The organism is Aquabacterium sp., from assembly GCF_016195855.1.
Lineage (GTDB): Bacteria > Pseudomonadota > Gammaproteobacteria > Burkholderiales > Burkholderiaceae_C > Aquabacterium.
The window spans coordinates 57,672-516,716 of the sequence record NZ_JACPYU010000003.1 but is presented as its reverse complement, the minus strand read 5'-3'; the positions used below and the strand labels follow the sequence as shown (position 1 = coordinate 516,716).

Here is a 459,045-nt window from a genome sequence, read left to right as displayed (position 1 = left end):
GGTTGTCGATGGCCTTGAAGCCGTCAAAAGACACGGTGAGGTCTTCGATGTAGAGAACGAACTCTTTGGCTTTGGTGGGGGCTGCACTCATGAGGTGGCTCCTTCGTCAATGGCTGGATGATTCAGGCTTGCTGGCTGCTGATGCCGGGCGGCATGCCGTTGCCCTTGCTGGGTGGAAGCGCATTGGGGTAGGCGGCGTGCGCAGCCTTGATGCGCTCGGCCTGCGCGGCGCGATCAGCCTGCCGCCTGGTCCACCAGGGCTTGAGCTTTTGCTCCACCAGGCCGGCCAGGCCATCGGGGAAGGCCATGGTCACGCCGATGAACAGGCCCGACATCAGGAACAGCCACAGATCAGGTGCGCTCTCCGAGAAGTAGGTCTTGCCAAAGTTCACCAGCAGGGCGCCGTAGATCGCGCCCACCAGGCTCATGCGGCCGCCCACTGCGGCAAAGATCACCATCTCGATGGATGGCACGATGCCCACGAAAGACGGCGACATGAAGCCCACCTGCAAGGTGAACATGGCGCCACCGATGGCCGACAACATGGCAGCCAGGCAGAAGGCGAAGACCTTGAACATGGCCACGTCGTAGCCAGAGAAGCGCACGCGGTCTTCCTTGTCGCGCATGGCCAGCAAGAGCGTGCCCAGCTTGGACGACTGCACCCAGCGGCACAGGAACACGGCCGCCAGCAACAGGCCCACGCACACGTAGTACAGGATGTACTTGGCATGGTCGGTGCGAATGTCCCAGCCCAGCATGGTCTTCAGATCGGTGATGCCGTTCACCCCGCCGGTGTAGCCCTGCTGGCCGATGATCAGCACGGTCAGGATCAAGGCCACGGCCTGCGTGATGATGGCGAAGTACACGCCCCCCACACGCCGCTTGAACATCGCGTAGCTGATGATGAAGGCCAGCAGCGTGGGCACCACGAGCACGGCAATCAAGGCCAGCGGCAGGCTCTTGAAGGGCACCCACCAGGAGGGCAGGGCCGTGAGCTGGTTCCAGTCCATGAAGTCCGGGATGCCCGGTGTGGACTGGATCTTGGTGGCGATGGGGTCAGACGCCTCCAGCTTGAGGAACATGGCCATCATGTAGCCACCCAGGCCGAAGAACACGCCCTGGCCCAGGCTGAGGATGCCGGCATGGCCCCACAGCATGACCAGGCCGAGCGCCACGAAGGCGTAGGTCAGGTACTTGCCGATCAGGTTGAGTCGGAAGATGTCCAGCGTGAGGGGGAAGACGACGATCAGCAGCAGGGCCAGCAGCGCGATGCTGCCCAGCTTTGGGGCGCGTGACAGAAAGGGAAACGGGGTCATAGGCATACTCCGGCGGGATGAACGAGCTTGCATGTGCTCAGGTTATGGGGTGGACCCGCGTGCCTCAATACGTTGAATGACGTAGCATCGGGCTTCGCCTAAGTCACCATGCCCGCAACAGGCTCAAGGAGCGCCCCATGAAGAAATCAAGGTGGTTGTCTGTGGCTGCAGGCAGCGCGCTTGCGCTGGCCTTCACTGCGTCTGAGGCTTTCGAGTTGCGTTTCAGCGCGAACGACGCACAAAGGCATGTCATTTTTGGGCTGGTCAATGTGGTGCCGCTGGCAACGCAGGCCACCGACACCGTGGTGCAGGATGACGGGGTCAGCTGGCGCCGGTTCACGGGGCAGGCCGAGGGCTTGTTGGGCTGGGTGGTCGAGCAGCGTGATGGCCTGACCTTGGTCTGGGGCACCCAGCAGCCACAAGACTTTGTGGTGGACAACTACCTCTTCCCCAACGGTGCCAGCCGAACGGTTTTGCGTATGCGAGGCCGCATCGACTACAGCGATGTGCAGAGGGATGTCGGCACGATCGATCTGACCTACAGCTGCGCCTGCAGTGATCTGTTCTTGCCGCAAGGCACCGAGCTTGTCGAGAAGGCTTTCGAGCGGCGGGACAGCATCGCAGGGCTGGCCGCGATCGAGAAGCAGGCTCTGGTGTGGGTGCCTGAACAGCCCGGCGACGGGGGGCATGCCGAGTGGCGCATCACCGAGCGGCAGGAGATCGCTTTCGGCACCGCGGTGCCCGAGCCGGCTGCATGGGCCATGGGTGTCGCTGGTGCGGCGGTGCTGGCGATGCGGGGCGGGCTGCGGCGCAGAAAGGCCTGATGGTCTTGCCCGCCCTCAGTCACCGACGCACCTTCGAGGGGAACAGGCCTTGCGGGCGCAGCATCAGGATGGTCACCACCGTGAGCAGCGTGAGCACCTTGGCGTTCGAGCCCGTCATGAAGAATTCGCTGATCGACTGCGTCTGGGCGATGCCAAAGGCCGATGCCACCGTGCCCAGCAAGCTGCCGGCGCCGCCGAAGGTCACGACCAGGAAGGAGTCGACGATGTAGAGCGAGCCGCTGGTGGGGCCCGTGGAGCCGATGGTGGTGAAGGCCGCGCCTGCCACACCGGCGATGCCGCAGCCAATCGCAAAGGTCAGGCGGTCGGTCTGCTTCGTGTTGATGCCAATCGCATTGGCCATCACGCGGTTGCTCACGGTGGCGCGCACACGCAAGCCCCAACGGGCCTTGTACAGCGCGATCATCAGCAGCACGGTGACCAGGGCGGTCAGGCCCATCACGAACATGCCGTTGATGGGGATGTCCAGGCCTTCATGTGGTGACCACGAGCCCATCAACCAGTCAGGCAGCGTGGGGCTGACCTCCTTGGGGCCGATGGCCGTGCGGAACACCTGTTGCAAACCCAGGCTCAGGCCCCAGGTGGCCAGCAAGGTGTCCAGCGGGCGTTTGTAGAGGTGGCGGATCAAGGCCCACTCGGTCAGCCAGCCCACACCAAAGGCAATCACAAAGGCCGCCACGATGGCAAACGGGAAGTAGGCCTGCACCAGATTCGGTGCGTATTTCTCCGTCAGCGTCGAGCCCATGTACACGGTGTAGGCACCAATGGTCATGAACTCGCCATGGGCCATGTTGATCACACCCATCTGGCCAAAGATCACGGCCAGACCCAGGCCCATGAGCAGCAGGACAGAGAACAGGCTCAAGCCTGCAAAGCCCTGCATCAGGCCGATGTTCATCATTTCAGCAAAGGACATAACTCTCCCCCTACGGCCTCCGGCCGCCCCCTCAAGGGGGCACCACCAGCGGACCGGCAAAGCCGGCTCCGCGGTGTTTGCTGGATTGGGTTGTGCGACTACGTGACTGGCTTCGCCTTGGGTGGCGTTTATTGATAGCCTTTAGGGAAGGGGTTGGGTTCGATCAAGTCCTTGGACTCGGCCACGACCTTGAACGTCCCGTCTGGCTGCCCCTGTGCAATGCGTGCCCGGCTCCACAAGTGGTGGTTGTCGTGCAGCTTCACGTAGCCCTCGGGCGCGGTCTTGAGCTCGATGCCCGGTGAGGCCGCCACGACCTTGTCCACATCGAAGCTGCCGGCCTTCTCGACCGCGGCCTTCCACAACCAGGGGCCCAGGTAGCCGGCCTGCGTCACGTCGCCGATCACCGACTTGGGCCCATAAGCCTTCTTGAAGGCTTCAACGAACTTCTTGTTGTTGTCGTTGGGCAGGGACTGGAAGTACTTCATCGACGAGTAGAAGCCGGCGAAGTTCTCGCCGCCCACGCCCAGCATTTCGTCCTCGGTCACGGACAGGGTCAGCAGGAACTGCTTGGCGCCGGTGATGCCCGCTGCCTTGAGCTGCTTGTAGAACGCCACGTTGGAGCCCCCCACCACGGCGGCGAAGATGCAGTCGGGTTTGGCCACCTTGATCTTGTTGATCAGGGAGTTGAAGTTGGTGTTGCCCAGCGGGTAGTACTCTTCACCCACCACGCTGCCCAGCTTGCCCACACTCTCAATGTGCTTGCGGGCGATCTTCATCGAGGTGCGCGGCCAGATGTAGTCCGAACCCACGAGGAAGAAAGTCTTGGCTTTCTTCTCCTTGGCGCCCCAGTCCAGGCCCCAGATGATCTGCTGCGTGGCTTCCTGGCCGGTGTAGATCACGTTCTTGGACTGCTCCAGGCCTTCATAGAAGGTGGGGTAGTACAGCAGGCCGTTTTCCTTTTCGAAGATGGGCAGCACGGCCTTGCGCGAGGCCGATGTCCAGCAGCCGAACACGCAGGCCACCTTGTCGTTGACCAGCAGCTTCTTGGACTTCTCGGCAAACGTCGGCCAGTCGGATGCGCCGTCTTCCTTGATCACCTTGATCTTGCGGCCCAGCACACCGCCCATGGCGTTGATCTGGTCAATGGCCAGTTGCTCGGCCTGGATCGAGCCGGTTTCCGAAATGGCCATGGTGCCGGTGGCCGAATGCAGCTGACCCACGATGACCTCGGTATCGGTCACGGCCAGCTTGGTCGTGTTGACGACCGAGGTGGCCGGTGGCGCACCATAGCTCAGGCCGGTGACGCCCATCAGCGGGACGGCACCCAGGCCTTGCAGGACGCGACGGCGGTTGAGGGACAGATCTTTTTCGGTCTTCGACATGAAAGGACTCCTTGCACAAAAACGGGTTGCCGATGCCGCGCTTTGGTGCAAGGTCCTTTGGATACTGCGGGAACCCGGCACCGCTTGTTGCGGCCTTGGGTGCAACAGTACGGACGAGCGGGTTTTCCATGAATACGTCAATTAACGTAGTTGGCGTACTCAGGCCTCGTGCAACGCGCATGGATCGCTTCTTGCAAGGTCACAGGCTGTCCTGTCATTCGGAGCCAGTTCGTGTCCGTCGCCCGGCAAAAGATCTTTCGCATTCGCCGTGAATACAACTCCTGGGTGGCCAATGAAACCCTGGAGGACTACGCCCTGCGCTACACGCCGCGCACCTTCCGCAAGTGGAGCGAGCTGCGTGTGGCCAATACGGCCTTTGGCGCCGTGTCCTTCCTGGCGCTGGAGGCCATCGGCGGCGCCATTGCGCTGAACTACGGCTTCACGAATGCCCTGTGGGCCATCCTGGTGGTGGGGCTGATCACTTTTCTCACCGGCCTGCCGATCAGCTACTACGCTGCCAAGTACGGCGTGGACATGGACCTGCTCACGCGCGGCGCAGGGTTTGGCTACCTGGGCTCGACACTGACCTCGCTGATCTACGCCAGCTTCACCTTCATTTTTTTTGCGCTGGAGGCGGCCATCATGGCGCTGGCCATCCAGATGGTGTTCAGCTGGCCCTTGCCGCTTTGTTATGTGGTGTCCTCGCTGGTGATCATTCCCCTGGTCACGCACGGCGTCACGCTGATCTCGCGCTTGCAGATGTGGACGCAGCCCGTGTGGTTGTCGCTGTGGATCTGCCCCTTCCTGTTCGTGGCCTTCAAGAACCCCGAGGCCTATGTCGCCTTCACGGGCCTGACTGGGCGCAGCACGGGGCACAACGGTTTTGACATGACGGCCTTTGGCCTGGCCTCGACCGTGGCCTTTGCCTTGATCGTGCAGATCGGCGAGCAGGTGGACTTCCTGCGCTTCCTGCCCGAAAAGACCCAGGAGAACCGCGTGCGCTGGTGGACCGCCGTGCTGGTGGCCGGGCCAGGCTGGGTGGTGCCTGGCATGCTCAAGATGCTGGCCGGTGCTTTCCTGGCCTTTCTGGCCTTGCAGCACGAGGTGCCGGTGGACAAGGCCATCGAGCCCACGCAGATGTACCTCGCCGGCTTTGGCGAGGTGTTCTCTTCACCTGGATGGGTGCTGGGTGCCACGGTCCTGTTCGTGATCGTGTCGCAGGTCAAGATCAATGTGACCAATGCCTATGCGGGCTCGCTGGCCTGGTCCAACTTCTTTGCGCGGCTCACGCACAGCCACCCCGGGCGCGTGGTGTGGCTGGTCTTCAATGTGCTGATCGCCGTGTTGCTGATGACGCTGGGTGTGTTCAGCGCACTGGAGCGCGTGCTGGGCCTCTACAGCAATGTGGCCATCGCCTGGGTGGGCGCGCTGGTGGCCGACCTGATGGTCAACAAGCCCATGGGCTGGTCACCCAAAGGCATCGAGTTCAAACGCGCCCATCTGTATGACCTCAACCCCGTGGGCCTGGGCGCCACCTTGTCTGCGGCGCTGGTGGCCGTGTCGGCCCATGCGGGCTTGCTGGGTGAGGCGCTGGTGGCCTGGTCCTCGTTCATCGCGCTGGGCATTGCGCTGCTCGTGTCGCCCTTGCTGGCCTGGGCCACGCAGGGGCGCTACTACCTGGCACGCGCGCCGCACACGCCTTGGAAGCCCGGCCAGCTGGTGCGTTGCTCGGTGTGCGAGAACCACTTCGAGGCCGAGGACATGGCCACCTGCCCGGCCTACGATGCACCCATCTGTTCCTTGTGCTGCACGCTGGAATCGCGCTGCCACGACCGTTGCAAGACCCGCTCGCGAGCGGCCGAGCAGGTCTCTGATGGCCTGATGGCCGTGCTGCCGACGCAACTGTCGCGGCGCATCAACTTCCGCGTGGGCCACTACCTCGTGGTCTTCCTGTCGATTGCGGCCCTGCTGGCCTTTGTGCTGGGTGTGGTCTATTACCAGGAGGGTGTGGTGCGGCCCAGCCTGGTGGACGGCAGCCTGGTGCCCGGCGGGCTGGACGGCCCCTTCATCAAGGTCTATGCGCTCATGCTGCTGGCCGCGGCTGTCTGTGCCTGGTGGGTGGTGCTGGCCTCCGAGAGCCGGCGCATGGCGCAGGACGACTCCAACCGGCACAACCAGTTGCTGCAACTGGAGATCGACGCCCACCGCCGCACCGATGCGGCCTTGCAGCAGGCCAAGGAGCTGGCCGAGGCGGCCAACCAGGCCAAGACGCGTTATGTGGCCGGCATGACGCACGAGCTGCGTACCCCGCTCAACAGCATCCTGGGCTATGCGCAGATCCTGCTCAAGGACGCGCCAGTGGTGGGCAAGAAGCGCGCGGCGCTCAACACCATCCAGCGCAGTGGCGAGCACCTGATGGGCCTGATCGATGGCCTGCTGGACCTGGCCCGCATCGAGGCAGGCCGTTTGCGGCTAGAGTCCGCTCCGGTGCCCTTGCGCGAGTTCCTGGATGACGTGGTCAGCATGGTGCAGCCACAGGCCGAGGCCAAAGGCCTGGGCTTCAAGTTGCACACCAAGGGGCGCGTGCCCGCATGGGTGCAGGCCGATGCCAAGCGCTTGCGCCAGATCCTGCTCAACCTCTTGAGCAACGCCGTGCGCTTCACGGAGAAGGGCCGCATCACGCTGCTGCTGGACGCGCGTCGCGAGGTGCTGCGCTTCGAGGTGCTGGACACGGGCATTGGCATTGCGCCGCAGGATCTGGAACGCATCTTCCTGCCCTTCGAGCGCGGCAGTGGTGGCCGACGCAGCAGCGAGCCCGGCACGGGCCTGGGCCTGACCATCACCCACTTGCTGACCGAGCTGATGGGCGGCGAGCTCAGCGTGCAAAGCGTGATGGGGCAGGGCAGCACCTTCAGCGTGCGCCTTTATCTGCGCGAGATCGCGGCGCCGCCGGAGGCGCGCGCGCTGGAGTCTGGCGTGCGTGCGGCGCGCTTGCTGCACCACCCGGTCACGGGCTATCTGGGGCCACGCAAGACCCTGCTGGTGGTGGACGACCAGCCCATCCAGCGCCAGATGCTGGCGGGCATGCTCTTGCCGCTGGGCTTTGACATCCGAGAAGCGGCCAGCGGGCAGGAGGGGCTGGAGAGCGTGAAAGAGCGCTGCCCTGATGCCGTGCTGCTGGACATCACCATGGACGACATGGATGGCTGGCGCACGGCCCGTGCCATCCGGCAGGCGGGTTTGAAGGACGTGCCCATCATCATGGTCTCGGCCAATGTGTTCGAGAACCGGCCCGAGAACCTCGCGGCCGCACAGTGCCAGGCCTTTGTGGCCAAGCCGGTGATGGAGTCCGAGCTGCTGGACACGCTGTCTGCCCAGTTGGGCCTGAGCTGGGTCACGGCCCATCCGGCCTCGCCGGGCGCCGAGCACAACGCTGAGAACAGCGCACCAGACGCCGTGCCGCAGCTGGACCTGTTTGCACAGCCCGCCTCGCCCGTGTCTGCCGATGCAGCCTGGGAGCTCGACCGCCTGGCGCGCAAGGGCCATATCCAGGGCCTGCACGATGCCCTGGACGAATGGACCCGCGCCGCACCCGATCAACTCACCCATTGGCGCACGCTGCGCGGGCTGCTGGAGCAGTTCGAGCTGGACGCCATGGTTTCGTATCTCGCCCCTTATCTTGCAGAGGACACACTCGATGAACCCCAAGCTTGAACCAAGCCAGGGCACGGTCCTGGTGGTGGACGACGCGCCCGATACCTTGCGCATGTTGTGTGACGCGCTGGCCGATGAAGGCTACGCGGTGCTCGTTGCGCGCGATGGCCAGCAGGCCCTGGCACGCCTGGACGTGGTCACGCCCGATGCCATCCTCATGGACGGCGTCATGCCCGGTCTCACCGGCTTTGAGACCTGCCAGCGCATCAAGAACCACGCGGCCTGGTCGGCGATCCCCGTGATCTTCATGACGGGCCTGTCCGAGACGTCGGATGTGGTGGCGGGCTTCGAGGCCGGTGGCGTGGACTATGTGGTCAAGCCCGTGCGCATCGAAGAGGTGCTGGCCAGGCTGGCCACGCATGTGCGCAATGCGCGTGCGGCGCGTGAGGCCATTCATGTCATGCAGCATGGCAAGGCCCTGCGCACAGGCCTTGTGCCCGACCACAGCCGCCTGAGCGAAGCGGCCTTGACCCCGCGCGAAACCGAGGTGCTGGGCTGGCTGGCCAAGGGCAAGACCAACCGCGACATTGCCGACATCCTGGGCATGAGCCACCGCACGGTCAACAAGCACCTGGAGCACATCTTCGAGAAGCTGGGTGTGGAAACCCGCGCTGCCGCGGCGGCCCTGGCCACGCGCGCCATCTCCGTATGAGCTTGTTATCTCGCAAACCCTCATCAGACAAAAGGGAGAGAAGGCGTCAGCTTGAGTTAGTCTTGCGCTTTGTGTCAGCAGACACCAGTTGATGAGGCCACAGGAGTAGTACATGGCATCACCACCTCCAGCGCAATGGGCCGCTGGCTGGGTCAAATACCGGCGTTTCAGCGAATTGATTCTGGTGTCCGCGGCCGGGCACTTCGTGTTCGCGCTGGCCTATGGTTTGTATATGGGGCAGTGGGCCATCGCCGCTGTGCTGGGTTTGCCCGCCACCCTGGTCTTGGCGCTGTACCCACTGTTCAAGTCCAGGCTGGCGCCGGCCCGTATCCGCTGGTGCAGCCACCTCATGCTGCTGGGCAACCTGGCCGGGCTGGTGGTGGCCTTGATGTGGATGGGCTTGTCGGCCAGTACCGCCGTGTGGTGGCTGGTGTGGTGGCCCATGTTCGTGGCGCACGTCATGGGGGTGGTGGATGGCCTGATCTGGTTGGTCATTGCCATGGTCGCTGCCGTGCTGCTCTGGCAGAACCAGCAGGTCCATTGGGTGGCACCGCTGATGCGGCACGAAGACAACCCCATGTTCCTCATGCAGGCCTGCTTCCTGTTGATCGGTGGTGGGGTGAGTGTGGTGGTGCGCCGCGCCTACGACCGCTTTGGTGAAGAGATCGACGCCAACCAGCGCATGATCGACAGCCAGAACCTGTCGCTGGAGCGGCGTGCCGTCAGACTGGAGGCCATGCTGCAGGCCGTGCAGCAATCCAGTCTGGACCGCACCCGCCTGTTCGCGCAGATCAGCCACGAGGTGCGCACACCGCTGAACGGCATCCTGGGTTTCACGACCTTGCTCAAGCGCACGGAACTCAATGTGCAGCAAGGCACGTATACCGAGCAGATCGACCGATGCGGCAACACCTTGCTGCAGATCATCAACGACGTGCTGGACTTCTCCCGCCTTGAAGCGCAGCCGACAAAGCTGGATCAGCAGCGCTTCAACGCCGTGCAACTGGCGCATGAAGCGGTGGACATGGTCTCGTCCATCGCCGAGCAAAAGGGCGTTGCCCTGGTGCGCGACTTCCCCGAAGGCGAAATCGAAGCCGTGGGTGACCCGCTGCGCGTCAAGCAGGTGCTGCTCAATCTGCTGGCCAACGCGGTCAAGTTCACGGCGCAAGGCGAGGTGGCCGTGCGCTGTTGCGCCTTGCTGCGCGACGATGGGCAGCAAGCCCTGCACGTCGAGGTGCAGGACTCGGGCATCGGCATCCCCGACGAGGCCCTGTGCCACTTGTTCCTGCCCTTCAACAAGGCCAGCGACAGCACCATCCGTCAGTACGGTGGCTCCGGCCTGGGCCTGGCCATCTGCAAGCGCCTGGTCGACATGATGAACGGCCGCATCGGCGTGGACAGCCAGCCCGGTAGCGGCAGCCTCTTCTGGTTCGAGGTGCCGATCAGCGCCACCAACTGAGGCGCTGGCTGCAAGCCACCCTCATCGAACCAGGGCCAGCATCTCGTGCACGTCGTGCGTCATCACCGCCAGAAAAGCCAGCAGGCCGATGTAGGCCGTGGCGTAGGTCAGGCGGGTTTCGGCCGAGGCCACGTAGTAGCCCGCATGCGCCGGGTCATCCGCTTTGAAACGCCAGGCCTTCATCACCTGCGGGATGGCCATGATGGCGATCAAGATCAGCACCGGGTTGAGCGGGTTGCGCCACAGCAGAAAGCCCATCACGGGCACACCCAGCAGCCACAGGCGCGGTGACAGTACCGCCGTGATGCGCCCACCGTCCAGCGGCGACAGCGGGATCAGGTTGAACAGATTGAGGAAGAAGCCCGCGTAGGCCACGGCCAGCAGCCATTTGCCGCTGTGGTCCATGTCGCGCGCCAGGAAGTAGCAGGCCAGCGCCCCCAGCGTGCCCAGCAGCGGGCCGCCCAGGCCCACATAGGCCTCGGTCTCGGCGTCGTGCGGCATGTCTTTCATCTCGATCCAGGCCCCCAGGAAGGGGATGAAGGTGGGCGCACCCACGTTCAGGCCGCGCTGGCGGGCCGCGATGAAGTGGCCCATCTCATGCACGAAGAGCAGGGCGATGAAGCCGGCCGCGTACTTCCAGCCATAGATGAAGGCATACACGACCAGCGAGATCAGCATGGTGCCGCCCGTGGTGAGCAGCTTGCCGAACTTCAGGCCACTGAACAGCAGAAACAGGATCTTGAGCATGGGGTGAGCCGCCTTCGGGGATCAGGCCTTGTCGCGCTTGAAGAACTTGCCGACGGCGGCGGCCACACCGGCACCAGCCAGCAGGATCACCTTGGCAAACTTGGCGAAGAAACCCGCGGCCAGGGCAAACATGCCCAGCTTCTTGGCCGCCAGCCCGCCCACCAGCGCGGCCAGGCCGTACTCGGCCACCTTGTCGGTGGACTGATTGAAGTCTGCATACCGCTTGCCTTCATTGAAGTTCAAGGCGGCCAGCAGGGTCTGGGCGTGGCCCTTGTCCTGCGGGATGGCTTGCAGGTTCGTGATCAGGTTGAGCGTGATGTAGCCTTCGCGGCCCAGCGCGTAGGTGTTGTAGTTGATGCTGCTAGGCGCATCGGCCGGCGCACCCTTGTGGCGGGCCGACATGGACCACACCAGGCGGTGCGAGGCCTCCGTGTAGGTGGGCTTTTCTACCCAGCCCAGGATGTCCAGCTCGGGGTAGCCACTCTTGCGGCGCTCCTCGTTGGCGGCCTCTGTGCCTTCCTTGAGGCTCTTGAACATGTCGTCCACATTCCAGTTCTTGGCGTCGTCGTCCTTGATGTAGCCGGCGGCCTCGTACTCGGCCACGACCATCCAGTCCTGATTTTCCGCTTCAGGAAAGATGAGGCCCAGCTCGCGCTCGTCGGGGCGGTTGCCCACGGCCTTCATGAACTGGCCCGCGGCGGGCTCCGGCACCCAGACATAGCCCGCGGGCAGCTTGAGCACAGCCTGGTCACGCAGCTTGATGTCAGCCGGCCCCTTGATCTGGGCGGCCTGCATGGTCTTGACCGCCTCTTCGACGGCGGCGCGGTGGGCTTGTTCCTGCTGGGACAAGGTGGGCGCGTCGTCGGCCCAGGCCATGGACACGGCGGCACCCATGACCGCCAGCGCAGTCAGCCCGTTGCCAATCCAGTGTTTCATCTTCATTTGTTCTCCCTTCCCCTGTACGACGTGTACGAGCGTCATCAAAGCCGCCAAGGTTATCAGGAGAGGGGCGCCGGCTTCGCTTAGTCGCCGATCAGCAGCTGCGTGGTGCCCTGTTTGTGCATGACGCGGTTCTGGTCCAGCGTCAACGCGTCTTCCACGAACCAGCGCACGGCACGCGGGTAGATCACGTGCTCCTGCTTGAGCACGCGGGCCGACAGGCTGGTTTCGGTGTCATTAGCCAGCACGGGCACGGCAGCCTGGGCGACGATGGGGCCGTGGTCCAGATCCGGTGTGACGAAGTGCACCGTGGCACCCGCCAGCTTGCAGCCTGCCTCGATGGCGCGCTGGTGCGTGTGCAGGCCGGGGAAGGCCGGCAGCAGGGAGGGGTGGATGTTGAGCATGCGCCCCTCGAAATGGCGCACGAAGCCTTCGGTCAGGATGCGCATGAAGCCGGCCAGTACCACCAGGTCGGGCTGGTAGCCATCGATCACGCGGGCCAGCTCGGCGTCAAACGCTTCGCGGGTGTCGAAGGCCTTGTGGTCCACCACGGCGGTGGGGATGCCACGCGAGGCCGCAAACTGCAGGCCACCGGCCGAAGCCTTGTTGCTGATCACGGCCGCGATGCGGGCAGGCCATTGCTCGCTGGCACAGGTGTCCACGATGGCTTCCATATTGGAGCCGCGCCCGGAGATCAGGATGACGATGTTTTTCATGCGGCCCAGAGTGTAATCGGGCCCATCCTGGCCGCTGCCCCTACTCGGCCTCGGAAAAAGGGGCCTGCACCTACAATTCGGCACTTTCCCCGTCTGTTTTCCCGTCCGATCTCCACCCGAGCCAGCCATGACCGAACGCGTTCTCACCGGTATCACCACCACCGGCACCCCCCACCTGGGCAATTACGTGGGCGCCATCCGCCCGGCCATTGCCGCCAGCCGCGAGGACGGGGTCGAGAGCTTTTTCTTCCTGGCCGACTACCACGCGCTGATCAAGTGCGACGACCCGGATCGCATTGAGCGTTCACGCCTTGAAATCGCCGCCACCTGGCTGGCCGCGGGCCTGGACACCGAGCGCGTGACCTTCTACCGCCAGAGCGACATCCCCGAGGTGACCGAGCTGAACTGGCTGTTGACCTGCGTGACGGCCAAGGGGCAGATGAACCGTGCGCACGCCTACAAGGCCGCGGTGGACGCCAACGGCGTCCAGGCCGAGGACCCGGACGCGGGCATCACCATGGGCCTGTTCTGCTACCCCATCCTGATGGCCGCCGACATCCTGCTGTTCAACGCGCACCGTGTACCCGTGGGCCGCGACCAGGTGCAGCACATCGAGATGGCACGTGACGTGGCCCAGCGCTTCAACCACACCTTCGGCAAGGGCCGCGAGCTGTTCGTGCTGCCGCAAGCCGAGATCGAAGAGAGTGTGGCCACCTTGCCGGGCCTGGATGGCCGCAAGATGAGCAAGAGCTACGACAACACCGTGCCCTTGTTCGACGGTGGCGCCAAGGCCCTGAAGGACGCGATCGCGCGCATCGTGACCGACTCGCGCCTGCCCGGTGAGCCCAAGGACCCGGACAGCGCCCACCTGGTCACCATCCACGACGCCTTTGCCGATGCGGCCACGCGCGAGGCCTTTCGCGCCGATCTGCGCGCAGGCCTGGGCTGGGGTGACGCCAAGCAACGCGTGGTGCAGCTGATCGATGCCCATGTGGGCCCCATGCGCGAGCGTTATGCTGACCTGATGGCCCACCCCGAGCACATTGAAGACATCCTGCAGGCCGGTGCCGCCAAGGCCCGCGCCGTGGCCACGCCCTTGCTGGCCGAGTTGCGCCATGCCGTGGGCCTGCGCCCCATGCTGGCTGTGCCCCAGGCCAAGGCCGCCAAGGCGCAGGCCAGCAAGTCTGACTTGCCCGTGTTCAAGCAATACCGTGAGGCCGACGGCCAGTTCTACTTCAAGCTCACCACGGCTGATGGCGCCTTGCTGCTGCAAAGCCAGGCCTTCGCCGAAGGCCGTGAGGCGGGGGGCTGGGTCAAGCGCTTCAAGACCGACAGCGCCGTGGTGCTGGGTGATGCCCCGGTTAGCCTGGCCGAAGGTGTGGCGCGGGAGGCCGTGGAAGCGGCCCTGGCCGCGCTGCAGGCCCATGAAGCCGAGCAGGGCAGCAAGCCGGCCAAAGGCTGAGCGAGCGGGCGGGTAGACGCATGGCTGGCATCCACATCACCGACATCGAGTCGGCCATCAATTGGTGGCGCGAGCAGCGCCCATCGCCCGATGGCATCAGCCTGTGCGCCGAGGTGCAAAAGCTCGCCGAGGTCTATGCGCTTATGGTCTATTACCGCGAGAGCGAGTGCGACGAGGCCAGCATGCCGCAGGCGGCCCGCGAAGCCTGGCTGGCCTGGTACGGCACCACGCCCGACACGCCCTGCATCGCGATCTGCTCGACCAGCCAGGGCGATGACCTGTGCAAGGGCTGTGGCCGCACGTTCGACGAGGTGCAGTTGTGGCCCGAGATGAGCCCGGCCGAGAAGCGCGCCACCTGGCGCCGCATCACGCTGGACAACACCGCCTGGCGTTTCAACCGCTATGCCGAACGGGCCCGTGAGGGTGTGAGCAAGCCGCCTGACCCAGCGCCCGCAGAACAGGGCGCCACCCAGGATGCAGGACGGGATTCAGGCCAAAACGCCGCCTGATCCTGCGGGCTTCAGGCGCGGCGCGCCTGTGCTTCGGCCTGGGCCGTGCCCACCTGGGGCGCCGCCTTCTTGCCAAACAGCGACTTCCACAGGAAGGGCCAGATGACGGACAGGAAGGTCTTGAGGTCGGCCAGGGCGATGCAGGGCAGCTCGGTGCCGCGCTGCCAGCTCGGGTTGCACTGCTCGAAGAAGGCGATGTCCGGATCGGCCGCGCGCATCTCTGGTGTGATGGCGGCCACGTGGTCCTTCAGGCAATTGGCGTTGTCACCGAAGTCCAGCAACATGCTGTCGTGGTCGAGCTTGCCGGGGAACATGGCTTCACAGTACTCGGTGACCATGTCCTTGAGCTTGGGTTTGGCGCCGCCGCGCTGGGGATAGAAGTCTGGGAAGTTGCGCGCCAGCAGCAGGTAGGTCTTGTAGCCCTTGGAGATCAGCAGCCAGTACTGCGGTGTCAGGGGGGACTTGAGCGCCTCCCAGAACAGCTTGAGCGCAAAGGCGTTCTGCAGCGAGCGCGACCCCCAGTAGTTGCGGTCGATGATGGTGTCGCCGCTGAACAGGCCCTTGGCTTTCTTGCCGCCCAGCTCGAAGGTGTAGATGCCCAGCGTCGAAAACCCCACGATCTCCTGGGTGGACTTCTTGCGCACGATGAAGGCGCCGTCCTTCTTTTCCAGGTCGTCGATGAAGGTCGACAGCGGGCTGTACGCGTAGTTCTCTTCGAACAGGGCGTGCATGCGGGCGATGTCCACGACACTCAGCGTGTTGACCTTCTGGTAGCGGGTGGTGAGCATGGGCGACTGCTTTCTGGCGATGTGTTGCGACTGCTGTGGGCCCGATTGTTGAAGTCGGCCAGTCGCTCGCCCGAGAGGGTCAACCCTGTTATTTAACGAATACCCCTGAATGAGGGGTGTTTGAAACGGTGATATTTCCCTAGCAAATATGGTGAAACGCTTGTTTGAAATCAAGTTTTTGGGGGCATGCCCTTCAGCGTTGATTCAACTCAAGGCTGGCGGGATCGGCTTGAGCGGCCCCTTGAAGTTCTCCTTGGCCAGCTTGCCCGGGAGTGGGGCAAAGTCGATCCATTGGTCAGGCACCGCGTAGTCGGGCAGCTGGTCCAGCAGGTGGCGGATCAGGGTCAGGCGGCCCAGGCGCTGGTCATTGAAGTCCACCAGGGTCCAGGGGGCGTGTTTGGTGTGGGTGGCCTCCAGCATGGCGTCGCGGGCCTTGCCGTACTCCTCGTACTTCTGGCGTGCCATCAGGTCGATGGGCGAGAGTTTCCAGCGTTTGAACGGGTCATCGCGGCGCTCGGCAAAACGGCGTTCCTGCTCGGTCTGGTCCACCGTCAGCCAGTATTTGAACAAGAGGATGCCGTCGTCGACCAGCAGCTTTTCGAACACGGGCGTCTGCTTGAGGAAGCGCTGGTACTGCTCGTCACTGCAGTAACCCATGACTTTTTCCACGCCGGCGCGGTTGTACCAGCTGCGGTCGAACAGCGAGACATGGCCGCCTGCCGGCAGGTGGGGCACATAGCGCTGGAAATACCACTGCGTGCTTTCGTCTTCGGACGGCTTGGGCAGGGCCACGATCTGGTACTGGCGCGGGTTCAGGCACGCGGAGATCGCGTTGATCACCCCGGTCTTGCCGGCCGTGTCGCGGCCCTCGAACAGGATCAGGACGCGCTTGCCCGTGTGTTGCAGCCAACGGGCCATCTGGTTGAGCGCCAGTTGCAGGGGCTCCAGGCGCTCCTCGTACTCTTTTTTGCTCAAACGGTCGTCATGCTTGTGGTTGTTCGACATGGATGCGAGATTTCTGGCTGATATGTGAGCCACCTTATACCCAAGCGGCCGTGCGGGCCAGTCCCCTCGATAGAATCGGGGCATGAACGCGCCTACAGACGACAACACCCCCGCCAAACCCAGCAATTTCCTGCGCGGCATCATTGACCGCGACCTGGAGCAGGGCACCTACGCCAGCCGCCGTTGGGCCGGCTCGCCCGGCGACGCCGCTCACCACGAGCAGGGGCAGCCTGACCCCGCCAAGATCCGCACCCGTTTCCCGCCGGAGCCCAATGGCTACCTGCATGTGGGCCACGCCAAGAGCATCTGCCTGAACTTCGGCCTCGCGCGTGACTACGGTGGCGTCTGCCACATGCGCTTTGACGACACCAACCCGGAGAAGGAAGAGCAGGAGTACGTTGACGCCATCCTGGACGCCGTCAAGTGGCTGGGCTTTGGCTGGGGCTCCAACTTCAATGGCCAGGCACAGAGCCACCTCTACTACGCCAGCAACTACTTCGACCACATGTACCGCGCCGCCGAGTACCTGATCGAAGCCGGCCTGGCCTATGTGGACGAGCAGACGCCCGAAGAGATGCGCGCCAACCGCGGTGACTTCTCCACGCCCGGCAAGGACAGCCCTTTCCGCAGCCGCACGCCGCAAGAAAACCTGGCGCGCTTCCGCGAAATGCGTGACGGCCAGCACCCGGACGGCAGCATGGTGCTGCGCGCCAAGATCGACATGGCCGCGCCCAACATCAACATGCGCGATCCGGCCATCTACCGCATCCGCCGCGCAACCCACCACAACACGGGCGACAAGTGGTGCATCTACCCGATGTACACCTTTGCGCACCCCATCGAAGACGCGCTGGAGCAGATCACGCATTCGATCTGCACGCTCGAATTCGAAGACCAGCGCCCCTTCTACGACTGGCTGGTGGACCGCCTGGCCGAAGGCGGCCTGCTCAAGCAGCCCACGCCGCGCCAGCACGAATTCGCGCGCCTGAACCTGACGTACGTGATCACCTCCAAGCGCAAGCTCAAGCAACTGGTGGACGAGAAGGTGGTGGAAGGATGGGATGACCCGCGCATGCCCACCATCGTGGGCCTGCGCCGCCGTGGCTACACGCCCGAGGCCATCCAGCTGTTCTGCGAGCGCATCGGTGTGAGCAAGTCCGACAGCTGGATCGACTACAGCACGCTGGACATCGCCCTGCGTGACGACCTGGAGCACAAGGCCCACCGCGGCATGGCCGTGCTGGACCCGGTCAAGCTGGTGCTGAGCAATTGGGACGAGGTGATGGGCGCCGGCCATCTAGAGCCCTGCTCGCTGCCGGCACTGCCGCATCCGCCAGAAGGCATGCCCGAGCCCGCACACCGTGCGTTCACCATCGGCAAGGAAGTGTGGATCGAGCGCGAGGACTTTGAAGAGGTGCCTCCCAAGGGCTACAAGCGCCTGTTCCCGGGCAACAAGGTGCGTCTCAAGGGCGGCTATGTGATCGAGTGCACCGGCTGCGTCAAGGATGCGGAAGGCAAGGTCACCGAGGTGCTGGCCACCGTGGTGCCTGACACCAAGAGCGGCACGCCCGGCGCAGACAGCGTCAAGGTCAAGGCGGCGATCACCTGGGTGGGCGTGGCCGATGGCGTTGCGGCTGAAGTGCGCCTGTATGACCGCTTGTTCACCGACGCGCAGCCCGATGCGGGCGGCAAGGACTTCCTGGCCAGCCTCAACCCGGACAGCAAGAAGGTGGTCACGGCCTATGTCGAGCCGTCGCTGGCCCAGGCTCAGCCGGATCAGAAGTTCCAGTTCGAGCGCTTTGGCTACTTCGTGGCAGACCGCAAGGACCACACGTCGGTCAAACCTGTGTTCAACAAGATCACGGGCTTGAAGGACGGCAACTGGGCGAAGTAAGCACCTGCTGAGGCCTGGCCGGCTGCGCACATGCATCGCCCCTTCATCCGCTACGCGCTGATCCTGGCGGGTTGGGTGTCGCTGGCCTTGGCGGTGCTGGGCGCCATCCTGCCGGGCCTGCCCACCACGCCTTTCGTGTTGCTGGCGGCGGCGTGCTTTGCCAAGGGCTCGCCGCGTTGGCATGCCTGGTTGTTGTCCAACCGCTGGCTGGGCCCGATGGTGCGGGACTGGGAGGCGCACCACGCGCTGCCCCTGAAAGTGAAATGGCTGGCCAGCGGGATGATGACCGTGATGGTGGGCCTGTCGGCCTGGCGACTGGCTGGCCGGCCCGGTTTGCAGGTGCTGATCTTGAGTCTGGCCCTGATCGGGTTGATCGTGGTCTGGCGCATCCCGACGCGGCGTTGAAACGCCCCGCCGGGATCTGATCAGCCGATCAGGCCTTGCGGCTCAATGGCACGGCCGGGAAGTCCACCGGCACCGCAAACGCCACGTTCACGTAGTTGGTGAACAGGTTGAGGGCCACATGGGCCAGGATCTCGGCGATGTGCTCGTTGTGAAAGCCCGCATCGCGCAGAGCCTGCACATCCTGGGCCGTGACCTGGCCGCGCTCATGCACCAGCTTGATGGCAAAGCGCAGTGCCGCAGCGGTGCGTGGGTTGGCGGACTCGCCTTGTTGCGCGGCACGCATCTCCTCGGCGGAGGCGCCGGCCTTGCGGCCCAGCGCGGTGTGCGCGGCCAGGCAGTACTCACAGGCATTGCGGTCGGCCACGGCCACGGCGATCTGTTCACCCAGTTGGGCCTCGATCGTGCCTTTGCCCAGGGCGCCGAAGAAGCCCCACATGGCCTGCAAGGCGGCAGGTGAGTTGGCCACGGCCTTGAACATATTGGGGGTGGCGCCAAAGGCTTGCTGGATCTGTTGCAGCAGGGGCTGGCTGGCGGTGGGTGCTTGTTCAGCGGTCAGAAGAGGAATGCGGTTCATGGTCTTGTCTTTCCTTGGTTGAATGCCCGGTGATGCGGTCATGCGTCATGCGGTGAGGCATTGGCGGGCGGAAGGCACATCGCTGTGCACAAGGCCAGTTTCTGGTTTATGGTTGCACTGTTGGGTGCATTTCATCCATGAAATCAACCTAATCGTCCGAAACTGAGCGTCCGCAACCGAGCATCCACAGCTGAGCCGCCATGCATGAAGCCCCCGCCGCCCCCGAGTTGGATCGCCTGTCGTCGCTGCTGGAGCGCTTCAGCGTGCAGGCCCACATGTTCCACAACGGGCCGCTGTGCGGTGTGACGCACTTTGCCGCGCAGCCCGGCCTGGGCTTTCTGCATGTGATGCGGCGCGGCACGATGACGGTGACGCACAAGGCGCGAAGCGGTGCGGCCCGCAAGCTGGAAGTGACCGAGCCCAGCCTGCTGTTTTACCCACGGCCCTTGGCGCATGACTTCCACAACGCACCTGCGGACGGGGCGGACTTCACCTGCGCCACGCTGGCTTTTGATGGCGGTGACATGCACCCCCTGGTGCGCTCCCTGCCGTCGCTGATCGTGTTGCCGCTGTCTCGTGTCAGCGATGTGACCCAGACCTTGTCGCTGTTGTTTGGCGAGGCCGAGCGGGTGCGTTGTGGCCAGCGCCTGGTGGCCGATCGCCTGTTTGAAGTCTTGCTGCTGCAGGTGCTGCGCTGGCTGCTGGACCACCCTGAAGAGGGCGGCGTGCAGGCGGGCCTGCTCCATGGCTTGTCGGACCCGCGCCTGGCCAAGGTGCTGGTGGCCATGCAGGAACGGCCCGGCGAGCCCTGGAGCCTGCCGAGCATGGCCGAATGCGCCGGCATGTCGCGCAGTGCCTTTGCCGCGCTGTTCAGGCAGGCCGTGGGCGACACGCCTGCCGACTACCTGATCCAGTGGCGCCTGAGCCTGGCGCAAGCCCAGTTGCGCAGCGGCCGCTCGCTCAAGCAGGTGGCCGACGAGCTGGGCTATGCCAACGCCTCGGCCTTGTCCCGGGTGTTCACGCAACGCATGGGCGTCTCACCCAGGGCCTGGCTCAAAAGCCTGTGACGTTGAAGCGGCTGTAGTCGCCGCCGTCAATGCCGCCCTTGACCATGGCGTCGTAACGCGTGTCTTCATCGAGGAAGCGCTTGAGCCAGGCAATGGCGGACTTGGCCACGGTCGTCTGGTACTCGGCCTTGGCCAGGCTCAGCGGGCAGAGGTGGTCCGCACCCTTGACCTCGATCTCGCCGCGCGGCAGCGCCGTGTTCAGGCTGGCATAGAAGGGGTCCGAGTGCTGCTTGTTCGGCGCGATGGCGTCTTTCTCGCAGGCCACGATCAGCGTGGGCACGGTGTCAGCCGCAAAGCTCTTGGTCGTGTGCCAGGGCGTGATGGGCACGGCGGCCTTGAGCGTGCCATCAGCCACAGCCGCAGCCAGCGTGCCGCCACCACCCATCGAGTGCCCCATCACCGCGCGGCGGCTGCTGTCCAGCATGGCGGCATAAGGGGCCTTGCCAGCCTGGGCCAGCTCGATCACCTGCTTGAGCGCACCGGCCATTTCCTTGGCCCGCAGATCAGGCAGGTCGAAGATGGTGTTGGTGTCCAGGTTGACGACGATGAACCCGTGCGAGGCCACGCGCTTGGCCAACGGTTCATAGACCAGCTGGAAGCCCGTGAAGCCCGGTGTCAATGAGACCACGCCAAAGGTCTGCGTGCCGCTTTGCGGGTAGAACACCGTGGCGCCGCCATAGTTGTAGGCCTTGGCATCTGCGCGGCTGATCTTGAACGAGGCCACGGTGAAGGGGCCTGCGGCTTCCAGTGCCGCCTTGGTGGGCTCCGGGCCGCGTTCGTAGCCGGCGGCGAACGCAGGCAGGGCCGCACTGAGGGTGAGGAACAGCGCGGCCACGCTCAACTTCAGACGGGCCTTCAGCAGATGGTGGGTCATGGGTGTCCTTGGCTTGTGTTGTGAGGTGTCAATCGCCAGGACATTAATGGTGTGCATTCGGTGACATTTGGGTGTTTTCCCGCGGCGCCACCGATTGCAGGTGCGGGTGAGCCCGCGTCACCCGAACGGGTGCGGGCACCCGCATCAGGCGCTTACAGGCCCTTGAGCTTCAGGCGCGCGGCCTGCTGCACATAAAAGGCCACGGGGTCAGGCGCACCCTTGCCGACCAGGCCCAGCACATGGTTGATCTCGTCGAGGTGGTTCCAGGGGTAGTCGTCACGCAGCACCTTGCCCCAGTGCGCCGCGCAGACGGGCACCAGGCCATCGGTGGCCACGCCCGGTGTGCTGGCGGCGGCCTGGGCCAGCACCGCATCGGAGATGTCCCAGCTGTTGGTCTCGGTCTGGTTGCCGGCGATCGAATAGAACAAGGTGTTGCCCACCTTCTCGGCGCCTTCGCCGCAATAGCTGCTGGGCTTGCCGGCAGGGAAGCGTGTGTTGAAGGCGGCGGTGTTGGCGGCCCAGGCCTGCAGGGCGATGGGGTCTTGCGGCAGCTTGGAGTTGCCCGAAGCCCAGCCGATCACGCTGCCGAAAGCTGACACGACCTTGCTGTAGTTGGTCAGCAGGTCGCCCAGGGCGTTGTTGGCCTGCATGGCCGACAGGTCATGCGGCGAGCCGATCGAGGTGATGCTGGCCACCATGTCGGGCGCCACGCCATGCACATAGCGGGCGGTGGGGCCACCCTGGCTGTGGGCGATCAGGTTGAAGCGGGTGTAGCCCTTGGCGGCGGCCCACTCCTTCATCTGCTTGAGCAACTGCTCGCCGCGCACGTCGTTGTCATTGAAGGAAGACACCGAGGCGACATAGACCGTGGCGCCATTGCGGCGCAGTTCGGCGGGCACCTGGTAGAAGTAGTCGATGCCCAGGATCGAATCGAAGCCGGCCATGCCATGCACCAGCACGATGGGGTAGCGGGTCTTGGCTGTGGTGCTGGTGGCGGCATAGCAGCCGCTGCTCAATGCGGCGGCACCGACCAGCGCGGCGCCCAGGATGAGCCGCTTGAGCAGGGTGGAGGCGAGGGAGCTTGTCATGGTCACGGTCCTTTCAGCTTGAATCGCGAGGCTGCAGCGCCCGGTGGGGTGTTGCAGGTTAATTGTTATGTTGCATAACAATATGCGCGAATGAAGCACGCCGCGACATCAGGGCTTCCACGGGGAGGCCCTGGGACAAGGGGATGCTGTTGAGGGCGGACCGGGGGGGCGGGCCACCGCGGTGCGGGGCCCGTGTCGGATCAGTTCACGTCAGTTGAGGCTGATGAGGTGGTGAGGCTCACTCGGCACTTTGCTTGGCGGCAGGCTTGCGCGGGCGGCGAGGGCGTGAGGCCGCCTTCTTGGCTGCGGGCTTGTCGGTGGCGGCGGCCTGTTCAGCCGGGGCAGGAGCCGGCGCTGGGGCTGGGGCGGACGGCGGTGCATCAGCCTGTGTGGCCCGACCGCGCCGGTCTTGCCTTTCCTTCGGGGCCTTGGGTGCCGCAGGTGCGGCTTCGCTGGTGCTCAGGGCCTCCGCGTTGGTCGGTGACGGGGCCGATGAGGCGGCCGAAGCCTCACCACGCTGCCTGCCGCCACGCCCACGCTGGCCGCTCTTCTTGGCGGCGGGCTTGCGGTCGCCTCGCTGGCGGCCTCGGCCTTTCTCGCCGTGATCGCCTGCGGCCTCATCCGATGCGGGGTGTTGCACCTCGATGGCATCCTCCACTTCGCCAGTGGGCACCACATGGTGAACGGGCATGGCGCTGTCTTCCACGATGACTTCCGCCACCACCACTTCTTCCATCACCGGTGAGGCCACAGGTTCCACGCGCTGCGCGGCCTGGCCGCTGCCGCGCGACACATAGGCACCGGATTTCTCATCACGACCAAACTCCAGCAGGCCGCGCTGTTGCGCCTCTTCCAGCAGGTTGCCGAAGGTGCGGAAGCCGTAGTAGTTCTCGTTGAAGCCGGGGTTGCGGCGCTTGATGGCCTCTTTGAGCACCGAGGCCCACACGCGCCCACCCTCGTCGCGGTCGGTGACCAGCGCTTCGTAGGTTTCGGCCGCCATCTCGACGGCCTTGGTGCGGCGCTTGTCCATCTCCTCGCGGCGGCGGCGGTCTTCTTCGGGCGAGCGGCGTTGTTGCGGCTGGTCGCGGCTGCCCTGGCGGGCGGCCTGGCGCTGGCTTTCGCGCACCAGGTCGTCATAGAAGATGAACTCGTCGCAGTTGGCGATCAGCAAGTCGGAGGTGGAGTTCTTCACGCCCACGCCGATCACGTACTTGGCGTTCTCGCGCAGCTTGGACACCAGCGGCGAGAAGTCCGAGTCACCCGAGATGATGACGAAGGTGTTGACGTGCGACTTGGTGTAGCAAAGGTCCAGCGCATCGACCACCAGGCGGATGTCGGCCGAGTTCTTGCCGGACTGGCGCACGTGCGGGATCTCGATCAGCTCGAAGTTGGCCTCGTGCATGGCGGCCTTGAAGCCCTTGTAGCGCTCCCAGTCGCAATAGGCCTTCTTGACGACGATGCTGCCCTTGAGCAGCAGGCGCTCCAGCACACGCTTGATGTCGAACTTGTCGTAGTTGGCGTCGCGCACGCCGAGTGCGACGTTCTCGAAGTCGCAAAACAGCGCCATGCTGATGTTGTCTTGGGGGAGGGCCATGTTGTTCTTTCTTGTGTTGGGTGGCTCGGGGGATGAGGCTCAGAGCAGGCCGGCATCGACGAGGTACTGACTGGGGCGGCGGCGCTCACACAGGAGAGTGAGGCGCTGGCGGGCACGCGTCATGCCCACATAAAGCAGGTTGCGATTGTCGGTGGTATTGCCGCCGATGGCGAATTCGCCTTTGTTGAGGCCCGGCATGATCACGTGGTCGAACTCCAGGCCCTTGGCGGCCTCGATGCTCGACAGCACCACGCAGTCCTTGCCGCGCATGCCTTGCTGGCGGATCTCGCGCTCGTTCATGGCGCGAAAGAAGGAGGCCACGTTGTCGAAGGTGGCCGCCGAGGCGATCAGGCCCTGGATGTTTGCACTGACCTGCTCGATGTCGCTGGTCTGCACCATCACGCGGGCGGCCAGGGTTTGGGGTGACAAGGCCTGCACGAAGCGCTCCAGCAGCACCTCGGTGGTGTTGACGCTGGCGATGCCGATGGCCGCTTCGATGCGGTGACGTACCTGGGCGCTGGCATTGCGCAGGATCTGGTTGTTGAGGAACACGCCGACCAGCTCGGGGGTGTGGGCCACGCTCTTGATGGCCTCCAGCTGGGCCTTGAGGCGGTCTTCCGGCGTGTCCTGGTCGCTCTCCACAAAGGAGCCCGCGAACATCAGCATCGCCTGCAGGATGCGCACTCGGGTGTCGATCTGCTCGATGCCGGCAAAGCTGTCTTGTGCACAGGCGATCAGGCCCCGCACGAACAGCACCTCCGGGCGCATCAGGTAGGTGTCGAAGCCGCTGGTGCGGTAGTCCACGCCCTTGTCGAGCAGGTGGTTCTCCAGCGCCACGGACTGGTGCGGCTGGCGCAGCAGGATGGCGACCTCCGACAGCGTGGACTGGGGTGCCAGGCCGACGCGTTGCCGGATGAGCTCCACGATGTGCCAGTTGGCCTCCTTGGGCTCGTCATGGGCGATCAGCTGGACATCGGTCTGGATGCTGCTGAGCGACTCGTACACCTTGTGGGACAGGCGGCTGACAGACGCGGCCAGCGTCGGCCCGAAGCGGTAGGAGGCGGTCAGTGGCAGGCGCTCGGCCGGGCCGATCTCGCGCTCGAAGGTGTCGGCCATGAAGCCGGCATCGGCACCGGCCACGGCATGGATCACCTGATCGCGGTCGCCCACGCCCACAAAGGCGGTCTGCGGGTTCTGGGCCAGCAGGTGCTGCAGCACCGTGAACATGGCGCGGTTGGTGTCGTGCATCTCGTCGACCAGCACCAGGTGCAGGCCCAAGGCCAGGGGCGGTGTCAGGTCGACAAAGGCATCCTCGCCGAGCAGCAGGTTGGCCAGGTCGTAGGTGGCGTCATGCGGGGCGCGGAAGGTGGGGTGGTCCGGGTGGCCGCCACGGCGGATGCCTTCGTAAGCCCAGAAGACACGCAGCGTGAGGTAGTCGTGGCCCAGCTCATCGGCCACGGTGGGTGTCAGCACCTTGTCGGCCGCTTCCATATTCCATTGCAGCGTGCCTTTGAGGCGGGCAAAGGCGTTGAGCAGGCTCTCGACCATGACCTCGCCATTGCCCTCCACCGCGAACTCGTCCGAGTGGCGCTCATCGGGGTTGAGCATCACGCGCTCGATGGCCTGCAGCACATAGGGCTTGAGCTGCTCGGGCTTGTCGTGGTGGTGCACATTGCCGCCTTCGATGTGCTGCAGGCGTGCGCGGCAGAAGTCATCGAAGGTGCGGATCTTGAGTCGATTGCGAACGGCCGTGGCCACGCCGATGCGCTCCAGCGCCTTCTTCATGGCCAGCACGGCCGCGTCGGTGTAGGTCAGGGCCAGGATGCGGTCAGGGTCGGCACCACGCGCCAGGGCCTGGGCCAGACGCAGCGCCAGGGTGGTGGTCTTGGCCGCACCCGCATTGGCCTCGACGATGACACGCTTGTGCCGCCCCAGCTGGATGGCCCGTTGCTCGGCAGTGGGCACGATGCCCTTGGGGGTGAAGCCTTGTTCGTCGCTCATCGGTGTGGGCCTGTACGGCGCGCCTCAGTCGGCCTGCTCGGCGGCGGCATCGTCGTCGGCGCGGCGCCCGCTGCCCTTCTTGTTGCGGGCAGCCTTCTTGCGCTGGCGCTCGGCTTCGGCTTCGGCGGCCACCGCGGCCCATTGCTCGAATGCTTCAGGGGTCTCCAGCGTGATGCGGCCCAGGATGGCGCTGCGGAAATCGTTGAGCACGATCTCGGCGGCCTTTTGCAGGTTGACGCGCCCGCCCGTCATCACGGCACCGCGCTTGCGGCCAATCTCGGTCAGCAGCTCTTCATCGTGCAGGGTGGGTATCTGGTCTACGTTGTCGAGCTTGTAGCGTGCTGCCAGCAGCTGCGGGTAAGGGCCTTTGATGCTGGTCAGCAACTCCAGCGCCACCTCTTCTTCGTCATAGGCGTTGCGGCCCACGGCGCCACTGGCTGCGAGGTGGTAGCCGCCTTTTTCGATCGTGATCTTGGGCCACAGCATGCCGGGCGTGTCAAACAAGTAGAAGTCGTTGGCCAGGTTGATGCGCTGCTCGATCTTGGTGATGCCGGCCTCGTCGCCCGTCTTGGCGGCCTTCTTGCCCACCAGGGTGTTCATCAAGGTGGACTTGCCCACATTGGGGATGCCGCAGATCAGCACGCGCAGGGGCTTGTCCATGCCGTGGCGGTTGGGGGCGAGCTCGCGGCAGGCCTTGATCAGGCGCTGGGCCGGGGCCGTGTCGCCCGCGTCCAGCGCGATGGCCTGCGTGCCTTCCTGGGCGTTGTACCAGGCCAGCCAGGTGGCGGTGCGTTCGGGGTCGGCCACGTCCTGCTTGTTGAGGACCTTGAGCTTCTTGCGCGTGCCGGTCAGCTCGGCCAGCATGGGGTTGGCGCTGGAGCCCGGCAGCCGCGCATCGAGCATCTCGATGACGACGTCGATCTCCTTCATGCGTTCGATGATGGCTTTCTTGGTCACGTTCATGTGACCGGGGAACCATTGGATGGCCATCGGCTTGTTCTCTTTCTGGTGCGAAATGGGGCGGCGCAGGTGCGAGGGTCAATTGTCCTTTGAATTGGGCTTGGATTTACGTCTGCTTCCTCGGGTGAATGAGCACCGGCCCGCGCGCGCCGTGATGTCAGAATCAGCGGCACGCACCAATCAGCCCCCATCAGGAGTCCAGTTTGAAGCCCCAGCGCCTTGTGCCTACACGCTCACCCATGTTGTTCAACGCACCGTTGACTGCACTGTTGGCCGCGCTGTCTTGCGCGCTATGGGCCGCCACCGCCCACGCCGAAGAAAAGCCCAAGTGGGAGCTGGGCCTGGGCGCCACCGGCCTGAGCCTGCCCGACTACCGCGGGTCGGACGAGTCGCATGTCTACGCCTTTCCCATCCCCTATGTGGTGTACCGGGGCGAGGTGCTCAAGGCCGACCGCGAGGGCGCCCGTGCCGAGCTGATCGACTTTGGCGACCAGGCCCACGTGGACCTGGGGCTCAATGGCAGCATCCCTGTGTCCAGCACGAAGAACACGGCGCGGCGGGGCATGCCCAGCCTGTCAGGCGCCATCGAAATCGGGCCGGCGCTGGAGGTGCATTTCTATCGGTCCGACAGCGATCAGGTGCGCCTGAAGATGCGCGTGCCCGTGACCTATGGCATCACGTTTGGCAGCAATGTGGGCACCGACGGTTGGCAGGCCAGCCCCAATTTGAACCTCGACATCCGCAGCGTGCTGGGTTTTCAGGGCTGGAACCTCACCATGCTGGGCGGGCCGATCTATGCGACCCGCCAGCGACACGCTTATTTTTATGACGTGGCCTCGCAGTACGCCACGGCGGAGCGCCCGGCCTACCGCGCCACGGCGGGCTACTCGGGCGCCCAGTTCGTGGCCGGCCTGAGCAAGCGCTTTGACCGCATGTGGGTGGGCGCCTTCATGCGCTATGACAACCTCAATGGCGCTGTCTTCCGCGACAGCCCCTTGGTCAAGACGCGCAGCTACCTGGCCGGTGGGCTGGCCGTGGCCTGGGTGCTGGGGCAGTCCTCGGACATGGTCACGGTGGACTGAAAGCCTTCGGTCCAGGCGCGCACGATGGCGTCCACCTGGCGCGAATCCGTCAGGGTGCGGATCTGCGCAAATGCCTGTTCGGCTTCAGGATGACGCCGCCGCAGGTAGTGGAGCCACTGCTTCATGCGGCCGGCACGTGCACGCGGTTCGATTTGATCGAGCACGGTCTGCCAGAACACGGCCAGCAGCGGCAACAACTCGGCCCAGCCGGGGTCGCACAGGCCGGCAACCGGCCGCCCCTGGTCTGCCAGGATGGCCAGCGCCAGGCCCGGGTCGGCCACGATGCCGCGCCCCAGCATCAGGTCATCGCAGCCCGAGGCCTCGCGGCAACGGCGGGCATCGTCGACCGACCAGATCTCGCCATTGGCCACGATGGGAATGGACACCGCCGCACGCACGTCGGCGATGCGGTCCCAGTAGGCGGGCGGCCTGTAGCCATGGGCCTTGGTGCGCGCATGCACCACGAGCTCGTCCGCGCCGGCTGACGCGATGGCGCGGGCGCAATCCTCGGTCAGGCTGTCATCGTTGAAGCCCAGCCGCATCTTGGCCGACACCGGCATGCCGGCCGGCACGGCGCGGCGCACGGCGCGCACGATGCGGTGCACCAGCTCGGGCTCCTGCAGCAGCGCCGCGCCACCCCCGTGGCGGTTGACCACCCGGGCAGGGCAGCCGAAGTTCAGGTCGATGCCGGCAGGGCCCAGCTCGGCCAGCCGCGCGGCGTTCTCGGCCAGGCAGACAGGATCAGAGCCCAGCAATTGCGCGCGCACAGGCACCCCTGCTGGCGTGCGGCTGCCATGCCGCAGCTCCGGCACCACGCGCATGAAGGCGCGTGCCGGCAACAAGGTGTCGGTCACGCGGATGAACTCGGAGACGCAACGATCAATGCCGCCCACGCGGGTCAGGACATCGCGCAGCGCGAAGTCCAGCAAACCCTCCATGGGGGCCAGCAAGATGGCCATGTGGTTAATTAGGGAACAACCGGGGCGCCAGTGTACGGATTTGTTCGGCGCGGCGTTCACAATGCGCGATCACGGAACGCCAACCGCTTCACGAAAGACCTCGATGAGCACGACCGCGCCAGCCCGCAGCCCCATCCAGTCCGCCACGCGCAAATGGGAAGACCTGCCGGGCCCCAAGCCTTTGCCCTTCGTGGGCAGCGCCTTGCAACTCAAGCTCGATCAGATCCACCTCGATCTGGAGCGCTGGGCGCAGCAATATGGGCCGGTCTTCAAGGTGCGCCTGGGGGCCGTCGATGTGCTGGTGCTGCGCGATCACGAGGTCATCAACGCCGTGATGCGGGACCGACCGGAAGGCTTTCGCCGGCCCGCCAAGCTCGGTGAAATCGCGCGCGAAATGGGGCTCAAGCCTGGCGTCTTCAACGCAGAAGGCGCGCAGTGGTATGCCCAGCGCCGCATGGTGATGGCGGCGTTTTCGCCCAGCCATGTGCGGGCTTACTTCCCGCTGCTGCTGTCGGTGGCGCAGCGTCTGCAAGGGCGTTGGCAGAAGGCCGCCGCGGCCCACCTGCCCATCGACCTGCAGGCCGACCTGATGCGCTTCACGGTGGACGCCATCGCGGGCCTGGCCTTCGGCGCCGAGACCAACACGCTGGAGTCTGACGAAGACATCATTCAGCACCACCTGGACAAGATCTTTCCGGCCCTGTTTCGGCGCGTCAATTCATTGCTGCCTTACTGGCGCTGGTTCAAGCTGGCGCGCGACCGGGATCTGGAGCGCAGCATCGAAGTGGTCAGCCAGGCCATTGATGGGTTCATCGCGCAGGCCCGTGCCCACATCCAGCAAGACCCCGCGCGTGTGGCGCAACCGACCAACCTGCTGGAGGCCATGATCGTGGCCGCCGACCAGCCCGACAGCGGCGTGAACGACGCCGATGTGGCGGGCAATGTGATGACCATGTTGCTGGCTGGCGAGGACACCACGGCCAACACCCTGGCCTGGGCCATCCACCTCTTGCACCGCAACCCCGACACCCTGCGCCAGGCGCAAGAGGAGGCGCGGGCGGTGGTGGGGCCAGATCTGTCCCAGCTGACCATGGACCACATGGCGCAATTGCCTTACCTGGAGGCGGTGTGCCACGAAACCATGCGCCTCAAGCCCGTGGCGCCATTTCGTGTGGTGCAAGCCCTGCAGGACACCGTGGTGGCCGAGGTGGCCGTGCCGAAAGACACCATCGTCTGGGGCGTGTCCCGCCACGATGCGCTGGACGCAGCCCATTTCCCGGAGCCTGAAAAATTCCTGCCCGAGCGCTGGCTGCAGGCCGACGCGGCGGCGGCGAGCCATGCCAAGCGCGTGTCCACGCCTTTTGGGGCCGGCCCGCGCGTTTGCCCGGGGCGCTACCTGGCCCTGGTCGAGATGAAGTTGGCGCTGGCTACGCTGCTGAGCCAGTTCCGCATTGACGACGTGGCCACACCCGATGGCCAGGAGGCGCGCGAGCTCATGTCCTTCACCATGACGCCGGTGGGTCTGACCCTGAATTTGTCACCAAATTCACCCTGATCCGGGTCTCAAGAAGCGGGCGACGGGACCGATAAAAACCCATCCGCTTCCGAGTCCCTCGCCATGACGACCGCCACAGAGCCCAACAGCATTGACGACATCCTCAGGGAACTGGACAGGGCCAGAAAAAACGGGCCGCTGCACGACATCCTGATCCCCCCTTGTCCTCATCTGCTGACCCGGCTGCAACATGCCATGGCGCAGGCCGAGCCGGATCTCAACGAGGTGGCGCACATTGCCACCAGCGACGTGGCCATGTCGGCCGCCTTGCTGCGCACAGCCAACAGCCCCTTGTATGCCGTGGGCCAGCCCGCCCAGACCATCGGCCAGGCCATGAACCGCCTTGGCCTGGAGCAAACCGCGGCCGTGATGACCGGCTTTCTGGCGCAACGCGCCATCAAGGTCAGCTCCAAACAGTTGATGCGCTTCTGGGAGCGCTGCACCAAGCGTGCGTTGGCCATGTCCTTCATGGCTGGCAAGTTGCCGGGCGTGTCGGCCGATCTGGCGCACACCTATGGCCTGTTCTGCCATGTGGGCATGGCGGTGATGGCGCAAAGCCTGCGGGGCTACCTGAGCACCCTGGTCGAGGCCCATGCCCGCATCGACCGCTCCTTTGTCGAAACCGAGAACGCCAACCACCGGACCGACCATGCCGTGGTGGGCGCACTGGTGTCGCGCGTGTGGCGCCTGTCGCCCACGGTGACGGCGGCCATCCGGCTGCACCACGATCTGGAAGTCCTGGATGAAAGCCGTTCGCAGTCCGAGGTCAACACCCTGATTGCCATGGGACTGGTGGCGGACTACTTCATGCACCGCCACGAGGGCCTGGAGCACGATGTGGACTGGAAGAGCCACAGCGTGGCGTCCATGGCGTGGCTGCAGATCAGTGGCGATGAACTGCTCGCCTGGGAAGAAGAGCTGCGAGAGATCTTCGAAGCGGCCTGATGGCGACCTGATTGGTCTGCGCGCCCCTGGGCTGACGCAACCCTTAACATTCACGCCTCGGCAAACGCCATTTCGGCAGTGAATCAAAGGGAGCCCCCACATGGCCGTATCCAGCTTGCTGGTACTGTTGGACGACATCACGCTCGTCCTGGATGACGTATCGGCCATGGCCAAAGTGGCCGCCAAGAAGACGGCCGGTGTGCTGGGCGATGACCTGGCCCTCAATGCACAGCAGGTATCGGGCATCCGCGCCGAACGCGAACTGCCCGTCGTGTGGGCCGTGGCCAAGGGCTCGGTGCGCAACAAGGTGATCCTGGTGCCCGCTGCCCTGGCCATCAGCGCCCTGGCGCCATGGGCCGTCACGCCCTTGTTGATGGCCGGCGGGGCCTATCTGTGTTTCGAGGGCGTCGAAAAGCTGGTGCACCCCTTCCTGCACAGCGACGACCACGAAGAGGAGGTCCACCGCGAGGCGCTGGCGCATGCCCTGGCCGATGCCGAGGTCGACATGGTGGCCTTCGAGAAGGACAAGATCGAAGGCGCCGTGCGCACCGACTTCATCCTGTCTGCCGAGATCGTGACGATCACCCTGGGCACGGTGGCCGAGGCCTCGCTGCTCAACCAGGTCGTGGTGCTCAGTGGCGTCTCACTGGTGGTGACGGTGGGTGTGTATGGCCTGGTGGCCGCCATCGTGAAGATGGATGACGTGGGCCTGTACCTCAGCCAGCAAGGCGGCCAAGGTGGCCTGGCGGCATCGCGCCGTCAACTGGGCCTGGGGTTGCTGGCCGCTGCGCCCGTGATGATGCGGACCTTGTCTGTCGTGGGCACGGCCGCGATGTTCCTGGTGGGCGGTGGCATCTTGCTGCATGGCCTGCCCGGCGCCCACGGGCTCATGGACGCAGCCGAGCATGCCGCGCAGGGCGTGCCCATGGTGGGCGGGGTGCTGGCAAGCGTGGTGCCGGTGCTGCTCGATGGGCTTGTCGGTATCGCAGCTGGCGCCATCGTGCTGGCCGTGGTGAGCTTGGGGCAAAAGATCATGGGCCTTTTCAGGCGCGGTTGAGCAAGGGTGTCTGGAACGGAGTACAACGCGGCCACCCACTCGGTCACAACCGAGATCACAACCGAGATTCACAAAGAGGAAGCATCATGAGCCTGACCATGTACTCGGCCTTCATCCCCGTGGCCATTCGCACCCTTCACAACCTCTCGGCCATCCTGGCCAAAGGCGCGGCCCACTGCGAGGCCCGCAAGATTGATCCCCATGCCTTCCTGACGTCGCGCCTGTACCCGGACATGTTCCCGCTGGCCCGTCAGGTTCAGATCGTCAGCGACACGGCCAAGGGCGCGGCGGCGCGCCTGGCGGGCATCGAGATCCCTCGGTACGAAGACAACGAGACCACGTTTGCCGAACTGCAAGCCCGTCTGGACAAGACCGTGGCCTTCCTGCAGACCATCCAGCCCGCACAGATTGACGGCAAGGAAGACGCCGACATCGTGCTGAGCTTCCCCACGCGCACCTTCGAGTTCAAGGGCCAGGCTTACTTGACCGGCTGGGTGCTGCCCAATCTGTACTTCCACACCACGACCGCGTACAACCTGCTGCGCCACGGCGGGGTGGAGTTGGGCAAAGCTGACTACCTGGGCGGCGCTTGAGGCGCTTGACTTACTGGCCGTTCGTTTCTGAAGCGGTGGTGGTCGTGACGGGCAGCCACTTGCTCAGCGTGAGCGCCAGGGCATGCCGGTCAAACGGCTTGGTGAGGTAGTCGTCCATGCCGCGTGCCAGGCAGGCCTCGCGGTCGCCTGTCAGGGCGTGGGCGGTCAAGGCCACCACCGGGGTGCGTGCGCGGGCTGTCTCTTCGGCCTCGATGGCCCGCATCAGTCCCACGGCTTCGTAGCCGTCCATCACGGGCATTTCACAGTCCATGAGGACCACGTCGAAGGTGTGCGCCTTGAACAGTTCCACGGCCACCTCGCCGTTGCGGGCCAGCTGGCAGGTCACGCCCAGGCTTTCCAGCGTCATCGAGGCAATGAAGGCATTGACCTCGTTGTCTTCGACCAGCAGCACCTCGCCGCTCAGCTGGAAGCCGGCATCATGCGGGGGCAGGGTGTCATGAAAGCCGCTGTCCTGGCCGCTGGCATCGGTGGGCGACAGGGCTTCGCGGCTGAAGGGTAAGGTCAACTCGATCTGGAAGGACGTGCCCACACCGATCACGCTGTTGACCTGGATGCGCCCGCCCATTTCGTCGATGATCTGCTTGCAGATGGCCAGCCCCAGCCCCGTGCCACCAAAACTGCGCTTGCTGCCTGACTCCACCTGGTAGAAGGGCTGGAACAGGCTGCTCAGTGCGTCATCCGGGATGCCCATGCCCGTGTCGGATACATCGATGGTCAGCCGGGCCATCTCGGCATCCAGCGGCCGGACCGTGGCGCTCACCACCACATCACCTTGCTGGGTGAACTTGACGGCGTTGCTGACCAGATTGAGCAGCACCTGCCGCAACTTGCCTTCATCGGCCGACAAGGTCCGGACGTCATCGGGGATGTCGACCACATGGCCGCGGATGCCGATGCCTTTTTGCTCGGCCGTGGCCTGGAAGGCCTGACAGGCGCTGACGATGGTGTCGCGCGGGTCGAAAGGCGCGGGCGTCAGGCGGATCTTCTGGGCGTCGAGCTTGGCAAAGTCCAGAATTTCGTTGAGGACCTGCAGCAGGTTCTTGGCCGAATCCCTTGCTGACTTGATGAACAGCCGATCCCGCTGGGACAGGGTTTCATCATTGAGCATGCTCAAGGCGCCGATGACCCCGTTCATCGGTGTGCGGATTTCGTGGCTCATATTGGCCAGGAAAGCCGATTTGGCGCGGTTGGCTGCTTCGGCCTGGTTCTTCATCTGCCGCAACTCGGCAATGTGGTTCTTGCGCTTGGATTGCAGAAACAGTTTGCGCTCGCGCAGCAGGGAGAAGCGGTAAAGCAGGAAACCCAGGGCATTGGCCGCGGTGATGTGCACGATCATCCGCTGGTAGGCCGGCAAATCGAGCCGGGTCTGCGCGCCAAAAGCCAGGGCGCCGGCGCCAATACCCACAGCCAGCAATACCGTGGCCACCGCGCCCATGCGGGCAAAACCATATGTCAGGAAGGTGCCGAATACGGCCGAGGATGTCAGGCTCCAGTAAACCGCCATGGGTTGGTTGGCGACATGCCCTTGAAAGGCAATGAAGTCATTGAGCAGCATGACAGAGCCAACCACCAGGGCATAGCTGACCGAATAGTGATCCTTGAAAAAGCGCTTGAAATAATGGGCTGAGATCCCGAATATCAACAGGAATCCGGAAACACCCAGGCGTGCCATTTGAACCACATGATCAAGCGCACGCGCGCCAGAAATGAGGTCAACCAGAACGAACACCAGAAAGTAAATGGCGCTGACGAGCGAGGCCACAAACAGGAAACTGACACCATAGGAGCGGTACGCTGCCATGAAATCAGCTTCGAGGCTTTGATTGGCAAAGCCTCTGTTTCCCAGAGATCTCGAGATGCGCTGCATGAAGTGATCACTCAAAGTCAAACTGCCAGAAGACTTGAAGCCAGGAAAGGCCAGCTATTGTTGACCACGATTAACCTGGGCGACGCACAAGCGGCAATTTATGTTTTAGCGACCTTGGATGTCAAGCATTTAATAACCCTGTAACCAACGCCTTATCCGGTTTTTGGCAAGGGGCAGCGATTCGAGAAACAGGGGTGATAAGGCGCCGGGAAACCGATCGGCAATCTGTCAGACCGCCCGGTGCGTCTGCGCATCGGTTTGGCACAGATGCTGGTAGGCCATCTCGAAATCAATGCCGATATCGGGGTGCCAGATCTTGGCCAGGAAAGGATAGAAGGGCCAGTTCACGGCGCGCCAGGTACTGTCGGCCGTGGCAACCTCCATGAAATACAGTTTGTGCGGCACGTTGTTGACGTCTGGCAGCAAAAGCTCCTTGCCATTGAGCGCATCCTGGAATTGCATGGCCCTGTACATCCGGTCGACAGGGTGGCGGGCCGTGATCAGGACGATATCCATGCCGCAGTGAAAGCTCACCTCGTATATGGCCTTGATCAGTGCCGGGGTGGTCATGCGGCCCTCCGGGCCATTGCAAACTGTCAGCCGGCGAGCTTCCAGCAAATACCGGTTGCGAAAGGGCTCCGGCAATTTGGTTTCATGTTCGATGCTCAAGGCCCTGGCCACATTGGTGACCAGTCGAATGGAACCCAGTAAATGCCCCGTGCTCTTGCTTTCTGCGATGAGCAGGAGGGCGTCGTCCCGCAGGTCGTCGGGTTCGGCTTGCTCCAGCTTTTTGGCCATTTCCGGCAAATGCCGACCATATGCGCGCGATCGCAGCTCCAGTATGCGATCCAAGTCTTCGTGTGGGTTCGCGATGCGCACCCGAAACGGCAGCTCTTCGCATTTTTCAAATGCGACGCCGTAAGGGTGGCTTATGCGTGCTGTCGGTTTAGGCATATCCAACACCTGTCCACTTCCAATGACAACTGAACCCGCTCCACCGATACAGCAAGGGTGGATACGTGGTCTCATGGGACGGAATCAAGACACTGACAGCCGGTGTCCGGACGGGTGCTCAGGCTGTGAACCCTGGCCTCCATACTGATCCCACGAGTGTGGAAAGCATGAAGGATTCAAGTGAAAAAGGCCACCTCGTTTGAAGCGCGAGATGGCCCGTTCCCCTTATTCAGGTGTGGTAAGAAAGTGAAACAAACGCGGGGTGTTTAAGGGCTTGTCTCAACCCTGCAAGGCGTCGTGCAAGGCCACCATTTCCTGGGTCAGTTTGTGGCGCTGGTCCAGGTGGATCATGGGCTTGGCCTGCTGGTGAGACTCCTTGATCTTGACCGATGCGCTGAGGTAGGGCTGCAAGACGGGCAGGCCTTCATCGATCAATTCCTGCACCAGTTTCTGGGGCAGGGATGCACGCGGCTGGAACTGGTTGACCACGATGCCCGAGACCTTGAGGTCCTCGTTGTGATCGGCCTGGATCTCCTGCACGTTGTCCAGCAGGTTGTAGAGCGCGCGGCGCGAGAAGTCGTCGCAGTCAAAGGGGATCAGGCAGCCTTGCGCGGCGATCAGGGCCGAGCGCGTGTAGAAGTTCAGCGCGGGCGGGGTATCGATGTAGATGCGGTCGAACTCGTCGGCCAGATCGGCCAGGGCATCGCGCAGCTTGTAGATCTTGTAGCGCGATTCCAGCTTGGCGTGGAGCTCGTCCAGGCTGGGGTGCGAGGGCATCAGGCGCAGGTTTTCCCAAGGGGTCTCGACCGTGTATTCATCGGCGCGTTTGGGGCGTGCGCTGAACTTCAGGGTCTGGTCGAAGAACTCGGCGGCGCTGATGTCGGCGTCTTCTTGCGGGCCACCCAGCAGGTAGTGCGTGGAGTTGCCTTGCGGGTCCAGATCAACGACCAGGGTGCGCAGACCCTGGCTGGCGCTGATGGCCGCGAGGTTGCAGGTGATGGTGGACTTGCCGACGCCACCTTTCTGGTTGAACACGACATAGCGCATGGCTGTGGACCTTCCTTGGACGCGTTGATGATGGCGACACGGGTGCCGCCTTGGCGTCTATTGTGCACCGCAACAATGCTGGTTCGCGCTTGACCCCGCCTGTGCTCAACGATGTCGGCTGGCGCGTTTGCTGCCTTCGTCGATTTGCTGGACTTCCAGCAACACCGGCAGATCGTGGCGTGTGCCGTCGGCGAGCACCACCGTGCCTTCGACGTGGTGCAGTTTGTCGGACGAGCGTGGCAGTTTGTCGTCGGACAGCAGTTGCAATTCGTGGACGCGGCGCGGGCGCGGCCTCATGTTGACGTCATCGGGCAGCATCACGCACAGGGGCTTGCGCAGCTTGAGGATGACCACAGTTTGTGTCTTGCCGCGTGGGGTGCGCCAGTCGTCGCTGGCCGGGCTTTTGCGCCGCTGGCGGTGGACCTCACCCGCAACGGCGACCGGGTCGCGCTCATAGACGCATTGCTCGGCTCGCTCGGCATGGGCCTGCGTGGCCGCCAGCAGGTTGAGCAGCAAGCAGGCTGCCAGCGGGGCAGCCGCAACGATGTATGGCCTCACGGCGTGACTCCCGTTATTGAATGATGAACATTCAAGTCTAGGAGCCGGTGCCTGTGAGGGCATCCCCCTGTGAAGGGGTGATGTGGCGGATCAGCGACCGGCTTCGGGCAACTCGATCTTGACTTCGAGCACTTCGAGGTTGTCCTGGCGCTCCATCGACACCTTGATGTCATCTGGATTGATGGACACGTACTTCGAAATGACCGCGACCAGTTCGCGTTGCAGATCGGGCAGGTAGTTGGGGCTGGGGTTGCGACCCGAGCGCTCGTGCGCCAGGATCAGTTGCAGCCGCTCCTTGGCCACCGTGGCGGTCTGCTTCTTTTCGCCGAGGAAGAAGGACAGGAATCCCATGGTCTTACTTGCCTCCGAACAGGCGCTTGAAGAATCCAGGCTTTTCAGCTTCGATGAAGCGCAGCGGTTTGTCCTGGCCCAGGAAACGGTCGATCACATCCGAGTAGGCCTCGGCCACGTCGGTGCCCTTCATGTGGATCGCGGGGATGCCCTGGTTGGAGGCGTTCAGCACGGTCTCCGATTCGGGGATCACGCCGATCAGCTTGACGCGCAGGATCTCGTGCACGTCGTCCAGCGACAGCATCTGGCCGCCTTCGACGCGATTGGGGTTGTAGCGCGTGATCAGCAGGTGCTCCTTGATCGGGTCGGCACCGTCTTGCGCGCGCTTGGTCTTGCTGTTGAGCATGCCCAGGATGCGGTCGGAGTCACGCACCGAGGAGACTTCGGGGTTGGTCACCACGATGGCCTCGTCGGCAAAGTGCATGGCCATCAGCGCGCCGGTTTCGATGCCGGCCGGCGAGTCGCACACGATGAACTCGAAGCCCATCTCGCCCAGGTCCTTGAGGACCTTCTCGACGCCTTCTTGCGTCAGGGCTTCCTTGTCACGCGTTTGCGAGGCGGCCAGCACGTACAGGTTCTCGCACTGCTTGTCCTTGATCAGGGCCTGATTGAGGTTGGCCTCACCGTGGATCACGTTGATCAGGTCATAGACCACGCGGCGCTCGCAGCCCATGATCAGGTCGAGGTTGCGCAGGCCGACGTCGAAGTCGATGACGGCCGTCTTGTGGCCGCGAAGGGCCAGGCCGGAAGCGAAGCTGGCGCTGGTGGTCGTCTTGCCGACGCCCCCTTTGCCGGAGGTCACCACGATGATCTTGGCCATGGATGGCGGTCCTTTCAAGTCAGTCTTGTTCAAATGTCGATGGGGTCGAAAACCAGGCGCTCGCCGTCAAGCCGGATCTGGGCCGGCTTGCCTTTGATGTTGGCGGGCAGCGGGTTTTCGGTGGTGCGGTAGGTGCCTGCGATGGACAGCAACTCGGGCTCCATGCAGGTCGAGAAAATGCGGGCCTGGGTGTTGCCCTTGGCGCCGGCAATCGCCTTGCCGCGCAGGGGCGCATAGACGTGGATGTTGCCGTCGGCAATCACTTCGGCGCCGTGGTTGACCACGGCCATGACGATGAGGTCGCCACCCTTGGCGTAGATCTGCTGGCCCGAGCGCAGAGGCTTGTCGATGACCATGGTGGTGGCCGACACCGGCACTTCCACGCGGACCTCGATGGGCACTTCACGTACGACTTCCTTGATGACTTCCTGCACCACGGTCTTGGTGACCGTTTCGGCGCGGGCCGGGGCGGCGTGGCTGTCGGGGGCCTCGCCCAGGCCGGCCTCTTGGGCGGCAGCCGTCTGCTTGACGGTGCCACCGCGCACGGCCACTGGCTTGAGCTTGAAGCTGGTCAGCAGCGTGATCAGGGCGTCGAAGTTGACGGACGCGTCCAGGCTGGCCAGGTGGGTCAGGTCGATCACCACCGGGTCCTGGCTGAAGAAGTCGGGCGTGTCGCCAAAGCGTTCTGCCATGGCCTGGCCCAGAGCCTGGATGTTCCCGGTCTTGAGCACGAAGGCAACCAGGGTGAGCGAGGCGCTCTTGAGGTCGAACAGGGCAGAGGCGTTCGCGGGTGATGCGGCGGACATGGACGACAGGCGCTGAAAAGCCCAGAGTTTAAGGCAAGGGCGGGGCACTTCTGCCTGGGCAAGCCGCGATCTGATCGGGCCAAACCCCGATGGCGGGCCATACTGAGCGCGTCTGCAATGGTTTTGAGGTGCGCGTGGATCGGTTTTTGTCGTCGGATCAGATGGGCCTGGCGGTGGCGCTGGGCGCCGGTTTGCTCATCGGCCTGGAGCGCGAGCGGCGCAAAGGGCAGGGCGACGATCGCCAGGCGGCGGGCCTGCGCACCTTCATGGTGGCGGCGCTGGCCGGCGCGATGGCGCAGATCGTCTCGGTGGCACTGGCCACGGTGGTGCTGGCGGGCGTGGCCTTGCTGGCGGCCTTGGCCTATTGGCGCAGCCGTTCGCGTGATCCGGGCATGACCACCGAGCTGGCGCTGCTGGCCACCACCTTGATCGGCATGCTGTCCGTGTCGCAGCCAGCGCTGGCTGCCGGCTGCGCCGTGCTGCTGGCGGCGGTGCTGGCCGCGCGGGAGCGCCTGCACCATTTCGCCACCGAGTGGCTGAGCGAGCAGGAGCTGCACGACGGCCTGCTGCTGTCGGCCCTGGTGCTGGTGCTGTTGCCGCTTTTGCCGTCTACCCCCTTGAGCTGGCTGGGGCAGCTGTCACCGCAGCGCGTGCTGATGCTGGTGATCATGATCTTGCTGATGCAGGCGGTGGGCCATGTGGCGCAGCGCTTGCTCGGCACGCGTGCGGGCCTGGCCGTGTCGGGCCTGCTGGGCGGATTCGTGTCGAGCACGGCCACGATCAGTGCGATGGGCAGCATGGCCCGGCGCGGCGATGCGCCCATGCGCCTGAGCTGGTGCGCGGCCGTGTTGTCGATGGTCGCCACCTGGGTGCTGATGTTGATGATGGCCTCGGTAGTGTCCCCCCATGTGTTGCAACGGCTGTGGCCGCTGGCCGCGGTGGGGGTGTCCGTGCCCTTGGGGCTGGGCATCTTGCTGTGGCGCCAAGGGGGGCGCGGTGCCCGCCTGGCGCGAGCCGCATACGGTGCTGCGCGTGCGGGAGGCGGCGCTGGTGGCCGGGCTGCTCCTGGGTGGTGCAGTGCTGGTCAGCTTGGCGCGCCAGCACGGCATGGCAGGCCTGATGCTGGGTACCGCGCTGGCGGCCGTGGCCGATGCGCACGCACCCATGGCCACGCTGATGTCGCTGTTTGGTGCCGGCCAATTGAGCGCCACCAACCTGATGGTTGGCTTGCTGGTGGCGCTCAGCGTCAATGGCGTCACGCGCTCAGCGGCGGCCGTGCTGGCAGGGGGCTGGCGCTTCGGGCTGGTCGTGGCCCTGGTGCTGGCGCTCAATATGGCCGTGGCCTGGGCCTTTGTGTTGATGGGCTGATGCGCCTCAGTGCAGGCCCATGCCGCGCTTGAACTGCGCCAGGGTGTCGTTGATGACCACGTCTTCGTTGCTCACCATGTTGTCGTAGCCCTGGCCCGTGGTGAACAGGCGTTCACGGGTTTCGAAGTCGTACACCGTCAGCGCAAACAGGCTGAAGCGGTACCACATGTCCCATTTGCTGATGTAGTTCAGGCGCACGACGATCTTGTTGGCGCGGTCGCCTTCCACCGTGGAGATGCCCGCAATGATCTTGGCCACGGCCGGGCCGGCTTTTTCCAGCCCGCCGGCCTTGTCAAAGCGCACGGCCTTGTAGGCTGGCTCGCTGGCGCCTTTCACGAAGTCCAGCACATGGCTGTGCTTGATCGAGAAGTTGATGTTCTGCGGCAGCGCGCCACCCGTGGCCTGGGCCACCGCGAAGGGGTTGATGGTCTGCTGGATGACGCCGATGATCTGGCCGTCCTTGTCGAGCAAGGGGCCGCCGCTGTTGCCGGGCTGGATCTCGGCCGAGACCTGCACTTGTTTGGGGTCGTCGCGCAGGCCGGTGGCGGCGCTCAAGAGGCCCTTGGTCATGCGGGCGCTGTTGCCCAGCAGGCTGCTCAAGGGGTAGCCGATGGTGAAGACGTCTTCACCCATGTGGTAGTCCTTGTTGACGCTGCGAAAGCTCAGCGAGGTCACGGCCGGGTTGGGCTTGTCGCGTGTCTTGAGCAGGGCCAGGTCGGCGTCCTTGTCAGCCTTGACGACGTCGGCGAAATAGCGGTTGCCATTGAGCGTCACGGTGGCGGTCTTTTCTTCACCCAGCACGTGCGCGCAGGTGAGGATGAAGCCATCGTCGCCGATCAGGAAGCCCGTGCCTTGCGCCCCTTCAATGGACTTGCCCGGCGGGTACACCGTGACCTTGTAGCCCATCTGCTCGAACGCCGTGGCCAGGCGCGGCATGACGTTGCGCGGGTCGGTGTCCGGCGGCAGGAGGTAGAGCTCCTTGTAGTTCGCGTAGTTCTTGGCCTTGAGCGTGGACGACTGGTTCGGGTTGGCCACCAGGCGCGTGGCCGAGGAGCAGCCCGTCAGGTTGAGGCCGGTTGCCACCACCGTGCCCAGGGCAAGCAGGCGCAGCGCCCTGGAGGACATGGCGGACATGGCACCGGCCATGACACGAGAGACAACGGGCGACAAATTCATAGGGCTCCCTGCTGAGACAGTCAAGTTTTGTATCACGCTCACGCGGTCATGTTACAGCGCCTTGACAGGCTCCAGGGGGCTTGGGGGCGGGGCCAGACGCGCAGATCTGGCCCCGCCCAGTGAGCATCAGGCCGTGCTCAGTTCAGTGCCTCCAGCACCGTGGCAATGCCCTGGCCCCCGCCGATGCACTGGGTGGCCAGCGCGAAGCGGGCGTGCTCCCGCTTCAGCAGCGAGGCGGCCTTGCCGGTGATGCGCGCGCCGGTGGCGCCCAGGGGGTGGCCCAGGGACAGCGCGCCGCCATCGAGGTTCACCTTGGCTGGGTCCAGGCCCAGCTCGCGTGCGCAGGCCAGGGCTTGCGAGGAGAAGGCCTCGTTGATCTCGACGAGGTCGATGTCGGCCACTTGCAGGCCCGCGCGGGCCAGTGCCTTGCGGGTGGCGGGCACGGGGCCCATGCCCATTTCGGTCGGGTCGCAGCCCACGGTGGCAAAGGCGCGGATGCGGGCCATGGGCGCCAGGCCGTGTTGCCGCGCGAAGGCCTCGCTGGTGACCAGCACCGCCGCGGCGCCGTCGGTCAGGGGCGACGAGGTGCCCGCCGTGACCACGCCGTCGGCGCGAAAGGCCGGTTTGAGCGCGGCCAGCGCCTCCAGCGTGGTTTGCGGGCGGATGCAGCCATCGCTGCTGATGCGCTGGCCATCGCGGTCGACGATGGGGACGATCTCGTCCTGCAAGCGACCCTGATCACGTGCGGCCGCAGCCTTCTGATGGGACAGCAGGGCCAGCTCCTCCTGATCACGGCGGGCGACCTGGTAGCGCTGGGCCACGTTCTCGGCGGTTTCGCCCATGGTGATGTAGGCCTGCGGGTAGCGCGCCAGCAAGTCCGGGCTGGGGTCGAAGTGCAGGCCGCCTTGCGGCACCATGGTCATGGATTCAACGCCCGCACAGATGAAGGCCTCGCCCATGCCGGCTTCGATCTGGGCCGCAGCCATGTGGATGGCCGACATGGAGGAGCCGCAAAAGCGGTTGATGGTCATGCCGCCCACCTGCTGGGGCAGGCCCGCGAGGAACACCACGAGCCGCGCCAGGTTGTTGCCTTGAGGGCCCTCGGGGTAGGCGCAGCCCAGGATCAGGTCTTCGATCAGGGCGGGGTCCAGGTCCACCTTCTGCATCAGGCCTTGCACGACCTGCGCGGTCAGCACGTCGGGGCGTACCTGGGCCAGTGCGCCCTTGCGGGCGAAGTGGAAGGGGGAGCGTGCATACGCGGTGATCACGGCTTTCATGATGAACCTTTCTTTGCTTATCTACCTACCAGTCGGTAGTTTTGTTGAGGTAAGAAAATGCCGGAAAAAGCCGGCGCTCGGTCAAGCGTGGTCAGGGCAAGGCGGGCAGGTGCAATTGGACGATGAGGGGGGCCAGGGCCTCGTTGAAGTCTGACGCGCGGCCTGTGATGCGGGCTGACAAGAGGGCGCCCTGGCAGACGGCGAACACCTCGGCGGCGATCTGGGCTGGTGTGGCGTTGGCCTTGCTGCCGGTGCGCTTGATCTGGCCGATGACCACGGTCAACCAGTCGATCTGGCGCTGGCGCATCTGGCGAACGGCTTGCTGAAGACCGGGCTCGATGCTGTCCCAGCCGGGGCCCAGTGCGCCCCCTGGGCAAACGCGTTTGCCTGCCCCCAGCACGTCGCGGAACATCAGGATGTAGGCCTGCAACTGCACCTGAGGCGCGCCACCGAGTTGCCCCACCCAGTCATCGAACTGGTGGATGCTGCGCTCCAGCACGGCGATGCCCAGCGCCTCCTTGGACGGGAAGTGGTGGTAGAGGCTGGCCTTGCGGATGCCCACCCGGTCTGCCAGTTCTTGAAAGCTCAGGCCCAGGTAGGAGCGCGTCTGGATCAACTCGCGCGCGGCCCTCAGGATGGACAGGCGGGTGTCGCTGGTGTCCTCAAGCAGTTTGGGGTTGGCGATGCTCATGAGCCTACTATACGGTAGGTAGTTAATTCCGAGCTATTTATAAGGTAATGCCGGTGGGCGCAACGGACTCGTTTCTGTTTTATCGAGAGGAAGCGTGGCCGTTTGCGCATCAGGCCCTTGAATGCATCTGTTCCATATTGACGGTCGATGCCCTCTCTTGAGGGAGTGATGCCATGCAGCGCATTCCATAGACCGCCTGCCCATCAAATCAACAACAGGAGAAATGTCATGCCTTACGTATCAGCCAGAAAGAGGAACAGCAAATCCTTGGATGTGCTCTACACCGATGACGCAGGGAAGGCTTTCGTGCGTCACGGGGGCTCACGTGCCTGGCGGAACAACAACCCCGGCAACATCCGGAAGTCGAGCTTTGCAACGGCGCAAGGTGCCATTGGTGAGGCTGGCGGTTTCGCTGTGTTTCCTGACTATCAGACGGGCAGGCAGGCGCTCAAAGCCTTGTTGAAAACGGAGACCTATAAGACGTTGACCATCGAGGATGCGGTCAAGCGCTACGCACCACCCAAAGAGAACGCCACGGACGCCTATGCCAAGAACCTGAAGAAGCTCACTGGCCTGGAGGGCACGACCAAGCTGGGTGACTTGAAGGACGCACAGCTCGATGCCGTGGTGAGCGCCATCGAAAAGCTGGAAGGCACCATTGCAGGGACCGAGACGCCATTGATCAAGATCGTGGGCGCCATCTCGGAGCATGGGCGGATCGTGGCTTATGAGCTCGACGATGGGTCCGGGGTGGTGGGGCGTGACAAGGCGGTGTCGCTGGCTCGTGCGGGCTTGCTTGATGCCGTGCTGGTCGCGGGGCGGTCCGGCTTTTATTTGCGTGCGAGACCTGATGAGGTCCAGCTTAACAACCTTGATGTCATGGCTGCCGAAGCGGCATGAACGCAGGGATGACCGTGAGGCATCGATGCATGCCATGGGCGTTGGCGCTGCTCTTGGCCATGCCGGGCGCGCCATCACAAGCTGGGGGGGCGGCTCCTTCGTGCCTGAAGGTGGGGGCGACTGTTTCGCTCCATGGCCGGCTGATCTCTCGCACCTTTGCGGGCCCGCCGGGTTACGACAGTGTGCGCCACGGCGATGCCGCAGAGGTGACACCCGTTCTGCGCTTGGGGCGCCCCTTGTGCGTGACTGGTTTGCTGGGTGAAACGGACCCAACGCGGCACAGCATCCGCGAACTGCAGGTGCTGGATGTGCACGACCACCTCGATGCCGGCCAGAGGGCGGCATGTCGGCGGGTTTGCGTGCTGACCGGGCAGTTGGTGCGGGCAGAAAGTGGGCATCATCACACACCCGTGATGATCGAGGTCGGGCCACAGCCCAAGCCTGATCACCACTGAGTGCCGTGGATCAGCGGCCCTTTTTGCGTGGGGCGCCAGCGCTTCTGGTTTGTGGCCCCGCAGCCGACTTGCCCGGCTTGCGGGCCCCGGTTTCCCGTGGCGGCAAGCCCGTGTGCTGGGTCAGGATCTGGCCTTTGCGCGGCTGTACCTTGGGCAGGGCCCGTGGGTCTGCCGGCTCCACCGCGCGGTTGACGCGGCCGCTGGTGACCACCGACGCCTTGCTGCCGGTGCCCGTCGAGTTCTTGCGGCGTGCACTCTGGTAGCTGCCATCCGTCTGCGGCTGGTAGAAGGGGATCAGGTGGTGCTGGCCATTGCCGATCAGGTCGGCGCGGCCCATGGCCTTGAGTGCCTCGCGCAGCAGGGGCCAGTTGTTGGGGTCGTGGTAGCGCAGGAAGGCCTTGTGCAGGCGGCGGCGCTTCTCGCCCTTGACGATGTCCACCTTCTCGGCCTTGCCCTCGACGCGGCTGATGCCCTTGAGCGGGTTGCGCCCGGAGTGGTACATGGCCGTGGCCGTGGCCATGGGGCTGGGGTAGAAGGTCTGTACCTGGTCGGCCTTGAAGCCATTGCGCTTGAGCCAGACGGCCAGGTTCATCATGTCTTCGTCGCTGGTGCCCGGGTGGGCCGCGATGAAGTAGGGGATGAGGTACTGCTTCTTGCCGGCTTCTGCGCTGTACTGCTCGAACAGCTGCTTGAACTTGTCGTAGGTGCCGATGCCCGGCTTCATCATCTTGGACAGCGGGCCGCCTTCGGTGTGCTCGGGCGCGATCTTGAGGTAGCCGCCCACGTGGTGGGTGACCAGCTCCTTGATGTACTCGGGCGACTTGATGGCCAGGTCATAGCGCAGGCCCGAACCGATCAGGATCTTCTTGACGCCACGCAATTCGCGCGCACGGCGGTACATCTTGATGAGCGGGCCGTGGTGCGTGTTCAGATTGGGGCAGATGCCCGGGTACACGCACGAAGGCTTGCGGCAAGCGGCCTCGATTTCCTTGGAGCGGCAGCCGATGCGGTACATATTGGCCGTGGGGCCGCCCAGGTCGGAGATGACGCCGGTGAAGCCCTTGACCTTGTCGCGGATCTCTTCGATCTCGTGGATGACCGAGTCCTCGCTGCGGCTCTGGATGATGCGGCCCTCGTGCTCGGTGATGGAGCAGAAGGTGCAGCCGCCAAAGCAGCCGCGCATGATGTTCACGCTGAAGCGGATCATCTCCCACGCGGGGATCTTGGTGCCGTGATCGTGGCTGCCGTTTTCATCGGCGTAAACCGGGTGCGGGCTGCGCTGGTATTCCAGGCCGAAGACGTAGTCCATCTCGGCCATGGTCAGCGGGATGGGGGGCGGGTTGATCCACACATCGCGGTGGGCATGGGCCTGGACCAGGGCACGGGCATTGCCAGGGTTGGTCTCCAGGTGCAGCACGCGGTTGGCGTGGGCGTAGAGCACCGGGTCGCTCTTGACCTGCTCGTAGGACGGCAGGCGGATCACGGTGCGGTCCCGTGGGGGCAGGGCGATCTTGCCGCTGCGCGTAGGCAGCGCGGCGGAGGCCGCCACGTTGGCCTTGATGGCCGCCGACTTGGCAGCCAGGGCCGGGTTGCTGACCAGCTTGATGGGCTTGGCGCCATCGGACAGATCAGACTGGCCGCCAGCCTCTCCACCGATCGTCACCTTGCCGCTGTTCTTGAGCGGGTCGAACGCGCCTTCTTCTTCACGCGCACAGGTCTCGCCCTGGGCCTCGGCCTGCTGGGCCATGGTCATGTAGGGGTTGATGTGCTGGTCGATGCGGCCGGGCATGTCCACCTCGGTGGAGTCCAGCTCGAACCAGCCTTGCGCCGTCGGGTCATTCGTGCGGCGCAGGAAGGCGGTGCCGCGCACATCGGTGATCTGCTCGACCGGTTCGCGCGCGGCCAGGCGGTGCGCGATCTCGACGATGGCGCGCTCGGCATTGCCGTACAGCAGCAGGTCGGCCTTGGCATCCATGATGATGGCGCGGCGCACCTTGTCGGACCAGTAGTCGTAGTGCGCAATGCGGCGCAGCGAGGCCTCGATGCCGCCCATGATGATGGGCACTTCGGGGTAGGCTTCCTTGCAGCGCTGGGCATAGACCAGCGAGGCGCGGTCCGGGCGCTTGCCGGCCACGCCACCGGGCGTGTAGGCGTCGTCGCTGCGGATCTTGCGATCAGCCGTGTAGCGGTTGATCATGGAGTCCATGTTGCCGGCCGCCACGCCGTAAAACAGATTGGGCTTGCCCAGCACCTTGAACGGGTCGGCGCTTTGCCAGTCGGGTTGCGCGATGATGCCCACGCGAAAGCCCTGGGCCTCCAGTACGCGGCCGATCACGGCCATGCCGAAGCTGGGGTGGTCCACATAGGCGTCGCCCGTGACGATGATGATGTCGCAGCTGTCCCAGCCGAGCTCGTTCATCTCCTCGCGGCTCATGGGCAGGAACTTGGCCCGGCCAAAGCGCTTGGCCCAATACGGCCGGTAGCCGTTCAGGGGCTTGGGCGGCTTGGGCATGGTGATCGCCGGCGTGGTGACGGGATCAACGGCGGGGGACTCGGTGGTCTGGGCAGGCATGGGCAAAGGCGCGGGTGGGCACCACGGCGGGCACCAGGCAAATCGGAGGCGGACAACCCTCTATTGTCGCCTGAGTCGCCCGATCAGAGGCCTCATTCTGATCAGGGGCATTGCCTTGAAGGGGCTTGCGTCCCAGGGTGCCCAGGCTGAGCCTCAAAGGCTCCAGCGCGTCATGCGGCCGTATTCCCGAAAGCCCAGGCGGCGGTAGGTGGGCTCGCCCAGGTGCGTGGCCTGCAGGGTGACGCCCTTGGCACCCCGCTCCAGCGCCAGGTTGGTGACGGCCACCGTGCACGCAGCGGCCAGGCCGGTGCCGCGCGCCTCGGGCAGGGTGCCCACCCAGTAAAGGCCCGCCACCTCGCCGGTGTGCAGCACCATGGCCGTGGCGGCCACCTGGCCTTGCGCGTCGCGGGCCAGGGCGATGGAGACATCCGGGGCCAGCAGCCCCTCGGTGTCCACAAAGAAGCTGGGCGTCATGAACTCGGGCAGGCCCAGCGTGGCATAGGCTTTGGCGCACACCTTCACGAAAGCGGGCAGCTCGGCGGCCTGGGTCAGCAGGTCGATGCGCCAGCCGGGTGCCGTGGGCGGCATGGCCAGCGGGGCGTCGGTCAGCATGGCGGGCAGGTCGGCATGGGCCGTGAAGCCTTGCGCATCCAGGCAGGCGTCCAGGTCCAGATCCTGGCGGCTCATGGTGATGACCGCATACGGGTTGGCCTGCCCGCCGAAAAACGCGTGTGCCTGTTGCAGCAGCAGCTCGGGTCTGACGCTGGCGTCCAGCCGGATCACGCAGTTCTGGTGGGGCAGCGGCAGGGGCAGCGTGCCCTGGTGCAGCAGCACGCCATTGAGTTCCAGCAGTTTGGCCGCTGGTTGCCAGCGCGAGTGCAGGCGCACGGCGTGCGCCAGGTTCTGGTCGGCCAGGTCTGCGAGAGCGTGAACGGGCATGCGGGGCTCCTGAGGTGTGTGTTTCGCTGATGCTAGCCAAACACCCCGGGGCCCTTGTTTCAGCGTGCGGCGTCCGGGCGGGCGTCCTTCAAGGCGTCCTTGAGCACGTCTTTGAGCAGCCTGGCCTTGACCTTCTTGCCCTTGACCTTGACGGTGTTGAGCTGGCTCACGGCCTTGCCCGCGATGCCGCGCTCCACCGCCACGTAGGTGTGGAAGTCCGTCACGTTGATCTTGCCGATCTGGCTGCCCTGCAGGCCGGCATCGCCCGTGAGCGCGCCCAGCACATCACCCGGGCGGATCTTTTCCTTCTTGCCGCCCAGGATCTGGATGGTGACCATGGGCGGTTGCAGCGGCTCCTTGCTGGCAGGGGCCAGCTCGTCCAGCTTTTGCCATTTGGACTCGCGTTTTTGCAGCAGCTCGATGTTGCCCACGCGGCCCATCTCGTCCATGCTGGCCAGGTTCAGCGCCAGGCCTTCGGCATCCCCGCGGCCGGTGCGGCCAATGCGGTGGATGTGGATCTCCGGGTCGGGGGTGACGTCCACATTGATGACGGCCTCCAGCTGGGCGATGTCCAGGCCGCGCGCGGCCACGTCGGTGGCCACCAGCACCGAGGCGCTGCGGTTGGCGAACTGGATCAGGACCTGGTCGCGGTCACGTTGCTCCAGGTCGCCGTGCAGGGCAATGGCCTCGATGCCATGGGCCGTGAGCACCTCGACCAGGTCGCGGCATTGTTGCTTGGTGTTGCAAAAAGCGATGGTGCTGGCGGGGCGATAGTGCAACAGCAGTTGGGCGACGGCGTCCAGGCGGGTGGCCGATGCCACCTCGAACCACAGCTGGCGGATCTTGGCCGCATCGTGGTGGGATTCGACCTTGACCTCCTTGGGCGCGCGCAGGAACTGGGCGCTCAGCTTGGCAATGCCCTCCGGGTAGGTGGCCGAGAACAGCAGGGTCTGGCGTTTTTTCGGACACTGGCGGGTCACGGCGACGATGTCATCGTGAAAGCCCATGTCCAGCATGCGGTCGGCTTCGTCCAGCACCAGGGTCTGCAGGCCCTCCAGATTGAGGGTGCCGCGCTCCAGGTGGTCCATCAGGCGGCCTGGCGTGCCCACCACGATGTGGGCGCCATGCGCCAGGCTTTCGATCTGCGGGCGCATGGTGGCGCCGCCGCACAGGGTCAGCACCTTGATGTTGGGCTCGAAGCGCGCCAGGCGGCGGATTTCTTGCGCCACCTGGTCGGCCAGCTCGCGGGTGGGGCACATCACCATGCCTTGCACGGCGAAACTGGCCGTGGCCAATCGGTGCAGCATGGGCAGGGCGAAAGCGGCGGTCTTGCCGCTGCCGGTCTTGGCCTGGGCGATGAGGTCGTCACCAGCCAGGGTCAGCGGCAGGCTGGCGGCCTGGATGGGTGTCATGCTCAGGTAGCCCAGGGATTGCAGGTTGTCCTGCATGGCGGGGCTCAGCGGCAGGCTGCTAAATGACGAGGCAGCGGGAGTGGGGGAGGTCATTCCGCCATTATCCCCAGTACGGCCATTTGTCAAGGACCCTTGAACTTCGGCGGGTAGCCCCGATATGAGAGGGGTCACGCGCACAATGCGCGAAGTGACAACGACCCTGAAACAACCCCGACAGGGGTAAGGATTGACCCTTTCATGACATGGAAGAACAGTTTGACGGCTTTGGCTGTGGTGTTGGCCGGTGTGGGCATGGTGTCTGCGCCCATGGACGTCGAGGCCAAGCGCCTGGGCGGCGGACGCACCTCCGGCATGCAGCGCCAGATGCCCGCCAAACAACCCACGGCCACGCCCAACCAGGCGCCAGCCACCCCTAACAACGCGGCGCAACCTAGTGTGGGCCAGCAAGCCGCTGCCCCTGCCCCTGCCGCGCAGCCGGGCAAGCGCTCGTGGCTGGGGCCGGTTGCCGGTATCGCCGCGGGCCTGGGTATCGCCGCCTTGATGAGCCATTTCGGCATGGGTGAAGCGTTCGGCAACATGATGACCATGCTGCTGATCGGTGTGGTGGCCTTCATGGTCATTGGCTGGCTGATGCGTCGCTTCAAGGGTGGTGCACCGATGGGTGGGGCGCAACTGGCCGGTGCGGGTGCGCCTTACAGCCCGCAGGCCTCTTCACAGGCATCTCCGCCGCCGCAAACCATGCAGCGTCAGGCTCAGCCTGACGCGTTGGCAGCCGCTGGTAGCGCCGGTGCAGCGCCCTTGGCCGCAGCAGCAGCCGCAACGGCGGTCGGCAATGTGCCCGCAGGGTTCGACGCCGAAGGCTTCACGCGTGTGGCCAAGATGATCTTCATCCGCATGCAGGCGGCCAATGACGCCGCCAACATCGATGACCTGCGCAAGTTCACGACGCCGGAGCTGTTTGCCTCCCTGCGCCTGGACATCCAGGAGCGCGGCCAGGCCGTCAACCAGACCGACGTCATGCAACTGGACGCCGAGCTGGTGGACGCCACCAAGGAAGCCGACCAGTGGATTGCCTCCGTGCGCTTCCATGGCCTGATCCGCGAAGAAATCAACGCCGGTGCCCAGCCCTTCAATGAGCTGTGGCACCTGGTCAAGCCTTTGGACGATGGGCGTGATTGGGCGATTGCAGGCATCACGCCGCTGGACGCCTGATTCGCCTCAGTTCGTAGGCGGTGTCGGGAAGCCGGGAGGCGTCCCTGTCGGCGGCGTGCCACCAGGTGCGCCGCCGCTGCCCATTGAGGTTTCCGCACTCGTGCAGCGTGCGTTCTTGTCGATCAGGATGTTGAACCTGGCCGATACATACGTGGACGTGCGTGCCATCGTGAGCAGCAACTGGTCACCCGCCACGGCGCCTTCGATGCAGCCTTGTGTGCCGGTGTAGACCTGGTCGCTCGCATGCGGCTGATCGGGCAGGCCGTGCGACACATAGGGCAGGTTGCTGTCGCTGTAGATCTGCTGGGTGAATTGCTCGTCAATGAAGAACTGGGTGGACAGCTCGAAGGTCTTGGTCGAGCCCGAGAACTCGCGCACCTTGCAGTGGATGTGCGGTGTGCGGCCCGAGTACCAGCCTGGGTAAATGGTGCGAAACGCGACCTTGCCCTGGCTGCTGCTGACCTGGTAGCCGCGCAGGAACTTCTGCCCCACCGTGTTGTTGGCCGATTCGTCCGAATACAGCCCTTGGGCATTGCAATGCCAGATGTCGACGTAGGCGCCAGGCAGCGGTGTGGTCTTGCCCGTGGTGGTGTCCAGTGTCGAGACGGTGACCGACAGCAGCATCAGCAAGCCTGCCTGGGTGCTGCCGTTGCTGGGGTCCACGCGGATGTCGGAGCGGTTGAGCAGCTCGTCCACGAAGTAGGGGCCCTCGGTGACCTCCGGGACGGAGGTGTTGCCCAAGGCGGCGCGGCTCCAGGGGCTGGTCATGACCAGCGCGCCAGCGGCCGCACCTTGGCGCAGCAGTTCACGGCGATGGGGGTTGATGTGTTTTTTGAGCATGGTGTGATGGGGTGTCGGGGTTTCAGGCAGGGCGGTGTTGGCGGCGCAGGCGTGCCAGCACAGGCAGGGCGACGAGGGTCAGGGCCCAGCTGGCAGGCTCGGGCACGCTGCTGGCCGTGCTGCCGTTGACGCTCACCTGCATCTGCACCGGGTAGAGCGTGCTGTTGGTGAACCAGCTCAGGCCGGCGTCATCCGAGTTCGCCCAGATGCCGGTGAAGCCGCTGCCACTGCCGTCGCCGCTGGCTGTCCAGGACCATTGGCTGTTGCCGCTCTCATTGCGCAGGACCAGCCAGTAACTGGTGGACGCGTTGAGGCTGATGCCCTCCAGCGTGTAGCTGCCGCTGCTGGCACTGCTGCTGCCCAGTGTGAGATCGGCCAGCCAACTGGCGGGCACCAGGCCGCTGGCGTCGCTGCTGAACAGGGACAAGGTGGCCGAGGCCGTGCCGCTGGCCAGCACGGTGGCGGACAAGGCCGCGTTGCCATAGGCCGCATCCGTGATGAAGCTGGCGGCGACCCAGTTGCTGGCGTCTGCCGCCACCGTGTCGCCGGAGGTGGCCTGGCTGGTGTTGTCAGACAAGGTGTTGGCCAGGGCGGCCTGTTGTGGGCTCCATGCCAGGGTACAGAACAAGGCCCATGCGGCCCATCGGTGTGTCGCGACCAGGTTTGGATGCATCAAAGACTCCTGTGTGTGCAGGCGAGGTGCCCGATGCGCCCCGTCCTGGCTCGTGAGTCTCTGGATGCCGTGTTGCCCTGGCATGTGCGATTCGTGTCGCAGTTCACACTGTTTTTGGCAGAAGTGAAACATGTTGCGGCACACTGGGCCTGGGAATTGACCTGCCGCACTTAACTCAAGGGCCGTACGCGCCGATAAGAAGTCCATTTATCGCTGAGCACCTTGCTGGGTGGGCCATGCCCATTGGTACATGTCCGGATCGAGCAAGGAGCCTGGAATATGTCCTTACCCGTTGCAGGTTCGCATGGGGCGCCACTGCCGTCGGGCGCCCTTGATGACCGTCGATCCCAGAAGTTGCCGATCAGGTTGATCCTCAGCCTGGCGCTGATCCTCATCGTCCTGTGGATGGTGGCGGTTCTCTCGCCTTGGCAACCGCGCTTCCTGGTGTTTTCCGTTGCCCTGCACACGGTCACGGAGTTCGGTGCCATCGTGGCGGCCTTGCTGGTGTTCTCGGTGGCCTGGCACGCACGCAGCGCCGCCCAGCCGGGCAACATCGTGATCATCGGCTGCGGCTTCCTGGCCGTGGGGCTGATCGACTTCGGGCACGCCATGTCCTTCAAGGGCATGCCCGACTTCGTCACGCCGGCCAGCTCGGAGAAAGCCATCCAGTTCTGGCTCATGGCGCGCTACACGGCGGCGTGGACGCTGCTGGTGGCGGCCATCCGGCCCATCCAGCCCCTGCAGACGGGCTGGCCGCGTTATGCCTTGCTCCATGCCGCCTTGTTGTGGACGGCGGGCTGCTACGCGGTCGAGTTGCTGGCCCCCGAGGTCTGGCCACGCACCTTCGTTGATGGCCATGGCCTGACGTGGTTCAAGTTGATCGCCGAATACGGGGTGATCGTGCTCACGGCCGCAGCGGCCTATGTCTTCATGCGCCGTCGCACCGAACAGCAGCCCTACAGCACCAGCGATCTGTGTGCCGCGGCCCTGATCACCATGCTGTCCGAGGCCTGCCTGACCTTGTACGCCAGCGTCAACGATGTGTTCATCCTGTTGGGGCACCTCTACAAGGTTGTGGCCTATTTCTTCATCTACCGTGCGGTGTTCGTGACCAGCGTGCGCGACCCCTACCGGCGTTTGAAAGAAGAGATCGAAGAGCGCCAGGAGGCCGAGGAGCGCGCTGCGTTTTTGGCCTATCACGATGTGCTGACCAGGCTGCCCAACCGGGAGCTGGCACGCGATCGCCTGATGCAGGCGCTGGCCGATGCCAAGCGGCACAACAAGCAGGTGGCCCTGGTCCTGCTGGATCTGGATCACTTCAAGAACATCAACGACACGCTGGGGCACGCCGTGGGCGACCAGTTGCTGCGCGTGGTGGCGGACGTCCTGGTCAACACGCTGCGCCAGTCCGACACGGTCAGCCGACCGGGGGGCGACGAGTTCCTGATGGTGCTCAAGGACCTGCCCGATGCCGATGCGGCCACGCCGGTCGTGACCAAGGTGATGGAGGAGTTGGGCAAGCCCATTGCGGTCAATGGCCAGGACCTGTTGATTTCGGCGTCCATGGGGATCGCGATGGCGCCCAATGATGGCGAGGACTTCGACACCTTGCTGCAGCGCGCTGACACGGCCATGTACCGCTCCAAGGACGAGGGGCGCAACACCTACCGCTTCTTCGACGACCGCATGAACGCGGAGGCCGTCGAGCGCCTGACCATGCGCAATGGCTTGCGCCTGGCGCTGGAACTCAAGCAGTTCGTGCTGCACTACCAACCGCAGGTGGACCTGGCCACAGGCCGCGTGTTTGGGGTGGAGGCCCTGATCCGCTGGCAGCACCCCGCTTGGGGGCTGGTGCCGCCTGGCAAGTTCATCCCGGTGGCCGAAGACAGCGGCCTGATCGTGCCGATCGGCGACTGGGTCATCGAAGAAGCCTGCCGTCAGGCCGTGGCCTGGTCCAGGATGGGCTTGCCGCCGCTGACCGTGGCGGTGAACCTGTCGGCCCTGCAGTTCAAGCGCGGCGAGGTCGAATCGGTGGTGTCGCGGGCATTGGCCGCGTCGGGCTTGCCGGCCACGCAGCTGGAGCTGGAATTGACCGAGTCCGTGCTGATCAGCGATGTGGAGAGCGTGGAGACGCGCCTGAAAGGCTTGAAGGCCCTGGGCGTGAAGCTGGCCATTGACGACTTCGGCACGGGCTATTCGAGCCTGTCCTACTTGAAGCGCCTCTCGGTGGACAAGCTCAAGATCGACCAGAGCTTTGTGCGGGATCTGGAGCGCCACCCGGAAGACGTGGCCATCGTGCGCGCCATCATCCAGATGGCCAAGGGACTGGGTTTGAGCACCATTGCCGAGGGCGTTGAAACCCTGGCCATGATGCAGCACCTGCGTACCCTGGGCTGCCTGGAAGGGCAGGGCTACTGGTTTGCCAAGCCCATGCCCGCGGCCGTGTTCGAGGACTGGTTGCGCCAGGCCCTCGAGCAGGGCACCTTGAAGCGGGTCACCGAAGTGGCCTGACCCGCTTCGGCTGGCCGGTCAGGCCTTCTTGGCGTAGGCCGAGCACCAGCCCTTGGCATTGACCTGCTTGCCACCCAGCAGGGGGCAGGCACCCCAGGCGTCACCGGCCTTGCCCTGGAAGAACTGGCAGTTGCCGCAGACGCTGCCCGCCTTGTAGGTGGGGTACTTCTTGGCATCGACCTTGGTGGCGTCATGTTTGTAGCCCAGGCCCATGGCGGCCTGGTCTTTTTCGTCCACCTTGGGGGCGTCTGCGGCGCGGGCCTGGCTCATCACCGACAGGGCGGCTGCGGCGGGCACGATGGTCATCATGAATTGGCGACGGCTGGTCATGGTGTGTTCTCCGTTGAGTGGGGACAGGGTTGGGGGAAGCGGTTTGAATCCACTTTGACTCATTTTCGACCCACTATCGGCGCTGGCATGTCGCCACAATGGCTCAAGCGGGTTCAATTTGAGTTCAATCAAGATTTGAGGTGTCTGATGTCCGAAGAAGCCAGGTCCATCAAGGAAGACGCCGGAGCCCCTCGCTACCGCAGCAGCGCGGCGGCGCGCATGGTCAACATCCCGGTTGCGACCTTGAGGGTGTGGGAGAGACGCTATCAGGTTGTGGGCCCGATGCAAACGCCATCCGGCCAGCGCTTGTATTCCAGCCAGGATGTGCGCCGGCTGGTGCTGATCAAGCAGTTGGTCAACCGCGGCCACGGCATCGGCATGCTGGCGCGCATGGACACGGCCAGCCTGCAGGACCTGATGGACGAGGCGGACCAGACCGAGAGCGTGCTCAACGGGGAGGGGGCCTTGCCCGCGTTGGCGGCCAGTGCAGCAGCCAGCGTGCGCAACGAAGACGTGCGCGTGTTGCTGGTTGGCAAGGATGCCGCCGTGCATTGGGCCGATGTGCTGCAGGCCTATGAGGGCGTGAGCCTGGCCAAGGCCATTGATGGCAGCCCGGCGTCGGAGCTGTCGCTCAAGGGCGTGAAGGCCGATGTGCTGCTGGTGGACCTGTCTGCGCTGCACATGGACACGGTGGACTGGCTGGTGCGCCTGCAACGCGTCGTGGGTGCGCGCCAGTTGCTGGTGGTCTATGGCTTTGCCAGCACCCAGGTGTGCGGGGCCTTGCATGCGCGGGGTGCCATCCTGAGACGCACGCCCGTGCCGGCGGTGGAGCTCATGCAGGCCATGATGGATGCGGCGCGTGGCTGGCGCAGCGTGGCACGCGGCTTGCGCCATGTGCCCGACCCGGCGCCGGGCCCGCGCTTTGATGCCGGCTCGCTGGCCGGCCTGGTGCAGGCCATGCCGCGTGTGGCTTGCGAGTGCCCGCAGCACCTGGCCCATCTGGTGACGATGCTGGGGCAGTTCGAGGCCTACAGCGCCGATTGCGAAAGCCGTGAACCGGCCGATGTGGCTCTGCATGCCTACCTCTACCGCGTGGCCGGGCACGCGCGCGCCCTGATGGAAGAGGCGCTGGTGACCCTCGCGCAGGCCGAGGGCGTGACCCTGCCTCAAGCCACGGCCTGATCCTCGTCCTCGGCTTCTTCGCCCAGGAAACCGCCGCTTTGATGTGCCCACAGGCGCGCATACAGGCCACCCTGGGCCAGCAGCGAGGCGTGGTCGCCTTCTTCAACAATGCGGCCGTGGTCCAGCACGATGAGGCGATCCATGGCGGCGATGGTGGACAGGCGGTGCGCGATGGCCACCACCGTCTTGCCCTCCATCAGGCGGTACAGGCTGGCCTGGATGGCGGCCTCCACCTCGGAGTCCAGCGCGCTGGTGGCTTCGTCCAGCAGCAGGATGGGGGCGTCCTTGAGCATCACGCGGGCAATGGCGATGCGCTGGCGCTGGCCGCCTGAGAGCTTCACGCCGCGCTCGCCCACATGGGCGTCATAGGCCGTGCGGCCCTTCGGGTCGCTCAAGGTCTGGATGAACTCGTGCGCCTCGGCCTTGATGGCGGCCTGCACCATGTCCGCGTCCGAGGCATCCGGGCGGCCATACAGGATGTTGTCGCGCACCGAGCGGTGCAGCAAGGAGGTGTCCTGCGTGACCATGCCGATCTGGGCGCGCAGGCTGTCCTGCGTGACGCGGCCGATGTCCTGGCCATCGATCAGCACCTGGCCGCCTTCGACATCGTAAAAGCGCAGCAGCAGGTTGACGATGGTGGACTTGCCCGCACCCGAGCGCCCCACCAGGCCGATCTTCTCGCCGGGTTGGATGTGCAGGTTCAAGCCATCGATCACGGCGCGCTCGCCGCCATAGGCGAAGTGCACGTTCTGGAAGCGGATGTCGCCCTGCTGCACCTGCAAGGGCCTTGCCTGCGGGGCGTCCTCCACTTTGTGGGGGCGCGCGAGCGTGTTGATGCCATCCTGGATGGTGCCGATGTGCTCGAACAGCATGGCCACCTCCCACATCATCCAGTGCGAGATGCCATTGAGCCGCAGCGCCATGGCGGTGGCCGCGGCCACCGCACCGATGCCCACCTGGCCTTGGCTCCATAACCACAGCGACAGCCCGGCCGTCGACAGGATCAACAGCATGCTCAAGCTGTGGTTGACCACCTCGAAGCCACTGACCAGGCGCATCTGTGCGTGCACGGTCTGCATGAAGTCCTTCATGGCCGAGCGCGCGTAATTGGCCTCGCGGTTGGTGTGCGAGAACAGCTTGACCGTGGCGATGTTGGTGTAGGCGTCGGTGATGCGGCCCGTCATGGTCGAGCGGGCATCGGCCTGGGCCTTGGCCTTGCGGCCCAGGCGCGGCACGAAGTAACTCACCGAGCACACGTACAAGGCCAGCCAGCCCAGGAAGGGCGTGACCAGCCACAGGTCGAACGAGCCGACCACCGCCGTCATCGTGATGAAGTAGATGGCCACGAAGACCAGGATGTCGGCCACGATGAAGCAGGTGTCGCGCACGGCCAGGGCCGTCTGCATGACCTTGGTGGCCACGCGCCCGGCGAACTCGTCCTGATAAAAGCCCATGCTCTGGCCCAGCATGAGGCGGTGGAAGTTCCAGCGCAACTTCATGGGGAAGTTGCCCGCCAGCGCCTGGTGCTTGAGCATGGTCTGCAGCAGCACCGCGACCGGGCTGATCAGCAGAATGACGGCCAGCAGGAGCAGCTTGTCGCGTGACTGCGTCCACAGCTGGGTGGGAGGCACCTTGCTGAGCCAGTCCACCACGCTGCCCAGCATGTTGAACAGCAGGGCTTCGAAGGCGCCAATCATGGCCGTCAGCGTCGTCATGCCCAGGATGTAGCGGCGCATCCCCTTGGTGCCGGCCCAGACAAAGGCCAGGAAGCCCTTGGGTGGCACAGAAGGAGGCGTTTCGGGGTAGGGGTCGATCAGTCGTTCAAACCAGCTCAGCACGGGCACAGGCTCCACAGGGCGTCGCAAAGGGCGCAAAACGCTCAAGCGTACCGTGTTTGGGTCTCCCCGGTGTGACGCCAGGCCTATTTGGCGGAGCAGGCGGTCTGGTGGAGCGCGTGTGAGGGCGATGGGCTGGCCTGATGCGGTGTGTGATCAACCATGGGCTGGCGCTCGCCATCGGCCATGGCGGCCAGCAACTGCCTGGCCTGGTCGTTGCCGATGGCCGCTTCTGCCAGCAAGAAGCCCCCCACCTCTCCCACACCCACGACCAGGTCGGCACCGGCCGATTCGATGTACACGCGCTGGCCGGGGTCCAGCAACTCCGCGATGATGCGGGCATCCCGGTTGCCCTTGCGGGCCACCATGCAGTTGACGGCGGTGAGCGCATCGGCGTTCTGCTTTTCAGCGTAGTTGGCCAGCACCACGATGGTGGCCGCCTCGGACAGGCAGGCGCGGTCCAGCGATTCGCCGCGGATGGGGTAGCTGGCGCGCGTGAACAGCATCAGCGGGTCGTCAATCGGTTTGTGGTCCAGGTCGGCCATGACCAGGATGGGCGCATGCGCGAAGCGGGCTTCGCTGCGCAGGTTGCGGATGATCTGCGGCCCCTTGAGGTTCCAGCCGATGATGACGACGTGCTGGCTCAGCTTGTGCATTTTCAACCCCATGTCTTCCTTGACCTTGCGCTCGATGAGAACCGCGGCCGCCAGCGCGCACAGCAAGGCGGTCAACAGTTTGGACAGGATCAGGGCGATGCCCACCACGACGCGGCCAGGCACGGTGATGGGCTGCACGGCCGAATCACCCGAGGTGGTCATGGTGACCAGGATGCCGTAGAAGGCCTCGCCAAAGGAGTGGATGCGTGCGCTGTGCCCTGATTCAAAGTAGTAGACCAGCGCGGCGCCCGCCACCCACATCAGGATGAAGATGCCGGTCAGCTCGACGATGAAGCGGTAGCGTGCCACCGCCATCAGACGCATGAACAGGGCCAGAAGGCTGGTCCGCGAAGTCACCATGAACAGGCTCCAACGCAAGAATGGGTTGAAACCAGTCTACGACCGGCGCTGCGTTGGATGGCCAGCGTAAGTACCTAAGTACCCCCCGGTGTGTGTGACTTGTTCAATAGATCTCGGGCACGATCATGTTGTGTGGCACCGGCTGGCGGAAGTAGTCCTCGCGGCGCTCGCGCGGGGGCAGGCCCACGGGGGCGTGCTCGATTTCGTGATACGGCATTTGCTGCAGGAGGTGGTGGATGCAGTTCAGGCGCGAGCGCTTCTTGTCCACGGCCTGCACGACCCACCAGGGCGCCTCGGGGATGTGGGTGCGCTCCAGCATCACCTCCTTGGCGCGGGTGTAGTCCTCCCAGCGGCGACGGCTTTCCAGGTCCATGGGGCTGAGCTTCCATTGCTTGAGCGGGTCCTGGATGCGGGCCATGAAGCGCGCCTCCTGCTCGTCATCAGAGACCGAGAACCAGTACTTGAAGATGCGGATGCCGCTGCGTACCAGCATCTTCTCGAACTCGGGCACGGAGCGGAAGAACTCTTCCAGGTCGTCGTCGCTGCAAAAGCCCATCACGCGCTCGACGCCGGCGCGGTTGTACCAGCTGCGGTCGAACAGCACGATTTCGCCGGCCGCGGGCAGGTGGGCCACGTAGCGCTGGAAGTACCACTGGGTCTTTTCGCGGTCATTGGGGGCGGGCAGGGCGGCCACGCGGCACACGCGCGGGTTCAGGCGCTGGGTGATGCGCTTGATGGCGCCCCCCTTGCCCGCGGCGTCCCGGCCTTCAAACAGCACGACCACGCGCTCGCCGGTGTGCACCACCCAGTCCTGCAGCTTGACCAGCTCGCCCTGCAGGCGGAACAGCTCACGAAAGTACATGCGGCGGGTTTCGCGCGCCTCGGGGCTCAATTGCAGTGATTCGCCGGCCAGCAGGCGGTCGTCGACCTCCATTTCGAGCTCTTCGTCGTAGCTGTCGATCACGTCGTCCTGAAGGCGGCGCAGCAAGTCCTGGTCTATGGGCGTGGTGGGTGGGGTCATGGTGAGGTTGAACGTGAATGCACACGAAGGCAATGCCGAATAAGTCCGCGCCATACGCTGCCATGGCACCGTGTCAGTTTGATGATTGGGTGATTTCTGTACATCTGTGCACATAATCGTCACCTGTCGTTATTTCAGGGGGCGCCGGCCCCTTTTGTCATGTTTCATCGGATCATGTCCTTCATCAAGGGGACGCTGGCCAGCATCGTGCTGATTGTCAACGTCGTGGTGGCTTTCTCCCTGGTCTTCCCGCTGGCACTGGTCAAACTGGTGCTGCCCTTCCGCTTCGTGCGGCTGGTGGTGGACTTCATCCTGTCCAACATCGCCGAAACCTGGATCGCGGTCAACAGCATGTGGATGGCCGCCGTGGGCCGCACACGCTGGCATGTGCAGGGTGACACCCAGTTCAAGTACAAGGGCTGGTACCTGGTCAGCAGCAACCACCAGAGCTGGGTGGACATCCTCGTGCTGCAGAAGGTGTTCAACCGCAAGATCCCGCTGCTCAAATTCTTCATCAAGCACGAGTTGATCTACGTGCCGCTGATGGGCCTGGCCTGGTGGGCGCTGGACTTTCCCTTCATGAAGCGCCGTGGCGGGGCCAGCGCCAAGAAGGACCTCGAAACCGCGCGCAAGGCCTGCGAAAAGTACAAGGTGATCCCCACCTCGGTGATCAGCTTCATGGAGGGCACGCGCTACACGCCGGCCAAGGCCAAGGAGCAGAAGTCACCCTACAAGCACCTGCTCAAGCCCAAGACCGGTGGCGTGGGCATGGCGCTGGAAACCATGGGTGAGCTGTTCAACTGCATGGTGGACGTGACCATCGTCTACCCCAAGGGCGTGCCCACCTTCGTGGACCTGCTGACCGGCAACATCGAAGACGTGATCGTGTCGGTGCGCGCGGTACCGATCCCCAAGGACGTGCTGGTCAACGAGAACGGCGACCCGCCCGCGCGCAGCCACCTGCAGCACTGGATCAATGGCCTGTGGCATGCCAAGGACCAGGAAATCGATCAGCTCACGGCAGCCTTCAAGGCTGGGACGCTGAAGTAAGGCCCGAGGCCGCTGCCTGTTGCGGCGGCTTCACCAAGGGTTGCCGCAGCTGGTCGAACGCGGCCGGTGCCACGTACTGCAGCAACTCCTTGCCCTCGCTGTCGAGCGCCAGATCCAGGCCCTTGGCCGGATACAGAAAGTGCTCCAGGTGCCCGTTGCTGCGCACGCGCTCAGCGGGCGTGCCAAAGCGCGCGACGACGGTGTCGGCATCCAGGTTGGCCTGGGGGATGAAGCTCAGCGCTGTGATGGGCGCCTTCAAGGCCGTTTGCAGATCCGCGGGTGCCAGGGTGTACTTGCGCGTCGTGCTCTCCATGAACTCGGATTTGATCGCGCGTTCGCGCATGGCCCGGATCTCTGCGCTTGCCAGTTGAGCCGTGAGCACCGCCTTGCCCGTGATGAAGCCGGCCGAGGCCGGGTCCACGAAGGCTTCGAGCAGGCCGTCTTCGCCCGGTGCGGCAATGATGGCGATCTGCATGGCCTGACCCCATTGCTGCTGCGCATCGGCCAGGGTGCTGGCCACATGGGTGGCACCTGCCGGGGCCAGTGTCAGGCCCATGACCTTGCTGGCCCCGCCTGGCAGGCTCTCGACCTGCCAGGGCAGGCCGGCCGCCTTGGTGTTGACCTGCGTGGCATCGTGCGGGGAGAGCAGGTCATGGCCCATGACGATCAGCGTGCCCACTGCCAGCGAAGCCAGCACCAGGCCACTGATGATCCATACTTTTTTCATGTCTTGTAGCTTTGATCGGTTCGGTCGAGTTTGCGGATGAGCGCCGGCCACACGAAGCTGCCACCCATGCCGTCAGTCTGCACCTTCATGGCATGGGCCACCCCTTGCAGGATGAGCGGATTGACCTCGGTCAGTTCGGCGCCGCCCGATTGTGCGGCCAGCTGGATCTGGCAGGTCGACTCGAAGATGTACATGCTCAGGAAGGCATCGGCAATCGTGCGGCCCACGGTCAGCAGGCCATGGTTGCGCAGCATCAGGAAGTTCTTGTCGCCCAGGTCGGCTTGCAGGCGGGGCTTCTCTTCTTCGCGGAAGGCCACGCCCTCGTACTCGTGATAGGCCAGCGAGGCCAGCACGAAGGTGCTTTGCTGCGAGATGGGCAGCACGCCCTTCTTCTGGGCCGACACGCCCACGCCGGCACGCGTGTGCGTGTGCAGCACACAGCCTGCGTCTTCGCGCACGGCGTGCACGGCGCTGTGGATGGTGAAGCCGGCCGGGTTCACGAAGAAGGGCGAGTCACTGAGCTTGTTGCAGTTCTGGTCCACCTTGACCAGGCTGGATGCGGTGATCTCGTCGAACATCAGCCCATAGGGGTTGATGAGGAAGGCGTGCTCGGGGCCGGGGATGCGCGCCGAGATGTGGGTGAAGACCAGATCGCTCCAGCCATACAGCGCGACCAGCCGGTAGGCCGCGGCCAGGTCCACGCGCAGTTGCCATTCTTCGGGGCTGACCTTGTCCTTCAGGGATGGGATGTTCATGCTTGTCTCCTCAGGGTGAATCACAGCTTACTGGAAGGTGTGTTGAAAGCTTTGCCGCAGCAGGTTCTTTTGTACCTTGCCCATGGCATTGCGGGGCAGATCGAGCACCGTGAAGATGCGCTTGGGTACCTTGAAGCCGGCGATGGTGTCTTTCAGTGTCTGGATGAGGGCGGTCTCTTGGGGCGTCTGGCCGGGTGCGGCCACGATAACGGCCACCACGCCCTCGCCAAAGTCCGGGTGCGGCACGCCGATCACGGCGGACTCGACCACACCGGGTTGTTTGTCGATGAGCGCTTCGACCTCGGCGGGGTAGACGTTGAAGCCGCCGGTGATGATGAGGTCCTTGGCGCGCCCTGAGAGGTGCACATAGCCGTGTTCATCGATGTGGCCGACGTCACCGGTGCGGAACCAGCCGTCTGCGGTAAAGGATTCGGTAGTCTTGTCGGGCATGCCCAGGTAGCCGCCAAACACATTGGCGCCTTTGACCTCGACCTGGCCGATGGCGTGGGCGGGCAGTGCCTGGCCTTGTTCATCCACGATGCGCAGGCTCACGCCGGGCAGGGGGCGGCCCACGCTGCCTGGCACGCGCGGCCCTTCGCTGGCGCGGCAGGGGTTGGAGCACAGCATGCCGGTTTCGCTCATGCCGTAGCGCTCCAGGATGGTCTGGCCGGTGCGTTGGGTGAAGGCCTCGTGCGTGGCGGTGAGCATGGGGGCCGAGCCACTCACGAACAGGCGCATGTGGTCGGTGGCTTCAGGTGTCAGGCCGGTGTCGTGCAGCAGGCGCACGTACATGGTGGGCACCCCCATGAAGATGCTGGCGCGTGGGCCCTGCGTGGCCGTCATCTCGCGCAGCACGCTGGCCGGGTCGAACTGGCCGAGCCAGCGCATGGGTGTGCCTGAGAGCAAGGCGCAGTGGCAGGCCACGAACAGGCCGTGGATGTGGAAGATGGGCAGGGCATGCAGCAGGCAGTCATCCTGGCGCCAGTCCCACAGGCTCAGCAGGGTGCGTGCGTTGCACCACAGGTTGTGGTGGCTGAGCATGGCGCCTTTGCTGCGCCCGGTCGTGCCGGAGGTGTAGAGGATGGCAGCCAGGTCACCGGGTTGGCACGCAACAGGCTCATGCCGGTCGTCCTGGTGCACGGCGTGGGCCAGCAGGCTGCCGGTGCGGTCCTGCCCCAGGGTGAACAGGTGCTCGACATGGCCATGCGCGGCCAGCGGGATCACCCACTCCTGATCGGCAGGGCGGCACACCAGCACTGCCGGGCGCGCGTCGTTGACGAAGTAGTTCAGCTCGTCGGCCCGGTAGGCCGGGTTCAGCGGCAGGAAGGCGCAGCCGGCACGCAGCGTGGCCAGGTAGAGCATCAGTGCCTCGACCGATTTGTCCACGTGGGCCGCGACCACGGGCGGTCGCCCGTCCACGCCATGCAGCTTGAGGCTGCCCAGCAGGTTGGCCAGCATGGCCGTGGCGCGATCGAGGTCTTGCCAGGTGTAGGCCAGGCCCTTGTCAGTGAGGATGGCGGTGTCGCTCTGCGTGGCGGGCCACGCAGAGCGCAAGGCCGTGAACAGGTTCATGGTCAGGTGCCCCCAAGGTCGAGTGGAGTCGAGTCGTGCAGGGATGGACGCTGCAACCGGCATCCGCGGCGACGCAGGTCAGGCCGCGTCGTTGGCCGCGCGCAGCGGCGTGGTGGACGTGGCTTCCATCTGCATCAACTCCGCATGATAGAGCTGCACGCGGTTGCGGCCATGGCGTTTGGCGGCATACAGCGCGGCGTCGGCATGGGCCAGCATGCCGTCCACATCCATGTGGTTGGCGTTCCACTGCACCGCACCGATCGACACCGTGGCGTAGACCGTGCGGTCGCCCACCTGGATGGGCGTCTCGTCCAGCGTGTGGCGGATGCGCTCCAGCGCGATGAGCGCCTCGCTCAAGGGCGTGTTGGTCAGGAGCACCGCGAACTCCTCGCCGCCCACACGTGCCGGCGTGTCGGTGTCGCGCAGTGATTCGCGCAGCACCTCCGCAAAGGCATTGAGCACCGCATCACCCGCGGCATGGCCATGCGTGTCGTTGATGTGCTTGAAGTGGTCCAGGTCCAGCAGGGCCACGGTCATGGGCGTGCCGTAGCGGCGCGTCTGGGTCAGGCTGGTTTCGGCCACGTCAAAGAAGTGGCGGCGGTTGGCCAGGCCGGTGAGCGCATCGCGCGTGGCCAGGCGCAGCAACTCCTGCTCGGCGGTGACGCGGGCGTTCTCCTGGTCGCGGGCATGGAACAAGGTGCCCAGCGTGACCACCAGCGGCTCCAGCAGCTGCACCATCTGCTCGTCAAAGCCGTCGGGGCGGTTGCCCAGCGCGATCATGCCCAGCACCTTGTTGTCAAAGCGGATGGGCATGCCCAGGAAGTTGCGCAGTGTGGGGTGGCCTTCCGGTGTGCCCTGGCTGGCGTGGTGCGTGCCGGGCTCGTTGGTCAGCACGATCTGGTTTTGCGTCACCACGTGGCCGAACAGGTTGTCCAGCTGGTGGAACTGCAGGCCCTCGGGCCGGCGCTCGTAATGCCCGCTGCGCACCTTGCCATGGCGCCAGTCCAGATCGGAGATCGTGGGCACCATCAGGTAGGGCTGGCCCTTGTCGTTGTACTGCACGATGCCGATGAAACCGAAGGCGCTCTCGCTGATGCGCAGCAGCGGCTCGAACAGGGCCTCGCAGGCGTCCTGCACGTTGCGGTTGAGCAGGAAGCTGGTCTGGGCCTGGTTGAGCAGGTCCAGCAACTGGCGCTGGCGGTTGCGCAGGGACTCCTGGCGCTTGCTCTCGGTGATGTCGAGCAAGGTGCCCACGATGCGCCTTGGGCGCCCGCTGTCATCGCGCTCGACGGTGCGGCCATAACTTTGCACCCAGACGTAGTGCCCCTTCTTGTGGCGGATGCGGTACTCCAGCGCGATGACGTCCATGCCGGGGTTGCGGTAGCTCTGCAAGGCCTGGTCGGTGTTGACGCGGTCATGCGGGTGGACCATGTCCATCCAGCTCTGGTTGTCGTGCTCGACCTCGTCTTCGCGGTAGCCCAGCATGCTGGCGGCACGCGCGTTGATGATGAGCTCTTGCGTCTCGTTGTTGGCATCCCAGGTGCCGATGCGGGCGGATTCGAGCGCGAGGTAGAGGCGTTCCTTGGTGGCCTCGATGGAGGACTCCAGGTGCTTTTGCCGGGTCAGGTCGAACAGGTAGCTGCGGATGCCTTGCAGGCGCCCGGCCTCGTCGTAGTCGGCCTTGTTGACCTGGTGGACCCAGCGCATGCCGCGCGCCGATGGGCGCAGCCGGAAGCTGATCTCCAGCATGGGCAGCAGGCCTTGGTGGTGGCTGCTCAGGCTGCTGCGCACGGCCTCCTGGTCTTGCGGGTGAACGATGTCGATATAGGGTTGGCCATCGTGCAACTCATCGGCCAGGCGCTTGCCGATGATGTCCTTGAGGTTGTCCGACAGGTAGGTGGGGTGGGGCGGCATCTGCGCATCCCACACTACGGTGCCGACGGGCCCGGACGAGAACAGCGTGTGAGCCTGCTGGGCCTGCAGCCGCTGCTGACGCAGGCGAATCTGGTCATGCACGATCTCGCTGAAGCGGATCAGCTGCTTGAGTTTGGCTTCGTCGAAATCAGGGCGGGGGCGCTGGTCCATCACGCACAGCGTGCCCACCACCTGGCCATCACCGAACAGCAGCGGCACGCCGGCATAAAAGCGCAGCGGGGGCACGCGGCGGATCACGAGGTCGTTGTCGCAGAAGCGTTCGTCCAGCCGCAGGTCGTGAGCCAGCACGGTGCGCTTGCTGTTGACCACATGGCCGCAAAAACTCAGCTCACGCGGCCACTGGTTGCCATCGGTGCCGTGGTGCGCGGCAAACCAGAGCCGGTCCTCATCGACCAGGGACACCAGGCAGATGGGCACGTCCAGCACGCTGGCAGCCAGGGCCGTGATCCGGTTGAGTTCCTGGTCGCCATCTTGATCCAGCAGGTTCAGGTCACGCAATGCCGCCAGTCTGAGTTCTTCATCTGACGGGATGGGGGCAGCGGGCATTCAACAGGCTCCAGCAACTCGGCACGACAACTGAAGCCAAGATGTTACGCACAAAGTCCGCCCTGCGGATAAGGAAATTCACGCCAGAAACATGGGCGCAGGAGCCAAAAATCGGAAGGCGTTTGACGCGCCTGGTTCGGTCTTGACGAATGGCGCCAGACGGCTTTACATCGCGAAACGCATGGCCCCTTGAACTTGAGCGCGGTGGCCTGATCTCAAGGTGTCAACTCCTGGAGGCCGCTCATGCACATGACGCGATACTGGATGACAGGTTGCATGGCCCTGATCCTGCTGGTGGCAGGTCGTTGGCCACAGCGCGATGACCTGGAAGACGATCATCTGCGCCAGCGCACCCGCATCGCGCTGACCAGCAAATACGACATGGACGAAACCGTGCGCCAGATCGAGCGCTCGGTTCGCCGCAATGGCCTGCCGGTGGTGTTGCGCACCACGGTGAGGCCGCCCAATGGCACGGACCAGCCCCACGAGCAGGCCCGCGTGCTGGTGTTGGGCGACGAGGACGGGCACACGCCGGTGCTGCAGACGCAGGACCAGGCGCGGCCGGAGTTGCCCTGGACGGTGGTGATCCGTCAGCGTGCGGATGGCCAGGCCGAGGTGCTGTTGAGCGACCCTGGAGGCCTGGCACCGCCAGAAGGCGTGTCCGAGCAGACCCTGCAAAAGGTGGCGGATCTGCCGGACATGCTCAAGGCGGTGCTGACCTGACCCCGCTGCTCTGGCTCAGACGTTGATGGCCTTTGCCGAGCCGGCCTGCTTGCGCAACTCGAACTTCTGGATCTTGCCGGTGGAGGTCTTGGGCAATTCGCCAAACACCACGGCCCGCGGGATCTTGAAGCCGGCCAGGTGCTGGCGGCAGTGGGCAATGATGTCCTCGGCCGTGACCTGGGCACCAGCCTTCAGTTCGATGAAGGCGCATGGTGTCTCGCCCCACTTTTCGTCGGGCTTGGCGACCACGGCGGCCGCCATCACGGCAGGGTGGCGGTAGAGCACGTCTTCGACCTCGATGGACGAGATGTTCTCGCCGCCCGAGATGATGATGTCCTTGCTGCGGTCCTTGATCTTGACGTAGCCGTCGGGGTACATCACGGCCAGGTCACCTGTGTGGAACCAGCCGCCACGGAAGGCATCCTGCGTGGCCCTGGGGTTCTTGAGGTAACCCTTCATCGTGATGTTGCCGCGGAACATGATCTCGCCCATGGTCTCGCCATCGGCCGGCACGGGCTGCATGGTGCCTGGGTCCATCACGGTGACATTGCGCTGCAGGTGGTAGTTGACGCCCTGGCGCGCGTTCAGGCGGGCGCGTTCGCCCACGTCCAGCGTGTCCCACGCCTCGTGCTTGACGCACACCGCGGCGGGGCCGTAGATCTCGGTCAGGCCGTAGACGTGGGTCAGGTCAAAGCCCAGCTGCTCCATGCCCTCGATCATGGCGGCAGGGGGCGCTGCGCCGGCCACCATGGCCTTGACCTGGTGGGTGATGCCTTGCTTGAGTTCGGCTGGGGCCGCGACCAGGGCGCCGTGCACGATGGGGGCGCCGCAATAGTGGCTGACCTTGTGCGTGCGGATGGCGTCGAAGATGGCCTTGGGGTCGACACGGCGCAGGCACACGTTGACGGCGGCACGTGCGGCCACCGTCCAGGGGAAGCACCAGCCATTGCAATGGAACATGGGCAGCGTCCACAGGTAGACGGCGTGCTTGGGCATGTCCCACTCCAGGATGTTGGAGATGGCGTTCATGGCCGCACCACGGTGGTGGTAGACCACGCCCTTGGGGTTGCCGGTGGTGCCCGAGGTGTAGTTCAGGCTGATGGCCTGCCACTCATCGGCCGGCATCTGCCATTCGAAATCAGGCGAGCCGCTGGCCACCAGGTCCTTGTACGTGAGGCTGCCGATGCGCTGCACGTTGCCGGTGTAGAGCGTGTCTTCGGTGTCGATGACCAGGATGTCGCGCTGCGTTTGACGCAGGCTGATCGCCTTGGCCATGACGGCGGCGAACTCCGGGTCCACGATCACGGCCTTGGCCTCGCCGTGGTCCAGCATGAAGGCCAGGGCCTCGGCGTCCAGCCGGGTGTTGAGGGTGTTGAGCACCGCGCCCGTCATGGGGATGCCGAAGTGGGCTTCCACCATGGGCGGCGTGTTGGGCAGCATGACGGCGACGGTGTCGCCCAGGCCGATGCCGCGTTGGCTCAGTGCGCTGGCCAGTTGGCGACAGCGTGCGTAGGTCTGGCCCCAGGTCTGGCGCAGATCACCGTGGATGATGGCCAGCCGTTCGGGGTAGACCGCGGCCGTGCGCTCGATGAAGGACAGGGGGGTGAATGCAGCGAAGTTGGCGTCGTTGCGAGACAGGTCTTGCTCGTAGATGTTGCTCATGCATGGCTCCTTTTGGGAGCCGACATGGTGCCGCAGAAAAGCCCCGTTTCAAACAGGGATAGCCTGGGATTTGCTCGGTTTGCGCAATTTGCGCGTTTTGCCAGTTTTACGGATGGGATGAATCCACAGATTCGGACGCGCCCTCTGGCACGACCTTGATGCGCGCACCTTGCACGCTCACGACCTGGCCGGCGCGGATCTTGGCGGTCTTGCGCAACTCGTCCTGGCCATCGACCTGCACGCGGCCCTCGGCCACCATGGTCTTGGCTCGCCCGCCGCTGTCCGCCAGGCTACAGGCCTTGAGCAGTTTGTCCAGGGTGATGAATTCGCCGCGGAGCTCGAAGGTGATTTGCTGAAGTGGAGGCATGAGACAGGAATCAGGGTTGTTGCGTAAGTCAGGGGAGTGTGAACGCTTGCACAGACGGTGCACAATCGCGGGATTGTGGGCCGCTGTGTATTCAGATACCTTGCAGCCTTGACCGAACGCCCGGCTGGCCATGGCCGCGAGGGCTTCTATTGTCCCTGCTGGGGACACCGCAACGACACATGAAAAAAACTGATCTGGTAAAAAACCTGCGCCTGAAGATTGTCGGCCAGATGCAGCACGCTGCGATCCCCGGGCGCTTTGCGCAAGGGTCTGCCGCCTTGCCAGATCGCAAGGAACAGCGCAAGCTCGATCAGGCTGCCGGCTTGGTGCCGTTTGCCGTCAAGCTGCACGCGGACCTGGTGAACCAGTTGCGTGAGATGGCCGAACGCGATGGCGTCAACCTCAATGCCTTGACGGAGCAGTTGATTCGCGCAGGGCTGGGTGATGCAGTCCCTGCAGCCCCGGCCACGAAGGCGCCGGCCAAAAAGGCCGCACCGGTGAAGGCTGCGGAAGAAGTCAAGGCACCGGCCAAGAAGGCCGTTGCCAAGAAAGCGCCAGCAAAGAAGGCACCTGCCAGCAAAGCTGTCAAACCGAAGGCCTGAGGGCCGGCTGATCTGACCGTTGGAGACAAGCATGAACCGACCCAATATGCACATCGTTGACCCCCACACCGGCGAATCCAGCCCTGCTGACATCCAGCGCGTTTTCGAGTCTCAACTGGCGACCGCCACCGCCTGGCGCGAGTCGACCGTGGCCGAGCGCATTGCCCGCCTCAAGAAGCTGCGCGATGCGATGATGGCCCGCCGTGAGGACTTCTACAAAGCCTTCCAGCTGGACTACCGCAAGCCGGCATCCGAGGTCGAGGGCACCGAGTTCATGCCCGTGCTCGACGAAATCCGCCATGCGATTGGCAGCCTGAAGAAGTGGTCAACACCCAAGCGCGTGTGGCCCACGATGGCCACCATGTTCACGCAAAGCTGGATCGAGTACCAGCCGCGTGGCCGTTGCCTGATCGTCGCGCCGTGGAACTTCCCGCTCAACCTGTGCTTCGGCCCGCTGGTGTCGGCCCTGGCTGCGGGCAACACCGTCATCCTCAAGCCTTCGGAAATGACGCCGGCTGTGAGCGCGGTGATGGCCGAGGTGATCGCCCAGACCTTCCCGAGCAACGAGGTGGCCCTGTTTGAAGGGGCGCTGCAAACCTCACAGGCCCTGCTGGAGCTGCCCTTCGACCACATCTTCTTCACCGGCTCGCCCGCTGTGGGCAAGGTCGTGATGGCCGCTGCCGCCAAGCACCTGACCAGCGTGACGCTGGAGCTGGGTGGCAAGTCGCCCGTGATCGTGGATGAGTCGGCGGACCTGAAGCTGTCGGCCGAGACCCTGCTGTGGGGCAAGTTCACCAACTGCGGCCAGATCTGCGTGGCGCCTGACCACTTGTATGTGCACGAGTCGGTCAAGGACCGCTTTGTGCAGGCCTGCCGCGACGTGATCGCCGAGCGCTTTGGTGCCACGCCCGAAGCCCAACGCAAGAGCCCGGACTTCACCCGCGTGATCAACCAGCGCCACACCCAGCGCATTGCCGGCCTGCTGCAGGACGCCAAGGACAAGGGTGCCAAGGTGCTGGTCGGTGGTGATGTGGACATCCCCGGCTGCTACATCTCGCCCACGCTGATCGAGCAGGCGCCGGCCAACGCCAGCATCATGACCGAAGAAATCTTCGGCCCGGTGCTGCCCGTGATCACCTACCGCGACATCAGCGACGTGGTGCGCCAGATCAACGCCGCGCCCAAGCCCCTGGCGCTGTACATCTTCAGCAAGAACAAGGCGCGCATGCGCCAGATCCTGGCTCAGACCAGCTCGGGCGGCGTGGCCATCAACCACGTCGTGCTGCACTATGCCCACGGCAACCTGCCGTTTGGCGGCGTGAACAACTCCGGCATCGGCAGTGCCCACGGCGAGTTTGGCTTCAAGGCTTTCTCGCACGAGCGTGCCGTGCTGAAGTCCGGCCCGGTGCTGATGGCCCGGATGTTCTTCCCGCCCTACACCGGCCTGAAGCAAAAGCTCATTCGCTGGACAGTGGATTCCCTGCGTCTGCCCTCGCTGTTCTGACCGATAATCCGCACGCCTGATCATCTCAGCCCGCCTCCATGGCGGGCTTTTTGCATGTCGCGAAGCTCGTGGATACCTTCATTCAACAACTGATCAACGGCCTGGTGCTGGGCAGCATGTATGCCCTGGTGGCCCTGGGCTACACCATGGTCTACGGGATCATCAACCTGATCAACTTCGCCCATGGCGAGGTGCTCATGGTGGGGGCCCTGGTGAGCTGGACGGTGGTGACCCACCTGGAGGGCAGCGGCCTGCCCGGCTGGGCCTTGCTGGCCTTGTCCCTGGTGGTGGCCATGCTGGCCTGCATGGCCTTGAACTACGTGATCGAAAAGCTGGCCTACCGGCCGCTGCGCAACGCACCGCGCCTGGCCCCGCTGATCACGGCCATGGGCATGTCCCTGCTGCTGCAGACCCTGGCCATGATCATCTGGAAGCCCGATTACAAGCCTTACCCCATCCTGCTGCCCGACGAGCCCTACGAGATCCTGGGCGCCACCATCAACATGGTGCAGATCCTGATCCTGGGCGTGACGGCCGTGACGCTGGCGGGCCTGATGTTCCTGATCAACGGCACGAAGCTGGGCCGGGCCATGCGTGCCACGGCCGAGAACCCGCGTGTGGCGCAGTTGATGGGCGTGCAGCCCGACAAAGTCATCTCGGCGACATTCATCATCGGTGCGGCCCTGGCGGCCCTGGCCGGTGTGATGTGGGCGGCCAACTATGGCTCGGTGCAGCACACCATGGGCTTCCTGCCGGGCCTCAAAGCCTTCACGGCGGCGGTGTTCGGCGGCATCGGCAACCTGGGCGGCGCGATGGTGGGCGGCGTGCTGCTGGGCGTCATCGAAGCCATGGGCGCAGGTTACATCGGCGACCTGACGGGTGGCGTGCTGGGCAGCAACTACCAGGACATCTTCGCTTTCACGGTGCTGATCCTGGTACTGACCTTGCGGCCGCAAGGCCTGCTGGGTGAGCGCGTGGCCGATCGGGCTTGAAGGGGCAGGGCGATGAAGAACCGTCTCCTCACCTTCCTGATCAGTGCCGTGGCCCTGGCCGTGCTGCCGCTGCTGCTGCAGGGCTTTGGCGAAGCCTGGGTGCGCATCGTCGACACAGCCTTGCTCTACATCCTGCTGGCCCTGGGCCTGAACATCGTGGTGGGCTTTGCCGGCCTGCTGGACCTGGGCTACATCGCCTTCTATGCCGTGGGCGCCTACATGTTCGCCTTGCTGGCCTCGCCGCACCTGAGCGAGAACATCCCGGCCATTGCCGCCATGTTCCCAGATGGACTGCACACGCCCATCTGGCTGGCCATCCCGATTGCAGCGGGCGTGTCTGCGCTGGCGGGCGTGTTGCTGGGCGCGCCCACGCTCAAGCTGCGTGGTGACTACCTGGCCATCGTCACCCTGGGTTTCGGCGAGATCATCCGCGTGTTTCTCAACAACCTGGATGCGCCCATCAACATCACCAACGGGCCCAAGGGCATCAACAGCATCGATGCCATCAGCGTGGGCGGTGTCAGCCTGGGGCAACCCTGGCATGTGGCTGGCCTGACCCTGCCGCCCGTCACGCTGCACTACTACCTGTTCCTGGTCATCGTGGTGGTGGCCGTGGTCATCTGCCTGCGCTTGCATGACTCGCGCCTGGGCCGGGCCTGGCTGGCCATCCGCGAAGACGAGATCGCGGCCAAGGCCATGGGCCTGAACACGCGCAACCTCAAGCTGCTGGCCTTCGGTCTGGGCGCCACTTTCGGTGGTGTCTCGGGTGTGCTGTTTGCCAGCTTCCAGGGCTTTGTCTCGCCTGAGTCCTTCAGCCTGCAGGAGTCGGTGATGGTCGTGGCCATGGTGGTGCTGGGCGGGCTGGGGCACATCCCGGGCGTGATCCTGGGCGCCTTCCTGCTGGCAGCATTGCCCGAAGTGCTGCGCCATGTCGCCGGGCCCTTGCAGGCCATGACGGGCGGGCGCCTGGATGCGGCCATCCTGCGGCAGTTGCTGGTGGCCCTGGCCATGATCGGCATCATGCTGCTGCGCCCGCGTGGCTTGTGGCCTTCGCCGCGCCATGAAGATCGCCTGATCCCCGATGAAGGCACGCAAGGAGGCCGCGCATGAGTACGCACATGGGCAGCACCTTGTTGAGCGTGGCGGGCGTGTCCAAACGCTTTGGTGGCGTGCAGGCCTTGAGTGAGGTGGGGCTGAGCATCACCGCCGGGCACGTGCATGGCCTGATTGGCCCCAATGGCGCGGGCAAGACGACCTTCTTCAATGTGATCACGGGCCTGGTGCCATCTGATCAAGGCCGCTTCGAGCTGGCTGGCAAGGCCTACAAGCCCACGGCCGTGCACAAGGTGGCGCGCGCGGGCATTGCCCGTACTTTTCAGAACATCCGCCTGTTTGCCGACATGACGGCGCTCGACAACGTCCGCGTGGGGCGCCATGTGCGCACGAAGGTGGGCTGGTGGCAAGCGCTGTTGCGCACCAAGGCCTTCACGCACGAAGAGGCCATGATCACGCGCGACGCCATGGCCTTGCTGGATTTTGTCGGCCTGTCGGGCAAGGGCAGCCAGACCGCGCGCACCCTGAGCTATGGCGACCAGCGCCGCCTGGAGATCGCGCGGGCACTGGCCACCGAGCCCAAGCTGCTGGCGCTGGACGAGCCTGCCGCCGGCATGAACGCCACCGAGAAGGTGCAACTGCGCGAGCTGATCGAGCGCATCCGCCAGCAAGGCCGGTCGGTGCTGCTGATCGAGCATGACGTGAAGCTGGTCATGGGCCTGTGTGACCACGTGACCGTGCTGGACCAGGGTAAGCTGATTGCCTCGGGCTCGCCTGCACAGGTGCAGCGTGATCCGGCCGTGATCGCCGCCTACCTGGGTGGCGCACACCAGCCTGCCCATTGACACCGCCGCGCATGAGCCCAAGCAACATGTCTCCCGTGAACACGACCTCATCGACCCCACTGCTGGCCGTGCGTGATCTCAGCGTGTCCTATGGCGGCATCAAGGCCGTCAAGCACCTGAGCATGGACTTGCATCAAGGTGAGCTGGTCAGCCTCATTGGGGCGAATGGGGCAGGCAAGACCACCACGCTCAAGGCCATCTGTGGCCTGCTGGCGCCGCAGTCCGGCGAGGTGCTGTTCGACGGGCGCAGCATCCAGGGGCAGGGCGCATGGACGCTGGTGTCGCAAGGCCTGGTCATGGTGCCCGAGGGGCGTGGCATCTTCACGCGCATGAGCATCGACGAGAACCTGCGCATGGGGGCTTACCTGCGCCATGACAAGGCCCAGATCGAAGCCGATATCGAGTCGGTCTACCAGCGCTTCCCTCGCCTGAAAGAGCGCCACAGGCAACTGGCCGGCACCTTGTCCGGTGGCGAGCAGCAGATGCTGGCGATGGGGCGAGCCTTGTTGGCCAAGCCCAGGCTGCTTCTGCTGGACGAGCCCTCCATGGGCCTGGCCCCCATCATGGTCGACAAGATCTTCGAGGTGGTGCGCGATGTGGCCCAGCAGGGCGTGACCGTGCTGCTGGTCGAGCAGAACGCGCACCGCGCGCTGGAGATGGCCGACCGCGCCTATGTGCTGGATTCGGGTGAGGTGGTCTTGTCAGGGCCTGCACGCGAGTTGCTGGGCAACCCGCAGGTGCAGGCGGCGTATCTGGGTGCTTGATCGAAGTGACTTTCAATTAAGCGGTCATTGAGGGTGTGTTACGCCTTGCCCTTGAGGCTATGGCGTAGCCGGTGTTCGCCAAGCCCCATTCAAAGTATTACTTAGCGAAGGATCTACGGGCATTGACGTTACAGAGACAGGATTAATGTTGAACGATGCCATTGCATTAACCAATGATGAAACTGAATAATCGCTTAGCATTCTGCCACTTGAGTCACGAATGAGCTCGATGTGGGCAGATGGTGAACTTTGCCAGTTGCGAATCACTGTTTGATCACTAGTTCCTAAAACGCTGATTATAAGATCTGTTGCGTTATATGTGCTGAACCACAGTTTGTTGTATGCAATGTCTGTAAATGTCAGAGAGTCTGAGCCCTCTGATTCTGTAATGGTGTCTATGTTGTTCCCGAGATTGAAATAATAACTGTCATTGCCTGCACCGCCGTATAAAGAGTCTACCCCCGTTCCACCATACAAGGCGTCGTTGCCGGCGTCGCCATAGAGGGTGTCATCCCCTTGATTGCCGTACAAGTAGTCGTCCTGATCGCCGCCATGGAGTTCATCATTTCCGTTCTCTCCTGTTAGCTGATCAATACCAAGCCCACCATACAGAGAATCGTTCCCATTGTTGCCGCCAATAACGTCAGCCCCCCCTTTGCCATCAAAATAATTTGGGCCTTCACTTCCGTAGTAAAAATCTTGATCTTCGGTGGCGGTGGTCATGAGGGCGATTTGATCGCGGTTTAGGTATTGGTATCCTGTTTTGGCTGAATTCAGTACTTTGATTGTTTCAACGCTATTTATCTTGAGGGAGTTCTTCGTTCCACTTGGCCAGAACTCGTAGTCTGTTTCAAAGAAATTGTCTAATACAACTCCTTCGGCGGGTTTTGATTTATTTGTGATCTCCAATTCTTTGGGGCTGCGGCGGTGAAACTCAATTTGGTCAATTGAGAGGTCGGCGAATGTTAATGTGTCTGAGCCTTGGCTATCTGATGAGGTGACTTCAGTTGTATAGTTGCCTTGCCCATAAATTTGGTACATACCAATGCCGAGGCTAAGTATTCGGTCATAGCCATCTCCATTGGAGTAAATGTACTCGTCATTGCCCAGTCCTCCGCTTAGCAAGTCATTGCCAGCCCCACCGATCAATACGTCATTTCCAACACCGCTGACGATGGTGTCATCTCCGCTGCCACCATTAAGGTTTTTGCTGTTTAGAGACGTGCCCCAGCGATCATTTGAAATGATCACATCATTTCCTTCGTCGCCATAAATAGTTGATGCTGCTGTTGTGCCAGTTGCAGGGTATGCAATAACTATAAAATCGTCTTCTGTCCCTCCGCGCACATTGCCGTTGCCTACAATTGTGTCGCGGCCACCCCCTCCATTAATTGAATCGAAGCCGCCGTCACCATCGAGCCAATCGTTTAAAGATGTGCCTGTATAACTTTCTGATGATGCCCATCCCATCCATTTAATGCTGCTATCTGGTCGTGTTGTTGTTGACGTGGCGTTGATGTCCGCAAGAGCAGATTCTCCTGATATTGTTTGGAGAATATTCCCAGATTTATCTATAATTTGAATTTGTTTGATGTTGGATGTTTTTCCATCCTGTGAGAACGAGTTTACATATGCGACGTCCATCAGGTTGGATGATTGGACAACTAGATCGTTTGTCTGTCTGGAAAAAGTGAGATGGTCAAGAGGGGATTGGGATGTGAATTGAATCGTGTTTCCGCTGTCTTGATCGAATATTTCATCTACGCCCGATACAGAGTAGGTGTCGAAGCCATATCCGCCATCAATTGTGTCATTACCTAGTCCACCAATAATAGTGTCGTCTCCAGCGTTGCCGATCAGGTAGTTGTTGAGGCTGTTTCCTTCTATGCGGTTGGCTATTTCATTGCCTCCTGCGTAGCTGAAATCACTTTCAGGTGAACTCATTGCGGCATTTTCGGAAATTTGAATATTTTCGACATTATCTGGAAGGGTATAGTTTCCCGCTAGAGATACGACGCTATCGGTTCCCATATTTTTGCTTTCGCTAATACGGTCCTGATCGTCAATAATATATAAATCATCACCGCTGCCACCCTCCATTTGATCCGAGCCTGCTCCGCCAATCATCGTGTCCGAGTCCACACCTCCCGAAAGTGTATCGTCACCTCCAGCTCCTATCAGCATATTCGAGCCACCTTGCGCATGAACTGCATCTGAGCCATCGCCTGCGACTATCCACGCGTTGGATTGATTGGTGCTTAGTACATCATTGCTAGCGGTGCCGCTTGTCCAGTTTGCGGAAAGTATGTAATCAAGAGATATGTTGTTTGCCTTCCCCATATCTATGGGGAATAGTGCTGTCCACAAAGGTTTTGTTGAACGTGTATACCACCCTTGAAGAGTGATGCTATCGCCTTGAGTGAATGAAATTTTTGCATCACTTGAAAGAGCTTGATGAGTAACTCGCAAGTCTTCGATGGTGTATGTGGAATCAAACGAGAGGATACTATTTTCGGTTTCTGGGATGGAGCCCCTGTGGTCTACAATCGTGTCTTGCCCAAAGCCTTTTTTGAAGGTAAATAAATCACGGCCGCCTCCACCTTCCAGTGTGTCGTTTCCCGAGCCGCCAATGATGACGTCGTTGCCTATATTGCCAGTTATTTTGTTTGAAGCGGCGTTGCCTTGAAGAGTTGATGGGTTTGTAGAGTCGAGAATTAGATTCTCTACATTCGTGGGAATGATATAAGATGCTCTGTTGCTGTAGTGAACAGTGTCTTCCCCGCTGTTCAAGTCTTCACGGATAGAGGGTGTATTGGGTGTGTTTATATAGTAAACATCATTGTCCAGGCCGCCAGCCAAAACATCTGCTGAATCGTCTGCAATAAGTGTATCGTTGCCTTCTAGGCCAAAAACTGTGTCCGATCCATTTCCTCCATCGATGTAATCGGAGCTACCTGTGCCAACGATGAGATCATTGCCAGTGCCTCCATTCACATTGATGGAGTTGAGGTTGTTTTTCAATCCACTTATTAAGTCGCTCAATTCAGTACCATATGTTGACCACCCCATGTTGGCCAACGTGGCTGTATTGACGCTGCCGTTGCTAAAATCAATTTGCTCAATTGGTTGGGGTAAACTTGAATTGTCAGTTGTGAATATGTTTTTTTCTAACGAGTTCCAGTTGAGAACGGTGACTGTTTCGCTTCCGACTTGAATGACGAGGCTATAAGCCTGTTGATTGGTGGCGCCGTTTAGTTGACCGACTGGTTTTACAGTGAATTTGGCATCTTCTCGTTTAGAGTCGCTGAATTCGAGAATATTGCCTTCTCCGGGTGAGTCTTGGACGGTGGTTGATATCCCGTCCCCGCGCTTAATGATGTATCGATCGGTGCCTGTTCCGCCCTGAAGAAGATCATTTCCACCTCCACCATATATGGAATCATTTCCTTGTCCACCTATGATGAGTTCATCCCTTGATGAGCCTACAACTGTGTCGTTTCCTGAATCTGCATCGATAACTTGGCGACCGTTTACCTTGATTGCATTGATCTTGGTGTTCCAGGTGACACTATCGATGCCTGTTGGAATGGGGGTGTCAGCGCTAACGATATAGTCGTCTGCTATAGTGCCCTTTTTCCAACTTGCAGAGTTCAGTACACTTTGCTTTCCTATTGCATATTGATCGGATTGGACGAAATTGTAGAAGCTTGGTGATTGATCGCTGTTGGAGATGGGGTATGCGTCTTGCCAGGAGGCGCTGGTAACTCCTTTGGTTAGTGCTGTATAGCTATAGGTATAAGGTAAGCCATTGATGGTGTGTAAATTAGAGAACGAGAGTATGGCAGTTTTGTTTGGATCAAGATTATCCACTCTTCCACTGCCTGGCCCTATTGTGAAAAACTGATACTTGCTGGGATCAAGGTAGAGGTTGGAGCCGCTACTTGCCCCACCAAATTCACGAATCACAGTATCTATTGGCGTCGGGGGGGACGTATGTCCAATAATATCTACCGAACCAATGATTGGGTCTGCACCGGATCGAATGACATTGTTGCTGACGAATAAAGGGCTGCCAGGCGATGGGATGTTGTTTATATTGCCAGTGAAGCCCCAATAAATGGGATTGTTGATTTTCTCAATGGTGAGGCCCTTGAATCGTATGATCTTTCCGTTCGGTAGGGTGGCATCTACTCCTTCCGAGTTCGATGAGAAAATCAATGAACTGAAATTCAGTCCAGTCCCTATAACCAAAATTCCTTCAGTATCGCTAGGCGAAAAGTCATTGATGATGACAGTAAACACTGATTGAGCATTTACCACGAAGAGGTCGGCGCCACCTCCGCCTGTTACTGTGTCGGCTCCCTCGTCTGCATACAGCAGATCACCACCTGTACCACCAATCAATGAATCACGCCCATGACCACCTGTCAGATGGCTGCCAGTCGCCGCTGCTATCAATGTGTCGTCGCCATCTCCACCGATTACACTTTCAATACCAGATTGAATGGTGATGGTTTTTCCTGCGACATTGCTTCCCGTTGCTGCGCTCAGGTCAAGCCTGATATTGCCGGTTACTGCTGCGGCGTTGAGTTCGTCTATGCCGCCATTTGGATCGCTGATGATCCAAGTCGGTGAGGCGGCATAGTCATCGGTTAGGAAGTATTGATTGTTAATAATCTTTTCTGCGCTTCCCAGGAGTTGTAGGGATGCAGAAACATTTGAAGTTGCATGCCCTATGGCTTTGTCTTGAATGATCAATTGCCATTGACCGTTGCCTTGTTTTTTTGCCTCTTCGCCTCTGAATTGGTTGCTGGTGATATCGAGACTTAATTGCGATGCATATCCATTTGTTGCTTGTTTCTCCGTGCCCTGATATGAGCCCGGCTGATTCAGCAAGATGGACTCCGTCCCGCTTGGGGATATCAGTTTGACAACCAGATCAGACCAACGGTCTTGAGTGATGTTCAAACTCACAACTGCTTGTTCGACACGCATGTTCTGGCCAATGCTGAACAGCAATGTTTGCTGCCCGAGGTCGGCGACGGAACTTGCGGTCTGGGCAGCGGTTGACTGCGTGTAAAGCGCACCCATACTTGTCCGCCAAGTCTCAGCTAAGCGTACCGCTGCGCGCGCATCGACCTCTCCAAACCCATAGTCTCGACTGAAGTTGAACCCGCCACCATTGATCGCGACGGCAGCATTGCCGGACCAACTGCTGGCTGATTTCAGTCTTGAGCGGTTTGCAGAAATTGCCAAAATCTCCTGAACATCTCTATAGCTGAGTTGCGGATTAGCTTCTAGCATGAGCGCGACTACGCCAGAAACTATTGGGGTCGCGAACGACGTGCCGAGCGAGGTGATTGACGCGGGTTGCAATGCGGAGCCATCAGCATTGATTAGGCTTTTACCTGTCGCGGTGATCTCCGACCCTGGTGCCGATATGAATACGTTGGCGCCAGGGGTGCTGAACTCCGCCGTTGTGACGGCTCCGGCGCCAAGGTCAGCTGGATAGTTGATTGCGCCAACCGTGATGGAATACGGATTGCTGGTCAATGATGTTAGCCCGGTATCTTCGCCAAGCTGCCGGGAGTTGCCGGAACCTATAACAACGATGCTCCCTTTCCCTCCGCGCCCGTGCGTTGCAGCGTCACGTATGGCACTTAGATCGTAGGACCTCGACAACTGATCTGGGAAGAAGTCGTCTGCCTGTCCCCAACTGTTGTTGACAACGTCGTATGAGGTCATGCTGCCAATCTGCTTGGCGTACCAAAAGGCATCGACTGTCGTACCGCCTCCAAGAGACACCGTGTTGAGTTGCGCGTTATACGCAACACCAACCCCGCCAATATCATTGCGAGCTGCGCCGATGATTGAGGCAACAAGCGTGGCGTGCTGGCTCTTAGTTAAATCCTTGCTAGCAAGGAAGGACGAGCCTGCATTCGGGGCCAAGTCAGGTGTACTGAGATCGGCGTACTCTGGACCTATTGCGTACTTGCCGCCGGGTTCCAGTACAAGCACAGACACGCCCTTGCCGGTGACTGTGGGCCAGACTTTGTCTGCTCCGACCTCATTGAGGTAATACTGTTTGACGTAGTCGGGATCTGATGGAGCAGTACTGGTTTTGAGATAGACCGTGCCTTTCATCTCAGCGAACGTGCCGGGAACATCTGTCTGTTCCAGCGTGATGGCTGCATTGCCTTTGCTGTCGGCAATCTTGTATTGGAATGAGGGTGTGCCCGCGAAACCCGCCGTAGGCGTGAAGACAACGTTGGTTCCGACAATCTTTACTTGACCACCAAAAGCGTTCAGTACCGAGGTGACATGCAACGCGTCACCTTGGAAGTCCAGATCATTGCCGATCAGCGTGGCGACGGGTATGACGTAGTTTCCGGAGGTGTCCGGGCTGACAACGAGTTGGTCGTTCGCCGTCAGGGGTTGATCGGTGCCCAAATTGACCGTTGCTTCGGTTCCCCCAAGGCTGAACGTTATTTTTTCAAAGTTGGTAATTTGTGCCGTGCCATCGGGGGACTCAGCTCTCAGGTCGATAAGTTTGTAGGTGTGCGCGTCAATCGTCTCGATCTTGTAGGAGTCCAGCGTGCCGTTGAGGTGGTAGATGTCGGTGCCGGATCCGCCGTCAACCATGTCATGGCCACCACCCGCGATGACGACGTCGTCATTGGCGCCGGCATCGATCCAGTCGTCACCCAACCCGCCTTCAATGACGTCGCCTCCAGCGCCGCCATAGAGAACGTCGCCGCCGCGTCCACCGCGAATCAGATCATCTCCAGCCCCACCGTCAATGTCATCGTCGCCATCCTGGCCTGACAGCACGTCGTCGGCTGTACCACCGATGATGATGTCCTTGCCAGATGCGCCTTCTATGAAGTAGTTGTCAGCTCCTCCGCCAATGAAGACATCGTTGCCATACCCACCGTAGACAATCTCCGTGTTCGTCTGGGCCAGGTTGAGCACTACGCCACGTTCATCGGCTACCACCACCGTGTCAATGCCTGTCCCACCGTCGATGTCGCGCATCTGGTCATCCGCGTCGATCACCAGAAGGTCTGCGCCGGCACCGCCCTTGAACGTGTCAGCTCCCGCGTTGCCGATGAGCCAGTTGCCTTCGGCCGTGCCCGTCAAGACGTCGTTGCCGTTGGCGCCAATGGCTTCAATGGCTTTGACCCCCGATGTGGCGTCGGCGCTGTTGAGGTCAATGGTGACACCTCTGCCATCCATGGCCATAAGTGCCGCCTGCGGGCTCGCTGAGCCGGACTGCACCAGCTTGACGATGGAGGCCGAACTTGTTGCAAGCGTGGTGGGCGCAGTGGATGTTGTGCTGGGGTCGGTTAGGGGGATATCCCAGAGCACGGACGTATGAGGCCGCATGGCCGTGGAGTCGGCGTAGGTGACGGTCAGGCCCTTGATTGCTGTATGGCCGGCAACGTTGCCGGAGACGGGGTGGAGCAGGTCAACGGATGCGATACCCAAGCTGGCCAGACTCTGACGCTCTTCGGCGCTGGCATAGCCATCCCAGTTGGTGTCGGACCACAGTTGCAGTTTGTTGAAGGCGGCATCGCGTGCATCCAGGATGCCATCGCCATTGCCGTCTTGGCCAAGCAGGTTCAAGGGCGCCCGGTCATTTGTCAGGTCCACCAGTTCGGTGCCGTTGTTGATGCGGCCGTTGCCGTCGAGGTCCATCACCAGCCAGGGGTCCGAGGGGGCACTGACGGGCAAGGCATCCATCACCCCATCGGCATTGGTATCGAAGGGGGCCAGAATGGGCGCGAACGCGATATCGGCAGCGCCGGTATCGAGGATCAGGGGGTCAGTGTAGGCGGTCTGCGGTGCTGAGCTGACCTGCTGAAGGGCCGCGCCCGTCTGGGTCTGGGTGTACTGGCCTTTGGTGACTCGCCAGGCGCCATCGGCATCCACTGTGACGTTTTGGGCAACCGTGGTCGTGTTGGCCAACATGGTGTACGAGCCTAGCGGCTTGCCGTTCTTGCCGATGACGGGATGGCCTGCATCGTCAACGAAGCTGACCACCTGATCGTAGGTGGGGGTGTAGCCCAGCACTTTGCCCTGGCCATCGTAGCGAACGATGGCCTCGAAGGTGGTGGACTTGTGCTCCTGTCCATCAGCTCCGGTGGTGATGAGGCTGAGCCATTCGGTTGTGGACGTCTTGTTGCCAACCAGATAGATGCCAGCGCCGGTATCGAATGCCTCGGTTGCGGATGTATTGGCCCGCCAGGTCTGGCGAATCTCGCTCATTTGCTGTTCAACAGAAGAAAGATTCTTGTTGCCGACGCGCTGGCCGTTGGTGGCCATGGCGCTGGGTGCGGCTTTGTCCAGGCCGTTGCCCTGCACATAGGACGAATCCATGGTGTAGCGGTAGCCTGAGCCGGCGCCCAGCAAGCCCGCTGAACCCAGGCTTGTTCCACTGGGCTTGAGCGTGGGGTCCGTGCTGAGGTCGAAGATCGAGGGATTCTTAGGCGATGTGATTGGCGAGGTTGACGACGTTTTGCCTTGCGTCCCGTCGAGCATTTGCTTGACCACCGATTCGGCAACCGAACCGGCAAGTGCCCCGGTGGCCACGGTGAGCACAGTCGCAGCGACCAAGCCTACGGCCGTCGCGGGTAGCAAGGCGACGAAGAAGCCCGCTGCGAAGGCCGACGCGGCGATACCGGTGGCCCAGCCGGCACCGATCTGAGTGGAACCATCGGCCAGGATTTTGGCACTCTTGGCAGTATCCCCTTGCGAATAGGCTTCTTCAGCGTTGTCGACCATGTCCGCGATGCGGTAGGCCGTAATGGCAATGCCCGCAACGCCGAGGACTTGGGTCGATCCTTTGGTCAGGGCCACTGCCTTGGCTCCGATACCCAGATTGCGCCAACCTTGCCCAAGCCTGGTGGCGGTATCGGCTGACATCGACAAGTTCAAGTCCACCGCAACGGAATTGACGTCCGTCGTCCCAATGGGAAGCGTGCTGCCCGAATAGCCGTTGCCAGACAAAAAGCCCGCCGTGTCGATCACGAGATTGCCGCCAAGGCTTGTGCCCCAACGCATGCCTTGCTGTAACTTGAACGAAGCAGCTGACACCGCGTCGTTGACCGCCTCCCACGAGCCCGTCTTGTCGTAGATGGCCTGATAGACCTCCTTGGGTACCGTGTTGATAGAGGTGATCTTCGGCTCAGCCATCGCCTTGATCAACTCGGTCTGGGCGAACACACGATCGGACTGGGAGGTGGCCGTGATGGTGCGCAAGTCTCCCCAGGCCGTTTCGCCAATCATGCGATCGGAGATGAAGTCATCTAGTGCCAGCAGATCGCCGACAGCATATTTGGAAGTGCGGGTACTGCCCGACCAGTCCCCGCGGAAAATGCGTGCCTGAACCTTGGCGCCAAGGTCCGTATCAGTTCCGCCCACGGCTTTTGCGACGGCATCCTCGAGTCCCGTTGAGTTGAGGAGTTCGCCAGCAGGCGTATCGCTGATAAAAAACAGCTTTCCACCACTGGCCTCGCTGATTGCCTTGGCCAACTGGAAGGAGGGCGTATCGCCCAGCATGCCACTATAGGCAATCGGCCTTGCGTCGGTAGCCCATGAGGCATCACTAGGACGTACGGCGAACTGTTGCACTTGGCTCTGAAGATCTCCAACGAAGGATCTCAGTTGGACGTCAGTCAGAGAGCTGGACCCGGTGATTCCATTGGCAGTGCGCCAGTTATTAACATAGTTGATGATGGTCAGTTCAGTCATGTCGCTCCCTTAATACGTTTTGATCTTTGGAAATGCAATCCGCAAACGGAGCAGCTGTCCCTTTCGGTGCAGCCAGTACGCCGTCAAAGCATCCTCAATGGCCTGCTTGATCTCGCCTTCATTGCCTTCAAGTAAGCGAGGCATGCGCATCGCGCTGATGTCGACATCGACATCAGCCTGGTCATCCTCCACGTGAGGCTGCTCGTACCCCTCGAAAGCTATGACTTGGTCTTGCCAAATCAGCGCGTAGTAGGTGGGAGGTGTCTCGGGCTCTCGGGGAAAAGATCCTCTTCCGCCCAGATCAAAGAACACGGAGCCATGTGTTCGATCAACGAATCGATACAGTGGTTTGCATAAGACCATCTGAGATTTCGATATCCAATTGGCCACTTCTTTTGATTGTTCTTCCGTCAACTGCTCAGGTTCGAATGACATAGGTTCCCTTGAATACTGGTGGTTATCTAAAGTTGGTTTGATCACGCCATCTGTCAGCCCGATCAGTTCACAGCCGTTACTCAGCTCACTTATGCAAAACACGTTCACCAGCACAGCTAGCGTTGTACTCCGCCGATTTGCTTGCAAGCTCTGCTGCGCGACCCTGAAAACCGCCGTTTCGCTCATTGAACTTGGCCACCATCTGGTTGGCGTGAGCCACGTCGTCGTTATGGCCATCAACAGCTTGACTGAACGCCTCCTGGTCATGCAGGAGCGCGGGCCTCAGGCCGTTGTGCTTGGCAACGTCTACGTTGTATGCCGCAACCAACTGGTTGGTTTTATCGATCTCTGGTTTGGTTTTCGATACGGCGTTTTTTCTCTTTTCTATTTCCAATATGCGACGTGCCAAGCCAGCACTGTCGGTTTGAAAAAGATCGATACGCTCTTGGAGGGCATGCTGCCTGGCTTCCAGCGAGCGAGAGTTTTGCGCCAACGCTTCATGAACCTTGACAAGATGGGCTTGCTCGTCTTCCAGTTGAGACTGCTCCTGCTTGAGTTCGTTGACTCCCCACTGCATGCCGACGTTCTGCCCCATGCACTGCTCGATATCGTCAATGGTGATGCCCGGCCCTTCACCTCCCTCTGGTCGCTTCCACCTTTTTGTAATCGAGGGCAGTCGGATTTCTAGCGGACGCAGTTGGTTTTGAGGTTCGTGCGGCTCAGCAAAGACTTGCGTCATGAACGCGAAAAGTGAGCAGGCGGCAAATAGCAAACGCATTGAATTTCCCATCCCTAGGCGGATACCTATCCGTTTTTTATGTGAACGATCAGGATAAACGTGGGGCCTTCTTGGTTGATGTCAATTCCGTGACTCGACCCTGTTTTCCCCCTCAGTGGGGAATCAAGCGATTGACCCACCCCGAATGGGCCGAGTGCAAGGTGTCTTTCTTTGTCTGAAACGTCGGCTTGACCAGAAGTAGGCCTGCCCCAAATGGCGGCAATTTGCCTGGTGGTGCGTTGAAGGTTCGCACTCTGCAAGCCGTGCCGGCCAACTCCCTCGACGATGTTGAAGTGCGTATCTGTTGAGGCTATCTATGACGGTGCGTACAAGTCCGCCACAAGGTGCTATGTCGCTGCTGGGCAACCCGTAGGTGCAGGCGGCTTATCTGGGCGTGTGAGCCCGATTGGCTTCACGCGCGAGCCGCATGGGCGCCATGCCCGCCGGCATCCGGCAGCGTGAAATAGAAGGTCGCCCCGCGGCCAGGTGCCCCGTCGGCCCACACCCGCCCACCATGGCGGCCAACGGCCCGCCTGACGATGCTCAGGCCCACGCCGTGCCCCGTGAACATGGCGCCATGCAGGCGCACAAAGGGTTTGAAAAGCTTGTCCGATGCGTCGGGCTCGAACCCGGGGCCGTTGTCCCTGACGTAGATGGTGATGTCGTCGCCCGTCTGGGCTTGCGTGCCGATCTCGATGCAGGCCGCCTGACTTTGCGCCGTGAACTTCACCGCATTGCCAATCAGGTTGACGAACACCGGCCGCAGCAGATCGGGGTCGGCCTGGACCGAAGGCAAGGTGTGCATGATGATCTGCGGCATGGTGCGCCCGGTGTCGGACATCGCGATCTGCTCGATGACCTCCTTGACCATGGCCTCCAGCGCGACCGATGTGCGCTTGAGGTCGGCCTCGCCGACGCGGGCCAGCAGCAACAGGCTGTTGAGCATGTCGGTCGTGGCGCTGGACTGTTTGGCGATCACGGGCAGGAACTTGCGTGCCAGCGAGTTGTCACCGCGCTCCAGGGCGTCGGCGGCCAGTTGCGCCAGGCTGCCAATGCCGGTCAGAGGCCCCCGCAGGTCATGGGAGACGGTGCGGTTGAAGCTCTCCAGGCCGCTGACCATGTCTTGCAGATCGGCCGTGCGTTCTGCCACGCGGTGCTCCAGTTCCTCATTGAGTGCAGTGATCTCGGCACGCTTGGCCTCGCCATCGGCGATGCGCTCCTGGATGGATTGCGCCATCTTGTTGAACAGCTTGCTCAGGAAGGTGATCTCGTCGTCGCCATCCACCTTGGCCCGCACGGTCAGGCTGCCTTGCGCGAAGGCCTTGGCGGCGGCAAACAGCCGGGTGATGCGTCGGTTGACGTTGATGCCGACAACGAGGATCAACGCGATGAACAGGACCAGCGCCACCAGCAGCCCGATCACGTTCTGAGTCACGACCTTGTTGAGCGTGCTCTTGTACAGGGTGGTGGACAAGCCGTAGTGCAGGCTGCCGACTCTGCCCGCATCCAGCAAGATGCGCTGGCTGGCGTGGACGACGCCGGTGTTGATTTCATCTTCCAGCGGGCGGCTGGTATCGGGCAAGGGCAGGGGGGCGCCGGGCGTGTGCAGGATGACGCGCTGGTTCTCGTCCAGCAGGGCCACATACACGATGCGGGTGTCGGCTTCACCGTTGACCAGTTCGTCCACATAGGCCTGAATGGCGCTCAAGCCACGCGTGCTGGTGTGGGGGGCAATGGCCAGGTTCAGGGCCTCGGCAGTCTGCCGGATGGACACCCGCATGTTGTCCACCGAGATCTGGTGCAGCGCACGGGCCGTGTTCCACAGCATGCCCAGAAAAAGCAGCAGCACGATGAACGTGCTGGCCACCAGAAGGCGAAATCGCAGCGATTTGAAGAAGTGCGACATGGGTGCTGCTGGCACCGATGATCAATCTCCCGCGACGGTGGCCGCGGGGTCGGTGCATGTTACTGAGTGTAGGGGGCGGGCTGATTGGCCACAAGATCGGGTATTTACCCTGAGCCCTGCCTGCCCCGCTGCAGTCTGTGCACTATTTGACCGGCTGGCGGCCAGTGTGTAACGGCACGCGATTACAGCGCCGCCACGATCTTCGTTGCCAGCGCCTTGAGGTGGTTCTGGTCGGCCATCACGGTGGCGTGCGGGCGGCGCAGGTCAGCGATCGAGCCGGGGATCACATGGATGTGAAAGTGCGGCACGGTCTGGCCGGCACCCGGGCCATTGAGCTGCATCAGCACCACGCCATCGGCACCCAGGCCCTTCTTCTGGGCGTCACCGATCTTGCGCACGGTGCTCATGCAGGCTTGCGCCGCAGCGTCGGACAAGTCGAACAAGGTCTCAGCCGGCTCCTTGGGGATCACCAGTGCGTGGCCATCCGTCTGCGGCATGATGTCCATGAAGGCCAGCGTGTGCGCGTCTTCATACAGCTTGATGCAGGGGATCTCGCCGCGCAGGATCTTGGCGAAGATGTTGTTGTTGTCGTAGCTCATGGTGGGCTCCTTGTATGGGGCGATCATGGGGGCGATCGTGGATGCAATCGTGGGCGGGCTGGTGTGATCAGCCGCCGTGTTTGTCGGCTTCGCTGGTGAAGGCGTCGGCGTAGAAATACTCTTCGGGCAGGCCGGCTTGCGCGATGAAGTCTGCCCGGGCCGATGACACCATGATGGGCGCACCGCAGGCATACACCTCATGGCCGGACAGGTCGGGCAGGTCGGCCAGCACGGCCTGATGGACCAGCCCCGTGCGGCCATGCCATAGGTCTTCAGGCTTGGCTTCGGACAGCACAGGCACATAACGCAACCAGGGCAGCTCGGCCATCTGCTGTTCGGCCCATTCGTGCATATACAGGTCGACCTTGCTGCGGCAGCCCCAGTAGAGCACGGTGGGGCGCGTGAGGCCGGCGTGGCGCATGTGCTCGATGATGGCCTTGACCGGCGCAAAGCCCGTGCCCGAAGCCAGCAACACAACGGGACGCTCGGAGTCGTCGCGCAGGAAGAAGGTGCCAAAGGGCCCCTCCACACGCAGGATGTCCTTTTCCTTCATCGCACCGAAGACGTGGTCGGTGAACAGGCCGCCGGGCATGTGCCGGATGTGCAGCTCCAGGCCGTTGATGCCCGCCTCCTTGACGACTTCCGGCGAGTTGGCCATCGAGTAGCTGCGGCGGTGGCCGTCCTTGAGCACGAACTCGATGTACTGGCCGGCGCGGAAACCGAAGTTGTGCGTGGCAGGCAACTGCAGGCGCAACACCATCACATCGGGTGCGGCACGGCGCAGGCTGGTCACCCGCGTGGGCATCTTCACGACGGGGTGGTCACCGATGCCCACCACCTGCCGGGCCTCGATGACCAGATCGGTCTGGGGCGTGGCGCAGCAGGTGAGCATGTAGCCCGCGTCCTCTTCCGCCGCGCTCAAGGCCTTGGCCTGGTGCGCCCCGTGGATCACGCGGCCCTCGATCAGCTTGCACTTGCACGAGCCGCAGGCGCCGTCCTTGCAGCCATAGGGCAGGCCGATGCCGGCGTTGATGGCGGCACTCAGTACCGTTTCGTCCCGCTGCATGGTGAAGGCACGGCCGCTGGGCGCGATGGAGACGGAAAAGCTCATGAACACAAACCTCGATCTAGAAGGGCCTCAGAATCACGGGGTCGATTTTCGCTCAGTCTTGATCCACCCCCGCCATGTTCTATCCGCAACCCGCACGCCATACCCGGTTTCGTCAAACACGTGTGCTGATCGTGGGCTGTGGGGACGTGGGCAGCCGCGCCGCGCGCCTGCTCTTGCCGCGCTGCCGGGTGCTGGCCTTGACCTCGCAGGCGGACAAGGCCGGGGCCTTGCGGCAGGCGGGCATCGTGCCCCTGGTTGGCAACCTGGATGACTCCTCCACCCTGGCGCGGTTGGCCGGGCTGGCGAAGCGGGTGTTGCACCTGGCGCCGCCTCCAGGCCATGGCGCCACCGACCCCCGTACCGCCCAGCTGCTCGCGGCACTGGCGCGGCGTGGCGGCGTGGCATCGTTCGTTTACGGCAGCACCACGGGTGTCTATGGTGATGCCCGGGGTGCCTTGTTTGACGAGACCCGCACCGTGGCACCGGCCACCGACCGCGGCCGGCGGCGTGTGGACGCGGAGGCGCGCGTGCGGTGGTGGGGGCGCAGGCAGGCGCTTCAGTCCGGCACGCGGGCCAGCATCCTGCGCATTCCCGGCATCTACGCGCTGGACCGCGAAGGCGGCGACCCGCGTGAGCGTGTGCGCAAAGGCAGCCCTGTGCTGACGCAGGCTGATGACGTCTACACCAACCACATCCACGCCGATGATTTGGCGCGCGCCTGTGTGGCAGCGCTGTGGCGTGGCCGGCCCGGCCGCGTGGTGCATGCCTGCGACGACACGGACATGCGCATGGGCGATTACTTCGACTGGGTGGCCGACCACTTTGGCTTGCCCAGGCCGCCTCGCATGAGCCACGCCGAGGCCGCCACCACCTTGAGCCCCATGCAGCTGTCGTTCATGAGCGAGTCGCGGCGCCTGATGAACCAGCGGCTCAAGACCGAGTTGCGCTTGCAGCTGCGTTACCCCTCGATACAGAACGGCCTGGCTTGAGGCCTGGCCGCGACAGGCGATGCCCCCTGTTCGGGGCCTTCTCCCTCTCATAGGGGTGTGGCCTGCCCAGGTTGAATGAAGCGCCGGTGCTATCTTCGCGGGTTTCACCATTCAATATTCAACAAGGGTTTGACCATGTCTATCCGTCGTGCCGTGGCCGCTGCCAGCGTGGCCTTGATTGCAATCCTGTCTGCCAATGCGGCGTACGCGTATGACCAGGTGGTCGTGTTTGGCGACAGCCTGTCAGACAATGGCAACCTGGCCCAGAAGTTCGGTGGTGCCGTGCCTGCCGCGCCTTACGACAATGGCCATTTCACCAATGGCGCGGTGGCGGTCGAGGTGATGGCCGCCAAGCTGGGTGTGCCGCTGGTGGACTATGCCTACGGTGGCGCGCTGACGGGCACGGGCAACCAGTTCCAGACTCAGAACCCGCTGGTGGCCAATACCGGCATGCTCAGCCAGGTCAACAACTATGTGGCGGGTGGCTCGGCCAACGCCAACTCGCTGTATGTGGTCTGGGGCGGCGGCAATGATTTCCTGGCCGCGATCGCCACGAACAATTTCTCGAACATGTCGTCCGTGGTGACGACGGCTGTGACCAACCTGGTGACCGAAGTGGGTACCCTGTACGGTGCAGGCGCCCGTGACTTCCTGGTGCCCTTGCTGCCTGATCTGGCCACCACCTTCTACGGCACCTCGGGTGCCATCCCCGCCAGCTTGCTGACGTCGCTGTCCACCAGCTTCAACGGCGCGCTGACCGCGCAGCTGAACAACCTGCAGGCCCACAGTGCGGGCATGAACCTGAGCATCTTCGACACGCCTACCGTGCTGGCGGGCGTGCGGGCTGGTCTGGCTGCTTCGGGCGGCAACGTGACCGACCGTTGCTGGACGGGCGACTATACCGGCGCCAACAGCACGGCACCGGTCTGCGCCAACCCTGATCAGTACTACCTGTTCGACAAGGTGCATCCAACCGCTTATGTGCACGACGCCGTGGGCACGGCCATGGCCACCGCCATGACATCTGCCGTGCCGGAGCCCATGACCAGTGGCCTGATGATGGTGGGCCTGGTGTTCACCGGCCTGGCTGTGCGTCGCGCACGTGGCTGATCGGCATCTGAGCTGATGGGCTGAACACGCAGCCTCGTGCTGCGCTCGGCTTCAAGCGCCTGCCAGGGCTTTGCTCAGGCGGGCGCTGCTGTTTTGGGCTTGAACTTGCACCATGCGCTGACACTGCACTCCCAGCAGCGTGGCTTGCGCGCCTGGCATATATAGCGCCCGTGCAGGATCAGCCAGTGGTGGGCGTGCAGTTTGAACTCGGCCGGGATGCGTTTGAGCAGCTTGTGTTCCACCTCAAGCGGCGTCTTGCCAGGCGCCAGGCCGGTGCGGTTGCCCACGCGGAAGATGTGCGTGTCCACCGCCATGGTGGGCTCGCCAAAGGCCACATTGAGCACCACATTGGCCGTCTTGCGGCCCACGCCGGGCAAGGCCTCCAGGGCCTCGCGGGTGCGGGGGACTTCACCGCCATGCAAGTCGATCAGCATGCGGCAGGTCTCCATCAGGTGCTTGGCCTTGCTCTTGTACAGCCCGATGGTCTTGATGTAGTTGCACAGCCCGTCGATGCCCAGGTCCAGGATCTGCTGCGGCGTGTTGGCCACGGGGAAGAGCTTGGCTGTCGCCTTGTTCACGCCCACGTCGGTGGCCTGGGCTGACAGCAACACGGCCGTGAGCAGCTCGAAGGGCGTGCTGTAGGCCAGTTCGGTTTCAGGGTGCGGGTTGGCTGCTTGCAGGGTCTCGAAAAAGGCCTGGATGTCGGCCGGCTTCATCAAGGTGCTCATGGCTTGGGCGGGGGCGCCAATGGCTTGAGGTCACCGCAGTCTGCGCCCAGCCATTTGGCATGGTGCTTCATGGTCACGGTTTGCGGCTGGCCATTGCGTTGCGTTGTGATGCGGATGTCGCTGTTGTAGGACGTGCTGTCCGTGAAGGTGGTGCTGCCTTCGCCTTCGCTGGGCGGCTGCGTGCAGGTGAACTTCCAGCTCCAGGTGTTGCCGGTGTGGCTCATCGAGGTGTTCTTGCAGCTGCCTTCGGTTTTCTGCCAGCGGTTTTGCTCCAGCATCTCTTTGCTCATGCACATGCGGATCGCCATGTTGCCGCCGCCAGGGGCCATCTGCACGCCTTTGGCCTTCATCTGGGCTTCCATCTGGGCACGCATGTCAGGTGGCATGCGCTTCATCTGCTCGGCCAGTTGCGCCGACATGTCGGGCAGGGGCTTGCCGTTGAGTTGCTGCGAATCAGCCGTGACTTGCCACAGGCCAGGCTTGATGGGCGGCGTGTCGGCCGCCTGGGCGCTCGTGACGAGCACACCGGCCAGCGTCAGTGAAACCGCGAGGTGGGATGCCATGAAGGATGAGGCTCTGGGCGTGCGCATGGTTGCTCCTGGGCTTGGTCAGGAGAAAGATCATGACACAAGGCCCGCGCCTCGCATCAAATCAGCGACGCCCTGCGCGCGTAGCACCAATGGCAAGCAGGCCTATCAGTGCCATGGCGAAGATGCCAGGTTCCGGAACGGGCGAGGCTTGTACCGTCAACCCTTCGAAGAACACCGAGTTGTTGTAGAAGGGGGTGTTGGCCGTATTGAGCGGGTCGCTGATGCGCACGAAGTCCAGGGCCAGTCGGCCGGTCAGCGTGGGCAATGCGGCGGGCAGGTCCGTGCTGGCAAGGAAATCAGTCGCGCCACCCAGGCCGCTGACCCAGAACAGCCGGACGTTGACGAGGCGGTAGTCGCCGATGTCGAAGCCGGCAAGCTGGCGAGGATAGTCCGTTGGCAGAGTGTTTGAACCCGCTTTGGGGGTGGGGTCCGCCGCGAGCATCAGCGCATCCCTGAAGGGCGATGGGGCCGGAAGATCGTTGGAGACGCTGACTGCGCCGATCACATCCGAGAAAGCATGGCCCGCCACGCTGCCGCTGATGGGTGACAGCGCGCGCGGTGTCAGGGCGTTACCGACGTAGATGGAGGCATCGCCTTCGAACCCCAGTGCACCCGAGTTACCGAAATAGGGGGCCGCAGCGTCGTAGGTAAATTGACCACTGACCTGACTACCTCCGCCCAGCAGGGCGACGACATCTGCATTGCCATGGGGTGAGGCATTGGTCGAGAAGGTGTAGTTGACCGGCGATGCCAGGGCGGCCAATGGGGCCGCTACCAATGTGGCAAGAACGCTGGCGCGAACAAGTGATTTGTTTTTCATTGAAGTCCCTGGTTATGGCGAGCCGCTGCAGTTTCAAATTTCAGTTGGCACAGGTCAATCCCGTGCTCTGGTGCCTCGTCGTGTCAGATCAACACGACGGCGTCGGGCAACTCATTGGGATTGGGGTGGCCGGCCAGCGGGAAGTGCTGGCGCAGCAGGTCGCTCACGGCGGTGATGGCCTGGATCAGCCCCGCCTCGTACTGGCCATTCTGCAACGAGGCCGCGAGTTGCTGGGTGATGCCTTGCCACACCGCGTCGTTGGTGCGGATGTGCAGGCCGCGGTCGGCCAGGATCTCGATGCGCCGCTCGGCCAGCAGCAGGTAGATGAGCACGCCGTTGTTGTGTTCGGTGTCCCACACCTTCAACTGGCTGAACAGCTCGATGGCGCGCGCGCGGGACGAGACGCCGCGCCACAGGGCTGACGCACTGAGCCCGGCCTCGACGCAGACGCGCAACTCGCCCATGTGGCGGGCTTCGCTGTCCAGCACGGCCTGCTCCAGCCGCGCCAGCCCGGCTGCGCCCAGCAGGCGTCGGGCGTCTGCCGCGTCCAGCCAGATGTGGCGTGCCCAGCGTGCAAGTGTGTTCATGTCTGCCGCCTCACCAGTTGCCGGAGGCGCCGCCGCCACCAAAGTCGCCACCACCCCCGGACGACCGGCCGCCGCCGCTGCTGCCTCCGCCGCCCCAGCCGCCACCCATCGGCGGCCCACCCCAGCCGCCAGGGCCACCGCGCCCGCCCGAGCCAAAGGCCAGCGCGAAGAGCGAAGCGGCGACCCAGGCCGCCAGGGCAATGAACAGGCTGGTGGTGACCAGCCAGACCAGCCCGCCGGTGACCAGGCCTGTGGCCAAGGCGCCGCCCTTGCGGCCCAGGATGCTGCTGAGCACGCCGAACACGATGGGGATACCGATCAGGCCGAAGACCAGCAGGTCATTGAACTGAAAGCCCTCGTTGCGGCTGTGTGACCTGGCCGGTTGGGGATCGGGCAGCGGCAGGTTCTCGCCCTGGATGCGGGCGATCAACTGGTCAACACCCTGGTTGAGGCCGCCGGCATAGTCACCCGCCTTGAAGGCTGGCTTGATGGCCCGCTCGATGATCTGGCTGGCTGCCAGGTCGGGTACGGCGCCCTCCAGGGACTTGGCCACTTCGATGCGGATGCGCCGGTCCTGTTTGGCCACGACGATCAGCAGGCCATCGCCGACCTCACGGCGGCCGATCTTCCAGCTGTCACCCACTCGCTGCGCATAGGCGGCGATGTCCTCGGGCAGGGTGCTGGGGAGCATCAGCACGACCATCTGCGTGCCGTGCGCCTGCTCGAAGGCCATGAGCTTGCGCTCCAGCACCTGTTGCTGTTCGGGGCTGAGGGTCTGGCTCTGGTCGATCACGTGGCCGCTCAATGGCGGCACGGGCAGCACGTCGCCTGTGTTGTCTGCCGCCCAGGTGGCCGCCGGGGACAGCGATAACAGGCAGGCAAGGAGGCAGGCGAAGCCCCAGGTGCTCAAGCGGGTGCGCAAGCACAGCCATGCCGAAGGCCAGGCCCTGCGCCCTGCGGCGTGGTCTGGCTTGAGCCCTGCGGTGCGGGTGTGCACGCGGCGGCCTTACTTCTTGTTGAAGTCCACAGCGGGCGGCGTCGAGATCTGGGCTTCGTTCTGCACCGTGAAGCTGGGCTTGACCTGGTAGCTGAAGACCATGGCCGTCAGGTTGGAGGGGAAGCTGCGTGCCAGCACGTTGTAGTCCTGCACCGATTTGATGTAGCGGTTGCGCGCCACGGTGATGCGGTTCTCGGTGCCCTCCAGTTGCACGCGCAGATCCTGGAAGCCCTGGTTGGCTTTGAGGCTGGGGTAGTTCTCGCTGACCACGAGCAGGCGGGACAGGGCGCCAGACAGCTCACCCTGGGCCTGCTGGAACTTGTTGAAGGCCTCGGGGTTGTTGATCAGCTCGGGCGTGGCCTGGATGCTGGTGGCCTTGGCGCGGGCCTCGACCACCTTGGTCAGCGTGTCCTGCTCGAAGGCGGCTTCGCCCTTGACGGTGGCCACGATGTTGGGGATGAGGTCCGTGCGGCGCTGGTACTGGTTGAGCACCTCGGACCAGGCCGATTTGGTCTGTTCGTCCAGGCGCTGGAAGTCGTTGTAGCCGCAACCGGTCAGCGACAGGGCCAGCAGGGCGGCACTCACGGGGGCGGCCAGGCGACGAAGCAGGGAGATCAAGGTGGCAGTCATCGGTAACCTTTCAAGCGATTTGGGCGAGACCGTTCATGTGTGCAAGCTTAGGTCATTTTGGGGGCTGGCCAGCCAAGGGTAGGTGGCCAGGGAGTCGACCACAGCCTGCTGGGCCTGGGTGACGGGGCGTTCGGCCTGGAGCAGCACGTTCACCTCGCGTTCGATGGCGCAATCGGCCGTGTAGACAAAGGCCAGGCCGGCTTCGCGCGCAATCGACTCGGGCATGAAGGCGATGCCCAGGTTGGCGCGCACCATGGCCTGTATCCAGTCCTCGCGCGGTGATTGTTGCACCACGTCCAGCGCCACATCGCGATCGCGCAAGAGGCGGTCGATGTAGTTGGAGAACTCGCAGTGGATGCGTTCGCAGTAGTGCTCGCGGTGGAGCTCGCTCATGTCGACCTGCTGGCGGCCGTTGAAACGGTGGTCGTTGCCGATGGCCACCACATAGTGCTCGCGGAACAGCGGCCGGGCGGTGAAGCGCTTGGGCGTCTCGTAAGGCGAGCACATCACGCCCAGGTCGATGTCGCTGCGGTCCAGGGCATCGGTGAGCGCTTCGAGGTTGCCCTCGCGAAAGCTCATGTCGATGGACAAGGGGCCATCCTGGCACTTGGCAAAGCCGGGCAGGATCATGTCGAAGTCGATGGTGCACATGACCCCGATGCGCACCAGCTCCTTTTGCTCGCGCGACAGCCGGCGGGCCTGCTCCCGGGTCTGGTTGGCGGTGTCGAAGATCTGGCGGAAGTTGGGCAGCACGGCGCGCCCCAGATCGGTGAGCGCCACGGCGTTGCGCGTGCGGTCGAACAGACGCCCGCCCATGGCTTCTTCCAGCCGCTGGATGGCCTTGGTCAGTGCAGGCTGAGACACGAAGCAGCGCTCCGATGCCCGCGTGAAGTTCAGGGCATCGGCCACTGCCAGGAAATAGCGAATCTGATAGAGCTCCACGTGGCCATCCTTCCCGAGTCATAACCGTTGTGCATCGCATCATGAATTCATCCCATTTCACGCGCAAGACCTGACTGCCTACGCTGGCCCCCATTCAAGGCCAAACCGGCCAATTTGGGGGCAGCAATGCAAGACAGGTCAATCGTGGTGGTGGGCGGTGGTTTCGCTGGAACCACTTTGGTGCGCGAGCTGGAGCGGCGCCTGCCTGAGGGCTGGCAACTGGTGCTGATCAGCGAGGAGAGTTACACCACCTTCAATCCCATGCTGCCAGAGGTGGTGGGCGCGGCGGTGTTCCCCGAGCATGTGATCGCGCCGCTGCGGGCCATGCTGACGCGCACGCGCTTCATCATGGGCCGCCTGACCTGTGTGGACCGTGCGCACAAGCGCCTGAGTTGCACAACGCTGACGGGCGAGCTGCACCTGACGTACGAACACCTCGTGCTGGCCTTCGGCCTGCGGGCCCACATCGACATCCTGCCAGGCATGGCCGAGCATGGCCTGCCGCTCAAGCTGGTGGGCGATGCCATGCACATCCGCAACAAGGTGTTGCAAAGGATGGCCAGCATCGAGTTGTGCCCCGGGGGCGGGCCAGCGCGGCGCGAGCATGGTCACATCGTGGTGGTGGGTGGGGGCTTCTCCGGCGTGGAGGTGGCCGGCGCGCTGGCGGACTTCATGCACGATGCCCGCCGCTACTACCCCGGCATCCGCGATGGCGAGCTGGCCATCACCTTGCTGCATGACGGCGACCGGCTTTTGCCCGAGTTGCCTGCGCCGCTGGGCCTGGCTGCGGCGCGCTCGCTGCGCAAGCGGGGCGTGGTGGTGCGTCTGGGGGCCAAGGCCGCCCAGGTCAGCGACCGTGAGGTCGTGCTGGCAGACGGGCAGCGCCTGGCGGCGCGCACCGTGATCTGCACGGTGGGCACGCGCGCCAACCCGGTGGTGGCGCAACTGGGCTTGCCCCTCATGCGCGGGCGCATCCAGACCCTGCCCGATTGCGCTGTGGATGCAGCACGTGACCTGTGGGCCCTGGGGGATTGCGCGGCGGTACCGAATGCCGATCAGGGCGGCATGTCACCGCCCACGGCGCAGTTCGCCGTGGCGCAGGCGAAGCAACTGGCCCACAACCTGGTGGCCCATGTGCAGGGCCAGGCGACACGGCCCTTCGCCTACCGCTCCAAAGGAATGATGGCCACGACCGGGCTCCACAAGGGCGTGGCCGAGCTGTTCGGGCTGCACCTCAGTGGCTTGCCGGCGTGGCTGCTCTGGCGGGCCTATTACCTCTCGCGCATGCCCACCTTCGGGCGAAAGCTGCGCATCTGGGTCGAGTGGACCTGGAGCCTGTTCTTTCCCACCGATATCACCCACCTGCGCTTCACGCGCACCCATGAAGTCGATTCGACGCCACGCTAGGAGATCAACCATGTTGAAAGACCGTTCTGTCATTGTCACCGGCTCCACCTCGGGCATCGGCCTGGGCATCGCCAGGGCTTTTGCGGCACAAGGCACCCATGTGGTGCTCAATGGATTTGGCAAGGCCGAGGAGATCGAGCAGATCCGTGCCGAGATAGCCCGCACTCATGGCGTCAAGGTCCTGTACGACCCGGCCGACATGAGCAAGCCCGAGCAGGTGCGTGGCCTGGCCCGTCTGACCGCCGAGGTCTTCGGGCATGTGGACATCATCGTCAACAACGCGGGTGTGCAGCACGTGGCCCCCATCGAGTCCTTCCCCGACGAGAAGTGGGACGCCATCGTGGCGATCAACCTGTCCTCGGCCTACCACCTGATCAAGGCGGTGGTGCCGGGCATGAAGGCGCGGGGCTTTGGCCGCATCATCAATGTGGCGTCGGCCCATGGCCTGACGGCCTCGCCTTTCAAGTCGGCTTATGTGGCGGCCAAGCATGGCCTCATCGGCCTGTCCAAGACCGTGGCCCTTGAGGTGGCCAACGATGGCATCACCTGCAACACCATCTGCCCGGGCTATGTCAAAACCCCGCTGGTAGAGCAGCAGATTGCCGACCAGGCCAAGGCGCACGGGATCTCGCCCGAGCAAGTGGTGCGCGATGTGATGCTGTCCCACCAGGCGCGCAAGGCCTTTGTGCAGGTGGAGGAGCTGGCCGCGCTGGCGGTGTTCCTCGCCACCGACCAGGCGGCATCCATGACCGGTTCGGCCATCGCCATGGATGGCGGCTGGACCTTGCACTGAGGGCGCGGCCATGTTGAACGATTTCACCGAGCAGGTCGCGGCACTGCGCCCTCAACTGATTGGCCTGGCGCGCCGCAAACTGCGCAACGACGCCTGGGCGGAAGACGCCGTCTCGGAGACCATCCTGGCGGCACTGGAGCGGCCAGGCGCTTTTGCGGGGCGCTCGCAATTGCGCACCTGGTTGATCGGCGTGCTCAAGCACAAGCTGGTGGACCAGTTGCGCCGCCAGGCGCCGGCCTGGCATGTCCATTTGCTGCAGGATGAGGACGAGGATGGCAGCGAGGCGGGCCCTTTGCCAGGACACGCCGCCATCGAATGGCGTGACCCCGCGGCCTGCGTGCATGAAAAGCAGATGCTGATCCAGTTCGACACCTGCTTGCGCACGCTGCCAGAGCAGCAGGCCAGGGCTTTTGTGCTGCGGGATTGCATGGAGCTCGATACCCAGGAAGTGTGTGAGGCGTTGGGCATCAGTGCGAGCCATCTGTCGGTGGTGCTTTACCGTGTGAGACGGCGTTTGCGCGAAGTGGTCGCGACCAACTGATTCATCTAAACAGGAGAAGCCGTGATGGCCAAAGCAGAAACCGCAAGCCGCGCCCCCTCCACGTCATCGGTGCCTCAGGCCTTGCCCGGCCAGGTGGTGCTGGTGCTGCAGGGTGGTGGGGCGCTGGGTGCCTACCAACTGGGCGTCTACCAGGCCATGCACGAGGCGGGCATCGAGCCCGATTGGGTGGTGGGCACCTCCATTGGCGCCATCAACGGGGCCCTCATCGCGGGCAACCCGCCAGCGCAGCGCATGGCGCGTCTGCACGCGTTCTGGGACCGCATGGAAATCAAGGGGTCGGCCTGGTTTGCGTCTCATGCAGGGGCGGGGTTGGACCTGATGGGGCAGGCCTTGAGCAATCTGCACACGATCAGCGGTGGCTTGCCCGGCTTCTTCCGGCCCAGCCTGGCTGGCTTGATGGGGGCGCATGCCCCTACGGGCATCGAGCATGCGGCCTACTACAGCACGGCGCCGCTGCGCGAGACGCTGGCCGACCTGATCGATCTGGACTACCTCCACAGCCAGCGCACGCGCCTGACGGTGGGGGCCGTCAATGCCCGAACGGGCGCCATGACCTATTTCGACAGCCGGCAGCAGCCTTTGCAGCTGGACCACGTGATGGCCTCCGGTGCCCTGCCGCCGGCCTTTCCGGCCGTGCGCATCGACGGGGATCCGTATTGGGATGGCGGCATCTACTCCAACACCCCCACCGAGGTGGTGCTGGACGACAACCCTCGCCGTGATTCGGTCATCTTCTCGGTGCAGTTGTGGAACCCGCAAGGGCCGGAGCCTCAAACGCTGTGGCAGATCAATGGCCGCCAGAAGGACATCCAGTTCTCCAGCCGCTCTGCCAGCCATGTGGCCGAGCAGCAGAAGATCCACAAGCTGCGCCACATCATCCGCGAGCTGGTCAAGCACCTGCCCGAGGAGCGCCGCCGTGATCCGCAGGTGGCCGAGCTGGCTTCCTGGGGCTGCGGCACCACCATGCACATGGTGCAGCTGACCGCACCGCGCTTGCCCAATGAGGACCAGACCAAGGACATCGACTTCACGCACCAGGGCATCACGGCGCGCTGGGAGGCCGGGCATGCGGACGCGTGTCGCGCCATCGAGCTGGCCCCCTGGCTTCAGGCCGTGGACCCGCGTGATGGCGTGGTGATCCACGATATCCGTTGATGCGCTGAGGGGCGGGGTCATGGCGACGCACATGTGGGAGATCTTGCTGGCCAGCGTGGCCTTGGCAGCCCTGATGGGTTTTGCGATCCAGCGGGGTGCCACCTGCACGGTGGCGGCCGTGGACGAACTCATGAACCAGCGCCGGGCGCAGCGCCTGCTCAGCCTGGCCGAGGCCGCCTTGTGGGTGGGCCTGGGGCTGCTCTTGTTGCGGCAACTCGGTGTGATGGCACCCTTGCTGGCGGGACATGAGCCTGGCTGGCGCACGGTGCTGGGCGGCGCCTTGCTGGGCGGTGGGGCCTATGTCAACCGGGCCTGCGTGTTTGGCGCCATTGCACGCTGGTCAAACGGGGAGTGGGCCTATGTGGCCACGCCCATCGGGTTCTTTGCGGGTTGCTGGCTGTTCCTGCGGGTGTTCCAGAGCATGGCCGCACCTGCCTCGCTGCAGATGGCGCCGGCTTTGAGCTTGCCGGCCTGGGCCGCGGCGCCCGCACTCGTCTTGCTGGTGCTGCGGGTGGCCTATGGCGTGCGTGTGAGCTGGCAGCGCCTGCTGGCCGACCCGCATCTGCGCACGCCTTCGCAGCGTGGGCGAGGGCTGCTGATGTCGGTATGGCGCCCGGCACCCGCCACCATCGTGATCGGGCTGACCTTCCTGGGCATGATGCTGATGGCCGGCCCCTGGGCCTATACCGAGCTCTTGAGCGAATGGGCCGCGGGCATGGCCAGGCAGACCTGGGTGCGGGCCTTGCTGGCGGCCGCCTTGTTTGGTGGTGCCGCGCTGGGCGGCTGGCTGGCAGGCAGGTGGGCCTGGCGCAGTGGGCGCATCGTCCATGCCAAGGACATCGTGCGTTGTCTGATCGGCGGGGCGCTGATGGGCATGGGCAGCCAGTTCATCCCCGGGGGCAATGATGGGCTGATCCTGGTGGGCATGCCCTTGCTGTGGGGCTATGCCTGGCTGGCGTTTGGCACCATGTGCCTGACCATCTCGGGCTTGATGGCCTGCCAGAAGCTCACGCAGTAACGGCCTTGCCCGTCCTGCAGGTGCAGCTTGGGTGCAAAGCCACTGTCTTGTGCCAGTTGCCGGATCATGGCAGGGCTGTACTTTTGAGATTGCTCCGTGTAGATGGTCTCGCCGGGCTCGAACTGGAATTGCAGGTCCACCCGGGTGCTGCGCACGGTTTGCTTGTCCAGGCTGACCAGGAAGCTGCGCGCCGTGCCATCCAGCGGCGAGTAGCAGGCGTAGTGGCTGAAGCGGTCCAGCTTGAAGTTCATGCCCAGCTCGCGGTTGAGCCGCCGCAGCAGATTGAGGTTGAAGGCGGCCGTCACGCCTTCCGGGTCGTTGTAGGCGGCCAGCAGGGTGTGCGGGTTTTTCATCAGGTCCAGCCCCAGCAGCAGGCCGTCGCCCTCCTGCATGTGGCTGCGTATCTGATTCAAGAAGGCGCGGGCCTCATCCAGGGGCATGTTGCCCAGGTTGCTGCCCATGAACATCACGATCTGGCGCTGGCCGTTGCCGGGCTGGCGCCAGCCTGAGAAGTAATCACCCGTGCGAGCCTGGACGCGCAGCCCGGGCAGGCGCTGGTCAAACGCCCTGAGCAGGCTGCCCAGTGCATGCGGCGAGATGTCCACTGGCACGTAGCTGAAGTCCACACCGGTCTTGTCGAATGCGGCGCAAAGCTCCAGTGTCTTGCTGCCATCGCCACTGCCCAGTTCGATCAGCTCGAATGGGCGGCCATCGGGTGTGAAGGCATCCAGCAGCTTGGGCCATTGGTGCGCCAGGATCTCGCGTTCGGCCTCGGTCAGGTAATAGCCGGGCAGGCACATGATGCGCTGGAACAGGCGCGAGCCTTCGTCGTCGTAGAAGTACATCGAGGGCAGGCGCTTGGGCGTTTGCCTCAGGCCAGTCAGGGCGCGCAGCGACAGCTCATCCAGCAAGGGGGAGTTCGACATGGTGTGGGGCCTTCCAGATGAGGGGGCTCAATCGCGGGCCAGGCGCACGCCCGTGTACTGCCAGCGCAGCGGTGGATGAAAGAAGTTGCGGTAGGTGGCGCGTGCGTGGCCTGGCGGCGTGGCAAAGGAGCTGCCGCGCAGCACCATCTGGTTGACCATGAACTTGCCGTTGTACTCACCCACGGCGCCTGGTGCCTTTTGAAAGCCGGGGTAGGGTTGGTAGGCGCTCGCAGTCCATTCCCAGCGTTGCCCCCATGTCAACTGGCTTTGTGCGGCTTCCCATTCGAACTCGGTGGGCAGGCGGCAGCCGGCCCATTGCGCGAAGGCGTGGGCCTCGTAGTAGCTGAGGTGGCTCACCGGTGCGTCGGGCGACACGGGCTGGGCGCCGCGCAAGGTGTAGTGCGCCCAGCCGCTGGGGGCCTTGTCGTCACGCGACCAGTACAGGGGCGCCGCGATGCCTTCGGTCTGCAACCAGTCCCACCCTTCGGCATGCCACAACTCGTGTCGCTGGTAGCCCTGGTCGGCCATGAAGGCGAGGTAATCGCGGTTGCTGACCAGGCCCTGCTGAATCTGAAAGGGCCGCAGGTGCTGGACATGCCTCGATCCTTCGTTGTCGAAGGCAAAGCCCTGGCCCTTGTGCCCGACCTCGTACAGGCCGCCGTCGATGTCCAGCCAGCCGCCAGGTGTGGATGGCGTCGTGAAGGCGGGTGTGCCGCCATGCTCGCGCGCCAAGTCCCAGCTGGCGACCGTGCCATGCGCGTAAGGTGGTTGCAGTGGGTTGCCGCCCAGGATGGCCTTGATGTCGGTGAGCAGCAATTCCTGGTGTTGCTGTTCGTGCTGCAAGCCCAGCTCGATGAGGGTGCACACCGGCTCGTCCAGCTCGCGCGCCAGCCAGCCCATCATGCACTCGTCGATGTGGTGCCGGTAGGCCAGGATCTCGTCAACCGTGGGGCGGCTCAGCGTGCCGCGCTGATGGCGCAACACCCGTTGCCCCACCGTCTCGTAATAGCTGTTGAACAGGTAACCATACAAGGGGTGCCAGGGCGCTTGCTCAGGGGCCAGCCTGGACAGCACAAAGGCTTCGAAGAACCAGGTGGTGTGTGCCAGGTGCCACTTGGGCGGGCTGACATGGGCCACGGGTTGCGGTACGTGGTCCTCTGCGGCCAGTGGGGCGCACAGGGCCTCGCTGGTGGCGCGGATGTCGTGGTAGCGGCTGGCCAGGCTGGGGCCTGGTTCTGCAGATGGAAGTGGCATGTCTCGACCTCATGCAGCATCGCCGCTGGGCACGCGTGTGCCAGTACGGGCGACAAAGGACTCGGCGGCTCATGCCGCCAAGCTTCATGCATGCATGGTCGTGCGAGCCCTGGTACTTCTTACACAAGCATCCGACAGCGGCGCGGCGCTGTCAATCGAGCTGTAACGAAGTTCATCCTGTGGGGCTATTGCAGCGGCTTTTCAGGCGGCCTGGGCGTCCAGCAGGTGGCAGGACAGCACCTCGTGCGAGCGGGACTTGGGGTAGCGGTCGCGCACGATCTGGACGGCGCCCACTGGCGTGTCAGCCAGCACCTTGAGAACGCGCTTGACGGCCTGCTGGGACGGGGTGATCACGACCAGGGTCGAGACTTCAAAAACACGTAGGGCAGGTTCAATGGCAAGGTTCATCAGGGCGCGCATGCGGTCTCCACTTCATGGCCCTCCGCCTTGCTGTTGCGCTGCAGTGGGCCACCTGTTTCATCATGCATTTTGCGGGCCAACCATGACAGAGGATTGACCCCATGAAGGGGGGCAGGTGTGGGGGCCAGACCACGCGTTTGGGTGGGGCTTGTACCACCCTGCTGCCGCCACATGAAACGTCATCCGACATGTGGCAACAAAGTGGTGCGGCGCTGTCAGCTTTGGTGCGGGCGGCGGCCGGCCCGTGTCAACAAGACCATGCCGGTGAGCACCAGGGCGATACCCGTGGGTTCGGGCACGCTGGGTGTCACGGCCACGTTCTGCAGGGTCAGCAAGCTGGTGTTGCTGAAGCTGTTGACGTCGGTGAGGGCCCAGGACAGGGTCAGGGTGCCGCCTTGTTGTGCGGTGTAGCTGGCGTGCTGCACGCCCGAATCCAGCCAGCCACCTGTGCTCGCTTGCATCAGGCCGCTGCCCACGTTGGCCAGTGCGATCAGCTGCACGTTGCCGCCTTGATTCCAGCTCAGCCAGGCGGCATCGGGCTCGCCCTGCTTGCTGCCGTTGTCGCGGGTCAGCAAGCGCCAGTCGAACGACACCTGCGAGCCTGCCGTGATGTCAAAGGTTTGCGAGATGGCCGAGCCTTCGTAGGCATTGTTGCCCAGCGCCTGTGCAGGCAGGCCCAGCCAGGCTTCCAGCCCTTGGGTAGGAGCGGTCTCGATCGGGGCCAGGCCCGACAGGTTGTAGCTGCCGGCCAGCGCGGGGGCGTCGTCGTCATACACGGTGGAGGCGGTGCCCAGTACCGCCACGGGGGCGGCACCCAGGTTGATGCCCCACACCGCGCCGCTCTGTGTGGAGACATCGCCCGCGGCCTGCCAATGGCTCAGGCCTTGCGAGAAGTCGCCGTTTTGCAGGTCAGCGGCGTGAGCCAGGGTGCCCATCGACAAGGCGGCCAGGGCCAGGGTGGTGCGTGTGGTGAACTTCATGGAAAACGTCCGTTCAAGATGATGAGTGGGCGGGGGCGTTGGCAGGGCTGGGATGCGGTCACTGCATCAGGTCACGCGAGGTTTGCAGCTGGCTGCGCGTCACGCCTTGCAGTCGCACCAGCGTGCGGGCGCCGGCGGTGCCGGCGTAGCCATCGCTGTCGATCTGGATCTCAAGCCCGGCGCTGGTGTCGACCAGCTGGATGAAGCCTGCGGCGATCAGGTCGGTGCCGGAGCCTGCGCTGGCACGCAAGCTGGCCGCCACGGCGCTGAGGTCGATGCGGTCTTCACCCGGGGTGAAATCGGTGAGGGTGTCCAGCGCGTCGCGCAGGCTGGTGTAGACAAACACATCGCGGCCGGCGCCACCGGTGATCACGTCTGCGCCGGCGCCGCCGGTGATGCGGTCGTCACCAGGCGTGCCCACGATGGTTTCGCTGCGCGATGTGCCGTTGATGGTGTGAACCAGGTTCAAGCCGATCAGCAGCGGGTCGTGGTCGGACGAGCGATAAGGCGTGGCGGTGTAGTAATCGGGGCCGCACGCGGCACAAGCAGGCTGCTTGAACTCCAGGTTGTAGTCGATGACAAATGGCTCGTCGGCGTTGACGTGCCACTCGATGGCGCTGGTGACCAGGCTGTTGAAGGCCGGTGTGGCCACAGCGTGGTCCAGGGCGCCGGCCTCGCCGTCGAACACGTACGAGTAGGGTTGGATGCTGAAGCGGGCGGCCAGATCGGTATAGCCATTGCTGACCAGGCTGTAGATCGGGTCTTCCTGGCTGTAGGCGTTGAAGTCGCCCAGCAGCACGACGCGGTTGTTGCCGGTGCTGGCTTGCAGGTTGCTGACAAAGGTCTGGATGGCGGTGGCTTCGGCGACGCGGGTGGCGTTGAAGCAGCCCTGGCCATCACCCTGGTCCTGATCGGGGTCGAGGTTGGCCTCCGTCGTGGGGCAGCTGCCCTTGGACTTGAAGTGGTTGACGACCACGGCAAACTGTTCGCCGTTGGGGGCGGCAAAGGTCTGGGCCACCGAGGGCCGCTTGTGGGTGGGGTCGGTGTCGCTGAGGGAGGCACCCACGCGGCTGACCTTGGCGGGTTTGTAGATGATGCCGACCTTGATCGCATCGGTGCCCACGCCGCTGGCCGGGTCGGGCACCACGTCGTAGGTGCCGGCACCCATCGCGCTGTTGAGGCCGTCCACCAGGTTTTGCACGGCGGCCACGTTGTTCTGCAACTCCATCAGGCCGATGACATCGGCGTTCATGGCCGACAACTCGGCAATCAGCTTGCTGCGCTGGCGTGTGAACTCGGCGGCAGAGTCTGCGCCGCGGCAATCGGCGGTGGTGCCTGAAGGCGCGCAGCCTTGGCCCGTCTGGTTGCTGGCGGTGCGGCCATCACCGAAGGTGGTGAAGAAGTTCAGCAAGTTGGCGCTGGCGACGCGCAGGTTGCCACCCACGTCCGCCGGCTGTGCGCTGCGCTGGTTGGCGCGTGTGAAGGCCACCGCTGTGGTCGGGTGGATCTTGTAGCTGGCCAGGCCTGTGTTGTCGGAGGTCGCCAGGCCATAGTCGATCACACCGGTGATGCCGTCCACCGTGTCGCCCGCGCGCAGGGTGTTGTCGGCGCCGATGTAAGGCGTGGGGTTTGGGTTTTGCAGCGAGCTGCCGTCGTCCAGCAGGATCTGTCGCTGTGCATTGCCCGATGCCATGTTCAGGGCATCAGCCGAGCCGGGGCGGAACTTGTTGGTGGGCTTTTCCAGGCGGCCGTTGGCCGCGAGCGTGACCTGACCATAACGACCGAGGAAGTAGTTCTGCGAGGCCGTCAGCTGCGTGTTGATCGTCACCAGCATGCCTTCAAGGGCTTCCAGCTGGGCTTGCGTGGCCGGCAGCGTGATGACGGTGGGCGCGATGCTGTTGCCGCTGTTCACCACGGTGATGCTGGTGGGTGAAGTCAGTTCGGTGACGGTGTGGCTGGCGGTCAGTGTGTTGGTGGCCGCGCCGGTGTTGAACTCGGCCACCTTGCCGCTCAAGGTGAGCGCCTGGCCCACCGACACGGTTGGTGTCGTGCTGGTGAAGACGAAGATGCCTTCTGAGGTTGCGGGGTCGCTGTCCGCGTTGGGGTCTTGCAGGAAGAAGCCGTTGTTGCTCACCTTGGTGACCACGCCACTGGTGCTGACCGTCTGCCCCAGGAGCGGGCTGGTGCCGCCGTTGCCCTGGATGCTGTGGATGGCCGTGAGGGGGGCACCGCTGCCACCGCCCGTTCCGCCACTGCCGCCTGAGCCACTGCACGTGACCAGCGTGGTCGCCGTGTTGCGCGGGGAGGGAGCCCCAGCGGCAAAGTCGCTGGCATTGACGTCGGTGTCGCTGCAGCCCGTGTTGGCGCGCAGCACCGCCGTGGTGGTGCTGGGCGCAGGGGCGGCGCCGCTGCCTTCATAGAAGTTGGCCGAGCCATAGCCCACCAGGTCCACGATCTGGGCCAGTTGCGCCGAGGTGCAGACCGTGCTGCTGCCGTTACAGGCCAGGCCGCTGGTGCCATTGACCAGGGCCAGCTTGCCCGCGGTGGCGCTGATGTTCAGGCCGGTGCTGCCAACAAAGTCCACCGTCACGGGCAAGGCCCCGCCCACGGTGGCCGAGGTGGCCAGGCTGACCAGGAAGTATTGCCCCGGCTGCACCGCCACATTGGGCAGCGGCACCACCGTGTTGGCCGAGAAGTTGCCCGTGCCCGTGCCCGAGGCGTATTGCAGCGACAGGCCCGACAGGCTGACGGCCGCGCTGCCGGCATTGAACAACTCGACGTAGTCGCTCTTGTACGTGAGGCTGCCGCTGGTGGCCCCACCGCCGCCATACACCTGGCTGATCACCAGGCCGTTGCTGGAGGCAAACGCCATGCTGCTGAGCGCCAGCACGGCGGCCAGGCAAACAGGCTTGAACCGGCGTGCAGGCGCGGCAGGGAAGGGGGCGGAAATCAGCTGGGGCAAACGCATGGCAATCCTCGAACATGGGAATGCCTTGCAGTGTGAAAGCCCGCTGTTTCAGGCGCGTGGGCCTGATCCAGGCACAACATGGTCCCTTGGGGCCAGGGTTCGTGGCAATGTCCGCTTTGCGCGACGCCGGCCGGATGGCGCGTGGATCAGCCCTGCTGGCGGCGTGCGCGTGCGCGCGCCAGCGCGGCCTCGATCACGGCGCGCTTTTGGTCCAGTTGATCCGGGTCGGTCAGCCTGGACGCTTCTTCGATGTGGGCCAGCTTGTGCTCGGCCTTGGCCTGCAAGCGCGCATCGTGATCAGCCTTGGCACGCACCACCCGGATTTGATGAAAAGCGTAGCGCTGGCGGGCCTGGTCAGCCAGATCCTGCGGCCAGGCGGCCCAGCCAGTGGGGGCGGGCTCGTGGTCATGCGCCGGCACCAGCGAGATGCAGTCAACCGGGCAAACGGGGATGCACAGCTCGCAGCCGGTGCACTGGTCTTCGATGACCGTGTGCATGTGCTTGTTGGTGCCGATGATGGCATCGACCGGGCAGGCCTTGATGCACAGGGTGCAGCCGATGCACCAGGCTTCGTCGATGACGGCCAGTGTGCGCGGGCCTTCTGTGCCGTGGGCTTCGCTCAGGGGGGCCTCGGGCAGGCCGGTCAGCTGGGCCAGACGCCGCACACCCTCGGCGCCACCGGGCGGGCATTGGTTGATGCCGGCTTCACCCTGGGCAATGGCCTGGGCGTAGCCTTCGCAATCAGGAAAGCCGCAGCGCGTGCACTGCGTCTGCGGCAAAAGGGCGTTGATGTGTTGGGCGTCCAGCATGATGGCGCCGCAGTGTACAAGCCCTGCGCCGCACCAGGCGGGCAGGGCCGTGCATCACTTGTTGTGCGACAGGATGAAGGCGCGGATTTCGGGGTAAGCCTGCTCGCGCCAGCGGCGGCCCGAGAAGATGCCGTAGTGACCGGCGCCCGCCACGTCATAGTGCTTCTGGCGCGTCTTGGGGATGCCCGTGCACAGTTCGTGCGCGGCGCGGGTCTGGCCGGCGCCGGAGATGTCGTCGAGCTCGCCCTCCACCGTCAGCAAGGCCGTGGTCTTGATGTCCTGCGGGCGCACCAGTTCCTCCTTGCCCTGGGGGTTGCGCACCTTCCAGGTGCCGTTGACCAGGGCGAAGTCCTGGAACACGGTCTTGATGGTGTCCAGGTAGTACTCGGCGGGCATGTCCAGCACGGCGTTGTATTCGTCGTAGAACTGACGGTGGGCATCGGCGCTGTCGCCGTCACCGCGCACCAGATCCAGGAAGTAGTCGTAGTGCGAATTGGCGTGGCGGTCCGGGTTCATGGCCACAAAGCCGGTGTGCTGCAGGAAGCCCGGGTACACGCGGCGCGAGGCACCGGGGTAGTTGGGCGGCACACGGTAGATCACATTGTTCTCGAACCACTCGAAGCTCTTGTTCATGGCCAGGTTGTTGACGGCCGTGGGCGAGCGACGGGCATCGATGGGGCCACCCATCATGGTCATGGTGCGGGGCGTGGTTTCGCCACGGCTGGCCATCAAGGAGACAGCAGCCAACACCGGCACGGTGGGCTGGCACACCGAGATCACGTGCACGCCGGGGCCCACCTTGCGGATGAAGTCCTGCACGTAGTTGACGTAGTCATCCAGGTGGAAGGGGCCGTCTTCCAGCGGAACCATGCGGGCGTCGATCCAGTCGGTGATGTAGACCTTGTGGTCCTGCAGCATGGTGCGCACGGTGTCGCGCAGCAAGGTCGAGTGGTGGCCGGACAGGGGCGCCACGATCAGCACGGAGGGCTGGTCGCGCATCTTGTCAAGCAAGGCCGCGTCGTCGGTGAAACGCTTGAAGCGGATCAGCTTGCAGAAAGGTTTGTCTTCAACCACCTGCTCCTGGATCACCACGTCCGTGCCGTGCACATTGACCTTGTTGATGCCGAATTCGGGCTTCTCGTATTCCTTGGTCAGGCGATGGACCAGGTCAAAGCCAGCCGAGACGCGGTGCGCGGAGGGGATCTGCGCCAGCGGTGACAGCGGATTGCTGTACAGCTTGGACGCGGCACTGGCGAATTCAGAGAAGGGACTGATCCAGGCGCGGTTGGTTTCGTAGATCTGGTAGAGCATGGCAGGGCCTTTGGGTCGGGTACGGCAAACACATGACGGTGATCACTCACGTATTCAACAGCATGGTGCAGTGCAGCATAGTAGAGTTTTTCAATATTTGCACTTCTCTTGGGCCCATGAGCAAGTCAACAACAGCACAAATAGTGTGCATTTCCAAGTCTGCTTGATCGTTAAATGGGCGGTGCACCCTGTCGCGATGCGTCCCTACCCGGACAGGGGGATCATCCCCGAACCAAGGGGGCCGAAATTTGATTCGGGTCATCTCCGTGCGCTAACGTTTACTTACGGCCATTTTCTCATTGTGGAAATGGTCTGGTCGACACCAAACACGCAGGGAGCCCCGCATGAGTGCACTGAGTCAGCTTCAATCCACCCGCCAAGCCATTCGCTTTTCTCACACCTTTTCTCACACCGTTTGCGCCAGCCTGGCCAAGGGGATGCTGATGGGGGCTGTGGCCCTGTCGGCCCCGCACGTCCACGCCGCCTGGGACTCCTACATCAAGGGCGCTTTCGGGCCCGTGGTGAACTGGCCCCTGATCCCCATCCATGTGGTCTTGCTGCCCGATGGCCGTGTGCTCGGTTACGGCTCGGATGGCCAGGGCAACCAGACGGGGCAGTTCACTTATGACGTCTGGGACCCCAGCAAGGGCACGGGCGCCGATGCCCACCTGACGCTGCCCAATACCACGGGCACCGACACCTTCTGCAGTGGCCAGATCGTGCTGCCGGCCAGCGGCGCGGTGCTGCTGACCGGGGGCGACAAGACGGTCAACAACGTACGCAATTACTCGGTCAACGACGTCAACCTGTTTGACTACCGCTCCTCGGCGCTGTACTCGGCCCAGCAACCCATGGCCTACCTGCGCTGGTATCCCACCGTGTTGACCACGGCGGCAGGTGAGGTGCTGGTGCTGGGCGGGCGCATCGACCCGGATACCCCCACGCCCACCCCCGAGGTCTACACGGAAGGCTCCGGCTGGCGCACGCTGTCGACGGCCACCAGCGACGATGCCTATGGCTTGAAGAACTGGAGCTACCCGCGCGCCTGGCAGGCCCCCAATGGCAAGGTCTTCGTCGCCACGAAATGGGGCGGGACCTACTACCTGGATCCGGCCGGCACCGGCAAGCTCGAAAAGACCAGCCTGACTTTGACGGCCAGTGACGAGTACCTCACCAGCGTGATGTTCACGCCGGGCAAGATCCTGTCGCTGCGCAAACTCAACAAGGCCGTGGTGATCGACATCACGGGGGCCACACCCAAGGCCACGAGCGTGACGGGTGTGGGGCAGGATCGCTTTCATGGTTCGGCCACGGTCATGGCCGACGGCAAGGTCTTTGTCAGCGGTGGCTCCATGGTGAGCAATGTGGCCAATGGCGTGGCCTACACGGCCAAGATCTGGAACCCGGCCAACAATGGCTGGACGACGGCGGCCACGGCCACCAAGATGCGCCTGTATCACTCGGTGTCCTTGCTGCTGCCTGACGCGCGTGTGCTCACGGCCGGCGGTGGCGCACCAGGCCCGGTGATCAACCTGAATGCCGAGGTCTACACGCCGCCCTATCTGTACAAGCAGGACTGGTCCGGCACGCTGGCTGCACGGCCATCCATCACGTCGGCACCGGCCACGGCCACCTGGGGGCAAGCGATCCCGGTGGTGGCCAATGTGAGCGGCATCAGCAAGGTCACCCTGGTCAAGACGGGGTCGGCCACGCACACGGTGGACTTTGACCAGCGCTTCATGACGCTGAACTACACGGCATCGGGCCAGAACCTGAACGTGACGATGCCGGCCTCGGCCAATGTGGCGCCTCCCGGCTACTACATGCTGTTCGTGTTCAACAGCGCAGGTGTGCCATCGGTGGCGAAGATCATCAGGCTGGGCTGATCTTTTTCAGCTCAGCAAAAAAACAAACGCCGCGCGGTGACCTGCGCGGCGTTTTGCTTTGTGGCGCTTGAACTTACTTCATGCGGCGACGCAGGTTCAGGCCCATCAAGCCCAGGCTGCAGGCAACCAGGGCCCAGGTGCTGGGCTCGGGTACGGCCGAGATGTTGTCCAGCCCGGCCACGTTGGCGGTGGCGCTCAGGTCGAACGACAGCGCGGTGCCAGCGAACGTGAAGTTCACGGCCGTCCAGGTGTCGTAGGCCGCTGCGTTGGCGACCAGGTCAAAGGTGCCCAGCAGGGTGCCCGTGCCATTCAGGCCCGAATAGGCCTTCACGGCACCGACCACGTCCGTCGGGGTCGAGTAGAAGAAGGACAGCAGGCCGTCCACGCCACCGGCCACGTTCATGAAGGCCGTGGTGTTGGTCACGCCGTCGAGCTGCGCCATGGCCACACCCAGGGGCGACGGTGCATTGCTGTAGTAAGGATCGAAGGCGGGGTCGTTGGAGACACCCAGCACGTTCGTGAACGACACGCCTTGCGCGGCGTACTGGTTGTCGACGGCTTCACCGTAGGACCAGTTCTTTTCAAAGTCGACCGTGAAGCCGGTGGCGGCCGACGACAGGGCGGGCGCCAGGGCCAGCGCGATGAGGGACAGGGTGGATGCGAGCTTCATTGTGGACTCCTAGAAATGGTGTGCTCTTGCCTGATGGACTGCAATAGAAAACGGTATTGACCAGGCCAGTCTAGGTAGGCACAACGACAAACGTATGACCGTGGTCTCACGAGCGCTAGGCCGTTTGCACTGGCGCCATTCGGCTATCGGGACATGTCTGCTTCTCGGTGGGCATATCGGCTCATCGATGGCCAAAGCGAGTCACGTCAGCTTCACCGTCGATCAATAAGCTGCAGCGGTGTCCGGTTCAAGTCGGATGCCCAGGCATGCATATCCGGTGCGGCATGTCGCGGGTATCGGGCCAGTTTCACATTCATTAGGAGCAGTCATGCCTTTCCGTTTCAGTCAAAACCAGATCGCCCTGGCCGTTGTGGCCGTGTTGGGTGCATCTACTTCGGTGGTCGCCCCGACCGTCGCCAACGCCGCGACCAAAGTGCCAGGCACTTACGTTGCTGGTGACTTCCACAACCACACCACTTGCTCGGATGGCGCCATCTCGATGCAGAAGCTGGTCAAGAAAGCCACTGGCAAGGACGCCGGCACCTGGGGCCTTGACTGGTTTGTTCAGGCTGGCCACGGCGGCACGGGCAACCGCAACTGCACCCTGGCTGAAGACGCTTCGCTGGGTACGCCGGCCTACCCCTATGTCTCCACCATGGGCCCCACCACCACCTGGGCCAACAGCATTGGTCAGGCAGCCATCAAGGGCGATGGCGGCTTCGGCGCCACCAGCCCCACCGGCAACATGTGGCGTTGGCAGTCGATCCAGGAGTTCCAGTACCCCCTGCTCGAGTACCTCAGCGCACTGAGCAACGTGCCTTTGTTCATGGGCATGGAGTCGGTTGTGGCCGGCCACGAGCACACCTCGATGTCCATCATCACCGGCCAGATGCCCACCAGCCTGGACACCGTCACGCTGCCAACCACGGCTGGCTACACGCCTCAGGGCAACGCCAATGCCCTGGCTCAGTGGAGCTACTGTTTTGACCGTGGTGACACCGATACCAGCCGCGGCAACTACACCGGCACGGCCAACGGCAACAACTGGAACTGCTCGGTGACCGGTAGCCTCAATGCCGCGGACGTCAGCTGGAACGCCACGGCGCAGAAGCTGATGCCCGCCAGCGGTACCGGCGTGGGCACCAAGGGCCACAACAAGACCCTCGAGGCACTGAAGTGGATGGCCGAGAACCATCCCAATGGCAGCTACTACGTGCCGGCCCACCTGGAGCGCGCTGGTCAGTTTGATCCCAATGGCAACCAGGGCTTCAACGTCGAGCATCTGCGCAACTTCAACAACACCGCCCCGAACATCGCCTTCGGTTTCGAAACACAGCCTGGCCACGGCGCGTCTGCCAACCGCGGCGAATACCAGGTCCTGCGCAACACCTTCTCCGACACGCTGAAGTACGACTCGGTGGGTGGCACGACCTACGGTGGTACCGGTGTTTACGGCGCCATGGTCGGTGGCGTGTGGGATGCCCTGCTGGGTGAAGGCCGCAACTTCTGGTTCTTTGCCAGCTCCGACTGGCACAACCGCGGCATCTTCGGCCCGGATGACCGCCGCTCGACCCAGGACTTCCAGCCCGGTGAATACCAGCGCAACTACACCATGGTGCGCAAGGGTTCGGACAAGATCCGTCCCCAGACCGTGGTGGATGGCCTGCGCTCCGGCAACAACTTCGCCTCCAGCGGCCAGTTGATCGACCGTCTGGCTCTGGTGGCCTGCTCGTCGTACGCCGGCCTGGGTGCGCGCACCAATGCCGCTGTCGAGGCTCTGGCTGTGAATGGCGCGGTCAACAACACCGACATCAGCGCCACCGGCTGCGCCACCATGGGCGAGAAACTGGTTGTGCGTCCTGGTGCCGACATCATCGTGTCGGTGGTGGTGCGTGATCCCGCTGGCACGAACAACTCGCCGTACTCGTTCCCCAACCCGTCTCTGGCACAGATCGGCGTGACTCAGCCCTTGAACATGCCTGTTCTGGACCACATCGACGTGATCCGCGGCATGGTGTCGGGCTACCGCACGCCTGGTGCAGCCGACTACTCGGGTGAGTGGCCACGCAACACCAACTGGTTGAAGACCGACGGTTCGACCGCCGATCTGTCGGTGGTGCCTGCCGCCGCCAAGAACACGACGGCTGCCTTGCTCAAGACCTTCAGCGCGGCATCCAGCACGCCCTGGACGGCCTTCACCTCCAGTGTGGACGGTACCCAGTTCCTGAAGATGACCTTCCGCATCCCGGCTGTGGCGGCTTCTCAATACGTGCGTCTGCGTGGCACCAACATGCCTGCCGCCGTGCCGTATGAGACCGACGCCAACGGCAACCCTCTGGCTGACTTCTACACGAACGCCCAGACCGCGGCCAACCTGCGCATCCCTTGCAACACGGTGGGCACCAACGTGCCGGCCAACGGCGTGAGCTGGACGGCTGCATCGGGCCTGATCGATGGTTGCCCGGCACACCTGGCGAAGGCACCTGCGGCCATCACCACCGCCAGCGGCCCTGTTGCGGCTGGCCAGAAGATGGTGTCGTACGACGTGGCTGCGTGGTCTGACCTGTGGTTCTACAGCAACCCGATCTACGTGGAAGTGTCGGGCTCCACCCTCGTGGCGGGCGTGAAGTAAACCGGCCGTCAACTGGTCTGAAGTCGGCCTGACATCAGCCTGGAATCGGCCTGATATCGGCTTGAGGCCAAGACAAGACACCGCGTGTTGTTCAACGCGGTGTCTTTTTTCATCTTGCTCAGACAGGAGATACGAACATGACCGTCATCACCACACGTCGCCACATCCTGCGTGCCGGCCTGGCGCTGGGCGCCTCATGCCTGGTCCCGCCCGCTCGTGCGTGCGAGTTCTTTGCATCCACCCTGCGTGTCACCCATCCCTGGACGCGCGTCACCCCCGCCGAGGCGCCTTTCGCCATGGTGTGCATGAAGATCGATCAGGTCACCCGAACGGATCGCCTGATCGGTGTGGTCACACCGGTGGCCACTGGCGCTGAAATTGGCGGCATCAGCACCGGGCGCTCGCTCGATCTGTTGATCGAGAAGGGCCGGGAAGTTCAACTGGTGGAAGCCGGCGTGCACCTGCGCCTGACAAGGCTGACGCAGCCTTTGCTGATCGGGCGCTCTTATCCCATGCGCCTGATCTTTGAAAAAGGCGGGGTGCTGGAGGCGGAATTGAACGTTGACTACGAAATGTCATAACTAATCCGTACGCTTCACACCCATGCACTCCAATGCTGTCAAAGCGTCATCTTGAGAAGTACCTGACATGAGCTCCACGCTGTCCGCATCCACCCCCGTTCAACCTGGTGTTTCGCCCAAGGCGACCTCTGCACCTCAATGGATCAGGGAGCCCCTGCTGCATTTCCTGGTACTGGGCGGCTTGCTGTTCGCAGGGGACCACTACCTGGTCACCCGCGCCGATGACCCGCATACGATCGTCGTGGGGGCTGATGTGGACGCCGAGGCCCGGCAGGTGTTCAAGGCTTCGCGCGGCCGCGAGCCCAATGCGCAAGAGCTGGCCGCGCTGCGCCGTGTCTGGCTGGACAACGAGGTGCTCTACCGCGAGGGCCTGGCGCTCCAGGTGGACAAGGGCGATACCGCCATCCGTGAGCGTGTGATCTTCAAGGCCTTGAGCGTGGTGGACGCCAACACCAAGCTGCCTCCCGTGACCGACAAGGTGCTGCGGGACTGGTTCGAGGCCCACCGCGCCAACTATGACGAGCCGGCCCGATACGACTTCCAGGAAGCCGTGCCGGCGGGCGAGGGCAGCGAGTCGCGCGTGCGCGCCCTGGCGGATGCCTTGAACAGCGGTGCGTCCGGTGATGGCGAAGCGGGCTTGCGCGTGTTCAAAGGCCGGCCTAAATCCAACCTGGACCAGAGCTATGGGCCCGAGTTCGCCAAGGCACTTGAGCAGGCCGGCACCGGCGAGTGGCATGCCATCAAGACCAAGGAGGGCTGGCATGCCATGCGCCTGATGGCTGTCACGCCCGCCAAGCCTGTTGCCTTCGAGGTGGTGCGACCCCTTGTGCATCAGGCCTGGACGGACGCGACCATGTCCGAGCAACGCAGCGCGGCCGTGGCGGCACTGGCCAAGAAGTACAAGATCAAGTTCGAGGAGGCCGCCAAATGAAGGGCGGGCTGAGCGCCTGGCTTCATGGTCTGCTGATGCTGAGCTGCTTGCTGCTCGGCTCGGTGGCCAGTGCCCATGAAATGAGCATGGCCGAGATGCAGGTGCGCGAGATGGCGCCAGGCGAATTCATCTGGCAGTGGACGGCCACCGAAAAGCGCGCAGCCAGCGACGACCTCGCACCAGCCTGGCCCGATGGCTGCACGGCCGAGATGAACCTGCTGCATTGCGGCAAGGACGGCATGCAGGGCACGCTGTCGGTCAATGGCGTGGGCAAGACCTACTCGGCGGCTTTGGTGAAGGTCTACTGGCTGGACGGGCAAAGCCGCGTCTATACCCTGACGGCCAGCCAGCCCACGGTCCACCTGTATGGCGCGGCCGACGACCATCGCGGCATGGGCGAGATTGCCTGGGCCTACACGATGCTGGGTGTTGAGCACATCCTGTCCGGTGTGGACCACCTCCTGTTCGTGATCGGCCTGCTGTTCCTGGTGGGCTTCAAGCGCAACTTGTTGTGGACGATCACCGCCTTCACGGCCGCACACAGCCTGACGCTGGCCTTGAGTGCCCTTGGCTGGCTGGTATTGCGCTCGCCGCCTGTCGAGGCCGCCATTGCCTTGTCGATCGTGCTGGTGGCCGGTGAGGCCTTGCACCAGCGGCAGACGCTCGCGCGCCGATGGCCGGCCCTGGTGGCCTTCCTCTTCGGCCTGGTTCACGGCCTGGGTTTTGCCGGTGCCCTGAAGGAGATCGGCTTACCCGAGAACCACATGCTGGTGGCCTTGCTGACCTTCAATGTGGGCGTCGAGATCGGCCAGTTGATGACGGTTGGCGCGGCCTGGGCCTTGTGGCGCGTGGCCTCTCGCTGGTCCCGTGTGGCACAGGCCCGCACGGCGGCGTTGTATGGCATCGGTGCGGTGGCCTCGTTCTGGGCCTGGTCACGTGCGCTGGCGATTTTTGCCTGACAGATCTCGCAAGGTAGTACCCATATGGATGAAGTTATCGGCATCTTCCCGACGCCCGTCATGCGCGCGCCCCGCACCCTGCCCAAGGGCCTGGTGGATGGGCTGGTCCAGCATTTCAGCGGCATGGCCTTGCAGGAGAACAACGCGTCGGCCAACCTGTCGCACACCCAGATGCTCAAGCCCGGCGACAGCCCATTGTTGATCGAGGCTGCGGCCCTGATTACGCCCAAGCTGGTCGACTTCGGCGCGCAACTCTTTGGTGAGCGCATGGGCTGGTCCATCAAGGAGATGTGGGTCAATGTGCTGGACCAGGGCGGGCGCCAGGCCATGCACAACCACGCCAACAGCTTCATCTCGGCGGTGGTCTACCTGACATCCACACACGATTCCTCGCGCACGGTGTTCATGAAATCGCCTGGTGGCACTGACTACTCGTTCAAGAACGACCATGCTGGTGTGGTGACCGGGCCCTTCAACGCCGAGAAGTGGATCAGCCCGGCACCGCAGCCTGGCGACCTCGTGCTGTTCCCGAGCTACCTGATGCATGCCGTGCCACCCAATGAGGGCGAGCGACGCATCACCCTGGCCCTCAATGCCATCCCGGTGCGGCTCGATTCCTGGGGCTACGCCGTTCAGTTCAGCGCGTGAAGGCCGACATGTCCTTGCCTATCGTCGCACCGGGCGTGCGTGATCACGCGCGTCACAAGGCGGCCTTGCTCCTGATGTTCGCCTCCGGCTTTGCCGGCCTGGGCTACCAGATGGTGTGGATGCAGCAATGCGCGGCATGGCTGGGCCACGAGTCGGCCGCGGTGCTGGCCGTGGTCGCCGCATTTTTCGGAGGGCTGGCGCTGGGGGCCTTGTGGCTGGGGCCGCGTATCGAGCGCAGCGGCAGGCCGGTGCACTGGTACGCGGCCTGCGAGTTGCTCATCGCCATCTGGGGCGCACTCCTGCTGTTCTTGATGTCGCCCTTCGGTGCCTGGATGCTGGCGTTGACCGGCGTGCAACCTTCTCCTGTGTGGCAATGGCTGGTGGCCTTCAGCGGCACCTTCCTGCTGCTGTTGCCCGCCACGGCGGCCATGGGCGCAACCCTGCCCGCCATGGAGCGGGTGACGGCGCAGATGCGTGTCCAGATGCACGCCGAGCAGCGCTCCATCGCGGCGCACTACGCCTGCAATACTTTCGGAGCCGTGGCCGGTGTCCTGGGCGTGACTTTCTGGTTGGTTCCTGAACTGGGCCTGGCCCGGACGGCCTCGGTGTGCGTGGTGCTCAATGTGTTGTGCGCGGGGGCGGCGCTCATTGTTCTGCCTCAACGCGCAGTGGTGCAGCCCCAGACCATGCCATTGGCCGCTCAGGTGCGAGCCCGGCGTGGCCTGCTGGCCCAACTGGCCCTGACCGGCTTGCTGGGCATCGGCTACGAGGTGCTGGTGGTGCGGGTGATCAGCCAGGTGGCCGAGGACACGGTCTACACCTTTGCGATGCTGCTGGCGGTGTACCTGCTGGGCACCGCGGCAGGCGCTGCGGCTTACCAACGCTGGCTGCTGCACGTTCGCGATCAGGCGCGCCTGGGCGATCGCCTGCTGAGTGCGCTGGCGATGGCCTGCCTGCTGGGCACAGCCAGCCTGTGGGCGTCCGATGACCTCCGCAGCCTGGTGATCACGGCGGGCGGTGGCACCATGGCCGCGGCGGTCGGTGCGGAGGCCTTGCTGGCTGCGCTGGCATTTGGCGTGCCCACCGTGGTGATGGGCGCCTTGTTCAGCCACCTCACGCATGGCGCCAGTGCCCTGGGCATCAGCTTTGGCCGGGCGATGGGCGTCAACACCTTGGCCGCGGCACTGGCCCCGCCGCTGTTTGGTGTGTTCATGACACCGCTGCTGGGCCCCAAGATGATTTTGCTGCTGATTGCCTCGGCTTACCTGCTGCTGGGCACGCGGCGGGTCTGGTCCACCCCATGGGGCTGGGTGCCGGCCGGCGGGGCGCTCACCATGGTGCTGCTGGCGCCACCGCTGACCTTTGTCGAAGTGCCGCCAGGCGGGCGCATCGTCAGCTACCAGGAAGGCGCCATGGCCGCCGTGAGTGTGGTCGAGGATGCCGAGGGCGTGGCCCGCTTGCGCATCAACAACCGCCAGCAGGAAGGCAGCTCCGCCACCCGGTTGGTCGATGCACGCCAGGCCTTGTTGCCCATTCTCTTGCACCCCGCGCCGCGCCGCGCGCTGTTCCTGGGCCTGGGGACCGGCGTGACCTCGGGCTCCGCCGCAGAGGACCCGAGCCTGCAGGTCGATGTGGTGGAGCTCTTGCCCGAAGTCATCCAGGCCTCTTCCCACTTCCGGCGTGTGTTCGACAAAGACCCTCCGGGCCCTGGCCTGCACGTCATCGCCGCAGATGCCCGGCGCTACGTGCGGGTCAGCTCCCAGGCTTACGACGTGATCGTGTCCGACAACTTCCAGCCGGCCCGCAGTGGCTCGGGTGCCTTGTACACGGTGGAACACTTCCGCTTTGTGCGAGACCGGCTGGCCGACGGCGGCGTGTTCTGCCAATGGCTGCCTTTGCATCAACTGGACCTGGACACACTGCGCAGCATCGTGAAGTCCTTCATGACGGTCTATCCCGGTGGCTTGGCGATCCTGGCGAGCAACAGCCTGGAGACACCGGTGATCGGGCTCATTGGCCGTGCGGATGGCGGGCACTTCGATCCGGTGCGCTTGCGCCAGCGTCTGGCCAGCACCGCCATGCGGACGCCGCCATCTGCCTTTGGCATCGAGGATGAATGGGCCTTGCTGGGCAGCATGGTGGCGGGGCCGCAGGCCCTGGCGCGCTTCGCCGAGCCCGCGCAGGCCAACACGGATGATCGCCCCACGGTGGCCTATCTGGCGCCGCGCATCACCTATGCGCCCGATTCGCAGCCCAGAGACCGGCTGATGGCGCTTCTGAGCGAGTTGTCGGTCAGGCCTGCAGAGGTGGTCGGGCCCGCCGTTGACCCCGCATGGGCCCAGCGTCTGACGGCTTACTGGGCATCGCGTGCCCGCTTCATCGAGATCGGTGTGGGCGTGCGCCCGACGGGCCGTGTGCAGGACATGCTGGCCCAAGTGCGTGAGCCGCTGCTGTCGGTGCTGCGTACCAGCCCCGACTTCAGGCCCGCGTATGACCCCCTGGTGCGCATGGCCGGTGCGCTGGCCGACAGCGATGCACAGGCCGCCCGCGCCTTGCTGATGGCCTTGACACGCCTTCAACCATCCAGGCCTGAAGCCGGCCAGATGCTGCACCAACTGGCCGACAGCCGGCCTTGATGCCCAACCCTTGAAGCCCGATCTCAAGGCACCGCCTGAGTCAACAGCAAGCAGTACAAGGATACTTCCATGCAGCCGCCTTTCATGCGCACCGCCTTGGCCAGCACCATCGCCCTGGCATCCCAACTCAGCCTGGCCCAAGTCGCGGCGCTGCCTTCGGTGACCATCACCGGCAACTACGACAACGCCATCGGCACATCGGATGCCGCCAGCGAAGGCGTCGTCACCTCCAAGCTGCTGGCCAGTCGGCCCACCCTGCGGCCGGCCGAGGTGCTGGAGTTCGTGCCCGGTGTGATCGTGTCGCAGCACAGCGGCGACGGCAAAGCCAACCAGTACTACCTGCGTGGCTTCAATCTCGACCACGGAACCGACTTCGCCACCAGCGTGGATGGCATGCCCGTGAACATGCCCACGCACGCACACGGCCAGGGCTACAGCGATCTCAACTGGTTGATCCCCGAACTGGTCGACCGCATCAGCTACCGCAAGGGCCCTTATTACGCCAGCGAGGGCGACTTCTCCTCGGCAGGTGCGGCCCACATCAACTTGTTCAATGGCCTGCCGCGCGGCCTGGCCTCCATCACGGCGGGCGAGAACGGCTATGCGCGCGCGCTGGTGGCCAACTCGACCCCATTGACCACGGGCAAGCTCTTGTACGCCGTCGAGGCTGCTCACAACGATGGCCCTTGGGACAAGCCCGAGAACTTCCGGCGCGCCAATGGCGTCTTGCGCTACAGCTTTGGCGAGGGCGACACGCGCTCGACGCTCACCGGCATGGCCTACACCGCCAGGTGGCGATCCACCGACCAGGTGCCGCAGCGCGCTGTCAACAGCGGCCAGATTGGCCGGTTTGCTGCCATCGATGCCAGTGACCACGGTGACACGTCGCGCTTCAGCCTTTCATACGATCTGCTGCACGCGCTGGATGACGGCGAGTTCAAGCTCAATGCCTACGCCATCCAGTCCAGCCTGGATCTGTTCTCGAACTTCACCTACTTCCTGGATGACCCCGTACATGGTGACCAGTTCGAGCAATCCGAAGGCCGGCAGGTCTACGGGCTGACCACCAGCCGCAGCTGGCAGACCACGCTGGCCGGGCGCGACAGCACGAACACGCTGGGCCTGCAACTGCGCCACGACCGCCTCAGCCCGGTCGGTTTGTACGCTGCTGAGAATGGCGAGCGCCTGAGCACCACACAGGAAAGCCGCGTCAAGGAAACCAGCGTGGGCCTCTACGCCAGCAATGACACGAAATGGCTGCCTTGGTTGCGCAGCGTGGCCGGCATCCGTACGGACCAATACCATGTCGACGTCAGCAGCTCGATCGCAGGCAACAGCGGCAAGCAATCTGCCCTGATCAACAGCCCCAAGCTCTCCCTCATCTTCGGGCCATGGGACAAGACCGAGTACTTCTTCAGCTATGGCTACGGCTTTCACAGCAACGACGCGCGCGGCGTGACGTCCACGGTCAGCCCCAAGCAGGGCACGGCCATCGAGCCCTCGCCGGCCCTGGTGCGAACCAAAGGCGCCGAGCTGGGCCTTCGCACGGAGATCGTGCCCGGGCTGCAATCCTCGCTGTCCTTGTGGCAACTGACACTGGGCTCCGAGCTGGTGTTCTCGGGTGATGCTGGCGACACCGAAGCCAGCGGTGCCAGCAAGCGCCATGGCATCGAGCTCAACAACCACTACGTGGCCAACACCTGGTTGTTGCTGGACGCGGACCTCGCGTTCTCCCAATCGCGCTTCAAGCAAGAGCAAGGCGAAGCGCCCAACGCGGGCCGCTACGTGCCTGGTTCCGTGCGAACCGTCGCCTCGCTGGGTGCGACGGTCACGGGTTATGGCCTTTGGTTCGGCCAGTTCCAGGTCCGCTACTTTGGCCCCCGCCCCCTGATCGAGGATAACAGCCAGCGTTCGCAAGGCACGACCCTGGCGTATGCGCGTGTGGGCTACAAGGTCTCACCCGATGTGAAGCTGTCATTGGATGTCTTCAACCTGTTTGACCGCAAGGCCAGCGACATCGACTACTACTACGCCTCGCGCCTGCAAGGTGAGCCTGCGCAAGGCGTGAACGACCTGCACTCACACCCGGCTGAGCCTCGAACGGTGCGGGTGACGCTGAATGTGAGCTTCTGACGTGGCAGCGCGGGGCGCGGCTGAGGTGGCATGCGTCCGGGCTTCAATGTTGACGGTCCTGCTTTGCAAGCAGGACTGCTCTACGGTGCTCGCTTGGATCAGGTGGCTGCGCAACTCGGCCTGCGGCCTCAAACATGCTCGCCATCCCCTTGTCTGCCGACAAGGGGCAAACCTGAACCTCCCTGCGCGCCTTCGACGCCAACAAGGCGCCCAGCCGCACGCTACCTCAACCTTTGATCGCCCCGCTTGAGTATCGCCGCGGTTGCTGGCGCGGCGAAGGGAAGGCGCGGCAGCAACAGCAACAGCAACAGCAACAGCAACAGCAGGATGTTGTTGCGCGAAGCCTGAAAACTGCGCTCCGCCAGGACATAGGCCTGTGCATGTCACGAGCGAGGCGGAAAAGGGCTGAGCCGGCATCTGGCAGGGCGCCTTGTTGGTGCTGAGAAGCGCAGTGGCAAGGTGGGCGCGCGCAGCGCGCTTCGTGCTCAAGCTCGCCGGGGTTGTTCGAGCGTAAGGGCCAAGGGCCCTGCAGCGAGTTCCCCGGTGCCACCTTGACACGAGCATCGCAAGGCAGCCCCGCACAGCGGGGCCACCAACATGAAGCCCGGCCAGATACCGGCTCAGCCCCCGCCTCGCGCTCCAACGACAAAGCGCCCATCACCCCCGCAGCGCCTGACGCCATTCACAGCATGCGCAGAAGACGCACACAAGCGCATGCAAAAAGAGCACGCAAATAAAAAGCCCCTCGTGAGAGGGGCTTGCACAGGCTTGATCTGACGCGCCCTTTGGCGCATCAGCAGCACCGCCTTACATCACCGCCTTGATGGCCGCAGCCACAGCCTTGATGTTGCCGGTGTTCAGCGCAGCCACGCAGATACGACCAGAGTCCACACCATAGATGCCGAACTCCGAACGCAGACGCTGCATTTGCGTCGCGTTCAAGCCCGAGTAGCTGAACATGCCCTTCTGGCGAGTGATGTAGCTCAGGTCGCCTTGCACGCCAGCAGCTGTCAACTCATTGACCAGCGCCGTGCGCATCAGCTTGATGCGGTCGCGCATCTCGGCCAGCTCGTCTTCCCACATCTTGCGCAGCTCGGGCGTGGTCAGCACGGTGGCCACCACTTGCGCGCCGTGCGTCGGCGGGTTGGAGTAGTTGGTGCGGATCACGCGCTTGAGCTGGCTCAGCACGCGGCCGGACTCTTCGGCCGATTCGCTCACGATGCTCAGGGCGCCCACGCGCTCACCGTACAGCGAGAAGCTCTTGGAGAACGAGGTCGACACGAAGTAGCTCAGGCCCGCATCCAGGAACTTGATGACCACGGCGCCGTCTTCAGCGATGCCGTTGCCAAAGCCTTGGTAGGCCATGTCCAGGAAAGGCACCAGGCCACCGGCCTTGATCACGGCGATGACTTCGCTCCACTGGGCGTCCGTCAGGTCGTAACCGGTCGGGTTGTGGCAGCAGGCGTGCAGCAGCACGATGGTGCCGGCCTTGGAGGCCTTCAACTTGGCGATCATGCCGTCGAAGTTGATGCCGCGGTTGGCTGCGTCGTAATAGGGGTAGACGTCCACGGGGAAGCCGGCGGCCTCGAACAGGGCGCGGTGGTTTTCCCAGCTCGGGTCCGAGATCAGGACTTGCGCATCCGGGTTCAGGCGCTTGAGGAAGTCGGCACCCAGCTTCAAACCGCCCGTGCCGCCGATGGCCTGCGCCGTGGCGATGCGGCCCGCCTTCACGGCAGCGTGCTCGGCACCAAACACCAGGCCTTGCACGGCCTTGTCATAGGCCACGATGCCGTCGATGGGCAGGTAGCCGCGGGCCTTGGGCGCCTCGGACATCTGCTTTTCAGCAGCGGCCACGCACTTCAGCAGGGGCAGCTTGCCCTTGTCATCGGTGTACACGCCCACGCCCAGGTTGACCTTGTTGGGGTTGGGGTCGGCATTGAATTGTTCGTTGAGGCCCAGGATGGGATCCCGGGGGGCCATTTCAACGGAAGCGAACAGCGAGGCCATGCAAGCAGTCTCCGGTCAGGTGTTAGAGCTGAAAAAGGGATAAGCTGGAAAATTCGACAGCGCGAATTCGTCAAAAAAGCGGTCAACAGGCACAGCCTGGATCACATTGCGAAATCGGGCAAACCCTTTATTTTATCGAACTGTGACGCGGATGTCTGAGCCGATTGATCTTCTTGCTGCCAAAGACTCGTCAGAAAACGAGGGTTCGGCGTCTGCGGCCGCCGAAAACGCGGGCCAGTTCATCACTTATCCAGGCTCGCCGTTCGAGCTCTTCCAGCCCTATCCGCCCGCGGGCGACCAGCCTACCGCCATTGCGCAGTTGTGTGAAGGCATCGAAGACGGCCTGTCCTACCAGACGCTGCTGGGGGTGACCGGCTCGGGCAAGACCTTCACCATGGCTAATGTGATCGCCCGCATGGGGCGCCCGGCCATCGTGTTTGCGCCCAACAAGACGCTGGCGGCCCAGCTCTACGCCGAATTCCGCGAGTTTTTCCCCCACAACGCGGTCGAGTATTTCGTCAGCTACTACGACTACTATCAGCCCGAGGCCTACGTCCCGCAGCGCGACCTCTTCATCGAGAAAGACAGCGCCATCAACGAGGCCATCGAGCAGATGCGGCTCTCCGCCACCAAGAGCCTGCTGGAGCGCCGTGACGTGGTCATCGTGGCCACCGTCTCGGCCATCTACGGTATCGGCAAGCCCGATGACTACATGCAGATGGTGCTGCTGGCCCGCGTGGGCGACAAGATGGGCCAGCGCGACGTGATCGCCCAGCTCATCCGCATGCAATACAAGCGCAACGACATGGAGTTCGGGCGCGGCACCTTCCGCGTGCGCGGCGACACCATCGACGTGTTCCCCGCCGAACACAGCGAGCTGGCCGTGCGCCTGGAGTTGTTCGATGACGAGATCGACAGCATCCAACTGTTCGACCCGCTCACTGGCCGTATCCGCCAGAAAATCCCGCGCTTCACCATCTACCCCAGCAGCCATTACGTGACCCCGCGCGAGCGCGTGCTGGTGGCCATCGAGGCCATCAAGCAGGAGCTCAATGAGCGTGTGAAGCAACTGGTGGCCGATGGCAAGCTGGTGGAAGCCCAGCGCGTGGAGCAACGCACCCGCTTTGACCTGGAGATGCTCCAGGAAGTCGGCCACTGCAAGGGCATCGAGAACTACACCCGCCACCTGTCAGGCGCCAAGCCTGGTGACCCGCCCCCCACGCTGGTGGACTACATGCCGGCCGACTCCCTCATGTTCCTCGACGAGAGCCACGTGATGATCGGCCAGCTCAACGCCATGTACAACGGCGACCGCGCCCGCAAGACCACGCTCGTGGAGTATGGTTTTCGCCTGCCTTCTGCGCTGGATAACCGCCCGCTCAAGTTCGAGGAGTTCGAGCGCAAGATGCGCCAGTGCGTGTTCGTGTCGGCCACGCCGGCCGCCTACGAGCAGCAGCACGCCGGCCAGGTGGTCGAGCAGGTGGTGCGCCCCACCGGCCTGATCGACCCGGTTGTGGAAGTGCGCCCCGCCACCCACCAGGTTGACGACGTGCTGCAGGAAATCCGCATCCGCGTCGAGATCAACGAGCGTGTGCTGATCACCACCCTGACCAAGCGCATGGCCGAGCAGCTCACCGACTACCTCACCGAGAACGGCGTCAAGGTGCGCTACCTGCACTCCGACATCGACACGGTCGAGCGCGTCGAGATCCTGCGCGACCTGCGCCTGGGCACCTTCGATGTGCTGGTGGGCATCAACCTGCTGCGTGAAGGCCTGGACATCCCCGAGGTCTCGCTGGTGGCCATCCTGGATGCCGACAAGGAAGGCTTCCTGCGTGCCGAGCGCAGCCTGATCCAGACCATTGGCCGTGCGGCCCGCAACCAGAACGGCCACGCCATCCTGTATGCCGACAAGATCACCGAGTCCATGCGCAAGGCCATGGCCGAGACCGAGCGGCGACGCAACAAGCAGATCGCGCACAACGAAGCCCATGGCATCACCCCGCGCACCATCAACAAGAAGGTCAAGGAGCTGATCGACGGCGTCATGTCCAACGCGGCCAAGGATGACCTGCGTGCCGCCGAGGCCCTGGTCAAGTCCATGGAAGGCAGCGAGGGCCTGTCCGAGCGGGACCTGAGCAAGCGCATGAAGCAGCTCGAAAAGGAGATGCTGGAGTCGGCCCGCAACCTGGAGTTCGAGAAGGCCGCACGGCTGCGCGACCAGCTGGCCCTGCTCAAGGAGCAGGCTTTCGGCGCCGTGGTGCACGACCACGTGGTGCCCATCCAGGCCGGGCGCAAATAAGGCCGGTTTTGTCCAGGGTCAAGCGCGGGGGCTGTTCAGCCTTCCTGCGCCGGCGCACAATTCCAAGGCATCAGGCCAGCGCCTGACCATCGTTTCTTCTGCATCGTTTTTGGCAAGAGGAGTGCGTCATGGACAAGAAGCTTCACCGCCTTGAGACCTTTCGCGTGCAGGACATGCACGGCGCTACCTACAAGGTCCACGCCTACGAACACCTGACCCGGGTCGACAACCTGCTGGACATGCAGACCCTGTGGGAGCCCACCGGCGAGGTGGAATACAAACTCGCAACGGGTGAACACCTGGACATGGACGAAGATGGCACCATGCATGTGGCTGGATCCAGCATGCCTTTGCAGCGCCTGTCACCATCTGCCCACGCCATGTGACTTGTGACCTTGGGTTTGCCATGAACCGCCAAGACAATAGAGGTCTTAGCGGCATATAAGTCTTGCATGGCATTTTTTGCATCGTCTCTGTTCAAGTCGGCTGACCCGACGCCAGGCCCGCGCGCCCGCGTGCTCATGGTCTGCATGGGCAACATCTGCCGCAGCCCGACGGCCGAGGCCGTCCTGCGGCGCAAGCTGGAGGCCGCAGGGCTGGCGGATCTGGTCGAGGTTGATTCGGCGGGCACGCATGCGTACCACGTGGGCAGCCCGCCAGACGAGCGCGCGCAGGAAACCGCTACCCGGCGCGGCTACGAGATGAAGCACCTGCGCGCCCGCAAGGTGCAGCCGCAAGATTTCGAGCGCTTTGACTTGCTGCTGGCCATGGACTGGGACAACCTCGCCCTGCTGGAGGAAAACTGCCCCAGCGACGCCCAGACACGGCGCAAACTCAAGCGCCTGACCGAGTTCACGCCGGCCCAGTCACGCCACGCGAGCGTCCAGACGGTGCCTGATCCCTATTACGGTGGCCCGGCCGGGTTCGAGTTCGTGCTCGACCTGGTTGAAGATGCCTGCGACGGCCTGGTCGAACATTTGCGACAAGTTGTCGCGTCTGTCGCGTCCCCTCCCTGACAAATCCCAGCAATCTACTGGGGCTCGGTTGGGGGTAGGGTGCTGGCCCGCTTCTTGATAGATGAGACCTGTGGGCGTCATCGGCAAAGCATCAGGGAACACCCTTGGTTGAAGTTGACTAAATCAGTTGGGTAAGCTATAATCGACTCCGTTACTCGGGATTAAGACACCCCAGGTTCGTTGGAGATCCCGGCGCACCCCATCCAAGGCCAACCCCTGCCGCGAAGGGTGTCGCCCGAGTCCCTGACCAAGGAGAAAAGCGATGCGTCTGACTACCAAAGGCCGTTTTGCCGTGACGGCGATGATCGATCTGGCTCTGCGTGAGCACACTGGCCCCGTGGCACTGGCTGCCATCAGCCAGCGTCAGCAGATTTCCCTGTCCTACCTCGAACAGCTGTTCGGCAAATTGCGCCGTCACGAGCTGGTCGAGAGCACCCGAGGCCCTGGCGGCGGTTACTCGTTGGGCCGCAAGGCCGAGGACATCACCGTGGCCGACATCATCGTGGCCGTGGATGAACCCATCGACGCAACCGGTTGCGGCGGCAAGGAAAACTGCATGGGCGAAGACGGTGGCCGTTGCATGACGCACGACCTCTGGACCAGCCTGAACAACAAGATGATCGAGTACCTCGACTCCATCTCCCTGCGCAAACTGGTGGAAGACCAGCTCGCCAAGGGTGTGTCCGTCGAGGCCCAGCCGATCAAGCGCGCGATCTCCACCCAGCCGGTGGTCAAGCCCATCAAGGTCACGGCCCCCAACTCGGTGTTCGCACTCGGCGCAGCCCTCACGAAGTAAGGGCCACTCAGCCCGAGGGTTTGCCTACCCCGGGCGGTGTCCCCGATAATCGAAGGTTTTGCGCAGCGATCATTAATTACTTGCCAGCAGCCGCCCATCTCACCATGTGGCATGGGTCTGGCGCCAGCTTTGTTGAGTCCCCACTATGGACATGACCCCTCACTTTCCGATCTACATGGACTACGGCGCGACCACGCCGTGTGACCCCCGCGTGGTGGACGCCATGATTCCCTGGTTGCGCGAGCACTTCGGCAACCCGGCTTCGCGTACGCATGCCTACGGTTGGGAAGCCGAAGAAGCCGTTGAGAAGGCGCGCGTGCAGGTGGCCGAGCTGATCGGTGCCGACCCCCGCGAAATCGTCTGGACCTCGGGTGCCACCGAGTCCAACAACCTGGCCCTCAAGGGCGCGGCGCACTTCTACAAGACCCGCGGCAAGCACATCATCACGGTCAAGACCGAGCACAAGGCCGTGCTGGACACCGTGCGTGAACTGGAGCGCCAGGGCTTTGAAGCCACCTACCTGGACGTCAAGGACGACGGCCTGCTGGACATGGATGTGCTCAAGGCCGCCATCCGCCCTGACACCATCCTGATCTCGGTCATGTTCGTGAACAACGAAATCGGCGTGATCCAGGACATCCCCGCCATCGGCGCGCTGTGCCGTGAGAAGGGCATCATCTTCCACGTGGACGCTGCCCAGGCCACCGGCAAGGTCGAGATCGACCTGGCCACGCTGCCCGTAGACCTGTTGAGCCTGGCCTCGCACAAGACCTACGGCCCCAAGGGCATCGGCGCGCTGTATGTGCGGCGCAAGCCCCGCGTGCGCATCGAAGCACAGATGCACGGCGGTGGCCACGAGCGTGGCATGCGCTCGGGCACCTTGCCCACGCACCAGATCGTCGGCATGGGCGAAGCCTTCCGCATCGCCCGTGAAGAAATGGCCACCGAGAACGTGCGCATCAAGGCCCTGCGTGACCGCCTGCTGGCTGGCCTGCAAGGCATCGAGCAGATCTTCGTCAATGGTGACCTGGACAAGCGCGTCGCCCACAACCTGAACGTGTCGTTCAACTACGTGGAAGGCGAATCGCTGATCATGGGCATCAAGGGCATCGCCGTGTCGTCGGGCTCGGCCTGTACGTCTGCCAGCCTGGAGCCCAGCTACGTGCTGCGCGCCCTGGGCCGCAGCGATGAGCTGGCCCACAGTTCCCTGCGCATGACCATCGGCCGCTTCACCACCGAGGAAGAAGTCGATTACGTGGTCAATACCTTGAAGGACCGTGTGGCCAAGCTGCGCGAACTGTCACCGCTTTGGGACATGTACAAAGACGGCATTGACATCAGCACTATTCAATGGGCTGCACACTAGTCATGTCCGCCCCCGGTTGCAGGGTACTGCAACCACCCCCCGAGGGGGCGCGGGGCCGGACGCTTGGGGCGGCCCGGCGCTGGCCCCGCCGCCACTAACACGGTTGTGGCGACGCAATCGACGTTCTTTTGACAGATTTGGAGTTTCATCATGGCATACAGCGACAAGGTCATTGACCACTACGAGAACCCCCGCAACGTTGGCTCGTTCGAAAAGGGTGACGACACCATTGGCACCGGCATGGTCGGCGCACCGGCCTGCGGCGACGTGATGAAGCTGCAGATCAAGGTCAACCCGAGCACCGGCGTGATCGAAGACGCCCGCTTCAAGACCTATGGCTGCGGTTCGGCCATCGCTTCCAGCTCCCTGGTGACCGAGTGGGTGCGCGGCAAGACGCTGGACGAAGCCCTGGACATCAAGAACACCCAGATCGCCGAAGAGCTGGCCTTGCCCCCGGTCAAGATCCACTGCTCGATCCTGGCGGAAGATGCGATCAAAGCCGCCGTCAACGACTACAAGACCAAGCATGCAGCCTGATCAAGCCACCTCCGGATCGTGCACCGCCGGCCCCGGCAACGGGCCGCTGGCGGACATCGCGCAAGCCAACGCCGACATGTCGGTGGGCCTGACCGAGGCCGCTGCACGCCACATCACGCGCTACCTGGGCCGCCGCGGCAAGGGTGTGGGCGTGCGCCTGGGTGTCAAGACCACGGGCTGCTCCGGTCTGGCCTACAAGATCGAGTTCGCCGATGAGGTTGCTCCTGAAGACATCGTCTTCGAGCGCCTGGGCGTCAAGATCCTGGTCGACCCCAAGAGCCTGCCCTATATCGATGGCACCGAGCTCGACTTCGTTCGTGAAGGCTTGAACGAAGGCTTCAAATTCAACAACCCCAACGAGCGTGATCGTTGCGGCTGCGGCGAATCCTTCCGCATCTGAACGCGCGCTGGCAAGGCACGCGCCTTGCGTTGATTGAAGCCTCACCATGTGGTGGGGTTTCTCTTTTTAACGGGTTGCTGTGGCCATGAACATCGACGCTGACGACTTCACCTTGCTGGGCCTGAACAGGGCATTTGCACTGGACCGTGCCCAACTGGACGCGGCCTGGAAGGCCTTGCAGGCTCAGGTTCACCCCGACCGCTTTGCGGCGGAGGGCGCCGCCTCGCAACGCATTGCCATGCAATGGGCGGTGCGTGTCAACGAGGCCCACCAGCGCCTGAAGGACCCGCTCAAGCGCGCGGCCTACCTGTGCCAGCTGGCCGGCGTGCCGGTTCAGGCCGAGAACAACACCGCCATGCCCGGCGCCTTCCTGATGCAGCAGATGCAGTGGCGTGAAGCCCTGGAAGAAGCCGGCAACCCAGCAGAAGTCGAGGCCTTGTCAGACGAGGTCACCGGCCAGCGCAAGGCCGGCCTGGCTCGCCTGACGCAACTGCTGGACGTGGACGCCAACCCGACCCAGGCCGCACAGGAAGTGCGCGCCCTCATGTTCATTGATCGCCTGCTTGAAGAGATCAATACGCGTCTTGAAAAATACGAAGACGCCAGCTGACTGACGACCCATGGCCCTGCTGCAAATCTCCGAACCCGGGCAATCGCCCGACCCCCATCAGCGTCGCATCGCGGTCGGCATCGACCTGGGCACCACGCACTCGTTGGTGGCCGCTGTGCGCAACGGCGCGGCCGAATGCCTGCCCGACGAGCAGGGCAGGGTGATCCTGCCCTCGGCCGTGCGCTACATGGTGGACGCCAAGGGCCAGACCCGTCGCCACATTGGCTTCGAGGCCCTGGCCGCGCAAGCCGAGGATTCGCAGAACACCATCGTGTCGGTCAAGCGCTTCATGGGTCGCCGCCTGGCCGACCTGCCCGATGCCGGTCGCCTGCCTTACCAGTTTGAAGACCAGCCCGGCATGGTGGCGGTCAAGACCGTGGCCGGCGTGAAGTCGCCCGTCGAGGTGTCGGCCGAGATCCTGGCCAGCCTGCGCCAGCGCGCCGAAGACACCTTCAACGACGACCTGTTCGGCGCCGTGATCACGGTGCCCGCCTACTTTGACGATGCCCAGCGCCAGGCCACCAAGGACGCGGCCCAGATGGCCGGCCTGAACGTGCTGCGCCTGCTCAACGAGCCCACCGCCGCGGCCATTGCCTACGGCCTGGACAACGGTGCAGAAGGCCTCTACGCCATCTATGACCTGGGTGGCGGCACCTTCGATATCTCCCTGCTGCAACTCAGCCGCGGTGTGTTCGAGGTCGTGGCCACCGGTGGCGACTCGGCCCTGGGCGGTGACGACATCGACCACCTGCTGGCCGAGGCTGCGCTGCTGGACGCCAAGATGGAAGCGGTCACCCCGCAGGACAAGCGTACCGTGCTGGTGGCTGCGCGCCGCACCAAGGAAAAGCTGTCCACCGACGGCAGCGCGCACCTGAGTTGCGCCTTGTCGGGTGGCATGCTGTCGGTCAAGCTCACGCGCGAGCGCCTGGCCGAGCTGGCCAAACCGCTGATCGACAAGTCGCTCGCCTCGGTCAAGCGCGTGCTGCGCGACGCCAAGGTCAAGCCCGACGAGGTCAAGGGTGTGGTCATGGTGGGCGGCTCAACCCGCATGCCCGCCGTGCGCGATGCCGTGGGCGCCTTCTTTGGCCAGCCCCCGCTGACCGACCTCAACCCCGATGAAGTGGTGGCATTGGGTGCGGCGATCCAGGCCAACCAGCTGGCGGGCAACAACGCGCAAGGCGAACTGTTGTTGCTGGACGTGTTGCCCCTGTCCCTTGGCCTGGAGACCATGGGGGGCCTGGTCGAGCGCATCATCCCGCGCAACACCCCGATTCCATGCGCCCTGGCGCAGGACTTCACCACCTTCAAGGATGGGCAGACCGCCCTGGCCGTGCATGTGGTGCAAGGCGAGCGCGAGCAGGTCGAGCATTGCCGCTCGCTGGCGCGCTTCGAGCTGCGTGGCATCCCGCCGATGGCGGCCGGTGCAGCGCGCATCCGCGTGAGTTTCCAGGTCGATGCCGACGGCCTGCTGAGCGTGTCGGCCAAGGAGCAGCTCTCTGGTGTGGAAGCCTCGGTGGTGATCAAGCCCAGTTATGGCCTGACCGATGACCAGGTGGCCCACATGCTGCGCGAGGGCTTCACCACGGCCGCCGCCGACATGAAGGACCGTGCCTTGCGTGAAGCTCGTGTCGAAGCCGAGCGCATGCTGGAGGCCACACGCACCGCGCTGGCCGCCGACGGCGACCTGCTGAGCCCCGAAGACCGCACCCGCATCGATGGCCTGATGGCCCAGATCGGCCAGCGCTGCGACCGTGGCGACATCGACGCCCTGGAGGCCTCGATCAAGGCCCTGGCCGATGGCACCGAGGCCTTCGCTGCCGAACGCATGAACCGCAGCATCCGCCAGGCGCTGGCGGGGCGCAAACTCGATCAAGTCTGAAGCTAGACCATGCCCATCATCAAGATCCTGCCCCATGCCACCCTGTGCCCCCAAGGCAAGGAAATCACGGCCGCACCGGGCACCAGCATCTGCGAAGCCCTGCTGGAGAACCACGTCGAGATCGAGCACGCCTGCGACATGAGCGCCGCCTGCACGACCTGCCACGTCATCGTGCGTGAAGGCTTCAACAGCCTCAATGAGATGGACGAGGTCGAGGAAGACCTGCTGGACAAGGCCTGGGGCCTGGAGCCCAATTCGCGTCTGAGTTGCCAGGCCATCGTGGCGGGTCAGGACCTGACGGTCGAGATCCCCAAGTACACGATCAACCACGCGCGCGAGAACCACTGAGTTCCGGCGGGCAAGCAAAGGCGGCATCGTGTCGGTTCGCACGTTCAGCACCTGGCCGTCCTTGTCCTCCTTGTCGCCTTTGCCGCAGCTGCGCAGGCGCTGGTTCCTGGGGGCTTTGCTGACAGGGGGGCTGCTGGGCTGGGCAGCGCGGGCCGATGCCAAGGCCGCTGTGCAGCGCACGCGCCTCAAGCCCGTCAGCCAGGGGCGCGCCGACATGCCGCCTGCCTTGCGCGCCTTCATCGATCACCTGATCCCCGCCGATGAATTGACGCCGGCTGCCTCGGCCTTGCGTGTGCCCGACCACATCTGGCAGCAAGCCCAGGACGACGCCGACTTGCGGCGCCTCATCGAGGTTGTCTGCGCCTGGATGGACCGTTATGGTGAGGGCTTTGCCGTCTTGCAGCCCGACGAGCGCGAGGCGCTGGTGAAGTGGATGTCCACCGCGCCTTGGGAATCCCCTCAGCGGCGCTTCTTTCACCTGGTGCGCGACCGTGCTTTCACGCTGTATTACACCCAGCCTGCCGCCTGGAAGGGCTTGCCCATCCAGCGCCCGCCACAGCCCATCGGGCATGTGCTGGATTGATCGGCCATGAGCGCGGCATTTGACGCCATCGTCATCGGCGCAGGCGCAGGTGGCGCCGCAGCGGCCTGGCGCCTGACGCGCCAAGGTTGCAAGGTGCTGGTGCTGGAGGCCGGCCCCTGGTTTGATCCGGACAAGGACTACGGCCTGGACAAGCCCGATTGGGAGGCGCGGCCTTTCCCCGTCAAGCCGGGCTCTGCAGGGCGCCATCGATACGGCGAGATGCAGCAGCTCGATCCTCAATGGGACGACCTGCGCAGCTGGCACCACGAAAGCGGGCGCCTGGTGCTGGGCGACCGGCGCGCCGTGCGCATTGGCTACAGCCATGTGCGCGGGGTGGGCGGCAGCACCTTGCATTACGTTGGCGAGGCGCACCGGCTCAACCCTCACGCGATGAAGTTGCACAGCCAGCATGGCGTCGGAGCCGACTGGCCTTTTGACTATGCCGAACTGGAGCCCTATTACGTCGAGGCCGAGCGCCTGATCGGGGTGGCCGGGCCCGTTGAAACTGGCGACCGTTGGCGCAGCCAGCCCTATCCCTTGCCCGCGCACCCCTTGTCACGCGCGTCTCGCACCATGGCGGCAGGCGCATCGGCATTGGGACTGAGCTGGACGCCCAATCCCCGCGCGGCTTTGTCGCAAGCGTATGACGGGCGCCCACCATGCAACTACTGCGGTGGCTGCTCACGTGGCTGCCCTCGGCGTGACAAGGGTTCGGTCGATCAGACCTTCATCCGCCATGCTCTGAAATCTGGCCGCTGTGAAGTGAGGGCGCGTGCGACCGTGCTCGATTTGTTGCATGGCGAGCAGCGCGTCATCCGCGGGGTCCGTTATGTCGATGACAAGGGCCGCCAGCACATCGAGCGCGCACGCTTGGTGATCCTGGCTGCAGGTGCCATCGAAACGCCCCGGCTCCTGTTGGCCAACCGGTCGGCACTGGCGCCGCAAGGCATCGGCAATGACCAAGGCTTGGTCGGCCGCAACTTCATGGAGACCTTGTCGTGGACAGCCATGGCCTTGCATCCCGAGCCGCAGTCCAGCTACAAGGGCCTGCCGGCAGATGCCATTTGCTGGGATCACAACCGCCCCGATGCCATTGCCGATGTGGTGGGCGGCGCGCGTTTTTATTCAGCCACGCTGGATACCGACCTGATGGGCCCGGTGGCTTATGCCACACGCATGGTGGATGGCTGGGGGGCGCAGCACAAGCAACAGCTGCGTCGCAGCTTCGGGCACGCACTGGCCATCGGTGCCATTGGCGAGAGCCTGCCCAACCCGCGTTCCTTCATCGATCTGCACCCCAGCGAGCGCGATGAACATGGCATGCCATTGGCCCGTATCCACTCATACGTGGACGAGATGGCCTGCAGGCGCCTGCGCTTCATGGCACAGACCTGCCGGGCTGTGCTCAAGGCCGCCGGTTGCAGCGACCTGCACATGGAGATGGGGACGTATGACGACTTCGCGTCCACGCATGTGTTTGGTACCTGCAGATCGGGGGTGTCACCCCGGGACAGCGTTTGCAATGAGCAGCATCAAATTCACGGCTGGAACAACCTGTTACTTTGTGATGGAAGCACGTTTCCAAGTTCCGGAGGAGGGGAGTCTCCGTCACTGACCATTCAGGCCTTGGCCTTGCGGGCAGTCGACCGCTTCCTTCACGCCGGGTAGTACCAGCGTTTATTTGCAGGAAATTTCATCATGAAGAAGTCGTCTTTTATCGTTCGTTCTCTCGCTGTGGCCGTGGCCGCCCTGTCGGCGGGTTTGTTTGCGCCGTCCGTGATGGCCGGTGCCGCCCCGTGTGGAACGTCATGCGCCGCACCTGTGCTCTCTGGTGGCGGCACTGGCGAGGCAGACACCACGCAGGCGTATGCCGGCATCAACTGGGCCTTTGGCTCAGGCACCGAGCTGGTGGTGGGGGTGCGTAGCCTGCATACCAATGCGCGCAACAAGGTGGCTGGCGCCAAAGTGGAAGCCACCTTCCCGTTTGGCAAGCAGAGCATCGCTTTTGACAAGCTGCGCCTGCGCCTGGTAGGGGGCAACCGACTGGGCATGTATGAGTTGGGTGGTGGTTATTCCTTTGCCAGCAAGGGCTTCCTGCTGTCGGGCGCGCTGCAAGCTGACTACGTGGTGGCTGGCACCGACTTCAACTTGAGCAGCTTCCAGTGGCAACCCTTCATCGGCATCAACACCTTGGCTCGCCCCGATGAGGGCTCGGGCGGCCCCGGCACGCTTTCTTGCCCCGCTGGCTGGGAGTTGCATGACGCTGCCTGGCTGCTCAACACCGGCAACATGAATGCAACGTCGGACAAGTTCGTCAACGGCCTGACTTGCGTGGAACCAGCCTGATCGGTGTTTGAAGATGGCGGTGGCGGCGGCTGCTACAGTACGCCGCCACCGTTGCTTTCCTCGCACAAGCATGTCCCGTCAGATTTTCCTTGATACCGAAACCACCGGCCTGAGCCCCGAGTCAGGCGACCGCATCATCGAAATCGGTTGTGTGGAAATGGTCAACCGCCGCCTCACCGGCCGGCACCTGCACTTCTACATCAACCCCGAGCGTCCCAACCACGAGGACGCCGTCAAGATCCACGGCCTGACCGACGAGTTCCTGGCCGACAAGCCCGTGTTCGCCGCATTGGTCGACGAGATCCTCGAGTATTGCCGCGATGCCGAGATCATCATCCACAACGCGAGCTTCGACGTGGGCTTCCTCAACGCCGAGTTGAAGCGCCTCAACCGCGGTGTGTTCAAGGATTACGTGGGCGGCGTGGTCGACAGCCTGGTCATGGCCCGCGAGATGTTCCCCGGCAAGTCCAACTCGCTGGACGCCCTGTGCCGTCGCCTGGAAGTGGACAACACCCACCGAACCCTGCACGGCGCCTTGATGGACGCGGAGTTGCTGGCCGAGGTCTACATCAACATGACCCGTGGCCAGGATGCCTTGCTGATCGACAGCGACGCGTCCGAAGGGGGCGAAGGGCAGGGCACACAGGAAGTGGTGGCCGTTGACTTCAGCGCCTTTGATCTGCCGGTGATCAAGCCCTCGGACGAAGAAGCCGAGGATTTCGAGAAATCGTTGGCGGCCATCGACAAGGCCAGCGGTGGAAAAACTTTATGGAAGTCGATCGAAGTTGTGCTATAGTCATGGTCTTCGCTGATTGCGACAAATTAATCAGCGAACCCGAACAAGACATCTGAAACGAGTTCGGGCGGTTAGCTCAGCGGTAGAGCACTGCCTTCACACGGCAGGGGTCGCAGGTTCGAACCCTGCACCGCCCACCAAGGAAATCAAGCACTTAGCAGCGATGCTAAGTGCTTTTTTCTTGCCCGTTTCAAAATTTGGGACAATTTTGGGACAGTGGGGCAGCAGTCAGGCCTGGCACTCGCACTCAACCACTACATGAGGCGCAGATGGCAACTTTCGAAAAACGCGGGCAGTACTGGCGGGCCAAGATCCGTCGCAAGGGCTATCCAGAGCAAACGCAGTCGTTTGATCTGAAGTCAAAGGCAGAGGCCTGGGCGAGGTCCATCGAAAACGAGATGGACAAGGGGACCTTCGTAGACCGCACCGAGACGGAGAAAAACACCCTTGGCGATCTGATCGACCGTTACCTGAAAGAAGTGACGCCATTGAAGCGCGGCAAGGGGCCTGAGGCATCTCGCCTGCAAGCCTTGCGTCAGCGGCCCCTGGCAGCGCTCAAGATGAGCGCGTTGTCGAGCAAGCACATCGCCCAGTATCGTGATGAGCGGCTGAAGGAGGTGTCAGCCGGCACCATCAACAAAGAGTTGAACCACCTGGCGCACGTGATTGAAACCGGGCGCAGGGAGTGGAGCATTCAGCTGCCTGAGAACCCAGTGCGCATGGTGCGGCGTCCAGCCGCGCCAAAGGCCCGTGACAGGCGTTTCAGAGAGGGGGAAGAGGCTCAGCTTCGGTTGGCCTGCGAGGATGCGCGAAACCCCTTTCTGCTGCCTGTGATCGAACTGGCCATCGAGTCCGGCATGCGGCAAGGCGAGATCGTCGGGCTGCTCTGGCAGCACGTTGATTTGGCGGGCCGCGTGGCCCACCTGCCGTTGACGAAGAACGGTGAGGCCAGGTCTGTGCCCTTGTCGCGCAAGGCTGGCGCTGTGCTGGCTGCGCTGCGGCCTTTAGAAGATACGAAATCCGGCCCGGTGTTCCCCGGGCTGACGACCGAGGCCATCAAGCGCGCCTTCATGCGGGCGTGTGACCGTGCCGGGCTGGTTGACTTCCACTTTCACGACCTGCGGCATGAGGCCACCAGTCGTCTGTTCGAGAAGGGGCTGAACCCGATGGAGGTGGCCAGCATCACGGGGCACAAGACCCTGCAGATGTTGAAGCGATACACGCATTTGAATGCGTCGGATCTTGCGGCCAAACTTGACTAGACCCAAAGATGCTCATTGCCGCACATGACAGCGTTGAGCTGGAGTAAAAATCGCAAGGACATCAGTACGGGCTGCTCATATTTCAGCGCAGCCCGTCATCGCGTGCAAATGAAGCACAGGGCTTCGTAAAAGATTAGGCCGGCAGGATCGGCTCGATCTGGCCGTAGAACCCATCGGCAATGTGCTCTTCAGCCAGCTCAATCAGCCACGTCCGAGCAACCGTCGGCTCATACCAAATTTGCATGTTGGGCTCAGGCTCCAGCTCATTGCCGTCGCTGTCGGTATCACCTTCGAACACAAAAAGGGTGTCGAAGTTTTCGAAGTCCGACAACAGTAGGAGTCGCTGATGTTTCGCCTCTTCGACTGTCGCGGAATCTGACGCGGCGCCCATCACAACAAAGTCAAGTGCGGTCAAGTCACCTGCGCGCACGTCACTGGCCCAAACCCACAAGCTGCCACCACGGCACAGCCAGTAAACATCGTTGTCGTCGCATGTGCGAAGAAACTGCCGAGTTGCCCAGGCGACTTGCTCAAGGGGGTTGCCTGGCGATGGAGCTTGGTCTTCTAGGACCTTGCGCCACTTCTGACGCAGGTCTGCCCAGCCTGCGTATCCGAATCTACGTGCCTGCAGATCGAGCGCTGTGTAGTGAGTGAGGTCACTCAACTTGGAAAGCTTGCCGGCATCTCGCCGAAGCTGTTCAAGACGATGCTCAATTTTGCTCTTTTGCATTCTGTGCTCCAAAGCAGCGTCGCTTGATCGGGCCCACACAACCAAACGGCGCTGCCGATGAGTAGCAGTGCAAAAGAAAAGAATCTTTCAGAAGTGATGCCAGAAAGGCTTTGCACTTGTGGGCGCGCGAGCCGTCACAAGTCGGCTGCTGTTGGCAATTCTAGTGCACACAAAGGCTCATATATTGAGCTTTTGATGATTCAAAATGGACAGTTTGCAAAGACGTATGGATGACTGGCGTGAACAAGCAGGCGCTTGCTCATGCAGGTAGCTCAGGATGATGGACTCGACTGGTGGAAATCGCGTCTATGCATGTAAGGCATGAGGCGGTAAATTCTTGCCATCTTTGGAAGATCTCCAGAATTAATGGCGAACATAGGGAGGTATGCGTGGAAAAAGGGACACAGGTTCGCCGCAAGGACAACCCAGGTAAGGTTGGCACAGCCACGGGCAATCAGCGGCCCCGAAATGGGGTGCCGTACTACTCCATTCGATGGCATGACGGCACAACTGACTATTGCTCCAGTGAGCTGCTGGAGGCGCTGGCCGAAGATGGTGATGGCGACATCTATCAACAAATCGACGCTGGTCGGTATGGCCGGTCTGAAGACTTGCGGCGCAACCTGACCCATGTGCATCTCTCGGGGCGGTTGGCCAACTTGGTCTATTCGATGGGCGTCACCAACACTGACTTCTATGCCCACCAATACAAACCGCTTTTGACATTGCTGGAGTCTCCTGCAAGCGGCATCCTGATCGCGGATGAGGTCGGCTTGGGCAAGACCATCGAGGCCGGCATCATCTGGACGGAGTTGCGTGCACGAGAAGAGATGCGGCGACTTTTGATCGTCTGCCCCGCCATGCTCAGGGAAAAATGGCGGGACGAACTCTTGAACCGATTTGGCATTGAGTCTCAGATGGTGGATGCAGCCACTTTGACCAGTGAGCTTCAGAACACGTCTGCCTTCGGTCCGACCAAGGCATGGATTGCCAGCTACCAGGCGCTGAGGCCACCTCGTGGCTGGAAGCCTGGCGCCAGCGCCACTTCGAAAAGACCGGGCTCTCGGCATCTGCTCGCGGACTTGCTGGATGGCTGTGCAGAAGAAGAGCCGTTGGTGGACTTGGTCATCTATGACGAGGCCCACTACATGCGCAATCCTGAAAGCGCCTCGTACAAACTGGGGCAGATGCTTCGGGATGTTTCGCATCAGCGGGTGCTGCTGTCTGCCACTCCCATCAATACTGACCGAGAGGATTTGTTCCACCTTCTGCGCCTGTGTGACCCTGACCATTTTCAATACCGGTCAAACTTTGCGGAGATGGTTCAAGCAAACCAGCCTTTGGTGGCGGCCAGAGATGCGGCGTTGCGCATCGGGTCAACGGCTGAAGAAATCAATGGTTTCATCCAAGAGGCTGCTGCGCATGACATGCTGGCAAGGTCTCGGCAACTGGCGGCATTGCGAGACACGCCGCCTACAGATGCGGACCTGGCGGAGCCATCCTATCGTTCCGAGCTGGCGGCCGGCCTGGAGCGTGTCAACCTGCTCGGACATGTGATCACGCGCACGCGCAAACGCGACGTGCAAGTGAAAAGGGCCAAGCGTGAACCCAAGGCCGAGATCGTCGCCATGACGGCAGAAGAGCGTGCCTTCTATGAGCATGTCACCGAGGTTACGCGTGACTATGCCTTCCATCACAGCATTTCAGATGGGTTCTTGCTGGCAACGCCACAGCGGCAGGTTTGTAGCTGCCCTGCTGCCTTTGCCAAAGCATGGTTAGGCGATCAGGCCGAGTTGGTTGACGACATGACCAGCGTGTATGTCGAAGACAGCGAAGAGTCCGAGTCCAATGACTTTGAATACGAAGATGTCAGTGGATCCTTGAAGGATTTTTTGAAGGCCAATCGCCCCAGAAATCTGGATGTCCAGGCGCTTGAGCTTAACGACTCAAAGCTACATCGACTCAAGGCTGTTCTGGGCGACTACTTTGCGGCCTCCCCAGGTGAGAAGGTGATTCTGTTCACTTCCTTCCGCGTCACCGCCAAGTATCTGACCGAGAAGCTCTGTGCTGCTGGCATTCCTTCCCTGCTGCTGTGGGGCAACATGCAGGAGTCCAAGCAAGACCTGATCAATCAGTTCCGCGACCAGCCTGATCTCCGGGTCTTGGTGTCGACGGAGGTTGCGTCTGAGGGCGTCGACTTGCAGTTCAGCAAGCTGTTGATCAACTACGATCTGCCATGGAACCCAATGCGCGTTGAACAGCGCATTGGCCGTATCGATCGACTTGGCCAGCAGGCCGACATCATCCACATCTGGAACCTGATGTATCGCGGCACGATTGACGAACGCATCTTCAGTCGGCTGCTTTCAAGGCTGAAGATATTTGAGCAGGCCTTGGGCGAACCTGAGCCCATCATTGGCGAAGTGATTCAGAACCTTGAATCCACGCTTCTGACGCGTCGCCTGACATCGGAGGAGGAGGAGCGAGCCATTGAGGCAGCGCGACAGTCCTTGGAAAACGTTCGCATCGAGCAGGAGCGTTTGGAGAAAAATGCCGCCCAGATGATGGCCCATGGAGGCTTGGTATTGGAGCGCATCAAGGCCGCTCAAGAGGTCTCTCGCCGTGTGACTGAAGACGACCTGATCATCTATGTCAAAGACTTTTTAGTGAGGCAAGCGCAAGGGCACCAGTTCGGGCAGAGCGGTGGCCCTCATGAGTATTCGATCCAGTTGCCATCGGCTGTGGCCGCAGACTTTGACGAATACTGCCGAAGGACCGGACAGACAGGGATGTCAGCCTTGGGGAATGGCTTGCCTCGCCAGTGCCGGTTCATCAACAAAATCACCGTGTCGGGCAACCGTGGATGGGAGGCCATTCACCAGTTTCATCCATTGGTGCGCTTTGTTGGCGAACGAAGCAAAGGCCAAGCGCATCACGGGCTGGTGAGTGTTGAGATTGATGCTGAGCAGGTGCCATCATTAAAGCCCGGCGACTATGCACTTTCCATCCGTAAGTGGTCATTTTCTGGGGTAAGCGAGGAAGAGTGGTTGCAGAAGGCGGCCTGCCCATTGGCATCGGCTGATCTATTGGATGAGGATGCGGCTGAGGCCTTGATCAACGCCGCCAGGCTGTATGGCCGCGACTGGCTTGCGGCGGGTAGTGTTCTGACCGCCAATGTGGTGGCAGAGGCATATGACCTCTTGGATTCAAACATCCAAGGGGCGTATCAGCGTGCACTGCAACGCAAGCAAGACGAGAACGCTGACCGGATGATGTTCCAGCTCCATGGGCTTGATCAGCATTTGAATCAGCAGTTAGGCAAGCTGGAGGGTGTCCTGGCCATGCACAAAGCGCTGGCGCGCCATGGCCTTGTCAAAGCCACGCAGGGGCGGATCGATAAGTTGCGTGCGCGCATTGAGCTCAAGCGTGAGCGGGTGCGCCAAAGAGAGCGTCTCAACCCGGATGACTCTCCGGTTTGTTTCGGGGTGATTCGCGTGTTGGGAGGCGGGCGATGAAAGATTGGCGAGATCAATTGAAGGCCATCAAGGGCGACCTGGCCTCAAAAAAGGAAGACAGTCCAAGCAGCGCTCCACGGCAGGCGAACAAAAATGTGTTGCACAACCAGCCAGTGAGGCCGCCCCTGAACACGCAGCGTCGCAGCCAAACCACGACTGCAACCAATAAGCCGTCCGGGGCCATGGCTGGTCGAGAGGCAGCGTCCGTTCGACCACGCCAACTGGCACCGGTGTCCAAGCCCCAGCAGATCAGGTCCCAGCCGCAAACCAACGCTGCAAGGCCACTCCTTGAAAAGCCTGCGGCCGCTAGGCCAACGCCAGCTCAAGTTGCCGTGGCAGCGAAGCCTAAGGCAGAACCTGCAGTTCCGGTCTCCTTTCGCTCCATCAAGCCCTCAGCGTTGACGCGGCAGTGGCAGTACGTTGAAGCACCCGATTGGGTTGAAGCTGGCCGCCAACTGTCCTTGGGCGAAGAACGTACTGGGCAGCATGCCATAGATGTTTTCATTGGGGTTGACTTTGGTACCTCTTACACCAAGGCGGCTGTAGGACTGATGGATGCCATCTTTCCCGTTAGGTGGGATGGTGTTCATTGCGCTGAAGACGCGTTGACCCTGCCAACCGAGTATTCCGTAATGGAGGGCAATCGCGCTGTTCTTGGGCAACACCCCAGCGCAACGCGTGAATCTGTGCTGGTCAACCTCAAACACCCATTCCTGATGCCCGCAGTGTCGCGGCGTTCCACGTGTGAGGCGGCCGTCTTCCTTGCCTTGGTGATCCAATACGTTCGCGCGTGGACCTACAAGGAGCATGGCGATCTATTGCGCCACAGGAAGGTCAACTGGATGGTCAACCTCGGAACACCGAGCAACGGCCTTGAAGATGATCAGTTGAAGATCGCCTACCTCCGTCTCGTTCATCTCGCATGGCAGCTCAGCTTGCTGGAGCATGTCCCCGGCCGCGTGGATGCTGACAGCCCCCAAGTGTCTGCTTGGATGAATGACCGACCCAAGTCTTTGTTGGACGAGCCAGGACTGATTCCCGAGTTCCAGGCTCAGATCGCCGGCTATGTTCAATCGTCGCAGCGTGCCGACGGTCTTCACTGTCTGGTTGATGTTGGTGGCGGCTCATTGGACGTGGTCACCTTTTCGGTCATTCAGCGAGACGGAGAGGATAGGTTCCCTATTTGGGCCCCAGAGGTGAAACCTCTTGGCGTCCACATGCTGCTTCAGAATCGCTTGCTTGGAGCTCAGATGCCTGAATCTACTCAGGTCGATCCTATTGCTTGTGACTTGGAAGAGGCCGCATTCGTGCAGCAGACCGGCATGCAAAGCGAAAAGGTTCGCGCCCGAGATCGGTTGTTTGAACAAGAGGTTGAGCAGGTCGTCAGGGCGGTTGTTGCGCGAACCAAGACCAAGCGGTACAAGCTGTCGCCTGCATGGGCTAATGGCCTTCGCGTTTTCATGGCCGGTGGTGGGGCGGTTTTGCCACAGTACCTGCAACCCGTCGATAGGGGTGTGGGCCATGTTGCGCAGCGCGTCAACATGCTGGACATTCCCAGGCACAACAAGGTCGCCGAGCACCTGTTTCCTCCGGGCACCTACCACCGCATCTCGGTGGCATGTGGTCTGGCGCAAGACCGATTCAACTTCGGGCCCCTGACTGCTGCGAAGGACATTGAAGATGACGCAGCGCTAGGGACCGTCTACGTCCGTCCTCGGGCAGACCGAGACGAGCTTTATGCCAAATGAGGAGCCTACGAAAACTGCTTATTGGGCTCCATCGGCCACTTCCACATAGCCGATGAGTTCAGCAGCGTAGCTGCCGTCACCAGGTACGGCCCCTTTGTGACGAAGCTCTCTTTGGAGGGTGGGCTCCACCCACTGTGAAAACAACTGAAGCCGCTCGTCGGGAGTTAACGCAGGGCGAGCCTCGGCTAGGCGCAGGTATCGATCGCATTGCCGCTCCACCGACGGTACCCGGGTGCCGTCTTTTCGTACGGCAATGGGTTGGATGAGTTGTCGGCGCTCTCCATTCTGCCCAGATGCCTCTACCCGCCAGAGTGACAGGGCGACGGTCTCGCCCCCATCCGCCTGCACCGATATGCCAAGATCCTCTGGAGGCAGGCTTCGCCAACGGCCCAGTTCTTCTTGAACCAGCGGGTGGTCAAGCCCCAACAGATCAATGCCCTCTTCCGCAGTGGCAACCTCGCGATCCAACGTGAATCGCACGATCAGCGCCCCCTCTTCGGTAGACAAGTCATAGGTCTTGTCGTCGATTTTGATCATTCGCTGCTGGCGATCCAAGACTGCTGCTGACATGAACCGCACAAGACGTTCAAGTCCTGTGGCCACGTCAGACAGGGGCTTGTAATCATCCAGGCTGAATCCGTTCAGATCCTGGAAGAGGTCAAACACAACCTCACGGGCTTCACGCGAATTGGACAGCGCGGCCTCTAGTTCAACCTTTGTGCGCTTCAGCTCTGGGTCAGACAAGGCTTCTTGATAGAGCTTGTCGTAGTTCAGCCTTTCCGAGAGTTGCCCCAGAATCTGAGCGCGCAAGTCTTCTGCAACATTGCCTTGGTCATCGACCTTGCCGACGGTGCGGGCGATCTCGGTCAGCTTGTCGTCCAGCAGCAGGAAGATCCGGCCCTCGATCGTGTCGGACAGCACCAGGTTGTAGACCTGTGCGGTGTGGTTCTGCCCATAGCGGTGGATGCGGCCAATCCGCTGTTCCATGTCCATGGGGTTCCAAGGCAGGTCGAAGTTGAACAGGATGCGGGCGAATTGCAAATTGATGCCTTCGCGTCCAGCGGCAGTACAAACGAGCACGCGTGGGCCATCCTTCTGGCGGAACTTGCGCTCAGCCGCCGTCTTGGCGCCATGGTCGCCACCCCGCAGCACGGCCACCCCCTGGCCAGGAAAGGTCGCCTCAATCTCCTTGGCTATCAAATCCACCGTGCCTAGGTAGGTTGCAAAGATCACGATTTTTTCATGCGGGTTCTGGCGCCAGAGGTAGCCCAGACCATCTAAGAGCTTTTGAGCCTTGGTTTCGCGTTGTGTTGGAAAGACTTTCAACAGGTCACCAATGCGCAGTCGCTCCTCAGGGAGGTGCAGCTCCACCACGGCTGATGCAGCATCTTCCGCGTGAGCCGAATCGAACTCACTGCCGTAAGGATCCGATGCCATTTCTAAGGCTTCATCATCTAAGCGCTTGATCAATCGGTGCTTGAGGTCGGCGATAACACGGTCGACCTCACTGCGACCTATGGCGTCCTCAGCAACCCCGAACTCTTCGTGCACCATGGCGCGCGCGTCTTGCATGAGGCGCTCGCGCCCCTCAATGTCAAGCTCTTGGTCACGTAGATGTGCTTCGTGCAAGGTCAACATCAGCAGGCGACGCTTGAGAGTGCGACGTACTGCCGCAAAACTGGAGGCCGCAATTTTTTGGAAGATGGCCATCAGGAAGCCGAGGGCGCGTCCTTTGTTGCCTTGACGTTTGGCCAGATCGAAACCGTCCTCCAGGTACTCGCGCAGCTTCTCGTAAAACAGGCGTTCCTCAGTGTTCATCAAGAACGATTCGGTGTGCACCCAGCGTCGCGCGAAGAGTGGTGATCCGTCAGGCTGGCATGCGTCTGCCTTGGTCCGTCGGAACATGACCTGATTCAACCGGTGGCGGTTTTCAATCATTTCTTCCGGCCCGCCGAAGAGGGTCGGATTCAGCAACTGGACCAGCATCCAGAACTGGAAGTGGTTGCCTTGATGTGGTGTTGCCGAGAGTATTAGCAAGTCACGGGCATGATCCTTCAACACCTCAGCCAGCTTGTAGTTCTCTGTCTTGCGCACCTTACCGCCGTTGCGGTGTGCTGTCAGGTGATGCGCTTCATCGAAGACCACGAGATCCCAGCGTGGGGCGTCCTGCAGGCGTTTCATGCGCGCGGGCCGCTTGAGCGTGTCAATGCTGGCGATCAACCGATCGTGTTTGGCAAAAGCATTGGTCTTGCGGTCTGTGATGTCGCCTTCAGAACCAAAGATTTCAAAATCCAGGTTGAAGACTTCGTTGAGTTCGCGGTGCCAGTTGTTGACCAGGCCTGCAGGAACCACCATCAACGCGCGATTCAACTCACCACGGCTTGCGAGCTCACGCAAGATGAGCGCGGTTTCAATGGTCTTGCCGAGCCCCACTTCGTCGGCGATCAAAAACCGTCGCGGAGAGGCGGTGGCCACGCGATGGGTCAGCACCACCTGGTGGGGCAGGAGGTCGATCTTGGCAGAGGTCAGTGCAGACGCGCTTTCCAACAGTGGCAAGGCATGTGCCTCATAGGCCAGCCAGGCGTTTCGTGCGCGATCTATGCCGCCATCAACAGCACGCAAGATGCGCTCGGTTCGAGACAGCTCTCGGCGAATTGCATTGGTGGGTATGCGCCTCTCGCCTACGCTGAAGAAGGCACGCAAGAACCCGTCATGCACAGGGTCCAGCACCACACCCTGACCAAGCTCAGGGTGGGTGATGCGGTCACCGGGAAGGAAAGCTGTTTCTTGCACTGCCACGCCTCAGGTGATTCGCAAATGAAAGAGGCCTGCAGCCTTGGCACCCTCGCGCAGCAGGATCTCTTGTGGATACTCGTTGGCTTCTCCCCAAAGGATTCGACCAAAGGCCAACAGCTTGTCGCCGTGCGGGGCTGCACAGCGCCACTCAACAGAATCCGTTGCCAAGTTGCTTGTCAGGCGAGTGTTGCCAGCAGGCAGCCAGAAGATCAATGAAGCCTCACCTTCAAAATGCGCCTGGAAACTCAGGATGGCATCCTTGATGGCGTCACCCAACCATGTGTCAGCATCTTCCGGCGAAAGTAAGTCCAACCCGCCGTCCAGACCTGCCACCACCAAGGTGTTGCCGCCATTGCTGGGCAGGTCGTCAGGCCACTGGCCTGCGGCTTGCAGAAACTGTCGCAAGCTCCAGACCTCAGGGGCGTGGCAGACGAGGTTGCGAGCCTCCTCGTCCCAGATCCAACTGGTGCCACGGCGCTGCCAGACAGTGTCGAGTGTTTGCTTCATCAATATCCCTCGTTAATCCAGTCGACCGTTTGAGGCACGGGTGCTTGGGTCTGCTGCCAGCTATTGAAGATCGACACCGCTCGGGACGCAGCATTCCGTGTGGCCTGGTCAGCGATGTTCCGCTGCAACCATTCCAGCAAGGGCTTCAATGCCACATGCGGCTTGAAGTTTTCGTTCCTCAGGGTGTCAGCGGCGTTGATGCCGCTGCCATCAAAGCAAGCGCCGATCAGCACCAGAGCCTGATCAAGATCGGATGTGAGCCGACGCTTGTGCTTGCCGGACCAATCCCTGGCGAAATCGAGGGGAGCCACACGAGTGAAAACCTTGGACTTTTCGGTGCACCAGTTTTGCTTTTGAAAATCATCCGGCGTGGTGATCGAACCCTTGAGGAACTTCTGCAGTTGGTCACGCTTGATGTCATTCTCATGGCCGAAGATGCGCAAGAACTGTCGTGTGATCGGCTCCGCGTTCACGGGTGGGGGCTCCTTGCCTTTATCTGCGTCTTCATCGATGAGTTGGTTGATGCCAATGAGGGCTTCCCGGACGGAGATGGTGCGGCCTTCGTCAACGTAGACCTTGCCATAGTGACGTGAGAAGTACTCCAGCGCCTTGCCTCGGCGGATCACCTGGATGTCGGCTGCAGGGAGGCCTTCCTTTGCGTGGTTTTCCAAGGTGGCTTGAAGTTGCCGAACGTCAGCCATCACCTCGCGACGCATTCGGCCCCAGCTGACCGCTTTGGGCTCTTCAGTACGCTTGCGACATACGTGGATGATGTCGTACTCGATCGTCTGTGAACCAAACGTCCCGGGCTTCGCTCCTTCACCCTTGGTCTCGTCCGAACGGATCGGATAAGTTGCCTCAAGGTAGTAGCCGGCGTCAAACAACGATTCCAGAACGGCAACCCATGGCTCGTCTTCGCTGTGGTGGAAGGTGAAAGCCAAGATGCCACCCGGCTTCAGCACGCGATGTGCTTCGCGCCAGCACTGCGTGAGCAAACGCTGATAGAACCCGTCCGGATCTTCTGGCTCTCGTGCCCGATTGGCAACGGCTTCAAGGGATTTTGGCGTGTATTCGACGCCGAAATAGTCAGGGTACTTATCTTTGAGTGCCAGACGAAGCCATACGTAGAAAAAGTCGGACAACTCTGAATAGTGCAACAAACCGCCGAACGGTGGATCGGTTATGACTAAGTCAAGACTGGACGTGGGAATGTGTGCCAGGTCTGTCGATGAGCCTTGGTGTAGGCTAACCTCACCTACTGCATCGCCTGGTAGAACCTTTTCGCTCTTGCCCGAGATTTGTTCAGCTAAGGTAGGGGAATGCCTTTTCAGTGCCTCAAGGCTGACGGCCTCCCATGGCTTAATAGCCCACTCAAGTCCTTGAACAATACCCTCTGTGCAAGCAGCCCAATTTCCTCTTCCAAGGTCAGGGAATACACAGTTCTCAATGACTGTCGATTTTGGGTGAAAATTATTGTTTGCGAACTGTGGCTCCAGTTTGTCGCCTTGAATATTCCATAGCGTGAATAGGCTTTGATTCCTAAGGTATTGCTGAAAGGCCCCCAGTGCAAACTCTCTCACTTTCCAGTCATAGATTCCGATGGTCGTTATGGCCTTGAGCAGTTGTGCATGAATAAGCAACTGGCGTGGCTGAAACATCGTCCACCAGTGAGTGAATCCGTGGTTGGGAATTCCACCGTTGTTCATGTGAGTCATGAAGCCAAATGGGACCTCAGATCGTGGCCAAAAATTCTTGAGATCGGTTTCCTTGCGCTCATCCCATTCAATAAGAGCTGCATCGTATTGTTTGGCATGATTTAATGTGAATGGCGCGAAGAACCGGCCACTGTATGGCTTACCTGACTCATTTCGCTTGGGGGCGTAGCCTTGCACCGCGTAGGCAGCCATTGGTCCGGTCTTGCCCGTTGCTTTGATTGTTGACAATACGCCCTGTACCGTTCCGCAAGCCGCACAGGCATAGTGCGATTTCTTCGGAACTGTCCCGGTATCGGGGCTGAATGTTACATTTGTATCAGGGCATGTCACTTTGTCAGGAAGATTGCCCCGCACCTCCAATAGTCGTATTTGAGAGGCGCGCTCCTGATTCCAACGCATGGTTGCAACTATATCGTCTTGCGCCGCTCCTCCGTATGGTCGGCCCTCTGCGTCCAGTTTGGGAGAGCCCGCCAGCCATTGCGGATGTACAAGCAGTGTTAATTCGACTTTTTTATTCTTGCCTTTGCCGAGGTTGGCGAATGATGCGTGGTGGCAATGTGGGCAGACGATGCCTTTTTTGTTGTCAAGTGCCGAAAATGGATACTCTGAAGGTGCTACATACATTGGCACATCTGGCGCCATCCGAGCAGCGTTTTCTTCCACATGAAATTCACCGCCGCAATTACCACAGGTGTGTTCCCAATGCTTGACGCTCATCGACTTCACCGCCATCACTGGGCTGGGCATGATCGGTGTGCGGTGGCCGCAACCAGTTACTTGACATGGGCCATGCTTGCCCCAGAACGTGTAGATTGCCTCAGGGCCTTCATAGCGGTAATCCTTGCGCTCAGAGCGGGGTATGTCCAGCGGATCAAAGTCGGCAGGCATTTCCCGTTTGGTCGGCAGGTGCGTCCAGGTGCCTTTCTCACCTTCGGGGCCGTCGCAGTAGTAGTACGGCATGATCTGTGGCTTGACCTCGGTTTCGATGTCGGCCAGCAGGCGCTTCACCTCGTTCAAGTCGACGTTGGCCAGCTCTTGCTTGACCACAAACCACGCAACGGGATTCAGATCATTACCGACCATTTGCATGCCCAGGCGTGAACCCTCCACCAGCGTGGTGCCGCCGCCCATGAAGATGTCGGCCACTTTCAGGTGCTTGAATGCACCTTTCTTCTGGTGGTTGGCGTAATAGTTGTCCCACACCAGCTTTGCAGCGTGTGACTTGTCGTCTGGCGCCTTGGCGGCTGCTGCAATCAGCATGGATCGGAACACACTGGAGCGTCGGCGAGCCCACCACTTGGACATCTGGTAAATGGGTTTGCCGGCATTGCCCTCGATCACCGCCACCTGGTTCACAGCCAGGATCGGAAAATCAACCTCAAGACAAGTCTTGGGGCGATTCGGATCGTTGAAGTCGACGGTTTCCAGTGCGACCGCTTTGCCGGCGCCAACAGCTTTGGCGACCTCTTGGGCGATCTGTTCCTTCTTCGTTGCCATGTGTTTTTCTTATTTACTGAGTTCGATATAGGGAGACAGCACTTCAAGCAAAGACAAGCCGCCGTGCGTCAAGGTGGGGTAGCCCCCTGGGCTTTTCCATTTGCGGCGGCCGAGTGCCAAGCGATGTGTGCCGTGTGTTGACGCGATTTCAAGCGCCACGGGCGGGATGAAGGGGCCAAGCTCGCCAGCGCCGGGTGTGCTGCGGCCTGCGGCGAAGGTCTTCTTCAGGAACTGTCCTACATCACCGTCGGCATCAGGGAACAGGCCAGTGGCCGCATAGCCATGGTCAGAGGTGATGACCAAACGTCGACCTGTCGCGAGCCTGTCAACAAATGACCAGAACTCGTCACTGCTCAGCTGTTCTGCCGCATCCTTGGTCAAGCCATCCAGCCCTTGACCTGCGCCTGAACCATCGTGAAGTTTGCTGTCAGGCCAGTGGTGCCAAAAAACCCAGTTTGGTGAGCCGCTGACAAGGTGTTCGCAATCTTTCCAAGGCAGATCGACGGACTCAGTCGCGGTAGGTTGCAGTCGGTGGGTCAGGCCTGCGCTGTTGTTCTGCAACTGGCTGCGGCTGCTGACGCCAATCGCCTTGGCAAACTTGTTGGTCTCTCCCGGGATCTCGGATGCCGTAGCCTCAACCCCATGCACGGTGTATCCATGCTCTGTTGCGCCTTGCAGCAGCCATGGCAGTTCGCGGAGGGACAGGCCATCAAGGATGAGTACCGCTTTGGCGTTGAAAGGCTCTGTCCACCAACGTGCCAGTCGGTCAGACGTGCGCTCGACGCCGCACAGCTCCGTTTGCGCAAAGGCTTTCCAAAGATCCCAGCCGGCAGAGGTCAGGAAGTGGTCCAGGGTGCCGACCTCACGGTCTCGCTTGACCACCTCACCTGGCGCGTTGCCGCTGGCCAGCGGCTTGCTGCATATGGACATGGCGTGATCGACGATGGCAGCCCAGGCGGCCTTTGCGTCACCACGTGTCAGGGTGTTGATCAACGCTGCTGGAAGTGCCATCACTTGTCCTCCTTTTCAAGGCTCAACTCAAAGGTCAGGCCGTCGGGTAGCTTCTTGAGCAACTCTTTGAGTTGCGCGCCCGTGATCTGGGTGCCACTCGCAGTCCGGACCCTGATGGCCACGTCTGCCACCTGAGTGGCTGGGCCAATGCCCCAGCCCTCAAGCTTGCCGATGAGGTTCAAGGGCGAGGTGGCAGGGTTGGAGAGCGGGATGCCATTCTTTGGCGCTGGGGAGCCCCCACCGCCAAAGATATCTCCCGGTGTGTTGCCACCCGAGCCCCCGTTGCCCTGGCTGGGCTCACCCGTGCCAGCCGGTGGTGTGGGCTCGGGCCAGCCTGTGTTTCCACCTCCGCCATACAAGTCGCCGGTACCGCCGCCTGGTGTTGGCGCAGGGCCTGGGGATGATCCGCCCGTGGCAGGCACGGCAGAAGGCTCCATCAGGAACACCTCATCCAATTGGCGCCCTGTGTACGAAAGCTTGGGGCGAAGTCTCTTCCAAGCTGCTTCTTCGTCCTCGCCAGGCAGCGTCTGGAGGTATTCCTGCCCACGCAAGTTGATGGCAATCTTGCCGCGTGCGCAAAGCCTGAGCATGCGCTCCTTCATGACCGTTTCACCAAGCCAGGGCACGCAGTCATAGCCTGTGGGCCGAGGTTCTTGTAACTCGCGCAGGACTTTGCCTACCGAGGTGTTTTCGCTTGCGGCGATCTGGATGAGTTCAGCAAAGTCTTCAGGGATGAACAAGTCATTCAGCAATGTCTGCTCAATGGCATCTGGAATCTGCGCCCCTTGCTGTTTGAGTGTCTCGACGCTGAAGCGACTTTGGCTAGGGTCCGCAAAGCTCCAACGGTTCAGCACAGCGAAGCGATCAAAGCGCTTCTTCAGGTTGTCGCGCAACGCGAGTTGGAACTCGCCGTGCAGCTTCTTGTAGTCGGGGCCTTGGTTGCTCCATTCCTGAGCCTTCAGTTCTGCCCGAGCAAGAATGAGCAGGTCCCTGTCGAGGAAAACGTTCGTCATACCCGATCTGGGCAGCAGGAATCGGATCGTGTTTCGGCGCTTGCTCAGGTGATCCTTAAGCCAATGTCCCAAGCGCTGGTCCAGGTTGTCTGGCTCTTCGGGCAGGACCAGGATGGGTAGGCGCTCATTCCACTTGTCAGGGTGCTCGCTCTCCTCAAGCGCGGACCAAGGATCTGTTTGCCAAGACTTGGGCAGTGCGATGACGCGGAAGGTCTTTGCAACTTCATCGCTGCCACCGATGACATATCGGATTTGTTTGGCCAACTGCTGCAGGTCCGACCCGTCGTTAAAGAGCTTGTCGTTTCGCGCGTACGCCATCAGTTTCGCGCGCGGGTTTTCCTCTTCCTTGAAGACCAGCTTGGCGCCGTCCTGATGGATGTTGAAGCTGTTCTCAACGATCGTGGCCAGCTCTACCTGGAATGCGTTGTCATCCACGGCTTTGCCACGCGTGATGTCAATCTGCAAGGTGGCAGGGTCTGCTCCAGCCAGGTTGCCCACGGCGATCGAGCGAAGCCAAAGCGCACCAACGACCTCTTGTAGATGTGGCGCAACCTCCGCATGATTGGTCACGGCCTGTGTCACCGAAATGATGTTCTGCTGCGCTTTGGCGCGCAATGTCCGGTGGTGTTCATTGGAGACGGAATCGAGCAGGGCACCAATGCCTGAAGCATCGTCATCCATGCGGAAATCAGCGGCGGTCAACACAGGTGCCGACTCGCCTTGGCTCTTGTACAGGTTGGCCAAAATGCGAATCATGTCGCGTGTTTCTTGGGCATCGGTGGCGATCAGGACCTGCTCTTCAAGCAGCCGGAGCAGATGTGGTGCAAATGGCCAGGCCTCGAAGAATTCGTTTCGTTGACGTTCATGCTCCGATGACGGCACGTCGTGAAGTCTGAAGGCTTCGCCGACATGGGTCTTGATCAGCCCTTCAATGCTGGTCTGGGCAATCTGCATGCGGTTGTCAAACAGGCGATGCAGCAACATGCGTCGACGGTCCTGCTGGATACGTTCTGCGTTGCCGCCCGCCTTGAAGTCGATGCCGACTGGGTTCACCCGGTGCACTTGCTGGTAAGCATCACTGCCGCCATTGCGCACGGAGATCACGAGCACCAGAAGGTCTGGGCGTTCTTTGGCGATCTCCGACAGGATCTGGATGAAGTTGAATGCCCATGTCTTCCAGGGGTACTGCTTGGTGTTGGTCAGCCCGTCGAACCAGGTCTGAAACTCATCCAGCAGTAGCATCGTTGGTGTTTGCTCCAGCAGCTCGATGATCAGCTTGTCCGATGGCACGTCGGTCTTTGATGCGCCCATGCCCTCCCATTTGCCTCTGATGTAGGTGCCATGGGGATGGCGGTCAAGCAGCAGGTCCCAAAGGAATTTGAAGCGCTGCCTGTGAAGGCTTTCCCCGATCACCTGCATGCCGCTTCGCAGAGCGATCTGAGCGATCTTCGGATCGCCCAGGGTAATGGACCAGCTGTTCAGCCACTGGCCAGTTGAGGTCGGGTCATTGACTGCGTGGTACAGCGCGGCCATCAAGTGAGATTTACCGAGACCGCGTTCACCAATGATGACCACAGGGCGACCCTGGTTAGGGCCCACTGCTTCGATCCCCTTGAGCAAATCATGGGTGGGGTAAGTGATTCCCAAAAACGACTGTGCAGCCACTTGCGTGGCGCCAGTGTTGGAGTCGTTGGACAGCTCGATGGCTGTTCCCTTCAGACGCTTGCCTCGAAACTCTTCTCGTAGTGTCAAACCGAGCATGACTTACGCCTTCATTGATGCTTTTTATTCAGGGATGGGCTTGGCTCAAGGCCTTGATCGCGAGGCTCCTCGCTGGACTGCTGCCGAATCCACATGTCGATTTCTGCCCTAACAAAGCGCCAGCTTCCACCGACCTTGAAGGCCGGGATGCTCTTGGCGGCAGCGAGGCGATAAATGGTTCGCTCGGTCACCTTGAGAAAGTCGGCGATCTCCTTGATGGTGAGGATCTCGCCTGCGTCGGGCTTTGAGGGCATGGACAGTCAGCATTCCGTGTCAATTGATGACAGGATAGTGCAAAATTTTCAAGGCGCGCGCTCGGGCGGGAGCATCAGTCGGCGACGCGTTTCGAGTTCGAGACGTACTGTGTCTGAGTCAGGGGTGACTCGTAGTAATCCTCGTCCAGGAACCGCAGCAACCTGCGCAGGTCGGTCTGGTTTTCCGGTAGCTCGATCTTGCCCTCTTGTGTGGTTTTGATCTCCAGCTTGAATGTTTTGGCTGTGGCCACGATGTGGTCCGTCGGGTGTTTATCCAATACCCCAGATTGAAGGATGAGCGCAATCTTTCGGCGTACCGTGGAGCTGGCTGTGGCTTCAAACGCAGCCGCATCAGCTGTCATCAGCTTTTCATGGGCCGCAAAGAGTTTCACCTCTGCTGACGTCGCTTCCTTGAAATGGTCATCGACATCAAACACCCGTCGCAAGAAATGAAAACTCTGGAACTTGAGATCTGTGCCGTCCAACACCGCGAGCAGCTTGCTGTCCAAGGTCAGCCCAGACTCGGTGATGCGGTCAAAGAGGTTGCCGCTGAAAAAGAGTGCGATTGACTTTGTCGCGATCAGCCGTCGCTGCTCAAACAATTGCACCAGAACCTGGTCCCCGCCATCGGGGCACCCGGCAAAAATCGCTTTGACAGTCTCAAGGCTGTGGACCTTGGGGTCAAATTGTTCGATCCCGAGGGGGTTCTTCACCGAGTCGACGAGGCCATCGACATCGACGAAATTTTTAATTACGAGCAGTTCACCTTCGTCAGGTCGATAGCGACCGTCGAAGTCAATGGTTTCTGCGATCCCGTTGAGAAAGGCGTTGCGCTGGTTGCGGAACAGACCCTGGACAGAGTCCTGCAATGCTTGACTCATGGGGAACCGAAGGATTCGAGATGCTGGGTTGTTTGTCAGGGCAAATAGGTTCATAGCTTCACTTCCTGCTTTACTTGGTGGGTGCTTCGAGAATTCCGTATTCGCTCAACTGGACGACGTTTTTGATCGCCAGTGCGCTGTTGATTCGACGTTTTGATATCAACAAATAGGTGATGCCATCTGCTGTCTCCACTTCGTAGAAGTGATACCCGAATATGCCAAGCACTGGGTTGACCTGCAGTGAGTGGGTGCTCCACAGAACAAACAACAGCATGCCGGCAGCGAGCAGCCAGGCACCTGGTTCAGGTGTGGCTTGTCCTCGAAACACCAAGGGAAGGGCATAGGCCACGAAGAAGCCAATCACTTCTTTGTCGGCGCTCTTTGCTTTCTTGATGGTGACAGGGAGCCGTTCTAAGCCCGCCTGGGCGCGTTCAATGATCCACAGCGCCAATGCGCCCAGGAGCAGGCAACTACAAGCGGCGATCGCAGCCAGCTGGTAGTTATGGTCTTTGGCCGCGTAGATGTAGGCCAGCGACACGCTGATTGGCGCAATGGCCGTCAGCGCCAACATGATTCTGATGAGCCGTCCTAGCATGCCCAATCCCTGTTTGATACTTTTTGTGACACGGATGGTAGCAGCGCTTCATGACGCGTCAGAAGTGCTGTTGATCGGTGTGCTTGCCCCGAAACTTCCCTCGACGGGGATTTATGTATCAAATGGTATAGCATCACTGGCTCATTGAATGAGCTAGATGAAGCAGGTCGTGCAGCGGATCGGGTGTCTGTTCCGAAGATGAGTAATGGCTGGTTCACCAGCGTGGCAGGTCCTGAACCCCCGTCCAATCCCCATCAACCGAGGCCATGGCCGCGACGCTCGGGCCCAACTCGGCCTGCAGTGCCCTGGTGATCTGCCACTGTTCTCTTCTGTGGCGAGTCCAAAATGAACCGGGAGGTCCGTAAGGGTGCTCGCTGATGTTCTCGTCATGGTCACGCTGCCAAGCGGCGATTCGCCTGACCAACGGAAATGGAAAATCCAGTTGGTCATAGGTCAGCATGGTGCCCTCTGCATCCCACAAACCACTGCTGTGCTCCTTGCTGTTCACGCGGAGTTCGGTGAGTTGCCGTGTGAATGCCGTGCGCAGTGCCCGCTTGGCAGCCACTCGTTCTGGGGCGCCACATTGCTTCAAAAAGTATTCGGGGTTTGATCGCCCCATGCGGTCGATGCCGAGGCACTTGATGGCGATCCCATTTTCCAGTGCGAGCCAAAGCAGATCCTCCACTGATTCGTGTAGGTGCAGGTCAAGTCCCTTTGATGCAGCGGTCTCACCCGTGATGACAAACAGCTCGTCGATCAACGCCAGAGTTTCGATGGGTTGATCCACGCGCTGTCCCTGCATGTAGTCTGAGCGCCATCTGGGGCAGTTGATCGCCGCTTGCCTGATCCAGGCAAAAGACGCCAAATCCTGTGGGGCGACGACATGAGCGTCGGCACCGATCTGCATGGCGAGGATGGCCTGAGCCACTGGGCGTGCCTCTGGGCTTGAGAACACCACGGCCACGGTTTTGCGGGCACCCGGTGGCAGGTAGCTGATGCGGCAGGGCAATGTTTCCAGTCCGAGGAGAGCGTCGTTCATCTTGAACGGATGGGTGTAGTTTGCCGGGTCGATCAGTGCGGCTTTGAGTTCATCCACATCCCGAGCGCCACTGGTCGTCACCAGGTGCTTCACGAACGCCGCGTCGGGCTTGTGGGAGCAACACCAGTGCAGCACCAAGAAGCGATGGACGGCATCGTCGTCCAATTCATCATGCAGATCGCCGAAGTGGTAAACCGACTCGCCCAGGGCGTGCCCCAGCGCTTGCGCAACAGGGTAGATGGCCTTGCGCCACTGGATGAAGGGGTTCTCGTCTGATGGCCAATCTTCTTTGGTGCCCCACCTGTCGATGTCGATCCAGGGTGCGCCTGGGGTGAACTCGATCATCGCTTTGCTGGGTGGCCATTCGGGAAGGTCAAGAAGCGACCAGGGGCTGGTCCAGTTGTCCGGCCCCCGGAACATGGGCACGGATGCTGCGACCACGATGGACTTTTCGAGGAATTCCGCGACTGCTTCTGAAATCAGCCCTTCCCTTTTCAGTGCCTCGACAAATGTCGCCGCTGGCAGGCATTCCGGAGAATCGGGTTTCAAGTCATCCAGGAAGCGGGCCGTTGGTACATCTGGCATGTCGGCCCTCAACTCCTTGACCAGGGCGCGCGCGTGGGCCGGTGCCTCGTCTGCGGCCATGCCTTGGTGGCGCAACAGAATGATCAGTGCGGCAACGGGGTTGATGTACGGCACGCGATGGCCAGCAGGCGGCTCCAGCAAGGTGATATGCCCGTGCCATCGCTGGTGCTCAGGCAAGTCGAGGAAGCCTGTCAGGGTGGCCAATTCTTGCGGCTCAAGCCCGGAAACGGGCAGGGCTTTCATCAATGCGGAAATGTTGACCATCTGGGGGATCCTCTGAACTTATTTCTGCCTGTTTGACAGGGGCATCCGCTTCATTGTGATCAGCCTTAGGCTCATGGCGTGAGCTTCAGCTTGGTATTGGCGAGCCATGCCATGGCCCTCACCACCCTAAGTGCGGGAGTAGGTTGCCAGGGCATCGCGCAGTTGCTGTGCCACCTCCGCCCTCAATTCTTTGGGCTCCAATACCTCCACCTCAGGGCCGTGCCGCAAAATGTCCATGCGCAGTTCGGTCATGTCGGTGAAAGGCAGTTTCATCTCTACCCTGCCATCGTCCAGCGCAGTCAATTGCTGATCAGGGTGCCATCGCTCGCGAGCCACCCATTGCGATGCGCGGGCACTGAACAACAGCCATGCCCAGCGCACTTGGTTGCCAGCGTATATGCCATAGCCCCCGTCCAGGTTCTTGATGACGGTGCTGATGGCGACCTCTTTGGCCTTGTCATCCCGCACCTGAACGTCGTCCATGGCGTCGAGGGCAAAGCGGCGCAGGTCGTTGTTCTTGTGGCACCACGCGTCCAGGTACCAGGTGTTGCGGTAATAGATCAGGCGTTGGGGTGATCCTTCTCGACGGGACTCGGCCTGGCGCGAGCGCGTGAAGTACTTGAAGGAAAGCCTATGGCGGCCCAGCAATGCACTGCATACGGCTTCGAAGCACGGCGCCTCGACGGGGCGCTGGCTGGCATTGATCACGCTGATGCGCTGCATCACGTCGATCTTGTCGCGATCATTCTGACCGACCAACTGGTGGATGCGATCCAGCAAGGGGCCGACATGCCTGTTCAGTGCGCCGTTGGGATCGAGGCCACTGAGCAATTGGTGGGCCGTCAGCAGTGCATGCAGCTCTGTGGCGCTGAACCATAGGCCTGGGATTTCCAGGCGTTCTCCGACTTGAGCTGAGGCGTCAAGGCGGTAGGTGTCCTCGGCCCGGTCGTAAATGATGGGGCAGCCGAGTCGATCACGCAGAAAAGCCAGATCTCGCTTGATGGTTGCGGGAGAGACCTCCAGGACGTCGCGGAATATCTGGAAGTTGACTGGGCGGTTTCGGCGCAGCAGGCTTTCAATTTTGACGATGCGATCAGTTTGGGCGCCCATGTCTGTTGGTCCAGATATTGTTCTGAGGATTGTGGCCTGCTTCTCAGCCAGCCCTTGGTTTGAGTGTGGCGAGCTGGCCGGGGATTTTCGGTGTCACTTATTCCAGATTGACCTGTCGATATGGCATGTGGCAAACCTTGCTCAGGTCATGCCGATATCAGCGTGAACGGGCGCCGCCGCTTCGCGGCGGGCCAAGCAGCAGGCGCTGCGCAGGCCCCCGAGGCGCACCTGGCCCCAGCCAGGTTGCCGAGGGGCTGGGGGGAGCCGCCAGGCACAAATCGCCCCAGCGATTTGAGGCGCCCCAGCGCCGGTGCATGAGCGGGGGGCGAAGCCCCCGCCTCCCCCTCGCCGCAGGCGCGGGGGCACCCGGGAGGCCGGTGGGGCGTCCAGCCCCAGCCCGTAGGGCCGACCGGAGCAGGGGCGCGCAGCAGACCCTCGCAGGGAGCCGGATCTGCCGGGTGCCCCCGCGCAGCGGGGTGCTGATGGCGTAGCCATCAGCAGGGGGAGGCGCGACCCCGGACAGCGGGCGGGCAGCAAGCCCCGCGTCCAGCGGGGATAGGGGCCGTGGGCGGCGTCCAGCCGCCCCTTGAGGCCCCGGTGATGTCCGACGGCTGCCCCGATCAGGTTGCCCGACGTTTTCTCCGACTTCGCCATCGTCGGGCTTCGGTCGGAGCCATGGTCGGAGACAAAGGCTGCATGGACTGCCTGGCAGGTGCTCCGTCACCCAGTAACGAGTGCCGTTCCTTCGGGACGGTGCCGTACCTTGGGTAGGCTGCCGTCTTGCCGTTACGGGGCGAATCAAAACATGTGCACATTGCAAGATGACATGTTCAATGTTCTCTCCACCAATGTCGGATGATCCATGTTGGTTTGCAATTGGTACGCCTCCGACGCCATCGGACTTTCAGTCGGAGTCCGGTCGGACAGCCTTCGGAGGGATACACATGTTGGGTTGCCATGTACCAATGTGACATTGACAATGTGCGTGCACAAAGTGATTTGTTCAATTGCACACGTTAGGAGGCACGATGAGCCCGTACCTGCTTTGGAGCGGCCTTGCCGCCTTGGTCCCTGTTGCTTTGATCGTGCTCGGCGCAGGTTATGGCTTGCGAGCACTCAAGCATGCGCGTGCCACGCGAATGGAGGTGGCGCGGCTGGGGTCCCTTACCTCAGACGCCGGATATCAGACCTCCTGCATCGAGGCAACCAAGCATTGAAACTGGCGCGCCACGATTAGGATCCAGCCAAGCATCAAAGTCCGCTTCTTCCAGAATCACCACCATTCGTTTCTCGTCTTCGGGCCGGTGGAAGTGGCGCATCAGCGGGTGGTCGTCAGCGTTGACGGTCAACATGCTCATGCTGCGCAAGACCGTGCCGTCAGGCGCTCGCCAGCCTGTCCATATGCCCGCAATACCCATTGGCCGGCCATCGGCGCGAGCGATCCTGGTGGGCACCGCTCGGCCTGACCGCCAGTCTGGTTCATAGATGGCTTCGGCAGGGATGATGCAGCGTCGGCCCAGACGCCAGGCGTCGCGGTAGCTGGGCTTGGTGGCCACGGTTTCGCTGCGTGCGTTGTAGGTGCGCTTTGCCAGGCTTGTGTCTTTTGCCCAGTGGGGGACGAGGCCAAACGACCCCGTCATGGCTTCACGCCACGGTGCCATGCCTTCGCCATGTTGCGCTTCCTTCGGGTGCCGGATGAACAGGCCCGCATACGAAGGCCAGACGTCAGCCACCGCACCTTGAGGCATCGCCACCTTGAACACGTCCCTCAAGCGTTCGGGTTTGGTCACGGTTTGGTAGTGGGCGCACATGCGCAGAATCGTAAGCGCACGTATACTGGATGAATGTACAGTGTTTTGCATTTCAGCCAACCCGTTCCGCTATCAGAGTGCAGCCTGGTGCTGCCCCTGGCAGGCGACAAGGTGTGCGCGGGCTTCCCGTCGCCGGCTGAAGACTTTGCTGTCAAACGCATCGACCTGACGCAGGAGCTGGTCACGCATCCTCAAGCCACCTTCTTGCTGCGCGTCAGCGGTGAGTCCATGCGAGATGCGGGCATCTTTGATGGCGACATGCTGGTGGTCAACAAAGCAATCAAGCCGCGCCATGGGCATGTGGTGGTGGCCGTGGTGGATGGCGAGTTCACGGTGAAGCACCTGTACCAGCGTGCCGGGAGGGTCAAGCTGAAGGCGGCCAATGTGACCTTCCCTGACATCACGCCAAAGGACGGCCAGACTCTGGAAGTCTGGGGCGTGGTGACTGCCAGCATCAAGCGCTTTCCTGCCTGAGGTGATGCGGTGTACGCGCTCGTGGATGGCAACAACTTCTATGTGAGTTGCGAAAGAGTCTTTCGGCCCAGCCTCAATGGACGGCCCGTGGTCGTGCTGTCCAACAATGACGGTTGCGCCATCGCTCGGTCGAACGAGGCCAAGGCGCTGGGCATCAAGATGGGGGCGCCGTGGTTCCAAATTCGGCACCTTGAAGAACAGGCCGGCCTGGTTGCACTGTCGGCCAACTTCACGCTGTATGGCGACATGAGCGACCGCATGATGAGTCTGGCCGCAGGCCTCGGGCCGACGCAAGAGGTCTACAGCATCGATGAAAGCTTCATCGGTTTGCATGGCGTCCGTGGTGACCTGGTTGAGCGGGCCTGGAAGATCCGTGCGCGCATTCATCAGTGGACGGGCATACCGTGTGGCATTGGCATTGGCAGCACCAAGACGCTGGCCAAGCTGGCCAACCACGTCGCCAAGACGGCGGAGCGTAAGCCAGGCATCTACGCCGACGGGATGGCGAGCGTGTGTGACCTGTCGAAGCTGACAAGCGATCAACTGCGAGCCGTGCTGTCTTCAACCGAGGTTGGTGAGGTGTGGGGCGTCGGTCGGCAGATCAGCGCTCAGTTAACTGCTCTTCGCGTGAAGACCGTGCAGGACTTCATCGAGATGCCTTGCGAGGTGGTGCGGGGCAAGTGGGGCGTTGTGCTGGAGCGCACATGGCGCGAGCTGCATGGAGAGGCCTGCATCGAAGTGGCGGACATGCCAGCGCCCAAACAGCAGATCGCTTGCACGCGCAGCTTTGGTCGTCCGGTAGCCGACCTGGCACCGCTGCTGGAGGCCATCAGCGAGTTCACATCGCGCGCTGCTGAGAAGCTGCGCAAGCAGCGTCATCTGGCCGGGCAAGTGCTCGTATTCGCCAGGACCTCACCGTTTCGAGACGGTCCCAGGTTTTCAAAAAGTGTGGTCGTGCCGCTGCGGCGACCCAGCGCTGACACGAGCACGTTGACCACTGCGACATTGGCAGGCATGCGCGCCATCTACCAACCAGGCTTCAATCTGGCCAAGGCTGGCGTCATGTTGCTCGACTTGGTGCCAGACACCCACATGCAAGCTGAACTGGTTTGGGATGATCCCGTCACTGGGCAACGTGACCGCACCAAGTTGATGGTGGCGATGGATCAGGTCAACGATCGGTTCGGGAAAAGGACCATGTTGCTGGGCAGTTCGGGGATCGCGTTGGGGGCGGACACCTGGGGAATGCAGCAGGTCAGACGGACGCCGAGGTACACGACGGTTTGGGGTGAGGTGCCGACGGTGCGGGCTTGACTGGTTCATGCCAGTCCAATGACTGACATCTGGCAGTCATCGGTGGCCGCGGAGCGTAGGACTGCAATCCGCCAATTTCGTGATGTGTTCAGCAATTTTTGATAATCCGAGCGTGCTAAGCTTGAATACGTCACAAAATCATGCAAACCGAGTCCCCAAAGCCCCGACACGGCGGTACCCGACAGGGTGCCGGGCGCAAGGCTGCCTACGGCGAGCCCACAAAGACGGTTCGTGTGCCGCAGAGCCTCGTCCCAGTGGTTGTGGGTTACCTTGATGGATTGAAGCGGTCGGGGCATGCAATTGGAGAGACCACGAGGCCCAGGCCGATTGCTGCGTTGCGCGCGGTAAACGCCGTTGCAGTACTCGGCCGCAGGGTTCGCGCTGGCGAACCGACCGCAGGGGACGACTACCAAGAAGACACAGTTGACCTCGGCAAACATCTCGTTCGCGACCCAAGCTGCACCTTCGTTATAAAGGTGGCCGGACTGTCCATGCGCGACGCCGGCATCGCTGACGGCGATGAGCTTGTTGTTGATCGAGGCCTGGGGGCTGAAGATGGGCGCATCGTCGTCGCGGACATCGACGGCGAGTTGACCGTCAAGCGCTTGAAACGTACCGCCACGGGATGGTTGTTACAGGCAGCCAACCCAGACTTTGCTGACATCTGCGTCGAAAGCAAGAGCGAATTGAACATTTGGGGCGTCGTGACGTGCGTGCTGCATGCTGTCTAGACGCTCACACTGACTTTGAAGAACTAGGAGGACGCAATGTCTCAAGCCAGCCGTATCGAATGGACCGAGGCAACGTGGAACCCAACCGTGGGCTGCACCAAAATTTCACCGGGCTGCAAACACTGCTATGCGGAGACCATGGCCAAACGGTTGCAGGCGATGGGTACGCCTGGCTACGAGAACGGGTTCAAGCTCACAATCCTTCCAGAGCGCCTAACTGAACCGCTCGCGCGCAAGAAGCCGACGGTGTACTTCGTCAACTCGATGTCCGATCTCTTCCACAAAAGTGTGGACGACAACTACATCGCCCAGGTCTTCGATGTGATCCGCCGTTGCCCGCAGCATACCTTCCAGGTGCTGACCAAGCGAGCCGATCGCATGGCCTCATTCTTCCGAGGCCGCGAGGTCCCGGACAACGCCTGGCTAGGCGTATCCGTCGAGGATCGCCGCTATGGCGTTCCGCGTATCGCCGCGTTGAGGCAGATTGAAGCTCGCATTCGCTTCTTGTCAGTCGAGCCGCTGCTCGCAGATGTCGGTGAGTTAGACCTTACAGGCGTCCATTGGGTGATCGTTGGCGGAGAATCTGGGCCAAAGGCCCGTCCGATGCAGCTCGAATGGGTGGAGAATGTTCGCCAACAATGTGAGGATCAGGGCGTGCAATTCTTCTTCAAGCAATGGGGCGGTTGGGGTGCCGACGGCAAACGCCGCTCCAAGAAGGCCAACGGCCGTCTGCTTCAAGGGCGCACCTGGGACGACATGCCAACACTGTCTGACCACGCCTGAGCGAACGCATGACGCTGAAGCAATATAACTGGAAGGACGGGCCTGACTTCATCCAGCAGCACAGCGTTGCCAAGCACCGCATTCTTCAGGCCTACCTCGCCGCATATTTTCAAACTCTAGTTAGCTCGCCCAACCGCGAGATCCTCAAGCTGACCCTCGTCGATGGATTCGCGGGCGGCGGTGTCTACGTCCACCAAGACACGCGAGAAGTGGTCAAGGGCTCGCCGTTCATTTTTCTGGAGGCAACCCGCGAGGCCGAATATCTGATCAACAAGGACCGGCACAAACCCGTCCAATTGCTCGTCGACTACTTCTTCACCGAGGCTGACCCGCACGCGCACAAGCACCTCGACAAGGTGCTGCGCGAGGCCGGCTACGGAGGCCAAATCGGCAATGGTATCTACCTGGAGCACGCGAGGTTTCAGGACAAGGCCGACGCCATCATCGAGTTCATAAAAAAGAAGAGCCCGAGGAACGGTCGATCGATCTTCGCGTTGGACCAATACGGCTATAAAGAGGTTCCGACGCAGCTCATGCGGAAAATTTTTGAGTCTTTGCCGAGCGCGGAGGTGATCCTCACCTTCGGGGTTGACTCGTTCATGAACTTCGCCAACGACGGTGACCAAGTCAAGGACATCTTGGATGGTCTCGGACTGCCTGATATCTTTGCGGGCCGGTCCGTTGAGGAGATCAAGGCTTCAGATCGCGATTGGCGACTGTTCCTGCAGAGCACGCTTTACCGCCGGCTGGTCGAGAACTGTGGCGCGAGACACTTCACGCCATTCTTCATCCGCAATCGAGGTGGCCACGGCGACTACTGGTTGATCCATATGTCCCAGCATCACCGAGCTCGTGATGTGATGACGGAAGTGCACTGGGCCAACAACAATTACTTCATTCACTACGGCGGCGCTGGCCTCGACATGTTCCAAATGGTCGGGTACGACCCCGCCCACGATTCGCAGTACCTCAAGCAGTCAGCTCTGGGCTTCGAGTTTGATGACGTGGCCAAGCATGCGAGCATTGCTGCACTCAATGAACACATCCCGCGCCGCGTGTATGCCGACGACACAGGTATCAGCTTTGGCGAGTTGTTCGCCACGACATGCAACAGTTCTCCGGCCTCGGCGCAAATCTACCGGGAGTCGGTCGGGCAGCTTGTTGCCGAACGCGTTATCGAAGTCGTATCCGTCGATGGGGGAAGCCGCCGGTCATCAGGGCAGATCAAGGCCACCGACCAACTGTTGGCGCCCCGGCAGCGAGCAATCAGTTTCGTCTGAACAACCACGACAACATGACTGCACAGATCTCGTCGATAAATGGGGTGCCAGAGGCCAGGCCTGCGCGCTCAGCGCGCGCAGGGGGGCGCATGAAGAGGGCTTTGACGAAGCTCTTCAACGAGTTGGCTATCTGGCCGACGCCATACATGGCCCTCGTACCGACCATCCATCGTAGAGGAGGTAGCCATGGCCAACCACGTTCCTGACGTGTACGAGGGCCGCATCCCTGCGTTAGTGAAGCACGCGCTGCTGAAGAGTTATCTGGAGAAGCTGGTTCTCATCATCGGCATGAACGGTCGCGCGAAGGGGCGCGCAGAGATTTGCTACGTGGACTGCTTCGCGGGTCCATGGGGGTCAGACGACGAAAAGTTGGACGGTACATCGATATCCCTGTCGCTGAAGACCCTCGCGGCGTGCAAGGAGAAGCTCGCATCGCTCGGCGTTGATGCGCGGATGCGCGCGCTTTTCATTGAGCAGGAGCCGGGCCCGTTCCAGAGGCTCTCGGCCTACCTGCGCAACGATGCGCCAAAGTCCGTAGAAGCCTTGGCCCTGGAAGGCGATTTCGTTTCGCTGCGGCCTGAGATTCTGGAATGGGCCGGGAAGGAGTCCTTCACGTTCTTCTTCATCGACCCGAAGGGATGGTTGCCGATCGTCATCGACGTACTGACGCCGCTGCTGCAACGACCACGATCTGAGTTCCTGATCAACTTCATCTACGAGTTCATCAACCGCACAGCATCGATATCGCAGTTCAAGGAGGCTATGAGGCGGCTGCTGGGCAAGGTAGTCGCCGTTGAGGGCAAGACGCCCGAGGAGCGCGAACTAGCGCTGGTGGGTGCCTATCGCGATACGCTCAAGACAGTTGTTCCGACCTGGCGTCAGCCCTTCAATGCGCGAACCGCCTATGTGACTGTGCTGCATCCCGAGAAGGAGCGGACCAAATACCACCTGGTCTACCTGTCCTGTCATCCGAAGGGCATCGTCGAGTTCATGAACATCTCGCAGGCAGTCGACATCGTCCAGGCCCGAGTGCGTCTGGCTTCGCATCTCGCGGATCAGTCCTCGAAGGCGGGCACGATGGATATGTTTGTCGACCACGCGGTTGCTGAGGTAGATACTTCTCGCAGCACGCCTGACGAAGTGGATCGTTTCTGGCTTAACTACCTCAGCAAGGGCAACCGAAAGGTTGATCAAGTCGCATTTGCCGACATTTTGGAATCGACCAACTGGCTTCCAAGGGAACTCCAGGCGTCGCTTGCTCGCCTGATCGAGCGCGGTGCGGTGGTCAACCTCGACGCCATCGGCAAGAGGCGCACGGCCAGGCCATTGCATTTCGAAGGCTCTGGTGAAACCCTAGGCTTGGTTGCTATCTCTGGCGATGGATCACGCTAAGGCACACGATTTGTTGTGGTCGAAGTACCTCGATGCTTCGTCACGACTCCACGACCTAGAGCGATACCTAGAGCACACGCAGGCTTACCTCCATCGCGAGCAGGCCTACTTCCGCGATGAAGCGCACTCCGATCTAGAGATCGAGTTCCTCCCGCTGTACAGGGACACCTTTCCGCCGATCTTGAACGCATCGGTCATCATCTCTGTCGCAATGCTGCTAGAACAGGAAATCCGCGAACTGGCTGCATCTTTGATCGCAGCCCTCGATTTGGAGATCAAGTTCAATGACCTCGCTGGGTCCGTTCTCGAACGCTTCCGCATCCTTGCAGTAAAGGTCGTTGGCCTCAAGTTCGAAGACACTCGCTTTCAATGGGCTGACCTTGTTGGCCTCTTTGAACTTCGAAACTGCATCATCCACTGCCAGGGAATGTTGTCGGTTTTTCAGCGCTCGGCTGTGGTGTTGACCTTCGCCTCAAAGCATGAGCCTTTGCTGGTGGTCGATGGCCAGGCGGTTCCGACCGACAAGACCTCGGAGGTCGCCGTTCGAATCGCGTCGTGGTTCCTACTTGTGGCCTATGCCTCGGCACTTCAACACTGCCCAGGCCCAAACAGCCACCACCTTAAGAGCGTACTGCAACGCGAGAAGAGGTAGCAGCGTCGAGACCGCTTCACACTGACACAGTATCAAATCTCCGGCCAAATCCACCATCCCCACTGATGGTCAGCACCAGGCGCTCCGTCGCCCGTGTCGCAGCAACGTAGAACAGACGAGCCTCGTCTTTCTCATCTTCACCTGGCATTGGCATGGCCCCAACGCCAGGTATGGCAACGACGGGAAACTCTAGCCCCTTGCTCACCTTCATCGTCATGACCTTGATTGCATCTTGCGCTGGCCTGAAGTCGCCTGACCGCTTGCGTACTTGGTGAGGAAGCCTCCGGTGCGACAGCGCCCTGGAGCAAGCATCCATCACCGAATAGTCGCGGCACAAGATGGCCATGTCTCCCCAGGCGCGGCCCCCGCTGTGGTGCTCATCGGCCAGCAGGTCAGCAATCCGCTCAGCCTCGTCACGCAGGCTCGGCAGCTTCATGATCAGTGGTGCAGTGCCTTCACGACCATAGCTGATGGGCCTGACGATGGGGATGCCATCATCGTCCTTGTCCTCAGGCGAAAGCAGATCAGCAGCGATCAGGCTGGCGGTCTGCAAGATCTGCTTGGTGTTGCGGTAGTTGATCTTCAGGATCGTTGTGCGGCCTTGCGCCTGGATGCCAACGCTCTTGAAGCTGAACTGCCGCGTGCGGTTGCGCTCATAGATGCTCTGGGCATCGTCATAGAGCAACAGCAGGCTGTTGGTGCTTGGGTCGACCATTTGTGTGACCAACTTCAGCCATTCAGGTCGGAAGTCGTGGCCTTCATCGATCAAGATGGCTTGGTATTGGCCCGATGGGATCTGGTTGCGCTCCACTGCGCGGATGACGCTGTCCACCATCTGGTCGAACATGTCTTTGCCTTGCGCTGGCAATGGTTGGCCATAGGCCTTCAACTGGTGCCAGCACCACTTGTGAAAGTTCCTGGCGTGCACGCGGTCGGCAATGCCTTTGGCAGTGAAGGTGGCGTCCAGCTTGACGGCGAGCGGCTCGTTGAAGCACAGCACCAGGATTGGCTTGGTGGAGGCGGTCTGAGCTTTGGCGAGGTACTCGGCGCGGTAACCCAGGATCATGGTTTTGCCTGAGCCTGCCACGCCATGGATGACCCGGTGGCCGTCGCCCAGGCTGCGTGCGAGCTGCTCCTGCTGCAGGTCCATCACCTGCATGACGTCGGGCAGGTCGGCCTCCGCATCGCCGTCGTCGAACAACGTACCCTGGCTGTGTACCCGCACCTCTGGGAACATGATCCAACGCACACGGTCCAACTGCGGCAGCGACATCGCCCCGCCGAAGGCGTGGGGGAACATGTCCCACAGCCGTTGCTGAAAAGCCTCTTCCTCAACCGACTCCAGCATCTCGTCGGAGCAGATCACCAAATGGGGCTCGATGGCCTGGTCAAGTCCAGCCGCTTCGAACTGTTTGCGCGTGATGCGCGTCAGCACCACGCCATGTCCCCACGGGAACGCAAGCTTGCCGGTGTGAGGGCCGCTCCCTTGAATGAGTTGCTTGTCCCGCTCCAGTGCATTGACAACCTGGATGGCGCAGTGACGTGCTTGCGCCAGCGGGTTGATCACCACCTTGTGATTGCCGTCGGGGATGATTTCCCAATACTGGCGGGTTGCACGCTGGATGGTGTCCAGCCGCCAGTCTTTGGTCTCCAGGATGAGGAGGCCGCGCCTAGGATGGAGGATGACGAAATCAGGGTGGGATTGCTTGGGGCCGACTGGGACGTCGTACCACATCAGGTAGTCGTCATCCAGCTTCTGCTCCAGCCGCTCGGCCAGACGCTTTTCCCCGGACGTCATGCGTGAAACGCAGCTTCCAAGAGCAGGAATCAATACCGCCACGTACAAGCCCCCATTTTGATGGCATCGGTTCACCCTTTTGCGGGTGTTATGACGGAGTCTAAATCGGGGAATGGATTCCAGGCGGTCGAATGTTGCCTCGGGGCTGTCGGAGTGCCGCACTGCCTCGATAGACCGGCTTCACCAGTTCCGGACAAAAGCGGAGGAGGGTGGGCACTTCAGCTTGCTCATTGAACATGCGCAATTGACATGATCAATGAGCAATGGTCGGATGTGCATGTTCAATGTGACTGGCACCGATGGCCGAGGCCATTCGGCCAAGTGGCCGTCTACTCCAACGACTCCGTGGCCACAATGGCGACGAACTGCTCCAGAACATCTGCAGCACGTTGCCGAAGGTACTTGGCGACCTGGGCGTTCTCCAGCAGTTTCTTCAAGTAGCCCCGCACCAGCATCAGGCTCAGCACATCCTCGCCATAGGTCTGTTCAGCCAGCCGGTACAGGGCCTGGACGCTGCCCATCTCGCGCTCCATTCGCGCCAATTGCTCTTGGTTGGCTGGCGTCACTTTCTTGGGCACTTTTGGGTCCACCAGCATGGTGGCCGGTGTAGTGGCCAGCAGCGCCGTTGCATAGATGACCGACAGGTTGTTGGCCGACACCATCAATTCAGCGCACTCCACCTGGCGCAGCGGTTTCATCTTGCGCAGTACACGGCTAAGCTCCGCAGAGAACTGCCGGTCCTTGAGGATCTCGGCCACCTCGGGGCATATGCCCTCAAGTAAGTTGAACTTCTTGTTGATCTGGCTGATGTCCACACTCAAGGCATTTGCCAGTCGCTCGGCTGACACGCCGTTGTCAATGGCCCGGCGAATCATGAAGTGCTCTTGCACGGTCGACAGGCGGTTGACCCGGTTGTTGTATGTGTAGGCCTCATCGTCGGTGGCAATCAAGCAAGCCACTTCCGTTCTGCCCAGTTCGACCAATGCGATCAGGCGGACATGACCATCGAGCAAGACATGCTGGCCAGACACAGGATCGACCGGGGTGACGATCAGGGGCTCTATCAGGCCGATCTCCACAATTGACGATCGGATCTGCTTGAACTTGGCGCTCGCAGCCAAGGTCCCTGAAGGCTTGTGAGAAGGCAGAATCTTGTCAATGGCCACCATCATCGGTGAAGGCAAGAAGCCCATGGTGACGCTGGTCACTTGGATCTCCCAGACGATCGAACGCGGTCGGCCAGATATTTGGGCATGCTCTCCAGACCCTCGGCACGCAAGAGGTTCACGAAGTTCTCATCTGCGAGCAGTTCGGCAAACGCGCTGGTTACAAACAGCAGCCGCTGCTGGGCAAACTCAGATTTCTTGACCAGCAGCTTCTGCCGTTCCACCTCCATCTGGTAAGTGCGAACCAGGCTAGAAGAGGTGACCTTGTCACGTGCATGCGTGCGGATCCTGTTTCGACTGGACGACCTTCCAAGTGCCTTGCGCTTTTCGATGACGCGTCGCGCATCCAACAGTCGCTTGCCCTTGAGCGCCCCGGACTCATATGCATCCTGCAATGCTGTCTGTATGGCGGCGTCATCGTCTTTGGCGCCAACGATTGCCAGCGCGGCATTCAAGGGAATGGTCCCCATCTCAACGGCAACGATCAGGCGCTCTTCACCGTTTTGCAGCAAGGTCACCATGCCCAGGACATACTTGAGGGTCAAGCCGGTCTTGGCCGCAATGTCCTTGGCGGTGTAGCCCTTCTTGCTCAGTTGATTGATGCTCGCCAACAGCTCCAATGGCCGGCCCTGCCGTCTGGCGATGTTCTCGGCCAAACTCATGATGAACGCGTCTTCATCGGTGACGTGTGCGACGACGGCTGGGATCAAGTCAGCGCCAAGCGCCCGCACCGCCTTGAGCCGCCCCTCGCCGCAGATCAGCAAAAAATATTCTGAGCCATCTTCACGCTGACGCGGTGTCACGGTGACGGGCTTCTTCAGGCCGATGGTCTTGATGTTCTTGCTGATCTCGGCAAACACCCGGTTGTTGCGGTCACGCGGGTTCATCACCTCGATCAGATCGACCGGGATCATGCGTATTTCCGGCGGTATCTGGCTGGCAGCACTCATGCCACCAACCTCAGCCGAACCCGCGCGGCCATGCTGTGCAGATAGTCCAGCGAGTCAAACCGGTAGCTTTCGAACTCGATGGGATTTCGATCGGCCAGGCTGATGTGCGGCCGGCAGATGTCCAGTCGGGGCAGCAGGAAGTAGTCGAGGATCTGCTCATTGCCTGGTGCAAGTCGAACGACCACGGAGACGTCAGGCAGAAGGCTGGTATCGAGCCTGATCTTCCATCTGCTGTGACCATTGAGCAGTTGATTGCAGCGCGCCAGTACCAGCGATACGCTGAACTCCTGGTTGACCCAAAGAACGTCAGTTGCCGCGTCACGAACGACCGTGCCACCGACCTCTGCAATCCGCGATTCGGTTTGGGTCACGATCTCAGGGTGCATGCGCCGCAGCAGGCGATTGACCTCCAGGTAGCGGTAGTCCCTGTCAGGCGTGAAGCCGACAATCTGGTAAGCCCGCACGAGGCTGCCGAACCGATGGACATAGACGGATGCCGAGGGCATGCCCTCCGATTCGTCAATCATCAAGCCAGAGAGAAAGCCCCGGCTTTGATACAGGCCACGCAGCCGCTCGATCAATTCATCGTCGCTATAGCGCCTCGCGCGGGCGCGGATGATGCCCTGCGCCGTATAGAAGGTCTCGGGCGAGACAATGGGCTCGAAAGCACCGTCCTTGCGGATCCACATGTCTGGCGTGTTCACAACGCGCAACTTTTTGAGCTTGAACGACACGTGGTTGAAGACGTTGTTGCCGATGTACTTCTCGTTGGTCAGCACTTCGTGCACCGTGGCACGCGTCCACTGTCGATCAAGGTCAGTGCGGATCTCCATCCTGTTCAGCCGCGAGGCAATCTCGGACTCCATCAGTCCGTGCTCAATGAACCAGCGGTAGATGTCTTGGACAACTTCGATCTCTGATGGCGGGCCAGGCCTGAGGATCACGCGATCAGTTTGCAGGCTCTTGTGTTCGCCACGTGTCAGTTCGGCCTTGATGGTCCCCTTGACGTCAATCAGCGTCCGGCGAAGGCCATAACCTGCGGGGCCACCTTGTCGATAGCCCAGCTCGATCAGGCGGCATTGACCGGCGAACACTTTGGCCGACAGCTCACGGCTGTACTCACCAGCCATGGCGCGTTTGACACCTTTGACGATGGTCGACACGGGTGAGCCATCGTTTTCAAACTGCTCGGCACAGTAGATGACCCGGATGCCTGCACGTTTGCATATGTACTCGTAGTAAGCGCTTTCGTCGGCATCCTGGAATCGTCCCCAACGGCTGACGTCGTACACCAGCACCACTTCAAAGTCGGCATGGCCTGATTCAACTTCTTTGATCAACCGCTGCAGTGATTGGCGGCCATCAATGCGCAGGCCACTTTTGCCTTCATCGGCGAATGTTCTGACGATCTCGAACCCACGCTGCCGAGCGTAATCACGGATCTTGTCGCCCTGGTTTTCTGTTGAGTACTGCTGGTGTTCTGTGGACATCCGGACGTACTCCGCCGCGCGTCTGCGCGGTGTCAACGTTGGGTCGTCAGTTGGAGTTGCGCCGGTGTCCATGTTGCATTCATCCCCTAGAGACAGCGCCGGTGGCTGAGCCAGTTCTCAGCCGGTCGCGGGGCCAGCGGGCGCTCGAATCGATGCTCGCGGTAGGCATGTAGAAATTAGCAGCAACGCGCCAAAACACCTAACGAGTCTTCTTTTGCAACGCAGGCCGATCTACCTGCCATGTCCGCTAAGCCGTTGAAATCAAGGTGATTTCTGCCATCCACACGTCCATCTTTGCAACGTCATCGTCAGACATCAAAGTCAGTCGGTAGGTGCCAGATTTGAGAGGTGACGTGCCGATTGACGCGTCCATCTTTGCAACGGGCTCAGGTGACTTTTCAGCGCGTCTGGCCCGCTGTTGTGTACGGTTTTGCTCAACATATTCGGGGTGCGCCTCCCGGTACTGACGCCAATAGTCAGGATGGCGTGCCAGCCATGCCTTGTGCGCCTGGACCTGATCAGCGCGATAGTCGGGATCCTCGCGGCGCTTTTCACGTTGCCAAAGCCTGCGGCGCTCCTTCTGGCATGGGGCGTTGCTGCAATAGCTTTGCTGGGGGCTCTGTGCACGAGCGGTGAATGTCTTGCCACAGGCAATGCAACGATTGAGCCCCATATGACACCCTCCCGGTCATGTGCACATCCCTGCCGTGCCCCAATAACAGTGCAGTGATGGGTATTGGCATCACTGGACTTTTTCAGTTGCTGGGCTGCTAAGGTTGTACTTTGATGTGGCCTTGACCATGGGAGCGATGGATGCCTTGTTACACCGCTTGGAATGAATGCCTGGAGCCAGGAACGGCTGAGTACGCGCGCGCGGAGGATGTGGTGCGCGCGAAGTTGCAGGCCATCAAGCACATCATTGATTACTACTATGCCGTGAACGAATTTCCATTGCCCAGCCTGCCTGAGGGTGTCCATGTGGACCCCCTCAGGCAGCCGAAATCAAGCAAAGAGGGGCAGATCCGACAAGCGATTTGCCACCACTTTGCTTGCGACGAGGTCAGCGTCTCTGCGCTCTACGACGCATGTTCCCTGCTCGACGAAAATCGTCCAGAGGATCTGGCATACCTGGCAGTGATGCTGCCATCTGCGTCCCTTCTCAGGGAGCACCCTGGGAAGTTCCGCACGGTGTATTGATGTGACGGGATGGATCAGGTTGAGCAGACGCTAGCTACCGCGTCCAGCCCCGTCACGCAAGGCTTGCTGCTGCGTCTGCTGTAGCGTTCATCGACTTTGTGTCTGAGACGTTTCGTGAAAGAGAAGCCTCAAGCCAGGAGCCGAACATTCAGAGTGGTTCTAAGCGCTAGTTCGCAACCCTCACGACGGCCATCGTGGTGCCAGTTGCGTTCGTTGCAGGCCCATAGTCCAGAAGTGCCATGATGCGACCGTCAGGCCCCCTGACCATGGCCGCACAGGTCTCGGCAAATCCGTTGGCGCGAGGCAGTGAGCCCGTGCCATTGCTTCCGAAAGACCCGATTGCAGTTCCGTTCACGTCGGTCAGGCTGACCAGCACTTGCAGTGGTGCTGCCTGCGTCTGCGTGCTGGCTTCCTCGGTGTTGTTCGTCCAGTTCTGGCATGTCAGCACTTGGCCTGCTAAGGTCAACGCCACCGATGTCGCGTAGTTTGTCGACATGTTCCGCCCTTCGGGACCTGCCGTCCAGATCTTGATTCCGTTAGGGCCCATGCGCGTATCGGGTGCACCTGTCAGGTTCACCTTCATCCAATAGGCATCCACTCCGATCACCGTGCCCGTGATCACGCCAGGCTGAGTCAGGCCAACCTGGATGGCTGAGCCATCAGGCAGCAGGACCATGTCTTTGGGCAGGCCAACGAGGTTGCTGCCTGGGTTCTGGATCTGGAAGCCTCTGTCACCGAAGGACGTGTCTAACTGCCCCGTGGATGTGAACTGCGCAAAGCCGGGTAGCTGTCCGACCTGGCTGCTGTACGTGAAAGCAGCAGCGACGATGATCTTGCCGCTGGGCCGGATGCGTATGGCGCCAGGCTTCGGCGATCCATTGTCAGCAGGGGCCACAGAGGCGTAGCCCGAGGTGCCGAAGCTGGTGTCCACATCCCCGCTGGGCAGGAAGCGCGCCACCAAGAGCCTTCCACTCAATGTGTTTCCTACCGTGGCCACGATCGATCCGTCTGATGCCACGTCGAAATCATTGAGCGCGCTGGTGATCTCTGTGGCCGTGGGGGTGGGCATGTTGGCCTTGCCGACGTTGCCCCATGAGGTGTCCTGTGTGCAGTCGGCCTTGAACATCCAGATGCTGGCCACGCCCAGCAGCCCCCCCACGGCGTAACGCCCATCGGGCATGACGCGGACCTTGTAGGGGTTCGCAGGTCCGCCAGTGGTCCAGGAGACCCAGCCGCTGTCGCCGCAGGTGGTGTCTGGTGTGCCATCGGCATTGAGGCGCAGCAGCCAGGCCTCGCGGGTTGCGCTTGTGCGGTTGCCGACGATGACGATGCGCCCGAAGCTGTCCGTCGTCATGTGGATGGGGTTGAAGGCCCCCAGGTATGCCCGCGCCGGCAGCCCGGTGGAGAACACGCGGTAGCCCGTGTCACCGAAACTGGTGTCCAGCGCAGAAGGGTAGTCGTAGCGCCCCAGTCCGGTGTTGCTCGACGACCCACCACCCCCGCCACCACAGGCAGTGATGACCAGGGATGTGGCCGAGATGAGGGCGATCTTCAATGAGCTGATCAGGCGGCGATGGAAAAGCATGGCACGTGGTTTCTAAGGTGGGATGTCAAAGCGGAGCCACGGCCAGCGCTCCTGATTTCCAGGTTTGTTTGTGGTGGTGATTCAAACTCAGGGTGACGTTGCGTCCCCCATCACCATCAAAATAGCCGTTATCATTTTAACAATGTTAACGATAGTTGGCATAATTGCAAGTATTGGAGGTGGTTTGACGTCTCAATAATCGGGATCCTTGTGGTCCATGAAAGACACGTCACAAGCTGGCACCGCCAGAGAGGTTTTTGCTCGCAACGTGCGCAAGCTGCGTCGGCTGCAAGAGCTGTCGCAAGAGGCTTTGGCGCTGGAGGCGGGCATGAGCCGCACCTATGTCAGCGAGATTGAGAAAGGGGACCGTAACGTGTCGATCGACAACATGGGCGCACTTGCCGATGCCTTGGGTGTGCCCCTCAAGGACCTTGTTGATCCAGAGTATTTCAACGACCTCACCGCCAAATCCAAGTAACTCGGAGACGGGAGTATTTGAAATACTCGACCGTATTTCCGTGACGACCGTTGCTAGGTAACGAAGACATCCTGTCTCGTTATTGATGGACCAGCTTTGCCCGCTTTGGGCAGAAAGGCGTCACGATGACATCCGAATTCTGGAAGAACGATCCCAAGGACCACTACCGAATCTTCAAAGACAAGCGGGGGCGGGCAGTGGTGAAGGTGGTGACACCATCCGGCGTGGTGGCCCTGATCAGCACGGACATCCCGGTGACGACGATCCGGGCGCTGAAGGAGCGGATCAAGGGGCGAATGCTTCTGAGGGAACAGGACGCCGCCGATCCCGTGCTCGGCGTCCCTCCTGATGACTCGGGCAACGACTGAAAGAAGAGGGTAGGGCAAGGCTGTGTGGGATGGCGCGAAGCCTCATGTTGGGGCCTCGCTGTACCCACTGGCTTTGCCCGTGAATCGGCTCAGGTCACAACCTGAGCCGCCATGAGTTCCTTCGCCATCTGTTTGGCCTCAGCCAACTGGCTGCGTGTCAGTTGCGGCAGATCGAGGCCTTCCTCTCCGTCCACAAAGAATGGGCCACCGAAGTCACTGTCATAGAACGCGCCATGATTCGCACCGCCCTCGTGACGTGCAGCAAGGGTCGATTTGGTCAAGTCGTGTCGGTGCTTCAGCGCAATGTGTTGCCAAGCCCAAGCCGCTACGACCTGGCCCCCCTCCAGTGCCCGCTCAGCGAGTTCACGCAAAAGGTAGGTGTCCCCTGCGATGGCCAGTTGCTGCATGGCCTCCACATCGCCTTCGCTGGCCAACGCTTCCAATGCTTCAAGGTCGTGCTGTCCCGCGATCCTGAGCCATTTGTGACGCGCTGAGGCATCGGGTGCCACTCGCGCCATGTGCTTGGCATCAACCGGGCCCGACAGCCTGTCTGCCAGTTCAAAGAAGCTGGGGTCTTCAAAAGCCTCTGCGTACTCTAAGGCGGCTGCTCGGACGCCACCTTGGGCGGCAGCCTTCAGGTGAGCTTGGTACAGCGGGTAGTGCTGCGCCTGAACAAGGTACTCCTCGACCCACTTTGTCTCCAGGGCCGTGAGCTGGCGCCCTTTGAGCGACTCCTCATACAGGTAGGGGTTAGGACGCTTGCAACGGTAAAGCGCGGCCAGGCGGTGATGTGCGTGCGCATCTCCAGCCGTGGCAGCAGCGCTCAGTTGGGAGATGAACAGCGAAGACTGGGGCAAGCCGGCCGGCAGGCGCAACCCTGAACCGGCCCGGGAATTGTGGAGGCTCCAACCTTTGAGAAGATGGAGCCATGAACAAGTCGAACAAGTTCTCACCTGAAGTCCGCGAGCGCGCGGTGCGCCTGGTGCTGGAGCACCGCGGGGAGTACCCCTCGCTGTGGCTGGCGATCGAGTCGATTGCTCCGAAGATCGGTTGCGTGCCGCAGACGTTGCTGACCTGGGTCAAGCGCCATGAGATCGACAGCGGCGTTCGCGAAGGCGTGACGACGTCCGAAGCGCAGCGGGTCAAGGAACTCGAGCGTGAGGTCAAGGAACTGCGCCGTGCCAATGAGATCCTGAAGGTGGCAAGCGCGTTTTTCGCCCAGGCGGAGCTCGACCGCCGATTCAAGTCCTGAGGACGCTGATCGACGAGCACCGGGATACGTTCGGGGTCGAGCCGATCTGCAAGGTTCTGCAGATTTCCCCGTCCGGATATCGCCGGCATGCGGCGCTTCAGCGCGAACCGCACAGGCGCTGTGCGCGAGCCCGGAGCGACGATGTTTTGGCGCCCGAGATCCAACGAGTCTGGCGGGCCAACATGCAGGTCTATGGCGCCGAGAAGGTCTGGCGGCAGTTGACTCGCGAGGGGACGGCCGCAGCGCGGTGTACGGTCGAGCGGCTGATGAAGCGCCTTGGGCTGCGCGGCGTCATCCGAGGCAAAGTCGTGCTCACCACGATCAGCGATCGCAAGGCGCCGTGTCCGCTCGACAAGGTCAACCGGCAGTTCAAGGCAGAGCGGCCGAACCAGCTCTGGGTCTCGGACTTCACCTACGTCTCGACCTGGCAGGGCTGGCAGTACGTGGCCTTCGTCGTCGATGTCTACGCTAGGCGCATCGTGGGCTGGCGCGTCAGCAGCTCAATGACGACAGACTTCGTTCTCGACGCGCTTGAGCAGGCCCTGTACGCACGACAGCCCGAACGCAATCGCAGTCTGGTGGTGCATTCCGACCGCGGGTCGCAATACGTTTCGATTCGGTACTCCGAGCGATTGGCCGAGGCCGGTGTCGAGCCGTCCGTCGGCAGCAAGGGCGACAGTTACGACAACGCCTTGGCCGAGACTATCAACGGGCTCTACAAGGCCGAATTGATCCACCGCCGGGCCCCCTGGAAGACCAAGGAATCCTTGGAACTCGCGACGCTCGAATGGGTGTCCTGGTTCAACCACCACAGACTGCTGGAGCCCATCGGGCACATACCGCCTGCCGAGGCTGAGGCAAACTACTACCGGCATCTCGCCGAGCAGGTCGGGGTCGCGGCCTGACTTAAACCAACTGGCCTCCACGAAACCCGGGCCGGTTCACCCTGCGAGCCGAAGCCGGTCAAATGCTGCCTTCTCAACCTTGCCGAGCCGCGCTGCTTGCACAGCACTCAGAACGAGGGAGCCGAGTTGTGGCGCAGAACCGTGTTCCAGCCCCAATTGAAGCGCCCTGGCCGCCACCAAGGTGGGGGTGCTTTCCGGGCGCTCGCCAACTGCGCCATCTGGGCTGTCGGTGAGCCAGTACTGGGTACTGAACGAAGCCCAGGTGCTTTGCCCGAAAGTTGAGGCCAGCAGTTCGTAGGTGTGAGTGGATTTGAGTGCGAAGCCGGCGACTTTGGCCTGCTCGCGGATGAGGTGCACGATGTTGGAAACAGTCATGGTCTTTCTTTCGTTGAAGCCCTGTCTCGCTGGGAGGAATGCACGCGTTTAAGCACCCTGCGAGGAGTGGGCGAAAGAAAGCCGACCGATGTGGTGCAGCAGTTCAATGATGAGAAAACCTTGTTTTACTCGCGTGCAAGTAGGGCGGGTGCCGGCAGCCATTGTAAATGGTTACCAGTGCGACCCAATCCCCCTCGCTACGTGAGAATCAGCTGCCAACGGCGTTGGTCTTTGGCAAAAGTGGGCCGTCAACGACGGCGTCACCCGAGAACACGATTGGGGTGGTCTGAAGTATTGGTAAAGCGGCTTCACATCAGGAGAACCAGGTGGGGCACAGCGTCAGTGCCACACCACAGCAAGGCGTTCTGCTGAAATCGCATACCGAGTCGTTTGGTGGCATCCAACGGCAAGTCCAAGGCCAGTACGCTGGGCTCAGGCGGCCAGTTGTTGGAGGGGTGCTGACCCTGCCCACGTAAGAACTTCACTTCATGCTGGCGTAGTGTCGTCAGCAACTGATCTTGTCGGCCCGAGTTTTCTTCGGCGCTTGACACTTCGGAGTACGGGTTGAATGCGGTGACGAAGGCCGCGCCCTGAGCACCAGTGTCGTTGAGCAGTTGTTGCAGTGGCTCAGAAGGTTGGCCTACACGCAGAACGAAAGGCATGATCACCCCGAATTCAGGCGACACAGCCACTCGATATTCAGTCTCCAGATATGCCTGAACCAGCGGCAAGGGCAAAGCAGTTGGACGGTCAATCAGGATGAAGTTTGAAACGGGTTGCATGGGGGGTGTGAAGGGTAAGGGCGATGAGAAGTGAGGGTGTGACTTGCTCAGCGCGGCATGCACGGATACCCGTGCGATGTTGTCCCAGTGTTGGTTGTCAGAGGCTTCTATTCGGCGTTTGACGTCTGCCAGCAGGGAAATCAGCCGTGATGGTGCCTGCCTAAACAGGGGCTTGATCGAATTGATGAATTCGTCGACTTCCTCCACGGGGATCATGACCATTGAGCAGCCACCTGGCCAAGAAGTGGGCGGGAAACGCATGTTTCCGCTTGGGGTGCGAACGGTGACTTCCTCGTTGGAAAGGCTGACCACGGGCCACCAGAAGTCCACGCTGACTGTTTCGCCACAGATTGACAGCATGTACTGAAGGTCCCCCAGGTCGAGGTTGCTGCTTGAGTTGGCCATGATGCTCAGGACTTGGAGTGTTGTACCAAGTCGAGCGCAGCTTCCAGAACGCCGACTGGCACAGGCGCGCCGATGCAATTTTGTTTCGGCTTGATTCGGGCGGGAAGAGGCTGTCCTTCATCAGGATGATTCGACTCCAGGTGCACACGCCAGTCCCCTTGGCCGGTGTGGGTGATGAGCAGCTTCTCATCGGCGCGATGAGCTTGCCAAAACTCGCTCTCGTGACCACCATCGAGCCATGTTGACGCCCGCATGGCCGAATGCTGCCAGCCCTTGTCCGCGAGACGCTTTAAGACCTGGTCGTGCTCATGACGAGCGTGTACATTGAATCGTTGGATCCAGTCGGCTGGGCTGTCAAGCAACGGTTCGCGATGCAGGCGAAAAACCAGTTGACGTTGCCTGAACTCAAAGGGCAGGGGTACTGGCTCACCTCGCGCCCACTTGTTGGATTTGTTCAGGACCCAATCGTGGGCTTCGCGTCTCTGAAGAACGGATTCAAGCTGATTAGCGGTGGGCTTGGCAATGCAAACCCAGGCGGTGCGGCGCCACGCAGATTGAAGCGCCGCCAGCACCATTCGATCCGTCTCACTTTCAGACTTGGGCGACCGCTCCACTTCAAAGTGATAGGTACGATCCTCATATGACAAAACCAAGTCGGGGATCTTCACCCATTGGTCTTCCTTGTTGCTGCGCCGAATCGTGAAATCTGTTTCAAGCAACTGACCTCCGTAGCGAACCCAGCGGGCTGCGACCATTGCGCAGTTCAGATCGTGCTCGGCTTGAGCCTGTCCACCGACCCGCGCGCCTGTGTCGTACCGAAACTCACAAAAATCGTCTTCAAGCAGTTGCGCCTTCAGGACACCGAGCCCATCGAGTTTGTAGACGATGCCGCGTTGCGCCAGCCGACACGGATCAACGCGACAGTCTTGCAGGATGCGTTGTGCGACAAGTTTATCGATGAACTTTTTGGCGTTCGAAACATCGGAGCCCAATAGTTCAGCAACGACGGTTGACGAAGCGATGTGGCACTTGTGGATGAGCAGCACCGTCTTGGCCACTTTTTCTTCGTGGAGCCGTTTCGCCTCAGCCCCGGCAACCAGGTTTTTGAGCCGAACCTTCATCACGTAATCGATGCGCGGCACAATCATCTTTGCCTCCCAGATCGGCGTAGGCGGCGGTCAAGGGCGCGGCCGCAGGCTGCGCTTGCGAAGCCCTTGACGGCTGCTGAAGCCGAAGACGCTACACAGCGAGGCGGAGCAGAACGCCGGGCGTGCTGCTCCGGTCGAGCCCCAGTCGGGCGGTGCAGCGCTCCCCTCCACAAATGGTGGAGGGGCGGGGGGGAGGCTCGTTTCGATCCAGCCAAATCCTCAAGCCACTGGGGCCTGGTGGGGTTGTCAGGTGGGCTCTCTTTCGAGGGCTTTGTCACCTCATGACCAGAGCCGCACTGGAGGCGATTCCACACTGAGCGAGCAAGGCTCTTGGATGAGACGCAGGAGCTAACGGAAGCTGTTTGCATGGGCTTAGTTTTGTGAGGTCAGCCATCCACGGAACGTCAGTGGCGCTTCATCTGCGTGGTTCTCAAGAGGGGCTTCGTGGACTGCCTGTTGAGCCAATCATCCCGATGCGGGCGCGGTCGGGACAGAAATTTGAGGCGAAGAATCCAGGCAGGAATTTGTTGACTTTGATGCGCATACAGGCAGCGAGCGCGGATTCGCATCGATCGGCCTTATCCCGCCTCCGTGCGGCAGACCGCGCTTCAAGATGCACAAGGAGGAGGCTGGGCGCGGGTGTTCAACCATCGCAATTTATACGGTAGGTGCTTTCGTATCATTCCTCCGGTCAGATGCGCATTGGCATCAAAGGTTCGTGGAGGCACACCACAAATCCTGCGAAATGGTCGAAAAGGACGGAGATGAAAATAGACAAAACAACGAAATTGCTCGAAAGAATCGAACGCATCCAGTCGCGAATGTTCTGTAGTGAACTTTCCCTGGCGTTGATGGGGGCATTACCGAACGATTTTGACATTCGCAAAGCCCGTGAGTTGACTGCTCACCCTGCATCGCCGATCACGACTGAAACAACATTTATGAGTTGGTGGAATGGATCTCAGAAAATTCGAGGTAAAAGCTTGGAGAAGGCTGATCAAGCAGTGCCTGGCATTTCACGCTGGTTCAAGTTCGAGCACATCGGCAATCCAATGCAGCGACATTTGGGTGCCGTATATACTCTTAGCCGTGAATTCGGGGATGAGAAATGGCTCCATCGAAAGCGTAAGCGAATTGAAGATGGGGTTGCTTCAGCTCAAACTATATGGTCAACCTTTTGGGCAATTGATCATTGTCCGCAGAGTGGCCCTTTGTCGATGGATTGGCAATTGCAAAAGCTTGGAAAGAAGCTTGCTGAGCCTTCCTATCGTTACTCAGATGATCTGAGTAGGGTAAGGGCTGAAAGTGGCTTAATCAACGCCTATTCATTTGAGGTTTCGGATGGGGCGCGAGCCAGCTACGCATCTCAGAATGAATCCGGACTTTTTCGATTTCTTCTGAGTTTGATATTTGAGCCGGAAGCAGAGGCGCAGCCATGGTGGCCCATTCTCGTCCTTGATGTTGGCACTGCTGCGGCACATTGCCGAGCGCGGATGAGTATTGATGAGCGCGACCCGTACACAGTTTATGGAGCGCAGGATCTGAATTGGGTTTTCATCATTTCACGCGTGATTTGGGGGGATGAGAGAAAATTCATCGAAATTTTGCTATCCAATGCGGAGTCATTGGAGGAAGGGGTTGGTGTTAAGCACTTTCTCAGGCAACTTCTTGAGTTGCGCAATACGTACCAATCACTGGTGAAGGAATTCGGGGGGAGTTATGATGAAATTTCAATCATTGCGAAAGCAGACACGGATTACGTGACTGACGCGGCGGAACGCAAACGGTAACCACCCCACCCCCATCCCCGCCCCAAGGCGGGGGGCCTCTCCGCCGGCCTGGCTCGGGGTGGGCCAAATGGGCCCACCCCGACGGCAGCGTATCGGAGAACAGTCGGGCGTCAAGGGTTCGCGTTGCCGGGCTTTGCCCGCCCTTGACCCCCGCCAGTTCACCGAAAAGCGAAGGGGTACAAATATTACGTGGCAGCCGAGATAATCAAATCTCACAGTGAAGGGCCGGCTCTGTGTCGGAATGCCACTTCGTAGGTTTCCTCTTGCTCTGTGACTCGTAGGTGCCGGCTGTATTTGATAGTGATTGGTAGGTCGCCCGACTGACAAAAGCTTTTTAGCGAGTTGTCCATGACCTTCTGTAACCGTGGTACGTTTTGCCAAACAACTTGGCCGACAACCTCGCCTGAATGAGCGGAACGCACAAGTAATCGTTCGAGAACAATGTATCGTCGAGTGCGTGGCTTGAAATTACTATTTTGATCAGGATCCGCGATCCATCCATGTGTGGTGAGTAGGTTGAGTGCTCTCACAACGGAGGATCTGCTCAAGCCACTCAGCTTTGCCAATCTGTCTTGCGAAACTGTTGCAATCCCAGTGTTTAGGCTAACGTAACTATTGATGACCACGAACACAGCAAGACCATTTGTCGTGATGAGCTTGATGTCGCCCCTTTGGACTCGCTCGTCCATAATGCGCGACCATGTCGTTCTGATCTCTAGTGGGAGGTCTGGCGGGGTGTCAATATTCGCGTAGAAGCTAATTTGTGACGCAACGTTGCTGTCGGCCTCTTGATCAATATCTTTTATCGAAGTCATGCCAAGCCTCCACTTGTCTGGCGAGGGCGACCTCTACGTTGCAGAATGTCAGGCGTGGACAGTTGCATGGTCACTTGATTATGCGTCTGGGGATCAACCATGTTTTTGATCCATCGCTCATAGCCAGAGACCGGAAACAAGCGACGACCGCCCACCCTTAAGGATGGTGGCAATGTCGGGTCGCCTCTGCTGAGTCTATTGCGAACCGAGCTGGCAGACACGCGCAGCAATTCGGCGATTTCATCGACAGTTAAAAAATCCTTCTGCGTCATCTTGGGTGCCCGCTGTATACATGTGTACATGGATCGACATCGTGGGATGGCAAAGGGCAAAAATCAAAAAAAACCAGTCAGCATTTCCGCTCCTGTTTTTCTTGACAAGTGATTCGGTGCTTGTCGACGCTCCACGCATGTCGGCGGTGGTGCCAGGCCCATCAAGATGGCACTGCGGGGCCCTTAGCTTTCCCACCTTCAAGACATGCGGTGCCTAGCAAATGCTTAAAAGTGGTGCAAAGCTCGGTGGTCGGTTGTCCACCCTCTTTTTTTAGAAATTCTGTTTTTAATGGTGTGTCACCCATGACACACGCCTGAACAGTCATGTGTCGTCGATGACATACGTTGCCATCGCCGATGACACAGGTCTCGATGGATCTTCATTTCTAGGTTGTGGATAACCTTAGCAATTGCGTCGCAGTTGAGTAGACACCTGCTGTTACTTCCGAAGATGCTTCCGAATTCAGCCAGAGCTTTTCCCGCTGCTACATTCCTGCCCAAAGATAAATGGGAGTTTGAAGTGAGGCCTTTCATCGTCCTCGGAGATCGCACTGATCATGGTGGCGTTGTGGTTGGGTCGACCATGACCACCGACACGCATGGCAAACGCTTGGCTCGTGTAGGTGATCAGGTCACCTGCCCGAAGAAAGGGCATGGCACCACGGTCATCGTCACTGGTGATCCGACGATGATCGTTGATGGCTCTCCTGTGGCGCGGCATGGTGACAAATGCGCCTGCGGGGCTACCTTGATCTCCAGCCAGGTGGTCTCAGGTATTAGTGAAGGCCGCGCCGCAAGTGCATCGCCAGGTGGTCATCATGCGCCCCTCGCGCCTCAGCCTGCATCCGCAATGCAGGCTACGTCAGGTGGTCAAGATCATGACTTTGACCAGCAGTTTTACTTGGTCGACGAAGCTTCAGGCTCACCGATTAAGGGCCAGAAGTATCGAATCACCTGGCCAGGTGGAACGACGGAAGGTGTGTCCGATACGGAGGGCTTGACCCAGCGTGTGTCGTGGCATGAGCCTGCAGACGTCAAGATTGAACTGGTGGCGTGACATGACCACTCTGACCGCAACACTGACCCACAAGTCGGACAAGACGCCAGTTCGGGTTCCAGTGCCCAAGAAGCGACTGACCTTTGGGATTTACTACCAGGTCAAGGACCATGCCTTCAAGCGCGCCCTTGAAACAGAGGTGCAAGAGCTGAAGGCCACATCGTCATGGGATCCGGCGCGAGACGTGGTGATCTTGAAAGAGGTTCGGCATGAAGAGGACTTCAAGCGTGTTTGGGCCGAGATCGCCATGGAAGCCAGATCGCAAGGTTTGGAGGTTGCTCGTGGGCTCCTGTTTCTCCATGCCAGCAAGCCAACCGGTGAGAACAGCGGATTCGAGTTCGCCCCCATGGCACCGGGTGCCGACGCCACGCTGAAAAAGGACGAGATGCATGCGCTGACGAAGTTGCCGTGGGCACCGAGCGCCAAGCTCGACCTTCGTGGTTGCAACACTGGCATGGTCGGTGAGCGCCGCTCATGGGCCGTGGCGGAAGTCATGGCCAAAGCTCAAGGGGTGAAGACATCCGGTCAGATGGGGTACTCGTACTTCTCAACGTCAAAGTACCAATACGAAGAAGCATCGCCATCATCGAAGGCGGTGTACCTGTGGGCCTTTCGTCGAAAAAAGAATGACATCCTGGGCGACGGAAGTGCCATGCCCGAGAAAGTGTTCAACCCGTGAAGAAAACCATTGCAGTTCTGTTGCTGATCCCACCCGTCATGATGACGGTGTGGGTGTTGTACCGCGCCTTCTGGGTGCCGGACAACCACATTGGCTTCGAGCCATCGTTGTTCATAGGAGCTGCGGGCTTCTCGGTCATCGCTGCAGCCCTTTCCCAAAGTCGTCTTCGGCTGCTGGCATGCGCAGTGACTCTGGCCACAGTGGTCGTCATTGGCGGGGCCATCCACTTCAATTTGTTGTTGCAGTACGAAGAGTGGATCCGCCTCGGCATGCCCGACAAACCGAGCTGGGCGACGCTCGGGAGATGATGGTGTGCCGGTTCAGTGCGGCGCGCCCCTCTTCGGTGATGCATCAGCCTGCGATGGCTGAGGGGCTGCAGCAATGAAGAAGATCAGCCGGTTCGCCCTCGACATGGAAGCCCTGGCGCAGGATCCTGAAGCCACCCATGCCCCGCTCTTGGTCGATGGTGTTCGGACACCGTACAAGCTGGAAGGTGTCAGCCTGGTCGATCAGTACGAAACGGAAAGTGGCTATCTGATTTTCACGGACTGCGACTGTCCCTATGAAGAGTTGACCTTCGTGACCTTGCTGGACAAGGGATTCAAGCCGTTGCACAGCAAGATGTTGGGCAAGTTCGTCTACGTGTTCCCGTCCCGCACCTTTGCCGTCCAGCGCATCGACATCGACGATGGAGCCTTGGTTGTTCACGGAAGCAGCCCAGAGGAAGGACGCTATCGCGTGGAGGTCGCGGACGTGTGGACGTGGCGTGGTCGGAGGCCGGGAGTGAAGGCCGTGTGGTCGCCGACCTGAGCCGTCTTTGCTCGTGCGCACACCCCTCGCCGCTGGGACAATTTTGGGACACTGACACTTGGATATCGAAGGACAAACAAGTACACTGAAGTACGCTAAGTGATTGTCGTTCTTGGAGTTTTTCTCTAAGTCGTTGATCTGAAAGACCGATTTTTTGCTTTCACACGGCAGGGGTCGCAGGTTCGAACCCTGCACCGCCCACCAGACAAAAGCCTCTTGCGCAAGCAAGGGGCTTTTTTTGCTTTGTCGCGGCCTTGCGTCTCTCAGGTGAACCCGACTTCCAAAATTGCCTGCGGCCACACACAATCTCCCCGTTGTAAAAGTGCTGGAACCGAATGTTTGGCAGTAGCGTTCCCGATTTGCAAGGGCGGTCTTTCCTTGCTTTGACCCGTGTGGCCGTGGGCGTGCTGGCCTTGCTGATGCAGCCCGTTGCACATGCTCAGGCCACAGTGGATGAAGCCGATCTGGCCTTGTCATATGGTGACAAGCCAACCATCAGCATCGCAACGGGGAGCCAGCAGCCCTTGAGGCGCGCACCTGCGGTCGCAACGGTCATCACGGCCGAGGATATCGCCGCCATGGGTGCCAAGGACCTGGACGAGGTGCTTGAATCCGTACCAGGCATCCACGTCAGCCGCAGCGAGCAGGGCTACAGCCCCTTGTATCTGATCCGGGGCGTCAACAGCCAATACAACCCGCAAACCTTGATGTTGCAAAACGGTGTGCCCATGACGACCTTGTTCGTGGGCAATCGCGGTAACGCCTGGTATGGCTTGCCTGTCGACAACATCGCGCGCATCGAGATCATCCGCGGCCCTGGCTCGGCTTTGTATGGGGCGGATGCCTATTCGGGGGTGATCAACATCATCACCAAGACACCAGCCGACATTCAGGGAACCGAATTCGGGGTGCGCGGCGGGACCTTTCATACCCGAAGCGCCTGGGCCCAGCACGGGGGCAAGCTCGGTGCGGTGGACGTGGCCGGCTACCTTGCCGTCGGGCACACGGACGGCTTCAACAACGAGATCGAGTCGGACAAGCAGACGGTGATTGACCGTGTGACTTCAACCCATGCCAGTCTGGCGCCCGGACCTGTGCACATGGGCTACGACGCAGTCGATGGCAGCCTCGATTTGAGTTACGGGCAATGGCGTTGGCGGTCCGGCTACAAGCTGCGCAACAACACACAGGCCGGGCCGGGTGTGCTGGGGGCGCTGGACCCTGTCGGCCGAGGCAAGAGTGAGCGCATCACGTCTGACTTGTCCTGGAACGGCACCGATGTGCTGCCTGACTGGGATGTCGGCGTGACGGGCAGCTACCTGTTCTACACGCAAGAGTACTTCACGCCTTTCCAGTTGCTGCCGCCCGGCGCGCTCGGGTTCACCAACGGCATGTTTGGTGCGCCCAACACCTGGGAGGATCAAGCCAGGCTGTCCGTGGTGGCCGCGTACCGAGGGTTTGACAAACATACAGTGCGCATCGGCATGGGGCACGATGACCTGGATCTGTACCGGACGCAGGAAATCAAGAATTTTTCGATTCAGATCCTGGGGCAGGATGCGGTGCCCGTCCCATTTCTTGATCAAACGCCCGTGGAGGTGCCGCAAGCCGAGTCATTCCTGACTCCGCACCGCCGCATCGTGGACTATGTCTACGTGCAGGATGAGTGGCGTGTGGCGCAAGACTGGGCTTTGACAGGCGGCGTGCGACAGGATCATTACTCGGATTTCGGCAACACGCTCAATCCGCGTGCCGCACTGGTGTGGGACGCGAGTGCGGATCTGACCGCCAAGTTGCTGTATGGCCGCGCGTTTCGCGCGCCATCCTTTACGGAGCTCTACAGCATCAACAACCCGGTCACCCGAGGCAACCCCGACCTGAAGCCCGAAACCATCAGTACGTGGGAGCTTGCCTTTGCCTGGCAGGCCAGACCGGATACCGATGTGAACCTCAGCTTGTTTCACTACACGATGAAGGACATCATCCGAGTGCTCAATCAGGCGTGGAGCAACACGGGCGCGCAAATCGGGCAGGGTTTGGAGCTCGATGTGGCCTGGCAGGTGGCGCGTACGCTGCGTGTTCAAGGCAATTGCGCGCTGCAGCGCTCCACGGACGAGGCCACGCATGCAGATGCAGGCTTTGCGCCGCATCAGCATGTTTTTGGTCGCGTGGACTGGCAGGCCTTCGGGGCCTGGGCGTTGGGCGCGCAGGTCAACTACGTGGCAGACCGCAGGCGTGCAGCAGGCGATACCCGGCCGCAGGTCCCTGACTACACCACGGTGGATCTGAATGTGCGCTCCAGCGTTGGCACGAAGGGTTGGGAGTTGTCGGGCGGCGTGCGCAACGTCTTCAATGCCGATGCACGCGAGCCTGTCGCGGCCAGCGTCTCGATCGCCAACGACCTGCCCTTGCCCAAGCGTACCTTCTTCCTGCAGGCCGTCTATCGCATGTGATCGCTTTGGCCCGGGCTCAGCGTGCGGGCCAATCCCTTGCTGGTGCGCCCTCGTACACCACGTCCACGCAAGGCGTCGGGAAGGTTGCCCCGGGCGGCTTGTCTGCGGCCTCCAGATAGCACGGGTACATGCCGGCCAGGAAAGCGCAGAACAGCTGCATGTTGAACTCCCTGGTCGTCCAGCCAAAGTCCGCCGCAAAGGCCGACAGGAGCGAGCTCAGGTTCATGCGCAAGGGCCGGCCGGTGGACTCGAAATAGCGGTCGATGTCGAAGGCCAGTTTCAGGTATGGGCCATTGGTCAGGCCCAGCTTTTCTGCCAGCCCCAATGTCAGCGGCATGCGCTCGTCACTGGTCGAGATGGGGCGGCCATAACCGGCCAGTCGGCCACCGCTGCGCAAGAAGTTTTCCAGATAGTCCGGCAGCGAGGCGCCCGCATCCAGTGCCTGCTGGGTCTTGAGGAAGAAGTCCAGCGCGCGGAACTCGTTGCCACGGCCAAAGATCGTGGCTTCTGATATCGCCTGCGCGGCGCTGATGGCCAGGTTGGGCGTGCTGCGCGTGCTGCCGGCCAGGGCCGCAACGCGGTTGTTCCACAGGCGGGCATCAGGGTAGCTGCTGTACACCCAGGCCGAACTCATCAGTTGGATCTGCTCGCGTGGCACATGCCGGCCGAAGATGCCGAAGGCGCACAGCGAGAGCCAGTCCAGGTCCTTGAGCTCGCGGTGCAGGTCATGGCCACGGAACACGGCACGGTTGCCAGGGAAGGCCGCGCCCATCTTCGTGCGCAGCACGCCGGCGTGTTCGGCCAGGGTTTGAGGGCCGCTCATGCCGTGGCCTCCTGGTGCTTGTTCAATGGGTCGTCCAGCAGGTCGACCTGGGGGTAGGGGAAGCGTTTGAAGCCATAGTCCGCCTGCTCCAGCGCGTGTGCGGCAGCACCGGGCAATCTCAGCAGCAGAAACAGCATCTCGCCTTGTTGGGCATTGAAGCCCAGATCGGCCAGTGCGGCCGCTGCCACGCCTGTCATGGCCAAAGGCAGGCCGGCAGCTTGTTCCAGCGCCTCGCGTTGCGTCACCATCCAGGGCAGGCGGGGGCCGGGGCTCATGCTGGCCAGCGTGGCCAATGTCTGCTGGACGATGGTGGCCGTGCGCACACCATGCGGGTCAAAACCAGCCGGGTGTTCTATGGCGGGCCAGCCGGCATCGTCCGGGGCGAGCCAGGTGGGCTGGCCTGTTTGTGTGAGGGCCTGGGCCCAGGTGGATTCAGCCGTGTCGCTGCATTGCGCCCAATGGCGCAAACACAGGTAGACATCCCGCGCACCACCGCTTTGCCCGGCACCCACGGCCAGTGCTGCCATCAGGCTGGCGGCGGCCGGCGAGCCGCCCACACCGCCACACATGGCTGCATGAACCATGGGGTCGCGTGGCCCGGGGTTGGCCAGCGCCACGGCCAGCGCGTCCAGCATCGTGGCTTCTGCCCTGGTCGGGGCTTCACCTTTGAACAGCAGCCAGACCATGTCGGCCCAGCGCGCCTGCCCCAGCATCTGGCCATAGACGTCATAACCATGGCAGCGGGCCGTGCGCGTCGCAAAGGCGTTGTCTGGCTCGGCTTCTTCGCGCCAGATGCGCGTGTGCAAAGGCGAGCCGCTCATGCCGAGCCTTCCAGTGTCTGCATGCGCAGGCTCATGGGCGGCACTTCTTCACCATCGATGCGGATGTCCAGCAGGGTGGGGCCGTTGCGCTTCAGGATCTGGGCCATGTCCAGCTTGTTGAAATCCTCCGGGCTTTCGATGACGTGGCCTGGCACGCCCATGGCCTCGGCCATCATCGCGTAGTTCACCGTGGGCAACTCAAAGGCGATGCGCTCGGCACCCGCCAGGCGCTGCCCATGTTTGACCATGCCCAACGCGCTGTCGTTGAGGATCACGAAGATCACCGTGAGGCCCTCTTGTGCGGCCACCGTGATCTCTTGCCCATTCATCAGATAGCTGCCATCGCCAGTGAGGCACACCACCGGGCAGTCCGGCTTGCCGCGCGCCACACCCACGGCGGCGCCGATGGCCCAGCCCATGGGGGCGAAGTCCATTAGCACGCGCAGCCAGCCTGCGTGGTCGTGCCGGCGCTCGCCATGCCAGGCCCGGTTGGCGGCGAGATCCTGTGAACCCCCATAGGGCGGCACCAGGCCCAGCCTGCGGTTGTTGCGCGACTCCAGATAGTGAATGGCCCAGGCCGTGGCATTGCCCGCATCGGCCAGGAAGCGTGTCGTGGGCGGCAAGCGCTTGGACAGCTCCACCATCAGGCGTTGCGGCTTGATCGGCGTGGCATCGCTGTGGATCTTCTCGGGCTCGCGCAGCGTCACGGCATTTTGTTTGGCGTGCTTGAAGTCGGTGGGCGACCAAGGCATGCCCAGGGACTCCTGCTCGATGTGCATCATGTCCAGCAGGCGCTCGAACACCGTGCGGATGCGGCCACGCACATGCTGGCGGGCCATGGGCGAATGGCGCAGGTGCTCGTCCATGGCGTCAATGTGGATCAGCTTGCCGTTGAGCACGCTCTGGCTCCAGGCGCCGCTGGTCCACTCGCCCAGGCTGGTGCCAATGGCCAGGATCAGGTCCACGTTGTCGTTCAAAGCATCCTGGGCGCTGCTGTGGCCTGCAAAGCCGAACACGCCGCGGTACAGCACGTGGTGGGGGTTGATCAGGCCTTTGGCATCTGGCGTGGTGACGAAGTGGGAGTTCGTCATCTCGGCGAAATGGGTGATGGCGTCGATGGCCTCGCCGCAGTCGCCACCAATGATGAGCGCCACCTTGCGTGCTTCCTGCAGTGAGGTGAACAGCGAGCGCACCATGTCCTCGTCAACCAGTGAGGGCTTGCGCAACAGGGTCTGCAGAGACTGTGGCGACAAGCGTTGTTCGACGTCACTGCGCAGCAGATCCAGCGGGATCGACAGGTGCACGGGCCCATGCGGGGGCTGGGAGGCGCGCATCAAGGCCTGGACCAGCTTGGTCTCCAGTTGATCCACGTGCGACACCAGCGTGTTGTAGCGGGTGCAGTGGCCGAACATGCCCACCGTGTTGATGCCGGTGCAGGCCGACTCCTGCAAGGCCCCTTTGCCGAAGACCGGCAAAGAGGGCTGGCCTGTGATGACCAGCATGGGCACCTTGTTGTCATAAGCGCAGGCCACACCGGTGATCAGGTTGGTGGCGCCGGGCCCCGAGGTGGCCACGCACACACCGATCTTGCCGGTCTCACGGGCATAACCGTCGGCCATGAAGGCCGCGCCCGCTTCGTGCCTCGCCACCACGGGGCGCAGGCCGCCGCGCCGCATGCTGACGGCCATGGCGTTATAGAGCGGCTCGATGGCGCCACCCGGGACGCCGAAGACGACATCGACGCCGATGGCCTCCAGATATGAAACGATGAGGGATGCTGCGCCAACCGTAACGGGTGGGGTGGCCAGCGGGACAACTGCGGCGGACTTCACGATGCCTGATCCTTGTTACAACAAAACCCTTAAGTCACATCTTGAAACAATTAAGGTTGGCGCAAGCATGCCTGTGGCAGGGCAGATCGTCATCCCCCTTGTCGCGGGCCCTTGATCAAGGGGCTGATGCGGAGCATTGCGCACACGGCGCAACACGAATAGCGCAAAGTCCCTCATGCCCCTCAGAATGTGGGGTGCGGCAGTACAGAATGGGAGACCCGGCAGTCAGGTGGCCGGTCAGCACATGGGGAGTTTTTTGTTCTCAGCGTGGCGTGAATGGCAGTCGGCAGCAAGATGGCTGGTCGTGGCAGTACTGGGGTTTCTCTTGTACGCCGGCTCTGCCGTCGCCGCCGATGACGAGCCCGGCCGATCCAGCATCGCCGTGATCTACCCTGATATCGGGGAGCCTTATCGCAGCGTTTTTGCCACGATCATCGAGGGCATCGAGGATCGCACGCGCGGCAAGATCGCCAGCTTCCCTGTGGCCATGGGGGCCAATCCTCCCGCCTTGTCCGACGAGTTGCGGCGTCGCGACATCCGCTCGGTGATTGCACTGGGGCGCAGCGGCCTGAAGGTCGCCAGCAGCCTGGATCGCCAGATCAATGTGGTGGCAGGTGGTGTGCTGTCTGTGCCCGAATCCGAATCCCAGGGGATGTTGGTGCAGAGCCTGGCGCCCGATCCGGCCTTGTTGTTCAACCGGCTGCGTTCGTTTGTGCCAGGGACCAAACGCGTCATCGTGGTGTACGACCCCAGACAGAACGACTGGCTGATCCGTCTGGCGCGTGAAGCGGCCAAGGCGCAGGGCCTGGAGTTGCTGGCACTGGAGGCTGAGGACCTGAAGTCCGCCGTGCGCCGGTACCAGGACGTGCTGGGCTCGGTGAACCCACGGCGTGATGCGCTGTGGTTACCCCAGGATTCCACGACCGTGGACGAGTCCGCCGTCTTGCCGCTGGTGTTGCGGGAAGCCTGGGGACAGAACCTGGTCGTGTTTTCCAGCAACGTCGTTCATGTCAGGCGGGGCGTGTTGTTCTCGCTTTATCCTGACAATGCAGAGTTAGGGCGTTTCCTGGCAGGGGCGGCGTTGAGTGCTCAACAGAGCAGCAGCGCACCCAGTCGCGGTATTCAAGCGCTCAAGCAGGTGTTGACAGCCGTCAATACGCGGACCGCCGAGCACCTAGGCGTTGATCTGCGCATCTCACAACAGCGCATCCATTTGGCATTACCGGAGCAATGAGATGACAGGTGCACAAACCTCGCTCCCCAGACGGCAACTCGAACGCATATTGAAAGGCATGACCTTTCAGCAGCAGCTTGGCATCACCATGGCGCTCGGTGTGTTCTGTCTGGCCTTGTTCTCCTCCGTGGGCAGTGCCTGGCAGGGTAGCCAGCAGGTGCGCGAGAACCTGATTCAGCAAAGCCTGCGCATTGCATCAAGCCTGGCCAGCCAGAGCCAGCTGGCGCTGCTGTCCGGCTCCCCGGAGAACGCCAATGACGCGGTGGCGGCCACGCTGGCCTTCCCTGATGTCTTGCGTGTTGAAGTGCGCAAACCCAATGGTGGCGTGCTGCTCGCCAAAGGCATTGCCACCGCGGGCCAGAGTGACCAGTCTGCGCAGGTGCCGCCTTCCTCGCGCGAGTCCTATCTTGAAAGCGAAACAGAAGAGGCCTGGCGCTTTGTGGCCCCCGTGTGGACGGTGCGTTCCGCGACGCCTTTTGATGTGGTGCCGCCCACCGACGAGTTCCTCGGGTATGCGGTGGTGGTGCTGAGCAAGGCAACACTGGGCCGCATGGTGGCCAACATCTTCCTGGTCAACATCCTGTCGTCGTTTTTCTTCGCTGCGGTGTTCCTGGTTGCGATCCGTCTGCTGAGTGCGCGCTTGACGCGCCCGCTGGACAAGCTGTCGGCCGCGATGTCGCGTGCCGAACAAGGCGAGGTGCAGGTCCGCACGACCGTGGAGGGCCCCCGGGACATCCAGGCCATGTCGCTGGCCTTCAACCGCATGATCGCCGCGCTCCAGGAGCGTGGTGAAGAGCTGGGGCGTCACAAGGATCACCTGGAAGAGCTGGTGCGCGAGCGCACCACCGAGTTGCAGCAGGCCAAAGAGCGGGCCGAGGTGGCCAGCCAGGCCAAGAGTGACTTCCTGGCGCGCATGAGCCACGAGTTGCGCACACCCTTGAACGCCATCATGGGCTACGCGCAGATCCTCAAGATGGACCGCACGCTCACCGATCGTCAACTGAACTGCCTCAACACCATCCATGGCAGTGGCGAGCATCTGCTGATGTTGATTGTCGACATCCTGGATCTGTCCCAGATTGAAGCGGGCAAGACCGAGTTGAGGCTCTCGCCCGTTGATCCACGTGCGCTGGCCTCGATGCTGGACGACATCATCCGCATCAAGGCCGCTGAAAAGCAACTGACCTTTCTGGCGGAGTGCGACGAGCACCTGCCGCCTGCCCTGTTGGTGGATGAAAAACGCTTGAGGCAGGTACTGCTTAATCTGTTGAGCAATGCCGTGAAGTTCACCCAGTCCGGCATCGTCAGCCTGAACATGAAGCTGGTGGGGCAAGACCTGGCCAGGCATCAGGTTCGCATTCGTTTCGAGGTCCAGGACTCCGGCGTGGGCATTCGCCCTGAAGACCAGCAGCGTGTCTTCGAGCCTTTCGAGCAGGCGGGGGATTCGCGCAGCCGTGCGGCCGGCACGGGGCTTGGGCTGGCCATCAGTCGGCAACTGGTTCGCTTGATGGGCTCCGAGCTCTACCTGCAAAGTGACGTGGGGACGGGCAGCCTGTTCTGGTTCGAGCTGTCCTTGCCCCTGGCAGAGCGCGCCGAGCGCTTGGCCCCGCCAGCAAGCCATGTGCTGGGGTATGAAGGCGCGCGCAAACGCGTGCTGATCGTGGACGATGTGGCCGCCAATCGGGAGATGCTCAGCGAGCTCTTGCAGTCTCTGGGTTTTGACACGCAGGAAGCCATCCATGGGCAAGATGCGCTGGACAAGATTCAGGAGAGCTGGCCGGATCTGGTGCTGATGGATCTGGCCATGCCAGTGATGGATGGCCTGGAGGCCACCCGGCGTATTCGCACACATGACATGGGCAAGGCGCTGCCGATCATCGCCTTGTCGGCCAATGCATCACATGCCCATCGGGACCAGGCCGTGGAGGCCGGGGCCACCCTGTTCATGTCCAAGCCGTTTGAGAACGCCGTTTTGCTGGGGCATCTCGGGCGTTGCCTGTCGCTGAGCTGGTTGCAGGACGCCCCGCCAGATCAGAAGGTGTAGCGAGCAGGCATCTGTTGGTGGAATCACACTTCCCAAATTCCTATGGAAGCCACACAATCGGCGCGGTGCAAAAAACAGGAATCGAATAATGAGTTGTTTCGTTTCCGGTAGTCGGGTTGCTGTGAATCGTCCTGCGATGAGTCGCCCAGCGGTGAGTCGTCCAGTTGCGCGAGCCGTCGCTTGCATGATGGCGCTGCTGGCGTCGGGTGCGTACGCGCAAGCCACCAGCGAAGAAGAAGAGCTGTCCCTGGCTTTTGGCGACAAGGCCACCGTCAGCATCGCGACGGGCAACCAGCAGCCTTTGCGCCGTGCACCAGCTGTGGCCACCGTCATCACCGCAGAAGACATCGCAGCCATGGGGGCGACCGACCTGGATGAGGTGCTGGAGACGGTGCCGGGCATCCATGTTGCACGCAGTGTCCAGGCATATAGCCCCTTGTATGTCATTCGCGGTATCTACAGCGACTACAACCCCCAGACGCTGATGCTGCAAAACGGCGTGCCGATGACCACCATGTTCATTGGCAACCGGGGCAATGCCTGGTTTGGTTTACCTCTTGAGAACATTGCTCGCATCGAAGTGATCCGCGGCCCCGGATCGGCGCTGTATGGGGCTGACGCCTACTCCGGTGTCATCAACATCATCACCAAAACCGCAGCCGACACACCGGGCACCGAGTTTGGTGCGAGAACCGGCTCCTTCAACACCATGAACGCCTGGACCCAGCATGGTGGCAAGCTCGGTCCATTGGATGTGGCTGCCTATCTGCGGGTAGGGCATACCGATGGCTTCAGGGAAGCGGTCGATGCTGATACGCAGACGGCCGTGGATCGCGCACTGAGTCAGTTCAGCGTGCCCCCCGCCAGTCTGGCACCGGGGCCAGTCAACACCGGCTACGATGCCTTGGACGGCAGCCTTGATCTGAGTTATCAGAAGTGGCGCCTGCGTGCGGGCTATAAATTGCGAGACAGGGCCGAAACGGGCGTCGGTATCGCTGCCGCACTGGACCCGGTGGGCCGGGCGAAAAGCGAGCGTATCAATGCTGACCTGTCCTGGAGTGGGATCGAGTTGAGCAGAGACTGGGATCTCAGCCTGACCGCCAGCTATCTGTATTACACGCAGCAATTCCCGGAGCCGCTGCAACTGTTCCCTCCGGGGGCCTTTGGTGGAAGCTTCCCAGATGGCATGCTCGGCGCCCCCAATACCTGGGAGCAGCAATGGCGGCTCTCGGCGGTGAGCACCTATACCGGGTTCAAGGATCACAACGTGCGCCTGGGGCTGGGGCATGATGATCTGGATCTGTACCGGACGCAGGAGTTCAAGAACTTCACGTTGAGCAACCTGGGCCCGGTTCCACTCCCATCTGGATCGCAAGTTCAGGAGTTTCCCGTTGACCAGTCCTTCCTGACTCCCCATCGCCGGACCGTTGACTACCTGTATGCGCAAGACGAATGGCGCGTGGCCAGAGACTGGACGCTGACCGGTGGGCTGCGCCGTGATCACTACTCTGATTTTGGGAACACCACCAATCCCCGCGCAGCCCTCGTGTGGGATGCCAGCCTGGACTGGACGGCCAAGCTCCTGTATGGTCGCGCGTTCCGGGCGCCGGCTTTTACCGAGCTCTACAGCATCAACAACCCCGTGGTGCGGGGCAATCCCGATCTGAAGCCGGAGACGATCAATACCTGGGAAGCCGCATTCGCGTGGCAGGCCCGGCCTGATACCGACGTGAACCTGAGTCTGTTTCGCTACCGGATGAAGGACATCATCCGTATCTCTGATCAGGTGTGGAGCAACACCGGGGCGCAGCATGGCCACGGCTTTGAGCTGGAGTCCATCTGGAAGGCCAGCCGCACCTTGCGGCTGCAAGGACACTATGCCTGGCAGCGCTCCATTGACGAAACCAGCGATCAGGATGCGGGCTTTGCGCCGCATCACCATGTCTTTGGTCGTGTGGACTGGAGCGTGACAGGCGGTTTGCTGTTGGGCGGCCAGGTCAATTTCGTGGCCGACCGCAAGCGTGCCGTTGGTGATACGCGCCCCGACATTGCCGACTACACCACAGTGGACCTCAGCTTGCGTACCAACAGCGGCCGCAAGGGCTGGGAATTCGCGGGTTCGATCCGCAACCTGTTCAATGCCGACGCGCGCGAGCCTGCGCCTGCCACAGCCAGTATTTCCATTCCCAACGATCTGCCGCTGGCGCGGCGTTCGTTCTATCTGCAGGCGATCTACAGGCTGTGAGTGGTGGGGCCCACTTGTGCCCCGTGGGCTTACAGCAGGCTCATGCCCCCGTCCACAACGAGTTCTTGTCCCACCACGTAAGACGAGTCTTCGCTGGCCAGGAACAAGGCGACCTGCGCCACCTCTTCAGAAGCACCAAAACGCTTGATGGGCGATTTGCGTTGCACTTCGTCCTTCACTGCCTGCGTGGCCTCGTCGGGCATGCCGAACTTGCCCCACATGGGTGTCGTGATCGGGCCGGGGCTGATCGCATTGACGCGTGTGCCGCGCTCAATCAACTCTAGCGCCAGTGTTTGCACCAGCGAGCGCAATGCGGCCTTGCATGCCGCATACACGCTGAAGTTGGGGGAGCCCATCTGATTGGAGATCGAGGTCGTCACGATCACACTGGCCTTGGAGGACAGAAGCGGCAAGGCCTTCTGAATGGTGAAAAACACGCCTTTGAAGTTCACCGCAGCGAGTTCGTCGAAATGTGCTTCGCTGACATGTTCAAAGGGCGCGGGCCCCGCAATCGCCGCATTGACCACCAGCACATCCAGTGTTCCCCAGCGTGCCTTCAGGGTGGCCATGGCGTCTTCAATCTCGCCCACCTTGCTGGCATCGCATCGCAGGGGCAACACGTCGTCGCCTAAGGTGCGAGCAGCTTCTTCCAGGGCTTTTGCGTTGCGGCCGGTGATGGCCACGCGGGCGCCTTGTTCCACAAAGAGTTTGGCTGTTGCCAGGCCAATGCCGCTGTTGCCGCCCGTGATCAAGGCGGTCTTGCCCGAGAGTTTCTGCATGGGAGTCCTTACTGCTTCAAGCCCCGAATGCTATTGAACTGAAGGGCATTGCGGAACACCCGATCCGGGTAGTGCGCAGCTGATCTCACCTGATCAAGGGGGATGGGTACGAACGTTCGTGCCCGTTCCGGCGCAGATTGCACGGGCAGGGCAAATCTTTGCGCAAAGCATTTAAGTGTCGTGTCTGTCAGGTCGCTAAATGGGGGTGGCGGTGCTCCCGCCATGCGGGTCGCTCAGGCTCGAATACCCTGCAGGGCGAGGGCGGGCGGCTGTCATTCACCACAGAGATAGAGGATTTGCCATGCGTATGACGAAATGGATGGGTCTCGCTTTCACTGCTCTGGCCTTGCAGCCAGCGTTGGCAGATACCGCACCCACCGATCCTTCTCGCTTGCCTCTGCTGATCATTGGCGCTTCCTACGCGGAGGGTAAAACGCCCTTCAATAACGGCATCGCGCCCTTGGGTGGTGTGTCGGTTGGTTTGGGCAGCTACTTGAGCGTCGGGCAGGCCCTCACCAGAAGCCCTTTGTTGCCTGGCTATGTCATCAACGAGGGGCAGGCCGGCGGCACGACGTTTGCGCGTTCTGCTTGTGCCCCCGGTGCCAGCACCTGTGGCCCAGCCACCTGGGACAGCTACGCCACCCAGTTGCAGAAGGCGCTGGCGCGCGTGGCCGTGCCCCCTAGCTTCAATACCTACAACGCCAGATACGTGGTCATCCTGACGCCCAATGACTGCCTGCATGCCGACGCATTCGGGGTTCCGCAATCCACGACTCAGCCCTGCACCGCTGCGCAGATGAACCAGGTGGCCGATCGTCTGATCGCCGTGGGGAACCAGGCCAGGGCCGCAGGGCTGACGCCGATCTTTGATGTGATGCCCCGCTACAAGCAGCTCGATCTGCCGCTGTTCAGAAGCCTCTATGGCCTGGCCTGGGTCATCAGCGAGGCCGACTACAACACCCTGCGAACCGTGACCAGCAGCCGTGTGCGCTCAGAGGTGCCCGGTGCCGTCGTGCTGGACATCTGGAAGGACTTCGTGCACATCGGTGACGGCATCCACCCCACGCCCGAGACGGCACGCAAGGCAGCGCGCACCATCGGGATCGAGTTGCTCCAGCGAGATCACGCGCACTGATTCACGCGCGCCAGAGGGCAATCCGTCCCATGATGGATTGCCCTTTTTCCACCCGGATGGCCACGGGCTGGGTGTCCAGCACCTCGAAGCCGTGACGGGTGGCCAGTGCCGCCAGGTAGCTGTCCGCGTGTGAATAGCGCCCTGATGTTTCCAGCTTGAAGCCCAGCTTGTCTTGCGGACCAGGCTCGAATGACTCCACAGACAAGGCGAACAAGCCGCCCGGTTTCAGCAGCCGCTTGGTTTCCTGCACGACCTCGTCGATCTGGCCCACGTAAATGAACACATCTGCAGAGGTCACGACGTCAAAACTGGCATCGGCTTGCGATTGCATCATGGGCACCAGATCGGATTGCACCAGCTCCTGGTAGATGCCCCGGGCGCGCGCCTGTTGCAGCATGCCGCCAGACAGGTCCACGCCGATGAGTTCGGCATCCATGTCCTTGAGGGCCTCGCCGACCAGCCCGGTGCCGCAGCCCAGATCCAGCACCCGCGGCTTGGGGGCGGTCGGCTTGCGGTGCTGTCGAATCTGCTCGGCCATGCGTTGCGGCACGTTGTAGCTCAGCGCTTGCGTGAGGTGCTGGTCGAACTTGGCTGCGTAGTTGTCGAAGACGCCCTCGATGTACTTGCTGGGGGCGCCCGTCGTGGTCACGCCCGACAGGGCATCCACATGGTGCCTGGTTTCATCATCATGAGGGGCCAGGGCCAGCTTGCGCCTGTAGCAGGCCAGCGCTTCGCCCAGCTTGCCTTGTTCACGCAGTGCGGCGCCCAGATTGCCGTGTGCATCGGCGTAGTCGGGCTTCAAGGCCAGGGCCTGGCGATAACAATGGATGGCTTGCTCGGTCTTGCCCAGGTCTTTCAGCGTGACGCCGAGGTTGTTGAAGGCCTCGTGGTCTTTGGGCATGAGCACCGCCGCCTTCTGCATGGCGGGCAGGGCATCGGCGACGCGGCCCAGTTTCTGCAGCGAGGCCCCCAGCACCTTCCAGGCAAGAGGATGTTTGGGGTACTGGCGAGTTTGATCGCGGGCCAGCGCTTCGGCTTCGGCATATTGGCGATGGTTGAACATGGTCACCAACATGCTGCGCTCTTGCGGGCTGGGTTCTTTGCTCTTGTTCATGGGCTGCCAGGCGAAAGTCTGTTTGCGCCTGATTATGGGCCGTGATGCCTGGCGTTCAATGGGCTTGTCTTGTTTCCTGCCCAGGTGTTTGATTCAGCGCTTGTCAGCGCTTTTTTGCACCCAGTACCAGCAGACCGGCCAGGGCCATGCTCACCACGGCGGGTTCAGGTACTGTGGTGGTCGTCACGGTGAAGGTGAATTTCCGGCCCTCGAGCGGGTTGCTGTAGGACGCCGCGTAGAAGTACTCATATGAGCCTGTGGCTGACTTGAACTGCTCCAGCGGAGGCAGGCTTTCGGGGTGGGTGAAGAGCGCGTCATCTGGGCTGCTGTAGGTCAGGATGAAACTTTGCGTACCCATGGACCCGTGCGAGAACACGGCCGACGTGTCCAGTGTCAGGGTACTGCCGCCGTTGGGTAACAGGGTTCGGATGATGGTGGCACCCGCCGGTGCGCCGATGGCGCCCCCTCGGCGCATGTCGCCAGCCAGCCGCCAGTCGATCAGGCCCCATTCACCATAGTAGAGCTCTGCTTCTTCCTTCTGGTAAAGCTGGATGGCGCCATCGGCTCTGGTGATCGTCTGTGACAGTGCGATCTGATTGAGGTCCACACTGAATGATCCGCTCACCGGACCGTTGAGATCGCCACTGGCGATGGCCTCGAAGTTGTAGTGGTAGCTTGCAGCTTGGGTATCGGCTGCATATACCGTTGCGATGGCCGCAACTGCGACCCAGTAGCTGTACGCGCGCATGGCCATGGCTCCTGGTTGAATGATTTGTGGCACCTGATGGCGCCTGCTTCCAACCCTAAGAATGTCTGCTTGGAAAGTCAACACGGGCAGGGCGGTATCCGCCTAGCTTGATCTGACGTTGGTGGGCGCCGGCGTTCGCGCGACCACCCAGGCCGACACACTGCGCGCACCAGCTTCCAGCAGGGCGAGCGCGCAGGCGTTGAGCGTGGCGCCAGTGGTCATGACGTCGTCCACCATGGCAACGTCCTGGCCTGCCAGTGTGGCGAGCGCACGGGGCGACACATGAAATGCATCCCTGATCTGCCTCAGCCGCTCCTCGGCGGACAGGTTCATCAGGCGCTGGGTATGGCGCGAGCGTTCCAGTACGTCCACGCGTGCAGGAATGTCCAGGCGCCGCCCCACTTGTTTGGCCAGTAGCCAAGACTGGTTGTAGCCTCGTTCACGCAAGCGCTGCTTCGAGAGCGGGATCGGGACGATCAGGCTTGTGGCGCCACGCCGAGCGCAAACTGCCTCGGCCAGCAGTTGCGCCAGGGGTTTGGCCAGCGCGGTGGCACCTTGAAACTTCAGCCGGGTCAGCAAGCCAGGCCATGGCCCGCTGTAATCCACGGCAACGATGGCCCGATCAAATTCCGGTGACTGGTCCTCGCATGCCTGGCAGACGGTGTCCGGGTGGTCGTGGGGCAGGTCGATCGCGCAACGCAGGCAGCGGCGGCTCGGGTGCCGCCAGGCGGTGAGGCAGGCTGCGCAGATGGGCTGGCTTTGCCAGCTTCGGCACAGTTGGCATTGACCGAGGCGGCCCAGGCCGCGCGGCAGTCGGGTCAAGGCACTGGATGCCCTTGTGGTCAAGGCGGAAAGCATCCAGTCAATATACTGATGACCCCTTTGGGCAACATCGCCCCGATTGGGGCTGTTTGTCGCGTTTCATGTCCCCCATTCAGTTGCCCCCTTTGGATACCCCTTCTGTGCCGCCTTGTTCGCCCAGCGATGTGGCCCTGCAGCGGCAAGCCCGGCGCATGGCCGCACTGGCGCAAGCGCCCTGGCTGCACCTGGAGGCCGCCCGCCGGCTGGCGGACAAGCTGACACCCATCAAGCTGGAGCCGGCCAACTGGATCGACTGGTCGGCCTTTCTGGGGGCCGGTGCCGAACTGGTGCAGGCGCGTTACCCCCAGGCGCAGCGCTGGGTGGTCGAGCCGGCCGAGGGGCTGCTGCAGCGCAGCCGGTCCGAGCTGGAGCGGGGCGCCACGCGCTCCTGGAAGACGCTGTGGCGCCGCGATGTGCAGCAAGCCTGGTCGAGCGAGGCGCTGCTGTCGGCCGGGCTCTTGCCCGATGGCGCGCAGATGCTGTGGGCCAATATGTGCCTGCACGCCCACCCCAGCCTGCCCGCGCTGATGGCGCAATGGCATCGGCACCTGTCGGTCGACGGCTTTCTGATGTGCTCAGGCCTGGGGCCCGATACGGCGCGAGAGCTGCGTGCGGTTTATCAAGCCCTGGGTTGGGCGCTGCCCACCATTGATTTTGTCGACATGCATGACCTGGGCGATGAGCTCGTCAAGGCCGGCTTTGCCGACCCGGTGATGGACATGGAGCGGCTGACGCTGACCTGGGCCACGCCCGAGGCCATGCTGGATGAATTGAGAACCTGGGGCGGCAACGTGGCACATGGGCGGGAGCCCGGCCTGCGCACGCCGCGCTGGCAGGCGCGCCTGCAAGACGAGTTGGTCAGCCGGCTGGCACGGCCAGATGGCCGCCTGGGGCTCACGGTGGAACTGGTCTACGGCCATGCGATCAAGCCCATGCCGCGCATCAAGGTGGCGCCCGAAGCCCGCGTGTCGCTGGACGACATGAAACGCATGGTCCGCAAGCAGGACAAGCCCTGATGAGGGTTGTGGCGTCGTTGTATCGCCACGCGTCGATTGTTGCGAGAACTGCGGGTTATTCATAGCACATTGGGCCTGATTGCGTATTGAGACACCTCAAGTGGGTGGCTAGAATGGTTTGAGAATTTTGGATGGTGCACTGCGTCAATCCGTGCTCAACCAATCATCCGGAGCAGTCCTCCGGGGTTTGCCTGTGCGACAGACGGGCAGGCTGGCGCCCGGTCAGGCGCCAGGTCTTTCACATGCCCTGCGTTAATGACCGCGTTCAATCCTTGACGAGCCAAGACATGATCAAAGATCCTGGGTGCAGAGTGAGTCGGATGTCGTCCCTGGGCGGACTCAAGTCCCGAGTGACCTCCATGGGGCAAGCGGCCTCGCTGGCCTTGCTGGGGTTGATGACCCAGGCAAGTTGGGCGGTCAATGACCTGCCAGGTGGGCCTGCCGTGCGGCAGTTCGACCTGCCAACGCCGGTCACCAAGATCGCCGCCGAGCAGCAGTGGCTGCACAACTTCATGCTCTACATCTGCAGCGTGATTTTTGTCGCGGTGTTCGGGGTCATGTTCTATTCGATCTATGCTCACCGCAAGTCCAAGGGGCACAAGCCGGCTGATTTCCATGAGTCCACGACCGTGGAAATCATCTGGACGGTGATCCCCTTCCTGATCGTGATCGGCATGGCCCTGCCTGCGACCAAGGTCGTGGTCGCCATGAAGGACACCACGAATGCGGACCTCACCATCAAGGCCACGGGCTACCAGTGGAAGTGGGGCTACGACTACATCAAGGGTGAAGGCGAGGGGGTGCAGTTCGTCTCGACGCTGGATGCCTCTCAGCGCGCCTTGTCGGATGCCGGCTCGCCTCAGGGTGACAACTACCTGCTCAAGGTCGACAACCCGCTGGTGGTGCCGGTCGACAAGAAGGTGCGCATCATCACCACGGCCAACGACGTGATCCACTCCTTCATGGTGCCGGCTTTCGGCATCAAGCAGGATGCGATTCCTGGCTTCGTGCGCGACACCTGGTTCCGCGCTGAAAAGACCGGTGACTTCTATGGTCAGTGCGCCGAGCTCTGCGGCAAGGAGCACGCCTACATGCCCATCCATGTGAAGGTGCTGAGCGCCGAGGATTACAGCAAGTGGGTGGCCGATCGCCAGAAGGAAATGGCCGCCAAGGCCGATGACCCCAACAAGGTCTGGACGCAGGCTGACCTGCTGGCCCGCGGCGAGAAGGTCTATGCCGCCAACTGCGCGGCCTGCCACCAGCCCAATGGCAAGGGTGGCGGTGCCATCAAGCCGCTGGATGGTTCACCCAAGGTGCTGAGCGAAGACAAGGCCGTCCAGATTCACGTGCTGCTCAATGGTCAGAACAACATCATGCCTTCCTGGAAGCAGTTGTCCGATACCGAGATTGCCGCGGTGATCACCTTCACGAAAAACCACTGGTCCAACAAGACCGGCCAGACGGTGCAGCCGTCCGAAGTGCTGGCCGCACGCAAGTGATGCGGGCGTGACCTCAACGGGATCAGGAAAGGATATTTCATGAGCAGCACAGTTCTTGACCACGGCGGCCACGGCCACCATGACGCCCATGGCCATGATGACCACGGCCATCCACATGGCTGGCGGCGCTGGGTCTATGCAACCAACCACAAGGACATCGGGACCCTGTACCTGCTGTTTGCCTTGACCATGCTGATGATCGGTGGCGTGCTGGCGCTGGGCATCCGTGCCGAGTTGTTCAAGCCCGGGCTGCAGATCATGAACCCCGAACTGTTCAACCAGTTCACCACCATGCACGGCATCATCATGGTGTTCGGCGCGATCATGCCGGCCTTCGTGGGCATGGCCAACTGGATGATCCCGCTGCAGATCGGTGCATCCGACATGGCTTTTGCCCGGATGAACAACTTCAGCTTCTGGTTGTTGATCCCGGCTTCGCTGTTGCTGGTGGGCTCTTTCTTCCTGCCAGGCGGCGCGCCCGCTGCCGGCTGGACGCTGTACGCGCCACTGACCCTGCAGATGGGCCCCTCGATGGACGCGGGCATCTTCGCCATGCACATCATGGGTGCCAGCTCGATCATGGGCTCGATCAACATCATCGTGACCATCCTCAACATGCGCGCCCCCGGCATGACGCTGATGAAGATGCCGATGTTCGCCTGGACTTGGCTGATCACCGCTTACCTGCTGATTGCCGTGATGCCCGTGCTGGCCGGCGCCATCACGATGACGCTGACGGATCGCCATTTCGGCACCAGCTTCTTCAACCCCGCTGGTGGCGGTGACCCGGTGATGTACCAGCACATCTTCTGGTTCTTCGGCCACCCCGAGGTCTACATCATGATCTTGCCGGCTTTTGGCATCATCAGCCAGATCGTGCCGGCCTTCGCCCGCAAGAAGCTGTTCGGCTACACCTCGATGGTGTACGCCACGGCCTCCATCGCCATTTTGAGCTTCATCGTGTGGGCCCACCACATGTTCGCCACCGGCATGCCGGTGACGGGCCAGCTGTTCTTCATGTACGCCACCATGCTGATCTCCGTGCCCACGGGTGTGAAGGTCTTCAACTGGGTGGCCACGATGTGGCGTGGCTCCATGAGCTTCGAGAGCCCCATGTTGTGGGCCGTGGGCTTCATCTTCGTGTTCACGATGGGTGGCTTCACGGGGCTGATCTGTTCGGTCGCGCCCATCGACATCCAGATCCAGGACACCTACTACGTCGTGGCGCACTTCCACTACGTGCTGGTGGCCGGCTCCTTGTTTGCGCTGTTCGCCGGCTTCTATTACTGGGCACCGAAGTGGACGGGCGTGATGGTCCCCGAGTGGAAGGGCAAGCTGCACTTCTGGTGGTCGCTGATCGCGTTCAACGTGACCTTCTTCCCCATGCACTTCCTGGGGCTGGCCGGCATGCCACGTCGTTATGCCGACTACCCCATGCAGTTCGCCGACTTCAACGCGGTGGCATCTGTCGGTGCCTTCTTCTTCGGCTTTGCGCAGGTCTTCTTCATCTTCGTGGTGATGATCCCGGCCATGCGCGGCAAGGGGCAGCCTGCACCGGCCAAGCCCTGGGATGGTGCAGAAGGCCTGGAGTGGGAAGTGCCTTCGCCCGCACCGTTCCATACTTTCGAGAACCCGCCCAAGCTGGATGAGAGCGCCACGCGCGTGATCGGTTGAGCTTGAAAGGACCTGCGTGATGAGCACCCGACTGAATGAGCAAAGCCGCCAGCGCAACCTGAGGCTGGCGCTCATCCTGGCTTCCGTGGCCGTGACTTTCTTCGTCGGGTTCGTCGCGAAGATCGTGATGTTCTCTCACCATTGACTCAGCCAGGTTGACCCACCGTGAGCACCGAAGACCCTCGTCGTGACCAGGAGGCAGGCCGCAAGCGCAACTGGTTGCGCAAGGCCAACCTGGACATGGTGGGCAAGCTGGTGGTGATCGTGGGCCTGATGTTTGGCTTTGGCTATGCCATGGTGCCGCTCTACAAGCACATCTGTGCGGCCTTGGGTATCAATGTGCTGTCCCTGGCCGAGCAGCAGTCGCCCGGTGCATTGGCTTCAAGCAAGGTCAATACACAGGTGGACCTGAGCCGCTCCATCACGGTCGAGTTCGATGCCAATGCGCGTGGCCCCTGGGACTTCAAGTCCGAGGTCCGGTCCGTGCGGGTGCACCCGGGCGAGGTCACCACCGTGATGTACGAGTTCCGCAATCGGCAGGACCGCACGATGTCTGCGCAGGCCATTCCCAGTTATGCGCCCAAGCAGGCCACCAACCATTTCAACAAGCTGGAGTGTTTCTGCTTCAGCGAGCACACGCTCAAGCCGGGTGAAAGCAAGCGCTGGCCCGTCGTGTTCGTGATCGATCCTAAATTGCCCAAGGATGTGTCGACCATCACCTTGTCCTACACCTTCTTTGAAGTGGGGGGCAAGGTGCCGATGGCGCCCAAGGGTTCGGTATGACGGTTTGTGATGACTGATGAACACGAAGCCTCCCAGCGCAAGGGCTCTTTTGTCCAGACGCTCAAGGCGGTCGCGTGGTCGTTCTTCGGGGTGCGCAAGTCAAGCGACTATGCGCAGGACGTGGCCAAGATCAACCCGGTCCATGTGATCGTGGCTGGGGTGTTGGCGGCTGTGTTGTTTGTTGTGGGCCTGGTCTTTCTGGTGCGATGGATCGTCACCAGTGGCGTGGCTCAATGAGTATCGTGACGGGTGTTGTTTCTTGAGGAGCACATAGATGTCCACTGCAGTGACCAAGGGGCAGTCCCCTTATTACTTCGTACCGGGGCCATCACGGCACCCGATGATGGCGGCCGTCGGGCTGTTCTTCGTGGTGTTGGGGGCAGGGCAATGGGTCAATGGTGCCGAATGGGGCCCGTACTCGGTGCTTGGCGGTTTCGTGTGGTGGGCCGTTGTGCTCAAGCAATGGTTCTCTGATGCCATATCGGAAAGCGAGAGTGGCTTGTATGGCGACCGCGTCGACGTGTCCTTCCGCTGGAGCATGGCCTGGTTCATCTTCTCCGAGGTGATGTTCTTTGCCTCGTTCTTCGGTGCGCTGTATTGGGCGCGTCTGCATGTGTTGCCCAATCTGGGTAGCATCGACAACGCCTTGTTGTGGCCTGACTTCAAGGCCGTGTGGCCTTCGGAAATGGCCGGCGCGACGGCATCACCCGCAGGCACGGTGGAGCCGTTCCGCACGATGGGCCCATGGCCTATTCCCACGATCAACACGGCCTTGCTGCTGACCTCCGGTGTCACGCTGACGATTGCCCACCATGCGCTGCGCGAGAACCTGCGCGGCAAGTGCATCGGCTTCATGTGGCTGACCGTGCTGCTGGGGGCCACCTTCATCAGCCTGCAGGCCTTCGAGTACTACGAGGCCTACCACCACCTGAACCTGAAGCTGTCGTCCGGCATCTATGGCTCGACCTTCTTCATGCTCACGGGCTTTCACGGTATGCACGTGTTCGTCGGCATGCTGATGCTCTTGTTCATCACCCTGCGGTTGATGAAGGGCCACTTCACGGCAGACAAGCACTTCGGCTTCGAAGGTGCGGCCTGGTACTGGCACTTTGTGGACGTGGTCTGGCTGGGCCTGTACATGGTGGTGTACTGGACCTGATGGCCGGCGCAGGCCTCGGCAGAGGCCATGCGGCTACACAGAGCGCCCTTGCGGCGCTCTTTTACTTCAGGGGCACGCCCGTCGGGTGGATCCAGCCCAGCTTGTAGCTCAGCAAGATGAACAGGAACAGGGCGATCGACAGCCCCACACGCAGGGCCAGGGCCTTGACCATGCGGTTGGATTTGGGCTGCCCGTCACGGCCATCCTGCAACATGGCGCGGCCGGCGAGCGCCAGTGCCATCACAATGGCCAGCAATGCAAATGCAATCACGATTTTCATGAACATGGATTATGGGTGTCGCGGTGCGGGTGGAGGAGGGCAATGACCCCAGGGCAACGACGCGTCGTGGTCTGGTTGGCGGCCTTGCTGTGCACGGCCTTGACCATGAGGCTGGGTTTCTGGCAACTCAGCCGGGCAACCGAGAAGCGGCAGGCCTACGACCACATGCTCATGCAGCGCACACAGGCGCCCTGGCGCAACGAAGACTGGCCCTGTGATCCGGCATTCGATGCGGCGCGTTTGCCCTTTTACAAGCCCGTGGTCGTCCAGGGGCAATGGCTTGTCGACAAGACGGTTTTCCTCGATAACCGGCCCATGGATGGCATGAGCGGTTTTGTCGTGGTCACCCCTTTGTTGCTGACGGGGGGCGAGGGCGCTTGCCGCCATCGCATCCTGCTGGTCGAGCGTGGCTGGGTACCGCGCGACGCACATGACCGCAGCCGCTTGCCGCTGGTGCCCACGTCTTTGGCGCCTGTGCAGTTGCAGGGGCGTGTCACGCCAGGACTGTCACGCACCTACCAACTGGGCGACGAGGCCATGCCCTCGGCCCAGGCCGGCCCCGTGCTGAGGCAGAACGCCGATGTGGCGTTCTGGCGCAACTGGCTGGGGCAAGTCCCTGTGGCCGGCGCCGTGCTTCAGGTGCAAGCTGAGGCGCCAGCCGATCAGGTCGATGAATATGCCGATGAACATGCCGATGTTCTGCGCCGCCACTGGCCCGAACCCGGTCAAGGGCAGGACAAGCACCTGGCCTATGCCGCACAGTGGTTCGCCATGGCGGCGGTCATCATCGGGCTCACGGTCTGGTTCCAGATCATCCGTCCAAGACGAGCAAGTGCCCATGTCCCATCCTGATACCGCACAGGTCGACCCCATGATCCAGTTGAGTGTGCACAGCATGCCCCAGCCCGCCAGCGAGCCCGCGCAGCGCACCCGCTCAGGGCGCCTGAAAATGTTGCTGGTGTGGGCGGTGTGCGCTGCACCCGTGGTGGCGTCCTACTTCACCTATTACGTGATCAAGCCGCAAGGGCGTGTCAACTACGGCACGCTGATCATGCCGCCCAAGCCGCTGCCGTCTGACGTCAATCTGCCTTTGCTTGATCAGGACGGCCGCAGCGTCAAGGCGGCCTCGCTCAAGGGGCAGTGGCTGTTGGTGACGGTGGCGGGTGGCGCCTGCGACCAGCGCTGCGAGCAGCACCTGTATCTGCAACGCCAGTTGCGCGAAGCGCTGGGCAAGGACAAGGACAGGCTGGACCGCGTCTGGCTGGTCACGGACCAGGCGCCGGTGCGAGCCGGTTTGCAAGATGGTTTGAAAAACGCCTGGGTCTTGCGCACCTCGCCGTCCGATCTGGCGCGCTGGTTGTCGCCGCAAGAAGGTCAGCCCCTGGATGCCCATCTTTATCTGGTCGACCCACGCGGTGACTGGATGATGCGTTTCCCTGCGGATGCCGACCCCTCGCGCATCAAGAAGGACCTGGCTCGCCTGATGAAAGCCAACGAGTCCTGGGACGATCCGGGGCGCTGAGAGGACACACGGCGCATGCTTGGCCTGATCAACCTGGACCCCGCGCTGGAGGTGGCCCTGCTGGGGGCGCTGCTGGCCCTGCTGCCCGTGAGCGTGGTGGCGCTGCGTGCACGCCGGCAAGGCTTGCGCGGCTGGCCTGCCTGGCAGCGCGTGCTGAGCGTGCTCACCTTGTTTCTGACGATCGACCTGGTGGTGTTCGGGGCGTTTACCCGGCTGACGGACTCGGGCCTGGGTTGCCCCGACTGGCCGGGCTGTTATGGCCAGACCAGCCCCTTTGCCGCGCACGGGCAGATCAGCGCAGCCCATGCCATCTTGCCCACCGGCCCCGTGTCGCATGGCAAGGCCTGGATCGAGATGGTGCACCGCTATCTGGCCACGGCCGTCGGTGCCTTGATCACGGCGCTGATGGCGCTGGCCTGGTGGATGCGTGGGCGGCCGGGCGCCTTGTCGCCCTGGTGGTCTACGGCGGCCTTCATCTGGGTCTGTGCGCAAGGCGCTTTTGGGGCCTTGACGGTGACACTCAAGCTGCAGCCCATCATCGTGACGGGCCACCTCATTGGCGCCATGCTGGGTGTGGGCTTGCTGACCGCGCAGGTGCGGGTGCTGGACGTGGTCCACATGCCGGTGGCCTTGCGACGGGCCTGGCAGCGGGCACCCTTGCGCAAGCTGGGTTGGGCCGTGCTGGCCTTGCTGGCCTTGCAGATCGCGCTGGGCGCGTGGGTCAGCACGAACTACGCGGTGTTGGCGTGCACCGAGGTGCCGCAGTGCCAGGGGCAATGGTGGCCGCAGATGGACTTCCAGATGGGCTTTCACCTGTTGCGGCCACTGGGTGGCGATGGCCAGGGGGCGTTCATCACCTTGGCGGCGCTCACGGCAATCCACATGGTGCACCGTTTGATGGCCGTGCTGGTCCTGCTTGCCTTGATCGCCTATGGCGCCGCCTTGCGTCGCTGGTCCGGTGGTGGGCAAGGGGCGCCCGGAACTCAAGGGGCGCAACCCTGGCGGCAGGACGGCCGTGTCCTGTGGCTGCTGGCTGGCTGGCAGGTGCTGAGCGGCCTGAGCAATGTGGTACTGGGCTGGCCGTTGGTGGCCGCACTGGCGCACACTTTGGGTGCAGCCTTGCTGGTATGGCGTTTGATGCATGTGCTGACGTGCACCACGCCCTTGACTGCAGGCGCACGGGACCGACACGCCGAGGCGGGCCGTACCTTGACGGATCCGCCACATCAGGGACTTCACGCTGGCGAGCCACAGGCCTCGGCCTCATAGTGGCGCTCCAGAGACCAGGGGACATGCATGTCTGACGCAATCGCTTCTTCCGCCGATGACGTGGTCATCACCGCGCCGGCGCAGCCCTCGACCTTCCGTCAGTTCTATGTGCTGACCAAGCCCCGGGTGGTGCAGTTGATCGTGTTTTGCGCGGTCATCGGCATGTTGCTGGCCGTGCCTGGCATGCCCAGCAAGTCCGAGGCGCTCACCGCGTTGGCGGCCTGCATCGGCATCTGGCTGGTGGCCGGTGCCGCCGCCGCGTTCAACTGCCTGATCGAGCAGGGCATCGATGCCCGCATGAAACGCACGGCCTGGCGCCCGACCGCACGCGGCGAGCTGACGCGCTGGCACACGCTGACCTTCAGCGCCGTGCTGTGCGGCATCGGCATGGCGATCCTGGCCCTCTGGGTCAATGCCCTGACCATGTGGCTGACGCTGGCCACTTTCGTGGGCTACGCGGTGATCTACACGGTGGTGCTCAAGCCTTTGACGCCACAGAACATCGTGATCGGCGGGGCATCGGGTGCGATGCCGCCGGTGCTGGGCTGGGTGGCCATGCGCGGCGCGGTCGAGCCGGAGGCCTTGATGTTGTGTCTGATCATCTTCCTGTGGACGCCGCCGCACTTCTGGGCCCTGGCGCTCTACCGCGTCGAGGACTACGCTCGCGCCGGCCTGCCCATGTTGCCGGTGACGCATGGCAATGCCTTCACGCGCCTGCACGTGCTGCTCTACACCGTGGTCCTGCTGGCCGGCACCTTGCTGCCCTTCATCTACGGCATGAGTGGCTGGATTTACCTGTGGTCGGCACTCAGTCTGGGCCTGGTGTTCCTGGCTTACGCCTTTGCCCTGTGGCGGCGTTACAGTGATGCACTGGCCCGCAAGACCTTCCGCTTCTCCATCATCTACCTGATGCTGTTGTTTGCAGCCTTGCTGGTCGATCATTACTGGACGATCTGAGCAAGCCATGTCCCTCACGTTTTTTTTCAAGCGCCGCACTGTGTTGCTGGCGGGGCTGGCGGCCTTGTCACTGGCCGCTTGCGACAAGCCTGGCGCGCCTGTGCCCAAGGCCGCCGCACCAGCCAAGTTCAATGCTGTTGACATCACCGGGGCCAATTACGCCCGCAAGCTCTCGCTGACCGACTACAACGGCCAACCGCGTGAACTGGCTGATTTCAAGGGCAAGGCCCTGTTCGTGTTTTTCGGCTTCACGCAGTGCCCTGATGTGTGCCCCACGACCATGGCCGAGCTGGCCGAGGTCCGCAAGCGCCTGGGCGCCGATGGGGAGCGCCTGCAGGGCGTGTTCGTGAGCGTGGACCCGGAGCGCGACACGGCCGCCGTGCTCAAGGCCTATCTGCAGAACATGGACCCGAGCTTTGTGGGCCTGCGTGGCTCGCTGGAGCAGACCGAGGCTGTGGCCCGCGAGTTCAAGGTGTTCTACCAGAAGGTGCCCACCAAGAACGGCAGCTACACCATGGACCACACGGCGGGGGCCTTCGTGTTCGACCCCGACGGCCAGGTGCGGCTGTTCGTGCGCTATGGCATGAAGGTCGAAGACCTCACGGCCGACATCCGGCAGTTGCTGGCCTCGTCCAAGCGCTGATCGGCAAACTGCGGATCGGTCTGGCGTTCAGGATGCCTGCAGCGTGAAGCTCTGGCGGCCGCTCCAGCTCTCGTCCGGGCCCAGGGTGATGGGCTCGAAGATGTTGGCGCCTTCCACGCACAGCATGTGTTGCCAGCCGTCCTCGGGCATGTCCTTGAGCGCCGCACATTTGTCGGGGCCCGGGTTCCACAGCACGAGGTCAGGCAGCTGATCGGTCTCGATGGCCAGGCGGCGCGGGCCATCGCGCAGCAGCAGGTTGCGGGCCTTGGCGTAGATGCGGTCCACTTCGCCCGAGAAGCGCTTTTCCGGGTGGTCTTCGATCGTTTCACCGCCGGTCAGGCTGTCCACATAGTGGCAGCCCTCCAGCCCTTGCAGGCGCGCTTGCGCCAGATCTGACACGGCCAGGTAGGTGTGCAGCGCAGCCGCAAAGGGCCAGCTGGTTTCGCCCGGGTTGTGGGCGTAGAGCTCCAGATCCAGGCGCTGGCCGCTCAGCGAGATGGTCAGCTCCAGCGTGAAGCTGTGCGGCCACAGGGCGCGGGTTTCGGCGGTGTCGTCCAGGGCCAGGGTCAGCTGGGCATGGTCCTTGGCCCGGCTGCTGCTTTCCACCGCCCAGGTGCGGGTGCGTGCCAGGCCATGGCGAGGCAGGCTGGTATCGGGGCCGCGTTGTTCGAACTGCGGGAAGATCACGGGCACACCGCCGCGCACGGCTTGCCCTGGGCCGGCCACGGCCTTGGGCGACAGGTACAGCTGCTCGCGCCCCCCTGCGGGGATCCAGGACACCACATGGCCGCCATGCAGCAGCACGATGGCTTGTGCCCCGTCAGGAGCTTGAACACGCACGGCGGGTTGGCCGAGCACCTCGGTCATCGGGAAAATCAGATCGCTCATGCCGAGAGTATCCATCCTTCGATGGGGTTCACGTTGGCGGGCAGGCCCCAGAGGGCGGCGCCTTGTTCGTGCTGTGCGTGCGCCCAGCCAGCCTGCATCAGGCACAAGACGGCATCCAGGCGGTCGCCTTTGGGGTCGGACACCAGCAGATCGCGCTGGGCGGGGCTGAGCTTGAGCCGCAGGCCCAGCCGGCTGCGACCTTGCTCCAGCGCGTCGACCAGGTCCATGCGGGCAATCAGGCGATCGTCGGTGGCGTCTGTTTCGCTTTTGTAGCTGCGCCTGCCCAGCAACTCGCCGGCCAGCAGGCCGGGGTAGGCCTCAAAAGCCAGGGCATGGGCTCGCCCCTGGCGCAGGCCAGGCAGCGTCAGATTGGCCTGGATCAGCCTGGCCATGCCCTCAAAGTACATCTTGCCCACGGGCACATAGCGCGTCTGCAGCGGGCTGGTGCTGGAGATGCCCGGCATGGCCTGGTCGGTGGGGCGGTGCAGCAGTTTGCTGCCGGCGGGGCGATCAAGGTGCCAGCTTTGCCCCCAGGTGTCGACCAGGTGCTGAAAGCCGGCGCGGTCACCGCAGTGGCGGTGCAGGGCTTGAATCAGGCAGTCTGCCGGCTGGCCTTTGGCTGCGTCATCAAGATCGGCCAGCAGCGTGGGCAGCTCGCCCGGGCCATGCGTGCGCAAGGCCTCCACAAAGGGCAAAGGCAAGCCAAAGGGGAAGTCGCAGCCCATGACGAAACCCTCGGCCAGCTCGGGGCGGCCAGGGGCCAGCAAGGCCTCCAGTTCGGCAAGCGTGGGGAATGCGTCCACCCGGTCGAGCTTGACGACGTGCCCGGCTCGGCGCCCCCAGGCCAGGGTCAGTGGTTTGCGTTTGCTGGGCGCGCAGCTGAAGTCCAGGCCCAGCAGCACGGCCGGGCCGGGCGGGTGCGGGCTCAGCAAGGCCGCGAGACGATGGAGGCCGTGGCGATCAGCTCTTCCAGCAGGGCGATCGAGACCTTGCCGGACACGGCGTAGGGGTCCAGCACCGGGCGTTCGGAGTACTTCAGCAGGATGGACGGGTTGACGCGCGCCAGGTTGACCTGGCCCATGGTCCAGCCGGCAAAGCGGCGCTCGGTGATCTCTTCGTAGTCCAGCAGCACGACATCACGGTGACGCGGGTCGTGGCTGATGGCGTTGTAGAGCTGGCTGACGGCATCACGGCCGCCTTCGAGCACCTGCATGAAGATGTCGCCGCTGTAGCACAGCAAGCCGGTGATGCCCAGGGCCGGATTGTCCTTGCGTGAGACGGCGAGGATGCCGTCCACGGCTTCAGGGGTGAGGGCCTCAGCCGCGCGGCTGGCATACAGCAGACGTACCAACATGGGGCTCAGCCTTTCTTGTGGTTGACCAAGGAAAGGAATTCTCGCCGCAGATGGGGGTCCTTGAGGAAGGAGCCGCGCATGACGCTGTTGATCATCTTGGAGTCCATGTCCTTGACGCCACGCCAGTGCATGCAGAAGTGGTCGGCCTCCATGACCACGGCCAGGCCGTCCGGGTTCATGTGCGATTGCAGTACGTCGGCCACCTGGGTGACGGCTTCTTCCTGAATCTGCGGGCGGCTCATGATCCAGTCGATCAGGCGTGCGTACTTGGACAACCCGATCAGGTTGGAGTGCTCGTTGGGCATCACGCCGATCCAGACCCGGCCGATGATGGGGCACAGGTGGTGCGAGCAGGCGCTGCGCACGGTGATCGGACCCACGATCATCAGCTCGTTGAGCCTTTCCGCATTGGGAAATTCCGTGACCGAGGGGGCAACGTGGTAGCGGCCCTTGAAGATCTCATTGAGATACATCTTGGCCACGCGGCGGGCCGTGTCCTGCGTGTTGTGGTCGCTGTCGGTGTCGATCACCAGGCTGGACAGCACCTCGCTCATCTTGCTCTGGACCTCGTCCAGCAGCTTGTCCAGCTCACCCGGCTCGATGAATTCGGCGATGTTGTCGTTGGCGTGAAAACGCTTTTGGGCGGCCTTGATGCGTTCGCGGATCTTGATGGAAACCGGCACACCCTCGTGCTCGGACGCCTCTGTGGTGGGGGCTTCCGGCTTGGTGGTATCGATGGCTCTGAGCGAGGGAGTGGTCATGGCGCGTCCAATGACAGGGGGATGACAGACCCTCGATGCTAACAAGCTGCGGACAACCTTGCTGCCCATCCGGATTGAAGGCGGATGGCAGGCGGACTGCCGGGTGCGCAATCTGGCCGTGAACAGGGCGTGTTCAGTCCTGGTGGCAGGCGGCCGCGGTGGGGTTCTGCACGCAGACCCGCGCGCGGCAAGTGGCGGCATCAGGGCCGCTCAGGGTGCCGCAGCGGCGCTTGATTTCTTCAGCAACCGATTCGGTTGGGCGGGGGCGTGTGTGGGCGAACATGGCTTCCAGCAGCGCCACGTCGTCGTCATTGCGGCCGCCCGCTTGCGTGCGTTTGCTCGTGGAGGGGGCCGATTTGGCCTGCTTGCTGGCATCCAGCACCGCGGCGGTCAACTGAGGGCTGGCTTGCGCGCTGGGGGCCGCCATTGCCACCAGGGTGGGTTTGGCTGGCTCGGCTTTGGCGCTGGCCGTCGTCGTGGTGCTGGCCGATTTGGCTGTGGCCGGCAGAACCGGCGCGATGCTGCCCGTGGCGCTCATTTTGGCGGGGGCGCTGGTGGTGCTTTGGGTTGTGCCGTGGGTGGTGCTGTTGGCCAGCACCGGGGTGGCGATCGCAACGTTCTCGATCACCGCGGCTTGCGCAGGGCGCGTGGGCGTGTTGGCGGCGGTGCGCACCGGTGGTGCGATGAGGGCTGCCAGTGGGTTATCGGGGCTGACGCGGGATGCCGCAGCAGGCTTGGTGGCGGTGGTGGGGCGGTTGAGCTCTGCTGGTTGATCTGCCGCATCCGGCTTGGCCAAAGGCGCATGCCCGTTCACCAGCACCATCACGAAACTGGCCAGCAGGCTCAGGACGCCCACGGCCATCAGGCCAAGCAGCGCCTTGCTCTGCCAGTTGCTGCGCTTCTTCTTGGTGATGCCGTGGATCTTCATCGGGCCGCGCGCGGGGCGGCGTGTCGACTCCAGCGTCGATAGAATGCGCACGCGCTGCGTGTCGCCATCAAAGCTGCTGGGCTCGTTGTCCATGCCCGCGAACAGGCTGGGACGCTCCAGGCTGGGGCGGCCGGGTTTGTCTGGTGTGTGGTGGCGAGCAAGTCGCCCACCGCTGTGCTGGCTCAAGCCGGTCTCCCTTGGTTTTTCGGTTCTTTGCGTAATCGGCGAATTCTAAGGACGGCACGTCTTCGGCGTCATGGGGTGGCAAGCAGGTTGCAAACAATAGTTACAAAAATGGTGCGAACAGGGTGGGTATGGTTGGCTTTTCTGTTGGGCTGCGGCGTGCTGGCGCTGCTGGCCTTTCCGCATTGGCGTGAGCGGGTGCGTGCGGCCTGGTCGAGCTGGTCCCAAGGTGGCGCGCGGCGAGGTCGGCAATGGGGCCGTCAGGTGCAGTCCGGCCGTGATGCGGTGGTGGGTGGCATGCTGGGGCAGGCCCAGGCGGCACAGACCTGGTGGCAATCACGCTGGATGTGGGCCGTGGGCAGTGTGCTCTTGCTGCTGGCCCCGGTGCTGATGGTGCTGGGCTGGAGCCTGCAGGGCCCGCGTGCCCTGGATGGTTTCGATGACCGTGTGGACCCGGGCAACCGCCAGGTGGCGCATCTGCTGGCGGGCGAGCAACTGGTGCCGCCCCCACCCTTGCCGCCGGCGGTGTTCACCACGGCCGAGGTCGAGATCGTGCGCCCGATGCTGTCAAGCGCCGATCGCCGTTGGGATCTGATGGACCCTGGGTTCGTTCAGCGTGTGCTGACCGTGTTCAAGATCATGAAAGAAGAGCACGGCTACGAGATGGCGCTGCTGGAGGGCTACCGCAGCCCAGAGCGCCAGGCCATGCTGGCAGCCAAGGGCAGCAATGTGACCATGGCCGGTGCCTGGCAGAGCTACCACCAGTACGGCCTGGCGGTGGACTGCGGCTTCTACAAGGATGGCAAGCTGGTAATCTCCGAAAAGGATCCCTGGGCCATGCGCGGCTACGAGCTGTATGGGCAGGTGGCCGAGCAGGTTGGCCTGACCTGGGGTGGCCGCTGGCAGATGATGGACCTGGGCCACGTGGAGTGGCGCAAACCCGCTGCCAAAGCCGCCATCCGCGCCGCAGGTAACCGCTGAGCGCATTTGACACAGTTGGTAACGGTGCGACCCCTCCAGCGGGGGGGCTTGCTGGCGCGTGCAGCCTTTAGACTCGCCCCGCACCGGAGAGATCCGGCTGACACAAACAACATCAGACAGGGAGCTTGACGCCATGGGACGTCCATTCATCGTATTGGGTGACACCACCGATCACGGTGGCACCGTGGTCGAGGCTTCCGGCACGACCGATACGCAAGGCAAGCGCATTGCCCGCGTGGGCGATCAGGTGACCTGTCCCAAGCGCAGCCATGGCACGACCGTGATCGTGTCAGGCGACCCCACCATGATCATCGACGGCAAGCCCGCCGCACGCCATGGCGACAAGTGCGCCTGTGGCGCCACCCTCATTGCCGCCCAGGCCGTGTCCACGGGCAACTGACGCGTCGGGTGCATCACACATAAACGGGTCGGGGTCGGGATCGACACGGTCATCAAGCAGGCAGTCAAAGCATGACCAAGGTATTGAAAGCAGGCGCACTGTGGCTGGCGATCACCATCATCGTGTGGCTGATCACCATCTGGCATTGGCAAAGCAATGCGCACGATGCCAGCACGGGCGAGATCGTCGGGCAGCTGTTCGTGCTGCCTGTGGCGCTGACGGCGTTCTTGCTGCTGGTGCTGTGGGCGGTGAAGCGCTTGCGCGTGCAGGCGGCGGCACCGGTGGTGCCGGTATCGAAGGCCTTGGATGGTGCGCCAACGGTGGCATCTGTTCACGCGGTGTCGGATGAAGCGCAGCGCAGCCTGTCGGCCTGGGTGCTGGCCGAGGCGGTGACCCTGGCCGCTGGCAACGATGCCGGGGCAGCGTGGGCTGGCTTGCGCTCCCAAACCGTGCGCCCCGAGCTCGACAGTGAATTGCAGGATGTGGATGGGCTGCCCATCTTCACCTCGCGTGTGGCCGATCTGGATGTGCGTGACTGGCTGGATGCCCATGCCGAGTTGATGCAGGAGCCTGCCTTGTCCGAGCCAGTCCTGCGTGGTTTGGCCCTGCTGGAGGCGCCCTTGCACCAGATGCTGGAGGCGGTCCGCGAATTGACGCCTGCGGCCACGTCGGCCGATGGTGCGGGCCATGCAGGCATGGCGGCGGGCGAGGGCACGTCCACCGGCCACATGAAGGCCCACTTGTCAGGTGTGGCGGCCCCGGTCAACAAGGCACAGGTACAGGCCCGCGCTGCCCTGGCTCCGCACCTGACCGTGCGCCTGCTGCTGCCCGCACAGTGGGCGCCCAGCGAGCGTGAGGCTGCCGTGGAATGGGTGCGCAGCCAATGCGGTTCCTTGCTGGACTGGGCGGAAGCCCATCGCGCCAAGGGCCTGCGCTGGCAGACTGAAGCCGTCGAGCGGCCGGAAGGGCTGTGGGACGAAGTCGACCGCCAGATCGTGCAATGGTCGCGCGACCCACGTCCCGAGCTGCTCTTGATTCTGGCGGTGGACAGCGCCGTCAACGAACACAGCGTGGACCGCATGCAGGCGGTAGGTGAGTTGTTCACCTCATCGCACCAGACGGGCAAGGTGCCCGGTGAGGCCGCCGCCGGCCTCTTGCTGGCCAACGAGCATTGGCCTTTGCTGGCCGAGCCAGCCGTGCCGCCGGTGCGCATGTGGCGTCCCGTGCGGGCCACGCGCGACAAGTCGGCCGATGCCGCTGGGCGTGTGGGGGCCGCTGTGCTGGGCGCGGCCCTGCAGCAGGCCATGGCCTTGAACCAGGCCAACAAGGACCGCTTGCTGGTGGTGTCCGACGCGGACCACCGCGCCAGCCGCACGGCCGAGTTGTTCGAGGCCTTGCAGGAGGTGGTGCCCGGCGTGGACCCGATGCTGGCCGTCACGCGCGTGGGCGAGTCCTGCGGCGACATGGGCCTGGCACGGGCCCTGGTGCCTTCCGCCTTGGCGTGCACGGCGCTGCGTGCGGGCGAGGTGCCCGACCAGGTGGCCGTGGCCACGCACGTGCAGTCTTCTCATGAGCGGGTTGTGGTGGCACTGGCGCCTTGGGGCGCAGCGCTCGCTTCAACCTGATCGACATCGGATATTTCCATGCAACGAATCTGGCAGTTCCTTCTTGACCCTCGCGTGCTGGCCCTCATCGGCCTGGCAGCTTTGGCGGGTTTCCTTCTGGTTGGCGCGGACGCTTTGCGCATCGGCCTGGTCTGGGCTGTGCTGGTGCTGGCCCTGCTGCTGGCGGCCTGGGGCATCGTGTGGGGCGTGCGCCGCTACAAGGCCAGGCAAGCGGCGCAGTCGCTTGAAAACGCCATGGATGCCGAGGCCGACAAGGCCATGAAGGCGGCCGTCAAAGCGGGCAAGCAAGATGAAGTGGCCGCCGTGCGCGAACGCATGGCCGAGGCCGTCAAGCTGATCAAGTCGTCCAAGCTGGGCGAAACCTCCGGCTCGGCCGCCTTGTACGAACTGCCCTGGTATGCCGTGATCGGCAACCCCGCGGCGGGCAAGAGCTCGGCCGTGGTCAAGTCGGGTTTGAAGTTCCCGTTTGCAGACAGCGCCGACAACGTCATCCAGGGCATTGGTGGCACACGCCATTGCGACTGGTACTTCACCACCGAAGGCATCTTGCTGGACACGGCGGGCCGCTACTCGGTGCACGAGGAGGACCGCAAGGAGTGGATGGGCTTTCTGTCCCTGCTCAAGCGGCACCGCCCCAAGGCACCGCTCAATGGCGTGATCATTGCCGTGAGCATTGCCGAGCTGGGTGCCAACAAGCCCGAGTTCGCCATCGACCTGGCGCGCAAGCTGCGCCAGCGCGTGCAGGAGTTGACCGAGAAGCTGGAGGTGTTCGCGCCGGTCTACGTGGTGTTCACCAAGGCCGACCTGATCGCCGGCTTTGTCGACTTCTTCGAGGACCGCGACCGCAGCGAGCGTGACAAGGTCTGGGGCGCGACCTTGCCCTATGACACCAACGGTTCGGTGGACGCCGTGTCGCAGTTCGAGACGCATTTCGACGAGCTCTACCAGGGCCTGAAAGAGGCCTCGGTGGCACGCATGTCCCTGCACCGTGGCGAACAACTGCCGCCCGGCGTGCTGACCTTCCCGCTGGAGTTCGCTGCGCTCAAGCCGGCGATGCGCACCTTCATCAACACGCTGTTTGAAGAGAACCCCTATCAGTTCAGGCCCATCTTCCGGGGCTTTTACTTCACCAGCGCGGTGCAGGAAGGGCAGTCCACCAGCCGCGCCAGCGAGCGCGTGGCCGAACAGTTCGGGCTGCAACTGCAGCCAGGCACATCGGCTGCGGTGTATTCCAACAGCGGCTTCTTCCTCAAAGAGCTGTTCTCGCGCGTGATCTTCGCGGACCGTCAACTGGTCCAGCAGTACACAAGCCGCACCAAGCTGCACCTGCGCTATGCGACCTTCTTTGGTGGCGTGCTGTTGCTGGGCGCTCTGTTGGCCGCGTGGACCTGGTCCTACATGGGCAACCGTGAGTTGGTGGCCCATGTGCAGGCCGACCTGGTCAAGGCCCAGCAGGTGCAGGACAACCGCGTGGACCTGCAATCGCGGCTGGAGGCACTGGAGATCCTGCAGGATCGCCTGGAGCAGATGCAGCGCTATCGCCAGACGCGGCCCTGGTCGATCGGACTGGGCCTGTACCAGGGCCAGGCCATCGAAGACCGTTTGAAGGAAGAGTATTACAACGGCCTGCAGGTCGTCATGCTCAAGCCCACGGCGCAGGCGATCGCGGCCTACCTGGGCGACGTCAACACCCACGCAGCCGATCTGCGCCCGCTGCAGTTCCTGCCCGATCCCAATGCGCAACCGACCATGCAGCCAGCCGCTGCCTTGCCCGTGGCCGCAGCCGCATCCGGTGTGATCAACGAGCACGCCAATGGCGACCCGATCACGGAGGCGCCCGCTGCCGGCTCGCCTTACGCCAACGCGTCCAGCACCAATGTCACCGAGGCCTACAACGCCTTGAAGGCCTACCTGATGCTGGGTGACCGCAGCCGCCTGGAGCCGGGCCACATGAGCGACCAGCTCACGCGCTTCTGGCGCACCTGGCTGGATGCCAACCGGGGCAACATGCCGCGCGAGCAGCTCATCCAGAAGGCCGAGCGCATCATGTCCTTTGCCATGGCGCAGATGAACGATGCAGCCTTCCCCGAGCAGGACCTCAACCTCAGCCTGCTGGACCAGACGCGCGACAACCTGCGCCGCGTCATCAAGGGCATGCCCGCGCGTGAGCGGGTGTATGCCGAGATCAAGGCCCGTGCGGCCACGCGCTTTGCCCCCGTGACGGTGGCGCGCCTGGTGACCGATGCCGACCGCCAGGTGGTGGCCGGTGGTTACGCGGTGTCGGGCGCCTTCACGCGCGAAGCCTGGAACGGCTACATCAAGGACGCGATCAAGGACGCGGCCAACAGCGAGCTGCAGTCCACCGACTGGGTGCTCAAGACCGCCTCGCACGACGACCTGACGCTGGAAGGCAGCCCCGAGCAGATCCAGAAGTCCCTCACCCAACTCTACAAGACCGAGTACGTGCGCGAGTGGCAGAAGTTCATGCAGAGCATCAGCGTGCAGGACTTTGGCAGCTTCGAGGTGGCCGTGGCCAACATGAACCGCCTGGGGGATCCGACCAGCTCGCCTGTGGGTACCTTGCTCAAGACCTTGTACGAGCAGACATCGTGGGACAACCCCAGCCTGCTGGACGAGCGCCTGGGGCAGGGCAAGCGCACCTTCATTGAGTGGTTCAAGCAGACCGTGCTGGGCGCGGTGCCGTCGCCGGTGACGATCAACGCCGATCTCAACTTCGACAAGGAAAAAAACAAGCCCATGGGCCCGATCGGCAAGGAGTTCGAGGCCGTGGGCCGCCTGATGGTGCCGCGTGAAGGTGGCGCGCCCATGATCAAGCCTTATCTGGAGTCCTTGTCCAGGATCCGCTCGCGCTTCAACCAGATGAAGACCCAGGGCGACCCGGGCCCCGCGTCGCGCCAGCTGATGCTGCAGACCCTGGAAGGCGGTGGCGAGTTGGGCGAAGCGCTGAAGATGGTCGACGAGCAGATGCTCAATGGCATGAGCGATTCCGCCCGTGCCACGCTGCGCCCCTTGCTGGTCCGCCCCTTGATGCAGGCCTTTGCGGTCATCGTCAAGCCCGCCGAGGCGGAGCTCAACCGCGTGTGGATGGCGCAGGTGTTCGAGCCCTATCAGCGCACGCTGGCCAGCAAGTACCCGTTTGACCGCAGCTCGCGCATGGAGGCCGCACCTGGCGAGATCGCCAAGGTGTTCGGTGCCGAGGGCGTGATCGCCAAGTTTGTCGAGCAATCACTGGGCGCCCTGGTGCTCAAGCGTGGCGATGGCGTGACACCACGCACCTGGGCCGACATGGGGCTGCGCCTGCGGCCCGAGTTCGTGGCGGGCCTGGGTGCGTGGATCGCACCGCTCAATGGGCAGGCTGCCGGCGGAGGTGGCGGGAGCGCTGCTGCGGGTGGTGGCGCCGCAGCGGCTGCAGAAGCGCAGACTGTCTTCCAGATCCTGCCCATGGCCGCACCGGGCCTGACCGAGTACACGGTGGACATCGACGGCCAGGTCATGCGATATCGCAATGGCGCGGCCAGCTGGACGCACTTCGTGTGGCCAGGGCCCGGCACGCCAGGGGTGCACATCACCGGCATGACGCTGGATGGCAAGCCGGTCGAGTTCTTCAATGAATCGGGCCGCTTCGGGCTGGAGAAGATGATCAACGCCGCGCAGCGCAAGCGCATCGACAACCAGGTGTTTGAGCTGCGCTGGCCTCAAGGTGCCAACTCGGTGGCGGTGCAGTTGCGCATCATCTCCAATGCCGCCACGCCGGCTCCTGCGGCACCGGCCGCACCGGTCAACAGCGGCAACAACGGCCCGCAGGCCAAGCCGGGCGCGCTGCCTTCGATCATTGCAGGGCCTGATGAGGCCATGGCGAACAACAAACAGGAAGGTCCTGCATCATGAGCGCGGCGCGCACATCCTCTACGGAGTTGCTGTACTTCGGCAAGGTGCCGTCCCGTGGTGACTTCGTCCGCAGCGGGCAACATGCCACGCTCATCGCGAGCCTGGACAAATGGCAGTCGCAGACCATGGACCGCCTGGCCACGGACCCTCGCTGGAAGCTGATCTATGACGCGGCGCCCGCCACGCAATTTGCCATCCTGGGCACCGACAGCTCGGTGGGCCTGGCAGGGCACTGGCTGGCCAGCCAGGATGCCTCCGGACGGCGCTTTCCTTTCATCACGGCCGGGGCCTTTGACCTGGCGCAGCCGCGCGACTTCGCGCTCCTGGGGCCCGTGGCCTTGTCTCGCCTGTGGGCCCGCCTGGAGCAGGTGGCCCGCGTGGCGCATGCCGCCATCGAGCTGGAACATGCCCAGGCCAGCCTGAGCGGGCCGCTGGATGTGGACGTGAACCCGGCCGCCGCACAACGGGCCTTCGAGGACTTTCTGGAAACGCACACGGTGGCCAGCCTGGAGCAGATGCTGGCGGCCAGTGGCACGCGCCTGTCGGTGCGCCAGGCCACGCTGGCACTGGGCATGCTGCTGCAGCCAGCCATGGCGCAGGGTGCGAGCAAGCTCAACAAGGTGCTGTGCCTGCCGCTGGTGGCGGATGCCGCGCTCAGAGGGCCGGTGGCGTCTTACTGGCTGGCCCTGATCACGGGCTTCTTTGCGCGCCACCCGCTTGAGCTGGGCTTGTTCCTCACGCAACAGCAAGGGCGTCCGTACATGGTGCTGGGCTTTCAAGGCGCTTCAGCGGCCACGCTCAATGCGGTGATCGACCCGGCCTTGCTGGAAGAGCAGGGTGTGAGCCTGCAGGATGCCGAGTGGGTCGAGGACGAGGTGGACGCGGACTATGGCTTGCGCAAGCTGTCCAACTACCTGCGTGACCCGGCCTTGTCGCTGGCGCAAGCCTTGAGCACCTACCGCGAAGTGTTCCTGGGAGTCTGATGTGAAGTCGTCTTTGTTCAAGTGGATGCTGGGGTGCCTGGGTGCTGCCTGGCTGCAAGGCGCCTTCGCGCAGGTGCCTGCAGCCGCTGGCGCCGCGCAGGTGACCGGGCCCAATCAGGTGGTGGTGGCCGGCACGGTGCCCGATGAGGCCACCCGCGTGGCCGTGATCTCACGCATGCGCGAGCTCTACGGCGTCGATCGTGTGGTGGACCAGCTCACGCTGGGCTCGGTCGTGGCGCCGCCGCAATGGAACCAGTATGTGCAAAAGCTGCTGTCGCCCTCGCTCAAGCAGGTCAGCCATGGGCAGCTGAGCATCCAGGGCAACACGGTGGACTTGCGTGGCGAGGTCGGCAACGAGTCCGTGCGCCAGCAGATCGCCAGTGACATGGCCCAGTCGCTCAACCCGACCTACACCGTGCGCAACGGCTTGCGCGTGGCGGTGCAGGAGCAGGCGGTGGTGGACCAGGCGCTGGCCAACCGCATCGTGGAGTTCGAGCCCGGCAGCGCCGTGCTGCGGCCCACGGCCTTGCCCATCCTGGATGAAATGGCCGCCGCCATGACCAGGCTCAAAGGGCGCAAGTTCGAGGTCATTGGCCACACCGACGCATCGGGCGGGCGGGCGGCCAATGTGAGCTTGTCGCTGGCGCGTGCGCAGTCGGTCAAGTCTTACTTGGTCGGCAAGGGCTTGCCCGCTGACAGCATGGCCATTTCAGGCCTGGGGCCAGACCAGCCTGTGGCCTCGAATGCCACGGATGAGGGCCGGGCCCGCAACCGACGCATCGAGTTCCGCGTCGGCTTCTGATCGACGCGTGGTCCCATGGCCGCTCAGGCGGCACGCTGGGCCAGCTCAGGGGCTGGCTTCGTCGCCGTTTTCCAGGCCCAGCAGTTCTTCGAGGTGCGACATGGCGCCCTGGTCCTTGATGACCTTGCGCAGCCATTCGTGCAGGGGCATTTCCCCCCACTTCACCGCTTTCTCGGCCAGGTAGGCCACGGGGCTGTGGGGTTCGGTGCGGCGGAAGAAACCGGCCACTTCGCGCAACTGTTGCAGGGCCTGCGCACGCGTGCGGGGTGGGCCGCCGGCCTTGCCGCCTGCACCTGTTGAGGGGCCGGTATCGGTGTCGTCCTGAGCTGGGCCGCCTTCATCGGTGGCCCCGAGGCTGTCGGCGTCACCCAGGGCGCCGGTCTCACGGCTCAACCGCTCCAGCTCGTGGATGGCAGCAGCGATGGCTTCCTTGGCTTGCACGAAGCCCGGGCCATCGGCGCCCAGGTGGCCATCGACCACGGCTTGCCAGGCCAGCAGGTGGGCCTCGCAGCGCCTGGCGGCTTGCAGGTGGCCCAGCAGGTGCTGGGCCGGGGTGTCCTTGAGGGCGCGGTTGAATTGCTCCAGGGTGATCTGGTCGGCGCCTTGCTGGCGTTGGTCCTGGTTGTCACGGTCGGTGCTGACCGAGGCCAGGCGCGCGGCAGCGAGATCGCTCAGGCTGTAGGCGGCACCCTGGCGCCCTTTGGTGAAGGGCAGGGCGGGGCTCAAGGCCACCACGCGGTGCAGCAGCCAGCCCATGTTGCCGGTGCGCTCTTCAAAGTCACCACCGTCTGGTTGCGGGTGCAGGCCATCCCAGTAACGTTCGCACAGTTGGGTGCACAGTTGCAGGCCTTGGTCCAGGCCGGCATAACCTTGGGTCAGCGCCAGGGCTTCGGTGAGCCACATGGCCAGCCGCAGGTCCTTGGTGCGGGAGTTCAGCAAGGTGCTGCAGGCTTGCGCCACGCCGGGCCAGTCGGCCACTTTGAGGGACGTGACCCATTCGCCCTGGTCCAGGGTGGGGTCGTCCTGGCGCCGCATGTCGGCGATCTGGTCGAATTCGAGCGAGAAGGACATGTCTTCGCCACATGGCGAGGCGTCCGAAATGGGCGCGAGCAAGGCGTCAAGTTCCATACGATCCCTGTTTTCTTGGTCGTCAATCATCCCATGAAGCCCGGCCTGGCCGGCGCTGCCTGGCTCCCCCAAGCTGGGGAGGTGTCACCCAACATGGATAAGATCGGCGTTTTGCCCGCGCGGCTTCCTGAGCGTCCCATGAGCCTTGCCCTGTCACGACCGTCCGCATCTGGTCTGCCGCTTCTGCCGGCGGACCTGAGCGCGCGCCAGCGTGGCGTGCTGGGGGCGGTGGTCGTGGTGGTGCATGGCCTGATGGCCTGGCTTTTGTGGCACACCGCAAGCCCCACGCCGGCCGTGGTCGAGCCCCTGGTGATCACGGCCACCCTGGTGATGGACAGCCCTCGGCCTGCGGCCGAGCGGGCGCAGCCGCCCACGCCGCTTGACCCTGTGCCCACACCGCCGCGGGTGATGCCGCGGCAGCCGGTGGTACCGGCCAGGACGGCGCCTGCGCCAGCCCAGACGCCCGTTCTGGCCAGCGCCAGGCCGCCGGCGCCAGGCGCCGAGGTGCCGGTGGCGCCCCCGGTGCAGGAGAGCAAACCCACCGCGCAGGCTGCGGCTGTGGCGCCCGCCCCTGCTGCAGCGGCCACCGCGCATGCCCCGGCCAGCCCGGCACCTGCGGCCGAGCCCGCGCGACCGGTGCCGGCCAGCCCCAGGGAGCTGCCTATGTCCGCCGTGCGTTACCTGGTCGAGCCGCCGCAGGTGTACCCGCGTGCCTCGCGTGACCTGGGCGAGTCGGGTGTGGTGCTGCTCAAGGTGCTGGTGGACGAAGAGGGCCGCCCCAAGGACGTGCTGGTCAGCAAAGGCTCGGGCTTCCCCCGGCTGGACCGCCAGGCCGTGCAGAACATGAAGGGCGCGCGCTTTCAGCCGCATATCGAATCCGGCGTGCCGCGTGCCGTCTGGGTGCCCGCCGAAATCGTTTTCAATCTCGAATAGACCCGCAAGATGACCCTCCCTGCTGTTGCCGCTTCCTTGCCAGCGTCTGCTGCCATGACCAGTGAGCCGGTGGCCTCCGATCTCGGCTTCGTGCACTTCATCCACCAGACCGATGCCGTGGGGCAGGGCCTGTTCCTGATCCTGGTGCTGATGTCGCTGGTGTCGTGGGGCTTGATCCTGACCAAGGGCGTGGCCCTGGTGCGCCGCCAGAAGCGCAGCCGTGCCTTTCTCGATTTCTTCTGGAATGCCACCTCGCTGGAGGCGGTGCAAGGCGAGATCTCGGCCAAGGGCGTGCACGAGCCCTTTGCACACCTGACTGCACATGCCATGCACGCGCAAGCTCACCATGCGCGCTTTGGCGCTGCCAAGCTGGAAGAAGCCGGCAGCGCGCAGGAGTTCCTGACCCGCACCATCAAGAAGGTGCTCGACGAGATCACCATGAACATGGAGAGCGGCCTGAGCGTGCTGGCCACCATCGGGGCCACGGCGCCCTTTGTGGGCCTGTTTGGCACGGTCTGGGGCGTGTACCACGCGCTGTTGGCCATTGGTGCCACCGGCGCCGGCACATTGGACAAGGTCGCCGGCCCGGTGGGTGAGGCCCTGATCATGACCGGCGTGGGCCTGGCCGTGGCCATCCCCGCGGTGATGGGCTACAACTGGCTGGCGCGCAGCAACCGCGTGTGGGGCGCCCGCCTGGATGCTTTTGCTTTCGAGCTGTTCACCTTCTTGTCGACCGGCCAGACGCTCAAGGGCTCTGGCCAGTCCAACTGAAAGGACGCGACATGGCTTTCGCCAGTTTCGACGACAAGCGCGCCAACGCGCCGATGGCCGAGATCAACATGGTCCCGCTCATCGACGTGATGCTGGTGCTGCTGGTCATCTTCATCGTGACCGCGCCTTTGCTGAGCCACTCGGTCAAGCTGGAGTTGCCCAGAGCCAGCGCACAGGTGAGGTCAGCCAAGGCCGAGAAGATCGACCTGTCGATTGACGCCAATGGCCTGCGCTACTGGAACGGGCAGGCCTTGAGCCGCGAGGACTCGGCCGCACGTTTTGCCAGTGAAGCAGGCAAGGCGGTGCAGCCCGAGGTGCACCTGCGTGCAGACCAGGCCGTGCCTTACCGCGCCGTGGCCGAGGTGCTGGCCGATGCGGCGCAAGCCGGGCTCACCAAGATCAACTTCGTGACCGACCCTGAACTGGCGGCGCAGCCAAAACCTGCGCCTTGATCCGTCCATGGCCGCGCCGATTACCGCGCCCATTGCAGCGCTCACCGAGCCTGCCTGTTTGTGCGAGAAGCCTTCGATCACCTGCCTTTTGAACTGCCACTGACCATGACCACGACACAGCCTGCATCCCTCATCCCGCCCCAGGCCCTGGAAGGGCTCAAGGTGATCGAGTTGGGCCAGTTGATCGCCGGGCCGTTTGCCGGCAAGACGCTGGCTGACTTCGGCGCCGATGTCATCAAGATCGAGCCGCCTGCGGCCGAGGGGGCACCCGGTGGTGACCCGCTGCGGCAATGGCGCATGCTGCACAACGGCACCAGCGTGTGGTGGCAGTTCCAGAGCCGCAACAAGAAGAGCGTGGTGCTGGATTTGCGCACCGAGGAAGGCCGCGATGTCGTGCGCCGCCTCATCGACGAGGCCGATGTGGTCATCGAGAACTTCAAGCCGGGCACCATGGAGAAATGGGGCATGGCTTATGAGGATCTGAGCCAGCGCAACCCCGGCCTGATCATGCTGCGCATCAGCGGCTATGGACAGACCGGGCCTTATCGCGAGCGCCCCGGTTTTGCCGTGGTGGCCGAGGCCATGGGCGGCATGCGGTATCTCAATGCTGAACCGGGCCGTGTGCCCGTGCGCGCGGGCGTGAGCCTGGGCGACACGCTGGCCGGCCTGCACGGCGCCATCGGCATCCTGCTGGCCTTGCAGGCACGCCAGCGCAGTGTCAGCCCTGACGCGCCAAAGGGCCGGGGCCAGGTGGTGGATGTGGCCCTGTATGAGGCCGTGTTCAACTGCATGGAAAGCCTGCTGCCCGAGTTCAGCGCCTTCGGGGCCATCCGCCAGCCAGCGGGTTCGGCCCTGCCCGGCATCGCGCCCAGCAATGCTTACCCTTGTGCGGATGGCATGGTCGTGATCGGTGGCAATGGGGATTCGATCTTCAAGCGCCTGATGATCGCCATCGCGCGCGATGACCTGGCCACCGACCCTGAGCTGGCCAGCAACCCCGGCCGCGTCAAACGTGTGGCCGAGATCGATGCGGCCATCGGCGCCTGGACGGCCACACGCAGCGTGGAGCAAGTGCTGGATGTGCTCAACGCGGCCAGCGTGCCCGTGGGCCGCATCTACAACGCGCAGGACATCGCGCGCGACCCGCACTACCGTGCGCGCGACATGATCCTGCCGGTGACCACGCACGATGGTTTGACCGTCGAGGTGCCGGGCATCATCCCCAAGCTGTCGGCCACACCGGGTGTGATCCAGCGCCGCGGCCCCATGCTGGGCGAAGACACAGAGGCCGTGCTGGCTGCGATCAAGAAGCCTTGATCGATTTTTTGACGGGCTTGGCCAGCGAGGGTGGCGGCTCGCGCCACAGGTCCACAAAGGCCTGCCACCACCACGAGCGCAGCCCGACCACCAGCGTGTAGGGCTTGCGTTTGTCGGCCGGCAGGCGCTGGTCGGCCAGATGCTGCTGCGCAAAGTCTTCGGCCGTGCGCTGCAGGCGTTCGGCAAAGGCCGTGGCCAGGCCGGGGCCCAGCGAGCCGTGTACCAGCAAGAGCAGCTCGTCCTCGCCATCAAAGCCGCCGGCGAAGTATTCGTCCACCACATGGGCACGGAAGAAGTCCATCACCGGGCCGTTGGGGCGCCAGCGGAAGGTCTTGGCGACCTGCAGGCGGTAGCGGTTGAGCGGGCGCAGCTCGATGATGCCCAGCTTGTCGAGCTTGGTGAAGTAGCGGATGCACTCCACCTCGCTGATGGCGTAGCTGGAGACGATCTGCTCGAAGGTCCACTGGCTCAGGCAGCAGATGGCCAGCAGCAGGAGCTTGCGATCGGCCACCACGGCGCGCTCTTGCGCCAGGCTCAGCTCGCGGCGCATGGGTTGGGCGTCGGCCACGCGGCGCGCCAGCTCGGCGAAATCCAGCTTCAGGGCGCGGCAGATGTCGTCCACGCGTGACAGCGGCATGTCGGCCTTGGCGAAGATGCGCTTGACGCTGGACTCGGCCATGCCCAGCCGCTTGGCCAGCTGGGCGTAGGTCACACCAGCGGACTTCAGCTCGACCTTCAAGGCCTTGACCAGATCCTGGCTGGTGCTCATCGGGGGCTCCGTTCTGCATGAAAGTATCGAAAAATGATACTGCATGGTCGTGTGGCATGCACTTCGTATTGTCTGGTTGACCCTGGTGGGCGGTGAGCCAAGAATCGCGTCCATGTTCAACAGCCAAGGCAAGACCATCATGGCTACTGTGATTCGACGCGATACCCGGGCCTGGACGATCCAGGTGTGGCTCTCTTTCTCGATTGCCGCTTTCCTGTGCGGCACGGGTCTCGCGTGGCTGCCCGGCAAGGCGATCGAGCAGGCCTTCATGGTCATGGGCTATGTGTTTTCCTTGTCCACGGTCTTCGTGCTGTCCAAGCATGTGCGGGACCAGGCCGCCCATCAGCACAACACGCCGATGTGGTCGGTCGTGGTCTGGTTCGGCTTTGCGCTGGCAGTGGGCCTCACAGGTTGGGGCATGTGGCAGATGGCCATCGATCCCTGCTTCAAGGCCTTCCTGATGGTGTGCTGGTTGTTCCTGCTGTCCTCGGCTTTCACGCTGGCCAAGATGCTGCGCGATGCCCATGAGGACGATCTGGCCGAGTCGGCTGTGTCTCAGTAATGCCTTCCAGCAATCTCACAAGAGGTGAATCATGAAGACGAATGAATGCGTGATGAAGTCGGGCCGCCGTGGCCTGGTGGCGACGGTGATGTCTTTGTCGATGTTGGCGGCCATGGTGCCCGCCAGGGCGCACAACGATGGGTTGTCCGAGGCCAGTGCCTTGTCGGCCTTGCCGGTGGCCATATCGATCTCGGCGCCGGTGCTGTCGGTGGCGGCTGGCTCGGTGCTGGTGCTGGTCTCCGTTGAGGTGGTGGCCGATGGCACGGTCTGGGTGCTGCAGCGCGCCAGCGATGGTGCCCGCATCGTGGTCAAGTGGTCGGCCATCTCGGCGGGCATGGCTTCGGTGGCCGTGGGCGCGGCCATCACGGTGACAGCGGTGAGTGCGGGCTGGGTGTTGTCGACCGCGGGCACGGTGCTGGCCTTGATCCCCAATGAGCTGGGCAAAGCCTTGTTGCACCACGAGCGGGTGATCCGCTGAAGGAGGGCGCCATGCAGGCCAAACAGAATCAACGCACGCTGCGTACAGGCAATGTGGGCCAGGTGACACCATTGCGCGCGATGGCGCGGGCGATCACGATGTGGGCAGCTTTGTCGATGAGTGTCGGCGCAGCATGGGCCGGCCGCCCTTGTGACACCGAGCCTTTGAAGTTGTCTGCGGTCACGCAAGGTTTAGGTCTGGCCGAGCGCACGGTCAAGCGCCTCAACGAGTCGGGTGCGCAGGTGGTGGTGCTGGCCCGCTCAGGGCAGAACCTGCGTGAGTACGGCTTGCGCTACTCGCACCTGGGCCTGGCCTACAAGGACGGTGAGGTCTGGCGGGTGCTGCACAAGCTCAACCAGTGCGGCACGGACAAAGCGTCCATCTACCGCGAAGGCATTGGCGACTTCTTTCTGGACACGCCTTATGAGTACGTGGCGGCCGTCCTGCCCCTGAGCGCCGAGGCGCAGCAAAAGCTGCTGCCGTTGTTGCGCAATCCTGCCCCGGTGGCAGGCCTGCACACGCGGGCTTACAGCATGGTGGCCTACCCCTGGGCGCAGACCTACCAGCAGAGCAACCAGTGGGCGATCGAGCTCATGGCGGTGGCGATGGGGGCCGAGCAGGCCAGCCGCGAGTCCGCCCAGGACTGGCTCAAGGACCATGGCTATGAGCCTACCGAGTTGCACCTGTCCACCCTGACGCGGTTGGGTGCGCGCCTGACGGCTGCCAATGTGAGCTTCGACGATCATCCCTCCGTCTTGCGCTTCACGGGCCGCATCCGCACCGTCACCGTGGACTCGGTGTTGGCGTGGTTGCAACGATCCGGCCTGGGCGGGCCGGAATGGGTGGTTCGTTGAGGCCAATTCCCCTGCATCAAGCGGCTGATTTGTTGTCCAATGGGCTGCAATCAGCCAGGAGAGGACCCCACAGTGAGTGAAATCAGCACACGCGTCGCCGGCATCGACCACACGCCACCCACAGGGCAGTTTGCGCTCTTGTCGCAAAGGCGGTTCGCGCCTTTCTTCATGACCCAATTCCTGGGTGCGGCCAATGACAACCTGTTCAAGTTCGCCTTCACGGTGCTGGTGACCTACCAGCTCAATGTGAGCTGGCTGGCGCCCAAGATGGCCGGCCTGGTGATCGGTGCCTTGTTCATCCTGCCCTTTGTGCTGCTGTCGGCCACGGCGGGGCAGTGGGCCGACAAGTACGACAAGGGCACCATCATGCGGGGTGTCAAGGTGCTGGAGATCGGCGTCATGGTGCTGGCGGGCATCGGCTTCTGGATGCAACTGGTGCCGCTGCTGCTGGGCTGCGTCTTCCTGATGGGCTTGCATTCAACCTTGTTCGGGCCTGTGAAATACGCCTACCTGCCGCAGCATTTGAGCGAGCGCGAGCTGACCGGCGGCAATGGCATGGTCGAGATGGGCACCTTCGTGGCCATCTTGCTGGGCAATGTGGGCGGCGGCCTGATGATGGGCATCCCGGACACGGGTGTGCACTGGGTGGCGGGCAGCTGTTTCGCCGTGGCCGTGATCGGCTGGCTGGCTGCGCTGCAGATCCCGGCGTCGCCTTCGTCCGACCCGAATCTCAAGTTGAACTGGAACCCCGCGACCGAGACCTGGCGCAACCTGAAGCTGGCGGCCGAGTACCCCAGCGTCTTCCGATCGCTGCTGGGCATTTCGTGGATGTGGTTCTTTGGCGCGGTCTTCCTCTCGCAGTTCCCTTCCTTTGCCAAGGAGGTGCTGGGTGGCAACACCGAGGTGGCGTCCTTGCTGCTGGTGGTGTTCTCGGTGGGCATCGCCGTGGGCTCGCTCTTGTGCGAAACCTTCTCGCACCGTCACGTTGAAATCGGCCTGGTGCCCATTGGCGCCGTGGGCATGAGCGTGTTTGCGTTTGACCTGTACCTGGCCAGCAAAGGCCTGAGCCATGAGCCGGGCGTGCTGATGACGGTGGGCGACTTCGTCTCCCATCACGCGCACTGGCGGGTGATGGCCGATCTGGGCCTGCTGGCTTTCAGTGCGGGCCTGTACAGCGTGCCCATGTACGCCCTGATCCAGTTGCGTGCCAAGCCCAGCCACCGCGCGCGCATCATCGCGGCCAACAACATCCTCAACGCGCTGTTCATGATCGTCAGCAGCCTGATGGCCGGTGCCTTGCTGGGGCGCAACTTCTCGATCCCCGAGGTGTTTGGCGTCACCGCGCTGCTCAATGTGCTGGTCGTGGGATATGTGTTCTGGCTGATGCCCGAGTACATCGTGCGCCTGGTCATGCTGTTCGTGACCCGCATCGTCTACCGACTCAAGGTGCGTGGCGACGAGAACCTGCCCACCGATGGCGCGGCCATCCTGGTGTGCAACCACGTGAGCTTCGTGGACGCCGTCATCCTCGGTGTGTGCAGCCCGCGTCCCATGATCTTCCTGATGGACCACCGCATCTTCAAGACGCCCGGCATGGGCTGGTTCTTCAGGGCGGTCAAGGCCATCCCGATTGCGCCGCAGAAGGAAGACCCTCAGGCCTACGAGCGTGCTTTCGAGCGGGCGCGCCAGGTGCTCAAGGATGGCGATCTCTTGTGCCTGTTCCCTGAAGGCGCGATCACCAAGGACGGCCAGATTCAGCCCTTCAAGCCCGGCATCATGAAGATCCTGGAGACCAACCCGGTGCCCGTGATCCCGTCGGCCCTGCACAACCTGTGGGGCTCGACCTTCTCGCGCATTGAAGGCGCGGCCATGGCCAAGCCCTTGCGTCGTGGCCTGTTCAACCGCATCGGCCTGGTGGTGGGCGAGCCCATTGCCCCGCAAGACGTGACGCCCGAGGGGCTGCAGACACGCGTGCAGGCCTTGCTGGACGAGCCATCTCCTTGAGTTGCTCTTGAGATGTCCTTGAGATGGCAACGCCCAGTCGACCACATCAGATCAGGCTATTGGGCCAGCGGCGCTTTGCACCGTTTTTCTGGGCGGTGTTCCTGGGCGCCGTCAATGACAACCTGCTGAAGTTCGCCGTCGTCCTGATCCTGACTTACCAGGTCCAGGTGAGCTGGTTGCCGCCCGAGGTGGTGGGCCCCGCACTGGGTGCCTTGTTCATCCTGCCCTCGGTGCTCTTGTCAGCCTCGACGGGGCAGTGGGCGGACCGCGCTGATCTGGCCCGCCTCATGCGTCTGGCCAAATCGGCCGAGGTGCTGATGATGGCGCTGGCCGCGTGGGCGCTGTGGGCGCGGCATGCGCCGGCCCTGTTGCTGAGCGTGCTGCTGTCCGGCGTGCATGTCACGGTGTTCTCCACCGTGAAGTACGCCTACCTGCCTCGGCACCTGAGGGCAGGGGAGTTGACGGGCGGCAACGGCCTGCTGGAGATGGGCACCTTCACCGCCATCCTGCTGGGCACCGTGTGTGGCGGTGTGTTGCTGGCGCCAGGTGGCGGCGGCACCCTGGCCTTGATGCTGACCTTGCTAGGCCTGGCCGTGGCCGGGCGGCTTGCTGTGCAGGCCGTGCCTTCAACGCCGTCTTTGTCACCGGAGTTGAAGCTCAACTGGAACCCGCTGGCCGAGACCTGGCGCAACCTCGATCGCATCCACCATGAGCCCGTGCTGCTGCTGTGCCTGCTGGGCATTTCGTGGATGTGGTTCTTCGGTGCGGTCTTCCTGGGCTTGTTCCCCATCCTGAGTAAGGCGGTGCTGCACGCCCACGAAGACATCGCCTCTTTGTTGCTGGTGGTGACCTCATTGGGCGTGGCGGCCGGCGCGCTCTTGTGCGAGTGGTTGACGCACGCGCAGGACAGCGACGAGCCCCAGTTGGGCCTGGTCCTGGTCGGCGCCCTGGGCATGGGGGTGTTCGGCCTGGACATCGCCTGGGTGGTGCACGGCATCGCGCATGACCCTGGCATGGCGCAGGTCCAGGCTTATTCGGTGCAGGACTTCATCGCCAGGCCCCTGCATTGGCGCGGGCTGTTCGACCAGTTGATGATGTCCATCTCGATTGGCCTGTTCAGCGTGCCCCTGTATGCCCAGATGCAATACCGCGCTGAGGCCAGCCGCCGGGCCCGTGTGGTGGCGGCCAACAACATCCTCAATGCGGTGCTGATTTTGCTCAGCGCGCTCATGACCTGGCTGCTGTCGGTGCTGGGTTTGGGTGTGGGGGCGATCTTTGCCGTGGCGGTGATACTGCACCTGCTTGTCGTGATGATGACGCTGCGCTGGCAGCCGCTGCTGTGGCGCCATACCGTGGTCTGGCTGCGACGCTGGCGGCACCGGGCGCCTGAATGAGGTGGCCGCCGCCCGCCCACTTGCGCCGACAATCCCCCCAGTGCTGACCGCGCCGCGGCCATCTTCAACCCCTCCTCACACACGCTCAAAAATGGAAAGCATGCTCACGCGTGCGGGCTGGGCCCGCGTGGTCCCCTTCGGGCTGTTCATGATCCTGCTGGCGGTGCGAGGCTATCTGCCCCCGGACAACGCCTGGCTGGATCCCCGCTGGGTCTATGGGCTGTCTGTCCTGATCGTGGGCGGCAGCATCGCGTTTTTCTGGCGGGACTACAGCGAGCTGGGCGGCCCCGCGCGCCTGGATCTGAAGCAGGCCGTCATCGCCCTGGTGGTGGGCGCCGTGGTGTTCAAGCTGTGGATCTTGCTCACCGAGCCCTGGATGATGCTGGGCAGGCCCACGGCCACCTTCCGGCCCGTGGATGCCGATGGGCAGTTGCAGTGGGGCCTGATCGCCGTGCGCTGGGTGGGGGCGGCCTTGCTGGTGCCGGTCATGGAGGAGCTGTTCTGGCGCTCCTTCCTGATGCGCTGGATCGACAACCCCGACTTCGAGAAGGTGGACCCGTCCGAGGTGTCCCCCAAGGCGATGCTGCTCTCTACCCTGGTCTTCATGCTCGCGCACACGCAGTGGCTGGGCGCGGTGGTGGCTGGCCTGGCTTATGCTCTGCTCTACCGCTATACCCGCTCGCTGTGGGCGGCGGTGGTGGCGCATGCCGTGACCAACGGTGTGCTGGGTATCTGGGTTGTCGTGTACGGCAACTGGCAGTTCTGGTGACAACAAGGGGTTCAGGTGCCATGAGGCGCACACAAGGTAGCTGGTCTTTGTTCTTGCGTGCGGCCGTGTTGCTGGTGGCCCTCGGCGTGGCATTTGTCTGGCTGGTGCTGGACGAGAACCCCGAGCGCAGGCCGATCCTGGCCCTGCTGCAGTACGTGCCTTACCCTGCGTTCCTGGTGCCGGCCATCGCGGCGCTCATTGGCAGCTTGTGGCTGGGTTGGATCTGGCGCTTGCTGGCCGCAGCCAGCGTGGGGCTGGTGCTCACGGCCATCATGGGCCTGTGCGTGGGCCATGCCGATGAGGGCCATGGGCATGTTCGCTTCATGACCTACAACGTCAAGGCCTACCTGGCGTCACTGCGGCCCAATGGGTTTGGCGAACTGGCGCTGGAGGTGCTGCTGCATGATCCGGACGTGATCGTGATGCAGGATGCCGGGCAACTGGCGAAGCTGGAACAAACCAAGCCAGAGACCTACCAGGCCTTGATGGGCAAACGTCAGGTTTACGCCTTCGGGCAGTACATCGTGGCCAGCCGCTTCCCGCTCAAGGACTGCGCACCGGGCTGGATCCCGTACCGGGATCAGAAACACAGCTTTGTGCACTGTGTGTTGCAGGCCCATGGCAAAGAGGTGGACCTGGTGACAGTGCACTTCACCACGCCTCGTGATGGCCTCAATGCCACTCGGCGGGAAGGCTTGCGGGGCTTGGGTGCCTGGAGCGGCAACATGAACGACCGTCTGGTGCAGTCCGGCCTGCTGGCAGAGCATCTGCGGCAGATGAAGCGGCCCCGCATCGTGGCGGGGGACTTGAACGCACCCGAGACGTCGGCGGTCGTCAAGACCTTGCTGAACACCGGCCTGCGGGATGCGTTCTCGTCGGCGGGCGTCGGTTATGGCTATACCCATGGCCACGCGCTGAAGCTCGGGATGTCCTTCCTGCGGATCGACCACGTTCTGGTGTCCGATGACATCGGGGTGGTGCAGACCGAGGTGGGTGGCGCCGTGGCCTCAGAACACCGGCCGGTGATTGCGGATTTGTTGCTGGTTCGCCAGTGAGGGTGGCCGGGAGGGCTGTCAGCCGCGCTTGAACAGTTGGCGGATGCGCTGAAACAGGCTGCGCGCCGTGGCCTTGAAGCGCGTCCATTGCTGCCAGGCTGCGCTGGCCTTGACGCGCGTGAGGACGCGGTCCTTGAAGGCCATCCACCGGTTGAACCCGCGGGCGAACCAGGCCAGTTTCATGAGGGTGGGGCGGGTGAGCATGAACAGGCGCGCCGTGATGGCGGTGCCACCCAGCTTGGCCGCGATGATGACGCTGATGCCCAGCACGGTGTGGCCGTGGCCCAGCCAGTAAAGGGCCAGGAGTTTGACGGGCAGCAGGGTGAGCAGGGGGACGGCGAACAGGGCCAGGGATGCGTAGGGTGGCAGCGCGCGGATGCGGCCTTCGACCCAGCGCAGGCCGGGCAGGCGGCCGAACCAGGCGAGGATGGCGGCAAGGTATTCCCAGCCCCATTCTTCGAAGAGCAGGACGATGGCGATCAGCCAGATGCCCGCGGTGGTGAGCAGGCGGCCGATGGCGGTGATCAGCTTGTTCAGGCTGCGTTTGATTGCTGCCAGTGTGGTGGTGAGCATTTGGGCGGCAAGTATGGGGCTTGGGTGTGTAGTTTTGTTGCTGGTCGGTTATTTGGGCGCTTTGTCGGTGGAGCGCGGGGCGCGGCTGAGGTGGCCTGCGGCTGGGCTTCATGTTGACGGTCCTGCCGGCGGCAGGACTGCCCTGTGCTGCTCGTGACAAGGTGGGGCCCTCTAACTCGTTTCGCGGCTGCGCCGCTGCACTCAAACAAGTCGGGCCAGTCAGATGGACGATGCACGCTGCGCGTGCCCACCTCGCCACTGCGCTGCGCGGCGTCACCAAGGCGCCCCGCCACACGCCACCTCAGCCTTTGATCGCCCCGCTTGTGTGACGCCACGGGTGCTGGGGCGGCGCCGTGACGGGTGATCTAACAGCAAAGAGGTCGCGCGGTAAAGGCAATGCCGACGCCAATGACCATGGTCACGACAACTGCAACAGCCTTGTCGTATCGAAGCCTGAATCAATTCCTTCGCCAGGACATGGGCCTTTGCGTGCCACGAGCGAGGCGGAAAAGGGTTGAGCCGGCATCTGGCCGGGCGCCTTGGTGGTGCTGAGAAGCACAGTGGCGAGGTGGGCGCGCGCAGCGCGCTTCGTGAACTGACTCGCCGGGGTTGTTCGAGCGAAGCAGACAGCGTCTGCGCAGCGAGTTCCCCGGCGCCACCTTGGCGCGAGCATCGCAAGGCAGCCCCGCTGTGCGGGGTCACCAACATGAAGCCTGGCCGGATGCCGGCTCAGCCCCCGCCTCGCGCTCTACCGAAAAAGCGCGCTACCGAGGAACGCTCAAACCCCCCGCGCCCGATCAACCGCAAACTGCTTCTGGAACTCACCGAAGCGCCCCGCATCCAGCGCATCCCGCACCTCCTGCATCAGGTTCAGGTAGTAGTGCAGGTTATGGATGGTGGTCAGCATCGGCCCCAGCATCTCACCGCAACGATCCAGGTGGTGCAGATACGCCCGGCTGAAATTCGAGCACGTGTGGCAGGTGCATGTCTCATCGATCGGCCGCTCATCCGCCTTGTAGCGGCTGTTGCGCAAACGCAGGTCGCCAAAGCGCGTGAACAGATGGCCGTTGCGCGCATTGCGCGTGGGCATCACGCAGTCGAACATGTCCACACCCGTTGCCACACCCGCGATCAAGTCCTCCGGCGTGCCCACCCCCATCAGGTAACGCGGCTTGTTGGCCGGCAACTTCGGCGTGATGTGGTTCATCACCCGCAGCATCTCGTCTTTGGGCTCGCCCACGCTCACACCGCCAATGGCATAACCGGGCAGGTCCAGGTCCACCAGCCCCGCCAGCGATTCCTCGCGCAGATTGGGGAACATGCCGCCCTGCACGATGCCGAACAGCGCATTGGGGTTCTGCAGCTTGGTGAACTCGGTGATGCAGCGCTTGGCCCAGCGCAGGCTCAGCTCCATCGAGGCGCGCGCTTCCTTCTCGGTCGTGATGTGGCCCAGCGACTTGTCGCCCTTCCAGTAAGGCGTGCATTCATCGAACTGCATGACGATGTCCGAGTTCAGGATGGTCTGGATCTGCATGCTGATCTCGGGCGTGAGGAACAGCTTGTCGCCATTGACGGGCGAAGCAAAGCGCACGCCTTCTTCGCTGATCTTGCGCATCTCGCCCAGCGACCACACCTGAAAACCACCCGAGTCCGTCAGGATGGGTTTGTTCCAGCTCTCGAACTTATGCAGGCCGCCAAACTGCTTCATGATGTCCAGCCCTGGGCGCATCCACAGGTGGAAGGTGTTGCCCAGGATGATCTGCGCGCCCATCTCTTCCAGCGAGCGGGGCATCACGCCCTTGACCGTGCCATAGGTGCCCACCGGCATGAAGATGGGGGTCTGCACCACGCCGTGGTTGAGCGTGAGCTGGCCGCGGCGGGCTTCGCCTTCGGTCTTGATGAGGTCGAATTTCAACATGGTGTGTCTCTAGGCAAGGGCTCAGGCCATGGTGGCCGGGCGTCGGGCGTTGAGCCGCTCCAGCAGGCGCTCGCTGCGGAAGGGCTTGGACAGGACTTCCTGGCCGGAGGCGCTCAAACGGGCGATTTCGGCAGGGTCGGTGTCGCCCGAGATGATGATGCTGTGCAACTGGTGGCCCTGCGAGCGCAGGTGCACCCCCAGGGTCTGGACCAGGTGCAGGCCGTTGATGCCGGGCAGGCGGTAGTCGGTGATCAGGGTGTCGGGCAGGCTCTCTTCGTCGCCATCGTTGATGAGCGCGGGCAGTTCATCCAGCAGGGACTCGCCGTCTGGCCAGGTGCGGGTGCGGGCGCCCCAGCTGTGCAGCATCTCGCCAATGGCGCGGCGCAGCAGGATGTCGTCTTCCACCAGCCAGATCACACGGCCGGTCAAGGGCTGCGTGGGCGCAGCGGGGGCTTCGGTGCGTTTGCTGGCCACGAGGTTGAGTGGCAGCTCGATCGCAAAACACGAGCCGCGGCCCAGTCGCGACTTGACGGTGACCTGCTCGCCCAGGATCGAGGCCGTGCGGCGCACGATGGCCAGGCCCAGGCCAATGCCGCGGTTGCGGTCACGCGCCGAGTTGCCCACCTGGTAGAACTCTTCGAAGATGCGCTCGATCTGATCCGGCGCAATGCCGATGCCGGTGTCCCAGACCTCGATGCGCAGGCGGTGCTTGCCGCGACGGCGGGCCGCCACCAGCACGCCACCGCTGTGCGTGTAGCGAATGGCATTGGCCACCAGATTGCGCAACACGCTGTGCAGCAGCATGGGGTCGGTCAACACCATCAACTGGGAGCCGGGCAAGCCGCGCGGCAAGCGAAAGCGCAGGCGCAGGCCCTTGCCGTCGGCGGCGCTCTTCTCATGGATGCGCACGGCCTGGAAGACATCATGCAGCCCCACGGACTGGAACTCGGGCTTGACGGCGCCCGCATCCAGGCGCGAGATGTCCAGCAGGCCCACCAGCAGCGACTCCATCGAGGAGACCGCCTCGTCCAGCATATTGGTCAGGTCTTTGATCTCCGGGTCCTTGGTCTGTTGACGCAGCAGGCTCACGAGCAGGCCGATGGCCGCCGTGGGCTGGCGCAGGTCATGGCTGGCCGAGGCGAGGAAACGGGTCTTGGACTGGTTGGCCGCTTCCAGTGCACGGGTGCGTTCGGCCACACGTTCTTCCAGCGTGATGTTCATGCGCTCCGACAGGTTCATCGCGTCGATGAACTTGCGCATCAGCGTGAGTGCAAAGCCCAGGAAGATGATGGGCACGCAATACGGTGTCCAGTACAGCGCGGTGACATCCAGATAGGGCGTGAGGAACAGGTAGTCGTGCGCCACGCTGATGAAGGTGCCCACTGGCCCCAGCGTCATGGCGATGGCTTCCAGCCAATGGCGCGTCCAGGCGGTCTGCACCACGCGCGACACCACCCAGATGCCGCAGACCATCAGGATCGGGTAGGCGATCAGGCGCAGCGTGTCCAGATAGGGCGTGCCCATGGCCACCAGTCCGATCATCGGGAAGCCAAAGCCCATGAAGCGCAGCGGCCACAAGAGCTTGTTCAGCGAGATGTTGGCGTAGCTCAGGCCGAACAGCGCCACGTAATAGGTGCTGACCGCTTGTGCCGCAAAGAAGAACCAGTCCACCATGGGGGCGGGCCAGCCGATGGTCTCGACGAAGTACAGCGCATTGCGGCCGCACATGACCAGCATCAGGCAGCCGAAGTAGCCAAAGATCACATCGCGCGGGCGTGCGCGCCAGGCCAGCAGCAGGAACAAGGCCATGCCGGCCACGCTCATGTTCAGTGTCTGCGGCAAGTCCACCGTCAGGCCCGCCCATCGGTCGAAGTCATCGCGCATGTCTGTCAGTGGCCCGGCCTGCAGGGGGGCGATGCCCGGTTTGCGGAACGGGTTCATGCGCACATCGATCTCGATGTCGTTGTCGCCGGCCAGCAGCACGTTGACGGGCAGCTCGATCAGGTAGGGCAGGGTGGCCATGCTGGTGATGGTCGTGCCCTCCATGTGCCGTGTGCTGAGCTGGATGCCGTTGACCGTGACGCGGTGGTTGCCAGGCAGCCTGTCTATGCGCAAGGCCCAGGGCACCACGGGGGAGCGCGGCATGTAAAGGCGAGCACGGTAGCAACCCACCGCAGGCGGCTTGATACCCAGTGTGCGCCAGTCATCGGGCAGCTTGATGGTGCGGCCTTCTTGCTGCTCTGCACAACTGCCTGAAGACAGGCTGGCCTGGTCCACGATGAAGGTGGGGGCGGCCTGAACCGCGCCGGCCATGCACAGCGTCAGGCAGAGCAGCCAGGTCAGCAGTGGCCTCAACCAGGGCCTTGCAGCGCGTTCGAGGTGGTATCCCATGGTGTTTTTTGGTTCATCGTTGGATCAGCATCGCATCGCCATAACTGAAGAAGCGGTAGCCATGGGCGATCGCGTGCTGATAAAGCTGTCTGACATGGTCATAGCCTGCCAGGGCGCTGACCAGCATCATCAAGGTGCTCTTGGGCAGGTGGAAGTTCGTGACCAGCACGTCCACCACCTTGAACTGGAAGCCCGGGGTGATGAAGATGTCCGTGTCGCGGCTACCCGCTTGCAGGATCTGGCCCGCCGGTGCGTGCAAGGCGGCGGACTCCAGCGCACGCAAGGTGGTGGTGCCCACAGACACCACACGGCCACCCGCTGCCTTGGTGGCTTCGATGGCCGCCACGGTTGAGGCCGGTACCTCGAACCACTCACTGTGCATTTTGTGCTCGGCCAGGTTATCCGTGCGCACGGGCTGGAAGGTGCCGGCGCCCACGTGCAGGGTCACCTCGGCGGTCTGGAGGCCCTTGATCTTGAGGCGATCCAGCAAGGCTTCGTCAAAGTGCAGGGCAGCGGTGGGTGCGGCCACGGCGCCGGGGGCCGAGGCGAACACCGTCTGGTAGCGGCGCACGTCGTCTTCTTCGTCGGCGTGGGTGATGTAGGGCGGCAGCGGCACGTGGCCATGCTGCTCCAACAGCGTCAACGGTTCGCCGTCAAAGCGCAGGTGGAACAAACCGCCATCCGGGCCACCACGCCCTAGCACTTCGGCATCAAAGGCATCGGCAAAACGCACGACGCTGCCGGGCTTGGGGGACTTGCTGGCGCGCAGGTGGGCCCAGACCTCGTTGCCGGGCAGCACGCGCTCGACCAGCGCCTCCACCGCGCCCCCCGAGGCCTTGTGGCCATACAGCCGGGCCTTGATCACGCGGGTGTTGTTGAACACCAGCAGGTCACCGGGCTGCAGCAGGTCGGGCAGATCTCGGAAGACGCGGTCAACGGGCTGGGGACCCCGGCCATCAAGCAAACGGGAGGCGCTGCGTTCGGCGGCGGGGTGCTGGGCGATCAGTTCGGGCGGCAGCTCGAAATCGAAGTCGCTCAGGGTGTAGTGAGAGGAGGTGGTCATGCCATTGAGGGACGGACGGGTCCCGTGCCAAGGAAACCCGGTATTGTCGCCGAAGTGCGCCAGTGCGCGGGCACAATGACATGCTGTCAACAAGCCAGGGGATGGGATCAGGTGGCGCAAAGCGGGGCTTCGGCCAATCACGCTTCCAGCAAGTCTGCGGGGTCGGCCAAGGCCGAAACCGGCGCAGCGCCTGCGCGTTCGGCCCCGCAAAAGGCCATGGACAAGCTTGGCCTGGTGCGCGACATCGACCTGGCCTTGCACCTGCCCTTGCGCTATGAGGACGAGACCCGCCTGACCCTGCTGCGCGATGCCCGCGATGGCCAGACCGTGCAGCTGGAGGGCCTTGTCAGCGACAACCGCATCGAAGCGCGTGGCCGGCGCCAACTGATCGTGCGCCTGGACGATGGCACGGGCGAGGTCCTGCTGCGCTTTCTGAACTTCTATGGCTCCCAGCAAAAGAGCTGGGCGGCTGGTGTGCGGCTGCGCGTGCGCGGCGAGTTGCGCCATGGCTTCTGGGGGCGCGAGATGGTGCACCCCACGGTGCGCATCGTGGGTGACAACACGCCCCTGGCGGCTTCGCTCACACCGGTCTACCCGACCAGTGCCGGCCTGCCACAAGCCTACCTGCGCAAGGCCGTGGCCTCGGGCCTGTCACGTGCCCCGCTGGAGGAGCTGATTCCGCCCGAGTTGCTGCCCGGCCGCTGGCCCAGATTGCGCGATGCCTTGCACTTCCTGCATCATCCCTCGCCCGAGGTGGCCGTAGAGGCTCTGGAGGACCACAGCCACCCCGCCTGGCAGCGTCTGAAATTCGAAGAGTTGCTTGCACAGCAGGTCTCGCAGATGCAAGCCCGCGCCGAGCGCGCTCACCTCAAGGCGCCGGTGCTCCAGGCCGTGCCCCAAGGCCTGCAGGAGCGCCTGCTGGCCGTGCTGCCTTTTCAGTTGACCTCCGCGCAGCAAAAGGTCTGTGAAGAAATCGCCCTGGACCTGCAGCGGCCCCAGCCCATGCACCGCTTGTTGCAAGGCGATGTGGGCTCGGGCAAGACCGTGGTGGCCGCGTTGGCTGCGGCCGTGGCCATGGACGCCGGCTGGCAGTGCGCCCTGATGGCGCCCACCGAGATCCTGGCCGAGCAGCATTTCCGCAAGCTGGTGGGCTGGCTGGAGCCGCTGGGCATCAAGGTGGCCTGGTTGACAGGCAGCCTCAAGGCCAAGGCCAAACGTGCGCAGCTTGAAGCCGTGGCATCTGGCGAGGCCCAACTGGTGGTGGGCACGCATGCCGTCATCCAGGACCAGGTCGAGTTCGCCAGACTGGGCCTGGCCCTGATCGACGAGCAACACCGCTTTGGTGTGGCCCAGCGCCTGCAGTTGCGCCGCAAGCTGGAAAGCAGCGAGCTGGAGCCGCACCTGCTGATGATGAGCGCCACCCCCATCCCGCGCACCCTGGCCATGACCTACCTGGCCGATCTGGAGGTCAGCACGATTGACGAGCTGCCACCCGGGCGCACACCCATCGTCACCAAGGTGTTCGCGGACACACGCCGCCCCGACGTGGTCGAGCGCATCCGCGACGAGGTGGCCAAGGGCAGCCAGGTCTACTGGGTCTGCCCCTTGATCGACGAAACCGAAGACAGCGACCAGGCCGCCGACGAACTGGCGGGCCGCGCCAGCAACCGCCGCCCGCCGCTGGACCTGAGCAACGTCACCCAGACCCACCAGGAGCTGAGCGAGGCTTTGGCGGGCTTTGGTGTGGGCCTGCTGCATGGGCGCTTGCCTGCCGCCGAGAAGGCCGATGTCATGGCGCGCTTTTCATCGGGCGAGTTGTCGGTGCTGGTGGCCACCACCGTCATTGAAGTGGGGGTGGACGTGCCCAACGCCAGCCTCATGGTGATCGAGCATGCCGAGCGCTTTGGCCTGAGCCAGCTGCATCAGTTGCGCGGGCGGGTGGGGCGCGGTGCCGTGGCCAGCGTGTGCGTGCTGCTGTATGCCTCGCCCTTGTCCGACTCCGGCAAGCAGCGCCTCAAGGCCATGGCCGAGACCACCGATGGTTTCGAGATCGCCCGCCGCGACCTGGAGATCCGTGGCCCCGGTGAGTTCATGGGCTCGCGTCAATCCGGTGCGGCGCTCTTGCGGTTTGCAGATTTGAACGAAGACCAGGGCCTGGTGGCGCGCGCACGCCAGGTGGCCGAGATCATGTTGCGCGATCATCCCGATGCAGCGCAGCGCCACGTGGCGCGCTGGCTGGGGCAGAAGTCGGAATTCCTCAAGGCTTGACCGGGTATCTCGTTGATCGGGCACCGGCCGCACAAAATCAGCACAATCGACATCCATGACGCTGACTGAACTTCGCTACATCGTGGCCGTTGCACGTGAACGCCACTTCGGGCGGGCCGCCGAGGCCTGTTTCGTTTCCCAGCCCACGCTGTCGGTGGCCGTCAAGAAGCTCGAAGACGAGCTGGATGTGCGCCTGTTCGAGCGCGGCAGCGCCGAGATCAGCGTCACCCCGCTGGGCGAGGAAATCGTGCGCCAGGCGCAGGCCGTGCTGGAGCAGGCTCAGGCCATCAAGGAAATCGCCAAGCGCGGCAAGGACCCCTTGGCCGGCGCGCTGCGCCTGGGCGTGATCTACACGATCGGGCCTTACCTGCTGCCCGATCTGGTGCGCTCGGCGATTGCCCATGTGCCACAGATGCCGTTGATGCTGCAGGAGAACTTCACCGTCAAGCTGCTGGAAATGCTGCGTGCCGGTGAACTGGACTGCGCCATCCTGGCCGAGCCCTTCATGGACACGAACCTGGCCGTGGCCCCGCTCTACGACGAGCCTTTCATGATCGCCGTGCCGCGCGCTCACCCCTTCGCGCAACGCGAGCGCATCAGTGCGCAAGAGCTCAAGCGCGAGACCATGTTGCTGCTGGGCGCGGGCCATTGCTTTCGGGATCACGTGCTGGAGGTCTGCCCCGAGTTCGCGCGCTTCTCCAGTGATGCCGAAGGCATACGCAAGAGCTTCGAGGGCTCTTCGCTCGAGACCATCAAGCACATGGTCGCGGCCGGCATGGGGGTGACCGTGGTGCCCATGCTGTCGGTGCCGCGCGAGCCGCATCCGCATCTGGTGTTCGTGCCCTTTGAGGACCCGGTGCCCACGCGCCGTGTGGTGCTGGCCTGGCGGCGCAGCTTCACGCGTTATGAGGCGATTGCGGCCTTGCGCAATGCCATCTATGCCTGCCCGCTGGAGGGCGTCCAGCGCCTGACGTCCTGAACGTCAGATGCTGGCTGGCTCGGTGGGCTCTGCCGGTTTCTGTGGGTCGAAGCAGTCCACCACCGCGAAATACAAGGAGCCGTAGAAGGCCGCAGCCAGGCCCATGCTGGCCGCCATCGTCAAGGCGTTGACCAGGGCCGGTATGGGCAGGATGGTCACGATCAGGCCTGCCACCAGGGCCAGTGCGCTGAGCACACCAAACCAGCCCAGGCCGAACAGCACGAAGGCGCCCAGGTTGCGCCAGCTGGCCACGGCACTGAAGAACAGGGCCTTGCCCAAAGGCACGCGCGCCCACAGGATCAGCGCCGGTGCGTGCAGAAACAGCAAGGTCACCGGCAGGGTCAGGGCCAGATCCAGCAGCATGCTCTGCTGGACCAGCGGGTTGGTGATCACCTCGGTCAGGTCCTGTGCCTTGGTCTTGATGTCTTCCAGTGCCTGCGGATCGGGTCCCAGCCAGCCCGAGAGCTGCAATGCACCCAGCATGCACAGGCCATACACCAGGCCCAGCAGGGCGAAGTCCCGCCTGATGGCCGCATCGCTCTTGAAGGGCTCGATCATCACGGCAGGGGTGATGGACTGGCCGGTCAGCACACGACGCGTGGCCAGCATGAAGCCCATCCAGACACTGGGCGCCAGGCAGGTGACCAGCGCGAGCCCGACCTCCTGCAGCACCAGCATCAGCAGCATGGCGGCCATGCTCGTCAGGCCCAACAGGCTGATATAGCCCAGGGGTTGTTGACGGCAGGCCAGCAAACCCTGGCGCACCCAGACCAGCCCCCGGGAGGCTTTGACCAGTTTGAGTTTCATGCTCAGGCCGCAGCGCCTCGTTGATAGGACCAGGGCTGGTTGCGGCGCAGCGTCAGGACGCGTTCGAAGTGAGCCGGGTCGTGTGGTTTGAGCATGGCGGCGTCGCGCGGCAGGTAGTAGTCCCACAGGCGGGAAGTCCAAAAACGCAGCGCCGCGGAACGCAGCAGGGCAGGCAGCAGCACGAGTTCATCATCCGTCAGTTGGCGCTGGGCATCATAGGCCGCCACGAAGGCCTGCGCGCGAATGGGGTCGATCGCACCGGTGTCCAGGTCGATGCACCAGTCGTTGAGGCACACCGCGATGTCGAAGCCGAAGGTGTCGCAACCGGCGAAATAGAAATCGAAGAAGCCCGACAGCACCGGGCCGTCGAACATCACGTTGTCGCGAAACAGGTCGGCGTGGATGGGGCCGCTGGGCAAGGCCTTGTAGCTGGCGGATCGGGCCAGCTCCTGCTGAAACACCAGCTCGGACTCGATCAGCGCGGCCTGGTCAGCGCTCAGGTGCGGGCGCACCACGGGGATGGTTTCTTCCCACCAGGCCAGGCCACGCAGATTGGGCTGCTGATGTGGGTAGTCCTGCCCGGCCTCGTGCATGCGGGCCAGCATGGCGCCCACTTGCGCGCAGTCGGCGGCTTGCGGGGCCAGCTGGTTGCGGCCCTTCAGGCGCGTCACCACGGCAGCGGGCTTGCCCTTGAGCGTGTGCAGGATCTCGCCTTGCGCATTGGCCTGAGGTGCAGGCACCGGGATGCCGCGGTGGGCCAGGTGGTGCATCAGGTTCAGGTAGAAGGGCAACTGCTCATGGCTCAGTCGCTCGAACAGGGTCAGCACATAGTCGCCCTTGTCCGTGCTGACAAAGTAGTTCGTGTTCTCGATGCCGGAGGTGGCGCCATGCATGGATTGCAGGGTACCCAGATCCAGGTTGGACAGCAGTCCAGCCGCTTCTTGCGGGGACACTTCAGTGAAAACGGCCATGTGACTTGGTCAAGCATCGAAAGGACGGGGTCCCCTTGCAACAAAAAGGTGCGCCACCATGGAAAACCGCAACCAGATGTTGCGGTGGCTCACAGCTTAGGCGTAAACCCTCAGGCTCCGGGGGAAGACGAGCGTGTGATTGTAGGAGTCGCTGTGGCAGACTTCTCAGGATATTGAAAACCCCGCCCCACCGTTTCGTGGGGGCGTGCATTTTTCCTATAACGAGGAACCGGTTCCGCATCATGAGCACTTCAGCCCCGAGCAAGTATTCCAAGACCCTGTCCACGCTGGCTGCAGCGTTGTCGCTGGTGAGCCTGTCGGCCATGGCCCAGGAACGCGAGTCCGCCCCACTGGGCATCTACGGCGGTGGCGCCTTCGGTGTGGGGGCGGCTCAATGGGAGTGCGGCACCAGCTGCAACCGGGCTACGTTCAGCGGCAAGTTCTTTGGTGGCAAGCGCCTGACGCCGGGCCTGGCAGCTGAAGTCAACTACATGTTCTTCGGTGGCCTGGATCGCGCCAATGACACGGCCACCACGGCTTCGACCGGCGTGGCCGCCGTGCGCCAGAAGATGCGCGCCCTGTCGGTTGGCATCAACTGGGAAGTCGAGTTGCTCAATGACTTCACCAACAGCCTGCGCGTGGGCTGGGCCTTCACCCGCAAGGACCAGAACCTGACACGCGCCGGTGGCGCCACCGAGCGCGTGATCGACTACGGCAGCGCCCCTTACTTCGGTGCCGGCCTGTCCTACCAGTTCGCCCGCGACATGCGCCTGCTGTCGAGCTTCGACTACGTGGTCAAGGGCCACGAGAGCTACTACCTGTTTGGTGTTGGCGGCTCGATGGAGTTCTGATCCGGCGGCGGACTCGCACAGATATGGCGTCACAATCGGGGCATGAACGCCCCGGTGAATTCCTCCTCTGATTCCGCCCCCATCCTGCTGCTGGTAGACGGCTCCAGCTACCTCTACCGCGCCTTCCATGCCATGCCCGACCTGCGCGGGCCACAAGGCGAGCCGACTGGTGCCTTGCATGGCATGGTCAACATGATGGGCTGGTTGCGCGACCACATTGGTGCCGAGCACGCCGTCTGCGTGTTCGATGCCAAAGGCCCGACCTTCCGCGACGAGTGGTACCCCGAGTACAAGGCGCATCGCCCCTCGATGCCGGATGACCTGCGCACGCAGATCGAACCGATCCACGAAGTGGTCAAGCTGCTGGGCTGGCCCGTACTCGAAGTCCCGGGCATCGAAGCCGATGACGCCATCGGCACGCTGGCCAGGGTGGCCGCGGCCTCCGGCCACAAGGTCGTCATCTCCACGGGCGACAAGGACCTGGCCCAACTGGTCAACCCGCAGGTCTCGCTGATCAACACCATGGCCAAGCCGCCCGAGGTGCTGGACATCCCCGGCGTGCAGGCCAAGTTCGGTGTGCCACCCGAGCGCATCATCGATTACCTGACCCTGATCGGCGACACGGTGGACAACGTGCCTGGTGTCGAGAAGGTCGGTCCCAAGACGGCCGTGAAGTGGCTGGCCGAATACGACACGCTGGAAGGCGTGATGGCCGCTGCTAGCAACATCAAGGGCGTGGTGGGTGAGAACCTGCGCAAGGCGCTGGACTGGCTGCCGCAAGGCCGCCGCCTCATCACCGTCAAGCTCGATTGCGATCTCACCGGCCATGTGCCCCAGTGGCCTTCGCTGGATGCGCTGGCACTCAAGGCCCCCGATCTGCCCGCGCTGCTGGACTTCTACACACGCTATGGTTTTCGCACCGCCCGCGCCGACGTCGAGAAGCAGCTGGGCCTGGGCACGGCAGCCTCAGCATCCCCGTCAGCCAAGGCCAGCAAGCCACCCAAAGCGGCCAAGCCCAGTGCCACAGGCGACCTGTTTGGTGGCGACGCCGACCCAGCGGGCGACGCGGCCGATGACAGCGCCGATGCTGTGGGCAGTGCATCTGCCGCCTCCACTCTGAGCCAGGTCGAGACCCAGTACGACACCATCCTGGACTGGCCTGCCTTTGACCAATGGCTGGCACGCCTGCATGCTGCCCCCCTGGTGGCCTTTGACACCGAGACCGACTCGCTCGAACCCATGAAGGCGCGCATCGTCGGCCTGTCGTTCAGCGACCAGGTGGGCCGCGCCTGCTACATCCCGCTGCGCCACGAGGGCCCCGACGCGCCCGTGCAATTGCCGCTGGACGAGGTGCTGGCCAAGCTCAAGCCCTGGCTGGAAGACGCCAACCAGGCCAAGGTCGGCCAGAACATCAAGTACGACACGCATGTGCTGGCCAACCACGGCATCCGCATCCAGGGTTATGCGCACGACACCATGCTGGAGAGCTATGTGCTCGAAGCGCACCGCCGGCACAACCTGGGTGATCTGGCGCTGCGCTTTGTGAACCGCGCCGGTTTGAGCTACGAAGACGTGGCCGGCAAGGGCGCCCAGCAGATCCCGTTTGCGCAAGTGGCGGTGGACCGCGCCTCGCAGTACTCCAGTGAAGACAGCGACCTGACGCTGCATGTGCACGAGACCTTGTGGCCGCGCCTGCAGGCCGAGCCCCAACTGCTCGACATTTACCAGCGCTTCGAGATGCCCACCTCGCGCGTGCTGCAGCGCATCGAGCGCAACGGCGTGCTGATCGATGCCAACCTGCTCAGGCAGCAAAGCCACGAGTTGGGCCAGCGCATCATGGCGCTGGAGCAAGAGGCCTACGAGCTGGCTGGCCAGCCTTTCAACCTGGGTTCGCCCAAGCAACTCGGCGAGATCCTGTTCGTCAAGCAGGGCCTGCCCATCGTCAAGAAGACGGCGTCCGGCGCGCCCTCCACCAATGAAGAGGTGCTGGAGAAACTGGCCGAAGACTACCCGCTGCCGGCTCGCATCCTCGAATACCGCGGCATGGCCAAGCTCAAGTCCACCTACACGGACAAGCTGCCCTTGATGATCAACCCGGGCACGGGCCGCGTGCACACCAACTACGCGCAGGCCGTGGCCGTCACGGGGCGCCTGTCGAGCAACGACCCGAACCTGCAGAACATTCCCGTGCGCACCGCCGAGGGCCGCCGCATCCGCGAAGCCTTCATTGCGCCGCCAGGCCACGTCATCGTGTCGGCCGACTACTCGCAGATCGAGCTGCGCATCATGGCCCACATCTCGCAGGACGAGAACCTGCTGCGCGCCTTCTCCGAAGGCATGGACGTGCACCGTGCCACCGCCAGCGAGGTTTTCGGCGTGACACCCGACGAGGTCACCAGCGAGCAGCGCCGCTACGCCAAGGTCATCAACTTCGGCCTGATCTACGGCATGAGCGCCTTTGGCCTGGCCAGCAACCTGGGCATCGAGCGCTCGGCCGCCTCGGCCTACATCGAGCGCTACTTCACACGCTACCCCGGCGTGAAGCGCTACATGGACGACACCCGCGCGCTGGCCAAGGCCCAGGGTTATGTTGAAACCGTGTTCGGCCGCCGCCTGTGGCTGCCCGAGATCAACAGTCCCAACGGCCCCAGCCGAGCGGGTGCCGAACGGGCCGCCATCAACGCGCCCATGCAGGGCACGGCGGCCGACCTGATCAAGCTGTCGATGGTGGCCGTGCAGGACGCGCTGGACGCACAAGGCAAGGCCACGCTGATGATCATGCAGGTGCACGACGAACTGGTTTTCGAGGTGCCCGATGCCGAGCTGGACTGGGTCAAAGCCGAAGTACCCCGCCTGATGGCCTCGGTGGCCGCTTTGCGGGTGCCCTTGCTGGCCGAGGTGGGGGCCGGGCCGAACTGGGAGGCTGCGCACTAGCCGTGCGCAGCGTGGTCAGCTGCACACTGACACACAACTGTCATCATCCTGAGGGCTTTGGCGTTCTAAACTCAAAGCCCCGCGCTTTGTCTGGCGTCCATCCGGTTTGATTTCAAAGGAAGTGTTGTCAGGTGTCCTCCGCCCCGCGTTTGAAGTTGCTGAGCCGCGAACAGGCCATTCTTGAATTCAATCGCCGGGTGCTGGCGCAAGCACAACGCGAGGACGTACCCCTGCTGGAGCGCCTGCGCTACATCTGCATCGTCTCGTCCAACCTCGATGAGTTCTTCGAGGTCCGCTTTGCCGATGTGCTGGAGGCCTCGCGCACGCTGGGTACGGGCATCGACCGGCAGTACCTGGCCGATGTCGCCAAAGAAGCCCACCAACTGGTGGATGACCAGTACCAGATCTTCAACGATGTGGTCGGGCCGGCGCTGCGTGAGGCAGGCATCTACATCCTCAACCACGCGCACCGCAACGAGGCCCAGCGCGACTGGGTGGCCGACTTTTTCCACCGCCAGGTTCGTCCCCTGCTGGTGCCCATCGGGCTGGACCCTTCGCACCCCTTCCCGCAGGTAGCCAACAAGACGCTGAACTTCATCGTGCGCCTGAGCGGGCGCGATGCTTTCGGGCGCGACAACGACATCGCCATCGTGCGCATCCCGCGCGTGCTGCCACGGGTGATCAAGCTGCCCCCCGAAATATCCGACGGCAAGCAGTGCTTCGTGTTGCTGTCCAGCGTGATCCGCTCCCACCTGGGTGAGCTGTTTGCGGGCCGCGAGATGAAGGCCTTTTCGCAGTTCCGGCTCACGCGGGACTCCGACATCGACGTGGACGAAGACGACGTCACCGACCTGCGCCAGGCCTTGCGCTCCAAGATGAGCACGCGGCAGTTCGGCCAGTCGGTGCGGCTGGAAGTGGTGTTCAATTGCCCCAAGGACTTGTCCGACTTCCTGCTGGAGCAGTTTGGTCTGGATGAGCAGGCGCTCTACCAGGTCAATGGCCCGGTCAACCTGGTGCGCCTCACGCAGCTGATCGACCAGGCCGATGCCGATGCGCTGCGCTTCCCCAATTACCAGGCGGGCTGGCCGCAGACCTTGCCGCAGACGGGCATGTTCGAGCACCTGCGTCGCCAGGATTGCCTGCTGCACCACCCTTTCGAGTCCTTTGACGCGGTCGTGGCCTTCCTGCGCGAGGCCGTGCATGACCCGGACGTGCTGGCCATCAAGCAGACCATCTACCGCACCGGCAGCGAGTCGGTGCTGATGGACCTGTTGCTTGAAGCCGTGCGCCGGGGCAAGGAAGTGCTGGCCGTGGTGGAGCTGAAGGCGCGCTTCGACGAAGAGGCCAACATCAACTGGGCCGAGCGACTGGAGGCCTTGGGGGCGCAGGTGGTGTACGGCATCGTGGGCCTCAAGACCCACGCCAAGATGATGCTGGTGACGCGCCGCGAGGGCAGCCGCCTGCGGCGTTATGCCCACCTGTCCACCGGCAACTACAACCCCAAGACGGCGCGCCTGTATACCGACGTGGGCTACCTGACCAGCAATGCCGAGATCACGGCGGATGTGGACATGGTGTTCCAGCAGCTCTCCAGCCTCACGCACCAGAAGTCCACCAGGCATCTGCTGCTGGCGCCATTCAGCATGCAGTCGCACCTGATCCACACCATCAAGCGTGTGGCCGAGGCGGCCGAGGCCGGCAAGCCCGCGCGCATCGTGCTCAAGCTCAACTCCCTGACCGATGAGCCGTTGATCGCCGCCTTGCTGGAAGCGGGGCAGCGGGGCGTGCGCATCGACCTCGTCGTGCGCGGGGCCTGCATCCTGCCGCCCGGCGTGCCGGGGCTGTCCGAGAACATCCGCGTGCGCTCCATCGTGGGCCGCATGCTGGAGCACACCCGTGTGCTGTACTTCCGCTGGGGCGAAAGCGACGCCGACGAGGTGCTTTACCTGTCCAGCGCCGACTGGATGAACCGCAACATGACGCGCCGCATCGAAGCCGCCTGGCCCGTGCGGGACGCAGCCTTGCGCCAGCGCGTGATCGACGAGTGCCTGGTGCCGTATCTGCTGGACCACCGCGATGCCTGGCGTCAGCTGGGCGATGGCCGCTACGAGCGGGTATCGCAGGACGGCGTTTGCGCCCAGCAGGCTTTGATGGCCCGTTTTCGCGCCTTGCCCTGATTGTCATCACGCTGACCCGATGATCCCTCAGGCTGCCGGGGCATGACACACCAAGGAGGGCGCATGAGGAGTTCAGCATGGATCTGATCTTGTGGCGGCACGCGCAGGCGCATGCCTTGCCGTTGGATGAAGCCCTGCAGGCACGGGCCGAAGCCGGCGAAGACCTGACGGTGCACATCGACATGGCGCAGGACCTGGCGCGTACGCTGACCCCCAAGGGCGAGCGGCAGGCCGAGCGCATGGCCCATTGGCTCAATCAGCGCCTGCCAGACACCACCCGCGTGCTGGTCAGCCCGGCGCAGCGCACGCAGCAAACCGCACTGGCGCTGGGGCGCTCGTTCAAGACGGTCAAGTCCATCAGCCCGCAAGCCAGCGTGGACGACCTGCTGGAGGCCGCGCGCTGGCCCCGCGCCCGGGACGCGGTGCTGCTGGTCGGCCACCAGCCCACCCTGGGCATGCTGGCCGCGCGCCTGCTGACCGGGCAGGATCTGGCCTGGTCGGTGCGCAAGGGCGCAGTATGGTGGCTGCGCAGCCGCGAACGCGATGGCGAGGTCAACGTGACGCTGCACGCCGTTCAGTCGCCCGATTTCCTGTGAAGTGTCCCGTGAGGCGCGGCGGCCTTTACATGTTTTGACGGGGTCTTGACAGACTGCATCGTGGCCCATTCGGCGGATCAGGCCTGATCCCCTGGATAATGTCGCGCATGAGCCTGTTGTCAGCTGCCGATCCTTCTGTCGATTCCGCCGCCGTACCCACCGTACCCAGCGCCCTGGCCGATGCGCATTTCCGTCATGCGATCCGCATTTACTGGGAAGACACCGACGCCGGTGGCATCGTGTTCTACGGCAACTACCTCAAGTTCATGGAGCGCGCCCGTACCGAGTGGCTGTCTTCCCTGGGCTTCGAGCAGGAAGGCATGCGCCATTCGGGTGAGGGCATGTTCGTCGTGGCCGACACGCAGATGCGCTTCATCAAGCCCGCCCGCCTGGACGACCGTCTGACGGTGACCGTGAGCGTCGTCAATGTGGGGCGCAGCAGTGTGACTTTCGCGCAAGATGTCTGGCGGGGCGACACCTTGCTGACGCAGGGCCAGGTCCGCATTGGCTGGGTGCAGTCCCAGGCAGGTCAGGAAGACCTCAAACCTGGCCGCATCCCTGCTCGCATCCTGTCCGTTCTGCCCACCCCGATTCAAGCCTCTGGAGGTTGACTTTCCATGAACCAAGACTTGTCCATCATCGCCTTGGTGCTGCACGCCAGCGCGGTGGTGCAGATCGTGCTGGCCCTGTTGCTGGTGGTGTCGCTGGCCAGCTGGAGCGTCATTTTCAGCAAGCTGATCGGGCTCAAGCGCGTGCGCACCGACAACGACGAGTTCGACCGCGAATTCTGGGCCGGGCGCACCTTGCAGGAGCTTTACCAGGACGCACAACGCGGCGAGGGCCCCCCTTCGCCGCAAGAGCGCATCTTCGCCGCCGGCATGCGCGAGTTCATGAAGCTGCGTGAGCGCCGCGTCGCCGATGTCCCCACCTTGTTGGACGGCGCACGCCGCGCCATGCGGGCCAGCTTCCACCGCGAGATGGACGTCATCGAGGCACGCCTGGATTTCCTGGGTTCGGTCGGCTCCGTCTCGCCCTACATCGGCCTGTTTGGCACCGTGTGGGGGATCATGCACGCCTTCACGGGCCTGTCCAACATGCAGCAGGTCACGTTGGCCACGGTGGCGCCTGGCATCGCCGAAGCGCTGGTGGCCACGGCCATCGGCCTGTTTGCGGCCATTCCCGCCGTGCTGGCCTACAACCGCCTGGCGCGCGACATCGACCGCATCGCCATCCAGATGGAGTCCTTCATGGAGGAGTTCTCCAACATCCTGGCGCGCAACGCCGCACCGGCCAATCCGGCTGACGCGGGCCGCAGCGCGCCACAGGGGCGCTGACCGTGGCCGAGCTCAATGCCCGAGGCGGGCGCCGCGCCAGGCGCACCCGCAACGAGATCAACATGGTCCCGTTCATCGACGTGATGCTGGTGCTGCTGATCATCTTCATGGTGAGTGCGCCGCTGCTGCCCACCGGGGTGGTGGACCTGCCCAGCATCGGCAAGGCCCGCAAGGCACCCGAGAAGGTGATCGAGGTGGTGCTGGAAGACGCCGACCGCGTGCGCCTGCGCATTGACCGCAAGGACGTCGACACCCTGGACGTGAGCGAGCTGGCTGCGCGCATCAAGCCCCTGCAGGAAGAAGCGGCCGGTGGGCCCAGTGCCGTGCCCGTGATCATCAGCGCGCGCAAGGACGTGCGCTACGAGTCCGTGGTGCGTGTGATGGACGTGCTGCAAAAAGCCGGCGTGGCCCGCGTGGGCCTGTCGGTGCGCACCACAGGGGGCTGAAGCCTTGAACGCCGACGTCGTCCACCCTGGAGCCGGCCCCGATCTGCGCCCGCGCACGTCGGATGGCTGGACCTCGGGCGTGGCCATGGCCTTTGGCGTGCACCTGATCCTGGTGGCCGCGCTGGCCTTTGGTGTGCACTGGAAGATGAGCAACCCGGAGCCGGTTGAGGCCGAGGTCTGGTCGGACATCCCGCGCGCGGCGGTGCCCGAAGCCGTGGTCGTGCCGCCACCACCACCCGTGGTCGAGCAGCCGGTTGAAAAACCGCCTGAAACCCAGCCCGAGCCCGTGAAGGCGGCCGAGCCCGAGCCTCCGCCACCGCAGCCGATCCCGGATGTGGTGGTGTCGCGCACCCCGCCCAAGAAAGAGCCCAAGAAGCGCAAGCACCGCGAGCCGGTCGAGGTGTTCGAGACCGAGCCACCCAAGCCGGTCAAGAAACCTGAGAAGACGCCGCCCAAGAAGCCTGTCGAGGTCAAGCCAGAAGCCAAGCCTGAGCCCAAGCCCGTCACGTCCAAGGCCACCAGCACCGACAGCAGTGCCAAGGCAGCGGCCGAGCGCGAAGCCATTCGCAAGGCCAAGATCCAGGACATGATGTCCGAGCTGGGCTCGTTGGGCACACCGAGCCGCTCGGCTGGCCCGAGCGCGGCTTACGGCGGCCGCATCAAGGCGCGCATCAAGCCCAATATCGTGTTCACGGACAACGTCAGCGGCAACCCTCTGGCCGTGGTCGAGGTGCGTTGCGGCCCGGATGGTCGCATCCTGTCGACCAAGTTCATCGAGCGCTCCGGGCTGGCGTCGTGGGACGAGGCCGTGATGCGCGCGCTGGATCGCACCGAGGTGCTGCCGGCTGATGAAAGTGGGCGCGTGCCGCCCGTGATGCAGCTGGAGTTCCGCCCGAAGGACTTCTGATCCGGCTGGGACCCGAGCGGGTCAGGCCTGGTCCGCCGTGGTGCTCAGCCGCCACAACCAGCCTTGCGCAACAGCCTGGTTCAGCCAGGCGCTGAAATCGAAGCCCGTTGGCGCGTGGTCCAGCAGGCTACTCAGGGGCTGATCGCGCTGTTCAATGACCGCCTTCATCCACCAGGCGTCCGCAAGGGCCACAGGCGCCATCTGCAACACCCAGGGGTTGCGCCAGATCACCACGTCCCCGGTCGAGCCGGTCTGCAGCGCAAGCCGGGCGGCTTCTTCGTGGGCCTCGGCGGGGCCTTGATGCGCCTCCCACAGCGCCAATACAGGCCAGTCGGAGGTGACCAGCTGCACGCAGGGTTGGAGTGCCATGTGCAGCTGTTCAGGCTCGGCTTCGGCCAGCAGGTTCAGGCTTGGGGTGTCCAGGCTCACGTCCGCTGCGCGCTCACACTGGTGGCGTGCCCAGTCCAGCCGGGCGCAATCGGCCAGCCAGGGCCAGGCCTGCAGATCTGCGTGGCGGCCGATCAAGTCGGGCAGGGCAGCCCCCCATTCGCCCAGGTCGCCGCAGCTGGGTGGCGCTTCCTGCCACAGGATGAGCGCCAGCGCCTTGAGCGCGTCTTCGCCCAACATGGCCTGCAGCGTCGGGAAGTGCCCGGCGATCACGCGTTGCGCGGTGGCCTGCGCATTGAGCTGGTAAGCGCGCAAGCCGGCCGCATCGGTTTGCAGGTGCGCCGCCACGAGGGCGGGCCAGCAGGCTTGTGATTCATCCCAGGGCGCGGCTGCGTCATGGGGCGTGCGGCAAGCGGCCAGCACCGCTTGCTGGCGTGCCAATTCAGTCGATTGACTCATGTTCGGCTTCCCCGCGGTGCTGGGCCAGTGCCTGCGCCGCCAGCCTGGCTTCGTCCAGCAACACGGCCAGCGGGGGCAGGTCCACGTCCCATTCGATCAAGGTGGGCACCTCGTCCAGGTGAGCCAGCGTCTGGGCGTACACATCCCACACCGTCGGGTGGATGCGCTGGCTGTGGTCGTCGATGATCAAGCGATCGGGCGCCGCCCAGCGAAAGCCCGCCAGGTGGATCTCGCCCACCATGCCGGCGGGGATCGACCAGACAAAATCCAGCGCTTCGGCCCGTGCCTTGGTCAGCGCCTGCGCCCGATCCGGCTCGACACCCGGGGTGTGTTGCCAGGTGGCACGCCGCGCCCGGTTCAGGCCATTGACGACCAGGTTGTTCAGGTCCAGCAGCAATTGGCAACCTGCACGGCGGCAGGTCTGGATCAGGAAGTCCACCTCCGCGATCTCGTCGTCCTGGTAGGCCATGTAGGCCGACAGGTTCTCGATCAGGATGGGGCGCTTGAGCCGGTCCTGGACCTGCTGGATATTGGCCACCAGCACATCCTGCGAAGCCGGCGTGAAGGCCAGGGGCAGCAGGTCGCTGGCATGCACGGCGCCAGCCTGATCCGGCCCGGCGGAGGCCACGCGCGCAAAACTGGCGTGGTCCGACACCCGCACGGGGTTGATGCGCGCCGCCAGGCGGGCCAGCCGGTCCAGGTGCGCGGCGTCCACGCCCGAGGCCGAGCCCAGCGACAAGCCCACCCCGTGCAGGCTGATGGGGTAGAGCGCCCGCATCTGGTCCAGCACGTCAAGGGCAGGACCGCCATCGGCGAAGAAGTTCTCTGAATGCACCTCCAGAAAACCCAGCTCAGGCGGGCGCAACCGCAACAAGTCCTGCGCGTGTGGCTGGCGCAGGCCAATGCCCACCAGGGACCATGTCGTGCTCATCGGGTGTCAGGCCCTCACTTGCCGCCGGCCTTGGCCAGCGCCGCCTTGGCCTGCTCGATGGTCAGCCCGCCCAGCTTGGCGCAGGTGCCTTTGGCCACCAGCTTCCAATCCACGGGCGAGTTGTCGGTCTTGGCCTCGCCCGCGCACGAGTGGGTGCCCGACAGGTTGGCGCAGCTGTTCTGGCCGGCCTTGACGATGCCGAAACACTTTTCCTTGTCTTTTGGGGCGGCTTCCTCGTGTGCCTGAGCCATGGACACGCTGCCCACGGCCAGGAGGGAGGCGAGGGCAGAAGACAGCAGTTGACGTTGGTTCATGATCATTTCCTTGCAGATTCGGTTGAAAAACGCACGCCTTGCTCAAGCGTCATCGTATTGGTCGTGCGAGCCGTCGTAATCTTTCACTGGACCATGCTCGCGGCATCCGAGGCTGCAAATGCGCGTTTTTTGGCGCTTTATGGCCCGATCATGATGCGGGCAGTTTCATAGCATGGCAATCAGCCCGGGGTGTCAGTGTCGCATCCTGGATGCAAGGATCGACATGTCTGATAACCCTGAGCGCATCTTCCGCATCGAAGTAGGCCCGCCGGCTCCCCCGAGAGAGCAGGGCGTCGACTTTCAGAACGCGGGGTTTGCCGACACCACGAACGACGGCCCGGACAACGGAACCTTCCGCTGGCCGACACCGCCTTTTGCCACCTATCCGGTCGCGGGCGTGCAGCAGGAGTCCGAGCCGTGCCAGATCGTGGGGCTCAATGGCCGCGTGATGCAGGGGCGGCTGAACTTCTTCGTGCCCACCGAGCATGTGGCGCACATCCAGGTGCCCCCGGCACGCACCACCATGCCGCTGCGGTTCAGCCAGTTCCGCACCATTTTGCTGACACGCCCGATCGAGCCCAAGCTGGCCGATGCGGGCTTGAGCCAGCATGAATACGGCGTTCTGGCCGAGCGCCCGGTGACCGACTACCGCGTCCACCTGGTGGCAGGCGGTACGCTCGAAGGCGACACCATCGGCCATGTCGAAAATGAATTTGGCCTCTTCCTGTTTCCGCCCGTGGACGAGCGGGGATCCGTTCACCGCCTGTTCGTGCCGACCGAGGTCATCGCTGGCGTCGAGATCGGCCCGCTGATCGGTCAGGCGCTGATCGACTCCCAGGTTGTCAGTGCCGAAGAAGTGGAGCAGGCGGTCGAGGTGCAGCAAACCCTGCGCAACCAGAAGCTGGGCGACATCCTGCTGACGCAGAAAGTGGTCTCGCCAGACCAGCTGATCGCCGCCATCGAGCGCCAAAGCCAGATGCCCATGGTGCGCATCGGCGAGGCGCTGATCGCCCTGGGCCTGATCACCGACGACCAGTTGCAAGACGCGCTCAAGCAGCAACAGACAGACCGCACCGTGCCGCTGGGCGAGTTGCTGGTGCGCTTGGGCATGGTGTCCCGGCAGGATCTGCTCAGCGCCCTGGCCCGCAAGATGGGTTACCCGCTGGTGGACCTGGACCGCTTCCCGGCTGATCCTGACGCGCTCAACAAGGTGCCTTTCAGCGTGGCCGCCAAGCTGCTGGTGGCACCCCTGCTGCTGCGCGACACCACCCTGATCGTGGCCGTGGAAGACCCCAGCAAGCGCTCGGTGCTGTCCGAGCTGGAGTTCGTCACCCAGTGCAAGATTGTGCCGGTGCTGGCCAACCAGAGCCAGCTGGAATGGTCCATCCGGGATGCCTACGCCAAGCTGGGTGCCGATGTCACCTCCGTGATGTTCGCCGCCTTCACCGATCCGGCCGAGCTGGAGATGGAGTCCGTCGACTCAGGCAAGCTGGTCGAGGACCTGGAGAAAGAGGGCCTGGACAACAAGACCTACCAGGAAGAAGACAGGCCCATCGAGCAAAGCGACAACTCGCTGGTGCGCCTGATCAACACGATGATCATCGAGGCCTATACCCAGGGCGTCTCCGACATCCACGTCGAGAGCTACCCAGGCCGCGACAAGATCAAGATCCGCTTTCGCAAGGACGGCGCACTGGTGCCCTATCTGGAGCTGCCGCACAATTACCGCAGCGCCATGATCGCCCGCATCAAGATCATGTGCGACCTCGATATCTCCGAGCGCAGAAAGCCGCAGGACGGCAAGATCAATTTCGCCCGTTTCGTGCCCCAGTACCGGCTGGAGCTGCGCGTGGCCACCATCCCGACCAACAACGGTCTGGAAGACGTGGTGATGCGCATTCTCAGCTCCGCCCGCCCCATGCCGCTGGACAAGATCGGCCTGAGCAACTACAACCTCACGCGCCTGAAAGAGGCGCTGGAGCGGCCCTACGGCATGATCCTGTGCGTGGGCCCGACGGGCTCGGGCAAGACCACCACGCTGCACTCGGCGCTCAGCTTCATCAACGTGCCCGAGCGCAAGATATGGACGGCCGAAGACCCGGTTGAAATCACCCAGCCGGGGCTGCGCCAGGTGCAGGTCAACCCCAAAATTGATTGGACCTTTGCCAAGGCCCTGCGCGCCTTCCTGCGTGCCGATCCGGACGTGATCATGGTGGGTGAAATCCGTGACCATGAAACGGCCGACATGGGCGTGGAAGCCTCGCTGACGGGCCACCTGGTGCTCACGACACTGCACACCAACAGCGCCCCGGAAACCGTCACCCGCTTGCTGGACATGGGCATGGACCCGTTCAACTTCGCGGACGCCTTGCTGGTCGTGCTGGCACAGCGCCTGGTGCGCCGCCTGTGCACCGCGTGCAAGGTCAGCGAGCCAGCCTCCGTGCATTACCTTGACGACCTGATCAAGGAATACCTCTACGTGTTCCCCGAGCATGAGGAAACGCCCACACGCGAGAGCCTGCTGGCCGACTGGCAGGAGCGTCTGGGGAAGGATGGCGTGTTGATGGCACACACGAGCAAGGGCTGCCCGCAGTGCAACCAGACCGGCTACAAAGGCCGTGCAGGCCTGCATGAGCTGCTGTCGGTCAGCCGGGAAATCCGCCGCCTGATCCAGACGGGGGCGAACGCTGAAACCCTGCTGCATCAGGCCCTCAAACAAGGCATGCGCACCCTGCGTCAGGACGGCATAGAGAAAGTCCTCTCAGGCATAACCAGCATGGAAGAAGTCCGTGCCAGCAGCAATACCTAGCCTCATGAGGGCAGGAAACTCATGAAAGCGTGCCTTGTTGTGTGCATGCTGCACGCAGGACTCAAAAAAGGTGCAAGATAGACAGCAACGAAGTCGTTGATCAGACACAAGAACCGGGGTTTTATCCGGGCTTGAATGTGAGGCGATTTCCTCGATCTTTGGTGTGAAGGCGATGCTTGTGTGGTCGCGCCGAGTTCACCAGGTGGTTACGGCGCAGATCACGAATGGCATCGATGGCGTAAGTCGATGGTTCGGAGGTCTGTATGGACGTGATCAGCAGCTTCGCAGCTCGTTACGAGCGCACCCGCGAAGAAGAATTCACCCTCGAGGAATACCTCGAGATCTGCAAAAAAGACAAGTCGGCTTTCGCCACCGCGGCAGAGCGCATGCTCGAAGCGATCGGTGAACCGCAGATGATCGACACGCGCAATGACCCGCGCCTGTCGAGGATCTTCACCAACAAGGTGATCAAGATCTACCCGGCTTTCGAAGAGTTCTATGGCATGGAAGATGCCATCGAGCAGGTCGTCAGCTATTTCCGCCATGCTGCGCAAGGGCTGGAAGAAAAGAAGCAGATCCTGTATTTGCTGGGACCGGTCGGTGGCGGCAAGTCCTCGATCGCCGAGCGCCTCAAGTTGCTGGCCCAGAAAGTGCCCTTCTACGCCATCAAGGGCTCGCCGGTCAACGAATCGCCGCTGGGCTTGTTCGAGCCCACCGAAGACGGCCCCATCCTGGAGAAGGAATACGGCATCCCGCGCCGTTACCTCAACCGCATCCTGAGCCCCTGGGCCGTCAAGCGTCTGGAAGAGTTCGGTGGTGACATCCGCAAGTTCAAGGTCGTCAAGCGCTACCCCAGCATCCTCAAGCAGGTGGGCATCGCCAAGACCGAACCTGGCGATGAAAACAACCAGGACATCAGCGCGCTGGTGGGCAAGGTCGACATCCGCAAGCTCGAAACCTACGCCCAGGATGACCCGGACGCCTACAGCTACTCCGGTGGCCTGTGCCTGGCCAACCAGGGTCTGCTGGAATTCGTGGAAATGTTCAAGGCGCCCATCAAGGTGCTGCACCCGCTGCTGACCGCGACGCAAGAAGGCAACTTCAAGGGCACGGAAGGTTTCGGTGCCATCCCGTTTGACGGCGTTGTGCTGGCCCACTCGAACGAAAGCGAGTGGAAGGCCTTCCGCAACAACAAGAACAACGAGGCCTTCCTGGACCGGATCTACATCGTCAAGGTGCCTTACTGCCTGCGTGTCTCGGAAGAAATCAAGATCTACGAGAAGCTGGTGCGCACCTCTTCGCTGGCCGCCGCGCCTTGCGCTCCTGGCACCCTGAAGATGATGAGCCAGTTCGCCATCCTCACTCGCCTGAAAGAGCCCGAGAACTCCAGCATCTACTCCAAGATGCAGGTGTACGACGGCGAGAACCTCAAGGACACCGACCCCAAGGCCAAGTCCATCCAGGAGTACCGTGATTACGCCGGTGTGGACGAGGGCATGAGCGGCATCTCGACGCGCTTTGCGTTCAAGATCATCTCCAAGGTCTTCAACTTCGACCCGGCCGAAGTCGCGGCCAACCCGGTGCACCTGATGTACGTGCTGGAGCAGCAGATCGAGCGCGAGCAGTTCCCGGCAGAAACCGAGCAGAAGTACATCTCCTACATCAAGGAATCGCTGGCGCCCCGCTATGCCGAGTTCATTGGCAAGGAGATCCAGACGGCCTATCTGGAAAGCTATTCCGAGTACGGCCAGAACATCTTCGATCGCTACGTGACCTACGCCGACTACTGGATCCAGGATCAGGAATACCGCGACACCGACACCGGCGAAATCTTCGACCGTGGTGCGCTGAACGCCGAGCTGGAAAAGATCGAGAAGCCGGCCGGCATCGCCAACCCGAAGGATTTCCGCAACGAGATCGTCAACTTCGTGCTGCGGGCCCGTGCCAACAACGGCGGCAAGAACCCGCTGTGGACCAGCTACGAGAAGCTGCGCACCGTGATCGAGAAGAAGATGTTCAGCAACACCGAAGAGTTGTTGCCGGTCATCAGCTTCAACGCCAAGGCCAGTGCGGACGAGGTCAAGAAGCATGAGGACTTCGTCAACCGCATGGTCCAGAAGGGCTATACCGCCAAGCAAGTTCGCTTGCTCTGTGAGTGGTACTTGCGGGTGCGTAAGTCGTCTTGATCGGAGTTTTATGCATGAGCGCTTAACGGAGAAGGCGAGCCCGACGCCGGGCCGCCCCAAGGCGGGCGAGATCCCCTCGGGGGATCGGTCGCGGTACTCCGCGAGCGAGGGGTAGACAGGATGCGGCAACACATCATCGACAGACGGCTGGCGGGCAAGAACAAGTCCATCGGCAACCGTGAGCGCTTCCTGCGTCGATACAAAGACCAAGTGCGTGAAGCGGTGCAGCGTGCCATCAACGGCCGCAGCATCCGCGACATTGAAAAGGGCGAGGACATCGCCATCCCCAAGCGCGATCTGTCCGAGCCCGTGTTCGGTCATGGGCAAGGCGGCACGCGTGAGGTGGTGCACCCCGGCAACAAGGAATACGTCAAGGGTGACCGCATCGAGAAGCCGCAAGGCGGGCAGGGGCAGGGCAGTGGCTCAGGCCAGGCCAGCGATTCCGGCGAAGGCGAGGACGACTTTGTCTTCTCCTTGAGCAAGGAAGAGTTCATGCAGGTCTTCTTCGAGGACCTGGCCTTGCCCAATCTCGTGCGCACGGCCCTGGCCGAGGTGCCTGAGTGGAAGAGCCACCGCGCCGGCTACAGCAGCGATGGCACCCCCAACAACCTGCACGTGGTTCGCTCCATGCGCGGGGCACTGGGGCGGCGCATCGCGCTGGGGGCCTCCTCGCGGCGCGAGATCCAGGAGCTGGAAGAGCGCCTGGCGGCCTTGCGTGCCGAGACGGAAGATGGCGACGACGCCCTGGTGCACAAGCACGCCGCCGAGATTGAAGAAATCGAAGCCAAGCTCGTCCACCTGTATGGCCGCATGAAGGGCATCCCCTTCCTGGACCCGATCGATCTGCGTTTCCGCAGCCGTGTCAAGGTGCCGGTGCCCACCACCAAGGCCGTCATGTTCTGCGTGATGGACGTGTCCGGCTCGATGGACGAGCAACGCAAGGAGTTGTCCAAGCGCTTCTTCATCCTGCTCTACCTGTTCCTGACCCGGCATTACGACAAGATCGAGCTGGTCTTCATCCGCCACCACACGCAGGCCCAGGAAGTGACGGAAGACGAGTTCTTCCACGCAACTGAAACCGGCGGCACGGTGGTGTCCAGCGCGCTGGTGCTGCTCGATGAGATCATCCAGGCCCGCTACCCCACCAGCGAGTGGAACCTGTATGTGGCCCAGGCTTCGGACGGTGACAACTGGCACCACGACTCCAGCCGCTGCCGCGAGATCATCGAGCAAAAGATCCTGCCCCTGGTGCGCTACTACGCTTATGTGCAGGTGGCCCAGACCGAGCAGAACCTGTGGGACGAGTACCTGGCCCTGGCCGAGCAACACAAGCAATTTGCCATGCGCAAGGTGCTGGATGCCTCGCAGATCTACCCGGTGTTCCGTGAGTTGTTCAAGAAGGAAGGGGTAGATGCATGAGCGCACAACAAGCCTATGGTGTGCAAGGCCACCAATTGCCAGGCCCCTCCGACTGGTCCTTCGAGTTGATCGAGCAGTACCACGACGTCATCCGCGCAACCGCCGAGCGCTTCAAGCTCGACACCTACCCCAATCAGCTCGAGATCATCACGGCCGAGCAGATGATGGATGCCTATGCCAGCGTGGGCATGCCGGTGAACTACCGGCACTGGTCCTATGGCAAGGAGTTCATCGCCACCGAGAAGAACTACCGCCGTGGCTTCATGGGGTTGGCGTATGAAATCGTCATCAACTCCAATCCCTGCATCAGCTACCTGATGGAAGAAAACACCATGGCCATGCAGGCCCTGGTGATCGCGCACGCGGCCTATGGCCACAACAGCTTCTTCAAGGGCAATTACCTGTTCCGCATGTGGACGGATGCGGGCTCCATCATCGACTACCTGGTCTACGCCAAGAACTATGTGGCGCGCTGCGAAGAGCGCCATGGTGTGGACGCGGTGGAAGAGTTGCTGGACTCCTGCCACGCCCTCATGAACCACGGCGTGGACCGCTACCGCCGCCCGGGCAAGCTGTCGCTGGACAAGGAACTGGCCCGCCGCGAGGAGCGCGAAGCCTATCTGCAGCAGCAGGTCAATGACCTGTGGCGCACCTTGCCGCGCCGTGCGGACCGGCCTGAAGAAGAGTCGGTCAGGCGCTTCCCCGCCGAGCCGCAAGAGAACCTGCTGTACTTCATCGAGAAGCACGCCCCCTTGCTGGAGCCCTGGCAGCGTGAGATCGTGCGCATCGTGCGCAAGGTGGCGCAGTACTTCTACCCGCAGCGCCAGACCAAGGTGATGAACGAAGGCTGGGCCACGTTCTGGCACTACACCTTGCTCAACACCATGTATGACGACGGCTACCTGACCGACGGCATCATGATCGAGTGGCTGCAGTCGCATACCAATGTGGTGTACCAGCCGCCAGTCGGGCACAGGGCCTACAGCGGGCTCAATCCGTATGCACTGGGCTTTGCCATGTACACGGACCTCAAACGCATCTGCGAGAAGCCCACGCCCGAGGACCGCCTGTGGTTCCCGGACTTTGCAGGCTCGGCAGAAGGCACCGACCCGAAGGACCACGCCTGGCTCAAAACCCTGGATTACGCCATGCGCAACTTCAAGGACGAGAGCTTCATCGGCCAGTTCATGAGCCCGAAGGTGATGCGCGATTTCCGGCTGTTCGCCATCCGTGATGACGAGGAAGAAAGCGAGTACGAGGTCAGCGCCATCCACGACGAAGGCGGTTATCGCCAGTTGCGCGAGATGCTGTCCCGGCAGTACGACCTGGGTTCACGCGAGCCCAATATCCAGGTCTGGAGTGTGAACCTGCGTGGTGACCGGTCCTTGACCTTGCGCCACACGCAGCACAATGACCGCCCGCTGCATGACAGCACGCGCGAGGTGCTCAAGCACGTGGCGCGGTTGTGGGGCTTCCCGGTTCACCTGGAAAGCGTCAATGGGATTGGCGATGTGCGCCAGCAGTGGACGGTGGTGCCGGCCTCCATGGAGTGAGCCCTGGGGCCTGGCCACGAGGCCGGGCCGGCTCAGCTCAGCTTGAGCACCTTTCGGATGCCGCCCAGCAGGATCTCGTCCTTGTGGGGCTTGACGATCCAGGCCACCACACCATGCTCCTTGGCGCGGGCTTTCAGCTCGGGGCTGGTCTGCGTGGTGAGCATGAAGATCGGGATCTGGTAACCCTGCTCCTTGATGTGCCGGCACATGGTCAGGCCATCCATGCCGGGCATGTTCAGGTCGGAGATGACCAGATCGATGGCGTGCTGGCCCATCCGCTCCAGTCCCTGTTCACCGTTTTCTGCCTCGACCACTTCGAAACCTGCCGGGATCAACAGGTCTTTCAGCGCATCGCGCATGGTCTTGGCGTCATCGATCACCAAAATCCGGGGCATGTCATTCTCCTTCTGACGTTTCGACGCACACACGGTTCTTGCCATTGTGCTTGGCAACGTACAGGTATTTGTCCGCGCGGTGCAGCAATGTTTCCAGCGTGTCGTTCTTTTGGCAGTAAGCCACACCTGAGCTGGTGGTGACACGCAACATCTGGCCCTTGCCAATGTCGATGGGGGTGTCCGCCAGTTTGGCGCGGATGCGGTCTGCCACGATGGCGCCGCCTTGCTCGTGGGTCTCGTTGCAGGGCAGGGCGAGCACGAACTCTTCACCGCCATAACGAACCGAGATGTCCGTGTCTCTGGTGCAGGCGCGGATGATGTTGCCGAACGCCTTGATCACCCTGTCGCCCGCGTCGTGGCCATAGGTGTCGTTGACGCTCTTGAAGTTGTCCAGGTCGAACATCACGATGGCCAGCTCGCGGATGTTGTCGCGCTTGGCCGAGGCAATCAGCCGGCTGATGCTGTCGTTCATGAAGAGGCGGGTGTACAGGCCCGACAGCGGGTCGCGGATGGCGCATTCGTACAGGGCCTGAGCCTGCTTGCCCAGCAGGTCGGCCTTTTCGATCTGCCGCTGCGCCAGGAAGCTGGCAGTGATGTCTTCCAGCGTGACCATGTAGCGGTCAACGGTGTTGTTCTTGGCGATCGGCTGGATGCGGGGTTTGATCCACTTCTCAAAGCCGGAGGGCCCTTCGATCTTCAACTGGCTGATGCGCCCCAGTTCCGCCTCGCGGGCGCCGAAGTGCGGCATGAACTGGCCGGCACACTCTCGAAGGAGGTCGAACGCGTCCGTGAGCTCGCGCTCCTGATCGGGGTTGGAGCGCAACAGGATGCTGTACAGCGATTCGCCGATCAGCGTGCGCTGATTGAGCAGCACATGGCAGTATTCGGACAGCACCTCGGTGATCCTGCCCTGGCTGTCGAGCACCATCAGCCCCAGCGGGATGCTGGAGAAAATGCTCATGAGCTTGAGCTCGGATTGGTACAGGCCGGAGAGGTCATCGCCCACCATCGAGATGACCTGGCCTTCTGCCTCGCTGACGCTGCCCAGCCTGAAGATCCGCCAGAAGAAGGGCTTGGCGGGTTGGTCTTCGCTGGTACCGGCAAACTCCAGTTTCACGCGGGCATTGGTGTCGCGATTGTTGTCGTCACGCAGGTGGCTGAAGTGGTGCAGCAGGATGTCGCGGTTCTCGCTGGTGAAAAACGCGGTGAAGTCCAGGTGCAGTGCGGTCTCCATGGTGCAACCCACCAGGTCGCAAAAAGCCTTGTTGGCCCGGATGACGCGGTTGTGCTGGTTGAGCACCACGAACACGCTGGGGATGTCGTCCAGGATCTGTTCGTTGTACTCGCAGGCGCTCTCCAGCATGGAGAGGACACGGTGCGAGGCCTGCAGTTCGTTGTTGTTGCTCATAGGAAGTCCAGCTCGCCTTCTTGTGCTTCTTCGTCTTCGGCTTTGATGTTCGAGAGGTCGTTCTTGCCGAGCAGTTCCACATAGCAACTGCAGTAGATGCCGTCGAAGGGGCCTTCCAGGCGCCAGAAGTCGCCGAACTTGGTGACGGCACCGGTCTTGGCCTGGTAGTCGGCGTAGATCTCGTAGATGCCCCTGGTACACAGCGGCACGCTCATGCCCATGGAGATCTGGTGCGCGTCAAAGATCCGGCAGACGCGGCCACCCATCTGGTTGCTCAACTCCTTCATGAAGTCCACCAACTGCTTGTCGGTGAGGTCGGTGTCCGATGCGCGCTTGGTCTGGCGGTAGGCGCGGATCTGCTCCGGGTTGAAGTGCACCTTGAAGACGATGCGCAACTCTTCGCATGTCAACAGCACCATCGCGATATAGCGCGCCAGCACCTGGCCGAGTTGGTGATCAGGCGGGTCAGAGATGAGGGTGACGTTCTGCCCGTCGAAATACTGGCTGGCTTGCACAACCGAGGCGTCGCGCAGCAGTTTGCGCAGGCTGTCCACGGAGGCTTGCGTGACGGCATCAGCATCCATGTCGACCTCCTCGTGCAGAGGCGTTGCCGGTGTGCGATCTGGCGCGATCTGGGGGCATGGGGCGCAGTGGCATGGTGTTGGGCTCTTGTTGGCGAAGACGCAGCCAACTGGTCTTCATCAAGCCGGTTTACGGCATGCCAGCCGTCGTCTTGAGCGAGGCGCCCTTGTGGCTCAGGGGAGATGCCGGCATATCGTGAAAATTGCCGGTACTCACCCCGGCTCTCCCGAGCCTTTGGGGTGAGTCATGGCGAGCACGGGAGGCTGCGCGTGGTGTCGCGCGGCAGGTGCTCGCCAGCGTCAATCAGGCCGCGATGGCCTTGCGACGCAGTGCCACGCCGACCACGCCCAGGCCAAACAGGGCATAGGCGTAGGTTTCAGCTTCGGGCACGGCTGTACCGAAGAACTTCACTTCGGACAGACCGGAGTAGGTGGCGTCACCGTAGTTGCTGTTGATCGAGAAGCGCACAAAACGGGCATTCACGTCATTGAGGGCGAGGCTTTGGCCAGGGAAGGGGTCGGTCGTCGGCTGCGTGAGGACGAAGTTGCCCGAGCTGGAGAAGTTGACGCCATCGGTGGAGACGCTGACGCCCAGATCCTTCGTGGAGCGACCATCACCGCAGCAGCCGGGGCCGTAGTTCCAGACTGTGCTGCTGCCCACCTTGAACAGGGAGCCCAGGTCAAAGGTGACGGTGCCGGTGGTCACGCCATCAAGCAGCCACTTGTTTTCCCAGGCACCGGTGTGGTCGGTGCCAACCAGGCCGTTGCCGTTGATCAGGTTGTTGACGTTGTAGGTGAAGAAGGTCGAGGAGGCGGTGACGCTGGACACCGCGATTTCAGCGGCTTGAGCGGAAGTGAGGGCGATTGCCGCCAGGGCTACGGCCGACAGGCGCTTGACAAAACGGGACATTGCTTACTCCTGATGAGTGTTTTGGAACGAAACACGAAAGCATCCGTGAAACTTTTCACACGGAACTCCGAGCTTGAATGTAGGACACGAGGTTGCGAAAAGCACTCCCTATAACTGGGGAGGTTGTCAATTTTGGCCATCACATGTCTGACTTCTGCATGGGCGGCTTGAGCTGATGCCTGCGTCATTTCTGCGGTGGAAACAGGCATATTGAATGCACCTGAATGGTGCGAAAAAATGGGTGGGTTTCAATATGGGTAAATGCCCCTGTATGCCCAAGATCCCCTGCAGGGATTCCCATGGATATTTGAAATGAAGTTCATTGCCATTCGGGGCCATTGATTGGCCAAATTGACCGGGCTGATCCAGCGGGGCATTTGATCGGACCATACTGTCGAACGAGAATCCTCACCCTGTTTTGTGAGAAGTCTCTCGATGTCTGACCGTATTTCGCGGGGACAGTGGGAATCCAGGGGGGCTCGCATCAAGTTCAGGTCTCGGGTGGACGACATTTCTCGCATGCTGAGCGCATTGATCTTTGACCGGGACTGGAAGCAGCGGCTTCGCTTCAAGCGCGCCTTGATGTCGGGTTTGGGATATGTGGCCGTGGCCGTGTTGCTCGTGGTGGCAGGCGTCAGGCATCAGGTTCCTGAAAAAATGGCCCTGGTGCTGGCGGCGAGCATGGGTTTGAGCGCTCTTTCTCTGGTGATATTTATTCGAAGCGGTTTAAATAAATCGTGCCAGGACCCGTCCTTGAGCATGCCGCAAATGATGCTGGCCATGACCTACGCCGCCTGGGTTTATTCACTCGGGGGTTACGCGCGTGACGGTGTTCTGCTGGTCACCTGCCCCTTGCTGGCCTATGGATTCCACTATCTCCGGGCTCGGCAAATCAGGTTGGTCGGCCTGTATGCCCTGATTGCACTGGGTGGCGCGATGGCCTACCTGGTGGTGGGGCAGCCAGCGCACTACGACATGGGCAAGGAACTCCTGCGCTTCATGGTGCTCGCGCTCATCGTCTTCCTGACCTGGCAGTCCGCAAAGGATCAGGGCGGTGAGGACGGGAGCTGGTCTGAGTGGCTGGCCACCTGGGTCCTGACGAACGACCCCAAGCAAAGGGTGCGGCTGCAGCGCTTCCTGGTTGCAGCAACGAACTTTGCGATTTGCACCGTGGTCTTGTTGTATGCCGTCAGTACGGGGGCCGTCGATCGGCAGGCGGGGGCGATGCTCAGCGTGTACATGACGACGCAAAGCGTGCTGTTTTATGTGCTGCTGCGCAGTGGGCTGAATTTGCGTTTTCCCGATCCGGCCTTGACCCTGCCGCAGATCATCGTGGCGATCACCTGTGTGGTGGGCGCCTACGCGATTCTTCGTGAGTCGCGGGGCGCCGCCTTGATGCTGCTGGTCATGGTGCTGGTGTTCGGCATGTTCAACTTGACGGCGCGTCAGGCGCGTGCGGCCTCGTTTTTTGCCTTGCTGCTTCAGGGAGCGGTGATGTGGGGCCTGGTCTCATGGCAGCCGCAGTTTTACGCGCCACGGCAGGAGCTGGTTCATTTCCTCTTTGCCTGCACGACGCTGCCCACCATCTCCTTGCTTTCCGGCCAGTTGAGTGACTTGCGAGACCGGCTGCGGCAACGCAAGGATGAACTGGCGGCGGCGCTTGAACACATTCAGACGCTGGCGACGCGTGATGTGCTGACGGGGCTCTACAACCGCCGTCACATGATGGAGGTGCTGGCCCAGCAAGCCAAATCCGCAGATGGGTCGGGGCGGGTCTTCAGCCTGGCGATCATTGACCTGGACTTGTTCAAATCGATCAACGACACCCATGGCCACCTGGTGGGAGACGAGGTGTTGCGCAACTTCGCCCAGCTGGTGCAGAGCCAGGTTGGGGCTTCAGATCTGTTTGCGCGTTGGGGTGGCGAGGAGTTCTTGTTGATGCTGTCCGATTGCCATGAACAGCATGCTCAAACCTGCCTGCAGCGGATTCACCTGGCCGTCCGGAACGCAACGCTCAGCGAGACCCTGCCCGAGCTCAAGATCAGCTTTTCTGCCGGCTTGACGCAGCGCGTCTGTGGTGAGCGGGTCGAGCTTGCCATGGAGCGCGCCGATCAGGCGCTGTATCGCGCCAAGCGGTCAGGGCGGGACAGAACCGTCGTCGCTTCAAGTTGAGCATGGGCCGGGCCCCGGGATGCTCAGTGGGGACAGGCGTGCTTGGCTCATGGGGTCTGCAGGTCTTCAGCGGCCTGCGATTTCTGGCTGCTCAGGCTCTGGTCACGCCACGCCTGCGGGGTCATGCCTGTCCAGCACTTGAACGCCCGGTGAAAGCAGGTGACGGACGAGAAGCCCAATTCACCGGCGATCTGTTTGAGTGAAACGCCCGCGTTGGCCAGCCGGTGCTCGGCCATGAGCTGGCGGCACTCCTTGACCAGCTCGGTGTGGCTGGTGCCTCGGCACGCCAGGTGCCTGCGCAGGCTGCGTTTGCTGGTGCCCAGTTGCACGGCGACATCGTCCATCGTCGGCGCATTGGGAAAGGCGTTGATCAGCACGTTCTTGACCCGCTGGATCATGTCCACATGCCTTTGTGCGGTGCTCAGGCTCAACTCGGCCTTGGTCCTGAGCTCCAGATAACTGACGCGGTCGTGCCAGGGAAGCGGTTGATCCAGGACCTCACGGTTGAAGATGATGGCGTTCTCGGGCGCGTTGAAATCGATGCCGGCGTCAAAGTACTCGCAGTACCTGCTCTGGTAGGAGGGGGCTGGGTGGGTGAAGTGAACCTTGGCCACCTTGATCGAGTTGGCACTGCCATAGCGCAACATCTGCATCATGGCGACGGCGATGAACTCGGCCCTGAACACGGCAGAGGGCCCTTTGTCGATGATGGGGGTGATGGTGAGCCTGGCGCTGCCATTCGTTTCGTGGAGCGCGATTTCCGGGCGAGCCAGCAGCAGGGCGCCAAAGCGCATGATGTCTTTCAGGCCCTGGCGCAGATTGGGCATGTGCATTGCCAACATGGGGTGCACGCCATACCTTTGATTGGCCAGGCTGGTCCCGGCCGCAAAGCCCAGGGCGGGTGACTGCGTGTGCGCCAGGGCGGCTTGAATCATGCGGTCATACAAGCTGACGGGCACCCAGTCCGCGTCGTCAAAGTGTTCGAGGGACTCGATCCCGCATGCGTTCAGAACCGCTTTGGATGCGTAGCCTTCCATGTCCAGGGTGGTTGCCAGGACGCGAAGGTGGAGGGGAGAGGTCAACATGATGCGCGCCAATGCAAAGAGCTGTTTGCAGGGGCTGGACCGCTTGGGCGCATCGGCCTGTCGCGGTCAATCTAACAGATCCCCTGCAATGGTTGGGCGCATTCTGCTGTCTGCTGACCGGAAAATCAGCCCCTGCCGCCCAGGGTTTTCACCCGCTTTAGGCACTCGGGTGAATATTTGGCCGCTACGGTCAATGGGAGCAACCGCACCAGGCGGTGTGACAGGGCTTAGCCATCGACATGTCCTGGATTGTTCGTCGGCGTAGGCGCGTATCCCTGTTCAGTGCTTATGCCGGGGAATACCTGCGCCTCTTTATTGGTACCTCTTCGACCACCAGTTCGTGATTTCCGGTGTTGTGTTTTTCCAATAGAGGTAAACAACGATCCCCTGAACGAGGGGGTATCAGCTACGCTGGGGCCTTGCGTGAGCGGTTTGGTCATTTCGGACAGGTGTCTAACGCAACTCAATGGCGCACCAGCCAAACCCTCCATTGGTTCGAACCTGTCCTTCAACCATTGAATGGAGAAATCGATGAAGAAACTCCCACAACAGCGGTGCCTTGTTGCGCTCCTGTGTGCCATGGGATTGGGGTCCTGGGCAAACTCGTCTTTTGCTGACGTTCAATACAAGTTCAGCGGCTTCGGCACTTTGGGGGCCGTCAAGACAAGCAACGATGAAACCGAGTTTCGTCAGAACGTCGATCAATACCGTGGGGCAACCAAGCGAGTGGACCTCGGCGTGGACTCGCGTGTGGCCGTTCAAGGCTCTGCGATTTTCAGCAATGGCGTGACCATGACGGCCCAGGTCCTGGGGCAACGTCGAGAGGACTCCGATTTTGATGCAGGCTTCGAGTGGGCGTTTCTGCAATATACCGGTATCGATGGCCTGGATTTGAAGGCAGGGCGGGTGGTGTTGCCAGCTTTCCTGATGTCTGATTCTCGCCTCGTCGGCTTTTCCATGCCCTGGGTTCGTGTGCCCTCGCTGGTCTACGCCATGATGCCGCTGTCGCACGTGGACGGGGTGCAAGCCACATATCGCCAATCGATTGGCCCCGCTGTTGCCTCTGTTCAATTGACTCGCGGTGATGCAAACGGCACGACGTCCACGACAAACGCTGTTCCGTTAGGAGGAGGGCTCACCGTGTACGGGCCGACGGTCGGTCAGACCGAGAGCAGTCGAATCGTTGGACTCAATGCCGCGCTGGAATGGGGTGACTTCACGGTCCGAATCTCTCAGATCAAAGACAATGTCAATCTGCAGTCGATCCAGAATATCCCTGCGGTGCCTGCCTTCAGTATTCCTGCCATGCAGGTTGCAGCGCCGCCGTTGAATTTCAAGGACACGTTCCAGGAGCTTGGGCTGCAATATGACAACGGATCGTTGGTTGTGATGGCCGAGTATGTCAAGCGCAGCACCAAAGACCAAAAGGTGCAGGATGCCAAGGCTTGGTATGTCGGCGGCGGATACCGCTTTGGCTCGGTTTTGCCCTATGTGCTGGTGAGTCAATACAAGGAGACTTTTTCGTTGTCCTCGAGTGGAATCCCACCCAAAGCAAAGGGCAATGCGCTGGGCATGCGCTACGACTTTGCCAATAACCTGGCACTGAAGGCGGAATTTGCCCAGTACAAGAACAACTCGCTCTACAACTTCACCGATTCTGCGTCACCTGGTGTGGCTGATAAAAAGATCAATGTAATGAGCGTGGCGCTCGACTTTATTTTCTGAATTGAGGAGAAGCGCATGAATTCAAAATTGACGAATCTGTGTGCCGCTTTCATCCTCAGCGGGTTGTCGATTTCGGCATTCGCGGATATTGCGGTGATTTGCGGGCCTTCGGCCGATCCTGTCAACAAGGATCAATTGACCAACCTTTATCTGGGGCGCAGTTTCGAGCGCAAGCTGGTCGATCTGCCAGAAGGGGCGCCTTTGCGTGACCAGTTCTACAAGAAACTGGTGGACCGTGAACCGACTCAGGTAAAGGCGGTGTGGGCGCGCGTGGTGTTCACGGGGAAAGGGCAAGCACCGTTGATGCTGCCTGATGCCGATGCAGTCAAAAAGGCGGTAACTACGGATCCGAAAGCCGTGGGTTACATCGACAAGAGTCAGGTCGATGGCACCGTCAAGGTTTTGATGACGCTGAACTGACCGAATTTCGTATTTGAGTTTTCCGGCCCTGTCCGGTTTGGTCGGGCCAGGTGTGACGCAGTTCACGCCTGGCCCGATTTGCATTTGCGCCAGGCAAAACGCTCGTCGAATAGCCTGCTGCGCACCCCTCTTATCCGGCTAAAGATTTCCAGGTGGTCGCGAAGAATGCTCATCAAGCAGCAGTCCTTTACACACCATGTCCGACCAAGGTTCCCAAGACAAGCAGTTACCAGCCTCGGCGCGAAAGCTTCAGAAAGCGCGCGAAGAGGGCCAGGTTGTCCGCTCCAAGGACCTGGGTCACTTCCTGGTGATCCTGGCGGCCACCGGCGTGCTGATGGGCCTGACGCCTGTCTGGATGGACAAGATGCAGACGCTGTTGCACGCCGGCTTGCGCTTTGATGCCCGCTCGGTGGCCAACAACGACGTGATGATGGAGCGCCTGAGCCAATGGACGGTCGAGGCGCTGATGGTGGTCGTGCCCTTCAGCCTGAGCATTGGTCTGGCCTCGGCGGCGGCCTCGGTGATGGCGGGCGGCTGGGTGATGTCCTTCAAGGTGATTTCCCCGAATTTCGGCAAGCTCAACCCGATCGCCGGCATCGGCAACCTGTTTTCCAAGCAGCAGATGATCGACGCGCTCAAGGCCTCGGCCCTGGGCCTGATCCTGGGTGCGGCGGGTGCCACCTTTCTGTACAAGGCCTGGCCCAGTCTGGTGGGCTTGCTGTCGCAGCCGCTGCCTGCGGCCATCCACGATCTGGGCATCACCCTGGGCGAGGTGCTGGGCTCGATGCTGCTGGTGATCGCGGCGTTTGCCATCATCGACTGGCCCCTGCAGCGCTTCCTCTTTGCCGAGAAGATGAAGATGAGCCACCAGGAAGCCAAGGAAGAGTACAAGCAGCAAGAGGGCAGTGGCGAGGTCAAGGCCAAGATCAAGCAGAAGATGCGTGAAATGGCCCGCAAGCGCATGCTGGCCGCCGTGCCCACGGCTGATCTGGTTGTCATGAACCCGACCCACTATGCCGTGGCGCTCAAGTACGACGAGGCCTCGATGGGCGCCCCCCGCGTGGTGGCCAAGGGCCTGGATCTGCTGGCCTTGCGCATCCGCGATCTGGCCACCGAAAACCGTGTACCTGTGCTGGAGGCGCCACCTCTGGCACGTGCGCTTTATGCGAACACCGAAGTGGACCAGGAAGTGCCCGTGGCGCTCTACAGCGCCGTGGCCCAGGTGATGGCCTATGTGTTCCAGCTGCGCAATGCGCTGACGGGCCGCTCGCCCTTGCCGGGCAACCTGCCGGATCTCGATGTGCCCGCCGAGCTGGACCCCCAGCAATCGGCGAAGTTGAAGGCCAGGCTCGAACAAGAAGACTCGGAGATTGACGCATGAACCCGTTTTTGCAAAAGCTCCAGGCCGCCCTCGGTGGCCAGCACAAGAACCTGCAGGTGATGGCCGCCCCGCTGGTGGTGGTGTGCGTGCTGGCCCTGATGGTGCTGCCGCTGCCGGCCTTCATGCTCGACGTGTTCTTCACCTTCAACATCGCCACCGCGCTGATGGTGATGATGGTGGCGGCCACCATGCTGCGCCCACTGGACTTCGCGGCCTTCCCCTCGGTGCTGCTGCTGACCACCTTGTTGCGGCTGTCGCTGAACGTGGCGTCCACCCGGGTCGTGCTGTTGCAAGGCCACACGGGCACGGGCGCCGCCGGCCATGTGATCGAGTCGTTCGGCCACTTCCTGATCGGCGGCAACTTCGCGGTCGGTCTGATCGTGTTCGCGATCCTGGTGGTGATCAACTTCGTGGTGATCACCAAGGGCTCGGAGCGTATCGCTGAAGTCAGTGCACGCTTCACCCTGGATGCCATGCCCGGCAAGCAGATGGCGATCGACGCCGACCTGAACGCCGGCCTGATCGACGAGAAGGAAGCCAAGCGCCGCCGCCTGGAAGTGGGCGAAGAAGCCGAGTTCCACGGCTCCATGGACGGTGCCTCGAAGTTCGTGCGTGGCGATGCGGTTGCCGGCATCCTGATCCTGTTCATCAACGTGATCGGCGGCTTCGTGATCGGTGTGGTGCAGCACGGCATGTCGCCGGGCGATGCGGCCAGCTCCTACGTGCTGCTGGCGGTCGGTGACGCGCTGGTGGCGCAGATCCCCGGCCTGTTGATCTCGGTGGCAGCGGCCATGGTGGTGTCACGCGTCGGCAAGGACAAGGACGTGGGCGCCCAGATCATGGGCCAGATGTTCGAGAACCCCAAGGTCATCGGCGTGGCCGGCGGCATCCTGGGGCTGCTGGGCGTGATTCCCGGCATGCCGTCCTTCGTTTTCCTGCCCATCGGCGGGGGCCTGGGCTGGTGGGCCTGGAAGATGGCCGAGAAGCAGGAGGCCGAGCGCAATGCGCCCAAGCCGGTCGAAAAACCTGCGACGGAAGTGGCCAACCCGAATGGCGAGGCCACCTGGGAAGACCTGCAACCCGTGGACACCCTGGGCCTGGAAGTGGGCTACCGCCTGATCCAGCTGGTGGACAAGGAGCGCGGTGGCGACCTGCTGACCCGGATCAAGGGCGTTCGCCGCAAGTTCGCGCAAGAAGTCGGCTTTTTGCCGCCATCTGTGCACATCAAGGACAACCTGGAGCTCAAGCCCAGCTTCTACCGCATCACCCTGCGTGGCGCCGTGGTGGGCGAGGGCGAGGTCTTCCCCAACATGCTCATGGCCATCAACCCAGGCCACGTGGTCAACCAGATCGCCGGCACCGCTGCCGTGGACCCCGCTTTTGGCCTGCCTGCGGTGTGGGTGGAAGAACGCCAACGGGATGCCGCGCAAATGGCCGGCTACACGGTCGTTGATCCCTCGACCGTGGTGGCCACCCATCTTTCACACTTGATGCAACTCCATGCAGCCAAGTTGCTGGGACGAGTCGAGACCCAACAACTGGTAGAGCATGTGACGAAACTGGCCCCCAAACTCATCGAAGACGTGGTCCCCAAGATGGTCGGCATCTCCACCCTGCAAAAAGTGCTGCAGCTCCTGCTCGAAGAAGGCGTGCATATCCGCGATATGCGCTCGATCATCGAGACGATCGCCGAGCACGCTGCTTCCAGCCCCAATGTGGTGAACGACCCGGCCGAGCTGGCCCGCCGCATCCGCATCGGCCTGGCCCCAGCCATCGTGCAGCAGATCTACGGCCCGGTGCGCGAACTCGATGTGATCGCCATCGACCCCGATCTGGAACGCCTGCTGACACAGGCCCTGACATCGCCCAGTGGCCCCATGCTCGATCCGGGCGTGGCCGACCACCTGACCCGCCAGGCCTCCGAGGCCACGCAGCGTCAGGAAAACATGGGCCACCCCGCCTGCCTGTTGGTGCCGGACATCATCCGCCCCTCCGTGGCACGCCTACTCAAACGCGCCGCACCTCGTCTCAAGGTGCTGGGACACAGCGAGATTCCTGAGACTCACTCGATTCGCATCGGTACCCTGATCGGAGGCCACGCATGAACGTCAAACGCTTCACTGGACGCAACAGCCGCGAGGCCATGCAAAAGGTCAAGGCCGCCTTTGGCAACGATGCCGTCGTGCTGTCGACCAAGCCCGCAGCCGAAGGCGGCATCGAGATCCTGGCGATGGCCGCAGACAGCGTGCCGGCCATGGACCACTATGCGGTCGAGAAGGATGCACCCGAGCTGGCTCCCCGCGAGTCTCGTTCAGACGCCCGTAGCGAGTCCCGCGGCGAATCCCGCGGCGATTCGCGCACCGAACCCCGCGACGAAGCCGTCAGCGCGCAGCCCCGCAAGGCGGTTGGCAAGCAGGCCAAGGAAACCATGGCCAATCTGGCCAGCACCGTGCAGGACGACGTCAAGCAACTGGCCATGAGCACCTTGTCCTTCCAGGACTATGTGCGTGAACGCATGCTCAAGCGCCGCCAGGCTGCCATGCAGGCCCGCACCGAGCCGGCCATGGCCCTGCCGCCCGAAGAACAACTGAACCAGCGCTTTGCCCAGCCCAAGCCGCAACGCCCCGCCGTGTCCACCTCGGTGGACCTGACGGGCGAAGCCATGCGTGGCCGCTCTGCGCCGGCCGCTGACGAGATGGACCAGTGGGAGCAGCCCGTGCGCCAGGCCCCCGTGGCCCAGCCCCGCCAGCCCGCGCCTGCCGCCCGTCCGCAAGCTGTGCAGCAAGCCAAGCCCGCTGCCCAGGTGGTGCCGCTGCGCAGCGAGCACGCCGACCTGACCATGGACAAGGTCACGCCCGCTCGTGACGCCGTCCGCGTGGCCCAACCCGATGCCGCCACCCTGTCCGCCCTGAAGGCTGCGCAAGAGGCCAACGCCTCCATGCTGGGTGAGCTGCGTGCCATGCGCGAGATGATGAAGGAGCGTTTCGAAACGATGGCCTTCATCGAGAAGCTGGGCCGCACACCTGCCCAGGCTCAACTGGCGCAACGCCTGCTGGACGCCGGTTTCTCGGCCGTGCTGGTGCGCAAGATGCTCGACGCCATGCCCGCCGAAGTGACCAATGGTTCGCACGACGAAGTGCAGTGGGCCACCCAGGTGCTGCAACGCAATGTGAACACGGCCGACCACGAGCTGCCCATCGAAGACCAGGGTGGCGTGTTCGCCCTGATCGGCTCGACCGGTGTGGGCAAGACCACCTCCACCGCCAAGCTGGCCGCCACCTTTGCCGCCAAGCACGGTGCCTCCAACCTGGGCCTGATCACGCTGGATGCCTACCGCGTCGGTGCCCACGAACAGCTGCGCGCCTATGGCCGCATCCTGGGCGTGCCCGTGCACATGGCCCATGACCGCGCCGCGCTGGAAGACCTGCTGGAGCTGTTGTCCAGCAAGAAGCTGATCCTGATCGACACCGCCGGCATGGCCCAGCGCGATGGCCGCACCAAGGAGCTGCTGGACATGCTGGCCCATCCCAGCATCCGAAAACTGCTGGTGATCAACACCGCTGCGCAGGGCGACTCGATTGAGGATGTGATGCATTCGTATCACGCAGAAGCCTGTGCCGGGGTGGTTCTGTCCAAGCTGGATGAGGCCGTGAAGCTCGGTCCGGCACTGGATGCGTTAATTCGTCACAAATTGAAAGTTTTGGGTGTAGCTAATGGCCAACGGGTGCCCGAAGATTGGCATCGTCTGTCGGCCCAAGCCCTGGTGCACCGCGCCCTTCGAGCCAGCCTGAACCCCGCGTACAGGCTCGATCCCAACGAGGTCAGCCTGATGTTCTCGGGGCCGGCGGCCACAGGCCCCCTGTCCAACCCGCGTCACGTCTGATAGCAGCTTGTCACCAACTTAAACCAAGAAGACAGCACCCACATGACCCGTCACGACAGCCATCAGGTCAGCGCAAGCAGTCCCCGCGCCCACCATCCGGTGGACCAGGCCCAGGGGTTGCGGCAGATGTTTGCCTCCCGGGTGTTGCGCTTCGTGCCGGTGGTGGCCAACCCCAGTACCGCCTGCGGTGGCCTCGTGCTGGAGCGCCTGTGTGCGGCTTACGCCAGCTTCAACCTCAAGGTGCTGGTGGTGGACGCGAGTGACCAGGCTCGCCCCCCCGGCGAGCTGGCCGAGTTCGATCTGGCCGAGGGCATCGAAATCCTGTCCGATCAGATCAGCTACATGCCTGCACGTGGTTTGCCCCTGCGTTATGTGGACGCACGCGGCTCGTGCAGCAGCCTGCTGGACGCCATTGCCAACGCGGCCCCGCAAGTCGATGTGGTGCTGGTGCATGCGTCGGCCAGTGCCATCGTGCGCCTGTTCTCGCAGCGTGCCCGCGGCACCAACCTGCGTCCCTTGTTGTTCACCAATGACCTGGCTGAAGGCCTGACGGACGCGTACGCCGCCGTCAAGGTCATCAGCCAGCGCGGCAGCTGGATGGCCTACGACCTGCTCGTGTGCGCCACCGCCCGCAGCCAGCAGGCCCAGCCCGTGGCCGAGCGCCTGGCCCGCTGCGCCGATGATTTCCTGGGCGTGGCCCAGCGTGACTGGCAGTTGTTGGACCCCCGCGAGCCGGCTGCTGCCGACCCGCACCCCCGGTTCATGGAAATGGCAGCCGGCTTGCTGCGAACGGCCCTGCCGCTCGCACTGAGCGACACGGTTTTTGATCACCTGATGTCGCCGGGGGCAGCACTGCCTTCAAGCGCCGCCCCCGTACTCAATTGATTGATGTTCATGGAGCAGAGCATGTACACCGCCAAAGGCCGACTTGAGATCGACGCGATGCTGCGCCAATACAGTCCTCTCGTGCGTCGCCTGGCGCACCAGATGATTGCCAAACTGCCGGCGAACGTCGAGATCGATGACCTGATCCAGGTGGGCATGATCGGCCTGACCGACGCCCTCACGCGTTTTGATGCCGGGCAGGGCGTGCAGTTCGAGACCTTCGCCACCCAGCGTATTCGCGGCGCCATGCTCGACGAGTTGCGCGGCGCCGACTGGCTCAGCCGCGGCACCCGCAAGCAGCAGCGCGACATCGAAGGGGCCGTGCACAGGCTGGAGCAGCGTCTGGGCCGCGCACCGCATGAAAGCGAAATCGCCAATGAGATGGGCATGACCCTGGGCGACTACCAGGAGATGCTGGGCAAGGTGCGTGGCACCCAGCTCATCTACCTGGAAGACATGAGTGGCGAAGATGGCGACAATGACTATCTTGATCGCCACGTGACCGACGAGGGCAACGATCCCCTGAGCTTGCTGCAGGACCACCGCATGCGCCATGCGCTGGTCGAGGCCATCAAGAACCTGCCCGAACGAGAGCAGTACGTGATGAGCATGTACTACGAGCAGGACATGAACCTCAAGGAGATCGCAGCTGTGCTGGGCGTGACCGAGTCACGCGTCTGCCAACTGCACAGCCAGTCCATTGCCCGCCTGCGCGTCAAGCTGCGGGAGTGGTAAGCGCCTCGCGCTTTTGAGAGACAGACATGTTGACGATGTTCCGACGCAAGCAAGCGGCACCCGTGCTCACCGAGCCGGTTGCCCAGCCAGCGACCAGCCTGGGCGCTCAACAACTGGCGGAAACACTGGAGCGTGACACCAGTGGCCTGGGGTGCGAGGCGGCGCAACTGCGTGGCAGCCTCGAAGACACTACGGCGGTGGCCAACCACCAGACTGAGACCCTGGCGGGGCTGGTTTCTGCTTTGCAAGACATCGTTCGTTCCCAGGACCAGATCCACGCCGAAACCGTAGGCGGCATGGCCTCCATGCAACTCGCGCGCGAAAGCGTGGCCCATGTGGGCCGTGAAGTCAGCGGCGTGGTCGAGACCTTGCACCAGGTGTCCGACGCCGCCCAGCAGATCGCCCAGGTCGCCTTGCAGACCCGGCTGGTGGCCTTCAACGCCTCGGTCGAAGCCAAGCGCGCTGGCGAAGCCGGCGCCGGTTTTTCTGTGGTGGCCGATGCGGTGAAAGACCTGTCTACCCAGGTCGAATCCATCTCCAAGGCGATCCAGAGCACGATCGGCAAGCTGGATCAGCGCATCCAGTCGCTGGCCAGTGACCTGACCGATCAGACCAATACCGTCTCCACCAACAAGAGTCGCCCTGCCACCTTCCACGAAGCCTTGCATGGCGTGGAAGAGGGTGTGCAGCGCATCAGCGCAGCCGCCGATGCCAGCCGTCAGCTGACGCAAGGCGTGAACGAGCAGATCAGCCTGATGGAAGGCGAGGTCAACAAAGCCCGCAAGGAACTGGCTTCTGCGTTCAAGCGCAGCGATGCGGTCCTGACCGTGTCAGAGCGCCTGATGGAGGTGATCGCCGCGTCGGGCGTGGAAACGTCGGACACGCCCTACATCGATCTGGTCAAGCAGGTGGCCGGCCAGATCTCGGATGCACTCAATGAGGCGCTTGCATCGCGGCGCATCACGCTGGAGCAGCTGTTCGACGAGAACTACCAGCCCATGGCTGGTACGCAGCCTCAACAGCACGCGACCAGGTTCAATGCATTGATGGACGAGGTGCTGCCCCCCATTCAGGAGGCGGCCATCCTGGTCTTGCCCGATGTGGTGTTTTGCATCGCCGCCGATCGCAACGGCTATATCTCGACGCACAACCAGATCTATTGCCACCATCAGCGGCCAGGCGATGTGGTCTGGAACACAGCCAACTCGCGCTGGCGTCGCATCTTCAATGACCGCACTGGTCTGGCCTCGGCGCGTAACACGCGCTCCTTCCTGCTGCAGACCTACCGGCGCGACATGGGCGGCGGCAAGTTCGTGCTGCTCAAGGAAGTAGCGGCCCCGATCACGGTGGCCGGCAAGCACTGGGGTGGCTTGCGGCTGGCCTACCGGTTCTGAGTAAGCGAGGGCTTGATCAGCCGATCCGCCCGAGCAAAAGGTACTCCATGAGCACCTTCTGCACATGCAAGCGGTTCTCTGCCTCGTCCCACACGACGGACTGCGGCCCATCAATCACCTCGGCCTCGACCTCTTCGCCGCGGTGTGCAGGCAGGCAGTGCATGAACAAGGCATCGGGTGCGGCCACGGCCATCATGTCGGCGTCGACGCACCAGTCGGCAAAGGCCTTCTTGCGTTCTTCGTTCTCGGCCTCGAAGCCCATGCTCGTCCACACATCGGTGGTGACGAGGTGCGCGCCGCGGCAGGCGTCCATTGGGTCCTTGAAGACCTTGTAGCAGTCGGTGTTGCTGATGCCGGCGACGGCCGGGTCGATCTCGTAGCCGCTGGGCGTGCTCACGTGCACCGTGAAGCCCAGGATCTCGGCAGCCTGCAGCCAGGTGTTGGCCATGTTGTTGCCGTCGCCCACCCAGGCCACCACCTTGCCCTTGATCGAGCCACGGTGCTCGATGTAGGTGAAGATGTCGGCCAGGATCTGGCAGGGGTGGTATTCGTTGGTCAGGCCGTTGATGACCGGCACCCGCGAGTTGGCCGCGAACTTCACCAGCTTGGACTGCTCGTAAGTGCGGATCATCACGATGTCGACCATGCGCGAGATCACCTTGGCGCTGTCCTCGATCGGTTCGCTGCGGCCCAGCTGGCTGCCGTCGGTGGTCAGGTGCACCACCGAGCCGCCCATCTGGTACATGCCGGCCTCGAAGCTCACGCGCGTGCGGGTGCTGGCCTTCTCGAAGATCATGGCCAGGGTACGGTCCACCAGAGGGGTGTACTTCTCGTAGTTCTTGAAGCGCTTCTTGATGATGGCGGCGCGCTCGAACAGGTAGGCGTACTCCTGCTCGCGAAGGTCTTTGAACTGCAGATAGTGTTTGATGAGACTCATACCGGGCTTCATGCGAATTCAGACGTCAGTTTAAGCAGCGCTTGTTTCAGACAGGAAGGCTTTGACCAGCGGCGCCAGGATGGCAACGATCTCGTCGGCTTCCGCCGCCGTGATGATCAGCGCCGGCAACAGGCGGATGACCTTGTCGGCCGTGATGCTCAGCAGCAGGCCGGCATCCACGGCGCGTTGCAGCAGTACGCCGCAAGGGCGGTCCAGCTCGATGCCGATCATCAGGCCCTGGCCACGGATCTCGGTCACGCCCTTGAGTTCGCCCAGTTCACGCGCCAGGGCGTCATGCAGGTGCTTGCCCACGCGGTCGGCGTGCGCCAGCAACTGGTCTTCTTCCATGATCTTGATGGTCTCGACACCCGCGCGCATGGCCAGCGGGTTGCCCCCGAAGGTGGTGCCATGGTTGCCCGGTTGCAGCACGTTGGCGGCCTTGGGGCCACACACCACCGCACCGATCGGCACGCCGGAGCCCAGGCCCTTGGCCAGGGGCATCACGTCGGGCTGGATGCCCGCCCACTGGTGCGCAAACCACTTGCCGGTGCGGCCCATGCCACATTGCACCTCGTCGAGCATGAGCAGCCAGCCCTTGTCGTCGCACAGCTTGCGCACGGCCTGCAGGTACTCGGTGCGGGCTGCGTTGATGCCGCCTTCACCCTGGATCACCTCCAGGAACACGGCGGTGACGTTCGGGCGGGTGTTGGCGACCTCTTCCAGCGCGGCGATGTCATTGAGCGGCACACGCACAAAGCCTTCGACCAGGGGCTCGAAGCCGGCATGCACCTTGGGGTTGCCGGTGGCCGACAGCGTGGCGATCGAGCGGCCATGGAAGGCCTTTTCATACACGACCACCTCGGCGCGGTCGATGCCCTTGTCGTGGCCGTACTTGCGGGCAATCTTCAGCGCAGCCTCGTTGGCTTCCAGGCCCGAGTTGCAGAAGAAGACGTTGGTCATGCCCGAGCGCTCGACCAGCAAGCGGGCGAGTTCTTCCTGCAGCGGCACCTGGTAGTAGTTGCAGCAGTGGATCATCTTCTCGATCTGATCCTGCAGGGCGGGGACCAGCTTGGGGTGCTTGTGGCCCAGCGTGTTGACGGCGATGCCCGAGAGCGCATCCAGATAACGTCGCCCCTCGGTGTCCCAGACGCGAACGCCTTCGCCATGCGACAGGGCAATGGCTAAGCGGCCGTAGGTGGGCATCACATGGGGCATCGACACGGGAGCAGTCATGGCAACGGGTTCTCAGGTTCAAGGGCGAAAAGAAAAATGGCGCAGCAGGCACTGCGCCAAAGCACATTCTATGTAAAAGGCGCGCAGGCTGGAATCGGGGGGCGGCAGGTGCACCAGCGATTTCCGTGTTCGGGCGTGTGTCAAGCGTGCCCTAGTTCAGGGCGAGGGCTCTTGGCACCAAAGTTGCGTCAATCCACTGGTTTGGCGACAATGGAGGACTGTCACGCATGGAACCGCGCACTGAGGCCGTGTCCATCACCAAGTTGCCAGACCAGGGCTACCCGCTCCAGTCGGCGCTTGTTCCCCGCAGCCGCCAGACACAATCTGTCGCTGCGCCTGTCAATTTACCCATTGCACAGCCCGTCGGAAGCGCTACCGTGTCGGCGACCCCTACATCCTCTCTCCCCACCCCCTCCAAACCGCGCGAGATCTTCATCCAAGGCATCACGAGCCAAGGCCGCCCCTTTCGCCCCAGCGACTGGGCCGAGCGGCTGGCTGGTGCCATGTCCAGTTTCCGGCCAGGCGGCGCGGCGATGGGCAAGATGGCGCACATCGGCTACTCGCCGTATTGCGTGCCCACCAGCATGGGCAATGTGAAGTGCGTGGTCGTCAACGAAGCCCTGCGCGACATCGAACCCATGGCCTGGGACTTCGTCATGAATTTCGCGCGTGACAACGATTTGCAGGTGGTGGAAGCCTGCCTGCTGCCAGATCCGCCTCGTTGAACACAACAGGCGGTGCGTCCAAGCAGAGCGCCCGCCTCACCCTCATGGGGATAGTGTCGCCAGCTCGTCGTCGATGGCCTTTTTCACCTCTACGTAGAAAGCGTCACGGGCTGCCATGGCCTGCTTGTCACGCGCGCCGCCTGCCCAGTTGGCGTTGGACACGATCACCAGCTTGCGTTGGGGATCGATGAAGATGCCTTGGCCAAAAATGCCCCGTGCTGCAAAGCTGCCGTCGTCGTAGGTCCACCACTGGTAACCGTAGCCGCGCCCGGCTTGGCCGATCTCGGTACGTTTGGTGGTGGCTTCGTCCCACCAGCCGTCGGGCACGATGCTCTGGCACTTGGCCTTGGCGCCGTTCAGGATGAACAGGCCCAGGCGGGCGTAGTCACGCGGCGAGGCTTGCACGCAGCATCCGCCAATCTCTTTGCCAGTCTTGCTCAGCAGCCAGGTGGCTTGCTGCTCCATGCCGGCGGGGCCCCACACTTTTTCGGCGAGGTAGGCGGCCAGGGACTTTCCGGTTGCCCGTTGCACCAGGGTGCCCACCAGATTGGTTTCGCCTGTGCTGTAGAGCCAGCGGGTGCCCGCCGGTACCTCGCGGGGCAGCTTGCGCATGTAGCTCACCAGCGCTTCCATGCCGTCTTCGGGCTGGTGCTTGTTGAACTTCGCCACGTCCGAGTTGGGGTCGGCGTAGTCTTCGCTCCACTTGACGCCCGATGTCATGGTCAGCAGTTGCCGCACGCTCACGTCGTCGTAGGCGGAGCCCTTAAGTTCGGGAATGTAGATGCTGACCTTGTCGTCCAGGCTCTTGATGAAACCGTCCTTCACCGCCGCGCCTACCAGCGTGGAGGTGAAGGACTTGGCCACCGAGAAGCTGGTCCAGCGCCCGGTGCCATCAAAGCCCAGTCCATAGTGCTCCAGGCGCAGTTTGCCGTCCTGAACCACCAGCAGGGCGGCACTGCGCTGGCCCGCCATGTAGGCGTCCACGTCGCTCTTGAGCTTGAGCGGTGCCCCCTTGGGCAGGCTTGTGGGCGCGCCACTGGCGGGTACCACGTTCGACTTGGCCAGCAGAGGGATGCGGTCCAGCGCACGGAAGGCCGCGTCGCGCTGAGGGATCGTCCAGAACAGCACATCGCGGTTGGTCGGCATCGTGGCCAGCAGTCCCCGCGTCTCCTTGTCCAGGCTGAACCAGCCGCCCGCGGCGGCGGCCCCCAGAACGACCAGGGTGCTCAGTGCCACTTTCTTCAACGCCATGTATGTTTTCTCTTGTGTGGGGAAAATGCGGCCTTCGGCATGAGGGCTCGGTGAAGCGAGGCCGCTGGGCAGTGGCTGTGTGGGCTCAAGCGCCGCGCCGTATTTCGGCCACCAGCGGCCCGCGACTTCCAGGTGCTGGAAGGGATCGCGTTGGCAGAGGGCTTGCAAATCAGGGTGACGCTGGGCGATCACGATGGCATGCAGTCTAGCGGGACAGTCCTCTGTCGAGATGCCAGAAAAGTCTTAGATTTCGGGCCAGGCTTGGCCAGCGTTGCCCAGATCCATTGCGCCCGCCACACTGGGCAGTGAGGGGTTACCCGGGTTTTGTTGTCTTGAGCTGATCCAGGCCTCGGCGGCGGGTGCTCAAAGTGTCAGGGCAAGGCCTTCACAAAGCCTTTGACTGCGCCGATGTCGAGGCTGAGCAGACGCAAAAAAGCCCGCACGAAGCGGGCTTTTCAGTTTGGGCGAACCCAGATCAGGCGGCGATGGCCTTGATCTTGGCCGACAGGCGGCTCTTGTGGCGAGCGGCCTTGTTCTTGTGGAAGATGCCCTTGTCGGCGATCGAGTCGATCACGCTTTGTGCGGTCTTGAAAGCGTCAGAGGCCTTGGCCTTGTCGCCGGCTTGAACAGCCTTCAGCACGCCCTTGATGGCGGTGCGGAACTTCGAGCGCAGCGCCGAGTTGGCAGCGTTCAGTTTGACGTCTTGACGAGCGCGCTTGCGGCCCGAAGCAATACGGACGGTCTTTTTGGCTTTGGATGCAGATGCCATGATTTTCGAGCCCTGCGAATGCCTGACCTGCCAGTCAAACTGACAGTCAATTCGCACCCAACAGGGCTAAGTTGGTTGGAAAACCAGAGATTATAGCCTGCTTGAGCGGGCCTGCCAAGTCAGAGGCGGGGCACTTCCTATAATGCCCGGATGAGTTTGCTGAAATCCGCGTCCATTGTTTCCCTGCTGACCCTGGCGTCACGTATCACCGGTCTGGTTCGGGAGTTGCTGATCGCGGCGGCTTTTGGCGCCAGCGCCACCACCGACGCCTTCAACGTGGCTTTTCGCATTCCGAATTTGCTGCGCAGGCTGTTCGCAGAAGGGGCGTTCTCGCAAGCCTTTGTGCCCATCCTGGCCGAAAGCCGTGCCAAGAATGGCGACCAGGCCACGCATGACCTGGTCAATGCGGTCGGCACCGTGTTGTTCGGTGTGCTGTCCATTGTGTGCGTGCTGGGCGTGGTTGGCGCGCCTTTCGTGGTCTGGGCCATGGCCTCCGGCCTGAAGGAAAGCGGGGGCTTTGACGCCGCCGTGGTCATGACGCGCTGGATGTTCCCCTACATCGGCTTCATGTCGCTGGTGGCGCTGAGCGCGGGCATCCTCAACACCTGGAGCCGTTTCGCCGTGCCGGCCGTCACGCCGGTGCTGCTCAACCTGTCGGTGATCGGGGCGGCCGTCTTTGTGGCGCCGCTGTTCAAGTCGCATGGCGTCGAGCCGGTGTTTGCGCTGGCGGTGGGCGTGATGATCGGGGGCGCCTTGCAACTGGGCGTGCAGGTGCCAGCCTTGCTCAAGATCGGGATGATTCCCCGCGTCGGCCTGACCTTGGCGGCCTGGCGCAAGGCCCGCGCGCACCCTGGCGTGGGCCGCATCCTGCGCCAGATGGCGCCGGCGGTGCTGGGCGTGTCGGTGTCGCAGGTGTCTTTGCTGGTCAACACGCAGATCGCCTCGCACCTGGGGGCTGGGGCCGTGTCCTGGCTGACCTATGCCGACCGCCTGATGGAGTTCCCCACCGCCATGCTGGGCGTGGCGCTGGGCGTGGTCTTGTTGCCGCAGCTGTCACGTGCGCAGGCCAGCGGTGACGAGGTGCAGTTCTCTGCCTTGCTGGACCGCGGGCTGCGTCTGGTGCTGCTGCTGGCCTTGCCGTGTGCGGTGGCCTTGCTTGTGTTTGCCAAGCCACTGGTGGCGGTGCTCTACCACTACGGCCACTTCAACCCCAATGACGTCAAGCAGACGGTGCTGGCGCTGTCCTGTTATGGCGTGGGCCTGATGGGCCTGATCGGGGTGAAGGTGCTGGCACCAGGCTTTTATGCCACGCAGGACATCAAGACCCCTGTGCGCATCGGGATCGCCGTGCTGGTGATCACGCAGATCTTCAACGCCATCTTCGTGCCGTATCTGGGGCACGCCGGTTTGGCGCTGTCCATCGGCCTGGGCTCACTGGTCAATGCGGGCTGGCTGCTGACCGGGCTGCGCAAGGCCGGGCGTTATCGTCCCTCGCCGGGTTGGGCCGGCTTTGGTTTGAGGGTGGTGGTGGCCACGGCCTTGCTGGGCGTGGGCCTGTGGCTGGCGGCCGAGCACATCGACTGGATCGGTCTGCACGCCCATGTCTTCCTGCGCATCGGGGCGCTGGCGGCCTGCATGGTGGGTGCGGCCGTGGTGTATTTCGGCACCCTGATGGCCTCGGGCCTGAACCTGCGGCAGGCGATCAAGGGCTGAGCTGGCGGGCCTTTGCGCGGCGCCGTTGCGGGCTCAATGTGGGCTCAGATCGACACCTTGAACTGCACGAAGCTGCGGCGAGGCGCCTGGAGCCCGTAGCTTGGCAGGAAAACGGGCCGGTCTCCCTCGATCGACTGGTAGGTGAAGGACAACTCGGCCAAGCCGTCGCGGACCCGGAAGGGGTAGGCCAGGCGCACATCGGTACGCCGTGACACGGGCTGCCAGTCGCGATTGTCGTGCCAGGACATGCCGCCCAGGAACTGGTGGATCAGCGTGAAATCCATGCCACCAGGCAGGTGCTGGAACCAGGCCAGGGTGGTGGCGTGTTCGGGGGGCTGGCGCTCTTGCGTGAGGTTGTAGTACTCGTTTTGCCAGATCAGGTGTTCAAAGCTCTGGTTCAGCCAGACCTCGCCACCGTCGATGGGCCGCCAGCGCAACTGCGCCTCGATGCCAACGAGTTCGAAGCCGGGCGCATTGGTGAAGTCCTTGAGCCGGTTGCCGGAGTACGGCAGCGACACCGTTGTCTCATATTCGCTGTTGCGGATGATGGTGTTCATGCGCTCGCGGTAGGCGCGCACATCCAGGTTGACCTGGCTGGCCGGGAAACGGCCCAGGTAACCGATCTCCTGGCTGTGCAGCCGTTCCGGATCGACGTCGCCGCGGGCTTTCCAGGTTCTGGCCAGCAGCATGCCGTTGAAGTCATAGCGCATGTCGCCGAAGTACTCGAACAAGCTTGGCGAGCGGACCGAATCGGTGATGCCGGCGCGCAAGGTGTGCTCCGGGCTGATGAGCCAGTTCACCATCAGCCGCGGGGCCGCATACTCGCCAGCCAGGCTGTGCTGGCCCAGGAAGAGCCCGCCGTTGAGCAGCCATTGTGGCGTGGCGCGCCACTCCACGGTGCCGAAGAGGCGTTCTTCGTGGAAGCTCTCTGCGCCTGTGGTGGAGAACAGTACCGGCGAGTTGGCCTGCTCCTCCTTGTAGCCCGCGCCGATCACGCTCCGCAGGGTCGGGCTCAGCGTGGCCTTGTATTGCAGTTCGGCGTTGTTGCGGTAGCCGGTGCCGCTGTAGTCGATCATGACAACGGGCAGCGGTGCAAACGGGGCGACGTCCTGCCTCCACTCCTGCGCGTGGTTGGCTGACAGTTGCAGCTCGCCTGATCCAGATAGCTGGCGTCGCCATTGGGCGTTGAGGTAGCTGTCGCGGGAGCGGATGGTTCGCAGCGGGTTCATCACCTCGGTCGCAAAGCCATCGCCGGCGTCCAGGTGGTTGGTGCCTGCCTCGATCAGGATGTCGTCATCCGCACCCGGTTTGATGTCCACGCGCATGTCCAGCAGGCTCAGGTGCCGGTCGTCATGGGCATTCAGGTAACCCTCATCGCGTTGCTCCCCGGCAGAGAGCCGGAAGCTGAGTGGCCCTTGGGTGCCTCCGACTTGAAGCCGGCGATCCTGAATGCCGTTGTTGCCCGTCGTGACGCTCGCTTCAGCCTTGGGCACATCTGCGCTGTGGCGGGTGATGATGTTGATGACGCCGAACATGGCGTTGGCCCCATAGGCGGCGGAGTTGGCGCCACGCAGCACCTCGATGCGCTCGATGTCTTCGAGCATCACATCCATCATGCCCCGATGGGTGTCACCCACGGACAGGGATGAATAGACGGGTCGCCCATCAATGAGCACGAGGTTGCGCGAGCCATAGTCATCCAGTGGGATGTGGTAGGCCGCCACCGGGTTGGCGCCATTCCAACCGCTGGCCATGTAGCCCGGCACCAGTCGCAGCACGTCTGCCAGCGTGCGGCCCCCCGACATGAGGATCGTCTTGCGGTCGATCACCGTCATGGCGCCCGGCGCCTCGTTGAGCGGCTGCTTGAGCCGACTGGCCGTGAGCACGATCGGCACATTGGCGAAATCGTCGTCCTCGGCTGAGGTGGGTATGTCTTGTGCCTGTGCTGTGCCCAAACACGCAAGTGCGAGACAGCCACTTAGAAATTGGGTTGGAAACAATGCGCGAAACATGATCGGGTTGGGTAGATCGGTCGTGAAGCGGGGTCAGTTCAGGTTGCGGATGATCTCCATGGCTTCCTCCACGCGCTCGACAGCGTGGATGGTCAGGCCCTCGATGGGCTTCTTGGGTGCATTGGCCTTGGGCACCACCGCGATCGAGAAGCCCAGCTTGGCGGCTTCTTTCAGCCGGTCCTGGCCACGTGGGGCAGGGCGCACCTCGCCGGCCAGGCCCACTTCACCAAAGGCGATGAAGCCCTTGGGCAAGGGGCGGCCACGCAGGCTGCTCTGGATGGCCAGCAGCACGGCCAGGTCGGCGGCCGGCTCGCTGATGCGCACGCCACCCACGGCGTTCACGAACACGTCCTGATCAAAGCAGGCCATGCCCGCGTGGCGGTGCAGCACCGCCAGCAACATGGCCAGGCGGTCACGCTCCAGGCCCACGCTCAGGCGGCGCGGGCTGGGGCCGCCCGCGTCCACCAAGGCCTGGATCTCGACCAGCAAGGGGCGCGTGCCTTCCAGCGTCACCAGCACGCAGGAGCCGGGCACCGGTTCGCTGTGCGTGGACAGGAAGATGGCGCTGGGGTTGCTCACCCCCTTGAGGCCCTTGTCCGTCATGGCGAACACGCCGATTTCGTTGACCGCGCCAAAGCGGTTCTTGATGGCGCGGATCAGGCGGAAGCTGCTGTGGGTGTCGCCTTCAAAGTAGAGCACCGTGTCCACAATGTGTTCCAGCACGCGCGGGCCGGCCAGCGTGCCGTCCTTGGTGACATGACCCACGAGGATCATCGTGCAGCCGCTGGATTTGGCCACGCGCGTCAGGTGCGCCGCGCATTCACGCACCTGGGCCACCGAGCCGGGCGCCGAGGTGAGCTGATCCGAGAACACGGTCTGGATGGAGTCGATCACGCAGAAGGATGGCTTTTCGGCGTTCAGTGTGGCGATGATGTTTTCCAGCTGGATCTCGGCCTGCACGCGCACGTGGCTGCCATCCAGCCCCAGCCTTTGCGCACGCAGGGCGACCTGGGCGCCGCTTTCTTCGCCCGTGACGTACAGCACGGGCATCTGGCGGGACAAGGCGTCCAGCGCTTGCAGCAGCAAGGTGGATTTGCCGATGCCGGGGTCGCCACCAATCAGCACGACCCCACCGGCCACGATGCCGCCTCCGAGCACGCGGTCAAGTTCCTCCAGGCTGGTGGGGGTGCGTGAGACGTCGGCTGCCTCGATCTCGGACAACGTGGTGACCGGTTGCGCGGCGTTCAGTCCACGAGCCAGCGCCTGCATGCGGTTCTTGCCCGCGGCCTGTTCGGCACGTGTCTCTTCCAGTGTGTTCCAGGCGTTGCAGCTGGGGCATTTGCCCAGCCACTTCGGGCTGATGCCCCCACATTCGCTGCAGGTGTAGACGGTTTTTTCCTTGGCCATGCCGCCATTGTCGGGCATGGCCCGGTCGCCCTCCGCCAGCGATCAGTCCATCATCAGGCCGGCGACTGGCCGCTTTCGGCCTGAATGGCCTTGAAGCGCTGTTCCAGCTCCTGGCGCAACTGGCGGCGCAGCTTGGCTGCGTTGAAGCGGCGCACCTCATCTGGTGTGCCGGGCGTCAGCGGTGTCACGGGCGTGGGCTTGGAGGCGTCGTCCACCGCCACCATCGTGAAGAAGCAGCTCTGGGCGTGCCGCACCACCTGCGTGCGGATGTTCTCGGCGATCACCTTGATGCCGATCTCCATGGACGAGGTGCCCGTGTAGTTGACCGAGGCCAGGAAGGTGACCAGTTCGCCCACGTGGATGGGCTGGCGGAAGGTGACCTGGTCCACGGACAGGGTTACCACATAACAACCGGCATAGCGGCTGGCGCAGGCGTAGGCCACCTGGTCCAGCAACTTGAGGATGGTGCCCCCATGCACATTGCCCGAGAAATTGGCCATGTCCGGTGTCATCAGCACCGTCATGCGCAATTGGTGGCGTTGGTGGTCGATATCCATGTGTCGTTCCGCAGCGATGTCCATTGTTGTGCAAGCAATCAAAAAGCACCAGTCAGACGCAAGTTGTGTGCCGAACTGGTGCCTGATGGCGTATCGCGTGCGCCATTTTGGTGGCTGAAAAAATCAGGGGTAGGGGTGATTGAGCACCTGAACGGGCACGCGGGGCGACACCGCGCACATCAGCTCATAGCCGATGGTGCCGCAGTGGTGGGCCACTTCGTCAATGGACAACTGCGCGGCATGGTCGCCATGGTGCGGCGCGATGCCCCACAAGGTCACCGTGCTGCCCATCTGGGCTTCGGGCAGGTGGCTCAGGTCCACGCACATCATGTCCATGGAGACACGGCCGACCAGGCCGGTGCGTTGCCCATCCACCAGCACGGGGGTGCCGTCCGGTGCGTGCCGTGGGTAGCCGTCTGCATAACCGCAGGCGACCGCGCCGATGCGCATGGGCTTGTCGGCCTTGAAGCGGCTGCCGTAGCCCACGGTGTCGCCGGCTTCCAGGTGCTGGATGCCGATGATCTTCGATTGCAGCGTCATCGCGGGCTTGAGGCCCCAGTGCGTGGCGTCGTGCTCGGGGTAGTCGGGAGCGGCGCCATACAGCATCACGCCGGGGCGCACCCAGTCGCCACGCACGGCAGGGTCGCTGGCGTAACGCAGGGTGCCGGCGCTGTTGCACAGGCTGCGCTCGCCGCTGAGGTCGCCCGCGTGTTGCTGGAACACCGCGAGCTGGTGCGCGATGCCGCGGGGGCTGTCAGCATCCGAAAAATGCGTCATCAGCGAGATCTCGTCCACCTGGGTCAGCGCACTCAGTCGGGCCCAGGCGCTGCGGAAGGCGTGTGGCTTGAAGCCCAGGCGGTTCATGCCCGTGTTCATCTTGAGGAAGACACGGTGTGGCCATTCAGTCTTGTGGGCGGCCAGCCAGTCGATCTGTTCGTCGCAGTGCACCACATGCCACAGGCCCAGGCGCGAACACCATTCCAGGTCGCGGGCGTCGAACACGCCCTCGAGCAGCAGGATGGGGCCGCGCCAGTCGAGCTCGCGCAATTTTTGCGCCTCGGCGATGTCCAGCAGGGCAAAACCATCGGCGGCGCGCAGCCCCTCATAGACGCGCTGGAGCCCATGCCCATAACCGTTGGCCTTGACGACGGCCCAGACGCTGGCGTCGGGGGCGCATTCGCGGGCGCGCTGCAGGTTGTGGTGGAGGGCGTCGAGGTGGATCAGGGCTTCAAGCGGGCGCGGCATGGGTGTCATTTTGCCAGCCTCGCCAAGTCGGGCTTGCCTGGCCCCTGTTTGCGTGGCGGCGAGGCAGGAATCCCGGCGTGCATCGGCAAGCTGTCAGGGCGCCGTGCTATAACCGGCGGCCTTTGATGTGATCAACGAGATTTTGGCGCGGACATGTCTATCAGGCAGGATTTGAATCGACCAGATATGAACCTTCCCGACGACGCTCGCGCATGAAAAAAGGCTTTTTCACGATCATGGCGGCGCAGTTTTTCAGCTCGCTGGCCGACAACGCCTTGCTGGTTGGCGCGATTGAACTGCTGAAAACCAACAACGCGCCCGCCTGGCAGATGCCGTTTCTGGCACCCATGTTCGCGCTGTTCTATGTGGTGCTGGCGCCCTTTGTCGGGGCGTTCGCGGACGCCCTGCCCAAGGGCAAGGTCATGTTCCTGTCCAACAGCATCAAGGTCATCGGTTGCCTGCTGATGCTGTTCGGGTTGCACCCCCTGCTGGCATATGCCGTGGTGGGCCTGGGTGCGGCGGCTTACTCGCCGGCCAAGTACGGCATCCTGACTGAGCTGCTGCCGCCTTCCCAACTGGTGAAGGCCAATGGCTGGATCGAGGGGCTGACGGTGGCCTCCATCATCCTGGGTGTGTTGCTGGGTGGCCAACTGGTTGGCGTCAAGCTCTCATCCATCTTGTTGGGCTTTGATTTCCCGGTGATCGACACAGGGGTGACCCAGCCCTGGCAGGCGGCGGTGTCCTCCATGATCGTGCTGTACATGATCGCGGCCCTGTTCAACCTGCGCATCCCGCGCACGGACGCGGTGCTGCAACCCATGAGCGGCAACCTGATGGAGTTGCTGCGCGACTTCTGGCAGTGCAACTCCCGCCTGTGGAAAGACAAGCTGGGACAGATCTCGCTGGCCAGCACGACCCTGGTTTGGGGCGTGTCGGGCAATATGCGCGTCATCGTGTTCCCCTGGGCGGCCGCTGCGCTGGGCTATTCGACGACGCAGGCCTCTTCGCTGGCCGGGGTGGTGGTGCTGGGCACGGCGGTGAGCGCTGTGGTGGCATCGGTCTCGATGCGGCTGGATCTGGCGACCAAACTCATTCCCCTGGGTGTCCTCATGGGCGTGCTGATGCTGGGCTTGAACGTCATCACCAGCCTGACGATGGCCGTGCCCTTCCTGATCTTGCTGGGCGCCACGGTGGGTTACCTGGTGGTGCCGATGAACGCCTTGCTGCAACACCGCGGCCACAACCTGATGGGGGCTGGGCGCTCGATTGCCGTGCAGAACTTCAACGAGCAGGCCTGCATCCTGGCGCTGGGCGGGCTGTACGCGGGCGCCACGTCCATGGGTTTGTCGGCCTTCGGGGCGATCACGGTGTTTGGCCTGGTGGTGGCCTCGGTCATGGGCCTGGTGGGCCTGTGGCACCGCCGCAATACCATCGTGTACAAGGCCGAGGTTGATCAGTTGATGGCCCTGGCGCGCAGCGACGGGCATCACCACTGATCACGGCTGGCAACACAGATTTACAAAGTCAGGTCGGCCAAAAGGGCCGCTGACCCGTTGAGAGCTCACAAGGAGACTCTCATGAACACCACCTCTCGTTTTGCGACCCTGTCCCGTCTGGCCCTCGTGGCTGGCTTTGTGGCGGCTGCGGCCAATGCCCATGCAGGCGGTGGCGTGTACTGGGCGGTGAACGTCAACGCACCTGTGCAGGGCATGGGTTATGTGTCGACGGCAGTTTCCAACACGCGCTACGGCGTGTATGCGCCGGCGCCCGTGGTGTATGCGCCCGCCCCGGTTGTGTATGCCCCTCCGGCCGTCGTGGTTCAGCCGCGCCCCGTGTATGCGCCAGCACCTGTGGTGGTCTACCAGGAGCCGCGTCGATGTGAGCCTCGTGGCCCTTGGGCCTGGGGCTGGCGTCGCCACCACCATCATCATGACGAAGACCGCTATGCCTGGAACGATGGCCCGCGTGGCGACCAGCGCATGATGGTGCCTCGCGATGGTTACGAGCGTGACGATGGTGACCGCGGCTGGCGTCGGGGGCGCTGATCGGGTTGACCAGTGTGGGCTCGTGAGCCTCAGCGGCGGCGGTTGTTTGCGCCACCCAGGATCGAGCCCAGCACGCCGCGGATGATCTCTCGGCCCATGGTCGAGCCGATGGTGCGCGCGGCCGATTTGGCCACCGTTTCCAGAATCGAGTCCTTGCGGCCACTGCCTTTGAGCAGCCCGTCGGTGATGTCGCCCAGCCAGCCACCGGTGGTCGCGCCCGCTGCGCCCCTGGCCGCATCGGTGGCGCCGCCCTTCATGGCCTCGGCCGCCTCTTCACGCATGGATTTCGGCTCGCCCTGGCCAGCTTGCGCGCTGGTGGGGGAGGCCGCCGCACGGCCCTTGAGCTTTTCGTAGGCCGAGTCCCGGTCCACGGTCTTTTCGTACACGCCGGCCACCAGCGAATTGGCCAGCAAGGCCTGGCGCTGCTCGGGCATGATCGGGCCGATCTGGCTGCCCGGAGGCAACACGAACACGCGTTCTGTGACGCTGGGGCGCCCCTTGTCGTCCAGCAGGCTGACCAGGGCCTCGCCCACGGCCAACTCGGTGATGGCGGTTTCGATGTCCAGGCCAGGTTTGGCCCGCATGGTTTCTGCGGCAGATTTGACGGCCTTCTGATCCCGTGGCGTGAAGGCGCGCAAGGCGTGTTGCACGCGGTTGCCCAACTGGCCGAGCACGGTGTCGGGCACGTCCAGCGGGTTCTGGGTCACGAAGTAGACGCCCACACCCTTGGAGCGCACCAGGCGCACGACCAGCTCGATGCGCTCGACCAGGGCCGATGGCGCGTCCTTGAACAGCAGGTGGGCCTCGTCAAAGAAGAAGACCAGCTTGGGTTTGTCCAGGTCGCCCACCTCGGGCAGGGTCTCGAACAACTCCGACAGCATCCACAGCAGGAAGGTGGCGTACAGACGGGGCGCGTTCATCAGCTTGTCGGCGGCCAGGATGTTGATGACACCCTTGCCGTCCACGGTCTGCATGAAGTCGCCGATGTTGAGCATGGGCTCGCCAAAGAACTTGTCGCCGCCTTGCTCCTCGATCTGCAGCAGGCCGCGCTGGATGGCGCCCACGCTGGCCGCGCTGATGTTGCCGTACTCGGTGGTGAACTGGCTGGCGTTGTCGCCCACATGCTGGAGCATGGCGCGCAGGTCCTTGAGGTCGAGCAGCAAGAGGCCGTTGTCGTCGGCGATCTTGAACACCAGTTGCAGCACGCCTTGCTGGGTGTCGTTCAGATTGAGCATGCGCGACAGCAGCAGCGGCCCCATGTCCGACACCGTGGCGCGCACCGGGTGGCCTTGCTCGCCGAACACGTCCCACAGCGTGGTGGGGCAGGCCAGCGGTTCGGGCTTGTCCAGGCCGCGTTCAGCCAGGATGCCGGCCAGCTTGGGTGACACGACGCCGGTTTGCGAGATCCCGGTCAGGTCGCCCTTGATGTCGGCCATGAAGACGGGCACCCCCGTTTGGGACAGGCTTTCTGCCAGGGATTGCAGCGTGATCGTCTTGCCGGTACCCGTGGCGCCGGTGATCAGGCCATGGCGGTTGGCCAGGGCCGGCAGCAGGTGGCATTCGGTGTCTTTGTTCCGGGCAAGCAGGATGGGATCAGCCATGGTGGTGGGGCGTCTGAAAGGGTGTCGAGCGGGTGCCGGACGGGTGAAAAACGGACAAGCGGACCATTCTGAGCAGAACCTGATCAGGGTCAACCCGGCCGAAAGGTAAAATCACAGTATCACTCAGCTTTTGCTGAGCATTTTTTGTGCGCGCACCGGACTTGTGCCGGGGCGCGTTCTGTCGTTCAAAAACAGACTATTACCCGGAGCAACTCGCCATGGCCGGTCATTCCAAGTGGGCCAATATCCAACACCGCAAGGGTCGTCAGGACGAAAAACGCGGCAAGGTATGGACCCGCATCACGCGTGAAATCATCGTGGCGGCCCGCGCTGGCGGTGCCGACATCAACATGAACCCGCGTCTGCGCCTGGCCATCGACAAGGCGAAGGCCGCGAACATGCCTGCCGACAACATCAAGCGCAACGTGGACAAGGCCACGGGCAATCTGGATGGGGTCACCTACGAAGAAGTGCGCTACGAGGGCTATGGCATTGGTGGCGCGGCCGTGATCGTGGATTGCATGACCGACAACCGTGTGCGCACGGTGGCCGAAGTGCGCCACGCCTTCAGCAAGCACGGTGGCAACCTGGGCACGGAAGGCTCGGTGGCCTTCCAGTTCAAGCACGTGGGCCAACTGCTGTTTGCGCCCGGCGTGAATGAAGACAAGGTCATGGAAGTGGCCCTGGAGGCCGGTGCCGACGACGTGGTCACCCACGAAGATGGCTCCATCGAAGTACTGAGCTCCCCGGCTGATTTTGAAGCTGTGAAGAACGCCCTCGAAGGCGCTGGCATGAAACCTGAAATGGCTGAAGTGACCATGCGCGCCGAGAACACCATCGAGCTGACGGGCGACGACGCCGCCCGGATGCAGAAACTGCTGGACGTGCTGGAAGACCTGGACGACGTCCAGGACGTGTTCCATAACGCCGAACTGGCGCCGAACTGACGGCCGAACTGAATTGAGCAACACATGAATATTCTTGTCATTGGTTCGGGCGGCCGCGAGCATGCCCTGGCCTGGAAGCTGGCCCAGTCACCCAAGGCCACCAAGGTCTACGTTGCCCCAGGCAATGGCGGCACGGCACGTGATCCGCACCTGGTCAATGTGCCCATCACCGATGTGAAAGCGCTGGCCGACTTCGCCCAGGACAACAAGATCAGCCTGACCGTGGTGGGACCCGAGGCCCCGCTGGCTGCCGGTGTGGTGGACGAGTTCCGCGCGCGTGGCATGCGCATCTTTGGCCCCACCCAAAAGGCCGCCCAGCTGGAAAGCTCCAAGGCATTTGCCAAGGACTTCATGAAGCGCCATGGCATCCCCACGGCGTTTTACGAGACCTTCACCGATGCGGCGGCGGCCCACGCTTTCGTGGACAAGCATGGCGCCCCCATCGTGATCAAGGCCGATGGCCTGGCTGCAGGCAAGGGCGTGGTCGTGGCCATGACGCTGGACGAAGCACACCAGGCCGTGGACTGGATGCTTCCTCAGGACGGTGGGGACAACAAGCTGGGCGTGCAGCACAACGCCGGTGGCGCTCGTGTCGTGATCGAAGAGTTCCTGGAAGGCGAAGAAGCCAGCTTCATCGTGCTGGCCGACGGCAAGAATGTGGCCGTGCTGGCCACCAGCCAGGACCACAAACGCCTGCTGGACGCTGACGCCGGCCCCAACACCGGTGGCATGGGCGCTTATTCGCCTGCCCCGGTGGTGACGCCCAATGTGCACGCCAAGGCCATGCACGAGATCATCAACCCGACCCTGGCCGGCATGGCCAAGGACGGCATCCCCTTCACCGGCTTCCTGTATGCCGGCCTGATGATCGACGCCAACGGCAACCCCAAGACGCTGGAGTTCAACTGCCGCATGGGTGACCCCGAGACCCAGCCCATCATGATGCGCCTCAAGAGCGACCTGATCGACGTCTTCATGGCCGCCACCGACGGCACGCTGGACCAGGTCGAGCTGCAATGGGACCGTCGCTTTGCGCTGGGCGTGGTGATGGCCGCTGGTGGCTACCCGCTGGACCCGAAGAAGGGCGACGTGATCACCGGCCTGCCTGCCGAAGCCGATGACGCCATGGTCTTCCATGCCGGCACGACCATGGGTGATGACGGCCAGGTGCGCACCAGTGGTGGCCGCGTACTGTGTGTGACTGCACTGGGCGAGTCAGCCAAGCTGGCGCAGCAGCGTGCGTATGACTACATGCGCGGCATCCAGTTCGACGGCATGCAGTTCCGTACCGACATCGGCTGGCGTGCCATCAAAGCGCGTTGATCTGGCCTTTAACCATACGCCTTCATGAGCACCACCCCCGCCTTGAACACCGACGCCGTTCGCCAGTACCTGCTGGACCTGCAAGACCGCATCGTGGCCGCCTTCGAAACCGAAGACGGCACGCCCTTCGTGAGGGATGCCTGGGTGCGTGGCCCGCAGGAACGCCTGCAGGGTGATGGCTGTTCGCGGCTGGTGGAAGAGGGCACCGTGCTGGAGCGCGGCGGCTGCAACTTCTCGCACGTGAAGGGCCCGAGCCTGCCGCCTTCGGCCACGCAGCACCGCCCCGAGCTGGCCGGTTGCCCGTTCGAGGCCATGGGCGTGTCGCTGGTCTTCCACCCGCGCAACCCCTACGCGCCCACCGTGCACATGAACGTGCGCATGCTGGCGGCCCACAAGCCCGACGGCTCGGTGGTGGCCTGGTTCGGCGGTGGCATGGACCTCACGCCCTACTACGGCCAGGAAGAGGACGCCCGCCACTTTCACCAGGTCTGCCAGGACGCGCTGGCGCCTTTTGGCGACGACAAGTACCCGCGCTTCAAGAAATGGTGCGACGAGTACTTCTTCCTCAAGCACCGCAACGAGGCGCGCGGCGTGGGCGGCATCTTCTTTGACGACTTCTCCGAACTGGGCTTTGAAGGCGGGTTCGCCATGATCCGCTCGGTGGGTGACGCCTTCACGCAAGCCTATCTGCCCATCCTGCAGCGCCGCCGTGGCCTGCCTTATGGCGAGCGCGAGCGTGACTTCCAGGCCTATCGCCGCGGTCGTTATGTCGAGTTCAACCTGGTGTGGGACCGCGGCACGCTGTTTGGCCTGCAGTCCGGTGGCCGCACCGAAAGCATCCTGATGTCGATGCCGCCCATCGTGAAGTGGCGCTACGACTGGCACCCCGAGCCTGGCAGCGCCGAAGCCCGGCTGTATTCCGACTTCCTGCCCGCGCGGGATTGGGTCTGAGGTCGTTTGTTGACATCGTCTTCTCCAACCCCTGATCGCGCCGCGCGCCGCGTGGGCCTGATGGGGGGTAGTTTCGATCCCGTCCACCGTGCCCATGTCGAGCTGGCAGAAACCGCCTTGCGGCATCTGCACCTGGATGAGGTGCGCTGGATCCCGGTCGGGCAGCCCTGGCAGAAGGCCAGGCAACTGGCCGCACCCAGGCACCGGCTGGCCATGGTGCAGGCGGCCACGGCCCATGAACCGCGTTTTGTGGTCGATGCCATCGAGCTGAACCGGGATGGCCCTTCATACACGCGGGACACGGTGCGGATGCTACAAACCGCATCCACCGAGCCAACTGACTGGTTCCTGATCATTGGCCAGGACCAGTACGCCAATTTCCCGACCTGGCAGGGCTGGCACGAATTGTTGCAAGCGCTGACGCTGGCCGTGGCCTGCAGAGGGCATGATCTGCCTGCTGCGCCCCAGGCGCTGGCGGGGCTTGCGTACCGTGTGGTGGAGCTGCCCATGCCGCCTTTGAATGTCTCTTCGACCGATATCCGCGCCCGGCTTGCCCGTGGCGAAGATCCTTTGACCCTCGCGCCAGAACTGGTGTCCGCACCGGTGGCGCGTTATATTGCAACCCATCAACTCTACGCCCCTGGTGGCGCCCCCCGCTGAATGGACATCCGTAAACTGCAACGCGCCATCGTCGATGGTCTGGAAGATGTCAAGGCCCAAGACATCGTCGTGTTCAACACCGAGCACCTCTCGCCTCTGTTCGAGCGGGTGATCATCGCAACCGGCTCTTCCAACCGTCAGACCAAGGCGCTGTCCTCCAGCGTGCGTCAGGCTGTCAAGGCGGCGGGCTTTCAGGTGATGCGCACCGAGGGCGAAGACAACGGTGAGTGGATCATCGTGGACTGCGCCGCTGCCGTCGTGCACATCATGCAACCGGCGATTCGCCAGTACTACCAGCTCGAAGAGATCTGGGGTGACAAGCCCGTGGCCATCAAGCTCAATGCGGGCAAGGTCGGTCTGGCCAAGGCTTCCGAGCCGGATGAAGACGACGCGCCCGTGAAGCCCAAGAAGGCCGCAGGCAAGACCACCGCTGCCAAGAAGGCCGCCACGACCTCGCCAAGCCGCAAGGTCGCTGCCAAGAAGGCGCCTGCTGCGAAGAAGGCCGCTGGCAAGGCTCCGGCTGCTGCACCGAAGGCACCGGCCAAGAAGGTGGTGGCCAAGAAAGTCGCCGCCAAGAAGGCCGCCAGCACCGTGAAGAAGATCGTGGTGAACGCGCCGGAGGCCAAGAAGGCACCGGCTCGCAAGGTCGCAGTCAAGAAGGTGGCGGCCAAAAAGGCGCCAGCCCGCAAGGTGGCCGTGAAGAAGGTGGCAGCCAAGAAGGCCGCCCCCAAGAAGTCGGCACGTTGATTTCACAGTCGACCTTGTTGCAGTACTGGTAAGGTCGTTGGGCCATGAAGCTCACTGTTGTCACCATTGGCCACCGCCTGCCGGATTGGGCAAACGAGGCGTGCGAGGACTACCTCAAGCGCTTCCCGCCTGACTGGAAGGTGGAGGTCAAGGCCCTCAAGGCCGAGCCGCGTGAAGGCAAGCCTGTGGCGGCCATCATGCAGGCCGAGGCTGTGCGCATGGAGGCGGCGTTGGAGCGCGGCGTGCGCCGGGTCATCCTGGATGAGCGTGGTTCGCGCCTGACCAGCGTGCAACTGGCCGAGCGCACCGAGGCCTGGCTGAACGATGGCCGCGATGTGGCGCTGATCATCGGCGGGGCCGACGGCATCGACCCTCAACTCAAGCAAACAGCGGACGAGGCCATACGCCTGTCCGACATGACCTTGCCGCATGCCCTGGCGCGTGTGCTCCTGCTGGAGCAGCTCTATCGTGCCTGGTCCTTGCGACACAACCATCCTTATCACCGTGCCTGATTTTCTCAAAAGACCGACGCTGCTCAGTGCATGGGTGGCGGTGGTGGTCTGGGTCTTGGCCTATGGTTTGCTCAAGGTGATCAGCCCGGATGGCCTGGACATCGACAGCGCCGAGCAGGTGTATTTTGCGCAGTCCTGGCAACTGGGCTATGGCACCCGTCAGCCACCGCTGTATACGTGGTTGCTCTTGTCGCTCAAACCGGCGCAGGTGTCCTGGGCACTGGCGCTGGAGTTCGGGCGCTACCTGTGCCTGCTGATCTGGCTGGGTGGCGTGCAGGCGCTGGCACGCGCTTGCGGGGCGGACCGTTCGGTTCAGGCCAAGGTCCTGCTGGCGCATCTGGGCTTGCTGCTGGCCATGTGGCGTGTGCATGACAGCCTGACGCACACGGTGCTGGCAGCGGGGATCACGATGTGGGCGTCTGTGGCCGCCGCACGCGCGCTGTCCCGGCCTGCCTGGTGGCCTGTGGTGGGGCTGCTCGCGGCCGTGGCCTGCCTGTCCAAGCTCAACGCGGCGCTGTGGTGCCTGTCCAGCCTGGTCTCCGCGTGGATCATCATCCTGCAGCCTTCGTTGCGTGCACAGCCGGCAGTCGATGGCGCGGGCCATGCGCCGGCACGAACCCACCTGCTGTGGATGCTGCTGGCCTTGCTGGTGTTCAGTGCCGCCATCGCGCCCTATGCCCATTGGTGGCTGACGCAACCCAGTGGCTCGGTCTCGCTGGCGCGTCGGGTCGTGGTGTCCGATGCGCACCTGCCCATGTGGAAGCCCATGGTGCGCGTGGTGCTGGGGGCCTTGGAGTACCTGCTGCTGGCGCCCTTGCTGCTGGCCTTGCTGGCCTGGCGCGTGCAATCGCCGCAAGACAAAGGCAGCACGATGCGCGCCGATGTCGGGCGCTGGCTGGGCTGGCAGACAACCTGTGGCCTGTCCATACTCATTGTCATCATGATGGTGATGAAGGCCTCCCATTTCACGCCCCGCTGGTTGTGGCCGGTGATTCCTGGCACCACCGTCTGGATGTGTGTGAAAGCCTGGCAGATCCTGGATGGCGCCGATCGCCTGGCCGCCTGGCGTGCACGAGCCGTGTGGCTCACCTGGGCTCTGGTGGCCGTGACCATTGGCGCGTCGGCCCTGCGTTGGTGGGTGCCTGAGATCAATGCACAGCGTTGCAAGAGCTGCTGGACAGACCGGCCTGCCGAGCAGGTTTCTGCCGATCTGCACCAACGCTATGGCAGCCAGCCTCTGCGCATCATCACGGGGGACGACCACCTGGCCGGCATCCTGGCTCAGGTGGATGCCCGCGACAGCACCTGGACATCCAATTCGGTGGATTTGCCCCCGCCGGCAGATTTCGTGCGGGATCGCGGGCCTTGCGTGGCGGCCTGGATCACGATGGATCAAGTGCAAGCCATGCCCGACGGGTTGCGTGGCCTGGTGGGTGATGCCGCTGTTGGCGTGCCGCTTGCACAGGCCCGCCTGCCGATGCCGCGTGCGCCTCAGCGCGCGATGTGGCTGCTGTCCATGCCCCTGCCCGAGAGCGTGTGCAACAAGGCTCGGCAGTGACACCGCTCATGCCGTAGGATGTCGGCATGACCTCGCCCGCATTCACCGCCAGCCCCTGGCTTTACCTGGCTTCTCAAAGCCCACGCCGCCGACAACTGCTGGATCAGTTGGGCGTGCGCCATGAGTTGCTCTTGCCTGATCCGGACGAGGACGCCGAATCGCTCGAAACCGAGCGCCCGGGCGAATCCCCTGAGGACTACGTGCAGCGCGTGACGCTGGCCAAGTGGGAGGCGGCCGTGGCGCGCCGCGCGCGTCGCGCGGCCCAGGGGGGCTGGCTTGAGGCCCCGATCCTGTGCGCCGACACCACGGTGGCGCTGGGTAGCGAGATCCTGGGCAAGCCGGGTGACACGGCCCATGCGGCCGAGATGCTCGCCAGGTTGTCGGGGCAGTCGCACAAGGTCTTGACGGCGGTGGTGGTCAATGGCCAGTTGCGCTTGAGCGTGTCGCACGTGCAATGGCGTGTGCTGTCTCCCGACGAGATCTCGCGTTACGTGGCCAGTGGCGAGCCCATGGGCAAAGCCGGTGCCTACGCCATCCAGGGGCGATCGGGTGCGTGGACACAGCACATGGATGGCAGCTACAGCGGCATCATGGGCCTGCCTTTGTTCGAGACGGCCGAGCTGCTCAAGCCCCTGGGCTGGCGCTTTTGATCGAGGGGCCCATGACACAGCCGCAAGGTGCACGTGTTTTGCTGGCGGGGGCCAGTGGCCTGGTGGGGCGGCAAGCCCTGATCCAGCTTCTGGCAGACCCGACGGTGGCCGAAGTGCGCGCCCTGGTGCGGCGAGACATGACGCCGGCAGAGATGCTGGGCCCCTCGCATGCGGCCGTGCCTGGTCTCGACAAATTGCGCATCTGCAAAGCCAATTTCGAGCGACTGGAAGCGCACGCCGACTGGTTCAATGTGGATTGGGTGTTCTGCGCCCTGGGCACGACCATCCGGCAGGCCGGATCGCAAGCCGCTTTCCGCCAGGTTGATTTTGATTACCCCTTGCAGGTGGCGCAGCTGGCCAAGGCGCAGGGTGCCCGTCGCTTCATGCTGGTCAGCGCGCTGGGCGCCAGTGCCCGCTCCAAGGTGTTCTACAGCCGCACCAAAGGCGAGCTGGAAGAAGCCATCAAGGCCATCGGCTTCGAGCACGTCAGCGTGGCCAGGCCATCCTTTCTGGCCGGTGAGCGCACCGAGCATCGCGCTGGTGAGCGCATCGCCTTGAAGCTGGGTTTCCTGATGCCGGCGCGCTACAAGCCCGTGCGCGATGCGCAAGTGGCCGCGGGTTTGCTGGCCTCGGCCAGGGCTGGCCAGCCAGGCTGGCATGTGCTGGACAACATCGCCTTGCGCCGCATGCGGTAAATTGCGGGCATATGCCCAGCTCACAAGACATCCTCATCAACTGGACCCCCCAGGAAACCCGCGTTGCCCTCATCGAAGGAGGCGCCGTGCAGGAGTTGCACGTTGAACGCACCCTGGAGCGCGGCCTGGTTGGCAACATCTACGCCGGCAAGGTCGTGCGCGTGCTGCCCGGCATGCAATCGGCCTTCATCGACATCGGCTTGGAGCGCGCCGCCTTCCTGCACGTGGCCGATCTGCACCGTGAAGACGGGCAGGCCAAGCCCCACCCACGTTCAGGCGAGGTCCAGACACCCATCGAGAAACGCGTGCACGAAGGCCAGACCCTCATGGTCCAGGTCATCAAGGACCCGATCGGCACCAAGGGTGCGCGCCTGTCCACGCAGGTCAGCGTCGCGGGGCGCTTGCTGGTGTTCCTGCCGCAGGACGACCACCTGGGCATCTCGCAGAAGATCGGCTCCCCCGAACTGCGCGACCAGTTGCGCGAACGCATGATGCGGCTGATCGGTGAGGCCGACAACCGCGAGGGCCGCACCCGCTCGGGTGGCTTCATCCTGCGCACCAATGCCGAAGACGCCACCGATGAAGAGCTGGCAGCCGACATTGCCTACCTGCGCAAGACCTGGGCGACGATCCGCGAGCATGGCCTGCGGGCTGCGCCCGGCACCTTGCTGTACCAGGAGCTGAACCTGGCCCAGCGCGTGCTGCGTGATCTGGTCAATGACGAGGTCACCACCATCCGCATCGACTCCCTGATCCAGTTCGATGCACTCAAGTCCTTTGGCGCCGAGTTCACACCATCAGCGGTTGACAAGCTGCACCACTACAAGGGCGAGCGCCCCATCTTCGATCTCTACAACATCGACACCGAGATCGAGCGTGCCTTGGCTCGCCGTGTGGACCTCAAGTCCGGCGGTTACCTGATCGTTGACCAGACAGAAGCCCTGACCACCGTTGACGTCAACACTGGCGGCTATGTGGGCGCGCGCAACTTCGACGACACCATCTTCAAGACCAATCTGGAAGCGGCGCAGGCCATCGCGCGCCAGCTGCGGCTGCGCAACCTGGGCGGCATCATCATCATCGACTTCATCGACATGCTGCGCGAGGACCACCGCGACAACGTGCTCTCGGAGTTCCGCAAGCAACTGGCCAAGGACCGCACCAAGCACACGGTGAGCGGCTTCTCGCCGCTGGGCCTGGTCGAGATGACGCGCAAGCGCACGCGCGAGTCGCTGGCGCACATGCTGTGCGAGCCTTGCCCGACCTGCGAGGGCAGGGGGCAGGTCAAGACGGCGCGCACCGTCTGCTACAACATCCTGCGCGAGATCCTGCGTGAGGCGCGCCAGTTCAACCCCAAGGAGTTCCGCATCGTGGCCAGCGCCACCGTGGTCGAGATGCTGCTCGACGAGGAAAGCCAGCATCTGGCGGGCCTGAGCGACTTCATCGGCAAGCCGGTGTCACTGCAGGCCGAGCCCTCCATGTCGCCCGAACAGTACGACATCGTGCTGCTGTGAAGGCTGGCCGACCAAAGGCAGATTTACATTGCTTGACATCCTGAGGGCAGGGTTCCTGCTGCGGCGGGGGGAACTTCCGCTCAGGACGGGGCACAATCCAGGGTAGTTTGACTCTGCCTGTCTGAGTGACGGAACCCATGCAGCTCCCCGTTTCGCGTCGTTCGGCCCTTGGTGGCCTGTTTGGCGGGCTCGCCCTTTCGTTGACCTTGACGGCGGGCGGCGCACTCTGGCCGCTCAACGCGGCGCATGCCCAGTTTCGCGTCGAGATCTCCGGCGTGGGCGCCACGCAGATCCCGATCGCCATTGGCAAATTCCGCGATGAGGCGCGCTCGCCCCAGCCGGTGTCGGCCATCATCAAGGCTGACCTGGAGCGCAGCGGCCTGTTCAAATCGCTCGATGCCAGTGCCGACAGGCTCGATGAGGTGGGCCGCCCACCGCTGAGCGACTGGCGCAGCAAGGGCGCCGATGCGCTGCTGGCCGGCTCGGTGACACCGCTGGCCGATGGCCGCTTCGACATCCGCTACCACCTGTGGGACGTGCTCAAGGCCCAGGACATGGGCGGGCTCAGCCTGGTCGTGCCCGCGGGTGACCTGCGTCAGGCCGCGCACCGCATCGCCGACGAGGTCTATGAAAAGCTCACCGGCGACAAAGGCGTGTTCGCCACCCGCATCGCCTACGTGAGCAAGGTCGGGCGCCAGCACACGCTGGTGATCGCCGACTCGGACGGCGAGGGCACCCAGGCCGCGCTGACCAGCGCCCAGCCCATCATCTCGCCAGCCTGGTCCCCGGATGGTCGGCAACTGGCCTATGTGTCCTTTGAAGGCGGCAAGGCCGTGGTGGTCGTGCAGGACGTGTCCTCGGGCCGCCGCCGCGTGGTGGCCGGCTTCAAGGGCACCAACAGCGCGCCCGCCTGGTCCCCCGATGGCCGCCAACTGGTCGTCACGCTCAGCCGTGATGGCGGCTCGCAACTCTATGTCATCAATGTCGATGGCGAGGGCCTGCGTCGCCTGACGCAAAGCGCCGCCATTGACACCGAAGCCACCTGGTCGCCCGATGGCGGCACCGTCTTCTTCGTGAGCGACCGTGGGGGTGGCCCGCAGATCTACCGCGTGCCCGCATCAGGCGGCAGCGCCACGCGCGTGACCTTCTCTGGCAGCTACAACATCAGCCCGGCTATCAGCCCGGATGGCCGCTACATGGCCTACATCGGCCAGGTGGATGGGGGCGCTTACCGCGTGCACCTGATGGACCTCTCCGGTGGCAGCGTGAAGGTGCTGACCGACACCCGTGACGATGAAAGCCCCAGCTTTGCGCCCAACAGCAAGCAGATCATCTATGCCTCGCGTGCCCAGGGCCGCGACGTGCTGATGACCACCTCGCTGGACGGCCGCATCAAGGCCAAGTTGACCACCCCTCAAGCCGACGTGCGTGAACCCGTGTGGGGCCCGCAGTTGAACCCTTCCAGGCGTTGAACGCGCCGCCCGCCCTTTCTTCAGATTCAAGGAGCCTCGAATGACCCAAGCTCGCCAGACCTCTCGCCTGTTTGCCCTGTCCCTGATGGCCTCGGCCGCCCTGTTGCTGGGTGGTTGCGGCTCGTCCGTCAAGCTCGATGACAAGGCCGGCAGTGGCGCCGCCCCCATCAGCGACGCGACCCGCCCTGGCGGCAGCGGCTACGGTGCCAACAACAACACCGTGCCCTCCACCAATGTGGCCCCGGTGGTGGTGGCCCCGTCCGACAACGCGGGTGCCGACATCGGCCTGGCACGCGTCATCTATTTCGATTTCGACAGCAATGTCGTCAAGGAAGAATTCCGTGGCGCCATTGAAGGCCACGCCAAGCGCCTGACCGCTGCCAAGGGCAAGAAGGTCGTGATCGAAGGCCACACCGACGAACGCGGTGGCCGCGAGTACAACCTGGCACTGGGCCAGCGTCGTGCCGAAGCCGTGCAGAAGTCGCTGACGCTGCTGGGCGTGTCGGGTGAGCAGATCGAAGCCGTGAGCTTTGGTGAAGAGCGCCCGGCCGTTCAAGGCAGCAACGAAGAGGCGTGGGCCAAGAACCGCCGCGCTGAAATCAAGGACCGTTGATCTTCAAGGGACACGTCATGCGCCTTGCTTCCCCCATGTTTGCCCGCCTGCGCCCCTTGGTGATGGCCATGGCCACCCTGCTGTCTGGCGCGGGGGCCCACGCCGGTCTGTTTGAAGACGACGAAGCGCGCCGTGCCATCCTGGAGGTGCGCATGCAGCGCACCCAGGACACGGAGGCGGCCAACGCCAAGCTGGCGGCCCTGACCGCCCAGGTCGATCAGCTCAAGCGCAGCCTGCTGGACATGAATGCCCAGGTCGAACAGCTGCGCAGTGAACTGGCCAGGCAGCAAGGCACCAACGAGGTGCTGGTGCGCGATGTGTCCGAGCTGCAACGCAAGCAAAAGGACGTGCAGGGCACGCTGGACGAGCGCGTGCGCAAGTTGGAGCCGCAGTCCGTGACGCTGGACGGCAAGACCTTCAAGGTGGACCCGGACGAAAAGCGCCTGTTTGACGAGTCCCTGGCGCGCTTGCGTGCCGCAGACTTTGCGGGCGGTGCGGCCGGCCTCAACGGCCTGGTGCAGCGCTTCCCGACCACCGGCTACCGCGAGTCGGCCCTGTACTGGCTGGGCAATGCCCAATATGGCCTGCGTGACTACAAGGAGGCCATCAGCGCCTTCAAGCAGTTGCTGGACCGTGCGCCTGAGCATGTGCGTGCGCCTGAAGCGCTGCTGTCGATTGCCAACTGCTATGGTGAACTCAAGGACACCGCGAACACGCGCAAGACGCTGGAGCAGTTGATCAAGCAGTACCCGCAGACCGAGGCCGCACAGGCTGCACGTGACCGCTTGCTCACCATGCCCGCTGCGCCCGCTGACAAGAAGCGCAAGGCCCATTGAGCCCCGTTGGTGACTGAGCCGTTCGTGACCTCATCCCCTGATGATCTGCTGGCCGCCGCCAGCCAGCCCGATCCTGACCGACGTTTTGGTGGCCTGCGCCGCCTGCATGGCGTGTCGGGCTACGAGCGCCTGCGTGCCGCCCGCATTGCGGTGATCGGCGTGGGCGGTGTCGGCTCCTGGACAGCCGAGGCCCTGGCGCGCAGTGGCGTGGCCCAGCTCACCTTGATCGACCTGGACAACATCGCCGAGTCCAACGTCAACCGCCAGGTGCATGCCCTGGAAACCACCTTCGGGCAGGCCAAGGTGCTGGCCCTCAAGGACCGCATCGCGCTCATTCACCCGGGCTGCGTGGTCAAGGCCATTGAAGAGTTTGTGGACGAGGCCAATGTGGCTGACTTGCTCAAGGCGCAGGACATCGATGGTGTGATCGATTGCTGTGACCAGGTGCGTGCCAAGGCGGCCATCGCAGCATGGGCGCAGCAACACGGCAGGCCCGTGGTGGCGGTGGGCGCCGCAGGCGGCAAGACCCGTCCCCAGCTGGTGGAGGTGGCCGACTTGTCCGAGGTGACCCACGACCCCTTGCTGGCCAGCCTGCGCCAACGCTGGCGCCAGCGCCACGGTGGGGCGCGCAAGGGCAAGATGGGTTTGTCATGCGTGTTCTCGCGCGAGGCGGTGTTGCCACCCCAAGACAGCTGCGACACAGCTGATGCGCCGCAAGGCGATGGCTCGCTGAACTGCGCAGGCTATGGCTCCAGCGTCACTGTCACGGCCACCTTCGGCATGGTGGCGGCCGCGCAAATGATCGAAGCCTTGCTCACGGCCTGAAGCAGCAAAAATCTGTGTTATAGTCGCAGGCTTTTCGGGGGTCGGTAGCTCAGTCGGTAGAGCAGCGGACTTTTAATCCGTTGGTCGCGAGTTCGAGTCTCGCCCGACCCACCAAAAAATTTTTCAAAGACTTCGGTTAGTCACAAAAACTGTGTATATAATCTAAGTCTTCGCTAGATAACCACTTCTAGCGGTCTTCGCAAGAAGATACCAGGTGCGGGCTCCTAGCTCAGTTGGTAGAGCAGCGGACTCTTAATCCGTTGGTCGACAGTTCGAATCTGTCGGGGCCCACCAAAATTTGAGGGATCAGTTCTAACGAGCTGGTCCCTTTTTACTTTTTGCGCGCCTGAAAAGGCCTTATAGCCGTTTCAGCTTCTCTTCAGGCTCACGCCGCACCGGTTCGTGTGCACTATTACGCGCTTTGCGACCCGAATTCGCGCCAAACATGGCCTTAGCCTCTTGCTGCCACCGTTGGTGCTGCGCACAATGATTCTGCAGATCTTGCAAATTCGGTCACCCCGATTCGGCCGGCAGCGCAAGACCCTGTAGATCGCATCAGGTGTGGTTGGTAGCGCCTCCTGATGTCAGTTGTGCAGATGCGCTACCCGGACAACAGGAGAGGTCGCCCATGCACATCACCCAGCAGACGCTCATGGAGCAGTTGCGCATCGTCGACTTCGAAATCGACCAGCGCAAATCGCTGTTGTCGTTCACGGAAGAAGACGTCACCGCCTTGCTCAGCGTGCGGGCGCTCATCGATCGTCGCTCCCATCAGTTGGTGGCCGACTTCTACAAGCAGCAGATGGAAATCCCGGAAGTCATGCTGCTGATCGGCGATGCCGACACCTTGCAACGCATGCAGGTGGCACAGCGTCGCTACATCCTGGATCTGTTTTGCGGTGTGTACGACGCCGAATACGTCAACAACCGATTGCACATCGGGCTGGGGCACAAGCGCATCGGCGTGGACCCCAAACTCTACCTGGCTTCCGTGCACACGCTGCGCGAGATGCTGGTGCAGACCATCTCCAGCGAAGTGCCCGATTCGCCGAACCGGCGCGCGGTGATCAGCGCGCTGGACAAGCTGTTCTTCTTCGACATGACCCTGGTCTTCGACATCTACATCCGCAGCATGATGCAGGAGATCGAGTCGTCCAAGACGCGGCTGGAGTTGTACGCGCAAAGCCTGGAGAAGAAGGTGTGTGAGCGCACCCAGCAGCTGCAGGATCTGTCTCGCACAGACCCGCTCACGCGCTTGTTCAACCGCCGGCATCTGGACGAGGCGGCCGAGCATGCCTTGCGTGCGGCCAAGCGGCGCAGTGAGCCCGTGTCACTGGTCTACCTGGACGTCAACGATTTCAAGCTGATCAATGACCGGGACGGCCATCTGGCGGGTGACGAGGTGCTGACCAAGACCGGTGAGTTGCTGCGCACGATAGGCCGCAGCGAGGACCTGTGCTTCCGCTATGGGGGCGACGAGTTCCTGGTCATCCTGCCCAACTGCACCGAGGCCGAAGCCAAGACCATCTACTGGAACAGGTTGAGCGAGGGCTTGACCCAGCAGTTGCCCGGCGTGAGCCTGAGCGTGGGCATCAGCCAGACCGGCACCGACCACTACATGAGCCTGGACGAGCTGATCCGCGAGGCCGATGAGCGCATGTACGAAAACAAGCGCGCCAGAGCCGAGGCGCTGGCGCAGGCCAGAGCCAACGTCACGGAACTGCCGCTGCGCGGCTCCAGCGCATCGGCAGCCTGACGGGCTCTTCTGTGCCGCTTATTTGCTGGCCTTGACGGCGCCACCCCGGCGGCGCAGGGCCATCTCGCGCCCCATGCCTTGCAGATCCCATTCGGCGATGCGCGCCTTGGCCTCGGGGAAGATCAGGGACTCTTCCAGGGCCATGTGGTCCTGGTAGAGCGCCTGGAACACGGGCACGGCGTGTGACAACTGGTCGATGTTGAACCAGTTGTAGCCCGCGGCAATGGACTCGAATTGCGGGGCCAGCTCAAGCCAGTCTTCTTCGATCCAGCCGTGGTCCTGCTGAAGGCGCAGCGTATGGCGCACGAGGTCGTCATCGCCGCTGTTGATCAGCGCGGGGAAGATGTGCTTTTCTTCATCCAGGTGGTGCTGGCGGGCCGTGTTCATGAAGAACAGGAAGATGGAACGGGCCATTTCCTGCGCCTTGCCGTCCACGCCATGCTCTTGCAGGTGGACAACCAGATCACCCATCTGATGCAGTGCAGTCACCAGTTGTTGATGGCAGGCATCCAGCACGTCAAAGGGCTCGATCGCACGCCCGCGCGGGGTGCTGGAATGGGAGGCGGTGGTCTGGAGGACGGCGGACATGGTGGGCTCCTGCGGGAGGGTAGGTTGGAATGTGCGGGATTTCACTGATCTCGATTCTCGACACCCGCCGCGGGCCCGGCTTGCGCTAAGTCAACGCTTGGCTGTAGTCCGATTGGCACCCCGTTCTTGACCCAGGGCAAGCCTGTCGCGCTCTGCGCCGGTGGGGTCCAGGCAGATGAATGCGTCCTTGCCATCTTCGATGCCGTAGGCTGGCAGGTTAGACGAGCTGGAGCAGATCTGTCCATCCTTGGTGAAAACCAGATCGCGCAGCCAGGTCACCCGGGTGGGGCTGGGGTAGGCCACGAAGGTCTTGCTGACAGGGTTGAAGCGCAGGATGCGGTCAGACATGTTGGACGTGATCCAGACCTCCCCCGTGTTTGGGTGGACGTTGAGCGCGTAGGGCGTTTCGTACTCGTTGGCGGCCAGCAGGGGCAGCTTGAAGTTCTCGAACTGTTTGCTGACAGGGTCAAAGCGCATCAGGGCGCTGTCGTCGAAGGCCGGGATCCACAGGATGCCGTTCTTGTCGAAGCGCGGGCGGCGCGGGCCACCCAGCGGCGTGTCGAACTCTTCGATGGCCAGGGTCTTGGGGTCGATGCGGCCGATCTTGTTGCCCAGCAGCTTGGCGTACCAGATCGAGCCATCCTTGGGGTTGACGTCGATGCCATAGGGCAGCTGGTACATGGCGCGGCCCATCATGAACTGATGCGGGGACAGCTTGACGGGCATGTTCCGGGCTGGCAAATACTTGGCCGCCAGCTTGAACACCGTGGGCAGGCCGTATTCGCTGAATGCGCGGATGACCGGGTTGTCCGGCAGGTGCAGCATCGTGAACTTTTCGGTCTTGGGGTCAAAGCGGCCCACCTTGTTGGACACGGCCACCGTGAACCAGATGATGCCGTCCTGGTCGATGCGGATGGTGTGCAGGTAGAACGCCGGCTCGTCGATCGTGTAGCTCTTGAAAGCCTTGGTTTTCGGGTCGAACGACATCAGGCGTGAGGACAGGGCATTGGTGATCCAGATGCGGCCGTCCTTGCCTTGCGCCATGCTGTGCGGGCCGTGTTTGCCGGTGAAAACGCCCAGCGGCAACTGCATGCCCGCGAAATAGCCGCCCACGGGCAGGTCCACGTCGGGTAGCTTGTGCGTGGTGATCTGGCCGGTCTGGCGGTCCAGCTCCCACAGGATGTCGTGGCCTTCATCGGTGCCATAGAGGTGGCCGTCGTCGCCCACATCCGTGTCGTGGATGAAGGACAGCGCATCGCCCACATGCCACTCGGTGATCTTGGCGCGGGCCAGCTCATCGCTGGCCGTGTACTTCTGCATGGCTTGAACGGCCTTGCCGTCAAAGGCCTCATGCAGGTTGTGCGAGATCGCGCTGGCTTCCGAGTTCTTGAGCAAGGCGCCGTAGCCGGCCATGCGCTCGATGGTTGCGTCCCAGGCAGAGACCTCCTTGGGCGTGCGGGTGAGGGCGTTGCCCACCTGGTGGCAGTAGTTGCACTGGCTGATGAAGGCGGTGCGCACCTGCGGGTTCTGCCATTTGACCTGGGTAAGGTGGGCGGAGGCCGTCAGGCTGTCGGACAAGGCCTGGGCGTCCTCGAAGGGCTTCATCTGGAAGTCCAGCGTGGTGGGCTTGTCGCCTGTGCTGACCAGGGGCTTGCTGACGTCTTCCAGGCGGTGCGAGCGCGCACGCACCGTGAGTTGGCCGGCAAAGCTGCTGCGAAGGGCGTAGCTGCCGTCTTGCGCGGTGTAGACGGTCTCCTTGCGGTCCTTGGCCTCGTTGAACACGGTGACCAGGGCGCCGGCCACAGGCTGGCCATCTGCCAGGGTGACGCGCCCGATCAAGCTGGCGCCGTGGGCGGCCCCGGTGAGCATCAGCAAGCCCAGGCCAAGGGTAGGCAGGGCAATGTGGCGCAAGGCCGAACGGGCAGGAAACAGCATGGTGACGCAGCTCGCGGTTAATCTGAAAGCGAGCATTGTCAGTTTTGGGTGGCGAATGCGCAAGCGCCATGCACCCGCAAACCGCCTGCATTTTGATCTGACGCAGGCGCTTGGCGTGAATCACCCCCTGGTGTGCATCAAGCCAAGGCTTTGGCGATCTTGGCCCTGGGCACCGTGGGGCGGGGCACCTTCACATCGAACCAGCTGCGCACGTCGGCTTCCAGGCCCACGCCGTGCATGAAGTTGTAGATGGCCTTCTTGAGCGCGGCGCCCATGGCATCGTGGTCCACGCCGGTGGGGTCGATGAAGCCCACATCGTTCTTGGCGAAGGACACGGGGGGCAGAGGCTGCAGCTTCACCCCGTATTCATCGGGGTTCTGACCGACCGGCGAGTGCACGGTGCAGGCAAAGCGGTGGAAGAAGCCGCTCTGGATGCAGCCGTTCTCGAACAACTGGCGCACGTACTCCAGCGCGTCCACGGTGTCTTGCACCGTCTGGGTGGGGAAGCCGTACATCAGGTAGGCATGCACCAGCACGCCTGCCTCGGTGAAGGCGCGCGTGACCTGGGCCACCTGCTCGACCGACACGCCTTTTTTCATCAGCGCCAGCAGGCGGTCCGAGGCCACCTCCAACCCGCCCGAGATGGCGATGCAGCCGCTGTCGGACAGCAACTGGCACAACTCGGGCGTGAAGGACTTTTCAAAGCGGATGTTGCCCCACCACGAGATCTGCACCTGGCGCTTGATGAGCTCCTGCGCCAGGGCGCGCAGGGCCTTGGGCGGTGCAGCTTCGTCCACGAAATGGAAGCCCGTCTGGCCCGTTTCCTTGACGATGGCTTCGATGCGGTCGACCAGGATCTCGGCCGTGGCGTTTTCATAGCGGGCGATGTAGTCCAGGCTGACGTCGCAAAAGCTGCACTTCTTCCAGTAGCAGCCGTGCGCAATGGTCAGCTTGTTCCAGCGCCCGTCGGACCACAGCCGGTTCATGGGGTTGAGCATGTCCAGCAGGGACAGGTACTCGTTCAGGGGCAGGCCATCCCAGGTGGGGGTGCCCACTTCGGCAAAGGGCACGTCGGGCTCGGCCCAGTTGATGAACTTGACCTGCTGCGTGTCTGCATCGCGCACGAAGGTGCGCACCAGGCGTTGCGGGCCGCGCTGGCCTTGCAGGTGTTCGAGCAGGGCCAGCAAAGGGCGCTCGCCCGCATCCAGCGTGACGTAGTCGAAGTGGTCGAACACGCGCGGCTCACTGAGTTCGCGCAGCTCGGTGTTGACGAAGCCACCGCCCAGGGCCGTGACGATGCTGGGGTCAAATGCCTTGATGGCCTGGGCGATGCGGAAGGCCGCATACACATTGCCCGGAAAGGGCGCGGAGACCAGCACCAGTTGGGGCTTGTGGGTCTTGATCGCTGCCAGGGTCAGCTCGCACAGCAGCTCGTCAACCAGGTTGGGCGGTGCGGCCAGGGCCTCGGCCAGCGGGTCAAAGGTGGGCTGGCTGGCGGCCAGCGATTCGGCATAACGCACGAACTGGAAGCGCGCGTCGATCGCGTCGCGCAGCACATCGGCCAGGTCGTTCAGGTACAGCGTGGCCAGGTGCTTGGCGCGGTCGTGCATGCCCAGTGCACCAAAGGCCCAGCCGATCGGGTCGTCGCCTTCTTCACCGATGGTGTAGGCGTCGATGGTGGCAAAGCGCGGGCCTTCGGGCAGGAAGCTGCGGTTGCAGATGCGGTGGCCCAAGGTGGGGTCGCGGCCCTGCAGGAAGCGGATGGTCGGGCCGATGGTGTCGCGGTAGCGCTCGAACTGGTCTTCAAACGACTGCAGCGCGGGTGTGCGCTGCTTGCGCGGCACGGCCTTGATGCGTTCGAGCACGGCCTGCAGGCCTTGCACGGTGAACAGCCGCAGCACGAGTTTGAGCGCCAGGTCTTCCTGCACGGCATCCACACCGCGCGAGCGCAAAAAGCCCGTCAGGTAAGCGGTGGAGGGGTAGGGCGTGTTGAGCTGCGTCATCGGGGGGATGACGGACAGCACACGAAACGGGGATGCGAGCATGGCGGTGGGCATGAAGGGGGCGTGCGGGCTTACAGGAAGCGCTCCAGCAGCTTCCTGGAATGCTTGTCCAGCGCCAGTCGGTCTGCAATGATGAAGCTCACGCCATGGCCGCCGGTGATCAGCAGGCGGCCTTCACCAAGGCGGCGGATGTCGTCTTCGGTCTTGAGCACGAACTGGGTGGCGCCTCGGTCGGTGTCCACCGTCCAGGTGCTGGGTGTCGAGAAGGTCGACACATCCCGAATGGCGGCGATGGTGGGCGCGAAATCCCGGCTGGCCAGCTCTTCTTCCAGCAACTGGCGCAGCGCGAAGGGCAGTTCGCTCAAGCGGTCGATCCAGGCCAGCTCGTGCCCGTCCGTGCTGACGATGGACACGCCTTCGTCAGGCGCCGCAATGGGGAAGGCGCGCACCGGCACCACGCCCTCGTGCGTGTCGCCAGCGGAGTTGGTGAAGACAAGGCGACCGTAAGGGTTGCGTTGCAGTGTGAAAGCGGCCGTCGTCATGGTTGCATGCCTCAGTTCAAACCCAGCAACCACCGAGGATCCGGCTCTGCCGGTCCTCTGGTGGTGCCCCCTCGAGGGGGCGTGCGAAGCGCGTAGGGGGTGGTCAATCAATCAATGCGTCTTGTTCGGCCTTGCGGGCCTGGGCCTCGTACAGGCGCCAGTAGGCGCCTTGTTTGGCCATCAGTTCATCATGCGGGCCCACTTCCACCACCTGGCCGCGGTCCATCACCACGAGCCGGTCAGCCTTGCGCAGCGTGGACAGGCGGTGCGCAATGGCAATGGTGGTGCGACCCTTGACCAGGTTGTCCAGCGCGCGCTGGATTTCCTTTTCGGTCTCGGTGTCGACGGACGAGGTGGCCTCGTCCAGGATCAGGATACGCGGGTTGATCAGCAGGGCGCGGGCAATCGAGATGCGCTGGCGCTCGCCGCCCGACAGGCCCTGTCCACGCTCGCCCACCAGCGAGTCATAACCTTGCGGCAGGCGCAGGATGAACTCGTGCGCATGGGCGGCGCGGGCCGCGGCCACGATCTCTTCGCGGGTGGCCTCGGGCTTGCCGTAGGCGATGTTCTCGGCGATGGTGCCAAAGAACAGGAAGGGCTCCTGCAGCACCAGGCCGATGTGCTTGCGAAAGTCCGACACACCGATGCGGCGGATGTCCACGCCATCGACCTTGATGGCACCGTCCGTCACGTCATAGAAGCGGCAGATCAGGTTGACCAGGGTGCTCTTGCCCGAGCCGCTGTGGCCCACCAGGCCGATCATCTCGCCGGGCCGGATGTCCAGGTTGAGCCCACGGATCACCGAGCGGCTGCCGTAGCGAAAGCCGATGCTCTCCATGGTGATGCCGCCTTGCGGCGCGGGCAGCTTGACCGGGTTGGTGGGCTCGGGCACGCTCGAGACGTGGTCCAGGATGTCGAAGATGCGCTTGGCGCCTGCAGCGGCCTTTTGCGTGACCGACACGATGCGGCTCATCGAATCGAGCCGGCCGTAGAAGCGGCCGATGTAGGCGATGAAGGCGGTCAGCACACCCACGGTGATCTGCTGCTTGGACACCAGCCAGATGCCAAACGTCCAGACCACCAGCAGGCCGATTTCCGTCATCAGGGCCACGGTGGGCGAGAACAGCGACCAGGTCTTGTTGAGCTTGTCGTTGATGTCCAGGTTGTGCGCGTTGGCATCGTGAAAGCGCTTGGACTCGCGGTGCTCCTGTGCAAAGGCCTTGACCACGCGGATACCGGGGATGGTGTCGGCCAGCACGTTGGTGACCTCACCCCAGACGCGGTCGATCTTCTCGAAACCGGTGCGCAGCTTTTCGCGCACCAGGTGGATCATCCAGGCGATGAAGGGCAGAGGGATCAGCGTGACCAGGGCCAGCCAGGGGTTGATGGAAAACAGAATGATGGCCGTCATGCCGATCATCAGCACATCGGTGGCGAAATCCAGCGCGTGCAGCGACAGAAAGACGCTGATGCGGTCGGTTTCACTGCCGATGCGCGACATCAGGTCACCCGTGCGCTTGCTGCCGAAGTAGTCCAGCGACAGTTGGAGCAGGTGGTCAAAAGTGGTGGTGCGCAGGTCGGCGCTGATGCGTTCGGAGACCAGCGCCAGCAGGTAGGTGCGGGCCCAACCCAGGCTCCAGGCCAGCAAGGCTGAAGCCAGCAAGCCGCCCATCAGCGCGGCTACCAGCCAGGGGTCGATGGCATGGCCGGTCTGGAAGGGGATCAGCACCTTGTCCATCAAGGGGATGGTCAGGTAGGGCGGCACCAGCGTGGCGGCGGTGGAAGCCAGCGTCAGCAGGAAGCCGGCCAGCAACTGGCCCTGATAGGGCTTGGCAAAGCGCCACAGGCGCAGCAGCACCCAGGTCGAGGGCGGCGTCTGCAGCTCGCGTGTGCAAACCGGACACTCATCGGTGTCGGGTGGCAGCTGGGCCTTGCAGGTCGGGCACTGCGTGCTGTCGTCTTCCGGCGGGCGTTGACCGGTTTTCAGGGTGAGTTGGCGGCGCTCGAACTGCTCCAGCAGGCGCAGCACCTGAACCTGGGCGTCCAGCGTGAAACGCCAGAATGTGACACGGCGGTCCGCATCGTGCAATTCCAGGGTGCCCACGCCCGCGTGATCGTGATGGCGCAGCTGCAGATCGGGGCGCAGCGGCCAGCTTTGCCAGGCGTCGGCACCGGTTTCGCGGCTCAGCAGGCGTTGTTCGGTCAGGACGAGCGTCGACTTCGCGAAACGAAGTTGAGCATCCAAGTCAACCTCCAGCGTACTCAATACGTTTTCATCTGGAGCCAGCGGCAATTCTGCTCTGGTCTTGTCGTGATCGGCCTGATGCCCGTGGGCGTCAACTGGATGGTTTTTGTGCATGGTGTGGACATAACGCGTGAGGGCACCACTTCGGATGACCTGCGTGCGAAGCCTGCCATTTTCCCCCATTGCCAGGGGATGCCTGCCGTTAAGCAGGGCACAATATCGGGTTTACCCGATTAACCAGCCGGTCCATCAGACACTGAGGACGCATTACCCCCGCTGGACATGAGCAAAAAGAACGACATCAAGCTGCTGCGCATCAACTACCTGCGCGGCCCCAATATCTGGACCTACCGTCCAGTGCTCGAAGTCTGGCTGGATCTGGGCGAGCTGGAGGACCACCCCTCCCATGTGCTGCCGGGGTTCAACGAACGGCTCACCGCCTTGCTGCCTGCGCTGGTCGAGCACCACTGCGGCGTGGGCGAGCGCGGCGGTTTCATCGAGCGCCTGACCGAGGGCACCTGGGCCGGGCACATCCTGGAGCACGTGGTCATCGAGTTGCTGAACCTGGCGGGCATGCCCACCGGTTTCGGCCAGACCCGCAGCACCTCCCAGCACGGCGTTTACCGCATGGTGTTCCGTGCCCGTGACGAGCAGGTTGCCCGCACGGCGCTCAAGGAAGGCCATGCCCTGCTGATGGCGGCCATCAATGACGAACCCTTCGATGTGGACAAGGCCGTCGAAGAGGTGCGCACGCACATCGACGATTACTACCTCGGCCCCTCCACGGCGGCCATCGTGGGTGCCGCGACCGATCGCCGCATTCCCCACATCCGTTTGAACGACGGCAACCTGGTGCAACTGGGTTATGGCGCGGCGCAGCGCCGCATCTGGACGGCCGAATCCGATCTGACCAGCGCGATCGCCGAAGGCATCTCGCGGGACAAGGACCTCACCAAGAGCCTGCTCAAGTCTTGCGGCGTGCCGGTGCCTGAGGGCCAGATTGTCAACTCGGTGGACGAGGCCTGGGACGCCGCCGAGGACATCGGCCTGCCCGTGGTGGTCAAGCCCACCGACGGCAACCATGGCCGGGGCGTGTCGCTGGATTTGAACTCCCGTGCCGATGTCGAGGCCGCCTTCAAGCTGGCCGAGCAACATGGCAGCGAGGTGCTGGTCGAGCGCTATATCCGTGGCGACGAACACCGCATTCTGGTGGTGGGCGGCAAGGTCGTGGCCGCAGCCCGCGGCGAAAGCGCCTGGGTGACGGGCGATGGCAAGTCGACCGTGATCGAGTTGATCGACCTGCAGCTCAACACCGACCCGCGTCGTGGCCTGACCGAAGACTTCCCGCTCAACCGCATCAACATCGAAGAAGACGAGGTGGTGCAGCTCGATCTGCAACGCCAGGGTTTGAGCCCGCAGGCCGTGCCGGCCGATGGCCGCCGCGTGCTGATCCAGCGCAATGGCAATGTGGCCCTGGACTGCACCGACGACGTGCACCCCGATGTCGCTTACCTGGTTGGCCTGGCTGCCCGTGTGGTGGGCCTGGACATCGCCGGTGTGGACGTGGTGGCCGAAGACATCTCCAAGCCCTTGCTGGCGCAGGGTGGTGCGGTGGTCGAGGTCAACGCCGGCCCCGGCCTGCTGATGCACCTCAAACCCGCCGAAGGGCTGCCCCGCCCGGTGGGCAAGGCCATCGTCGATCACCTGTTTGACGAAGACGCCACGGGCCGCGTGCCCATCATCGGCGTGGCCGGCTCGCAAGGCACCAACAACATCGCCCGCCTGACCGCCTGGCTGCTGCACCTGAGCGGCAAGCACGTGGGCCTGGCTTGCCGCGAGGGCCTGTTCCTGGGCAGCCGCCGCGTCGAGTCCGGCGACCGTGCCAACTGGGATGCCGGCCAACGCCTGCTGATGAACCGCGAGGTCAATGCCATCGTGCTGGAAAACGGTGCGGCCAGCATCCTCAATGACGGCCTGGCCTATGACCGCTGTGCCGTGGGCGTGGTGACCGACCTGCTGGGCTCTGAAGCCCCGGTCGAAGCCTCGCTGGCCGAGCATGACATCCACGAGCCCAGCCAGCTGTTCAAGGTGCTGCGCACGCAGGTGGACGTGGTGCTGCCTGATGGCGTGGCCGTGCTCAACGCCGCCGATGAACGCCTGGTCGAGATGGCCGATCTGTGTGATGGCGAAGTCATCTTCTACGACCTGGATCACCTCAACCCGGCCATGGTTGCGCACCGCGCCAAGGGTGGCCGCACCGTGTCCATCGAAGGGCACCACGTGCTGCTGACCCACAACGGCTACATGCCCGTGCGTTGCGCCGACCTCAACAGCGCTGCGGCGCGCCGCATGACCGGCAATGGCTCCAACCAGGCGGTGCCCGGTGCCAGCGTCAAGTCGCTGCTGGCCGCCGTGGCCGTGGCTTGGGCGCTGGGCATTCCCCCTGAGTTGATTGCCGCTGGCCTGGAAACATTCGACCCGACACCCAAGTCGGTGCGCTAAGCAAAGAGACACGCTGATGGACGTTTCACGCATCCGGGCCCTGCGCGGCCCCAATCTCTGGAGCCGCCACACGGCCATCGAGGCCGTTGTGGCCTGCGAGCCGCCTGAGCGCGCCATTGAACAGTTGCCGGGTTTCGAAGATGCCCTGCGCAAGCTTTTCCCTTCGCTGGGCCCGCTGAGGCCGGACGGCCGTCCTGGCCAGATCAGCCTGGCGCATGCACTGGAAGCGGCCACCCTGGCCCTGCAGGCGCAAGCCGGCTGCCCGGTGACCTTCAGCCGCACGGCCGTCACGGTCGAAACCGGCATCTACCAGGTCATTGTCGAGTACAGCGAAGAGCAGGTCGGGCGTCTGGCTTTTGACAAGGCCCAGGCCTTGATCCAGGCCGCCTTGCATGAAGGCGAATTCGACGTCGAGGCGGCGATTGCCGAGTTGCGCGAGATGGACGAAGACGTGCGCCTGGGGCCTTCAACCGGCTCCATCGTGACCGCAGCGGCGGCGCGTGGCATCCCCTGGCGCCGCCTGACCACAGGCAGCCTGGTGCAGTTCGGCTGGGGCTCCAAGCAACGCCGCATCTGGGCCGCTGAAGTGGACAACACCAGCGCCGTGGCCGAGTCCATCGCGCAGGACAAGGACCTGACCAAGCGCCTGCTGGCTGCCGCTGGCGTGCCTGTGCCCATTGGCCGCCCCGTCTCCGATCCGGATGACGCGTGGGTGGTGGCTGAAGAAATCGGCCTGCCGGTGGTGTGCAAGCCCCAGGACGGCAACCAGGGCAAGGGCGTGACCGTCAACATCGTCAGTCGTGAGCAGCTGGACATCGCCTTCAAGGCTGCCGCTGAAATCGGTGAAGTGATGGTCGAGAAGTACCTGCCGGGTAACGACTTCCGCCTGCTGGTGGTGGGCGACAAGCTCGTGGCCGCGGCCCGCCGTGATCCGCCCCATGTGATCGGCGACGGCGTGCTCACCGTGCGCGCCCTGGTCGACAAGGTCAACGCCGACCCGCGTCGTGGTGAAGGCCATGCCACCTCGCTGACCAAGATCCGCTTTGATGACATCGCCATTGCGCGCCTGGACGTGCAGGGCCTCAAGCCCGATTCGGTGCCTGAGAAGGGCCGGCGCGTCATCCTGCGCAACAACGCCAACTTGTCCACCGGCGGCACCGCCACCGATGTGACCGATGACGTGCACCCCGAAGTGGCCGCGCGCGCCATTGCCGCGGCTCAGACCATCGGCCTGGAAATCTGCGGTGTGGATGTGCTGTGCGAGAGCGTGCACAAGCCGCTGGAAGACCAGAACGGTGGCATCGTTGAAGTGAACGCCGCGCCCGGCCTGCGCATGCACCTGTCGCCGTCTTACGGCAAGGGCCGCAATGTGGGCGAGGCCATGGTGGCCAACCTCTACAAATCGGGTGACGACGGCCGCATCCCCGTGGTGGCCGTGACCGGCACCAACGGCAAGACCACCACCGCCCGTTTGACCGCGCACCTGCTGGCCACCAGCGGCCTGCGCGTGGGCATGACCAACACCGATGGCGTCTATGTGAACGGCCGCCAGATCGACAGCGGTGATTGCTCCGGCCCCAAGAGCGCCCGCAATGTGCTGATGCACCCCGATGTGGACGCCGCCGTGTTCGAGACCGCCCGTGGGGGCATCCTGCGCGAAGGCCTGGGCTACGACCGCTGCCAGACAGCCGTGGTGACCAACATCGGCGCGGGTGACCACCTGGGCTTGAACTACATCACCACGGTCGAAGACCTGGCCGTGCTCAAGCGCGTGATCGTGATGAACGTGGCGGCCAATGGTTATGCCGTGCTCAACGCGGCCGATCCCATCGTCACGGCCATGGCGCCCAAGTGCCCTGGCGGCATCATCTATTTCACCGCTGACCCGCACAACCCCGTGCTGACGGCGCACCGCGCCCAAGGCAAGCGCACCCTGTGCGTGGACGGCGATGCCATCGTGGCCGCCGAGGGCAACTGGCGCGAAAGCTTGCTGCTGCGCGATATCCCCATCACACGCAATGGCACGATTGGCTTCCAGGTGGACAACGTCATGGCCGCCATCGGTGCGGCCTGGAGTTCCGGCCTGGACTGGGACACCATCCGCCGTGGCCTGGCCAGCTTCGTCAACGATGCCGACAACGCACCGGGCCGCTTCAATGTGATGGACTTCCGTGGCGCGACCGTGATCGCCGACTACGGCCACAACCCGGACGCCATGCGTGCCCTGGTGTCCGCCGTGAACGCCTTGCCCGCCAAGCGCCGCTCGGTCGTCATCAGCGGGGCAGGTGACCGTCGTGATGAGGACATCCGCGAGCAGACCGCCATCCTGGGTGAAGCCTTTGATGAGCTGATCCTGTTCCAGGATGCCTGCCAGCGTGGCCGAGAAGACGGCGAGGTGCTGGCCTTGCTGCGCGAAGGCCTGGCCAAGGCGCAGCGTGCCCAGAAGGTCGACGAGATCCGCGGCGAGTTCGTGGCCATCGACACCGCGCTGGACCGCCTGCAACCGGGCGACCTGTGCCTGGTGCTGGTCGACCAGGTAGAAGAGGCGCTGGCCCATCTGGCCAAGCGCTGCGCCGAGGTGGTGCAGGTGGCTTGATGGGTGACCGGAGGCTCCAGCCTGAGCGAAGAGCTAGGTCAGGTCTCCGGCCAGATCGGCTGCAGCGTGGTTGAACAGTTCAGCCAGAGAGTTGGCCACGCGAGACCGGCCTTCGTGCGCTGACGACACTTCGATGATCTGGTGCAGCGTGCCGCGCGGTCCTGGCTGACCGTCCACGCACAACAGGTCGCCCAGGCCGGAAATGGCCAGCGGCCACCATCGTTCGTTCCACCAATCCATGCGCACTTTCGAGTGAGCCTCACCGCAGGATTCGTGGGTGTGGCGCATGCCAGCCATGCCCGGGCGCGCCATGGTGTCTTGCCAGACCCGCCACTCTTGCAGGGCTTCCTGGACGCTCAGCCAGCGGTATTCATCCATGAACAAGGGCGTGCCGCTGGGCGTCTGGCCGTTGTGGTGTCGGTAGGCGTCGAGCAAGGGCTCGGGCAAGGCGTACCCCAAGGCACCATGGGCCTTTTGGAGTACGGCTTCGTCCACCGGGGGGCGCAGCCCCGCATGGGGGCCTTGTTGCAAGGTTTGCCAGATTGCAGATGGAATGTGTTCGTTTGTGCTCATGGTCTTGTGATGGCGCGGTCAATCCAGCAAGAAGTAATGCACCACGGTGCCTTCAGGGAAGTCACCTTCACCAGGATCGATCATGCAGATGGCCTGGGCTTGATTGAGGCGCGCGACCTCGAACTCTTCAGTGGGCAGCACGCGCAGGCCGGTGCGCCCGTCAGGCAGTGGGTGCAGGGTGGCCAGTTGCAACCATGGGCGTTCCGCGTCGCGAGGGGCAGGCTGGGTCAGCACACCGGTGAACCACATGGGCAGATGGCGCCGCCAGTGTTCTTCAGAGGCGCCTCGGGCAAAGAGCTTGACGGCTTCAGGGGCGGGGGGGAGGTCAAGGTAGACGGACCGGCCTTTTTCGAGGATGTAGGTGCCGCGCTCATCGGTCCATGCGTGAGGCGGCAAAGGCACTTGCGGGGGAATAGGCTCCGAGCCACTGCAGACGCCTTTGGTTTTTGGTTCATCAATGACCGGGAAGGCGCCGACGCCACCCAAGGCCTTCAGCATGGGGCGCACGTGCAAGTACATGCCGATCAGCACTGCCAGTGGTGATGACGTGGCCCAAAAGTCAGTGACCCAATGGGGGGCACTATCGGGGCCGGGCTCATCAGCCGATATGGGCACTCGAAGATGCGTTCCCATATTTTCGATGGACTTCCACCAGCCTGCGTAGAGTTTGTAGCTGTAGGTTTCTACCGCGCCGTCAGCATCGACTTCGTCATCGTCCGGCAGCATGACACTGTGGCTGGTTGTGCCACCGGCGGGACGCCGCCTAAATTGTTGGTCATAGCTCCTCTCGTATTCAACATCAGACTTGCCTCCGCCATAAACCACCGTATAGTCAAAGCGGTTGGTGAACTCAATGATTCGTTGTGCATAACGCTCATCCTGGCCCTGAGTGTCTTCTAGCGGCAGGATGCAAACATCTTCAGGGGCATGCCCCCATTGCGTGAGCAGGCCCACGATGAGCGGGGTCATGCAGTCAGGCAGCCAGCCGGTGGGTGCCTCGTGGTCGGGATGTCGCAAGACCTGGTGCATGACGAGCACGCCCACGCGTGGCTTTTTGAAAACCTTGACCTGCCGGTAGCCTGCAGCAGCCAGCATGGCCAGCTCCTTGGCACCCAGTGGCTGCCCACGCTTCAACAACGGTGCGCCAGCGGGCAGGTGCGCTCCACGAGCCAACAAGTCATGACCTGATGGAGGTGGCGCGATGACCCGCTCTGAGAGCTTTTCTTTCAGGGTCGTGCCCCGAAAGAAAGGCGACATGGCGTGCAGCACTGCATCGGTGTCGTAGGGCATGGGCCGCAAGGCGTCGACCTTGAAGGCCACGCGCTTGGGGTTGTTGGGTATCGGGGTGAGCCAGTCTGGCAGGCCGAAGCCCACGTACGACCAACGATGCCCTGGCGCATAGGCGGGCGTTTCGGCCAGCTTGATGGCCTTGCCTTCGCTGGCCTGCTGCCATTGGGTCGAGCAGATCGCATAGCCCGCAACCTTAGCCATGGGCCAATTGGGCATGGGCAGGCGAGTACACACGTCCTCGGCCAGGACGTGGCCGAGAGCTTGCGTCAGCTCCAGTGTCGATTCACCAGGTACTCGGCCTGCACGCACGGGGCGATCAAGGAATCGAACCGGACCGCAATCAGTGGTGGCCTGCGCGAGCAATTCAGCGTCGCTGCTGTACAGCTGGCGTCGGTGGAAGGTGCTCAAGAGGGGGCTGCCGGGGTCGCGTTGCGGATCCCATCGGGGAGGATTTGTCGTGTGGGTCATTTGGTGCCGGTGGTCAATAGGCGATCCAGTAGCGATCGTCAAAGTCGGATGAGTACCGGCCTTCAGGATCGTTGTCTAGCTCAATCGTGGCATCGAGTGTCGTGCCGTTGATCGTCCAGGCTGTATCTGGGTCAAGTTTTGGCGGAGGAGAGATTTGGCTTAGCCATGACTTCATCCGCTTGTGATCAAACGGATCAATCAGCCGCTCTTTGCGCAGAAAGGCCCCCAGCCTGGCGCCTGCGCTGCGGTTGTCGCTACGTGCGATGTAGCGCACGCTGGCCTCGCCGTAGGTGCGGGGCATGGCGGCACCTTCACGGGTGGAGGCAAAGGGGTACTCGTCGCAGTCGCAGGGTGTGAGCGCCTCGACGCTGTCCGGGTCTACAAAGTCGGGGCAGCTGCTGAGGCTGCTGGGAGGGTTGGGCAGGGCCTCGCACAACATCTTCGACTTGGCGCGGTTTGCCTTGATCAAGCGGGTCACGCGCAGGCGTTGCAGGCCGTCTGACCAGTTGTTTCCCGCTGCGATGGCGCGCGTGCCTTGTCTCAGACCGGGATATTGCCCCGGCAAGGATACGTTGGCCGCGAAGGCATCACGAATATGGGCCATGCTTTGCGGGTTGTCGTTGAGCACTAGCACGGCCGAGGCTTGGGGGAAGACGCAGCCCGATTCTTGACCCCACACCTGGCCGATGTCGCAGCGCAGGTTCACAAATTCGAGGTGGTTTGTGATCACCTGACCTTCGTTGACGGGCGTCTTGCCATCAGCGCTGTAGTAGAGCTTCAGCTCAAATCCGAACTCGACGATCTTCTTGTTGGAGTCGGCCCAACTGACGGGGATGTCAAATTCCTTGCTGACGTCCTTGACTCCGTCATTCAAGGTGAATTCCTGAGTGGTGTTGCAGTTCACGCTGCTTGGGTTGTAGTTGTTGGATGTGGGGGTGCAACTCAATACGGCGCGCACTTTCAGCTGTGGCACAGATACTTCGTCAACCGGGGGGCTCCGGTCCTTGTTGTAGGTGTAGCTGAGCTTGAGCAGCATGCGCTTGCCCAGTCGGTTGGACGGGCCGTGGATGGACCATTTGGCCTTGAGGTCAATGTAGCCGTAACGCGTGTTTTGGTCCTTGTCCAGCACGATAGTGGATTGTTCGGTTTCGCCAAACTCGGAGCAGGCTACGTGCCGGCTGTGAAGCTGGGTTTCGTACGTGGGCGACTCGTTGGGATTCAGCGGGCGGAAGTCTTCATCGCGAGAGCAGGCTTCTTCACGGTCCCCAGGCATTTGGCTCGATTTGGCTGTGGTGCTGGCCGGTGCGGGTTGGCCCGACAGCACACCAACGTCCACGAACCCCAGCATCAATGCGACGGCCTGGCTGATCGACAGGTTCACCTTGCCGCCTTTGAGTGCTTCATAAGGCACGCTTGACAAGCGTCCCCCTGCATTCGCCGTCGACATGGCCATCATCATGGTGCTGGTGGATGTGCCGGCGGGCGCGGGCGGGGTGGTTTCAAACACGGCCAACACTTTGCCTTCAGGCAGATTGGGGACGTCGGGCAGGCTCACGCTGATGGCCCCATTGAGCCTGGCGCCGCCTGTGTCAATGAGCAGGGCTTCGCCCAGAGGCTGAAAACCGTTGGGCAAGGCGAACTTGCTGGGGGACAGTTGAGTCAGTTGCACAACGGCATCGCCACTCAGCACGCCGGCTGGGATTTCGACGATGGCCCCTGCCTGGGTTCGCACCTCGCCGCCCTGGGCCGCGTTGATCGCAGCGCTGGCTTGGGCGGGGTAAATGGTGATGAAGACCGAAGTTTCATAGGCTTGGCTCCCCTGACTGGCGCCACCTTCCGTGACCTTCAAGGTGACTTTGTACTGGCCGGGCTGGGCGAAGGCGTGGGTGGCTTGCGAGCCGACCGCAGTGCCGCCGTCACCGAAGTCCCAGGTGTATTCAGGCTTTGGTGTCGTCTCGGGCGTCGTCACTGGTTGACTGTCGGTTGGCCCCGCGACGTTGAAAGCGACGTCAACGCCAGCGCTTGCGCTTTCAGGTGCCACGATGGTGGCGGCAGGGCCGCAGGCGGTGAGCAGCAGCGTCAGGACGAGCGCACTCAGCCAAGCCCACAAGGGGGGGCAGTGTTGTTTCAAGGGAGACTCCGTGAGTTATTTATGATGAGCCGGCATCTGGGCTGGCTGTCCGCAAAGCCATTCGACTTCACAGCGACGCGGAGTTTAGCGGTGAGGCGCTTGCATCAGATCCCTCTTATTGGGGCTGACCGCGTGACCTGAATGGGTGGGGGTGTGGCTGGCACGGTGCATGCAGCGGCAGCCTGCACCTGCCGCTTGTGTTTTGGCGCCGAAGTGTGCATTGTTGGGCTCGGGCCTAGTCCGCGCTTCCTCCTTGGCATAGGGGCTGGTGAGACCATGGGCCCTTGAGCTTTGTCATCGTCCAGCCGGAGTTTTCTCATGCTCAGAGCCTTGTCTGACGACGCCCTGCAAGAACTGATTCAGGAAGATGCGCCTTACGGTGACATGACCACCATGGGCCTGGGCCTGGGTGATGCGCCGGGGCGCGTGGTGATGGCAGCGCGCCAACCCATGACCGTGTGCGGCACCGAAGAGGCCGCCCGCCTGTTCGAGCTGTATGGGGCAACGGCCACCGTGATTGCCCCTTCGGGCACCCATGTGCTGGCGGGGGCGGAGTTGCTCAGCGCGCATGGCCGGGCTTCGACGCTGCTGCTGGTCTGGAAGGTCGCGCAGACCTTGATGGAGTACGCCAGCAGCATTGCCAGCGAAGTGGCCCGCATCGTCACGGAGTTACGTGCGGCGGGGCACGCGCAGCCGCTGGCTTGCACGCGCAAGAGCTTTCCGGGCACGCGCGCCTTGTCGGTCAAGGCCGTGCTGCAAGGTGGCGGCATCATGCACCGCATGGGCTTGTCGGAGACCCTGCTGCTGTTTCCCGAGCACCGTGTGTTCCTGGATGTCAGCACCGATGACATGGTGGGGCGCTTGCGCAAGTACCAGCCGGAAAAACGGCTGGTGGTCGAGGTGGGTAGCCTGGAAGCGGCGCTGGCCATGGCCACCTCGGGCGCCGATGTGTTGCAGCTGGAGCGCTTCACGCCCGAGGCCGTGCGCCAATGCAAGATGACGCTGCACACGAGCCGGCTGCACCCCACGCTGGCCGTGGCCGGTGGGGTCAATGCGGCAAATGCCGTGGCTTATGCCGATGCGGGCGCCGACATCCTGGTGTCGTCGGCACCGTATCACGCACCACCACGCGATGTGGAGGTGCGTTTTTCTCGCGACGTGTAGTCCGCAGTGCCGCGATCAGGTCGCGTCACTGGCCTTGCGGCCCGGGCGGCGGCGGTGTTCACTACGGTGGTCCTTGACGGCCTCCTTGCATTCGGCAGACACCTCATCCTTGTGCTGTTTGAGGCAGGCTGCAATGCGGCCACCGCCCGGTTGAATGCCTTTGCACAGCGTCTGCGCGTCTTGCTTGCAGGCGTCCTTGACGCTTTCCTCTGCGTGAGCGGCAGGCAGGCACAGGGCCATCAACAGGGGCAGGCTTAGCAGGATGTTGGGCTTGATCTTCATGGTGTGTTTCTCCTTCTTGATGCGGTGGTTCGGGTTGGGGGATTCAAGGTTGGGCTTGGCCAGTGAGCCAGGCCGCGCGAATCAGGCGGCCGCAATCCACCGATTGCACGGCGGGTTTCTGATCGGGCTCGTCCGAGCGCAAGCCGCTGCGGTCTTCACGGGCCACGATGCCGTAGAAGGTCTTGCTGGCGTCGATCCAGGGGTAGAAGCCAAAAGCACCCGGGCTGCTGAACGCCCCATCGCCCACCTTGGGATCGTCTTCTACCCAGTGTCCTACCGCGTAGTGCCAGGTTTCGGTTTGTGGGATGGGTGTCTTGACGGCCTCCTTGGGGCAGGTCTGCGGGTTGGTGCACACGGGGTGTGAGCCCAGCAGTGCGCCCATCTGCAGGTCGCCCTTGAGCGTGGCGCGCAGGAAGCGGGCGTAGTCGGCTGCCGTGCTCACGCCGCCACCGGCCAGTTGTGCCTGGCTGTAGCTCAGGGCCCAATCCGGGCCCAGGTGCAGGCCACGTCGGATGGCCAGGGCCAGTTCATCCTTGTTCAGCATGCCCAGCCCCATCAAGGTGGCGTGCTTTTGCATGTGGCCGCCGTTGTAGTCGAACAGGCCCACGGTCTCATTGTCGATGCGGCCTTGGCCGTTGAGCATGCTGGCCTGGCATTCGCCCACGGTCTGCCTGGGCAGGCAGACCCGAAAGCGCGTATAGCCGCTCTGGAAGTTGAGGAACTGCAGGTCCTCGTTGTTGAGTTTGCCCTGGCGCTGTTCGGCCACGTAGGCGCCATACAGCCATTTGGAGGCGGAGGCCAGGGCCAGTTTGGTCTGCGCACCTGGTGCCTGATCGCCCGATTGCCCGCTGGCCAGCGTCCGTTCCGCGTTGCCCACTTCCCAGTAAAAGGGTTGGGCGGCGACGCAAGCGGCGGCCTCCTTGGCCGTGCGGTGTGCCGCGATCTCACGCTGCGCCAGCGGGACGCGGGTGCTCAGGTCGGCGGCCTGGCTGCTCAGCGAACAGGCCAGTGCGAGGGTGGTCAGGGCGAGTGAGCGCATGGTGGGGTCCTTGTTTTGGTGCCGGTTCGGGAAACAGGCGTGTTGGGGTGAACAGACTGTCTCGCAAACAGGGGCATCGTGCTGGACACACAACGTGACTTGCATGGCAAGCGATGACATGGTCAGGCGCTTTGTCATGGTTTGTCATGATTTCATGACCAGGCGGCTGGAGGGCCTGGCGCTGAGTCCATCAGGCTGCACCTATCATCGAACGCAAGCCGACACGACACACCATGACCGACCCCGCCCGTATCCTCATTGCCGACGACGAGGCCGAACTGCGCAGCCTCCTGCAACGTTATCTGGGGGAGCAGGGCATGGCGGTGCGCGTGGCCAGTGATGCCGCCGCTGCCGAGAAGCTGCTGGCGCGTGAGCGCTTCGACGTGCTGGTGCTGGACGTGATGATGCCGGGTGAGGACGGTCTGTCCTTGTGCCGTCGCCTGCGTGCGCAAGGTGAAACGGTGCCGATCCTGATGCTCACGGCCAGAGGCGACCCGGTTGACCGCATCCTGGGCCTGGAGATGGGGGCGGACGATTACCTGCCCAAGCCTTTTCACCCGCGGGAGTTGCTGGCGCGCGTGCAGGCCATGGTGCGTCGCCAGCGCATGCTGGGCGCGCATGGTGGGCCCCTAGGCGAGGAACCCGTGTGCTTTGGGCGCTTCACGCTGTTGGCCGCGCAGCGTCGTCTGTTGCGTGACGGGGCCGATGTGGCTTTGAGCACCGTGGAGTTCAACCTGCTGCATGCCATGGCCATGAACGCCAACCGCCCCTTGGGGCGGGACCGCCTGATCGAGCTGACCAGGGGGCGAGACCATGAGGCCACAGACCGCAGCATCGATGTGCAGGTCATGCGCCTGCGTCGCCTGATCGAGGCCGATCCAGCCAACCCGCGCCATATCCAGACGGTATGGGGCGTGGGTTATGTGTTCGTGCCTGAACCTGGCGAGCCAGGGCAGGGGGCCGCATGAAGGTCTGGCCCCGGTCCCTGTTCCAGCGCAACATGCTGCTGATTGCGGTGCTCATCGTGGTGGCGCAAGTGTCCAGCGCCGTGTTGTTTCGGGAGCTGGTGATGAAGCCACGCGTGAGGCAGTCGGCGCAAAGCGCGGCGCGGCACATCGAGGCCTTGCAGGCGGGGCTGGCTGCCTTACCGCAAAGCCAGCGGCAGGCTTTTCTGGACCGCATGAATGCACACGCGCAGGCGCCCGCGGCGCAAGGCCTTGATGCGGCCCCGGCACCGCAAGCTGTGATCTCGCGCCGGCTCTCTCCGCTGGAGCAGGCCTATATCGACCAGATCAGCCGGGTGCTATCGACAGAAGGGGGGCAGGTGCAGTGGCGTCGTGAGCCAGGTCAGCCCCTGGCTATACAGATCACGCTGGAGGGGGCGCACTACTGGATGACCGTACCTGGCCTGGTGTCCTCGCAAGGTGTGCCGCGCACCTGGGTCATCGGCTCGGTGATCACGGCGCTGCTGGCCATCTGGGGTGCATGGCTGATCCAGCGCAGGCTGAATCGGCCACTGGCGCGTGTCATCGATGCAGCGCAAGCTTTGGGGCGAGGCGAGCGTGTGCCGGCCCTGCCTGAAGACGGGCCCAGCGAGATCGCAACCGTCGCCAAGGGCTTCAATGAGATGGCGGCCAATCTGGCCAACCACGAGCGGGAGCGGGCCCTGATGCTGGCGGGCCTGTCACACGATCTGCGCACGCCATTGACCAAGATCCGCCTGGCCACAGAGATGCTGCAAGGCCAGGGCGATGCGGCCTTGCTGGCCAGCGTGGACCGCAGCATTGACGGGATGGCGCACCTGTTGCAACAGTTCATGGACTTCACCCGCGCCAGCCGTGAGGTCGGGGCACCACAGGAGCCGCTGCTTCAGGTGGATGTCAATGACCTGGTGCGTGAGACCTTGGCCATGTGCGTGTTGGATGACGCGGGCGCGGCGGATGTCCGGCTGAGCCTGGGCGAAGTGCCGCAACTGAATCTGCCCGTGCATGCCATGCGCCGCATCTTGCTCAACCTGCTGGTCAACGCGCAACGGCACGGGCGCCCACCCATTGATGTGGTGACCCGGGTGGCGCAGCAGCGCCTGTTCATCGAGGTCATGGACCGCGGGCCGGGTATTGCGGCTTCAGCGGTCGATCAGGTCAAGCGCCCCTTTGCGCAAGGCAACGAGGCCCGCTCGCACATGCAGGGCGGGGCGGGACTGGGCCTGGCCATCGTGGAGCGCATCGCGCAGGCGCATCAGGCTCGGCTTGACTTGTTGCACCGAGAAGGTGGGGGACTGCTCGCCCGGCTGGACTGGCCCTTGAACGAGGTCAGTAGTTGATGGCGTAACGGTAGCCGCGGTACTTGAACACGGCAGACTTGAGGCGGATCTCTTCCAACACCAGGCCTTGATAGGGCTGATCCCCTTCGTGGAATACCTGGCTGTTGATGATCAGCATGCGGCTGGCGGGTGTGTCCGAGTACATGGCGCCACCGATCATCAGTTGCGGTAACTCGCGCTTGATGTCGTCGGGCAACTCGTTCATGGTCGGGATGCGCGCTGCGGCCGGGGCTGCCTGGGCGGTGGGCTTCGGTGTGGCCCGCACTGGCTCTGCCGGGGCGCGGGATGGGGCCTCGCGCACCATCGTGGGGGATGGTGGGGCGGGTGGTGCGGCAGGCCGGAGCGGCGGTGTCATGGCCGGAGGCCGGTCAGCGGGTGCGGATGGCGGTGCTGCAGCAATGGGCGGCGCTGGCATGCGCTGCTCAGCCGCTGCGGGTGCCTGCGTGGGCTCCGCTGGCGTCCCATTCATGGGCTGCGCTTCTGCCGTGGGCGTTGGGTTTGGCTCGGTCGTCGGTGCGGAGGGGCGGCTCAACAGCTGCCAGCTCAAGACCGCAATCAGGCAGATGCCCGCACCCGCTACCAGCCACATGGCGGGGGCCACCGGGCGACGCGTGGCTTCGCCGTCGTCGTCCACCTGGCCCAGCGGCTGCGAATGCAGGCCGGGTACCGTCCCACGTTCGCGTTCGGCGTCGGCCTTCTTGAGGGCATCAAGGATGTAGGACATCGTCTCGTCTCGCAGTGGTCTGGCCCGTCAGCAGCCTGGGTTCCTGGATCCCCACGGCGCGGTTGACCAGCATGAAGGTGGTGGCGCCCACAACGCCATCGGGCTTGAGCCCCTGCGCCATCTGGAAAGCGTACACCCGCGACTGCATGCCCGCGTCAAATACCTGCTTGCCGCTGGGCGGCGGGGTTTTGTCCAGCCGGGCCAGTTGCAGCGCCAGCCAATCCACCACCGGGCCGGTGTTTCCGGGCAGGATCTTGGCGTGAAAGGCCGGTGGCGTGCGCCAGTAGGTGGTGAAGTCGCCGCGCCACATGGTGGCCAGGGTGCCCAAGGGCAGCGAATAGGGGCGGCCATCCAGGGTGATGAAGGCGGTCTGGTCCTTGAGCCCTGTCAGCAGGGCATAGATCGCCTGGTTCTTGTCGTCATGCAGGGCCAGCACGACCGGGCGTTCCAGTTGGCGGATCAGCGCCAGCCCGCCGCTGTTGCGAAAGCAGGCCAGGTCCTGCAGTTGTGCTTGCGTGCAGGTGTCGCCGGCTTCGCTCAAGGTGACTTGCCACAGCGGGGCCAGTGCCCGCAGCGCGTCCTTCTCCTTGCGGAAGGCCGCCTGGTAGACGCCTCGGGCATCAATGGGGGGCGCGGCCAGCGTGGTGCTGATGGTGCCGCCCGGGATAGAGGCCGAAGCGCCGGGGCGCACCCCTGATGCGGCACTGTGCCCCTTGGTGTCTGGCACGCCGCTGGCCTTGCTTGTCAGCTTGATGGCCTGTGCACGCTGGTGCTGATGCAACCAGGCTGCACCACCAATGCCGGCGATGGCCGTGAACAGCAGGCCACCGGCCAACCAGGGCATCCATGGCTCCTGTGCCTTCTTGCTGCTGGATCGCGGTGGTGCGCCGGCGGAACCCGACTTCCCACTGGGCGCGGCGGCATGGCCCGACCTGGGTGTCTGAAAGACCTCTTGAGCGGCCTTGTCCACGATCTGCCTGTCCACCTTGGCCTTGTTCTCGACATAGGCACCCAACAGCGCGCGGTCGCACAGCAGATTGATGCGCCGGGGCACGCCGCCGGTCAACTGGTGGATGCGGCGCACGGCCTTGCTGTCAAACAGGCGGCCACGCTTGAGCCCGCCCACGGACAAGCGGTGCTGGATGTACTGCCCCGTTTCTTCTTCAGACAAGGCGTCCAGGTGGAAGTGCGCGATCACGCGCTGGGCCAGTTGCTCCAGCTCGGGGTGGGCCAGCATGGTGCGCAACTCGGGCTGGCCGATCAGCATGATCTGCAGCAGCTTGCGCTCGCTCGTCTCCAGATTGGTCAGCAGGCGCAATTGCTCCAGCACATCGGGCGAGAGGTTCTGTGCCTCGTCGATGATCAGCACATTGTTCTGGCCGACCGCGTGCGTCTTGAGCAGGAACTCGTTGAGCGGGTCAACGTAGTCCTTGATGGTGGCCTGGCCCGGGCCCTGGTGCTCATAGGGGATGCGGAACTCGTCGCACACCGATTTGAGCAGCTCGCCCACCGTGACCTTGGGGTTGAAGATGTAGGCAACGTTGGTGCGGCGGGGGATCTGCTCCAGGAAGCAGCGGCAGACCGTGGTCTTGCCCGCGCCGATCTCGCCCGTGAGCACCACGAAACCACCGCCCCCACCCACGCCATACAGCAAGTGAGCCAGGGCCTCGCGGTGGCGCTCGCTCATATACAGGTAACGCGGGTCGGGCGCGATCGAGAACGGCGCCTGTTTCAGGCCGAAATATTGCGCGTACATGGGCCAAGCATAGCGTCTGTGAGGGCCGGGGCGTCTCAGTGGATATCGCACCACATCCTCGAGGCCTGCCTGGGCGCAAAATCAAGGCTGACCATGACGCATGCCCATCGCCTTGAAATGCCCCCCTGGCCCACCGAGCCTGACGGCCCGCGCGCCGCCACCTACGTGGTGGACACCAATGTGATCCTGGTGGCCAATGGCCAGCACCCCGGGGTGTCGAGCGAGTGCGCGGCGCGCTGCGCCCATTGGCTGGACGAGCTGATGGCCACCGGCCGCCTGGCGCTGGACGCCGGCTTCGAGATCGTGCGTGAGTACCAGCACAAGACCCACGCCAGTGACGGCCTGGGCAAGGGGGATGCCTTCTTGCGTTGGGTGCTGCACAACATGGACAACCCCGCGCGCTGCGACCTGGTCGAGATTGCACCCGATGAGCGGCGGGGCTACGAGGCCTTTCCGATTGATTCAGCCTTGAACAGCTTTGATGCCTCGGACCGCAAATTCGTGGCCGTGGCCCGCACTCACCCAGAAGCGCCGCCCATCCTGCAGGCAGCCGATTGCAAGTGGCTGGACTGGTCGGCCGCTCTGGCAGCGCACGGCGTGCGTGTTCAGTTTCTATGTGATGCGGAACTGCGCGAGTTCCACGCCCACAAGTTTGGTCAGTGAGGTCTGCCCATGAGTGAGTTCTTCCGTTTCCCGCATACGCCCCACATCGCCTGGCTGGCATCGGGCACCCCCCGTGATGACAAGGTGCTGGCACCCGATGAGGTCAAGGCCTTGCTGGATCACCCGGTCGTGGTCGAAGAAAAGCTCGACGGTGCCAACATGGGCATCTCCTTCAATGCAGAGGGCGTGCTGCACGTGCAGAACCGCGGCCAGTACCTCAACAAGCCTTATGGCGGCCAGTTCACGCGCCTGGATGAATGGCTGGCGATCCGCGAAGACGCCTTGTTTGATGCGCTGGGTGACCAACTCATCTTGTTTGGCGAATGGTGTGCCGCCCAGCACTCGCTGGACTACGAAGCCCTGCCCGATTGGTACCTCGCCTTTGACGTGTACGACCGCGCCACGGGGCGTTTCTGGAGCACCCGCCGCCGCCACGAGCTGGCGCAAAAGCTCCAGGTGCGCGAGGTGCCGCGTGTGAGCCAGGGCCTGACCACGCTGCCCGTGTTGATCGAGTGGGTTCAAACCCACCGAAGCCACTACCGCGAGGGCTCGCTGGAAGGTGTGGTCATCCGCCATGAAGATGAGGACTGGCTGATCAACCGGGGCAAGCTGGTCCGCCCGGACTTCGTGCAGAGCATCGAGGAGCATTGGCGCAGCCGCGCCCTGCAATGGAACCGCATCAACTGGGAGCAGGGCGAGCCCGGCTGAGCCCGTCGACGATCAGGTCCAGCGCCGCGATCAGCGTGCGCTCGGTCTCGCTGGTGTCCACTCGCCATTGCGGCAGTTGGCCATCCACCTGCATGCGCGCCAGGCCATAAGCCAGCGCGCGTAAGGCCAGGGCCATCTCGGGCAGGGAGCCCGCGGGCAGCAGGCCTGCCAACTGGGCTTGCTCGACCAGGTCCATGGTGATCTGGCGGACCGCGTCGAAGTGCACCGGCAGGCTGGCGGAGCGGTCGAATTCGAACAGGCGGCGCGACGACACCAGTCGGAACTGCGTGGGGTTGTGCAATGCCCATTGGATGAAGGTGCGTCCCAGCGCCTTCAGTCGGGCGATCGGGTCGGCGGGCGCATCAAGCTGGTCGCGCTCGACCCGCAGCCGCAGGCGCACCAGGGCCTCTTCGGCCACCGCCGTCATCAACGATTCGCGGTCGGGAAAGTGCCGAAATGGCGCGCCTGAAGACACGCCCAGCCGCCTGGCCACCTCCCGCACGCTGATGATGTCCTTGCCGGTTTCCTCGGCCACGGTCACGGCCATGTCGATCAAGGCCTGGCGAAGGTTGCCGTGGTGATAGGGGCGTGGAGTCAAGGGCATGGCAGCCTGGGGGTGCAATGTAAGCAGTGCGTATTTTGCTTGGTCTGCGCTCATCGCGCTGCCTAAGATGCGGCACAAATTCATCCACCAGAGGAGCCCCATCATGATTCAGCCCCCACGTTTCAGCGCTCGGCCCAACCCGCTGGTGTGGTGGCTCGGGGCCCTGGTGCTGGGCCTGATGGCGCTGGCTTGTCTGCAGGCCTTGCCCGGCGTGGATGGCGTGCGCCTGCTGATCCGGGCCACCGCGCGCACATCCTTGCTGTTCTTCCTGCTGGCCTATACGGCGCAGGCCGCGGTGCGCACCTGGCCTGGGGCCTGGTCCAACTGGCAGCGCACGCATCGCCGCCAATGGGGGTGGTTGTTCGTGGCCTCGCACACCGTCCATGCAGCGGGCATCCTCGCACTGGCCCTGATGGCGCCGGATCTGTTCAACACGCTGGCGCCACTGGGCAACCGCATCAGCGGCGGCCTGGCCTATGCCTTCATCTGGGCGATGGGCCTGACCTCGTTCGACCGCAGTGCGCGCTGGCTGGGCCCCACCTGGTGGGCGCGCCTGCACACCTGGGGCCTGCACTACATCTGGCTGAGCTTTCTGGTGGCCAATGGCAAGCGCATCGCTGCCCAGCCCCTTTATGCCGTGCCGACACTGTTGTTGTTGGCGGCCTTGTGCTGGCGCCTGTGGGCCACGCGTCAGGCGAGCCGCCAGGTGGGCGGGATGCCCGCGTAGTGCGGGTTCAGTCCTGGGCCAGCCAGCGTTGCGCCAGCTTCACCCACAGCGTGGCGCCCAGCGGGATCAATTCGTCATTGAAGTCATAGCTGGGGTTGTGCAGCATGCAGGGCCCCATGCCGTGGCCTGATTCGCGGTGCGTGCCATCACCATTGCCGATCACGAAGTAGGCACCGGCTTGCGCCTGCAGGAAGTAGCTGAAGTCTTCCGCATCCATGGTGGGCTCGAACTCGCGCACCTTGTCGGCGCCGGCTACCTCGTACATCACCTGGCGCGCGAAAGCGGTTTCAGCCGGGTGGTTGATGGTGGGCGGGTAGTTGCGGCTGAACTCGAAGTCCGCCGTGGCACCGAAGGCCGCGCACACATGCTGCGTCATCTCGCGCATGCGCGTCTCGATCAGGTCCAGCGTGTCGGTGGTGAAGGTGCGCACGGTGCCCTGCATGGTCACCGACTCCGGGATCACGTTGGTGGCTTCCCCGGCTTCGATCATGGTAACCGAGATGACGCCGGTTTCGATCGGGCGCATGTTGCGCGTCAGGATGGTCTGGAAGGACTGCACCAGCTGGCAGGCAATGGGCACCGGGTCCACGCCCAGATGCGGCATGGCGCCATGGCAACCCTTGCCGCGGATGGTGATCAGGAACTCGTTGCTTGATGCAAAGCAGGGGCCGTTCTTGATGGCGAACTCGCCCACTTCCATGCCCGGCCAGTTGTGCATGCCGAAGATGGCATCCATGGGGAAGCGCGTGAACAGGCCATCGCGGATCATCTCCCGCGCGCCACCACCACCTTCTTCTGCAGGCTGGAACACCACATACACGGTGCCATCGAAGTTGCGCGACGCGGCCAGGTGTTGGGCGGCCGCCATCAGCATGGCCGTGTGCCCGTCATGGCCGCAGGCATGCATGCGCCCCTGGTGCCGGCTGGCGTGGGCAAAGGTGTTGTGCTCTGTCATGGGCAGGGCGTCCATGTCGGCGCGCAGGCCGATCGCACGCTTGCCGGGTCGCCCCTTGATCACGCCGACCACACCGGTCTTGCCCAGGCCCGTGTGCACCTCGATACCCCAATTGCGCAGGGTCTGCGCGATCAGATCGGCGGTGCGTTCTTCCTGGAAGCACAGCTCCGGGTGGGCGTGGATATCGCGACGAAACGCCCGCATGGCATCAGCCTGCTCCAGCAACGCCGGCAGGATGGTCGGGGGCAGTTCGTTGCGCGTCACGGTCATGGTTCAGGGGACTTTTCGAACAAGTTTGAGATATTACCTGCCGAACTGTTCGCAGGCTATTTATAGTGTCCAGCCGTGACGACCAACGAGGAGATTCGCCATGAGCGATGTCAAGTTTTCCCAAGCACACACCCTGGGGCTGGAAAAGGCCCGCGAGCTGGCCAAGCAATGGGCTGAAGACTCGGCCAAGAAGATGGGCCTGGAGTGCAAGCACACCGAAGGTGCCGACCAGGACACCATCACGTTCGAGCGCATGGGTGTCAACGGTCTGATGACCGTGACTGGCACCAGCTTTGATCTGGACGTCAAGCTGGGCATGATGATGAAGGCCTTCAAGCCGATGATCGAATCCGAGATCGCCAAGAACCTCGGCCGGATCATTGACAAGGCTTCCGGCAAAGCCTGATCTTCGGGCTGGCCGCAAAGCAAAACGGGCTGCCAATGCAGCCCGTTTTGTTTGGTCAGTCCGTGCGCTTACTTCTTGAGCGACTCGACCAGGTCGATGTAGCCTTGCTTGGCTTCGTCCTGGCTCTTGCCCTTCAGGGCGGCCCAGGCGTCGTACTTGGCGCGGCCCACGAAATCGGTGAAGCCAGGGCGGTCACCCGTGGCGTCGCCCACGCTGCCTTGCTTGAACAGCGAGTACATCTGCAGCAGGGTGTTGTTGTCGGGCTTGGCGGGCAACAGCTTGGAGTCTGCCAGGGCCTTGTCGAAGCGGGCTTGAAGATCGGACATGTTTGTCTCCTGTCAAATTGGCGGTCACGGCGCTGGACCTGGCCAGGCGGTGACGGGTTCATCGCAGGCGCATGTTACTGCCCGTTTGACGGGCTCACGAGCCTGGCAGCCCCCTCAAGCCAGTGCCTGAGAAACCATGGGGTCATGGCGGATTCTCTAGAATCAATGCCCTCATGAGCGCTGTTTCCTTCCACAACGTCACCAAAACATTCGAGTCCGGCGGCCGCACCGTGCGGGCGCTGCAGGGCGTCAGCTTTGACATCGAAGAGGGTGAATTCTTCGGCCTCCTCGGGCCCAATGGTGCGGGCAAAACCACCCTGATCAGCATCCTGGCTGGTTTGAGCCGTGCCACCTCGGGCAAGGTCACCGTGCAGGGGCACGACGTGGTCAGCGACTACGCAGCCGCGCGCCGCGCCCTGGGCGTGGTCCCGCAAGAGCTGGTGTTCGACCCCTTCTTTTCGGTGCGCGAAACCCTGCGCATCCAGAGCGCCTACTTTGGCCTGCGTCGCAACGACGACTGGATCGACGAGCTGCTGGCCAACCTGGGCCTGAGTGACAAGGCCGACGCCAACATGCGCCAGCTGTCGGGCGGCATGAAGCGGCGCGTGCTGGTGGCCCAGGCCCTGGTGCACCGCCCACCCGTGATCGTGCTGGACGAGCCCACCGCGGGCGTGGACGTCGAATTGCGCCAGACCTTGTGGCAGTTCATTGCCCAGCTCAATAAAAAGGGCCACGCCGTCTTGCTCACCACCCATTACCTGGAGGAAGCCGAGGCCTTGTGCGGGCGCATCGGCATGCTCAAGCAAGGGCAACTGGTGGCGCTGGACCGCACTTCCGCCTTGCTGGCGGGCACCGCCTCCACCATGCTGCGCTTCAAGACTGACCATGCCCTGCCGCCTCAACTGGCCGCACAGGCCCGCATCACAGGCCGCATCGTTCAACTGCCTGCGCATGACGCCACCGAGATCGAGCAGATCCTGGCGCAGCTGCGCGAGGCCCACTGCAAGGTCGAGGACCTGGAAATGGGCCGCGCCGATCTCGAAGACGTCTTCCTCGAGATCATGCAAAGCCACCAAGGCGATCACGCCAAAGCGGGCCTGGTGAACAATGCAGGCAAACTGGAGGTGGTCGCATGAACTGGGTCGCTTCGGTGCAGGGCGCCCGCCCGTTGTTCGTCAAGGAAGTGCTGCGCTTCTGGAAGGTGAGCTTCCAGACCATCGGCGCGCCGGTGCTGACCTCCGTGCTCTACCTGCTGATTTTTGGCCATGTGCTCGAAGACCATGTCCAGGTGTTCAAGGGCGTGGGCTACACCCGCTTCCTGATCCCTGGCCTGGTGATGATGAGCCTGCTGCAAAACGCCTTCGCCAACAGTTCGTCCTCGCTCATCCAGAGCAAGATCACGGGCAACCTGGTGTTCGTCCTGCTGACCCCTTTGTCGCACCGCGCCTGGTTCCTGGCCTATGTGGGCGCCTCGCTGGTGCGCGGGCTGGCCGTGGGCACGGGCGTGTTCATCGTGACGGCCTGGTTCGCGCCACCCGGCTTGGCCGAGCCCTGGTGGGCCCTGATCTTTGCCATGTTGGGGGGCTGCCTGCTGGGCGCGCTGGGCCTGATCGCCGGCCTGTGGGCCGACAAGTTCGACCAGATGGCCGCCTTTCAGAACTTCATCATCGTGCCCATGACCTTTCTGTCGGGCGTGTTTTACTCGGTGCACTCGCTGCCGGGCTTCTGGCAGGGGCTGTCCCACCTCAACCCTTTCTTCTACCTGATCGACGGTTTTCGGCGCGGTTTCTTCGGCGCCAGCGACGTCAGCCCCTGGCTGAGCCTGGGCGTGGTGGCGACCGCCACGCTGGGTGTTTCGGCCCTGGCGCTGCGTTTGCTCAAGACCGGGTACAAAATCCGGTCCTGATCCTTCCTTTTTTGATCTGTCGAGTCCAATATGGCCAACCCCACTCCTGCCGAAATCCAGCAATACATTGCCGCCGGTCTGCCTTGCGCACACCTGGAAGTGGAGGGCGACGGCCAGCACTTTTTCGCCACCATCGTGTCCGCCGAGTTCGAAGGCAAGAACCGGATTGGCCGCCACCAGCGCGTTTACCAGGCCCTGGGCGATAGAATGCGGGCTGAGATCCACGCGCTGTCCATGAAGACTTTGACCCCAGCCGAATGGGCCGAGCAGGCTCCCAAGGCCTGATTTCACAGTCTGAAGTGGCCGTTTGGCGCTCTGCTCGACACCGATTCATCTCTAATCAGGCGCGACTACCGCTTTGGCGGCAGCTTCGCGCCCTTTGTGTTTTCCCATGGACAAACTCCTGATCCGCGGTGGTCGTCGCCTGCAAGGCGAAGTGACGATTTCCGGCGCCAAAAATGCTGCCTTGCCTGACCTGTGCGCCACGCTGCTGAGCGCCGAGCCCGTCACGCTGGCCAATGTGCCGCAGCTGCAGGACGTGTCCACCACACTCAAGCTGCTGGGCAACATGGGTGTCGTGGCCGAGCGCCATGCCGACGACGTCAACTGCGTCACGCTGGATGCCGGCCGGGTCGACAAGCCCGAAGCGCCGTACGAGCTGGTCAAGACCATGCGCGCCTCCATCCTGGTGCTGGGCCCGCTGCTGGCCCGTTTTGGCCGCGCCCGCGTGTCGCTGCCTGGCGGCTGCGCCATCGGCTCGCGCCCCGTGGACCAGCACATCAAAGGCTTGCAGGCCATGGGTGCCCAGATCACGGTCGAGCATGGCTACATCGAAGCCCGCACGCCGCTGGACGCCAAGGGCCTGCCGACCCGCCTTCAAGGCGCCCGCATCACGACCGACATGGTCACCGTGACGGGCACCGAGAACCTGTTGATGGCCGCCACGCTGGCCGAGGGTGAAACCATCCTCGAAAACGCCGCGCAAGAGCCTGAAATCACCGACCTGGCCAATCTGCTGATCGCCATGGGCGCGAAGATCGAAGGGCAGGGCACGCACCGCATCCGCATCCAGGGGGTGGACAAGCTCCATGGGCTGAGCAGCGCGCAGGCGCACCAGATCATTCCTGACCGCATCGAAACCGGTACCTTCCTGTGCGCCGTGGGCGCTACCGGTGGCGACGTCACCCTGCGCAAGGCCAATGCCGAGCACCTCGAGTCCGTCATCGAGAAGTTGCGCGAAGCCGGCGTGTCGATTGAATCCGGTACCGACTGGATCCGCGTCAAGGCCGATGCGCGGCCCAAGGCCGTGGGTTTCCGCACGCGTGAGTACCCCGCCTTCCCGACCGACATGCAGGCCCAGTTCATGGCGCTCAACTGCGTGGCTGAAGGCACCGCGGTGATCCACGAGACGATTTTTGAAAACCGCTTCATGCACGTCAACGAGCTGATCCGCCTGGGCGCGAACATCGCCGTTGACGGCCACAGCGCCGTGGTGACCGGCGCCCCCAAGCTGTCCGGTGCCACCGTGATGGCCACCGACCTGCGCGCCTCGGCCAGCCTGGTCATCGCCGGCCTCGTGGCCGATGGCGAGACCCTGGTCGACCGCATTTACCACCTCGACCGTGGCTACGACCGCATGGAAGCCAAGCTGCGCGGTATCGGTGCTGACATCGAGAGAACCAAATGATCACCCTCGCCCTTTCCAAAGGCCGCATCTTTGAAGAAACCTTGCCCCTGCTGGCCGCAGCCGGCATCGAGGTGACCGAAGACCCTGAAAAGTCCCGCAAGCTCATCTTGCCCACCACACGCCCCGATGTGCGCGTGGTGCTGGTGCGCGCCTCGGACGTGCCCACCTATGTGCAATACGGTGGCGCCGACATCGGCGTGGCCGGCAAGGACATCCTGATCGAGCACGCCGGTGTCAACGGTGACAACGATGGCCTGTACCAGCCGCTGGACCTGAACATCGCCAAGTGCCGCATGAGCGTGGCCGTGCGCGCTGACTTCGACTACGCCGCCGCCGTCAAGCAGGGCTCGCGCATCCGCGTGGCCACCAAGTACACCACCATTGCCCGCGATCACTTTGCCAACAAGGGCGTGCACGTGGACCTGATCAAGCTGTACGGCTCGATGGAGCTGGCGCCCTTGACTGGCCTCGCTGACGCCATCGTGGACCTGGTGTCCACCGGCAACACGCTCAAGGCCAACCACCTGGTCGAGGTCGAGCAGATCATGAACATCAGCTCGCGCCTGGTCGTCAACCAGGCCTCGCTCAAGCTCAACCGCGAACCCATCCGCGCCCTGATCCAGGCTTTCGAGTCCGCCATCCCGAAGAAGTGAAGCGTGTGCCAGGGGCTATGACGCCGGTAGCCACAAGCCATCGCGTCCACGTCCCGCACCAGTCAGATTTCTGAGATCCTCTTGCTCATGACCGTCCAGATCCGCCACCTCGCCACCTCCCAGCCCGATTTCGATGCCACCTTCCAGAAGGTGCTGCATTGGTCGGCCGAGACCGACACGGCCATCGAAGACCGCGTGGGCGCGATCCTGGCTGATGTGCGCCTGCGTGGTGACGCCGCCGTGCTGGAGTACACCGGCCGATTCGACCACCTGCAGGTGGACAGCATGGCTGCGCTGGAACTGGGGCAGGCCGAGTTGAAGTCCGCGTTTGACAGCCTGCCAGCCGTGCAGCGCGAGGCCCTGGAAAGCGCCGCCAAGCGCGTGCGCAGCTACCACGAGCGCCAGAAAGAAGCCTGCGGCCTCAGCTGGCAATACCGCGATGAAGACGGCACCTTGCTGGGCCAGAAGGTCACGCCGCTGGACCGCGTGGGCATCTATGTGCCCGGTGGCAAGGCCGCGTATCCCTCGTCTGTGCTGATGAACGCCATCCCTGCCCATGTGGCCGGTGTGCAAGAGATCATCATGGTCGTGCCCACCCCCAAGGGCGAGAAGAACCCGCTGGTGCTGGCCGCCGCCTATGTGGCCGGCGTGTCGCGCGCCTTCACCATCGGCGGCGCACAGGCCGTGGCCGCCCTGGCTTACGGCACCGCCACCGTGCCCAAGGTCGACAAGATCACCGGCCCGGGCAACGCCTATGTGGCCAGCGCCAAGAAGCACGTGTTCGGCCAGGTCGGCATCGACATGATCGCCGGCCCCAGCGAGATCCTCGTGCTGGCCGATGGCTCCACACCGCCCGACTGGGTCGCCATGGACCTGTTCAGCCAGGCCGAGCACGACGAACTGGCCCAAAGCATCCTGCTGTGCCCGGACGCTGCCTACATCGCCAAGGTGCAAGCCGAGATCGACCGCCTGCTGCCCACCATGCCGCGCGCCGACATCATCCGCGCCTCGCTGGAAGGGCGTGGCGCCCTGATCCACACCCGCAGCATGGAAGAGGCCTGCGAAATCTCCAACCGCATCGCGCCCGAGCACCTGGAGGTGTCCTCCAACGACCCGCACAAGTGGGAGCCGCTGCTCAAGCACGCCGGCGCCATCTTCCTGGGTGCCTACACCTCCGAGTCGTTGGGCGACTACTGCGCCGGCCCCAACCACGTGCTGCCCACCTCGGGCACTGCGCGTTTCTCGTCGCCGCTGGGTGTGTATGACTTCCAGAAGCGCTCCAGCCTGATTGAGGTCAGCGAGGCCGGTGCCCAGGTGCTGGGCAAGACCGCCGCGGTGCTGGCTTACGGTGAAGGCCTGCAGGCGCACGCCCAGGCCGCGGAATTCCGCCTGAAGAAATGAACGACATGAGTCTGCTCGACGTCTTCCGTCCTGATGTCCGCGCCATGCACGCCTACGTGGTGCAAGACGCCGCCGGCTACATCAAGCTCGACGCGATGGAAAACCCCTTCACGCTGCTGCCCGCGCTGCAGGCTGAACTGGGCGAGCGCCTGGGCAAAGTGGCCCTGAACCGCTACCCCGGCGTGCGCGTCAATGACCTGCATGCCGCCTTGCGCGCCTACGCCCACGTGCCTGCCGACTGCGGCCTGGTGCTGGGCAATGGCTCGGATGAGCTGATCTCGCTGCTGTCCGTGGCGTGCGCTCAGCCGGGTGCCGTGGCCCTGGCGCCGCTGCCGGGCTTCGTCATGTACGAGGCCTTTGCCAAGCAAAGCGGCATGACGTTTGTGGGCGTGCCCCTGACGCCCGATTTCGAGCTGGATGGCCTCGCCATGCTGGCCGCCATCCGCGAGCACAAGCCCGCGCTGACCTACATCGCCTACCCCAACAACCCCACGGCCAATCTCTGGGACGACGCCGTCATCGAGCAGATCGTGGAGGCGGTGGGGGAGAACGCCGCAGTGGGTCATCCTGGCCTGGTCATCATCGACGAGGCCTACCAGCCCTTCGCCAGCAAGAGTTACCTGGATCGCCTGGCCAAGCACCCGCATGTGCTGCTGATGCGCACCCTGTCCAAATTCGGCCTGGCCGGTGTTCGCCTGGGCTACATGATGGGCCGCAAGGACCTGATCGAGCAGGTCGAAAAGGTGCGCCCGCCCTACAACATCAGCGTGCTCAACGTCGAGGCGGCCCTGTTTGCCATCGAGCACGCCAGTGAGTTCGCCCGCCAGGCCGAGACCATCAAGTCCGAGCGCCAGCGCCTGCTGGCCGCCCTGGCCGCCATGCCCGGCGCCAAGGCCTACCCCAGCCAGGCCAACATGATCCTGGTGCGCGTGAACGACGCCGCCGCGGCCTTCAACGCCCTTAAAGCTAGGGGCATCCTGATCAAAAATGTGGCGGGCCTGCACCGTTTGCTGGCAAACTGTATCCGCCTGACCGTAGGTCTTCCCTCGGAAAATGACGCCCTCATCGCGGCATTGACCGAAATCCTGCGCGAACCCCTGATTTCCAACCCTGCATGAACGCTCCTGACATGGTGGCCCAAGCTGGCGCCGATCGCGTGGCCGAGGTCACCCGCAATACCGCCGAAACCCAGATCACCGTCCGCGTCAACCTGGACGGCACCGGTGCGGCCAAGCTGCACACCGGCATCGGTTTCTTCGACCACATGCTCGACCAGATCGCGCGCCATGGCCTGGTCGATCTGGACATCCACGCCGTGGGCGACCTGCACATCGACGGCCACCACACGGTGGAAGACGTCGGCATCACCCTGGGCCAGGCCTTTGCCAAGGCCGTGGGCGACAAGAAGGGCATCCGCCGCTACGGCCACGCCTATGTCCCCCTGGACGAGGCCTTGTCACGCGTCGTGATCGACTTCTCCGGCCGTCCCGGCCTGCACATCGACATCCCCTTCACGGCCGGCAGCATTGGCGGCTTTGACACCCAGTTGACCTACGAGTTCTTCCAGGGCTTTGTCAACCACGCAGGTGTCACCGTGCACATCGACAACCTGAAGGGCGTCAACGCGCACCATCAGTGTGAAACCGTGTTCAAGGCCTTTGCCCGTGCGTTGCGTGCCGCGCTGGAGCGCGACCCCCGCATGGCTGGCGTGATCCCGTCGACCAAGGGCTCGCTGTGAGCCCCGCCGTTTTGATCTCCCTGTGATGCTTTCCCTTTGACTCCATGAGCCAGACGACATCGACAGTGGCCGTGATTGATTACGGCATGGGCAACCTGCGCTCCGTCTCGCAGGCGGTTGAGCACGCGGCCAAGGATCTGAACCTGCAGGTCGTGGTGACCAACGACCCCGACGTGGTGAACGCCGCCGAGCGCGTGGTGCTGCCAGGCCAGGGTGCCATGCGTGACTGCATGCGTGAGCTGCGTGAAGCCCATGGGGGCCACCTGCTGGGCGCTGTGCTGCATGCCGCCGCCAACAAGCCCTTGATGGGCGTGTGCGTGGGCATGCAGATGCTGCTGGACCACTCCGAAGAGCAGGACACCCCCGGCCTGGGCCTCATCCCCGGCAAGGTGATCAAGTTCCGCCTGGACGGCATGAAGCAGCCCGATGGCAGCCGCTACAAGGTGCCTCAGATGGGCTGGAACCGCGTCCACCAGTCCCGCCACGAAGGCACGTGGGGCGGTCAGCCGCACCCCGTGTGGGCCGGTATTCCCGACGACAGTTACTTTTACTTCGTCCACAGCTACCATGCGGTTGTGGACAATCCCCAACACAGCGCCGGCGAAACCGAATACGGTGTCCGCTTTACCTGCGCTGTAGCCCGGGATAACATTTTCGCTACCCAGTTCCACCCCGAGAAGAGTGCTGAGCACGGGCTGGCCCTGTACCGCAATTTCCTGCTCTGGAAGCCTTGACCCAAGCGCTCCCAGAGTCCCGACGATTTCTCCACCCACCCGCACCACAGCCATGCTGCTGATCCCTGCGATTGACCTGAAAGACGGCAAATGCGTTCGCCTCAAACAAGGCGATATGAATGACTCCACCACGTTTGGCGAGGACCCGGCCGCAATGGCCCGGCGCTGGCTGGACGCGGGCGCCCGGCGCCTGCACCTGGTGGACCTCAACGGTGCCTTTGCCGGCAAACCCGTCAATGAGGCGGCCATCAAGGCCATCATCAAAGAAGTGGGTGACGAGATCCCGGTGCAACTGGGTGGCGGTATCCGCGACCTCGACACCATCGAGCGCTACCTCGACGACGGCCTGAGCTACGTCATCATCGGCACGGCCGCGGTCAAGAACCCCGGCTTCCTGAAGGATGCCTGCGTGGCTTTTGGCGGGCACATCATCGTCGGCCTGGACGCCAAGGACGGCAAGGTGGCCACCGACGGCTGGAGCAAGCTCTCCGGCCACGAAGTGGTGGACCTGGCCAAGAAGTTCGAGGACTACGGCGTTGAGGGCGTGATCTACACGGACATCGGCCGTGATGGCATGCTGTCGGGCATCAACATCGATGCCACCGTCAAGCTGGCCCAGGCCCTGACGGTGCCTGTGATCGCCTCTGGCGGCCTGTCCAACATCCGGAATATCGAAGAACTGTGCGCTGTCGAGCCCGAAGGTGTTGAAGGCGTGATCTGCGGTCGCGCCATCTACACCGGCGACCTGGACTTCGCAGCCGCCCAAAAGCGCGCCGACGAACTCAACGGTCAAGGCTGATCGGACAAGGGCCTTCAAGTGCTAGCCAAACGCATCATTCCCTGCCTGGACGTGACAGGCGGGCGGGTCGTCAAGGGCGTCAACTTCGTCGAGTTGCGTGACGCAGGCGACCCGGTCGAGATCGCGGCGCGCTACAACGAGCAAGGTGCCGACGAACTCACCTTCCTGGACATCACGGCCACCAGCGACGGCCGCGACATGATCCTGCACATCATCGAAGCGGTGGCTTCGCAGGTCTTCATCCCGCTGACGGTGGGTGGTGGCGTGCGCACGGTCGACGATGTGCGCCGCCTGCTCAATGCCGGTGCCGACAAGGTCAGCTTCAACTCGGCCGCACTGGCCAACCCGCCGGTGATCCGTGAGGCCTCCGACCGCTATGGCTCGCAGTGCATCGTGGTGGCCATTGATGCCAAGCGCCGCCAGGGCGATGACCTCGCCGCACGTGGGCCGGGCTGGGATGTCTACAGCCATGGTGGCCGCAAGAACATGGGCCTGGATGCCGTGGCCTGGGCCCGGCAGATGGCCGAGCATGGCGCGGGCGAAATCCTGCTGACCAGCATGGACCGCGATGGCACCAAGTCCGGTTTCGATCTGGAGTTGACCCGTGCCGTGAGCGACGCGGTGGGCGTGCCGGTGATCGCATCGGGCGGCGTGGGCAATCTGGACCACCTGGCGGACGGCGTGCAACAGGGCGGGGCCGATGCCGTGCTGGCCGCCAGCATCTTCCACTATGGCGAGTACACCGTGGCGCAGGCCAAGGCGGTGATGGCACAACGCGGCATTCCCGTTCGCCTCTGACGCGCCATCTGACGCCCGTACTGGTGCGCATCAACCAAGGCCGCAAATGCGGCCTTTCTTTTTGCCCGCGTGACAAGCATCACACTCCCGGCTGCATGGGTTTGGCGATGCCCCTGTCTCCGTGTCGAGAACAGGCGTAATGTGTGGAGCGGGAAATGCCTCGTCCTCCGTGCCAAGGTCATTGAACGGCCGGGCCGCCAGAGGGCAGGATCAACTTCGAAAGGAGTGCCACATGCCCTTGACTTCTCGTTTCAAGCCGCTGCCCCTCTCATCCATGACCACGGCGCCCGAGCTGCCCAAGGTGCAGCGCATGGCCTTGCCCCACGACCCCGCTTTGAGCCTCTTGACGGACCTGCATCACAGCGCCTGCGTGATCGCCATGGAGCACGATGGGCTGGATGAAACCCTGCACCTGATGATGCGCGCTGGCGTGCGCATGGTGTTCGTGTCGGGTGCCGGTGGTGAGCTTGCCGGCATGGTCACCGCCGAAGACCTTCAGGGCGAGCGCCCAGTGGTGCGCGCGACGAGTGGCAGGGTGCCGCATCGCGAGTTGACCGTGGCCGACGTCATGGTGCCGGTCACGCAATGGGATACCGTGGACTTGGCCACCGTGCGCACGGCCCGGCTGGGGGACGTGGCCGAAACCATGCATGAACATGGGCTGCGCTACCTGCTGGTGACCCAGAACAAGCTGGGCAAGATGGTGCTGCGTGGTTTGTTTTCTGCCAGCCGGCTGGAGATGGCGATGAACACGACCATCGAGCCCGGCCTGCATTCGCGCAGCTTTGCCGAACTGGAGATGGTGCTGGCCCACTGAGCCTGGCCTCGGTCAGTTCATCCCCAGCTCGGTTGGTAGCCACAGCTCGAAACAAGCCCCTTCGCCGGGGCTGTTGATGACCTTGACCTGCCCGCCGTGGCGTCTGGCCACGGTGTCGATGAAGACCAGGCCCAGGCCGATGCCGGCCGCCAGCTTGGACGGGCGCCCTTGCTCGACGCGTTCATAGCGTTTGAACAGGCGCCCCAGTTCCGACTCCGGAATGCCGGGCCCCTGATCGCGCACGGCGATCACATGGTGCCCGGGCTCGCGCGTTACCGAGACCGAGACCTGCCCGCCCTTGGGGCTGAACTTGATGGCATTGCTCAGCAAGTTGATCAGGGCGCGGTGCAGCAGGTAGTCATCAAAAGTGGCCGTCTGCATGTGCCCGGGTGGCCAGCTGCCTGTCAGTGTCATGTCCTTGGTGCGCGCCTGCAGTTGCATCTCGTCGATGCAGTCCTGCGCCAACTGGATCAGGTCACCCGGCGCCGGTGCAATGGGGCGTGTCTCGGCGCGCATCACCTGCAGCAGCTCTTCGCACAGGTCCAGCGTGTGGCGGGCCATGGCCTCGACATGCTTGAGCGTTTCCTCCTGCGACATCTGCCCGCCGATGCGGTGCAGCTCCACCAGCGAGATCAGTGAGGCCTGAGGGGACCGGATGTCATGGGCAATGAAGCCTAGCAATTCAGTCCGTTGCAACTCCGCCTCCTGCAGCGCGGTCACGTCGGTGGCACAGACGATGGTGCCGCTGTCCGGGATGCCGTCATCGGCGCTGACCACCGCCACGAGATACTGTTTGCCCCGTGGGTGCGCTGCAGCCGAGGTCACGGGGGCGCGGCTGTGGCTGGCTTTGTCCAGCAGCATCTCCCAGGTGGGGGCTTCATTGGGCATCAAGGGCGCCAGCACCTCGCTCAAAGGGCGCCCCAGCAAGGCAGACGCATGGCTGAAGCCGGTCATCAAGCAGGCTTGCTGGTTGGCCTGCGTGATCACATGCGACGCATCCACGACAAACACCGCGTCAGGCAAGGCCGAGAGGGTGTGCGCCAGCAGCTGCCTGGTCTGGCGCAACTGCGAACTGGCCTGGCTGATGGCGCCTGTGCGTTGCCGCATGAAGTCGCCTTGCGACGTCCGTGTTGATGAGGGCGCGCGTGGGCCCGGCATGCCCGCGTCACCCGACATGGCCTGCAACTCGCGCTCCAGCTCGTGGGCCGTGGCTTCCAGCTTGCGCCAGCTCCAGACCGGGTAGCTCAGCAGGGCGCCCAGTACCAGGCCGAAAGGTGGCCACCAAAGCCCTGCGCGCATCAACGCCCATGACACCAGGACCGCCCCGATCGCCAGGCATGCACTGTTGATCAGGCCCTGGCGCGGTGTGGCGCGGCGGAAGGACCAGAGCAGGCCCAGCACCAGCAGGGCAGACAGCAGCGCGTTGGCCGCCGGTGGAATGGCATGGATGAACCGATCCTGCCGCAAGGCATCCAGAAATTGCGCGATGACTTCGACACCCGACATGCCCTCGCCAAACTGCGAAACCGGGGTCTGGAAGGTTTCTCCCAGACCATTGGCTGTGACACCGATCAGGACGTGGCGATGGCGAAATGTGGAGGCGGGCACATCGCCGCGCAACACGGCCGCGTAGGACACGTGGGCGATGCGCCCAGGTGGGCCGAGGAAGGGAATGGCCATGGGCCCCTGGCGCTGCCAGTAGGACGAAGCCAGCGCACCGTCGTCCTGTGCAGCTTGCGCAGGGATGTTCTCTGGCCACTCGCCTGCCGCCTGCAGCATGGCGAGCGCGGGGTGGGGGTAGCGATGGGCGCGGGTGCCCGCCCACAGGTAGGCCCTGCGCAAGGTGCCGTCCACATCGATGGCCGCGTCTGCATGGGCCAGGTGGGCCACGCTTTGATAGATAGGGATGGGCCGCAGTTCGTGGCCTTGTCCTGCACCATCCAGTGCATGGCTCACGGGCAGGATGACCTTGTCGATCTGGCGCATGGCGTCTGACAGCAGGGCATCTTGCTGCGGCTCGCCGTCGGGCTCGCTGAGCAGCAGGTCCAGCATCACCGACTTGGGGTCTGCGGCCTGGATCTGCTGCAGGACGCGGGCATGGATGGACCGCTTCCAGGGCCAGCGCCCCATGGCCTGGAGGCTGGCGTCATCAATGGCCACGATCACGATGTCTGGCGCGGCCTGACGCTGCCAGGTGCTTTGAGCCGCATCGTAGACGGCCTGGTCCAGGTGCCAGGTCCAGTGCCACCAGCATGCAGCAGCGGTCAAGGTCATCAGGCACAGGCTCACCAGCCACCATTCTCGGCCTTGGCGGTCAACCGGGGGCATGCCGCTGGAGGCCGACTGCAGGGCAGGTGGCGTCATGGTTGGGTGGTGATGAAGTGCTCGCCACTTCGAACGCACTGCATGTCCGAGCTGCGCACGCAAGCGGGCAGCAGCACCATCTGCGGGGTGGTGTAGGGCCCGATGAAGCCATCGGCATCCACAGCACGGTAGCGCACATACAGCCGCCCACCTTCTTGCGGCTTGGGCAAGGTGATGTCCGGCTTGTCCGAGGCCACAGCGTGCAGCATCTGAGTGAACCCGGCATCGGTGGCCATCTGGAACTCGAAGCGCTGGCCAGGCTCGGCCTGCAACTGGAATTGCAGGCTGTCTGGTGTGATCACCGGCGGGGGCGGTTGCGCGGGCGGGTCGCGCATCAGCAGCAACTGGGCATCGCCCCAGGGGCCTTTGTCAGGGCCTGCGGCTGTCGTGGCGATGCGCCAGTGGTAGTCCCCGGTGGGGAGGGGCACGGTGGCTTGGGGATCAGGCAGCGAGGGCTGGTCCACCACCAATTGCGTGAAGCCCGCATCGCGTGCCACTTGAAGGCGGTAGGACTGTGCTTGCGGGTGGGCCGTCCAGTTGAGTTGGGCCTCGCGGGCGCGCAGCTTGGCGCGGTTGGCGGGGGCAGTGGGAATGGGCGGTTCAGGGCGTGCCTTGAGTTGCAAGGGCCACGTGCCATCCAGCCCTTCCAGCCCCTGTGCATTGGCAACGCGTGCGCGCAGGTGGTAGTGGCCATCGGGCAGGTCACTCACGCGGAAATGAGGTTGGGGCAAAGTGGCTTCGGCGCGCACGCGGCGGAAGTCGGCGTCGTCGGCAATCTGAATGCGGTAGCTGTTGGCGCCGGGCACATCAGGCAAGTCCAGGCGCAGCAGCGGGCGTTCAAACAGGCTGGGCAGGCCGGACAGCACGGGTGCAGCCGGCAAGGGCTGAGGGCTGCCAACCTGGGCCTGCGCATTGGTCACGGCACCGTGGCCGGCTGCCACGAGGGTGGTGCGTCCGGCCGTGCCCGCGGCAGCACCTGCTGCACCACTCACGGCCACCGTGCCGTCCAAGGTCTCGCCCCAGGTCAGCCGCTCATCCGTGGCCACCCGGAATTCGGTGCCACGCACACCCAGCACGGCCTGCGGTGTCTTGATCTGGTAGCGGGGCTGTCCGCCCGTCAGGTGCGTGACCAGGGACTCAACCCGCCCGCGCAGCACCGTCCAGGTCGAGGCGAAAAAGCCGGCTTCTTCGTACTTCACCGAGTTGTCCAGCCGCGCTTGCGTGTCAGCTTGAATCTTGAGGATGGAGCCATCGGCCAGTTGCACCGTGACATAGCCATTGGCGCTGGTTCGCAGCGTCATGCCCTGGGTGACCGCGTCGCCTTTTTGAACGGGCTGCATGGCCGCGCTGGGGCCCGCACCAGGCGGGTTGCGACGAGAGACCTCGCCGACCACTTCCAGCACCACACCGGCTTGCGGCGTGGCTTTCATGCGCTCGACCGGGATGCACAAGGCCTGGCCGATCGGGATGCGCCGGGGGTTGTCAACCTTGTTGACGCGCGCCAGCACCTGCCAGCGCCGAGGTTCGGCCAGGTAGCGTTGGCTCAGGCCAATCAGGGTGTCCCCTGCGACAGCCGTGTGGGTGTGGCACGACGCCGTGGCGGCCAGGGATGCAGGGCAGCATGTCAGAGATGCTGCGCACATCCAGACACCTGTCCAGGCCGGTCGATGCGCGAGCAGCATGGGCAAAACTTCCCGAGTTCGTTTGAATCCCTGGCAGCTTACGTGATGCCTGTCTCAGGGGCAAGGCGAGCTTGTCAACTCAGGCAGGATTGTCGATGTCCAGAAACTCATGCTGCAGGCCCAGGCGTGACACCAGGTGTTGCCCGATCGCCTGAACGCCATAGCGCTCGCTGGCATGGTGACCACAGGCCAGGAAGGCCACGCCGGTTTCGCGCGCGTAGTGCGCCTGGGGCTCCGAGATCTCGCCGGTCAGGAACACGTCCACGCCAGCGGCAATCGCCCCCTCGAAATAACCTTGTGCGCCGCCGCTGCACCAGGCTGCGCGCTTCAAGGCCCGGCCATCACCAGGTACGACCACCGGTGCGCGCCCCAGGACCTGGGCCACGCGGGCGCTCAGGCCATCCAGATCAAGCCCATCGGGCACCGGGCCCAGAAACCCCAAGTCCTGGTCGCCAAAGCGGCCATCTGCCACCAGGCCCAGTCGTTGCCCCCATTGGGCGTTGTTGCCCAGCGAGGCGTGGGCGTCCAGTGGCAGGTGGTAGGCAAACAGGTTGATGTCGTGCTGGATCAGGCGGGCCACGCGCTGCTTCATCCAGCCGGTGAGGCGGCCATCCTGCCCGCGCCAGAACAGGCCGTGGTGCACCAGGATGGCGTCCGCTTTGGCGGCAATGGCCGCATCGATCAAGGCCAGACTGGCCGTCACGCCCGTGACCAGCTTGTGAATGACGGGCTTGCCCTCAACTTGAAGACCGTTCGGCCCATAATCCTTGAACCGATCGGCTTCCAGCAGGTCCTGCAGGTGGCGGTGCAAGGCTTCTCGATCGATCATGGTTGGCCTTTCTGACTGACGTTGTTCATGGCTTGTGGCATTCATGCGTAAAACCTGGCTGATTTTCTCGCAGACGGTGACCGTGGCGGTTGCCGTGCTGTTTGTGGTCTCGACATTCAAACCACAGTGGATCCAGACCGTGCCGTGGCGCCAGGTGTTGCCCGGCGCCACCGTGGCCGTCGTGCCCGCGGCCGTGCCCGGCAGCGCACCGGCTTCTGCTGCGGCCACGCCGGGCTTTCGCGATGCCGCTCAAAAAGCCGCGCCGACCGTGGTCAGCGTCGTGACCAGCAATTCGGCCGCGCGCAACCCGCGTCGCAATGATCCCTGGTTTCGCTACTTTTTTGGCGACCAGGAGGGGCAGCCGCAATCCGGGGTGGGCTCGGGTGTCATCGTGTCGCCTGAAGGTTATGTGCTGACCAACAACCATGTGGTGGACCGCATGGACGACATCGAGGTGATGTTGACCGATGGCCGCAAGGCCTCGGCCAAGGTCATCGGCACCGACCCCGACACCGATCTGGCCGTGCTCAAGGTGGACCTGGATCGCCTGCCTTCCATCGCCTTCGGTGATTCGGATGCCTTGCAGGTCGGTGACCCGGTGCTGGCCATCGGCAACCCCTTTGGCGTGGGCCAGACGGTGACCGCGGGCATTGTCAGCGCGCTGGGGCGCAACCAGCTGGGCATCAACACCTTCGAGAACTTCATCCAGACCGACGCGGCCATCAACCCGGGCAACTCCGGCGGTGCGTTGGTGGACGCCCGGGGCAACCTGGTGGGCATCAACAGCGCCATCTATTCGCGCTCTGGCGGCAGCCTGGGGATTGGGTTTGCGATCCCGGTGTCGACTGCGCGCCAGGTCATGGAAAGCCTGATCCGCGATGGCCAGGTGACCCGCGGCTGGATCGGTGTCGAGCCGCGTGACCTCACGCCCGAAATGGCCGAGACCTTCAACCTGCCGGTCAAGGACGGGGTGCTGATCACAGGCGTGCTGCACAACGGCCCGGCTGCACAGGGCGGCATGCGCCCGGGCGATGTGGTCGTGGAAGTGGCCCGCGTCAAGGTGGCCAACACGGCCCAGTTGCTCAATGCCGTGGCCTCGCTCAAACCGGGTGAGGCGGCACAACTGCGCGTTCAGCGCGGCGGCGAAGTGCTGTCGCTCAGTGTGGTGGTGGCCAAGCGCCCGAAGACACCGCTTCAGGCGCGCAATCAGGACGAGTGAGCCTGAGCTGGTCAGGACGCCGGCGCGTCTTCGCTGTCCGGTGCGCGTGTGTGCTTGACGAACAGCTGTGCAGCCCAGATGCCCACTTCATAGAGCAGGCACATCGGGATCGCCAGTGACAGCTGCGACACCACGTCAGGCGGCGTGATCACGGCGGCGATCACGAACGCAATGACGATGAAGTAGCTGCGGAACTCCTTGAACTTCTCGACCGACACGATGCCCATGCGCGCCAGGATCACCAGCACCACAGGGACCTCGAACGCCGCACCAAAAGCCAGGAACATGTTGAGCACGAAGCTGAGGTAGGCCTCGATATCGGGCGCAGCCGTGATGCTCTTGGGCGCAAAGCTCTGGATGAAGGTGAACACCTTGCCGAACACGAAGAAGTAGCAAAACGCCACCCCGGCAAAGAACAGCACCGTGCTGGAGACGATCAAGGGCAGCACCAGGCGCTTTTCATGGGTGTACAGGCCCGGGGCCACAAAGGCCCAGATCTGATAGAGCACGACCGGCAAGGCCAGCATCAGGGCGGCCAGCATCGTGACCTTGATGGGCACCATGAAAGGCGAGATCGGGTTGGTGGCGATCAGCGTGGCGCCCTTGGGTAGGTGCTGCACCAGGGGCAGGGCCAGCCAGTCGTACAGCACCGCGGGCGATGGGTAGATGGCCAGCACAATGAAGGCCAGGCCTACCGCGATCACAACCCGGATCAGCCGGTCACGCAATTCGATCAGGTGGGACACGAATGGCTGTTCGCTGCCATCCATCTCATCTGGTTTGTTTGGTTCACTCACACAAAACCCTGTTTAGCGGGGGCCGGGACGAAAGCGCGCGACCCGCGCGGCACCGGACTGCACCTGCCGGCGCACGCCCTGACGCTGCTTGTACCAAAGCGGTGTGGCACCCCGCTTGAGCCGCCAGTTCTTGCGCACGGGCGGGCCGTAGCTGTAGTAGGGCGTGGGCTCATGCTGCGCGTGGTGGTCGGCCAGCGGATCGGTGTAGATCGCATCGCGGGCTTCGTTGATGCGGTCTTCGACGGATTGGCCCACATCGCGTGCCGCTTCCTCCAGCCCGGCTTTGACCTTCTTGAGCTCTTCCAGCTCCATGGAGCGGCTGACCTCGCTTTGCACCTGCGACACATAGCGCTGGGCCTTGCCCAGCAGCACCCCAACAGTACGGGCCACGCGCGGCAGCTTTTCAGGGCCGATGACGATCAGGGCCACCGCGCCGATGAGTGCCAGTTTGTCGATGCCGAAATCAATCATGGCTTACGCCCCACCTTGCAGTGGCGCGGCAAATAACAGATCGATCAAGACTTGCTCTTGGCATCGACGTCAACGGTGTTGGCGTCCTGGCGGGCGGTGTTGGTGACCTGTTGAGGGGCCGCCGGGGCGTCGGCCGTGCCGCCGTCCTTCATGCCGTCCTTGAAGCCCTTCACTGCCGCACCCAGGTCGGTGCCTACGTTCTTGAGCTTCTTGGTGCCAAACACCATCACCACGATGACCAGCACGATCAGCCAATGCCAGATGCTGAATGAACCCATGATCTTCTCCAAAAAGTCTGACGACTTGAAAACAAACCGGTAATTGTCTGCTGTGCTGGCGATTCAAGCTCGCATAAGCACATGCGCATTTTGATCAGGATGCGCCGCCTTCACTTGTCTTTACTTTCCGCATGGCGAACTCTTCCAGGCCGGACAGGCCCTCTCGCCGCGCCAGCTCACCCACCACCTCGTCGGGGTGCAGGCCCAGGTGGGCCATGGCCACCATGGAATGGAACCACAGGTCGGCAAACTCGCCCACCAGGGCCTTGCGGTGCGCCTCACTCGGGTCGGCCGCCATGTCCTTGCCCGCCATCACCGTCTCAGTTGCTTCCTCACCGACTTTTTTCAAGACGGTGTCGGTGCCTTTGTGAAACAGCCGGGCCACATAACTCTTGTCCGGGTCACCGCCCTTGCGGGACTCGATCACCTCGGCCAGACGGGCAAGCACGTCCTGGCGCGGGTTGGAAGGGGAGGGCGTGGCACTCATTTGCTGTAGATGCTGGCGGGGTCCTTGATCACCGGGTCCACGGAGACCCACTGACCATTCTCGTATTTCTGGAAGAAGCAGCTGTGACGGCCCGTGTGGCAGGCGATGCCGGGCTCATGGCCCAGTTGCGTCACGCGCAGCAGCACCACGTCGTTGTCGCAGTCCATGCGGATGGCGTGCACCTTCTGGATGTGGCCGGACTCCTCGCCCTTGTGCCACAGCTTGCGGCGCGAACGGCTCCAGTACACCGCCTCGCCCAGTTCGGCCGTGCGGGCCAGGGCGTCGCGGTTCATCCAGGCAAACATCAGCACGTCGCCGCTCGTGTCTTCCTGGGCGATCACCGGCACCAGCCCGTTTTCGTCCCAGCGGATTTCATCTAACCAAGTCATAGGGGGGAGTGTAGCAATCGAGGGGCCAGGGCTGATCCAGCCCTGTTGTCAGGGGTGACAATCTGGCCTTCTCGGGCAATAAAACAGGTGTCACCGTGGCTGAGCCATCCCCCTTGTCTGTTTCTTCGCTGCTGGCGCTCACCATGGGGGACGCCTGCGGCATCGGGCCCGAAGTCATCGCCAAATGGTGGTGTCATGGTGGTGGCGCAGCCGTCGTGATCGGTTCCCCGGCCGTGATGCAACGGGCGGTCAACTGGCTGCCTGATGCGGACCGGCCAGAGGTGGTGGCGCTGGCCAGCCTGGCGCAGCACGCCAGCCTTCAAGCCGGGCAGATGGGGGTGTGGGCCCCACCTGGGCTGCCGGCCGACCTGCTGGACGCCTCCTTGGGGCAGGTGGACGTGCGGGCCGGGCGGGCGGCTGCGGCCTGCATCCGTGAAGCGGTGCACCTGGCCCAGCAAGGGCTGGTGGCCGGCATCGTGACCGCGCCTTTGCACAAGGAGGCGCTGGCGCTGGCTGGCGAGCCTTATCCCGGCCACACCGAGTTGCTCCAGGCCGAAGGCAGCCCCTCGGGCCAGGCACCTGCACCCGTGCGCATGATGCTGGCCAACGATGAACTCAAGACCGTGCTGGTGACCATCCACGTGTCGTTGCGCAAGGCGATCGAACAGGTGACGGCGGCCTCGGTGCTGGAAACCATCCGCATCACGCACGCCAGCGCACAGCTTTGGGGCATGCCGCGTCCGCGCATTGCGGTCGCGGGGCTCAATCCGCACGCCGGCGAGGGTGGCTTGTTCGGAGACGAGGAGTTGACCATCATCGGCCCGGCGATCGAAGCGGCACGCGCTGACGGCATCGACGCCAGCGGCCCCTATGCACCTGACACCGTCTTCATGCGGGCCCGCCACGCACCGGGGCACCCGGGCGAGTTCGATGTGGTGATCGCGATGTACCACGACCAGGGTTTGATCCCAGTGAAGTACCTGGGGCTGGATCAGGGCGTCAATGTGACCTTGGGACTGCCCTTTGTGCGCACCAGCCCCGACCACGGAACCGCCTTTGACCTGGCGGGGACGGGCAGGGCGGATGAGGCCAGTTTTGCGCAGGCCGTGCGCATGGCGCGCCTGCTGGTCGCCGGGCGGAAAGCCTTGTGAGGTCCTGAGCGATCAGGCCGCTGAACGGGCGCGGGGCGGGGTGCTGGCGGCGGCACCTGATCCCAGCGCAGCCAACTGGCGGCGCGCGCGCACGGTGGCGCGCTCGATCAGTTCGGCCTGCTCGAAGGCCCTGAACCGGCCGCTGTCGCACATCTTGGCCAGCGTGCGGGCCGTCAGCGAGATGGTCTGCTTGTGCGTGTGGCCGTGGTTGAAGATGAAGAAGGTGCGGCCTTCGCTCACCCAGGTCAGGCGGACCTTCTTCCACTGCCCCTGCATCATCATCTGGTAGGCCGCGCCCTTCTGGATGTGGTGTACCAGTTGCAGGCCAGCCGAGGGGGTTGGCGGGGCATCCAGGTTGATGTCGATTTCGCTGAGCGAGGGGTCGGTGCCGCCGGGCTGATCCAGGTCGATGTCCAGCGGACCTTCTGCCACCAGCGCGGCCTCGGGCAAAAAGCCTGCCTGCTGGATTTCGGTGGCGCTCAAGGCGGGCACCACCGTCAGGATCGGGGGCGACTTCAGGTCGTCCAGCGTCTCTGGCAGTGGGTCATTGGCCGCCTCTTCGCGGCTGGGGATGGCAATTTGCTCGACCTTGGTGAGCTGGTGCTCCAGCATGCGCTGGGTCAGGTCATGGTGCGGTGCGGTCTTCAGGCACTCGGCATGGGCCGGCAGCAATTGCGAGAAAAAGGTCTGCTTGGCTTCGTCGGCCCACTGGATCAGGCCCAGGCCCTCGTTGAGGTCCTTCATCAGCTGTGGCAGTTTGAGCAGGAATTCCTTGCGCAACTGCGGGTGGCCCTTGGGCTGCACGCTCAAGGCCAGGTCATGCCCGGCCTTTTTCATGCGGGCAGCAAGCGGGGACTGCGCGCCGTCGCGGGCCGAGGCCATGACCTGTACCTGGCTCCAGATCTGGGCCAGGAAGCTGCGCACGAACTCCGGCATTTCCACGTCGGCCAACTCGCGCTTGAGGATCTGCATGTAACGCTGGTGCACGCGCAGATCGGCTTCCTTGCCGTTGAGCATGGCGGCCACGGCGGCGCTCTCGGCCGCTTCGCGCGCATTCTCGGTGTCAATGAAGGATTCGAGTTCGGCCAGCTTGGACTCGTAGGTGTCCATGCGGTCGAAGTCGCCCTCGACAATGTCGTTGACCAGGGCGGTGATGCGCTCCAGGCAGGCGAGGCCGGCGCCATCTTCATAGCCCTCGAAAGAGGCCGACAGGGTCGCGATGCGGTTCACGAAGCGCCGTACGGGGTGCTTGCGTGAATTGAAGAAGCTCATGTCGGCCAGGGCCACGCGCAGCACCGGCATCTGCAGGCGGGCGATCTGGCGGGCCATCTGCGGCGACACCTTGGGGTCGGACAGCACCTGGTCGAACAGGGCGGCCACGATGTCGATCACCATCTGATCGAGCGCCGCGCCGCCGCTGGCACGAACCAGTTCTTCCCGGTGGGCGCGGATCAGGTTGACGGCCATCAGCGGGCCGGCAAAGCCTGTGCTGGCTTCACCTTGAGCGCTTGAGCCGTCGGCGCCGGGGAAGTCGGCTGTCCAGCCAGGCGCGGGTGTCTGCGCTGCGATCTGGCGCAGCAGGTTCTGGAAGTCAGGGTTGACCGCGGGCAGGCCGCCGGGCACGCGCGGTGCGCGCAGGCCCATGGGCGCAGGGCCATTGGGCACGGGCCCGGGCATGGTCACGCCGAACATCTCGCTGAGCGCCTGGGCGGCGCGCAGGTGTGTTTCAGTGGTCAGCGGTGCGCTCGCATAGCCGGAGGTGCTGCGGCCAGCCATGCTGTCGTTGAAGGTACCCGGCTGCGTGGGTGTGGCCGTGGGCAATTCGCCATTGAGGCTGCCGGGGGTTGTCGCTGTGCCCTGGCGGGTGCGGTTGACCGACAGGCCTTGCGGCGCGATGCCTTGGGCCTTCAGATCGGCCACGATCTGGGTGTAGCAATTACGCAGCTCCTGGCCCAGTACACGCCCGGCATGTTGCCCAAGCACCTGCACCACATCCTGCTCGCTGCCCATGTCGGCCAGTGCGTTCAGCAGGGTCTTGGCGATGCCGGGTGGGCGAAGCGGGTTGCGCTCGGGGCTGGGGTCACCCAGCAAGGTGGTCATGTAGGCCTGCAGGGCTTCAAGTTCTGCATCGCACTCGTGGGTCAGCGCCTGCGCCATCCGGTCGGCCGTGACGCCACGCTCCACCTCTTCGTTGTCCACCAGGGACAAGGACGCCCAGTCGGTGTCATTGCCCAGCGTCTGGTGCCCGCTGTGGGTGACACGCGTGGTCTTGTCCAGTTGCTGGCGAAAGCCCTTGCTGAAACTGGCGTTCACCAGGTTGGACTTGAGCTTCAGATCCCGCTCGGCACTCATCAGCAACTGGCGCTGCAGATTGCTGGACGCCGCCAGGGACAAGGGCCCGAGTTGGGTCAGAACCTTGTCGATGGCGTCCGACACCGCCTTGTTGACGCGGCTGTGCGCACGGTCAAGAACGATGTCTAAACGAGGGTCGGTCACAGACGGGTCCAATCAGATCAGGGGCTCAACAACCCATTTCGGGCCGCTGCATGAACTGTCCCAAAAAGGGACTGCCTTTGATCGTTGGATATCGGCCGCTTCCGCCCCGTCTTTCGCTATCGTTTCAAATTGTCACGAATCTCACGAAGCAGCAAGATGTCTTCGGGGGTGGGCGCGGGGGCTGCCGGGGCGGCAGCGGGCTCTTCTTTCTTCAGCCGGTTGATCTGCTTGATCATCAGGAAAATGATGAAAGCCAGGATGGCGAAGTTCAGTGCCACGGTCAGGAAGCTGCCGTAGGCAAACACGGCACCAATCTTTTTGGCTTCGGCCAGGGGCAGGCCGGCGGGCTGGTTGGCCAGGGCGACGTAGTAATTGGTGAAATCAAGGCCGCCAACGACCTTGCCGATCAGCGGCATGATCAGGTCATTGACTACCGAGTCGACAATTTTGCCGAACGCGCCACCGATGATCACGCCGACCGCCAGGTCGACCACGTTGCCCTTGACGGCAAACTCCTTGAATTCGCTGAAAAAGCTCATGGGGTGACTCCGATCCTTGATGGAAATGACATTTGATCTTCAGGATAACTGTAGGCCGGCCAAAGCGCGCGGCCCTGGGCAGCATGGTGCCCGTGAGGGGCTGGATGTCATGGTGCGTTGCAAAAATGTTACAGCTTGACGCGGGCCTGAGTCTGATCAACATGTGCGGCCAAGCGGAAGAGGGCTTGCAGACGTCCGTTAGAATGTGAGGTTGACCCCAATCTCATCGTCCCATCAGTCCTCTATAAGTCCAAAAGGATACCCATGAGCAATCAGCCAGTGGATCAAAGCCGTCGGACCTGGGTGACCATGGCCTGCGCCGCCGGTGGCGTGGGCGGCGTGGCCACCGCCATCCCCTTCGTTTCGACCTTCCAACCCTCCGAACGTGCTCGCGCAGCTGGTGCTGCTGTCGAGGCTGATATCAGCGCCCTCAAGCCGGGCGAGATGATGACGGTCGAATGGCGCGGCAAACCCGTCTGGATCATCAAGCGCACGCCCGAGCAAGTTGCCGGCCTGGCCAAGATCGACGGCGAACTGGCCGATCCCAAGTCCGAGCGCAAGCCCTCAGAACTGACGCCCGAGTACGCTCGCAACGAGCACCGCTCGATCAAGCCTGACGTCATGGTCGCTGTCGGCATCTGTACCCACCTGGGTTGCTCGCCCTCGTCCAAGTTCCAGTCCGGTCCGCAGGCATCGCTGCCCGACAACTGGCCCGGTGGCTTCCTGTGCCCCTGCCACGGCTCGACCTTCGACCTGGCTGGCCGCGTGTTCAAGAACAAGCCGGCTCCGGACAACCTGGAAGTTCCGCCCCACATGTACCTGTCTGACACCAAGCTGCTGATTGGTGAAGACAAGAAGGCCTGACAGGAGACACACACATGGCTGAAATGAAGCAAGCGCCCGCTGGCGCTTCTGCTGGCGAAAAACTCCTGAACTGGGTGGACAACCGTTTTCCGGCGTCCAAGCTCTACAAAGAGCACCTGTCCGAGTACTACGCCCCCAAGAACTTCAACTTCTGGTATTTCTTTGGTTCGCTGGCCCTGCTGGTGCTGGTGATCCAGATCGTGACCGGCATCTTCCTGGTCATGAACTACAAGCCGGATGCGGCCGTGGCTTTTGCCTCGGTCGAATACATCATGCGCGACGTGCCATGGGGCTGGTTGATCCGCTACATGCACTCGACGGGCGCCTCGGCGTTCTTCATCGTGGTGTACCTGCATATGTACCGCGGCCTGATCTACGGTTCCTACCGTACCCCGCGTGAACTGGTGTGGATCTTCGGTTGCCTGATTTTCCTGTGCCTGATGGCCGAAGCCTTCATGGGCTACCTGCTCCCCTGGGGTCAGATGTCCTACTGGGGCGCCCAGGTGATCATCAACTTGTTCTCTGCCATCCCGTTTGTCGGCCCTGATCTGGCCATCCTGATCCGTGGTGACTACGTGGTGGGCGACGCCACCCTGAACCGCTTCTTCTCGCTGCACGTCATTGCCGTGCCGCTGGTGCTGCTGGGTCTGGTGGTGGCGCACATCATCGCGCTGCACGAAGTGGGCTCGAACAACCCCGACGGCGTCGAGATCAAGCAAGGCCCCAAGGATGCCAATGGCCATCCGCTGGACGGCGTGCCTTTCCACCCCTACTACTCGGTGCACGACATCGTGGGCGTGGTCGGCTTCCTGATCTGCTTCACTGCCGTGATCTTCTTCATGCCCGAGTTCGGCGGTTACTTCCTGGAGTACAACAACTTCATCCCCGCTGACCCGTTCAAGACCCCGCCGCACATTGCGCCAGTCTGGTACTTCACGCCTTTCTACTCGATGCTGCGTGCCACCACCGACCAGATGGTCCAGGTGCTGTGCGTGATCGTCGGCCTGGCTGCCGTGCTGAACCTGATCAAGGGCAAGGGTACGGGCCAGACGAAGATGGCAGGTCTGGTTGGCGCAGCCGTGCTGATCGCGCTGCTGAAGGTCTTTGAAGCCAAGTTCTGGGGCGTGGCCGTGATGGGTGGCGCCGTGGTGATCCTGGCTGGCCTGCCCTGGTTCGACAAGAGCCCGGTCAAGTCCATCCGTTACCGTCCGGACTGGCACAAGATCGTGTACGCCGTGTTCGTGGTGAACTTCGTCATCCTGGGTTACCTGGGTGTGCAGCCTCCCTCCGAAATCGGCGGCATCGTGTCCCAGGTTGGCACGCTGCTGTACTTCGGCTTCTTCGTGCTGATGCCCTGGTGGAGCCAGATCGGCACCTTCAAGCAAGTGCCCGATCGTGTGACCTTCAAGCCTCACTGATAGAAGCAGGAAACACAGACATGAAAAAAATCCTTGCCTCTTTGCTGGCTGCCATCACCCTGTTGTCGGGTGCCGCGCACGCCAATACAGCCCTGGTGCTCGACAAGTTCCCCAAGGAACGTGTGACCGATCTGGCTGCCCTGCAAAACGGTGCCAAGCTGTTCGTGAACTACTGTCTGAACTGCCACGCCGCGGCTTTCATGCGTTTCAACCGCCTGAAGGACATTGGCCTGACCGATCAGCAGATCAAGGACAACATGCTCTTCCCCACGGACAAGGTGGGCGAGGTCATGAAGGTCTCCCTGGATCCGAAGGATGCCAAGGCCTGGTTCGGTGCCGTGCCGCCTGATCTGACCCTGGTGGCCCGTTCGCGCGCCAGCGGCAGTGGTACCGGTGCTGATTACCTCTACACCTACCTGCGCAGCTTCTACCGCGACGACGCCCGTCCGACCGGCTGGAACAACCTGATCTTCCCCAACGTCGGCATGCCGCACGTGCTGTGGGAACTGCAAGGCCAGCGTGCTGCCAAGTTCGTGACAGAAGCCGATCCGCACAACCCTGCCAAGACCGAGCACCACTTCGAAGGTTTCGAGCAGTTGACCCCGGGCAAGCTGTCTCCTCAGGAGTACGACAGCGCCGTGGCTGATCTGGTGGCTTACCTGCAGTGGATGGGGGAGCCCGTGCAGAACCAGCGCACGCGCATTGGCGTGGGCGTGCTGATTTTCCTGGCGATCTTCTTCTTCATCGCATGGCGTCTGAATGCCGCCTTCTGGAAAGACGTGAAGTGATTCAGGCGCCCTCACTGATTCGTCGGTGAGTGCGTTGCTGGCGCAGTGGCCTGCTACAAAGCGGTCACTGCGCTTCGTTGTTTTGTGGTGTCTCTCACCACGAGCCTTTTTAGACTGACTATTAGGAGGCCCACCGCCATGATGGTGCTCTACTCCGGAACGACCTGCCCTTACTCGCACCGTTGCCGTTTTGTGTTGTTTGAAAAGGGCATGGATTTCGAAATCCGTGACGTTGACGTCTTCGCCAAGCCGGAAGACATCGCCCTGATGAACCCGTACAACGAGGTGCCTATCCTTGTTGAGCGCGATCTGATCCTGTACGAATCGCACATCATCAACGAGTACATCGACGAGCGTTTCCCGCATCCTCAGCTGATGCCGGGTGACCCCGTGGCCCGTGCCCGCGTGCGCCTGTTCCTGCTGAACTTCGAGAAGGAACTGTTCTCGCATGTCAACTTGCTGGAGGGCCGTGGTGGCCTCAAGGGCAATGACAAGCAGCTGGAAAGGGCCCGCTCGCAGATCCGCGATCGCCTGACGCAGCTCGCGCCCATCTTCCTGAAGAACAAGTACATGCTGGGCGACGATTTCTCGATGCTCGACGTGGCCATCGCACCGCTGTTGTGGCGCCTGGATTACTACGGCATCGAGCTGTCCAAGAATGCACTGCCGCTGTTGAAGTATGCTGAGCGCATCTTCTCGCGTCCGGCCTACATCGAGGCACTGACGCCATCTGAAAAAGTGATGCGCAAGTGATCCGTTACCGGTCTGAATGAGCAGCATGTCCACTGAACAAGACTCCCAGGGTTCCTCCACGCGGCCGTACCTCATCCGTGCGTTGCACGACTGGTGTACCGACAACGGGTTCACGCCCTATCTGGCTGTTTATGTGGACCGCTCTGTTCAGGTGCCGCAGGAATACGTCAAGAACAACGAGATCGTGCTCAACGTCAGCTTCGAGGCCACAAGCTCGCTGCAGTTGGGTAACGACTACATCGAGTTCAAGGCGCGTTTTGGCGGCATGGCACGCGATATCTGCGTGCCCATCGACCATGTGATCGCGATCTATGCCCGTGAGAACGGGCAGGGCATGGCCTTCCCGGTGCCGACTTCCCTTGGCGGTGAGGGGGTGGATTCACCCTCGTCTCCGGACGAAGGCGGTGATGTGGCGGCCATGCATGCAAGCCTGCCTGCAGACCATCCGGTCGAGCGGGCACCTTCGCTCAAGCTGGCGAAAGCCGGCAAGGGCGAAGGCAAGGAAGGTGCGCCTGCGCCCGTCAAGGATCGCCCCAAGTCGGTCAAACCCGTGGAGATCGAGTCCGTTCCCAAGGCCACTGACCGTGGTGACGATCAGACGGACCCCCCGCCTTCTGGTGGTGGGCGTCCGGCCTTGCGTCGCATCAAGTAAGCCTGATTCCCGTTGTAGAATATGCGCTTCTGATCGGAGACGATCAGGGCCGGCTTAGCTCAGTTGGTAGAGCAACCGCCTTGTAAGCGGTAGGTCGTCAGTTCGAATCCGACAGCCGGCACCAAATCAAAAAAGCCTGCAGCACGTTTGTGTTGCAGGCTTTTGTCTTTGGGGCGTTGCTCAATCGGGCCTTAGGGGCCTCAGCGGCTTCAGGGGTGATCGGCGGTGGGGCAGCGGTAGGCCTTGCCGCTGAGCGAGGTCTCGTCATAGCCCACGTTGGCCTTGTTCCAAACCACGTGTGTGGCACCCATGGCGTCAGCCTGGCGCAGCAGGTTCTGCTTGATGTTGTCGACACCCTTGGGTGCGAAGAAACCGGTGAGCCCCGAGCTGCTGCTGAGCGAGTCAATGAGCTTGCATTGGGTGACCATGTCGGGATTGGCTTCGATCACATGACCGCTGTAGCGTTCATGATGTTGGACGCTGCCGCAAGCGGTCAGCATCACGACGGCCGCAGCGGTACAGCTCAAGAGGGGCAGGCGTTTCATGTTGTCTTCCGGTTGTTTGGGATCACTGGATTCAATGTAGCCCAATCCCGCCTCGACCGACAGGGCGCCAGTATGCGCGGGCGCAAGAAAACAGGCCCGCATGAAGCGGGCCTGTGGAGCGGGGTAGGGCCAGCTTACTTGGCAACCAGCTTGTTGAGTTCAACCAGGTCATCGGGCTTGAGTGTGCCGGCTGCCTGCTTGAGCTTGATCGAGCCGACGATCACGTCGTAGCGTGCCTTGTAGAGGTCTTTCTGCGTGGAGCTCACCGCGGTCTGGGCATCCAGCACATCCTTGTTGATGCGCACGCCCACGCGGTAGCCCAGCTGGGTGGCTTCCAGGGCCAGCTTGGCCGAGGCTTCGGCCGCTTCATAGGCCTTGACCTGGGCCAGGCCCGACTGCACGCCAGAGAAGGCCTGGCGGGTGGCCAGGGAGACGCTGCGCTTGGCGTTGTCAACGTCACGCTCGGCCTTGTCGGACAGGGCCAGCACTTCCTTGACGCGGTTCTGGATGGCGCCACCGGCGTACAGGGGCATGTTCAGTTCGACACCAACAGAGGCCGTCGTACCAGAGGTGGTTGTTGCCTGTACTGAACTGGAGTCAATCTTGCTGCGAGACAGGTTGGCCACGGCGTCCAAAGTCGGCCAGTTGCCTGCCTTGGCTTTGTCGATTTCGAGCTTGGCGACCTTCAGGCCCACTTCTGCCTTGCGAACCACAGGCGAGGATGAGGTCTGGGCAACCCAGTCGTCCATCTGGCCGGGGGCCAGGGCGTCAAGGTTGGCGGGGGTCAGCAGCGGGCTGGGTGTGACATCTTTGCGGCCAACCAGTTGGTCCAGGGCAATGCGCTTGACCTGCAGGTCATTGGTGGCGGCAATTTCCTGGGCGGAAGACAGGTCAAACCGGGCCTGGGCTTCGCGGGTGTCGGTGATGGTGGCGTTGCCCACCTCGAAATTGCGCTTGGCCGAGGCCAGTTGCTCGGCCAGCGCCTTTTTGTTGGCTTGTGTGGTGGTCAGCACGTCCTGCGCGGCCAGCACGTCGAAATAGGCCTGGGTCAGGCGGGCAGCCAGGTCGTTTTCGGCGATGGTGAGATCGGCCTTGGCGGCTTCAAGCGATTGCTCGGCCTGGTCCACCTTGGCGGCATCGGCCCTGTTCAGCAGCGGCATCTTGGCAGCCAGGCCGCCTGTTTTGCTGGTGGTGTTGGAGTTGGTCGACGTGTTGCCGCCATAGGCAGCAGCCAGCGCAGGGGGTAGATCGGTCGAGCCGTCGAAGTGGCTGCGTGTGACGGATGCCTTCAAGCCCAGCGAGGGACGCAGCAAGGCATAAGCCTGCTCCACTTGATATTGAACGGAATCGGCCTGTGCCTTGGCCGACAGGTAGGCGGCGTCGTAGCCCTTGGCCGCTTGATACAGGTCCACCAGGCTTTCGGCTTGTGCATGTGTCCAACCCGCCAGGCTCAGCACCGCCGTAGAGGCGGCCAGGGCGAGCGGGCGCCAGCGGGCGGCTACTCGCTGGCCAATGGGCTTGGTGGCCGATTTGACGGACTTGGACATCATGGATTCCTCAATGTTGGGAGAGAGCAGTCAGAACTGGAAGCGGCTGGGCTCGGTGAAACCGGCCAGACGGGGGGCCATGGTGTCGAACAGCACCTGGCTATTGAATTGCACATCGCTCACGCGCGTGAACAAGGTGGCCTGCATGACAGGCTCCTGGCCGACGATGGCCAGCAGGCGGCCGCCGGTTTTGAGCTGGTCCAGCAGGTTCTGCGGCACGGAGGCCACGGAGCCGGTCAGCAAGATGGCGTCGTAAGGCGCCTGTCCGGGAAAGCCGGCCGTGCCATCAGCCTGGACGATTTCGGCGTTGTTCACCGAGGCGTTGCGCAGGTTGGTGCGGGCCTGGGCGGCCAGGCCGGCGTCTGGCTCCAGGCCGATCACGCGCTGGGCCTTGTGGGCCAGCAGGGCGGTGACATAGCCGGTGGTGGCGCCGATCAGCAGCACGGTGTCGCGCTTGCTCAGGTTCAGGTCCTGCACCATGCGGGCTTCGACGCGGGGGGCCAGGAGGGCGCGACCCTGGCTCAGGGGGATTTCCAGGTCCATGAAGGCCTGGGCGCGGTGTTCGGCGGGGACGAAGTCTTCGCGACGAACGGCAGACAGCAGTGCCAGCACCGAGGTGTCCAGGACATCCCAGGGGCGGATCTGTTGCTCGATCATGTTGAAGCGGGCTTGTTCGACATTCATGCTGGGCATCCTACGGGAGACGGTAAGTGAAAGTAATCCGGATAAAACATAGATTTTAAGAAGAGCTGTCGGTTTTCAGTCGCTTTTTGATCCACAAGCTGAAATCGTCCAGAAATGTGTAGATGACCGGCACCACCACCAGGGTCAGCAGCGAGGAGGCGATCACCCCCCCGATCACGGCCTGTCCCATGGGGGAGCGTTGCTCGGAGCCTTCGGTCAGGGCAAAGGCCAGCGGCACCATGCCGAACACCATGGCCAGGGTGGTCATGAGGATGGGGCGCAGGCGCACGCGGGCGGCCATCAGCAGGGCTTCGCGACGGGGCAGGGGCTCGGTGTCGTGGCTGTCGCCGCTGTGGCCCAGGCGGGCGCGGTTGGCAAAGTCCACCAGCAAGATCGCGTTCTTGGTGACCAGTCCCATGAGCATGATGATGCCGATGACCGAGAACATGTTGAGCGTGGAGCCGAACACCAGCAGCGTCAGCACCACGCCGATCAAGGTCAGTGGCAGCGAGCTCATCAGGGCGATGGGCTGCAGGAAGCTGCGGAACTGCGAGGCCAGGATCATGTAGATGAAGACCACGGCCAGGCCCAGCGCAGAGGCGGCGTATTCAAAGGCCTCTTTCATGTCCTTGGTCGAACCGCCAAACCGGTAGTGGTAGTTGGCGGGCCAGGGGGTCTTGTCGAGGATGGTCTTGATGTCGGCCGACACCTCGCCCATGGAGCGGCCGGTCACGTTGGCCGTGATCTCGACCTCGCGGTTGAGGTCGCGGCGGTTGATCTGGGTCGGGCCCAGGCCTTCGACGATGTCGGCTACCTGATTCAGCTTGACGATGCGCGGACGCCCTTGTGCATCCACGCCGGCCACCAGGGGCAGGTTGCGCAGGTCTTCGGCCGTACGCCGGTCTTCGGGGCGCAGGGACACGCGGATGTCGTAGTTCTGCTCGTCGTCGGCCAGCCAGCTGCCCACGGTCTTGCCTTCCACCAAGACCGACAGCGCGTTGCTGATGGTGTCGACATTCAGGCCGAGGTCGGCCGCGGCATCACGGCGCACGCGGATGTCCAGCGTGGGCTTGTTGGGCTTGAGGCTGGTGTCCAGGTCAACCAGGCCGGGCACCTGCTTGAGCTTGTCCAGTGTCTGCTGCGAGAGCTTGCCCAACTCGATCAGGCTGGTGCCCTGGATGGACAACTGGATGGGCTTTTGGCCGCCCACTGCGTCCAGCAGGCCCACATGCGTCACGGTGATGTCGGGCAACTGGCTCAGGGCCTTGCGCAAGGGGGCAGAGAGCTGGTCCACGCTGCGGCTGCGTTGATGGCGGTCTTTCAGGCGGATGTAGACGCTGACCTGGTTGCGGCCCAGTGCGAAACCCGTGTTGATGGTGGACAGCGTGTAGCTGACCTCGGGCATGGCACGGATCAGGGCTTCGACATCGTGCGTGCGGGCCTCGGTGGCTTCCAGCGAGGTGCCTGCCGGGGTATAGAAGTTGACGAAGGTCTCGGAGTAATCGGCCTTGGGGACGAACTCCGTGCCCATGAGGGGCATCAGGGCCAGGCTGCCCACCAGGCTGGCGATGGCCACGAGCATGGTCCACCAGGGGTGGTCCAGGGCCCAGGCGAGGATGCGTTGATACGCGTCGCCCAATGAGTCCGCCCAGTACTCGACCGCGGCGGTGACGCGGCCAATGGTCTTGTCATACAGCGAGCTGGCTGCGACCACGCCTGCATGGCGATGGATGGCTGGGTCATGCCAGATGCTGGAGAGCATGGGGTCGAGCGTGAAGCTCACGAACATCGAGATCAGCACGGCGGCCACGATGGTGATGCCGAACTCGTGGAAGAACTTGCCGATGATGCCGCCCATGAAGCCGATGGGCAGGAACACGGCCACGATGGACAAGGTGGTGGCCAGCACCGCCAGGCCGATCTCCCGGGTGCCGTCCATGGACGCATCCAGTGCGGACTTGCCCATCTGCACATGGCGCACGATGTTCTCTCGTACCACGATGGCATCGTCGATCAGCAGGCCCACGCACAGGCTCAGCGCCATCAGCGTGATCATGTTGATCGAGAAGCCGAAGGCGTACATGAACAGGAAGGTGCCGATGATGGAGATGGGCAGCGTGAGGCCCGTGATGACGGTGGAGCGCCAGGAATTCAAAAACAGGAAGACGATGGCCACGGTGAGCAGCGCGCCTTCGATCAGCGTTTCGCGCACGGTGGATACGCTCACGGCAATGGGGCGGCTGTTGTCGCGGATGACGTCGACCTTCATGCCCGGTGGCAGCTCCTTGTCGACCTGGGCCACCACATCGCGCAGGCCCTTGACCACATCCAGCGTGTTCTCGCCTTGCGCCTTGAGCACTTCCAGGGCCAGCGTGCGCTTGCCGTTGTAGAGCGCGAGGGTGTCGAGTTCTTGCGGGCCATCGACCACATCGGCGACCTGGTTGAGGCGGATGGCCTGGCCGCCGCGCGTGGCCACGATCAGGCGTTCAAAGTCGCGCACGGTCTTCAGGCGCGCATCGATCTGCACGACACGGTCTTGTGCCGTGGTGCGCACGCTGCCGGCAGGCTGGTCCTGATTCTCAAGACGCACGGCATTGGCGACCTGCTCGGCGCGCAAGCCCAGTGCCTGCATGGCCTGGGGCTTGAGGTAGACGTTCACTTGCCGCTTGCGCGCACCCACCAGGTTGACCGAGCCCACGCCGCGCACGTTCTCCAGGCGCTTGCGCAGGATCTGATCGGCATAGGTGGTCAGGGCTTGCTCGCTTTGCGACCCATTGGGCGAGGTCAGGGCCAGCGAGAAGATGGGGCGGTTGGCCGGATCGAAACGCAGCACGCGGGGCTCTTTGACTTCATCGCGCAGGGTGGGGCGGATGGCCGAGAGCTTCTCGCGCACATCGTCGGCGGCGCGGCGGCCATCGACATCCAGGTTGAACTGGACGATGACAACCGAGCTGCCTTCATAAGAGCGCGAATACAGCTGGTTGATGCCCGCCACGGTGTTGACGGCTTCTTCCACCTTGCGCGTGACCTCGGACTCGATGATCTCGGGCGAGGCGCCAGGGTAGTCCAGCTGGATGGCCAGTGTGGGCAGCTCGATGTCGGGGAACTGGTCGACCTTGAGCCGCTGATAGGAAAAGAGCCCGAGCACGACCAGGGCCATCATGACCATGGTCGCCATCACCGGGTTGAGGATGGACAGGCGGGTGAACCACATGGTGTCGGGGGCTCAGTGCGCCGCGGCGGATGAGGCTGGTGCTTGACCCAGGGACACGGCCTGGCCGTCATGCACGGTGCCGGATGCATTGATCAGCACGCGATCGCCGGCCTGCAGCCCTTCGGTGACTTCCACCATGGGGACCTCGTTTGCACCCTTGCCAACATGCGAGCCCAGTTTCACATCGATCTTGCTGACCTTGCCATCGCGCACGCGCAGGACCTGCTCATGGCCGGACTCACGCGTGACGGCAGTTTGCGGCACGCTCAGCGCCTCTTGCTGTGTCAAGGTGATCTCGCCTTGCACGAACAGGCCCTGGCGCAAGGCGGGGTGGGGCTTCAGGGCCAGGTAGACCATGACCGAGCGGGTGTCGGCCGTGGCGCTGGGGTTGATGCGCGCAATGCGCGCGGGCAGGGCGTCCGGCAAGCCTTCCACATGCAGGGTAGCGAGGCTGCCCACGCGCACCTGGGTGACGTCCTGTGGGGTCAAGGGGGCTTGCAGCTCCAGGCTGCCCAGGTCCACGACCTCGACGATGCGGCCATCCACACCAACACGCTCACCCGCCTGCGCAAAGCGTTGCGAGATCTGCCCGGCAATGGGGGCACGCACGACGCTGTCTTTCAGAGACTTGGCGGCCAGGTCTACCGCAGACTGGGCGGCCTCGTACGTGGCCTTGGTGGCGGCTGCATTGGACAGCGAGTTGTCCAGCGCCGTGCGCGAGATGAAGCCTTGTTGCACCAGCGCCTGGTTGTTCTCCAGATTCTGTTGGGCGATCTGCCATTGCGCCTTGGCCGATGCGGCCTGCTGGCGGGCCTGTTGCAGGCGTGTCTCGAACTCCTGCGGGTCCAGCTTGCCGATGACCTGATCGGCCTTGACCTGATCGCCCTCGCGCACGGTCAGGCTCAGCAGCTCGGCTGCGACCTTGGCCTTGACGATGGCCGCGCGCTGCGCCGTCAGGCTGCCCGATACCGGGATGGCGTGCGTGAGCAGGGTGGTGCGCACGTCATGCACATCCTTGCTGCCCAGCGACATCACACCGGCTTGCGCGCTGGCTGTGCTTTGCGCCAGTTCGTTTTGCTGAGCCTTCTTGTGCACGATGGCGCGGCCGATGCCGCCGCCCAGAATCAGCAAGCCTGCTGCCAGGGCGATCCATTTGATGGGTTTGCTCATGTGTCTTGTGGTGACGGCTCGTTGGATGAGACCGGGTGGCGCACTTCCAGGCCACGAAGCAGCAACTCGATCTGGGTCGTCATGAAACGTTCCGGATCAAGCGGCACGGGGTTGGCGGTGCACACCGAGGTGCACTGGCGGTAGAGGATCAGGAACTGGACAGGGGCGATGAGGGCGTGCACCACCGAGGTCACGTCCATGGGGCGGAACTCGCTGCGGTCGATGCCGCGCTGAACGGCGCGTGCCAGCAGGGCATGGCTCGGGGCCACGACTTCATCCACATAGAACTGCGCCAGCTCAGGGAAGTTGCGGGCCTCGGCCATGATCAGCACCAGCAGGCCCGATGCCTTCGAGGCGCCCACACGGGACCACCAGGTGTGGGCCAGCAGGTGCAGCAGGTCTGATGTGCCACCGTCGAATTGGTCCACCAGCTCGTGGCCTTCTGCGATGACCTGGGTCAGGTAGGCGCGCACCACGGCCTTGAACAACTCGTCCTTGCTCGGGTAGTAAAGATAGAGCGTGCCTTTGGAGACGCCAGCCAGTTTGGCCACTTCTTCGGCGCGGGTGGCGGCCAGCCCTTTCTCCACGAACAGGGTGAGGGCGGCTTCCAGCAACTCGTGCGGACGGGCTGCCTTGCGGCGCTGGCGCACGCCAGGCAGCCTGGGGGCGATGGCCGCAACCGCCGCAACGATGGGGCAAGAGGGTGTCTCGCCATCCGAATGATTCGGCGGCAGGGGCAAGGCGGAGGCAGGCGAGGGCGTGCGGCTCAAGACGAGGTTTCCAAGTAACTGACCTGTGGGTCAGTAATGTAGCCGCCTGCCCTTGAGTTGGTCAAACGGCCCCTTGGCTATCATGCCCGCTGACCTGCGCACGGCGCATCGGCATCATCTACTGGACAAGTCAGCTCATGGAACGACCACAAGCACAAGACCGGGCCGCCTATGCCCACTTCAGCACCATCACCACGCGCTGGATGGACAACGACGTCTACGGGCACGTCAACAACGTCACCTACTACAGCTACTTCGACACGGCGGTCAACCGCTACCTGATCGAGGCCGGCGTGCTGGACATCCACCAGGGTGAGGTGATCGGCCTGGTCATCGAGACGCATTGCAATTACTTTGCCTCGCTGGAGTTCCCACGGAACGTGGACGCCGGCATCCGTGTGGGCCATATCGGCAAGAGCAGCGTGCGCTACGAGATTGGTCTGTTCGATGAGGGGGCGCCGCAGTCGGCGGCGGTCGGGCATTTCGTGCATGTGTATGTGGACCGCGCCACGCGCCGCCCGGTCCCCTTGCCCGAGGCCTTCCTGCAGGCCTTGCGCGCCTTGCAGATGCCTGCTGCGACCTGACGTCTTGCATCTGGCCTCGCATGTTTCCTGGATTCAGGGTTATCCCTTTAGGGTTCTCCATTGATCCTGACTTGACTCAGTCTATGATCTTTGGGTCGATCTGAGTCGGCTTGTTTCCTGTTTTTCGGAGGTAGTCCTTATGAGCCTGATGGGCCAAATGATGCACATGCCCTTGATGATCTCGTCGCTGCTCAAGCATGCGTCGCGTCACAACGGTGATGTAGAGATCGTGTCCAAGCGTGTCGAGGGCGACATGCACCGCACCAACTGGAACGAGGTCGAGTTGCGTTCGCGCAAGCTGGCTCAAGCCCTGGATCGCCTCGGCCTGGAGGCGGGTGACCGCGTTGGCACGCTGGCCTGGAACGGCTACCGCCACATGGAGATCTACTACGCGGTCTCCGGCTCGCAGCGCGTCTGCCACACGATCAACCCGCGCCTGTTCCCGCAACAGGTGGCCTGGATCGCCAATGATGCGCAGGACAAAGTCATCTTCGTTGACCTGAACATCTTCCCGCTGGTCGAGAAGCTGGCGCCCTCGCTGCCCACGCTCAAGCACGTGGTGCTGATGTGCGCCCGCGAGAACATGCCGCGCGAATGCGCGCTGCCCAATCTGCACTGCTACGAAGACCTGATCGCGGCCGAAGACGGCAACTACGACTGGCCTTCGTTCGACGAGAACACCGCGGCCAGCATCTGCTACACCTCCGGCACGACCGGCAACCCCAAGGGCGCCGTGTACTCACACCGCTCGACTGTGCTGCACGCGTTCGCCGCTGCATTGCCTGACGCCATGAGCCTGAAGGCCACGGACACCGTGTTGCCCGTGGTGCCCATGTTCCACGTCAACGCCTGGGGGCTGCCTTACACGGCGGCCATGGTGGGCTGCAAGCTGGTGTTCCCTGGTCACCACCTGGATGGCGCTTCGCTGTTCAACCTCTTCGAACAAGAGAAGGTCACCATGAGCGCGGGCGTGCCCACCATCTGGCTGGGCCTGCTGAACCACGTCAAGACCAACAACCTGAAGTTCAGCACCTTCAAGAGCACCATCATTGGTGGCGCAGCTTGCCCGCCCGCGATGATCCGCACGTTCGAGAACGACTATGGCGTCGAGGTGATCCATGCCTGGGGCATGACCGAGTTGTCGCCGCTGGGCACGCTGGGCCGCCTGAAGTCCAAGCACGCCGAGTGGTCCACCGAGGACAAGCAAAAGCTGCTGGAAAAACAGGGCAAGTCGGTCTATGGCATCGACATGCGCATCGTGGACGCCGAGGGCAAGGTGCTGCCATGGGATGGCAAGTCTGCGGGCGATCTGGAAGTGCGCGGCCACTGGGTCATCAGCAGCTACTTCAACATCGACAAGTCGCCGCTGCATGATGGCTGGTTCCCCACGGGCGACGTGGCCACCATCGACCCTGATGGCTACATGCAGATCACCGATCGCTCCAAGGATGTGATCAAGTCCGGCGGCGAATGGATCAGCTCCATCGACCTGGAGAACGCGTTGATGGCCCACCCGGCCGTGCAGGAGGCTGCGGCCATTGCCTGCCACCACCCCAAGTGGGACGAGCGCCCGCTGATGGTCGTGGTCAAGAAGCCTGGTGCTGAGGTGAGCAAGGAAGAGTTGATTGCCTTCTACAAAGGCAAGATCCCCAATTGGCAGACACCAGACGATGTGGTGTTCGTGGACGAGATCCCTCACACGGCCACGGGCAAGATCTCCAAACTGCAATTGCGCGAAAAGTTCAAGGACCATAAGCTGCCTACGGCCTGATCGTTGCCGTAAACACACAGGGCGCCTCGTTATGAGGCGCCTTTTTTTTGCGCACCTCGTGTGTTGTGACGCGCATTGACCGCGCTTGGGCGCGTTTAGGTGCGAGGTGGGGTGGGTGCGGGTCATCCCTGACTGGCACCCTCAATTCAGGGGGGTAAATTGACTCTGCTTACGTTTCAACACGACACGGAGAGATATCAATGCGCTTCCAAGCCCCCCAAGTTCGCACGCTGAGTCTGTTGGTGGCCGCAAGCCTCTCGGCAGGCGCGGCTTTTGCCCAGAAGGGCGAGACAGTGAAGATCGCCTGGATCGACCCTTTGTCGGGCCTGATGGCCAGCGTGGGCCAGAACCAGGTCAAGAGCTTCCAGTTCGTGGCGGAGAAGATCAACGCCAACAACCCCGCGGGCGTCAAGTTTGAAATCGTGAGCATTGACAACAAGCTCAGCCCAGCCGAATCGCTCAACGCCTTGAAGTCGGCCGCCGACCAAGGCATCCGCTACATCGTGCAGGGCCTGGGTTCGGGCTCGGCGCTGGCGCTGGTGGATGGCGTCAACAAGTACAACGAGCGCAACCCCGGCAAGGAAATCGTCTACCTGAACTACGCCGCGGTGGACCCCGATCTGACCAACAGCAAGTGCAGCTACTGGCACTATCGCCTGGACGCCGACACCTCCATGAAGATGGAGGCGCTGACGACCTTCATCAAGGAGCAGAAGGATGTTCAGAAGGTCTACCTGATCAACCAGAACTACGCGCACGGCCAGCAGGTCTCCAAGTTCGCGAAGGCCATGCTGGCGCGCAAGCGCCCTGACATCCAGGTCGTGGGCGACGACCTGCACCCGCTGGCTCAGGTGCGTGACTTCGCGCCGTATGTGGCCAAGATCAAGGCATCGGGCGCTGACACCGTGATCACGGGCAACTGGGGTTCCGACCTGGCCCTGCTGGTCAAGGCCGCCAACGAGGCTGGCCTGAACGTCAAGTTCTACACCTACTACGCCAACTTCGGTGGCACACCGACGGCGCTGGGCAAGGCCGCTGATGGCCGCGTCTACCAGGTGGGCTATGGTCACTACAACATGCCCGGCCTGAACGCGAGCCTGGTCAGCGAGTTCAAGAAGCGCTTCAATGACGACTACTACTCGGCGGCCACTTACTCCGGGCTGGCCCTGCTGTCTGAAGCCATGGCCAAGGCCAAGTCCACCGACCCGCTCAAGGTGGCGGCGGCCATGGAGGGCCTGAAGTTCAAGAGCTTCAACGGTGAAGTGGAAATGCGCAAGACGGACCACCAGTTGCAGCAGCCGCTGTTCATTGCCAAGTGGGCGCCGGTGGATGCCAAGAACAGCTACGACGTCGAGAAGACAGGCATGACCTTCGTGCCGGTGAAGTCGTTCGACGCGTATGTGTCGAGCACCCCGACTTCCTGTCAGATGAAGCGTCCTTCGTGATGCGGGCAGCCTGGGGCATCTTCGATGAGATGCCCAGGCTGTTGAGTCCGGGCAGGCAAGGTGGCGCAGCGCCTGCCCATGTGTCACTCATGCGCCGCGCCTGATGGAAACCTTTGTTGTCTTCTTTCTGAATGGCCTCAGCTATGGGCTGTTGCTGTTCATGCTCAGCTCCGGGCTGACGCTGATCTTCAGCATGATGGGTGTGCTCAACTTCGCGCACACCAGTTTTTACATGCTGGGTGCCTATTTCGCCTACGTGATCACCGGGTTGGTGGGTTTCTTTCCCGCCCTGATCCTGGCGCCTTTGCTGGTGGGCATCCTGGGGGCCGCGTTCGAGCGATACAGCTTGCGCAAGGTCCACGTCTATGGGCATGTGCCTGAGTTGCTCGTCACCTTTGGCCTGTCCTATGTGGTGTTCGAGTGCGTGCGCCTGATCTGGGGGCCGGCCAATGTCGACTACCGGATTCCCGATGCACTCAGCGGCCCCTTGTTCACGATCGCCAACGTCAAGGCGCAAGGCGTGCAGTTCCTGTTGGGGGCGGGTGACCCGGCCATCTGCGGGCCGGCTGCCGGCAACTCGTGTACCCAGTTCCCGCTGTACCGTGGGTTCATGGCCCTGGTGGCCCTGTTCATGCTGGGCGCGCTGTGGCTGCTGCTGACCCGCACGCGCATCGGCCTGATCATCCAGGCCGCACTGACGCACCCTGACATGGCGCAAGCGCTGGGGCACAACGTGCCGCGCGTGATGATGGGCGTGTTCGGTGGCGGTTGCGCGCTGGCCGGCCTGGCCGGTGTGATCGGTGGCAATGCTTTCGTGACCGAGCCCAATATGGCGGCCTCCGTGGGCGCCATCATCTTCGTGGTGGTGGTCGTGGGTGGCATGGGCTCATTGGCCGGGGCCTTCCTGGCCTCCTTGCTGATCGGCCTGCTTCAAACCTTCGCCGTGGTGGCCGATGTGTCGGTGGCCTCGGTCATGCAAAGCCATGGCCAGACGGTGAATTTCGAGCACTGGTCCTACCCGCTGCTCAAGATCACGGTGTCGCAGATGGCGCCAATCCTGCCTTATCTCCTCCTGGTGCTGATCCTGATCTTCAGGCCCAAGGGCTTGTTGGGTACACGTGAGGAGTGATGAACATGACCAGTAACGTCTACCGATTCCGTCCGCTGAACCTGGGCCGCTGGCTGTTGTGGTCGGCCTTCGCCCTGGTGCTGTTCGTGGCGCCCATGTTCCTCAAGAGCAGCCTGTCGCTGACCATGCTCACGCAGATGGGCACGGCCATCATCGTCTGCCTGTCCTACAACATGCTGCTGGGGCAGGGCGGCATGCTCAGCTTCGGGCATGCCGTCTATTCAGGCCTGGGCGCATTCGCGGCCATTCACACGCTCAACAAGGTGGGCGCGGGCGACTGGTCCATCCCGGTGAGCCTCATCCCACTGGTGGGCGGGCTGGGCGGCTTGGTTGTGGCGGCCTTGCTGGGCGCCGTCACCACCAAGAAGTCGGGCAACACCTTTGCCATGATCACGCTGGGCGTGGGTGAGCTGGTGTGGAACATGTCGCTGATGCTGCCGGAGTTCTTCGGCGGCGAAGGGGGCATCAACAGCAACCGCGTGGTGGGGCAGCCCGTCATGGGCATCACCTTCGGGCCGCAGATCCAGGTCTACTACCTGATTGCCGTGTACTGCTTCATCTGCACGGTGCTGATGTTCGCCTTCACGCAGACGCCGCTGGGGCGCATGCTCAATGCCGTGCGCGACAACCCCGAGCGGGTCGAGTTCATCGGCTATGACACGCAGCGGGTGCGCTACATCGCCTTCATGATCGCGGGCTTTTTTGCCGGCATCGCGGGTGGGCTGTACGCGCTCAACTTCGAGATCGTGACGGCCGAGGTGGTAGGCGCGCAGCGCTCGGGCGCTTACCTGCTGTTCACCTTCCTGGGTGGTTCGCTGTTCTTCTTCGGGCCGATCATCGGCGCGGTGCTGATGGTTTTCGCGATGGTGATGCTGTCGGAGCTGACCAAGGCCTGGCTGCTCTATCTGGGGCTGCTGTTCCTGTTCATGGTGATGTATGCGCCGGGCGGTTTTGCCAGCTTGCTGATGATGAACATGCGCCTGGCGGCCTACGGCATGCTCAAGCGGCTGTGGGGCGTGTATGCGGCCATGGCCGTGACGGCCACGCTGGTGATCCTGCCCTTTGCGGCGGTGGTGGAGATGGTCTACCACATCAAGCTCAATGAAGCGCTGGGCCCGGTCATGCGTTTTGCCGGCATGGACCTAGACACCCGCAGCAGCACCACATGGGGCCTGACCTTGCTCATGCTGGCCGTGGGAGTAGGGCTGTTCGAGCTGGTACGCAGGCGCTTCTCGCGTTTGTGGAACCAGATCCAGGAAGACATCGAGGCGCAACTGGCGCGCACCCCCGCGCTGTGAGGCCGAACATGAGTACGCAAACATCATCTGCAAATGGCATGGCGCTGGAGTTGCGTCAGGTGCGCAAGTCCTTTGGCAAGACCGAGATCATCCGTGGTGCCGACCTGGCCGTGAAGGCGGGGGAGCGTGTGGCCCTGATCGGCCCTAACGGCGCGGGCAAGTCCACCCTGTTCAACCTCATCAGCGGGCGCATGGCACCCACCAGTGGCGAGATCCTGCTCCATGGCGAGCCCATCCACGGGCTCACGCCTTACGACATCAACCGCCGGGGTCTGGCGCGCAGCTTCCAGGTGTCCAACCTGTTTCCGCGATTGAGCGTGTTCGAGAACATCCGTTGCGCGGTGCTGTGGTCCATGGGGGAGCGCTACACCTTCTGGCGCTTCCTCTCGCGCATGGAGCATGTCAATGCCCGGGCGGAAGAGGTGCTGGACATGATCCGCCTGCGTCGCAAGCGTGATGTGAACGTCGCGCAACTGACCTATGCCGAGCAGCGCGCGCTGGAGGTTGGGGTGACGATTGCCGGTGGCGGCAATGTGGTCTTGCTGGACGAGCCCACGGCCGGCATGAGCAAGTCCGAGACGTCCAACTTCGTCAAGCTTATCCGCGAGGTGACCGAAGGCAAGACCCTGCTGACGGTGGAGCACGACATGGGCGTGGTCTTCGGCCTGGCCGACCGCATTGCGGTGCTGGTCTATGGCGAGGTCATCGCATTCGATACACCCGAGGCCGTGCGTGCCAATGACCGCGTCAAGGAAGCCTATCTGGGCTCGGTGCTGGCTCAAAATCAAGCCGCCGAGGCTGGAGTCTGATCATGTTGACCATTCAGGATTTGCACGCCTACTATGGCAAGAGCCACATCCTCCACGGGGTGGACCTGGAGGTCAACCCAGGCGAGATCGTCAGCCTGCTGGGGCGCAATGGCTCCGGGCGGTCGACCACGATCAAGGCCATCATGGGCCTGGTCAATGGCGAGGGCTCGGTGAAGTGGAAGGGCGAGGAGTTGCTGGGCCACAAGACCTACGACGTGGCGCGCCGTGGCCTGGGTTATGTGCCGGAGAGCCGCGATGTGTTCCCCAAGCTGACGGTGGAGCAGAACCTCAAGCTGGGGATGAAGTCCGGCCACAAGAACAGCCGCTGGAGCCTGGACGACATGTACCAGATGTTCCCGCGTCTCAAGGAACGCCAGCACACGGAGGCGGGCGTGATGTCCGGCGGTGAGCAGCAAATGCTCACGCTGTGCCGCACGCTGATGGGTGACCCCGACCTGATCATGATTGACGAACCGACCGAAGGCCTGGCACCCAAGATCGTGGAACTGGTGGGGCAGTACCTCAAGGAGCTGCAGAAGCGGGGCCTGGCCGTGTTGCTGGTGGAGCAAAAGCTCACCATCGCACTGGACATCTCACAACGCTGCTATGTGATGGGGCATGGCGAAGTGGTGTTCCACGGCACGCCCGATGAGCTGCGTGCCGACCAGTACACCCGCAAGGAGTGGATGGAGGTCTGAGCCGTTTACGCCGCTCAGTTGCCGCACTTGTCGAATTCAACCGCGCGCTTGTCGTAGTCGGCGCAGAAGTCGCCCTTGCCGGTGGTGGATTTGAGCAACTCACCCTTGTAGCTGGCGCCGATCACTTTGCTCTTGGTGATGTCCAGACGGTCATTGGCGCAAGCCTTCAGCGCAGCAGCCTGGCAAGCCTGTGGCGAGCCGGTCTGGACTTGTTTGGTGCAGGAGGCCTTGCCATCGCATTTGGCAAAGCTGATGGCCTCCTTGCCTGGGCAGGCTGCGCGCGTGTAGCTGATGGCGCAGTCGCCACTTTCCTGGGCAAATGTGCTGAAGCAGGTCAGGGCGGCGGCCAAAGCCAGTGAGGCGGCGCGAATCAAGGTGATGCGAGTCATGGTGAGTCCTGTCTGATTGAGTTGATGAGATGAGTCCGCACGCTTCCCCCTTTTTGTCTTTATTTCTCAATGCGAAATGCGCGGCGGGCGAATTCTCAAGCTTTGGCTGGCATCAGGCCAGGGTTGTGCAGATCGTTACCTCGATGTGGCCGCTGTGCGACGACCGTTCTCCCTAGGGGGAGCCCCTGTGGGGCTAGGTGTTTTCCCCAAAAAGCCATCACCTTTGCAGAGCTGGTGCCACAATGTTCGTCTATTCTTACAAGACTTCTTGTCAGAATTGGTTTGCCAGTTCTGACGTGCTGTTCTCCTGTCAACGTTCGCCTACGAGATCGCCATGAGCACCACTTACCAAGTCACCGACGGCGTGGCCGTCATCACGCTGGCCAATCCTCCTGTCAACGGCCTGGGCCAGGGCACCCGCGCCGGCATCGTGGACGGCATCAACCAGGCCAATGGCGATGCCGCGGTGAACGCGGTGGTGATCATCGGTTCGGGCAAGGTGTTCTGCGGTGGCGCGGACATCAAGGAGTTCGGCTCACCCAAGGCCTACGCCACGCCGGATCTGCACGTGACCATCGAGAAGGTCGAGCAGTCCGCCAAGCCAGTGATCGCGGCCATCCACGGCGTGGCCATGGGCGGCGGCCTGGAGCTGGCCCTGGGCTGCCACTACCGCCTGGTGTCGCCGGGTGCGCAGATCGCGCTGCCCGAGGTGAACATCGGCATCGTGCCGGGTGCTGGTGGCACGCAGCGCCTGCCCCGCGTGCTGGGCGTGGAAACCGCCTTGCAGATGATCACCACGGGCGCCTCGGTGCCCAGCGAGAAGCTGGCCAAGGCCCCCGGCCAGAAACTGTTCGACAAGCTGGTGGAGGGCGACCTGCTGCCCGCCGCCATCGCCTTTGCCAAGGACGTGGCCGCTTTGCGCCCGCTGCCTTCTGTGCGCAACTTGAGCGTGGCCGCACCGGCCGATCCTGAAGCCTTTGCCAAGGCCCGGGCTGACCTGGCCAAGACCCGCAAGAACCTGGAAGCCCCGCAGCGCTGCGTGGACTGCGTGGAAGCGGCCACCAAGCTGGACCTGGACGCCGGCATCGCCTTCGAGAAGGACGTGTTCGGCAAGCTGGTGACCAGCGACCAGGCCCAGGCCTTGCGCCATGCCTTCTTCGGCGAGCGTGCCGCCAGCAAGATCCCCGATGTACCCGACAACACGCCCCTGCGTGACATCAAGCAGCTGGCCGTGATCGGCGCCGGCACCATGGGCGGCGGCATCACCATGTGCTTCCTCAATGCCGGCATCCCCGTGACGCTGCTGGAGATGAAGCAGGAAGCCATCGACCGTGGCGTGGGCATCATCCGCAAGAACTACGAAGCGCAAGTGGCCAAGGGCAAGTTGGCCCAGGACAAGTACGAGCAGCGCATGAGCCTGCTGACCACCACCCTGAGCTACGACGACATCGCCCAGGCCGACATGGTCATTGAGGCCGTGTTCGAAGACATGGGCGTGAAGTCGCAGGTCTTCACCAAGCTGGACAGCATCATGAAGCCCGGTGCCATCCTGGCCTCCAACACCTCGACGCTGGACGTAGACAAGATCGCCGAAGTCACCAAGCGCCCCGGCGACGTGGTGGGCCTGCACTTCTTCAGCCCCGCCAACGTGATGCGCCTGCTGGAAGTGGTGCGCAGCAAGCACACGGCCAAGGACGTGATGGCCACCGTGATGGCCGTGGCCAAGAAGATCAAGAAGGTCGCCGTGGTGTCGGGCGTGTGCGATGGCTTCATCGGCAACCGCATGTTCGAGCAGTACGTGCGCCAGGGCTTCTTCCTGGTTGAAGAAGGCGCCACCGTGCAACAGGTGGACAAGGCTGCCGAGGCCTTCGGCTGGGCCATGGGCCCCTTCCGTGTGGGCGATCTGGCCGGCAACGACATCGGCTTTGCCATCCGCAAGCGCCGCAAGATCGAGCAACCCGATGTGATCTACAGCGCTGTGGGCGATGCCATCTGCGAGCTGGGCCGCTTTGGCCAGAAGGTGGGCAAGGGCTGGTACGACTACGAAGCCGGCAAGCGCGAGCCCGTGCCTTCTGCCGAGGTGCAGGCCTGCATCGACAAGGTGCGTGCCGACAAGGGCCTGAAGGCCCGTGCCATCAGCGACGACGAGATCGTGCAGCGCCTGGTGCTGGCCATGGTCAACGAAGGCGCCAAAATCCTGGAAGAGGGCATTGCCTCCAAAGCCTCTGACATCGACATGGTCTACCTGACAGGCTATGGCTTCCCGGTTTACCGTGGTGGCCCCATGCTGTATGCCGACATGATCGGCTTGCCCAAGGTGGTCGAGCTGATGAAGGGCTATGCGGCCAACCCGAATGGCGACCCCGCCTTCTGGACGCCCGCACCGCTGCTGGCTCGGCTGGCGGCCGAGGGCAAGACCTTCACGGGCGGCAAGGCCTGATCGCGGGCGATCCGCTCACGATCAGCCCACTATCAGCCGATCGGTCGCCGATTGAGCCTCAATATGAAAACCTGGATCAGATTCATCTGAACCTGAGGTCTGCATGGCGCATGCCATGTGGGCCTTTTTTTGGGCCTGAACACCAAGAGAGACGCGCACATGTCCTACATCGAAACCCGCCAGGTCGGTCATATCCTGGAGATCAAGGTCAATCGCCCTGAAAAGCACAACGCCTTGTCGCCCGAGATGTACCGCGACATCGCCAAGGCCTATGGCGAACTGAGCCGCAACCCCGATCTGCGCGTGGCCCTGTTGTATGGCGAAGGCGCGCACATGACATCTGGCGTGGAGCTGGACAAGTGGGCGCCCATCTTCGGCAATGGCAAGGGCTTCGAGATTGGCGAGGGCGAGATCGACCCCTTTGGCCTGACCGGCGAGCGCCACAGCAAGCCCGTGGTGATGGCCGTGCAGGGCAACTGCTTCACCTGGGGTGTGGAAATCATGCTCAACACCGAGGTGCGCGTGGCCGCAGACAACACCCGCTTTGCCATGCTGGAAGTCAAGCGCGGCATCTTCCCTTGCGGTGGCGCCACCTTGCGCCTGCCCAGGCAGATGGGTTGGGGCGCCGCACAACGCTACCTGCTGACGGGCGAGTACTGGTATGCCGAAGAGGCCTTGCGGACCGGCCTGGTGCAAGAGGTCGTGCCTGTCGGCCAGCAACTGGACAAGGCGCGGGAGATTGCCGAGCAGATCGCCAAGGCCGCACCGTTGGGCGTGCAGAACGTGCTCAAGTCCACCCGCCTGGCCTGGAACGAAGGCGAGGCTGCAGCGGCCAAGGCCTTGTTCCCCAACCTCCTGCCCGTGATGCAGAGCGAAGACGCGATGGAGGGCATCCAGTCCTTCCTGCAGCGCCGCGAAGCCATGTTCAAGGGCCGCTGAGCCGTAACTATTGCTGAGTTGACACCATGACCCACCGCGCCACCATTGACTTCCTGCTGTACGACTGGCTGAACGCCGAAGGCCTGTGCCAGCGCGAACGCCACACCGAGCACAACCGCGAAACCTTCACCGCCGTGCTGGACCTGAGCGAGAAGATCGCCACCGAGCAGTTCGCGCCGTTCAACCGCCTGACCGATGTGCACGAGCCCGAGTTCGACGGCGTGACGGTGACGCTGCCCAAAGAAACGCCCGTGGCCATGCAGGCCTTCAACGACTCCGGCCTGATGGCGGGCAGCAAGGACGCCGACATCGGCGGCATGCAGCTGCCCACCGTGGTCGAGATCGCCTCGATGAGCTTCTTCTACAAAGCCAGCGTGTCGCTCGCGGCCTACCCCATGCTCACGCGTGGCAACGCCAACACCATCCTGGCGCATGGCACGCCCAAGCAGATCGACGTGTTCGCGCGCGGTGGCTTTGAAGGCCGCACCTTCGGCACCATGTGCCTGAGTGAACCCCAGGCTGGATCGAGCCTGTCGGACATCGCCACCAAGGCCGTGCCCGACGTGAAGGGCGATGGCAGCGGCATCGACTGGACGCAGGACAGCCTGGGCCCGCGCTACCGCCTGACCGGCAACAAGATGTGGATCTCGGGTGGTGAGCACGAGATGGGCGAGAACATCGTGCACCTGGTGCTGGCCAAGATTCCCGGTGAAGACGGCAAGACCATCCCCGGCGTGAAGGGCATCTCGCTGTTCATCGTGCCGCGCAAGCTGGTCAAGCAAGATGGCAGCATCACCAACCAGCGTAACGACGTGGCCCTGGCCGGTTTGAACCACAAGTGCGGTTACCGCGGCACCGTCAACACCTTGCTGAACTTTGGCGAGGGCAAGTTCCCCGTCAATGGCCAGCAGGGTGCCGTGGGCTACCTGATCGGCAAACAGGGTGAGGGCCTCAAGTGCATGTTCACCTTGATGAACGAAGCGCGCATCAGCGTGGGCATTGGCGCAACCATGCTGGGCTACGCCGGTTACGAGGCCTCGCTGGAATACGCCAAGCAACGCCCGCAGGGCCGGCGCATGGGCGCGGGTGGCAAGGATCACGCCGCACCGCAGGTCCCCATCATCGAGCACACCGACGTCAAGCGCATGCTGATGATGCAAAAGGCCATTGCCGAAGGTGGTCTGGCCTTGGGTCTGCTGTGCGCGCAGCTGGTGGACGACGAACACACTGGCACGGGTGAAGAAGCCGAGAAGGCCGGCCTGCTGCTGGAGTTGCTCACGCCGATCGCCAAGAGCTGGCCCAGCGAGTGGGCGCAAGAGGCCAACAGCCTGGCCATCCAGATCCTGGGCGGCTATGGCTACACGCGCGACTTCCCCGTCGAGCAGTACTGGCGCGACAACCGCCTCAACATGATCCACGAAGGCACGCACGGCATCCAGGGCCTGGACCTGCTGGGCCGCAAGGTGGTGATGAACGGCGGCAAGGCCTTGAGCGTGCTGGCCGAGCGCATCAGCGAGACCATCCAGAAGGCGGGTCATGTCGATGGCCTGGCGGTGCACGCCAATGCCCTGGCGCAAGCCCTGCAAAAGATCGGCGCCACCACCAAGGCGGCGTGGTCCACCGGTGTGCCTGAAGAGGCGCTGGCCAATGCCACGCCCTATCTGCAGGCCTTTGGGCACACTGTGCTGGCCTGGATCTGGCTGGAGCTGGCGCTGGCTGCCAAGGCCGCGCAGGCCAAAGGGGAGTGGGAAAAGAGCCCACTGGGCGCTGGCTTCCTCAAGGGCAAGCTCGCTTGCGCAGACTACTTCTACAACTTCGAATTGCCCAAGATCGAGGCCTGGCTGGGCGTGGTCGCCAAGCGTGACCTGACTTGCGCACAGGCCCAGGCAGACTGGTTCTGACACGCATCGAATCACCCGATCACCCAACAACACCGAGAGAGACAAACCATGCTCAGACACATCGTGATGTGGACGCTCAAGCGCCCTGAAGACGCCCCCAAGGTCAAGGCCCTGCTGGACAGCTGCAAGGGCCTGGTGCCCGGCATGTACGAGTTCGACGTCGGCATCAAGACCGAGGGCCTGGAAGCCAATTGCGATGTGGTGCTCGTGTCCACCTTCGAGACCAAGGATGCCCTGGCGGCCTACATCCCGCACCCGCACCACCAGGGCGTGGTCGCGCAGATCCGCGAGATGGCGGCCACCCGCCATGTGGTCGATTTCAACGTTTGAGGCGAGGCCAACATGACGCAAGCACGCAAGGTTCAACAACTCTTCGACTTGACAGGCAAGAAGGCCCTGATCACAGGGGGCTCACGCGGCCTGGGCCTGCAGATGGCCCATGCACTGGGCGAAGCGGGTGCCAAGGTGGTGATCAGCTCGCGCAAGTCGGCTGACCTGGAGCAGGCCGTGATGGCCTTGCAGGATGCCGGCATCGACGCCCGCTGGATCGCCGCGGACGCAGGCAAGGCCGAAGACATCCAGCGCCTGGCCGACGAGACCCTGGAGCGCGTGGGCGATGTGGACATCCTCATCAACAACGCCGGCGCCACCTGGGGCGCACCTGCTGCCGAGCACCCGGTCGACGCTTGGGACAAGGTGATGAACCTCAATGTGCGCGGCTACTTCCTGCTGTCGCAAGCCATTGCCAAGGCCAGCATGATCCCGCGCAAGCAGGGCCGTATCATCAATGTGGCCTCGATCGCCGGCTTGCGCGGCAACCCGCCTTTCATGCAGACCATTGCCTACAACACCAGCAAGGGCGCGGTCATCAACTTCACGCGAGCGCTGGCTTGCGAGTGGGGCCATCTGGGCATCCGCGTCAACGCGATTGCGCCGGGCTTCTTCCCAAGCAAGATGACCGCTGGTACGCTGGCCATGGTGGGCGAAGAGACCATTGCCAACCGCGCGCCCCTGCTGCGTGTGGGCGATGACGAAGACCTCAAGGGCGCCACGCTGCTGTTTGCGTCTGACGCGGGCAAGCACATCACCGGGCAGATCCTGGCGGTGGACGGCGGCGTCAGTGCGCTCATTGGTTGAGGACAGGGTTGACGATGCGCCTGAGCCCCCCACGCGCTTTCAGCAAGGACTGACATGGCCATTCCCTTTTCGGTTCGCATCCCCTTCATCGAGCAGATCGGCTGCGCGCTGCAGCGCTACGAGAACGGCGAGGCCGAGATCACGCTGGACGTGCAGGACCCGCATACCAACTCCTTTGGTGTGGCGCACGGCGGCCTGTTGATGACCTTGCTGGACGTGGCCATGGCGCATGCCGCGCGCAGCCTGAATCTGGACCAGCCCGACGGCGGCCCGGGCCTGGTCACCATCGAGATGAAAACCACCTTCATGCGCCCCGGCGTCGGCCAGATCAAGGCGCTGGGCAGCGTGCTGCATTCAACCGCGTCCATGGCCTTCACCGAAGGCAAGGTGCTGGATGCCAAGGGCCGCGTGTGCGCGCACGCCACGGCCACCTTCAAGTTCTTGCGCGCCTTGCCGGTGTCCGACCGCGACGTGCGGCCGGCCGCCAAACCCTTGCTCCACGGGCCGGGCTCGGATTGAGTGCCCATGTGAACCTCAGTCTGAGTGACCACGCCCATTCCTGATCGCACGCGCCGACCGCGCCTGTCCCCCAACCAGCTTTCACGCTGAAGGAGAAGCCCCATGACCATCAACCATCAGATCCTGCTGGCCTCGCGCCCGCAAGGCGAAGCCACTGTCGACAACTTCAAGCTGGTCGAGGCCCCTGTGCCGACGTTGGACCAACTGACTGATGGCCAGGTGCTGGTGCGCCACCACTTCATGTCGCTGGACCCGTACATGCGCGGCCGCATGAACGACAGCAAGAGCTACGCCGAGCCCCAGCCCTTGAACACCGTGATGATCGGTGGCACGGTGGGCGAGGTGGTGGCCAGCAAGCACGCCAAGTTCGCGCCGGGTGACAAGGTGCTGGGCATGGGCGGCTGGCAGGAGTACTCGGTGGTGGACGCCAGCGTGAAGGGCGCCATGCTGCACAAGGTGGACACGACGCACATCCCGCTGTCGGCCTACCTGGGCTCGGTGGGCATGCCTGGCGTCACGGCCTGGTATGGCCTGATCAAGATCATCGCGCCCAAGGCCGGTGAAACCGTGGTCGTGAGCGCAGCCAGCGGTGCCGTGGGCAGCGTGGTGGGGCAGCTGGCCAAGGCCCGTGGTTGCCGCGTGGTGGGCGTGGCCGGTGGCGCCGACAAGTGCCGCTATGTCACCGAGGAGCTGGGCTTTGATGCCTGCATTGACTACAAGGTGCACAACGACCCCAAGGCCTTCTACAAGGCCCTGAAGGAAGCCACGCCCAATGGCATCGACGGCTATTTCGAGAACGTGGGCGGCATGATTCTGGACGCCGTGCTGCTGCGCATGAACGCGTTTGGCCGCATCGCCATGTGCGGGCTGATCGCCGGCTATGACGGCCAGCCGCTGCCCATGCAGAACCCCGCGCTGATCCTGGTCAACCGCCTGAAGATCGAAGGCTTCATCGTGAGCGAGCACCCTGAAGTCTGGCCCGAGGCCACGATGGAGCTGGGCACCATGGTGGCCACCGGCAAGATGAAATTCCGTGAATCTGTTGCACAAGGCATTGCCAGTGCACCCGAAGCTTTCCTGGGCTTGCTCAAGGGCAAGAACTTTGGCAAGCAGCTCGTCAAACTGATCTGAGCTTTCCCTCCCCCTCGGATCAATCCACCTGAAGCAGGACAAGAAGATGTCGAACTTGAAATTGCAAGCAGGCCAGACGGCCGTGATCACTGGCGCCGGCAGCGGCTTTGGCCTGGAGCTGGCCCGCCTGGGCGCCAAGCGTGGCCTCAACCTCGTGCTGACCGATGTGCAGCAAGATGCGCTGGATGCGGCCGTGGCCGAGCTCAGCGCCACGGGCGCGAAGGTCGCGGCACTGCGCGGTGACGTCTCTCGTGCAGAGGATATCCAGGCGCTGGCCGACATGTGCATGGAGCGTTTTGGCGTTCCGCACATCGTCATCAACAACGCCGGTGTGGCCCATGGTGGCCTGATCTGGGAGCACACCCAGCGTGACTGGGAATGGGTGCTGGGTGTTAACCTGTTTGGCGTGGTCCATGGCATGCGCGTTTTCACGCCGCTGATGCTGGCCGCTGCGCGCAAGGACCCAAGCTACCAGGGGCACATGGTCAACGTGGCCTCGATGGCGGGCCTGTTGAACTCGCCGAACATGGGCGCCTACAACGTCAGCAAGCACGCGGTGGTGAGCCTGTCCGAGACGCTGTACCAGGATCTGGCCCTGGTGACCGAGCAGGTGCATGCCTCCGTGCTGTGCCCGTACTTCGTGCCCACCGGCATCCACCAGTCGCACCGCAACCGCCCGGCCGAGCTGCGCAGCGAAGGCAAGCCCACACCCAGCCAGATGATCGCGCAGGCCATGAGCACCAAGGCGGTCACCTCGGGCAAGGTCACGGCCACGGACACGGCCGAGCTGGTCTACAAGGCGATCGAGTCGGGCCAGTTCTACATCTACACCCACCCGCAGGCGCTGGGCATGGCGCAGACGCGTCTGGAAGACGTGGTGCAAGGCCGCAACCCGACAGACCCGTTTGCCGGCAAGCCGGAGATTGGTCAGCAGTTGCGTCAGGCCTTGCGGGATGCCATGGCCAAGGAAGACTGATTGTTCTCGCGTCGGCATCGGCGTTTGCTGGTGCTTGATGTTCGCGTGGCTTTGATGTGTGCCCGGTAGGAGGCGCTTTGGCGCTGCAGCACGGGGCGCGGCTGAGGCGGCATGCGTCGAGGCTTCATGTTGACGGTCCTGCCAAGGGCAGGACTGCCCTCGGTGCTCGTGACGAGGTGGGGCCCTTCAACTCGTTGCGCGGCTGCGCCGCTTCACTCGAACAAGTCGGGCCAGTCAGATGACGAAGCACGCTGCGCGTGCCCACCTCGCCACTGCGCGCCTCGGCGTCACCAAGGCGCCCCACCGCACGCCACCTCAGCCTTTTGTCGCCCCGCTTGAGTAGCGCCACGGCCGCTGGTGCAGCGTGGGGTACGTTTGGCGTAGCCATGGCAAGGCATTCGCAATGCCATGCAAGGTCGCCTCGAAAGTAATCGTGACGCCAGCGTCGGCGCCAGCGCTAACGCCAACAGCAACAGCACCAGCAACAGTATTGACTTGCTTGTTGCACCGAAGCTTGACTCTGGCCCTCGCCAGGACAACAACCTGTGCACGCCACCAGCGAGGTAGACAAGGGCTGAGCCGGCATTTGGCCGGGCGCCTTGGTGACGCCGAGAAGCACAGGGGCAAGGTTGGCACGCGCAGCGTGCTTCGTCAACTTGCTGGCCGTGGTTGTTTGAGTGCAGCGGCCAAGGGCCGCGAAACGAGTTCCACGGCCCCACCTTGCCCCGAGCATCGGAGGGTAGTCCTGCCAGGGGCAGGACTGTCAACATGAAGCCAGGCCAAATGCCGGCTCAGTCCCTACCTCGCGCTCCACCGCGAAAACGCTCGGATAGCAGCAAGAACGCTTACTTACTTCGCATCCTGCTCGCGATGCCGCGCCAGCACCACGCCACGTGGTGCGAAGCGCTGCACCAGTTGCTCGACGCAGTACACCGAGCGGTGCTGGCCGCCGGTGCAGCCCAAGGCCACCGTCACGTAGCTGCGTTGATCGCCTTCCAGCGCTGGCAGCCAGCGCAGCAGGAAGGCCTCGATCTGCGTGATCAGCTCGGCTGATTCGGGTTGCGCGGCCAGGTAGTCGATCACAGGTTGATCGCGCCCGGTCAGCGGCTTGAGCTCCTTCAGGTAGAAGGGGTTGGGCAGCATGCGCACGTCGAACACGAAGTCGGCGTCCATGGGCACGCCATGCTTGTACGCGAAGGACTCGAACACCAGGGTCAGGCGAGAGGGCGCAGCCTGCACGATGTTGCGGATCCAGGTGCGCAATTGCGCCGGGCGCAGCAGCGAGGTGTCGATCACCGTCGAGAAGTCGCGCAGCGGGCTGAGCAGCTCGCGCTCCAGGTTGATGGCGTCGATCAAGGCCTGCTCGGTGGAGTCGCCCTCGCTGACCTTGTCTGACAAGCGGCGCCGTGGCTCGGCCTTGTCATCGTGCTCGGGCTTGGGCGCCTTGGCCACCTGCGACAAGGGATGCGGGCGGCGCGTTTCCGAGAATCGCCTCACCAGGGCGTCCGTGCTTGCATCCAGGAACACCGCGCGCACCGAATGGCCTTCCTTGCGCAGATCACTCAGCATGGGCGTGAGGTTGGGCAGCGAATGCGCGCTGCGCACGTCCACTGACACGGCCACGCGGCGCTTGAGTTCAGGCGGGCGCTTGTTTTCGAGGTCGATCATGCCGCGCAGCAACTCGGGCGGCAGGTTGTCCACACAGAAGTAGCCGGCGTCCTCCAGCGCATTGAGCGCCACGGATTTGCCCGAGCCCGAGATGCCCGTCAGCAAGACGATGTCCAAGGGGCTCATTTGACAATCTCCATGCTGTGCACTGCGGTGCAAGCGCTTTCGGGCGGCCGTGCGGCGCTCATGCGGCTTCCTTGCGAAGTTTGGGGCCCTTGCTGGCTTTGCTCAGGTTTGAAGCAGCGGCTTGCGCCTGCGCTTCATGGCCCTTGGCCGTGTCCAGCATGACCTGCGCATGGGCGCGGCTGGTATCGGTGATGGCGCCACCCAGCATGCGGGCGACTTCACGTACGCGCTCGTCGCCTTGCACTTCACGGATGTCGCTGGCCGTCTGGCCATTGCTCAAGGCTTTGGAGACGACCAGATGCTGGTGCGCGCACGCGGCCACCTGGGCCAGGTGGGTCACGGCCATCACCTGGCGCTCGCGGCCCAGGCGCTGCATCAGCAGGCCCACGGTGTCGGCCACGGCGCCACCCACGCCGGAGTCGATTTCGTCGAAGATCAAGGTGCCGACCTGCGCGGTTTCATCCGCACGTTGCGAGGTGGTCACGGCGATGGCCAGGGCCAGGCGAGAGAGCTCGCCACCCGAGGCCACCTTGCCCAAGGGGCGCGGCGTGCTGCCCGCGTGGCCGGCCACCAGGAACTCGATGTTCTCCAGGCCGTAGGCTTGCGGCTCATCCTGCTTGACCAGCGCCACTTCGAAGCGGCCACCGGCCATGCCCAGGTCCTGCATGGCCTCGGTCACGGCCTGGGCCATGGCGGGTGCGACCTGCGCGCGTTGCTTCGATACCGTCTTGGCCACATCCAGCCAGGCCTTGTGGGCGCGTTGGGCTTCGCGCTCCAGCGAGTCCAGATCGGCGGCGGCGTCCAGCTCGGCCAGCTCGTCACGCCAGCTTTGCAGCAGCGCGGGCAGCTCGGGGGCAGGGCGGCGGTAGCGGCGCGACAGGCTCATCCAGGCCGACATGCGCTTGTCCAGCTCGGCCAGGCGATCGGGGTCCAGCTCGGTGTGGTGCAGGGCGCTGTTGAGGCTGTGTGCGGCATCCTGCAGCTGAGCTTGCGCCTCGCGCAGCACTTCCAGGGCGCTGGCCAGATGGGGCTCCACGCCGGCCACTTCTTCCAGCGCGTCAATGGCGCGCGAGGTGAGCGACTCGGCATTGCTGTCGGCTTCCGAGACGGCATCCAGCGCCATGCGGGCTGCATCCAGGATGGCCTGGCCATGGCTCAGGCGCTGGTGCTCGGCGTTGAGGGTGTCCCACTCGTCTGCTTGGGGCGCCAGTTTGTCCAGCTCGGTGATCTGCCATTGCAGACGTTCACGCTCACGGTCCAGGTCAGCCTGCTTGCTGCGGGCTTCGTCCAGGCGGCGCTGGGCCTCTCGGCGGGCGGCCCAGGCTTGTTGCAGCGCGGGCGTGTCCACGCCGGCTTGCGCATCCACCAGGGCGCGCACCGAGTCGGCACGGGTCAGGCTTTGCCAGGCATGCTGGCCGTGGATGTCAACGAGGTGTTCGCCCAGCTCGCGCAGCTGCGACACGGTGGCTGTGCTGCCATTGATCCACGCGCGGCTCTTGCCTTGCGCGTCGACCACGCGGCGCAGCAGCAGGTGCGCGCCTGCTTCGAGGTTGTCAAAGCCGGCTTCTTCCAGCCAGGGGGCCAGACGGGCGGCCAGCTCGGGCGAGGGGTCGAACTCGGCGGTGATGTCGGCACGGGCCGCGCCTTCGCGCACCACACCGGCGTCACCCCGGCTGCCCAGCGCCAGTTGCAGCGCGTCGATCAGGATGGATTTGCCCGCGCCGGTTTCGCCGGTCAGGGCCGTGAAGCCCCCGCTGAGGTCCACCTCCAGGCTGGTGACGATGACGAAATCGCGCAGTGTCAGGCGGCGCAACATCTCAACTGACTCCTTCGTTCCAGCGCAGCTTGCGGCGCAGGGTCGCGTAGTAGTTCCAGCCCTTGGGGTGCAGGAAGCGCACCTTGTGCGGCGAGCGTCGAACGGTGACGCGGTCGCCGTGCAGCAGGCTGGCCAGGCTTTGCATGTCGAAGTTCATGCTGGCGTCGCGGCCGGCCACGATCTCGATGGTGATGGTGACGTCGTCCGACACGACCAGGGGCCGGTTGGACATGGTGTGCGAGGCAATCGGCACGATCACCCAGCCACCCAGGCCGGGGTGCATGATGGGGCCGCCGGCTGACAAGGCATAAGCCGTGGAGCCCGTGGGCGAGGCCACGATCAGGCCGTCCGCGCGGTAGTTGGCCACGAACTGGCCGTCGATCTCGGCGCGCAACTCCACCATGCTGGCCGTGGCGCCGCGGCTCACCACCACCTCGTTGATGGCGTAGCCGTCGTAAATGTTCTCGAAGCCGGCGCCGCGCATGGGGCGCAGCACCGCGCCTTCGAGCATGGCGCGCTGCTCTTCTTCGTACTGGCCGGCCAGGATCGAGGGCAGGGCGGTGGCGATGTCCTTGAGCTGGATGTCGGTGATGAAACCCAGGCGACCCTGGTTGATGCCGATCAGCGGGATGTTGAATGGCGCCAGCTCGCGGGCGATGGCCAGCATGGTGCCGTCGCCGCCCAGCACCACGGCCAGGTCACATTGCTTGCCAATTTCCCTGGTCGTCAGGGAGGGGTATTCCGTCATGCCGGTGTTCTGGGCGGTCTCGCGCTCCAGCGACACATCGAGCCCGGCACGTGCCAGGATATGGGCCACGTCCTCCAGCACCGGACGGATGCCCCGGGCCTGGTATTTGCCGATGAGGGCAGCGTGGCGGAAACGACAAGTAGACAGACTCGACATGCGAGGAATTACACCACACGAGGGTGTCAAAAAAGGACGGGCCCCTAGAGTGGGGCTGGCGTGTTTCCAAGCTGAAACTAAAATGCAAAACACATGCTGGATGATCGAGCCAAGATTCTGTTGAAAGCGCTGGTTGAGCGTTACATCGCTGACGGGCAACCCGTCGGTTCTCGCACGCTCTCGCGGGCGTCGGGCCTGGACCTGTCCGCTGCCACCATCCGAAATGTGATGGCCGACCTGGAAGAGCTGGGCCTGATCGTCAGCCCGCACACCTCGGCCGGCCGCGTGCCGACGCCCAAGGGCTACCGCCTGTTCGTGGACACCATGCTCACCTCGCGCCCCTTGACCCTGGACACCCTGGGTGCCGAGGCGCGCGACCAGCTCCAGCCCGACCAGCCCCAGCGCGTGATCGCCAGCGCGGCGCAGATGTTGTCCAGCTTGTCGCAGTTCGTGGGCGTGGTCACCTCACCGCGCAAGGCTTCGGCCTTCCAGCACATCGAGTTCCTGCGCCTGGGTGACAAGCGCGTGCTGGTAATCCTGGTGTCCCCCGATGGCGATGTGCAGAACCGCGTCATCTTCACCGCCCAGGACTACGCCCAGTCCCAGCTGGTAGAGGCCAGCAACATCCTCAATGCCCACTACTCGGGCCTGAGCATCGAGGAAATGCGCGAGCGCCTCAAGAACGAGGTGGACCAGCTGCGCAGCGAAATCGCCGTGCTGATGCAGGCCGCCGTGCAGGCGGGGGGCGAGGTCATGGCCGAAAGCACCGAGCAACTGGTGGTGTCCGGCGAGCGCAACCTGCTGACGGTGCAGGACTTCTCCAACGACCTGGGCTCGCTGCGCCGCATGTTTGACCTGTTCGAGCAAAAGACCCAGCTCATGCGCCTGCTGGACGGCTCCAGCCGGGCCGAGGGCGTGCGCATCTACATCGGCGGCGAAAGCCAGATCGTGCCTTTCGAGGAGCTGTCCGTCGTGTCGGCGCCTTACGAGATCAACGGCCGGGTGGTGGGCACGCTGGGCGTGATCGGCCCCACCCGCATGGCCTACGACCGCATGATCGAGATCGTGGACATCACCTCACGGCTGGTGACCAACGTCCTGAGTCAGAAATAAGTTTTTCTTTTATCTGGCTGAAATAGATACAATTTGCCTGATTGCTGGGCGCCGCCTACGCTGGCCGCCTGAACCTCAGCAATCGGAGCAAGAACATGAAGACATGGAAGCAGCGCGGCCTGCGCTGGCTCGCCGGCACGGTGGTGGTACTGGGCGCCTTGGCCACAGGCATCAGCGCCATGGACTCGCCTCTGCCGGTGCCAGGTGCCGGCACAAGTTCACCAACTAACCTGCCCAGTGAACGGCCAACGGCCCACCCCCCGCAGGGCCTGGCCTTTTCCGTCATCCCGACATCGCAATCCAAAGGTGCGTTCGAGGCCCTGTTGGTGGGCGGTGGCTCGTGGCTGCGCTACCGCCATCCGGCCCATGTGGCCGTGCTGGTGCGCCACCCTCAAGGCAATCTGCTGTTCGACACCGGCCTGGGCCGGCAGGTGGCGGCGCAATTTGCGGTCAACGGCTTCATGGACCGGCAGTTCTTTGGCTACGAGCACGTTAACCCGGCGGTGGACCAACTGGCCCAAGCGGGCTGGACGCCCGACCGCATCAAGCTGATCGTGCCCTCGCACATGCACTGGGACCACATCAGCGCCTTGCCAGACTTCCCCGATGCCCAGGTGTGGGCGAGCACCACCGAGCGCGAGCACGCACGGCAAGGCCATGCGCCCGCCTTCCTGGCCAGCCAGTTCGAAGGTGTGCGCCACTGGCATGACCTGCAGTTCGCGCCCACGCCCTATATGGGCTATGCACAAAGCCTGGACTTGTTTGGCGATGGTGCGGTGGTGCTGGTGCCCTTGAGTGGGCACACGGCCGGGCAGGTGGGCATGTTCCTCAACCTGCCGTCCGGCCAGCGCTACTTCTTCACCGGTGACACGACCTGGACGATGGAAGGCCTGCAATGGCCGGCAGACCGGTCTTGGGCGCTGAGGCAGCTGGTCCACGTGGACCATGACGTGCCCGCCAACCAGGCCGCCATCGTGCGTGTGCACCAGCTCATGCAGCGCTTCCCGGACTTGAAAGTCGTGCCCGCCCATGACGAGAACGTGCTCAAGACCTTGCCGCATTTCCCGGCGTTCCAGGGCTGAGCCACCATGAACCTGCGCAACCTCAAGTACTTCTGCGCGGCCTACGAGGCCGGCTCCACCGTGGCGGCGGCCAGGCTCTGCCATGTCACGCAGCCTGTGATCTCGAACGCCATCGCGCAACTGGAAGAAGAGCTGGGCGCGCGCCTGTTCACCCGCCAGCAACGCGGCCTGGCGCCCACGGCCGCCGCCATCCGCCTGTTCCGGCTGGGCGGCAAGCTGCTGGCAGATGCCGATGCCATCGTGGAGACCTTTCAGGATGCGGCCAGCCACCCCCGCTTGAGCTTGCGCATCCATGCCACCGTGAGCGTGGCCCATGTGCAAAAGCTCTTGCGGCACCTCAAGCGCGAGCTGACGCACCTGGAGCTGTCGGTGCAGGACGAGGACCAGGCGGCCGATGTGGAGCTGACATCACAAGGCTGTGCAGGCGAAGGCCGCGCCTTCCTGCCCTTGTGGGAAGAGCAATACGCCTTGCTGGTGCCCGGTGACCACCCGCTGGCCGTTCAAGAGGACATCAGCCTGGCCGACTTGAATGGCGTGGCCTTCATCGAGCGCACCCAGTGCGAGATGGCCAGCTACTGGCATGCCGGTCTGAGCCAGTTCAAGGTCACGCCCGACGTGCGTGCCCGCGTGGACAGCCAGGAATGGGCCTTGGGCCTGGTGGCCGCGGGGGTAGGCGTGACCATGGCACCATTGCATCCGCTGGACAGGCTGGAGGGCATCGTGGTGCGCCATGACCTGGCCGAGCTGCAAGGTGCCTGCCGCCAGGTGGGCCTGGCGTACGAGCCCCGTGCTGGCGAGAGCGGCACCTTGGCCGATGTGTTGCGCGCTTGCGAGCCGTGGGCGCGCGCTTTGGCTGTGGCAGCGTGATGCGGGCCAGCGCGCGACAGTCTGGCGGCTTTTAACCCGCCCTAAAGGGTGGTTCGGCTTGGTTCATCGCAAGCCCTGATTGTTCCTGTCATGTCCCGCACTTCAAATCGGGCCACCTCTCAAGGGAGGGGTTCAGGGTCAGTGGCCTTGGCCACATGACATTCAAAACGACTTAAATCAGAGAACCACCATGTACCCATCTTTCAAGTTCGCCAAGCTCGCCGTGGCAGCTTCAGCCCTGCTCGCCATGAGCGCCCATGCCGAGCTGCAGGTCTGGAAAATGACCGGCACGGTCTACGAAGAGATGACCCCGCAAGGCGCTCCCTTCGTGCCCCCATCAAGCTACTACGCCCACGGCAAGACCGTGACCGTTGACTACGTGGTCGACACGTCCGTGACCACAACCGATGGCAGCTCGACGTACGACGCCGTCCTGGCCTTCACCGTCAACGGCATCGGCTCCAAAGCCTCCGGCACGATCTGGGCCGATGGCGTTGGCCTCAACGCCATCAACGAGTCGCCCGTGGCCGCCCGCGCGGACCAGGTCAGCTTCCTGTCCTTCAACCGCTTCTACGGCCCCAAGGCCACCAGCGTGAGCAATGCTTTGGCTGACTTCTCCACGGCGACCGCCGCTGGCACCGATGTGGACTACCGTGTCGACTTCGGTGACACCGGCTTTGTGCGCGTCAAGCCCACGTCGTTCACCAAGCAGACGCTGCCTGCACATTGCAGCTCGCCGCTGTTCCGCCTGATCGATCCCAAGTGCGCCCCGCTGCGCCCGCTCAAGTAAATTGAAGCGAGAAAGGGCTGAGTTGGCTGGCCCTTTCTGTTGGTTCAGGGCCCCTCTGATTGCCGCGCTGCCGTGCTCTACAATGCCCGGCTACCTTCAGGGGGCCGTTAGCTCAGTTGGTTAGAGCAGAGGACTCATAATCCTTTGGTCGTTGGTTCAAGTCCAACACGGCCTACCAATTCATGAAGCACCTGACAATCTCTTGCCAGGTGCTTTTTCCATTCAGGCCGCCTTGATGGCCGCGAGGTGCTCGCCTGCCGACGTGGAGTACCACATGTCGATCAGGCCGGTGGCCGACAGCGTCGTGATCTCGGGCCGTGCGGCCAGCCAGTTCAGGACGGTCTGGCGTTGCTCCTCGGTCAAGCTGCCGCGCCCGAATTTCTCCACGGCGCCGCCCGTTGCCCAACCGCCAAAGCCCAGCTCATTGGCATCGATGGCCTCCGTGAGGAAGGCTTCAATCAGGGCGTTTTCGTCGGCGCCAGGCTTGAGGGTTGCTTCGAACAGGAAGCCAAGCTCCTTGAATTCGCCGATGTGCAGCTTCTTGCGCTGGCGGCGGCTACGTTGTTTGGACATGCGAGGTTCCTTGTGACTGAGTGGGCCCGCATCATAGAAGGTATCGGGCGCGTGGGGGCGGTCTGGTCACAAGTCGCTTGCACCCCCTGTCAGGCCATTCGCGCATCCAGCTTGAAGGTCGCCACGATTTGCGCCAGGTTGGCGGCCTGGTGTTTCAGGCTTTCGGCGGCCGCGGCTGATTCTTCGACCAGCGCGGCGTTTTGCTGCGTGACCTGATCGAGCTGGTTGACCGCATTGCCCACCTGGCTGATGCCGGTGCTTTGTTCCTGGCTGGCCATGGTGATCTCGCCGATGAGGTCGGTCACGCGCTTGACCTGGTGGACCACGTCGTTCATGGTTTTGCCCGCTGTGTCGACCAGCCTGGCGCCACCCTCCACCTTGTCGACGCTTTCGCCGATCAGGGTCTTGATCTCCTTGGCTGCCTGGGCGCTGCGCTGCGCGAGGCTGCGCACTTCACCTGCCACCACGGCAAAGCCTCGGCCTTGTTCACCGGCTCGGGCTGCTTCCACGGCGGCATTGAGCGCCAGGATATTGGTCTGGAAGGCGATGCCATCGATCACACCGATGATGTCGGCGACCTTCTTGGAACTGGTGGTGATGCCTTCCATGGTGGCCACCACTTCGCTCACCACCTTGCCGCCATCGATGGCGACAGCAGATGCGCTGCTGGCCAACTGGGCCGCCTGCCTGGCGGTGTCGGCATTTTGTTTGACGGTACCGGTGAGCTGCTCCATGGATGCCGCGGTCTGTTGCAGGTTGCTGGCCTGTTCTTCCGTGCGCTGGGACAGGTCCGCATTGCCCATTGCGATCTGGGTCGAGCCCGTGGCAATGGAGTCAGCGCTGGCGCGCACCGAGTGCACGATGGTGCGCAGTGATTGCACCATCTTCTGCATGGATTGCATCAACAGGCCCATCTCGTCACGCGACTCGATCTGGATGTCGGCGCTCAGATCACCGCTGGCGATGGCTTCTGCTGCCTGCTGGGCACGTTGCACGGGTATCAGGATCGAGCGGGTTGTGGTCCAGGCCAGACCAAGGCCCGCCATCAACGCCAGAACGGTGCCCGCGCTCAGGGCCATGATGCCTTGCATGGCGGCCGTGTCGGCCTCGGCCTTGGTGACATCCATGCGCTTGCGCTGGTACTCCGCCAGTTGCTCGACCGATGCCAAGTACTTCTGTGCAGCAGGGAAGACCTTGTCCAGCACCTCGGCGTTGACGTCTTCGCCGGCCTCTTTGCGTTTGAGCAGGGCGTTACGCTGAGCCTGGAAGGCGCTGCGTTGTGCCGAGATGCCCTCGATCAGCTGCTTTTGTTCTGCCGATGACGCCAGCTCGCCCATGCGCTTGATGCGCACGGAGTTGCTGCTGATCGTCTCCTGCATTTCATCCTTGACCCGCTTGAGCACCTTGGGGTCCGACGCAAAGAACACCACCCAGGTGCGCGCGGCGTTCGATTCAATGGCGCGTGTCCAGCGCTGGGTCAGCACCAGCATCTCCGCGTCGTCTGAACCCAACTGGTCGGCGATGGCGTTGACCGCCCGAATGCGCTCGATGCCCACGCCAGCGGCAATCAGGCCGAGCAGGATCAGCGTGCCAAAGCCCAGGCTCAGGCGTGCCCCGATTTTCAGGTTTCCGAAAGCGCTCATGGTGATGTCGTACTCCACGAAAGGTGTCATGAGGAGCACGACATGTCTCCCCCGTCTGGAGGCGACGCTTCAAGCAAGAGAATTCAAGGCCTCACCGGGTCAATATCGATCCCGTGGGCAATTTTCTTGATATGGCTTGCCAAATATATTTCAATCATCATTAATGATTTTTAAATGGTCATTTATGGATGTGCTGTTGATTCGGTTGGATTGGGTCACCCGCATGGCCGATATGATTTGCGCTTGAGATAAGGCATTCAATCTGACCCCAAGAGGTCGCGCATCAGGGAGGAATATGGAACAAGCACAGTTCGAGAAGATGGTGGCGGAGCTGGAGCGCGATAGCGTCTCGACGCCAAGGATGTACCAATTCAAAGTGGCCATGCTGGCTGCCTTGGGCTTTGTTGTTCTGGCCGCCGTGTTGGGGCTTGCCGGCGCCGGCATTGTGGTTTTGGGTGGCATCGCGGTGGTGTTCGCGTTGACCGGGGGCAGTGCGGCCATTCTGGTGCTCAAACTTGGCAAGCTTCTGGTGTTGCTGGCTTGGCCCTTGTGGCTGCTGGTGAAATCGTCGGTGAGCGCGCTGTTGGTGCGCCTGCCTGCACCACAAGGGCATGAGATCACACGCCCTCAAGCTCCTGCCTTGTTCTCGGCTCTGGAGGAGATGCGCAGGCGTATGAAGGGCTCGCGCTTTCATCACGTGCTGATCACCAATGAGGTCAACGCGGCCGTGGTGCAGCGGCCCTTGTTTGGCCTGGTCGGCTGGCCGCGCAATTACCTGATTCTGGGCCTGCCTTTGCTGGAGAGCTTGTCGCCACAAGAGGCGCTGGCCGTGGTCGCACACGAATATGGCCATCTGGCGGGATCGCATTCCCGCTTTGCGGGCTATATCTACAGGCTGCGTAACTCTTGGGGGGTGATCCAGGAGTTGGCGCACCGTTGGCAAGGCTGGGCGAGCGGGCCCTTGCAGCGCTTGGTGGGGTGGTATGCGCCGTACTTCAACGCCTATACCTTCGTGCTGGCCCGCACCAACGAGTACCAGGCGGATGCTGCTTCGGCCGAGCTGGTCGGGGCTGGCGTGGCCGCTGACGCGCTCAAGCGCGTGCACCTGACAACAGCCAACTACGGGCAGTTCATGGAGCGCGTGTTTGCCGGGGTGCGCGAACAGGCTCAACCACCGTCCGACTTGACGGTGCGCTGGTCTGAGCAGGCCACGCAGTTGATCCCGACGGAGCGGGCCACCGCATGGTTGAGCGACGCGCTGGCTCGCCAATCCGATGTGGCCGATACGCATCCGGCATTGAAACAACGGCTACAGGCCTTGTTGCCTGGCGTGGTCGATCATCATGACCAAGTGCCAGCGCCGATCGGCGATGCGTCGGCGGCGCGGGAATGGCTGGGCGCGCATGTCACCCCCTTGCGCGATCTCATCCAGCGGGATTGGCGTGAACGTGTTGCCCAGTACTGGGGCCAGCGCCATGAAGAGGTGCAAGTGCAGCGCGAGCGTCTCGCAGCCTTGCTGGCTGTGGCGCAGCCCAGTCGCGACGAGGCCATTGAAACAATCAGGCTGCGTTTGCAACTCGAGCCGGACGAGGACCATCTGGCGGCTTTGCAAGGCTTCAATCAGCAGTATCAGGATCATGCGCTGGGCCTTTTCCTGGAGGGGGACTACCTGCTGGGCAAGGGCGATGAAGCGGGCCTGGCGGTGCTGGAGCGAGCCATGGCGCTGGATCCGGCCGCGGTCAAGCCCGGTTGCGAAAGTGCCTATGCGTTCTTGAAAAAGCGTCAGGACCACGATCGGGCCCAGACCTATGGGGACCGTTGGGCGGCCCGTGACTTGCTGGAGCGCAAGCTGGACCATGAGCGCGCCAACCTGGACGTGACGCATGAACTGCGTGGCCCCGACGAGCTGGCCCCGCCCGAGTTGGAGAGGGCCGCCAGCATCGTGCGTACGTTGGGGGCTGGTGTCAAACGAGCCTATTTCGCGCGCCGAGTCCTGCCATCGGACCCTGGCCATGCGACCTACGTGCTGGCCGTTGAGCTCAATGGCTGGGCACGCCTTCGCAAGCAGCATGCGGGCATCGTTCAGCGTTTTGCCCAGCAGGAATGGCCGGTGCACGTGCTGATCTGCACCGTGCATGGGCGTTATGCGCCGCTCAAGGCTGCACTCAAGCGGCTGCCGCGCAGGGCCTTGTTGCTGGGGCCGGGCGGCCGGTAAACTGCTCTATTGAACGCATACCCTCTTCGCAGTCATCACGCATCATGAAATGGAACGACGTCAGCGACATGCCCTGTTCGGTGGCGCGCAGCCTGTCCGTCATTGGTGACCGCTGGACGCTCCTGATCTTGCGCAATGCTTTCATGCGCATGCGGCGTTTTGACGATTTCCAGTCCAGCCTGGGCTTGACGCGGCACCTGCTGGCCAGCCGGCTCAAGCGCCTGGTGGAAGAGGGCATCCTGGAGCGCGTGCCTTACCAGCAGTCCCCCGCGCGTTATGAGTACGTGTTGACGGACAAAGGCCGGGCGCTGCACCCCGTCTTGATGGCGCTCGCCGTCTGGGGGGATGACTGGATGGACAAGGGCATGGGGCCGCCCCTGCTGTACCAACACCGCACGTGTGGCCATGTCATGCGCCCGGTGATGGTGTGCTCGGCGTGCCACGAGCCCTTGAGTGCCACGCAGGTGACCCCCTTGCCTGGCCCGGGCTTGATGGCGGCCCAAGAGGACTTGGCCCTGGCTGCAAGCAAAGCGGGTGTTGTACCGCGTGAGGGCGCCTTGGGTTCTCGCAAAAAACCCGGCAAGGCAGGCACTGCGGCCAAACCTCGCCAGCGCGCTCGCGCGGCCTGACTCCACCAGATGGGTTCTTGATCTGGTCTCGGGTATTGTTAGTTCCTTTTTGGAACCTATAATCCGCCTCAACATCGTTGACCCGCTTTGGAAGGTGCGCCATGACAGACACAAACACCGAGTGGAAGAAGACCGCTTGCATCCTGTGCAGCATCAACTGCGGCCTGGAGGTGCAGACCGGCGGCGAGGGTGGGCGGCACATCATCAAGATCCGGGGTGACGACGATCACCCCGCGTCGCGCGGTTATATCTGCGAGAAATCGCAGCGCATGGACTACTACCAGAACGGTGCAGACCGCTTGAGCTCGCCCATGCGGCGCAAGCCCGATGGCAGCTACGAAGCCATCGACTGGGACACGGCCATCAGCGAGATCGCCAGCAAGTTCAAGGACATCAAAGCGCGGCATGGCGGCGAGAGCATCTTGTATTACGGCGGTGGCGGCCAGGGCAACCACCTGGGCGGCGCTTATGCCGACAGCTTTCTGAAAGCCGTGGGCAACCAGTACCGATCCAACGCGCTGGCGCAGGAAAAGACGGGCGAGTTCTGGGTGCAGGGCAAGATGCTGGGCACCGGCGTGCACGGGGATTTCGAGCACTGCGAGGTGGCCGTGTTCATTGGCAAGAACCCCTGGCATTCACACGGCTTTGCGCGGGCCCGCGTGGTGCTCAAGGAGATCCAGAAGGACCCGAATCGCAAGCTGATCGTCATTGACCCTCGCCGCAGCGAGACCGCGGCCATGGCCGATTACCACGTGGCCATCAAGCCTGGCACGGATGCCTGGTGCCTGGCGGCGCTTCTGGGCATCATCGTGCAGGAAGGGTTGTGGGCCAAGGCTTGGGTGGGGCAGCACACGGCGGGCCTGGAGGCTGTGTTGCCCAGCCTGCAAGCCATTGATGTGACGCGGCATGCGCAAGTCTGCGGTGTGGACGAGGCCTTGTTGCGCGATGTGGCGCGCTGCATCGCCAAGGCAAAGAGCGTGTCGGTGCTGGAGGACCTGGGCCTGCAGATGAACGTGCACTCGACGCTGGGCAGCTATTTGCAGCGCCTGATCTGGGTGCTCACGGGGCACTATGGCCGCGAGGGCACCAGCAATGCGCCCGTGCCGCTCCTGTCCTTGTCCAAGGCCAGCAAGGGCGAGTCATCCGTGGGGGCGAACTCGGCCAAACGCGTGGAGCGCCGCAGCCCCGTGGCCAAGGCCAAGATCATCATTGGCCTGATTCCCTGCAACGTGATTCCTGAGGAGATCCTCACCGATCACCCCAAGCGCTACCGCGCCATGTTGATCCAGAGCGGCAACCCCGTGCACTCGCTGGCGGACAGCCAACGCATGCGGCAGGCCATGCGGGCGCTGGAGCTGTCTGTGGTGGTGGATGTGGCCATGACCGAGACGGCATGCCAAGCTGACTATGTGTTGCCCGCCTGCAGCCAGTTCGAGAAGGCCGAGGCGACCTTCTTCAATCTGGAGTTCCCGCGCAATGTGTTCCATTTGCGCCAGCCCTTGTTTGAGCCTTTACCAGGGACCTTGCCCGAAGCGGAAATCTACGCGCGCCTGGTCGAGGCCATGGGCGAGTTGAGCGACAAGGACTATGCGCCGCTGCGCCGCGCCTCGCGCTTCGGGCGCATGGCCTTTGCCTTGACCTTCATGGCGCAAAGCCTGCGCAAGCCCAAGGTGATGAAGTACGCGGCGGTGATCTTGTACCGCACACTGGGCTTGCATTTGCCCAAGGGCATGGCGTCCGCTGCGGCCTTGTGGGGTGTGGCGCAGTTGTACATCCAGGGCAACCGCAAGGTGGCCGCCAATGCGGGCTTTGCTGGCTTCTCTATCCTGGCGGCAGAGCGCCTGTTCCAGGCCTTGCTCCATGGCCGATCTGGTGTCGTCTACGCCCAGGCCGAGCATGCCGACAGCTGGCTGGCCGTGGGGCATCCGGGGCACCGCATCAACCTGCACATTCCGGAGTTGTTGCCCGAGTTGAGCAAGCTGGCAACGCAGATGCCTGCGCGTGACCCTGAGTTTCCCTTCATCCTGGCCGCGGGCGAGCGCCGTGCCGAGACGAGCAACACGGCGGTGCGTGACGCGGCCTGGCACAAGCGGGGGACGTATGGCACCTTGCGCATCAACCCGCAGGATGCACAGGCACTGGGTTGCGCAGACGGCGACATGGTGCGCCTTAGCACCCGCCGCGCGACCGTGGAGGTACCGGTCGAAGTGACAGACATGATGCAGCCCGGCAATGTCTCTTTGCCCAATGGGCTGGGGCTGGACTATCGCCAGCGGGATGGCCAGGTGGTGCGCAAGGGCGTGGCACCCAATGAGTTGACCGATTGCTCGCAGCGAGACTTTCTGGCAGGCACCCCTTGGCACAAGTACGTGCCCGCCAGAGTGGAGCGGATCAACGCGGCGCCAATGGCGGAGGCCGCTTGAAGCCGGGTGGCATGGTCTAGCCAGAGCCCAGGCTCAAACCCTTGTCGACGCAGCGGCCAGTTTGTCCGTGGCCCTTTGCGCCAGGCTGGTGATGAGGCCCCAACGGCCTGCCTCGATGTCGGCCAAGGGGGCCAGCCAGGAGCCGCCCACCAGGGCCACATTGCGCTCGGCCAGCAGCGCGTTGAAGTTGTCTTCGCTGACACCCCCTGTGGGGCAAAAGCGCACGTCGCTGAACGGTGAGGCCAGGGCTTGCAGCATCTTCTGGCCACCCGCTTGCGCCGCAGGAAAGAGCTTGAGCAGCTTGAAGCCGCGGTCGCGGGCTGCCATCACTTCGCTGGGGGTCATCACGCCCGGCACGAAGGGCAGGTCGGCTTGCAGCACGGCGTCCAGCAGGGCGGGCGTGTGGCCCGGCGACAACCCGAAGCGGGCGCCCGCACGCATCACCTTGTCGACATCGGCCGCTTGCAGCAAGGTGCCTGCCCCAAGGGTCATCTCGGGCACTTCGGTGGCCACGGCCTTGATCGCATCCAGTGCGCAAGGGTGGCGCAGCGTGATCTCGATGACGTCGATGCCACCGGCCAGCAGGGCACGGGCCAGGGGCACGGCCTGATTGGCGTCGCTGAGCGCGATGACGGGCACCACGCGGGATTTGAACGAGGGCAGGGGAGCGGGTGTGGTCATGGTGATCGCTGCTTGAGTGGGCATCAACGGTGCAGGGCGGCGCCAAACAAGGGGCTGCCGCCTGCCTCGGCATTGCCTGCGTTGTGGCGGAACAGGCCGAACAGTTCGCGGCCTGTGCCCAACTGGTTGTGGCGCAGGTCGGGGGCGTCCATGTCGCGGGCGGCCAGGGTGGCGTCGTCCACCTCTACGCGCAGCTCGCCGGTCTGGCCATCGAGCATGATCATGTCACCCGTCTGCACGCGGGCGATGGGGCCGTTGTCCAGGGCTTCCGGGCTCACGTGGATGGCCGCAGGCACCTTGCCCGACGCGCCAGACATGCGGCCATCGGTGACCAGCGCCACCTTGAAGCCCTTGTCCTGCAGCACGCTCAGCGCGGGTGTGAGCTTGTGCAACTCGGGCATGCCGTTGGCGCGTGGGCCCTGGTAAGTGAGTACGGCCACGAAATCGCGCTCCAGCTGGCCGGCCTGGAAGGCGTCCAGTACCTCCTGCTGGTCATGGAAGACGATGGCGGGTGCCCGCACCACACGGTGCTCGGGCTTGACAGCCGAGACCTTGATGACCGAGCGCCCCAGGTTGCCACGCATGAGCTTGAGGCCACCATCGGCGCTGAAGGGCTCGGCCACGGGACGCAGCACGGACAGGTCACCGCTTTGCGCGGGCGCATCGCGCCAGGTCAGGGTGCCGCTTTCCAGGCTGGGCTCCTGCGTGTAGTGCTGCAGGCCAGTGCCGGTCACGGTGTTCACATCGCCATGCAACAAGCCTGCATCCAGCAGTTCGCGGATGAGGAAGCCCATGCCGCCCGCTGCGTGGAAGTGGTTCACGTCAGCCGAACCATTGGGGTAGATGCGCGCCAGCAGGGGCACCACGGCAGAAAGGTCCGAGAAGTCGTCCCAGTCGATCAGCACGCCGGCTGCGCGGGCCATGGCCACCAGGTGGATGGTGTGGTTGGTGGAGCCCCCGGTGGCCAGCAAACCGATGATGCCGTTGACCACGGCCTTTTCATCGACGATGTGGGCCAGCGGTGTGGGCTGCGCGCCATCCCGGCTCAAGGCCAGGGCGCAGCGCACGGCATGGGCGGTGAGGGCTTCGCGCATGGGCGTGCCCGGGTTGACGAAAGACGAGCCCGGCAGTTGCAGGCCCATGATCTCCATCAGCATCTGGTTGGAGTTGGCCGTGCCGTAGAAAGTGCAGGTGCCGGCGCTGTGATACGACTGGGCCTCGGCTTCCAGCAAGGCATCGCGGCTCACCAGGCCTTGTGCGTATTGCTGGCGCACCTTGCCCTTCTGGTCATTGGGCAGGCCCGATGTCATGGGGCCGGCGGGCACGAACACGCTGGCCAGGTGGCCAAAGCGCAGCGCACCGATCAGCAGGCCGGGCACGATCTTGTCGCAGATGCCCAGGTACAGGGCTGCGTCAAACACCTTGTGCGACAAGGCCACGGCGGTGGCCAACGCGATCACATCGCGCGAGAACAGCGACAGCTCCATGCCTTCGGCGCCCTGCGTGATGCCGTCGCACATGGCGGGCACGCCGCCTGCCACCTGGGCCACGCCGCCCGCCTCGCGCGCCACCTGCTTGATGAACTCGGGGTAGGTGGCGTAGGGCTGGTGGGCCGACAGCATGTCGTTGTAGGCCGTGACGATGCCGATGTTGGTGCGCCTGGATTCGCGGATGGCCAGCTTGTCGTTGGCGGGCGAGGCGGCAAAGGTGTGGGCCAGGTTGGCGCAGCCCATGCCTTTGCGCTGGGGGCCGATCTGGCCGGCCTGATCGACCATGGCGAGGTACTCCGCTCGGCTGTGCGCACTGCGCTGGCGGATGCGCTCGGTGACGTCGGCGATGACAGGGTGGATCGGCGTGGGTGTGGCGGTGCTCATGTTCAGGTTCCCATCCGTTGGGACATCAAGGGACAGTCTAGGGCAAGCCTGTCTGCACGTTGGGTGTCAGGTCTCTGCATGGAAAGATATCAGCACCGGGGTCGAATGCGTGGCGCCTTCTTGTACTATTTGTGTGGCCCCGCCTTCACAAGAGACACGGCACATGAACGCTTCTGACCAGGACCACCCGTCCGCCCCTGACCCTCACCACCTGCTGAGGGACGACATCCGACTGCTGGGCCGCGTGCTCGGCGACACCGTGCGCGAGCAGCACGGCGAGGCCACGTATGAGCTGGTGGACCAGATCCGCCGCCATTCGGTGCGTTTTCGGCGTGAACACGATCAGGCCGCCCGGCAAGCGCTGGAGAGCACGCTCGACAGCCTGTCGCGCGAGCAGATGCTGCAGGTGATCCGCTCCTTCAGCTACTTCTCGCTGCTGGCCAACATCGCCGAAGACCAGCACCAGATCCGGCTGCAACGCCAGGCCGCCCTCAGTGGCGAGGCCGCGAGCGAGGGCACGCTCCAACACGCGCTGGACCGCTTTGCCGCCGAAGGCCTGAGCCCCCAGCAGGTGCTGGACCTGATCGGGCATGCGCAGATCGCGCCCGTGCTCACCGCCCACCCCACCGAAGTGCGCCGCCACAGCATCCTGCACGAGCAGATGCAACTGGCCCGCCTGCTGCGCGAGCGTGACCTGAGCCCGCAGACGCCGCAGGAGCAAGCCGAGTCCGCCGAAGAGCTGCGCCGCATCGTGCTGACCTTGTGGCAGACCCGGTTGCTGCGGCCCACCAAGCTGTCGGTGCTGGACGAGGTGGCCAACAGCCTGGAAACGCACGAACGCACCTTCCTCAGTGAAGTGCCCCGCTTGTATGGCCAGCTTGAAGACCGCCTGCACGCGGACCTCAAGCAGGCCCGCGCGCCCCAGGCCGATGAACTGGCCTTGCCCAACTTCCTGCACGTTGCGAGCTGGATCGGCGGCGACCGCGATGGCAACCCCTTCGTGACCGCGCAGGTGCTGGACGCCGCCTTGCGCATGCAAGCCGAGTGCGTGTTGCGCCACCATCTGGCCGAGCTCAATGAGCTTGGGTTGGAGCTGTCGATTTCGGCCTTGCTGGCGACCCCGTCTGAAGCGCTGCTGGCCCTGGCCGAGCGTTCGCCCGATCAGTCCCAGCACCGCATGGACGAGCCTTACCGCCGCGCCATCAGCGGGCTGTACGCACGCCTGGCCGCCACTTACCAGAACCTGATCGGTCGCAAGCCCGCCCGCCCTGCGCTGGGTGAGGCCCCGGCTTATGAAACAGCCGACGACCTGCTGGCCGACCTCGACATCATCCACCGCTCGCTCAAGGCCAATGGCTCGGCTTCATTGACACGCGGGCGTCTGCGCCAGCTGCGCCGCGCCGTGCAGGTCTTTGGCTTCAGCCTGGCACCGCTGGACCTGCGCCAGAACTCGGATGTGCATGAGCAGGTCATTGACGACTTGCTGGAAGCCGCCGAGCCGGGGGCGGCCTACCTGTCGCTTGATGAAGCGCAGCGCGTGGCCCGCCTGCTGGCCGAGTTGCAGACGGCCCGCCCGCTGTATTCGCCCCACATCGCCTACAGCGAACTGAGCCAGGGCGAGATCGCCATCTTCCAGCAAGCCCGGCTGGCCCATGAACGTTATGGCCGCCAGTCCGTGGCCCAGTGCATCATCAGCAAGGCGGCCAGCGTGTCCGACATGCTGGAGGTGGCGGTGCTGCTCAAGGAGGCCGGCCTGCTGCAGCCCGCGCGTGGCGATCAGCCTGCACGCCTGGCGCTCAATGTGGTGCCTTTGTTCGAGACCATCGGGGACCTGCGCGCCGCCCCCGGCATCATGGACGCGCTCTTGTCCTTGCCCCTGTACCGCGAGCTGCTCAAGAGCCTGGGGGATGTGCAGGAGGTCATGCTCGGCTATTCCGACTCCAACAAGGATGGTGGCTTCCTGACCTCGGGCTGGGAGTTGTACAAGGCCGAGATCGGCCTGGTCGATGTGTTTGCCCGCCATGGCGTGCGCCTGCGCCTCTTCCATGGCCGCGGCGGCTCGGTAGGCCGCGGCGGTGGCCCCAGCTACCAGGCCATCCTGGCGCAACCCCCTGGCGCGGTGCAAGGCCAGGTGCGCCTGACCGAGCAGGGCGAGGTGATTGCCGCCAAGTATGGTCAGCCTGAAACCGGCCGCCGCAACCTGGAGGTGCTGGTGGCCGCCACGCTGACAGCCAGCCTGTTGCCCCCGAACCGGGGTGTGCCCACCGAGTTCCTGGATGTGATGGAGGAGCTGTCGGCCACGGCGTTCGCGGCCTACCGGCATCTGGTCTACGAAACCGAGGGCTTCGAGCAGTTCTTCTGGGAATCCACGGTGATTGCCGAGATCGCCCACCTGAACATCGGCAGCCGCCCGGCCTCGCGCAAGAAGTCCACCTCGATCGATGACCTGCGCGCCATCCCCTGGGTGTTCAGCTGGGCGCAATGTCGCATCATGCTGCCGGGCTGGTATGGCTTTGGCAGTGCCGTCGAGGCCTATGTGCAAAAGCACGGCGAGGCCGGCGCGCGGCGCCTGCAGGCCATGCATGCCAACTGGCCGTACCTGTCCAGCCTGCTGTCCAATATGGACATGGTGCTGGCCAAGTCCGACATGGCCATTGCCTCGCGTTATGCGGGCCTGGTCAGCGACAAGGCGCTGAGCGCGGCCATCTTTGGCCGCATCCGCACCGAGCATGAACTCACACTGCGCCACTTGCTGATGGTGGCGGGCCAGCAGGCCTTGCTGGAGCGCAACCCCGAGCTGCAACGCCACATCGCCGATCGCCACCCGTATCTGGACCCGCTCAACCACCTGCAGGTCACGTTGCTGGCGAGCTTTCGCGAGCGCCAGCGCCGCCAGGAAGAGGTGGACGAGCGCATCCAGCGCGGCATCCACCTCACCATCAACGGGCTGGCTCAGGGCTTGCGCAACAGCGGTTGAGGGCGGCAATCAGCCGTAGCTCAAGGCCGTGGTCTTGCCGCCAAACACGCGGTACACAAAGACCGTGTAGCCGATGATGGCCGGCAGGCTGATGGCCGTGCCGGCCAGGATCAGCTCCAGCGAGGAGGTTGCGCTGGCCACCTGCCACACGGTGAAACGGTCCAGCAGCACATAGGGGTAGAGGCTGTAGGCCATGCCGAAGGCGCCCAGCACCAGCACGCTCAAGGCGAGCACCAGCGGCACCCAGCACAGCTTGCCAGCGGCACCCACGATGCGGTGCGAGTTGAGCAGGCCACGCAGCGCGGCGAGCGCCATGCCGGTCATCAAGGGCACAGGCAACAAGGCCAGCAGATTGGGCATGCTGAACCAGCGTTCGCGTACCGTGTCGCTGACCATGGGCGTGACCACCGATACCAGCACCATGCCGATCACCATGCCCGGCCATGCCAGCTTGGCCCAGGCCACGGCCCGTTGCTGCAGGGCGCCTTCGGTTTTGAGGATCAGCCAACAGGCCCCCAGCAGCACGTAGGTGGCGGGCAGGGCCAAGGCCACCAGGGCCGCGAAGCCCGTGGCCAGGGGTGAGTCGTGCAGGCCGGTTACATAGCGGCCCAGCATCCAGCCTTGCGACAAGGCGGCCAGCAAGGAGCCTGCAAAGAACACCCTGTTCCACAGGGGCTTGTGTTGTGCCTGTGCCTTCACGCGGAAGTCAAATGCCACACCGCGCAGGATCAGGCCCAGCAGCATCAGGGCCACGGGCACATACAGCGCACCCAGGATCACGCCATGGGCCTTGGGAAAGGCAATGAGCAACAGCCCCACGCCCAAGACAAGCCAGGTTTCGTTGGCGTCCCAGAAGGGGCCGATGGAGGCGACCATGTTGTCGCGGTCTTCATCGCGGCGGGCCAGTGGCAGCAGCATGCCCACGCCGAGGTCATAACCATCCAGCGCGACGTAGGCCAGCATGGCCACGCCCATGAGCAGCCAGAACAGGATGGGCAAGAAGGTGGCGAGGTCCATGTCAGGCTCCCGACGCGGCGCCGGCCGCAGAGGTGGATGGGGCGGAGCTTGTCTCTGCGCCTGTGCCCGGGCGGGCAGGGTGCGCTGGTGCGGGCCCCGTGTCCAGCGGCTTGCTGGCGAGGTAGCGCAACACGCTGATGTAGGCAAGCAGCAAGGTGATGTAGAGCAGCAGGTAGCCGGCCAGGCTCCAGCCCACCGTGCTGGCTGGCGTGTGGGTCACCACGTCAGCCGTCTTGATCACGCCGCTGACGATGTAGGGTTGCCGGCCGATTTCGGTGACATACCAGCCGGCCACCGTGGCCACCCAGCCAGAGAAGGTCATGGTGCGCAGGCTGTGCCAGACCCAGCCTGGTGTGCGCGTGTTCACTTGCCACTTGACCCGGCGCAGTTGCCACCAGGCCGCCCAGCTCACCAGCAGCATCAGCACGCCCATGCCCACCATCACGCGAAAGCCGAAGAACAAAGGCTTGACTGGCGGGTGTACCCCTTGGAACGCGGACAGGCCCTTGATCTCGCCATCGGGATGGTGGGTGAGGATCAGGCTGGCCAGTTTGGGGATGCCGATGGCCCAGGTGTTGCGCTGGGTGGCTTCATCGGGCCAGGCCGCGAGCAGCAGCGGGGCGCCTTGTTCGGTGTGCCACACGCCTTCCATGGCGGCGATCTTGGCCGGCTGGTGCGCAAGGGTATTGAGCCCGTGCGCGTCGCCCGCCAGGATCTGCAGCGGGATCAGCACGGCGGCCAGCGTCACGCCCAGGCGCAGCACCCGCGGCGTGCCGGCATGGGCGTGGCCGCGCAACACCTGCCAGGCGCTGAGGCCGGCCAGGATGAAGGCCACGGTCAGGCCGGAGGCCAGCAGCATGTGTGTGAGGCGATACGGGAAGCTGGGGTTGAAGACGATGGCCCACCAGTCGGTGGCCTGCAACTCACCGTTGACCACCGTGAAGCCTTGCGGCGTCTGCATCCACGAGTTCAGGCTCAGGATCCAGAAGGCGCTCATCGTGGTGCCGAAGGCCACCAGGAAGTTGGCGATCAGGTGTGCACGCTCGCTGACGCGGCCATGCCCGAACAGCATCACGCCCAGGAAGGTGGCCTCCAGGAAGAAGGCGGTCAGCACCTCGTAGCCCAGCAAAGGGCCGGCGATGTTGCCAGCCTTTTCCATGAAGCCGGGCCAGTTGGTGCCGAACTGGAAGCTCATGGTCACGCCGCTGACCACGCCCAGCGCGAAGCTCAGCGCAAAGACCTTGGTCCACATGCGCCACGCGCCCAGCCAGGCGGTGTCGCCGGTGCGCAGCCAGCGCCAGCGCATGAAGAGCAAGACCCAGCCCATCGCAATGCTGATGGTGGGAAACAGGATGTGGAAGGTGATGTTGGCCGCGAACTGCATGCGCGACAGCATCAGGGTGTCGAGGTGTTCCATGGTCCATCACGCCTTGTCACGTTGCCCAGCCACCTTGAGCTGGCCGGTGAACTCCAGCAGCTTGCCCACCTTGGAGCCCAGCTTCATCAGCTGCGACAAGGTCTTGGCGTCCATGCGCTGCACGTCGTCGAACCAGGTCATCATCAGCTCGATCAGGTCGTGCATGCCCTGCATGCGCTCCTGGGCGATGACGTCGTCCGGTGTACTGGGGGCTTCCAGCAAGGCGTTGCGCAACATGGTCAACGTGGGCTCGATCTCGCGACGGCGGCGCTCCTCGGCCAGGGTGCGGAAGATTTCCCAGGCGTCGCTGGGGGCCTCGAAATACTCGCGGCGGTCACCGGGCAGGTGCTTGAGGCGCACCAGCCGCCAGGACTGCAACTCCTTGAGCCCCATGCTCACATTGGATCGGCTGAACTCCAGCGCCTCGGCGATGTCGTCCGCGTTCAAAGGGCGAGGGGACATGTAGATCAGGGCATAGATCTGGCCAACCGTGCGGTTGATGCCCCAGCGGCTGCCCATCTCGCCAAAGTGGGCCACAAAGCTGCGAACCAGCGGGCTCATCGTGTTCATCTTGACCTTCGGGGGTGCATTTTTGAGTTGCATCAATTGTGTTTTGAATTTTCAGTAATTGTTGAAAACTCAGAAAATGCCCGATCTGGCAGCAGGGATTCACCAGGGGCATGCAGGCCTGTTTGTGACGAAGTGGTGTGGCGCATCTGTTGATGCGGCTTGTCTGCATTGGCAACAGGTCAAGCACGGTGCTAGATTGCCTCGGTCCTGTCTTGTCAGACAACGCGGCCGTGTGGTGCGAGCAGCCTGCGGGACCTGATCGACTGTGTGTACCGGAGTGCTGCCGCCATGGACCTGTCTCAAGCAACGCGTGATGTGCTGAACAACTGCCCGGTAGGGTTGTTGGTCGCCGACGAGGCGGGGTGCCTGGTGTTTGTCAACCAGACCTTGCTGAGCTGGACAGGGCTGAGCGAACCAGATCTGCTTTCAAGGTCTGACGACGTGGCCCATGCCTCGCGGCCGGCGCAGGCCCTGTTGACGGCCTGCCTGGCGTCCAGAACGCGAACGGATGCCGTCAAGCTCGATCTGGTCAGGTCGGACGGGCAGATCCGGCGCTTGGGCCTGCAGTCCAAGGCGCAGACCCTGGATGGCCGCCCCTGCCATGCCACCTGGGTACAGGACCGGACCTCCCTGGTGCAGGCCAGGCGCTCCGCGCAAGAAAACCAGCAGTTGCTGCAGTCCATCATGGACCACGCGCCCGCGGTCATCTATGCCAAGGACACGCAAGGGCGCTACCTGCTGGCCAACCAGGCCTTCTGTGATGTCGTGGGCGTCACCCACGAGCAGACCATTGGCCATACCGATGCCGATCTGCTCCCGCCCGAAGTGGCTCGCCAGTTCATGGACAACGACCGGGAGGTGCTGGCCGGCTCATGCGCCCAGCAGCAAGAGGAGTTGCTGCCCCAGTCTGATGGCAGCACGCACACCTATATGTCCTTGAAGTTCCCTGTGCTGGGGGAAGGCGGCGAGCCATTCGCGGTGGCGGGCGTGTCGTCCGACATCACGCCGCTGGTCAGGGCCAAGCAGCTGGCCGAGGAGGCCACGCGCGCCAAATCGGAGTTCCTGGCCAACATGTCCCACGAGATCCGCACGCCCATGAACGCGATCATCGGCATGTCTTATCTGGCCTTGCAGACGGCGATGAACCCTCAGCAGCGAGGCTACGTAGAGAAGGTGCACCGCGCCGCGCAGAACCTGCTGGGCATCATCAATGACATCCTGGATTTCTCGAAGGTCGAGGCCGGCAAGATGGAGCTGGAGGTGGCGCCCTTCAGCCTGGATCAGGTGCTGGACAACCTCAGCAGCCTGGTTGGCCTCAAGGCCGAGGAGAAGGGGCTGGAACTGCTGTTCCACACCGCACCAGGCCTGCCGCCGGTGCTGGTCGGGGACGTCCTGCGGCTGGGACAGGTGCTGACCAACCTGGTGAACAACGCGGTGAAGTTCACCGAGCACGGCGAGGTGGTCGTGTCAGTGAATGAGGTGGCCCGCGAAGGCGATCACATCGAGTTGCACATGGCCGTGCGGGATACGGGTGTGGGCATGAGTGCCGAGCAGCAAGGCCGGTTGTTCCAGAGCTTCACGCAAGCAGACAGCTCCACCTCTCGCCAATACGGCGGCACGGGCCTGGGCCTGGCCATCTGCAAGCAACTGGTCGAGTTGATGGGTGGGCGGATCTGGCTGGAAAGCACGCCGGGCAAGGGCTCCACCTTCCATTTCACGGTGCGGCTGGGCTGGAGCACCCATGTTGAAGAGGTGCGCCCGCGTTCCCTGGTGAAGGCCGATGGCCTGCGGGTGCTCATCGTGGACGACAACCTGTCTGCGGGCGAGATCCTGCAGGCCTTTGGCCAGCAGTTCCAGTTTGACGTCACCGTGGTGGGCACTGGGCCCGATGCACTGGACAAGGTCCAGCAAGCAGATAAAGCGGGACGCCCGTTCGAGGTGGCGCTGATCGACTGGAAGATGCCCGGCATGGACGGCATCGAATGCGCGCGCCTGATGCAGGCTGCGGCCCACACCAGCCAGCCACCAGCGGTGATCATGGTCACCGTATCGGCGCGTGACGAGGCGCTCAAGCAGGCCCAGGCCAGGCAGGTCAAGCTGCAGGCCGTGCTGACCAAGCCCGTGACCGCCTCGACCATGCTGGAGGCGGTCGGCTCGGTGCTCAATGGCGCCATGGTCAGCGGTGATGCGGACCTTGACATGCAGGCGAAAGCGCCGATGGCCGAGCTCGCCGGCACCCGCGTGCTGCTGGTTGAAGACAACGAAGTCAACCAGGAGCTGATCGTGGCCTTGCTGACCATGGTGGGGGTGGACGTGGTGCTGGCCGATAATGGCCAGGCGGCACTGGACATGCTCGAGGGCCTGCCTGATTTCGATTGCGTGCTGATGGATGGGCAGATGCCGGTGATGGACGGCTACACGGCCGCACGCCACATCCGGGCGCAGCCGCGTTTTGCGAAGCTGCCGGTGATTGCACTGAGCGCCAATGCCATGGCCAACGATGTGGCGTTGGCCATGGCTTCAGGCATGAACGACCACATCGTCAAGCCCATCGAGGTGGACACCCTGTTCAGCAAGCTGGCCTGGTGGATTCGCCAGGCCAGATCGCCGGCGCCGGCAGGCGTCCAATAGCGCTGCTGGCCCGCACACGCCACCGATGTAAGCTCCCTGTTTCCTGATCAGTCCGTCTTCACGTGGTGAGCTCCTCCAATTCGACGACGCTTGGTTTTCGCCAGACCGTGCTGGCCATGCTGGGCCTGTGTTTTGTCCTGATCCTGGTGGCGCTGGACCAGACGGTGATCGGCACGGCCTTGCCCACGGTGGTGGCCGAGTTGCATGGTTTTGACCTGTATGCCTGGGTGGGCACCGCCTACCTGCTGACCTCCATCATCACCGTGCCCATCTTTGGCAAGCTGGGTGATGAACATGGGCGCAAGCCCTTTGTGCTGGCGGCCATCGTCCTGTTCACGGCGGCGTCCATGTTGTGTGGCTGGGCGCAGAACATGCTGCAACTGGTGCTGGCACGCGGTGCACAAGGCATCGGCGGGGGCATGCTGGTGGCCACCACCTTTGCCTGCATCCCCGATCTGTTTCCCGATCCCAAGTCGCGCTTGCGCTGGCAGATCATGTTCAGCACCAGCTTCGGGCTGGCCAATGCGGTGGGCCCCTCCATGGGGGGCTACCTCACCGAGCACTGGGGCTGGCGCTCGGTCTTCTTCGTCAACCTGCCGGTGGGCCTGGCGAGCTTGTTGTTCGTGTCGCGCTACCTGCCGCACATCCGCCATAGCGAGCACGAGCCCAAGCCCCTGGACTGGCAGGGCGCGCTGCTGATTGCGCTGTTTCTGGGCAGCATGCAGTTGCTGGTGGAGTGGTGGCCGCAGCACAAGCCCTTGCCCTGGCTGCTCGGCCTGGGGCTGGTGATGGTGGTGTCGCTGTCAGCGCTGATCTGGTGGGAGCGGCGTTGCCCCAACCCGGTGCTGCCCATGAGCCTGTTGGCTGACCGGCATCTGGTGCCCTTGTTCACGCTCTCGCTGTCCATGGGCTTTTGCATGTTCGCGGTGATGTACTACGCGCCCTTGATGTTCCAGGGCGGATTCGGGCTCTCACCCAACCAGGCCGGCCTGTTGATCACGCCGTTTGCCGTCTTCATCACCGTGGGCAGCATCACCAATGGCCGCATCGTGACCAGGTTGTCTGCCCCCAACCGGATGCTGTATGTGGGCGCAGCCCTGTTCTGGCTGGCGGCCCTGGCGCTCACGCAGGTCACGGCGGCCACGCCGCATGCCCTGGTGGTGGCCGCGATGATGACGGGCGGGCTCGGCATCGGGGTGCTGCTGCCCAACCTCACCTTGTTCACCCAGGCCAGTGCGCAGAGGCATCAACTGGGCGTGGCCACGGCCATGCTGCAGTCCACGCGCATGATGGGCGGCATGCTGGGCACGGCCCTGATCGGCACCCTGGTGTCGCACCACTATGTGCAGGCCGTCGAGCAGTCCCTGTCGCAGCGCGGCCAGACGCAGTGGCTCAAGTGGCTGAGCGACCCGCAGATCCTGGTGGACGCCGCCGAGGTGCTGCGCTTGAAGGCCCTGGTGACCCAGGCCGGGCAGGACACCGCGGCCTTGCTGGACGTGGCACGGCATGGGCTGGTCAGCGCCATCCATGATGGGCAGTGGGTGGTGGTGGGGCTGATGGCCGTGGTGGCCGTGCTGATCAAGTGCGTGCCCCCCATGAACCTGCAGGCAGACAAAACCTGAGTCGGGCCAGCTGTGGCTATGATCCCGCGCATGATCTTTCACAAGGTGCCACTGCTACGGCAGGTTCACATTCGGCCGCGCTTGTTCGTCGCGGGCGGCCTGGGGCTTGCTGTGGCCATGGCCTTGCCCACGCACTGGGCCACGCGTGAGATCACGCGCTGGCTGATCGGCTGGAACGTGGGCGCCTGGTCCTACCTGTTGCTGGCAGGGTGGATGATGGCGCGCTCCAGCCGGGCGCAGATCCAGCAGCGCGCTAGCCAGCAGGACGATGGCGCCATGGCCATTCTGGTCCTGGTGGTGATTGCCGCGTTGGCCAGCCTGGGCTCCATCGTGGCGGAGTTGTCTGTGGCCAAAGACTACACGGGGGCGGCCCGCATGGCGCACATCGCTCTGGCAGGCAGCACCATCCTGTCGTCCTGGGCATTCACGCAGATGATGTTCGCGCTGCACTATGCGCACGATTTTTACGCGGCACGGCATCGGGGCCAAGCCCTTGGCCTGCAGTTTCCCGGCACGCCGGACCCGGACTACCTGGACTTTCTCTACTTCGCCGTCGTGATCGGCACGTCGGCCCAGACGGCCGACGTGTCGATCACGAGCTCAGGTATGCGACGTGTGGGCCTGGTGCATTGCGTGCTGGCGTTCCTGTTCAACACCAGCCTGGTGGCCCTGACCATCAACGTGGCATCCAGCCTGCTGTGAATGCAGACTGGGCCCAGCGGGCTCAGGGGTGCGTGCTGATCACACCGCAGGCGATGCGGGCGCCCGAGTTGCCGGTGGGCTGGGTCTTGTAGTCGTCGGCATTGGCATGCAGGATCACGCTGCGGCCATCAATGCTGTTGGCCTCGCCCTTGATCGTCACGCCGTGCAGCATGAACTTCTGGTTGATGACGCCATCTGCATCGGCCTTCAGGCTGGGCATGTCGCCGGCGTGGTGCTCGGCATCCTGCGGGCCGTGCGCGGTCTTGCCTGGGTTGAAGTGGCCGCCGGCGCTGGTGCCGTCTGCGCTGGCGCAGTTGCCCACGTCGTGCAGGTGGAAGCCATGTTCCGAATTGGGCGCCACGCCCGTGATGTGGGCATGCACCATCATGTGGTCCTGCATCTGGTGGAAGACCACCATGCCACGGGCCGTGTTGCCTTGCGTGGGGGTCAGGGTGGCCATGGCCATGCCTTGCATCATGCCCTGGCCCATCATCCCTTGGCCGCCCATCATGCCGCGTTCACCGCCGCCCATGCTGGGGGCCGCATCACCGTCGTGGCCAGCATGGCCATACGGGGTAGCGCAGCCGGCCAGGGCGACCATCAGCAACGAGGTCGAGAGCCATTGAGTGTGTTTCATATGTAGCCTCCTGTTGGTAAAGCGTTGAATGGGCCACTGTAGCGCCGCCGCCCGTGAATTTTGCGCAGTACCCTTGCCGCGCGCGCCCTTTGTCGTCGAAATGGCGCATCCATCAGGGGACTTATCCCCGTATCCTGTGGATAACCTTGTTGGCAAGCTTTGAGGAACACGGGTTCTCCCTGGCGTGGGCACTAGGGTGCTGCGAAATGAGGCAATTTGATGACGGTGTTCACGGCTTGTCCGGAAAGACGTGAGGGGTGTGCACCTGATGCGCGCCCGAAAGGCAGTAGCGATGGGTTTCACAGATAAGGCTTGGCGCTGGGTTCACCTGGGTGTGGTGGCCCTGATGAGCGCGGCCTCGCCGGCACATGCGGCGGATACTTCTTATGGGCGGGTCATCGTCCGGCTCAAACCGAATGCCAGCGTGCTCAGAAGCAGCGTGGTGCAGGTGCAGTCCACGGGCACCTCGGCGCAGGCGCAGGTCATGCAGCGGCTGGGGCAACGCCGGGGATTGATCGTGCAGGACGGGCGGGAAGTGGGCCCGCATGTGCATGTGGCCATGGCGCAAGGCATGAGCTCGGATGCATTGGCCGCCGTGCTGGCCAAGGACAGCGATGTGCTCTACGCCGTGCCGGATCGCTTGCGCCAACTCCACAGCGTCTACCCCAATGACCCGCTGTTCTCGGACGTGGCCAACCCCAATGTGGCGGTGGGCCAATGGTTTTTGCGCGCGCCTGACGCCACCATCGTGTCGGCCATCAATGCGCAGCCGGCGTGGGCCTCGGTTACCGGCAACGGCATCACGGTGGCGGAGATCGATTCCGGGGTGCGCAAGGATCACCCGGACCTGGTCAACAAGCTGCACGCCGGCTACAACATGATCACTTACGCGTCCGTGTCGGGTGTGCAAGGTGGTCGCAGTGCCGATTCATCCGATCTGGGCGATTGGGTCGTGCAGAGCGACATCGACGCCATCAGCGCCGAGTTGCATGCTCCCGTGGATTGCAAGCTGGAGGCCACCAGTGCATGGCACGGCACCAAGGTGGCCGGCATCATCGGGGCCGAGACCAATAACGGGATTGGTGGTGCTTCGGTGGCCCCAGCCGCCATGATCCTGCCTGTGCGGGCTTTGGGCAAATGCGGCGGCTGGGACTCGGACATCATCGCGGGCATGCGCTGGGCTGCGGGTGAGGACGTGGGTACGGGCCCCGACAGGATCGCGGCCCCTCCTGACCCAGCCCGCGTCATCAACATGAGCCTGGGCGGTGCTGATACCTGTTCGCAGGCCTACAAGGATGCCATTGCCGAGATCACGGCACGCAATGTGGTGATCGTGGCCTCTGCGGGCAATGACAACGGCCTGGCGGTGTCCACGCCGGCCAACTGCCCAGGGGTCATCGCAGTTGGGGGGCTGCGGCATGCGGGTACCAAAGTGGGGTATTCGTCTCTGGGGCCCGAGGTGAGCCTGAGTGCGCCGGCGGGCAACTGTGCCAATGGCGACACCGGGCCGTGCCTCTACACGATGCTGACCACCACCAACAGCGGTACGACCACCCCTGTCACCAACGCGAACGGCGGCTCCATCTACACCGATCAGGTGAATCTCTGGGCCAATGGCACCAGCTTTGCCGCACCCCAGGTCAGTGGTGCGGCAGCCTTGCTGCTGGAGGCGCGACCCAGCCTGACTCCGGCGGCCGTGTCATCCCTCTTGCGACGCCATGCGCGTGCCTTTCCCACCTCGGGAGATGCACTGACAAGCGGCAGTTGCGTGGCCCCCAGTGCAGCCGAGCAACTGGTGTGTTATTGCACGACCCAGACCTGCGGCGCCGGCATGCTCGATGTGGATGCCGCCGTCCAGGCTGCTTTGACCGACCCCGTGGCGGTGATCACGGTGAATCCCTCGACTCAGGCCACGCCGTTGCCCAATCAGCCGGTCTATCTCAGTGCGGCGCAATCCATGGTCAGCCCAGTGGGGGCCAGTATCGCCAGCTATACGTGGCAACTGCTCAGTGACGGCGGGATCGTCAACGCAACAGGTTGGTCGAGCAGCAGTGCCGAGACCCAACTGACCCCGACTGGCTCCGGTGCGTTCAAGGTGCGGCTTCAGGTGCAGGACGACATGGGTCGCTCGGCCTACATTGACCAGTGGGTGTATGTGGCTGCCAGCGCGCCTGTTACCAACACCAGCGCCTCGTCCGGCGGTGGCGGCGGTGGTGGCAGCGTCGATGGCGGCAGCCTGGCTGCGCTGGCCCTGGCGACACTGGTGTTGTCCCTGCCGCGCGCGAGGCGGCAGTTCAGGGCAGGAGCATGATTTCGTCCAAGGCCACGTCCTTCACACGCGCTTGAACGTCTTGCGCCTGGAGGTAACCGTTGAGCGAGGTCTTGACGGTTTTGCCAAAGCGAACGAGCCCATCGGCATCCTTCATGTCATCCCGTGACATCTGGGTGCTGGCTTCCTGGACCAGGGTCTTGAAAGCCGGGATGTGGGGCTCCATCACGCTGACATCCTTTTGCTTGCCAAGTCGCAGGTTGAGCTTGACGTTGAACATCCGCCCGTCAGCCGTCTGAGCCATGACCTTGGGCACCGTCAGCCAGACGGGGGTGGGTTTGGCCTGCTCGACGGTTTGGTCGCTCAGTTGTGTGTAAGCCCACACGCCAATGCCCAGGGCCAGCACGATGATGCCGATCGCCAGTTCAAGCAGCCAGTCGCTGATGCCTGAGTGAGACGAATCGAGATCTTTGGCGAGGGCCATGCGGGGTGCTCCGGTGGGATGAATGCCTTGACCTTACTATGGCCACGGTGCCCATGGCGCACGAGGGCGAGGGCAAACGAGACAAACGCACGCCGTTCAACAGCCCGAACCCGGGTACTTTTGCATGGTTTTTTCGGTCACACCGGCCTGTCTCAATCAACCATCCAGGCGGGCTGGTCGTCCGGCGTCTGCATGACATCGATCTGCTGGCGCAACAGGTCAATCTGCTGCTGCCAGTACATGGCCGAGCCAAACCAGGGGAAGGCGGCCGGGAAGGCCGGGTCGTGCCAGCGGCGGGCCAGCCAGGCGCTGTGGTGGATGATGCGCAGAGTGCGCAGGGGCTCTACCAGCTTGAGTTCGCGCCAGTCGAATTCGGTGAACGATTCGTAGCCCTCCAGCAAGGCATTGAGCTGGACCTGGCGGTCGCGCGGGTCGCCGCTGAGCAGCATCCAGAAGTCCTGCACGGCCGGGCCCATGCAGGCGTCGTCCAGGTCGACGAAATGCGGGCCATCCGGTGTCCACAGGATGTTGCCGGGGTGGCAGTCGCCATGCAGGCGGCGCAGGCGCAGGCCATCGATGCGGTCAAAAGCCTGCTGGCACAGGTCGAGCGCCTGGTCGGCCACGGCCAGCCACAGGGTGCGCTGCTCAATGGGCAGGCTGTCGCTGTCGGCCAGCCATTGGCGCGCCTGCCGGCCGGTTTGATCCACGCCCATGGTGGGGCGGTGGGTGAAGGGGCGCTGGGCGCCCACCTGGTGCAGGCGGGCCAGGAAGCGGCCCAGCCAGGTCAGCACGCCCAGGTCTTCGAGCTCGGGCGAGCGCCCGCCACGCCGGTGGCTCACGGCCACGCGGTGGCCTTTGAAAAAGCCCAGCGTCGGGGGATCGCCTTGCACGCTGGCACCCTCCAGCTCCGCATGCAGGGCCATGGGTGGCACGGCGGGCACTTCGGCGGCCACCAGTTCGTGGGCGAAGGCGTGTTCTTCCAGGATCTGTGCGTCGCTCCAGCGGCCTGGGCGGTAGAACTTGGCGACCACGAAATGGCCGCTGTCCAGGCCGATCTGGAACACACGGTTTTCGTAGGAGTTCAGCTGCAGCAACCGGCCGTCCACGCGCTGGCCCAGGGCCTCCAGGGCATCGAGAACGAGGTCAGGGGTGAGGTCGGCGTAGGGGGTGTCGGCGTGCATGCGCCATCTTACTGACCTTGGGGCCTTCGCCTCTCATGGCCCCTCAGGTTCACAGTTGTGTTTGCGCGCGGCCCCAGACCACGAGCTGGTCATTGATCAGGTGCATGACCAGGCCGCCACCCGCCAGCTGAACGGCCAACTGGGCTGCGGACAGCGAGATGTCCACGCCGTTGTCGGAGGGGATCAGCGTCAGGGCCAGGATGACGCCCGCGAAGGGCAGGCAGGCGGCCAGCGAGCTGGCGGTGAGCGTGCGCCAGTTCAGGTTGTGACGGCGACCGAAAGCGCGCAGGACCCCCAAGCGCCATGCAGCCACGAAGAAGTTCGTGACCAGCACAAAGGACAGGACCATGACACCGATGAGGGGGGCGAATGCATTCATAGTGGAGCCAGAGGATACTGGCTTCACTTGAAAACACCAAGGGTTAACCCGTGACTGAGGGGGTGGGCAGCGTGCATGAATTCACACTGCGCAATCCCCCCCGGTGTCACTCCAGCTGCGTGGCGGCGGCCATGGCCTTGATGATGGCCTGGTTGATGTCGCCAAAGCCGATCATCAGGGCCTCGGCGGCCTCCTTGATGTCGTAGACGCTGCTGCCCTCGATGGCTTGCACCAGGCGGAAATAGGGCTCGTAGGGGCCGGTGTTGTCTGCCAGTGCCTGGTAGACGCGCTCGGGCACGGGGATGGTCTTGAGCAGGTCGCTGAAGGGTTGCTGGAACATGCGGTCCAGCAGCGAGAACACGCCACAGATGAACAGCTCGTTGCGCATCTCGTCGTCACCGCTGATGCGGGCGAGCTCTTCCATCAGCAGGCCACGGCGCACGGCGGCGTACATGACCGGCTTCATGTTGGGGTCCTTGCTGGCGGTGGCCAGCAGCAGGGCGAGCCAGCGCTTGAGGCGTTGGTAGCCCAGGATCATGATGGCGTGCCTGAACGAGCTGATCTCGACCGACAGCCCGAAGGCCGGCGAGTTGATGTAGCGCATCAGCTTGTAGGCCAGGGGTGGATCGCGCTTGAGCGTGGTCTCCAGCACCTCGATGTCGTCCTGCTTGTGGACCTGGTCGATCAGCATCACGATGACCTGCAGCGAAGGCTGGTCGGCCGGCTTGTTGCCCACTTTGATGACGTCGTCGATGGGCCAGCCCAGCACGGCGGCTGCGCCACGCCTGAAGCTGGTTTCCATGTCCGGGACATTGCTGACGCCGGCCTGAACATGGCCGATGTGGCGAGGGATGCCCTCAGGTGCCACGCCGGCGCCGCCCGTGGTCTGGTCAATGCGGCGGTCTTCCTCGAAGTCGACGATGGCGTACTTGAAGCAGTCCAGGACCTCGCGTGGCAACTCCTGCAGGGGCCGCCCCTTGAGCAGCATCGTGCTGCCGTTGGCGTGCAGGGTGCACATGGGCTCGGTGTTCTCGGCCGCTGAAGCCATGAAGGCGGGCACCTCCACCACGATGTGCGTGCCCGGTTGCGCCACGATCAGGTCGCGCAGCAAGCCTTCGCTGGCCACATTGAGCCACAGCTGTGAACCCCCGTTGGGCCAGGCTTCGGCGAGCGCGTCGAGCAGCGCGCGGGGATCGAGCGTGGCGCTCGGGTTGAGCGGAAAGACCGTCAGGCGCGTGGCGATGACGTTGCGGTTGCGATCGATGACCGGGCAGTAGGCCAATGCGGTCTGGTTGAGAATGGGATGATCCATGTGCGGAGCCTGCCTTTACCCTTTGATTTAGCCGTTGATGTACTGGAACAGTGACAGCTTCTGGATGGAGGCGTAGCTCTGAATGGCCGCCTGATAGCCAGTTTGCTGGTTCTGGAAGCTGGAGATGGCTGAAACCATGTCGAGATCCTCGGCATTGGACTTTTCAGTCTGTGCCGCGAGTTTGTGCGTGTCGTTGCGGCTCTGGATGCCGTCCATGCGGTTGAGTTGCTCGCCCACGGCCGAGCGGGCGCCCTGGATGCTGCTCAGGGCCGCATCGATCTGGGTCATGCCCGTGTTGACGGCCTGTTGCACGGCACCACCTTTCGGGTTGGTGGCTTGCAATGCGGCAATGGTGTTGTCCAGGCTCGTGAAGACGTTGAGGTCGTTCTGGGCCTCGGTGACGTTGAAGGTGTCGCCATCGGCAGGGATGCCCGATATGGCCACACTCATGCCCTTGCCCGGGATGGCGATCTGCTGATTGCTGGTGTAGGGTTGGCCCGAAGCGATGGGGTTGCCGTCTTCCAGCACGTCGTACGTGGTGGTGGAGCCCGTGACGTGGAAATTGACTGCGTAGGTGGGGGCGGGCGTGGCCGGGTAGGGCAGTTGGCTGGGGGCCGTGACCGAGCCCGAGCTGATCCAGCCCGTGCCACCATTGGCCCCGCCCGTCACGCTGTTGGTGCCTGGTGCGGTGTTGAAGACGCCGTTGCCGGACTTGGCGTTCAGCCAGACCTGCTGGCCATCCACTGTGAGGTTGAGGTGGTCAGCTTGCGAGGCCAGGGTCTCGCCCGCTTGCCCCTGGAAGACCACACCCGCGGTGGTATCGATGAAGGGGGGCGAGGAGGACCCTTGTCCCCCGAAGACATAACCGCCACCACCATCGGAGGTGTTGGCCACGGTCAGCAGTTGCGAGCGGATGTCCTTGAGCTTGGCCACCAGGGCCTTGCGGTCACTGTCCGAGTAGCTGCCGTTGCCAGCGGCCACAAGCGTTTCCCGTGCTGTCTGCAGCAGGTCGGTGGCCGACCCCAGTGAAGACTCTGCGATGGTCATCACGTTGCGGCTGGCATCGAGTGTGCGCTGGTCTGCTTCGGTGCGCGAGATCTGGGCCAGGGCGCGCTCGGCCCGTGCGGCGGCAGTGGGGTCGTCGCTGGCCACGTTGACCCGTTTGCCAGATGTCAGCTGTTGTTGCGAGGCGGACAGCTTTTGCTGGCGGTCCTGCAAATTGTTGATGGCCTGTGCGTAGCCGTATGCTGTTGCGATGCGCATGATCAGCTTCCTTCCTTATGCCTGCGCGGTCTGCAGCAAGGTTGCGAAAAGGGACTGGGCGATCTGCAGGACCTTGGCCGCGGCCTGGTAGCTCTGCTGATACTGGATGAGTTTGGCCGCTTCTTCGTCCAGGTTCACACCGCTGGTGCTGGTGAGCGTCTGCTCCGAGCCGGTCAGCAAGGTCTTGGAGATGTCCGCAGAGGTTTGCCCGCCTTGCACGATCACGCCCAGGTTGCCGATCATCTGGGAGTAGGCATCGGTGACGGTGGTCGTGGAGACGCCGTCCAGCGACACGATGGCCTTGTCACGCAGGCCCAGCATCGCCATGGCATTGCCGTTGTTGGATGCAGGGAAGGCCGTGCGCGAGATCTGGATCGAGTCACCGGCTTTGGGCGCACCCTTGATGCTCAGGCTGAACAGGGCCGCACTGGGTGTGCTGGCCGGGTCCGCATCCGTCAGGGGGGTGCCCGGCGTCCAGCTGCGTGGCGGGGAGGTGTCCTTGTAGGGGGGCGCCCGTGCTGTCGGTGAAGCTGTAGACCAGCTTGGTCGGGTCGCTCGGGTCGGTCGCGAACACGACGTTCAGCGGCGCGCCGGTGGTGGGCTGCGAGGTGAGGGCGTCCAGCGCATTGGTGGTCGGCAGGGCACGCACCATGACGAGCGAGTCGATCGTGGCGGTGCCGGTATTGGTGAGCGCGGTGGTGGCCGACAAAGGGGAGGCGGCCGCCAGGCCCTTCGGTGCGGTCATGGCCAGCGTCAGGGAGGCCGCGTCCGAGGTGTTGGTGAACAGCGGGTTGCTGACGGGGTTGCCAGACAGGTCGAAACTGGTCTGCAGATTGCCGTTGAGGTCAATGCCCAGTGCCTGTTGCGCATTCAAGGCATCGGCAAAGTTGGCGCCGAAGGTGTCGAGTTGCTGCTTGGTCTGGGCCAGGTCGTAGTCCTGGAACTGCAAGAGGCCATGCAGCGTGCCGCCGGTCATCTGGCTGCTGTCGAGCACGCGTGTGGTGCCGTTGGTGGCCAAGGCGACGCGGCCCTGGGCCGGGTTCGTGGCATCGTGGACCACGGTCAGCGTCTGTGCGTCGTTGCCCAGCACCAGCAACTGGCCGCCGCCCATGAACACACTGGTGGTGCCATCGTCGGCCTGGACCGTGGTCACTTGCACCTGTTCGTTGAGCTGCTTGATCAGTTGATCGCGTTTGTCCAGCAGGTCGTTGGGTGCATGGCCGGAGCCGGTGTACTTGGCAATGCTCTGGTTGACTTCGGCAATCTGCTTGGTCAGGTTGTTGACCTGTGCAACCGATGTCCCCATGTCGGACATCACGCCGCCTTGCAGGTCATTGAGTTGCTTGCCTGCCGTGTTCATGCGGCTGACCCAGTCCTGCGCGCGGGCGAGGGCCACCTGGCGGGCCGAGACGTCCTGAGGCTGGTTGGCCACATCCACGAAGGCATTGAGGACCTGGTTGGCCGAGTAGCCCAGGCCGGCTTCACCGGTGGGCAGAACGGATTCGAGTTGCTTGAGCTTGTCCAGCCGGGTCTGGTCGGCGCTGTTTTGCGCCGTGTTGACGTTGACCTGCTTGACCAGGAATTCGTTGGTCGAGCGGCTGACCGTGACCACCTTCACGCCGCGGCCATAAAAGCCCCCGCCGGTGTACATGCCGCCCTGGGTGGCCAGATCGACGCTCTGTTGCGAGTAACCCGGCGTGTTGACGTTGCTGATGTTGTGCGAGACCGTGTCAAGCATGGCTTGAGTGGCCGTCATGGCCGACGTCCCGATCGAGAAGATGCCTGAACCCATGGTGTACTCCTGTCAGGCCGTCAGGTGACGGTCTTTTGCAGACGCAAGGTGGTGTTGATCACCTTCGTGAGCTTGTCTGCATATGCCGGGTCAGTGGCGTAGCCCGCTTTCTGCAATCCGCGGGCAAAGCCACTGGCCGTGTCGGCCTGAGCCACCGTCTGACTGTAGCGCGGGCTCTTGCTGAGCAGCTTGGCGTGGTCCGTGAAAGCGTCTGCATAAGAGTCATACGCACGGAATTTGGCGGTCACTTTGCGGGCCACCCCGCCGATGTATTCGGTGGTGGTGACCTCGGCGACCTTGCCCTTCCAGTCGGAGGTGGCCTTGATGCCAAACAGGTTGTGGCTGGATGCGCCGTCCTTCATGCGGATTTCGTGCTTGCCCCAGCCCGACTCCAGTGCGGCCTGGCCCAGGATGTTGGACGCAGGGATGCCGGTGGCCGATTCGGCTGCCTTGGCGGCTTCCTGGTGTTTGCGCACGAAGCGCTCCGAGGCGCTCAGGTTCTTGTTGTCAACGTAAGGGGCGTCGGGTGTGCTGCGGGTGGCGCTGGTCGTGTTGCCGGGGTCATCCTGCAGGCGGCTCGACAGGTCGCCCAGGCCTTTGAGCGGGCTGCCCTTGCTGTCCTTGCTGGCGATGCCCATCTGGCGTTCCAGCTGCTTGGTGATGAGGTCGCTCAAGCCGCCGGGCAGGCCGGTCATCTGGTTGGCCAGCTGCGTGTCGAGCATGTTGGTGCCCATCTCGGTGGCCGAGTTGTCCATCATGCCGCTGTTCATCGTGGTCGAGCGCATGCTCTTGACCAGCTCCTGCATGAACAGGCCTTCAAGCTGCTTGGCGGTGTCCTTGATGCCTGCCTTGGGGTCCTTGCCAGACGTGGCCTTGAGGCTGTCCAGGGAGCGCAGGTCAAGGGTCAGTCCATTGGACTGTTTGGAAGTTGCATTCAGGCTCATCAGATCACCTCCAGCTCGGCTTGGAGAGCGCCGGCCGCCTTCATGGCTTGCAGGATGGCCAGCAGGTCCTGCGGGTTGGCGCCAAGGCTGTTGAGGGCCTTGACGACGTCAGTGAGCTTGGTGCCGGCGGGCATCTGGATCAGGGCGCCGGGCTCCTGGTTGATGCGGATGTCGGTCTTCTCGGTGGCCACGGTCTGCCCTTGCGACATGGGGCTGGGCTGGCTGATCACCGGGGTGGAGCTGATGGTCACCGACAGGTTGCCGTGCGCCACGGCGCAAGGCCCGATGGTCACGGCCTGGTTGAGCACGATGGAGCCGGTGCGGGCATTGATCACGATGCGTGCAGCCGGCGTGGCCTTGTCGATGGACAGGTTTTCCAGGTCGGCCATGAAGGCCACACGCGCACCAGGCTGGGCGGGCAGGTTGACGTTGACCGTGCGGCCGTTGAGGGCCTCGGCGGTGCCGGGGCCCTTGGCCTTGTTGATGGCGTTGGCCACTTCGCGGGCGGTGTTGAAGTCGTCGGCCTGCACGTCGTATTGCACGGTGCTGCTTTGCAGCCAGGGTGTGGGCACGCTGCGCTCGACGGTGGCACCACTGGGGATGCGGCCGGCGCTGAGCTGGTTGACCTGGACTTTGGCGCCGCCTGCGGAAGCGCCGGCACCGGAGATCACCAGGCTGCCTTGCGCCATGGCGTAGATCTGGCCGTCAGCGCCCTTGAGCGGGGTGGCGATCAGGGTGCCGCCGCGCAGCGATTTGGCATTGCCCATGGAGGACACGGTCACGTCCAGGGCCTGGCCGGGTTGCGCAAAGGGGGGCAGGGACGCGGTGACCATCACGGCCGCCACGTTCTTGAGCTGCATGGTGGCACCAGCGGGCATGGTGATGCCCATCTGCTGCAGCATGGCGTTGAGGCTCTGGGCAGTGAAGGGCGCCTGGGTGGTCTGGTCGCCGGTGCCGTCCAGGCCCACGACCAGGCCGTAGCCCATCAGCTGGTTGCTGCGCACGCCTTGAACGGCGGCGATTTCCTTGAGGCGAACGGCTTTGGCATCCACCGGCCACCACAGGGCCGCGGAGGCGGCCAGGAAGGCCAGGCCGATCAGCAGTTTGAGGAGGCGATCCGAGGTGTCCATGAGGCCGAAATCCTAGATATAGGGCCCCCGGACCTGCCACTACGCGTCAGGCCCCCCGAGGGGGTACCAGGAAACTAGGGGCGGCCCGTCGTTTCCTTGGGGGTTCGGCTTCATTGTCGAGTTCTTTAGAACGGCGAAATGCTCAAAAAGAAGTGGGCAAGCCAGCCTATTCCCTGGGCATCTTGCTGGGCGCCTCGGCCCATGTGCTCGATGCGCACGTTGGCGATCTGGCTGGACAGCACGGTGTTGCCGGGCTGGATGCTGACCGGGTCCACCTGGCCCGAGAAACGCAGCACATCGACGTTCTTGGCCACGCCGATCTGCTTTTCGCCGGCCACGATCAGGTGGCCATTGGGCAGCACCTCGGTGACGGTGGCGGTGATGGTGCCGGTGAAATTGCCGGTGGCCGCGGTGCTGCCCGTGCCGTCGAACTTGTTGTCCGACGAGCCCGCCGCGCCCAGTTTGGCCACCTGGTCCAGGCGAATGAGCGGCACGGCCGTGATGGCGCTGCTCACGCTGCCCTTTTTCTCGATGGAGCTGGTGGTTTCCTGCTTGGCCGATGTGGCCTCGCTGATGGTGACGGTGATGATGTCGCCCACCATGCGTGCGCGGTGGGTTTCGTACAAGGGGCGGTAGCCCCCCGCCTGGAAGATGGCGCCATTGTTGACCGGCGCATAGGCGGCCGCAGACGGGCGAGCCTGCGTGGGCTCGGCCACGTCCACTTTGGGCGAGGTGGTGACGCAACCGGCCAGCAAGGTAGCGGGCAGGCAGACCGGCAGCAGCTTGCGCAGGACGTTCATCACATTTGTCCCAGTTTCTGCAGCATCTGGTCCGAGGTCTGGATGGCCTTGGAGTTGAGCTCGTACGCGCGCTGGGTCTGGATCATGGTCACCAGTTCCTGCACCACGTTCACGTTGGACGATTCGACAAAACCTTGCGACAAGGTGCCCATGCCTTGCTCGGTGGGCGCACCGGTCTGCGGGGCACCCGAGGCGGTGGTCTCGGCAAACAGGTTCTGGCCCTTGGGCTCCAGGCCGGCCGGGTTCACGAAGGACGCCAGCTGGATCTGCCCCAGGTTCTGCGGCTGGACCTGGCCGGGGATGGAGGCCGTGACCGTGCCATCGTTGCCGATCGTCACGTTGGTGGCGTTGGCCGGCACGGTGATGCCTGGTTGCACCAGGTAGCCGTTGTTGGTGACCAGCTGGCCTTGTGCGTCCATCTGGAAGGCGCCATCGCGGGTGTAGCCGGTGGTGCCATCGGGCATGGTGATCTGGAAGAAGCCCTTGCCCTGGATGGCCAGGTCCAGGTTGTTCGAGGTCTGCGTGAGCGTGCCCTGCGTGAACTGGCGCGAGGTGGCCACGGCGCGCACGCCCAGGCCAACCTGCAAGCCGGTGGGCAGCTGGGTTTGCTCCGAGCTGTTGGCACCGCTTTGCCGCAGGTTCTGGTACATCAGGTCTTCAAAAATGGCGTGCGACTGCTTGTAGCCATTGGTGCCGCTGTTGGCCAGGTTCTGGGAAATGTGATCCAGCTGGGTCTGCTGGGCTTCCATGCCGGACTTCGATACCCACAGTGAACGCATCATGGCATTGCTCCTTGGCGCCTGCGCGCCGTCTCAAATCAAATCAGTGGTCAACCGCCGGACAGCAACTGCGCTGCGGCCTTCTCGTCGGACTCGGCGGTCTGCATCATCTTCATCTGGGTCTCGAACTGGCGGGCCGCGGCAATCATCGACACCATGGTCTCGATGGGGTTGACGTTGGAGCCTTCCAGCGAGCCGTCCTGCACGCGGGCAGTGGCATCGGCCGGCAGTTCGGCGCCGTCCTGCGCGCGAAACAAGCCGTCATCGCCGCGCACCATCTTGTCTTGCGGGGTCACCAGCTTGAGCTTGCCCACACCAGTGGTCTTGCCGTTGGCGGCCTTGGCGCTGACCGTGCCGTCTGGCGCGATGCTGGGCTCGGCGCCGGCAGGGATGGTGATCGGGCCACCATCACCCATCACCGGCAGGCCGCTGTGCGTGACCAGCATGCCCTCGGCATTGACCGCGAACGAGCCGGAGCGGGTGTAAGCCTCGGTGCCATCCAGGGCCTGCACGGCCATCCAGGTCTTGCCTTGCGCGGCCACATCCAGCGAACGCCCGGTGAAGGTCACGGGCCCGGCGCTGTCGTCGTAGCCCACCGTGGTTTCCAGCGAGTAAACACGCGTGCTGGCGCCATCGCCCCGCACAGGCACGGCCCGCACAGCCTCCAGCTCGGCCCGAAAGCCGGTGGTGCTGACGTTGGCCAGGTTGTTGGACAACACGTCCTGGCGCTGCATGTTCATCTTGGCGCCAGCCATGCTCACGTAGATCATGCGGTCCATCTTGTGCTCCTGTTACTGCTGGATGCGGCCGGTCATCAACGCAGGTTCACCAGCGTTTGCTGGACCTGGTCTTCGGCCTTGATGGTCTGGGCGTTGGCCTGGTAGGCACGCTGGGCGACGATCATGTTGACCAGCTCACCGGTCAGGTCCACGTTGGACTCTTCCAGTGCGCCGGACTGCAGCAGGCCGTAAACGCCGCTGCCGGGCGTGCCCAGGGGCAGCGGGTCGCCCGACGACGCAGTGGGCTTCCATTCATTGGAGCCAACCGGTTGCAGGCCGTTGAGGTTCTTGAAGTCGGCAAGCTGGACACGGGCCAGGGCCTTGGACTGGCCGTTCGTGTAGCGGGCGGTCACGGTGCCGTCGGTTTCGATCACGAAGTCCGACAGGTTGCCCTGGGCATAACCGCCGCCGGACAGGTCGGTGACGGAGTAGGCGCCCGAGTATTCGGTGTTGCCGCTGATGTCGAGCGTGACGCCCGTCAGTGGCTGGCCGTTGTTGCCGCCCGGAATGGACGGGATCGTGAACACCGTGCCAGTGGGCAGGGTGCCATTGGCGTTGTACGTGAAGGTGGCGATCGGGGTGGGCAGCGCGGGGCTGCCGCCGTCGTTCTGTACCGAGGCCGCATTGGTATTGCCGTCCGCGCTCAGGTAGACCTCCCAGGTGCCGCCGGTGCCCGGGTCAGGGGGCGTCAGGGTGGGGTCGCCAGGGGTGGGGTCGGCGGTCTTCTTGAAGTAGTAGTTCAGGGCGATGGGTGCGCCGTTGTCACCATAGGCCGTCTGGGATGTGACGAAGCTGTAGGTCTTGGAGTCCGCGAAGTCAATGGCCGTGGCAATGGGCTTGGCACGCGCGTCCATGTTGGCCGTCATGGTGATGGCACTGGCCTTTTGCGGTGGCGAGCTGTCGTTGGTCAGCTGGATGGGCGTGCCGGCCGGGCCTGCGGGGGCGCCGGTGGCATCCAGGGCCTGGCCCAGCAACTGGTGCTTCTCGTTGTTGATCAGGTAGCCATTGGCATCGCGCTTGAACTGGCCATTGCGCGAATAGACCGTCTCACCTTGCGAGTCGGCCAGCGCGAAGAAGCCCCGGCCGTTGATGGCCAGGTCCAGGCTGTTGGACGTGGTGGTGATGTTGCCTTGCGTGAACTGCTGCGCCACGGCCGCCACGCGGGCGCCGATACCGATGCCGTTGCTGCCGCCGCCGCCCAGGGAGGCCGCATACATGTCGGCAAACTCGGCGCGCGATGACTTGGCACCGTAGGTATTTGCGTTGGCCACGTTGTTGCCGATCACCTCCAGATTTTTACTGGAGATGTTCAGACCGGATAGTCCTTGCTGGAAGCCCATGGTGATGTCCTTTCGGCGTTACTGCGGTGGCGTGGTGAAAACGGTGGGGGAGTCGATCAGGACACGGTCTTGATCTTGTTGTAGGCGGTGCTGCCCGAGTTGCGCAGCTCCAGCATGAGCCCGCTGCTGCCGGTGCTGACGGCGTCGACCAGGTCGCTCATCATGGGCGTGCTGGTGATGGCCTTGCCGCCACTGTTGGCTGTGACCTTGAAGGTCAGGCCGCTCATGCTGGTGCCCGTGGGCGGCTTCCATTCGAAGGACTGCAGGCCGGCGCTCATGCCGCTTTGCGTGATGGTGTCGAGCTTGATGCCGGCCGAGTTGTAGATATCGACCTGGACGTTGGATGCGGCGGCGGCCAGTTGATAGCCACCCACGCCGTTGCCTGCCGTGTTGGTGCCCAGCTGGTTGCCTTCCATGACGACCGAATGCCCCACCAGGCTGGCGCCTTGCAGCATCTGCAGTTGCGTCATGTTGGTGCTCATGCTCGTCATCGTGGTGTTGAGCTTGTCGATGCCCGTGACCGTGTTGATCTGCGCCATCTGGCTGGTGATCTGCGAGTTGTCGGCCGGGTTGAGCGGGTCCTGGTTCTGCATCTGGGTGACCAGCAGCTTGAGGAAGCGGTCCGAAGCCTCGGACATGCTGTTCTTGGACGTGGTCGCTGTGCTTGACGTGGCGGCGGTGCCGCTGGTCGCTGTGTTGTTGGTGACGGTGGTCATGGCGGGTCCTGTTCAATCAATGCTTGGGGTGATCAGCTGCCTTGACCCATCTGCAGGGTCTTCATGAGCAGGCTCTTGGCCGTGTTCATGACTTCGATGTTGTTCTGGTAGGAGCGCGAGGCCGAGATCATGTTGACCATCTCCTCGACCGTGTTGACGTTGCTGTAGGTCACGTAGCCTTCGGCATCGGCCTGGGGGTGCTTGGGGTCGTGCACACGGCGGCCGGGGCTGGCGTCTTCGGTGACCTGGCTGACGGTGACGCCAGCGGTGCCGACTTCGCCCATGGGCGTCGTGGTGAAGACGACCTGGCGGGCCTTGTAGGCGGCGCGATCGGGGCCGGCCACCGTGTCGGCGTTGGCCAGGTTGGAGGCGACCACATTGAGGCGCTGCGACTGCGCGCTGACCGCGCTGCCTGCCACATTGAAAATCTTGAACATCGACATGATGGTCTCCTTACTGGCCTGTGATCGCCGTGTTCAGCGTGCGAACCTGCGCGTTGATGAAACGCAGCGTGGCTTCGTAGCGCACGGTGTTGTCGGCGAAGTTGGCGCGCTCGCGGTCCATGTCCACGGTGTTGCTGTCCAGATTGGTCTGCGAGGCGAGGGCGTAGTTCATGTCGGGCTGATCACGGCCACCGACGGGCTGGCCATTGCGGTTGAGGTGGCCGCCGTTGGAGGCGGCCATGGTCAGCTTGGGGCCGTGCACGGCGCTGTCACCGACCGAGCCTTGTCCGGAGGCCTGGCGCAGGGCGGTGGCGAAATCAAAATCGCGTGCCACGTAGCCCGGGGTGTCCGCGTTGGCGATGTTGCTGGCGATCAGGCGTTGGCGTTCCGACCGCAGCGAGAGCGCTTCGGCCTGGAAGTTCAAGGAGTCGGTCAATCGGTTCAGCATGGTCTGGGCCCTCCGGGGCTGGTCACATCTACCGCCTGGTGCCGTGGCGCCTTTTCCAAGGCACATGCACGACGAGGCAGCTTGTCTGGGATGTTGATCGGCTGGGGCGAAAACATGAGCCGAAATAGCGGGCCATTCCGCCTTCATTTCCTTTCCTTGCATGGGCGCCTTGCTTCGTACAGTCAACTCACCATGAAAACGTCCATCGATCGCTCCGGCCGCCTCTGCCAGGACATCGGGCTGGCACCCGCCCAGTTCCTGATGGCCGTGCTCAGCTCCATGCTGTGGGCCGGGATGTGCACGTTTGCGGCAACCTTTGCGCCGCCCGCGCGCGCGCAAGCTGCGCCATTGGCAGACACCGTGGGCCTGCAGTCCCAGGTGAGCTCCCTGCTCAAGCAGCAGGCCTTGCCTCAAGGCATTGCGAGCGATGCCGCATCGCAAAAAAAGGCCTGGCGTGTCGAGGTGGTGCTGGGCCAGTTGGACCCGCGCCTGAAGCTGGCGCCCTGCGACAAGGTGCGTACCTATATGCCCGACGGCGTCCAGATGTGGGGCAAGACCCGCGTGGGCCTGCGCTGCGAGCAAGGCCCGGTGCGCTGGAACGTGTTCTGGCCGGTCACCGTCAAGGTCTGGGGACAGGCACTGGTGGCCGCGGTGCCGCTGCGCCCTGGCAACCCGGTGGCCGAAAGCGACCTGCGCCTGGCCGAGGTGGACCTGGCCGACAAGACTTCCCCCGCTGTCACGCGCCTGGCGGACATCGTGGGGCGCACCCTGGTGCGCGGTATCGAAACGGGTCAAAGCGTCCGTCTGGACGATGTGAAAGCCCGCCGCTGGTTTGCCGCCGGTGACCCCGTGCGCCTGACCGTGCGCGGCGATGGTTTTCAGATTGCGGCAGAAGGCACGGCCTTGACGCCCGGGGACGAGGGCCAATGTGCCCGCGTGCGCACCGACAACGGCCGGGTGGTCTGCGGACACCCGGTTGGCGATCGACAGGTGGAGTTGTCCCTGTGAAACAGTTTCTTGCCAATTCGTCCCCCCTGGCTAGGGGGTTTGGCGTGTTTGGCATTAAAGTCGGTCAGCCCCGCGTCGATATCGCGGATGTGACCACTCGGTATGCACCGGGATCAAGGAGTACATCATGAAGATCGGCAACCCTTTAGACAAAGCGGTAGGTGGCGTCAGCCAGCGTACCGAGGGCGGCAGCAAGACTGGAAAGACATCGGCATCGGGCGGCGTCAGCGAGAGTGCAAAAGTCACGCTCTCCAACGCGGCTGCGGGTTTGATTTCGGCGGCAGACGGCAGTTTTGATGCGGACAAGGTGTCCAGCGTCAAGAACGCCATCGACAGCGGTACCTACCAGGTCAACCCTGAAGTCATCGCTGACAAGCTGATCAGCAATGCCAAGGAACTGCTGCAAGGCAAGCAGGGCTGAGGCTGAGCTTGGAGTCAACCATGGCGCAAACATTGCCCCGTTCTGAAGAGGTGTCTGCGGAGATGGCCGCCCATGTGGTGGACATCGAGCAGCGCCTGTCCGAGCTGGACAAGGCTTTTGCCTCTGGTGACGGCGAGCAGATCGCCCAGCAGTCCCTGCACCTGCAGCGTGGCCTGGCCGAGTCGCTCGTGGCATTTCGCAAGGCCGAGCAGGCCGGTTTGATGCCCCTGACCGATGAATTGCGCTCGCGCCTGAAACTGGCGCAGACCCGTGTGCTGGCCCAGCAAGCGGCCGTGAACCGGGCCAATGCCTCCATCGACCGCACGCTGAGCGTGCTGTTTCCCCGCGAGGAAAGCAGCACTTACGGCAACCTGGCCCAGACGCCGGTATCCAAGGCGCTCAACGCCTACCGTTGAGCCTGGGCCTGTCCCCGCTGGCACCGCAAACGGTGTCAGGCGATGTCGACGGCGCCTTCCACCACGATCTGAACACGCTGACGTCCCTGGAATTCGTCCAGGCTGACGCGGTAAGCCAATTGCGTTTTCGCCGGCAAGGGGTCGGTGTGCCCGAACCAGATGCCGTCGCGCACCTGGCCCTGCACACGCAGGCTGAGCTTGAGGTGGCGTTCGCCCACCAGGCGCTGGCCCAGCACGTCGGCCTGGTCGCTGAACACGGGCGCGTCAAAGCCCGGGCCCCACACGGCGCTGTCGAGCTGGGCCACGGTCTCGGGTGTGAACCATTGCGCGTCCAGCGGGCCATCCGTGCTGATCTGGCGCAGCAGCAGGCTGGGGTCCAGGCCCTCCTGCGCAATGCGGGTCAGCTCGGTGTCGAAGGTCTCGAAGTCGGCTTCGGCGATGGTGCAGCCCGCCGCCATGGCGTGGCCACCAAAGCGCTTGAGCAGACCGGGGTGGCGCTTGCTGACGAGGTCCAGCGCATCGCGCAGGTGAAAACCGGGGATGGAGCGCCCCGAGCCCTTGAGCAGCCCGTCCTGGCCCAGCGCGAACACGAAGGTGGGGCGGTGCAGCCGGTCTTTCAGCCTTGAGGCCACGATGCCCACGACGCCCTCGTGGAAATCGGGATCGAAAATGGACACCGCGGCGGGCGGCTCACCTTCTGGCATGACGGATTCGAGCAGTTGCTCGGCCTGCTCGCGCATGCCCGATTCCAGCTCGCGCCGTTCGCGGTTGATGGTGTCCAGCTGGCGGGCCAGCAGGTCGGCGCGGCCGGCGTCATCCGTGCTCAGGCACTCGATGCCCAGGCCCATTTCGGCCAGGCGGCCGGCGGCGTTCACGCGCGGGCCCAGCGCAAAACCGAAGTCCTGACTGGTGGCCTTGGCCGGATCACGGCCCGCGGCCGCAAACAGCGCGGCGATGCCCGGTTGCATGCGCCCGGCGCGGATGCGCTTGAGGCCTTGCGCCACCAGGCGGCGGTTGTTGGCGTCCAGCCGGCCCACGTCGGCGATGGTGCCCAGGGCGACCAGGTCCAGCAGGTTGTCGATGCGGGGTTGGCTGGCGGCGTCAAACATGCCGCGCTGGCGCAACTCGGCCCGCAAGGCCAGCAGCACGTAGAACATCACGCCCACGCCCACCAGGGCCTTGCTGGCAAACGGGCAGCCGGGCTGGTTGGGGTTCACGATCACGTCGGCATCGGGCAGGCTGACCTGGCCGTCGTCCAGTACCACAGGCAAGTGGTGGTCGGTGATGATGACCTTCAAGCCCAGCGAGCGGGCTTTGGTCACGGCCTCGTGGCTGGCCATGCCGTTGTCCACGGTCACCAGCACATCGGCCTGCTTGGCGCGCACCATGTCCACGATGGGCGGCGTCAGGCCGTAGCCATGCACGGCGCGGTCGGGCACCACGTAGCTGACCTGATCAGCGCGCGCGCCCAGCATCTTCAGGCCGCGCAGGCCCACGGCGCAGGCGGTTGCGCCATCGCAGTCGTAGTCGGCCACGATGCAGATGCGTTGGCCCTGCGTGATGGCGTCGGCCAGCAAGGTGGCGGCCTGCGTGGCGCCTTTCAGGTCCTGCGGGGCCAGCAGCCGGGCCGGGCTGTCATCGAGTTCGTCGACGCTGCGCACGCCCCGGGCGGCAAACAGGCGCGCCAGCAGCGGGTGAACGCCGGCTTCCTCCAGGGCCCAGGCTGTGCGTGGAGGGACCTCTCGGGGGGTGATTTTCATGGGCGTCGCTTACAGGCTGTTGAGCAGGGCCACGGGGTCCGGGCCACTGCGGGATGAGGTCAGGCGTTTCACAGATTGCCACATGCGGCCCCCCAGTCCGGGCGCAGGTGCGGTGGCCAGTGTGACAGCATGCCGCTCACCACACAGGGTCAGCGCGATGGTCTTTCCGGCATCCATGGCCTGCAGCGCCTGTTTCAGCACGTTGTTGTCCACCTGGGCCCAGGCGTCCAGCCATGCGGCCATGTCGTCGGCCAGCAAGGGCGCGCGCAGGTCGTTGACCAACTGGATGTGATCGGGCGTGGCCGTACAGGCTGGCACCGGCCCGCAGCCGCTGAGCCAGAAGGAGTTGACCGTGGCCAGGCCGGCTTGCTCCCGGGCGTCGTTGATGGGGTGCTGGTAGAGCAGCATCTGCACTTCGCTTTGCAGGCGGCGCAGGGTGCGGGCCTGGGGGTGGTCGGTCAGCCAGACATCGGGATTTCGGCCGATCACGCGGTCCAGCGAGGCGGTGGGCAGGTCTTGCAGCGAGGGGTGCGAGGCGTACCAGCGCTGGCTGGCGCCCCAGATCAGCGTCCAGCCATCGCTTTCAAAAAGGGACCGCACGGCCTCGAACAGGGCGCGTGATTCGGCTTCGCTCAGGCCCAGGGTGGCCGGGTCCAGCAAGGTCAGGTGATCGCGCCCCATCAGCCAGTGACCCGGGCTGAGCAGGCCCCAGTGCGCATCGGCCGTCAGCTTCACGCCGTCCTGCTTCGCCCACCAGGCTGCGCAGGGCAGCAGGCCATCCTGATCCGGCCAGCCCATGGCGGCAGCCAGCACCCGCTCGTGCGGCATGGACAAGGCGTATTCGTCCCCCTCGATGCGGGCCACTTCCTGCAACTGGCTCAGCAAGCGCCGCAGATGGGGCAAGGCTTTGGCATCGGCCAGGCGGGGCAGTGCGTGCTGGCAGGGCTCGGACAGGCTGGCGGCAAAGGGCACGATCCAGTGCAGGGATGGCGGGGGCGTCACGTGATCAGGCATAGGGCGTGTGAACAAGGCGTGATTATCAAGTGGGTACACTCCCCCCATCATGAATTTGCCTTTTGAATGGCGCGTCGGGTGGCGATACACCCGCGCCAGCCGTACCACACGCCGCAACGGCTTCATTTCTTTCATTTCCGGCGTGTCGGTGCTGGGCATCACGTTGGGCGTGGCGGCGCTGATCATCGTGCTGTCGGTCATGAACGGCTTCCAGAAGGAAGTGCGTGACCGCATGCTGTCCGTGGTGGCCCATGTCGAGCTGTTTGATGCCCGTGGCGGTGCCTTGCCCGACTGGCATGTGTTGGCCGACAAGGCCCGGCGCAACCCTGCCGTGGTCGGCGTGGCGCCCTTCCTGCCCGCGCAGGCCCTGGTTGCCCGGGGTGATGACATGCGCGGCGCCCTGGTGCGCGGCATCGTGCCGTCTGAAGAAGTGGCGGTCACGCCATTGGCCGCCAGCATGAAGGACACCTTTGCGCGCCTGCACAGCGGTGGCTGGGGCGTGATCATCGGCATCGAGATGGCGCGCAGCCTGGGCGTGAACGAGGGCGATGTGCTCACCGTGGTGGCCCCCAGCGGCCAGATGACGCCAGCCGGCGTGGTGCCGCGCCTCAAGCAGGTGACGGTGGTGGGCGTTTTCAATGCCGGCCATTACGAGTACGACAGCGGCCTGGTGCTGATGCATGCCGATGACGCTGCCAAGCTGTTCCGTACCGGTGGCGTGACGGGCGTGCAGCTCAAGTTGAAGGACGCGCAACTGGCCCGCAGCGTTGGCAATGAGCTGGCCGATTCGCTCGGCCCCGACGTGATCGTGCGCGACTGGACCCGCACCAACCGCAACTGGTTTGACGCGGTGCAGGTGGAAAAGCGCATGATGTTCATCATCCTCACGCTGATCGTGGCGGTGGCCGCCTTCAACCTGGTGTCCACCCTGGTGATGACCGTGACCGACAAACGCGCTGACATCGCCATCTTGCGTACCCTGGGCGCCAGCCCGCGCTCCATCATGGCGATCTTCATGGTGCAGGGCGCTTTGTCCGGCGTGATGGGCACCCTGGGTGGCCTGGGCCTGGGCCTGCTGGTGGCCTTCAACCTGGACGTCATCGTGCCCTTTATCGAACACCTGCTGGGCGTGCGCTTCCTGCCTGGCAGCATCTACCTGATCTCCCAGATGCCCTCTGACCCGCAATGGGGCGACATCATCCCCATCGCCCTGATTTCCCTGGTTCTGTCCCTGGCTGCCACGCTGTACCCCAGCTGGCGCGCCAGCCGTGTGCAACCCGCCGAGGCCCTGCGTTATGAGTGAACTGCTGCGTGCTCAAGACCGTCCGTTGCGTGTCCGCAAGGTGCATTCCCTGCGGACCTTCATCTGGCTGGCCCGGGGCTGGAGCGACTTCATGGAAGCGCCCGTGGTGGGCCTGGTTCATGGCGCGGTCATGGGGGCTTTTGGTGGCCTCTTGATGCTGATGGCCTGGGATCATTTCTGGATCCTGGCCGGGGCCCTGTCCGGCTTCCTGATGGTGGCGCCCATCCTGAGCACCGGGCTGTATGCCGTCAGCCGCGCCTTGTTGCGTGGCGAGCCCGCCGGCTTCGAGGCCGTATGGGCGGTGTGGTCGTCCATGGACCGTCGCCTGGTCAAGTTCGGCCTGCTGCTGGCGGCCCTGGGCACGGGCTGGGTCATGACCTCGGCCGCGTTGATCACGCTGGGCATCAAGCCACCCGTGACCACGCCGACTGATTTCCTGCACCGTGTGGTGCTCTCGCCCAACCCTGGTTTCTTCGAGATCTGGCTGCTGGTCGGCGGCGTGATGGCCGCGCCCGTGTTCGCGTCCAGCGTCGTGGCCATTCCCTTGCTGGTGGACCGCAAGGTCAGCGTGCAGCGCGCCGTGCTGACCAGTTGGCGGGCCGTGGCGGCCAACCCCATTTGCCTGAGTACCTGGGCCGCGATCGTGATGACGCTGAGCCTGCTGGGGCTGGGCACCCTGATGTTTGGTTTGATTCTGGTGATACCGGTTCTGGGCCATGCCACCTGGCATGCGTATCGCGATCTGGTGGTCCGGGAAGCGGTTTGATATGTTTGGTCTGAGCGAGGAGCAGATTGCTCAATTGGGGCTGACCGTCGGTGTGGGCGGCTTCATTCTCTACATGTTCTTCATCATCTTCCAGCTGGCACGCGAGTCCAAGGCCGGCAAGTTCGGCACCTTCATGCTGTTCATCGTGCTGGGTTTCGGGATGTTGGGCTTCATTGCCAAGAACGTCCTGGTGTGGTTGCTCAATATCTGATCGGCATGGCTGACACTTCTATTCTCCAGGCCCAAGGGCTGGTCAAACGTTTCCACGAAGGCCCGCTGGATGTGACCATCCTGCAGGGTGTGGACCTGCATGTCTCGCGCGGCGAAACCGTCGCCGTGGTAGGGGCCTCGGGCTCGGGCAAGAGCACCTTGCTGCACCTGCTGGGCGGGCTGGATGGCCCCACCAGCGGGCGTGTGCAGCTCATGGGGCGTGATCTGGCCGACATGAACCCGGCGCAACAAGGCGCCTGGCGCAACCAGCACCTGGGTTTCATCTACCAGTTCCACCATCTGCTGCCCGAGTTCACGGCGCTGGACAATGTGGCCATGCCCTTGTTGATCCGCCGCATGCCGCAGGAGCAGGCACGCGCGCAGGCACGCCAGTGGCTGGACAGGGTGGGCCTGCTCAACCGCGTCGAGCACCGGCCGGCCGAGCTGTCTGGCGGCGAGCGCCAGCGTGTGGCCGTGGCCCGCGCCCTGGTCACGCAGCCTGCCTGCGTCCTGGCCGACGAGCCCACCGGCAACCTCGACCGCAACACGGCCGACATCGTGTTCGACCTGATGCTGCAACTCGCAGCCGACCAGGGTACGGCCGTTGTGATGGTCACCCACGACGCCAGCCTGGCGCAACGCTGCGCGCAGCGCCACCGCCTGGTCAACGGGCGGTTCGAGCCCTGATCGGGCAGGGGGATCCTCATGTGGCTCGACACCCATTGCCACCTCGATGCCCCCGAGTTTGATGCGGACCGCGCGGCGGTGATCCAGCGGGCGCGGGACGCGGGCGTGGGGCTGATCGTGGTCCCCGCCGTGTCACCCGCCACCTTTGCCACCGCCCGTGCCGCGGCCATGCAATGCGGTGGCGCGTATGCCCTGGGCATCCACCCCCTTTATGTGCGCGACACGCCCGAGCAAGAGGCCCTGGCCAGCCTGGCCCAGGCCCTGCAGGCCTGGCGAGACGACCCGCGCCTGGTGGCCGTGGGCGAAATCGGACTGGATTACTTCGTGCCCGACCTGCAGGACGAAGGCAGCAAGGCCTTGCAGGAGCGCCTGTATGCGGCGCAGCTGGATCTGGCCGTGGCCCATGGGCTGCCTGTGATCCTGCATGTGCGCCGCAGCGCGGACAGCCTGCTCAAGCACCTGCGGCGTCTGCGTGACGCCGGGCGCCCAGTGTGCGGCGGCATCGCGCATGCCTTCAACGGCAGCGAGCAGCAGGCTCAGGCCTTTGTCGACCTGGGCTTCAAGCTGGGTTTTGGCGGCGCCATGACCTTTGAGCGCGCCCTGCAGATCCGCCGCCTGGCGGCCAGCCTGCCTGAAGACGCCCTCGTGCTGGAGACCGATGCCCCCGACATCCCACCTCACTGGCTCTACCAGACGGCCGAAGCACGGGCGCAAGGGCAACGCAGCCGCAACGAGCCGGCCCAGTTGCCCCGCATTGCGCTGACCTTGGCGGCTTTGCGCGGCTGGACGCCCGAGCAGACCCAAGCCCGCACCACGGCCAACGCATTGCAGGCCTTGTCTGGCCTGTCTGAGTTGACAGGTGCCTGGCGTGCACCAAGTTGGTGACAATGAACCGGGCGTGACACAATGTTTGCCACAGGTCTTGGCACACGCCCTTGTATTTGTCGTTGATGTTGTTGTGGCTCCGGTGCCCAGACTCCAAGACATAAACTTCAAGGAGCGGTGTGATGCTGCATCACAGCCATCGCGCACCCATGCGGCAGGCCCTGATCCTGATCACCGTCATGGCGTTGGGCCTGATCCTGGCCTGGACCGTGCCATTCTGGGCGGGCTTTCAAAAAATCGAAGACTACGTCCCCATCCACACCTTGCTGGAAATGGTGGCGGTCGTCATTGCCGTGCTGGTGTTTGCTTCGGGCTGGAACGCCTATCGCCGCGCGCTGCCACGCCATGCCGTGATTCTGGCCTGCGCCTTCCTGGGCGTGGCCATGCTGGATTTTGCGCATGCCTTGTCCTTCATGGGCATGCCCCGCTTCGTCACACCAGCGGGCCCGCAAAAGGCGATCCATTTCTGGCTGGCCGCCCGGTTCCTGGCCGCATCGGCCCTGCTGGCCGTGGCGATGCTGCCGCCGGGCCGATCAGCTTCCCAAATGGGGCGTTTTGGTTGGCTGCTGGCTGTGTTGAGCGTGGTGGCTGCCAGCTATTGGGTCTTTCTGTTTCACGCTGACTGGGTGCCTGCGACATTCCGCCCAGGCACCGGGCTGACCGCGTTCAAGATCGGCGCCGAGTACCTGATCATCGGCATGAACCTGGCTGCCGCGTGGTGTCTTTATATGCAGATGCGCCGGCCCCTGCCATTCAATGCCGCATCCCTGTTTGGCGCCGTGTGTGTCATGGCCATGAGCGAGTGCTTCTTCACCCTGTACGCCACGATGGGTGACATCTACAATTTCACCGGGCATTTGTACAAGGTGGTGTCCTACCTTTTCCTGTACCGCGCCGTGTTTGTGGAAGTGATCGAAGAGCCTTACCGCGAAATGGCGCTCATGGGTGACCAGTTGCGCGCCACGCTGGATGCCGTGCCCGATGTGATGCTGGAGCTGGACCTGCATGGCCGCTACCACGCCGTGCACTCGTCCCGCCCCGACACCCTGATACGGCCCGCCGAGGAGCTGCTGGGCAAGACCATTCAGGACGTGATGCCTGCCTCGCAGGCGCAGGTGGTGGTGGCCGCCATGGAAGCTGCGTTGTCGAGCGGCACCTCTGCGGGTGCCCAACTTGAGGTCGATTTGCCGCAAGGCCCTCATTGGTTTGAGCTGTCGGTGTCCCGCAAGGGTGGGGTCAACGGGCTGGACACCCGTTTCATCGTGCTCTCGCGTGACATCACCGAGCGCAAGCAGGCCGAGGCCGCCTTGCTGGAGCGCCAGGCCATGATGAAGGCCAGCCAGGCCAAGAGCGAGTTCCTGTCGCGCGTGAGCCATGAGCTGCGCACCCCGCTCAACGCCGTCATCGGGTTCGCCCAACTGCTTTTGCATGATGCCAATTCGCGCATGGCAGCAGGGCAGCGTCTGCACGTCGAGTACATCCTGCGGGCCGGCGAGCATTTGCTAGAGATGATCAACGACATCCTGGATCTGACCCGCATCGAATCGGGTGATGCGGGCCTCACGATAGAGCCCGTGCGCATCGGCGAGCTGATCTCTCAGAGCCTGCCCATGGTCTTGCCGCAAGCCGAAGCCATGGGCGTGTCGGTGCATGTGGACGCGGCCAAGGTCGAGCGCCGCCAGATCATGGGCGATGAGCGTCGGCTCAAGCAGGTGCTCATCAACATCCTGTCCAACGCCGTCAAGTACAACCGCGTGGGTGGCAAGGTCACCGTGCATTGCGCGATCAACGAGGGCGAGGGCGCAGGCGAGCGGCTGTTGTTGCGCATCGCCGATACAGGCCGAGGGCTCAGTGCCGTGCAGATGCGGGGCCTGTTCGAGCCGTTCAACCGCCTGGGGGCCGACCGCGATGGCATCGAGGGCACGGGCCTGGGCCTGGTGATCACGCGCCGGCTGATCGAATCGATGGGGGGCGAGATCACCCTGGACAGCACGGAGGGCGTGGGCACCACGGTGACCGTGCACATGCCGCTGGTGGCGCAGGCCAGCGCGCCAGCCGCCCCGCCTGAGCCGGCTGCAACCCGCCCCCGTCAGGCCGATGACAGCTTGACCACTGTGCTGTGCATTGAAGACAACCCCTTGAATGCCGCCTTGCTGCGCGCCATTTTCGACCTTCGCCCGGACGTCAAGCTGCTGATTGCCGAGGACGGCGAAAAGGGCTTGGACAGGTTGCAGCACAGCTGGCCCGACCTGGTGCTCATCGACATCAACCTGCCCGACATGAGTGGTGGCGAGGTGCTGGCGCTCATCCGGCAGATGCCCCAAGGCCAGGGTTTGATCTGCATCGCCATGTCGGCCGATGTCTCCAAGGACCCGCTGACCCGCGCGCGTGAACAAGGCTTCGCCGACTTCTGGCCCAAACCACTGGACGTTGGGGGGGTGCTGCTGCGCCTGGATGCCGTTCTGGCCGCTGTCAAATCAGAGCAGGCCCGCAGGCGCAGCGAAGGCGCTATGGCCTGATCCAGCCCAGCCAGGGCAGCACGTGGCCAACCAGAAAGGCCGCGCCCACGAGCAGGGCGGCCAGGCTGCTCACCAGCACGGCACCGGCTGCGATGTCCTTGGTCAGCTTGATGGCCTCGTGGCGCTGCGGGTGCAGGTGATCGCACAAGGTCTCCAGGGCGGTGTTGAGCAACTCGGTGGCCAGCACGAAGGCCACGGTCAGGGTCAACACGGCCCACCACACACCCGGCGCGCGCGTGAAGAGCAGCGTTGCCAACACGCCCGCAGCGGCCAGCGCGTGCGTGCGCAGGCTCTTTTCCATGCGCCAGGCCGCACGCAGGCCAGCCCAGGCATAGCCCAGGCGATCCAGGAAGCGGTGGCCTTTCATCGGCTGCTCTCCTGCCCCAGGTGCAGCCTGCTGGCCAGCAGCCAGCACATCAGGGCCCAGGCTGCACCGGCTGCCCAGCCCCCCACCACGTCGGAGGCCCAGTGCACACCCAGGTAGATGCGCGACAAGCCGACCAGGCCCGTGATCAGCAGCGCGACGGCCATCACGTACAGCCTAAGGCGGGTGCGTGGCGCCAGACGGGCGATCAACGCCGCCAAGGTCAGGTAGACGATGGCCGACATCATCGCGTGGCCGCTCGGGAAGCTGTAGCCCGAGGCCACGGCCGCGTGGAAGACAGCATCCGGCCTGGCGCGGGAAAACAGGGTC

Annotated in this window: 403 protein-coding genes, 5 tRNA genes, 4 pseudogenes and 1 other annotated feature (2 of these 413 running past the window's edge); of the genes and pseudogenes, 223 read left to right on the top strand and 189 right to left on the bottom strand. The window is 63.3% G+C overall.

The annotated features are described in order from the left end of the window. Window positions 1-91: the start of an urea ABC transporter ATP-binding protein UrtD gene (urtD, locus tag HY019_RS03910; protein ID WP_290688492.1), read on the bottom strand. It extends 668 nt beyond the left edge of the window; only the first 91 of its 759 coding nucleotides appear in the window; its start codon is at window positions 89-91; its stop codon lies beyond the left edge, outside the window. A gap of 31 nt (window positions 92-122) precedes the next feature. Then, window positions 123-1,316, bottom strand: a complete 1,194-nt coding sequence (urtC, locus tag HY019_RS03905) for an urea ABC transporter permease subunit UrtC (RefSeq protein WP_290688490.1) — start codon at window positions 1,314-1,316, stop codon at window positions 123-125. Window positions 1,317-1,453: 137 nt separating this feature from the next. On the opposite strand from urtC, the gene HY019_RS03900 reads away from it, so the two are divergent. Continuing rightward, entirely contained in the window at window positions 1,454-2,140 is a 687-nt protein-coding gene (locus tag HY019_RS03900) for a hypothetical protein (RefSeq protein ID WP_290688489.1), read from the top strand. Window positions 2,141-2,159: 19 nt separating this feature from the next. Here HY019_RS03900 and urtB read toward each other — a convergent pair whose 3' ends face one another. Together urtB and urtA are read right to left on the bottom strand one after the other, a co-directional pair. Next, a complete protein-coding gene (gene urtB, locus HY019_RS03895) occupies window positions 2,160-3,074 on the bottom strand; it encodes an urea ABC transporter permease subunit UrtB (RefSeq protein WP_290688488.1) in 915 nt (304 codons plus the stop codon). A 128-nt stretch (window positions 3,075-3,202) separates the two neighbouring features. Then, a complete protein-coding gene (gene urtA / locus HY019_RS03890) occupies window positions 3,203-4,456 on the bottom strand; it encodes an urea ABC transporter substrate-binding protein (RefSeq protein WP_290688487.1) in 1,254 nt (417 codons plus the stop codon). Window positions 4,457-4,687: 231 nt separating this feature from the next. Between urtA and HY019_RS03885 the strand changes: the two genes are divergently transcribed. The 3 genes from HY019_RS03885 to HY019_RS03875 all read left to right on the top strand — a co-directional run bounded on the left by HY019_RS03885 (window position 4,688) and on the right by HY019_RS03875 (window position 10,281). After that, the gene (locus HY019_RS03885; protein ID WP_290688486.1) at window positions 4,688-8,170 is read left to right on the top strand and encodes an ATP-binding protein; all 3,483 of its coding nucleotides are present in this window, start codon (window positions 4,688-4,690) and stop codon (window positions 8,168-8,170) included. After that, window positions 8,154-8,822 carry a DNA-binding response regulator gene (locus HY019_RS03880; protein WP_290688485.1) on the top strand — a complete coding sequence of 223 codons (669 nt, stop codon included), beginning with the start codon at window positions 8,154-8,156 and terminating at the stop codon, window positions 8,820-8,822. The genes HY019_RS03885 and HY019_RS03880 overlap by 17 nt, the downstream gene beginning before the upstream one ends. A 112-nt stretch (window positions 8,823-8,934) precedes the next feature. Beyond that, window positions 8,935-10,281 carry an ATP-binding protein gene (locus HY019_RS03875; protein WP_290688484.1) on the top strand — a complete coding sequence of 449 codons (1,347 nt, stop codon included), beginning with the start codon at window positions 8,935-8,937 and terminating at the stop codon, window positions 10,279-10,281. Window positions 10,282-10,302: 21 nt separating this feature from the next. Here the strand turns inward: HY019_RS03875 and HY019_RS03870 are convergent, their stop codons facing one another. The 3 genes from HY019_RS03870 to purN all read right to left on the bottom strand — a co-directional run bounded on the left by HY019_RS03870 (window position 10,303) and on the right by purN (window position 12,683). Beyond that, entirely contained in the window at window positions 10,303-11,028 is a 726-nt protein-coding gene (locus HY019_RS03870) for a site-2 protease family protein (RefSeq protein WP_290688483.1), read from the bottom strand. Window positions 11,029-11,049: 21 nt separating this feature from the next. Beyond that, on the bottom strand, window positions 11,050-11,904 hold the full coding sequence (locus HY019_RS03865; protein ID WP_290689157.1) for a DUF2167 domain-containing protein: 855 nt from the start codon (window positions 11,902-11,904) through the stop codon (window positions 11,050-11,052). A 146-nt stretch (window positions 11,905-12,050) separates the two neighbouring features. Next, window positions 12,051-12,683, bottom strand: a complete 633-nt coding sequence (purN, locus tag HY019_RS03860) for a phosphoribosylglycinamide formyltransferase (protein WP_290688481.1) — start codon at window positions 12,681-12,683, stop codon at window positions 12,051-12,053. 127 nt (window positions 12,684-12,810) lie between these two features. On the opposite strand from purN, the gene HY019_RS03855 reads away from it, so the two are divergent. Beyond that, window positions 12,811-14,145, top strand: coding sequence for a tryptophan--tRNA ligase (locus tag HY019_RS03855; protein WP_290688480.1), 1,335 nt, complete (start codon window positions 12,811-12,813; stop codon window positions 14,143-14,145). Window positions 14,146-14,165: 20 nt separating this feature from the next. Continuing rightward, the gene (locus HY019_RS03850; RefSeq protein WP_290688478.1) at window positions 14,166-14,654 is read left to right on the top strand and encodes a DUF3717 domain-containing protein; all 489 of its coding nucleotides are present in this window, start codon (window positions 14,166-14,168) and stop codon (window positions 14,652-14,654) included. An 11-nt stretch (window positions 14,655-14,665) separates the two neighbouring features. Here the strand turns inward: HY019_RS03850 and HY019_RS03845 are convergent, their stop codons facing one another. Both HY019_RS03845 and ppk2 (HY019_RS03840) read right to left on the bottom strand, forming a co-directional pair. Beyond that, window positions 14,666-15,442, bottom strand: a complete 777-nt coding sequence (locus HY019_RS03845) for a hypothetical protein (RefSeq protein WP_290688477.1) — start codon at window positions 15,440-15,442, stop codon at window positions 14,666-14,668. A gap of 204 nt (window positions 15,443-15,646) precedes the next feature. Next, complete coding sequence (gene ppk2, locus HY019_RS03840) at window positions 15,647-16,447, bottom strand: polyphosphate kinase 2 (protein WP_290688475.1); 801 nt, start codon at window positions 16,445-16,447, stop codon at window positions 15,647-15,649. A gap of 82 nt (window positions 16,448-16,529) precedes the next feature. Between ppk2 (HY019_RS03840) and HY019_RS03835 the strand changes: the two genes are divergently transcribed. Beyond that, a complete protein-coding gene (locus HY019_RS03835) occupies window positions 16,530-18,341 on the top strand; it encodes a glutamine--tRNA ligase/YqeY domain fusion protein (protein ID WP_290688474.1) in 1,812 nt (603 codons plus the stop codon). A 30-nt stretch (window positions 18,342-18,371) separates the two neighbouring features. Continuing rightward, entirely contained in the window at window positions 18,372-18,746 is a 375-nt protein-coding gene (locus HY019_RS03830; RefSeq protein WP_290688473.1) for a YbaN family protein, read from the top strand. A 28-nt stretch (window positions 18,747-18,774) separates the two neighbouring features. Here the strand turns inward: HY019_RS03830 and HY019_RS03825 are convergent, their stop codons facing one another. Continuing rightward, window positions 18,775-19,320 (bottom strand): carboxymuconolactone decarboxylase family protein, encoded by a 546-nt coding sequence (locus HY019_RS03825; protein WP_290688471.1) that lies wholly within the window; start codon window positions 19,318-19,320, stop codon window positions 18,775-18,777. A gap of 200 nt (window positions 19,321-19,520) precedes the next feature. On the opposite strand from HY019_RS03825, the gene HY019_RS03820 reads away from it, so the two are divergent. Then, a complete protein-coding gene (locus HY019_RS03820; RefSeq protein WP_290688470.1) occupies window positions 19,521-20,387 on the top strand; it encodes an AraC family transcriptional regulator in 867 nt (288 codons plus the stop codon). On the opposite strand, the gene HY019_RS03815 is transcribed toward HY019_RS03820, so the two are convergent. The 5 genes from HY019_RS03815 to ylqF all read right to left on the bottom strand — a co-directional run bounded on the left by HY019_RS03815 (window position 20,374) and on the right by ylqF (window position 26,934). After that, a complete protein-coding gene (locus tag HY019_RS03815) occupies window positions 20,374-21,261 on the bottom strand; it encodes a hypothetical protein (RefSeq protein WP_290688469.1) in 888 nt (295 codons plus the stop codon). The genes HY019_RS03820 and HY019_RS03815 overlap by 14 nt on opposite strands. 152 nt (window positions 21,262-21,413) lie before the next feature. After that, window positions 21,414-22,349 (bottom strand): triacylglycerol lipase, encoded by a 936-nt coding sequence (locus HY019_RS03810; RefSeq protein ID WP_290688467.1) that lies wholly within the window; start codon window positions 22,347-22,349, stop codon window positions 21,414-21,416. A 238-nt stretch (window positions 22,350-22,587) separates the two neighbouring features. After that, window positions 22,588-23,943: an NYN domain-containing protein gene (locus HY019_RS03805; protein WP_290688465.1), complete on the bottom strand. Its 1,356-nt coding sequence runs from the start codon at window positions 23,941-23,943 to the stop codon at window positions 22,588-22,590. 39 nt (window positions 23,944-23,982) lie between these two features. After that, entirely contained in the window at window positions 23,983-25,944 is a 1,962-nt protein-coding gene (locus tag HY019_RS03800; protein WP_290688463.1) for an ATP-dependent helicase, read from the bottom strand. Between the two features lie 24 nt (window positions 25,945-25,968). Next, window positions 25,969-26,934 carry a ribosome biogenesis GTPase YlqF gene (ylqF, locus tag HY019_RS03795; protein ID WP_290688461.1) on the bottom strand — a complete coding sequence of 322 codons (966 nt, stop codon included), beginning with the start codon at window positions 26,932-26,934 and terminating at the stop codon, window positions 25,969-25,971. A gap of 209 nt (window positions 26,935-27,143) precedes the next feature. Here ylqF and HY019_RS03790 point away from each other — a divergent pair, with 209 nt between their 5' ends. Beyond that, complete coding sequence (locus tag HY019_RS03790) at window positions 27,144-27,986, top strand: MipA/OmpV family protein (RefSeq protein ID WP_290688459.1); 843 nt, start codon at window positions 27,144-27,146, stop codon at window positions 27,984-27,986. Here HY019_RS03790 and HY019_RS03785 read toward each other — a convergent pair. Then, window positions 27,917-28,945, bottom strand: coding sequence for a tRNA-dihydrouridine synthase (locus HY019_RS03785; protein WP_290688457.1), 1,029 nt, complete (start codon window positions 28,943-28,945; stop codon window positions 27,917-27,919). The two genes, HY019_RS03790 and HY019_RS03785, sit on opposite strands and share 70 nt — an antisense overlap. Window positions 28,946-29,048: 103 nt before the next feature. Between HY019_RS03785 and HY019_RS03780 the strand changes: the two genes are divergently transcribed. From HY019_RS03780 to HY019_RS03765, 4 genes are all read left to right on the top strand, one after another. Then, window positions 29,049-30,500: a cytochrome P450 gene (locus HY019_RS03780; RefSeq protein ID WP_290688455.1), complete on the top strand. Its 1,452-nt coding sequence runs from the start codon at window positions 29,049-29,051 to the stop codon at window positions 30,498-30,500. Window positions 30,501-30,563: 63 nt separating this feature from the next. After that, a complete protein-coding gene (locus HY019_RS03775; protein ID WP_290688453.1) occupies window positions 30,564-31,445 on the top strand; it encodes an HDOD domain-containing protein in 882 nt (293 codons plus the stop codon). Window positions 31,446-31,545: 100 nt separating this feature from the next. Next, window positions 31,546-32,502 (top strand): DUF808 domain-containing protein, encoded by a 957-nt coding sequence (locus HY019_RS03770; protein ID WP_290688451.1) that lies wholly within the window; start codon window positions 31,546-31,548, stop codon window positions 32,500-32,502. 86 nt (window positions 32,503-32,588) lie between these two features. Then, window positions 32,589-33,095, top strand: a complete 507-nt coding sequence (locus HY019_RS03765) for a DUF1993 domain-containing protein (RefSeq protein WP_290688449.1) — start codon at window positions 32,589-32,591, stop codon at window positions 33,093-33,095. 10 nt (window positions 33,096-33,105) lie between these two features. Here HY019_RS03765 and HY019_RS03760 read toward each other — a convergent pair whose 3' ends face one another. Continuing rightward, window positions 33,106-34,758 carry an ATP-binding protein gene (locus HY019_RS03760; RefSeq protein ID WP_290688447.1) on the bottom strand — a complete coding sequence of 551 codons (1,653 nt, stop codon included), beginning with the start codon at window positions 34,756-34,758 and terminating at the stop codon, window positions 33,106-33,108. 30 nt (window positions 34,759-34,788) lie between these two features. Between HY019_RS03760 and HY019_RS03755 the strand changes: the two genes are divergently transcribed. Further along, window positions 34,789-35,127: a hypothetical protein gene (locus HY019_RS03755; protein ID WP_290688445.1), complete on the top strand. Its 339-nt coding sequence runs from the start codon at window positions 34,789-34,791 to the stop codon at window positions 35,125-35,127. A gap of 84 nt (window positions 35,128-35,211) precedes the next feature. Here the strand turns inward: HY019_RS03755 and HY019_RS03750 are convergent, their stop codons facing one another. The 6 genes from HY019_RS03750 to minC all read right to left on the bottom strand — a co-directional run bounded on the left by HY019_RS03750 (window position 35,212) and on the right by minC (window position 39,519). Further along, window positions 35,212-35,937: a hypothetical protein gene (locus HY019_RS03750; RefSeq protein WP_290688444.1), complete on the bottom strand. Its 726-nt coding sequence runs from the start codon at window positions 35,935-35,937 to the stop codon at window positions 35,212-35,214. 279 nt (window positions 35,938-36,216) lie between these two features. Then, window positions 36,217-36,984 carry a ParA family protein gene (locus HY019_RS03745; RefSeq protein ID WP_290688442.1) on the bottom strand — a complete coding sequence of 256 codons (768 nt, stop codon included), beginning with the start codon at window positions 36,982-36,984 and terminating at the stop codon, window positions 36,217-36,219. A 105-nt stretch (window positions 36,985-37,089) separates the two neighbouring features. Continuing rightward, window positions 37,090-37,542, bottom strand: a complete 453-nt coding sequence (locus HY019_RS03740; RefSeq protein ID WP_290688441.1) for a hypothetical protein — start codon at window positions 37,540-37,542, stop codon at window positions 37,090-37,092. A 90-nt stretch (window positions 37,543-37,632) separates the two neighbouring features. Further along, window positions 37,633-37,893 (bottom strand): cell division topological specificity factor MinE, encoded by a 261-nt coding sequence (minE, locus tag HY019_RS03735; RefSeq protein ID WP_290688440.1) that lies wholly within the window; start codon window positions 37,891-37,893, stop codon window positions 37,633-37,635. Window positions 37,894-37,897: 4 nt separating this feature from the next. Further along, on the bottom strand, window positions 37,898-38,713 hold the full coding sequence (minD, locus tag HY019_RS03730) for a septum site-determining protein MinD (RefSeq protein WP_290688438.1): 816 nt from the start codon (window positions 38,711-38,713) through the stop codon (window positions 37,898-37,900). 29 nt (window positions 38,714-38,742) lie between these two features. Further along, the gene (gene minC / locus HY019_RS03725; RefSeq protein WP_290688436.1) at window positions 38,743-39,519 is read right to left on the bottom strand and encodes a septum site-determining protein MinC; all 777 of its coding nucleotides are present in this window, start codon (window positions 39,517-39,519) and stop codon (window positions 38,743-38,745) included. An 89-nt stretch (window positions 39,520-39,608) separates the two neighbouring features. Between minC and HY019_RS03720 the strand changes: the two are divergent. Both HY019_RS03720 and HY019_RS03715 read left to right on the top strand, forming a co-directional pair. Beyond that, window positions 39,609-40,451, top strand: a pseudogene (locus tag HY019_RS03720) (DUF4010 domain-containing protein); the annotation flags it as partial. Further along, the gene (locus HY019_RS03715; RefSeq protein ID WP_290689156.1) at window positions 40,426-40,887 is read left to right on the top strand and encodes a DUF4010 domain-containing protein; all 462 of its coding nucleotides are present in this window, start codon (window positions 40,426-40,428) and stop codon (window positions 40,885-40,887) included. The pseudogene HY019_RS03720 and the gene HY019_RS03715, both read left to right, overlap by 26 nt. A 6-nt stretch (window positions 40,888-40,893) precedes the next feature. On the opposite strand, the gene HY019_RS03710 is transcribed toward HY019_RS03715, so the two are convergent. The 3 genes from HY019_RS03710 to HY019_RS03700 form a co-directional block, all read right to left on the bottom strand. Further along, window positions 40,894-42,063 carry a serine protease gene (locus HY019_RS03710; protein ID WP_290688434.1) on the bottom strand — a complete coding sequence of 390 codons (1,170 nt, stop codon included), beginning with the start codon at window positions 42,061-42,063 and terminating at the stop codon, window positions 40,894-40,896. Between the two features lie 137 nt (window positions 42,064-42,200). Further along, the gene (locus tag HY019_RS03705; protein ID WP_290688433.1) at window positions 42,201-43,340 is read right to left on the bottom strand and encodes a thiolase family protein; all 1,140 of its coding nucleotides are present in this window, start codon (window positions 43,338-43,340) and stop codon (window positions 42,201-42,203) included. A 91-nt stretch (window positions 43,341-43,431) separates the two neighbouring features. Further along, on the bottom strand, window positions 43,432-44,031 hold the full coding sequence (locus HY019_RS03700; RefSeq protein WP_290688432.1) for a TetR/AcrR family transcriptional regulator: 600 nt from the start codon (window positions 44,029-44,031) through the stop codon (window positions 43,432-43,434). Window positions 44,032-44,178: 147 nt separating this feature from the next. Here HY019_RS03700 and HY019_RS03695 point away from each other — a divergent pair, with 147 nt between their 5' ends. Continuing rightward, the gene (locus HY019_RS03695) at window positions 44,179-44,931 is read left to right on the top strand and encodes a hypothetical protein (protein ID WP_290688431.1); all 753 of its coding nucleotides are present in this window, start codon (window positions 44,179-44,181) and stop codon (window positions 44,929-44,931) included. A 29-nt stretch (window positions 44,932-44,960) separates the two neighbouring features. After that, the gene (locus HY019_RS03690) at window positions 44,961-45,386 is read left to right on the top strand and encodes a DUF4431 domain-containing protein (RefSeq protein ID WP_290688430.1); all 426 of its coding nucleotides are present in this window, start codon (window positions 44,961-44,963) and stop codon (window positions 45,384-45,386) included. Window positions 45,387-45,396: 10 nt separating this feature from the next. Here the strand turns inward: HY019_RS03690 and HY019_RS03685 are convergent, their stop codons facing one another. The 3 genes from HY019_RS03685 to dbpA form a co-directional block, all read right to left on the bottom strand. Then, window positions 45,397-47,898 (bottom strand): YgiQ family radical SAM protein, encoded by a 2,502-nt coding sequence (locus HY019_RS03685; protein WP_290689155.1) that lies wholly within the window; start codon window positions 47,896-47,898, stop codon window positions 45,397-45,399. Between the two features lie 213 nt (window positions 47,899-48,111). Then, window positions 48,112-48,897: a hypothetical protein gene (locus tag HY019_RS03680; RefSeq protein ID WP_290688429.1), complete on the bottom strand. Its 786-nt coding sequence runs from the start codon at window positions 48,895-48,897 to the stop codon at window positions 48,112-48,114. A gap of 59 nt (window positions 48,898-48,956) precedes the next feature. Continuing rightward, window positions 48,957-50,402, bottom strand: coding sequence for an ATP-dependent RNA helicase DbpA (gene dbpA, locus HY019_RS03675; protein ID WP_290688428.1), 1,446 nt, complete (start codon window positions 50,400-50,402; stop codon window positions 48,957-48,959). 144 nt (window positions 50,403-50,546) lie between these two features. Between dbpA and HY019_RS03670 the strand changes: the two genes are divergently transcribed. Beyond that, window positions 50,547-51,521: a TIM44-like domain-containing protein gene (locus HY019_RS03670; RefSeq protein WP_290688427.1), complete on the top strand. Its 975-nt coding sequence runs from the start codon at window positions 50,547-50,549 to the stop codon at window positions 51,519-51,521. A 6-nt stretch (window positions 51,522-51,527) separates the two neighbouring features. Here the strand turns inward: HY019_RS03670 and HY019_RS03665 are convergent, their stop codons facing one another. Together HY019_RS03665 and HY019_RS03660 are read right to left on the bottom strand one after the other, a co-directional pair. Continuing rightward, the gene (locus tag HY019_RS03665) at window positions 51,528-52,361 is read right to left on the bottom strand and encodes a hypothetical protein (protein ID WP_290688426.1); all 834 of its coding nucleotides are present in this window, start codon (window positions 52,359-52,361) and stop codon (window positions 51,528-51,530) included. Window positions 52,362-52,383: 22 nt separating this feature from the next. Further along, window positions 52,384-53,034, bottom strand: a complete 651-nt coding sequence (locus HY019_RS03660) for a choice-of-anchor R domain-containing protein (protein ID WP_290688425.1) — start codon at window positions 53,032-53,034, stop codon at window positions 52,384-52,386. A gap of 279 nt (window positions 53,035-53,313) precedes the next feature. Between HY019_RS03660 and HY019_RS03655 the strand changes: the two genes are divergently transcribed. Continuing rightward, window positions 53,314-55,545: an EAL domain-containing protein gene (locus HY019_RS03655; protein WP_290688424.1), complete on the top strand. Its 2,232-nt coding sequence runs from the start codon at window positions 53,314-53,316 to the stop codon at window positions 55,543-55,545. Window positions 55,546-55,563: 18 nt separating this feature from the next. Here HY019_RS03655 and HY019_RS03650 read toward each other — a convergent pair whose 3' ends face one another. Further along, the gene (locus tag HY019_RS03650) at window positions 55,564-55,875 is read right to left on the bottom strand and encodes a high-potential iron-sulfur protein (RefSeq protein ID WP_290688423.1); all 312 of its coding nucleotides are present in this window, start codon (window positions 55,873-55,875) and stop codon (window positions 55,564-55,566) included. A 147-nt stretch (window positions 55,876-56,022) separates the two neighbouring features. Between HY019_RS03650 and HY019_RS03645 the strand changes: the two genes are divergently transcribed. After that, window positions 56,023-57,057 carry a MerR family transcriptional regulator gene (locus HY019_RS03645; RefSeq protein WP_290688422.1) on the top strand — a complete coding sequence of 345 codons (1,035 nt, stop codon included), beginning with the start codon at window positions 56,023-56,025 and terminating at the stop codon, window positions 57,055-57,057. Here HY019_RS03645 and HY019_RS03640 read toward each other — a convergent pair. From HY019_RS03640 to ppk2 (HY019_RS03630), 3 genes are all read right to left on the bottom strand, one after another. Beyond that, window positions 57,042-58,895 carry an ABC transporter ATP-binding protein gene (locus HY019_RS03640; protein WP_290689154.1) on the bottom strand — a complete coding sequence of 618 codons (1,854 nt, stop codon included), beginning with the start codon at window positions 58,893-58,895 and terminating at the stop codon, window positions 57,042-57,044. The two genes, HY019_RS03645 and HY019_RS03640, sit on opposite strands and share 16 nt — an antisense overlap. Before the next feature lie 83 nt (window positions 58,896-58,978). Further along, window positions 58,979-59,908 carry a potassium channel family protein gene (locus tag HY019_RS03635; protein ID WP_290688421.1) on the bottom strand — a complete coding sequence of 310 codons (930 nt, stop codon included), beginning with the start codon at window positions 59,906-59,908 and terminating at the stop codon, window positions 58,979-58,981. A 103-nt stretch (window positions 59,909-60,011) separates the two neighbouring features. Next, the gene (gene ppk2 / locus HY019_RS03630) at window positions 60,012-60,929 is read right to left on the bottom strand and encodes a polyphosphate kinase 2 (protein ID WP_290688420.1); all 918 of its coding nucleotides are present in this window, start codon (window positions 60,927-60,929) and stop codon (window positions 60,012-60,014) included. 174 nt (window positions 60,930-61,103) lie between these two features. Here ppk2 (HY019_RS03630) and HY019_RS03625 point away from each other — a divergent pair, with 174 nt between their 5' ends. Next, window positions 61,104-61,979 (top strand): acyltransferase, encoded by an 876-nt coding sequence (locus HY019_RS03625; protein ID WP_290688419.1) that lies wholly within the window; start codon window positions 61,104-61,106, stop codon window positions 61,977-61,979. On the opposite strand, the gene HY019_RS03620 is transcribed toward HY019_RS03625, so the two are convergent. The 4 genes from HY019_RS03620 to HY019_RS03605 form a co-directional block, all read right to left on the bottom strand. Continuing rightward, window positions 61,957-62,706: a hypothetical protein gene (locus HY019_RS03620; protein ID WP_290688418.1), complete on the bottom strand. Its 750-nt coding sequence runs from the start codon at window positions 62,704-62,706 to the stop codon at window positions 61,957-61,959. The two genes, HY019_RS03625 and HY019_RS03620, sit on opposite strands and share 23 nt — an antisense overlap. After that, entirely contained in the window at window positions 62,703-63,461 is a 759-nt protein-coding gene (locus HY019_RS03615) for a class II aldolase/adducin family protein (protein WP_290688417.1), read from the bottom strand. Before HY019_RS03615 ends, HY019_RS03620 begins: the two co-directional genes overlap by 4 nt. 27 nt (window positions 63,462-63,488) lie before the next feature. Further along, a complete protein-coding gene (locus HY019_RS03610) occupies window positions 63,489-65,033 on the bottom strand; it encodes an AMP-binding protein (RefSeq protein WP_290688416.1) in 1,545 nt (514 codons plus the stop codon). 78 nt (window positions 65,034-65,111) lie between these two features. Continuing rightward, the gene (locus HY019_RS03605; RefSeq protein ID WP_290688415.1) at window positions 65,112-67,514 is read right to left on the bottom strand and encodes a diguanylate cyclase; all 2,403 of its coding nucleotides are present in this window, start codon (window positions 67,512-67,514) and stop codon (window positions 65,112-65,114) included. A gap of 243 nt (window positions 67,515-67,757) precedes the next feature. Between HY019_RS03605 and HY019_RS03600 the strand changes: the two genes are divergently transcribed. Continuing rightward, window positions 67,758-68,237, top strand: coding sequence for a hypothetical protein (locus HY019_RS03600; protein WP_290688414.1), 480 nt, complete (start codon window positions 67,758-67,760; stop codon window positions 68,235-68,237). 15 nt (window positions 68,238-68,252) lie between these two features. Here the strand turns inward: HY019_RS03600 and HY019_RS03595 are convergent, their stop codons facing one another. Next, entirely contained in the window at window positions 68,253-69,899 is a 1,647-nt protein-coding gene (locus HY019_RS03595; protein WP_290688413.1) for an acyl-CoA synthetase, read from the bottom strand. Window positions 69,900-70,005: 106 nt separating this feature from the next. After that, window positions 70,006-70,266: an RNA-binding S4 domain-containing protein gene (locus HY019_RS03590; RefSeq protein ID WP_290688412.1), complete on the bottom strand. Its 261-nt coding sequence runs from the start codon at window positions 70,264-70,266 to the stop codon at window positions 70,006-70,008. 179 nt (window positions 70,267-70,445) lie between these two features. Between HY019_RS03590 and HY019_RS03585 the strand changes: the two genes are divergently transcribed. The 6 genes from HY019_RS03585 to HY019_RS03560 all read left to right on the top strand — a co-directional run bounded on the left by HY019_RS03585 (window position 70,446) and on the right by HY019_RS03560 (window position 76,026). Further along, window positions 70,446-70,868, top strand: a complete 423-nt coding sequence (locus HY019_RS03585; RefSeq protein WP_290689192.1) for a hypothetical protein — start codon at window positions 70,446-70,448, stop codon at window positions 70,866-70,868. Window positions 70,869-70,899: 31 nt separating this feature from the next. After that, entirely contained in the window at window positions 70,900-72,372 is a 1,473-nt protein-coding gene (locus tag HY019_RS03580) for an aldehyde dehydrogenase family protein (protein WP_290688411.1), read from the top strand. A gap of 68 nt (window positions 72,373-72,440) precedes the next feature. Beyond that, the gene (locus tag HY019_RS03575) at window positions 72,441-73,364 is read left to right on the top strand and encodes a branched-chain amino acid ABC transporter permease (RefSeq protein ID WP_290688410.1); all 924 of its coding nucleotides are present in this window, start codon (window positions 72,441-72,443) and stop codon (window positions 73,362-73,364) included. A 12-nt stretch (window positions 73,365-73,376) separates the two neighbouring features. After that, window positions 73,377-74,474: an ABC transporter ATP-binding protein gene (locus tag HY019_RS03570; RefSeq protein WP_290688408.1), complete on the top strand. Its 1,098-nt coding sequence runs from the start codon at window positions 73,377-73,379 to the stop codon at window positions 74,472-74,474. A gap of 8 nt (window positions 74,475-74,482) precedes the next feature. After that, a complete protein-coding gene (locus HY019_RS03565) occupies window positions 74,483-75,262 on the top strand; it encodes an ABC transporter ATP-binding protein (RefSeq protein WP_290689153.1) in 780 nt (259 codons plus the stop codon). 26 nt (window positions 75,263-75,288) lie between these two features. Then, window positions 75,289-76,026, top strand: a complete 738-nt coding sequence (locus HY019_RS03560; RefSeq protein WP_290688406.1) for an ABC transporter ATP-binding protein — start codon at window positions 75,289-75,291, stop codon at window positions 76,024-76,026. Window positions 76,027-76,083: 57 nt separating this feature from the next. On the opposite strand, the gene HY019_RS03555 is transcribed toward HY019_RS03560, so the two are convergent. The 6 genes from HY019_RS03555 to HY019_RS03530 all read right to left on the bottom strand — a co-directional run bounded on the left by HY019_RS03555 (window position 76,084) and on the right by HY019_RS03530 (window position 90,608). Continuing rightward, on the bottom strand, window positions 76,084-85,779 hold the full coding sequence (locus HY019_RS03555) for a S8 family serine peptidase (RefSeq protein ID WP_290688404.1): 9,696 nt from the start codon (window positions 85,777-85,779) through the stop codon (window positions 76,084-76,086). Window positions 85,780-85,788: 9 nt separating this feature from the next. Then, window positions 85,789-86,214: a hypothetical protein gene (locus HY019_RS03550; RefSeq protein WP_290688402.1), complete on the bottom strand. Its 426-nt coding sequence runs from the start codon at window positions 86,212-86,214 to the stop codon at window positions 85,789-85,791. Between the two features lie 85 nt (window positions 86,215-86,299). Then, window positions 86,300-86,992 (bottom strand): hypothetical protein, encoded by a 693-nt coding sequence (locus tag HY019_RS03545; RefSeq protein WP_290688400.1) that lies wholly within the window; start codon window positions 86,990-86,992, stop codon window positions 86,300-86,302. A 412-nt stretch (window positions 86,993-87,404) separates the two neighbouring features. Beyond that, window positions 87,405-88,898 (bottom strand): HAMP domain-containing sensor histidine kinase, encoded by a 1,494-nt coding sequence (locus HY019_RS03540; RefSeq protein ID WP_290688398.1) that lies wholly within the window; start codon window positions 88,896-88,898, stop codon window positions 87,405-87,407. Window positions 88,899-89,080: 182 nt separating this feature from the next. Further along, window positions 89,081-89,497, bottom strand: coding sequence for an HIT family protein (locus HY019_RS03535; RefSeq protein WP_290688396.1), 417 nt, complete (start codon window positions 89,495-89,497; stop codon window positions 89,081-89,083). Window positions 89,498-89,564: 67 nt separating this feature from the next. After that, window positions 89,565-90,608: a CDP-6-deoxy-delta-3,4-glucoseen reductase gene (locus HY019_RS03530; RefSeq protein ID WP_290688394.1), complete on the bottom strand. Its 1,044-nt coding sequence runs from the start codon at window positions 90,606-90,608 to the stop codon at window positions 89,565-89,567. A gap of 74 nt (window positions 90,609-90,682) precedes the next feature. Between HY019_RS03530 and HY019_RS03525 the strand changes: the two genes are divergently transcribed. After that, window positions 90,683-91,597 (top strand): SDR family oxidoreductase, encoded by a 915-nt coding sequence (locus tag HY019_RS03525; RefSeq protein ID WP_290688392.1) that lies wholly within the window; start codon window positions 90,683-90,685, stop codon window positions 91,595-91,597. Between the two features lie 135 nt (window positions 91,598-91,732). Continuing rightward, a complete protein-coding gene (locus HY019_RS03520; protein WP_290688390.1) occupies window positions 91,733-92,707 on the top strand; it encodes an SGNH/GDSL hydrolase family protein in 975 nt (324 codons plus the stop codon). Between the two features lie 74 nt (window positions 92,708-92,781). Here the strand turns inward: HY019_RS03520 and nth are convergent, their stop codons facing one another. The 7 genes from nth to HY019_RS03485 all read right to left on the bottom strand — a co-directional run bounded on the left by nth (window position 92,782) and on the right by HY019_RS03485 (window position 98,001). Continuing rightward, window positions 92,782-93,423, bottom strand: coding sequence for an endonuclease III (gene nth, locus HY019_RS03515; protein ID WP_290688388.1), 642 nt, complete (start codon window positions 93,421-93,423; stop codon window positions 92,782-92,784). Between the two features lie 8 nt (window positions 93,424-93,431). Further along, window positions 93,432-94,025, bottom strand: coding sequence for a DUF3617 domain-containing protein (locus tag HY019_RS03510; RefSeq protein ID WP_290688386.1), 594 nt, complete (start codon window positions 94,023-94,025; stop codon window positions 93,432-93,434). A gap of 61 nt (window positions 94,026-94,086) precedes the next feature. Further along, complete coding sequence (locus HY019_RS03505; protein WP_290688384.1) at window positions 94,087-94,845, bottom strand: PEP-CTERM sorting domain-containing protein; 759 nt, start codon at window positions 94,843-94,845, stop codon at window positions 94,087-94,089. Between the two features lie 83 nt (window positions 94,846-94,928). Beyond that, entirely contained in the window at window positions 94,929-95,432 is a 504-nt protein-coding gene (locus HY019_RS03500) for a TPM domain-containing protein (RefSeq protein WP_290688382.1), read from the bottom strand. Window positions 95,433-95,442: 10 nt separating this feature from the next. Further along, complete coding sequence (locus HY019_RS03495; RefSeq protein WP_290688380.1) at window positions 95,443-96,429, bottom strand: TPM domain-containing protein; 987 nt, start codon at window positions 96,427-96,429, stop codon at window positions 95,443-95,445. 9 nt (window positions 96,430-96,438) lie between these two features. Further along, window positions 96,439-97,059, bottom strand: a complete 621-nt coding sequence (locus tag HY019_RS03490) for a LemA family protein (protein WP_290688378.1) — start codon at window positions 97,057-97,059, stop codon at window positions 96,439-96,441. Between the two features lie 33 nt (window positions 97,060-97,092). Continuing rightward, a complete protein-coding gene (locus HY019_RS03485; RefSeq protein ID WP_290688376.1) occupies window positions 97,093-98,001 on the bottom strand; it encodes a LysR family transcriptional regulator in 909 nt (302 codons plus the stop codon). A 126-nt stretch (window positions 98,002-98,127) separates the two neighbouring features. Here HY019_RS03485 and HY019_RS03480 point away from each other — a divergent pair, with 126 nt between their 5' ends. Genes HY019_RS03480 through HY019_RS03460 form a run of 5 tightly spaced genes read left to right on the top strand, consistent with a single transcriptional unit; the run spans window position 98,128 to window position 102,936 of the window. Further along, window positions 98,128-99,408, top strand: coding sequence for an FAD-dependent oxidoreductase (locus HY019_RS03480; protein WP_290688374.1), 1,281 nt, complete (start codon window positions 98,128-98,130; stop codon window positions 99,406-99,408). 10 nt (window positions 99,409-99,418) lie between these two features. Beyond that, window positions 99,419-100,201: a 3-hydroxybutyrate dehydrogenase gene (locus tag HY019_RS03475; RefSeq protein ID WP_290688373.1), complete on the top strand. Its 783-nt coding sequence runs from the start codon at window positions 99,419-99,421 to the stop codon at window positions 100,199-100,201. Window positions 100,202-100,211: 10 nt separating this feature from the next. Beyond that, entirely contained in the window at window positions 100,212-100,742 is a 531-nt protein-coding gene (locus HY019_RS03470) for a sigma-70 family RNA polymerase sigma factor (protein ID WP_290688371.1), read from the top strand. Between the two features lie 24 nt (window positions 100,743-100,766). After that, window positions 100,767-101,918: a patatin-like phospholipase family protein gene (locus HY019_RS03465; RefSeq protein ID WP_290688369.1), complete on the top strand. Its 1,152-nt coding sequence runs from the start codon at window positions 100,767-100,769 to the stop codon at window positions 101,916-101,918. A gap of 31 nt (window positions 101,919-101,949) precedes the next feature. Further along, window positions 101,950-102,936 carry a YeeE/YedE thiosulfate transporter family protein gene (locus tag HY019_RS03460; protein ID WP_290688367.1) on the top strand — a complete coding sequence of 329 codons (987 nt, stop codon included), beginning with the start codon at window positions 101,950-101,952 and terminating at the stop codon, window positions 102,934-102,936. Here the strand turns inward: HY019_RS03460 and HY019_RS03455 are convergent. From HY019_RS03455 to phaZ, 7 genes are all read right to left on the bottom strand, one after another. Next, window positions 102,861-103,862, bottom strand: coding sequence for an L-histidine N(alpha)-methyltransferase (locus tag HY019_RS03455; RefSeq protein WP_290688365.1), 1,002 nt, complete (start codon window positions 103,860-103,862; stop codon window positions 102,861-102,863). The genes HY019_RS03460 and HY019_RS03455 overlap by 76 nt on opposite strands. A gap of 27 nt (window positions 103,863-103,889) precedes the next feature. After that, entirely contained in the window at window positions 103,890-105,116 is a 1,227-nt protein-coding gene (gene egtB / locus HY019_RS03450; RefSeq protein WP_290688363.1) for an ergothioneine biosynthesis protein EgtB, read from the bottom strand. A 201-nt stretch (window positions 105,117-105,317) separates the two neighbouring features. After that, window positions 105,318-105,524, bottom strand: a complete 207-nt coding sequence (locus HY019_RS03445) for a hypothetical protein (RefSeq protein ID WP_290688362.1) — start codon at window positions 105,522-105,524, stop codon at window positions 105,318-105,320. A 227-nt stretch (window positions 105,525-105,751) separates the two neighbouring features. Then, window positions 105,752-106,516 carry a hypothetical protein gene (locus tag HY019_RS03440; RefSeq protein WP_290688361.1) on the bottom strand — a complete coding sequence of 255 codons (765 nt, stop codon included), beginning with the start codon at window positions 106,514-106,516 and terminating at the stop codon, window positions 105,752-105,754. A gap of 58 nt (window positions 106,517-106,574) precedes the next feature. Further along, a complete protein-coding gene (locus HY019_RS03435) occupies window positions 106,575-109,484 on the bottom strand; it encodes an ExeM/NucH family extracellular endonuclease (RefSeq protein WP_290688360.1) in 2,910 nt (969 codons plus the stop codon). A 146-nt stretch (window positions 109,485-109,630) separates the two neighbouring features. Next, entirely contained in the window at window positions 109,631-110,293 is a 663-nt protein-coding gene (rsxB, locus tag HY019_RS03430) for an electron transport complex subunit RsxB (RefSeq protein ID WP_290688358.1), read from the bottom strand. A gap of 54 nt (window positions 110,294-110,347) precedes the next feature. Beyond that, the gene (phaZ, locus tag HY019_RS03425; RefSeq protein WP_290688356.1) at window positions 110,348-111,604 is read right to left on the bottom strand and encodes a polyhydroxyalkanoate depolymerase; all 1,257 of its coding nucleotides are present in this window, start codon (window positions 111,602-111,604) and stop codon (window positions 110,348-110,350) included. Window positions 111,605-111,948: 344 nt separating this feature from the next. Here phaZ and HY019_RS03420 point away from each other — a divergent pair, with 344 nt between their 5' ends. Continuing rightward, window positions 111,949-113,490 (top strand): galactose oxidase early set domain-containing protein, encoded by a 1,542-nt coding sequence (locus HY019_RS03420; protein WP_290688355.1) that lies wholly within the window; start codon window positions 111,949-111,951, stop codon window positions 113,488-113,490. A gap of 73 nt (window positions 113,491-113,563) precedes the next feature. Here the strand turns inward: HY019_RS03420 and HY019_RS03415 are convergent, their stop codons facing one another. After that, on the bottom strand, window positions 113,564-114,160 hold the full coding sequence (locus HY019_RS03415) for a PEP-CTERM sorting domain-containing protein (protein ID WP_290688353.1): 597 nt from the start codon (window positions 114,158-114,160) through the stop codon (window positions 113,564-113,566). A 328-nt stretch (window positions 114,161-114,488) separates the two neighbouring features. Here HY019_RS03415 and HY019_RS03410 point away from each other — a divergent pair, with 328 nt between their 5' ends. The 7 genes from HY019_RS03410 (at window position 114,489) to HY019_RS03380 (ending at window position 124,680) form a co-directional block, all read left to right on the top strand. Beyond that, window positions 114,489-116,792, top strand: a complete 2,304-nt coding sequence (locus tag HY019_RS03410; protein WP_290688351.1) for a hypothetical protein — start codon at window positions 114,489-114,491, stop codon at window positions 116,790-116,792. 137 nt (window positions 116,793-116,929) lie between these two features. Beyond that, window positions 116,930-117,373, top strand: coding sequence for a copper chaperone PCu(A)C (locus tag HY019_RS03405; protein WP_290688349.1), 444 nt, complete (start codon window positions 116,930-116,932; stop codon window positions 117,371-117,373). Window positions 117,374-117,440: 67 nt separating this feature from the next. Next, window positions 117,441-118,304: a peptidylprolyl isomerase gene (locus HY019_RS03400; RefSeq protein ID WP_290688348.1), complete on the top strand. Its 864-nt coding sequence runs from the start codon at window positions 117,441-117,443 to the stop codon at window positions 118,302-118,304. Further along, a complete protein-coding gene (locus HY019_RS03395) occupies window positions 118,301-119,263 on the top strand; it encodes a HupE/UreJ family protein (protein ID WP_290688347.1) in 963 nt (320 codons plus the stop codon). The genes HY019_RS03400 and HY019_RS03395 overlap by 4 nt, the downstream gene beginning before the upstream one ends. Before the next feature lie 24 nt (window positions 119,264-119,287). Beyond that, the gene (locus HY019_RS03390) at window positions 119,288-119,911 is read left to right on the top strand and encodes a TIGR02466 family protein (protein WP_290688346.1); all 624 of its coding nucleotides are present in this window, start codon (window positions 119,288-119,290) and stop codon (window positions 119,909-119,911) included. A gap of 8 nt (window positions 119,912-119,919) precedes the next feature. After that, window positions 119,920-122,547, top strand: coding sequence for a fused MFS/spermidine synthase (locus HY019_RS03385; protein ID WP_290688344.1), 2,628 nt, complete (start codon window positions 119,920-119,922; stop codon window positions 122,545-122,547). A gap of 69 nt (window positions 122,548-122,616) precedes the next feature. Continuing rightward, window positions 122,617-124,680 carry a TonB-dependent receptor gene (locus HY019_RS03380; RefSeq protein WP_290688342.1) on the top strand — a complete coding sequence of 688 codons (2,064 nt, stop codon included), beginning with the start codon at window positions 122,617-122,619 and terminating at the stop codon, window positions 124,678-124,680. Between the two features lie 807 nt (window positions 124,681-125,487). Here HY019_RS03380 and HY019_RS03375 read toward each other — a convergent pair. Continuing rightward, the gene (locus HY019_RS03375) at window positions 125,488-126,687 is read right to left on the bottom strand and encodes an amino acid aminotransferase (protein WP_290688340.1); all 1,200 of its coding nucleotides are present in this window, start codon (window positions 126,685-126,687) and stop codon (window positions 125,488-125,490) included. Window positions 126,688-126,838: 151 nt separating this feature from the next. Here HY019_RS03375 and uvrB point away from each other — a divergent pair, with 151 nt between their 5' ends. From uvrB to HY019_RS03295, 16 genes are all read left to right on the top strand, one after another. Continuing rightward, window positions 126,839-128,989, top strand: coding sequence for an excinuclease ABC subunit UvrB (gene uvrB, locus HY019_RS03370; protein WP_290688338.1), 2,151 nt, complete (start codon window positions 126,839-126,841; stop codon window positions 128,987-128,989). Between the two features lie 128 nt (window positions 128,990-129,117). Continuing rightward, the gene (locus HY019_RS03365; protein ID WP_290688337.1) at window positions 129,118-129,375 is read left to right on the top strand and encodes a hypothetical protein; all 258 of its coding nucleotides are present in this window, start codon (window positions 129,118-129,120) and stop codon (window positions 129,373-129,375) included. A gap of 66 nt (window positions 129,376-129,441) precedes the next feature. Then, window positions 129,442-130,005: a low molecular weight protein-tyrosine-phosphatase gene (locus HY019_RS03360; RefSeq protein ID WP_290688335.1), complete on the top strand. Its 564-nt coding sequence runs from the start codon at window positions 129,442-129,444 to the stop codon at window positions 130,003-130,005. Between the two features lie 262 nt (window positions 130,006-130,267). After that, window positions 130,268-130,801 carry a Fe-S cluster assembly transcriptional regulator IscR gene (gene iscR, locus HY019_RS03355; protein WP_290688333.1) on the top strand — a complete coding sequence of 178 codons (534 nt, stop codon included), beginning with the start codon at window positions 130,268-130,270 and terminating at the stop codon, window positions 130,799-130,801. A 145-nt stretch (window positions 130,802-130,946) separates the two neighbouring features. Beyond that, a complete protein-coding gene (locus HY019_RS03350) occupies window positions 130,947-132,167 on the top strand; it encodes an IscS subfamily cysteine desulfurase (protein WP_290688332.1) in 1,221 nt (406 codons plus the stop codon). 150 nt (window positions 132,168-132,317) lie between these two features. Next, window positions 132,318-132,704 (top strand): Fe-S cluster assembly scaffold IscU, encoded by a 387-nt coding sequence (gene iscU / locus HY019_RS03345; protein ID WP_290688331.1) that lies wholly within the window; start codon window positions 132,318-132,320, stop codon window positions 132,702-132,704. Between the two features lie 76 nt (window positions 132,705-132,780). Beyond that, window positions 132,781-133,104 carry an iron-sulfur cluster assembly protein IscA gene (gene iscA, locus HY019_RS03340; protein WP_290689151.1) on the top strand — a complete coding sequence of 108 codons (324 nt, stop codon included), beginning with the start codon at window positions 132,781-132,783 and terminating at the stop codon, window positions 133,102-133,104. A gap of 85 nt (window positions 133,105-133,189) precedes the next feature. Further along, on the top strand, window positions 133,190-133,714 hold the full coding sequence (gene hscB, locus HY019_RS03335) for a Fe-S protein assembly co-chaperone HscB (protein ID WP_290688329.1): 525 nt from the start codon (window positions 133,190-133,192) through the stop codon (window positions 133,712-133,714). Window positions 133,715-133,724: 10 nt separating this feature from the next. Next, window positions 133,725-135,593 (top strand): Fe-S protein assembly chaperone HscA, encoded by a 1,869-nt coding sequence (gene hscA / locus HY019_RS03330; protein WP_290688328.1) that lies wholly within the window; start codon window positions 133,725-133,727, stop codon window positions 135,591-135,593. A 9-nt stretch (window positions 135,594-135,602) separates the two neighbouring features. Next, window positions 135,603-135,941 (top strand): ISC system 2Fe-2S type ferredoxin, encoded by a 339-nt coding sequence (fdx, locus tag HY019_RS03325; protein WP_290688326.1) that lies wholly within the window; start codon window positions 135,603-135,605, stop codon window positions 135,939-135,941. 28 nt (window positions 135,942-135,969) lie between these two features. Next, window positions 135,970-136,524, top strand: coding sequence for a gluconate 2-dehydrogenase subunit 3 family protein (locus tag HY019_RS03320; protein WP_290688324.1), 555 nt, complete (start codon window positions 135,970-135,972; stop codon window positions 136,522-136,524). Window positions 136,525-136,530: 6 nt separating this feature from the next. Next, window positions 136,531-138,192, top strand: a complete 1,662-nt coding sequence (locus tag HY019_RS03315) for a GMC family oxidoreductase (protein WP_290688322.1) — start codon at window positions 136,531-136,533, stop codon at window positions 138,190-138,192. Between the two features lie 30 nt (window positions 138,193-138,222). Continuing rightward, complete coding sequence (locus HY019_RS03310) at window positions 138,223-138,870, top strand: hypothetical protein (protein ID WP_290688321.1); 648 nt, start codon at window positions 138,223-138,225, stop codon at window positions 138,868-138,870. A 70-nt stretch (window positions 138,871-138,940) separates the two neighbouring features. Next, a complete protein-coding gene (gene dnaQ, locus HY019_RS03305; protein WP_290688319.1) occupies window positions 138,941-139,666 on the top strand; it encodes a DNA polymerase III subunit epsilon in 726 nt (241 codons plus the stop codon). Between the two features lie 65 nt (window positions 139,667-139,731). Next, a tRNA-Val gene (locus tag HY019_RS03300) sits at window positions 139,732-139,806 on the top strand. A 258-nt stretch (window positions 139,807-140,064) separates the two neighbouring features. After that, entirely contained in the window at window positions 140,065-140,928 is an 864-nt protein-coding gene (locus tag HY019_RS03295; RefSeq protein ID WP_363302189.1) for a site-specific integrase, read from the top strand. Between the two features lie 133 nt (window positions 140,929-141,061). Here HY019_RS03295 and HY019_RS03290 read toward each other — a convergent pair whose 3' ends face one another. Beyond that, entirely contained in the window at window positions 141,062-141,658 is a 597-nt protein-coding gene (locus HY019_RS03290; RefSeq protein WP_290688318.1) for a hypothetical protein, read from the bottom strand. A 293-nt stretch (window positions 141,659-141,951) separates the two neighbouring features. On the opposite strand from HY019_RS03290, the gene HY019_RS03285 reads away from it, so the two are divergent. Continuing rightward, window positions 141,952-145,173, top strand: coding sequence for an SNF2-related protein (locus tag HY019_RS03285; RefSeq protein ID WP_290688317.1), 3,222 nt, complete (start codon window positions 141,952-141,954; stop codon window positions 145,171-145,173). Next, complete coding sequence (locus HY019_RS03280; RefSeq protein WP_290688316.1) at window positions 145,170-146,921, top strand: hypothetical protein; 1,752 nt, start codon at window positions 145,170-145,172, stop codon at window positions 146,919-146,921. The genes HY019_RS03285 and HY019_RS03280 overlap by 4 nt, the downstream gene beginning before the upstream one ends. Window positions 146,922-146,939: 18 nt before the next feature. On the opposite strand, the gene HY019_RS03275 is transcribed toward HY019_RS03280, so the two are convergent. The 11 genes from HY019_RS03275 to HY019_RS03225 all read right to left on the bottom strand — a co-directional run bounded on the left by HY019_RS03275 (window position 146,940) and on the right by HY019_RS03225 (window position 163,811). Next, entirely contained in the window at window positions 146,940-149,720 is a 2,781-nt protein-coding gene (locus tag HY019_RS03275; RefSeq protein WP_290688314.1) for an SNF2-related protein, read from the bottom strand. Window positions 149,721-149,723: 3 nt separating this feature from the next. After that, window positions 149,724-150,224: a hypothetical protein gene (locus tag HY019_RS03270; RefSeq protein ID WP_290688313.1), complete on the bottom strand. Its 501-nt coding sequence runs from the start codon at window positions 150,222-150,224 to the stop codon at window positions 149,724-149,726. Then, on the bottom strand, window positions 150,224-153,436 hold the full coding sequence (locus HY019_RS03265) for a DUF1156 domain-containing protein (RefSeq protein ID WP_290688312.1): 3,213 nt from the start codon (window positions 153,434-153,436) through the stop codon (window positions 150,224-150,226). Before HY019_RS03265 ends, HY019_RS03270 begins: the two co-directional genes overlap by 1 nt. A gap of 9 nt (window positions 153,437-153,445) precedes the next feature. Then, a complete protein-coding gene (locus HY019_RS03260; RefSeq protein WP_290688311.1) occupies window positions 153,446-154,447 on the bottom strand; it encodes a hypothetical protein in 1,002 nt (333 codons plus the stop codon). Then, window positions 154,447-157,221, bottom strand: a complete 2,775-nt coding sequence (locus HY019_RS03255; RefSeq protein ID WP_290688310.1) for a DUF499 domain-containing protein — start codon at window positions 157,219-157,221, stop codon at window positions 154,447-154,449. The genes HY019_RS03260 and HY019_RS03255 overlap by 1 nt, the downstream gene beginning before the upstream one ends. An 11-nt stretch (window positions 157,222-157,232) precedes the next feature. Continuing rightward, on the bottom strand, window positions 157,233-157,475 hold the full coding sequence (locus tag HY019_RS03250) for a helix-turn-helix domain-containing protein (RefSeq protein WP_290688308.1): 243 nt from the start codon (window positions 157,473-157,475) through the stop codon (window positions 157,233-157,235). A 74-nt stretch (window positions 157,476-157,549) separates the two neighbouring features. Next, complete coding sequence (locus HY019_RS03245) at window positions 157,550-158,356, bottom strand: Kiwa anti-phage protein KwaB-like domain-containing protein (RefSeq protein WP_290688306.1); 807 nt, start codon at window positions 158,354-158,356, stop codon at window positions 157,550-157,552. 70 nt (window positions 158,357-158,426) lie between these two features. Beyond that, on the bottom strand, window positions 158,427-158,927 hold the full coding sequence (locus HY019_RS03240; protein ID WP_290688305.1) for a hypothetical protein: 501 nt from the start codon (window positions 158,925-158,927) through the stop codon (window positions 158,427-158,429). A 238-nt stretch (window positions 158,928-159,165) separates the two neighbouring features. Next, window positions 159,166-160,839, bottom strand: coding sequence for a hypothetical protein (locus tag HY019_RS03235; RefSeq protein WP_290688303.1), 1,674 nt, complete (start codon window positions 160,837-160,839; stop codon window positions 159,166-159,168). A 126-nt stretch (window positions 160,840-160,965) separates the two neighbouring features. Continuing rightward, the gene (locus tag HY019_RS03230) at window positions 160,966-161,949 is read right to left on the bottom strand and encodes a WYL domain-containing protein (protein ID WP_290688301.1); all 984 of its coding nucleotides are present in this window, start codon (window positions 161,947-161,949) and stop codon (window positions 160,966-160,968) included. Between the two features lie 1,169 nt (window positions 161,950-163,118). After that, on the bottom strand, window positions 163,119-163,811 hold the full coding sequence (locus HY019_RS03225) for an SOS response-associated peptidase (protein ID WP_290688300.1): 693 nt from the start codon (window positions 163,809-163,811) through the stop codon (window positions 163,119-163,121). Here HY019_RS03225 and umuD (HY019_RS03220) point away from each other — a divergent pair. The 7 genes from umuD (HY019_RS03220) (at window position 163,794) to HY019_RS03190 (ending at window position 170,386) form a co-directional block, all read left to right on the top strand. Further along, window positions 163,794-164,234: a translesion error-prone DNA polymerase V autoproteolytic subunit gene (umuD, locus tag HY019_RS03220; protein ID WP_290688298.1), complete on the top strand. Its 441-nt coding sequence runs from the start codon at window positions 163,794-163,796 to the stop codon at window positions 164,232-164,234. The genes HY019_RS03225 and umuD (HY019_RS03220) overlap by 18 nt on opposite strands. Window positions 164,235-164,243: 9 nt before the next feature. Further along, complete coding sequence (locus tag HY019_RS03215) at window positions 164,244-165,548, top strand: Y-family DNA polymerase (protein WP_290688296.1); 1,305 nt, start codon at window positions 164,244-164,246, stop codon at window positions 165,546-165,548. Window positions 165,549-165,688: 140 nt separating this feature from the next. Next, a complete protein-coding gene (gene umuD / locus HY019_RS03210) occupies window positions 165,689-166,279 on the top strand; it encodes a translesion error-prone DNA polymerase V autoproteolytic subunit (protein WP_290688295.1) in 591 nt (196 codons plus the stop codon). Window positions 166,280-166,315: 36 nt separating this feature from the next. Continuing rightward, window positions 166,316-167,062: a phage Gp37/Gp68 family protein gene (locus HY019_RS03205; protein WP_290688293.1), complete on the top strand. Its 747-nt coding sequence runs from the start codon at window positions 166,316-166,318 to the stop codon at window positions 167,060-167,062. 8 nt (window positions 167,063-167,070) lie between these two features. Beyond that, the gene (locus HY019_RS03200; protein ID WP_290688292.1) at window positions 167,071-168,342 is read left to right on the top strand and encodes a three-Cys-motif partner protein TcmP; all 1,272 of its coding nucleotides are present in this window, start codon (window positions 167,071-167,073) and stop codon (window positions 168,340-168,342) included. 186 nt (window positions 168,343-168,528) lie between these two features. Continuing rightward, complete coding sequence (gene tcmP / locus HY019_RS03195; protein WP_290688291.1) at window positions 168,529-169,734, top strand: three-Cys-motif partner protein TcmP; 1,206 nt, start codon at window positions 168,529-168,531, stop codon at window positions 169,732-169,734. A gap of 13 nt (window positions 169,735-169,747) precedes the next feature. Beyond that, a complete protein-coding gene (locus HY019_RS03190) occupies window positions 169,748-170,386 on the top strand; it encodes a hypothetical protein (protein WP_290688290.1) in 639 nt (212 codons plus the stop codon). 16 nt (window positions 170,387-170,402) lie between these two features. Here HY019_RS03190 and HY019_RS03185 read toward each other — a convergent pair whose 3' ends face one another. From HY019_RS03185 to HY019_RS03165, 5 genes are all read right to left on the bottom strand, one after another. Beyond that, window positions 170,403-172,184, bottom strand: a complete 1,782-nt coding sequence (locus HY019_RS03185) for a 3'-5' exonuclease (RefSeq protein WP_290689147.1) — start codon at window positions 172,182-172,184, stop codon at window positions 170,403-170,405. A gap of 329 nt (window positions 172,185-172,513) precedes the next feature. Beyond that, entirely contained in the window at window positions 172,514-173,392 is an 879-nt protein-coding gene (locus HY019_RS03180) for a plasmid partitioning protein RepB C-terminal domain-containing protein (protein WP_290688289.1), read from the bottom strand. After that, complete coding sequence (locus HY019_RS03175) at window positions 173,389-174,300, bottom strand: plasmid partitioning protein RepB C-terminal domain-containing protein (protein WP_290688287.1); 912 nt, start codon at window positions 174,298-174,300, stop codon at window positions 173,389-173,391. The genes HY019_RS03180 and HY019_RS03175 overlap by 4 nt, the downstream gene beginning before the upstream one ends. Continuing rightward, window positions 174,297-175,862 carry a recombinase family protein gene (locus HY019_RS03170; RefSeq protein WP_290688286.1) on the bottom strand — a complete coding sequence of 522 codons (1,566 nt, stop codon included), beginning with the start codon at window positions 175,860-175,862 and terminating at the stop codon, window positions 174,297-174,299. The genes HY019_RS03175 and HY019_RS03170 overlap by 4 nt, the downstream gene beginning before the upstream one ends. A gap of 175 nt (window positions 175,863-176,037) precedes the next feature. Next, on the bottom strand, window positions 176,038-176,463 hold the full coding sequence (locus tag HY019_RS03165) for a hypothetical protein (protein ID WP_290688285.1): 426 nt from the start codon (window positions 176,461-176,463) through the stop codon (window positions 176,038-176,040). A 140-nt stretch (window positions 176,464-176,603) separates the two neighbouring features. Here HY019_RS03165 and HY019_RS03160 point away from each other — a divergent pair, with 140 nt between their 5' ends. Then, a complete protein-coding gene (locus HY019_RS03160; RefSeq protein WP_290688283.1) occupies window positions 176,604-176,987 on the top strand; it encodes a hypothetical protein in 384 nt (127 codons plus the stop codon). A gap of 166 nt (window positions 176,988-177,153) precedes the next feature. On the opposite strand, the gene HY019_RS03155 is transcribed toward HY019_RS03160, so the two are convergent. Continuing rightward, window positions 177,154-178,572, bottom strand: coding sequence for a hypothetical protein (locus tag HY019_RS03155; RefSeq protein WP_290688281.1), 1,419 nt, complete (start codon window positions 178,570-178,572; stop codon window positions 177,154-177,156). Between the two features lie 217 nt (window positions 178,573-178,789). Between HY019_RS03155 and HY019_RS03150 the strand changes: the two genes are divergently transcribed. Further along, window positions 178,790-179,050, top strand: coding sequence for a helix-turn-helix transcriptional regulator (locus HY019_RS03150; RefSeq protein ID WP_290688279.1), 261 nt, complete (start codon window positions 178,790-178,792; stop codon window positions 179,048-179,050). Between the two features lie 125 nt (window positions 179,051-179,175). Continuing rightward, a complete protein-coding gene (locus tag HY019_RS03145; RefSeq protein WP_290688277.1) occupies window positions 179,176-179,418 on the top strand; it encodes a hypothetical protein in 243 nt (80 codons plus the stop codon). A gap of 89 nt (window positions 179,419-179,507) precedes the next feature. Here HY019_RS03145 and HY019_RS03140 read toward each other — a convergent pair whose 3' ends face one another. Beyond that, complete coding sequence (locus tag HY019_RS03140) at window positions 179,508-180,293, bottom strand: hypothetical protein (RefSeq protein WP_290688275.1); 786 nt, start codon at window positions 180,291-180,293, stop codon at window positions 179,508-179,510. Between the two features lie 53 nt (window positions 180,294-180,346). On the opposite strand from HY019_RS03140, the gene HY019_RS03135 reads away from it, so the two are divergent. Then, window positions 180,347-181,575 (top strand): IS3 family transposase gene (locus HY019_RS03135; protein WP_290688273.1). Its coding sequence is split into 2 segments (ribosomal slippage): window positions 180,347-180,635 and window positions 180,635-181,575, totalling 1,230 coding nucleotides; the frame shifts between segments, so codons are not numbered across the junction. Further along, window positions 180,625-180,741 (top strand) — a sequence feature (AL1L pseudoknot). (Overlaps the previous gene by 117 nt.) A gap of 36 nt (window positions 181,576-181,611) precedes the next feature. Here HY019_RS03135 and HY019_RS03130 read toward each other — a convergent pair. The 3 genes from HY019_RS03130 to HY019_RS03120 all read right to left on the bottom strand — a co-directional run bounded on the left by HY019_RS03130 (window position 181,612) and on the right by HY019_RS03120 (window position 184,285). Continuing rightward, window positions 181,612-181,950, bottom strand: coding sequence for a hypothetical protein (locus tag HY019_RS03130; RefSeq protein ID WP_290688271.1), 339 nt, complete (start codon window positions 181,948-181,950; stop codon window positions 181,612-181,614). Between the two features lie 308 nt (window positions 181,951-182,258). Beyond that, window positions 182,259-183,137: a DUF3293 domain-containing protein gene (locus tag HY019_RS03125; protein WP_290688269.1), complete on the bottom strand. Its 879-nt coding sequence runs from the start codon at window positions 183,135-183,137 to the stop codon at window positions 182,259-182,261. Between the two features lie 5 nt (window positions 183,138-183,142). Then, on the bottom strand, window positions 183,143-184,285 hold the full coding sequence (locus HY019_RS03120; RefSeq protein ID WP_290688267.1) for a hypothetical protein: 1,143 nt from the start codon (window positions 184,283-184,285) through the stop codon (window positions 183,143-183,145). A gap of 764 nt (window positions 184,286-185,049) precedes the next feature. Between HY019_RS03120 and HY019_RS03115 the strand changes: the two genes are divergently transcribed. Further along, the gene (locus tag HY019_RS03115) at window positions 185,050-186,075 is read left to right on the top strand and encodes a hypothetical protein (RefSeq protein ID WP_290688266.1); all 1,026 of its coding nucleotides are present in this window, start codon (window positions 185,050-185,052) and stop codon (window positions 186,073-186,075) included. A 212-nt stretch (window positions 186,076-186,287) separates the two neighbouring features. On the opposite strand, the gene HY019_RS21515 is transcribed toward HY019_RS03115, so the two are convergent. Both HY019_RS21515 and HY019_RS21510 read right to left on the bottom strand, forming a co-directional pair. After that, window positions 186,288-186,764, bottom strand: a complete 477-nt coding sequence (locus tag HY019_RS21515; protein WP_363302362.1) for a helix-turn-helix domain-containing protein — start codon at window positions 186,762-186,764, stop codon at window positions 186,288-186,290. 122 nt (window positions 186,765-186,886) lie between these two features. Next, entirely contained in the window at window positions 186,887-187,162 is a 276-nt protein-coding gene (locus HY019_RS21510; RefSeq protein ID WP_363302178.1) for a helix-turn-helix domain-containing protein, read from the bottom strand. Between the two features lie 520 nt (window positions 187,163-187,682). Between HY019_RS21510 and HY019_RS03110 the strand changes: the two are divergent. From HY019_RS03110 to HY019_RS03090, 5 genes and pseudogenes are all read left to right on the top strand, one after another. Then, window positions 187,683-187,937, top strand: a pseudogene (locus HY019_RS03110) (PAAR domain-containing protein); the annotation flags it as partial. A 283-nt stretch (window positions 187,938-188,220) separates the two neighbouring features. Further along, window positions 188,221-188,898: a hypothetical protein gene (locus tag HY019_RS03105; protein WP_290688265.1), complete on the top strand. Its 678-nt coding sequence runs from the start codon at window positions 188,221-188,223 to the stop codon at window positions 188,896-188,898. Beyond that, on the top strand, window positions 188,895-189,206 hold the full coding sequence (locus tag HY019_RS03100) for a hypothetical protein (protein ID WP_290688264.1): 312 nt from the start codon (window positions 188,895-188,897) through the stop codon (window positions 189,204-189,206). The genes HY019_RS03105 and HY019_RS03100 overlap by 4 nt, the downstream gene beginning before the upstream one ends. Window positions 189,207-189,279: 73 nt before the next feature. After that, window positions 189,280-189,708 (top strand): hypothetical protein, encoded by a 429-nt coding sequence (locus tag HY019_RS03095; protein WP_290688263.1) that lies wholly within the window; start codon window positions 189,280-189,282, stop codon window positions 189,706-189,708. A 335-nt stretch (window positions 189,709-190,043) separates the two neighbouring features. Then, window positions 190,044-192,161 carry a TonB-dependent receptor gene (locus HY019_RS03090; protein WP_290688261.1) on the top strand — a complete coding sequence of 706 codons (2,118 nt, stop codon included), beginning with the start codon at window positions 190,044-190,046 and terminating at the stop codon, window positions 192,159-192,161. 16 nt (window positions 192,162-192,177) lie between these two features. On the opposite strand, the gene HY019_RS03085 is transcribed toward HY019_RS03090, so the two are convergent. From HY019_RS03085 to HY019_RS03075, 3 genes are read right to left on the bottom strand one after another with little or no spacing between them, the layout of a single operon-like run. Further along, the gene (locus tag HY019_RS03085; RefSeq protein WP_290688260.1) at window positions 192,178-192,984 is read right to left on the bottom strand and encodes a citrate/2-methylcitrate synthase; all 807 of its coding nucleotides are present in this window, start codon (window positions 192,982-192,984) and stop codon (window positions 192,178-192,180) included. Beyond that, entirely contained in the window at window positions 192,981-193,805 is an 825-nt protein-coding gene (locus HY019_RS03080; protein ID WP_290688259.1) for a citryl-CoA lyase, read from the bottom strand. The genes HY019_RS03085 and HY019_RS03080 overlap by 4 nt, the downstream gene beginning before the upstream one ends. Further along, the gene (locus tag HY019_RS03075; protein WP_290688258.1) at window positions 193,802-195,637 is read right to left on the bottom strand and encodes a thiamine pyrophosphate-binding protein; all 1,836 of its coding nucleotides are present in this window, start codon (window positions 195,635-195,637) and stop codon (window positions 193,802-193,804) included. The genes HY019_RS03080 and HY019_RS03075 overlap by 4 nt, the downstream gene beginning before the upstream one ends. Before the next feature lie 304 nt (window positions 195,638-195,941). Between HY019_RS03075 and HY019_RS03070 the strand changes: the two genes are divergently transcribed. From HY019_RS03070 to HY019_RS03060, 3 genes are all read left to right on the top strand, one after another. Next, window positions 195,942-196,871: a hypothetical protein gene (locus HY019_RS03070; RefSeq protein ID WP_290688257.1), complete on the top strand. Its 930-nt coding sequence runs from the start codon at window positions 195,942-195,944 to the stop codon at window positions 196,869-196,871. A gap of 58 nt (window positions 196,872-196,929) precedes the next feature. After that, entirely contained in the window at window positions 196,930-198,915 is a 1,986-nt protein-coding gene (locus HY019_RS03065) for a response regulator (protein ID WP_290688255.1), read from the top strand. Window positions 198,916-199,051: 136 nt separating this feature from the next. After that, the gene (locus HY019_RS03060; RefSeq protein WP_363302173.1) at window positions 199,052-201,160 is read left to right on the top strand and encodes a TonB-dependent receptor; all 2,109 of its coding nucleotides are present in this window, start codon (window positions 199,052-199,054) and stop codon (window positions 201,158-201,160) included. A gap of 29 nt (window positions 201,161-201,189) precedes the next feature. Here the strand turns inward: HY019_RS03060 and HY019_RS03055 are convergent, their stop codons facing one another. Beyond that, window positions 201,190-201,939, bottom strand: a complete 750-nt coding sequence (locus tag HY019_RS03055; protein WP_290688254.1) for an SDR family oxidoreductase — start codon at window positions 201,937-201,939, stop codon at window positions 201,190-201,192. 301 nt (window positions 201,940-202,240) lie between these two features. Here HY019_RS03055 and HY019_RS03050 point away from each other — a divergent pair, with 301 nt between their 5' ends. Next, window positions 202,241-203,074 (top strand): hypothetical protein, encoded by an 834-nt coding sequence (locus tag HY019_RS03050; protein WP_290688253.1) that lies wholly within the window; start codon window positions 202,241-202,243, stop codon window positions 203,072-203,074. A gap of 1 nt (window position 203,075) precedes the next feature. Here the strand turns inward: HY019_RS03050 and HY019_RS03045 are convergent, their stop codons facing one another. From HY019_RS03045 to HY019_RS03035, 3 genes are all read right to left on the bottom strand, one after another. Continuing rightward, window positions 203,076-204,188, bottom strand: coding sequence for a methyltransferase domain-containing protein (locus HY019_RS03045; RefSeq protein WP_290688252.1), 1,113 nt, complete (start codon window positions 204,186-204,188; stop codon window positions 203,076-203,078). Window positions 204,189-204,291: 103 nt separating this feature from the next. Then, window positions 204,292-204,936: a hypothetical protein gene (locus HY019_RS03040; RefSeq protein WP_290688251.1), complete on the bottom strand. Its 645-nt coding sequence runs from the start codon at window positions 204,934-204,936 to the stop codon at window positions 204,292-204,294. A gap of 102 nt (window positions 204,937-205,038) precedes the next feature. After that, the gene (locus tag HY019_RS03035) at window positions 205,039-205,782 is read right to left on the bottom strand and encodes a ComF family protein (protein WP_290688249.1); all 744 of its coding nucleotides are present in this window, start codon (window positions 205,780-205,782) and stop codon (window positions 205,039-205,041) included. Between the two features lie 101 nt (window positions 205,783-205,883). Between HY019_RS03035 and HY019_RS03030 the strand changes: the two genes are divergently transcribed. From HY019_RS03030 to HY019_RS03000, 7 genes are all read left to right on the top strand, one after another. After that, window positions 205,884-206,813 carry a biotin synthase gene (locus tag HY019_RS03030; RefSeq protein ID WP_290688247.1) on the top strand — a complete coding sequence of 310 codons (930 nt, stop codon included), beginning with the start codon at window positions 205,884-205,886 and terminating at the stop codon, window positions 206,811-206,813. Window positions 206,814-207,172: 359 nt separating this feature from the next. Beyond that, window positions 207,173-208,312: a cytochrome c oxidase subunit II gene (coxB, locus tag HY019_RS03025; protein ID WP_290689144.1), complete on the top strand. Its 1,140-nt coding sequence runs from the start codon at window positions 207,173-207,175 to the stop codon at window positions 208,310-208,312. Between the two features lie 39 nt (window positions 208,313-208,351). Further along, on the top strand, window positions 208,352-209,986 hold the full coding sequence (ctaD, locus tag HY019_RS03020; RefSeq protein WP_290688245.1) for a cytochrome c oxidase subunit I: 1,635 nt from the start codon (window positions 208,352-208,354) through the stop codon (window positions 209,984-209,986). 19 nt (window positions 209,987-210,005) lie between these two features. Further along, the gene (locus HY019_RS03015) at window positions 210,006-210,131 is read left to right on the top strand and encodes a cytochrome oxidase small assembly protein (RefSeq protein ID WP_290688243.1); all 126 of its coding nucleotides are present in this window, start codon (window positions 210,006-210,008) and stop codon (window positions 210,129-210,131) included. A 74-nt stretch (window positions 210,132-210,205) separates the two neighbouring features. Continuing rightward, entirely contained in the window at window positions 210,206-210,769 is a 564-nt protein-coding gene (locus HY019_RS03010; RefSeq protein ID WP_290689142.1) for a cytochrome c oxidase assembly protein, read from the top strand. Between the two features lie 9 nt (window positions 210,770-210,778). Then, window positions 210,779-211,006, top strand: coding sequence for a DUF2970 domain-containing protein (locus tag HY019_RS03005; protein ID WP_290688241.1), 228 nt, complete (start codon window positions 210,779-210,781; stop codon window positions 211,004-211,006). Between the two features lie 37 nt (window positions 211,007-211,043). After that, window positions 211,044-211,928 carry a cytochrome c oxidase subunit 3 gene (locus tag HY019_RS03000; protein ID WP_290688239.1) on the top strand — a complete coding sequence of 295 codons (885 nt, stop codon included), beginning with the start codon at window positions 211,044-211,046 and terminating at the stop codon, window positions 211,926-211,928. A 61-nt stretch (window positions 211,929-211,989) separates the two neighbouring features. Here the strand turns inward: HY019_RS03000 and HY019_RS02995 are convergent, their stop codons facing one another. Beyond that, a complete protein-coding gene (locus HY019_RS02995; protein WP_290688237.1) occupies window positions 211,990-212,208 on the bottom strand; it encodes a twin transmembrane helix small protein in 219 nt (72 codons plus the stop codon). 42 nt (window positions 212,209-212,250) lie between these two features. On the opposite strand from HY019_RS02995, the gene HY019_RS02990 reads away from it, so the two are divergent. The 5 genes from HY019_RS02990 to HY019_RS02970 are packed head-to-tail and all read left to right on the top strand — an operon-like array spanning window position 212,251 to window position 216,599. Next, on the top strand, window positions 212,251-213,060 hold the full coding sequence (locus tag HY019_RS02990; RefSeq protein ID WP_290688236.1) for an SURF1 family protein: 810 nt from the start codon (window positions 212,251-212,253) through the stop codon (window positions 213,058-213,060). Then, window positions 213,047-213,730, top strand: coding sequence for a hypothetical protein (locus tag HY019_RS02985; RefSeq protein ID WP_290688234.1), 684 nt, complete (start codon window positions 213,047-213,049; stop codon window positions 213,728-213,730). The genes HY019_RS02990 and HY019_RS02985 overlap by 14 nt, the downstream gene beginning before the upstream one ends. 15 nt (window positions 213,731-213,745) lie before the next feature. Then, window positions 213,746-214,999 carry a COX15/CtaA family protein gene (locus HY019_RS02980; protein ID WP_290688233.1) on the top strand — a complete coding sequence of 418 codons (1,254 nt, stop codon included), beginning with the start codon at window positions 213,746-213,748 and terminating at the stop codon, window positions 214,997-214,999. A 27-nt stretch (window positions 215,000-215,026) separates the two neighbouring features. Next, the gene (cyoE, locus tag HY019_RS02975; protein WP_290688231.1) at window positions 215,027-215,956 is read left to right on the top strand and encodes a heme o synthase; all 930 of its coding nucleotides are present in this window, start codon (window positions 215,027-215,029) and stop codon (window positions 215,954-215,956) included. A 7-nt stretch (window positions 215,957-215,963) separates the two neighbouring features. Further along, window positions 215,964-216,599 (top strand): SCO family protein, encoded by a 636-nt coding sequence (locus HY019_RS02970; protein WP_290688229.1) that lies wholly within the window; start codon window positions 215,964-215,966, stop codon window positions 216,597-216,599. A gap of 27 nt (window positions 216,600-216,626) precedes the next feature. Here HY019_RS02970 and HY019_RS02965 read toward each other — a convergent pair whose 3' ends face one another. The 5 genes from HY019_RS02965 to HY019_RS02945 all read right to left on the bottom strand — a co-directional run bounded on the left by HY019_RS02965 (window position 216,627) and on the right by HY019_RS02945 (window position 220,716). Continuing rightward, window positions 216,627-217,487, bottom strand: a complete 861-nt coding sequence (locus HY019_RS02965; RefSeq protein WP_290688227.1) for a D-hexose-6-phosphate mutarotase — start codon at window positions 217,485-217,487, stop codon at window positions 216,627-216,629. Continuing rightward, complete coding sequence (locus tag HY019_RS02960) at window positions 217,484-218,419, bottom strand: DUF429 domain-containing protein (RefSeq protein ID WP_290688226.1); 936 nt, start codon at window positions 218,417-218,419, stop codon at window positions 217,484-217,486. Before HY019_RS02960 ends, HY019_RS02965 begins: the two co-directional genes overlap by 4 nt. Beyond that, on the bottom strand, window positions 218,413-218,841 hold the full coding sequence (locus HY019_RS02955; protein WP_290688224.1) for a BLUF domain-containing protein: 429 nt from the start codon (window positions 218,839-218,841) through the stop codon (window positions 218,413-218,415). Before HY019_RS02955 ends, HY019_RS02960 begins: the two co-directional genes overlap by 7 nt. A 5-nt stretch (window positions 218,842-218,846) precedes the next feature. After that, window positions 218,847-219,602: a GTP cyclohydrolase I gene (gene folE / locus HY019_RS02950; RefSeq protein ID WP_290688223.1), complete on the bottom strand. Its 756-nt coding sequence runs from the start codon at window positions 219,600-219,602 to the stop codon at window positions 218,847-218,849. A 133-nt stretch (window positions 219,603-219,735) separates the two neighbouring features. Next, complete coding sequence (locus tag HY019_RS02945; RefSeq protein ID WP_290688221.1) at window positions 219,736-220,716, bottom strand: hypothetical protein; 981 nt, start codon at window positions 220,714-220,716, stop codon at window positions 219,736-219,738. Between the two features lie 132 nt (window positions 220,717-220,848). On the opposite strand from HY019_RS02945, the gene HY019_RS02940 reads away from it, so the two are divergent. The 6 genes from HY019_RS02940 (at window position 220,849) to HY019_RS02915 (ending at window position 229,413) form a co-directional block, all read left to right on the top strand. Next, on the top strand, window positions 220,849-221,694 hold the full coding sequence (locus HY019_RS02940; protein ID WP_290688220.1) for a M15 family metallopeptidase: 846 nt from the start codon (window positions 220,849-220,851) through the stop codon (window positions 221,692-221,694). Between the two features lie 133 nt (window positions 221,695-221,827). Then, a complete protein-coding gene (locus tag HY019_RS02935) occupies window positions 221,828-222,094 on the top strand; it encodes a PAAR domain-containing protein (protein WP_035035574.1) in 267 nt (88 codons plus the stop codon). A gap of 71 nt (window positions 222,095-222,165) precedes the next feature. Next, window positions 222,166-223,719, top strand: coding sequence for a hypothetical protein (locus HY019_RS02930; protein WP_290688217.1), 1,554 nt, complete (start codon window positions 222,166-222,168; stop codon window positions 223,717-223,719). An 18-nt stretch (window positions 223,720-223,737) separates the two neighbouring features. Then, entirely contained in the window at window positions 223,738-227,628 is a 3,891-nt protein-coding gene (gene tssM, locus HY019_RS02925; protein ID WP_290688215.1) for a type VI secretion system membrane subunit TssM, read from the top strand. Next, window positions 227,625-228,611: a type VI secretion system-associated protein TagF gene (tagF, locus tag HY019_RS02920; protein ID WP_290688213.1), complete on the top strand. Its 987-nt coding sequence runs from the start codon at window positions 227,625-227,627 to the stop codon at window positions 228,609-228,611. The genes tssM and tagF overlap by 4 nt, the downstream gene beginning before the upstream one ends. Before the next feature lies 1 nt (window position 228,612). After that, a complete protein-coding gene (locus tag HY019_RS02915) occupies window positions 228,613-229,413 on the top strand; it encodes an OmpA family protein (protein WP_290688212.1) in 801 nt (266 codons plus the stop codon). Window positions 229,414-229,458: 45 nt separating this feature from the next. Here the strand turns inward: HY019_RS02915 and tssA are convergent, their stop codons facing one another. After that, a complete protein-coding gene (gene tssA / locus HY019_RS02910; RefSeq protein WP_290688210.1) occupies window positions 229,459-230,541 on the bottom strand; it encodes a type VI secretion system protein TssA in 1,083 nt (360 codons plus the stop codon). A 138-nt stretch (window positions 230,542-230,679) separates the two neighbouring features. Between tssA and HY019_RS02905 the strand changes: the two genes are divergently transcribed. The 4 genes from HY019_RS02905 to HY019_RS02890 all read left to right on the top strand — a co-directional run bounded on the left by HY019_RS02905 (window position 230,680) and on the right by HY019_RS02890 (window position 234,014). Beyond that, on the top strand, window positions 230,680-231,474 hold the full coding sequence (locus tag HY019_RS02905) for an energy transducer TonB (RefSeq protein ID WP_290688209.1): 795 nt from the start codon (window positions 230,680-230,682) through the stop codon (window positions 231,472-231,474). Window positions 231,475-231,483: 9 nt separating this feature from the next. Then, the gene (locus tag HY019_RS02900) at window positions 231,484-232,245 is read left to right on the top strand and encodes a MotA/TolQ/ExbB proton channel family protein (protein ID WP_290688208.1); all 762 of its coding nucleotides are present in this window, start codon (window positions 231,484-231,486) and stop codon (window positions 232,243-232,245) included. An 11-nt stretch (window positions 232,246-232,256) separates the two neighbouring features. Continuing rightward, window positions 232,257-232,697: a biopolymer transporter ExbD gene (locus tag HY019_RS02895; RefSeq protein WP_290688206.1), complete on the top strand. Its 441-nt coding sequence runs from the start codon at window positions 232,257-232,259 to the stop codon at window positions 232,695-232,697. 105 nt (window positions 232,698-232,802) lie between these two features. Continuing rightward, complete coding sequence (locus HY019_RS02890) at window positions 232,803-234,014, top strand: CoA transferase (protein ID WP_290688205.1); 1,212 nt, start codon at window positions 232,803-232,805, stop codon at window positions 234,012-234,014. Here the strand turns inward: HY019_RS02890 and HY019_RS02885 are convergent. After that, window positions 234,001-234,783: a helix-turn-helix transcriptional regulator gene (locus HY019_RS02885; RefSeq protein WP_290688203.1), complete on the bottom strand. Its 783-nt coding sequence runs from the start codon at window positions 234,781-234,783 to the stop codon at window positions 234,001-234,003. The genes HY019_RS02890 and HY019_RS02885 overlap by 14 nt on opposite strands. A gap of 112 nt (window positions 234,784-234,895) precedes the next feature. Here HY019_RS02885 and HY019_RS02880 point away from each other — a divergent pair, with 112 nt between their 5' ends. From HY019_RS02880 to HY019_RS02850, 7 genes are all read left to right on the top strand, one after another. Then, entirely contained in the window at window positions 234,896-235,345 is a 450-nt protein-coding gene (locus tag HY019_RS02880) for a YiaA/YiaB family inner membrane protein (RefSeq protein WP_290688201.1), read from the top strand. 31 nt (window positions 235,346-235,376) lie between these two features. Then, complete coding sequence (locus HY019_RS02875) at window positions 235,377-235,823, top strand: hypothetical protein (RefSeq protein WP_290688199.1); 447 nt, start codon at window positions 235,377-235,379, stop codon at window positions 235,821-235,823. An 11-nt stretch (window positions 235,824-235,834) separates the two neighbouring features. After that, the gene (locus tag HY019_RS02870; RefSeq protein WP_290688198.1) at window positions 235,835-236,677 is read left to right on the top strand and encodes a DUF2145 domain-containing protein; all 843 of its coding nucleotides are present in this window, start codon (window positions 235,835-235,837) and stop codon (window positions 236,675-236,677) included. A 72-nt stretch (window positions 236,678-236,749) separates the two neighbouring features. Further along, a complete protein-coding gene (locus tag HY019_RS02865) occupies window positions 236,750-238,681 on the top strand; it encodes an MFS transporter (RefSeq protein ID WP_290688196.1) in 1,932 nt (643 codons plus the stop codon). A 23-nt stretch (window positions 238,682-238,704) separates the two neighbouring features. Continuing rightward, on the top strand, window positions 238,705-240,075 hold the full coding sequence (locus HY019_RS02860) for an MFS transporter (RefSeq protein WP_290688194.1): 1,371 nt from the start codon (window positions 238,705-238,707) through the stop codon (window positions 240,073-240,075). Window positions 240,076-240,175: 100 nt separating this feature from the next. Next, a complete protein-coding gene (locus HY019_RS02855) occupies window positions 240,176-240,844 on the top strand; it encodes a CAAX prenyl protease-related protein (RefSeq protein ID WP_290688192.1) in 669 nt (222 codons plus the stop codon). A gap of 20 nt (window positions 240,845-240,864) precedes the next feature. Then, window positions 240,865-241,899, top strand: coding sequence for an endonuclease/exonuclease/phosphatase family protein (locus HY019_RS02850; RefSeq protein WP_290688190.1), 1,035 nt, complete (start codon window positions 240,865-240,867; stop codon window positions 241,897-241,899). An 18-nt stretch (window positions 241,900-241,917) separates the two neighbouring features. On the opposite strand, the gene HY019_RS02845 is transcribed toward HY019_RS02850, so the two are convergent. The 4 genes from HY019_RS02845 to queA form a co-directional block, all read right to left on the bottom strand. Further along, a complete protein-coding gene (locus HY019_RS02845; protein WP_290688189.1) occupies window positions 241,918-242,472 on the bottom strand; it encodes a hypothetical protein in 555 nt (184 codons plus the stop codon). Between the two features lie 778 nt (window positions 242,473-243,250). Further along, window positions 243,251-244,390, bottom strand: coding sequence for a tRNA guanosine(34) transglycosylase Tgt (gene tgt / locus HY019_RS02840; protein WP_290688187.1), 1,140 nt, complete (start codon window positions 244,388-244,390; stop codon window positions 243,251-243,253). Window positions 244,391-244,411: 21 nt separating this feature from the next. Beyond that, window positions 244,412-246,781: an ATP-binding protein gene (locus HY019_RS02835; protein ID WP_290688186.1), complete on the bottom strand. Its 2,370-nt coding sequence runs from the start codon at window positions 246,779-246,781 to the stop codon at window positions 244,412-244,414. 13 nt (window positions 246,782-246,794) lie between these two features. After that, complete coding sequence (queA, locus tag HY019_RS02830; RefSeq protein WP_290688184.1) at window positions 246,795-247,844, bottom strand: tRNA preQ1(34) S-adenosylmethionine ribosyltransferase-isomerase QueA; 1,050 nt, start codon at window positions 247,842-247,844, stop codon at window positions 246,795-246,797. A gap of 216 nt (window positions 247,845-248,060) precedes the next feature. Between queA and recG the strand changes: the two genes are divergently transcribed. Next, complete coding sequence (gene recG, locus HY019_RS02825) at window positions 248,061-250,112, top strand: ATP-dependent DNA helicase RecG (protein ID WP_290688182.1); 2,052 nt, start codon at window positions 248,061-248,063, stop codon at window positions 250,110-250,112. Between the two features lie 55 nt (window positions 250,113-250,167). Beyond that, on the top strand, window positions 250,168-251,091 hold the full coding sequence (locus tag HY019_RS02820; protein ID WP_290688181.1) for a LysR substrate-binding domain-containing protein: 924 nt from the start codon (window positions 250,168-250,170) through the stop codon (window positions 251,089-251,091). Window positions 251,092-251,094: 3 nt separating this feature from the next. Here the strand turns inward: HY019_RS02820 and HY019_RS02815 are convergent, their stop codons facing one another. Continuing rightward, window positions 251,095-251,898 carry a BPSS1780 family membrane protein gene (locus HY019_RS02815; protein ID WP_290688180.1) on the bottom strand — a complete coding sequence of 268 codons (804 nt, stop codon included), beginning with the start codon at window positions 251,896-251,898 and terminating at the stop codon, window positions 251,095-251,097. A 2-nt stretch (window positions 251,899-251,900) separates the two neighbouring features. Next, the gene (locus tag HY019_RS02810; protein ID WP_290688179.1) at window positions 251,901-252,869 is read right to left on the bottom strand and encodes a homoserine kinase; all 969 of its coding nucleotides are present in this window, start codon (window positions 252,867-252,869) and stop codon (window positions 251,901-251,903) included. A gap of 242 nt (window positions 252,870-253,111) precedes the next feature. Here HY019_RS02810 and HY019_RS02805 point away from each other — a divergent pair, with 242 nt between their 5' ends. The 8 genes from HY019_RS02805 (at window position 253,112) to HY019_RS02770 (ending at window position 262,114) form a co-directional block, all read left to right on the top strand. Beyond that, window positions 253,112-253,720, top strand: a complete 609-nt coding sequence (locus HY019_RS02805) for an outer membrane beta-barrel protein (protein ID WP_290688177.1) — start codon at window positions 253,112-253,114, stop codon at window positions 253,718-253,720. Between the two features lie 54 nt (window positions 253,721-253,774). Beyond that, complete coding sequence (polA, locus tag HY019_RS02800; RefSeq protein WP_290688175.1) at window positions 253,775-256,654, top strand: DNA polymerase I; 2,880 nt, start codon at window positions 253,775-253,777, stop codon at window positions 256,652-256,654. Between the two features lie 131 nt (window positions 256,655-256,785). Then, window positions 256,786-258,831, top strand: coding sequence for a polyphosphate kinase 1 (gene ppk1, locus HY019_RS02795; RefSeq protein WP_290688174.1), 2,046 nt, complete (start codon window positions 256,786-256,788; stop codon window positions 258,829-258,831). 77 nt (window positions 258,832-258,908) lie between these two features. Further along, window positions 258,909-259,427, top strand: coding sequence for a histidine phosphatase family protein (locus HY019_RS02790; protein WP_290688172.1), 519 nt, complete (start codon window positions 258,909-258,911; stop codon window positions 259,425-259,427). Window positions 259,428-259,534: 107 nt separating this feature from the next. Then, entirely contained in the window at window positions 259,535-260,038 is a 504-nt protein-coding gene (gene ybgC, locus HY019_RS02785) for a tol-pal system-associated acyl-CoA thioesterase (RefSeq protein WP_290688171.1), read from the top strand. A gap of 6 nt (window positions 260,039-260,044) precedes the next feature. After that, the gene (gene tolQ / locus HY019_RS02780) at window positions 260,045-260,761 is read left to right on the top strand and encodes a protein TolQ (protein WP_290688169.1); all 717 of its coding nucleotides are present in this window, start codon (window positions 260,045-260,047) and stop codon (window positions 260,759-260,761) included. A 2-nt stretch (window positions 260,762-260,763) separates the two neighbouring features. Continuing rightward, window positions 260,764-261,207 (top strand): biopolymer transporter ExbD, encoded by a 444-nt coding sequence (locus tag HY019_RS02775; RefSeq protein ID WP_290688167.1) that lies wholly within the window; start codon window positions 260,764-260,766, stop codon window positions 261,205-261,207. Window positions 261,208-261,211: 4 nt separating this feature from the next. Continuing rightward, window positions 261,212-262,114, top strand: coding sequence for an energy transducer TonB (locus tag HY019_RS02770; RefSeq protein ID WP_290688166.1), 903 nt, complete (start codon window positions 261,212-261,214; stop codon window positions 262,112-262,114). Window positions 262,115-262,135: 21 nt separating this feature from the next. Here the strand turns inward: HY019_RS02770 and HY019_RS02765 are convergent, their stop codons facing one another. The 3 genes from HY019_RS02765 to HY019_RS02755 are packed head-to-tail and all read right to left on the bottom strand — an operon-like array spanning window position 262,136 to window position 264,205. After that, the gene (locus HY019_RS02765) at window positions 262,136-262,960 is read right to left on the bottom strand and encodes a putative DNA-binding domain-containing protein (protein ID WP_290688164.1); all 825 of its coding nucleotides are present in this window, start codon (window positions 262,958-262,960) and stop codon (window positions 262,136-262,138) included. Further along, window positions 262,944-263,891 carry a DUF692 domain-containing protein gene (locus tag HY019_RS02760; RefSeq protein ID WP_290688162.1) on the bottom strand — a complete coding sequence of 316 codons (948 nt, stop codon included), beginning with the start codon at window positions 263,889-263,891 and terminating at the stop codon, window positions 262,944-262,946. Before HY019_RS02760 ends, HY019_RS02765 begins: the two co-directional genes overlap by 17 nt. Window positions 263,892-263,905: 14 nt before the next feature. Then, window positions 263,906-264,205: a DUF2282 domain-containing protein gene (locus tag HY019_RS02755; protein WP_290688161.1), complete on the bottom strand. Its 300-nt coding sequence runs from the start codon at window positions 264,203-264,205 to the stop codon at window positions 263,906-263,908. 223 nt (window positions 264,206-264,428) lie between these two features. Between HY019_RS02755 and HY019_RS02750 the strand changes: the two genes are divergently transcribed. From HY019_RS02750 to HY019_RS02735, 4 genes are all read left to right on the top strand, one after another. Then, complete coding sequence (locus HY019_RS02750) at window positions 264,429-267,014, top strand: ATPase, T2SS/T4P/T4SS family (protein ID WP_363302153.1); 2,586 nt, start codon at window positions 264,429-264,431, stop codon at window positions 267,012-267,014. Window positions 267,015-267,277: 263 nt separating this feature from the next. Next, window positions 267,278-269,200 carry a PrkA family serine protein kinase gene (locus HY019_RS02745; protein WP_290688159.1) on the top strand — a complete coding sequence of 641 codons (1,923 nt, stop codon included), beginning with the start codon at window positions 267,278-267,280 and terminating at the stop codon, window positions 269,198-269,200. Between the two features lie 120 nt (window positions 269,201-269,320). Then, window positions 269,321-270,619, top strand: coding sequence for a YeaH/YhbH family protein (locus tag HY019_RS02740; protein WP_290688157.1), 1,299 nt, complete (start codon window positions 269,321-269,323; stop codon window positions 270,617-270,619). Then, complete coding sequence (locus HY019_RS02735; protein ID WP_290688155.1) at window positions 270,616-272,172, top strand: SpoVR family protein; 1,557 nt, start codon at window positions 270,616-270,618, stop codon at window positions 272,170-272,172. Before HY019_RS02740 ends, HY019_RS02735 begins: the two co-directional genes overlap by 4 nt. 32 nt (window positions 272,173-272,204) lie before the next feature. Here HY019_RS02735 and HY019_RS02730 read toward each other — a convergent pair whose 3' ends face one another. The 4 genes from HY019_RS02730 to HY019_RS02715 form a co-directional block, all read right to left on the bottom strand. Then, window positions 272,205-272,567, bottom strand: a complete 363-nt coding sequence (locus HY019_RS02730) for a response regulator (protein ID WP_290688153.1) — start codon at window positions 272,565-272,567, stop codon at window positions 272,205-272,207. A 1-nt stretch (window position 272,568) separates the two neighbouring features. Next, entirely contained in the window at window positions 272,569-273,975 is a 1,407-nt protein-coding gene (locus HY019_RS02725; RefSeq protein ID WP_290688151.1) for a sensor domain-containing diguanylate cyclase, read from the bottom strand. Continuing rightward, a complete protein-coding gene (locus tag HY019_RS02720; protein ID WP_290688150.1) occupies window positions 273,972-274,559 on the bottom strand; it encodes a hypothetical protein in 588 nt (195 codons plus the stop codon). The genes HY019_RS02725 and HY019_RS02720 overlap by 4 nt, the downstream gene beginning before the upstream one ends. Window positions 274,560-274,860: 301 nt before the next feature. Beyond that, window positions 274,861-275,466 (bottom strand): discoidin domain-containing protein, encoded by a 606-nt coding sequence (locus tag HY019_RS02715; protein WP_290688148.1) that lies wholly within the window; start codon window positions 275,464-275,466, stop codon window positions 274,861-274,863. Window positions 275,467-276,066: 600 nt separating this feature from the next. Between HY019_RS02715 and HY019_RS02710 the strand changes: the two genes are divergently transcribed. Further along, entirely contained in the window at window positions 276,067-277,638 is a 1,572-nt protein-coding gene (locus tag HY019_RS02710) for a GGDEF domain-containing protein (RefSeq protein WP_290688146.1), read from the top strand. Between the two features lie 47 nt (window positions 277,639-277,685). On the opposite strand, the gene HY019_RS02705 is transcribed toward HY019_RS02710, so the two are convergent. Beyond that, window positions 277,686-278,723 carry an AraC family transcriptional regulator gene (locus HY019_RS02705; RefSeq protein WP_290688145.1) on the bottom strand — a complete coding sequence of 346 codons (1,038 nt, stop codon included), beginning with the start codon at window positions 278,721-278,723 and terminating at the stop codon, window positions 277,686-277,688. A gap of 531 nt (window positions 278,724-279,254) precedes the next feature. Here HY019_RS02705 and HY019_RS02700 point away from each other — a divergent pair. The 8 genes from HY019_RS02700 to HY019_RS02665 all read left to right on the top strand — a co-directional run bounded on the left by HY019_RS02700 (window position 279,255) and on the right by HY019_RS02665 (window position 289,146). Continuing rightward, a complete protein-coding gene (locus HY019_RS02700; protein WP_290688143.1) occupies window positions 279,255-280,448 on the top strand; it encodes a porin in 1,194 nt (397 codons plus the stop codon). Between the two features lie 15 nt (window positions 280,449-280,463). Next, window positions 280,464-280,868, top strand: coding sequence for a hypothetical protein (locus HY019_RS02695; RefSeq protein ID WP_290688141.1), 405 nt, complete (start codon window positions 280,464-280,466; stop codon window positions 280,866-280,868). A 196-nt stretch (window positions 280,869-281,064) separates the two neighbouring features. Then, complete coding sequence (flhB, locus tag HY019_RS02690; RefSeq protein WP_290688140.1) at window positions 281,065-282,249, top strand: flagellar biosynthesis protein FlhB; 1,185 nt, start codon at window positions 281,065-281,067, stop codon at window positions 282,247-282,249. Then, a complete protein-coding gene (flhA, locus tag HY019_RS02685) occupies window positions 282,246-284,354 on the top strand; it encodes a flagellar biosynthesis protein FlhA (RefSeq protein ID WP_290688138.1) in 2,109 nt (702 codons plus the stop codon). Before flhB ends, flhA begins: the two co-directional genes overlap by 4 nt. Then, entirely contained in the window at window positions 284,351-286,132 is a 1,782-nt protein-coding gene (gene flhF, locus HY019_RS02680) for a flagellar biosynthesis protein FlhF (RefSeq protein ID WP_290688137.1), read from the top strand. The genes flhA and flhF overlap by 4 nt, the downstream gene beginning before the upstream one ends. 42 nt (window positions 286,133-286,174) lie before the next feature. Next, window positions 286,175-287,017: a flagellar biosynthesis protein gene (locus HY019_RS02675; protein WP_290688136.1), complete on the top strand. Its 843-nt coding sequence runs from the start codon at window positions 286,175-286,177 to the stop codon at window positions 287,015-287,017. 21 nt (window positions 287,018-287,038) lie between these two features. Then, a complete protein-coding gene (locus HY019_RS02670; RefSeq protein WP_290688135.1) occupies window positions 287,039-287,752 on the top strand; it encodes an RNA polymerase sigma factor FliA in 714 nt (237 codons plus the stop codon). A gap of 26 nt (window positions 287,753-287,778) precedes the next feature. Continuing rightward, window positions 287,779-289,146 carry a methyl-accepting chemotaxis protein gene (locus HY019_RS02665; RefSeq protein ID WP_290688134.1) on the top strand — a complete coding sequence of 456 codons (1,368 nt, stop codon included), beginning with the start codon at window positions 287,779-287,781 and terminating at the stop codon, window positions 289,144-289,146. A gap of 16 nt (window positions 289,147-289,162) precedes the next feature. Here the strand turns inward: HY019_RS02665 and argF are convergent, their stop codons facing one another. Next, window positions 289,163-290,095, bottom strand: coding sequence for an ornithine carbamoyltransferase (gene argF, locus HY019_RS02660; protein WP_290688133.1), 933 nt, complete (start codon window positions 290,093-290,095; stop codon window positions 289,163-289,165). Between the two features lie 18 nt (window positions 290,096-290,113). Further along, a complete protein-coding gene (locus HY019_RS02655; protein WP_290688132.1) occupies window positions 290,114-291,316 on the bottom strand; it encodes an aspartate aminotransferase family protein in 1,203 nt (400 codons plus the stop codon). A 377-nt stretch (window positions 291,317-291,693) separates the two neighbouring features. Here HY019_RS02655 and HY019_RS02650 point away from each other — a divergent pair, with 377 nt between their 5' ends. After that, window positions 291,694-292,041 carry a DUF3579 domain-containing protein gene (locus HY019_RS02650; RefSeq protein WP_290689139.1) on the top strand — a complete coding sequence of 116 codons (348 nt, stop codon included), beginning with the start codon at window positions 291,694-291,696 and terminating at the stop codon, window positions 292,039-292,041. A gap of 42 nt (window positions 292,042-292,083) precedes the next feature. On the opposite strand, the gene HY019_RS02645 is transcribed toward HY019_RS02650, so the two are convergent. Both HY019_RS02645 and rpsT read right to left on the bottom strand, forming a co-directional pair. Next, on the bottom strand, window positions 292,084-293,292 hold the full coding sequence (locus tag HY019_RS02645) for a serine hydrolase (protein WP_290688131.1): 1,209 nt from the start codon (window positions 293,290-293,292) through the stop codon (window positions 292,084-292,086). Window positions 293,293-293,767: 475 nt separating this feature from the next. Further along, window positions 293,768-294,061 (bottom strand): 30S ribosomal protein S20, encoded by a 294-nt coding sequence (gene rpsT / locus HY019_RS02640; RefSeq protein ID WP_290688130.1) that lies wholly within the window; start codon window positions 294,059-294,061, stop codon window positions 293,768-293,770. Window positions 294,062-294,211: 150 nt separating this feature from the next. On the opposite strand from rpsT, the gene murJ reads away from it, so the two are divergent. Then, the gene (murJ, locus tag HY019_RS02635) at window positions 294,212-295,774 is read left to right on the top strand and encodes a murein biosynthesis integral membrane protein MurJ (protein ID WP_290688129.1); all 1,563 of its coding nucleotides are present in this window, start codon (window positions 294,212-294,214) and stop codon (window positions 295,772-295,774) included. A gap of 44 nt (window positions 295,775-295,818) precedes the next feature. Here the strand turns inward: murJ and HY019_RS02630 are convergent, their stop codons facing one another. The 4 genes from HY019_RS02630 to alr form a co-directional block, all read right to left on the bottom strand. Further along, window positions 295,819-297,660: a TonB-dependent receptor gene (locus tag HY019_RS02630; protein ID WP_290688128.1), complete on the bottom strand. Its 1,842-nt coding sequence runs from the start codon at window positions 297,658-297,660 to the stop codon at window positions 295,819-295,821. A gap of 159 nt (window positions 297,661-297,819) precedes the next feature. After that, window positions 297,820-299,193: a DNA repair protein RadA gene (radA, locus tag HY019_RS02625; protein WP_290689138.1), complete on the bottom strand. Its 1,374-nt coding sequence runs from the start codon at window positions 299,191-299,193 to the stop codon at window positions 297,820-297,822. A gap of 53 nt (window positions 299,194-299,246) precedes the next feature. After that, a complete protein-coding gene (locus tag HY019_RS02620) occupies window positions 299,247-299,744 on the bottom strand; it encodes an acyl-CoA thioesterase (protein ID WP_290689136.1) in 498 nt (165 codons plus the stop codon). Window positions 299,745-299,873: 129 nt separating this feature from the next. After that, complete coding sequence (alr, locus tag HY019_RS02615) at window positions 299,874-300,995, bottom strand: alanine racemase (RefSeq protein WP_290688127.1); 1,122 nt, start codon at window positions 300,993-300,995, stop codon at window positions 299,874-299,876. Window positions 300,996-301,207: 212 nt separating this feature from the next. Here alr and lplT point away from each other — a divergent pair, with 212 nt between their 5' ends. Continuing rightward, window positions 301,208-302,491, top strand: a complete 1,284-nt coding sequence (gene lplT / locus HY019_RS02610) for a lysophospholipid transporter LplT (RefSeq protein WP_290688126.1) — start codon at window positions 301,208-301,210, stop codon at window positions 302,489-302,491. An 81-nt stretch (window positions 302,492-302,572) separates the two neighbouring features. Then, window positions 302,573-303,040, top strand: a complete 468-nt coding sequence (locus HY019_RS02605) for a hypothetical protein (protein WP_290688125.1) — start codon at window positions 302,573-302,575, stop codon at window positions 303,038-303,040. A 29-nt stretch (window positions 303,041-303,069) separates the two neighbouring features. On the opposite strand, the gene HY019_RS02600 is transcribed toward HY019_RS02605, so the two are convergent. Next, window positions 303,070-304,641: a helicase HerA-like domain-containing protein gene (locus HY019_RS02600; protein WP_290688124.1), complete on the bottom strand. Its 1,572-nt coding sequence runs from the start codon at window positions 304,639-304,641 to the stop codon at window positions 303,070-303,072. A 218-nt stretch (window positions 304,642-304,859) separates the two neighbouring features. On the opposite strand from HY019_RS02600, the gene HY019_RS02595 reads away from it, so the two are divergent. The 17 genes from HY019_RS02595 to HY019_RS02515 all read left to right on the top strand — a co-directional run bounded on the left by HY019_RS02595 (window position 304,860) and on the right by HY019_RS02515 (window position 319,700). Continuing rightward, window positions 304,860-305,588 (top strand): YebC/PmpR family DNA-binding transcriptional regulator, encoded by a 729-nt coding sequence (locus HY019_RS02595; RefSeq protein ID WP_290688123.1) that lies wholly within the window; start codon window positions 304,860-304,862, stop codon window positions 305,586-305,588. Between the two features lie 24 nt (window positions 305,589-305,612). Continuing rightward, window positions 305,613-306,911, top strand: coding sequence for a phosphoribosylamine--glycine ligase (gene purD / locus HY019_RS02590; RefSeq protein WP_290688122.1), 1,299 nt, complete (start codon window positions 305,613-305,615; stop codon window positions 306,909-306,911). Between the two features lie 24 nt (window positions 306,912-306,935). Further along, complete coding sequence (gene hemF / locus HY019_RS02585) at window positions 306,936-307,862, top strand: oxygen-dependent coproporphyrinogen oxidase (protein ID WP_290688121.1); 927 nt, start codon at window positions 306,936-306,938, stop codon at window positions 307,860-307,862. A gap of 9 nt (window positions 307,863-307,871) precedes the next feature. Further along, on the top strand, window positions 307,872-308,522 hold the full coding sequence (gene nadD / locus HY019_RS02580) for a nicotinate-nucleotide adenylyltransferase (RefSeq protein WP_290688120.1): 651 nt from the start codon (window positions 307,872-307,874) through the stop codon (window positions 308,520-308,522). Continuing rightward, a complete protein-coding gene (gene rsfS, locus HY019_RS02575; protein ID WP_290688119.1) occupies window positions 308,523-309,269 on the top strand; it encodes a ribosome silencing factor in 747 nt (248 codons plus the stop codon). Window positions 309,270-309,313: 44 nt separating this feature from the next. Continuing rightward, window positions 309,314-309,781 (top strand): 23S rRNA (pseudouridine(1915)-N(3))-methyltransferase RlmH, encoded by a 468-nt coding sequence (gene rlmH, locus HY019_RS02570; RefSeq protein WP_290688118.1) that lies wholly within the window; start codon window positions 309,314-309,316, stop codon window positions 309,779-309,781. Then, window positions 309,774-311,339 carry a hypothetical protein gene (locus tag HY019_RS02565; protein WP_290688117.1) on the top strand — a complete coding sequence of 522 codons (1,566 nt, stop codon included), beginning with the start codon at window positions 309,774-309,776 and terminating at the stop codon, window positions 311,337-311,339. Before rlmH ends, HY019_RS02565 begins: the two co-directional genes overlap by 8 nt. Window positions 311,340-311,365: 26 nt before the next feature. Next, the gene (locus tag HY019_RS02560; RefSeq protein WP_290688116.1) at window positions 311,366-311,989 is read left to right on the top strand and encodes a Maf family protein; all 624 of its coding nucleotides are present in this window, start codon (window positions 311,366-311,368) and stop codon (window positions 311,987-311,989) included. 11 nt (window positions 311,990-312,000) lie between these two features. Then, window positions 312,001-312,684 carry an NAD(P)H-binding protein gene (locus tag HY019_RS02555; RefSeq protein ID WP_290688115.1) on the top strand — a complete coding sequence of 228 codons (684 nt, stop codon included), beginning with the start codon at window positions 312,001-312,003 and terminating at the stop codon, window positions 312,682-312,684. A gap of 11 nt (window positions 312,685-312,695) precedes the next feature. After that, window positions 312,696-314,198, top strand: coding sequence for a ribonuclease G (gene rng, locus HY019_RS02550; protein WP_290688114.1), 1,503 nt, complete (start codon window positions 312,696-312,698; stop codon window positions 314,196-314,198). A gap of 137 nt (window positions 314,199-314,335) precedes the next feature. Then, the gene (gene tolB, locus HY019_RS02545; RefSeq protein WP_290688112.1) at window positions 314,336-315,670 is read left to right on the top strand and encodes a Tol-Pal system beta propeller repeat protein TolB; all 1,335 of its coding nucleotides are present in this window, start codon (window positions 314,336-314,338) and stop codon (window positions 315,668-315,670) included. A 40-nt stretch (window positions 315,671-315,710) separates the two neighbouring features. Next, the gene (gene pal / locus HY019_RS02540; protein WP_290688110.1) at window positions 315,711-316,283 is read left to right on the top strand and encodes a peptidoglycan-associated lipoprotein Pal; all 573 of its coding nucleotides are present in this window, start codon (window positions 315,711-315,713) and stop codon (window positions 316,281-316,283) included. Between the two features lie 17 nt (window positions 316,284-316,300). Continuing rightward, a complete protein-coding gene (gene ybgF / locus HY019_RS02535; RefSeq protein WP_290688108.1) occupies window positions 316,301-317,119 on the top strand; it encodes a tol-pal system protein YbgF in 819 nt (272 codons plus the stop codon). Between the two features lie 24 nt (window positions 317,120-317,143). Further along, window positions 317,144-317,944, top strand: a complete 801-nt coding sequence (locus tag HY019_RS02530) for a tRNA threonylcarbamoyladenosine dehydratase (RefSeq protein ID WP_290688106.1) — start codon at window positions 317,144-317,146, stop codon at window positions 317,942-317,944. 38 nt (window positions 317,945-317,982) lie between these two features. Then, window positions 317,983-318,058 (top strand) — tRNA-Lys (locus HY019_RS02525). A 104-nt stretch (window positions 318,059-318,162) separates the two neighbouring features. Beyond that, window positions 318,163-318,238, top strand: a tRNA-Lys gene (locus HY019_RS02520). A gap of 334 nt (window positions 318,239-318,572) precedes the next feature. Beyond that, on the top strand, window positions 318,573-319,700 hold the full coding sequence (locus tag HY019_RS02515) for a GGDEF domain-containing protein (protein WP_290688104.1): 1,128 nt from the start codon (window positions 318,573-318,575) through the stop codon (window positions 319,698-319,700). 18 nt (window positions 319,701-319,718) lie between these two features. On the opposite strand, the gene HY019_RS02510 is transcribed toward HY019_RS02515, so the two are convergent. The 5 genes from HY019_RS02510 to HY019_RS02490 form a co-directional block, all read right to left on the bottom strand. Further along, window positions 319,719-320,288 (bottom strand): hemerythrin domain-containing protein, encoded by a 570-nt coding sequence (locus HY019_RS02510; RefSeq protein ID WP_290688103.1) that lies wholly within the window; start codon window positions 320,286-320,288, stop codon window positions 319,719-319,721. A gap of 90 nt (window positions 320,289-320,378) precedes the next feature. Beyond that, the gene (locus HY019_RS02505; RefSeq protein WP_363302358.1) at window positions 320,379-322,157 is read right to left on the bottom strand and encodes a carboxypeptidase regulatory-like domain-containing protein; all 1,779 of its coding nucleotides are present in this window, start codon (window positions 322,155-322,157) and stop codon (window positions 320,379-320,381) included. Between the two features lie 203 nt (window positions 322,158-322,360). Beyond that, window positions 322,361-324,268 (bottom strand): B12-binding domain-containing radical SAM protein, encoded by a 1,908-nt coding sequence (locus tag HY019_RS02500; protein ID WP_290689134.1) that lies wholly within the window; start codon window positions 324,266-324,268, stop codon window positions 322,361-322,363. A gap of 29 nt (window positions 324,269-324,297) precedes the next feature. Next, a complete protein-coding gene (locus HY019_RS02495; protein ID WP_290688100.1) occupies window positions 324,298-324,768 on the bottom strand; it encodes a DUF1854 domain-containing protein in 471 nt (156 codons plus the stop codon). A gap of 103 nt (window positions 324,769-324,871) precedes the next feature. Beyond that, window positions 324,872-327,127: an ABC transporter ATP-binding protein gene (locus HY019_RS02490; protein WP_290688098.1), complete on the bottom strand. Its 2,256-nt coding sequence runs from the start codon at window positions 327,125-327,127 to the stop codon at window positions 324,872-324,874. A 168-nt stretch (window positions 327,128-327,295) separates the two neighbouring features. Here HY019_RS02490 and cphA (HY019_RS02485) point away from each other — a divergent pair, with 168 nt between their 5' ends. Both cphA (HY019_RS02485) and cphA (HY019_RS02480) read left to right on the top strand, forming a co-directional pair. Beyond that, the gene (cphA, locus tag HY019_RS02485) at window positions 327,296-329,515 is read left to right on the top strand and encodes a cyanophycin synthetase (protein WP_290688096.1); all 2,220 of its coding nucleotides are present in this window, start codon (window positions 327,296-327,298) and stop codon (window positions 329,513-329,515) included. Window positions 329,516-329,531: 16 nt separating this feature from the next. After that, entirely contained in the window at window positions 329,532-332,111 is a 2,580-nt protein-coding gene (gene cphA, locus HY019_RS02480; protein ID WP_290688095.1) for a cyanophycin synthetase, read from the top strand. 33 nt (window positions 332,112-332,144) lie between these two features. Here the strand turns inward: cphA (HY019_RS02480) and HY019_RS02475 are convergent, their stop codons facing one another. From HY019_RS02475 to HY019_RS21505, 4 genes and pseudogenes are all read right to left on the bottom strand, one after another. Further along, on the bottom strand, window positions 332,145-332,684 hold the full coding sequence (locus tag HY019_RS02475) for an SMI1/KNR4 family protein (protein ID WP_290688094.1): 540 nt from the start codon (window positions 332,682-332,684) through the stop codon (window positions 332,145-332,147). Window positions 332,685-332,702: 18 nt separating this feature from the next. After that, on the bottom strand, window positions 332,703-334,382 hold the full coding sequence (locus HY019_RS02470) for a hypothetical protein (RefSeq protein WP_290688092.1): 1,680 nt from the start codon (window positions 334,380-334,382) through the stop codon (window positions 332,703-332,705). A 73-nt stretch (window positions 334,383-334,455) separates the two neighbouring features. After that, window positions 334,456-335,997 (bottom strand): NucA/NucB deoxyribonuclease domain-containing protein, encoded by a 1,542-nt coding sequence (locus tag HY019_RS02465; protein WP_290688090.1) that lies wholly within the window; start codon window positions 335,995-335,997, stop codon window positions 334,456-334,458. A 258-nt stretch (window positions 335,998-336,255) separates the two neighbouring features. Further along, window positions 336,256-336,552, bottom strand: a pseudogene (locus HY019_RS21505) (PKD domain-containing protein); the annotation flags it as partial. A gap of 339 nt (window positions 336,553-336,891) precedes the next feature. Between HY019_RS21505 and modD the strand changes: the two are divergent. Continuing rightward, complete coding sequence (gene modD, locus HY019_RS02460) at window positions 336,892-337,737, top strand: ModD protein (RefSeq protein WP_290688089.1); 846 nt, start codon at window positions 336,892-336,894, stop codon at window positions 337,735-337,737. Between the two features lie 15 nt (window positions 337,738-337,752). Here the strand turns inward: modD and HY019_RS02455 are convergent, their stop codons facing one another. After that, complete coding sequence (locus tag HY019_RS02455) at window positions 337,753-338,019, bottom strand: cysteine rich repeat-containing protein (protein ID WP_290688087.1); 267 nt, start codon at window positions 338,017-338,019, stop codon at window positions 337,753-337,755. Between the two features lie 43 nt (window positions 338,020-338,062). Then, window positions 338,063-339,058 carry a hypothetical protein gene (locus tag HY019_RS02450; protein WP_290688085.1) on the bottom strand — a complete coding sequence of 332 codons (996 nt, stop codon included), beginning with the start codon at window positions 339,056-339,058 and terminating at the stop codon, window positions 338,063-338,065. Window positions 339,059-339,291: 233 nt separating this feature from the next. On the opposite strand from HY019_RS02450, the gene HY019_RS02445 reads away from it, so the two are divergent. Beyond that, a complete protein-coding gene (locus HY019_RS02445) occupies window positions 339,292-340,026 on the top strand; it encodes a response regulator (RefSeq protein WP_290688083.1) in 735 nt (244 codons plus the stop codon). Beyond that, window positions 340,023-341,381: an ATP-binding protein gene (locus HY019_RS02440; RefSeq protein WP_290688082.1), complete on the top strand. Its 1,359-nt coding sequence runs from the start codon at window positions 340,023-340,025 to the stop codon at window positions 341,379-341,381. The genes HY019_RS02445 and HY019_RS02440 overlap by 4 nt, the downstream gene beginning before the upstream one ends. Here the strand turns inward: HY019_RS02440 and HY019_RS02435 are convergent. Continuing rightward, window positions 341,371-342,105 (bottom strand): general secretion pathway protein GspB, encoded by a 735-nt coding sequence (locus HY019_RS02435; protein WP_290688081.1) that lies wholly within the window; start codon window positions 342,103-342,105, stop codon window positions 341,371-341,373. The two genes, HY019_RS02440 and HY019_RS02435, sit on opposite strands and share 11 nt — an antisense overlap. Further along, window positions 342,089-343,861 (bottom strand): ExeA family protein, encoded by a 1,773-nt coding sequence (locus tag HY019_RS02430; protein WP_290688079.1) that lies wholly within the window; start codon window positions 343,859-343,861, stop codon window positions 342,089-342,091. The genes HY019_RS02435 and HY019_RS02430 overlap by 17 nt, the downstream gene beginning before the upstream one ends. 93 nt (window positions 343,862-343,954) lie before the next feature. On the opposite strand from HY019_RS02430, the gene HY019_RS02425 reads away from it, so the two are divergent. Both HY019_RS02425 and HY019_RS02420 read left to right on the top strand, forming a co-directional pair. Next, window positions 343,955-344,524, top strand: coding sequence for a hypothetical protein (locus HY019_RS02425; protein ID WP_290688078.1), 570 nt, complete (start codon window positions 343,955-343,957; stop codon window positions 344,522-344,524). Between the two features lie 9 nt (window positions 344,525-344,533). Next, complete coding sequence (locus HY019_RS02420; protein WP_290688077.1) at window positions 344,534-345,232, top strand: RNA ligase family protein; 699 nt, start codon at window positions 344,534-344,536, stop codon at window positions 345,230-345,232. Here the strand turns inward: HY019_RS02420 and HY019_RS02415 are convergent. Then, window positions 345,204-345,836: a TetR/AcrR family transcriptional regulator gene (locus tag HY019_RS02415; RefSeq protein WP_290688076.1), complete on the bottom strand. Its 633-nt coding sequence runs from the start codon at window positions 345,834-345,836 to the stop codon at window positions 345,204-345,206. The two genes, HY019_RS02420 and HY019_RS02415, sit on opposite strands and share 29 nt — an antisense overlap. A 103-nt stretch (window positions 345,837-345,939) precedes the next feature. Between HY019_RS02415 and HY019_RS02410 the strand changes: the two genes are divergently transcribed. Continuing rightward, window positions 345,940-346,563 (top strand): hypothetical protein, encoded by a 624-nt coding sequence (locus tag HY019_RS02410; protein ID WP_290688075.1) that lies wholly within the window; start codon window positions 345,940-345,942, stop codon window positions 346,561-346,563. 7 nt (window positions 346,564-346,570) lie between these two features. On the opposite strand, the gene HY019_RS02405 is transcribed toward HY019_RS02410, so the two are convergent. Continuing rightward, window positions 346,571-347,788, bottom strand: a complete 1,218-nt coding sequence (locus tag HY019_RS02405) for a M20 aminoacylase family protein (protein ID WP_290688073.1) — start codon at window positions 347,786-347,788, stop codon at window positions 346,571-346,573. A gap of 100 nt (window positions 347,789-347,888) precedes the next feature. Between HY019_RS02405 and HY019_RS02400 the strand changes: the two genes are divergently transcribed. Further along, window positions 347,889-348,194, top strand: coding sequence for a polyhydroxyalkanoic acid system family protein (locus tag HY019_RS02400; RefSeq protein ID WP_035035442.1), 306 nt, complete (start codon window positions 347,889-347,891; stop codon window positions 348,192-348,194). 68 nt (window positions 348,195-348,262) lie between these two features. Here the strand turns inward: HY019_RS02400 and HY019_RS02395 are convergent, their stop codons facing one another. Further along, window positions 348,263-348,520: an acyl-CoA-binding protein gene (locus HY019_RS02395; RefSeq protein ID WP_035035437.1), complete on the bottom strand. Its 258-nt coding sequence runs from the start codon at window positions 348,518-348,520 to the stop codon at window positions 348,263-348,265. Between the two features lie 173 nt (window positions 348,521-348,693). On the opposite strand from HY019_RS02395, the gene HY019_RS02390 reads away from it, so the two are divergent. The 12 genes from HY019_RS02390 (at window position 348,694) to HY019_RS02335 (ending at window position 359,053) form a co-directional block, all read left to right on the top strand. Next, entirely contained in the window at window positions 348,694-349,656 is a 963-nt protein-coding gene (locus tag HY019_RS02390; RefSeq protein WP_290688072.1) for an ABC transporter ATP-binding protein, read from the top strand. Next, the gene (locus tag HY019_RS02385) at window positions 349,653-350,426 is read left to right on the top strand and encodes an ABC transporter permease (RefSeq protein ID WP_290688070.1); all 774 of its coding nucleotides are present in this window, start codon (window positions 349,653-349,655) and stop codon (window positions 350,424-350,426) included. The genes HY019_RS02390 and HY019_RS02385 overlap by 4 nt, the downstream gene beginning before the upstream one ends. 30 nt (window positions 350,427-350,456) lie before the next feature. Further along, a complete protein-coding gene (locus tag HY019_RS02380) occupies window positions 350,457-350,711 on the top strand; it encodes a BolA family protein (RefSeq protein WP_290688069.1) in 255 nt (84 codons plus the stop codon). A gap of 106 nt (window positions 350,712-350,817) precedes the next feature. Continuing rightward, window positions 350,818-352,113 carry a UDP-N-acetylglucosamine 1-carboxyvinyltransferase gene (gene murA / locus HY019_RS02375; RefSeq protein ID WP_290688068.1) on the top strand — a complete coding sequence of 432 codons (1,296 nt, stop codon included), beginning with the start codon at window positions 350,818-350,820 and terminating at the stop codon, window positions 352,111-352,113. Further along, window positions 352,110-352,766, top strand: coding sequence for an ATP phosphoribosyltransferase (gene hisG, locus HY019_RS02370; RefSeq protein WP_035035423.1), 657 nt, complete (start codon window positions 352,110-352,112; stop codon window positions 352,764-352,766). Before murA ends, hisG begins: the two co-directional genes overlap by 4 nt. A gap of 87 nt (window positions 352,767-352,853) precedes the next feature. Continuing rightward, complete coding sequence (gene hisD / locus HY019_RS02365; protein WP_290689133.1) at window positions 352,854-354,167, top strand: histidinol dehydrogenase; 1,314 nt, start codon at window positions 352,854-352,856, stop codon at window positions 354,165-354,167. A 5-nt stretch (window positions 354,168-354,172) separates the two neighbouring features. Next, the gene (hisC, locus tag HY019_RS02360; RefSeq protein WP_290688067.1) at window positions 354,173-355,285 is read left to right on the top strand and encodes a histidinol-phosphate transaminase; all 1,113 of its coding nucleotides are present in this window, start codon (window positions 354,173-354,175) and stop codon (window positions 355,283-355,285) included. After that, window positions 355,282-355,905 carry an imidazoleglycerol-phosphate dehydratase HisB gene (gene hisB / locus HY019_RS02355; protein WP_290688066.1) on the top strand — a complete coding sequence of 208 codons (624 nt, stop codon included), beginning with the start codon at window positions 355,282-355,284 and terminating at the stop codon, window positions 355,903-355,905. Before hisC ends, hisB begins: the two co-directional genes overlap by 4 nt. Window positions 355,906-355,949: 44 nt before the next feature. Beyond that, window positions 355,950-356,639, top strand: coding sequence for an imidazole glycerol phosphate synthase subunit HisH (hisH, locus tag HY019_RS02350; RefSeq protein WP_290688065.1), 690 nt, complete (start codon window positions 355,950-355,952; stop codon window positions 356,637-356,639). Between the two features lie 52 nt (window positions 356,640-356,691). After that, complete coding sequence (gene hisA, locus HY019_RS02345) at window positions 356,692-357,438, top strand: 1-(5-phosphoribosyl)-5-[(5-phosphoribosylamino)methylideneamino]imidazole-4-carboxamide isomerase (protein ID WP_290688064.1); 747 nt, start codon at window positions 356,692-356,694, stop codon at window positions 357,436-357,438. 18 nt (window positions 357,439-357,456) lie between these two features. After that, window positions 357,457-358,236, top strand: coding sequence for an imidazole glycerol phosphate synthase subunit HisF (gene hisF / locus HY019_RS02340; protein ID WP_290688063.1), 780 nt, complete (start codon window positions 357,457-357,459; stop codon window positions 358,234-358,236). Window positions 358,237-358,468: 232 nt separating this feature from the next. Next, window positions 358,469-359,053 (top strand): CBS domain-containing protein, encoded by a 585-nt coding sequence (locus HY019_RS02335; RefSeq protein ID WP_290688062.1) that lies wholly within the window; start codon window positions 358,469-358,471, stop codon window positions 359,051-359,053. A 12-nt stretch (window positions 359,054-359,065) separates the two neighbouring features. Here the strand turns inward: HY019_RS02335 and HY019_RS02330 are convergent, their stop codons facing one another. The 3 genes from HY019_RS02330 to HY019_RS02320 form a co-directional block, all read right to left on the bottom strand. After that, window positions 359,066-361,417: a CHASE2 domain-containing protein gene (locus HY019_RS02330; protein ID WP_290688061.1), complete on the bottom strand. Its 2,352-nt coding sequence runs from the start codon at window positions 361,415-361,417 to the stop codon at window positions 359,066-359,068. Further along, on the bottom strand, window positions 361,414-363,060 hold the full coding sequence (locus HY019_RS02325; RefSeq protein WP_290688060.1) for a FecR domain-containing protein: 1,647 nt from the start codon (window positions 363,058-363,060) through the stop codon (window positions 361,414-361,416). Before HY019_RS02325 ends, HY019_RS02330 begins: the two co-directional genes overlap by 4 nt. Window positions 363,061-363,178: 118 nt before the next feature. After that, entirely contained in the window at window positions 363,179-363,928 is a 750-nt protein-coding gene (locus tag HY019_RS02320) for a Nif3-like dinuclear metal center hexameric protein (protein ID WP_290688059.1), read from the bottom strand. Between the two features lie 43 nt (window positions 363,929-363,971). On the opposite strand from HY019_RS02320, the gene HY019_RS02315 reads away from it, so the two are divergent. Then, the gene (locus HY019_RS02315) at window positions 363,972-365,147 is read left to right on the top strand and encodes a Do family serine endopeptidase (protein WP_290688057.1); all 1,176 of its coding nucleotides are present in this window, start codon (window positions 363,972-363,974) and stop codon (window positions 365,145-365,147) included. Window positions 365,148-365,158: 11 nt separating this feature from the next. On the opposite strand, the gene tatC is transcribed toward HY019_RS02315, so the two are convergent. The 5 genes from tatC to hisI form a co-directional block, all read right to left on the bottom strand. Continuing rightward, the gene (gene tatC / locus HY019_RS02310; protein WP_290688055.1) at window positions 365,159-365,944 is read right to left on the bottom strand and encodes a twin-arginine translocase subunit TatC; all 786 of its coding nucleotides are present in this window, start codon (window positions 365,942-365,944) and stop codon (window positions 365,159-365,161) included. A gap of 12 nt (window positions 365,945-365,956) precedes the next feature. Beyond that, window positions 365,957-366,415, bottom strand: coding sequence for a twin-arginine translocase TatA/TatE family subunit (locus HY019_RS02305; protein WP_290688054.1), 459 nt, complete (start codon window positions 366,413-366,415; stop codon window positions 365,957-365,959). Window positions 366,416-366,459: 44 nt separating this feature from the next. Further along, window positions 366,460-366,693, bottom strand: a complete 234-nt coding sequence (gene tatA / locus HY019_RS02300) for a Sec-independent protein translocase subunit TatA (protein ID WP_290688052.1) — start codon at window positions 366,691-366,693, stop codon at window positions 366,460-366,462. Window positions 366,694-366,787: 94 nt separating this feature from the next. Next, complete coding sequence (locus HY019_RS02295) at window positions 366,788-367,180, bottom strand: phosphoribosyl-ATP diphosphatase (protein ID WP_290688051.1); 393 nt, start codon at window positions 367,178-367,180, stop codon at window positions 366,788-366,790. Then, window positions 367,177-367,569 (bottom strand): phosphoribosyl-AMP cyclohydrolase, encoded by a 393-nt coding sequence (gene hisI / locus HY019_RS02290; RefSeq protein ID WP_290688049.1) that lies wholly within the window; start codon window positions 367,567-367,569, stop codon window positions 367,177-367,179. Before hisI ends, HY019_RS02295 begins: the two co-directional genes overlap by 4 nt. Before the next feature lie 143 nt (window positions 367,570-367,712). Between hisI and pdxA the strand changes: the two genes are divergently transcribed. Next, window positions 367,713-368,720, top strand: coding sequence for a 4-hydroxythreonine-4-phosphate dehydrogenase PdxA (gene pdxA / locus HY019_RS02285; protein ID WP_290689132.1), 1,008 nt, complete (start codon window positions 367,713-367,715; stop codon window positions 368,718-368,720). 12 nt (window positions 368,721-368,732) lie between these two features. On the opposite strand, the gene HY019_RS02280 is transcribed toward pdxA, so the two are convergent. Next, window positions 368,733-371,216: a DUF1631 family protein gene (locus HY019_RS02280; protein ID WP_290688047.1), complete on the bottom strand. Its 2,484-nt coding sequence runs from the start codon at window positions 371,214-371,216 to the stop codon at window positions 368,733-368,735. A 116-nt stretch (window positions 371,217-371,332) separates the two neighbouring features. After that, a complete protein-coding gene (gene mscL / locus HY019_RS02275) occupies window positions 371,333-371,755 on the bottom strand; it encodes a large conductance mechanosensitive channel protein MscL (protein ID WP_290688045.1) in 423 nt (140 codons plus the stop codon). 264 nt (window positions 371,756-372,019) lie between these two features. Here mscL and petA point away from each other — a divergent pair, with 264 nt between their 5' ends. The 6 genes from petA to HY019_RS02245 all read left to right on the top strand — a co-directional run bounded on the left by petA (window position 372,020) and on the right by HY019_RS02245 (window position 376,354). Next, window positions 372,020-372,619 (top strand): ubiquinol-cytochrome c reductase iron-sulfur subunit, encoded by a 600-nt coding sequence (gene petA / locus HY019_RS02270; RefSeq protein ID WP_290688043.1) that lies wholly within the window; start codon window positions 372,020-372,022, stop codon window positions 372,617-372,619. A gap of 14 nt (window positions 372,620-372,633) precedes the next feature. Continuing rightward, window positions 372,634-374,037: a cytochrome bc complex cytochrome b subunit gene (locus HY019_RS02265; RefSeq protein WP_290688042.1), complete on the top strand. Its 1,404-nt coding sequence runs from the start codon at window positions 372,634-372,636 to the stop codon at window positions 374,035-374,037. A 20-nt stretch (window positions 374,038-374,057) separates the two neighbouring features. Then, window positions 374,058-374,825 (top strand): cytochrome c1, encoded by a 768-nt coding sequence (locus HY019_RS02260; RefSeq protein ID WP_290688041.1) that lies wholly within the window; start codon window positions 374,058-374,060, stop codon window positions 374,823-374,825. Window positions 374,826-374,963: 138 nt separating this feature from the next. Further along, window positions 374,964-375,578: a glutathione S-transferase N-terminal domain-containing protein gene (locus HY019_RS02255; RefSeq protein ID WP_290688040.1), complete on the top strand. Its 615-nt coding sequence runs from the start codon at window positions 374,964-374,966 to the stop codon at window positions 375,576-375,578. A gap of 25 nt (window positions 375,579-375,603) precedes the next feature. Next, window positions 375,604-376,230, top strand: coding sequence for a ClpXP protease specificity-enhancing factor (locus HY019_RS02250; RefSeq protein ID WP_290688039.1), 627 nt, complete (start codon window positions 375,604-375,606; stop codon window positions 376,228-376,230). A gap of 48 nt (window positions 376,231-376,278) precedes the next feature. Next, window positions 376,279-376,354: transfer RNA gene (locus HY019_RS02245), tRNA-Thr, on the top strand. An 85-nt stretch (window positions 376,355-376,439) separates the two neighbouring features. Here HY019_RS02245 and HY019_RS02240 read toward each other — a convergent pair. The 6 genes from HY019_RS02240 to HY019_RS02215 all read right to left on the bottom strand — a co-directional run bounded on the left by HY019_RS02240 (window position 376,440) and on the right by HY019_RS02215 (window position 384,160). After that, window positions 376,440-376,775: a hypothetical protein gene (locus tag HY019_RS02240; protein ID WP_290688037.1), complete on the bottom strand. Its 336-nt coding sequence runs from the start codon at window positions 376,773-376,775 to the stop codon at window positions 376,440-376,442. 134 nt (window positions 376,776-376,909) lie between these two features. Beyond that, the gene (locus HY019_RS02235; protein WP_363302122.1) at window positions 376,910-378,325 is read right to left on the bottom strand and encodes a TolC family outer membrane protein; all 1,416 of its coding nucleotides are present in this window, start codon (window positions 378,323-378,325) and stop codon (window positions 376,910-376,912) included. 27 nt (window positions 378,326-378,352) lie between these two features. Further along, window positions 378,353-379,006: a protein-L-isoaspartate O-methyltransferase gene (locus HY019_RS02230; RefSeq protein ID WP_290688035.1), complete on the bottom strand. Its 654-nt coding sequence runs from the start codon at window positions 379,004-379,006 to the stop codon at window positions 378,353-378,355. A gap of 55 nt (window positions 379,007-379,061) precedes the next feature. Then, window positions 379,062-382,220: an efflux RND transporter permease subunit gene (locus tag HY019_RS02225; RefSeq protein WP_290688033.1), complete on the bottom strand. Its 3,159-nt coding sequence runs from the start codon at window positions 382,218-382,220 to the stop codon at window positions 379,062-379,064. A 12-nt stretch (window positions 382,221-382,232) separates the two neighbouring features. Further along, a complete protein-coding gene (locus tag HY019_RS02220; protein WP_290688032.1) occupies window positions 382,233-383,390 on the bottom strand; it encodes an efflux RND transporter periplasmic adaptor subunit in 1,158 nt (385 codons plus the stop codon). Then, a complete protein-coding gene (locus tag HY019_RS02215; protein WP_290688030.1) occupies window positions 383,387-384,160 on the bottom strand; it encodes a TetR/AcrR family transcriptional regulator in 774 nt (257 codons plus the stop codon). The genes HY019_RS02220 and HY019_RS02215 overlap by 4 nt, the downstream gene beginning before the upstream one ends. A 137-nt stretch (window positions 384,161-384,297) precedes the next feature. On the opposite strand from HY019_RS02215, the gene HY019_RS02210 reads away from it, so the two are divergent. From HY019_RS02210 to HY019_RS02180, 7 genes are all read left to right on the top strand, one after another. Further along, window positions 384,298-384,744: a thioesterase family protein gene (locus HY019_RS02210; RefSeq protein ID WP_290688028.1), complete on the top strand. Its 447-nt coding sequence runs from the start codon at window positions 384,298-384,300 to the stop codon at window positions 384,742-384,744. Between the two features lie 139 nt (window positions 384,745-384,883). Continuing rightward, on the top strand, window positions 384,884-386,515 hold the full coding sequence (locus HY019_RS02205; protein ID WP_290688026.1) for a 3-(methylthio)propionyl-CoA ligase: 1,632 nt from the start codon (window positions 384,884-384,886) through the stop codon (window positions 386,513-386,515). A gap of 200 nt (window positions 386,516-386,715) precedes the next feature. After that, window positions 386,716-387,960 (top strand): branched-chain amino acid ABC transporter substrate-binding protein, encoded by a 1,245-nt coding sequence (locus tag HY019_RS02200; protein WP_290688025.1) that lies wholly within the window; start codon window positions 386,716-386,718, stop codon window positions 387,958-387,960. Window positions 387,961-388,063: 103 nt separating this feature from the next. Beyond that, on the top strand, window positions 388,064-389,089 hold the full coding sequence (locus HY019_RS02195; protein WP_290688023.1) for a branched-chain amino acid ABC transporter permease: 1,026 nt from the start codon (window positions 388,064-388,066) through the stop codon (window positions 389,087-389,089). 5 nt (window positions 389,090-389,094) lie between these two features. Further along, a complete protein-coding gene (locus HY019_RS02190) occupies window positions 389,095-390,387 on the top strand; it encodes a branched-chain amino acid ABC transporter permease (protein ID WP_290688022.1) in 1,293 nt (430 codons plus the stop codon). Between the two features lie 8 nt (window positions 390,388-390,395). Next, a complete protein-coding gene (locus tag HY019_RS02185; protein ID WP_290688021.1) occupies window positions 390,396-391,196 on the top strand; it encodes an ABC transporter ATP-binding protein in 801 nt (266 codons plus the stop codon). Window positions 391,197-391,198: 2 nt separating this feature from the next. Next, window positions 391,199-391,894 (top strand): ABC transporter ATP-binding protein, encoded by a 696-nt coding sequence (locus HY019_RS02180; RefSeq protein WP_290688020.1) that lies wholly within the window; start codon window positions 391,199-391,201, stop codon window positions 391,892-391,894. Window positions 391,895-391,908: 14 nt separating this feature from the next. Here HY019_RS02180 and HY019_RS02175 read toward each other — a convergent pair whose 3' ends face one another. After that, window positions 391,909-392,283 carry a hypothetical protein gene (locus tag HY019_RS02175; RefSeq protein ID WP_290688019.1) on the bottom strand — a complete coding sequence of 125 codons (375 nt, stop codon included), beginning with the start codon at window positions 392,281-392,283 and terminating at the stop codon, window positions 391,909-391,911. A gap of 334 nt (window positions 392,284-392,617) precedes the next feature. Between HY019_RS02175 and HY019_RS02170 the strand changes: the two genes are divergently transcribed. From HY019_RS02170 to HY019_RS02135, 8 genes are all read left to right on the top strand, one after another. Further along, window positions 392,618-394,723, top strand: coding sequence for a 3-hydroxyacyl-CoA dehydrogenase NAD-binding domain-containing protein (locus HY019_RS02170; protein WP_290688017.1), 2,106 nt, complete (start codon window positions 392,618-392,620; stop codon window positions 394,721-394,723). A gap of 159 nt (window positions 394,724-394,882) precedes the next feature. After that, the gene (locus HY019_RS02165; RefSeq protein WP_290688015.1) at window positions 394,883-395,662 is read left to right on the top strand and encodes a crotonase/enoyl-CoA hydratase family protein; all 780 of its coding nucleotides are present in this window, start codon (window positions 394,883-394,885) and stop codon (window positions 395,660-395,662) included. A 26-nt stretch (window positions 395,663-395,688) separates the two neighbouring features. Continuing rightward, a complete protein-coding gene (locus tag HY019_RS02160; RefSeq protein WP_290688014.1) occupies window positions 395,689-397,563 on the top strand; it encodes an acyl-CoA dehydrogenase in 1,875 nt (624 codons plus the stop codon). Window positions 397,564-397,611: 48 nt separating this feature from the next. Further along, the gene (locus HY019_RS02155) at window positions 397,612-397,893 is read left to right on the top strand and encodes a Dabb family protein (protein WP_035035350.1); all 282 of its coding nucleotides are present in this window, start codon (window positions 397,612-397,614) and stop codon (window positions 397,891-397,893) included. A 12-nt stretch (window positions 397,894-397,905) separates the two neighbouring features. Beyond that, the gene (locus HY019_RS02150; RefSeq protein WP_290688011.1) at window positions 397,906-398,700 is read left to right on the top strand and encodes an SDR family oxidoreductase; all 795 of its coding nucleotides are present in this window, start codon (window positions 397,906-397,908) and stop codon (window positions 398,698-398,700) included. Between the two features lie 54 nt (window positions 398,701-398,754). Continuing rightward, entirely contained in the window at window positions 398,755-399,219 is a 465-nt protein-coding gene (locus tag HY019_RS02145; protein ID WP_290688010.1) for a PaaI family thioesterase, read from the top strand. Window positions 399,220-399,321: 102 nt separating this feature from the next. After that, window positions 399,322-400,350, top strand: coding sequence for an NADP-dependent oxidoreductase (locus HY019_RS02140; protein WP_290688008.1), 1,029 nt, complete (start codon window positions 399,322-399,324; stop codon window positions 400,348-400,350). A 46-nt stretch (window positions 400,351-400,396) separates the two neighbouring features. Next, the gene (locus HY019_RS02135) at window positions 400,397-401,326 is read left to right on the top strand and encodes an SDR family oxidoreductase (protein WP_290688007.1); all 930 of its coding nucleotides are present in this window, start codon (window positions 400,397-400,399) and stop codon (window positions 401,324-401,326) included. Window positions 401,327-402,175: 849 nt separating this feature from the next. On the opposite strand, the gene rapZ is transcribed toward HY019_RS02135, so the two are convergent. The 3 genes from rapZ to HY019_RS02120 are packed head-to-tail and all read right to left on the bottom strand — an operon-like array spanning window position 402,176 to window position 405,840. Next, the gene (rapZ, locus tag HY019_RS02130) at window positions 402,176-403,120 is read right to left on the bottom strand and encodes an RNase adapter RapZ (protein ID WP_290688005.1); all 945 of its coding nucleotides are present in this window, start codon (window positions 403,118-403,120) and stop codon (window positions 402,176-402,178) included. A gap of 58 nt (window positions 403,121-403,178) precedes the next feature. After that, window positions 403,179-404,936, bottom strand: coding sequence for a DNA repair protein RecN (gene recN, locus HY019_RS02125; RefSeq protein WP_290688004.1), 1,758 nt, complete (start codon window positions 404,934-404,936; stop codon window positions 403,179-403,181). 1 nt (window position 404,937) lies between these two features. Further along, the gene (locus tag HY019_RS02120) at window positions 404,938-405,840 is read right to left on the bottom strand and encodes an NAD kinase (RefSeq protein ID WP_290688002.1); all 903 of its coding nucleotides are present in this window, start codon (window positions 405,838-405,840) and stop codon (window positions 404,938-404,940) included. A 93-nt stretch (window positions 405,841-405,933) separates the two neighbouring features. On the opposite strand from HY019_RS02120, the gene hrcA reads away from it, so the two are divergent. The 5 genes from hrcA to HY019_RS02095 all read left to right on the top strand — a co-directional run bounded on the left by hrcA (window position 405,934) and on the right by HY019_RS02095 (window position 409,870). Next, window positions 405,934-406,953 carry a heat-inducible transcriptional repressor HrcA gene (gene hrcA / locus HY019_RS02115; protein WP_290688000.1) on the top strand — a complete coding sequence of 340 codons (1,020 nt, stop codon included), beginning with the start codon at window positions 405,934-405,936 and terminating at the stop codon, window positions 406,951-406,953. Between the two features lie 95 nt (window positions 406,954-407,048). Continuing rightward, on the top strand, window positions 407,049-408,035 hold the full coding sequence (locus tag HY019_RS02110) for an MBL fold metallo-hydrolase (RefSeq protein WP_290687999.1): 987 nt from the start codon (window positions 407,049-407,051) through the stop codon (window positions 408,033-408,035). Window positions 408,036-408,041: 6 nt separating this feature from the next. Beyond that, a complete protein-coding gene (locus HY019_RS02105; RefSeq protein ID WP_290687997.1) occupies window positions 408,042-408,902 on the top strand; it encodes a LysR family transcriptional regulator in 861 nt (286 codons plus the stop codon). A 190-nt stretch (window positions 408,903-409,092) separates the two neighbouring features. Further along, window positions 409,093-409,692, top strand: a complete 600-nt coding sequence (locus HY019_RS02100) for a hypothetical protein (RefSeq protein ID WP_290687995.1) — start codon at window positions 409,093-409,095, stop codon at window positions 409,690-409,692. A 101-nt stretch (window positions 409,693-409,793) separates the two neighbouring features. Continuing rightward, window positions 409,794-409,870 (top strand) — tRNA-Ile (locus tag HY019_RS02095). A 44-nt stretch (window positions 409,871-409,914) separates the two neighbouring features. On the opposite strand, the gene HY019_RS02090 is transcribed toward HY019_RS02095, so the two are convergent. Next, complete coding sequence (locus HY019_RS02090; protein ID WP_290687993.1) at window positions 409,915-410,265, bottom strand: YggL family protein; 351 nt, start codon at window positions 410,263-410,265, stop codon at window positions 409,915-409,917. A gap of 89 nt (window positions 410,266-410,354) precedes the next feature. Further along, a complete protein-coding gene (locus HY019_RS02085; RefSeq protein ID WP_290687992.1) occupies window positions 410,355-411,908 on the bottom strand; it encodes a methyl-accepting chemotaxis protein in 1,554 nt (517 codons plus the stop codon). Between the two features lie 295 nt (window positions 411,909-412,203). Between HY019_RS02085 and HY019_RS02080 the strand changes: the two genes are divergently transcribed. The 3 genes and pseudogenes from HY019_RS02080 to HY019_RS02070 all read left to right on the top strand — a co-directional run bounded on the left by HY019_RS02080 (window position 412,204) and on the right by HY019_RS02070 (window position 417,175). Beyond that, window positions 412,204-414,123 carry a M48 family metallopeptidase gene (locus HY019_RS02080; protein ID WP_290687991.1) on the top strand — a complete coding sequence of 640 codons (1,920 nt, stop codon included), beginning with the start codon at window positions 412,204-412,206 and terminating at the stop codon, window positions 414,121-414,123. Between the two features lie 44 nt (window positions 414,124-414,167). Continuing rightward, window positions 414,168-414,611: pseudogene (locus HY019_RS02075) on the top strand (helix-turn-helix domain-containing protein); the annotation flags it as partial. A 242-nt stretch (window positions 414,612-414,853) separates the two neighbouring features. After that, window positions 414,854-417,175 (top strand): molybdopterin oxidoreductase family protein, encoded by a 2,322-nt coding sequence (locus HY019_RS02070; protein ID WP_290687990.1) that lies wholly within the window; start codon window positions 414,854-414,856, stop codon window positions 417,173-417,175. Between the two features lie 33 nt (window positions 417,176-417,208). Here HY019_RS02070 and eda read toward each other — a convergent pair whose 3' ends face one another. Together eda and edd are read right to left on the bottom strand one after the other, a co-directional pair. Then, window positions 417,209-417,856 (bottom strand): bifunctional 4-hydroxy-2-oxoglutarate aldolase/2-dehydro-3-deoxy-phosphogluconate aldolase, encoded by a 648-nt coding sequence (gene eda, locus HY019_RS02065; protein ID WP_290687988.1) that lies wholly within the window; start codon window positions 417,854-417,856, stop codon window positions 417,209-417,211. A gap of 23 nt (window positions 417,857-417,879) precedes the next feature. After that, complete coding sequence (gene edd / locus HY019_RS02060; RefSeq protein ID WP_290687986.1) at window positions 417,880-419,730, bottom strand: phosphogluconate dehydratase; 1,851 nt, start codon at window positions 419,728-419,730, stop codon at window positions 417,880-417,882. A 163-nt stretch (window positions 419,731-419,893) separates the two neighbouring features. Here edd and ppc point away from each other — a divergent pair, with 163 nt between their 5' ends. Beyond that, window positions 419,894-422,707 (top strand): phosphoenolpyruvate carboxylase, encoded by a 2,814-nt coding sequence (gene ppc / locus HY019_RS02055; protein WP_290687984.1) that lies wholly within the window; start codon window positions 419,894-419,896, stop codon window positions 422,705-422,707. Between the two features lie 9 nt (window positions 422,708-422,716). Here the strand turns inward: ppc and HY019_RS02050 are convergent, their stop codons facing one another. From HY019_RS02050 to HY019_RS02040, 3 genes are read right to left on the bottom strand one after another with little or no spacing between them, the layout of a single operon-like run. Continuing rightward, window positions 422,717-423,724 (bottom strand): cytochrome d ubiquinol oxidase subunit II, encoded by a 1,008-nt coding sequence (locus tag HY019_RS02050; RefSeq protein ID WP_290687982.1) that lies wholly within the window; start codon window positions 423,722-423,724, stop codon window positions 422,717-422,719. Between the two features lies 1 nt (window position 423,725). Continuing rightward, the gene (locus HY019_RS02045; protein ID WP_290687981.1) at window positions 423,726-425,141 is read right to left on the bottom strand and encodes a cytochrome ubiquinol oxidase subunit I; all 1,416 of its coding nucleotides are present in this window, start codon (window positions 425,139-425,141) and stop codon (window positions 423,726-423,728) included. A gap of 6 nt (window positions 425,142-425,147) precedes the next feature. Next, entirely contained in the window at window positions 425,148-425,711 is a 564-nt protein-coding gene (locus HY019_RS02040; protein WP_290687979.1) for a GbsR/MarR family transcriptional regulator, read from the bottom strand. A gap of 288 nt (window positions 425,712-425,999) precedes the next feature. Here HY019_RS02040 and HY019_RS02035 point away from each other — a divergent pair, with 288 nt between their 5' ends. The 3 genes from HY019_RS02035 (at window position 426,000) to HY019_RS02025 (ending at window position 430,666) form a co-directional block, all read left to right on the top strand. Continuing rightward, window positions 426,000-428,342, top strand: coding sequence for a response regulator (locus HY019_RS02035; protein ID WP_290687977.1), 2,343 nt, complete (start codon window positions 426,000-426,002; stop codon window positions 428,340-428,342). 116 nt (window positions 428,343-428,458) lie between these two features. Next, complete coding sequence (locus tag HY019_RS02030) at window positions 428,459-429,964, top strand: MDR family MFS transporter (RefSeq protein ID WP_363302355.1); 1,506 nt, start codon at window positions 428,459-428,461, stop codon at window positions 429,962-429,964. Between the two features lie 30 nt (window positions 429,965-429,994). Further along, window positions 429,995-430,666, top strand: a complete 672-nt coding sequence (locus tag HY019_RS02025; protein ID WP_290687973.1) for a DUF1345 domain-containing protein — start codon at window positions 429,995-429,997, stop codon at window positions 430,664-430,666. Window positions 430,667-430,688: 22 nt separating this feature from the next. On the opposite strand, the gene HY019_RS02020 is transcribed toward HY019_RS02025, so the two are convergent. Further along, a complete protein-coding gene (locus tag HY019_RS02020) occupies window positions 430,689-431,303 on the bottom strand; it encodes a superoxide dismutase family protein (protein WP_290687971.1) in 615 nt (204 codons plus the stop codon). Between the two features lie 292 nt (window positions 431,304-431,595). Between HY019_RS02020 and HY019_RS02015 the strand changes: the two genes are divergently transcribed. Further along, window positions 431,596-433,614, top strand: a complete 2,019-nt coding sequence (locus HY019_RS02015; protein ID WP_290687970.1) for a S8 family serine peptidase — start codon at window positions 431,596-431,598, stop codon at window positions 433,612-433,614. Here the strand turns inward: HY019_RS02015 and HY019_RS02010 are convergent. The 16 genes from HY019_RS02010 to flgB form a co-directional block, all read right to left on the bottom strand. Further along, window positions 433,598-434,056: a hypothetical protein gene (locus HY019_RS02010; protein WP_290687968.1), complete on the bottom strand. Its 459-nt coding sequence runs from the start codon at window positions 434,054-434,056 to the stop codon at window positions 433,598-433,600. The two genes, HY019_RS02015 and HY019_RS02010, sit on opposite strands and share 17 nt — an antisense overlap. A gap of 152 nt (window positions 434,057-434,208) precedes the next feature. After that, on the bottom strand, window positions 434,209-435,237 hold the full coding sequence (locus tag HY019_RS02005) for a serine/threonine protein kinase (protein WP_290687966.1): 1,029 nt from the start codon (window positions 435,235-435,237) through the stop codon (window positions 434,209-434,211). A gap of 49 nt (window positions 435,238-435,286) precedes the next feature. Continuing rightward, window positions 435,287-435,616, bottom strand: coding sequence for a hypothetical protein (locus tag HY019_RS02000; protein ID WP_290687965.1), 330 nt, complete (start codon window positions 435,614-435,616; stop codon window positions 435,287-435,289). Between the two features lie 106 nt (window positions 435,617-435,722). Further along, on the bottom strand, window positions 435,723-436,928 hold the full coding sequence (locus HY019_RS01995; protein ID WP_290687963.1) for an HDOD domain-containing protein: 1,206 nt from the start codon (window positions 436,926-436,928) through the stop codon (window positions 435,723-435,725). Between the two features lie 27 nt (window positions 436,929-436,955). Further along, on the bottom strand, window positions 436,956-438,191 hold the full coding sequence (flgL, locus tag HY019_RS01990) for a flagellar hook-associated protein FlgL (RefSeq protein ID WP_290687961.1): 1,236 nt from the start codon (window positions 438,189-438,191) through the stop codon (window positions 436,956-436,958). A gap of 15 nt (window positions 438,192-438,206) precedes the next feature. After that, window positions 438,207-438,518, bottom strand: a complete 312-nt coding sequence (locus HY019_RS01985) for a flagellar basal body rod C-terminal domain-containing protein (protein ID WP_290687960.1) — start codon at window positions 438,516-438,518, stop codon at window positions 438,207-438,209. 52 nt (window positions 438,519-438,570) lie between these two features. Continuing rightward, window positions 438,571-439,983, bottom strand: coding sequence for a flagellar hook-associated protein FlgK (gene flgK / locus HY019_RS01980; RefSeq protein ID WP_290687958.1), 1,413 nt, complete (start codon window positions 439,981-439,983; stop codon window positions 438,571-438,573). A 20-nt stretch (window positions 439,984-440,003) separates the two neighbouring features. Then, window positions 440,004-440,927: a flagellar assembly peptidoglycan hydrolase FlgJ gene (gene flgJ, locus HY019_RS01975; RefSeq protein ID WP_290687956.1), complete on the bottom strand. Its 924-nt coding sequence runs from the start codon at window positions 440,925-440,927 to the stop codon at window positions 440,004-440,006. Next, window positions 440,927-442,057, bottom strand: a complete 1,131-nt coding sequence (locus HY019_RS01970; RefSeq protein WP_290687955.1) for a flagellar basal body P-ring protein FlgI — start codon at window positions 442,055-442,057, stop codon at window positions 440,927-440,929. The genes flgJ and HY019_RS01970 overlap by 1 nt, the downstream gene beginning before the upstream one ends. Window positions 442,058-442,182: 125 nt before the next feature. Continuing rightward, the gene (locus HY019_RS01965) at window positions 442,183-442,857 is read right to left on the bottom strand and encodes a flagellar basal body L-ring protein FlgH (protein ID WP_290687953.1); all 675 of its coding nucleotides are present in this window, start codon (window positions 442,855-442,857) and stop codon (window positions 442,183-442,185) included. After that, window positions 442,857-443,639: a flagellar basal-body rod protein FlgG gene (flgG, locus tag HY019_RS01960; protein WP_290687951.1), complete on the bottom strand. Its 783-nt coding sequence runs from the start codon at window positions 443,637-443,639 to the stop codon at window positions 442,857-442,859. The genes HY019_RS01965 and flgG overlap by 1 nt, the downstream gene beginning before the upstream one ends. Window positions 443,640-443,686: 47 nt before the next feature. Then, complete coding sequence (gene flgF / locus HY019_RS01955; protein WP_290687949.1) at window positions 443,687-444,415, bottom strand: flagellar basal-body rod protein FlgF; 729 nt, start codon at window positions 444,413-444,415, stop codon at window positions 443,687-443,689. Between the two features lie 35 nt (window positions 444,416-444,450). Next, entirely contained in the window at window positions 444,451-445,755 is a 1,305-nt protein-coding gene (flgE, locus tag HY019_RS01950; protein ID WP_290687948.1) for a flagellar hook protein FlgE, read from the bottom strand. Between the two features lie 56 nt (window positions 445,756-445,811). Then, window positions 445,812-446,471 carry a flagellar hook capping FlgD N-terminal domain-containing protein gene (locus HY019_RS01945; protein WP_290687946.1) on the bottom strand — a complete coding sequence of 220 codons (660 nt, stop codon included), beginning with the start codon at window positions 446,469-446,471 and terminating at the stop codon, window positions 445,812-445,814. A 32-nt stretch (window positions 446,472-446,503) separates the two neighbouring features. After that, window positions 446,504-446,914, bottom strand: a complete 411-nt coding sequence (gene flgC, locus HY019_RS01940) for a flagellar basal body rod protein FlgC (protein ID WP_290687944.1) — start codon at window positions 446,912-446,914, stop codon at window positions 446,504-446,506. Window positions 446,915-446,924: 10 nt separating this feature from the next. Continuing rightward, entirely contained in the window at window positions 446,925-447,362 is a 438-nt protein-coding gene (flgB, locus tag HY019_RS01935; RefSeq protein WP_290687943.1) for a flagellar basal body rod protein FlgB, read from the bottom strand. A gap of 192 nt (window positions 447,363-447,554) precedes the next feature. Between flgB and flgA the strand changes: the two genes are divergently transcribed. The 3 genes from flgA (at window position 447,555) to HY019_RS01920 (ending at window position 449,207) form a co-directional block, all read left to right on the top strand. Beyond that, window positions 447,555-448,370 carry a flagellar basal body P-ring formation chaperone FlgA gene (gene flgA / locus HY019_RS01930; RefSeq protein WP_290687942.1) on the top strand — a complete coding sequence of 272 codons (816 nt, stop codon included), beginning with the start codon at window positions 447,555-447,557 and terminating at the stop codon, window positions 448,368-448,370. A gap of 127 nt (window positions 448,371-448,497) precedes the next feature. Beyond that, complete coding sequence (gene flgM / locus HY019_RS01925) at window positions 448,498-448,791, top strand: flagellar biosynthesis anti-sigma factor FlgM (RefSeq protein WP_290687940.1); 294 nt, start codon at window positions 448,498-448,500, stop codon at window positions 448,789-448,791. Between the two features lie 20 nt (window positions 448,792-448,811). Then, the gene (locus HY019_RS01920; RefSeq protein WP_290687938.1) at window positions 448,812-449,207 is read left to right on the top strand and encodes a hypothetical protein; all 396 of its coding nucleotides are present in this window, start codon (window positions 448,812-448,814) and stop codon (window positions 449,205-449,207) included. A gap of 35 nt (window positions 449,208-449,242) precedes the next feature. Here HY019_RS01920 and recJ read toward each other — a convergent pair whose 3' ends face one another. Continuing rightward, complete coding sequence (gene recJ, locus HY019_RS01915) at window positions 449,243-450,967, bottom strand: single-stranded-DNA-specific exonuclease RecJ (RefSeq protein WP_290687936.1); 1,725 nt, start codon at window positions 450,965-450,967, stop codon at window positions 449,243-449,245. A 9-nt stretch (window positions 450,968-450,976) separates the two neighbouring features. Then, window positions 450,977-451,981, bottom strand: coding sequence for a hypothetical protein (locus tag HY019_RS01910; protein ID WP_290687934.1), 1,005 nt, complete (start codon window positions 451,979-451,981; stop codon window positions 450,977-450,979). 49 nt (window positions 451,982-452,030) lie between these two features. On the opposite strand from HY019_RS01910, the gene HY019_RS01905 reads away from it, so the two are divergent. From HY019_RS01905 to HY019_RS01880, 6 genes are all read left to right on the top strand, one after another. Beyond that, window positions 452,031-453,284: a lipoprotein-releasing ABC transporter permease subunit gene (locus HY019_RS01905; protein ID WP_290687932.1), complete on the top strand. Its 1,254-nt coding sequence runs from the start codon at window positions 452,031-452,033 to the stop codon at window positions 453,282-453,284. After that, complete coding sequence (locus HY019_RS01900) at window positions 453,277-454,050, top strand: DUF2189 domain-containing protein (RefSeq protein WP_290687930.1); 774 nt, start codon at window positions 453,277-453,279, stop codon at window positions 454,048-454,050. Before HY019_RS01905 ends, HY019_RS01900 begins: the two co-directional genes overlap by 8 nt. Before the next feature lies 1 nt (window position 454,051). After that, window positions 454,052-454,261, top strand: coding sequence for a DUF2788 domain-containing protein (locus tag HY019_RS01895; protein WP_290687929.1), 210 nt, complete (start codon window positions 454,052-454,054; stop codon window positions 454,259-454,261). Window positions 454,262-454,266: 5 nt separating this feature from the next. Beyond that, entirely contained in the window at window positions 454,267-454,947 is a 681-nt protein-coding gene (gene lolD / locus HY019_RS01890; protein WP_290687928.1) for a lipoprotein-releasing ABC transporter ATP-binding protein LolD, read from the top strand. A gap of 18 nt (window positions 454,948-454,965) precedes the next feature. Beyond that, entirely contained in the window at window positions 454,966-455,832 is an 867-nt protein-coding gene (locus HY019_RS01885) for a TatD family hydrolase (RefSeq protein ID WP_290687927.1), read from the top strand. Between the two features lie 122 nt (window positions 455,833-455,954). Beyond that, window positions 455,955-458,351 carry an MASE3 domain-containing protein gene (locus HY019_RS01880; protein ID WP_290687926.1) on the top strand — a complete coding sequence of 799 codons (2,397 nt, stop codon included), beginning with the start codon at window positions 455,955-455,957 and terminating at the stop codon, window positions 458,349-458,351. Here HY019_RS01880 and HY019_RS01875 read toward each other — a convergent pair. After that, window positions 458,341-458,718 carry a diacylglycerol kinase gene (locus tag HY019_RS01875; protein WP_290687924.1) on the bottom strand — a complete coding sequence of 126 codons (378 nt, stop codon included), beginning with the start codon at window positions 458,716-458,718 and terminating at the stop codon, window positions 458,341-458,343. The genes HY019_RS01880 and HY019_RS01875 overlap by 11 nt on opposite strands. Beyond that, window positions 458,715-459,045: the 3' end of a phosphatase PAP2 family protein gene (locus HY019_RS01870; RefSeq protein ID WP_290687923.1), read on the bottom strand. 356 nt of this gene lie beyond the right edge of the window; only the last 331 of its 687 coding nucleotides appear in the window; its start codon lies beyond the right edge, outside the window; the stop codon is at window positions 458,715-458,717. The genes HY019_RS01875 and HY019_RS01870 overlap by 4 nt, the downstream gene beginning before the upstream one ends.

Excerpts from the sequence above, each read along its gene's own strand:
- HY019_RS02645 (WP_290688131.1), bottom strand. The coding sequence starts at position 293,292 with ATGGCGTTGAAGAAAGTGGCACTGAGCACCCTGGTCGTTCTGGGGGCC.
- HY019_RS03200 (WP_290688292.1), top strand. The coding sequence starts at position 167,071 with ATGACGCTGAAGCAATATAACTGGAAGGACGGGCCTGACTTCATCCAG.
- HY019_RS02080 (WP_290687991.1), top strand. The coding sequence starts at position 412,204 with ATGGAACAAGCACAGTTCGAGAAGATGGTGGCGGAGCTGGAGCGCGAT.
- flgE (WP_290687948.1), bottom strand. The coding sequence starts at position 445,755 with ATGGGCTTCCAGCAAGGACTATCCGGTCTGAACATCTCCAGTAAAAAT.
- HY019_RS03715 (WP_290689156.1), top strand. The coding sequence starts at position 40,426 with ATGTGTTGCAACGGCTGTGGCCGCTGGCCGCGGTGGGGGTGTCCGTGC.
- HY019_RS02225 (WP_290688033.1), bottom strand. The coding sequence starts at position 382,220 with ATGTGGTTCACCCGCCTGTCCATCCTCAACCCGGTGATGGCGACCATG.
- HY019_RS03440 (WP_290688361.1), bottom strand. The coding sequence starts at position 106,516 with ATGAAGTTCACCACACGCACCACCCTGGCCCTGGCCGCCTTGTCGATG.
- HY019_RS02135 (WP_290688007.1), top strand. The coding sequence starts at position 400,397 with ATGTCGAACTTGAAATTGCAAGCAGGCCAGACGGCCGTGATCACTGGC.
- HY019_RS02995 (WP_290688237.1), bottom strand. The coding sequence starts at position 212,208 with ATGAAAATCGTGATTGCATTTGCATTGCTGGCCATTGTGATGGCACTG.
- HY019_RS03240 (WP_290688305.1), bottom strand. The coding sequence starts at position 158,927 with ATGTTGGCGCTGACGGCCATTGCGCCAATCAGCGTGTCGCTGGCCTAC.
- HY019_RS02720 (WP_290688150.1), bottom strand. The coding sequence starts at position 274,559 with ATGGATGCTGATGCCGTCACGCAAGCCTCCGTGGACAGCCTGCGCAAA.
- HY019_RS03080 (WP_290688259.1), bottom strand. The coding sequence starts at position 193,805 with ATGAGCGGCTCGCCTTTGCACACGCGCATCTGGCGCGAAGAAGCCGAG.
- HY019_RS02885 (WP_290688203.1), bottom strand. The coding sequence starts at position 234,783 with ATGAGCACCAGCCAGGATCTGGTCAAGGCCTTGAAGGTCGAGCTGAAG.
- rsxB (WP_290688358.1), bottom strand. The coding sequence starts at position 110,293 with ATGCTGGACGCCCAACACATCAACGCCCTTTTGCCGCAGACGCAGTGC.
- HY019_RS02790 (WP_290688172.1), top strand. The coding sequence starts at position 258,909 with ATGGATCTGATCTTGTGGCGGCACGCGCAGGCGCATGCCTTGCCGTTG.
- tatA (WP_290688052.1), bottom strand. The coding sequence starts at position 366,693 with ATGGGTTCATTCAGCATCTGGCATTGGCTGATCGTGCTGGTCATCGTG.
- HY019_RS03610 (WP_290688416.1), bottom strand. The coding sequence starts at position 65,033 with ATGAACCTGTTCACGGCCTTGCGCTCTGCGTGGCCCGCCACGCAGAGC.
- ppc (WP_290687984.1), top strand. The coding sequence starts at position 419,894 with ATGAACGCTTCTGACCAGGACCACCCGTCCGCCCCTGACCCTCACCAC.
- HY019_RS02705 (WP_290688145.1), bottom strand. The coding sequence starts at position 278,723 with ATGTTGACCTCTCCCCTCCACCTTCGCGTCCTGGCAACCACCCTGGAC.
- HY019_RS02210 (WP_290688028.1), top strand. The coding sequence starts at position 384,298 with ATGGAACGACCACAAGCACAAGACCGGGCCGCCTATGCCCACTTCAGC.
- HY019_RS03870 (WP_290688483.1), bottom strand. The coding sequence starts at position 11,028 with ATGCTCAAGATCCTGTTTCTGCTGTTCAGTGGCCTGAAGTTCGGCAAG.
- HY019_RS01995 (WP_290687963.1), bottom strand. The coding sequence starts at position 436,928 with ATGGATCATCCCATTCTCAACCAGACCGCATTGGCCTACTGCCCGGTC.
- urtC (WP_290688490.1), bottom strand. The coding sequence starts at position 1,316 with ATGACCCCGTTTCCCTTTCTGTCACGCGCCCCAAAGCTGGGCAGCATC.
- HY019_RS03095 (WP_290688263.1), top strand. The coding sequence starts at position 189,280 with ATGAAGAAGATCAGCCGGTTCGCCCTCGACATGGAAGCCCTGGCGCAG.
- HY019_RS03845 (WP_290688477.1), bottom strand. The coding sequence starts at position 15,442 with ATGCTCACCACCCGCTACCAGAAGGTCAACACGCTGAGTGTCGTGGAC.
- HY019_RS03295 (WP_363302189.1), top strand. The coding sequence starts at position 140,065 with ATGGACAAGGGGACCTTCGTAGACCGCACCGAGACGGAGAAAAACACC.
- HY019_RS03260 (WP_290688311.1), bottom strand. The coding sequence starts at position 154,447 with ATGGCACTTCCAGCAGCGTTGATCAACACCCTGACACGTGGTGACGCA.
- HY019_RS03250 (WP_290688308.1), bottom strand. The coding sequence starts at position 157,475 with ATGCCCTCAAAGCCCGACGCAGGCGAGATCCTCACCATCAAGGAGATC.
- pal (WP_290688110.1), top strand. The coding sequence starts at position 315,711 with ATGACCCAAGCTCGCCAGACCTCTCGCCTGTTTGCCCTGTCCCTGATG.
- HY019_RS02105 (WP_290687997.1), top strand. The coding sequence starts at position 408,042 with ATGAACCTGCGCAACCTCAAGTACTTCTGCGCGGCCTACGAGGCCGGC.
- HY019_RS03480 (WP_290688374.1), top strand. The coding sequence starts at position 98,128 with ATGCAAGACAGGTCAATCGTGGTGGTGGGCGGTGGTTTCGCTGGAACC.
- flgF (WP_290687949.1), bottom strand. The coding sequence starts at position 444,415 with ATGGACCGCATGATCTACGTGAGCATGGCTGGCGCCAAGATGAACATG.
- HY019_RS03125 (WP_290688269.1), bottom strand. The coding sequence starts at position 183,137 with ATGGCCAACTCAAGCAGCAACCTCGACCTGGGGGACCTTCAGTACATG.
- hscB (WP_290688329.1), top strand. The coding sequence starts at position 133,190 with ATGAACATCGACGCTGACGACTTCACCTTGCTGGGCCTGAACAGGGCA.
- HY019_RS02605 (WP_290688125.1), top strand. The coding sequence starts at position 302,573 with ATGAACACCACCTCTCGTTTTGCGACCCTGTCCCGTCTGGCCCTCGTG.
- HY019_RS02750 (WP_363302153.1), top strand. The coding sequence starts at position 264,429 with ATGTCTGATAACCCTGAGCGCATCTTCCGCATCGAAGTAGGCCCGCCG.
- ybgF (WP_290688108.1), top strand. The coding sequence starts at position 316,301 with ATGCGCCTTGCTTCCCCCATGTTTGCCCGCCTGCGCCCCTTGGTGATG.
- HY019_RS03445 (WP_290688362.1), bottom strand. The coding sequence starts at position 105,524 with ATGAACCTTGCCATTGAACCTGCCCTACGTGTTTTTGAAGTCTCGACC.
- rlmH (WP_290688118.1), top strand. The coding sequence starts at position 309,314 with ATGAAGCTCACTGTTGTCACCATTGGCCACCGCCTGCCGGATTGGGCA.
- hemF (WP_290688121.1), top strand. The coding sequence starts at position 306,936 with ATGAGCACCACCCCCGCCTTGAACACCGACGCCGTTCGCCAGTACCTG.
- HY019_RS02010 (WP_290687968.1), bottom strand. The coding sequence starts at position 434,056 with ATGGCCCTCGCCAAAGATCTCGATTCGTCTCACTCAGGCATCAGCGAC.
- HY019_RS03415 (WP_290688353.1), bottom strand. The coding sequence starts at position 114,160 with ATGAAGCTCGCATCCACCCTGTCCCTCATCGCGCTGGCCCTGGCGCCC.
- murJ (WP_290688129.1), top strand. The coding sequence starts at position 294,212 with ATGAGTTTGCTGAAATCCGCGTCCATTGTTTCCCTGCTGACCCTGGCG.
- HY019_RS02415 (WP_290688076.1), bottom strand. The coding sequence starts at position 345,836 with ATGCCCTTGACTCCACGCCCCTATCACCACGGCAACCTTCGCCAGGCC.
- HY019_RS03015 (WP_290688243.1), top strand. The coding sequence starts at position 210,006 with ATGAGCACCCGACTGAATGAGCAAAGCCGCCAGCGCAACCTGAGGCTG.
- HY019_RS02655 (WP_290688132.1), bottom strand. The coding sequence starts at position 291,316 with ATGACTGCTCCCGTGTCGATGCCCCATGTGATGCCCACCTACGGCCGC.
- HY019_RS03535 (WP_290688396.1), bottom strand. The coding sequence starts at position 89,497 with ATGAGCTACGACAACAACAACATCTTCGCCAAGATCCTGCGCGGCGAG.
- tolB (WP_290688112.1), top strand. The coding sequence starts at position 314,336 with ATGCAGCTCCCCGTTTCGCGTCGTTCGGCCCTTGGTGGCCTGTTTGGC.
- HY019_RS03875 (WP_290688484.1), top strand. The coding sequence starts at position 8,935 with ATGGCATCACCACCTCCAGCGCAATGGGCCGCTGGCTGGGTCAAATAC.
- HY019_RS03290 (WP_290688318.1), bottom strand. The coding sequence starts at position 141,658 with ATGCAAAAGAGCAAAATTGAGCATCGTCTTGAACAGCTTCGGCGAGAT.
- HY019_RS02665 (WP_290688134.1), top strand. The coding sequence starts at position 287,779 with ATGTTGACGATGTTCCGACGCAAGCAAGCGGCACCCGTGCTCACCGAG.
- hscA (WP_290688328.1), top strand. The coding sequence starts at position 133,725 with ATGGCCCTGCTGCAAATCTCCGAACCCGGGCAATCGCCCGACCCCCAT.
- HY019_RS03315 (WP_290688322.1), top strand. The coding sequence starts at position 136,531 with ATGAGCGCGGCATTTGACGCCATCGTCATCGGCGCAGGCGCAGGTGGC.
- HY019_RS03155 (WP_290688281.1), bottom strand. The coding sequence starts at position 178,572 with ATGCTTTTCCATCGCCGCCTGATCAGCTCATTGAAGATCGCCCTCATC.
- HY019_RS02850 (WP_290688190.1), top strand. The coding sequence starts at position 240,865 with ATGAGGCGCACACAAGGTAGCTGGTCTTTGTTCTTGCGTGCGGCCGTG.
- HY019_RS02760 (WP_290688162.1), bottom strand. The coding sequence starts at position 263,891 with ATGAGCACGACATGGTCCCTGGTGGGCATTGGCCTGCGCCAGCCACAC.
- HY019_RS03085 (WP_290688260.1), bottom strand. The coding sequence starts at position 192,984 with ATGAGCGGCCCTCAAACCCTGGCCGAACACGCCGGCGTGCTGCGCACG.
- HY019_RS02295 (WP_290688051.1), bottom strand. The coding sequence starts at position 367,180 with ATGAGTGCCACGCCCTCCCCTTCCAACCCGCGCCAGGACGTGCTTGCC.
- HY019_RS03620 (WP_290688418.1), bottom strand. The coding sequence starts at position 62,706 with ATGAAAAAAGTATGGATCATCAGTGGCCTGGTGCTGGCTTCGCTGGCA.
- flhB (WP_290688140.1), top strand. The coding sequence starts at position 281,065 with ATGTCCGACCAAGGTTCCCAAGACAAGCAGTTACCAGCCTCGGCGCGA.
- HY019_RS03455 (WP_290688365.1), bottom strand. The coding sequence starts at position 103,862 with ATGTCGAACTCCCCCTTGCTGGATGAGCTGTCGCTGCGCGCCCTGACT.
- cphA (WP_290688096.1), top strand. The coding sequence starts at position 327,296 with ATGAGCAAAAAGAACGACATCAAGCTGCTGCGCATCAACTACCTGCGC.
- HY019_RS03175 (WP_290688287.1), bottom strand. The coding sequence starts at position 174,300 with ATGAGTGCTGCCAGCCAGATACCGCCGGAAATACGCATGATCCCGGTC.
- HY019_RS03270 (WP_290688313.1), bottom strand. The coding sequence starts at position 150,224 with ATGAAGCAAACACTCGACACTGTCTGGCAGCGCCGTGGCACCAGTTGG.
- HY019_RS03060 (WP_363302173.1), top strand. The coding sequence starts at position 199,052 with ATGAGTCGCCCAGCGGTGAGTCGTCCAGTTGCGCGAGCCGTCGCTTGC.
- HY019_RS02990 (WP_290688236.1), top strand. The coding sequence starts at position 212,251 with ATGACCCCAGGGCAACGACGCGTCGTGGTCTGGTTGGCGGCCTTGCTG.
- HY019_RS03635 (WP_290688421.1), bottom strand. The coding sequence starts at position 59,908 with ATGGTGACTTCGCGGACCAGCCTTCTGGCCCTGTTCATGCGTCTGATG.
- HY019_RS02405 (WP_290688073.1), bottom strand. The coding sequence starts at position 347,788 with ATGACCGTGACGCGCAACGAACTGCCCCCGACCATCCTGCCGGCGTTG.
- HY019_RS03205 (WP_290688293.1), top strand. The coding sequence starts at position 166,316 with ATGTCTCAAGCCAGCCGTATCGAATGGACCGAGGCAACGTGGAACCCA.
- HY019_RS03120 (WP_290688267.1), bottom strand. The coding sequence starts at position 184,285 with ATGATTGTGCCGCGCATCGATTACGTGATGAAGGTTCGGCTCAAAAAC.
- HY019_RS02740 (WP_290688157.1), top strand. The coding sequence starts at position 269,321 with ATGCGGCAACACATCATCGACAGACGGCTGGCGGGCAAGAACAAGTCC.
- HY019_RS02905 (WP_290688209.1), top strand. The coding sequence starts at position 230,680 with ATGAGCCTTGCCCTGTCACGACCGTCCGCATCTGGTCTGCCGCTTCTG.
- HY019_RS02805 (WP_290688177.1), top strand. The coding sequence starts at position 253,112 with ATGAGCACTTCAGCCCCGAGCAAGTATTCCAAGACCCTGTCCACGCTG.
- HY019_RS03375 (WP_290688340.1), bottom strand. The coding sequence starts at position 126,687 with ATGGCCTCGCTGTTCGCTTCCGTTGAAATGGCCCCCCGGGATCCCATC.
- HY019_RS03855 (WP_290688480.1), top strand. The coding sequence starts at position 12,811 with ATGACCGAACGCGTTCTCACCGGTATCACCACCACCGGCACCCCCCAC.
- urtB (WP_290688488.1), bottom strand. The coding sequence starts at position 3,074 with ATGTCCTTTGCTGAAATGATGAACATCGGCCTGATGCAGGGCTTTGCA.
- HY019_RS02395 (WP_035035437.1), bottom strand. The coding sequence starts at position 348,520 with ATGTCCGATCTTCAAGCCCGCTTCGACAAGGCCCTGGCAGACTCCAAG.
- HY019_RS03465 (WP_290688369.1), top strand. The coding sequence starts at position 100,767 with ATGGCCAAAGCAGAAACCGCAAGCCGCGCCCCCTCCACGTCATCGGTG.
- HY019_RS21510 (WP_363302178.1), bottom strand. The coding sequence starts at position 187,162 with ATGACGCAGAAGGATTTTTTAACTGTCGATGAAATCGCCGAATTGCTG.
- flgJ (WP_290687956.1), bottom strand. The coding sequence starts at position 440,927 with ATGAGCCTGAATGCAACTTCCAAACAGTCCAATGGACTGACCCTTGAC.
- coxB (WP_290689144.1), top strand. The coding sequence starts at position 207,173 with ATGGGGCAAGCGGCCTCGCTGGCCTTGCTGGGGTTGATGACCCAGGCA.
- hisG (WP_035035423.1), top strand. The coding sequence starts at position 352,110 with ATGATCACCCTCGCCCTTTCCAAAGGCCGCATCTTTGAAGAAACCTTG.
- HY019_RS02985 (WP_290688234.1), top strand. The coding sequence starts at position 213,047 with ATGTCCCATCCTGATACCGCACAGGTCGACCCCATGATCCAGTTGAGT.
- HY019_RS02870 (WP_290688198.1), top strand. The coding sequence starts at position 235,835 with ATGCAGGCCAAACAGAATCAACGCACGCTGCGTACAGGCAATGTGGGC.
- HY019_RS01905 (WP_290687932.1), top strand. The coding sequence starts at position 452,031 with ATGAATTTGCCTTTTGAATGGCGCGTCGGGTGGCGATACACCCGCGCC.
- HY019_RS03395 (WP_290688347.1), top strand. The coding sequence starts at position 118,301 with ATGAAGGGCGGGCTGAGCGCCTGGCTTCATGGTCTGCTGATGCTGAGC.
- HY019_RS02040 (WP_290687979.1), bottom strand. The coding sequence starts at position 425,711 with ATGAACACGATGAGCCCGCTGGTTCGCAGCTTTGTGGCCCACTTTGGC.
- HY019_RS03475 (WP_290688373.1), top strand. The coding sequence starts at position 99,419 with ATGTTGAAAGACCGTTCTGTCATTGTCACCGGCTCCACCTCGGGCATC.
- HY019_RS02845 (WP_290688189.1), bottom strand. The coding sequence starts at position 242,472 with ATGCTCACCACCACACTGGCAGCAATCAAACGCAGCCTGAACAAGCTG.
- HY019_RS02425 (WP_290688078.1), top strand. The coding sequence starts at position 343,955 with ATGACGCATGCCCATCGCCTTGAAATGCCCCCCTGGCCCACCGAGCCT.
- eda (WP_290687988.1), bottom strand. The coding sequence starts at position 417,856 with ATGACCACACCCGCTCCCCTGCCCTCGTTCAAATCCCGCGTGGTGCCC.
- HY019_RS02675 (WP_290688136.1), top strand. The coding sequence starts at position 286,175 with ATGACCCGTCACGACAGCCATCAGGTCAGCGCAAGCAGTCCCCGCGCC.
- recJ (WP_290687936.1), bottom strand. The coding sequence starts at position 450,967 with ATGAAAATCACCCCCCGAGAGGTCCCTCCACGCACAGCCTGGGCCCTG.
- HY019_RS02265 (WP_290688042.1), top strand. The coding sequence starts at position 372,634 with ATGGCTGAAATGAAGCAAGCGCCCGCTGGCGCTTCTGCTGGCGAAAAA.
- hisH (WP_290688065.1), top strand. The coding sequence starts at position 355,950 with ATGAGCCAGACGACATCGACAGTGGCCGTGATTGATTACGGCATGGGC.
- HY019_RS03765 (WP_290688449.1), top strand. The coding sequence starts at position 32,589 with ATGAGCCTGACCATGTACTCGGCCTTCATCCCCGTGGCCATTCGCACC.
- HY019_RS02190 (WP_290688022.1), top strand. The coding sequence starts at position 389,095 with ATGACCAGTAACGTCTACCGATTCCGTCCGCTGAACCTGGGCCGCTGG.
- folE (WP_290688223.1), bottom strand. The coding sequence starts at position 219,602 with ATGACCACTCCCTCGCTCAGAGCCATCGATACCACCAAGCCGGAAGCC.
- HY019_RS03055 (WP_290688254.1), bottom strand. The coding sequence starts at position 201,939 with ATGCAGAAACTCTCGGGCAAGACCGCCTTGATCACGGGCGGCAACAGC.
- hisD (WP_290689133.1), top strand. The coding sequence starts at position 352,854 with ATGACCGTCCAGATCCGCCACCTCGCCACCTCCCAGCCCGATTTCGAT.
- HY019_RS02700 (WP_290688143.1), top strand. The coding sequence starts at position 279,255 with ATGAAGAAACTCCCACAACAGCGGTGCCTTGTTGCGCTCCTGTGTGCC.
- HY019_RS03605 (WP_290688415.1), bottom strand. The coding sequence starts at position 67,514 with ATGCCCGCTGCCCCCATCCCGTCAGATGAAGAACTCAGACTGGCGGCA.
- HY019_RS03745 (WP_290688442.1), bottom strand. The coding sequence starts at position 36,984 with ATGCGCTATGTCGTGTTCAACCAGAAAGGTGGCGTCGGCAAGTCCACC.
- HY019_RS02555 (WP_290688115.1), top strand. The coding sequence starts at position 312,001 with ATGACACAGCCGCAAGGTGCACGTGTTTTGCTGGCGGGGGCCAGTGGC.
- HY019_RS02860 (WP_290688194.1), top strand. The coding sequence starts at position 238,705 with ATGGCAACGCCCAGTCGACCACATCAGATCAGGCTATTGGGCCAGCGG.
- HY019_RS03685 (WP_290689155.1), bottom strand. The coding sequence starts at position 47,898 with ATGCCCAAGCCGCCCAAGCCCCTGAACGGCTACCGGCCGTATTGGGCC.
- HY019_RS03670 (WP_290688427.1), top strand. The coding sequence starts at position 50,547 with ATGACATGGAAGAACAGTTTGACGGCTTTGGCTGTGGTGTTGGCCGGT.
- hrcA (WP_290688000.1), top strand. The coding sequence starts at position 405,934 with ATGCTGGATGATCGAGCCAAGATTCTGTTGAAAGCGCTGGTTGAGCGT.
- dbpA (WP_290688428.1), bottom strand. The coding sequence starts at position 50,402 with ATGACCTCCCCCACTCCCGCTGCCTCGTCATTTAGCAGCCTGCCGCTG.
- argF (WP_290688133.1), bottom strand. The coding sequence starts at position 290,095 with ATGAAGCCCGGTATGAGTCTCATCAAACACTATCTGCAGTTCAAAGAC.
- HY019_RS03800 (WP_290688463.1), bottom strand. The coding sequence starts at position 25,944 with ATGAGCGACGAACAAGGCTTCACCCCCAAGGGCATCGTGCCCACTGCC.
- HY019_RS02070 (WP_290687990.1), top strand. The coding sequence starts at position 414,854 with ATGACAGACACAAACACCGAGTGGAAGAAGACCGCTTGCATCCTGTGC.
- HY019_RS03245 (WP_290688306.1), bottom strand. The coding sequence starts at position 158,356 with ATGAGTCAAGCATTGCAGGACTCTGTCCAGGGTCTGTTCCGCAACCAG.
- lolD (WP_290687928.1), top strand. The coding sequence starts at position 454,267 with ATGGCTGACACTTCTATTCTCCAGGCCCAAGGGCTGGTCAAACGTTTC.
- HY019_RS03185 (WP_290689147.1), bottom strand. The coding sequence starts at position 172,184 with ATGACGTCCGGGGAAAAGCGTCTGGCCGAGCGGCTGGAGCAGAAGCTG.
- HY019_RS03705 (WP_290688433.1), bottom strand. The coding sequence starts at position 43,340 with ATGAAAGCCGTGATCACCGCGTATGCACGCTCCCCCTTCCACTTCGCC.
- HY019_RS03545 (WP_290688400.1), bottom strand. The coding sequence starts at position 86,992 with ATGCGTTTGCTATTTGCCGCCTGCTCACTTTTCGCGTTCATGACGCAA.
- HY019_RS03230 (WP_290688301.1), bottom strand. The coding sequence starts at position 161,949 with ATGGGCGCCCAAACTGATCGCATCGTCAAAATTGAAAGCCTGCTGCGC.
- HY019_RS02150 (WP_290688011.1), top strand. The coding sequence starts at position 397,906 with ATGACGCAAGCACGCAAGGTTCAACAACTCTTCGACTTGACAGGCAAG.
- HY019_RS03115 (WP_290688266.1), top strand. The coding sequence starts at position 185,050 with ATGAAAATAGACAAAACAACGAAATTGCTCGAAAGAATCGAACGCATC.
- HY019_RS03165 (WP_290688285.1), bottom strand. The coding sequence starts at position 176,463 with ATGGGGCTCAATCGTTGCATTGCCTGTGGCAAGACATTCACCGCTCGT.
- HY019_RS02045 (WP_290687981.1), bottom strand. The coding sequence starts at position 425,141 with ATGGAACACCTCGACACCCTGATGCTGTCGCGCATGCAGTTCGCGGCC.
- HY019_RS03105 (WP_290688265.1), top strand. The coding sequence starts at position 188,221 with ATGACCACTCTGACCGCAACACTGACCCACAAGTCGGACAAGACGCCA.
- iscR (WP_290688333.1), top strand. The coding sequence starts at position 130,268 with ATGCGTCTGACTACCAAAGGCCGTTTTGCCGTGACGGCGATGATCGAT.
- HY019_RS02160 (WP_290688014.1), top strand. The coding sequence starts at position 395,689 with ATGACCCACCGCGCCACCATTGACTTCCTGCTGTACGACTGGCTGAAC.
- HY019_RS02435 (WP_290688081.1), bottom strand. The coding sequence starts at position 342,105 with ATGTCCTACATCCTTGATGCCCTCAAGAAGGCCGACGCCGAACGCGAA.
- HY019_RS01965 (WP_290687953.1), bottom strand. The coding sequence starts at position 442,857 with ATGAACGTCCTGCGCAAGCTGCTGCCGGTCTGCCTGCCCGCTACCTTG.
- HY019_RS02250 (WP_290688039.1), top strand. The coding sequence starts at position 375,604 with ATGTCCACTGAACAAGACTCCCAGGGTTCCTCCACGCGGCCGTACCTC.
- HY019_RS02200 (WP_290688025.1), top strand. The coding sequence starts at position 386,716 with ATGCGCTTCCAAGCCCCCCAAGTTCGCACGCTGAGTCTGTTGGTGGCC.
- HY019_RS02725 (WP_290688151.1), bottom strand. The coding sequence starts at position 273,975 with ATGAGCAACAACAACGAACTGCAGGCCTCGCACCGTGTCCTCTCCATG.
- HY019_RS03005 (WP_290688241.1), top strand. The coding sequence starts at position 210,779 with ATGACTGATGAACACGAAGCCTCCCAGCGCAAGGGCTCTTTTGTCCAG.
- HY019_RS03160 (WP_290688283.1), top strand. The coding sequence starts at position 176,604 with ATGCCTTGTTACACCGCTTGGAATGAATGCCTGGAGCCAGGAACGGCT.
- minE (WP_290688440.1), bottom strand. The coding sequence starts at position 37,893 with ATGGGATTCCTGTCCTTCTTCCTCGGCGAAAAGAAGCAGACCGCCACG.
- flgK (WP_290687958.1), bottom strand. The coding sequence starts at position 439,983 with ATGGGTTCAGGCATCTTCTCGATCGGGACGTCGGCCATGACGGCCACT.
- HY019_RS02260 (WP_290688041.1), top strand. The coding sequence starts at position 374,058 with ATGAAAAAAATCCTTGCCTCTTTGCTGGCTGCCATCACCCTGTTGTCG.
- ybgC (WP_290688171.1), top strand. The coding sequence starts at position 259,535 with ATGAGCCTGTTGTCAGCTGCCGATCCTTCTGTCGATTCCGCCGCCGTA.
- petA (WP_290688043.1), top strand. The coding sequence starts at position 372,020 with ATGAGCAATCAGCCAGTGGATCAAAGCCGTCGGACCTGGGTGACCATG.
- HY019_RS02455 (WP_290688087.1), bottom strand. The coding sequence starts at position 338,019 with ATGAAGATCAAGCCCAACATCCTGCTAAGCCTGCCCCTGTTGATGGCC.
- radA (WP_290689138.1), bottom strand. The coding sequence starts at position 299,193 with ATGGCCAAGGAAAAAACCGTCTACACCTGCAGCGAATGTGGGGGCATC.
- purD (WP_290688122.1), top strand. The coding sequence starts at position 305,613 with ATGAATATTCTTGTCATTGGTTCGGGCGGCCGCGAGCATGCCCTGGCC.
- HY019_RS01920 (WP_290687938.1), top strand. The coding sequence starts at position 448,812 with ATGGCGCAAACATTGCCCCGTTCTGAAGAGGTGTCTGCGGAGATGGCC.
- flgA (WP_290687942.1), top strand. The coding sequence starts at position 447,555 with ATGAAAACGTCCATCGATCGCTCCGGCCGCCTCTGCCAGGACATCGGG.
- HY019_RS02935 (WP_035035574.1), top strand. The coding sequence starts at position 221,828 with ATGGGACGTCCATTCATCGTATTGGGTGACACCACCGATCACGGTGGC.
- nth (WP_290688388.1), bottom strand. The coding sequence starts at position 93,423 with ATGAAGCCGGCCGACATCCAGGCCTTTTTCGAGACCCTGCAAGCAGCC.
- HY019_RS03090 (WP_290688261.1), top strand. The coding sequence starts at position 190,044 with ATGTTTGGCAGTAGCGTTCCCGATTTGCAAGGGCGGTCTTTCCTTGCT.
- hisA (WP_290688064.1), top strand. The coding sequence starts at position 356,692 with ATGCTGCTGATCCCTGCGATTGACCTGAAAGACGGCAAATGCGTTCGC.
- HY019_RS02430 (WP_290688079.1), bottom strand. The coding sequence starts at position 343,861 with ATGTACGCGCAATATTTCGGCCTGAAACAGGCGCCGTTCTCGATCGCG.
- HY019_RS02965 (WP_290688227.1), bottom strand. The coding sequence starts at position 217,487 with ATGAGCGATCTGATTTTCCCGATGACCGAGGTGCTCGGCCAACCCGCC.
- HY019_RS02205 (WP_290688026.1), top strand. The coding sequence starts at position 384,884 with ATGAGCCTGATGGGCCAAATGATGCACATGCCCTTGATGATCTCGTCG.
- tolQ (WP_290688169.1), top strand. The coding sequence starts at position 260,045 with ATGAACCAAGACTTGTCCATCATCGCCTTGGTGCTGCACGCCAGCGCG.
- HY019_RS02835 (WP_290688186.1), bottom strand. The coding sequence starts at position 246,781 with ATGGGATACCACCTCGAACGCGCTGCAAGGCCCTGGTTGAGGCCACTG.
- HY019_RS02765 (WP_290688164.1), bottom strand. The coding sequence starts at position 262,960 with ATGAGTCAATCGACTGAATTGGCACGCCAGCAAGCGGTGCTGGCCGCT.
- HY019_RS02715 (WP_290688148.1), bottom strand. The coding sequence starts at position 275,466 with ATGTCCCGTTTTGTCAAGCGCCTGTCGGCCGTAGCCCTGGCGGCAATC.
- HY019_RS03170 (WP_290688286.1), bottom strand. The coding sequence starts at position 175,862 with ATGGACACCGGCGCAACTCCAACTGACGACCCAACGTTGACACCGCGC.
- HY019_RS03775 (WP_290688453.1), top strand. The coding sequence starts at position 30,564 with ATGACGACCGCCACAGAGCCCAACAGCATTGACGACATCCTCAGGGAA.
- HY019_RS03225 (WP_290688300.1), bottom strand. The coding sequence starts at position 163,811 with ATGCAAAACACTGTACATTCATCCAGTATACGTGCGCTTACGATTCTG.
- HY019_RS02400 (WP_035035442.1), top strand. The coding sequence starts at position 347,889 with ATGAGCGATGTCAAGTTTTCCCAAGCACACACCCTGGGGCTGGAAAAG.
- HY019_RS02420 (WP_290688077.1), top strand. The coding sequence starts at position 344,534 with ATGAGTGAGTTCTTCCGTTTCCCGCATACGCCCCACATCGCCTGGCTG.
- HY019_RS02505 (WP_363302358.1), bottom strand. The coding sequence starts at position 322,157 with ATGCTCACCGGGGCCGCCCACGGCGCCAGCTTGATCGGGCGCGTCACC.
- urtA (WP_290688487.1), bottom strand. The coding sequence starts at position 4,456 with ATGTCGAAGACCGAAAAAGATCTGTCCCTCAACCGCCGTCGCGTCCTG.
- HY019_RS03255 (WP_290688310.1), bottom strand. The coding sequence starts at position 157,221 with ATGCTCGGTTTGACACTACGAGAAGAGTTTCGAGGCAAGCGTCTGAAG.
- HY019_RS02030 (WP_363302355.1), top strand. The coding sequence starts at position 428,459 with ATGCTGGGCCTGTGTTTTGTCCTGATCCTGGTGGCGCTGGACCAGACG.
- HY019_RS03235 (WP_290688303.1), bottom strand. The coding sequence starts at position 160,839 with ATGGTCAACATTTCCGCATTGATGAAAGCCCTGCCCGTTTCCGGGCTT.
- HY019_RS02510 (WP_290688103.1), bottom strand. The coding sequence starts at position 320,288 with ATGTCCGCCGTCCTCCAGACCACCGCCTCCCATTCCAGCACCCCGCGC.
- HY019_RS03280 (WP_290688316.1), top strand. The coding sequence starts at position 145,170 with ATGAAAGATTGGCGAGATCAATTGAAGGCCATCAAGGGCGACCTGGCC.
- HY019_RS03830 (WP_290688473.1), top strand. The coding sequence starts at position 18,372 with ATGCATCGCCCCTTCATCCGCTACGCGCTGATCCTGGCGGGTTGGGTG.
- HY019_RS02305 (WP_290688054.1), bottom strand. The coding sequence starts at position 366,415 with ATGATTGATTTCGGCATCGACAAACTGGCACTCATCGGCGCGGTGGCC.
- HY019_RS03410 (WP_290688351.1), top strand. The coding sequence starts at position 114,489 with ATGCCTTTCCGTTTCAGTCAAAACCAGATCGCCCTGGCCGTTGTGGCC.
- HY019_RS03665 (WP_290688426.1), bottom strand. The coding sequence starts at position 52,361 with ATGCTCAAAAAACACATCAACCCCCATCGCCGTGAACTGCTGCGCCAA.
- HY019_RS02235 (WP_363302122.1), bottom strand. The coding sequence starts at position 378,325 with ATGATGTCCAAGTCCGTCAAATCGGCCACCAAGCCCATTGGCCAGCGA.
- HY019_RS02390 (WP_290688072.1), top strand. The coding sequence starts at position 348,694 with ATGAGCGCTGTTTCCTTCCACAACGTCACCAAAACATTCGAGTCCGGC.
- HY019_RS03560 (WP_290688406.1), top strand. The coding sequence starts at position 75,289 with ATGTCTCCCGTGAACACGACCTCATCGACCCCACTGCTGGCCGTGCGT.
- purN (WP_290688481.1), bottom strand. The coding sequence starts at position 12,683 with ATGAAAAACATCGTCATCCTGATCTCCGGGCGCGGCTCCAATATGGAA.
- HY019_RS02090 (WP_290687993.1), bottom strand. The coding sequence starts at position 410,265 with ATGTCCAAACAACGTAGCCGCCGCCAGCGCAAGAAGCTGCACATCGGC.
- HY019_RS02330 (WP_290688061.1), bottom strand. The coding sequence starts at position 361,417 with ATGACGCCACCTGCCCTGCAGTCGGCCTCCAGCGGCATGCCCCCGGTT.
- HY019_RS03820 (WP_290688470.1), top strand. The coding sequence starts at position 19,521 with ATGCATGAAGCCCCCGCCGCCCCCGAGTTGGATCGCCTGTCGTCGCTG.
- HY019_RS02450 (WP_290688085.1), bottom strand. The coding sequence starts at position 339,058 with ATGCGCTCACTCGCCCTGACCACCCTCGCACTGGCCTGTTCGCTGAGC.
- HY019_RS02255 (WP_290688040.1), top strand. The coding sequence starts at position 374,964 with ATGATGGTGCTCTACTCCGGAACGACCTGCCCTTACTCGCACCGTTGC.
- HY019_RS02050 (WP_290687982.1), bottom strand. The coding sequence starts at position 423,724 with ATGGACCTCGCCACCTTCTTGCCCATCCTGTTCTGGCTGCTCATGGGC.
- HY019_RS03520 (WP_290688390.1), top strand. The coding sequence starts at position 91,733 with ATGTCTATCCGTCGTGCCGTGGCCGCTGCCAGCGTGGCCTTGATTGCA.
- HY019_RS01880 (WP_290687926.1), top strand. The coding sequence starts at position 455,955 with ATGCTGCATCACAGCCATCGCGCACCCATGCGGCAGGCCCTGATCCTG.
- tagF (WP_290688213.1), top strand. The coding sequence starts at position 227,625 with ATGAGCGCGGCGCGCACATCCTCTACGGAGTTGCTGTACTTCGGCAAG.
- HY019_RS03900 (WP_290688489.1), top strand. The coding sequence starts at position 1,454 with ATGAAGAAATCAAGGTGGTTGTCTGTGGCTGCAGGCAGCGCGCTTGCG.
- HY019_RS03625 (WP_290688419.1), top strand. The coding sequence starts at position 61,104 with ATGTCCTTCATCAAGGGGACGCTGGCCAGCATCGTGCTGATTGTCAAC.
- HY019_RS02240 (WP_290688037.1), bottom strand. The coding sequence starts at position 376,775 with ATGAAACGCCTGCCCCTCTTGAGCTGTACCGCTGCGGCCGTCGTGATG.
- HY019_RS02980 (WP_290688233.1), top strand. The coding sequence starts at position 213,746 with ATGCTTGGCCTGATCAACCTGGACCCCGCGCTGGAGGTGGCCCTGCTG.
- dnaQ (WP_290688319.1), top strand. The coding sequence starts at position 138,941 with ATGTCCCGTCAGATTTTCCTTGATACCGAAACCACCGGCCTGAGCCCC.
- flgC (WP_290687944.1), bottom strand. The coding sequence starts at position 446,914 with ATGTCGATGTTCAAGATTTTCAATGTGGCAGGCAGCGCGGTCAGCGCG.
- tcmP (WP_290688291.1), top strand. The coding sequence starts at position 168,529 with ATGGCCAACCACGTTCCTGACGTGTACGAGGGCCGCATCCCTGCGTTA.
- HY019_RS02880 (WP_290688201.1), top strand. The coding sequence starts at position 234,896 with ATGTTCAACAGCCAAGGCAAGACCATCATGGCTACTGTGATTCGACGC.
- HY019_RS02495 (WP_290688100.1), bottom strand. The coding sequence starts at position 324,768 with ATGACGACGGCCGCTTTCACACTGCAACGCAACCCTTACGGTCGCCTT.
- HY019_RS03500 (WP_290688382.1), bottom strand. The coding sequence starts at position 95,432 with ATGAACACACTTGCACGCTGGGCACGCCACATCTGGCTGGACGCGGCA.
- HY019_RS02165 (WP_290688015.1), top strand. The coding sequence starts at position 394,883 with ATGTCCTACATCGAAACCCGCCAGGTCGGTCATATCCTGGAGATCAAG.
- rpsT (WP_290688130.1), bottom strand. The coding sequence starts at position 294,061 with ATGGCATCTGCATCCAAAGCCAAAAAGACCGTCCGTATTGCTTCGGGC.
- HY019_RS03470 (WP_290688371.1), top strand. The coding sequence starts at position 100,212 with ATGTTGAACGATTTCACCGAGCAGGTCGCGGCACTGCGCCCTCAACTG.
- HY019_RS02490 (WP_290688098.1), bottom strand. The coding sequence starts at position 327,127 with ATGCACAAAAACCATCCAGTTGACGCCCACGGGCATCAGGCCGATCAC.
- flgG (WP_290687951.1), bottom strand. The coding sequence starts at position 443,639 with ATGATGCGTTCACTGTGGGTATCGAAGTCCGGCATGGAAGCCCAGCAG.
- HY019_RS02110 (WP_290687999.1), top strand. The coding sequence starts at position 407,049 with ATGAAGACATGGAAGCAGCGCGGCCTGCGCTGGCTCGCCGGCACGGTG.
- HY019_RS03680 (WP_290688429.1), bottom strand. The coding sequence starts at position 48,897 with ATGCCCGTTCACGCTCTCGCAGACCTGGCCGACCAGAACCTGGCGCAC.
- HY019_RS02560 (WP_290688116.1), top strand. The coding sequence starts at position 311,366 with ATGACCTCGCCCGCATTCACCGCCAGCCCCTGGCTTTACCTGGCTTCT.
- iscA (WP_290689151.1), top strand. The coding sequence starts at position 132,781 with ATGTCGGTGGGCCTGACCGAGGCCGCTGCACGCCACATCACGCGCTAC.
- HY019_RS02380 (WP_290688069.1), top strand. The coding sequence starts at position 350,457 with ATGGCCAACCCCACTCCTGCCGAAATCCAGCAATACATTGCCGCCGGT.
- HY019_RS01875 (WP_290687924.1), bottom strand. The coding sequence starts at position 458,718 with ATGAAAGGCCACCGCTTCCTGGATCGCCTGGGCTATGCCTGGGCTGGC.
- queA (WP_290688184.1), bottom strand. The coding sequence starts at position 247,844 with ATGACCACCTCCTCTCACTACACCCTGAGCGACTTCGATTTCGAGCTG.
- tssM (WP_290688215.1), top strand. The coding sequence starts at position 223,738 with ATGCAACGAATCTGGCAGTTCCTTCTTGACCCTCGCGTGCTGGCCCTC.
- HY019_RS03000 (WP_290688239.1), top strand. The coding sequence starts at position 211,044 with ATGTCCACTGCAGTGACCAAGGGGCAGTCCCCTTATTACTTCGTACCG.
- cyoE (WP_290688231.1), top strand. The coding sequence starts at position 215,027 with ATGTCTGACGCAATCGCTTCTTCCGCCGATGACGTGGTCATCACCGCG.
- HY019_RS02890 (WP_290688205.1), top strand. The coding sequence starts at position 232,803 with ATGACCACGACACAGCCTGCATCCCTCATCCCGCCCCAGGCCCTGGAA.
- HY019_RS02185 (WP_290688021.1), top strand. The coding sequence starts at position 390,396 with ATGAGTACGCAAACATCATCTGCAAATGGCATGGCGCTGGAGTTGCGT.
- HY019_RS02855 (WP_290688192.1), top strand. The coding sequence starts at position 240,176 with ATGCTCACGCGTGCGGGCTGGGCCCGCGTGGTCCCCTTCGGGCTGTTC.
- HY019_RS02025 (WP_290687973.1), top strand. The coding sequence starts at position 429,995 with ATGATCTTTCACAAGGTGCCACTGCTACGGCAGGTTCACATTCGGCCG.
- HY019_RS02600 (WP_290688124.1), bottom strand. The coding sequence starts at position 304,641 with ATGGCTGATCCCATCCTGCTTGCCCGGAACAAAGACACCGAATGCCAC.
- HY019_RS01885 (WP_290687927.1), top strand. The coding sequence starts at position 454,966 with ATGTGGCTCGACACCCATTGCCACCTCGATGCCCCCGAGTTTGATGCG.
- HY019_RS03825 (WP_290688471.1), bottom strand. The coding sequence starts at position 19,320 with ATGAACCGCATTCCTCTTCTGACCGCTGAACAAGCACCCACCGCCAGC.
- tssA (WP_290688210.1), bottom strand. The coding sequence starts at position 230,541 with ATGGAACTTGACGCCTTGCTCGCGCCCATTTCGGACGCCTCGCCATGT.
- flgM (WP_290687940.1), top strand. The coding sequence starts at position 448,498 with ATGAAGATCGGCAACCCTTTAGACAAAGCGGTAGGTGGCGTCAGCCAG.
- HY019_RS02745 (WP_290688159.1), top strand. The coding sequence starts at position 267,278 with ATGGACGTGATCAGCAGCTTCGCAGCTCGTTACGAGCGCACCCGCGAA.
- HY019_RS03660 (WP_290688425.1), bottom strand. The coding sequence starts at position 53,034 with ATGCATCCAAACCTGGTCGCGACACACCGATGGGCCGCATGGGCCTTG.
- HY019_RS03645 (WP_290688422.1), top strand. The coding sequence starts at position 56,023 with ATGTCCGAAGAAGCCAGGTCCATCAAGGAAGACGCCGGAGCCCCTCGC.
- HY019_RS02695 (WP_290688141.1), top strand. The coding sequence starts at position 280,464 with ATGAATTCAAAATTGACGAATCTGTGTGCCGCTTTCATCCTCAGCGGG.
- HY019_RS03580 (WP_290688411.1), top strand. The coding sequence starts at position 70,900 with ATGAACCGACCCAATATGCACATCGTTGACCCCCACACCGGCGAATCC.
- HY019_RS03835 (WP_290688474.1), top strand. The coding sequence starts at position 16,530 with ATGAACGCGCCTACAGACGACAACACCCCCGCCAAACCCAGCAATTTC.
- umuD (WP_290688298.1), top strand. The coding sequence starts at position 163,794 with ATGTACAGTGTTTTGCATTTCAGCCAACCCGTTCCGCTATCAGAGTGC.
- uvrB (WP_290688338.1), top strand. The coding sequence starts at position 126,839 with ATGTCTGAGCCGATTGATCTTCTTGCTGCCAAAGACTCGTCAGAAAAC.
- HY019_RS03710 (WP_290688434.1), bottom strand. The coding sequence starts at position 42,063 with ATGAATTTGTCGCCCGTTGTCTCTCGTGTCATGGCCGGTGCCATGTCC.
- HY019_RS01910 (WP_290687934.1), bottom strand. The coding sequence starts at position 451,981 with ATGCCTGATCACGTGACGCCCCCGCCATCCCTGCACTGGATCGTGCCC.
- HY019_RS02325 (WP_290688060.1), bottom strand. The coding sequence starts at position 363,060 with ATGTGCGCAGCATCTCTGACATGCTGCCCTGCATCCCTGGCCGCCACG.
- phaZ (WP_290688356.1), bottom strand. The coding sequence starts at position 111,604 with ATGCTCTACCAGATCTACGAAACCAACCGCGCCTGGATCAGTCCCTTC.
- minC (WP_290688436.1), bottom strand. The coding sequence starts at position 39,519 with ATGTCCGCCGCATCACCCGCGAACGCCTCTGCCCTGTTCGACCTCAAG.
- HY019_RS02445 (WP_290688083.1), top strand. The coding sequence starts at position 339,292 with ATGACCGACCCCGCCCGTATCCTCATTGCCGACGACGAGGCCGAACTG.
- ppk2 (WP_290688420.1), bottom strand. The coding sequence starts at position 60,929 with ATGACCCCACCCACCACGCCCATAGACCAGGACTTGCTGCGCCGCCTT.
- HY019_RS03310 (WP_290688321.1), top strand. The coding sequence starts at position 138,223 with ATGAAGAAGTCGTCTTTTATCGTTCGTTCTCTCGCTGTGGCCGTGGCC.
- HY019_RS03510 (WP_290688386.1), bottom strand. The coding sequence starts at position 94,025 with ATGCGCACGCCCAGAGCCTCATCCTTCATGGCATCCCACCTCGCGGTT.
- HY019_RS03780 (WP_290688455.1), top strand. The coding sequence starts at position 29,049 with ATGAGCACGACCGCGCCAGCCCGCAGCCCCATCCAGTCCGCCACGCGC.
- HY019_RS02895 (WP_290688206.1), top strand. The coding sequence starts at position 232,257 with ATGGCTTTCGCCAGTTTCGACGACAAGCGCGCCAACGCGCCGATGGCC.
- HY019_RS03460 (WP_290688367.1), top strand. The coding sequence starts at position 101,950 with ATGTGGGAGATCTTGCTGGCCAGCGTGGCCTTGGCAGCCCTGATGGGT.
- HY019_RS01985 (WP_290687960.1), bottom strand. The coding sequence starts at position 438,518 with ATGGCGATGCTGGGCCTGCGTGACAAGGCCATCGTGTCGCTGGACGGC.
- HY019_RS03420 (WP_290688355.1), top strand. The coding sequence starts at position 111,949 with ATGAGTGCACTGAGTCAGCTTCAATCCACCCGCCAAGCCATTCGCTTT.
- ppk2 (WP_290688475.1), bottom strand. The coding sequence starts at position 16,447 with ATGTCGAACAACCACAAGCATGACGACCGTTTGAGCAAAAAAGAGTAC.
- HY019_RS02475 (WP_290688094.1), bottom strand. The coding sequence starts at position 332,684 with ATGAGCACAAACGAACACATTCCATCTGCAATCTGGCAAACCTTGCAA.
- HY019_RS01945 (WP_290687946.1), bottom strand. The coding sequence starts at position 446,471 with ATGACCACCGTCACCAACAACACAGCGACCAGCGGCACCGCCGCCACG.
- HY019_RS02175 (WP_290688019.1), bottom strand. The coding sequence starts at position 392,283 with ATGACTCGCATCACCTTGATTCGCGCCGCCTCACTGGCTTTGGCCGCC.
- HY019_RS03770 (WP_290688451.1), top strand. The coding sequence starts at position 31,546 with ATGGCCGTATCCAGCTTGCTGGTACTGTTGGACGACATCACGCTCGTC.
- HY019_RS02730 (WP_290688153.1), bottom strand. The coding sequence starts at position 272,567 with ATGCCCCGGATTTTGGTGATCGATGACGCCAAGACCATGCGCGATGCG.
- hisI (WP_290688049.1), bottom strand. The coding sequence starts at position 367,569 with ATGACTTGGTTAGATGAAATCCGCTGGGACGAAAACGGGCTGGTGCCG.
- HY019_RS02970 (WP_290688229.1), top strand. The coding sequence starts at position 215,964 with ATGTCCCTCACGTTTTTTTTCAAGCGCCGCACTGTGTTGCTGGCGGGG.
- HY019_RS03600 (WP_290688414.1), top strand. The coding sequence starts at position 67,758 with ATGCACATGACGCGATACTGGATGACAGGTTGCATGGCCCTGATCCTG.
- HY019_RS02000 (WP_290687965.1), bottom strand. The coding sequence starts at position 435,616 with ATGAATGCATTCGCCCCCCTCATCGGTGTCATGGTCCTGTCCTTTGTG.
- HY019_RS02595 (WP_290688123.1), top strand. The coding sequence starts at position 304,860 with ATGGCCGGTCATTCCAAGTGGGCCAATATCCAACACCGCAAGGGTCGT.
- HY019_RS03550 (WP_290688402.1), bottom strand. The coding sequence starts at position 86,214 with ATGTCATTCGAACCTGAGCAGTTGACGGAAGAACAATCAAAAGAAGTG.
- HY019_RS03865 (WP_290689157.1), bottom strand. The coding sequence starts at position 11,904 with ATGGCCTGGGCCGACGACGCGCCCACCTTGTCCCAGCAGGAACAAGCC.
- HY019_RS01895 (WP_290687929.1), top strand. The coding sequence starts at position 454,052 with ATGTTTGGTCTGAGCGAGGAGCAGATTGCTCAATTGGGGCTGACCGTC.
- HY019_RS03045 (WP_290688252.1), bottom strand. The coding sequence starts at position 204,188 with ATGAACAAGAGCAAAGAACCCAGCCCGCAAGAGCGCAGCATGTTGGTG.
- HY019_RS03400 (WP_290688348.1), top strand. The coding sequence starts at position 117,441 with ATGAGCTCCACGCTGTCCGCATCCACCCCCGTTCAACCTGGTGTTTCG.
- HY019_RS03565 (WP_290689153.1), top strand. The coding sequence starts at position 74,483 with ATGGGCAGCACCTTGTTGAGCGTGGCGGGCGTGTCCAAACGCTTTGGT.
- HY019_RS03525 (WP_290688392.1), top strand. The coding sequence starts at position 90,683 with ATGTTCTATCCGCAACCCGCACGCCATACCCGGTTTCGTCAAACACGT.
- HY019_RS03615 (WP_290688417.1), bottom strand. The coding sequence starts at position 63,461 with ATGAACATCCCATCCCTGAAGGACAAGGTCAGCCCCGAAGAATGGCAA.
- HY019_RS03405 (WP_290688349.1), top strand. The coding sequence starts at position 116,930 with ATGACCGTCATCACCACACGTCGCCACATCCTGCGTGCCGGCCTGGCG.
- HY019_RS03145 (WP_290688277.1), top strand. The coding sequence starts at position 179,176 with ATGACATCCGAATTCTGGAAGAACGATCCCAAGGACCACTACCGAATC.
- HY019_RS02180 (WP_290688020.1), top strand. The coding sequence starts at position 391,199 with ATGTTGACCATTCAGGATTTGCACGCCTACTATGGCAAGAGCCACATC.
- flhF (WP_290688137.1), top strand. The coding sequence starts at position 284,351 with ATGAACGTCAAACGCTTCACTGGACGCAACAGCCGCGAGGCCATGCAA.
- HY019_RS03570 (WP_290688408.1), top strand. The coding sequence starts at position 73,377 with ATGAAGAACCGTCTCCTCACCTTCCTGATCAGTGCCGTGGCCCTGGCC.
- HY019_RS02385 (WP_290688070.1), top strand. The coding sequence starts at position 349,653 with ATGAACTGGGTCGCTTCGGTGCAGGGCGCCCGCCCGTTGTTCGTCAAG.
- cphA (WP_290688095.1), top strand. The coding sequence starts at position 329,532 with ATGGACGTTTCACGCATCCGGGCCCTGCGCGGCCCCAATCTCTGGAGC.
- ylqF (WP_290688461.1), bottom strand. The coding sequence starts at position 26,934 with ATGGCCATCCAATGGTTCCCCGGTCACATGAACGTGACCAAGAAAGCC.
- HY019_RS03700 (WP_290688432.1), bottom strand. The coding sequence starts at position 44,031 with ATGAGCATCGCCAACCCCAAACTGCTTGAGGACACCAGCGACACCCGC.
- HY019_RS02735 (WP_290688155.1), top strand. The coding sequence starts at position 270,616 with ATGAGCGCACAACAAGCCTATGGTGTGCAAGGCCACCAATTGCCAGGC.
- HY019_RS02005 (WP_290687966.1), bottom strand. The coding sequence starts at position 435,237 with ATGCACGCCGACACCCCCTACGCCGACCTCACCCCTGACCTCGTTCTC.
- HY019_RS03750 (WP_290688444.1), bottom strand. The coding sequence starts at position 35,937 with ATGCCTAAACCGACAGCACGCATAAGCCACCCTTACGGCGTCGCATTT.
- HY019_RS03365 (WP_290688337.1), top strand. The coding sequence starts at position 129,118 with ATGGACAAGAAGCTTCACCGCCTTGAGACCTTTCGCGTGCAGGACATG.
- HY019_RS02220 (WP_290688032.1), bottom strand. The coding sequence starts at position 383,390 with ATGAGCAAACCCATCAAATGGATCGCCCTGGCAGCAGGCTTGCTGATT.
- HY019_RS01970 (WP_290687955.1), bottom strand. The coding sequence starts at position 442,057 with ATGGACACCTCGGATCGCCTCCTCAAACTGCTGATCGGCCTGGCCTTC.
- HY019_RS03850 (WP_290688478.1), top strand. The coding sequence starts at position 14,166 with ATGGCTGGCATCCACATCACCGACATCGAGTCGGCCATCAATTGGTGG.
- HY019_RS03360 (WP_290688335.1), top strand. The coding sequence starts at position 129,442 with ATGGCATTTTTTGCATCGTCTCTGTTCAAGTCGGCTGACCCGACGCCA.
- modD (WP_290688089.1), top strand. The coding sequence starts at position 336,892 with ATGCTCAGAGCCTTGTCTGACGACGCCCTGCAAGAACTGATTCAGGAA.
- HY019_RS02410 (WP_290688075.1), top strand. The coding sequence starts at position 345,940 with ATGATTCAGCCCCCACGTTTCAGCGCTCGGCCCAACCCGCTGGTGTGG.
- HY019_RS02440 (WP_290688082.1), top strand. The coding sequence starts at position 340,023 with ATGAAGGTCTGGCCCCGGTCCCTGTTCCAGCGCAACATGCTGCTGATT.
- HY019_RS03805 (WP_290688465.1), bottom strand. The coding sequence starts at position 23,943 with ATGGCCCTCCCCCAAGACAACATCAGCATGGCGCTGTTTTGCGACTTC.
- HY019_RS03385 (WP_290688344.1), top strand. The coding sequence starts at position 119,920 with ATGTCCTTGCCTATCGTCGCACCGGGCGTGCGTGATCACGCGCGTCAC.
- HY019_RS03810 (WP_290688467.1), bottom strand. The coding sequence starts at position 22,349 with ATGACAAGCTCCCTCGCCTCCACCCTGCTCAAGCGGCTCATCCTGGGC.
- hisC (WP_290688067.1), top strand. The coding sequence starts at position 354,173 with ATGAGTCTGCTCGACGTCTTCCGTCCTGATGTCCGCGCCATGCACGCC.
- HY019_RS03555 (WP_290688404.1), bottom strand. The coding sequence starts at position 85,779 with ATGACTGAACTGACCATCATCAACTATGTTAATAACTGGCGCACTGCC.
- mscL (WP_290688045.1), bottom strand. The coding sequence starts at position 371,755 with ATGAGCTTTTTCAGCGAATTCAAGGAGTTTGCCGTCAAGGGCAACGTG.
- HY019_RS02500 (WP_290689134.1), bottom strand. The coding sequence starts at position 324,268 with ATGCTCGCATCCCCGTTTCGTGTGCTGTCCGTCATCCCCCCGATGACG.
- hisB (WP_290688066.1), top strand. The coding sequence starts at position 355,282 with ATGAACGCTCCTGACATGGTGGCCCAAGCTGGCGCCGATCGCGTGGCC.
- edd (WP_290687986.1), bottom strand. The coding sequence starts at position 419,730 with ATGAGCACCGCCACACCCACGCCGATCCACCCTGTCATCGCCGACGTC.
- flgL (WP_290687961.1), bottom strand. The coding sequence starts at position 438,191 with ATGCGCATCGCAACAGCATACGGCTACGCACAGGCCATCAACAATTTG.
- HY019_RS01900 (WP_290687930.1), top strand. The coding sequence starts at position 453,277 with ATGAGTGAACTGCTGCGTGCTCAAGACCGTCCGTTGCGTGTCCGCAAG.
- tgt (WP_290688187.1), bottom strand. The coding sequence starts at position 244,390 with ATGTTGAAATTCGACCTCATCAAGACCGAAGGCGAAGCCCGCCGCGGC.
- rapZ (WP_290688005.1), bottom strand. The coding sequence starts at position 403,120 with ATGAGCCCCTTGGACATCGTCTTGCTGACGGGCATCTCGGGCTCGGGC.
- HY019_RS03815 (WP_290688469.1), bottom strand. The coding sequence starts at position 21,261 with ATGACCCACCATCTGCTGAAGGCCCGTCTGAAGTTGAGCGTGGCCGCG.
- HY019_RS02755 (WP_290688161.1), bottom strand. The coding sequence starts at position 264,205 with ATGAACCAACGTCAACTGCTGTCTTCTGCCCTCGCCTCCCTCCTGGCC.
- HY019_RS03695 (WP_290688431.1), top strand. The coding sequence starts at position 44,179 with ATGCCCTCTCTTGAGGGAGTGATGCCATGCAGCGCATTCCATAGACCG.
- fdx (WP_290688326.1), top strand. The coding sequence starts at position 135,603 with ATGCCCATCATCAAGATCCTGCCCCATGCCACCCTGTGCCCCCAAGGC.
- HY019_RS02875 (WP_290688199.1), top strand. The coding sequence starts at position 235,377 with ATGAAGACGAATGAATGCGTGATGAAGTCGGGCCGCCGTGGCCTGGTG.
- HY019_RS03790 (WP_290688459.1), top strand. The coding sequence starts at position 27,144 with ATGTTGTTCAACGCACCGTTGACTGCACTGTTGGCCGCGCTGTCTTGC.
- HY019_RS02320 (WP_290688059.1), bottom strand. The coding sequence starts at position 363,928 with ATGATCGATCGAGAAGCCTTGCACCGCCACCTGCAGGACCTGCTGGAA.
- HY019_RS02820 (WP_290688181.1), top strand. The coding sequence starts at position 250,168 with ATGACGCTGACTGAACTTCGCTACATCGTGGCCGTTGCACGTGAACGC.
- flgB (WP_290687943.1), bottom strand. The coding sequence starts at position 447,362 with ATGCTGAACCGATTGACCGACTCCTTGAACTTCCAGGCCGAAGCGCTC.
- HY019_RS02120 (WP_290688002.1), bottom strand. The coding sequence starts at position 405,840 with ATGTCGAGTCTGTCTACTTGTCGTTTCCGCCACGCTGCCCTCATCGGC.
- iscU (WP_290688331.1), top strand. The coding sequence starts at position 132,318 with ATGGCATACAGCGACAAGGTCATTGACCACTACGAGAACCCCCGCAAC.
- HY019_RS03585 (WP_290689192.1), top strand. The coding sequence starts at position 70,446 with ATGAAAAAAACTGATCTGGTAAAAAACCTGCGCCTGAAGATTGTCGGC.
- HY019_RS02195 (WP_290688023.1), top strand. The coding sequence starts at position 388,064 with ATGGAAACCTTTGTTGTCTTCTTTCTGAATGGCCTCAGCTATGGGCTG.
- egtB (WP_290688363.1), bottom strand. The coding sequence starts at position 105,116 with ATGCCACTTCCATCTGCAGAACCAGGCCCCAGCCTGGCCAGCCGCTAC.
- HY019_RS02145 (WP_290688010.1), top strand. The coding sequence starts at position 398,755 with ATGGCCATTCCCTTTTCGGTTCGCATCCCCTTCATCGAGCAGATCGGC.
- pdxA (WP_290689132.1), top strand. The coding sequence starts at position 367,713 with ATGGGGGACGCCTGCGGCATCGGGCCCGAAGTCATCGCCAAATGGTGG.
- HY019_RS03130 (WP_290688271.1), bottom strand. The coding sequence starts at position 181,950 with ATGACTGTTTCCAACATCGTGCACCTCATCCGCGAGCAGGCCAAAGTC.
- HY019_RS02020 (WP_290687971.1), bottom strand. The coding sequence starts at position 431,303 with ATGAAACACACTCAATGGCTCTCGACCTCGTTGCTGATGGTCGCCCTG.
- HY019_RS02140 (WP_290688008.1), top strand. The coding sequence starts at position 399,322 with ATGACCATCAACCATCAGATCCTGCTGGCCTCGCGCCCGCAAGGCGAA.
- HY019_RS02230 (WP_290688035.1), bottom strand. The coding sequence starts at position 379,006 with ATGAATGTCGAACAAGCCCGCTTCAACATGATCGAGCAACAGATCCGC.
- HY019_RS03390 (WP_290688346.1), top strand. The coding sequence starts at position 119,288 with ATGGATGAAGTTATCGGCATCTTCCCGACGCCCGTCATGCGCGCGCCC.
- ctaD (WP_290688245.1), top strand. The coding sequence starts at position 208,352 with ATGAGCAGCACAGTTCTTGACCACGGCGGCCACGGCCACCATGACGCC.
- alr (WP_290688127.1), bottom strand. The coding sequence starts at position 300,995 with ATGCCGCGCCCGCTTGAAGCCCTGATCCACCTCGACGCCCTCCACCAC.
- HY019_RS02810 (WP_290688179.1), bottom strand. The coding sequence starts at position 252,869 with ATGGCCGTTTTCACTGAAGTGTCCCCGCAAGAAGCGGCTGGACTGCTG.
- HY019_RS02955 (WP_290688224.1), bottom strand. The coding sequence starts at position 218,841 with ATGTTGGTACGTCTGCTGTATGCCAGCCGCGCGGCTGAGGCCCTCACC.
- HY019_RS02900 (WP_290688208.1), top strand. The coding sequence starts at position 231,484 with ATGACCCTCCCTGCTGTTGCCGCTTCCTTGCCAGCGTCTGCTGCCATG.
- HY019_RS03530 (WP_290688394.1), bottom strand. The coding sequence starts at position 90,608 with ATGAGCTTTTCCGTCTCCATCGCGCCCAGCGGCCGTGCCTTCACCATG.
- HY019_RS03785 (WP_290688457.1), bottom strand. The coding sequence starts at position 28,945 with ATGGCCATCTTGCTGGCCCCCATGGAGGGTTTGCTGGACTTCGCGCTG.
- HY019_RS03150 (WP_290688279.1), top strand. The coding sequence starts at position 178,790 with ATGAAAGACACGTCACAAGCTGGCACCGCCAGAGAGGTTTTTGCTCGC.
- HY019_RS03690 (WP_290688430.1), top strand. The coding sequence starts at position 44,961 with ATGCCATGGGCGTTGGCGCTGCTCTTGGCCATGCCGGGCGCGCCATCA.
- HY019_RS03265 (WP_290688312.1), bottom strand. The coding sequence starts at position 153,436 with ATGGCAACGAAGAAGGAACAGATCGCCCAAGAGGTCGCCAAAGCTGTT.
- HY019_RS03595 (WP_290688413.1), bottom strand. The coding sequence starts at position 69,899 with ATGAGCAACATCTACGAGCAAGACCTGTCTCGCAACGACGCCAACTTC.
- HY019_RS03040 (WP_290688251.1), bottom strand. The coding sequence starts at position 204,936 with ATGCGCGCGTACAGCTACTGGGTCGCAGTTGCGGCCATCGCAACGGTA.
- HY019_RS03490 (WP_290688378.1), bottom strand. The coding sequence starts at position 97,059 with ATGACTGCCACCTTGATCTCCCTGCTTCGTCGCCTGGCCGCCCCCGTG.
- rsfS (WP_290688119.1), top strand. The coding sequence starts at position 308,523 with ATGGACATCCGTAAACTGCAACGCGCCATCGTCGATGGTCTGGAAGAT.
- minD (WP_290688438.1), bottom strand. The coding sequence starts at position 38,713 with ATGGCCAAGATCATCGTGGTGACCTCCGGCAAAGGGGGCGTCGGCAAG.
- HY019_RS02085 (WP_290687992.1), bottom strand. The coding sequence starts at position 411,908 with ATGAGCGCTTTCGGAAACCTGAAAATCGGGGCACGCCTGAGCCTGGGC.
- HY019_RS02930 (WP_290688217.1), top strand. The coding sequence starts at position 222,166 with ATGACCAAGGTATTGAAAGCAGGCGCACTGTGGCTGGCGATCACCATC.
- HY019_RS03350 (WP_290688332.1), top strand. The coding sequence starts at position 130,947 with ATGGACATGACCCCTCACTTTCCGATCTACATGGACTACGGCGCGACC.
- lplT (WP_290688126.1), top strand. The coding sequence starts at position 301,208 with ATGAAAAAAGGCTTTTTCACGATCATGGCGGCGCAGTTTTTCAGCTCG.
- HY019_RS03650 (WP_290688423.1), bottom strand. The coding sequence starts at position 55,875 with ATGACCAGCCGTCGCCAATTCATGATGACCATCGTGCCCGCCGCAGCC.
- HY019_RS02815 (WP_290688180.1), bottom strand. The coding sequence starts at position 251,898 with ATGAAACTCAAACTGGTCAAAGCCTCCCGGGGGCTGGTCTGGGTGCGC.
- HY019_RS03050 (WP_290688253.1), top strand. The coding sequence starts at position 202,241 with ATGCGTATGACGAAATGGATGGGTCTCGCTTTCACTGCTCTGGCCTTG.
- HY019_RS02035 (WP_290687977.1), top strand. The coding sequence starts at position 426,000 with ATGGACCTGTCTCAAGCAACGCGTGATGTGCTGAACAACTGCCCGGTA.
- HY019_RS03590 (WP_290688412.1), bottom strand. The coding sequence starts at position 70,266 with ATGCCTCCACTTCAGCAAATCACCTTCGAGCTCCGCGGCGAATTCATC.
- HY019_RS02015 (WP_290687970.1), top strand. The coding sequence starts at position 431,596 with ATGGGTTTCACAGATAAGGCTTGGCGCTGGGTTCACCTGGGTGTGGTG.
- HY019_RS02335 (WP_290688062.1), top strand. The coding sequence starts at position 358,469 with ATGCCCTTGACTTCTCGTTTCAAGCCGCTGCCCCTCTCATCCATGACC.
- HY019_RS03880 (WP_290688485.1), top strand. The coding sequence starts at position 8,154 with ATGAACCCCAAGCTTGAACCAAGCCAGGGCACGGTCCTGGTGGTGGAC.
- murA (WP_290688068.1), top strand. The coding sequence starts at position 350,818 with ATGGACAAACTCCTGATCCGCGGTGGTCGTCGCCTGCAAGGCGAAGTG.
- HY019_RS02315 (WP_290688057.1), top strand. The coding sequence starts at position 363,972 with ATGCGTAAAACCTGGCTGATTTTCTCGCAGACGGTGACCGTGGCGGTT.
- flhA (WP_290688138.1), top strand. The coding sequence starts at position 282,246 with ATGAACCCGTTTTTGCAAAAGCTCCAGGCCGCCCTCGGTGGCCAGCAC.
- HY019_RS02170 (WP_290688017.1), top strand. The coding sequence starts at position 392,618 with ATGAGCACCACTTACCAAGTCACCGACGGCGTGGCCGTCATCACGCTG.
- HY019_RS03435 (WP_290688360.1), bottom strand. The coding sequence starts at position 109,484 with ATGCGTTTGCCCCAGCTGATTTCCGCCCCCTTCCCTGCCGCGCCTGCA.
- HY019_RS03505 (WP_290688384.1), bottom strand. The coding sequence starts at position 94,845 with ATGAAAAACAAATCACTTGTTCGCGCCAGCGTTCTTGCCACATTGGTA.
- HY019_RS03380 (WP_290688342.1), top strand. The coding sequence starts at position 122,617 with ATGCAGCCGCCTTTCATGCGCACCGCCTTGGCCAGCACCATCGCCCTG.
- HY019_RS21515 (WP_363302362.1), bottom strand. The coding sequence starts at position 186,764 with ATGGACGAGCGAGTCCAAAGGGGCGACATCAAGCTCATCACGACAAAT.
- HY019_RS02515 (WP_290688104.1), top strand. The coding sequence starts at position 318,573 with ATGCACATCACCCAGCAGACGCTCATGGAGCAGTTGCGCATCGTCGAC.
- umuD (WP_290688295.1), top strand. The coding sequence starts at position 165,689 with ATGCAAACCGAGTCCCCAAAGCCCCGACACGGCGGTACCCGACAGGGT.
- HY019_RS02155 (WP_035035350.1), top strand. The coding sequence starts at position 397,612 with ATGCTCAGACACATCGTGATGTGGACGCTCAAGCGCCCTGAAGACGCC.
- HY019_RS02670 (WP_290688135.1), top strand. The coding sequence starts at position 287,039 with ATGTACACCGCCAAAGGCCGACTTGAGATCGACGCGATGCTGCGCCAA.
- recG (WP_290688182.1), top strand. The coding sequence starts at position 248,061 with ATGGACAAGCTTGGCCTGGTGCGCGACATCGACCTGGCCTTGCACCTG.
- HY019_RS03065 (WP_290688255.1), top strand. The coding sequence starts at position 196,930 with ATGACCTTTCAGCAGCAGCTTGGCATCACCATGGCGCTCGGTGTGTTC.
- recN (WP_290688004.1), bottom strand. The coding sequence starts at position 404,936 with ATGTTGCGCCGCCTGACACTGCGCGATTTCGTCATCGTCACCAGCCTG.
- rng (WP_290688114.1), top strand. The coding sequence starts at position 312,696 with ATGCCCAGCTCACAAGACATCCTCATCAACTGGACCCCCCAGGAAACC.
- HY019_RS03655 (WP_290688424.1), top strand. The coding sequence starts at position 53,314 with ATGTCCTTACCCGTTGCAGGTTCGCATGGGGCGCCACTGCCGTCGGGC.
- HY019_RS02100 (WP_290687995.1), top strand. The coding sequence starts at position 409,093 with ATGTACCCATCTTTCAAGTTCGCCAAGCTCGCCGTGGCAGCTTCAGCC.
- HY019_RS03540 (WP_290688398.1), bottom strand. The coding sequence starts at position 88,898 with ATGTCGCACTTCTTCAAATCGCTGCGATTTCGCCTTCTGGTGGCCAGC.